General features: G+C 66.0%; 429 protein-coding genes, 3 tRNA genes, 8 pseudogenes and 2 riboswitches (2 of these 442 only partly in view). Of the genes and pseudogenes, 163 read left to right on the plus strand and 277 right to left on the minus strand.

The window, feature by feature from the left end; translation table 11 throughout:
• A protein-coding gene (locus tag JOF57_RS18055) for an Lrp/AsnC family transcriptional regulator (RefSeq protein ID WP_209918705.1) crosses the window boundary here: on the minus strand, positions 1-381 show its 5' portion. Its footprint begins 84 nt before the window's first position; 381 of the gene's 465 nt are visible here — the first part of the coding sequence; it begins with the start codon at positions 379-381; the stop codon falls past the left edge of the window.
• Positions 382-408: 27 nt separating this feature from the next.
• Between JOF57_RS18055 and amaB the strand changes: the two genes are divergently transcribed.
• Together amaB and JOF57_RS18065 are read left to right on the plus strand one after the other, a co-directional pair.
• A complete protein-coding gene (amaB, locus tag JOF57_RS18060; protein WP_209918707.1) occupies positions 409-1,959 on the plus strand; it encodes an L-piperidine-6-carboxylate dehydrogenase in 1,551 nt (516 codons plus the stop codon).
• 9 nt (positions 1,960-1,968) lie between these two features.
• Positions 1,969-2,775 carry an SDR family NAD(P)-dependent oxidoreductase gene (locus JOF57_RS18065; RefSeq protein ID WP_209918709.1) on the plus strand — a complete coding sequence of 269 codons (807 nt, stop codon included), beginning with the start codon at positions 1,969-1,971 and terminating at the stop codon, positions 2,773-2,775.
• Here JOF57_RS18065 and JOF57_RS18070 read toward each other — a convergent pair.
• The gene (locus tag JOF57_RS18070) at positions 2,755-4,206 is read right to left on the minus strand and encodes a lipase maturation factor family protein (protein ID WP_209918711.1); all 1,452 of its coding nucleotides are present in this window, start codon (positions 4,204-4,206) and stop codon (positions 2,755-2,757) included. The two genes, JOF57_RS18065 and JOF57_RS18070, sit on opposite strands and share 21 nt — an antisense overlap.
• Before the next feature lie 79 nt (positions 4,207-4,285).
• Entirely contained in the window at positions 4,286-5,677 is a 1,392-nt protein-coding gene (locus tag JOF57_RS18075) for a cytochrome P450 (protein ID WP_209918713.1), read from the minus strand.
• Between the two features lie 64 nt (positions 5,678-5,741).
• Between JOF57_RS18075 and JOF57_RS18080 the strand changes: the two genes are divergently transcribed.
• Genes JOF57_RS18080 through nei2 form a run of 3 tightly spaced genes read left to right on the plus strand, consistent with a single transcriptional unit; the run spans position 5,742 to position 11,716 of the window.
• Entirely contained in the window at positions 5,742-6,395 is a 654-nt protein-coding gene (locus tag JOF57_RS18080; protein ID WP_209918715.1) for a TetR/AcrR family transcriptional regulator, read from the plus strand.
• Between the two features lie 36 nt (positions 6,396-6,431).
• A complete protein-coding gene (locus tag JOF57_RS18085; protein ID WP_209918717.1) occupies positions 6,432-10,952 on the plus strand; it encodes an ATP-dependent helicase in 4,521 nt (1,506 codons plus the stop codon).
• Between the two features lie 11 nt (positions 10,953-10,963).
• Entirely contained in the window at positions 10,964-11,716 is a 753-nt protein-coding gene (gene nei2 / locus JOF57_RS18090) for an endonuclease VIII Nei2 (RefSeq protein WP_209918719.1), read from the plus strand.
• 56 nt (positions 11,717-11,772) lie between these two features.
• Here nei2 and JOF57_RS18095 read toward each other — a convergent pair whose 3' ends face one another.
• Genes JOF57_RS18095 through JOF57_RS18105 form a run of 3 tightly spaced genes read right to left on the minus strand, consistent with a single transcriptional unit; the run spans position 11,773 to position 14,913 of the window.
• A complete protein-coding gene (locus JOF57_RS18095; protein ID WP_209918721.1) occupies positions 11,773-12,612 on the minus strand; it encodes an SDR family NAD(P)-dependent oxidoreductase in 840 nt (279 codons plus the stop codon).
• Between the two features lie 58 nt (positions 12,613-12,670).
• Entirely contained in the window at positions 12,671-13,822 is a 1,152-nt protein-coding gene (locus JOF57_RS18100) for a fatty acid desaturase family protein (protein ID WP_209918723.1), read from the minus strand.
• A gap of 38 nt (positions 13,823-13,860) precedes the next feature.
• Entirely contained in the window at positions 13,861-14,913 is a 1,053-nt protein-coding gene (locus JOF57_RS18105; RefSeq protein WP_209918725.1) for a ferredoxin reductase, read from the minus strand.
• Positions 14,914-15,058: 145 nt separating this feature from the next.
• On the opposite strand from JOF57_RS18105, the gene JOF57_RS18110 reads away from it, so the two are divergent.
• Entirely contained in the window at positions 15,059-15,739 is a 681-nt protein-coding gene (locus JOF57_RS18110) for a TetR family transcriptional regulator (protein WP_209918727.1), read from the plus strand.
• Positions 15,740-15,769: 30 nt separating this feature from the next.
• Here JOF57_RS18110 and JOF57_RS18115 read toward each other — a convergent pair whose 3' ends face one another.
• Positions 15,770-16,993: an IS110 family RNA-guided transposase gene (locus tag JOF57_RS18115; protein ID WP_209918729.1), complete on the minus strand. Its 1,224-nt coding sequence runs from the start codon at positions 16,991-16,993 to the stop codon at positions 15,770-15,772.
• Positions 16,994-17,267: 274 nt separating this feature from the next.
• On the opposite strand from JOF57_RS18115, the gene JOF57_RS18120 reads away from it, so the two are divergent.
• Positions 17,268-18,065: an enoyl-CoA hydratase/isomerase family protein gene (locus JOF57_RS18120; RefSeq protein WP_209918731.1), complete on the plus strand. Its 798-nt coding sequence runs from the start codon at positions 17,268-17,270 to the stop codon at positions 18,063-18,065.
• Here JOF57_RS18120 and JOF57_RS18125 read toward each other — a convergent pair.
• Genes JOF57_RS18125 through JOF57_RS18135 form a run of 3 tightly spaced genes read right to left on the minus strand, consistent with a single transcriptional unit; the run spans position 18,034 to position 21,475 of the window.
• Positions 18,034-18,804, minus strand: coding sequence for an SDR family NAD(P)-dependent oxidoreductase (locus tag JOF57_RS18125; RefSeq protein ID WP_209918733.1), 771 nt, complete (start codon positions 18,802-18,804; stop codon positions 18,034-18,036). The two genes, JOF57_RS18120 and JOF57_RS18125, sit on opposite strands and share 32 nt — an antisense overlap.
• Positions 18,805-18,845: 41 nt before the next feature.
• Positions 18,846-19,700 (minus strand): pseudouridine synthase, encoded by an 855-nt coding sequence (locus JOF57_RS18130; RefSeq protein ID WP_209918736.1) that lies wholly within the window; start codon positions 19,698-19,700, stop codon positions 18,846-18,848.
• A 29-nt stretch (positions 19,701-19,729) separates the two neighbouring features.
• Positions 19,730-21,475: a glycerol-3-phosphate dehydrogenase/oxidase gene (locus JOF57_RS18135; RefSeq protein WP_209918738.1), complete on the minus strand. Its 1,746-nt coding sequence runs from the start codon at positions 21,473-21,475 to the stop codon at positions 19,730-19,732.
• 162 nt (positions 21,476-21,637) lie between these two features.
• Here JOF57_RS18135 and JOF57_RS18140 point away from each other — a divergent pair, with 162 nt between their 5' ends.
• Positions 21,638-22,210 (plus strand): hypothetical protein, encoded by a 573-nt coding sequence (locus JOF57_RS18140; protein WP_209918739.1) that lies wholly within the window; start codon positions 21,638-21,640, stop codon positions 22,208-22,210.
• Between the two features lie 9 nt (positions 22,211-22,219).
• On the opposite strand, the gene JOF57_RS18145 is transcribed toward JOF57_RS18140, so the two are convergent.
• Positions 22,220-23,635: an NAD(P)H-quinone dehydrogenase gene (locus tag JOF57_RS18145; protein ID WP_209918741.1), complete on the minus strand. Its 1,416-nt coding sequence runs from the start codon at positions 23,633-23,635 to the stop codon at positions 22,220-22,222.
• Between the two features lie 41 nt (positions 23,636-23,676).
• Between JOF57_RS18145 and JOF57_RS18150 the strand changes: the two genes are divergently transcribed.
• The gene (locus JOF57_RS18150) at positions 23,677-24,144 is read left to right on the plus strand and encodes a gamma-glutamylcyclotransferase family protein (RefSeq protein WP_209918744.1); all 468 of its coding nucleotides are present in this window, start codon (positions 23,677-23,679) and stop codon (positions 24,142-24,144) included.
• A 260-nt stretch (positions 24,145-24,404) separates the two neighbouring features.
• Positions 24,405-25,628 (plus strand): IS110 family RNA-guided transposase, encoded by a 1,224-nt coding sequence (locus tag JOF57_RS18155; RefSeq protein WP_209918729.1) that lies wholly within the window; start codon positions 24,405-24,407, stop codon positions 25,626-25,628.
• Positions 25,629-25,663: 35 nt separating this feature from the next.
• On the opposite strand, the gene JOF57_RS18160 is transcribed toward JOF57_RS18155, so the two are convergent.
• Together JOF57_RS18160 and JOF57_RS18165 are read right to left on the minus strand one after the other, a co-directional pair.
• Entirely contained in the window at positions 25,664-26,830 is a 1,167-nt protein-coding gene (locus JOF57_RS18160; protein WP_209918746.1) for a M20 family metallopeptidase, read from the minus strand.
• Positions 26,827-28,011: a M20 family metallopeptidase gene (locus tag JOF57_RS18165; protein ID WP_209918748.1), complete on the minus strand. Its 1,185-nt coding sequence runs from the start codon at positions 28,009-28,011 to the stop codon at positions 26,827-26,829. Before JOF57_RS18165 ends, JOF57_RS18160 begins: the two co-directional genes overlap by 4 nt.
• Positions 28,012-28,058: 47 nt before the next feature.
• Between JOF57_RS18165 and JOF57_RS18170 the strand changes: the two genes are divergently transcribed.
• Entirely contained in the window at positions 28,059-28,850 is a 792-nt protein-coding gene (locus tag JOF57_RS18170; RefSeq protein WP_209918750.1) for a purine-nucleoside phosphorylase, read from the plus strand.
• 34 nt (positions 28,851-28,884) lie between these two features.
• Entirely contained in the window at positions 28,885-30,501 is a 1,617-nt protein-coding gene (locus tag JOF57_RS18175; protein ID WP_209918752.1) for a phospho-sugar mutase, read from the plus strand.
• Between the two features lie 4 nt (positions 30,502-30,505).
• Here the strand turns inward: JOF57_RS18175 and upp are convergent, their stop codons facing one another.
• Positions 30,506-31,129, minus strand: coding sequence for a uracil phosphoribosyltransferase (upp, locus tag JOF57_RS18180; RefSeq protein ID WP_209918755.1), 624 nt, complete (start codon positions 31,127-31,129; stop codon positions 30,506-30,508).
• Positions 31,130-31,277: 148 nt separating this feature from the next.
• Between upp and JOF57_RS18185 the strand changes: the two genes are divergently transcribed.
• From JOF57_RS18185 to satS, 5 genes are all read left to right on the plus strand, one after another.
• Entirely contained in the window at positions 31,278-31,844 is a 567-nt protein-coding gene (locus JOF57_RS18185; protein WP_209918757.1) for a sigma-70 family RNA polymerase sigma factor, read from the plus strand.
• Between the two features lie 19 nt (positions 31,845-31,863).
• Positions 31,864-32,601, plus strand: a complete 738-nt coding sequence (locus tag JOF57_RS18190) for an SDR family NAD(P)-dependent oxidoreductase (RefSeq protein WP_209918759.1) — start codon at positions 31,864-31,866, stop codon at positions 32,599-32,601.
• A gap of 76 nt (positions 32,602-32,677) precedes the next feature.
• A complete protein-coding gene (locus JOF57_RS18195; RefSeq protein WP_209918761.1) occupies positions 32,678-32,983 on the plus strand; it encodes a hypothetical protein in 306 nt (101 codons plus the stop codon).
• Between the two features lie 2 nt (positions 32,984-32,985).
• On the plus strand, positions 32,986-34,056 hold the full coding sequence (locus tag JOF57_RS18200; RefSeq protein ID WP_209918762.1) for a C40 family peptidase: 1,071 nt from the start codon (positions 32,986-32,988) through the stop codon (positions 34,054-34,056).
• Positions 34,057-34,129: 73 nt separating this feature from the next.
• Positions 34,130-35,407, plus strand: a complete 1,278-nt coding sequence (satS, locus tag JOF57_RS18205) for a protein export chaperone SatS (protein ID WP_209918764.1) — start codon at positions 34,130-34,132, stop codon at positions 35,405-35,407.
• A gap of 36 nt (positions 35,408-35,443) precedes the next feature.
• Here the strand turns inward: satS and JOF57_RS18210 are convergent, their stop codons facing one another.
• The 3 genes from JOF57_RS18210 to JOF57_RS18220 all read right to left on the minus strand — a co-directional run bounded on the left by JOF57_RS18210 (position 35,444) and on the right by JOF57_RS18220 (position 38,393).
• Positions 35,444-36,532, minus strand: a complete 1,089-nt coding sequence (locus JOF57_RS18210; RefSeq protein ID WP_209918765.1) for an adenosine deaminase — start codon at positions 36,530-36,532, stop codon at positions 35,444-35,446.
• Between the two features lie 110 nt (positions 36,533-36,642).
• Entirely contained in the window at positions 36,643-37,935 is a 1,293-nt protein-coding gene (locus JOF57_RS18215; protein ID WP_209918766.1) for a thymidine phosphorylase, read from the minus strand.
• 59 nt (positions 37,936-37,994) lie between these two features.
• A complete protein-coding gene (locus JOF57_RS18220) occupies positions 37,995-38,393 on the minus strand; it encodes a cytidine deaminase (protein WP_209918767.1) in 399 nt (132 codons plus the stop codon).
• A 214-nt stretch (positions 38,394-38,607) separates the two neighbouring features.
• Between JOF57_RS18220 and sdhC the strand changes: the two genes are divergently transcribed.
• The 6 genes and pseudogenes from sdhC (at position 38,608) to JOF57_RS18250 (ending at position 43,536) form a co-directional block, all read left to right on the plus strand.
• Positions 38,608-39,024 carry a succinate dehydrogenase, cytochrome b556 subunit gene (gene sdhC / locus JOF57_RS18225; protein ID WP_209918768.1) on the plus strand — a complete coding sequence of 139 codons (417 nt, stop codon included), beginning with the start codon at positions 38,608-38,610 and terminating at the stop codon, positions 39,022-39,024.
• Entirely contained in the window at positions 39,021-39,494 is a 474-nt protein-coding gene (locus JOF57_RS18230) for a succinate dehydrogenase hydrophobic membrane anchor subunit (protein ID WP_163663647.1), read from the plus strand. Before sdhC ends, JOF57_RS18230 begins: the two co-directional genes overlap by 4 nt.
• A gap of 3 nt (positions 39,495-39,497) precedes the next feature.
• Complete coding sequence (gene sdhA, locus JOF57_RS18235) at positions 39,498-41,252, plus strand: succinate dehydrogenase flavoprotein subunit (RefSeq protein ID WP_209918769.1); 1,755 nt, start codon at positions 39,498-39,500, stop codon at positions 41,250-41,252.
• 3 nt (positions 41,253-41,255) lie between these two features.
• Positions 41,256-42,041, plus strand: coding sequence for a succinate dehydrogenase iron-sulfur subunit (locus JOF57_RS18240; RefSeq protein WP_209918770.1), 786 nt, complete (start codon positions 41,256-41,258; stop codon positions 42,039-42,041).
• 94 nt (positions 42,042-42,135) lie between these two features.
• A pseudogene (locus JOF57_RS18245) lies at positions 42,136-42,732 on the plus strand (carboxymuconolactone decarboxylase family protein); the annotation flags it as partial.
• 12 nt (positions 42,733-42,744) lie between these two features.
• Positions 42,745-43,536 (plus strand): phosphatidylethanolamine N-methyltransferase family domain-containing protein, encoded by a 792-nt coding sequence (locus JOF57_RS18250; protein ID WP_209918775.1) that lies wholly within the window; start codon positions 42,745-42,747, stop codon positions 43,534-43,536.
• Here JOF57_RS18250 and JOF57_RS18255 read toward each other — a convergent pair.
• The 3 genes from JOF57_RS18255 to JOF57_RS18265 all read right to left on the minus strand — a co-directional run bounded on the left by JOF57_RS18255 (position 43,531) and on the right by JOF57_RS18265 (position 46,553).
• Positions 43,531-44,022 carry a PPOX class F420-dependent oxidoreductase gene (locus JOF57_RS18255; protein ID WP_209923472.1) on the minus strand — a complete coding sequence of 164 codons (492 nt, stop codon included), beginning with the start codon at positions 44,020-44,022 and terminating at the stop codon, positions 43,531-43,533. The genes JOF57_RS18250 and JOF57_RS18255 overlap by 6 nt on opposite strands.
• A complete protein-coding gene (locus JOF57_RS18260; RefSeq protein ID WP_209918776.1) occupies positions 44,022-44,945 on the minus strand; it encodes a sigma-70 family RNA polymerase sigma factor in 924 nt (307 codons plus the stop codon). Before JOF57_RS18260 ends, JOF57_RS18255 begins: the two co-directional genes overlap by 1 nt.
• 120 nt (positions 44,946-45,065) lie before the next feature.
• Complete coding sequence (locus JOF57_RS18265) at positions 45,066-46,553, minus strand: gamma-aminobutyraldehyde dehydrogenase (RefSeq protein ID WP_209918778.1); 1,488 nt, start codon at positions 46,551-46,553, stop codon at positions 45,066-45,068.
• Between the two features lie 123 nt (positions 46,554-46,676).
• On the opposite strand from JOF57_RS18265, the gene JOF57_RS18270 reads away from it, so the two are divergent.
• The 3 genes from JOF57_RS18270 (at position 46,677) to JOF57_RS18280 (ending at position 49,671) form a co-directional block, all read left to right on the plus strand.
• Positions 46,677-47,192, plus strand: a complete 516-nt coding sequence (locus JOF57_RS18270) for an Lrp/AsnC family transcriptional regulator (RefSeq protein ID WP_209918780.1) — start codon at positions 46,677-46,679, stop codon at positions 47,190-47,192.
• Positions 47,189-48,574: an aspartate aminotransferase family protein gene (locus JOF57_RS18275; RefSeq protein WP_209918782.1), complete on the plus strand. Its 1,386-nt coding sequence runs from the start codon at positions 47,189-47,191 to the stop codon at positions 48,572-48,574. Before JOF57_RS18270 ends, JOF57_RS18275 begins: the two co-directional genes overlap by 4 nt.
• 98 nt (positions 48,575-48,672) lie before the next feature.
• On the plus strand, positions 48,673-49,671 hold the full coding sequence (locus JOF57_RS18280) for an SMP-30/gluconolactonase/LRE family protein (RefSeq protein ID WP_307870045.1): 999 nt from the start codon (positions 48,673-48,675) through the stop codon (positions 49,669-49,671).
• On the opposite strand, the gene JOF57_RS18285 is transcribed toward JOF57_RS18280, so the two are convergent.
• Entirely contained in the window at positions 49,668-50,165 is a 498-nt protein-coding gene (locus tag JOF57_RS18285) for a MarR family winged helix-turn-helix transcriptional regulator (RefSeq protein WP_209918784.1), read from the minus strand. The two genes, JOF57_RS18280 and JOF57_RS18285, sit on opposite strands and share 4 nt — an antisense overlap.
• A gap of 125 nt (positions 50,166-50,290) precedes the next feature.
• On the opposite strand from JOF57_RS18285, the gene JOF57_RS18290 reads away from it, so the two are divergent.
• Entirely contained in the window at positions 50,291-51,223 is a 933-nt protein-coding gene (locus JOF57_RS18290) for a helix-turn-helix transcriptional regulator (RefSeq protein WP_209918785.1), read from the plus strand.
• Between the two features lie 87 nt (positions 51,224-51,310).
• Complete coding sequence (locus tag JOF57_RS18295; protein ID WP_209918786.1) at positions 51,311-52,522, plus strand: D-alanyl-D-alanine carboxypeptidase family protein; 1,212 nt, start codon at positions 51,311-51,313, stop codon at positions 52,520-52,522.
• Positions 52,523-52,905: 383 nt separating this feature from the next.
• Here JOF57_RS18295 and JOF57_RS18300 read toward each other — a convergent pair whose 3' ends face one another.
• Complete coding sequence (locus JOF57_RS18300) at positions 52,906-53,163, minus strand: hypothetical protein (protein ID WP_209918787.1); 258 nt, start codon at positions 53,161-53,163, stop codon at positions 52,906-52,908.
• 4 nt (positions 53,164-53,167) lie between these two features.
• On the opposite strand from JOF57_RS18300, the gene JOF57_RS18305 reads away from it, so the two are divergent.
• Positions 53,168-54,238, plus strand: coding sequence for a hypothetical protein (locus JOF57_RS18305; protein WP_209918788.1), 1,071 nt, complete (start codon positions 53,168-53,170; stop codon positions 54,236-54,238).
• A 218-nt stretch (positions 54,239-54,456) separates the two neighbouring features.
• Here JOF57_RS18305 and JOF57_RS18310 read toward each other — a convergent pair whose 3' ends face one another.
• On the minus strand, positions 54,457-55,311 hold the full coding sequence (locus JOF57_RS18310; RefSeq protein WP_209918789.1) for a nitronate monooxygenase: 855 nt from the start codon (positions 55,309-55,311) through the stop codon (positions 54,457-54,459).
• 22 nt (positions 55,312-55,333) lie between these two features.
• A riboswitch (guanidine-III (ykkC-III) riboswitch) is annotated at positions 55,334-55,398 on the plus strand.
• Between the two features lie 12 nt (positions 55,399-55,410).
• Between JOF57_RS18310 and JOF57_RS18315 the strand changes: the two genes are divergently transcribed.
• A complete protein-coding gene (locus JOF57_RS18315; RefSeq protein WP_209918790.1) occupies positions 55,411-55,728 on the plus strand; it encodes a DMT family transporter in 318 nt (105 codons plus the stop codon).
• Positions 55,729-55,914: 186 nt separating this feature from the next.
• Here JOF57_RS18315 and yhjD read toward each other — a convergent pair whose 3' ends face one another.
• The 3 genes from yhjD to JOF57_RS18330 are packed head-to-tail and all read right to left on the minus strand — an operon-like array spanning position 55,915 to position 58,416.
• Positions 55,915-56,931 (minus strand): inner membrane protein YhjD, encoded by a 1,017-nt coding sequence (gene yhjD, locus JOF57_RS18320; protein ID WP_209918792.1) that lies wholly within the window; start codon positions 56,929-56,931, stop codon positions 55,915-55,917.
• A gap of 21 nt (positions 56,932-56,952) precedes the next feature.
• Entirely contained in the window at positions 56,953-57,969 is a 1,017-nt protein-coding gene (gene trpS, locus JOF57_RS18325) for a tryptophan--tRNA ligase (RefSeq protein WP_209918794.1), read from the minus strand.
• A gap of 33 nt (positions 57,970-58,002) precedes the next feature.
• Complete coding sequence (locus JOF57_RS18330) at positions 58,003-58,416, minus strand: MarR family winged helix-turn-helix transcriptional regulator (protein ID WP_209918797.1); 414 nt, start codon at positions 58,414-58,416, stop codon at positions 58,003-58,005.
• A 51-nt stretch (positions 58,417-58,467) separates the two neighbouring features.
• Here JOF57_RS18330 and JOF57_RS18335 point away from each other — a divergent pair, with 51 nt between their 5' ends.
• Positions 58,468-59,085 (plus strand): TIGR03086 family metal-binding protein, encoded by a 618-nt coding sequence (locus tag JOF57_RS18335; protein WP_209918799.1) that lies wholly within the window; start codon positions 58,468-58,470, stop codon positions 59,083-59,085.
• Positions 59,086-59,093: 8 nt separating this feature from the next.
• Here JOF57_RS18335 and JOF57_RS18340 read toward each other — a convergent pair whose 3' ends face one another.
• From JOF57_RS18340 to JOF57_RS18350, 3 genes are all read right to left on the minus strand, one after another.
• Entirely contained in the window at positions 59,094-59,300 is a 207-nt protein-coding gene (locus JOF57_RS18340; RefSeq protein ID WP_209918801.1) for a HepT-like ribonuclease domain-containing protein, read from the minus strand.
• A gap of 121 nt (positions 59,301-59,421) precedes the next feature.
• A complete protein-coding gene (locus JOF57_RS18345) occupies positions 59,422-59,730 on the minus strand; it encodes a nucleotidyltransferase family protein (RefSeq protein ID WP_307870046.1) in 309 nt (102 codons plus the stop codon).
• 209 nt (positions 59,731-59,939) lie between these two features.
• Complete coding sequence (locus JOF57_RS18350; protein ID WP_307870047.1) at positions 59,940-60,749, minus strand: exodeoxyribonuclease III; 810 nt, start codon at positions 60,747-60,749, stop codon at positions 59,940-59,942.
• 72 nt (positions 60,750-60,821) lie between these two features.
• On the opposite strand from JOF57_RS18350, the gene JOF57_RS18355 reads away from it, so the two are divergent.
• Positions 60,822-61,649 carry an epoxide hydrolase EphH gene (locus JOF57_RS18355; RefSeq protein WP_209918803.1) on the plus strand — a complete coding sequence of 276 codons (828 nt, stop codon included), beginning with the start codon at positions 60,822-60,824 and terminating at the stop codon, positions 61,647-61,649.
• Between the two features lie 10 nt (positions 61,650-61,659).
• On the opposite strand, the gene JOF57_RS18360 is transcribed toward JOF57_RS18355, so the two are convergent.
• Positions 61,660-63,900, minus strand: a complete 2,241-nt coding sequence (locus tag JOF57_RS18360) for an NADP-dependent isocitrate dehydrogenase (RefSeq protein WP_209918805.1) — start codon at positions 63,898-63,900, stop codon at positions 61,660-61,662.
• Between the two features lie 279 nt (positions 63,901-64,179).
• A riboswitch (SAM riboswitch) is annotated at positions 64,180-64,311 on the plus strand.
• Between the two features lie 167 nt (positions 64,312-64,478).
• On the opposite strand from JOF57_RS18360, the gene JOF57_RS18365 reads away from it, so the two are divergent.
• Genes JOF57_RS18365 through JOF57_RS18375 form a run of 3 tightly spaced genes read left to right on the plus strand, consistent with a single transcriptional unit; the run spans position 64,479 to position 67,681 of the window.
• Positions 64,479-65,810: a bifunctional o-acetylhomoserine/o-acetylserine sulfhydrylase gene (locus tag JOF57_RS18365; protein ID WP_209918807.1), complete on the plus strand. Its 1,332-nt coding sequence runs from the start codon at positions 64,479-64,481 to the stop codon at positions 65,808-65,810.
• An 18-nt stretch (positions 65,811-65,828) separates the two neighbouring features.
• A complete protein-coding gene (metX, locus tag JOF57_RS18370) occupies positions 65,829-66,959 on the plus strand; it encodes a homoserine O-acetyltransferase MetX (RefSeq protein ID WP_209918809.1) in 1,131 nt (376 codons plus the stop codon).
• Positions 66,956-67,681 (plus strand): class I SAM-dependent methyltransferase, encoded by a 726-nt coding sequence (locus JOF57_RS18375; protein WP_209918811.1) that lies wholly within the window; start codon positions 66,956-66,958, stop codon positions 67,679-67,681. Before metX ends, JOF57_RS18375 begins: the two co-directional genes overlap by 4 nt.
• A gap of 20 nt (positions 67,682-67,701) precedes the next feature.
• Here JOF57_RS18375 and JOF57_RS18380 read toward each other — a convergent pair whose 3' ends face one another.
• The 4 genes from JOF57_RS18380 to JOF57_RS18395 form a co-directional block, all read right to left on the minus strand.
• Positions 67,702-69,246, minus strand: a complete 1,545-nt coding sequence (locus tag JOF57_RS18380; RefSeq protein WP_209918813.1) for an FAD-dependent monooxygenase — start codon at positions 69,244-69,246, stop codon at positions 67,702-67,704.
• Positions 69,243-69,866: a TetR/AcrR family transcriptional regulator gene (locus tag JOF57_RS18385; protein ID WP_209918815.1), complete on the minus strand. Its 624-nt coding sequence runs from the start codon at positions 69,864-69,866 to the stop codon at positions 69,243-69,245. The genes JOF57_RS18380 and JOF57_RS18385 overlap by 4 nt, the downstream gene beginning before the upstream one ends.
• 184 nt (positions 69,867-70,050) lie before the next feature.
• Positions 70,051-70,344 (minus strand): DUF3017 domain-containing protein, encoded by a 294-nt coding sequence (locus JOF57_RS18390; protein WP_209918817.1) that lies wholly within the window; start codon positions 70,342-70,344, stop codon positions 70,051-70,053.
• Entirely contained in the window at positions 70,341-71,192 is an 852-nt protein-coding gene (locus tag JOF57_RS18395; RefSeq protein WP_209918819.1) for a bifunctional methylenetetrahydrofolate dehydrogenase/methenyltetrahydrofolate cyclohydrolase, read from the minus strand. The genes JOF57_RS18390 and JOF57_RS18395 overlap by 4 nt, the downstream gene beginning before the upstream one ends.
• A 37-nt stretch (positions 71,193-71,229) precedes the next feature.
• Here JOF57_RS18395 and JOF57_RS18400 point away from each other — a divergent pair, with 37 nt between their 5' ends.
• Positions 71,230-72,453 carry an NADH:flavin oxidoreductase gene (locus JOF57_RS18400; protein ID WP_209918821.1) on the plus strand — a complete coding sequence of 408 codons (1,224 nt, stop codon included), beginning with the start codon at positions 71,230-71,232 and terminating at the stop codon, positions 72,451-72,453.
• 23 nt (positions 72,454-72,476) lie between these two features.
• Positions 72,477-73,367 carry a diphosphate--fructose-6-phosphate 1-phosphotransferase gene (locus JOF57_RS18405; RefSeq protein ID WP_209923477.1) on the plus strand — a complete coding sequence of 297 codons (891 nt, stop codon included), beginning with the start codon at positions 72,477-72,479 and terminating at the stop codon, positions 73,365-73,367.
• Here the strand turns inward: JOF57_RS18405 and JOF57_RS18410 are convergent.
• On the minus strand, positions 73,355-75,124 hold the full coding sequence (locus tag JOF57_RS18410; protein WP_209918823.1) for a BamB-related PQQ repeat family beta-propellar protein: 1,770 nt from the start codon (positions 75,122-75,124) through the stop codon (positions 73,355-73,357). The genes JOF57_RS18405 and JOF57_RS18410 overlap by 13 nt on opposite strands.
• A 76-nt stretch (positions 75,125-75,200) precedes the next feature.
• Here JOF57_RS18410 and JOF57_RS18415 point away from each other — a divergent pair, with 76 nt between their 5' ends.
• Positions 75,201-77,843, plus strand: coding sequence for an FHA domain-containing protein (locus JOF57_RS18415; protein ID WP_209918825.1), 2,643 nt, complete (start codon positions 75,201-75,203; stop codon positions 77,841-77,843).
• 214 nt (positions 77,844-78,057) lie between these two features.
• On the opposite strand, the gene JOF57_RS18420 is transcribed toward JOF57_RS18415, so the two are convergent.
• Genes JOF57_RS18420 through JOF57_RS18440 form a run of 5 tightly spaced genes read right to left on the minus strand, consistent with a single transcriptional unit; the run spans position 78,058 to position 82,989 of the window.
• A complete protein-coding gene (locus tag JOF57_RS18420) occupies positions 78,058-78,633 on the minus strand; it encodes a pentapeptide repeat-containing protein (RefSeq protein WP_209918827.1) in 576 nt (191 codons plus the stop codon).
• Between the two features lie 3 nt (positions 78,634-78,636).
• The gene (locus JOF57_RS18425) at positions 78,637-79,245 is read right to left on the minus strand and encodes a GTP-binding protein (RefSeq protein ID WP_209918828.1); all 609 of its coding nucleotides are present in this window, start codon (positions 79,243-79,245) and stop codon (positions 78,637-78,639) included.
• Positions 79,226-79,591, minus strand: a complete 366-nt coding sequence (locus tag JOF57_RS18430; protein ID WP_209918829.1) for a DUF742 domain-containing protein — start codon at positions 79,589-79,591, stop codon at positions 79,226-79,228. Before JOF57_RS18430 ends, JOF57_RS18425 begins: the two co-directional genes overlap by 20 nt.
• Positions 79,592-79,624: 33 nt before the next feature.
• Positions 79,625-80,032 carry a roadblock/LC7 domain-containing protein gene (locus JOF57_RS18435; RefSeq protein ID WP_209918830.1) on the minus strand — a complete coding sequence of 136 codons (408 nt, stop codon included), beginning with the start codon at positions 80,030-80,032 and terminating at the stop codon, positions 79,625-79,627.
• A complete protein-coding gene (locus tag JOF57_RS18440; protein ID WP_209918831.1) occupies positions 80,029-82,989 on the minus strand; it encodes a HAMP domain-containing sensor histidine kinase in 2,961 nt (986 codons plus the stop codon). The genes JOF57_RS18435 and JOF57_RS18440 overlap by 4 nt, the downstream gene beginning before the upstream one ends.
• Positions 82,990-83,321: 332 nt before the next feature.
• Between JOF57_RS18440 and JOF57_RS18445 the strand changes: the two genes are divergently transcribed.
• The gene (locus JOF57_RS18445; RefSeq protein WP_209918832.1) at positions 83,322-83,786 is read left to right on the plus strand and encodes a tRNA (cytidine(34)-2'-O)-methyltransferase; all 465 of its coding nucleotides are present in this window, start codon (positions 83,322-83,324) and stop codon (positions 83,784-83,786) included.
• 93 nt (positions 83,787-83,879) lie between these two features.
• On the opposite strand, the gene JOF57_RS18450 is transcribed toward JOF57_RS18445, so the two are convergent.
• The 5 genes and pseudogenes from JOF57_RS18450 to JOF57_RS18470 form a co-directional block, all read right to left on the minus strand.
• Positions 83,880-84,425, minus strand: coding sequence for a nitroreductase family protein (locus tag JOF57_RS18450; RefSeq protein WP_234938651.1), 546 nt, complete (start codon positions 84,423-84,425; stop codon positions 83,880-83,882).
• Between the two features lie 94 nt (positions 84,426-84,519).
• The gene (istB, locus tag JOF57_RS18455; RefSeq protein WP_074360265.1) at positions 84,520-85,275 is read right to left on the minus strand and encodes an IS21-like element helper ATPase IstB; all 756 of its coding nucleotides are present in this window, start codon (positions 85,273-85,275) and stop codon (positions 84,520-84,522) included.
• Between the two features lie 54 nt (positions 85,276-85,329).
• Positions 85,330-86,874 carry an IS21 family transposase gene (istA, locus tag JOF57_RS18460; RefSeq protein ID WP_109558051.1) on the minus strand — a complete coding sequence of 515 codons (1,545 nt, stop codon included), beginning with the start codon at positions 86,872-86,874 and terminating at the stop codon, positions 85,330-85,332.
• 247 nt (positions 86,875-87,121) lie between these two features.
• A pseudogene (locus JOF57_RS18465) lies at positions 87,122-87,235 on the minus strand (nitroreductase family protein); the annotation flags it as partial.
• A 150-nt stretch (positions 87,236-87,385) separates the two neighbouring features.
• Positions 87,386-87,958: an XRE family transcriptional regulator gene (locus tag JOF57_RS18470; RefSeq protein ID WP_209918833.1), complete on the minus strand. Its 573-nt coding sequence runs from the start codon at positions 87,956-87,958 to the stop codon at positions 87,386-87,388.
• A 264-nt stretch (positions 87,959-88,222) separates the two neighbouring features.
• Between JOF57_RS18470 and JOF57_RS18475 the strand changes: the two genes are divergently transcribed.
• Positions 88,223-89,197 carry a hypothetical protein gene (locus tag JOF57_RS18475; RefSeq protein WP_209918834.1) on the plus strand — a complete coding sequence of 325 codons (975 nt, stop codon included), beginning with the start codon at positions 88,223-88,225 and terminating at the stop codon, positions 89,195-89,197.
• 14 nt (positions 89,198-89,211) lie between these two features.
• On the opposite strand, the gene JOF57_RS18480 is transcribed toward JOF57_RS18475, so the two are convergent.
• Positions 89,212-92,496, minus strand: a complete 3,285-nt coding sequence (locus tag JOF57_RS18480) for an error-prone DNA polymerase (RefSeq protein ID WP_209918836.1) — start codon at positions 92,494-92,496, stop codon at positions 89,212-89,214.
• Between the two features lie 119 nt (positions 92,497-92,615).
• On the opposite strand from JOF57_RS18480, the gene JOF57_RS18485 reads away from it, so the two are divergent.
• Positions 92,616-93,590, plus strand: a complete 975-nt coding sequence (locus tag JOF57_RS18485) for a hypothetical protein (RefSeq protein WP_209918838.1) — start codon at positions 92,616-92,618, stop codon at positions 93,588-93,590.
• A gap of 19 nt (positions 93,591-93,609) precedes the next feature.
• On the opposite strand, the gene JOF57_RS18490 is transcribed toward JOF57_RS18485, so the two are convergent.
• The 3 genes from JOF57_RS18490 to JOF57_RS18500 form a co-directional block, all read right to left on the minus strand.
• A complete protein-coding gene (locus tag JOF57_RS18490; protein ID WP_209918840.1) occupies positions 93,610-95,166 on the minus strand; it encodes an APC family permease in 1,557 nt (518 codons plus the stop codon).
• Positions 95,163-96,062, minus strand: coding sequence for a universal stress protein (locus tag JOF57_RS18495; protein WP_209918842.1), 900 nt, complete (start codon positions 96,060-96,062; stop codon positions 95,163-95,165). The genes JOF57_RS18490 and JOF57_RS18495 overlap by 4 nt, the downstream gene beginning before the upstream one ends.
• A gap of 106 nt (positions 96,063-96,168) precedes the next feature.
• Positions 96,169-97,038, minus strand: coding sequence for a MaoC family dehydratase (locus JOF57_RS18500; protein ID WP_209918844.1), 870 nt, complete (start codon positions 97,036-97,038; stop codon positions 96,169-96,171).
• Positions 97,039-97,118: 80 nt separating this feature from the next.
• Here JOF57_RS18500 and JOF57_RS18505 point away from each other — a divergent pair, with 80 nt between their 5' ends.
• Complete coding sequence (locus JOF57_RS18505) at positions 97,119-99,146, plus strand: SDR family oxidoreductase (protein WP_209918846.1); 2,028 nt, start codon at positions 97,119-97,121, stop codon at positions 99,144-99,146.
• A gap of 82 nt (positions 99,147-99,228) precedes the next feature.
• Complete coding sequence (locus tag JOF57_RS18510; protein ID WP_234938654.1) at positions 99,229-100,218, plus strand: nucleoside hydrolase; 990 nt, start codon at positions 99,229-99,231, stop codon at positions 100,216-100,218.
• Positions 100,219-100,225: 7 nt separating this feature from the next.
• Here JOF57_RS18510 and JOF57_RS18515 read toward each other — a convergent pair whose 3' ends face one another.
• Together JOF57_RS18515 and JOF57_RS18520 are read right to left on the minus strand one after the other, a co-directional pair.
• Entirely contained in the window at positions 100,226-101,776 is a 1,551-nt protein-coding gene (locus JOF57_RS18515; protein ID WP_209923481.1) for a DNA polymerase Y family protein, read from the minus strand.
• Positions 101,777-101,815: 39 nt separating this feature from the next.
• Positions 101,816-102,523 carry a DnaE2-dependent mutagenesis accessory factor ImuA' gene (locus tag JOF57_RS18520; RefSeq protein WP_209918848.1) on the minus strand — a complete coding sequence of 236 codons (708 nt, stop codon included), beginning with the start codon at positions 102,521-102,523 and terminating at the stop codon, positions 101,816-101,818.
• Positions 102,524-102,815: 292 nt separating this feature from the next.
• Between JOF57_RS18520 and JOF57_RS18525 the strand changes: the two genes are divergently transcribed.
• The 6 genes from JOF57_RS18525 (at position 102,816) to JOF57_RS18550 (ending at position 108,902) form a co-directional block, all read left to right on the plus strand.
• Complete coding sequence (locus JOF57_RS18525; RefSeq protein ID WP_209918850.1) at positions 102,816-103,100, plus strand: hypothetical protein; 285 nt, start codon at positions 102,816-102,818, stop codon at positions 103,098-103,100.
• Positions 103,101-103,139: 39 nt separating this feature from the next.
• Positions 103,140-104,753: a S53 family peptidase gene (locus tag JOF57_RS18530; RefSeq protein ID WP_209923483.1), complete on the plus strand. Its 1,614-nt coding sequence runs from the start codon at positions 103,140-103,142 to the stop codon at positions 104,751-104,753.
• Positions 104,750-105,949 carry a zinc ribbon domain-containing protein gene (locus JOF57_RS18535; RefSeq protein WP_209918851.1) on the plus strand — a complete coding sequence of 400 codons (1,200 nt, stop codon included), beginning with the start codon at positions 104,750-104,752 and terminating at the stop codon, positions 105,947-105,949. Before JOF57_RS18530 ends, JOF57_RS18535 begins: the two co-directional genes overlap by 4 nt.
• Positions 105,946-106,665: a hypothetical protein gene (locus JOF57_RS18540; protein ID WP_209918853.1), complete on the plus strand. Its 720-nt coding sequence runs from the start codon at positions 105,946-105,948 to the stop codon at positions 106,663-106,665. The genes JOF57_RS18535 and JOF57_RS18540 overlap by 4 nt, the downstream gene beginning before the upstream one ends.
• Before the next feature lie 142 nt (positions 106,666-106,807).
• Complete coding sequence (locus JOF57_RS18545) at positions 106,808-107,095, plus strand: hypothetical protein (protein WP_209918854.1); 288 nt, start codon at positions 106,808-106,810, stop codon at positions 107,093-107,095.
• A gap of 94 nt (positions 107,096-107,189) precedes the next feature.
• Complete coding sequence (locus JOF57_RS18550; RefSeq protein ID WP_307870049.1) at positions 107,190-108,902, plus strand: zinc ribbon domain-containing protein; 1,713 nt, start codon at positions 107,190-107,192, stop codon at positions 108,900-108,902.
• Here JOF57_RS18550 and guaA read toward each other — a convergent pair whose 3' ends face one another.
• Positions 108,903-110,456 (minus strand): glutamine-hydrolyzing GMP synthase, encoded by a 1,554-nt coding sequence (gene guaA, locus JOF57_RS18555; protein WP_209918855.1) that lies wholly within the window; start codon positions 110,454-110,456, stop codon positions 108,903-108,905.
• 140 nt (positions 110,457-110,596) lie between these two features.
• Here guaA and JOF57_RS18560 point away from each other — a divergent pair, with 140 nt between their 5' ends.
• From JOF57_RS18560 to JOF57_RS18570, 3 genes are all read left to right on the plus strand, one after another.
• A complete protein-coding gene (locus tag JOF57_RS18560; RefSeq protein ID WP_209923486.1) occupies positions 110,597-111,304 on the plus strand; it encodes a beta-phosphoglucomutase family hydrolase in 708 nt (235 codons plus the stop codon).
• 8 nt (positions 111,305-111,312) lie between these two features.
• A complete protein-coding gene (locus tag JOF57_RS18565) occupies positions 111,313-113,679 on the plus strand; it encodes a glycoside hydrolase family 65 protein (RefSeq protein ID WP_209923488.1) in 2,367 nt (788 codons plus the stop codon).
• Positions 113,680-113,790: 111 nt separating this feature from the next.
• Positions 113,791-115,245 (plus strand): catalase, encoded by a 1,455-nt coding sequence (locus tag JOF57_RS18570; RefSeq protein WP_209918856.1) that lies wholly within the window; start codon positions 113,791-113,793, stop codon positions 115,243-115,245.
• Here JOF57_RS18570 and JOF57_RS18575 read toward each other — a convergent pair.
• Positions 115,225-115,827, minus strand: a complete 603-nt coding sequence (locus tag JOF57_RS18575) for a TetR/AcrR family transcriptional regulator (RefSeq protein WP_209918857.1) — start codon at positions 115,825-115,827, stop codon at positions 115,225-115,227. The genes JOF57_RS18570 and JOF57_RS18575 overlap by 21 nt on opposite strands.
• A 74-nt stretch (positions 115,828-115,901) precedes the next feature.
• On the opposite strand from JOF57_RS18575, the gene JOF57_RS18580 reads away from it, so the two are divergent.
• Positions 115,902-116,801 (plus strand): TauD/TfdA dioxygenase family protein, encoded by a 900-nt coding sequence (locus JOF57_RS18580; protein ID WP_209918858.1) that lies wholly within the window; start codon positions 115,902-115,904, stop codon positions 116,799-116,801.
• A 1-nt stretch (position 116,802) separates the two neighbouring features.
• Here JOF57_RS18580 and JOF57_RS18585 read toward each other — a convergent pair whose 3' ends face one another.
• Both JOF57_RS18585 and JOF57_RS18590 read right to left on the minus strand, forming a co-directional pair.
• The gene (locus tag JOF57_RS18585; RefSeq protein WP_209918859.1) at positions 116,803-118,770 is read right to left on the minus strand and encodes a YhgE/Pip domain-containing protein; all 1,968 of its coding nucleotides are present in this window, start codon (positions 118,768-118,770) and stop codon (positions 116,803-116,805) included.
• Position 118,771: 1 nt separating this feature from the next.
• Positions 118,772-119,458 (minus strand): P-loop NTPase family protein, encoded by a 687-nt coding sequence (locus JOF57_RS18590; RefSeq protein WP_209918860.1) that lies wholly within the window; start codon positions 119,456-119,458, stop codon positions 118,772-118,774.
• Positions 119,459-119,504: 46 nt separating this feature from the next.
• Between JOF57_RS18590 and JOF57_RS18595 the strand changes: the two genes are divergently transcribed.
• The gene (locus tag JOF57_RS18595; protein ID WP_209923490.1) at positions 119,505-120,128 is read left to right on the plus strand and encodes a TetR/AcrR family transcriptional regulator; all 624 of its coding nucleotides are present in this window, start codon (positions 119,505-119,507) and stop codon (positions 120,126-120,128) included.
• Positions 120,129-120,132: 4 nt separating this feature from the next.
• Here the strand turns inward: JOF57_RS18595 and phoU are convergent, their stop codons facing one another.
• From phoU to guaB, 4 genes are all read right to left on the minus strand, one after another.
• Positions 120,133-120,792: a phosphate signaling complex protein PhoU gene (phoU, locus tag JOF57_RS18600; protein WP_209918861.1), complete on the minus strand. Its 660-nt coding sequence runs from the start codon at positions 120,790-120,792 to the stop codon at positions 120,133-120,135.
• Positions 120,793-120,858: 66 nt separating this feature from the next.
• Positions 120,859-122,595, minus strand: a complete 1,737-nt coding sequence (locus JOF57_RS18605) for a GMC family oxidoreductase (protein ID WP_209918863.1) — start codon at positions 122,593-122,595, stop codon at positions 120,859-120,861.
• A gap of 67 nt (positions 122,596-122,662) precedes the next feature.
• Positions 122,663-123,799, minus strand: coding sequence for a GuaB3 family IMP dehydrogenase-related protein (locus JOF57_RS18610; protein WP_209918865.1), 1,137 nt, complete (start codon positions 123,797-123,799; stop codon positions 122,663-122,665).
• A 29-nt stretch (positions 123,800-123,828) separates the two neighbouring features.
• On the minus strand, positions 123,829-125,370 hold the full coding sequence (gene guaB / locus JOF57_RS18615; protein ID WP_209918867.1) for an IMP dehydrogenase: 1,542 nt from the start codon (positions 125,368-125,370) through the stop codon (positions 123,829-123,831).
• A gap of 158 nt (positions 125,371-125,528) precedes the next feature.
• Between guaB and JOF57_RS18620 the strand changes: the two genes are divergently transcribed.
• A complete protein-coding gene (locus tag JOF57_RS18620) occupies positions 125,529-125,933 on the plus strand; it encodes a DUF5319 domain-containing protein (RefSeq protein WP_069404784.1) in 405 nt (134 codons plus the stop codon).
• Here JOF57_RS18620 and JOF57_RS18625 read toward each other — a convergent pair.
• The 3 genes from JOF57_RS18625 to JOF57_RS18635 all read right to left on the minus strand — a co-directional run bounded on the left by JOF57_RS18625 (position 125,924) and on the right by JOF57_RS18635 (position 128,555).
• The gene (locus JOF57_RS18625) at positions 125,924-127,096 is read right to left on the minus strand and encodes an anti-sigma-D factor RsdA (protein ID WP_209918870.1); all 1,173 of its coding nucleotides are present in this window, start codon (positions 127,094-127,096) and stop codon (positions 125,924-125,926) included. The two genes, JOF57_RS18620 and JOF57_RS18625, sit on opposite strands and share 10 nt — an antisense overlap.
• Complete coding sequence (locus JOF57_RS18630; protein WP_209918872.1) at positions 127,089-127,667, minus strand: sigma-70 family RNA polymerase sigma factor; 579 nt, start codon at positions 127,665-127,667, stop codon at positions 127,089-127,091. The genes JOF57_RS18625 and JOF57_RS18630 overlap by 8 nt, the downstream gene beginning before the upstream one ends.
• Before the next feature lie 90 nt (positions 127,668-127,757).
• Positions 127,758-128,555 carry a hypothetical protein gene (locus JOF57_RS18635; protein ID WP_209918873.1) on the minus strand — a complete coding sequence of 266 codons (798 nt, stop codon included), beginning with the start codon at positions 128,553-128,555 and terminating at the stop codon, positions 127,758-127,760.
• A 437-nt stretch (positions 128,556-128,992) separates the two neighbouring features.
• On the opposite strand from JOF57_RS18635, the gene JOF57_RS18640 reads away from it, so the two are divergent.
• Complete coding sequence (locus JOF57_RS18640) at positions 128,993-129,286, plus strand: WhiB family transcriptional regulator (protein ID WP_209918875.1); 294 nt, start codon at positions 128,993-128,995, stop codon at positions 129,284-129,286.
• Positions 129,287-129,301: 15 nt separating this feature from the next.
• Here JOF57_RS18640 and JOF57_RS18645 read toward each other — a convergent pair whose 3' ends face one another.
• Positions 129,302-129,667 (minus strand): DoxX family protein, encoded by a 366-nt coding sequence (locus JOF57_RS18645; protein WP_209918877.1) that lies wholly within the window; start codon positions 129,665-129,667, stop codon positions 129,302-129,304.
• 78 nt (positions 129,668-129,745) lie between these two features.
• Between JOF57_RS18645 and JOF57_RS18650 the strand changes: the two genes are divergently transcribed.
• Entirely contained in the window at positions 129,746-130,612 is an 867-nt protein-coding gene (locus tag JOF57_RS18650) for a sigma-70 family RNA polymerase sigma factor (RefSeq protein WP_209918879.1), read from the plus strand.
• 7 nt (positions 130,613-130,619) lie between these two features.
• On the opposite strand, the gene JOF57_RS18655 is transcribed toward JOF57_RS18650, so the two are convergent.
• A complete protein-coding gene (locus JOF57_RS18655) occupies positions 130,620-132,071 on the minus strand; it encodes an amidase (protein ID WP_209918881.1) in 1,452 nt (483 codons plus the stop codon).
• A gap of 114 nt (positions 132,072-132,185) precedes the next feature.
• On the opposite strand from JOF57_RS18655, the gene JOF57_RS18660 reads away from it, so the two are divergent.
• Positions 132,186-132,650, plus strand: coding sequence for an OsmC family protein (locus JOF57_RS18660; RefSeq protein ID WP_209918883.1), 465 nt, complete (start codon positions 132,186-132,188; stop codon positions 132,648-132,650).
• 55 nt (positions 132,651-132,705) lie between these two features.
• Here the strand turns inward: JOF57_RS18660 and JOF57_RS18665 are convergent, their stop codons facing one another.
• Positions 132,706-133,251 (minus strand): TetR/AcrR family transcriptional regulator, encoded by a 546-nt coding sequence (locus JOF57_RS18665; RefSeq protein ID WP_209918884.1) that lies wholly within the window; start codon positions 133,249-133,251, stop codon positions 132,706-132,708.
• A gap of 133 nt (positions 133,252-133,384) precedes the next feature.
• Here JOF57_RS18665 and JOF57_RS18670 point away from each other — a divergent pair, with 133 nt between their 5' ends.
• Complete coding sequence (locus tag JOF57_RS18670; protein WP_209918886.1) at positions 133,385-133,786, plus strand: hypothetical protein; 402 nt, start codon at positions 133,385-133,387, stop codon at positions 133,784-133,786.
• A gap of 148 nt (positions 133,787-133,934) precedes the next feature.
• Here JOF57_RS18670 and JOF57_RS30990 read toward each other — a convergent pair whose 3' ends face one another.
• On the minus strand, positions 133,935-134,078 hold the full coding sequence (locus JOF57_RS30990; RefSeq protein ID WP_234938171.1) for a hypothetical protein: 144 nt from the start codon (positions 134,076-134,078) through the stop codon (positions 133,935-133,937).
• Between the two features lie 305 nt (positions 134,079-134,383).
• Here JOF57_RS30990 and istA (JOF57_RS18680) point away from each other — a divergent pair, with 305 nt between their 5' ends.
• On the plus strand, positions 134,384-135,925 hold the full coding sequence (istA, locus tag JOF57_RS18680) for an IS21 family transposase (RefSeq protein WP_209915645.1): 1,542 nt from the start codon (positions 134,384-134,386) through the stop codon (positions 135,923-135,925).
• Between the two features lie 61 nt (positions 135,926-135,986).
• Positions 135,987-136,769 (plus strand): IS21-like element helper ATPase IstB, encoded by a 783-nt coding sequence (istB, locus tag JOF57_RS18685; RefSeq protein ID WP_209912624.1) that lies wholly within the window; start codon positions 135,987-135,989, stop codon positions 136,767-136,769.
• 140 nt (positions 136,770-136,909) lie between these two features.
• Here the strand turns inward: istB (JOF57_RS18685) and JOF57_RS18690 are convergent, their stop codons facing one another.
• The 3 genes from JOF57_RS18690 to JOF57_RS18700 all read right to left on the minus strand — a co-directional run bounded on the left by JOF57_RS18690 (position 136,910) and on the right by JOF57_RS18700 (position 140,426).
• A complete protein-coding gene (locus tag JOF57_RS18690; protein WP_209918887.1) occupies positions 136,910-137,185 on the minus strand; it encodes a hypothetical protein in 276 nt (91 codons plus the stop codon).
• Between the two features lie 205 nt (positions 137,186-137,390).
• Positions 137,391-138,830 carry an FAD-dependent oxidoreductase gene (locus JOF57_RS18695; RefSeq protein ID WP_209918889.1) on the minus strand — a complete coding sequence of 480 codons (1,440 nt, stop codon included), beginning with the start codon at positions 138,828-138,830 and terminating at the stop codon, positions 137,391-137,393.
• A gap of 78 nt (positions 138,831-138,908) precedes the next feature.
• On the minus strand, positions 138,909-140,426 hold the full coding sequence (locus tag JOF57_RS18700; protein WP_209918898.1) for an adenylate/guanylate cyclase domain-containing protein: 1,518 nt from the start codon (positions 140,424-140,426) through the stop codon (positions 138,909-138,911).
• 133 nt (positions 140,427-140,559) lie between these two features.
• Here JOF57_RS18700 and JOF57_RS18705 point away from each other — a divergent pair, with 133 nt between their 5' ends.
• Entirely contained in the window at positions 140,560-141,096 is a 537-nt protein-coding gene (locus JOF57_RS18705; protein ID WP_209918900.1) for a hypothetical protein, read from the plus strand.
• Here the strand turns inward: JOF57_RS18705 and JOF57_RS18710 are convergent.
• Complete coding sequence (locus JOF57_RS18710; RefSeq protein WP_209918902.1) at positions 141,059-141,538, minus strand: SRPBCC family protein; 480 nt, start codon at positions 141,536-141,538, stop codon at positions 141,059-141,061. The two genes, JOF57_RS18705 and JOF57_RS18710, sit on opposite strands and share 38 nt — an antisense overlap.
• A gap of 55 nt (positions 141,539-141,593) precedes the next feature.
• Positions 141,594-141,968 carry a hypothetical protein gene (locus JOF57_RS18715; protein WP_234938172.1) on the minus strand — a complete coding sequence of 125 codons (375 nt, stop codon included), beginning with the start codon at positions 141,966-141,968 and terminating at the stop codon, positions 141,594-141,596.
• 104 nt (positions 141,969-142,072) lie between these two features.
• Between JOF57_RS18715 and JOF57_RS18720 the strand changes: the two genes are divergently transcribed.
• Positions 142,073-142,474 carry a styrene oxide isomerase gene (locus JOF57_RS18720; protein ID WP_209918906.1) on the plus strand — a complete coding sequence of 134 codons (402 nt, stop codon included), beginning with the start codon at positions 142,073-142,075 and terminating at the stop codon, positions 142,472-142,474.
• Positions 142,475-142,811: 337 nt separating this feature from the next.
• On the opposite strand, the gene rplW (JOF57_RS18725) is transcribed toward JOF57_RS18720, so the two are convergent.
• The 3 genes from rplW (JOF57_RS18725) to JOF57_RS18735 form a co-directional block, all read right to left on the minus strand.
• On the minus strand, positions 142,812-143,114 hold the full coding sequence (rplW, locus tag JOF57_RS18725) for a 50S ribosomal protein L23 (protein WP_209923492.1): 303 nt from the start codon (positions 143,112-143,114) through the stop codon (positions 142,812-142,814).
• Between the two features lie 170 nt (positions 143,115-143,284).
• The gene (locus JOF57_RS18730) at positions 143,285-143,845 is read right to left on the minus strand and encodes a hypothetical protein (protein ID WP_209918908.1); all 561 of its coding nucleotides are present in this window, start codon (positions 143,843-143,845) and stop codon (positions 143,285-143,287) included.
• Positions 143,846-144,363: 518 nt separating this feature from the next.
• The gene (locus JOF57_RS18735; RefSeq protein ID WP_209918911.1) at positions 144,364-144,771 is read right to left on the minus strand and encodes a DUF2510 domain-containing protein; all 408 of its coding nucleotides are present in this window, start codon (positions 144,769-144,771) and stop codon (positions 144,364-144,366) included.
• A 482-nt stretch (positions 144,772-145,253) separates the two neighbouring features.
• Here JOF57_RS18735 and JOF57_RS18740 point away from each other — a divergent pair, with 482 nt between their 5' ends.
• Positions 145,254-145,571, plus strand: coding sequence for a DUF1508 domain-containing protein (locus tag JOF57_RS18740; RefSeq protein ID WP_209918913.1), 318 nt, complete (start codon positions 145,254-145,256; stop codon positions 145,569-145,571).
• A 68-nt stretch (positions 145,572-145,639) separates the two neighbouring features.
• Here JOF57_RS18740 and groL read toward each other — a convergent pair whose 3' ends face one another.
• Complete coding sequence (groL, locus tag JOF57_RS18745) at positions 145,640-147,259, minus strand: chaperonin GroEL (protein WP_209918915.1); 1,620 nt, start codon at positions 147,257-147,259, stop codon at positions 145,640-145,642.
• Between the two features lie 84 nt (positions 147,260-147,343).
• The gene (gene groES / locus JOF57_RS18750) at positions 147,344-147,646 is read right to left on the minus strand and encodes a co-chaperone GroES (protein ID WP_163669842.1); all 303 of its coding nucleotides are present in this window, start codon (positions 147,644-147,646) and stop codon (positions 147,344-147,346) included.
• Between the two features lie 252 nt (positions 147,647-147,898).
• On the opposite strand from groES, the gene JOF57_RS18755 reads away from it, so the two are divergent.
• On the plus strand, positions 147,899-149,191 hold the full coding sequence (locus JOF57_RS18755) for an HNH endonuclease signature motif containing protein (protein ID WP_209918916.1): 1,293 nt from the start codon (positions 147,899-147,901) through the stop codon (positions 149,189-149,191).
• A 24-nt stretch (positions 149,192-149,215) separates the two neighbouring features.
• Here JOF57_RS18755 and JOF57_RS18760 read toward each other — a convergent pair whose 3' ends face one another.
• The 11 genes from JOF57_RS18760 to glmS all read right to left on the minus strand — a co-directional run bounded on the left by JOF57_RS18760 (position 149,216) and on the right by glmS (position 160,308).
• Positions 149,216-149,656: a nuclear transport factor 2 family protein gene (locus tag JOF57_RS18760; protein ID WP_209918917.1), complete on the minus strand. Its 441-nt coding sequence runs from the start codon at positions 149,654-149,656 to the stop codon at positions 149,216-149,218.
• Positions 149,653-150,675 (minus strand): tRNA (adenosine(37)-N6)-threonylcarbamoyltransferase complex transferase subunit TsaD, encoded by a 1,023-nt coding sequence (gene tsaD / locus JOF57_RS18765; protein ID WP_209918918.1) that lies wholly within the window; start codon positions 150,673-150,675, stop codon positions 149,653-149,655. The genes JOF57_RS18760 and tsaD overlap by 4 nt, the downstream gene beginning before the upstream one ends.
• Entirely contained in the window at positions 150,672-151,133 is a 462-nt protein-coding gene (gene rimI / locus JOF57_RS18770) for a ribosomal protein S18-alanine N-acetyltransferase (RefSeq protein WP_209918919.1), read from the minus strand. The genes tsaD and rimI overlap by 4 nt, the downstream gene beginning before the upstream one ends.
• Complete coding sequence (tsaB, locus tag JOF57_RS18775; protein ID WP_209918920.1) at positions 151,130-151,768, minus strand: tRNA (adenosine(37)-N6)-threonylcarbamoyltransferase complex dimerization subunit type 1 TsaB; 639 nt, start codon at positions 151,766-151,768, stop codon at positions 151,130-151,132. Before tsaB ends, rimI begins: the two co-directional genes overlap by 4 nt.
• Positions 151,765-152,232, minus strand: coding sequence for a tRNA (adenosine(37)-N6)-threonylcarbamoyltransferase complex ATPase subunit type 1 TsaE (gene tsaE, locus JOF57_RS18780; RefSeq protein WP_209918921.1), 468 nt, complete (start codon positions 152,230-152,232; stop codon positions 151,765-151,767). The genes tsaB and tsaE overlap by 4 nt, the downstream gene beginning before the upstream one ends.
• Positions 152,225-153,313 carry an alpha/beta fold hydrolase gene (locus JOF57_RS18785; protein ID WP_209918922.1) on the minus strand — a complete coding sequence of 363 codons (1,089 nt, stop codon included), beginning with the start codon at positions 153,311-153,313 and terminating at the stop codon, positions 152,225-152,227. The genes tsaE and JOF57_RS18785 overlap by 8 nt, the downstream gene beginning before the upstream one ends.
• The gene (alr, locus tag JOF57_RS18790) at positions 153,310-154,479 is read right to left on the minus strand and encodes an alanine racemase (protein WP_209918923.1); all 1,170 of its coding nucleotides are present in this window, start codon (positions 154,477-154,479) and stop codon (positions 153,310-153,312) included. The genes JOF57_RS18785 and alr overlap by 4 nt, the downstream gene beginning before the upstream one ends.
• A gap of 71 nt (positions 154,480-154,550) precedes the next feature.
• The gene (locus JOF57_RS18795; RefSeq protein WP_209918924.1) at positions 154,551-155,933 is read right to left on the minus strand and encodes a glutamate decarboxylase; all 1,383 of its coding nucleotides are present in this window, start codon (positions 155,931-155,933) and stop codon (positions 154,551-154,553) included.
• A gap of 15 nt (positions 155,934-155,948) precedes the next feature.
• Positions 155,949-157,361 (minus strand): NAD(P)H-hydrate dehydratase, encoded by a 1,413-nt coding sequence (locus JOF57_RS18800; RefSeq protein ID WP_209918926.1) that lies wholly within the window; start codon positions 157,359-157,361, stop codon positions 155,949-155,951.
• Positions 157,362-157,479: 118 nt separating this feature from the next.
• The gene (locus JOF57_RS18805) at positions 157,480-158,406 is read right to left on the minus strand and encodes an alpha/beta fold hydrolase (protein WP_209918927.1); all 927 of its coding nucleotides are present in this window, start codon (positions 158,404-158,406) and stop codon (positions 157,480-157,482) included.
• A gap of 24 nt (positions 158,407-158,430) precedes the next feature.
• The gene (gene glmS / locus JOF57_RS18810) at positions 158,431-160,308 is read right to left on the minus strand and encodes a glutamine--fructose-6-phosphate transaminase (isomerizing) (RefSeq protein ID WP_209918928.1); all 1,878 of its coding nucleotides are present in this window, start codon (positions 160,306-160,308) and stop codon (positions 158,431-158,433) included.
• 116 nt (positions 160,309-160,424) lie between these two features.
• Between glmS and JOF57_RS18815 the strand changes: the two genes are divergently transcribed.
• Positions 160,425-161,276: a dienelactone hydrolase family protein gene (locus JOF57_RS18815; protein ID WP_209918929.1), complete on the plus strand. Its 852-nt coding sequence runs from the start codon at positions 160,425-160,427 to the stop codon at positions 161,274-161,276.
• Between the two features lie 7 nt (positions 161,277-161,283).
• Here the strand turns inward: JOF57_RS18815 and JOF57_RS18820 are convergent, their stop codons facing one another.
• Positions 161,284-161,430 carry a hypothetical protein gene (locus JOF57_RS18820; RefSeq protein WP_163664037.1) on the minus strand — a complete coding sequence of 49 codons (147 nt, stop codon included), beginning with the start codon at positions 161,428-161,430 and terminating at the stop codon, positions 161,284-161,286.
• A gap of 107 nt (positions 161,431-161,537) precedes the next feature.
• On the opposite strand from JOF57_RS18820, the gene JOF57_RS18825 reads away from it, so the two are divergent.
• Complete coding sequence (locus tag JOF57_RS18825) at positions 161,538-162,578, plus strand: LLM class F420-dependent oxidoreductase (RefSeq protein ID WP_209918930.1); 1,041 nt, start codon at positions 161,538-161,540, stop codon at positions 162,576-162,578.
• Here the strand turns inward: JOF57_RS18825 and JOF57_RS18830 are convergent.
• Positions 162,568-163,242: a TetR/AcrR family transcriptional regulator gene (locus JOF57_RS18830; RefSeq protein ID WP_209918931.1), complete on the minus strand. Its 675-nt coding sequence runs from the start codon at positions 163,240-163,242 to the stop codon at positions 162,568-162,570. The genes JOF57_RS18825 and JOF57_RS18830 overlap by 11 nt on opposite strands.
• A 43-nt stretch (positions 163,243-163,285) precedes the next feature.
• Positions 163,286-163,729, minus strand: a complete 444-nt coding sequence (locus JOF57_RS18835; RefSeq protein ID WP_209918932.1) for a hypothetical protein — start codon at positions 163,727-163,729, stop codon at positions 163,286-163,288.
• Positions 163,730-163,758: 29 nt separating this feature from the next.
• On the opposite strand from JOF57_RS18835, the gene pdxR reads away from it, so the two are divergent.
• On the plus strand, positions 163,759-165,204 hold the full coding sequence (gene pdxR / locus JOF57_RS18840) for a MocR-like pyridoxine biosynthesis transcription factor PdxR (RefSeq protein ID WP_209918933.1): 1,446 nt from the start codon (positions 163,759-163,761) through the stop codon (positions 165,202-165,204).
• On the opposite strand, the gene JOF57_RS18845 is transcribed toward pdxR, so the two are convergent.
• The 14 genes from JOF57_RS18845 to JOF57_RS18910 all read right to left on the minus strand — a co-directional run bounded on the left by JOF57_RS18845 (position 165,152) and on the right by JOF57_RS18910 (position 179,757).
• Positions 165,152-165,436: a ferredoxin gene (locus JOF57_RS18845; protein ID WP_234938666.1), complete on the minus strand. Its 285-nt coding sequence runs from the start codon at positions 165,434-165,436 to the stop codon at positions 165,152-165,154. The genes pdxR and JOF57_RS18845 overlap by 53 nt on opposite strands.
• A gap of 35 nt (positions 165,437-165,471) precedes the next feature.
• Positions 165,472-166,611, minus strand: coding sequence for a 3-ketosteroid-9-alpha-monooxygenase, oxygenase component (locus tag JOF57_RS18850; RefSeq protein ID WP_209918935.1), 1,140 nt, complete (start codon positions 166,609-166,611; stop codon positions 165,472-165,474).
• Positions 166,612-166,762: 151 nt separating this feature from the next.
• Positions 166,763-168,178 carry a hypothetical protein gene (locus JOF57_RS18855; protein ID WP_307870050.1) on the minus strand — a complete coding sequence of 472 codons (1,416 nt, stop codon included), beginning with the start codon at positions 168,176-168,178 and terminating at the stop codon, positions 166,763-166,765.
• A gap of 6 nt (positions 168,179-168,184) precedes the next feature.
• Complete coding sequence (locus JOF57_RS18860; RefSeq protein ID WP_209918938.1) at positions 168,185-168,490, minus strand: type VII secretion target; 306 nt, start codon at positions 168,488-168,490, stop codon at positions 168,185-168,187.
• Between the two features lie 37 nt (positions 168,491-168,527).
• Complete coding sequence (gene glmM, locus JOF57_RS18865) at positions 168,528-169,868, minus strand: phosphoglucosamine mutase (RefSeq protein WP_209918939.1); 1,341 nt, start codon at positions 169,866-169,868, stop codon at positions 168,528-168,530.
• Between the two features lie 138 nt (positions 169,869-170,006).
• On the minus strand, positions 170,007-170,420 hold the full coding sequence (locus tag JOF57_RS18870) for a hypothetical protein (protein ID WP_209918940.1): 414 nt from the start codon (positions 170,418-170,420) through the stop codon (positions 170,007-170,009).
• 343 nt (positions 170,421-170,763) lie between these two features.
• Positions 170,764-171,249 carry a 30S ribosomal protein S9 gene (gene rpsI, locus JOF57_RS18875; RefSeq protein WP_209923494.1) on the minus strand — a complete coding sequence of 162 codons (486 nt, stop codon included), beginning with the start codon at positions 171,247-171,249 and terminating at the stop codon, positions 170,764-170,766.
• 8 nt (positions 171,250-171,257) lie between these two features.
• Positions 171,258-171,701 carry a 50S ribosomal protein L13 gene (gene rplM, locus JOF57_RS18880; protein WP_209918941.1) on the minus strand — a complete coding sequence of 148 codons (444 nt, stop codon included), beginning with the start codon at positions 171,699-171,701 and terminating at the stop codon, positions 171,258-171,260.
• A gap of 183 nt (positions 171,702-171,884) precedes the next feature.
• The gene (gene eutC / locus JOF57_RS18885; RefSeq protein ID WP_209918942.1) at positions 171,885-172,658 is read right to left on the minus strand and encodes an ethanolamine ammonia-lyase subunit EutC; all 774 of its coding nucleotides are present in this window, start codon (positions 172,656-172,658) and stop codon (positions 171,885-171,887) included.
• Entirely contained in the window at positions 172,655-174,070 is a 1,416-nt protein-coding gene (locus JOF57_RS18890; protein WP_209918943.1) for an ethanolamine ammonia-lyase subunit EutB, read from the minus strand. Before JOF57_RS18890 ends, eutC begins: the two co-directional genes overlap by 4 nt.
• A complete protein-coding gene (gene eat, locus JOF57_RS18895) occupies positions 174,067-175,479 on the minus strand; it encodes an ethanolamine permease (RefSeq protein WP_209918944.1) in 1,413 nt (470 codons plus the stop codon). Before eat ends, JOF57_RS18890 begins: the two co-directional genes overlap by 4 nt.
• Before the next feature lie 89 nt (positions 175,480-175,568).
• On the minus strand, positions 175,569-176,630 hold the full coding sequence (gene adhP / locus JOF57_RS18900; RefSeq protein WP_209918952.1) for an alcohol dehydrogenase AdhP: 1,062 nt from the start codon (positions 176,628-176,630) through the stop codon (positions 175,569-175,571).
• A 107-nt stretch (positions 176,631-176,737) separates the two neighbouring features.
• Positions 176,738-178,261, minus strand: coding sequence for an aldehyde dehydrogenase (gene adh / locus JOF57_RS18905; protein ID WP_209918954.1), 1,524 nt, complete (start codon positions 178,259-178,261; stop codon positions 176,738-176,740).
• Between the two features lie 191 nt (positions 178,262-178,452).
• A complete protein-coding gene (locus tag JOF57_RS18910) occupies positions 178,453-179,757 on the minus strand; it encodes a GAF domain-containing protein (protein WP_307870051.1) in 1,305 nt (434 codons plus the stop codon).
• Between the two features lie 280 nt (positions 179,758-180,037).
• On the opposite strand from JOF57_RS18910, the gene JOF57_RS18915 reads away from it, so the two are divergent.
• Positions 180,038-181,438 carry a DEAD/DEAH box helicase gene (locus JOF57_RS18915; protein WP_209918958.1) on the plus strand — a complete coding sequence of 467 codons (1,401 nt, stop codon included), beginning with the start codon at positions 180,038-180,040 and terminating at the stop codon, positions 181,436-181,438.
• Between the two features lie 76 nt (positions 181,439-181,514).
• Here JOF57_RS18915 and JOF57_RS18920 read toward each other — a convergent pair whose 3' ends face one another.
• The 5 genes from JOF57_RS18920 to eccCb all read right to left on the minus strand — a co-directional run bounded on the left by JOF57_RS18920 (position 181,515) and on the right by eccCb (position 187,109).
• The gene (locus JOF57_RS18920; protein ID WP_209918960.1) at positions 181,515-181,811 is read right to left on the minus strand and encodes a WXG100 family type VII secretion target; all 297 of its coding nucleotides are present in this window, start codon (positions 181,809-181,811) and stop codon (positions 181,515-181,517) included.
• A gap of 12 nt (positions 181,812-181,823) precedes the next feature.
• A complete protein-coding gene (locus JOF57_RS18925) occupies positions 181,824-182,147 on the minus strand; it encodes a WXG100 family type VII secretion target (RefSeq protein WP_209918962.1) in 324 nt (107 codons plus the stop codon).
• Positions 182,148-182,224: 77 nt separating this feature from the next.
• Positions 182,225-182,518 (minus strand): type VII secretion-associated protein, encoded by a 294-nt coding sequence (locus JOF57_RS30995; RefSeq protein ID WP_234938670.1) that lies wholly within the window; start codon positions 182,516-182,518, stop codon positions 182,225-182,227.
• Positions 182,518-183,372 carry a hypothetical protein gene (locus JOF57_RS18930; RefSeq protein WP_234938176.1) on the minus strand — a complete coding sequence of 285 codons (855 nt, stop codon included), beginning with the start codon at positions 183,370-183,372 and terminating at the stop codon, positions 182,518-182,520. Before JOF57_RS18930 ends, JOF57_RS30995 begins: the two co-directional genes overlap by 1 nt.
• Positions 183,369-187,109, minus strand: a complete 3,741-nt coding sequence (eccCb, locus tag JOF57_RS18935; protein WP_209918965.1) for a type VII secretion protein EccCb — start codon at positions 187,107-187,109, stop codon at positions 183,369-183,371. The genes JOF57_RS18930 and eccCb overlap by 4 nt, the downstream gene beginning before the upstream one ends.
• Before the next feature lie 121 nt (positions 187,110-187,230).
• Here eccCb and eccD point away from each other — a divergent pair, with 121 nt between their 5' ends.
• Both eccD and mycP read left to right on the plus strand, forming a co-directional pair.
• A complete protein-coding gene (gene eccD, locus JOF57_RS18940) occupies positions 187,231-188,574 on the plus strand; it encodes a type VII secretion integral membrane protein EccD (RefSeq protein ID WP_209918967.1) in 1,344 nt (447 codons plus the stop codon).
• A gap of 11 nt (positions 188,575-188,585) precedes the next feature.
• Positions 188,586-189,899 (plus strand): type VII secretion-associated serine protease mycosin, encoded by a 1,314-nt coding sequence (gene mycP, locus JOF57_RS18945; protein ID WP_209918968.1) that lies wholly within the window; start codon positions 188,586-188,588, stop codon positions 189,897-189,899.
• Here the strand turns inward: mycP and eccB are convergent.
• From eccB to JOF57_RS18965, 4 genes are all read right to left on the minus strand, one after another.
• Positions 189,852-191,255, minus strand: a complete 1,404-nt coding sequence (gene eccB, locus JOF57_RS18950) for a type VII secretion protein EccB (RefSeq protein ID WP_209918970.1) — start codon at positions 191,253-191,255, stop codon at positions 189,852-189,854. The genes mycP and eccB overlap by 48 nt on opposite strands.
• 87 nt (positions 191,256-191,342) lie before the next feature.
• Positions 191,343-192,443, minus strand: coding sequence for a saccharopine dehydrogenase NADP-binding domain-containing protein (locus tag JOF57_RS18955; RefSeq protein WP_209918973.1), 1,101 nt, complete (start codon positions 192,441-192,443; stop codon positions 191,343-191,345).
• Positions 192,444-192,471: 28 nt separating this feature from the next.
• Positions 192,472-193,413: an enoyl-CoA hydratase/isomerase family protein gene (locus tag JOF57_RS18960; protein ID WP_209918976.1), complete on the minus strand. Its 942-nt coding sequence runs from the start codon at positions 193,411-193,413 to the stop codon at positions 192,472-192,474.
• Entirely contained in the window at positions 193,410-194,615 is a 1,206-nt protein-coding gene (locus JOF57_RS18965; RefSeq protein ID WP_209918978.1) for a M28 family metallopeptidase, read from the minus strand. The genes JOF57_RS18960 and JOF57_RS18965 overlap by 4 nt, the downstream gene beginning before the upstream one ends.
• Positions 194,616-194,669: 54 nt before the next feature.
• Here JOF57_RS18965 and JOF57_RS18970 point away from each other — a divergent pair, with 54 nt between their 5' ends.
• Positions 194,670-195,302 carry a TetR/AcrR family transcriptional regulator gene (locus tag JOF57_RS18970; RefSeq protein ID WP_209918980.1) on the plus strand — a complete coding sequence of 211 codons (633 nt, stop codon included), beginning with the start codon at positions 194,670-194,672 and terminating at the stop codon, positions 195,300-195,302.
• A 27-nt stretch (positions 195,303-195,329) separates the two neighbouring features.
• Here the strand turns inward: JOF57_RS18970 and JOF57_RS18975 are convergent, their stop codons facing one another.
• On the minus strand, positions 195,330-195,881 hold the full coding sequence (locus JOF57_RS18975; protein WP_209923496.1) for a CGNR zinc finger domain-containing protein: 552 nt from the start codon (positions 195,879-195,881) through the stop codon (positions 195,330-195,332).
• Between the two features lie 92 nt (positions 195,882-195,973).
• On the opposite strand from JOF57_RS18975, the gene JOF57_RS18980 reads away from it, so the two are divergent.
• The 5 genes from JOF57_RS18980 (at position 195,974) to JOF57_RS19000 (ending at position 199,879) form a co-directional block, all read left to right on the plus strand.
• Positions 195,974-197,011 carry an EamA family transporter gene (locus tag JOF57_RS18980; RefSeq protein WP_209918982.1) on the plus strand — a complete coding sequence of 346 codons (1,038 nt, stop codon included), beginning with the start codon at positions 195,974-195,976 and terminating at the stop codon, positions 197,009-197,011.
• A 25-nt stretch (positions 197,012-197,036) separates the two neighbouring features.
• On the plus strand, positions 197,037-197,699 hold the full coding sequence (locus JOF57_RS18985; protein WP_209918985.1) for a cutinase family protein: 663 nt from the start codon (positions 197,037-197,039) through the stop codon (positions 197,697-197,699).
• A 25-nt stretch (positions 197,700-197,724) separates the two neighbouring features.
• Positions 197,725-198,405, plus strand: coding sequence for a cutinase family protein (locus JOF57_RS18990; protein WP_209918987.1), 681 nt, complete (start codon positions 197,725-197,727; stop codon positions 198,403-198,405).
• A 24-nt stretch (positions 198,406-198,429) separates the two neighbouring features.
• Complete coding sequence (locus JOF57_RS18995; RefSeq protein WP_209918989.1) at positions 198,430-199,125, plus strand: cutinase family protein; 696 nt, start codon at positions 198,430-198,432, stop codon at positions 199,123-199,125.
• Between the two features lie 106 nt (positions 199,126-199,231).
• On the plus strand, positions 199,232-199,879 hold the full coding sequence (locus tag JOF57_RS19000) for a cutinase family protein (RefSeq protein ID WP_209923497.1): 648 nt from the start codon (positions 199,232-199,234) through the stop codon (positions 199,877-199,879).
• Between the two features lies 1 nt (position 199,880).
• Here the strand turns inward: JOF57_RS19000 and truA are convergent, their stop codons facing one another.
• The 8 genes from truA to infA form a co-directional block, all read right to left on the minus strand.
• Complete coding sequence (gene truA, locus JOF57_RS19005) at positions 199,881-200,741, minus strand: tRNA pseudouridine(38-40) synthase TruA (RefSeq protein WP_209918992.1); 861 nt, start codon at positions 200,739-200,741, stop codon at positions 199,881-199,883.
• A gap of 16 nt (positions 200,742-200,757) precedes the next feature.
• Positions 200,758-201,285: a 50S ribosomal protein L17 gene (gene rplQ, locus JOF57_RS19010; protein ID WP_209918994.1), complete on the minus strand. Its 528-nt coding sequence runs from the start codon at positions 201,283-201,285 to the stop codon at positions 200,758-200,760.
• 59 nt (positions 201,286-201,344) lie between these two features.
• On the minus strand, positions 201,345-202,400 hold the full coding sequence (locus tag JOF57_RS19015) for a DNA-directed RNA polymerase subunit alpha (RefSeq protein WP_209918996.1): 1,056 nt from the start codon (positions 202,398-202,400) through the stop codon (positions 201,345-201,347).
• A 71-nt stretch (positions 202,401-202,471) separates the two neighbouring features.
• Positions 202,472-203,077, minus strand: coding sequence for a 30S ribosomal protein S4 (gene rpsD, locus JOF57_RS19020; protein WP_209919004.1), 606 nt, complete (start codon positions 203,075-203,077; stop codon positions 202,472-202,474).
• Positions 203,078-203,090: 13 nt separating this feature from the next.
• Positions 203,091-203,504: a 30S ribosomal protein S11 gene (rpsK, locus tag JOF57_RS19025; protein ID WP_004571524.1), complete on the minus strand. Its 414-nt coding sequence runs from the start codon at positions 203,502-203,504 to the stop codon at positions 203,091-203,093.
• A gap of 5 nt (positions 203,505-203,509) precedes the next feature.
• Entirely contained in the window at positions 203,510-203,884 is a 375-nt protein-coding gene (gene rpsM, locus JOF57_RS19030) for a 30S ribosomal protein S13 (protein WP_209919007.1), read from the minus strand.
• A gap of 214 nt (positions 203,885-204,098) precedes the next feature.
• Complete coding sequence (rpmJ, locus tag JOF57_RS19035) at positions 204,099-204,212, minus strand: 50S ribosomal protein L36 (RefSeq protein WP_003879483.1); 114 nt, start codon at positions 204,210-204,212, stop codon at positions 204,099-204,101.
• Positions 204,213-204,298: 86 nt separating this feature from the next.
• Entirely contained in the window at positions 204,299-204,520 is a 222-nt protein-coding gene (infA, locus tag JOF57_RS19040) for a translation initiation factor IF-1 (protein ID WP_003418601.1), read from the minus strand.
• A 424-nt stretch (positions 204,521-204,944) separates the two neighbouring features.
• Between infA and JOF57_RS19045 the strand changes: the two genes are divergently transcribed.
• The 7 genes from JOF57_RS19045 (at position 204,945) to JOF57_RS19075 (ending at position 212,000) form a co-directional block, all read left to right on the plus strand.
• A complete protein-coding gene (locus JOF57_RS19045; RefSeq protein WP_209919009.1) occupies positions 204,945-206,636 on the plus strand; it encodes an NAD(P)/FAD-dependent oxidoreductase in 1,692 nt (563 codons plus the stop codon).
• Between the two features lie 38 nt (positions 206,637-206,674).
• Complete coding sequence (locus JOF57_RS19050; protein WP_209919011.1) at positions 206,675-208,153, plus strand: ATP-binding protein; 1,479 nt, start codon at positions 206,675-206,677, stop codon at positions 208,151-208,153.
• A gap of 43 nt (positions 208,154-208,196) precedes the next feature.
• The gene (locus JOF57_RS19055) at positions 208,197-209,057 is read left to right on the plus strand and encodes an LLM class F420-dependent oxidoreductase (RefSeq protein WP_209919012.1); all 861 of its coding nucleotides are present in this window, start codon (positions 208,197-208,199) and stop codon (positions 209,055-209,057) included.
• A gap of 36 nt (positions 209,058-209,093) precedes the next feature.
• The gene (locus JOF57_RS19060; RefSeq protein WP_209919014.1) at positions 209,094-209,945 is read left to right on the plus strand and encodes an LLM class F420-dependent oxidoreductase; all 852 of its coding nucleotides are present in this window, start codon (positions 209,094-209,096) and stop codon (positions 209,943-209,945) included.
• A 23-nt stretch (positions 209,946-209,968) separates the two neighbouring features.
• A complete protein-coding gene (gene rfbB / locus JOF57_RS19065; RefSeq protein WP_209919016.1) occupies positions 209,969-210,964 on the plus strand; it encodes a dTDP-glucose 4,6-dehydratase in 996 nt (331 codons plus the stop codon).
• A complete protein-coding gene (locus JOF57_RS19070) occupies positions 210,961-211,563 on the plus strand; it encodes a dTDP-4-dehydrorhamnose 3,5-epimerase family protein (RefSeq protein ID WP_209919018.1) in 603 nt (200 codons plus the stop codon). Before rfbB ends, JOF57_RS19070 begins: the two co-directional genes overlap by 4 nt.
• A 107-nt stretch (positions 211,564-211,670) precedes the next feature.
• Entirely contained in the window at positions 211,671-212,000 is a 330-nt protein-coding gene (locus JOF57_RS19075; protein WP_234938178.1) for a hypothetical protein, read from the plus strand.
• A gap of 14 nt (positions 212,001-212,014) precedes the next feature.
• On the opposite strand, the gene JOF57_RS19080 is transcribed toward JOF57_RS19075, so the two are convergent.
• A complete protein-coding gene (locus JOF57_RS19080) occupies positions 212,015-213,139 on the minus strand; it encodes a DmpA family aminopeptidase (RefSeq protein ID WP_209923499.1) in 1,125 nt (374 codons plus the stop codon).
• 107 nt (positions 213,140-213,246) lie between these two features.
• Between JOF57_RS19080 and JOF57_RS19085 the strand changes: the two genes are divergently transcribed.
• On the plus strand, positions 213,247-213,858 hold the full coding sequence (locus tag JOF57_RS19085; RefSeq protein ID WP_209919020.1) for a TetR/AcrR family transcriptional regulator: 612 nt from the start codon (positions 213,247-213,249) through the stop codon (positions 213,856-213,858).
• Positions 213,855-214,724, plus strand: a complete 870-nt coding sequence (locus tag JOF57_RS19090) for an EamA family transporter (RefSeq protein ID WP_209919022.1) — start codon at positions 213,855-213,857, stop codon at positions 214,722-214,724. Before JOF57_RS19085 ends, JOF57_RS19090 begins: the two co-directional genes overlap by 4 nt.
• 69 nt (positions 214,725-214,793) lie before the next feature.
• Here JOF57_RS19090 and JOF57_RS19095 read toward each other — a convergent pair whose 3' ends face one another.
• From JOF57_RS19095 to JOF57_RS19110, 4 genes are all read right to left on the minus strand, one after another.
• On the minus strand, positions 214,794-215,981 hold the full coding sequence (locus JOF57_RS19095; RefSeq protein ID WP_209919024.1) for a hypothetical protein: 1,188 nt from the start codon (positions 215,979-215,981) through the stop codon (positions 214,794-214,796).
• A 118-nt stretch (positions 215,982-216,099) separates the two neighbouring features.
• The gene (locus JOF57_RS19100; protein ID WP_209919026.1) at positions 216,100-216,861 is read right to left on the minus strand and encodes an Rv2686c family ABC transporter permease subunit; all 762 of its coding nucleotides are present in this window, start codon (positions 216,859-216,861) and stop codon (positions 216,100-216,102) included.
• Complete coding sequence (locus JOF57_RS19105; RefSeq protein ID WP_209919028.1) at positions 216,858-217,571, minus strand: fluoroquinolone export ABC transporter permease subunit; 714 nt, start codon at positions 217,569-217,571, stop codon at positions 216,858-216,860. The genes JOF57_RS19100 and JOF57_RS19105 overlap by 4 nt, the downstream gene beginning before the upstream one ends.
• A complete protein-coding gene (locus JOF57_RS19110) occupies positions 217,568-218,440 on the minus strand; it encodes an ABC transporter ATP-binding protein (RefSeq protein ID WP_209919031.1) in 873 nt (290 codons plus the stop codon). Before JOF57_RS19110 ends, JOF57_RS19105 begins: the two co-directional genes overlap by 4 nt.
• A 180-nt stretch (positions 218,441-218,620) precedes the next feature.
• On the opposite strand from JOF57_RS19110, the gene JOF57_RS19115 reads away from it, so the two are divergent.
• The 4 genes from JOF57_RS19115 (at position 218,621) to mmsB (ending at position 222,763) form a co-directional block, all read left to right on the plus strand.
• Positions 218,621-219,031, plus strand: a complete 411-nt coding sequence (locus JOF57_RS19115; RefSeq protein ID WP_209923501.1) for a GbsR/MarR family transcriptional regulator — start codon at positions 218,621-218,623, stop codon at positions 219,029-219,031.
• Positions 219,032-219,191: 160 nt separating this feature from the next.
• Positions 219,192-220,712 carry a CoA-acylating methylmalonate-semialdehyde dehydrogenase gene (locus JOF57_RS19120; protein ID WP_209919033.1) on the plus strand — a complete coding sequence of 507 codons (1,521 nt, stop codon included), beginning with the start codon at positions 219,192-219,194 and terminating at the stop codon, positions 220,710-220,712.
• A gap of 14 nt (positions 220,713-220,726) precedes the next feature.
• A complete protein-coding gene (locus JOF57_RS19125; RefSeq protein WP_209919035.1) occupies positions 220,727-221,881 on the plus strand; it encodes an acyl-CoA dehydrogenase family protein in 1,155 nt (384 codons plus the stop codon).
• Positions 221,882-221,890: 9 nt separating this feature from the next.
• Positions 221,891-222,763 carry a 3-hydroxyisobutyrate dehydrogenase gene (gene mmsB / locus JOF57_RS19130; protein WP_307870052.1) on the plus strand — a complete coding sequence of 291 codons (873 nt, stop codon included), beginning with the start codon at positions 221,891-221,893 and terminating at the stop codon, positions 222,761-222,763.
• A 57-nt stretch (positions 222,764-222,820) separates the two neighbouring features.
• Here the strand turns inward: mmsB and JOF57_RS19135 are convergent, their stop codons facing one another.
• Both JOF57_RS19135 and JOF57_RS19140 read right to left on the minus strand, forming a co-directional pair.
• Positions 222,821-223,657, minus strand: a complete 837-nt coding sequence (locus JOF57_RS19135) for a PDDEXK family nuclease (RefSeq protein WP_209919038.1) — start codon at positions 223,655-223,657, stop codon at positions 222,821-222,823.
• Between the two features lie 109 nt (positions 223,658-223,766).
• Entirely contained in the window at positions 223,767-224,564 is a 798-nt protein-coding gene (locus JOF57_RS19140) for an HAD family hydrolase (protein ID WP_209919040.1), read from the minus strand.
• A gap of 115 nt (positions 224,565-224,679) precedes the next feature.
• Here JOF57_RS19140 and JOF57_RS19145 point away from each other — a divergent pair, with 115 nt between their 5' ends.
• Together JOF57_RS19145 and JOF57_RS19150 are read left to right on the plus strand one after the other, a co-directional pair.
• On the plus strand, positions 224,680-225,342 hold the full coding sequence (locus JOF57_RS19145; RefSeq protein WP_209919042.1) for a response regulator: 663 nt from the start codon (positions 224,680-224,682) through the stop codon (positions 225,340-225,342).
• A gap of 38 nt (positions 225,343-225,380) precedes the next feature.
• A complete protein-coding gene (locus JOF57_RS19150) occupies positions 225,381-226,559 on the plus strand; it encodes a GAF domain-containing sensor histidine kinase (RefSeq protein ID WP_209923503.1) in 1,179 nt (392 codons plus the stop codon).
• 176 nt (positions 226,560-226,735) lie between these two features.
• Here the strand turns inward: JOF57_RS19150 and JOF57_RS19155 are convergent, their stop codons facing one another.
• Genes JOF57_RS19155 through JOF57_RS19180 form a run of 6 tightly spaced genes read right to left on the minus strand, consistent with a single transcriptional unit; the run spans position 226,736 to position 232,274 of the window.
• Positions 226,736-227,173, minus strand: coding sequence for a hypothetical protein (locus JOF57_RS19155; RefSeq protein ID WP_209919044.1), 438 nt, complete (start codon positions 227,171-227,173; stop codon positions 226,736-226,738).
• A 52-nt stretch (positions 227,174-227,225) separates the two neighbouring features.
• On the minus strand, positions 227,226-227,729 hold the full coding sequence (locus JOF57_RS19160; RefSeq protein ID WP_209919045.1) for a MarR family transcriptional regulator: 504 nt from the start codon (positions 227,727-227,729) through the stop codon (positions 227,226-227,228).
• Positions 227,730-227,777: 48 nt separating this feature from the next.
• Positions 227,778-228,809 carry a pyridoxal phosphate-dependent aminotransferase gene (locus tag JOF57_RS19165; RefSeq protein WP_209919047.1) on the minus strand — a complete coding sequence of 344 codons (1,032 nt, stop codon included), beginning with the start codon at positions 228,807-228,809 and terminating at the stop codon, positions 227,778-227,780.
• Positions 228,809-229,846 carry a 3-oxoacyl-ACP synthase III family protein gene (locus tag JOF57_RS19170; protein WP_209919048.1) on the minus strand — a complete coding sequence of 346 codons (1,038 nt, stop codon included), beginning with the start codon at positions 229,844-229,846 and terminating at the stop codon, positions 228,809-228,811. Before JOF57_RS19170 ends, JOF57_RS19165 begins: the two co-directional genes overlap by 1 nt.
• Before the next feature lie 9 nt (positions 229,847-229,855).
• Positions 229,856-230,536, minus strand: coding sequence for an SRPBCC family protein (locus JOF57_RS19175; RefSeq protein WP_209919050.1), 681 nt, complete (start codon positions 230,534-230,536; stop codon positions 229,856-229,858).
• Positions 230,517-232,274, minus strand: a complete 1,758-nt coding sequence (locus JOF57_RS19180; protein WP_209919052.1) for a thiamine pyrophosphate-binding protein — start codon at positions 232,272-232,274, stop codon at positions 230,517-230,519. Before JOF57_RS19180 ends, JOF57_RS19175 begins: the two co-directional genes overlap by 20 nt.
• A gap of 204 nt (positions 232,275-232,478) precedes the next feature.
• Between JOF57_RS19180 and JOF57_RS19185 the strand changes: the two genes are divergently transcribed.
• On the plus strand, positions 232,479-233,138 hold the full coding sequence (locus JOF57_RS19185; protein ID WP_209919053.1) for a class I SAM-dependent methyltransferase: 660 nt from the start codon (positions 232,479-232,481) through the stop codon (positions 233,136-233,138).
• Between the two features lie 11 nt (positions 233,139-233,149).
• On the opposite strand, the gene JOF57_RS19190 is transcribed toward JOF57_RS19185, so the two are convergent.
• The 5 genes from JOF57_RS19190 to secY all read right to left on the minus strand — a co-directional run bounded on the left by JOF57_RS19190 (position 233,150) and on the right by secY (position 237,184).
• Positions 233,150-233,884 (minus strand): anti-sigma factor family protein, encoded by a 735-nt coding sequence (locus JOF57_RS19190; protein ID WP_209919063.1) that lies wholly within the window; start codon positions 233,882-233,884, stop codon positions 233,150-233,152.
• Complete coding sequence (locus JOF57_RS19195) at positions 233,881-234,408, minus strand: sigma-70 family RNA polymerase sigma factor (protein ID WP_209919064.1); 528 nt, start codon at positions 234,406-234,408, stop codon at positions 233,881-233,883. Before JOF57_RS19195 ends, JOF57_RS19190 begins: the two co-directional genes overlap by 4 nt.
• Positions 234,409-234,522: 114 nt before the next feature.
• Positions 234,523-235,320, minus strand: coding sequence for a type I methionyl aminopeptidase (gene map / locus JOF57_RS19200; RefSeq protein ID WP_209919066.1), 798 nt, complete (start codon positions 235,318-235,320; stop codon positions 234,523-234,525).
• Positions 235,317-235,862, minus strand: a complete 546-nt coding sequence (locus JOF57_RS19205; RefSeq protein WP_209919068.1) for an adenylate kinase — start codon at positions 235,860-235,862, stop codon at positions 235,317-235,319. Before JOF57_RS19205 ends, map begins: the two co-directional genes overlap by 4 nt.
• Positions 235,859-237,184 carry a preprotein translocase subunit SecY gene (gene secY / locus JOF57_RS19210; RefSeq protein WP_209919070.1) on the minus strand — a complete coding sequence of 442 codons (1,326 nt, stop codon included), beginning with the start codon at positions 237,182-237,184 and terminating at the stop codon, positions 235,859-235,861. Before secY ends, JOF57_RS19205 begins: the two co-directional genes overlap by 4 nt.
• Positions 237,185-237,487: 303 nt before the next feature.
• Between secY and JOF57_RS19215 the strand changes: the two genes are divergently transcribed.
• The 4 genes from JOF57_RS19215 to JOF57_RS19230 are packed head-to-tail and all read left to right on the plus strand — an operon-like array spanning position 237,488 to position 241,173.
• Complete coding sequence (locus tag JOF57_RS19215) at positions 237,488-238,402, plus strand: class I SAM-dependent methyltransferase (protein WP_209919071.1); 915 nt, start codon at positions 237,488-237,490, stop codon at positions 238,400-238,402.
• A 12-nt stretch (positions 238,403-238,414) separates the two neighbouring features.
• Entirely contained in the window at positions 238,415-239,317 is a 903-nt protein-coding gene (locus tag JOF57_RS19220) for a class I SAM-dependent methyltransferase (protein WP_209919073.1), read from the plus strand.
• Positions 239,318-239,326: 9 nt separating this feature from the next.
• Positions 239,327-240,232, plus strand: a complete 906-nt coding sequence (locus JOF57_RS19225) for a class I SAM-dependent methyltransferase (protein ID WP_209919075.1) — start codon at positions 239,327-239,329, stop codon at positions 240,230-240,232.
• Positions 240,233-240,252: 20 nt separating this feature from the next.
• Positions 240,253-241,173, plus strand: a complete 921-nt coding sequence (locus JOF57_RS19230) for a class I SAM-dependent methyltransferase (protein WP_209919077.1) — start codon at positions 240,253-240,255, stop codon at positions 241,171-241,173.
• Between the two features lie 15 nt (positions 241,174-241,188).
• On the opposite strand, the gene JOF57_RS19235 is transcribed toward JOF57_RS19230, so the two are convergent.
• Positions 241,189-242,532: an MFS transporter gene (locus JOF57_RS19235; protein ID WP_307870134.1), complete on the minus strand. Its 1,344-nt coding sequence runs from the start codon at positions 242,530-242,532 to the stop codon at positions 241,189-241,191.
• A gap of 278 nt (positions 242,533-242,810) precedes the next feature.
• The gene (gene sppA, locus JOF57_RS19240) at positions 242,811-244,595 is read right to left on the minus strand and encodes a signal peptide peptidase SppA (protein ID WP_209919081.1); all 1,785 of its coding nucleotides are present in this window, start codon (positions 244,593-244,595) and stop codon (positions 242,811-242,813) included.
• An 84-nt stretch (positions 244,596-244,679) separates the two neighbouring features.
• Here sppA and JOF57_RS19245 point away from each other — a divergent pair, with 84 nt between their 5' ends.
• Complete coding sequence (locus JOF57_RS19245; protein WP_209919083.1) at positions 244,680-245,606, plus strand: LLM class flavin-dependent oxidoreductase; 927 nt, start codon at positions 244,680-244,682, stop codon at positions 245,604-245,606.
• Positions 245,607-245,679: 73 nt separating this feature from the next.
• On the opposite strand, the gene rplO is transcribed toward JOF57_RS19245, so the two are convergent.
• The 27 genes from rplO to rpsJ form a co-directional block, all read right to left on the minus strand.
• Positions 245,680-246,123, minus strand: coding sequence for a 50S ribosomal protein L15 (gene rplO, locus JOF57_RS19250; RefSeq protein ID WP_163664163.1), 444 nt, complete (start codon positions 246,121-246,123; stop codon positions 245,680-245,682).
• Between the two features lie 5 nt (positions 246,124-246,128).
• A complete protein-coding gene (rpmD, locus tag JOF57_RS19255) occupies positions 246,129-246,308 on the minus strand; it encodes a 50S ribosomal protein L30 (protein ID WP_209919085.1) in 180 nt (59 codons plus the stop codon).
• Positions 246,309-246,310: 2 nt separating this feature from the next.
• On the minus strand, positions 246,311-246,967 hold the full coding sequence (gene rpsE, locus JOF57_RS19260) for a 30S ribosomal protein S5 (RefSeq protein ID WP_163664167.1): 657 nt from the start codon (positions 246,965-246,967) through the stop codon (positions 246,311-246,313).
• A 25-nt stretch (positions 246,968-246,992) separates the two neighbouring features.
• The gene (rplR, locus tag JOF57_RS19265; RefSeq protein ID WP_209919087.1) at positions 246,993-247,400 is read right to left on the minus strand and encodes a 50S ribosomal protein L18; all 408 of its coding nucleotides are present in this window, start codon (positions 247,398-247,400) and stop codon (positions 246,993-246,995) included.
• A gap of 2 nt (positions 247,401-247,402) precedes the next feature.
• Complete coding sequence (rplF, locus tag JOF57_RS19270) at positions 247,403-247,942, minus strand: 50S ribosomal protein L6 (protein WP_163664170.1); 540 nt, start codon at positions 247,940-247,942, stop codon at positions 247,403-247,405.
• Positions 247,943-247,955: 13 nt separating this feature from the next.
• A complete protein-coding gene (gene rpsH, locus JOF57_RS19275; RefSeq protein WP_163664172.1) occupies positions 247,956-248,354 on the minus strand; it encodes a 30S ribosomal protein S8 in 399 nt (132 codons plus the stop codon).
• 94 nt (positions 248,355-248,448) lie between these two features.
• A complete protein-coding gene (locus JOF57_RS19280; RefSeq protein ID WP_163664174.1) occupies positions 248,449-248,634 on the minus strand; it encodes a type Z 30S ribosomal protein S14 in 186 nt (61 codons plus the stop codon).
• A gap of 4 nt (positions 248,635-248,638) precedes the next feature.
• Entirely contained in the window at positions 248,639-249,202 is a 564-nt protein-coding gene (gene rplE / locus JOF57_RS19285) for a 50S ribosomal protein L5 (protein WP_163664176.1), read from the minus strand.
• Positions 249,202-249,519, minus strand: coding sequence for a 50S ribosomal protein L24 (rplX, locus tag JOF57_RS19290; RefSeq protein ID WP_163664178.1), 318 nt, complete (start codon positions 249,517-249,519; stop codon positions 249,202-249,204). Before rplX ends, rplE begins: the two co-directional genes overlap by 1 nt.
• Positions 249,520-249,888 carry a 50S ribosomal protein L14 gene (rplN, locus tag JOF57_RS19295; protein WP_024440402.1) on the minus strand — a complete coding sequence of 123 codons (369 nt, stop codon included), beginning with the start codon at positions 249,886-249,888 and terminating at the stop codon, positions 249,520-249,522.
• Between the two features lie 185 nt (positions 249,889-250,073).
• Entirely contained in the window at positions 250,074-250,949 is an 876-nt protein-coding gene (locus JOF57_RS19300) for a formylglycine-generating enzyme family protein (RefSeq protein ID WP_209919089.1), read from the minus strand.
• A gap of 36 nt (positions 250,950-250,985) precedes the next feature.
• Complete coding sequence (locus JOF57_RS31000; RefSeq protein ID WP_234938179.1) at positions 250,986-251,684, minus strand: MotB domain-containing protein; 699 nt, start codon at positions 251,682-251,684, stop codon at positions 250,986-250,988.
• Positions 251,685-251,687: 3 nt separating this feature from the next.
• Positions 251,688-254,063, minus strand: a complete 2,376-nt coding sequence (locus JOF57_RS19310) for an arylsulfatase (RefSeq protein WP_209919091.1) — start codon at positions 254,061-254,063, stop codon at positions 251,688-251,690.
• Positions 254,064-254,179: 116 nt separating this feature from the next.
• Positions 254,180-254,878 (minus strand): TetR/AcrR family transcriptional regulator, encoded by a 699-nt coding sequence (locus JOF57_RS19315; RefSeq protein WP_209919092.1) that lies wholly within the window; start codon positions 254,876-254,878, stop codon positions 254,180-254,182.
• A gap of 76 nt (positions 254,879-254,954) precedes the next feature.
• On the minus strand, positions 254,955-256,379 hold the full coding sequence (locus JOF57_RS19320; protein WP_209919095.1) for an NAD(P)/FAD-dependent oxidoreductase: 1,425 nt from the start codon (positions 256,377-256,379) through the stop codon (positions 254,955-254,957).
• A 79-nt stretch (positions 256,380-256,458) separates the two neighbouring features.
• Positions 256,459-258,549 carry an alkyl/aryl-sulfatase gene (locus JOF57_RS19325; RefSeq protein ID WP_234938181.1) on the minus strand — a complete coding sequence of 697 codons (2,091 nt, stop codon included), beginning with the start codon at positions 258,547-258,549 and terminating at the stop codon, positions 256,459-256,461.
• Positions 258,550-258,834: 285 nt separating this feature from the next.
• Entirely contained in the window at positions 258,835-259,131 is a 297-nt protein-coding gene (gene rpsQ / locus JOF57_RS19330; RefSeq protein WP_209919098.1) for a 30S ribosomal protein S17, read from the minus strand.
• Positions 259,131-259,364 carry a 50S ribosomal protein L29 gene (rpmC, locus tag JOF57_RS19335; protein ID WP_055109978.1) on the minus strand — a complete coding sequence of 78 codons (234 nt, stop codon included), beginning with the start codon at positions 259,362-259,364 and terminating at the stop codon, positions 259,131-259,133. The genes rpsQ and rpmC overlap by 1 nt, the downstream gene beginning before the upstream one ends.
• Positions 259,364-259,780, minus strand: coding sequence for a 50S ribosomal protein L16 (rplP, locus tag JOF57_RS19340; protein WP_036441254.1), 417 nt, complete (start codon positions 259,778-259,780; stop codon positions 259,364-259,366). The genes rpmC and rplP overlap by 1 nt, the downstream gene beginning before the upstream one ends.
• 3 nt (positions 259,781-259,783) lie before the next feature.
• Positions 259,784-260,617, minus strand: coding sequence for a 30S ribosomal protein S3 (rpsC, locus tag JOF57_RS19345; RefSeq protein WP_209919100.1), 834 nt, complete (start codon positions 260,615-260,617; stop codon positions 259,784-259,786).
• Entirely contained in the window at positions 260,617-261,081 is a 465-nt protein-coding gene (gene rplV, locus JOF57_RS19350; protein WP_163664193.1) for a 50S ribosomal protein L22, read from the minus strand. Before rplV ends, rpsC begins: the two co-directional genes overlap by 1 nt.
• Entirely contained in the window at positions 261,078-261,359 is a 282-nt protein-coding gene (rpsS, locus tag JOF57_RS19355) for a 30S ribosomal protein S19 (RefSeq protein WP_163664194.1), read from the minus strand. The genes rplV and rpsS overlap by 4 nt, the downstream gene beginning before the upstream one ends.
• A 21-nt stretch (positions 261,360-261,380) precedes the next feature.
• Complete coding sequence (gene rplB / locus JOF57_RS19360) at positions 261,381-262,220, minus strand: 50S ribosomal protein L2 (protein WP_163664196.1); 840 nt, start codon at positions 262,218-262,220, stop codon at positions 261,381-261,383.
• Between the two features lie 27 nt (positions 262,221-262,247).
• Positions 262,248-262,550: a 50S ribosomal protein L23 gene (gene rplW, locus JOF57_RS19365; protein ID WP_163664198.1), complete on the minus strand. Its 303-nt coding sequence runs from the start codon at positions 262,548-262,550 to the stop codon at positions 262,248-262,250.
• Entirely contained in the window at positions 262,550-263,197 is a 648-nt protein-coding gene (gene rplD, locus JOF57_RS19370) for a 50S ribosomal protein L4 (protein ID WP_209919103.1), read from the minus strand. The genes rplW (JOF57_RS19365) and rplD overlap by 1 nt, the downstream gene beginning before the upstream one ends.
• Complete coding sequence (gene rplC / locus JOF57_RS19375) at positions 263,197-263,847, minus strand: 50S ribosomal protein L3 (RefSeq protein ID WP_044516127.1); 651 nt, start codon at positions 263,845-263,847, stop codon at positions 263,197-263,199. The genes rplD and rplC overlap by 1 nt, the downstream gene beginning before the upstream one ends.
• A gap of 14 nt (positions 263,848-263,861) precedes the next feature.
• Complete coding sequence (rpsJ, locus tag JOF57_RS19380) at positions 263,862-264,167, minus strand: 30S ribosomal protein S10 (protein ID WP_003925843.1); 306 nt, start codon at positions 264,165-264,167, stop codon at positions 263,862-263,864.
• Positions 264,168-264,622: 455 nt separating this feature from the next.
• Here rpsJ and JOF57_RS19385 point away from each other — a divergent pair, with 455 nt between their 5' ends.
• Positions 264,623-265,111, plus strand: coding sequence for a hotdog fold domain-containing protein (locus JOF57_RS19385; protein WP_209919105.1), 489 nt, complete (start codon positions 264,623-264,625; stop codon positions 265,109-265,111).
• Between the two features lie 19 nt (positions 265,112-265,130).
• Here JOF57_RS19385 and JOF57_RS19390 read toward each other — a convergent pair whose 3' ends face one another.
• The gene (locus JOF57_RS19390; protein ID WP_209919108.1) at positions 265,131-265,484 is read right to left on the minus strand and encodes a nuclear transport factor 2 family protein; all 354 of its coding nucleotides are present in this window, start codon (positions 265,482-265,484) and stop codon (positions 265,131-265,133) included.
• A 5-nt stretch (positions 265,485-265,489) separates the two neighbouring features.
• Positions 265,490-267,115 carry a carboxylesterase/lipase family protein gene (locus JOF57_RS19395; RefSeq protein ID WP_209919110.1) on the minus strand — a complete coding sequence of 542 codons (1,626 nt, stop codon included), beginning with the start codon at positions 267,113-267,115 and terminating at the stop codon, positions 265,490-265,492.
• Between the two features lie 106 nt (positions 267,116-267,221).
• On the opposite strand from JOF57_RS19395, the gene JOF57_RS19400 reads away from it, so the two are divergent.
• Positions 267,222-268,472, plus strand: a complete 1,251-nt coding sequence (locus JOF57_RS19400; RefSeq protein WP_209919112.1) for a cytochrome P450 — start codon at positions 267,222-267,224, stop codon at positions 268,470-268,472.
• Here the strand turns inward: JOF57_RS19400 and JOF57_RS19405 are convergent.
• Positions 268,457-269,083 (minus strand): TetR/AcrR family transcriptional regulator, encoded by a 627-nt coding sequence (locus tag JOF57_RS19405; protein ID WP_209919114.1) that lies wholly within the window; start codon positions 269,081-269,083, stop codon positions 268,457-268,459. The genes JOF57_RS19400 and JOF57_RS19405 overlap by 16 nt on opposite strands.
• An 83-nt stretch (positions 269,084-269,166) precedes the next feature.
• Between JOF57_RS19405 and JOF57_RS19410 the strand changes: the two genes are divergently transcribed.
• Positions 269,167-270,798 (plus strand): MFS transporter, encoded by a 1,632-nt coding sequence (locus JOF57_RS19410; protein ID WP_209919116.1) that lies wholly within the window; start codon positions 269,167-269,169, stop codon positions 270,796-270,798.
• Here the strand turns inward: JOF57_RS19410 and mftG are convergent.
• From mftG to mftA, 7 genes are all read right to left on the minus strand, one after another.
• Entirely contained in the window at positions 270,728-272,146 is a 1,419-nt protein-coding gene (gene mftG, locus JOF57_RS19415; RefSeq protein WP_209919118.1) for a mycofactocin dehydrogenase MftG, read from the minus strand. The genes JOF57_RS19410 and mftG overlap by 71 nt on opposite strands.
• A 6-nt stretch (positions 272,147-272,152) precedes the next feature.
• Entirely contained in the window at positions 272,153-273,565 is a 1,413-nt protein-coding gene (gene mftF, locus JOF57_RS19420) for a mycofactocin biosynthesis glycosyltransferase MftF (RefSeq protein WP_209919120.1), read from the minus strand.
• Positions 273,562-274,293, minus strand: coding sequence for a mycofactocin biosynthesis peptidyl-dipeptidase MftE (gene mftE, locus JOF57_RS19425; protein WP_209919122.1), 732 nt, complete (start codon positions 274,291-274,293; stop codon positions 273,562-273,564). Before mftE ends, mftF begins: the two co-directional genes overlap by 4 nt.
• Before the next feature lie 131 nt (positions 274,294-274,424).
• Positions 274,425-275,618 carry a pre-mycofactocin synthase MftD gene (mftD, locus tag JOF57_RS19430; RefSeq protein ID WP_209919124.1) on the minus strand — a complete coding sequence of 398 codons (1,194 nt, stop codon included), beginning with the start codon at positions 275,616-275,618 and terminating at the stop codon, positions 274,425-274,427.
• A 4-nt stretch (positions 275,619-275,622) separates the two neighbouring features.
• A complete protein-coding gene (gene mftC / locus JOF57_RS19435) occupies positions 275,623-276,825 on the minus strand; it encodes a mycofactocin radical SAM maturase (protein WP_209919126.1) in 1,203 nt (400 codons plus the stop codon).
• On the minus strand, positions 276,822-277,136 hold the full coding sequence (gene mftB / locus JOF57_RS19440) for a mycofactocin biosynthesis chaperone MftB (RefSeq protein ID WP_163664222.1): 315 nt from the start codon (positions 277,134-277,136) through the stop codon (positions 276,822-276,824). The genes mftC and mftB overlap by 4 nt, the downstream gene beginning before the upstream one ends.
• Positions 277,137-277,138: 2 nt before the next feature.
• On the minus strand, positions 277,139-277,234 hold the full coding sequence (gene mftA, locus JOF57_RS19445) for a mycofactocin precursor MftA (RefSeq protein ID WP_003881928.1): 96 nt from the start codon (positions 277,232-277,234) through the stop codon (positions 277,139-277,141).
• A gap of 93 nt (positions 277,235-277,327) precedes the next feature.
• Here mftA and mftR point away from each other — a divergent pair, with 93 nt between their 5' ends.
• On the plus strand, positions 277,328-277,936 hold the full coding sequence (gene mftR, locus JOF57_RS19450) for a mycofactocin system transcriptional regulator MftR (protein WP_209919128.1): 609 nt from the start codon (positions 277,328-277,330) through the stop codon (positions 277,934-277,936).
• Positions 277,937-277,950: 14 nt separating this feature from the next.
• On the opposite strand, the pseudogene JOF57_RS19455 reads toward mftR, so the two are convergent.
• Positions 277,951-278,676: pseudogene (locus JOF57_RS19455) on the minus strand (mitomycin antibiotics/polyketide fumonisin biosynthesis protein); the annotation flags it as partial.
• A gap of 94 nt (positions 278,677-278,770) precedes the next feature.
• Here JOF57_RS19455 and JOF57_RS19460 point away from each other — a divergent pair.
• A complete protein-coding gene (locus JOF57_RS19460; protein ID WP_209919130.1) occupies positions 278,771-279,286 on the plus strand; it encodes an RNA polymerase sigma factor in 516 nt (171 codons plus the stop codon).
• Positions 279,283-280,563, plus strand: a complete 1,281-nt coding sequence (locus JOF57_RS19465) for a VOC family protein (protein ID WP_209919132.1) — start codon at positions 279,283-279,285, stop codon at positions 280,561-280,563. Before JOF57_RS19460 ends, JOF57_RS19465 begins: the two co-directional genes overlap by 4 nt.
• Positions 280,564-280,625: 62 nt before the next feature.
• Here JOF57_RS19465 and JOF57_RS19470 read toward each other — a convergent pair whose 3' ends face one another.
• Positions 280,626-281,813 carry an NAD(P)/FAD-dependent oxidoreductase gene (locus tag JOF57_RS19470; RefSeq protein ID WP_209919134.1) on the minus strand — a complete coding sequence of 396 codons (1,188 nt, stop codon included), beginning with the start codon at positions 281,811-281,813 and terminating at the stop codon, positions 280,626-280,628.
• Positions 281,814-281,883: 70 nt separating this feature from the next.
• Positions 281,884-282,330, minus strand: coding sequence for an Rv2324 family transcriptional regulator (locus JOF57_RS19475; protein ID WP_209923507.1), 447 nt, complete (start codon positions 282,328-282,330; stop codon positions 281,884-281,886).
• 134 nt (positions 282,331-282,464) lie between these two features.
• On the opposite strand from JOF57_RS19475, the gene ddaH reads away from it, so the two are divergent.
• Genes ddaH through JOF57_RS19495 form a run of 4 tightly spaced genes read left to right on the plus strand, consistent with a single transcriptional unit; the run spans position 282,465 to position 286,971 of the window.
• Complete coding sequence (gene ddaH, locus JOF57_RS19480; protein ID WP_234938693.1) at positions 282,465-283,310, plus strand: dimethylargininase; 846 nt, start codon at positions 282,465-282,467, stop codon at positions 283,308-283,310.
• Positions 283,307-284,557 (plus strand): ornithine--oxo-acid transaminase, encoded by a 1,251-nt coding sequence (gene rocD / locus JOF57_RS19485; RefSeq protein ID WP_234938183.1) that lies wholly within the window; start codon positions 283,307-283,309, stop codon positions 284,555-284,557. Before ddaH ends, rocD begins: the two co-directional genes overlap by 4 nt.
• Before the next feature lie 27 nt (positions 284,558-284,584).
• Positions 284,585-286,093, plus strand: a complete 1,509-nt coding sequence (locus JOF57_RS19490; protein ID WP_209919139.1) for an amino acid permease — start codon at positions 284,585-284,587, stop codon at positions 286,091-286,093.
• Positions 286,090-286,971: a universal stress protein gene (locus JOF57_RS19495; RefSeq protein ID WP_209919141.1), complete on the plus strand. Its 882-nt coding sequence runs from the start codon at positions 286,090-286,092 to the stop codon at positions 286,969-286,971. Before JOF57_RS19490 ends, JOF57_RS19495 begins: the two co-directional genes overlap by 4 nt.
• A gap of 13 nt (positions 286,972-286,984) precedes the next feature.
• On the opposite strand, the gene JOF57_RS19500 is transcribed toward JOF57_RS19495, so the two are convergent.
• The 10 genes from JOF57_RS19500 to JOF57_RS19545 all read right to left on the minus strand — a co-directional run bounded on the left by JOF57_RS19500 (position 286,985) and on the right by JOF57_RS19545 (position 296,202).
• Positions 286,985-287,836, minus strand: a complete 852-nt coding sequence (locus JOF57_RS19500) for a mycofactocin-coupled SDR family oxidoreductase (RefSeq protein WP_209919143.1) — start codon at positions 287,834-287,836, stop codon at positions 286,985-286,987.
• Positions 287,837-287,917: 81 nt separating this feature from the next.
• A complete protein-coding gene (locus tag JOF57_RS19505) occupies positions 287,918-288,757 on the minus strand; it encodes an SHOCT domain-containing protein (RefSeq protein WP_209919145.1) in 840 nt (279 codons plus the stop codon).
• Positions 288,758-288,813: 56 nt separating this feature from the next.
• Positions 288,814-289,653: a cutinase family protein gene (locus JOF57_RS19510; protein WP_209919146.1), complete on the minus strand. Its 840-nt coding sequence runs from the start codon at positions 289,651-289,653 to the stop codon at positions 288,814-288,816.
• 173 nt (positions 289,654-289,826) lie between these two features.
• Positions 289,827-291,017 (minus strand): elongation factor Tu, encoded by a 1,191-nt coding sequence (gene tuf / locus JOF57_RS19515; RefSeq protein WP_209919148.1) that lies wholly within the window; start codon positions 291,015-291,017, stop codon positions 289,827-289,829.
• Between the two features lie 81 nt (positions 291,018-291,098).
• Positions 291,099-293,201, minus strand: a complete 2,103-nt coding sequence (gene fusA, locus JOF57_RS19520) for an elongation factor G (RefSeq protein WP_209919150.1) — start codon at positions 293,199-293,201, stop codon at positions 291,099-291,101.
• Positions 293,202-293,287: 86 nt separating this feature from the next.
• Positions 293,288-293,758 carry a 30S ribosomal protein S7 gene (rpsG, locus tag JOF57_RS19525; protein ID WP_155916076.1) on the minus strand — a complete coding sequence of 157 codons (471 nt, stop codon included), beginning with the start codon at positions 293,756-293,758 and terminating at the stop codon, positions 293,288-293,290.
• Positions 293,758-294,132, minus strand: coding sequence for a 30S ribosomal protein S12 (gene rpsL, locus JOF57_RS19530; RefSeq protein WP_003881867.1), 375 nt, complete (start codon positions 294,130-294,132; stop codon positions 293,758-293,760). The genes rpsG and rpsL overlap by 1 nt, the downstream gene beginning before the upstream one ends.
• 270 nt (positions 294,133-294,402) lie before the next feature.
• Entirely contained in the window at positions 294,403-295,023 is a 621-nt protein-coding gene (locus tag JOF57_RS19535) for a TetR/AcrR family transcriptional regulator (RefSeq protein ID WP_209919152.1), read from the minus strand.
• An 80-nt stretch (positions 295,024-295,103) separates the two neighbouring features.
• On the minus strand, positions 295,104-295,607 hold the full coding sequence (locus JOF57_RS19540) for a DUF3558 domain-containing protein (protein ID WP_209923509.1): 504 nt from the start codon (positions 295,605-295,607) through the stop codon (positions 295,104-295,106).
• Between the two features lie 25 nt (positions 295,608-295,632).
• Entirely contained in the window at positions 295,633-296,202 is a 570-nt protein-coding gene (locus JOF57_RS19545; RefSeq protein WP_209919154.1) for a DUF3558 domain-containing protein, read from the minus strand.
• 131 nt (positions 296,203-296,333) lie between these two features.
• Between JOF57_RS19545 and JOF57_RS19550 the strand changes: the two genes are divergently transcribed.
• The 3 genes from JOF57_RS19550 (at position 296,334) to JOF57_RS19560 (ending at position 298,950) form a co-directional block, all read left to right on the plus strand.
• On the plus strand, positions 296,334-296,711 hold the full coding sequence (locus JOF57_RS19550; RefSeq protein ID WP_209919156.1) for a DUF3060 domain-containing protein: 378 nt from the start codon (positions 296,334-296,336) through the stop codon (positions 296,709-296,711).
• Between the two features lie 31 nt (positions 296,712-296,742).
• Positions 296,743-297,159: a DUF3060 domain-containing protein gene (locus JOF57_RS19555; protein WP_209919158.1), complete on the plus strand. Its 417-nt coding sequence runs from the start codon at positions 296,743-296,745 to the stop codon at positions 297,157-297,159.
• A gap of 702 nt (positions 297,160-297,861) precedes the next feature.
• Positions 297,862-298,950, plus strand: coding sequence for a hypothetical protein (locus JOF57_RS19560; protein WP_209919160.1), 1,089 nt, complete (start codon positions 297,862-297,864; stop codon positions 298,948-298,950).
• Between the two features lie 23 nt (positions 298,951-298,973).
• Here JOF57_RS19560 and JOF57_RS19565 read toward each other — a convergent pair whose 3' ends face one another.
• The 11 genes from JOF57_RS19565 to JOF57_RS19615 all read right to left on the minus strand — a co-directional run bounded on the left by JOF57_RS19565 (position 298,974) and on the right by JOF57_RS19615 (position 315,502).
• On the minus strand, positions 298,974-299,738 hold the full coding sequence (locus JOF57_RS19565; protein WP_209919162.1) for a crotonase/enoyl-CoA hydratase family protein: 765 nt from the start codon (positions 299,736-299,738) through the stop codon (positions 298,974-298,976).
• The gene (locus JOF57_RS19570) at positions 299,735-300,490 is read right to left on the minus strand and encodes a PaaX family transcriptional regulator C-terminal domain-containing protein (protein ID WP_209919163.1); all 756 of its coding nucleotides are present in this window, start codon (positions 300,488-300,490) and stop codon (positions 299,735-299,737) included. Before JOF57_RS19570 ends, JOF57_RS19565 begins: the two co-directional genes overlap by 4 nt.
• A 1-nt stretch (position 300,491) precedes the next feature.
• Positions 300,492-301,406 carry a crotonase/enoyl-CoA hydratase family protein gene (locus tag JOF57_RS19575; RefSeq protein ID WP_209919165.1) on the minus strand — a complete coding sequence of 305 codons (915 nt, stop codon included), beginning with the start codon at positions 301,404-301,406 and terminating at the stop codon, positions 300,492-300,494.
• Positions 301,403-303,031 carry an acyl-CoA dehydrogenase family protein gene (locus JOF57_RS19580; RefSeq protein ID WP_209919167.1) on the minus strand — a complete coding sequence of 543 codons (1,629 nt, stop codon included), beginning with the start codon at positions 303,029-303,031 and terminating at the stop codon, positions 301,403-301,405. The genes JOF57_RS19575 and JOF57_RS19580 overlap by 4 nt, the downstream gene beginning before the upstream one ends.
• Positions 303,032-303,196: 165 nt before the next feature.
• Positions 303,197-304,300 carry a phosphatase PAP2 family protein gene (locus tag JOF57_RS19585; protein ID WP_209919169.1) on the minus strand — a complete coding sequence of 368 codons (1,104 nt, stop codon included), beginning with the start codon at positions 304,298-304,300 and terminating at the stop codon, positions 303,197-303,199.
• Between the two features lie 179 nt (positions 304,301-304,479).
• Complete coding sequence (locus JOF57_RS19590; protein ID WP_209919170.1) at positions 304,480-308,433, minus strand: DNA-directed RNA polymerase subunit beta'; 3,954 nt, start codon at positions 308,431-308,433, stop codon at positions 304,480-304,482.
• A 45-nt stretch (positions 308,434-308,478) separates the two neighbouring features.
• Complete coding sequence (gene rpoB / locus JOF57_RS19595; RefSeq protein ID WP_209919172.1) at positions 308,479-311,988, minus strand: DNA-directed RNA polymerase subunit beta; 3,510 nt, start codon at positions 311,986-311,988, stop codon at positions 308,479-308,481.
• Between the two features lie 463 nt (positions 311,989-312,451).
• Positions 312,452-313,537 carry an ABC transporter ATP-binding protein gene (locus tag JOF57_RS19600; RefSeq protein WP_209919174.1) on the minus strand — a complete coding sequence of 362 codons (1,086 nt, stop codon included), beginning with the start codon at positions 313,535-313,537 and terminating at the stop codon, positions 312,452-312,454.
• A gap of 203 nt (positions 313,538-313,740) precedes the next feature.
• Complete coding sequence (gene rplL, locus JOF57_RS19605) at positions 313,741-314,127, minus strand: 50S ribosomal protein L7/L12 (RefSeq protein ID WP_163664273.1); 387 nt, start codon at positions 314,125-314,127, stop codon at positions 313,741-313,743.
• Between the two features lie 91 nt (positions 314,128-314,218).
• The gene (gene rplJ, locus JOF57_RS19610) at positions 314,219-314,746 is read right to left on the minus strand and encodes a 50S ribosomal protein L10 (protein WP_209919176.1); all 528 of its coding nucleotides are present in this window, start codon (positions 314,744-314,746) and stop codon (positions 314,219-314,221) included.
• Positions 314,747-315,055: 309 nt separating this feature from the next.
• Complete coding sequence (locus JOF57_RS19615) at positions 315,056-315,502, minus strand: anthrone oxygenase family protein (RefSeq protein WP_209919178.1); 447 nt, start codon at positions 315,500-315,502, stop codon at positions 315,056-315,058.
• Positions 315,503-315,578: 76 nt separating this feature from the next.
• Here JOF57_RS19615 and JOF57_RS19620 point away from each other — a divergent pair, with 76 nt between their 5' ends.
• Positions 315,579-316,013, plus strand: coding sequence for a winged helix-turn-helix transcriptional regulator (locus JOF57_RS19620; RefSeq protein WP_209919179.1), 435 nt, complete (start codon positions 315,579-315,581; stop codon positions 316,011-316,013).
• Here JOF57_RS19620 and JOF57_RS19625 read toward each other — a convergent pair.
• The 4 genes from JOF57_RS19625 to JOF57_RS19640 are packed head-to-tail and all read right to left on the minus strand — an operon-like array spanning position 315,914 to position 322,378.
• On the minus strand, positions 315,914-316,810 hold the full coding sequence (locus JOF57_RS19625) for an ROK family protein (RefSeq protein ID WP_209919181.1): 897 nt from the start codon (positions 316,808-316,810) through the stop codon (positions 315,914-315,916). The genes JOF57_RS19620 and JOF57_RS19625 overlap by 100 nt on opposite strands.
• Before the next feature lie 8 nt (positions 316,811-316,818).
• The gene (locus JOF57_RS19630; protein ID WP_209919184.1) at positions 316,819-317,436 is read right to left on the minus strand and encodes a DUF7158 domain-containing protein; all 618 of its coding nucleotides are present in this window, start codon (positions 317,434-317,436) and stop codon (positions 316,819-316,821) included.
• On the minus strand, positions 317,433-321,608 hold the full coding sequence (locus JOF57_RS19635; RefSeq protein ID WP_209919185.1) for a glycoside hydrolase family 38 N-terminal domain-containing protein: 4,176 nt from the start codon (positions 321,606-321,608) through the stop codon (positions 317,433-317,435). The genes JOF57_RS19630 and JOF57_RS19635 overlap by 4 nt, the downstream gene beginning before the upstream one ends.
• Before the next feature lie 17 nt (positions 321,609-321,625).
• A complete protein-coding gene (locus tag JOF57_RS19640; protein WP_209919186.1) occupies positions 321,626-322,378 on the minus strand; it encodes an endonuclease/exonuclease/phosphatase family protein in 753 nt (250 codons plus the stop codon).
• 65 nt (positions 322,379-322,443) lie between these two features.
• Here JOF57_RS19640 and JOF57_RS19645 point away from each other — a divergent pair, with 65 nt between their 5' ends.
• Positions 322,444-322,992, plus strand: coding sequence for a hypothetical protein (locus tag JOF57_RS19645; protein ID WP_209919188.1), 549 nt, complete (start codon positions 322,444-322,446; stop codon positions 322,990-322,992).
• Here the strand turns inward: JOF57_RS19645 and JOF57_RS19650 are convergent.
• Positions 322,985-323,959, minus strand: a complete 975-nt coding sequence (locus tag JOF57_RS19650) for a helix-turn-helix transcriptional regulator (RefSeq protein ID WP_209919190.1) — start codon at positions 323,957-323,959, stop codon at positions 322,985-322,987. The genes JOF57_RS19645 and JOF57_RS19650 overlap by 8 nt on opposite strands.
• Before the next feature lie 61 nt (positions 323,960-324,020).
• On the opposite strand from JOF57_RS19650, the gene JOF57_RS19655 reads away from it, so the two are divergent.
• Together JOF57_RS19655 and JOF57_RS19660 are read left to right on the plus strand one after the other, a co-directional pair.
• Positions 324,021-324,545 (plus strand): DinB family protein, encoded by a 525-nt coding sequence (locus JOF57_RS19655; RefSeq protein ID WP_209919192.1) that lies wholly within the window; start codon positions 324,021-324,023, stop codon positions 324,543-324,545.
• A gap of 3 nt (positions 324,546-324,548) precedes the next feature.
• Positions 324,549-325,148, plus strand: a complete 600-nt coding sequence (locus JOF57_RS19660) for a DinB family protein (protein WP_209919194.1) — start codon at positions 324,549-324,551, stop codon at positions 325,146-325,148.
• Positions 325,149-325,151: 3 nt separating this feature from the next.
• Here JOF57_RS19660 and JOF57_RS19665 read toward each other — a convergent pair whose 3' ends face one another.
• Positions 325,152-325,751, minus strand: a complete 600-nt coding sequence (locus tag JOF57_RS19665; protein ID WP_209919196.1) for a TetR/AcrR family transcriptional regulator — start codon at positions 325,749-325,751, stop codon at positions 325,152-325,154.
• A gap of 76 nt (positions 325,752-325,827) precedes the next feature.
• Between JOF57_RS19665 and JOF57_RS19670 the strand changes: the two genes are divergently transcribed.
• From JOF57_RS19670 to JOF57_RS19700, 7 genes are all read left to right on the plus strand, one after another.
• Positions 325,828-326,823, plus strand: a complete 996-nt coding sequence (locus JOF57_RS19670; RefSeq protein ID WP_209919198.1) for an oxygenase MpaB family protein — start codon at positions 325,828-325,830, stop codon at positions 326,821-326,823.
• Between the two features lie 52 nt (positions 326,824-326,875).
• Positions 326,876-328,246 (plus strand): ABC1 kinase family protein, encoded by a 1,371-nt coding sequence (locus JOF57_RS19675; protein ID WP_209919200.1) that lies wholly within the window; start codon positions 326,876-326,878, stop codon positions 328,244-328,246.
• A 9-nt stretch (positions 328,247-328,255) separates the two neighbouring features.
• Positions 328,256-329,173: an alpha/beta fold hydrolase gene (locus JOF57_RS19680; protein ID WP_209923510.1), complete on the plus strand. Its 918-nt coding sequence runs from the start codon at positions 328,256-328,258 to the stop codon at positions 329,171-329,173.
• Between the two features lie 171 nt (positions 329,174-329,344).
• Positions 329,345-330,223, plus strand: coding sequence for a cyclopropane mycolic acid synthase family methyltransferase (locus JOF57_RS19685; protein ID WP_209919202.1), 879 nt, complete (start codon positions 329,345-329,347; stop codon positions 330,221-330,223).
• A gap of 185 nt (positions 330,224-330,408) precedes the next feature.
• The gene (locus tag JOF57_RS19690; protein WP_209919203.1) at positions 330,409-331,269 is read left to right on the plus strand and encodes a cyclopropane mycolic acid synthase family methyltransferase; all 861 of its coding nucleotides are present in this window, start codon (positions 330,409-330,411) and stop codon (positions 331,267-331,269) included.
• Positions 331,270-331,363: 94 nt separating this feature from the next.
• A complete protein-coding gene (locus tag JOF57_RS19695; RefSeq protein WP_209919205.1) occupies positions 331,364-332,059 on the plus strand; it encodes a YciI family protein in 696 nt (231 codons plus the stop codon).
• A 6-nt stretch (positions 332,060-332,065) separates the two neighbouring features.
• Positions 332,066-333,289, plus strand: coding sequence for an RNA polymerase sigma factor (locus JOF57_RS19700; RefSeq protein ID WP_209919207.1), 1,224 nt, complete (start codon positions 332,066-332,068; stop codon positions 333,287-333,289).
• A 73-nt stretch (positions 333,290-333,362) separates the two neighbouring features.
• On the opposite strand, the gene rplA is transcribed toward JOF57_RS19700, so the two are convergent.
• The 13 genes from rplA to JOF57_RS19765 all read right to left on the minus strand — a co-directional run bounded on the left by rplA (position 333,363) and on the right by JOF57_RS19765 (position 339,916).
• Positions 333,363-334,070 (minus strand): 50S ribosomal protein L1, encoded by a 708-nt coding sequence (gene rplA, locus JOF57_RS19705; protein ID WP_209919209.1) that lies wholly within the window; start codon positions 334,068-334,070, stop codon positions 333,363-333,365.
• A gap of 72 nt (positions 334,071-334,142) precedes the next feature.
• Positions 334,143-334,574 (minus strand): 50S ribosomal protein L11, encoded by a 432-nt coding sequence (gene rplK / locus JOF57_RS19710; RefSeq protein WP_209919211.1) that lies wholly within the window; start codon positions 334,572-334,574, stop codon positions 334,143-334,145.
• 70 nt (positions 334,575-334,644) lie between these two features.
• The gene (gene nusG / locus JOF57_RS19715; protein WP_209919212.1) at positions 334,645-335,478 is read right to left on the minus strand and encodes a transcription termination/antitermination protein NusG; all 834 of its coding nucleotides are present in this window, start codon (positions 335,476-335,478) and stop codon (positions 334,645-334,647) included.
• A gap of 27 nt (positions 335,479-335,505) precedes the next feature.
• A complete protein-coding gene (gene secE, locus JOF57_RS19720) occupies positions 335,506-335,982 on the minus strand; it encodes a preprotein translocase subunit SecE (RefSeq protein ID WP_209919214.1) in 477 nt (158 codons plus the stop codon).
• Between the two features lie 82 nt (positions 335,983-336,064).
• Positions 336,065-336,137: transfer RNA gene (locus JOF57_RS19725), tRNA-Trp, on the minus strand.
• Between the two features lie 162 nt (positions 336,138-336,299).
• On the minus strand, positions 336,300-336,809 hold the full coding sequence (hadC, locus tag JOF57_RS19730; protein ID WP_209919216.1) for a (3R)-hydroxyacyl-ACP dehydratase subunit HadC: 510 nt from the start codon (positions 336,807-336,809) through the stop codon (positions 336,300-336,302).
• A 12-nt stretch (positions 336,810-336,821) separates the two neighbouring features.
• A complete protein-coding gene (hadB, locus tag JOF57_RS19735; RefSeq protein ID WP_209919219.1) occupies positions 336,822-337,250 on the minus strand; it encodes a (3R)-hydroxyacyl-ACP dehydratase subunit HadB in 429 nt (142 codons plus the stop codon).
• Entirely contained in the window at positions 337,250-337,714 is a 465-nt protein-coding gene (gene hadA / locus JOF57_RS19740) for a (3R)-hydroxyacyl-ACP dehydratase subunit HadA (protein WP_209919221.1), read from the minus strand. Before hadA ends, hadB begins: the two co-directional genes overlap by 1 nt.
• A 10-nt stretch (positions 337,715-337,724) precedes the next feature.
• Positions 337,725-337,892, minus strand: coding sequence for a 50S ribosomal protein L33 (gene rpmG, locus JOF57_RS19745; protein ID WP_003881823.1), 168 nt, complete (start codon positions 337,890-337,892; stop codon positions 337,725-337,727).
• Between the two features lie 45 nt (positions 337,893-337,937).
• Positions 337,938-338,011 (minus strand) — tRNA-Met (locus JOF57_RS19750).
• Between the two features lie 39 nt (positions 338,012-338,050).
• A tRNA-Thr gene (locus JOF57_RS19755) sits at positions 338,051-338,123 on the minus strand.
• 108 nt (positions 338,124-338,231) lie between these two features.
• A complete protein-coding gene (locus tag JOF57_RS19760; RefSeq protein ID WP_209919223.1) occupies positions 338,232-339,467 on the minus strand; it encodes a globin domain-containing protein in 1,236 nt (411 codons plus the stop codon).
• The gene (locus JOF57_RS19765; protein WP_209919225.1) at positions 339,464-339,916 is read right to left on the minus strand and encodes an Rrf2 family transcriptional regulator; all 453 of its coding nucleotides are present in this window, start codon (positions 339,914-339,916) and stop codon (positions 339,464-339,466) included. The genes JOF57_RS19760 and JOF57_RS19765 overlap by 4 nt, the downstream gene beginning before the upstream one ends.
• A 136-nt stretch (positions 339,917-340,052) precedes the next feature.
• Here JOF57_RS19765 and JOF57_RS19770 point away from each other — a divergent pair, with 136 nt between their 5' ends.
• The 9 genes from JOF57_RS19770 to recD all read left to right on the plus strand — a co-directional run bounded on the left by JOF57_RS19770 (position 340,053) and on the right by recD (position 353,698).
• Complete coding sequence (locus JOF57_RS19770; protein WP_209919227.1) at positions 340,053-340,778, plus strand: MBL fold metallo-hydrolase; 726 nt, start codon at positions 340,053-340,055, stop codon at positions 340,776-340,778.
• A 240-nt stretch (positions 340,779-341,018) separates the two neighbouring features.
• On the plus strand, positions 341,019-342,008 hold the full coding sequence (locus tag JOF57_RS19775; protein ID WP_209919229.1) for a phospholipase effector Tle1 domain-containing protein: 990 nt from the start codon (positions 341,019-341,021) through the stop codon (positions 342,006-342,008).
• A gap of 73 nt (positions 342,009-342,081) precedes the next feature.
• Positions 342,082-342,933 carry a DUF8453 domain-containing protein gene (locus JOF57_RS19780; protein WP_209919231.1) on the plus strand — a complete coding sequence of 284 codons (852 nt, stop codon included), beginning with the start codon at positions 342,082-342,084 and terminating at the stop codon, positions 342,931-342,933.
• 23 nt (positions 342,934-342,956) lie between these two features.
• Positions 342,957-343,667: a crotonase/enoyl-CoA hydratase family protein gene (locus JOF57_RS19785; protein WP_209919232.1), complete on the plus strand. Its 711-nt coding sequence runs from the start codon at positions 342,957-342,959 to the stop codon at positions 343,665-343,667.
• 197 nt (positions 343,668-343,864) lie between these two features.
• Positions 343,865-344,341, plus strand: a complete 477-nt coding sequence (locus tag JOF57_RS19790) for a MarR family winged helix-turn-helix transcriptional regulator (protein WP_209919235.1) — start codon at positions 343,865-343,867, stop codon at positions 344,339-344,341.
• Positions 344,338-345,588 (plus strand): MFS transporter, encoded by a 1,251-nt coding sequence (locus JOF57_RS19795; protein ID WP_209919237.1) that lies wholly within the window; start codon positions 344,338-344,340, stop codon positions 345,586-345,588. Before JOF57_RS19790 ends, JOF57_RS19795 begins: the two co-directional genes overlap by 4 nt.
• 24 nt (positions 345,589-345,612) lie before the next feature.
• On the plus strand, positions 345,613-348,798 hold the full coding sequence (recC, locus tag JOF57_RS19800) for an exodeoxyribonuclease V subunit gamma (RefSeq protein ID WP_209919239.1): 3,186 nt from the start codon (positions 345,613-345,615) through the stop codon (positions 348,796-348,798).
• A complete protein-coding gene (recB, locus tag JOF57_RS19805) occupies positions 348,795-352,049 on the plus strand; it encodes an exodeoxyribonuclease V subunit beta (protein ID WP_209919241.1) in 3,255 nt (1,084 codons plus the stop codon). The genes recC and recB overlap by 4 nt, the downstream gene beginning before the upstream one ends.
• Positions 352,049-353,698 carry an exodeoxyribonuclease V subunit alpha gene (gene recD / locus JOF57_RS19810; protein WP_209923511.1) on the plus strand — a complete coding sequence of 550 codons (1,650 nt, stop codon included), beginning with the start codon at positions 352,049-352,051 and terminating at the stop codon, positions 353,696-353,698. The genes recB and recD overlap by 1 nt, the downstream gene beginning before the upstream one ends.
• Here recD and JOF57_RS19815 read toward each other — a convergent pair.
• The 3 genes from JOF57_RS19815 to JOF57_RS19825 all read right to left on the minus strand — a co-directional run bounded on the left by JOF57_RS19815 (position 353,695) and on the right by JOF57_RS19825 (position 356,216).
• A complete protein-coding gene (locus JOF57_RS19815; protein WP_170309394.1) occupies positions 353,695-353,844 on the minus strand; it encodes a hypothetical protein in 150 nt (49 codons plus the stop codon). The genes recD and JOF57_RS19815 overlap by 4 nt on opposite strands.
• 161 nt (positions 353,845-354,005) lie before the next feature.
• Positions 354,006-354,422 (minus strand): hypothetical protein, encoded by a 417-nt coding sequence (locus JOF57_RS19820; RefSeq protein WP_209919242.1) that lies wholly within the window; start codon positions 354,420-354,422, stop codon positions 354,006-354,008.
• Between the two features lie 75 nt (positions 354,423-354,497).
• On the minus strand, positions 354,498-356,216 hold the full coding sequence (locus JOF57_RS19825; protein WP_209919244.1) for a dienelactone hydrolase family protein: 1,719 nt from the start codon (positions 356,214-356,216) through the stop codon (positions 354,498-354,500).
• Positions 356,217-356,382: 166 nt separating this feature from the next.
• On the opposite strand from JOF57_RS19825, the gene JOF57_RS19830 reads away from it, so the two are divergent.
• The gene (locus tag JOF57_RS19830) at positions 356,383-356,988 is read left to right on the plus strand and encodes a TetR family transcriptional regulator (protein ID WP_307870054.1); all 606 of its coding nucleotides are present in this window, start codon (positions 356,383-356,385) and stop codon (positions 356,986-356,988) included.
• Between the two features lie 9 nt (positions 356,989-356,997).
• Here the strand turns inward: JOF57_RS19830 and JOF57_RS19835 are convergent, their stop codons facing one another.
• Positions 356,998-358,254, minus strand: coding sequence for a L,D-transpeptidase (locus JOF57_RS19835; RefSeq protein WP_209919245.1), 1,257 nt, complete (start codon positions 358,252-358,254; stop codon positions 356,998-357,000).
• A 123-nt stretch (positions 358,255-358,377) separates the two neighbouring features.
• Positions 358,378-358,911 (minus strand): LOG family protein, encoded by a 534-nt coding sequence (locus JOF57_RS19840; protein WP_163664345.1) that lies wholly within the window; start codon positions 358,909-358,911, stop codon positions 358,378-358,380.
• 202 nt (positions 358,912-359,113) lie between these two features.
• On the opposite strand from JOF57_RS19840, the gene JOF57_RS19845 reads away from it, so the two are divergent.
• Both JOF57_RS19845 and JOF57_RS19850 read left to right on the plus strand, forming a co-directional pair.
• On the plus strand, positions 359,114-360,736 hold the full coding sequence (locus JOF57_RS19845) for a peptide chain release factor 3 (protein WP_209919247.1): 1,623 nt from the start codon (positions 359,114-359,116) through the stop codon (positions 360,734-360,736).
• Positions 360,737-360,739: 3 nt separating this feature from the next.
• Positions 360,740-361,108: a hypothetical protein gene (locus JOF57_RS19850; protein ID WP_209919248.1), complete on the plus strand. Its 369-nt coding sequence runs from the start codon at positions 360,740-360,742 to the stop codon at positions 361,106-361,108.
• Positions 361,109-361,112: 4 nt separating this feature from the next.
• Here JOF57_RS19850 and cax read toward each other — a convergent pair whose 3' ends face one another.
• From cax to JOF57_RS19900, 11 genes and pseudogenes are all read right to left on the minus strand, one after another.
• Complete coding sequence (cax, locus tag JOF57_RS19855) at positions 361,113-362,204, minus strand: calcium/proton exchanger (RefSeq protein WP_234938187.1); 1,092 nt, start codon at positions 362,202-362,204, stop codon at positions 361,113-361,115.
• 37 nt (positions 362,205-362,241) lie between these two features.
• Positions 362,242-364,560, minus strand: coding sequence for an esterase-like activity of phytase family protein (locus JOF57_RS19860; RefSeq protein WP_209919250.1), 2,319 nt, complete (start codon positions 364,558-364,560; stop codon positions 362,242-362,244).
• Positions 364,561-364,657: 97 nt separating this feature from the next.
• Positions 364,658-365,056, minus strand: a complete 399-nt coding sequence (locus tag JOF57_RS19865) for a hypothetical protein (RefSeq protein ID WP_209919251.1) — start codon at positions 365,054-365,056, stop codon at positions 364,658-364,660.
• A 44-nt stretch (positions 365,057-365,100) separates the two neighbouring features.
• Positions 365,101-365,451: a hypothetical protein gene (locus JOF57_RS19870; RefSeq protein WP_209919253.1), complete on the minus strand. Its 351-nt coding sequence runs from the start codon at positions 365,449-365,451 to the stop codon at positions 365,101-365,103.
• 8 nt (positions 365,452-365,459) lie between these two features.
• Complete coding sequence (locus JOF57_RS19875) at positions 365,460-365,999, minus strand: hypothetical protein (RefSeq protein WP_209919255.1); 540 nt, start codon at positions 365,997-365,999, stop codon at positions 365,460-365,462.
• A 157-nt stretch (positions 366,000-366,156) separates the two neighbouring features.
• Positions 366,157-367,560, minus strand: a complete 1,404-nt coding sequence (locus JOF57_RS19880; protein ID WP_065204061.1) for an IS1380 family transposase — start codon at positions 367,558-367,560, stop codon at positions 366,157-366,159.
• 116 nt (positions 367,561-367,676) lie between these two features.
• Positions 367,677-367,853, minus strand: a pseudogene (locus JOF57_RS31490) (IS1380 family transposase); the annotation flags it as partial.
• Positions 367,854-367,968: 115 nt separating this feature from the next.
• Entirely contained in the window at positions 367,969-369,825 is a 1,857-nt protein-coding gene (locus JOF57_RS19885; protein ID WP_209919257.1) for an AAA family ATPase, read from the minus strand.
• A 135-nt stretch (positions 369,826-369,960) separates the two neighbouring features.
• A complete protein-coding gene (locus tag JOF57_RS19890; RefSeq protein ID WP_209919260.1) occupies positions 369,961-370,347 on the minus strand; it encodes a type II toxin-antitoxin system death-on-curing family toxin in 387 nt (128 codons plus the stop codon).
• The gene (locus JOF57_RS19895) at positions 370,344-370,541 is read right to left on the minus strand and encodes an antitoxin Phd (protein ID WP_163664361.1); all 198 of its coding nucleotides are present in this window, start codon (positions 370,539-370,541) and stop codon (positions 370,344-370,346) included. The genes JOF57_RS19890 and JOF57_RS19895 overlap by 4 nt, the downstream gene beginning before the upstream one ends.
• Before the next feature lie 82 nt (positions 370,542-370,623).
• Positions 370,624-371,217, minus strand: coding sequence for a DUF2510 domain-containing protein (locus JOF57_RS19900; protein WP_209919262.1), 594 nt, complete (start codon positions 371,215-371,217; stop codon positions 370,624-370,626).
• A gap of 250 nt (positions 371,218-371,467) precedes the next feature.
• Between JOF57_RS19900 and JOF57_RS19905 the strand changes: the two genes are divergently transcribed.
• Positions 371,468-372,469, plus strand: a complete 1,002-nt coding sequence (locus JOF57_RS19905) for a metallophosphoesterase (protein ID WP_209919264.1) — start codon at positions 371,468-371,470, stop codon at positions 372,467-372,469.
• Here the strand turns inward: JOF57_RS19905 and JOF57_RS19910 are convergent.
• Positions 372,448-373,413: a mechanosensitive ion channel family protein gene (locus tag JOF57_RS19910; RefSeq protein ID WP_209919266.1), complete on the minus strand. Its 966-nt coding sequence runs from the start codon at positions 373,411-373,413 to the stop codon at positions 372,448-372,450. The two genes, JOF57_RS19905 and JOF57_RS19910, sit on opposite strands and share 22 nt — an antisense overlap.
• A 96-nt stretch (positions 373,414-373,509) precedes the next feature.
• Positions 373,510-374,169: an NUDIX hydrolase gene (locus tag JOF57_RS19915; protein WP_209919268.1), complete on the minus strand. Its 660-nt coding sequence runs from the start codon at positions 374,167-374,169 to the stop codon at positions 373,510-373,512.
• Here JOF57_RS19915 and JOF57_RS19920 point away from each other — a divergent pair.
• Positions 374,158-375,645 carry an ADP-ribosylglycohydrolase family protein gene (locus JOF57_RS19920; RefSeq protein WP_209919270.1) on the plus strand — a complete coding sequence of 496 codons (1,488 nt, stop codon included), beginning with the start codon at positions 374,158-374,160 and terminating at the stop codon, positions 375,643-375,645. The two genes, JOF57_RS19915 and JOF57_RS19920, sit on opposite strands and share 12 nt — an antisense overlap.
• Before the next feature lie 1,491 nt (positions 375,646-377,136).
• Here JOF57_RS19920 and JOF57_RS31010 read toward each other — a convergent pair.
• The gene (locus tag JOF57_RS31010; RefSeq protein ID WP_234938188.1) at positions 377,137-377,991 is read right to left on the minus strand and encodes a hypothetical protein; all 855 of its coding nucleotides are present in this window, start codon (positions 377,989-377,991) and stop codon (positions 377,137-377,139) included.
• A 146-nt stretch (positions 377,992-378,137) separates the two neighbouring features.
• Here JOF57_RS31010 and JOF57_RS19930 point away from each other — a divergent pair, with 146 nt between their 5' ends.
• Complete coding sequence (locus tag JOF57_RS19930; RefSeq protein ID WP_209919272.1) at positions 378,138-380,147, plus strand: OPT family oligopeptide transporter; 2,010 nt, start codon at positions 378,138-378,140, stop codon at positions 380,145-380,147.
• Positions 380,148-380,220: 73 nt separating this feature from the next.
• On the opposite strand, the pseudogene JOF57_RS19935 reads toward JOF57_RS19930, so the two are convergent.
• The 3 genes and pseudogenes from JOF57_RS19935 to JOF57_RS31015 all read right to left on the minus strand — a co-directional run.
• Positions 380,221-380,544: pseudogene (locus tag JOF57_RS19935) on the minus strand (integrase core domain-containing protein); the annotation flags it as partial.
• Between the two features lie 4 nt (positions 380,545-380,548).
• Complete coding sequence (locus JOF57_RS19940) at positions 380,549-381,898, minus strand: IS30 family transposase (protein ID WP_234713714.1); 1,350 nt, start codon at positions 381,896-381,898, stop codon at positions 380,549-380,551.
• 122 nt (positions 381,899-382,020) lie between these two features.
• Positions 382,021-382,973: pseudogene (locus tag JOF57_RS31015) on the minus strand (IS3 family transposase); the annotation flags it as partial.
• Positions 382,974-383,153: 180 nt separating this feature from the next.
• On the opposite strand from JOF57_RS31015, the gene JOF57_RS19955 reads away from it, so the two are divergent.
• Positions 383,154-384,155 (plus strand): Fic family protein, encoded by a 1,002-nt coding sequence (locus JOF57_RS19955; RefSeq protein ID WP_307870055.1) that lies wholly within the window; start codon positions 383,154-383,156, stop codon positions 384,153-384,155.
• Positions 384,156-384,276: 121 nt separating this feature from the next.
• Here JOF57_RS19955 and JOF57_RS19960 read toward each other — a convergent pair whose 3' ends face one another.
• Together JOF57_RS19960 and JOF57_RS19965 are read right to left on the minus strand one after the other, a co-directional pair.
• Complete coding sequence (locus JOF57_RS19960; RefSeq protein ID WP_209919274.1) at positions 384,277-385,944, minus strand: SWIM zinc finger family protein; 1,668 nt, start codon at positions 385,942-385,944, stop codon at positions 384,277-384,279.
• 105 nt (positions 385,945-386,049) lie between these two features.
• Positions 386,050-387,012, minus strand: a complete 963-nt coding sequence (locus tag JOF57_RS19965; RefSeq protein ID WP_209919276.1) for a ribonuclease H family protein — start codon at positions 387,010-387,012, stop codon at positions 386,050-386,052.
• A 151-nt stretch (positions 387,013-387,163) separates the two neighbouring features.
• Here JOF57_RS19965 and JOF57_RS19970 point away from each other — a divergent pair, with 151 nt between their 5' ends.
• From JOF57_RS19970 to JOF57_RS19980, 3 genes are all read left to right on the plus strand, one after another.
• Positions 387,164-387,862, plus strand: a complete 699-nt coding sequence (locus JOF57_RS19970) for an endonuclease/exonuclease/phosphatase family protein (protein WP_209919279.1) — start codon at positions 387,164-387,166, stop codon at positions 387,860-387,862.
• A 339-nt stretch (positions 387,863-388,201) separates the two neighbouring features.
• Complete coding sequence (locus JOF57_RS19975) at positions 388,202-388,741, plus strand: hypothetical protein (protein ID WP_209919280.1); 540 nt, start codon at positions 388,202-388,204, stop codon at positions 388,739-388,741.
• On the plus strand, positions 388,738-389,265 hold the full coding sequence (locus JOF57_RS19980; protein WP_209919282.1) for a hypothetical protein: 528 nt from the start codon (positions 388,738-388,740) through the stop codon (positions 389,263-389,265). The genes JOF57_RS19975 and JOF57_RS19980 overlap by 4 nt, the downstream gene beginning before the upstream one ends.
• A gap of 383 nt (positions 389,266-389,648) precedes the next feature.
• On the opposite strand, the gene JOF57_RS19985 is transcribed toward JOF57_RS19980, so the two are convergent.
• The 4 genes from JOF57_RS19985 to JOF57_RS20000 form a co-directional block, all read right to left on the minus strand.
• Positions 389,649-390,548: a hypothetical protein gene (locus tag JOF57_RS19985; protein WP_307870056.1), complete on the minus strand. Its 900-nt coding sequence runs from the start codon at positions 390,546-390,548 to the stop codon at positions 389,649-389,651.
• A 194-nt stretch (positions 390,549-390,742) separates the two neighbouring features.
• Complete coding sequence (locus JOF57_RS19990; RefSeq protein ID WP_209919284.1) at positions 390,743-391,132, minus strand: hypothetical protein; 390 nt, start codon at positions 391,130-391,132, stop codon at positions 390,743-390,745.
• 216 nt (positions 391,133-391,348) lie between these two features.
• On the minus strand, positions 391,349-391,735 hold the full coding sequence (locus JOF57_RS19995; protein ID WP_209919286.1) for a hypothetical protein: 387 nt from the start codon (positions 391,733-391,735) through the stop codon (positions 391,349-391,351).
• A 168-nt stretch (positions 391,736-391,903) separates the two neighbouring features.
• Complete coding sequence (locus JOF57_RS20000; protein WP_209919288.1) at positions 391,904-393,403, minus strand: SIR2 family protein; 1,500 nt, start codon at positions 393,401-393,403, stop codon at positions 391,904-391,906.
• A gap of 206 nt (positions 393,404-393,609) precedes the next feature.
• Between JOF57_RS20000 and JOF57_RS20005 the strand changes: the two genes are divergently transcribed.
• Entirely contained in the window at positions 393,610-395,523 is a 1,914-nt protein-coding gene (locus JOF57_RS20005) for a lipase family protein (RefSeq protein ID WP_209919290.1), read from the plus strand.
• Between the two features lie 236 nt (positions 395,524-395,759).
• Here the strand turns inward: JOF57_RS20005 and JOF57_RS20010 are convergent, their stop codons facing one another.
• The 4 genes from JOF57_RS20010 to JOF57_RS20025 form a co-directional block, all read right to left on the minus strand.
• Positions 395,760-397,013 (minus strand): 5-methylcytosine restriction system specificity protein McrC, encoded by a 1,254-nt coding sequence (locus JOF57_RS20010; RefSeq protein ID WP_209919292.1) that lies wholly within the window; start codon positions 397,011-397,013, stop codon positions 395,760-395,762.
• A 23-nt stretch (positions 397,014-397,036) separates the two neighbouring features.
• Positions 397,037-398,866, minus strand: coding sequence for an AAA family ATPase (locus tag JOF57_RS20015; protein ID WP_209919294.1), 1,830 nt, complete (start codon positions 398,864-398,866; stop codon positions 397,037-397,039).
• Between the two features lie 84 nt (positions 398,867-398,950).
• A complete protein-coding gene (locus JOF57_RS20020; protein ID WP_209919296.1) occupies positions 398,951-399,313 on the minus strand; it encodes a hypothetical protein in 363 nt (120 codons plus the stop codon).
• Positions 399,310-405,660: an anti-phage protein ProA gene (locus tag JOF57_RS20025; RefSeq protein ID WP_209919298.1), complete on the minus strand. Its 6,351-nt coding sequence runs from the start codon at positions 405,658-405,660 to the stop codon at positions 399,310-399,312. The genes JOF57_RS20020 and JOF57_RS20025 overlap by 4 nt, the downstream gene beginning before the upstream one ends.
• Positions 405,661-406,380: 720 nt before the next feature.
• Between JOF57_RS20025 and JOF57_RS20030 the strand changes: the two genes are divergently transcribed.
• The 7 genes and pseudogenes from JOF57_RS20030 (at position 406,381) to JOF57_RS20060 (ending at position 414,110) form a co-directional block, all read left to right on the plus strand.
• Positions 406,381-406,902, plus strand: a complete 522-nt coding sequence (locus tag JOF57_RS20030; RefSeq protein WP_307870135.1) for a BrxE family protein — start codon at positions 406,381-406,383, stop codon at positions 406,900-406,902.
• Positions 406,899-407,672: a BrxA family protein gene (locus JOF57_RS20035; RefSeq protein ID WP_209919301.1), complete on the plus strand. Its 774-nt coding sequence runs from the start codon at positions 406,899-406,901 to the stop codon at positions 407,670-407,672. Before JOF57_RS20030 ends, JOF57_RS20035 begins: the two co-directional genes overlap by 4 nt.
• The gene (locus JOF57_RS20040; RefSeq protein WP_209919303.1) at positions 407,656-408,246 is read left to right on the plus strand and encodes a BREX protein BrxB domain-containing protein; all 591 of its coding nucleotides are present in this window, start codon (positions 407,656-407,658) and stop codon (positions 408,244-408,246) included. Before JOF57_RS20035 ends, JOF57_RS20040 begins: the two co-directional genes overlap by 17 nt.
• Positions 408,243-408,869, plus strand: coding sequence for a hypothetical protein (locus JOF57_RS20045; protein ID WP_209919305.1), 627 nt, complete (start codon positions 408,243-408,245; stop codon positions 408,867-408,869). The genes JOF57_RS20040 and JOF57_RS20045 overlap by 4 nt, the downstream gene beginning before the upstream one ends.
• A gap of 42 nt (positions 408,870-408,911) precedes the next feature.
• A pseudogene (locus JOF57_RS20050) lies at positions 408,912-410,298 on the plus strand (ISL3 family transposase).
• A gap of 33 nt (positions 410,299-410,331) precedes the next feature.
• A pseudogene (brxC, locus tag JOF57_RS20055) lies at positions 410,332-413,052 on the plus strand (BREX system P-loop protein BrxC); the annotation flags it as partial.
• A gap of 146 nt (positions 413,053-413,198) precedes the next feature.
• Positions 413,199-414,110: a BREX-1 system adenine-specific DNA-methyltransferase PglX gene (locus JOF57_RS20060; protein ID WP_209919307.1), complete on the plus strand. Its 912-nt coding sequence runs from the start codon at positions 413,199-413,201 to the stop codon at positions 414,108-414,110.
• A gap of 65 nt (positions 414,111-414,175) precedes the next feature.
• Here the strand turns inward: JOF57_RS20060 and JOF57_RS20065 are convergent, their stop codons facing one another.
• The 8 genes from JOF57_RS20065 to JOF57_RS20100 all read right to left on the minus strand — a co-directional run bounded on the left by JOF57_RS20065 (position 414,176) and on the right by JOF57_RS20100 (position 423,530).
• On the minus strand, positions 414,176-415,108 hold the full coding sequence (locus tag JOF57_RS20065) for a XamI family restriction endonuclease (protein WP_209912449.1): 933 nt from the start codon (positions 415,106-415,108) through the stop codon (positions 414,176-414,178).
• Entirely contained in the window at positions 415,105-416,760 is a 1,656-nt protein-coding gene (locus tag JOF57_RS20070) for an Eco57I restriction-modification methylase domain-containing protein (protein WP_307869928.1), read from the minus strand. The genes JOF57_RS20065 and JOF57_RS20070 overlap by 4 nt, the downstream gene beginning before the upstream one ends.
• Positions 416,753-416,974, minus strand: coding sequence for a hypothetical protein (locus tag JOF57_RS20075; RefSeq protein ID WP_209912447.1), 222 nt, complete (start codon positions 416,972-416,974; stop codon positions 416,753-416,755). Before JOF57_RS20075 ends, JOF57_RS20070 begins: the two co-directional genes overlap by 8 nt.
• Positions 416,975-417,087: 113 nt before the next feature.
• Positions 417,088-417,504: a hypothetical protein gene (locus tag JOF57_RS20080; RefSeq protein WP_209912445.1), complete on the minus strand. Its 417-nt coding sequence runs from the start codon at positions 417,502-417,504 to the stop codon at positions 417,088-417,090.
• The gene (locus JOF57_RS20085) at positions 417,501-419,567 is read right to left on the minus strand and encodes a hypothetical protein (RefSeq protein ID WP_209912443.1); all 2,067 of its coding nucleotides are present in this window, start codon (positions 419,565-419,567) and stop codon (positions 417,501-417,503) included. The genes JOF57_RS20080 and JOF57_RS20085 overlap by 4 nt, the downstream gene beginning before the upstream one ends.
• Entirely contained in the window at positions 419,564-421,324 is a 1,761-nt protein-coding gene (locus JOF57_RS20090; protein WP_209912441.1) for a hypothetical protein, read from the minus strand. Before JOF57_RS20090 ends, JOF57_RS20085 begins: the two co-directional genes overlap by 4 nt.
• 50 nt (positions 421,325-421,374) lie before the next feature.
• A complete protein-coding gene (locus JOF57_RS20095; protein WP_307869986.1) occupies positions 421,375-422,769 on the minus strand; it encodes a tyrosine-type recombinase/integrase in 1,395 nt (464 codons plus the stop codon).
• Between the two features lie 5 nt (positions 422,770-422,774).
• Positions 422,775-423,530, minus strand: coding sequence for an 8-oxoguanine DNA glycosylase OGG fold protein (locus JOF57_RS20100; protein ID WP_209915959.1), 756 nt, complete (start codon positions 423,528-423,530; stop codon positions 422,775-422,777).
• A gap of 97 nt (positions 423,531-423,627) precedes the next feature.
• On the opposite strand from JOF57_RS20100, the gene JOF57_RS20105 reads away from it, so the two are divergent.
• From JOF57_RS20105 to brxL, 3 genes are read left to right on the plus strand one after another with little or no spacing between them, the layout of a single operon-like run.
• The gene (locus JOF57_RS20105) at positions 423,628-426,636 is read left to right on the plus strand and encodes an Eco57I restriction-modification methylase domain-containing protein (RefSeq protein ID WP_209919309.1); all 3,009 of its coding nucleotides are present in this window, start codon (positions 423,628-423,630) and stop codon (positions 426,634-426,636) included.
• Positions 426,633-429,101: a PglZ domain-containing protein gene (locus JOF57_RS20110; RefSeq protein WP_209919311.1), complete on the plus strand. Its 2,469-nt coding sequence runs from the start codon at positions 426,633-426,635 to the stop codon at positions 429,099-429,101. Before JOF57_RS20105 ends, JOF57_RS20110 begins: the two co-directional genes overlap by 4 nt.
• Positions 429,088-431,115: a protease Lon-related BREX system protein BrxL gene (gene brxL, locus JOF57_RS20115; RefSeq protein ID WP_234938189.1), complete on the plus strand. Its 2,028-nt coding sequence runs from the start codon at positions 429,088-429,090 to the stop codon at positions 431,113-431,115. Before JOF57_RS20110 ends, brxL begins: the two co-directional genes overlap by 14 nt.
• Positions 431,116-431,325: 210 nt before the next feature.
• Here the strand turns inward: brxL and JOF57_RS20120 are convergent.
• The 6 genes from JOF57_RS20120 to JOF57_RS20145 form a co-directional block, all read right to left on the minus strand.
• Positions 431,326-432,464 (minus strand): IS3 family transposase gene (locus JOF57_RS20120; protein ID WP_209919315.1). Its coding sequence is split into 2 segments (ribosomal slippage): positions 431,326-432,194 and positions 432,194-432,464, totalling 1,140 coding nucleotides; the frame shifts between segments, so codons are not numbered across the junction.
• A gap of 164 nt (positions 432,465-432,628) precedes the next feature.
• Positions 432,629-433,651 (minus strand): DUF3800 domain-containing protein, encoded by a 1,023-nt coding sequence (locus JOF57_RS20125; protein ID WP_209919317.1) that lies wholly within the window; start codon positions 433,649-433,651, stop codon positions 432,629-432,631.
• 173 nt (positions 433,652-433,824) lie between these two features.
• The gene (locus tag JOF57_RS20130) at positions 433,825-436,920 is read right to left on the minus strand and encodes a DEAD/DEAH box helicase (RefSeq protein WP_209919319.1); all 3,096 of its coding nucleotides are present in this window, start codon (positions 436,918-436,920) and stop codon (positions 433,825-433,827) included.
• A gap of 130 nt (positions 436,921-437,050) precedes the next feature.
• Entirely contained in the window at positions 437,051-437,833 is a 783-nt protein-coding gene (locus JOF57_RS20135; RefSeq protein ID WP_307870057.1) for a hypothetical protein, read from the minus strand.
• Entirely contained in the window at positions 437,821-439,146 is a 1,326-nt protein-coding gene (locus JOF57_RS20140) for a hypothetical protein (protein WP_234938190.1), read from the minus strand. The genes JOF57_RS20135 and JOF57_RS20140 overlap by 13 nt, the downstream gene beginning before the upstream one ends.
• Positions 439,147-439,194: 48 nt before the next feature.
• Positions 439,195-439,479, minus strand: coding sequence for a type VII secretion target (locus JOF57_RS20145; protein WP_209923521.1), 285 nt, complete (start codon positions 439,477-439,479; stop codon positions 439,195-439,197).
• Between the two features lie 224 nt (positions 439,480-439,703).
• Here JOF57_RS20145 and JOF57_RS20150 point away from each other — a divergent pair, with 224 nt between their 5' ends.
• A complete protein-coding gene (locus JOF57_RS20150; RefSeq protein ID WP_209919323.1) occupies positions 439,704-440,993 on the plus strand; it encodes a DUF2786 domain-containing protein in 1,290 nt (429 codons plus the stop codon).
• 74 nt (positions 440,994-441,067) lie between these two features.
• Here the strand turns inward: JOF57_RS20150 and JOF57_RS20155 are convergent, their stop codons facing one another.
• Positions 441,068-441,382 (minus strand): hypothetical protein, encoded by a 315-nt coding sequence (locus JOF57_RS20155; RefSeq protein ID WP_234938191.1) that lies wholly within the window; start codon positions 441,380-441,382, stop codon positions 441,068-441,070.
• Between the two features lie 180 nt (positions 441,383-441,562).
• Between JOF57_RS20155 and JOF57_RS20160 the strand changes: the two genes are divergently transcribed.
• Positions 441,563-442,195 carry a DUF4352 domain-containing protein gene (locus JOF57_RS20160; RefSeq protein WP_209919325.1) on the plus strand — a complete coding sequence of 211 codons (633 nt, stop codon included), beginning with the start codon at positions 441,563-441,565 and terminating at the stop codon, positions 442,193-442,195.
• Between the two features lie 48 nt (positions 442,196-442,243).
• Here JOF57_RS20160 and JOF57_RS20165 read toward each other — a convergent pair whose 3' ends face one another.
• From JOF57_RS20165 to JOF57_RS20175, 3 genes are read right to left on the minus strand one after another with little or no spacing between them, the layout of a single operon-like run.
• Positions 442,244-443,149 carry an acetoacetate decarboxylase family protein gene (locus tag JOF57_RS20165; RefSeq protein WP_209919327.1) on the minus strand — a complete coding sequence of 302 codons (906 nt, stop codon included), beginning with the start codon at positions 443,147-443,149 and terminating at the stop codon, positions 442,244-442,246.
• Positions 443,149-443,853 carry a type 1 glutamine amidotransferase domain-containing protein gene (locus tag JOF57_RS20170; RefSeq protein WP_209919328.1) on the minus strand — a complete coding sequence of 235 codons (705 nt, stop codon included), beginning with the start codon at positions 443,851-443,853 and terminating at the stop codon, positions 443,149-443,151. Before JOF57_RS20170 ends, JOF57_RS20165 begins: the two co-directional genes overlap by 1 nt.
• Before the next feature lie 13 nt (positions 443,854-443,866).
• A complete protein-coding gene (locus JOF57_RS20175; RefSeq protein ID WP_209919330.1) occupies positions 443,867-445,144 on the minus strand; it encodes an NADH:flavin oxidoreductase/NADH oxidase family protein in 1,278 nt (425 codons plus the stop codon).
• Between the two features lie 100 nt (positions 445,145-445,244).
• On the opposite strand from JOF57_RS20175, the gene JOF57_RS20180 reads away from it, so the two are divergent.
• Together JOF57_RS20180 and JOF57_RS20185 are read left to right on the plus strand one after the other, a co-directional pair.
• Entirely contained in the window at positions 445,245-445,823 is a 579-nt protein-coding gene (locus JOF57_RS20180; RefSeq protein WP_209919332.1) for a TetR/AcrR family transcriptional regulator, read from the plus strand.
• A gap of 22 nt (positions 445,824-445,845) precedes the next feature.
• The gene (locus JOF57_RS20185) at positions 445,846-446,370 is read left to right on the plus strand and encodes a protein-tyrosine phosphatase family protein (protein ID WP_209919334.1); all 525 of its coding nucleotides are present in this window, start codon (positions 445,846-445,848) and stop codon (positions 446,368-446,370) included.
• Positions 446,371-446,401: 31 nt separating this feature from the next.
• On the opposite strand, the gene JOF57_RS20190 is transcribed toward JOF57_RS20185, so the two are convergent.
• The 3 genes from JOF57_RS20190 to JOF57_RS20200 form a co-directional block, all read right to left on the minus strand.
• The gene (locus tag JOF57_RS20190; protein ID WP_209919336.1) at positions 446,402-447,820 is read right to left on the minus strand and encodes an SDR family NAD(P)-dependent oxidoreductase; all 1,419 of its coding nucleotides are present in this window, start codon (positions 447,818-447,820) and stop codon (positions 446,402-446,404) included.
• Positions 447,821-448,024: 204 nt separating this feature from the next.
• Positions 448,025-448,465: an NAD(+)--rifampin ADP-ribosyltransferase gene (arr, locus tag JOF57_RS20195; protein ID WP_209923524.1), complete on the minus strand. Its 441-nt coding sequence runs from the start codon at positions 448,463-448,465 to the stop codon at positions 448,025-448,027.
• Positions 448,466-448,583: 118 nt separating this feature from the next.
• Positions 448,584-449,330, minus strand: a complete 747-nt coding sequence (locus tag JOF57_RS20200; protein WP_209919338.1) for a Mut7-C RNAse domain-containing protein — start codon at positions 449,328-449,330, stop codon at positions 448,584-448,586.
• Positions 449,331-449,447: 117 nt separating this feature from the next.
• Between JOF57_RS20200 and JOF57_RS20205 the strand changes: the two genes are divergently transcribed.
• The 4 genes from JOF57_RS20205 to JOF57_RS20220 all read left to right on the plus strand — a co-directional run bounded on the left by JOF57_RS20205 (position 449,448) and on the right by JOF57_RS20220 (position 452,589).
• Positions 449,448-450,428: an ERCC4 domain-containing protein gene (locus JOF57_RS20205; protein ID WP_209919340.1), complete on the plus strand. Its 981-nt coding sequence runs from the start codon at positions 449,448-449,450 to the stop codon at positions 450,426-450,428.
• Between the two features lie 119 nt (positions 450,429-450,547).
• Complete coding sequence (locus tag JOF57_RS20210) at positions 450,548-450,796, plus strand: type II toxin-antitoxin system RelB family anti-toxin (RefSeq protein WP_209919342.1); 249 nt, start codon at positions 450,548-450,550, stop codon at positions 450,794-450,796.
• On the plus strand, positions 450,786-452,063 hold the full coding sequence (locus JOF57_RS20215) for a type II toxin-antitoxin system HipA family toxin (RefSeq protein WP_209919343.1): 1,278 nt from the start codon (positions 450,786-450,788) through the stop codon (positions 452,061-452,063). Before JOF57_RS20210 ends, JOF57_RS20215 begins: the two co-directional genes overlap by 11 nt.
• A 46-nt stretch (positions 452,064-452,109) precedes the next feature.
• Positions 452,110-452,589: a hypothetical protein gene (locus tag JOF57_RS20220; RefSeq protein ID WP_209919346.1), complete on the plus strand. Its 480-nt coding sequence runs from the start codon at positions 452,110-452,112 to the stop codon at positions 452,587-452,589.
• Here JOF57_RS20220 and JOF57_RS20225 read toward each other — a convergent pair.
• A complete protein-coding gene (locus JOF57_RS20225) occupies positions 452,582-453,535 on the minus strand; it encodes a hypothetical protein (protein WP_209919347.1) in 954 nt (317 codons plus the stop codon). The genes JOF57_RS20220 and JOF57_RS20225 overlap by 8 nt on opposite strands.
• 128 nt (positions 453,536-453,663) lie before the next feature.
• Between JOF57_RS20225 and JOF57_RS20230 the strand changes: the two genes are divergently transcribed.
• Positions 453,664-455,256, plus strand: coding sequence for a serine/threonine-protein kinase (locus JOF57_RS20230; protein WP_209919349.1), 1,593 nt, complete (start codon positions 453,664-453,666; stop codon positions 455,254-455,256).
• A gap of 28 nt (positions 455,257-455,284) precedes the next feature.
• Here JOF57_RS20230 and JOF57_RS20235 read toward each other — a convergent pair whose 3' ends face one another.
• Positions 455,285-455,752 (minus strand): peptidoglycan-binding domain-containing protein, encoded by a 468-nt coding sequence (locus JOF57_RS20235; protein ID WP_209919351.1) that lies wholly within the window; start codon positions 455,750-455,752, stop codon positions 455,285-455,287.
• 240 nt (positions 455,753-455,992) lie between these two features.
• On the opposite strand from JOF57_RS20235, the gene JOF57_RS20240 reads away from it, so the two are divergent.
• Both JOF57_RS20240 and JOF57_RS31355 read left to right on the plus strand, forming a co-directional pair.
• A complete protein-coding gene (locus JOF57_RS20240) occupies positions 455,993-458,893 on the plus strand; it encodes a hypothetical protein (RefSeq protein ID WP_209919353.1) in 2,901 nt (966 codons plus the stop codon).
• On the plus strand, positions 458,890-461,373 hold the 5' portion of the coding sequence (locus tag JOF57_RS31355; protein WP_209919355.1) for an endonuclease/exonuclease/phosphatase family protein. It continues 1,590 nt past the right edge of the window; the window shows 2,484 of its 4,074 coding nt (coding positions 1-2,484); its start codon is at positions 458,890-458,892; the stop codon falls past the right edge of the window. Before JOF57_RS20240 ends, JOF57_RS31355 begins: the two co-directional genes overlap by 4 nt.

Consider the following 461,373-nt stretch of genomic DNA (forward strand, 5'->3'; position numbering starts at 1 on the left):
CTGGAGCAGTTCTTCCAAGGCCCGGGCCGAGGCGACCCGGACCAGCAGGACGTAGCTCTCCTCACCGGCCACCGAGTGGCACGATTCGATTTCGGGGATGCCCTGCAACCGGGCGGGTGCATCATCGGGTTGGGACGGATCGAGAGGGGTGATGGCGACGAACGCCGAGAGCATGTTGCCCAGCGCCTCGGGATTGAGCCGTGCCGCGTACCCGGTGACCACTCCCCGCGACTCCAACCGGCGCACGCGTGCCTGCACCGCCGAGACCGACAATCCGGCCACCGCGGCCAATTGCGCCAGGGTGGCCCTGCCGTCAGCCACCAGTGTGCGGACCAGGATCCGGTCGGTGTCGTCGAGCACGTATTCATCGGCTTCGCCCATGGCCGCAGTCAACCAGAAAGGCACCCGATGACCACCACCGAACGGACCGATCTTCCCACCAGCGAGGAGCTGCGCCGGCGGGTGCGGCTGGCCCTGGAGGCCGTCGGTGCACGGGTCGACCTGGGCGATCCGACCGCCTCGGACGGTGGCCTGCATGCGAGCACCCCGATCAGCGGGGACGTGCTGTTCACCCTGACCGAAGACCGCCCCGAACAGGTTGATGCTGCGATTGCCGCTGCCGCACAATCCTTCTCGACTTGGCGCACCACCCCGGCACCGGTACGCGGTGCACTGGTGGCACGCCTTGGCGAGTTGCTCGTCGAACACAAGGCCGATCTGGCAACGCTGGTGACAGTGGAGGCAGGCAAGATCACCTCCGAGGCGCTGGGCGAGGTGCAGGAGATGATCGACATCTGCCAGTTCGCGGTCGGCCTGTCACGCCAGTTGTACGGCCGCACCATCGCTTCCGAACGGCCCGGGCACCGCCTGATGGAAACCTGGCACCCGTTGGGCGTCGTCGGCGTGGTCACCGCATTCAACTTTCCGGTCGCGGTGTGGGCATGGAACACCGCGATCGCCCTGGCCTGCGGCGACACCGTCGTGTGGAAACCGTCGGAGCTGACTCCACTCACCGCGATCGCATGCCAGGCCCTGATCGAGCGCGCGGCATCGGACGTAGGTGCACCGACAACGGTGAGCCGGCTCGTCCTCGGCGGGCGTGAGCTGGGCGAACAGCTCGTCGACGATCCGCGGGTGGCGCTGGTCAGTGCGACCGGCTCGGTGCGGATGGGCCAGCAGGTCGGCCCACGGGTCGCGGCGCGGTTCGGCAAGACGCTGCTCGAACTCGGTGGCAACAATGCCGCGATCGTGACGCCGTCGGCCGATCTGGACCTCGCGGTGCGGGCCATCGTGTTCTCGGCCGCGGGTACCGCGGGACAACGCTGCACCACGCTGCGGCGGCTGATCGTGCACTCGTCGGTCGCCGACGACCTGCTGTCCCGGATCGTCTCGGCCTATCAGAGTCTGCCGATCGGTGACCCGAGCGTGGACGGGACGCTGGTCGGCCCGCTCATTCACACCCGCGCGTACCGGGACATGGTCGGGGCGTTGGAGCAGGCCCGCGCCGACGGCGGCGAGGTTTTCGGCGGTGAGCGCTACGATCTAGGTGACGAGGGTGCGTTCTACGTCGCCCCCGCGGTGGTGCGGATGCCGGCTCAGACCACCGTCGTGCACACCGAGACCTTCGCCCCGATCCTCTACGTGCTGACCTACGACGAGATCGACGACGCGATCGCCCTGAACAACGCAGTACCGCAGGGTCTTTCGTCGGCGATCTTCACCACCGATGTGCGGGAGGCCGAGCGGTTCATGGCCGCCGACGGATCCGACTGCGGTATCGCCAACGTCAACATCGGAACCTCCGGCGCCGAGATCGGCGGTGCGTTCGGCGGCGAGAAGCACACCGGCGGCGGCCGCGAGTCGGGCTCAGACGCCTGGAAGGCGTACATGCGGCGCGCGACCAACACGGTCAACTACTCCTCGGAACTCCCGCTGGCCCAGGGTGTGCATTTCGGGTAGGAACGACCCATGGATATCGAGGGCAGCGTCGCGATCGTCACCGGCGGCGGTTCGGGGATCGGCCGGGCCTTGGCCGAGGGGTTGGCCCGGGCCGGGGCCCGCGTGGTGATCGGTGATCTGAACACGGCCGCCCGCACGGCCGAGCACATCCGCGGCACCGGCGGTGCGGCCGTCGGGATGCGGGCCGACGCAGGCGATTCCACCGATATCGCCGCGCTGATCACCCTCGCGGAGAACCGCTACGGACCGGTCGACATCTATGTCGCCAACGCCGGGATCATCGGGGCGCCGGGTCTCGGCACCGACGAGAGCTGGGATTCGATTATCGACATCAACCTGCGCTCCCACGTCCGAGCGGCGCAGGTGCTTGTCCCGCAATGGCAGTCGCGCGGCGGCGGGTACTTCGTGTCGGTCGCCTCAGCAGCCGGCCTGCTATCCCAGATCGGGGCGGCCGGATATGCCGTCACCAAGCACGCGGCGGTCGGATTCGCCGAATGGCTGGCGATCACGTACGGCGATGACGGCATCGGGGTCAGCTGTGTATGCCCGTTGGGGGTGGACACCCCGCTACTCGACGCGGTGCGGGCGTCGGCGGATCCGGATTCCGCGGCCGGCGCCGCGTCGATTGTGCAGTCCGGTGCGGTGATCAGTGCCCAGGATGTCGCGGCAGCCACGGTCGAGGCAGTGCAGTCGGACCGTTTTCTCGTGCTACCCCACCTTCAGGTGCTCGACATGTACCGCCGCAAGGGGTCCGACTACGACCGGTGGATCGCGGGGATGCGCCGCTACCAGCGGTCACTGCGCGCCGGCCGATGAGCGCCCGGCCGACGGAAGCGATTGCGGTGGGACGTACACGCCCAGTGAGATTCGGTGCCACCAGACGTGATCGCGGCGCAGTTCCGTCCAGGTGCTGAACTCGTACCGGTACAGCCGGGCGCGCACATATCGGGGCGCCTCGTCGGGGAATGGATTGCAACGCAGTAGCTTCAGCGCATCTCGGTCGTTCTCCAGAAGCCGGGTCAGCAGCATGCGCAGCCAGCCCTGGGCATACGCCGGCGATATGGCCGCGAACCACATCAGCCAGTCCAGCCGCAGGTGATACGGCGCGAACTGGCGCGGCCGCCGGCGGACATCGCCGGGCTTGCCCTTGAACTCGTATTCCTTCCACACGGTGTGCTCGCCCAGGCTGGTGTCCGAGGTTCCCTCCAAGACCACCTCGTCACGGGTGCGACCGACGGTGCCGAAGGCACCGTAGGAATTCACCAGGTGATACCGGTTGTAGGACGCGTTCATCCGCTGCCGTTTGGAGATGAGGTTGCGCAGCGGCCAGTAACTCAGGCAGGCCACCGCTACCGCGAATCCGACCACCACGACGGCGAACCACACTGGGGTCTGACCGAATTGGTGTTCGGACAACGGAAGCAGCACCGCAGCGCTGGAATCCGATACTGCGCTGAACGCCAGGACGATGGTGATCCAGTTGAGCCAGGCGAAGTTGCCCGATGCGACCAGCCACAGCTGGGTGATGATGACGACGAATGCCGCCCCACTGGCCACCGGCTGCGGGGCGAACAGCGCAAACGGCACGACGAGTTGGGCGAAGTGGTTGCCCGCCACCTCGATTCGATGCAGCGGTTTGGGCAGGTGGTGGAAGAACCAGCTCAGCGGGCCGGGCATCGGTTGGGTCTCGTGGTGGTAGTAGAGACAGGTCAGGTTGCGCCAGCACCGGTCGCCGCGCAGTTTGATCAGCCCCGCGCCGAACTCGACGCGGAACAGCAGCCAGCGGGCCAGCCACAGCACCAGTAGTGGAGGGGCCACGTCGTCGTTGCCCAGGAAAGTGACCAGGAACCCGGCCTCCAGCAGCAGGGATTCCCACCCGAACGAATACCACGCCTGGCCCACGTTGACGATCGACAGGTACAGCACCCACACGAGCAGCCAGATCAGCATCGCGGCCCACAGCGGCACCACGTCGCCGAAGCCGGCGAGCAGGGCCGCGGAGAGCACCGCCCCGGCTACGCACACTGCGACGAAGAAGCGGTCCGAATAGTGCAGCTGAAACACACTGGGGGCGCTGCGGAATGAGTTGACGGCCAGGAACCGGGTTATCGGCAGCAGGCCCCGTTCACCGAGGAGCCCGCGGAACTGCCGGGCCGCCACGATGAACGCGATCAGGTAGATCGCGGCGGTCCCCCGCTGCAACACCTGTCGGGCCAACCAATATTCGTCTGCGTTGAACCATTCCATGCGCGGACCTGCCGACGTTGCGGGTCTGTCCTCAAAAACGGTACCCCGAATCGGCGCATTTCATGCGCGGTACGGACGGCTATCGTCGCCGCAACCCGAGCTGGAAGCCGGACGGCATCACGGTCAGACGCTCCTGTACCTGCAACCGGTAGTCCGGATCGGCGATCAGATCGTAGCGTCGGATCAGCACCGCCAACATCAACACGGCTTCGTGTAGAGCGAACTGTCTTCCGATACAGGATCTTTCGCCGGTACCGAACGGCTTGTACAGGCCGCCGGGGCGGGTCCGCATCTGCTCCGGGGTGAACCGGTCTGGGTCGAATACCTCTGGGTCGCTCCCCCACCTCGGGTCGCGGTGCAGGGTTGAGGTCAGCGCCAGCGCCCAGTCGCCCTTGCGCATCGGGTGGATTCCGGCGAGCACGGTGTCCTCGCGGGCGGCGCGGTAGTAGGCCGGCACCGTCGGCTGCAACCGCAGCGACTCGTCGAGAACCCGCCGGAGATACCGCAGTTTGGCGACCTTCTCGAACTCGGGCCGCCGCTCGTCGCCCCACACCTCCTCGACCTCATCGCGGGCACGGGCAAACACCTCCGGGTGTTGCGACAGGAAGTACAGCGCGAATGACAATGCACCGGAAGTGGTTTCATGTCCGGCGATCAGAAAGTTGATCAGCTGATAGCGGATGTTGGCGGCATCGAGGTCGGACTCCAGCATGATCTGCAGCAGGTCGTCATGGCCGCTCGATCCCTGTGCCCGTCGCGCCGAGACGATATCGTCGGCCAGCCCGTGCAGATAGCGCGCGTCGCGGCGGAGCCGGCGCTCGTAGCTCCGGAAGAAGAAGGCGGGCAGGAAAGTTTCACGCATCACGCCGAAGCGGTCGGCGCCCCGGAGCGCCGACACCATGTGCGCGACGAACGGGTGCACCGTGTCGCTCTGGAAACACCGGAACGAGTACCCGGCCGTGCAACGCCCGATGGTCTCCAAGGTGACCCGGGTGGTGTCGGCCGAGACATCGACGGTGTCACCCCGATCGGCTTTCCGGTCCCAATCACCGGCCAGCTCATCGGCGACGTCGAACATCACCGCGTGGTAGCGACGCATCGCGGCCTGACTGAACGCGGGCATCAGAAGCTGATGGGCCAGATGCCAGTTTGGTTCGTCGTTGTACGCGGTGAACAGCCCGTCGCCGGCCACGATCCGCAGGGCCTCGATATCGGGGCCCACGTGCTTGCAGAAGCGGGTTTCGTCGTTGAGATCATTGACCGCGTCGGCGCCGGTGACCACCACGTAGCGCGCACCCAGGAAACGGAATTCGCAGATCGGCCCGAGCTCGGCCATGCCCAGCGCGTTCTGCATCGAGGAGTCGGGCTGCAGGCCGAAGACGTCACCGAGCAGGGGCACGCGTCGCGGCGGGTGGGGCAGTTTCGGATACTTGGCACCTTCAGGTGAGGTCCGCGCGCCCACGACGGTCATGACACCAAGATCCCGCCTTGTTATACATGTGTCAAGTAAGATCCTTTCGCGTTAGGCTCCACACGTGGGTGCCGAGTCGAGACGCCGACTGTCCCCCGCCGACAGACGCAACGAGCTGTTGGCGCTGGGAGCCGAGGTGTTCGGCCAGCGACCGTACGACGAGGTCCGCATCGACGAAGTCGCCGAGCGTGCCGGGGTGTCGCGCGCCCTGATGTATCACTACTTCCCCGACAAGCGGGCCTTCTTCGCCGCTGTGGTCCGGGCGGAGGGCGAGAGACTGTTCGAGGCCACCAGCACGGCCGGAGAGCCAGGTCAAAGCCTTTTCGACCAGCTGCGCGCCGGAGTTCTGGCCTACCTGCGCTACGACGAGGAACATCCGCACGGCGCCTGGGCTGCCTACCTGGGTCTGGGCCGTACCGACCCGGTACTGCGGGGCGAGGACGACGTCGACAACGACCGCCAGGCCGAACGGATCATGGGCCGGATCAGCGACGCGGTATCCGAGTCCCTGGATGCGAAGGTCGAGCGCGATCTGCGGGCCACCGTCTACGGCTGGCTGGCTCTGACCTTCGAGATGTGCCGGCAGCGGCTCAAGGACCCCTCGATCGACGCGGGTTTCGTCGCCGACAGTTGCGCCCATGCCCTGCTCGACGCCATCGGCCGGGTCCCGGGACTGCCGGCCGAACTGGCCTGCGCAGCTGCTCCCGAACACCGCTGAAACCCGCTTGTCGGTGCGTCGCGGCAAGATGGCTAGATGACCACCACGCCGGCCGGTCCGCTGGCCGGGTTCAGTGCGCTGACCCGGGAGTGGTTCACGGCTGCGTTCCCGGCACCGACGGCCGCGCAGTCCGAGGCCTGGTCGGCAATCGCCGAGGGGCTCAATACCCTGGTCATCGCGCCCACCGGATCGGGTAAGACACTGGCGGCATTCCTGTGGGCCATCGACGAGCTGGCGCAGTTGCCGCCGGGTCCCCGCGCCGGGACGACGGTGCTGTACGTGTCGCCGCTCAAGGCGCTGGCCGTCGACGTCGAACGCAACCTGCGCACCCCGCTGACCGGCATCACCCGAGTCGCCGAGCGGCACGGGGTGCCGGCCCCGTCGATCAGCGTCGGCGTCCGCTCCGGTGACACCCCGCCCAGCCAGCGTCGCGCGATGCTGAGCAAGCCCCCCGACATCCTGATCACCACCCCGGAATCGCTGTTCCTGATGCTGACGTCGGCGGCCCGCGAAACCCTTGCCTCGGTTCAGACCGTGATCGTCGACGAGGTTCACGCCGTCGCCGCCACCAAACGCGGTGCGCACCTGGCACTCTCACTGGAACGGCTCGACCAGATGCTGGACAAGCCGGCCCAGCGAATCGGATTGTCGGCGACCGTGCGTCCGCCCGAAGAGGTCGCCCGGTTCTTGTCCGGCCAGGCGCCCACCACGATCGTCGCGCCGCCGGCCGGAAAGACGTTCGACCTCTCGGTGCAGGTCCCCGTGCCCGACATGGCCGCGCCCAACAACCAATCTATTTGGCCCGCGGTCGAGGAACGCATCGTGGATCTGATCGAGGCCCACCGGTCCTCGATCGTGTTCACCAACTCCCGCCGGTTGGCCGAACGGTTGACCTCCCGGCTCAACGAGATTCACGCCGAACGTGCCGGAATCGAGCTCTCGCTCGACCACAACCCGCAGGTCGGCGGTGGTGCACCGGCCCAACTCATGGCAAGCGGTCAGGCCAACGGCGCACCGCCGCTGCTGGCTCGGGCGCACCACGGTTCGGTCAGCAAGGAGCAGCGCGCCCAGGTCGAAGACGACCTCAAGAGTGGCCGGCTGCGCGCCGTGGTGGCAACCTCGAGCCTGGAGTTGGGCATCGACATGGGCGCGGTCGATCTGGTGATCCAGGTCGAGTCGCCACCGTCGGTGGCCAGCGGCCTGCAGCGCATCGGCCGGGCCGGGCACCAGGTCGGCGAGATCTCGCAGGGCGTGCTGTTCCCCAAGCACCGCACCGACCTGATCGGCTGTGCGGTGACGGTGCAGCGCATGCGCTCCGGTGACATCGAGACCATGCACGTCCCCGCCAATCCGCTCGACGTGCTGGCCCAGCACACCGTGGCGGCGGCTGCCCTGGAACCGGTGGACGCCGACGGCTGGTTCGATGCGGTACGGCGGAGCGCGCCCTTCGCCACGTTGCCGCGCAGCGCCTACGAAGCCACCTTGGATCTGTTGTCCGGGAAATATCCGTCCACCGAGTTCGCCGAGTTGCGACCACGCATCGTGTACGACCGCGACCACGGAACACTGACCGCCCGCCCCGGAGCCCAACGCCTGGCGGTCACCTCCGGCGGCGCGATCCCCGACCGCGGGCTGTTCACCGTCTACCTGGCCACCGATTCCGAAAAGCCTTCCCGAGTAGGTGAACTCGACGAGGAGATGGTCTACGAGTCCCGCCCCGGCGACGTCATCTCCCTGGGCGCCACCAGCTGGCGGATCACCGAGATCACCCACGACCGGGTGCTGGTGATCCCGGCGCCGGGGCAGCCGGCCCGGTTGCCGTTCTGGCGCGGCGACAGTGTGGGACGCCCGGCCGAGCTGGGGGCCGCGGTCGGGGCGTTCACCGGCGAGCTCGCCTCCCTCGGCCGCGCCGAGTTCGACGAACGGTGCCAGGCAATGGGTTTCGCCGGGTTCGCGACCGAGAATCTGCACCGGCTACTGCACGATCAGCGTGAGGCCACCGGCGTCGTTCCCAGCGACAGCACGTTCGTGGTGGAACGCTTCCGGGACGAGCTGGGCGACTGGCGGGTGATCCTGCATTCTCCGTACGGCCTGCGGGTTCACGGGCCGCTGGCCCTGGCGGTGGGCCGTCGGCTGCGGGAACGGTACGGCATCGACGAGAAGCCCACAGCGTCGGATGACGGCATCATCGTGCGGCTCCCCGACAGTGGCGAAACCCCACCCGGCGCAGACCTGTTCGTGTTCGACGCCGACGAGATCGAACCCATTGTGACGGCCGAGGTGGGCGGGTCCGCGTTGTTCGCGTCCCGGTTCCGCGAATGCGCCGCGCGCGCCCTGCTGCTGCCACGCCGACACCCTGGCAAGCGGTCCCCGTTGTGGCATCAACGGCAACGCGCCGCGCAACTACTCGACATCGCCCGCAAGTACCCCGACTTCCCGATCGTGCTGGAAACGGTGCGCGAATGTCTGCAGGACGTCTATGACGTCCCAGCCCTGACCGAACTGATGCGCCGGGTCGCTCAACGCCGACTGCGGCTCGTGGAGGTGGAAACCGCCACCCCCTCGCCGTTCGCGGCCTCCCTGTTGTTCGGCTACGTGGGTGCGTTCATGTACGAGGGCGACAGCCCGCTGGCCGAACGTCGCGCCGCCGCGCTGGCGCTGGACACGGTGCTGCTGTCCGAACTGCTCGGCCGGGTGGAACTCCGCGAACTGCTGGATCCGGCGGTGGTCGCCTCGACTTCGGCACAGCTGCAACACCTGACCGAGGAACGGGCCGTGCGCGATGCCGAGGCCGTGGCCGACCTGTTGCGGATGCTGGGTCCCCTCACCGAGCCCGAGATCGCTGCGCGCGCCACCACCGAGGTGATCGGGGGCTGGCTCGACGGGTTGCACGCCGCCAAGCGCGCGCTGCCGGTCTCCTATGCCGGCCAGAGCTGGTGGGCCGCGGTGGAAGACATCGGTCTGCTACGGGACGGGGTCGGCGCGCCGGTCCCGGTCGGGGTGCCGATGGCCTTCACCGAATCCGTCGACGACCCGCTCGGAGACCTGATCGGCCGCTACGCCCGCACGCACGGCCCGTTCACCACCACCGAGGTCGCCACCCGGTTCGGGCTCGGCCTGCGGGTCACCGCAGATGTGTTGGGCCGCATGGCCGTCGACGGCCGGCTGGTGCGCGGCGAGTTTGTTGATGACCTTCCCGGCGACCAGTGGTGCGATGCCGAGGTGCTGCGCATCCTGCGCCGTCGCTCCCTGGCCGCGCTGCGCGCCCAGGTCGAGCCGGTCAGCACTGCGGCCTACGGCCGCTTCCTGCCGTCCTGGCAGCATGTCGGGTCCAGCCACAGCTCGGGTATCGACGGGCTGGTGGCGGTGATCGAACAGCTGGCCGGTGTCCTCCTGCCCGCGTCGGCCGTGGAGGCGCTGGTCTTCGGCCAGCGGGTGCGTGATTACCAGCCGGCCATGCTCGATGAACTGCTGGCGTCGGGCGAAGTGATGTGGTCGGGCGGCGGGCAGATCGGCAGCAGCGACGGCTGGGTGGCGTTCCACCTGGCCGAGACTGCGCCGCTGACCCTGCCCACCCCTGCCGAAATCGAGTTCACCGACACGCACCGGGCCATCATGGAGACACTCGGTCACGGCGGCGCGTACTTCTTCCGCCAACTGACCGATCAGGCCTCCGAAACGGAACTGAAAAATGCTCTGTGGGAACTGATCTGGGCCGGCTGGATCACCGGGGACACGTTCGCCCCGATGCGGGCGATGCTGTCTGGCCCCCGACGGTCGGGGACACCGGCACACCGGCAGCGTCAACGTCCACCCAGGCTCAGCCGTTACAGCGTCGCGCGCCCGCACAGCCGCGCTGCAGATCCAATGGTGTCCGGGCGGTGGTCGACATTGCCTGGTGCTGAACCGGATTCGACCGTCCGCTCACATTTCCAGGCGGAGCTGTTGCTCAACCGGCATGGGGTGCTGACCAAGGGGGCGGCGTCGGCCGAGGGGGTGCCGGGGGGGTTCGCCACGTTGTACAAGGTGTTGACCGCGTTCGAGGATGCCGGCCGCTGCCAGCGGGGTTACTTCGTCGAGTCACTGGGCGGGGCACAGTTCGCGGCGGCCTCGACCGTCGACCGACTGCGCTCCTACCTCGACGGTGTCGATCCGCAGCGGCCCGAGTACCACGCCGTGATGCTCGCCGCGACCGACCCGGCCAACCCTTACGGCGCTGCTCTGGCCTGGCCCGAGCGCGGAGGCGACGCGGACACACACCGGCCCGGCCGCAAGGCGGGTGCCCTCGTGGCGTTGGTCGACGGCCAACTGGCGTGGTTCCTGGAACGCGGCGGCAAGACCCTGCTCAGCTTCACCTCCGATAGCGAGACGCAACGGGCCGCCGCGGGCGCACTGGCCGAACTCGTGAGCGGCGGGCGGATCCCGTCGCTCTTGGTCGAGCGGATCAACGGGGTCGGGGTACTCGATCCCGGTGTCGACGAAGACCGCGCCGCCGTGCAGGATGCGCTGACCGGTGCCGGGTTTTCCCGCACCCCGCGCGGTTTGCGGCTTCGGTAGGTGCAAACGCCATGCCCGAAGGTGACACCGTCTTCCATACCGCAACAGCGCTGCGCGACGCGCTGGCGGGTAAGACGTTGTCCCGCTGCGATATCAGGGTGCCCCGCTACGCCACGGTGGATCTGGCCGGGCAGGTGGTCGATGACGTTCTCAGCCGAGGCAAGCACTTGTTCATCCGGGTGGGTCCGGCCAGCATCCACGCCCATCTCAAGATGGAGGGCAGTTGGCGCATCGGGTGGTCCAAAGTCGCAGCGCACCGGATCCGCATCGTGCTGGAGACCGCCGACAGTCGGGCCATCGGGATCGACCTCGGCGTGCTGGAAGTGCTGGACCGCGACACCGACATGGCGGCAGTCGAGCATCTGGGCCCGGACCTGCTCGGCCCGGACTGGGAACCCCGCACCGCGGCAGCCAATCTCACCGCCGATCCGGACCGACCCCTGGCGCCGGCGCTGCTCGATCAGCGGGTCATGGCCGGCATCGGCAATGTGTACTGCAACGAACTGTGTTTCGTGTTCGGTCGGCTGCCCACCTCTCCGGTGAGCTCACTGACCGATCCCCTGCGCGTCGCGCAACGTGCCCGGGACATGCTGTGGCTCAACCGGTCCCGCGGGAATCGCACCACCACCGGCGATACCCGGCATGGACGGCAACTGTGGGTGTACGGCCGCGCCGGTGAGCCCTGCCGCCGCTGCGGGGCACTGATCGAGACCGACGCCGGCGGTGAACGGGTGGCCTATTGGTGCCCGGCGTGCCAGACCTAATCCTTTTTGTGCGGCAATGATGGTGAATGAGGCACGCCGTCACGCCAGTGGTCCCGCTACGGCGTGCGCGGCACGCCGGCAACTCGTGCAATTACGCGATCACGCAGTGCTGCAGGAATACTCCTCATGATCGACACCTGAAGCTTGCTTCCGAGTCCGACCAGGTATCGAGCTCGGGGCCGACGCGCGGTGAGCGCCTCCTCGACCACCGCGACCACGTTGGAAGTCGGCACCGCCATCTTCTTCGACATCGGGATGAACTTTTTCATCCCGGCAATGTGCTTGTCGTACAAGGCGCGATACTCTGCCGACATCGAGGTTTCCAGCTCCACCACCATGTCGTCGGCGGTGCGCCACATGTCGGTGTCGGTCTGCGCCGGCTCCACCACAGCCACCCGCACGCCCCACGGTCGCACCTCGATCCGGAGCGCGTCGGCAGCTGCTTCCAAGGCGAATTTGGACGCCGCGTAGGCCCCGAGTAACGGCGAGGATAGTTGCCCGTTCACGCTGGAGATGAAGATCGCACGGCCACGGGAGGCCCGCAACTTCGGCAGTACCGCCCGGGTCACCGCAAATTGGCCGATCACGTTGACGTCCAACTGTTTGCGCCAGTCCTCGGGGCTGAGCGTCTCGATCGGACCGGCCACCACGATGCCCGCGTTGTTCACCACCGCGTCGAGCCGCTGCGGGAGCGCAGCAGGCAAAGCCGCGAGATGGTCCGCATTGGTGACGTCGAGAATCACCGAGGAGATGCGTTGTGGGTTGAGCCCCGTCACCGCGGCACCGTCGGACTCCGATCTGACTCCCGCGATGACATCCCACCCACTAGCGGCCAGGTGCTCGACCATGGCCTTGCCGATTCCGCGGGCGGCTCCGGTGACAAGAACTGAAGGCATGACGCCAGGGTACGTCCAGGTGACCCCGACTACCTGCTCGTTCCTGCGCTGCCGCCACTCAGCAGTTGACGAGTTCGGGCTCGCAGGTCGGCTGCTTGGCAGGTGCGGTTTCTTCGACCGCGGGCTGCTTGGCAGCGGGCTCGGCCTCCTTGGGCTTTCCGCCCCACGGAAATGCCAGCCGCACGATCTTGCGCACCACCGACGCGAACTGCGTGTGGATCGGGCCCGAGTTGTAAGGCAGGCCGTAGCGCTGGCAGATCTCCTTCACCTCGCCGGAGATTTCCGCGTAGCGATGCGCCGGAATGTCCGGGAACAGGTGGTGTTCGATCTGGAAGGACAGGTTGCCGCTGAAGATGTGGAACCACTTGCCGCCGGTCAGGTTTGCCGAGCCCAGCAGCTGGCGAAAGTACCACTGGCCGCGGCTCTCGCTCTTGGTCTCCTCGATGGTGAACTCGTGGGTGCCCTCGGGGAAGTGTCCGCAGAAGATGATGGTGTACGACCACACGTTGCGCATCAGGTTGGCGGTCATGTTGCCCGCAAACACAAATGGCGCGAACGGTCCGGCCAGCAGCGGGAAGGCGACGTAGTCCTTCACGGTCTGTTTGCGCACCTTGGCCCACATCTCGCGCAGCGTGTCCTTCTTGTCGCGCAGCTTGATCTCACCGGTGCGGATGCGCTCGGTCTCCAGTTCGTGCAGCGCAACGCCGTACTGGAAGAACACCATCAACAGGAATGCGTACAACGGGTTGCCCAGGTAGTACGGGCTCCACTTCTGGTCCTCGCTCATCCGCAGGACCCCGTAGCCGATGTCGCGGTCCATGTCGACGATGTTGGTGTAGGTGTGGTGCATGTAGTTGTGGGAGTGCCGCCACTGATTCGACGGGCACGCCGAATCCCATTCGAAGTTCTGGCCGCGCAACGCCGGATCGCCCATCCAGTCGTACTGGCCGTGCATGACGTTGTGGCCGATCTCCATGTTGTCGAGGATCTTCGACAGTCCCAGCATCACGGTCCCGACCGGCCAGGCCGGCGGCAGGAACAGCAACGCACGGCCACCGACCTCAAGCTTGCGCTGCAGCTTGATGATGTCGCGGATGTAGGTGGCGTCACGCTCACCGAGGTCGGCGAGGGCGCGTTCACGGATGGAGTCGAGTTCAGCACCGAACGCGTCGGCCTGCTCGGGGGTCAGGGTGGCGGGGCGTTGAGTCATGGTGTGTCCTTTGTTCGAAAAGGGCTGGGAGTGGGTGGCTAGAGGTCGATCTGGACGTCGCCGCAGGGCGCCGTTACGCAGATTTCGATGTTTTCGTCAGGGTCCGTCGAGACCGCGCCGGTGATCAGGTTCTTCACCGGCCCGCTGATCTTCTTGCGGGTGCAGGTGTGGCAGATACCCATCCGGCAACCGCTCGTGGGGTTCAGCCCGGCGGCCTCGGCCTGCTCCAGGATCGACCGGCCATCGTCAACTACTGCGACGGCACTTTCGGTGAAGGCGACGGTTCCGCCGGACACCTCGGTCGGTACGGCGATCACCGGTGGCACAAAGCTTTCCGACTGAGCACCGGGCAGCAGATCCTTGACCGCGGAGACCAGAGCCGGTGGGCCGCAGACGAACACCGCGTCGGGGTTCGGCATCGCGGCGGCCAGGTGGTCCGGACCGAAGTACCCGGTGAGGTCGCCCCGGTTCGATCGGGTGTAGCTGTGCAGCACCGTCACACCAGGCGTCGCAGCCAACTCTGTCGCGTACGCGGCCTCTTCAGGGTTGCGGGCGTAGTGGATGAAGGCGACCTCACCGTCGAAGTTCTCCTCCCGCAGGGTGCGCAGCATGGAGAGCACCGGTGTGATGCCGCTGCCGCCGGAGACCAACAGGATGCGGCGGGGCCGTTGCGTGGGAAGGACGAAGTCGCCGCCGACCGAGTCGAGGCCCAGGACCATGCCCGGCGCCGCGTTGCGGTACAGATGCTGCGAGACCAGACCGCCGTCGTGGCGGCCGATGGTCAACTCGATGACGGGGCTGCCTTCGGCGTTGGCCGGCGAGTAGCACCGGGTGCGACGGCGGCCGTCGATCTCGACGGTGAGGTTGATGTGCTGGCCGGCTTTGAAACCCCGCCAGGCGTCGTTGGGCTGCAGGGTCAGGGTGACGCTGCGCGGTGTCTGCTTACGGACGGCGACCACCTTGGCGCGGGCGTCGTTGACGGTCCAGGTGCGGTCGTAAACCTCGGTGTACCGGTCCACGCCGTGCGGGCCGGTGAGGATCCCAACCAGGGCGGAGCGCCGGATTCGGCGGCTCAAAGTTTCGGTGAACATATGTACACAATGAGGCCGCCCGAGCGTTCACGTCAAGGGTTAAGCCGCAGGTTGTTGTGCGGATCACGTGGTGAACAAATGTGCCTATATGTCATACACAAGCGTTCCGATCAGGCGTTCGACGTCCCTGTGCTAACTTTTTTCGGTGAACAGTCGTAGCCCCAGTTCACGAGACCGGCGGTCGAGCCGCTCGTCAAGCTCCCGCTCCAAGGACAATCTGTCTCGCGAGGAGCGCAAGGAAGCCACCCGCCGCGCGATCATCACGGCTGCCCTGAAGTTGCTCGAAGAGGACAGTTTCAGCGCACTCAGCCTGCGTGAGGTCACCCGAGAGGCCGGCATCGTGCCTGCCGCCTTCTACCGGCACTTCGAAACCATGGATGCGCTCGGTCTGGTGCTGATCGACGAGTCCTTCCGCGCCCTGCGGGAGATGCTCCGCGGTGGTCGCGCCGGTCAGCTCGACCCGAAGCGCATCATCGAGTCCTCGGTCGACATCCTGTTCAACAGTGTCAGCGAACGGCCCGAGCACTGGCGCTTCATCAGTCGCGAACGCAACACCGGGGTCACCGTCGTGCGCTATGCGATCCGCACGGAAATCCGGTTGATCACCTCAGAACTGGCCATCGACCTGTCCCGGCTACCCGGTTTGACCACGTGGAGCAGCGAGGATCTCAATATTCTGTCCGGGCTGTTCGTCAACTCGATGATGGTCACGGCGGAATCCATCGAGGATGCCAACGACGCGAAGGCGCTGGAGGACATCAAACAGACCGCACGCAAGCAACTCCGCATGATCGTGGTCGGCGTCGCGGGCTGGCGTAGCGACTGACTCGGCTAGACATCCCAGGACCGTAAGTTGTCAAGCTGCTTGGGGGTTGTCGGTGGTTTGGCGGTGTGCCCAGGCTGTCTGTTCGTTGTAGCGGGTGCGGTGGCGAAGGCAGCCGTGCAGTATGCCGACGAGGCGATTTCCCAAGGCACGCAGCGCTTGGTGGTGTAAGTCGCCGGCGGCGCGGTGCTGGTCGTAGAAGCCTCGGGCGCCGGGACTGTTGTTCAGGGCGCAGAAGGCCCATTGGTCGATCGCATCGTAGAGACGTCGGTTGCGGACATGGCGGGCCAGCACCGCGCGTTTTTTGCCTGAGGCGACGGTCAATGGTGAGGTTCCGGCGTAGTTCTTGCGACACTTGGCCGTGGTGTAGCGGTTCGGGTCGTCCCCGAACTCACCGAGCACCCGGGCGCCGAGGATGACACCGAGTCCTGGCAGGGAGAGGTAGATGTCGGCGTCCGGGTGCGTCTCAAAATGTGTCGCCAACTCGGCCTCGAGAGCGGCGATCTGATGGTTCAACTCGATGATGATGCCGACGGTGGCGCGGGTGGTCGCGCCGAACGCCGCGGTGACCGCGGCGGGTGCAACGAGCTGTTCAGTGCGCAGCACCGTCTGGATCTCAAGTGCCCGGACATCGACGTTGCGTTGCCGCCCAGCGCTTTTGAGCGCTGATCGGATCTTGGAAAGGCTCAACCCTGCGGCCTCAGCGGGGCTGGGAGCCCGATTCAGGATCGCCAAGGCGTCCCGGTCGGCCAGGTCGTCGAAGGCGGCCAACGCGCCCGGGTAGTACTCGCGCAGCGCCGAGCGCAGCGCGTTGGTGTGCCGGTTGCGGGTCCAGATCAAGTTCTGGTGCCCACGCGCCAACACCTTGATCGCCTCGGCGTCTGGGCTGTCCCCGGCGATCGGGCGATGATTGTGCCGGTCGGTGCGCACCAGGTCGGCCAGCAGTTTGGCATCCCCTGCGTCGGATTTCGCGCCGGAGACGTGGTGGCGGTCGCGGTAGCGCGCGACCGCCAGCGGGTTGACCGCATACACCTGGTAACCGGCCGCGACCAGCGCATTGACCCACAAACCCCGATCGGTTTCGATGCCAATCACGACCTGGCCGGGGTCGGGGGCGTGGGTGGCCACGATGTCATGGAATCCGCGGATTCCGGGCAGCCCTTCGGGCAGCCGGCGCGAGGCCAGCCGTGTGCCGTCGTCGTCCATCACGTGGATGTCGTGATGATCTTCGGCCCAATCGTCGCCGATGAAGATCATCGAATCACCTCCTATGCCGAATTGGGGTGGAACCTGTTCGAGCCCAAGACAACCCGGCGGCGACCTAATGGATCAGTGCTCCAACCTGGCACGACACCCCATCAGCACTACAGGAAGCCTCACCAACCGGCCGGGGCACGATCTAGCCTTAGGAATCGAACATCACTCCAGGGACCGGAAGTGCTCACCGACCGGCGGCTCAGCGACCAGCGTCCCGCTGCAGGATCACTACCCGTTCGAGGCTCGCCGATCAACTGCCATTAGGGTCCGGCCCATGCCCGACACACAGCCACTCGACCTTGCCTTCCCGCGGCCCGACATCGCCGTCATCACGCTCAATCGGCCCGACAAACTGAACGCGTTGTCGTACGAATTGGTCGAGGCCCTGCACACCACCCTCGACGAGATCGCGGCCAACAACGAGTGCCGCGTCGTCGTTCTCACCGGCGCCGGCCGTGGCTTCTGCTCGGGCCTGGATCTGAGCGACCCGAATCCGACGGAGGCCGGCGGCGGCACCGAGTTTCCCCGCTCGGGCATGCGCTGGCAGGAACGCATCGCGAACCTCACGGTCAAACTGCACCGGCTGCGTCAACCCGTCATCGCGGCGGTCAACGGCGCGGCTTACGGTGGCGGCTTCGCCCTGGCCGCGGCCAGCGACATCCGCATCGCCGGCCCGTCGGCGAAGTTCTGCACCCAGTTCATCAAGCTGGGTATCGGCGGCTGCGACATCGGCGTGAGCTACACCCTGCCCCGGATCATCGGTGCGGGTCCGGCATTCGACCTGATCCTCACCGCACGGGCCGTCGAGGCGGCCGAGGCGCTGCGGCTCGGCCTGGTCACCCGCATCGTCGACGACACCGCGGATTTGGTCGATGCCGCCCTGGAAATCGCCGAAACCCTGTGCAGCTACGGTAAATTCGGTCTGGAATCGACCAAACAGGTGCTCTGGGCCAACCTCGACGCCGGCTGTCTGGAGACCGCGCTGCACGTCGAGAACCGCAGCCAGATCCTGTCCGTGGGCACCGGAAGCCTCGCCGAGGTCAGCGAGGTGTCCCGCCACCGTCGACGATGATGGCCTGCCCGGTCATATAGCTGCCGGCGTCCGAACACATCAGCAGGGCCGCACCGACCATCTCGTCCGGCGTGGCCAACCGCTTCATCAGGGTCCCGCCCTTCATCATCTCGATGGCCTCCCGAGGGTTGTTGCGCATCATGTCGGTGTCGACGGGTCCCGGGGCCAGGGCGTTCACCCGGATGCCCAACGGGGCGAACTCGGCCGCCATCGACCGGGTCACCGACATCAGCGCGGCCTTGCTCGAGGCATAGATCGACAGCGCCGGTGCAAAGTTGAACGCCCCGACCGACACCATGTTCAGTACCGCGGCCTTCGCGCTGGCCTTCAGATACGGCAAGGCGTGTTGCACCAGGAACACCGGCCCACGCAGGTTCACCTCATAGGACTTGGCCCAGGCTTCCGGTGTCATCTGCCCCAGTGGCTGGGCCAGGGCGTTGGCGGCGTTGTTGACCACCACATCGATCCCGCCGAACTCGGCCACCGTGCGCTCCACCAACGCGCCGAGATCGTCGACGTTCCCGCTGTGTGTGGGCACTCCGATCGCCTGTCCCCCGAGCCCGCGCAGGTGCTCGGCCGCCCGCTCGCAGGCCTCGGGCTTGCGGCTGGCAACCACCACCCGGGCACCGGCCAGCGTAAAGCCCTCGGCGAGAGCCAATCCGATGCCTCGGGTACCACCGGTGACGATCACGGTCCGGTCGGTCATATCGAAGAGATGGTCAAAAGTCTCACGATTCACCCCGTCAGTAGAACATCACCGCGGTCCGCTCGCGCAAGGCTTCAGCCCAATAGCCGGGCACTCACAAATTCGCGGTCCTCGCCGGTGATCGGGTCGGTGAACTCCAGGCGATGGGCCAACAGTTGCAGCGGATCGTCGAAATCATCAGGAGCTACGTCGATCACGGTGGGATACAGGGAATCACCGATGATCGGCAGCCCGATCGAGGCCATGTGCACCCGCAGTTGATGCGTCCGCCCGGTGCGAGGCGACAGCCGGTAGATCCCCTCTCCCAGCTCCTCGACAACGGTCTCGGCGTTGACTTCTCCGGGCTCGGTGAAGGCCTGTAACTGCCCACGGTGCTTGATGATCCGGCTGCGCAGCGTGGCAGGCAACCGCACCGTGGCGGTACCCCCGGCGCGGGCCAGATACGTCTTACGGGTTCCACCTTCGGCGAACAGCCGCTGATATCGGCCCCGCACCTCACGACGCACGGTGAACAGAAGCACGCCCGCGGTCAGCCGGTCCAGTCGGTGCGCGGGGCTCAGTTCCGGCAGGTCCAGGTCACGTCTCAGCCGCACCAGCGCGGTCTGCGCCACGTGCCCGCCACGGGGCGTGGTCGCCAGAAAGTGCGGCTTGTCGACCACAAGGATGTTCTCGTCACGGTGCAGCACCGGGATATCGAACGGCACTGCCACCTCGTCGGGCAGGTCACGGTAGAAGTAGACGTGCGCACCCGGGGGCAGCGCGGTGGCCGCATCGACGACCCTGCCGTCAGGCAGAACCACTTCTCCGGCAAGCACTTTCGCTCCGATACCGAACCGCTCCTGCAGCTCGTCGTGGACGTTTCCACCCAACAGCCGCAGCCGGGCCGGGCCGAGTCCGTCCCGCACCGGCAGCGGCGCCGATGAGCGCATGCGCGACGAGCGTTGGGACCCGGCCTTTCTCAATTGAGCGGAACGGGTTCGAGGATCTCGGCGCGGGCCTCCGGCGCGGCCTGGCGCAGAGCATCCGCGGATTCATCGTCGGGCTGGGTCTGCGACAGCACCTCGGCTTCCACCCTGGCGATATACGTGGCGACCTCACGATCGACGTCCTCGGCAGTCCAGCCCAGCACGGGCGCAACCACTTCGGCGACCTCGCGGGCACAATCGACGCCGCGGTGCGGGTATTCGATGGCGATCCGCATCCGTCGGGCCAGGATGTCCTCGAGGTGCAGTGCCCCCTCGGCGGCGGCGGCGTAGTAGGCCTCGACCTTCAGATACACCGGCGCATCGGTGATGGGGGTCAGCAACTCGGACCTACCCTCGGCCATCTTGAGCACCTCGCCGATCAGCGAGCCGTAGCGGTCCAGCAGGTGCCGGACACGGTACGGGTGCAGCCCGTATTGCTTGCCGACGTATTCGGTCTGATTGATCAGGGCGAAGTATCCGTCGGCACCCATCAGCGGGACCTTTTCGGTGATCGAGGGCGCCACCCGGGCCGGGACGTACTCTGCGGCAGCGTCGATCGCGTCGGCCGCCATCACCCGGTAGGTGGTGTATTTCCCACCGGCGATCGCCACGAGTCCCGGAGAAGGCACCGCGACAGCATGCTCCCGGGACAGCTTGGAGGTCTCTTCACTTTCGCCCGCCAGCAGCGGACGCAACCCGGCGTACACACCGTCGATGTCGTCGTGGGTCAACGGGGTCGCCAGCACTGTGTTGACGTGTCCGAGGATGTAATCGATGTCGGCCTTGGTCGCGGCGGGATGCGCAAGGTCGAGGTTCCAGTCCGTGTCGGTGGTCCCGATGATCCAGTGGGTGCCCCACGGAATCACGAACAGCACCGACTTCTCGGTGCGCAGGATGATTGCCACCTCGCTGACGATCCGGTCGCGCGGCACCACGATGTGCACACCCTTGGACGCGCGCACCCGAAACCGGCCGCGCTCCTTGGACAGTGCCTGGATCTCGTCGGTCCACACGCCGGTGGCGTTGACCACGACATGGCCGCGGACATTGGTGGTGGCCCCGTCCTCGGAATCCCGCAAGGTCACCCCGACGACGCGATCGCCCTCGCGCAACAGCGCGACCACCTGACTCGACGAGCGCACCACTGCGCCGTAATGGGCCGCGGTGCGGGCCACGGTCATCGTGTGCCGCGCGTCGTCGACGACGGTGTCGTAGTAGCGGATACCGCCGATCAGCGAGCTGCGCTTGAGGCCCGGGGCCAGCCGCAGCGCCCCGGATTTCGTCAGATGCTTTTGCGCCGGAACGGATTTCGCTCCACCGAGCTGGTCATAGAGGAAGATGCCGGCCGCCATATAGGGCCGCTCCCACCAACGGTTGGTCAATGGGAACAGGAACGGCAACGGCTTGACCAGATGCGGCGCCAGCGTCGTCAGGCTCAGTTCCCGCTCATAGAGGGCCTCGCGGACCAGGCCGAATTCCAGCTGCTCCAGATACCGCAGCCCACCATGGAACATCTTGGAGCTACGACTGGATGTGCCGGAAGCGAAATCGCGCGCCTCGACAAGGGCCACGGTGAGTCCACGAGTCGCGGCGTCCAGCGCCGCGCCGGCTCCCACCACCCCGCCGCCGATGACCACTACGTCGAACTGTTCACTGCCGAGTCGTTGCCAGGCTTGCGCCCTGTGCTGCGGTCCGAGGAAGGTTTGCCCGTCGCCCGGCGCTGAGATCGGGTCAGTCACGATCCCCAGGCTACGTGGGTGGCGTGGGATCCGCCTGATTCTCCGGCCCTCGACGGTAAGTTCCCTTGCGTGTCGTTTCAACCCCCGGGCTTGCCGGGCCAACCATTTCCTGGGCCGCAGCAATTTCCCGGCCAGCCGTACCCGCCCGGTGGTGTCGCGCCGATGGGATACGGATACGGACCGCCTCCCGGGTACTTTCCCGGTCCTCCGCAACAGAAATCGGCGCCGAAGAAGCTCTGGTACGGCGTAGGCGCGGCACTACTCATCGTCGGATTGTTGGTCGCGGCGCTCGGGGGCGTGGGGATGATCGGTAATTTTTCCGACGCAGCGCCCGATGCCGAACACACCTTCGGAAACGGCGAGACGACGACTGTGCACTTCGACGCCGGTGAGACCAAGACGATCTTCGTCGCCAATCCTGGTGAGAATCACCACGTCCGGTGCAACGTCCGCACTCGAACCGGTTCCGACGACGACATCAAGATGGACAACTACGACGGCACGCTCACGATCAACCAGTGGCAGGCCGTGTTCACCGTGACCGTGCAAAAGGCGTCTGACTACGCCGTCACATGCAAAGGCACTGCGTCCGACGAGTTCGGGGTGGGCGGTGACGCCAAACCCGCATCGCTCGTCGGCGGTATTTTCGCCATGCTCGGCGGCGGCTTCTTGGGTTTCCTCGGGATCGTCACGCTCATCGTCACCGCGATATTGCGACGACGCCGCAGGGCGTGACCTCGGCGCCTAGTCCAGGTCGTCGTGTTTCATCAGTTGCCGCGCCGCCTCGGTGATCGATCCGGACAACGACGGGTACACCGAAAACGTCTGGGCCAGCTCATCCACCGGAATGCCGTTCTGAACCGCCAGGGCGATCGGCAGAATCAGCTCGGAGGCGATCGGCGCCACCACCACCCCGCCGATCACCACTCCGGTGGCCGGGCGGCAGAAGATCTTCACGAAGCCGCGGCGCAGGCTGGACATCTTGGCCCGGGCATTCGTGTTGAGCGGCAGGGTCAGGGTGCGGGCCGGCACGGACCCGTCATCGATGGCGGCCTGCGGAACGCCGACCGCGGCGATCTCAGGGCGGGTGAACACTGCCGCGGCGACGGTTCGCAGCCGGATCGGCGCCACCGCCTCGCCCAGTGCGTGATACATCGCGATGCGGCCCTGCATGGCCGCCACCGAGGCCAGCGGCAGCAGGCCGGTGCAGTCACCTGCCGCATAGATGCCGGGTACCGAGGTCCGCGACACCCGGTCGACGTTGAGATAGCTGCCCGGCCCGAGTTCGATGCCGACGCGGTCCAGGCCCAGGCCACCGGTGTTGGGGACCGAGCCGACCGTCATCAGCGCATGGCTGCCCTCGACGGTGCGACCGTCAGCCATGGTGACGCGGATCCCGTGCTCGGTGCGGGTGACCGACTCGGCGCGGGCATTCTTGACCAACGTGACACCGCGTTCGGAGAACACCTCCTCCAGCACGGCGGCGGCGTCGGAATCCTCGTGGGGCAGGATCTGGTCGCGGCTGGCCACCACCGTCACGGTCACTCCGAGTTCGGTGTAGGCGTTGACGAACTCGGCGCCGGTGACGCCCGAACCCACCACCACGAGATGCTCGGGCAGTGCTTCGAGGTCGTAGAGCTGGCGCCAGTTGAGAATGCGGTCGCCGTCGGGAGCTGCGCTGGGTAGCACCCGCGGGCTCGCTCCGGTGGCGATGAGGACCACATCGGCGGCCAGCTGGCTGACCGCGCCATCCGGTCCGGTGACCTTGACACGGTGCTGTGCCATGCCGGGGACGTCGTCGGTCAGCTCGCCGCGGCCCGCGATCAAGTCGATGCCTTCGGCGCGCAGCCGCTCGGCGATGTCGCCGGACTGCGCCGTCGCCAGGGTCTTCACCCGCTCGTTGATCTGGGGCAACGAGATCTTGGACTGCTCGAAATCCAGCGAATAGCCCAGGTTGGGTGCGCGCCGCAGTTCGGTGCGCACGCCTGTGGAAGCGATGAACGTCTTGGACGGCACACAGTCCCACAACACGCAGGCACCGCCGATGCCGTCGCAGTCGACGATGGTGACGTGAGCGACCTCTGGGCCGCGGGCCGCGGCGACGAGCGCCGCCTCATAGCCGGCGGGTCCGCCGCCGATGATCACGATGCGGGTTGCCACCGCACCAACCTAACCAACTTTGCGCACTAAGCTGTCTTACCGTGCCGCTCTACGCCGCCTACGGGTCCAATATGCATCCGGAGCAAATGCTCGAGCGGGCTCCGCACTCACCGATGGCGGGTACCGGCTGGCTCCACGGCTGGCGGTTGACGTTCGGCGGTGAGGACATCGGCTGGGAAGGCGCGCTGGCCACCGTCGTCCAGGACCCGCTGGCGAAGGTCTTCGTCGTGCTCTACGACATGACCCCCGCCGATGAGCAGAGCCTGGACCACTGGGAGGGTTCCGAGCTCGGGTTCCACAAGAAGATCCGTTGCCGGGTCCACCGGGTGTCGTCGGATACCAATACCGACCCGGTGCTGGCCTGGCTGTATGTGGTCGACGCCTGGGAGGGCGGCCTGCCCTCGGCCCGCTACATCGGGGTGATGGCCGATGCCGCGGAGATCGCCGGGGCGCCGGATACGTATGTGCACGATCTGCGCACCCGCCCCGCCCGCAACATCGGTCCCTAATGGCAGTTGATCGGCGAGCCTCGAACGGGTAGTGATCCTGCAGCGGGACGCTGGTCGCTGAGCCGCCGGTCGGTGAGCACTTCCGGTCCCTGGAGTGATGTTCGATTCCTAAGGCTAGATCGTGCCCCGGCCGGTTGGTGAGGCTTCCTGTAGTGCTGATGGGGTGTCGTGCCAGGTTGGAGCACTGATCCATTAGGTCGCCGCCGGGTTGTCTTGGGCTCGAACAGGTTCCACCCCAATTCGGCATAGGAGGTGATTCGATGATCTTCATCGGCGACGATTGGGCCGAAGATCATCACGACATCCACGTGATGGACGACGACGGCACACGGCTGGCCTCGCGCCGGCTGCCCGAAGGGCTGCCCGGAATCCGCGGATTCCATGACATCGTGGCCACCCACGCCCCCGACCCCGGCCAGGTCGTGATTGGCATCGAAACCGATCGGGGTTTGTGGGTCAATGCGCTGGTCGCGGCCGGTTACCAGGTGTATGCGGTCAACCCGCTGGCGGTCGCGCGCTACCGCGACCGCCACCACGTCTCCGGCGCGAAATCCGACGCAGGGGATGCCAAACTGCTGGCCGACCTGGTGCGCACCGACCGGCACAATCATCGCCCGATCGCCGGGGACAGCCCAGACGCCGAGGCGATCAAGGTGTTGGCGCGTGGGCACCAGAACTTGATCTGGACCCGCAACCGGCACACCAACGCGCTGCGCTCGGCGCTGCGCGAGTACTACCCGGGCGCGTTGGCCGCCTTCGACGACCTGGCCGACCGGGACGCCTTGGCGATCCTGAATCGGGCTCCCAGCCCCGCTGAGGCCGCAGGGTTGAGCCTTTCCAAGATCCGATCAGCGCTCAAAAGCGCTGGGCGGCAACGCAACGTCGATGTCCGGGCACTTGAGATCCAGACGGTGCTGCGCACTGAACAGCTCGTTGCACCCGCCGCGGTCACCGCGGCGTTCGGCGCGACCACCCGCGCCACCGTCGGCATCATCATCGAGTTGAACCATCAGATCGCCGCTCTCGAGGCCGAGTTGGCGACACATTTTGAGACGCACCCGGACGCCGACATCTACCTCTCCCTGCCAGGACTCGGTGTCATCCTCGGCGCCCGGGTGCTCGGTGAGTTCGGGGACGACCCGAACCGCTACACCACGGCCAAGTGTCGCAAGAACTACGCCGGAACCTCACCATTGACCGTCGCCTCAGGCAAAAAACGCGCGGTGCTGGCCCGCCATGTCCGCAACCGACGTCTCTACGATGCGATCGACCAATGGGCCTTCTGCGCCCTGAACAACAGTCCCGGCGCCCGAGGCTTCTACGACCAGCACCGCGCCGCCGGCGACTTACACCACCAAGCGCTGCGTGCCTTGGGAAATCGCCTCGTCGGCATACTGCACGGCTGCCTTCGCCACCGCACCCGCTACAACGAACAGACAGCCTGGGCACACCGCCAAACCACCGACAACCCCCAAGCAGCTTGACAACTTACGGTCCTGGGATGTCTAGCCTTGGGAGGCTAGGCGGAGGCCTCGACGATGTTGACCATCGTGCGCACGCCGACGCCCAATGCACGCTCGTCGATGTCGAACGTGGGCTGATGCAGATCAAGTTGTGGCCCTTGTCCGCTCCACACGCCGAGTCGGCCCATTGCGCCGGGCACATCTTCGAGATACCAGGAGAAGTCCTCGCCCCCGCCGGATTGATGCGTGTCGGCGAGCGCATCAGGGCCGATGGCCTCGATGGCGTGGGTGAGAATCCGCGTGGACACCTCTTCGTTGACCACCGGCGGCACGCCCTGCCGGTAGTTGAGGCTGTGCGTGACGTTGAGCGGCGCGAGCAGCGCGGTAACCGTCTCTTCCACAATCGATTCCAGCGTCAGCCAGGTATCGCGACTTGCGGTGCGGATCGTCCCGGCCAGGGTGCCGATCTGCGGGATGGCGTTGGCGGCCACACCGGCATTGACCGCACCCCACACCATCACGGTGTCGTGGCGGGGATCGATACGACGGGACAGCACACCCGGTAGCCCGGTGATCAGGGTCCCGAGCCCGTAGACCAGGTCGCCGGTCAGGTGCGGGCGGGAGGTGTGCCCGCCCGGCGAATGCAGGGTGATCTCGATGGAATCTGCCGCCGACGTGATCGGTCCGGGCTTGGTGGCCACCTGGCCCACGGCCAAGCGGGGATCGCAGTGCAACGCGAAGATCCGGCTCACCCCGGTGAGCACGCCCGCATTGATCGCGTCGATCGCACCGCCCGGCATCAGTTCCTCGGCCGCCTGGAACAGCAACCGGACCCCGACCGGCAGCTCCGGCACCGACGCCAGAGCCATCGCCGTGCCCAGCAGTACGGCGGTGTGGGCATCATGTCCGCAGGCATGCGCGACATTGGGCACCGTGGACGCATAGGACGCGCCGGTCCGGTCGGCCATCGGCAAGCCGTCCATGTCCGCGCGCAGCGCGATCCGCGGACGATCTTCCGGCCCGAAGTCACACGTCAATCCGGTGCCACCGGGCAGCACCTTGGGGTTCAGCCCGGCCTCGGCCAGGTGGTGGGCCACGAATTCGGTGGTGGCGAACTCCTGGCGGCCCAGTTCCGGATGGGCGTGCAGGTGCCGCCGCCACGACACCATCTCGTCGTAGTTGAGCGACAACCAGCGGGCAGCCGCGTGCTGCAGCACACTCATGATGCCCGCCTCCGCTGCAGCGCCTCCAGCACCCGGTCCCGCTGTGCAGGTGCCTCAGCCAGCTGAACGACGCTGCGGGCCAACATGATTGCACCTTCCAGCACAGCCTTGTCGGCGCTCGGACCCGCCGCTGCGGCGGTGAAGGCCGGCTGGTGGATCGCCGCGCCACCCGAGTCGATGCCGATCACCGGATGAATGCCGGGCATCACCTGACTGATGTTGCCCATGTCGGTACTGCCCAGCGGCACACTTGCCTCCACATTCTCCGGCAGCGGGTTACGGCCCAGGCGCAGCATCTCGGCGCGGATGGTCTCCGAGAGCCACGGATCGGGCACCATCTCGGCGTAAGGCGGGGCGATCTCGGTGGCCTGGTGCTCACACCCCGTCGCCAGTGCTCCGGCCGAAAAACAGCCGGCCATCCGGTCCTCAAGCTCGCGCAGCGCCGACATGTCGGTGGCCCGCATGGTGTAGCGCATCTCGGCCCGGCCGGGGATGACGTTGGCGGCCTGCCCGCCGTGGGTGACGATGCCGTGGACCATCTGTCCCGGCATCAGCTGCTGTCGCAGCAGGCCGATGGCGACTTGCGCGACAGTGACCGCGTCGCCGGCGTTGACGCCCAGATAGGGCGCCACAGCAGCGTGTGATTCCCGGCCGGTGTAGTTGACCGTCACCTCGGAAAGCGCCAGCGAGCGTGCGGCGGCGATGTCCACGGGTCCGGGATGCAGCATGACAGTCGCGGCGATGTCGTCGAACACACCGGCGTCGAGCAGCAAGATTTTTCCGCCACCGAGTTCCTCGGCCGGGGTACCGACGAGCACAACCGTCAGGCCCAGTTCGTCGGCGACGTCGGCAAGAGCCAGCGCGGTGCCGACAGCCGAGGCCGCGATGATGTTGTGTCCGCAGGCATGCCCGATACCGGGCAGCGCGTCGTACTCCGCGCAGATCCCGACCACCAGCGGGCCGTTGCCGTACGAGGCCCGGAACGCGGTGTCCAGCCCGCCGGGGGCCGCGGTGATCTCGAATCCGTACTCGGCCACCAGCGCTTGCGTCTTGGCGCAACTGCGGTGCTCGGCGAAGGCCAACTCCGGCTCGGCGTGTATCGAGTGGGAGAGCGCGATGAGGTCGCCACCACGCCGGTTGATGGCGTCCTCGACGCTCAGCGAGGCGGTGGCAGACGGCATCCTCGCAGTATCTCACTGCCGGTTGCTGGCGGTTAAGCTCGCCTATCGTGACCGATCCCCAGGCATCCACCCAGGCAGCCGCCACCATTGCCGTGCGGACGGGCGTCGAACGCCACGATGTCGCGGTCGTGCTCGGCTCGGGTTGGGCACCCGCGGTAGCCGAGCTGGGCGAGCCGCTGGCCACGGTGCCGATGGCCGATCTCCCCGGCTTTACCCCGCCGAGTGCCGCCGGGCACGGCGGCCAGGTGCACTCGGTGCGCATCGGGGATCACCGGGTGTTGGTGCTGGCCGGGCGCATCCATGCCTATGAGGGCCACGACCTGCAGCATGTGGTGCATCCGGTCCGGACCGCGGCGGCCGCCGGCGTGTCCACCGTGGTGCTCACCAACGCCGCGGGCGGCCTGCGCGCCGAGTACCAGGTGGGTCAGCCGGTACTGATCAGCGACCACCTCAATCTCACGGCGCGGTCTCCGCTGGTCGGCGCACAATTCGTCGATCTGGTCGACGCCTACTCCCCCACGCTTCGGGCGCTGGCCCGCGAGATCGAGCCGTCCCTGGCCGAGGGCGTCTATGCCGGGCTGCCCGGCCCGCACTACGAGACCCCGGCCGAGATCCGGATGCTGCGCACCCTGGGCGCGGATCTGGTCGGCATGTCGACAGTGCACGAGACGATTGCCGCCCGGGCCGCGGGTCTGCAGGTACTGGGCATCTCGATGGTGACCAACCTGGCCGCCGGCATGACGGGCCGGCCGCTCAGCCACGCCGAGGTGCTCGAGGCCGGGCGTCAGTCCGCGACCCGGATGGGTTCCCTGCTGGCTTCGGTGATCGCGCGGCTCTGACCCGCGATGCGGGATAACCGGGCACACTTGGGTCATGACCTCCGTCGCGACCGACGCCGCCGATTGGATCGCGCATGACCCCGACCCACAGACCGCGGCCGAATTGTCGGCCTGCAGTCCCGACGAGCTCGACCGCCGGTTCAGCCATCCGCTGACCTTCGGCACGGCCGGGTTACGCGGGCCGTTGCGGGGCGGGCCCGATGCGATGAACCTGGCTGTCGTCCTTCGCACCACGTGGGCGCTGGCCCAGGTTCTCAAGGACAGAGGCCTGGGCGGGGCACACGTGGTGGTGGGCCGTGATGCCCGGCACCGCTCCGACGAGTTCGCCCTGGCGGCCGCCGAAGTCCTTGCTGCCGAAGGCTTCCAGGTGGTTCTCATGATGGCTTCGGTCCCGACGCCGGTGGTCGCCTACACCGTGCGGCACCTACCTGCCGTGGCCGGCATCCAGATCACCGCGTCACACAATCCGCCGACCGACAACGGCTACAAGGTGTTCCTCGACGGTGGCATGCAGATCATCTCCCCCGCCGACCGAGAGATCGAGGCCGCGGTGGCCCGGGCGCCGCATGCCGACGAAATCCCCAGGGCCACGGTGGAGACCGGTGGGCGCCACCAGGTGTACGGCTATCTGGAGCGGGCCGCCCGGGTACGCCGCAGCGGCGGCTCGGTGCGGGTGGCGCTGACCCCGCTGCACGGGGTCGGCGGCGAGTACGCCCTTGATGCCCTGGCCCTGGCCGGATTCGACGACGTGCACGTGGTCGAGGAACAGTTCAACCCCGACCCGGACTTCCCCACGGTCAGCTTCCCCAATCCCGAGGAGCCAGGTGCGGTCGACGCGCTGCTGGCCCTGGCCGACGACATCGACGCCGAGATCGCGATCGCCCTGGACCCCGATGCCGACCGGTGCGCCGTCGGGGTGCCCGGACCGGATGGCTGGCGCATGCTGACCGGCGACGAAACCGGTTGGCTACTGGGCGATTACATCCTGTCTCAGCTCGAACCCGGCCCGGTCAGCGAGGCCGCCCTGGTCGCCAGCACCGTGGTGTCCTCGCGAATGCTGGCCGCCATCGCATCGGCGCACGGGGCCCAACACGCCGAAACCCTCACCGGATTCAAGTGGTTGGCCCGCGCCCAGTCCCCCGGCAACACCCTGGTCTACGCCTACGAGGAGGCGATCGGGCATTGTGTCGACCCGGCCGCGGTACGCGACAAGGACGGGATCACCGCCGCAATCCTGGCCGCCGATTTGACTGCTGCACTGCGCGATCAGGGCCGCACGATGCTCGATGCCCTCGATGCCCTCGCCACGGTTCATGGCGTGCACGTGACGGGCGCGGTCACCCGCCACGTCGACGATGCAGGCGCCGCCATGACCCGGATACGCGAGGCCCCACCGACCGAACTGGCCGGCATCGCGGTGACCGCCGAGGATCTGCTGGATCGGCGGGGGCAGCAACGCACCGACGCGCTGATCTTCACCGGCGACGACGCCGGCACGTCCGTCCGGGTGGTGGTGCGCCCATCGGGAACCGAACCGAAACTCAAGTCCTACACCGAGGTTCGTTGTGCACCGACCGACGATCTGAATACGGCACGCGCCCATGCCCAGAAGCTGAGCCAGGACCTCGCCGACGCCGCTGCCCGCTGGTAGCGCCTCAGCGCGGGCCGAACTGACGGTCCCCGGCATCACCGAGACCCGGGACGATGTAGGCGATCTCGTTGAGCCCCTCGTCGATGCTCGCGGTGATCAGCCGCATACCGGGGGCGACCTTCTCGATCGCGGCGATCCCCTGTGGCGCGCACACCACACACACCGCGGTGATGTCGACGGCGTTGCGGTCCTTCAACAGGTTGATGGTGTGGGCCATCGACCCGCCGGTCGCCAACATCGGGTCGAGCACGAACACCGACCGCGCGCTCAGGTCGTCGGGCAGCGACGCCAGGTAGGGCGTCGGCTGATGCGTCGTCTCGTCGCGCGCCATCCCGACGAACCCGACCTGCGCCTCCGGGATCAGGGCGTGCGCCTGGTCCACCATCCCGAGCCCGGCCCGCAACACCGGCACCAATAGCGGCGGGTTGGCCAACCGTGACCCGGTGGTGTCGGTCACCGGGGTGCGTACTGCGATCTGCTCGCAGGCCGCGTCGCGGGTCGCCTCGTACACCAGCATCATCGTCAGATCGCGCAGCGCGGCACGGAACCCTGCATTGTCGGTCCGCTCGTCCCGCAGGGTGGTCAGCCGCGCGGCGGCCAGGGGGTGGTCGACGACGCGGACATCCATGCGCTGACCTTAATGGTCGGCGCCGCCCCCACGCAGGTCAATCCGGTGTCCACGCCATGGACCACGGATTATCAAGGGTCCGCTACGCGGTGCCACGCATCAGGCTCAGGTGACGTTCGTCCTCGTCCCCGACCCTGGAGTTCTGATCATGCCGACACCCGCAGCCGCCCAGCCGACCGATGCTGTGCTGGCGGTGCGGTTCGTGCACGAGGCGATGCCGTTCCACCCCGTTCTGCTGCGTACCGCGCGGCGGCTGACGCACAGCCAGGCCGACGCCGAGGATCTGGTGCAGGACACGCTGATGAACGCCTACGCCGGTTTCCATCGGTTCGAACCGGGCACCAACCTGCGGGCCTGGCTGTTCCGCATCCTGCACAACCGGTGGATCAGCACGCACCGGATGAAACTGCGCCGTCCCGACACGTTTGCGGTCCCGGAGTTCACCGACAGCGACATGTTCGGCAGCGCAAGCCATTCCGCGACCGCAGAGCGATCCGCCGAGGACCGTGCGCTCGACCAGTTCTGCGATGACCGGATCCGCGATGCGGTGCTGACGCTGCCCGAGGGTTTCCGAACGGTGTTGTACTACGCCGATATCGAAGGCTTCACCTATGCCGAGACCGCTGCGCGCATGGAGATCCCACTGGGAACCGTCATGTCACGCATCGCGCGGAGCCGCGAGCGCCTGCGGGCCGCGTTGACCGATGTTGCGTGACGAACAACGAGAGGACACAATGAAATCCGAATCGACAGAACTCAGCGGATACCGCGCGCTGATCACCGGGGGCACCGCGGGCATCGGCTTGGCCTGTGCCGACCTGCTGGCCCGAGCGGGCGCGGCGGTCACCATCACCGGACGAGATGAACAGCGCGGACGTGACGCCGCGGCCGCACTCGGTCGTGACGTCCGGTTCGTCAGCGCCGACCTTGCTGACCTGGATTCGGTGCAATCCCTTGCACGGCAATGTGATCAGCTCGACATCCTGGTCAACAACGCGGCCGCGTTTCCGGGTGCGCTCACCGTCGACCAGGACGTCGCCTCCTTCGAGCGGACTTTCGACACCAATGTGCGAGGCACGTATTTCCTGGTGGCTCAACTGGTGGGCGGCATGCTGGAACGCGGCCGTGGCAGCATCGTCAACGTCACCTCAATGGTCGCGTCGAAAGGGGTGCCCGGCGCCTCGGCCTACAGTGCGTCCAAAGCCGCCGTCGAATCGCTGACCCGCACGTGGGCTGCCGAATTCGGTTCCGGCGGGGTACGAGTCAACAGTGTGGCGCCGGGGCCGACCCGCACCGAGGGCGTCGAAGCCCAATGGGGCGACACCAACGAGGAACTCGGCCGCGCCCTGCCGCTCGGCCGCACGGCCACCCCTGAGGAGATCGCCCACGCAGTGCTGTTCCTGAGCTCACCGCGGGCGGGATTCATCACCGGTTCGACGTTGCACGCCGACGGCGGCGGTACCGCCATCTGAAGCGCCAGATCTGCCTCGACGTGCCGGCACGCTCGTTTCAAGGGAACCGATCGGGGACGACGAACGTCCTAATCCCATGACCGCCGACATCCTGCGCGCCGACAGCGCGGCCATCGACGCCCTTGGCCGCGCCTTCGATACACATGCCGCCGATCTCAGCGCCGTGGCCGCAACCCTGCGGTCGATGCCGTCGCCGGGAGTCGACCTCGGTCCGATCGGCGAACGGTTCGTGACCGCCTTCACCGCGTCCGTCGGCGCGCACTGCGATGCGGTCGCGGCCCTCGGCGCCCGAACCGGCACCGGCGCCGTCAGCACCGGGGTCATTGCGGCCGGCTACGACGTGGCCGGTCAGCGCGCCGCGCGGCTGCTGCCGCGGGTGTAGCCGTGCCCGCCTCCGCCACCGCCCTGGCCGCGCCGCTGTATGAGCTGCGGGATCTGGTGGGCAGCGGTTGGCCGACGCGCGGCCCGGCCGCGACGGCGCTGGATGAGGCGCATGCCGCCCTGTCGGATATCGCTGCGGCACTCGGGCGATCGTGGGACCGCGCTGCCAACGATTGGTCGGGCACCGCCGCGACGGCGGCGGCGAACTTCACCGCAGGCACCGCGGCGGAGGTGGCCGGCCTGGCCGACCGGGCACAGGCACTGAGCGCCGCGGCCGGGCAGGCAGGCTCGGCCGTGGCCCAGGCCAGGACTCGACTACAGGCGATCATCGACCGCTTCGAGGAACGCGCCGCGGCACTGGCTCCCCACCTGGACGAGCCCGGAGTAGCCCGGGAGTTGAAGGCGGAGGCGCAACGCGCGATCACCGAGGCCTCAGCCGTCGTCGAGGAACTGCGCGCCGAACTGGACCGTCAGACCGGTGCGGTCGCCGGAATGCCGCCGGCGGCCGGGATGCAGCCGAGCGTGGCGGGGTTCTCGGCGGGCTCGGGCGGCCTCCCGCCGCCCTCGTCCGGGTGGTCCGGGTTGTCCGGGTTGTCCGGAGCGTCGCCGCGAAGCGGGTGGAGTGGCGACGCAGGCCCCGAGGCCGCGGTCGGGTTGAGTGACCCGGGCATGTTCGGCGAGGGGGTGGCGGTGCGACTGCCCGACGGGAGCACGGCCACGGCACCCAACGGCGTGGCAGCCAGCGCGGTACGGCACGCGCTGACCCAGTTGGGGGTGCCCTACCGGTGGGGCGGCACGACGCCGGGCGCTGGCCTGGACTGCAGCGGGCTGACCCAATGGGCGTATCGCGAAGCCGGGCTGGATATTCCGCGGCTGGCGCAGGAGCAGGACATCGGCAAAGCCGTGTCGGCGGGGACGCTGCGCCCGGGTGACCTGGCGGTATGGGACGGCCATGTCGCCATGATCGTCGGCGAAAACACCATGATCGAGGCGGGTGATCCGGTGAAACTGTCGCCTATCCGAACGACGAATGCCGGTCAGGGCTTTCAGGGGTTCTGGCGGCCGACGGTGTAGTCGGCCCCCGGGCCGACGCACGAACCGGAGACAACCTGACCGGCGTCGGAGGGGCCCCACTAGGCTGTGCCGCATGGCTGCTGACATCGTCCCAATTCGGCTCGGGCTGACCAAGGGCGACCTCTACACACTCTGGGCTCCGCGTTGGCGGGATGCCGGTGACGAGTGGGAGGCCTTCCTCGGCGAGGGCGACGCCCTGTTCGCGTTTGAATCGGTCGCTGACCTCGCGGCATTCGTCCGCACCAACACCGACAACGATCTCGCCGACCACCCGGCGTGGGAGAAGCTGGCCGCGGCCAATGCCCACCGGCTGCAGTCGGCCGACGACCGTGAATACGACATCGTCGGCGTGCCGGACCTGGTCGCCGACAAGCCGACCGAAGAATCCGTCGCGACCGTGCACCGCACCCTGGTCGTGGTGTCCTCGATCGGCTCGGTGTGCGAACTGACGGCCATCAGCAAGTTCTTCAACGGCAACCCCGTGCTCGGCACGCTCGGTGGCGGGATGGACGGCTTCACCGGCCGGTCCGGGCGCAAGCGTTGGGCCGAGATCGAAGCCGTGATCGGGCGGGGTTGGGACAGCGTGCTCGACGCCATCGACGAGATCGTCACCATTCCCGAAGACATCGACGCGGGCGCGGTCAAGAAGGCCGCGGCCGAGCTCGAAGAGCCGGCCCCCGAAGAGGACGAGGACGACCTCACCGACGGCACCGAAGACGACGGCACCGAGAGCGACGCCGAGGACGACACCGCGGCGGCCGCACCCGCGCGCAACGCCGCCGACACGGCTGTCCTGGGCGACGACGAGGACTTTTGGCAGAAGGTCGGTATCGACCCGGTCCGCATCATGACGGGCTCGGGCACCGTCTACACCCTGCGCTGCTACCTCGACGACGATCCGGTCTTCCTCGGCCGCAACGGTCGCATCAGCGTGTTCAGCTCCGAGCGTGCCCTGGCCCGCTACCTGGCCGACGAACACGACCACGACCTGTCGGACCTCGCCACCTATGACGACATCCGGACCGCCGCGACCGACGGTTCGCTGCGGGTCGACGTCGCCGAGGAGAACGTCTACGTCCTCTCCGGTATCGCCGATGACCTCGCCGACGGCCCCGACGCGGTCGACCACGACCAGTTGGAGTTGGCCGTCGAGTTGCTGCGCGATGTCAGCGACTACTCCGAGGACAAAACCGTCGACGAAACGCTGGCGGGCACCAAGGCCCTCGGCAAGTTCGTGGGCTATGTCCTCGGCAACGAGAACGCCCGCAAGCCCGAAGCCCCGTACGCCGAGGCCGTCAAGCAGTGGGAGGCGCTGGAGCGCTTCGTCGAGTCGCGCCTGCGGGCGGAGTAGGCCCCAGGTCGAGCTCGCTCGATTGTTGCAGCAGCGTCAGCCGACCAGTACCGCATACCGCGGTTTGATCACCTCGTCGATGATCGCGAGTCGTTCATCGAACGGGATGAACGCCGACTTCATCGCATTGATGGTGAAGCGCTCCAGGTCACTCCAGCCGTAACCGAAGGCCTCGACCAGGCGCAGCATCTCCTGGCTCATGGTGGTATCGCTCATCAACCGGTTGTCGGTATTGACGGTCACCCGGAACCGCAGTCGCGCCAACCGGTCGAACGGATGCTCGGCAATGCTCGGGGCAGCCCCGGTCTGCACGTTGCTGCTGGGGCACATCTCCAGCGGAATTCGCTTGTCCCGCAGGATGGATGCGAGCCGGCCCAGTCGCTGGGTCCCGTCTTCGAACTCGGTGATGTCGTCGACGATGCGCACCCCGTGGCCGAGCCGGTCGGCACCGCAGAATGCGATGGCCTCATGGATGGACGGCAGCCCGAACGCCTCACCGGCGTGAATGGTGAAGCGCGCGTTGTTGCCTCGCATATATTCGAACGCGTCGAGGTGGCGGGTGGGTGGATAGCCGGCCTCCGCTCCGGCGATGTCGAAACCGACAACACCCTTGTCCCGGAACCGGATTGCCAGCTCGGCGATCTCCCGCGACCGGGCGGCGTGGCGCATCGCGGTGACCAGACAGCGCACGGTGACGGTGCGCCCCTCGGCCGCGGTGGCCTTCTCCCCGTCGGCGAAGCCGGCCAATACGGCGTCGACCACGTCGTCGAGCGACAGGCCGCGGTCGATGTGCAGTTCGGGGGCGAACCGGATTTCGGCGTAGACGACGTTGTCGGCGGCCAGATCCTCCACACATTCGTAGGCGACGCGGTGCAGTGCCTCCGGCGTCTGCATCACCCCGACGGTGTGGGCGAACGGCTCCAGGTAGCGCACCAACGAGCCGCTGTGCGCGGCGGTGCGGAAGAAGGTGGCCAGCTCGTCGACCTCGGTGGCCGGCAGGTCGTCGTAGCCGAGCTGACCGGCCAGGTCGAGCACGGTGGCCGGACGCAGACCACCGTCGAGGTGATCGTGCAGCAGGGCCTTGGGAGCGTGCTGGATCTTGTCCAGACTCAGCGGCGTACTCATATCCCCATCATGGGCGCAGGAGCCGCAACTGTGCGGACGAAACCACGGCGTTGCCGATGACGATCAGGCCAATACCGGCCCACCCGCGGACGACGCGTCGGGGTCGGGCGTCAACCGATTCGGTCGACGAGCAACGGCCGCGACGGGGGTGCGGTGTCGCCGACGGTCCAGGCGCCTGCGAGCTCGGCGAGTGCGCCGGGCAGCCGCTCGGCCGTCTCGGTGTACAAGGTAAACAGCGCCTCGCCTGCGGCGACCGGCTCCCCCGGCCTGCGGTGGATCCGCACCCCGGCGCCGAACTGCACCGGCTCCCCCGGCTGGGCGCGGCCCGCTCCCAGCCGCCACGCCGCCAGAGCCACTCCCATGGCGTCGAGGTCACCCATGATGCCGCCGTGCGGGGCCGTCACGGTCTCGCTGGCAGCCCCGATGGGCAACGGGCGGGTCAGGTCCCCGCCCTGGGCCGCCACCAGCGCGCGGAAGCAATCCATCGCGCTGCCGTCGCGCAGTGCCTCAGCCGGGTCGGTGCCGTCGACGCCTGCCGCGTCGAGCATCTCGGTGGCCAGCGCCAACGTCAGTTCGACCACGTCGGACGGCCCGCCGCCGGCCAGCACCTCCAGCGACTCGGCGACCTCCACAGAATTGCCGACGGTCCGCCCCAGCGGGCAGTTCATATCGGTGAGCAGGGCGCGGGTCGGGATCCCGCTGGCATTGCCGAGACCGACCATGGTCGCCGCCAGCTCACGCGACTCCGCCTCGGTCTTGAGGAACGCACCGCGGCCGACCTTGACGTCCAAGACCAGCGATCGCGCCCCCTCGGCCAACTTCTTGCTCATCACCGAACTGGCGATCAGCGGCAGCGACTCGGTGGTGGCGGTGACATCGCGCAACGCGTAGATCTTGCGGTCCGCCGGCGCCAGCTCGCCCGCGGCGAACACCGCCGCCCCGATATCCCGAAGTTGTTGCCGGATCCGGTCTTTCGACAGTTCTGCAGTGAACCCCGAGATCGCCTCAAGCTTGTCCAGCGTTCCTCCGGTGTGCCCGAGCCCACGCCCGGCCGCCTGCGGAACGACGGCACCACAGGCCATCACGACGGGCAGTAGCGGAATGGTGATCTTGTCCCCCACTCCGCCGGTGGAGTGTTTGTCCACCAGGGCCAATGGCCTGCCGTCACGGCGAAGGTCGGTGAAATCGAACCGCTCTCCGGAGTCGACCATCGCCGCCGTCCACCGGGCGATCTCGGCCGGCGTCATGCCCCTGAGAAAGATCGCCATCAACAGGGCTGACATCTGTTCGTCGGCGACCCGTCCGTGGGTGTAGCCGTCGATCACCCAGTCGATGGCGGCGTCGGACAGCACCCCGCCGTCACGTTTGGTCCGGATGACCGACGGAGCGTCGAGATGCGGCATGCCCGTCAACCTACTCGCCGGTAACTAGCCGGGCCCCGGAGTTGTTGGACCACTTGGTCTTACCTGCGCTCCAGATCCTCGGGCCCGAAGGCGTCGGGCAGTAGCTCGCGCAGCGGTCGCGGGCCGTGCCGATGGTCGATGAGCAGCTCGGGCCCACCGTGCTCGAGCAACACCTGCCGACAGCGCCCACAAGGCATCAAAAGACCCCCGTCCGGGCCCACGCACGACAGTGCGACAAGCCTTCCGCCGCCTCCGGAATGCAGGGCACAGGCCACAGCGCACTCGGCACAGAGACCTAGGCCATATGAGACATTCTCCACATTGCAGCCGGTCACGATCCGTCCGTCGTCGACCAGAGCGGCGGCACCGACCGGAAAGCCCGAATAGGGCGCGTAGGCGCGCGATGACGCCTCAATTGCCTTGCTACGCAGCAGATTCCAGTTGATTTCGATGGTCATGCGACAACCTCGGACATAGGCTCTGAATGCATTCCGAAACCCCAATTCCCGACCCGCACATTAAGATAGGTAAGCCTAACTTTTGCTTGGTTGGTGGGCCGAACTGCTCAACCGTAGTTCGTTCGCCACTGCAAATGGGTTTAGAGTCGCCCCGAGGTTTGGGGCTAATTACTCCGCAGTCCCAGACGTCCCACCGATGGCGTTGGAGGGCCCGATGAGTACTCAAACGGAGGTACCGGCTCCGCAACCCAGGAAATCACGACGGCGCACCCTGTACAAGGGTGATCCGGGCATGTGGTCCTGGGTGCTGCACCGTATTACCGGTGCCACGATCTTCTTCTTCCTGTTCGTACACGTCCTTGATACCGCGTTGGTCCGGGTAAGCCCGCAGGCCTACAACGAGGTCATCGAGACGTACAAGACCCCCATCGTCGGATTGATGGAGATCGGCCTGGTCGCCGCGGTGCTGTATCACGCACTGAACGGCATCCGCGTCATCCTCATCGACTTCTGGCAGCAGGGTCCCCGCTACCAGCGGCAGATGCTCGCGGTTGCCGTCGGCATCTTTGCCGTGGTCCTCATCGCAGCACTAGGAGTCATCGGCATGCACATGGTGGAGCGGTTCCTGTGAGCGCGCCAGAAGCGGGCGAGTCGCGGTTGGGCCGTCCGGCACCGGTGCTGGAACGTGAGCACGACCGACCGGCCGCGCTGGACCACCCCCGCGCGCCCCGTCGCCCCCGCGGTATCCCGTACTTCGAGAAGTACGCCTGGCTGTTCATGCGGTTCTCAGGTCTGGCACTTGTTTTTCTGGCGCTCGGCCACCTCTTCATCATGCTGATGTGGCAGGACGGCGTGTACCGCATCGACTTCAACTACGTCGCGCAGCGCTGGGCCTCCCCGTTCTGGCAGATCTGGGACATGGCCCTGCTGTGGCTCGCGATGATCCACGGCGCCAACGGCTTGCGCACCATCATCGGCGACTACGCCCGGAAGAACGTCACGAAGTTCTACCTGAATTCGCTGCTACTGCTGGCGACAGGCTTCACATTGGTTCTGGGCACCTACGTCCTGGTCACCTTCGACCCGAATATTGGGGGCTAACCAATGATTCAGGAACATCGCTACGACGTCGTCATCGTCGGTGCCGGCGGCGCCGGCATGCGCGCTGCCGTCGAGGCCGGTCCGCGCGTCCGTACCGCCGTGCTGACCAAGCTGTACCCGACGCGGTCGCACACCGGCGCAGCCCAGGGCGGCATGTGCGCCGCACTGGCCAACGTCGAAGAGGACAACTGGGAGTGGCACACCTTCGACACCGTCAAGGGTGGCGATTACCTCGCTGACCAGGACGCCGTCGAGATCATGGCCAAGGAGGCCATCGACGCGGTGCTGGACCTCGAGAAGATGGGGATGCCGTTCAACCGCACCCCCGAGGGCCGCATCGACCAGCGTCGTTTCGGCGGGCATACCCGCGACCACGGCAAGGCCCCGGTCCGCCGGGCCTGTTACGCCGCCGACCGCACCGGCCACATGATCCTGCAGACGCTGTACCAAAACTGCGTAAAGCACGACGTCGAGTTCTTCAACGAGTTCTACGCCCTGGACATCGCACTGACGGATACTCCGGCGGGCCCGGTGGCCACCGGCGTCATCGCCTACGAGCTGGCGACCGGCGACATCCACATCTTCCACGCCAAGGCAGTCGTGTTCGCCACCGGCGGCTCGGGCCGGATGTACAAAACCACCTCCAACGCCCACACGTTGACCGGTGACGGCCTCGGCATCATCTTCCGCAAGGGACTTCCCCTGGAAGACATGGAGTTTCACCAGTTCCACCCGACAGGTCTGGCCGGGCTCGGGATTCTCATCTCGGAGGCCGTGCGCGGCGAGGGCGGCCGGTTGCTCAACGGCGAGGGCGAGCGGTTCATGGAGCGCTACGCGCCCACGATCGTCGACCTGGCCCCACGCGACATCGTCGCCCGCTCGATGGTGCTCGAGGTGCTCGAAGGCCGCGGCGCCGGACCGAACAAGGACTACGTCTACATCGACGTGCGCCACCTGGGCGCCGATGTGCTGGAGGCCAAGCTTCCCGACATCACCGAGTTCGCCCGCACCTACCTCGGCGTCGATCCGGTGACCGAACTGGTCCCGGTCTACCCGACCTGCCACTACGTCATGGGCGGCATCCCCACCACGGTCAACGGCCAGGTGCTGCGCGACAACACCAACGTCATCCCCGGCCTGTACGCCGCGGGTGAGTGCGCGTGTGTGTCGGTGCACGGCGCCAACCGGTTGGGCACCAACTCGCTGCTGGACATCAACGTGTTCGGCCGCCGTGCCGGTATCGCCGCCGCGGAGTACGCCGCCAACCACAATCACGTCGACCTGCCCGAGGCCCCGGCCGACATGGTGGTCGGCTGGGTCGGCGACATCCTGTCCGAGCACGGCCACGAGCGTGTCGCCGACATCCGCACTGCGCTGCAGCAGTCGATGGACAACAACGCCGCGGTGTTCCGCACCGAGGAAACCCTCAAGCAGGCGCTGACCGACATCCACGCACTCAAGGAGCGGTACAGCCGAATCACGGTGCATGACAAGGGTAAGCGCTACAACAGCGACCTGCTCGAGGCCATCGAGCTCGGCTTCCTGCTGGAGCTGGCCGAGGTGACCGTGGTGGGTGCGCTCAACCGCAAGGAGTCCCGCGGCGGACACGCCCGCGAGGACTACCCGAACCGCGACGACACCAACTACCTGCGGCACACCATGGCCTACAAGGAGGGCGACGACCTGCTCTCCGATATCCGGCTGGACTACAAGCCCGTCGTCCAGACCCGGTACGAGCCGATGGAAAGGAAGTACTGACCCATGAGTGCACCTGTCATCGACAAGCCTGAAGCCGGCGATCCACCGCTGCCTCCCGTGCCCGAAGGCGCGGTCATGGTCACGCTCAAGATCGCCCGGTTCGATCCGGAGAACCCTGACGCCGCAGGCTGGCAGAGCTTCCGGGTTCCCTGCCTGCCCTCAGACCGGCTGCTCAACCTGCTGCTGTACGTGAAGGGCTATCTGGACGGCACGCTGACCTTCCGGCGGTCCTGCGCACACGGCGTGTGCGGCTCGGATGCCATGCGGATCAACGGTGTGAACCGGTTGGCCTGCAAGGTGCTCATGCGCGACCTGCTGCCCAAGAAGGCCGGCAAGCAGCTCACCATCACCATCGAGCCGATCCGCGGCCTGCCCGTGGAGAAGGACCTCGTGGTGGACATGGAGCCCTTCTTCGACGCCTACCGCGCCGTGAAGCCGTACCTGATCACCAGTGGCAACCCGCCCACCAAGGAGCGCATCCAGAGCGCCACCGACCGGGCCCGCTACGACGACACCACCAAGTGCATCCTGTGCGCCTGCTGCACCACGTCGTGCCCCGTCTACTGGAGCGAGGGGTCCTACTTCGGGCCCGCCGCGATCGTCAACGCGCACCGGTTCATCTTCGATTCGCGTGACGAGGCGGCCGCCGAGCGGTTGGACATCCTCAACGAGGTCGACGGCGTCTGGCGCTGCCGCACCACGTTCAACTGCACCGAGGCCTGCCCGCGTGGCATCCAGGTGACCCAGGCAATCCAGGAGGTCAAGCGCGCGTTGATGTTTGCGCGCTAGATCTTTGGGCGTCGACACTGCGGCCAGATCGTGTTTTCGAGCGAAATCACGATCTGAGCGCAGAGTCGGCGCCCGTTTTGCGCTGTCACACATTGCGGGGCTGCCTCGTCTAACGGGTATGACCGAGACACGCATCGCCCCTGTAACCCCCAAACAAGCCGGCCTGCTCACCCGCGCCATGTACTGGTACGCCAAGCGCCAGTTCGGTGAGGTGCCCGAGCCCTTCGCGGTGGCCGCGCACCACCCGCGCCTGCTGGTCGCCAACGGTGTCCACGAAATGCTGCTCCAGAGCGGCTCCAAGAAACTACCCGCCACGGTCCGTGAGCTCGCGGTGTTCTGGACCGCCCGCACTGTCGGCTGCTCATGGTGTGTGGATTTCGGCTCCATGCTGATGCGGCTGGAGAACCTCGACGTCGAACGGCTCAAGTCGATCGACGACTACGCAACCTCCCCGTTGTTCACCCCTGACGAGCGCGCCGCGATCGCCTACGCCGACGCCATGACCACCGATCCGCACACCGTCACCGACGAGCAGGTGGCCGACCTGCGCAAGCGCTTCGGCGACGACGGCGTGATCGAGCTGACCTATCAGATCGGCGTGGAGAACATGCGGTCGCGGATGTACTCGGCGTTGGGCATCACCGAGCAGGGCTTCAACACCGGGGATGCATGCCGCGTGCCATGGGCGTGATACAAAACGCCCATGCATTGGTACACCGGCGACACGCTCTATGACACGGTGCTGACTGCGGCCTTCGCGTTCGCCGCATTCGTGATCATCGGCGGATTCTTCGCACAGAGTTCTTACGGGCGCTTCTCGACGACGAAACTCGGTTTGAACCTCAACCCGAAGCTCGGCTGGTGGCTGATGGAGATCCCGGCGACCGTGGTTTTCTTGATCAGCTACCTGGCCGGGCCGAACCGATTCGAGCCGACATCACTTGTGCTCGCGGGAATCTGGATGCTGCACTACGCCAACCGGGGGTGGTTCTTCCCGTTGGCGATCCGCCAGGCACCGGGCAAGCGCGGCACCTTCAACGTCTCGGTGATCGTGATGGGCATGCTCGTCACCTCCATGCACGGCTACCTCAACGGAACCCTGTTCAGCCACGACTTCTTCGGGCAATACACCTCTGCCTGGCTGACCGATCCACGATTCCTGGTGGGGTTGGTGATCTACCTGTGCGGATTCGCGCTGCTGGTCAACTCCGAATCGATCGTGCGAAACCTGCGAGACAAGAAGAATCCCGGCGGGGCGGAATACCGGATCCCCTTCGGCGGTGGCTTCCGGTTCGTCACCAGCCCGGCCTACCTCGGCGAGATCATCGCCTGGTCCGGTTTCGCGCTGCTGACCTGGGCATTGCCCGGCGTAGCCATCCTGTTGATCACCGCAGGCAATCTGATCCCCCGGGCGATGGGCACCCACGGTTGGTATCGGGAAAAGTTTCCCGAGTACCCCACCGACCGCAAGGCACTGATCCCCTACGTGCTATGACGCGGGCGTGATCTCGATGAAAGCCATTGGCACGCCAAGGGTCTGACTGCTCACGTCGAGGCTGCGCTCGAACAGCTTCATGGGTGCACTCCAGTTGGCGGCAATCACCGCGTCGGCGTGCGCGTGTTCCGACTCGGGCAGGATGCGCGCCACGCCGGCCACCACGGGTCCGCTGGGCTTGCCGCGCAGGCTACTCGCCACCACAAGGACATTCGGGTTGTTGCGGATGCGTTTGACCTTCCCGGTCGACGCATCCGTCCGCACGTAGAGCTTGCCGTCGGCCACACCGTGGTTGATCGGGCTGGGTATCGCCTCACCCGATTTCTTGAAGGTCACCAACACGATCTGCCGGTAATTCTCGAATCCGGCGAACGTGCTTCCCGTCGCGTCGCCGATGTCGAAGGCGTCGCGGTGACGCATCTTGTCCATGCCCCGGAACATCATTCGGCTGAACGTCTGGGTAAGGGTTCCCGGCTCATTGGGCATCACGTCGTACCTCCACGCTCGGCAGCTCCACGAAGGGGGGATCCAGTGAACTTGTCGGGATTGGCGATGTCCCACACCGCACAAACCAGGCCGTCGCGGATGGTCATCGCGGTGACCCGCGGCATCATCTCCGGGTAACCGGCGAGGGCCGGCGATCCCGGGTTGTAGGTGCCGAGCTGGCCGTTGACGAGGGCCAGCTGGCTGTCGGCCAGCCAGTTCGGGCCGTAACGCTGGGCCAGCCCGAACAGGAACCTGGCCACCTTGTCGGGGCCGTGGATGACCCGCGCCGCGGTGGGAGCCCTGCGGTTGGAATCGCCGGTGAACGTGACGTCGGGATGCAGGAGGCGCACCACGGCATCGATGTCACCGGTCGCCAGCGCCGCCATCAGTGCGCCGGCCACCTCGTTGTGTGTGTCGTCGGGTACCGGAGGCGGGGCATCGGCGACCTGCCGCCGCGCCCGCGACGCCAATTGGCGGGCCGAGGCGGCGCTGACCCCGAGCACATCGGCGATCTCGTTGAACGGCACCGCGAAGCCGTCGTGCAGCACGAACGCCACCCGCTGGTCGGGATTCAGCCGCTCCATCACCACCATGGCGGCGAACCGGGCGTCCTCACCGGCAACCACCGCACCCAGCGGGTCGTTGGCCTCGAATCCGGTGACCACGGGCTCGGGCAACCACTCCCCCACGTATTTCTCGCGCCGGTGGGCGGCCGAACGTAGCCGGTCCAGCCCGAGCCGGCTGACGACGGTGGTCAGCCAGGCCCGCAGGTCGGCGATCGTGGTCTGGTTGTCATGCCAGCGCAGCCAGGCATCCTGCACGATGTCTTCGGCATCGGCGTAGGTGCCCGTCAACCGGTAGGCGACCGCCAGCAGGTGCGGCCGCAGCGCCTCGAACTCATCGGTGCGCGCCGCAGTGGTCACAGGCCAAGCTTAATCCCGCCGAGTGTCACGCCAGAGTGGCTGCCGCCGCCGAGTGCCACTCCAGCGTGACATTCGAGGCTGACGGCGGCAGATCGGCGGCGGATCGGCGGCGGATCGGCCTCAGCGCTTGCTGAAAATTGTTCGGTGCCACTCTTTTTCGGCGATCCCGGTGATGTCGCTCATCACATGCTTGATGGTGAGGTACTCCTCGAACGAGTAGTCGCTCATGTCCTTGCCGAAGCCCGACGCACCGACGCCGCCGTGCGGCATCTCCGAGATGATGGGGATGTGGTCGTTGATCCACACGCACCCGGCGTTGATCTCGCGGGAGGCCCGCTGCGCGCGGTACACGTCACGGGTCCAGGCCGAGGCGGCCAGGCCATAGTCGGTGTCGTTGGCCTGCCGGATCGCGTCGTCGTCGTCGGTGAACGCCCGCACGGTCAGTACCGGCCCGAAGATCTCGTCGCGGTACACCTCTGAGGTCTCGGCGACGTCGGCAATCAGGGTGGGCCGGTAGAACGCGCCGGGCAGGTCCGGGATCACCCCTCCGGTGACGACCCGGCCGCCTTGTTCGGGTGCCCGCGCCACCATGCCCGCCACCTTGTCGCGGTGCGCGTACGAGATCAGCGGGCCCAGGTCGGTGTCGGGGTCGTGCGGGTCGCCGACGACGATCTTGCCCATCACCTCGGCGACACCGGCCACGAAATCGTCATACAGGTCGCGAGCCACGATCGCCCTGGTCGCGGCGGTGCAGTCCTGCCCGGTGTTGATCAGCGCGCCGGCCACTGCGCCCTGGATCGCGGCGTCCAGATCGGCATCGTCGAACACCACGAACGGCGCCTTGCCGCCCAACTCGAGCTGGGTGCGGTGGCCATGGACGGCGGCGGCCGACATCACCTTGCGGCCCACGGCGGTCGATCCGGTGAAGGTGACGACGTCGACGTCGCGATGGCCGGCCAGGGCGGATCCGACGTCGGCGCCACCCCCGGTGACCACGTTGAACACGCCATCGGGCAGACCCGCCTCGGTGGCCAGCCGGGCCAGCGTCAGGGTGGTCAGCGGGGTGATCTCGGCGGGTTTGATGACCACCGAGCAGCCTGCCGCCAACGCCGGGATGACCTTCCACACCGCCATCTGCAGTGGGTAGTTCCACGGGGTGATGGTGGCGACGACACCGACGGCCTCGCGTCGAATGCTCGACGTGTGGTCACCCGAATACTCCGCGGTGGCCTTTCCTTCCAGGTGGCGGGCCGCGCCGGCGAGGAAGTCGATGTTGTCGACGCTGCCGGGGACATCGAACTCGGCGGCCAGGCGCACCGGTTTGCCGGTCTGGCTGACCTCCTCGGCCACCAGCTGATCAGCATGTTCGTCGGCGAGCTTGGCGAGCTTGGCCAGCACTGCCGAGCGCTCGGCCGGCGTTGCCTTGGACCAGCTGGGAAATGCCGCCCGGGCGGCTGTCACGGCGTTGTCCACGTCGACGGGGGTGGCCAGGGCGTAGTCGACGACGGCCTGTCCGGTGGCGGGGTCGACGATCCGATGGACAGGCCCGGCCGTCGCGACCGGTGCACCGTTGATCCAGCTGCTCGTTACATCTACTGCCACGCCCATGGGCCCCCACGCTAACCGACGACGGCCTCGACCTCTACGCAATCCCGCGTTCGACACCCTTCAAACAAGGGATTTCATCGATTCAATTGCCACAAACGACGGATTCCGTGCACAATCAGAGGCATGAGCAACCCTGAGGGTGACGACCTTCAGCCCGTACAACTGCGGGTGAACAACAATTCTCGCGGCGCCTTTCAACTCGACGACCTGTCGAAGGCGATCATCGAGAAGTTGCAGGCCGACGGCCGCCGTTCGTACGCCGGCATCGGCAAGGCCGTGGGCCTGTCCGAGGCCGCGGTACGCCAGCGCGTACAGCGCATGGTCGACGCCGGCGTCATGCAGATCGTCGCGGTGACCGATCCGTTGCAACTCGGCTTCGCCCGCCAGGCGATGATCGGCATCCGCTGCACCGGCGACACCCTCAAGATGGCCGAGAAACTCTCGGCCATCGAATCGGTCGACTACGTCGTGCTGACAGCAGGTTCCTTCGACGCCATCTGCGAGGTGGTCTGCGAGGACGACGACAGCCTGCTCGAACTACTCAACACCAAGATCCGCGCATTGCCGGGAGTGATATCCACCGAAACCCTTGTTTACCTGAAACTTGTTAAACAGCAATATAATTGGGGAACTCGATGAGTAACACGAAGACTTCACCGGCCACCACCTCAGATCTGGCCGCCAAGGCCAACCGCCACCTGTGGGGCCACTTCGCCCGACACGGCGAGGGCATCACGCCGCCCATCATCACCCGCGGCGAAGGTGTCCGAATCTTCGATGACAGGGGCAAGAGCTACATCGACGGACTGTCCGGCCTGTTCGTCGTCCAGGTCGGCCACGGCCGCAAGGAGCTTGCCGAGGCCGCGGCCAAGCAGGCCGAGAAGCTGTCCTTCTTCCCGCTGTGGTCCTACGCCACGCCGCCGGCCATCGAATTGGCCGAGCGCATCGCCAACTACGCACCGGGCGATCTGAACCGGGTGTTCTTCACCACCGGTGGCGGCGAGGCCGTCGAGAGTGCATGGAAGCTGGCCAAGCAGTATTTCAAGCTCACCGGAAAACCCGGTAAGCACAAGGTGGTTTCGCGTGCGATCGCCTATCACGGCACCCCGCAGGGCGCGCTGGCAATCACCGGCATCCCGGCGTTCAAGGCTCCGTTCGAGCCGCTGACCCCGGGCGGCTTCCGGGCACCGAACACCAACTTCTACCGGGCACCTGCCGAATACGCCCACGATGAAAAGGTTTTCGGCCGCTACTGCGCCGACCGCATCGCGGAGGCCATCGAGTTCGAGGGGCCGGACACGGTGTGCGCCGTCTTTCTTGAGCCCGTGCAGAACGCGGGCGGCTGCTTCCCGCCGCCGCCCGGATACTTCGAGCGGGTCCGCGAGATCTGCGACGAGTACGACGTGCTGCTGGTGTCCGACGAGGTGATCTGCGCCTACGGCCGCATCGGATCAATGTTCGCCTGCGACGACTTCGGTTACGTCCCCGACATCATCACCAGCGCCAAGGGTCTGACGTCGGGCTACTCACCGCTGGGCGCAATGGTGGCCAGCGACCGGTTGTTCGAGCCGTTCAACGACGGCAAGACGGTCTTCGGCCACGGCTATACCTTTGGCGGGCACCCGGTTTCGGCCGCGGTCGCCATGGCCAACCTCGACATCTTCGAACGCGAGGGCATCAACGACCACGTCAAGGAAGCCGCCCCGGCCTTCCGGGCCACCCTGGAGAAGCTCTACGACCTGCCGATCGTCGGTGACGTCCGCGGTGAGGGCTTCTTCTACGGCATCGAGCTCGTCAAGGACAAGGCGACCAGGGAGACCTTCAACGACGAGGAGTCCGAGCGGTTACTCCGAGGTTTTCTCACTCCCGCCTTGTGGGAGGCCGGGCTGTACTGCCGCGCCGACGACCGTGGCGACCCAGTGATCCAGCTGGCCCCGCCGCTGATCAGTGGTCAGGCCGAATTCGACGCGATCTACGAGATCTTGCACGGCGTGCTGACCGAGGCCGGAAAGCTGCTGTAGCTCGCCACTGTTGCACTACTTGCGCCGAAACGGCATTCCAGCAGAACAAGTTCGAGTAACACCCTGCCGGAATGCCATTTCGGCGTCAGACTGGCAGCGTGCCACACAAACCCCCGATCGACCCGGTCCGTTGGACACCGCCTCCGATCGACCCGCTACCTGATTTCGGTCCTGCCGAACTCACCCTCGTGCCGATGCCCGGCGAAGGTCCCGAAGACGTCGTCGTCGACGCATCCGGGCAGCTGTGGACCGGCCTGGTCGACGGACGCATCGTCCGGGTCTCGCCCGACGGTGCCACGGCCGTGGTCGCCGATACCGGCGGGCGCCCGCTAGGGCTGCACGTCGCCCTCGACGGTCGGGTGCTGATCTGCGACAGCCACCGCGGGCTGCTGGCGTTGAATCCTGACTCCGGGGCGCTGTCGACGTTGGTCGAGTCGGTCGATGGCCGCCCGTTGCGGTTCTGCTCGAATGTGACCGAAACCTCGGACGGCACAATATTTTTCACCGAGTCCACCAGCCAGTTCCATTTCGAACATTTCGCCGGCGCCGTCATGGAGGCCCGCGGGCGCGGCAGCCTGTTCCGGCTGGACAACGACGGTACCGTCACCACCCTGGTGGACGGGCTGTACTTCGCCAACGGAGTGACCACCACCGCCGACGAATCGGCGTTGGTGTTCGCCGAAACCCAGGGCCGACGGCTGTCGAAATACTGGCTGAGCGGGCCGCACGCCGGGACCGTGACGCCACTGGCGGTGCACCTGCCGGGGTATCCGGACAACATCTCCACCGGCGCCGACGGCCGGATCTGGGTGGCGATGGTGTCTCCGCCGAACGCTGCCGCAGAGGCGCTCGCACCACGAGCACCGCTGATCCGAAAGCTTTTGTGGCAGTTGCCCAATCGACTCCAGCCGAAGATCCATCCGCAGGTGTGGGTGCTGGCCTTCGACGCCGACTCCGGCGACGTGCTCACCGGCGTGCAGACCACGCGTCCAGACTTCGGCACCGTCACCGGCGTCGTAGAATCGGCGGGCAAGCTGTGGATGTCCACGATCGCCTTCCCTACGCTGGCATACGCCCAGATCCGCGACCTGGGTTAACGCGTTGCGGCACAATCGTTCTTCAAGGCATCGCTGACGCGCCTGGCGCCGTCGCCGAGCGCGGTCATCTGCTCTCGGTTCAGCGGCGCCAGATAGAACTGCCGTACGAACAAGGCGTAGGTGCACAGCGCCGGCCGCAGGTGATTCTGGCCTTGCCGGGTGATCCCGACGACAATTCCGCGTTTGTCCTCGCGGCTGGGAAACCTACGGACAAATCCGCGCACCTCCAGTCGGCCGACCTGCCACGTCAACCGGCTCGGCGCCAGAACCAGAGCATCGGCCAGAGTGCCCATTCGAACAGGCCGGCGCGCGTCCGCATTGAGCAGATTGAGCAGCTGCAGGTCGGGAACCCCCAGATCGTGTCGGGCGATGAGAGCGGCGTTGATCTCCCGGTAGAGCAGCTCGGCCGATTCACCGAAGCGCTCCCATTGCCGCCACTCTCCGTCACCGACATCCAGCTCGTCTGGGGGACTTGGGGATACAACTGCCAACATCGACTCGAACCGTTTCCTTCGTCGAGGGACGCCAGTCCGGCGACCGCTGCGACGATCACAGCCCAGCCGGCAATTTCGGTCTATGCAGAATGGGACAGCCCGATCACGCCATACACTGCAACGTCATGCACGTGCCGTTGGTCCGGACCCGGATCGCGCAACTCGAGGATCTCAGCGATGCGGTCAACGCCGCCGGGCTGAACGCGTTCCAGATGTCTCGTGAGGCGCCCAGCGGCAACTTGATCCACGCTGACCAGGCCGGTATCGCGTTCACGTCGGGACGCTTCGACAGCCGGGTACAGATCCGCGGCCCACTGTCCGCCGACGCGCTGTCGATCGCCGTCGGCCTGCGGATTCCACCCCGGAACCGGCTCCTGCTGCGAGAGATCGACTCGGGAGTGATCACCGTGTTTCGCCCGGGCGACGAGCACGAGGCATTCCACGACGTGGACTCCCTCTATGCCGTGGTGACCCTGCACGAGGAAACGTTGGAACTCCAAGCCGAACGCCACGGACTCACGCTCTCCCCCAACGCGTACCGGCGCACCAGCATCCATCCACAACCCTTGGCACGCACGCATCTCGAGGCGATATCGCGCTACCTGACCCGGGTGCATCAGGACAACCATGGGCAGCTTGATTCGGCTGCGTTCGCCGATATCGTCGCCGCCTTCATCGGCCACTTCGCGCGGCAACCGGCGCCGCTACCCGTCGTCACGCTCAGGCACCGTCAAAGAGTCGTCGAGTTGACCCGTTCACACATCGACCAGAACCTCGACAGACGTCTCGACATCGAGGGGCTGGCACTGCTGGCCGGGGTGTCCCGACGGACGCTCGCCCGGTCGTTCGAGGAGACGCTCGGAGAGTCACCGCAGTCGTATATCGGCCGGATGCGCCTGCACCGCATCCGAGCCGACCTTCTTGCCGGCGGTCAACAGGTGACAGTCGCGGCGGTCTCCAACCGGTGGGGAATCAGCGAGCTCGGCCGGATGGCGGCCAGATACCGCAGCTTCTTCGGCGAACCGCCATCGCAGACTCGGTTGCGCGGCTCGCTCTGAAGCGTGGTCACATTCGTCACACAAACCACATACGTCACAGCGTGGCAAGCCGGAAATCAGGCCGCGATCGCCTAATCTTCGGACACGATGGCGATCTTGCGGAGGACTACCCAGCGCGTCGTGTCTGTCTTCGCGACACTGGCGATGCTGACGGCACCCCTGATGACGGCCGGTATGGCCAATGCCGAACCCGCCCCCGAGTGCCCGTACAAGGTGACAACTCCGCCGGCCGTCGACGCCTCCGAGGTCCCCAAACCGGGTGAGGTCGCGCCCGGCCCGCTACCGGTGCCCACCAAGACGATTGGCGGCGCGGCATTGTCGGGCTGCGGCGTGATCACCGCCCCCGATACCGCGCCGCTGCCCAACGACGTCTCCGCCGAAGCGTGGCTGGTCGCCGATCTGGATTCCGGAGATATCATCGCGGCCCGCGACCCACACGGCCGGCACCGCCCGGCCAGCATCATCAAGGTGCTGGTGGCCACCGCCGCCCTCAACGAACTCAACCTCAACAAGCTGGTCGCAGGCACCCAGGAGGACGCCAACTCCGAGGGCACCCGCGTCGGTGTCGGCCCCGGCGGCCAGTACACGGTCAACGATCTGCTGCACGGGCTGCTGATGCACTCCGGCAACGACGCCGCACACGCGCTGGCGGCGCAGTTGGGCGGCATGGACCCCGCATTGCAGAAGCTGAACATCTTGGCGGGCAAGCTCGGTGGCCGCGACACCCGGGCGGCCACACCGTCGGGCCTGGACGGCCCCGGCATGAGCACCTCGGCGTATGACATCGGGCTGTTCTACCGGTACGCCTGGCAACATCCGGCTTTCGCCGACATCGTATCGACGCAAACCTACGATTTCCCCGGGCGCGACGGCAATCCGTCCTACCCGGTGGAAAACGACAACCGGCTGCTCTACAACTACCCGGGCGCCCTCGGCGGCAAGACGGGTTACACCGACGACGCCGGGCAGACGTTCGTCGGCGCAGCCGAACGCGACGGCCGCCGCCTGGTGGCCATCCTGATGAAGGGCACCCGGGTGCCGATCGCACCGTGGGAGCAGGCGGCGCACCTGCTCGACTACGGTTTCGCCACTGCACCGGGAACCAAGGTCGGAACCCTCGTCGACCCCGACCCGTCACTCAAGGCCAAGCCCGCGGAACCCTCAGCGGCCCAAGCCGCTTCGGTCCTGCCGCCGGCAGATACCTTGCCCGTGCGGGTTGGCGTCGCGATCGTTGGCGCCCTCATCGTGTTCATGCTCATGATGGGCGCGCGGTCGCTGAATCGCCGCACCATCCTCTGACCGCACACGGGTTCCACGTCCCATAAGCGACGTTGCCCATCATGCGCCAATGGGAATGGCAAGCATCAGCGGTTCCAAAATCGGAAATGAACATGTTTCAGTCGTGCCGATTCATCGTTTACCTATTTAGCCGACAACGGCAGGCATAGCTAATTGACTCCGGTTCTTTCCAAGCTCCTGAACAGGGACTACACCGGCTAGCTGGATTCATACACACTCGGCATTTACACAATATTTTTCACACATTCGAGATATTTTTCGAATGTGTGATGACTATTGCCAATAGTGATCGGAATTCATACCTCCACTGCTAAATTCAGCGCCGGTCAGGGCCGCCCTGGCCCGATCAACAAAGGAATCCGGTTGCAACTCACACTTCGCCCCTACGTCACCGCCGGCGTAGCGCTGGCCGGCGCCAGCGTCATCGCCATCAGTCCGATCAGCCCCGTGACATCCGACATCCACGCGCCGACGATCAGCACCCACTCAGCGGCCGTGGACCTCGCCGCCGCCGTCAACCCCATCGGCGACCCCATCTCGGCATGGGTCACTACCGTCACGAACGCCGCCCAGAACCTGGGTGCGCTCGGCGGGCAGGTCATCGGTAACGGCGCGCCCGTCTTGACCCAGATCCTCGCCAATCAGATGGGCTACGCCAACCTGGTCGGCACCGGGTTCGAGAACTTTCGCATCGGATTCGAGAACTTTCTGAATTCCACACTGCCGTTCTACCTGCAGTACGCGTCCGACTTTCTCAAAGCAGGCCAGATCGGAGAGGCATTCAGCTGGGGTGTCGTCTACCCGATAGTCGGTGCACTTCAGACGATGTTCCCGCTGATCAACAACCTGAAGATCCCGGCCATGATGGCGCAGAACGTCGCCAATGTGCTGCAAACGATTCCCAATGCCATCCAGCCCATCGGTCTTGGCGCAATAAATATGCTGGCGAATCCCTTTCATGCGTTTGGGGCCCAGCTGCAAAATGTTTCCGACGCGGTGAACGCCGGTGACCCACTCTCCGCGGTGAACGCGGTACTGAACATTCCCGCCGCGATGACGGACTCCTTCCTGACCGGTGCGCTCAAGCCGTACGTGAGTTTCTTCGATACCGGCGTCATCGCCGCGCTGGTGGTGGACCTCCCCAGAACCATCGCGGCGGCGATCAAGCCCCCGGCTCCGGCGGTCGCACCCACTACTGTGGAATCTGCGCCTGAAACGTCAGTGATTGGTCCGCCCGTCACCAAATCACTGTCTGCCGCGACAACGCCCAACGCGTTGCCCGCAAACGCCGATCAAACACTTGTCGCCGCTGAACCCGCCAAAGAACTCGCGAGCGGTGTGACCGGCACAGTTGACAGCATCACCAGCGCTGCTACGTCGGCGATCGATGCGGTGAAGACCGTGACGTTGAAAGTCGATTCGAAGGCTACGGTGACCGAGACCCCCACCGCCGTCGAAAGTTCCGCTGACACCGACGGCGCCGGCGACACCGACGACTCGGCTACCGCGGGCACCGGAAGCGATGCGACGGACGCGTCAAAAGCCAAGGCCGACAAGGAGTCCAAGCGGGACGCGCGGCAACAAGCCAGGGCAGAACGCCAGCGTGACCGACAGGCTGCAAAGAAGGAATCCAAGGCCGACAAGCACGTAGCCAAAGCCCACAAGAGCAGCGGCGGCAAGCACCGCGCCGCCAAGAGCGCCGGCAGCAGCGAGTAACCACACCAGGACCGGTGGGCCCACTCCTCCGGGGTGCACTTCACCCCGGGGACGGGCCCACCGCCCGATATGAAGACTTCAGAACCGCCGGCGCATCACCCTGACAGCAACCGGTGGTGAATGTGCCCGATTCGGCTGACAACTAATTACCGCTCGGGTTAAATACATTCCGGGCCTGCCAACCCGTCGCCGCTCTCGACGGTTTGGCAGGCCCACCATCACCAACGTCGCAGGAGCTGCTCGGCATCGCCAGACAGCGACGCCACGATCTCGGCCGCGTCAGCCGGGCGCCGCACCGAGCCCACGCCCTGCCCCGCATTGACCGGCGAGCCGCGCAGCACACGTTCGGGAATTGTTGCCGGCCATCGATATCCGGCGGCAAGGTCGTACTCGGTGGTGAGCTCGGTGCAGTCACTGTCTGCGGCCAGCAGGGCATCACGGGCCGGGGCCGGGGTCAGCGCCTCGGCACACGCCGCGAAGGCCGTGCCGACCCAGGCCGCAGCCGCTCCGGCCGCCAGCACTGCGGCCACTGCTCGTGCCGAAGAAATCCCGCCCGCCGCCAACACCGGTACGTCGACGGCGTCGAGCACCTCCGCCAAGAGCGGCAGGGTGCCGACCGTCGGCTCTCCGTGGCCACCGCCTTCGGCGCCGCGCGCCACAAGGACGTCGACGCCGGCGTCGACCGCTCGGCGGGCAGCGTCGACGGTCGCCACCTGGGTCGTCACCGTCAGGCCCGCGTCATGCGCCCGACGCACCCAGTCCCAGTCCACACCGAAGCTCACGCTCAGCAACGCCGGCCGGGCGGCCAACGCCACGTCGAACAGATCCGGCCGATCCTGGGTGACCCAGTGCACCAGGCCAATTCCGAATCGCTGCCCATCGAGTTGCTTCAGTTCGGCGGTCAATTGTTCGGCCGTCGCCGAACTGCCCATTCCGACCATCCCCAGACCGCCAGCCGCCGAGACCGCAGCCGCCAGTCGGCCCCCCGCCGCACCACCCATCGGCGCGTTGACGATTGGAACATCAATACCCATTGATCGCGACCAGGTGGTTGTCAAACTCACAACCTGCAATGTTACGTCGTTGTTACTATGGGGACCGCCAGCACATGGCACCGGACGAGGCGCACCCGTACCCGGCCAGCGACAAGACGGGGTGTTTGGAGGTGTGCCATGGCTTGGCTGATTCTCGTGGTCTCGGGTGTCCTCGAGGCCGTGTGGGCGACCGCCCTGAGCAAGACCGAAGGCTTCACCCGGCTCTGGCCGTCGGTGATTTTCGGTGTCGCGCTCGTGTTCTCGATGATCGGGTTGGGCATCGCGATGCGCAGCCTGCCGCCGGGCACCAGTTACGCGATCTGGGTCGGCATCGGCGCGGTGCTCACTGTCGGCTACGCGATGCTCACCGGCGCCGAACCCGCATCGGTGATCAAGGTGCTGCTCATGCTCGGCGTCGTCGGCTGCATCGTCGGCCTCAAGGTCGTCAGCCACTAACGGCGCGAGAACTCGGCCGCTCCACGTTTCGTGCCGGCGCTTTGTCACGCCAGCGTGGCTGTCGAGCGCCAACGCCACTCAGGCGTGACAAGGTGCGGCGGGCCTGCACGCCAGCGTGACGCTCGACCTCGGGCGCCACTCTGGCGTGACAATGGGGGGAGAGCGGGACGAGAGCGAGCGCAACCGCTAACGGCGCAACAGCCGCGAAAGCCCCAGAGCGCCAATGGCTCCCATCGCAGCCGCGGCCAAGGCGCCCCGCAGCCCGATCCCCTCGCGGACCTGCACCCGCGTGACGATCTGCACTGGGTCCGGTGGCGGCACCGGTGCGACCGCCAGACTCTCGGTGGACGTCGCCGCCCACGCGGTGGCGAACAGGATGAGCCGTGCGGTGACATAGGCAAACACCATCAAGCCCAGCACCGGGCCGAACGTGGCTCCGGCGGGGCCGTTCAGCACGGACTGCAGGTAGATCGACGCCACCTGTTTGAAGATCTCGAAACCCACCGCGGCCAGCAGACCGGCCCGGAGAGACCGGCGGAAGGGCACCGGCTCACGCGGCAACCGGGAGATGATCCAGCTGAACAACAGCCACGAGATCGAGACCGACACCGCGATCGAGATGGCCCGCAACCCGCTACCGAGTACCGCGCCATCGTGAAGACCGATCCAGCGCAACACCTTCCGCATCAAACTGGGGTCGCCGAGGACGGTCAGTCCGATGGTGAGCACCATCGCCAGGAATGCCGACACCAGGGCAAACAGATCCGAGAGCTTGTTGCCGACGAAGTTGGACTCGGCGTGTTGACCCCACATCTGGCTCAGCGCCTGCCGGAGGTTGGCCATCCAACCCAGCCCGGCCCACACTGCCGTCGCGAGACCGATCACGCCGACCGTGCCGCGGGAATCGATGGCGGAGTCCATCAGGGTGACCAGTTGCTGGCCGAGATCACCGGATACCGCCTGACGGATCTGGTGGTCGATTTCCTCAAGCAGGTCCGGACGCCGGGACAGCAGGAAGCCGCCGGCGGCGAAGCCGACCATCAACAGCGGAAACAGCGCGAAAATGGTGAAATAGGTGATGCCAGCGGCGTAAAAGTTGCCGCTGCATTCGTCATAGCGCTCCTGCGCCAGCATCACATGGTTGAACCAGGGAAAGCGCGTACGCACCCTCGCCAGCAATCCTGGCTTCTCCGGCTTGTCCACCGCCAACCCCTCCCCTGGCGCCTACGGCGTTTGCTGAAGAAACCCTATCCTGTCGTAAACCCGGGCGAGAGTCTTCCCCGCGACCTCCCGGGCGTGTTCCGCCCCGGCGGCCAAGGCCGCCTGGAGTTCGGTCGGATCGTCCAGCAGTTCGTCGACCCTGGCCTTGATCGGCGTGACGAACTCCACCACGGCCTCGGCGGTCTCCTTCTTGAGATCGCCGTAGCCACGGCCGGCATAACCCTCGACCAGCTTGTCGATATCGGCACCGGTCACCGCGGACTGGATGGTCAGCAGGTTCGAGATGCCGGGCTTGGCCTCCGGGTCGAACCGGATCTCGCGCTCGCTGTCGGTCACCGCCGAGCGGATCTTCTTGGCCGTCGCCTTCGGGTCGTCGAGAAGGCTGATCAGCCCGGCGTCGCTGGCCGCGGACTTGCTCATCTTCGCCGACGGATCCTGCAGGTCGTAGATCTTGGCGGTTGCCTTGGGGATCATGGCCTCGGGCACGACGAAGGTGCCCGGGAATCGGGCGTTGAACCGCTGCGCCAGGTCGCGGGCCAACTCCAGATGCTGACGCTGGTCCTCCCCGACCGGCACCAGGTCGGTGTCGTACAGCAGCACGTCGGCGGCCATCAGCACCGGATAGGTGAACAGCCCCACGGTGGTGGCATCCGCACCCTGCTTCTGCGACTTGTCCTTGAACTGCGTCATCCGTGATGCCTGACCGAAGCCGGTGAAACACCCCAGCACCCAAGCTAATTGACTGTGCTCTGGCACGTGGCTCTGGACGAACACGGTGCTCCGGGTCGGGTCGATGCCCAGCGCCAGGTACTGCGCGGCAGTCACCAGTGTGCGGCGGCGCAGCGTCTCCGGGTCCTGGGGCACCGTGATGGCGTGCTGGTCGACGACGCAGAAGAACGCCTCGTAACCGTCCTGTAGCTGCGCCCAGTGCGTGACGGCACCGAGCGCATTGCCGAGGTGCAGGGAGTCAGAGGTGGGCTGGGCGCCCGAGAATACGACCTGTTTGCTTCCGCTACTCATGATCTTCTGATTTTCGCACTGGCGTCATCCGGACTACTCGGGGGTCAGCTGCTGCAGCACCCGCAGGAACACTTTTCGATCGTCGGCAGACAACTCACCCAGCCACCGCTCCTCCCCGCGCTGGATCTCCCGCTGCGCCGCGTCCTTGACCGCGCGGCCCGCCGCGGTGATGTTCAACAGCCGTACCCGCCGGTCGTCGGGGTCGGCCCCGCGCTCGATGAAGCCCTGTTGTTGCAGGTCATCGAGGGTGCGGATGATGCGCGTCTTGTCAGCGCCGATCGCCTCGGCCAGGGCCGCCTGGGTCCGCACCGAAGACCGGTCCAGGGCCAGCAGCACGACATAGCCCCACATCGTCAGGCCGTGAGCGTCCAGCACGGGCTGCTCGGCGGCGATCAGGTCCCGCATCAACGGGGCGAGCATCGCTGCCAGATCCGGACGCTTCGACATCGGCTCATCGTAGGCGTTGCCATATCGTGTGCCTCCGCTTATCGTAAGCGTATGCCTACTATCGACACCGACCTACGCCCCGTGCATCGCGTCGCCGTTCTGCGCTCCATCGATGCCGTCGACGCGGTCCGCCCCTCAGACCTGGACCGCCCCACCCCCTGCGCGGAGTGGACACTCACCGGCCTCCTGGCCCACATGACCGCGCAGCACCATGGGTTCGCCGCCGCCGCACGAGGAAACGGTGCCGACGAGGCGACATGGAAGGCCGAGACGGTGACCGACGCCGTGCGCGCCGACCCGGCCGGCACCTACGCCAAGGCCGCCCATGACGTGCTCGACGCGTTCGCCGATGACGGGGTCATGGAGACGACGTTTGCACTACCCGAGTTCGGCCCGGATGCGACGTTCCCGGGCGCGCTGGCGGTCGGATTCCACTTCGTCGATTACGCCGTGCACGGCTGGGACGTCGCGGCCAGCCTCGGAGCGGCCTACGAGCTACCCGCTGACGTGGTCAGCGCCGTCTTGCCCTTGGCCATGGCGATCCCCGACGGCGACTTTCGCGACAGTGCGCCCTCACCATTCGGCCGGGCCGTCAATGGTTCGGCGACAACGGATTTCGATCGGATTCTGGCTCACCTGGGCCGGCGGCCGGACTGGCGCCAGCCGTAACTGATTACTCACTCACGAAGAAGTTCGTCAAGTACGTTCTCTAACTCTGGCAGTTTGTCGGTGATCACCTGCCATACCAAAGCATCATCGACATCCGCGTATCCATGAATCAGGATGTTGCGGAATGCCACGATCCGCGCAAGATCTGGAATCCTCGCTGAAAGTCCCTCATCCACTTTCGATAGCTGGTTGAGGGCCTCGCCAATGATCTCCAATTGTCATTCGACCGCAGAACGAAGCAGAGCCTCAGCCTGGTAATCGGCAAACGTTTTCCCATGGCTGAACTGACGGACAAGCGTCACCGCATGCCGCGCATCCCAAAGATATTTCCTTGCATCACGCGGCATACAGAGCTTCCCGTGTCCGCATAACGTGTTGCTTGAAGTACGGGTTCTTGATGCTCGACACCGTCACGACGTCGACCGCGCGCCCGAATATCCGCTCAAGGCCTTCTTTCAGAGAGAAGTACTGATCGAAGTAGTCGAAGTCCGCCCGCACTTCGAACTCGACGAGAACGTCGACATCACTTGACTCGGCGTCGAACGCGTCCCCGACGGCAGAACCGAACACATCGAGTCGACGCACCGAAAGCTCACGGCACAACGCCTCGACCTCATGTCGTTTCGACTCGACCACTTCGTGCACCGTCGCCACCTCCACGGGCAATTGTCCCGACGAATCTAGGGCGTGTCTCGCAAATATCTGTGTCGGCGTTCTGTGCCGAACACTAAGCCGAGGATTACAGCCACATACTGACCACAATCCTCGGCGTAAGCACCTGTAAGCCTATCCCGGCCAGGGTGACTGCGGGCTATGACGAGCGCGCGATCGGTGTGTCGGCAGCCTGGTTGGGCTCAGCCGTAACTGACCGTCACGGGTGAGTGGTCGGACCACCGCAGCGCGTACAGCTCGGCCCGGTCCACCCGCGCCGACGCAGCTCGCGCCGCCAACCCCGGGCTGGCCAGGTGATAGTCGATGCGCCAGCCGGCATCGTTGTCGAAAGCCTTGCCGCGCCATGACCACCAGCTGTAAGGCCCGGCCACGTCGGGATGCAGCACGCGGACCACATCCACCCAGCCGGTGCCCAAGAGCTCAGTGAGCCAGGCCCGCTCACTGGGCAGGAAGCCGGCCTTCTTGACGTTGCCTTTCCAGTTCTTGATGTCATTCTCGGTGTGAGCGATGTTCCAATCACCGCACAGCACCGCGTCACGGGCCTGCAGCTCGGCCATCCGGGCGGCGATGGTGGTCATGAACCGTTCCTTCTCCAGCTGGCGGTCCGTCTCGGCCTCGCCCGTCGGGACGTACAAGCTGGCCACCGTCACCCCCGCGGTATCCACCTCGAGATAACGCCCGTGCGCCTCGAACTCATCGGACACCAGCAGCCGGGCCGCCTCGATGGGATGCCGGGACAGCACCGCAACCCCGTTGCGGCCCTTGACATGCGGAACTGCCGACGCCAGGTTCCACCCGTCGGCCAGGGCCGGGGTCAAGGCATCGTTGAGCTGCTCATCGTCGGCCCGGGTCTCCTGCAGACACACCACATCAGAGTCGGTTTCCTTGAGCCAGGGCAGCAGGCCGAGGTTGTCGGTGGACCGCTGTTTGACCGCGGCACGAATACCGTTGACGTTGATGGTGCTGACGGTCAGAGGTCCTGGAGATGCCACGGCCCAGACCCTACCGACCCCCACCGACAGGCCCCTTGCGGTACCGGCGGTATCACCTTAATGTCGGGCGGCATGGCTGAACGTGCACCCATCCACCTCGGCTCCGGCGAGCCCATCCTGCTGCTGCATCCGTTCCTGCTGTCACAGAGCGTGTGGAAGTACGTCGCACCCCAACTCGCGCAGACCGGTCGCTACGAGGTGTTCGCCCCCACCATGGCCGGCCACCACGGCGGCGCACCAGCACCGATGCTCCTCGACGTCACAGCCCTGGCCGACGACATCGAACGCCGACTCGACGACCTCGGCTGGTGCACCGCACACATCGTCGGCAACTCACTGGGCGGCTGGGTGGCCTTCGAACTGGAACGCCGCGGCCGGGCCCGCACGCTGACCGGCATCGCCCCCGCGGGCGGCTGGTCCCGGTTCACCCCGGTCAAGTACGAGATCATCGCCAAGTTCGTGGCGGCCCTGCCGGTCGTCCTGGCCACCGCGGCGCTACGCCAGCAGGTGCTGAAACTGCCGCTGTCCGAACAGATCTCCTACCTGGCCGTGAGCGCGACTCCCGAAGCGCTCAATGACAGCGACCGACACGACCTGATCGAGGACCTGGCACACTGCCCGGCGTACTTCAAGCTCATGCTCAAGGCGCTGACCACCGCGGGCCTGATGGAGATCCGGAATTCCCGCACCCCCACGCATCTGGTGATCTGCGAAAAGGACCGGGTGCTGCCGGCACCCCGGTTCACCCGGCACTTCACCGCCAGCCTGGCGCCGGACGCCGTCGTCACCACCCTGAAGGGCGTCGGACACGTCCCGATGTTCGAGGCACCCGACACCATCACCCGGGTGATCACCGAATTCGTGGACCGGCATACCGATCCGACGCGCGCGACGGGCTGAGCGGCGAAACCTAGGCCTTCTCGAAAGCCGTCAGCACGTCGTTGAGCGTCTTGCTCGGACGCATCACCGCCGCCGTCTTCTCGGCGTCCGGGTAGTAGTAGCCGCCGATATCGGCCGGCTTGCCCTGGGCCGCGTTGAGTTCGGCGACGATGGCCTGCTCCTGCTCGCCGAGAGCCTTGGCCAGCGGAGCGAACTGCGCGGCCAACTCCTTGTCCTCGGTCTGCTCGGCCAGCGCCTGCGCCCAGTACAGCGCGAGGTAGAACTGGCTGCCCCGGTTGTCGAGCTCACCGGTCTTGCGGGACGGAGACTTGTTCTCGCCCAACAACTCTCCGGTCGCGGTGTCGAGCGCGGTAGCCAGCACCTTGGCCTTGTCGTTGTCCAACTTGTTGCCCAGGTCCTCGAGGCTGGCACCCAGTGCGAGGAACTCGCCGAGCGAATCCCAGCGCAGGTGGTTCTCCTCCACCAGCTGGTGCACGTGCTTGGGCGCCGAACCACCGGCACCCGTCTCGTACAGGCCACCACCGGCCATCAGCGGCACGATCGAGAGCATCTTGGCGCTGGTGCCCAGCTCCAGGATCGGGAACAGGTCGGTCAGGTAGTCGCGCAGGATGTTGCCGGTCACCGAGATGGTGTCCTGGCCGCGGATCAGACGCTCCAGGGTGTAGCGCATGGCCCACACCTGCGGCAGGATCGTGATCTCCAGCCCCTCGGTGTCCTCCTCCTTGAGGTAGGCCTTGACCTTCTTGCGCAGCTCGTTCTCGTGTGGGCGCTCGTCGTCGAGCCAGAACACGGCAGGCATACCGGACAGCCTGGCCCGGTTGACGGCCAGCTTGACCCAGTCGCGGATCGGGGCGTCCTTGACGATCGGCATGCGCCAGATGTCGCCCTCTTCGACCTCCTGGCTCAGCAGCACCTCACCGGTGTCGATGTCGACGATCTTGGTCGTCCCGGCCTGCGGGATCTCGAAGGTCTTGTCGTGGCTGCCGTACTCCTCGGCCTTCTGCGCCATCAGACCGACGTTGGGGACCGTGCCCATGGTGGTCGGATCGAACTGACCGTGGGTCTTACAGAAGTTGATCACTTCCTGGTACATCCGGGAGAAGGTCGACTCCGGGTTGACCGCCTTGGTGTCCTTGGTGCGGCCGTCGGCGCCGTACATCTTGCCGCCGAGGCGGATCATCGCCGGCATCGACGCGTCGACGATCACGTCGGACGGCGAGTGGAAGTTCGAGATGCCCTTGGCCGAGTCGACCATGGCCAACTCGGGGCGGTGCTCGTGGCAGCGGTGCAGATCCTCGACGATCTCTTCGCGCTGTGAGGCCGGCAGCGTCTCGATCTTGCTGTAGAGATCCGACAGACCGTTGTTGACGTTGACGCCGAGCTCATCGAAGAGCGCCTGATGCTTGGCGAAGGCGTCCTTGTAGAAGACCTTGACGGCGTGGCCGAACACGATGGGGTGGCTGACCTTCATCATCGTGGCCTTGACGTGTAGCGAGAACATCACGCCCGTCTTGTAGGCGTCTTCGATCTGCTCCTCGTAGAACTCGATCAGCGCCGTCTTGCTCATGTACATGCTGTCGATGACGTCGCCCTCATCGAGCTTCACCTCGGGCTTCAAGACGATGGTGTCGCCCCCAGCGGTCTCCAGCTCCATGCGTACGTTGCGGGCTTTGTCGAGCGTCATCGACTCTTCGCCGTGGTAGAAGTCGCCGGTCTTCATGGTGGCCACGTGGGTACGCGAGGCCTGCGACCACTTGCCCATGCTGTGCGGGTGCTTGCGCGCGTACTCCTTGACCGCCTTGGGGGCACGGCGGTCTGAGTTCCCTTCGCGCAGAACAGGATTCACTGCGCTGCCGAGGATCTTCGAATAGCGGTCGCGGATCGCCTTCTCTTCGTCGGTCTTCGGATCACCCGGATAGTCCGGGATCGCGTAGCCCTTCTCCTGCAGCTCCTTGACCGCGGCCACGAGCTGCGGGACCGAGGCACTGATGTTCGGCAGCTTGATGATGTTGGTATCGGGCAGCTGGGTGAGGCGACCCAGCTCACCGAGGTTGTCGGGAACCTTCTGCTCGTCGGTCAGGTAATCACCGAACTCGGCCAGGATGCGAGCCGCCACCGAGATATCACTGGTCTGGATATCGATACCGGCCGGTTCGGCAAAGGCGCGAACAATCGGCAGGAAGGAGTACGTCGCAAGCAGCGGCGCCTCGTCGGTCAGCGTGTAGATGATGGTCGGCTGCTGGGCAGTCATGGTTTGCTCTCCCGGCGTCAGGTTCGGTTCGACGAGGATCACTCGTTGTAACCCGCGGTTATTCGCTGCTGTCGTATCGCGGGCCAGACTACAAGGGCGCCGAGAACCGCGGCGGGGCAGCTTTCGTTACTGACCAGTAACTTTAGTGCGCAGCGACGCATCCGACACCTCCATATGCCGACTGAACCGAACGTGTTCCAGTCCCGCGGGCGCAGAACAGGCAAACATCCCGAACAACCGACTGGCACGGCCTCCGCGCGTTGCGATAAGCTGCAGGCCGGTCATGAGTGTCAGCATCAAGCCCCGGCTTGCTGGCCGGCAACCCTCCAACCGCGGTGGGGTGCCCCGGGTGATGACCAGGTTGAGCAGTCGACGGAACGTTTCCGGTCGGCTGCAAGGCAAGCGCGGGTCCGAAGGTACGGGCCCCCAGACAGACAGGGAAACCTGATGGAGGTCAGCCGTATGTATGTGTCCGTGAATTGCCAGTGTCTGCTGCCTGTCGTCGCTGACGGCAGGCGCGACCCCCGGTAACCGACCACACATCTACCTTCGATCCCCTCACCGAGGAGACCCCAGCCATGACAAACCCCGAAAGTGTCGCGAACTGGTCGTTTGAGACCAAGCAGGTCCACGCCGGTCAGACCCCGGACAGCGCCACCAACGCCCGCGCCCTGCCGATCTACCAGACCACGTCGTACACGTTCCGCGACACCGACCACGCCGCCGCACTGTTCGGCCTGGCCGAGCCGGGCAACATCTACACCCGGATCATGAACCCCACCACCGACGTGGTCGAACAGCGCATCGCCGCACTCGAAGGCGGCGTCGCCGCGCTGCTGCTGTCCTCGGGTCAGGCCGCCGCGACATTCGCCATCCTCAACCTGGCCGGCGCCGGTGACCACATCGTGTCCAGCCCGCGCCTGTACGGCGGCACCTACAACCTGTTCCACTACACGCTGCCCAAGCTCGGCATCGAGGTCAGTTTCGTAGAGGATCCCGACAATCTGGACAGCTGGCGGGCCGCCGTGCGACCCAACACCAAGGCGTTCTTCGCCGAGACGATCTCCAACCCCCAGATCGACATCCTCGACATCCCGAACGTGTCGGCCGTGGCACACGAGAGCGGTGTCCCGCTGATCGTCGACAACACCATTGCCACGCCGTACCTGATCCAGCCGATCGCCCTCGGCGCCGACATCGTGGTGCACTCGGCAACCAAGTACCTGGGCGGCCACGGCTCGGCGATCGCCGGGGTCATCGTCGACAGCGGCAACTTCGACTGGACCAACGGCAACTTCCCCGGATTTACCACGCCGGACCCCAGCTACCACGGCGTCATCTTCGCCGAGCTCGGAGCGCCCGCCTACGCGCTGAAGGCCCGGGTGCAGCTGCTGCGCGATCTAGGGTCGGCGCTTTCGCCGTTCAACGCCTTTTTGATCGCGCAGGGATTGGAAACGCTGTCACTGCGTGTTGAACGCCACGTGGCCAATGCACAGAAGGTCGCCGAGTACCTCGCCGGGCAATCCGGCGTGACATCGGTGAACTACGCCGGACTCCCCACCTCCCCCTGGTACGAGCTGGGCCAAAAGCTCGCACCGAAGGGCACCGGCGCGGTGCTCGCGTTCGAGTTGGCCGGCGGCGTGGAAGCGGGCAAGGCGTTCGTCAACGCGCTGACGCTGCACAGCCATGTCGCCAACATCGGTGACGTGCGTTCGCTGGTGATCCATCCGGCCTCGACCACCCACGCACAGCTCTCCCCCGAGGAACAGCTGTCCACCGGCGTCACACCCGGTCTGGTCCGGCTGGCCGTCGGTATCGAGGGCATCGACGACATCCTTGCCGACCTGGAGCAGGGATTCGCCGCTGCCCGTCCGTTCAGCGGCGTCGCGCAGACCGCGGCGACGGTGTAGGACGGCGAGACGACCGGCATGACGATCACCGAAGAGCCCGCCGTGTCCACCCTCCCATTGCCCGCCGAAGGCGAGACCAGCGTGGTGCACATCGGTGCCCTGACGCTGGAGAGCGGCACCGTCCTGCCTGACGTGTCGATCGCCGTGCAGCGATGGGGCGAGCTGTCCCCCGCACGCGACAACGTAGTGATGGTGCTGCACGCACTGACCGGCGACTCGCACGTCACCGGACCGGCCGGCGACGGCCATCCGACCGCAGGTTGGTGGGACGGAGTGGCCGGACCGGGCGCCCCGATCGACACCGACCAGTGGTGCGCGATCTCGACCAATGTGCTCGGCGGCTGCCGAGGCTCCACCGGGCCCAGCTCGCTCGCGCCTGACGGAAAGCCCTGGGGTTCAAGGTTTCCCCAGATCACGATCCGTGACCAGGTCGAAGCCGACCGGGCCGCGCTGGCCGCCTTGGGCATCACCGAGGTCGCCGTGGTGGTCGGCGGTTCGATGGGCGGAGCCCGGGCACTGGAATGGCTCGTCGGATATCCCGAAGAGGTCCGCGCCGGTCTGGTGCTGGCCGTCGGGGCCCGCGCCACCGCCGACCAGATCGGCACCCAGAGCACGCAGGTGGCCGCGATCAAGGCCGATCCGGACTGGCAGGGCGGCGATTACCACGGCACCGGCCGGGCCCCGCTGTCCGGCATGGAGATCGCCCGGCGCTTCGCGCACCTGACCTACCGCGGTGAAGAGGAACTCGACGACCGATTCGGCAACGACGCGCAGGGCGACGAGGATCCGACCACCGGTGGTCGCTATGCCGTCCAGAGCTATCTGGAATACCAGGGCGGTAAATTGGCCCGCCGATTCGACCCGGGTACCTATGTGGTCCTCTCGGATGCGTTGTCCACCCACGATGTCGGCCGAGACCGTGGCGGCGTAGCCAGTGTGCTGAGCAGTTGCCCCGTGCCGGTCATCGTCGGCGGGATCACCTCCGACCGGCTCTACCCCATCCGGCTGCAGCAGGAACTGGCCGAGTTGCTTCCCGGCTGCAACGGCCTCGACGTCGTCGACTCGGAGTACGGTCACGACGGCTTCCTGGTCGAGACGGAAGTGGTGGGCAAGTTGATCCGCCGCACGTTGGAGCTGGCGCAGCGGTGAGCTCGCCCACGGCGCGTTCCCTGTCCTTCGGCTCAGAGGCCGCGGCATACGAACGCGGCAGGCCGTCGTACCCACCGGAGGCGATCGACTGGCTGCTTCCCACCGGCGCCCACGATGTGCTGGACCTGGGAGCAGGCACCGGCAAGCTGACCACCCGGCTGGTGGAACGCGGGCTGAACGTCACTGCCGTCGACCCCATCCCGGAAATGCTTGAGCTGCTGTCGAACTCGTTGCCGGACACTCCGGCACTGCTGGGCACGGCCGAGGAGATCCCGCTGGCTGACAACAGCGTCGACGCGGTGCTGGTGGCCCAGGCGTGGCACTGGTTCGACCCCGAGCGGGCCGTCAAGGAGGTCAGCCGGGTGCTGCGCCCCGGCGGCCGGTTGGGTCTGGTGTGGAACACGCGCGACGAGCGGTCCGGCTGGGTCAAGGATCTGGGCCGCATCATCGGGCCCGAGCATGATCCGAACAACGAGGTGGCGCTGGCCGAGCCGTTCGGCGCCGTCGAGCGCCGCCAGGTGGAGTGGACGAGTTACCTGACGCCGCAGGCCCTCATCGATCTGGTGGCCTCCCGCAGCTACTGCATCACCTCACCGGAGCAGGTGCGCACCCGGACGCTGGAGCAGGTCCGCGAACTGCTGGCCACCCATCCGGCGCTGGCCCATTCATCGGGCCTGGCGCTGCCCTACGTCACGGTCGGTATCCGAGCGACCCTGACCTAGTCCGCTCCGGCGCCGCGCCCTCAGGCGCTGAGCGCATCCAGTTCCGATTCCGGCCCAACCCAACGCTGCAGCGCACCACGTAGTCGGTCTCGGTCGGACTCGGCGAAATCGTCTGCCGCCCAGGCAACATAGCCGTCGGGCCGGATCAGCAGGAACGCGGCGGGCCGGTCTTCTGCGGTCGCCACCGCCACCTCCAGCCGGTCGCGCCAGCCTTCGATCACGTCGGCGTAGTCGCCGCCGGACAGGTCGAGCAACAACGGCCTCCCCGACTGCAGCAACTCGGCAATCCGACGACCGTCATCCAGGACGAAATCGGGGACGAAGAATCCGGACAGCCGATGCTCGTCATCGACGTCGTAACGGACATCCGAGCCGGCCAGCGCCCCGGCGATGTGCGCCGAGCCGTCCGGCGTCGCCAGGAGTTCACCGAAAAGCGTTCGCAGTGCGGTGACTTCGGGACCGGCAGCCATCAGGGCAGCCTGGGCCATCGACTGCATCATCACCCGCTGCCCCGCCGGCCAACGCTCGGTGTGGTAGCTGTCCAACAGACCGTCGGGTGCCCGACCCTGCACCGTGGCGGCCAGTTTCCATCCCAGGTTCATGGCGTCCTGCAGTCCCAGGTTCAGACCGGGGCCACCCATGGCCGAGTGGACATGTGCGGCGTCGCCCACCAGGAAGACGTTGCCGGCCCGGTACTGCGCTGCCTGACGGGTGTTCTGGCCGTTGATCCGGCGCAGGGCATGTGGTCCCGGCCCGTCCGGGGGCGCGATCGGCAGGTCAGCGCCGACCACTCGCCTCACGCTCTCACGCAACTCGTCGATCGTCAGGTCCGGCGCGTCGGCGGGCAGGATGGATCCGTATTCGATGGTCCCGAGCATCGACCGTCCCTGCTGGAATTCCGCATAGATCAGTACACCGCCGTCGAACCGATTGTGCCCGAACGGGATATGTCCGACACCGGGAATGTTCAACGCGCCGTAGCCGGAACGCAACTCCTCCGGCAGGCTGATGTGGGCCACCCGTGCGATCACCTCGGAGGTCAGCCCGGGAAACTCGATGTCGGCCTTCTTCCTGACCGGACTACGGCCCCCGTCGGCGCCGACAAGGTAGGTGGTCGACAGTCGGTAGCTCCCCGTGGATGCCGCGACATCCACGGTGACGCCATCGGATTGCTGCTGGAGATCGACGACCTCGTGCCCCCAACGGATCTCGACCCCCAGGCCCTGCACCCAGTCCACCAGTTGGCGCACCACCTTGGGCTGTTGAATCACCATGCCGTACATGGGGTTCTCGACAACATCGGCGAACGGCACCTGCATGCCGGCGAATATGTAGCCGCCCATGGGCTGCGGAGCCTCGGCCGATCCACTGAGCGTCCGATACAGACCCCGCAGATCGAGCACGCGATTTGCCTGCCCGACAATGCCATTCGCCTTGAGTTCGGGGCTCGGCTCGGGCAGCTGCTCGAGCACCACCGGCCGCACCCCGGCCAGCGCCAGCTCCCCCGCCACCAGCAGGCCGTTGGGACCGGCGCCGCAGATGACGACGTCTACCTGATCTTTCATTTCTTCCCTCCTGGCTCAGGCAGGCCCGCGGCCACCGCCGCGAACCCTTTACGCAGCAGTGACGTGAAAGGCACTGGTGGATCAGCGATCCCGTATTCGTCCATCGCGACATCGCCGACCGCACGCACCACGGCGGCCACCAGCCGCGGATACATATCGCGTTCCGGGTCGGTGCCGGTCCGTTCGGCGATCGCCGTCACCCACTCGTCGGACATCCCTCGGAAGGTCGCATCGCGCATCTCCGGGATCATCAGCAGTTTTCGGACCTCGGCCAGCTGCCGGCGGGTCGGCAGCACGTTCTCCGCGCCGTAGACATCGGACATATCGGCGTCCACCGGACTGGTCACGGACTCGGCGATCGCGGTCCACAGCGGTTCGTCTGCCGGGCGAGACCTCAGCAGGTCGATGCTGCGACGCAAGCGCTCCTGCTGCCGGTATGCCAGCGCGTCGTACTTGCCGGCGAAGTAGTTGGTGAAGGTGCGCAGCGAGACCCCGGCCAGATTGGCGATGTCCTCGCGGGTGACGTTCTCCAGTCCGCGCTCGAACGCCAACGTCAACGCCGCATCGCTCAGCGCCCGTCGTGTATCGCGCTTCTTACGCTCCCGCAGTCCCGGCTCCATGCCACCACGCTAGACCAATTGTTGCCTATTAGGCAATATTGCCCGCTGGGCATTTCCTGTGGGATCGCGAGTGCCGAGCCCATCAGGCGCCTTGCATCTAGGCCCTTGCCGGTGCGCCGAAAGGCCAGTTATTACCCGGAGTTTCCCCAGCTCAGTGCAAGAACTGGCCACTCGGGCGAGAAAATTACGAGGTGCCCAGCGGGTCGATGGTCCAGGCGATGTAGAGCACGATGGCACTCACCGTCGCGGTGGTCGTGAAGTCGATGGTCCGCGAACGCACCACCAGGAGCCCGGCCCGGTCATCGGTCAGGGCCAGCCGCAGCGCGGCCGCAGCGCCCACGCCGATCCCGATGACCAGCGCGCCGCGGCGCCAATAGCCCGCCGCCACCAAGGCGAACGCCGCAATGAAGAACAGCCCGACCACCAGGATCGGCCACTGTCCGGCGAACACCTTGCGGACGAACTCATTCACCGTCACGCCAGTTTCGACTCTTCGAGCTCGACGACATTGCTCAGCAGGAACGCCCGCGTCAACGGACCCACCCCGCCCGGGTTGGGCGACACGTGCCCGGCCACGTCCCAGACATCGGGCGCAACGTCACCGGTGAGCTTGCCGTCCACCCGGCTGACGCCGACGTCGACGACGGCCGCGCCGGGCTTGACCATGTCGGCGGTCACCATGTGCGGCACCCCGACCGCGGCGATGATGATGTCGGCCTGCCGCGTCAGACTCGGCAGATCGCGGGTGCCCGTGTGGCACAGCGTCACCGTGGCGTTCTCCGATCGTCGGGTCAGCAGCAGGCCCATCGGCCGGCCGACGGTGACCCCGCGCCCGATCACCACGACGTGCGCCCCCGCGATCGGCACGTCGAACCGGCGCAACAGGTGCACGATCCCACGGGGAGTACACGGCAGCGGTGCCTCTTTACCGAGCACGAGCCGGCCGAGGTTGGTCGGATGCAGACCGTCGGCGTCCTTGGCCGGGTCGATGCGCTCCAGTGCGGCGTTCTCGTCGAGATGCTTGGGCAGCGGCAGCTGCACGATGTAGCCCGTGCACTCCGGGTTGGCATTGAGCTCGTCGATGGTCTCATCGAGCTGAGCCTGGGTGATATCGGCAGGCAGGTCACGGCGGATGGAGGTGATCCCGACCTTGGCGCAGTCGGCATGCTTGCCGCGCACGTAGGCCTGCGAACCGGGGTCGTCACCGACCAACACGGTCCCGAGCCCGGGCGTGCGGCCCGCTTCGGTCAACTTCGCGACGCGCTGCTTGAGATCCACGAAGATCTCGTCACGCGTGGCCTTACCGTCCAACACAATCGCACCCACGGCTGCCATTGTGTCAGCCACGTGGCAGGCTCAGCATATGAACACCCAGCCCAATGTGTTCACTGATGTATTCAGTGAGGCCAAACTCGGCCCCTTGACGCTGCGTAACCGCATCATCAAGGCCGCCACCTTCGAAGCTTCGACCCCTGATGCGCTGGTCACCGATGATTTGATCAACTACCACCGGCTGCCCGCGGCCGGCGGTGTCGGCATGACCACCGTCGCGTACTGCGCGGTGTCCCAGGGTGGCCGCACCGACGGTTGGCAGATCTGGATGCGGCCCGAGGCGGTGCCCGGGCTGACCAGACTGACCGACACCGTCCACGCCGAGGGCGCTGCCATCAGCGCCCAGATCGGCCATGCCGGCCCGGTGGCCAATTCGCGCACCAACAAGGCCAAGGCGCTGGCCCCCGTGCGGTTCTTCAACCCGCTGTCGATGCGGTTCGCCAAGAAGGCCACTATCGACGACATCCGCGACGTCACCGAAGCCCACGCCAACGCCGCGCGGCTGGCCATCGACTCGGGATTCGACGCCGTCGAGGTGCACCTCGGCCACAACTACCTGGCCAGCTCGTTCCTGTCCCCGCTGATCAACCGCCGCACCGACGAATTCGGCGGGTCCTTGGAGAACCGGGCGAAGGTGGCCCGAGGCGTGGTGCGGGCGGTGCGTGACGCCGTCGACAAGCACGGCGACCGCAAGATCGCCGTCATCGCCAAGCTCAACATGAGCGACGGTATCCGCGGCGGTATCCCGATGGATGAGTCGCTGCAGACCGCCAAGTGGCTCGAGGAAGACGGTGGCCTGGACGCCATCGAACTCACCGCAGGCAGCTCGCTGGTCAACCCGATGTACCTGTTCCGCGGCGGCGCGCCGGTCAAGGAATTCGCCGCGAACTTCAAACCCCCGATCAGCTGGGGCATCCGGATGAGCGGCAACAAGTTCTTCCGCGAATACCCGTACCACGAGGCATATCTGATGCGCGACGCCGAGAAGTTCCGCGCCGAGCTGACCATGCCGATCATCCTGCTGGGCGGTATCACCAACCGCGAGACCATGGACCGGGCGATGGCGGCAGGCTTCGAGTTCATCGCGATGGGCCGGGCGCTACTCGCCGAGCCGGATCTGCTCAACCGGATCCAGGCCGAGGAAACCAAGGGTTCGGTCAAATCGCTGTGCACGCACTGCAACGAGTGCATGCCGACCATCTACAGCCACACCCATTGCGTGGTGACGGGAGCGCCCGACACACTCGTGAAGTGAGCACAGACGCCATCAGCGACACCATGGTGACCTACCGCTACGTGCGGGTCGGGCTGGTCGCGCTGGTGGTGTTCCTGCTGACCTCGCTGGCATTGACCTGGGCGCACACCTGCCCGCAGGGGTCGATCAGCGCGTTCTTCTACACCCGCACCCACGCGGTGTTCCTGGCTTCCCTGTGCGCGATCGGCATCTGCCTGATCGCCTACAAGGGCAGCCGGGTGGGCGAGGACGCGCTGCTGAACTACTCCGGGTTCATGGCCTTCATCGTCGCCCTGGTGCCCACCGGTTCCGACGACCTGTGCCGGCCATGGCTTCCCACGGTGAGCGACCCGTTCGGGGGTGTCGCCAACAACGTCGCCGCACTGTTCGTGGCCGTCGCCGTCGGCACCGGCATGTACCTGGCGCTGGACCGCTGGCGGCGCCCGCAGCGGGCCCCGGTGCCCTCCGCCCCGTCCTGCGCTGAGGCCGCCACCCTGTGGAAGACTGTCGCCACCGCGCTTCTTCGGGTCGAAAAATGGCTCCCGACAGCATTATTGATCATCGCTATCGCCGGCGCCCCGCTGATGTTGTGGGACTGGTTCGCCGAACATGCGCACGTCATCGCCGCGGTGGCGATGTTCCTGGCCATCACGCTCGTCGCGGTCTACCACGCGTGCTACGCACGTGCCGCCGTGCGCCGACACCTGGCCCGGTTCTACGCCACCATCGCGGCGCTCATGCTCGTCACCGTCGTGGCCGGCATCGTGCTGCTGGTCCTGGGGTGGCACTTCGGTGTCATCGCCACCGAACTCACCCTGATTGTGCTGTTTGCGGTGTTCTGGGCCGTGCAGACCTGGGACGTCTGGGACGCCCAGGACCGCTACCCGGAAGAAGCCGTGCCGACCCTGGCCAATACGCCGACTCAGCCGGTGTAGCCGTCGATCTGCAGCGTCTGCCCGTCGCGCCGTAGCACCAACACCGCACCCGGCGCCGGAACGAGCCCCTCCACCGATTCCGCAGGCGCCGTCGCGGTCTGCGCGCACGTCCTCGCGTCGAACGTGCGCAGCGATCCCGGCGTGCCCCGGACGCCGCGGTCGGCAAGGACCAGAGTGTCGGGGAACGCGACGTAGGCAGGCTGGTCGACTCGTCGGCTCGGCACGTTCGTCCGAACCGCCTCGACGCCGTCGGGAACCTGGCACCGTTGACGGCCGTCCGACCCGAACAGGGTCAGCCGGGTGGTCCGGTCAGTCAGAAACCACACCACGAAATCATCACTGGGACCGTATGATTCGGCGAAGCGGCCATCTGCCGGTAATTCGGTGACGGTGCGGTGAACGATGTCGGCATACCTGGCGGCGTCGGGCGCACCGGCGCCCTGCAGCGAGATGACGACCCCGATGCCGTTGGCCGGCTTGGACCCGAGTTGGACGTACCGCTGTTCGATCGGCACCGCCGGGTCGATCTTCCTCTCCGACAGAACTGTGTCCCAACCGATTTCCCCTGTTTCGGGATCGAGGACACTCAACCAGACCTTGCCGTCCTGACACTGGACCGTGGACACCACGCCGGAGGCGGTCACCACGGGTTCGACAATGCCGCAACCGGGATGAGGTGCGGGCACACTCCACAACGCATGTCCGGTCCGGCTGTCATACCGGGTCCAGGTGTGCTGGTCATCCCACCCCACGATGAACGGACCGGTCGCAGAACGTAGACGTCCGCGGGCCGCCTCCTGCAAGCCCGCATCGTCACTGGCCCACAGGTATTCGCCGGTGACCGCATCCAAGCCGACCAGGCCGCCGCCGACGAACGCCAGCACCGTGGCGCCGTTGTCGACCACCCGCATCGCTTCGACGCCCACATCACCGGGGCCGGTACGCGCGTAGTGCCAGCGCTCCTTGCCGTCAGAACCGTAGGCCGTGATGCGGCCGTCGCGATACACCGCGAAACCGGCCCCCGCAGAGTCCATGTCATAGACCGGCAAACGTTGATCACCGAAGGCATCGGGCACCGACACGGTGAACGTCCGCTTCCCCAGCCCGGCGGGTACTGCGGGCACATCGGTAGCCGGCGCCGTCGTCGCGTCCACGAAGCGCCCGTCGTCACCCGCCCGCAACGCGCCCACGGTCACCACCGCGGCAACGACGACGGCGATCGCTGCACCGATCGCCAGCAACTTCACCGAGCCGCGTTCCAAGCGCGGGAAGGCGCGTGCCGCCAGGAACGCCGCCACTGCACCAGCCAGACACAAGCACCACGCCGCCGCACCGAGCGGCAATGCCGTGGTGACCGGGGCGCTGTCCATCACCTTGCGATAGAACGCCGGGATGCCCTGACTGACGTAGGCGATGACCAGTATCGCCGCCACGCCCGCCGCGCCGACCGGGGTAGCGGCAAGGTCACGGTCCGTACGTCCGCGCCACACGCTGTACGCCATCGCCGCGAGCAGCACCAGCGCGATCACCGTCACCGCCAGCACCATCCGATTCGGCAACGCGTCGCCCCAGCGGTGCAGGCCGAAGACGTACCAGCCGCTTTCACCTGCACTGCGCGGTGCAATCAGCCGCGCCCAGGCGCCCAACGCCACGGCCCACACCAACCAGACCACCGCCGCACCGGCCAGCACCGTGCCCACCTGGCGCAGCACGCCGAGGACCCGGACGGCGGCCTTCTGCACCCCTTCAGAACTCATGCGTGCCATCGTCACACGCCGCGACACCCAGGCAACGGCCCAGCCCCGGTGAAAACACCCGATAGAGTTGAGCGCGATGAGCCCTGCGCTGACCGTTCGTTACGACGGGTCGACCCGTACCTTTGCCCCAGGCAACGATGTCGTCATCGGCCGAGACCTCCGCGCCGACGTCCGCATCGCCCACCCGCTGATCTCGCGTGCCCACGTCGTGCTGCGTTTCGACCAAGGCCGATGGGTCGCGATCGACAACGGCAGCCTCAACGGCATGTACGCCAACGGCCGCCGGGTGCCCACGCTCGACATCCATGACGGCCAGGTCGTCAACATCGGCAACCCGGACGGCCCGCAGCTGACGTTCGAGGTCGGCCGGCATCAGGGAGCAGTCGGTCGCACCCCGACCGCGGCGGTGCCGATCGCGAATCGGCCCAGTGGCGCCTGGCCCACCCAGCCCGCCGCCCCCGGCCGGCAGCAGTACGGTCAGCCGCCCGCGGCCCAGCGCCCCGGCTACTCGTCCGGCCCGCAACCGCGCTACCCGACACCGCCCACCGGATATCCCAGCGGTCCGCAGGGCGGCTACCCGAGCGGCCCGCAGAGCGGGTATCCCCAGGGGCCATCGACCTATCAGCCCCCACCGGTACGCAACTCGAACCCGGCTCAGTCCTCGTCGCAGGCGCCCACCACGATGGGCCCGGCCGCCACCTCGGACCGCGGTAGCAGTGAGCCCGCCGGCAACATCGCCACCAGCATGCTCAAGATCCTGCGGCCGGGTCGCACCACCCCGGCGCCGGCAGGTGCGGTGAAGATCGGTCGCAACACCGACAACGACATCGTCATCCCCGACGTGCTGGCCTCGCGGCATCACGCCACCTTGATCCCGCTGCCCGGCGGCACCGAGATCCGCGACGAGCGCAGCATCAACGGCACGTTCCTCAACGGCACACGGGTCGAGTCGGCGGTCCTGCACGACGGGGACGTCATCACCATCGGCAACGTCGACCTGGTGTTCACCGGCGGCACCCTCGTGCGCCGCAGCGAAACCGAAGCCGACACCCGCACCGGCGGCCTCGAAGTGCGTGGCCTGACCTGGACCATCGAGGGCAACAAGACGCTGCTCGACAACATCTCCGTCGACGCCCGGCCCGGCACACTCACCGCGGTGATCGGCCCCTCGGGTGCGGGCAAGTCGACGTTCGCCAAGCAGGTCGCCGGCTACACACATCCGACCAGCGGCACCGTCACCTTCGAGGGCCACGACGTCCACGCCGAGTACGCCTCGCTGCGCTCCCGGATCGGCATGGTCCCGCAGGACGACGTGGTGCACGGTCAGCTGACCGTCCGCCAGGCCCTGATGTTCGCCGCCGAGCTGCGGCTGCCGCCGGACACCACCAAGGAAGACCGCGAACAGGTCGTCATGCAGGTGCTCGAGGAACTCGAGATGACCAAGCACCTCGACACTCGCGTCGACAAGCTGTCCGGCGGGCAGCGCAAGCGCGCCTCGGTCGCACTCGAACTGCTGACCGGCCCGTCGCTGCTGATCCTCGACGAGCCCACCTCCGGCCTCGACCCCGCGCTGGACCGGCAGGTGATGACCATGCTGCGCCAGCTGGCCGACGCCGGCCGCGTGGTGCTCGTCGTCACGCACTCGCTGACCTACCTGGATGTCTGTGATCAGGTGCTATTGCTGGCGCCCGGCGGTAAGACCGCATTCTGCGGGTCGCCCGATCAGATCGGCCCGGAGCTCGGCACCACCAACTGGGCCGACATCTTCAGCACCGTCGCGAGCGATCCGGCCGAGGCCGGCCGGCGCTACCTGGCCCGCACCGGCCCGGCCCCGGAGGCCGCGGCATCGTCGAACCAACCCGGGGACCTGGGTGCACCGGCCAAGACGAGCCTGCTGCGGCAGTTCTCCACGATCGCCCGCCGGCAGATGCGGCTGATCATCTCCGACCGCGGCTACTTCATCTTCCTGGCACTGCTGCCGTTCATAATGGGTGTGCTGTCCCTGTCGGTGCCCGGCACCGACGGCTTCGGCGTCCCCAACCCGATGGGCGATGCCCCCAATGAACCGGGCCAGATCCTGGTACTGCTCAACGTCGGTGCGATCTTCATGGGTACCGCCCTGACCATCCGCGACCTGATCGGTGAACGGGCGATCTTCCTCCGCGAGCAGGCGGTCGGGTTGTCCACCACGGCCTACCTGCTGGCCAAGGTGTGCGTGTACTCGGTGTTCGCCATCGTGCAGTCGGCGATCGTCACAGGCATCACGCTGGCGGGCAAGGGCTGGGGCGAAGGCGCGGTCGAGCACGGCGTGTTCATCCCCAACCGGTCACTGGAGCTGTTCTTCAGCATGGCCGCCACCACCGTCACCGCCGCCATGGTGGGCCTGGCGCTCTCGGCGCTGGCGAAATCCAACGAGCAGATCATGCCGCTCCTGGTCGTCGCGATCATGAGCCAGCTGGTGTTCTCCGGCGGCATGATCCCGGTGACCGGCCGCGTCGGCTTGGATCAGCTGTCCTGGATCACCCCGGCCCGGTGGGGTTTCGCCTCATCGGCGTCGACCGTAGATCTGATCCGGTTGGTCCCCGGCCCGCTGACACCCAAGGATGCGCACTGGGAGCACACCACCAGCGCCTGGCTCTTCGACATGGGCATGCTCGTCGCGCTGTCGTTGTTCTACGTCAGCTTCGTGCGCTGGAAGATCCGCCTCAAGGCCGGCTGAGCTCGCTCGGTACTCGGTCGCGCTCTCACTCTCCAATGTCACGCTGGAGTGGCGCTCGACCTCGAGCGCCACTCTGGTGTGACAGTGCGGTTTGGGGTGCCACGCTGGCGTGACGCTCGACGTCGGCAGCCACTCTGGCGTGATAAACGGCCGACGAGAGGGCCTCCGAGAGTCCGACAGCGGCCTCGGAGAGTCCGAGAGGGACTCGGGAGAGCTACCCGCCGTGGACGTCGAGGCCATGGGCGGCCGAGTAGGCCAGCGCCTGGGCGATGTCGATCTTGGCGCCGCGCACCTTCGCAGTGGTCCAGAAGGTGGGGTCGACGCGGGCGCCGCGCAGATCCGCCTCGTCGAGCTTGGCGTCCTGTACCCGCGCCCCGGTCAGGTCCGCCTGCCGCAGAACCGCCTTGCGCAGGTCCGCACCGACCAGGCTGGCCTCGCGTAACCGGCAGTCCGAGAGGTCGACGCCCCGCAGATCGCAGCCACCCAGCACGGCCAGGGTCAGATCCGACTCGATGATCTTGATCGGCCGCAGCCGGCATTCGGTGAACACCGAACCCAGCAGGCTGCAGTTGGTGAACGTGCTGTGCCACAGCGTGGCGCGGCGGAACGTACAGTTGCGGAACGCCGAGCCGGAATGCTCGGACTCGGACATGTCGACGCCGCTGAAATTGCACTCGGTGAACACCACGCGCTCAGTGCGCAACCGGCTCAGGGCTCCGTCATATTCCTCGGCGCGGAAGTCTACCCCGGTGAATTCCCTGTCCGCCCAGGTTGTTTCGTCAGCTACCACGCGTCAGCCGGGCAACGCGGAAAGCGTGGTCAACGAGTACTCGGTGACCGCGATCAGCGCAGCCTTGGCCGAGTTGCGGTCACGGGCATCCACGGCGACCACCGGGATGTGCTCCGGCAGCGCCAGGGCCTTGCGCACCGCCTGGGTGGGATGCTTTGGCGCGTCGTCGAACTCGTTCACCGCGACGATGAACGGCAGTTTGCGGGCCTCGAAGAAGTCGACCGCGGCGAAGCTGTCCTGCAGGCGACGGACGTCGACCAGGATGATCGCACCGATCGCACCGCGCACCAGGTCGTCCCACATGAACCAGAACCGTCGCTGCCCGGGGGTGCCGAACAGGTACAACACCAGATCCTCGTCCAGCGTGATCCGACCGAAGTCCATCGCGACCGTCGTGGTGCGCTTGTCCGGGGTGCCGTCCAAGGCATCGACACCCTCGGACACGTTGGTGACCAACGCTTCTGTGCGCAGCGGCATGATCTCGGAGACCGCGCCGACGAATGTCGTCTTCCCTACGCCGAACCCGCCAGATATGACGATCTTCGTCGAGGCGGCCCCACGCCGGGCGCCGCCGCCGGAGGCCGAGCGGGGTTCAGAGGGCTCGTAGGCCACGCAGGGTCCTTCCAATCAATTCGCGGCGTTCGTCGAAGCTCGCCGAGTCATCAAGGGTGGCTTCCACCCGTAGATAACCCTGCGTCACCAAGTCCCCGATCAGCACGCGCGCCACGCCGAGCGGGAGAGATAAATGAGCGGCAATCTCGGCAACCGAAGGAGTGCCGGTGCACAACTCTACGATCTGTGCGCGCACATCGTGCCCAGTCCAGCGCGGTTCACGTGTCGTGTCGGCTTTTTGCACCGGCGCTTCCAGCGGAAGATGCACCCGAGAGTCGGTGCGGCCGGCCGTCAGGGTGTACGGCCGCACCAAACTCGGTCGATCGGTGGTTTCCGGTTCGTCCACAGGCACCTCGCGAAGGGCAGAAGGATCAGGGACTCAGGACGGCTGCGGAGTACGGCGCGAAGACTGCACCACCGCACCGACCCGCTCGACCAGAATCGCCATCTCGTAGCCGACCTGCCCGATGTCACATGACGGGGTGGTCAGCGTCGCCAGATTGGAGCCGTCGCCCACCCGCATCAACAGCAGGTAACCGTTCTCCATCTCGACCACCGACTGCATCACATGACCGCCGTTGAACAACTGGGAGGCACCGGTGGCCAGGCTGGCCAGACCGGAAGCGACCGCCGCGAGTTGATCGGCCCGTTCGAGCGGCATGTGTTCGCTGGCAGCCATCAGCAGTCCGTCGGCCGAGACCAGCACCGCGTGGGACACCCCGGATACCTCGCGGGCGAACTTGGACACGAGCCAGTCCAGGGAGTCGCGCTGTGTCGGACGCGTCATTCGTTATCGGTTCCTCTGGTCTCACGGGCACGCGATCGCCCGGCGTGCACGCCCCCGAAAAGGTTGCTGGTGCTAGCGCGGACGGCCTCAGGATCACGCGGCGTGAACGCCGCGAACATGCCGCTGTCAGGTTCGTCTGCCGATGCTACCGTCTCCGAGCCATCGTCGTTGCGGTGCACTCCGCCGTTGCGGTGACGGCCGTTGGCGTCGGCCGAAGCCGCCACGACAGCGGCCACACCGCCCGGCACCAGGCGGGCGCCCGGCGTACGCATGGGCAGGCCTTCCTCGGTGTGCTGGTCGACGGGCGCGTCCTGCGCCGCGGCGGCCACCGACCACCCCTTCTCCCAGACCGTCTTCCAGTCCAGGTCGGCGCTGCGCACGTGGGTCGTCGGATCGATCTCGAATTCCGACATCATCGACTGATAGATCGAGTCACCCTGGACGTCCGGGCTCTCCGCCTGGACCGGGGCGGATTCGACCGGTTCTTCCCGGTTCTCGCCGGGATCATGCGCCGGAGCGCTGTGACCGTTCAGATCACTGTGGCCGTTCAGACCACTGTGACCGTTGAGATCACCAGCACCGTTGACGCCCTGGGTGGCGGCCTGCCCGCGGGATGCGAAGAACGACGAGGTGTTGGTGCGTGACGGCCGTCCGGACTCCACTTCGTCGTCGGCGGCCGCGCCCGGTGCTGTGTCCGCCGCCGGGGCGGCTTGGCCCTTGGCCAGGGCCGCACTCTCTTCGGTGTGTACCGGCCACTGCTGCGGCCATTCACTGACCGACTCGTCCGCCGGCTCCTCGACCGGCACCTCAGCCACCGGTTCCGGTTGCGGTTGCGGGGCGAGCGTGCCGGGCAGCTCCGAGATACCGCTGGCTCCCGGACTGCGCTGCGGCAGCAGGTCGAACGGAACCTCGCCACCATTGAGGTGGGATTCGTCGAGCCCGGATCCGACGCTCGAGCCATCGGCAGGATCGGCGTCCAACGACAACGCCGTGGCGATCCCGGCGTGGGCGTCGACGGGCCTGCCATAGGGAAGGTCCTCGACCTGGTCGCCACCATCCCGGGCCAACAATGTGGCCGGGAGGTACACCCCCGCCGTGGTGCCCGAGCTCGGCTCCTCGGCGACGGTGCTGCGCAGCCGCACCACCAGACCGTGCTGGGTGGCCAGTCGCCCGACCACGTACAGGCCCATGTGACGCGCGGTGTAGGGGTTGACCTCACCGCCGGACTGCAGACGGGTGTTGGCGACCCGCAGGTCCGCCTCGGTCATGCCCAGGCCGACGTCGCTGACCTCGATCACCAACGCACCCTTGGCCGCATGCACGGCCGACACCCGCACCTGCGAGATCGGCGGCGAGTAGCGCAGCGCATTGTCGAGCAGCTCAGCCAGGAGGTGGATCAGGTCGCCGGCCACCGCACCGGTGATCTCGACGTCGGCCACCGACGCGGTGACCACGCGGGTGTAGTCCTCGACTTCCGAGGCAGCGGCGTTGATGACCGTCGCCAACTGGACCGGCTTGCTGTGCTCGCGTGCCAACTTGGACCCGGACAGCACCAACAGGTTGGCCCCGTTCCGACGCATGCGGGCCGCGAGGTGGTCGAGCCGGAACAGGCTCTCCAGGCGCTGGGGGTCGTCCTCGTTGCGTTCCAGCTGGTCGATCAGTGACAACTGCTGGTCAACCAGGGAGCGGCTACGCCGCGACAACGTCTCGAACATGTCCGAGACCTGCAATTGCAGCTGAGCCTGTTCACCGGCGAGGAACACCGCCTGCTCGTGTAGCTCGTCGACGGCATGGGCCACCTGACCGATCTCTTCGGTGGTCTGCACCGGGATCGGGGTCACCGGGATCAGCTCGCCGCCGGCGCGGACCCGTTCGATCTCCTTGGCCAGATCCTGGTGGGCCACCCGCAGGGCGCTGTCCCGAAGCGTCCGCAGCGGGCGCACCAGCGAGCGGGCCACCAACAACACGATGACGATGGCGCTGATGATCGCGGTCGCGACCAGGATTGCGTCGCGGATCGCGTCGTTGCGGGCATCGTCGGCCTGAGCCTCGACCGCAGCCGGAATCGACGCGGTGGTGTTCTCGATGATCTGCCCGGCAATCGTGTTGGTGGCCTGCAACGAGGCCACCATGTCCGGGTTACCGACCAGCGGAATCGCCGGGTTGGACATCATCGCCATGCGCTTGACCATCTCGGCGCGCAGCGTGGCCGCCTCCTCGGAGCCACCTCCCAGCACCTTGGTCAGTGCCGCGACCGTGGATGGTTCGGTACCGGCCATCGTGATCATCGAGGTGCGGAGCAACGGTTCCGGCTCAGCGCCGCCGGCGGTGACCAGCATCTGTTGAATGGCCATCTGCCCGCGGGCACCGACCGCCCGGGACAGCGCCTCCACCTGGGCCTGAACCGACTGCTGGTTGCTGTGCACCGAACCGGTGATGGCAGCTTCCCCGGTCAGCAGCAGCGGGCCGTAGTCGAGGATGCGCTGGCGCAGGTCGATCGAGTTCGCCATCACCGCGTCGACCAGTTCCGGCCCCTTGGTGAGCAGACTGCCCACCGCCTGGCCGACATCTTCGGCCGCATCGGTGGCTTCCAGGCGTTGCTGCAGATCAGATTTCCGGTCGTCGAACGTGGACATCGCCGCTTGCCCGTCGCCGCCTTCAGTAGCGGCGATGAGGACGCCCTCCATCGCAGCCATGTAGTCGTCGATGTGCGGAATCAATTCGGCCCGGTCGGCCGCCAACCGGAGATCTCCAGCCACGGCGGCACTGGCATAGATACGCAACCCACCGAACGTCGCCGCCAGGATCAACGGCACGATGACGATGGCAAGGACTTTCCGATTGACCGGCCAATTGGCCGGTGACCAGCGGGAAGGACGCTTGGCCGGAGTCGACGGCGTTGGGGAGAATTCGACGAGGGTGCCGTCAGCCTGCTTCAACTGCGTAAAGGCAGTCATCGGCACCCAACCGCACTACCTGCTGCGTGGCCGCAATTTACTCGTGGGGCGTGATTCATAAGACTTCCTGCTGTTTCCACCCACGCTGGGGCGGGCGTCAAACGCCTTGGCAATTGCACGAGTATGACAGCAGCTCGCGGGCGTTTCCACAATTCTTACTGAACAGACAGAGTTCGTGACCGAGCTGTAGCGCAGTCGTGTGGTAATCGAGCAAACAACAACGTCCTTGCCGGATCGCGTGCCGATTTCGCACTCGGATTTGAGGACAGATTTCACGGCCGCATTTGCATCCCGATTCGTCACAAGGCGGGTCGCCATACGATCATCGACGGATGTTCCGGGTGATGTTCTTTTCTCCCCGCATCGCACCCAATACGGGCAATGCGATCAGGATGGTGGCGGGCACCGGGTGCGAGCTGCACCTGGTCGAGCCACTGGGTTTCGATCTGTCCGAACCCAAGCTGCGCCGGGCCGGTCTGGACTACCACGACCTGGCATCGGTGACGGTGCACGCTGATCTGGAGGCAGCCTGGCGCGCCTTGATGCCAGGCCGGGTGTACGCGTTCACCGCACACGCATCGACCTCATTCACCGACGTCTCCTACCAACCGGGCGACGTGCTGATGTTCGGCCCGGAACCCACCGGGCTGGATGCACAAACGCTGGCCGATCCCAATATCACCGCTCAGGTCCGCATTCCGATGCTCCCGGGCAGGCGGTCACTGAATTTGTCGAATGCGGCGGCGGTCGCCGCCTATGAGGCGTGGCGTCAACACGGGTTCGCCGGCGGCGTCTAGTTACGCCGCGGGCGTGGGCCGACACGCGACCCACGCCCGAATCTCACAGAGTGTTCATACAGGGGCTTCACAATTTCATCGGGAGCCCCGGGCTCACCAACTGTCCCAGTGCGAGAACTGCTCGGCGGGAAGACGCTTGGCCTTCTTGAAATCGGTGCCCTTGGTGTAGGCGATCGGGAACAGGCCCGCCTGGGCGTACCGGTCGAACGGAATGCCCAGCAGCTCGGCGGCCTGCTTCTCGCCGTCGCCCAGCAGGTGCAGCGTCGTCCAGGCCGATCCCAGACCCCGCGACCGCAGCGCCAACATGAAGCTCCACACCGCGGGCAGCAGTGATCCCCAGAACGATGCGCTCATACCGGCGGGCGCACCGTCGGGACGCCCTTCAAGGCACGGCACCAACAACACCGGCGCCTTCTCGAAGTTGTCGGTGAGGTACCTGGCGGAGCTCGTCACCGCATCCATCTGCTGGTCGCGGATATCACCGCGCTCCGGCTTTGGTAGATCGAGATAGGGGTTGGCATTGGCCCGGTAGATGTCGGCCAGCGCCTTCTTCTTTGCCGGATCCTCAACGAAAACCCATTGCCAGCCTTGCGCATTCGACCCGGTCGGGGCTTGAAGTGCCAGGTCGAGACACTCCATGTGTCGTCGGTCACGTAATTCCCCAGGGGTTGCTGTCACGTAATTCCCCAGGTGTGGGCCTCGTGTTGGTCTTACCGGTCGGGGCGGGCGTTGTCTAGGTGGTGGTGCGGCCGGGTCGTTTCCGGGGTCGGTAGCTGGGTCCGTCCATGAGGACTTGGTGGCTGGTGTTGATCAGTCGGTCGAGTAGGGATTCGGCCACGACGGGGTTGGGGAACAGCGGGTACCAGTCTTTGGGGGCGCGGTTGCTGGTCAGGATGAGGGGTTTGCCAGCGATGGCCCGGTCGGAGACCAGATCGTAGAGATCGTCGGATTGGGTGGTGGTGTGCTCACGCATCGCGAAGTCATCGACGATCAGTACCAGGGGCCGGGTGTACTCGCGCATGCGCTGGCCGATGGTGCGGTCGGCGTGTCCGCCGGCAAGGTCGGCGAGCATGCGGGCGCATTTGACGAAGCGGATGTCCCCGCCGCGGCGGGCTACGTGATGTCCGAGTGCTTGTGCCACATGGGTTTTGCCGACGCCGACGGGGCCGTAGAGGATGACTGATTCGCCGGCGTCGAGCCAGCGCAGGGCGGCCAGGTCGCGCAGCATCGCGGCGGGCAGTTTCGGGTTGGCGGTGAAGTCGAAGTCTTCGAAGGTGGCCTGTTCTTCGAACTTGGCGCGGCGCAATCGCCGTGTGAGAGCGGCGGATTCGCGGCGGGCGATCTCGTCTTGACAGAGGGCTTGCAGGAATTCGAGGTGGCCGAGGCCGCCGTCGCGGGTTTGGGCGAGCCGGGCATCGAGGGTGTCGAGCATGCCGGACAGTTTCAGGGTGCGCAGCGCGGTGCGTAGCGCCGGATCACAGATAGACATGGTGGGCTTCCTTTGAAGGTTGATTATGTTGCAGCAGTGTGGAATTGGTGACGATCAGGCGATGATGCCGGTATCGGTGCCGAACTGGTCGGGGCCACGCAGAAACGCCCCCGCCGCGCCGGTGCTGGCGGGCGGTTCGTCGCCGGCGTGTTCGGTGCCGGCGGCCAGGATGCCTTTGATGGTGCGGTAGGACGGGTCACCGACGGCGATGGCGCGGGCGCACGCGGCCTCCAACCGGTCGCAGCCGTGTTTGTCGCGCAGCCCGAGCACTCCTTGCGCGGCGCGCAGATGGTGGATGGCGTTGTCGGCCATGAACGCGGCGATCACCGCGACGCAGGCCGGGCCGACCAGTTCGGCGGTGCGCCGGCACCAGGTCGGGGTTTTCATCGCGAACGCGACCTTCTCCGGCGGGTAATGGGCGAAGTCGGTCGAGCGCCCCGATGGGCGGCGCACGTGGATGGCCACCACCGCATCGGCGTGAAAGACCTGTACCACGTCGCCGGCGGTGCGGGCATGCAGGCGTTGCCCGATCAGCCGCCACGGCACCGAGTACAACGCCTTGCCGACCTTGAGGTGCGCGTCGGTGCCGACGGTGCCGATCGACCAGGTGGACAGTTCAAATACTCTGGGCGGCAACCCGATCAACGCGCTGGCTTCGATCGCTTCAAACACCCGCAACGGCGGCGCGCCCTCCAGTGCCCGACACGACCTCGCCCCGGCCACCTCGATGCTCCAGCGCTGGGCGTCGGTTTGCATCGCGGGCAGCCCGTCGAACTGGCGGCCGCGCCAGAACGAATCCCGGATGTATTGCATGGGCCGTTCGACGCGGGGTTTGTCTTTGGGTTTGAACGCCCGCGCCGGGTCGATCAGGGTGCCGTAGTGGGTGGCCAGCTCGGCATAGGCGCGGTTGATCTTCGGGTCATACAGGTCGGGTTTGTCCACCCCGGTCTTGAGGTTGTCACACACCAACCGGGCCGGGACCCCGCCGAAGAACTCGAACGCCGCGACATGGCAAGCGCACCAGGTGGTTTGGTCCATCCGGATCACCGGGCGCACGAACAGGTGCCGCGAACACGCCAACACCATCACGAACGCCCACACCGCCACCCGGCGGCCCACCGCGGGATCGAACCACATGCCCAGGCGACCGTAGTCGATCTGCGCTTCACTGCCCGGCTCGACCGGCCCGCGCGGCACGGTCACCTTCGCTCGTGCCACCTCTTCCGCGAAATGTGTTGCGATCCAACGCCGAACCGAGGACTCCGACACCGCTACCGCATGCTCGTCCCGCAACCGCTGAGCGATCGTGGCGATCGTGACATCGGCATCGAGCCAGGTCTTGATCTGGTCCCGGTGCGGTTCGATCAGCGGCCAGGTCAGCGCCCGCGCCGCAGGATCGGACAGTTCCGGGAACCACCCGCCGATCAGCTCCGACCACTGTGGCGCGGTCAGCGGCTCGGTACCCGGGCCGATACCCGCCGCGACCGCCGGAGCCAAATATTTGCGGACGGTCTTGCGGTCAATGCCCAGCGACTCCGATAACTGGACCTGCGAACGGCCCGCGTGCCAGTGGGTGAACAACTCGACCAAATCGAGCATCACGATACTTCTCCTCGCCATCAGCGCCCTTCCATCCACCATCAGATGGATGCAGAGCGAACCGGTAAACGAGGCCCACACCAGGCAGACACACCGCCCAGGGTGGGGAATTACGTGACAGCCAGGGTGGGGAATTACGTGACGGACAACCCCTCAAACCTGGGGAAATACGTGACCGCTGACATCCATGAGCACCAATTACGTGACGGACAACCCCTCAAACCTGGGGAAATACGTGACCGCTGACATCCATGAGCACCTCGCGCGACACCGGCTTCTCGAAGTCGAGGCGTTTGCGCACCGACCGTGTCGTGGTGAGGAGTTCATCAACGGTCAAGTTCAGGGCTGGTTCGGCTGTCATGTCGCGAGACTACAACCGGGCTCGCCGGAAACCCGAGAAGCTCCCCAGCAGTTTGCTGGGGAGCTTCTAATCATCGTGCGCCGCAGTACAACTCAGCTAACCGATGAAGGTTGCACGCCGCCGCCTTATCCGTGACGGCGCGCGGGGTTCTCAGCCTGCGTTATCGGAGACCAGCACGGGCTCCCAGCCGTTGGCCTGCGAATCGTCGGACGACCCGAAGCCGGCCGAGGCCGGGACGGCGTGGATGCCGTGATCTTCGCCGGGCAACCCGCCGAGCGCTGCGATCGTGTCGCGGATCTTCGTCGCCTCGGCGTCCGTCGGTGTTGCGCCGGCCTCGAGTTGGTCCAGCAGTCCGTCACGCAGGCCGGCACCGTTGGCCACTTCCTGGGCCGACAGCTTGGCGTGGATGCGGGTGACGTAGATCTGCTGTCCCAGAGAGGAACCCGGCGCCGACGCGGCGTGGGCCATCAGCGAGTCATACCGCTGACGAACCCCGCTGAGCGCCACGATCACCGCGGGGGAAGGCCGGTTGCTGCCGGCCGCCTCAGTCAGCGAGGCACGCAGCTTGCGCAGGCCGGACAGGACCACGTCGGCGCGCTTGTGGAACTTCTTGTCCTCGGGGAAAGGCAGTGCGTCGATAGCGGCGGAATACATGTGCATCGCCGCTTCCGACAGACTGACGATGACCGCCGAATCACCTTCCAGCGTCGCGTTTTGTCCCATGGGGCCCTCAATTCTCAAGCGAACAGATCAACAGAAGCGAGCAGCCGACTGCCGGACCCATCGGGTCCGATCTACCGCCGCTCAGGTAAGCACGCCGATGACACTAGCGGTTTCGGGGCGGCGCGTCATCGCTAGGGGCACTTGAAGAATGACGAAAAACAAGGTATGCGGATGCGGCTGCCACCGGCCGGTAGCAGCCGCCGCCGAGGATGGCCCTACTCTGAACGCCGGCACGGTGGCAGGCTTGGCCGACGGGAGGTCGACATGGCCGGACTAACTGAATCGACAAGGGCCGCTGAGTCTTCAGGGGGTGCCCCGCCGAACTACGGCCAGGTGGGCGAGGTGACCGAACCGATGCGGGTGGCTGTCGTGGATCAACACACGGCCCCGAAAGCGATATCGGTCGGCGCCAAGACCGGTATCGGATGGTTGGTATGCGGCGGCCTGGGCAGCCTGGCCATCGTCTGCTTCCTGCTCTTCGGTCCGGGCGAACTCGGCAGCAAGGCCGAGTGGTTCTTCGGTGCCGTCGTCTTCGTCGTCGTGACGGTGACGATGTGGCTGACCCTGACCATCCAGCGCCAGGCCAAGTACGACATCGCCCGGGCCGACGAGCGCCTGCGGCGTGAGCTGGCAGCTGCCGACGAGCGTTCGGCGCTGGAACTCGCCCTGACCCAGAAATGGCATCGGGCCCAGATGGAGTCCCAGCAGAAACTGCACCACGCCGAAGTGGTGGCCCAGCGGGAACTGGCCCGCATCGAACGCAACAACTTGCTCGAGCAGCTGCAGAAGCAGGCGATGATCGAGGTATCTCGCGCGGTCGGAGCCCACACGCGGATGCTGGCGGCGCTGTGGACCGAAGGTGCGACGCAACTGCGCAACCCGGACCGCGCCGAGCGGGAAACCGCGATGAACGCGCTCTTCGCTCAGATCAGCCAGGTGGTGAGCGATGTCTCGGTCGAGCTGGACAACGCCCACCTGCTCAGCCAGGACGACCGCCTGCAGGACGCCCTGAACCAGGTCAACGATGCGGTGCTGATGGCGATCCAGGTCGCCGAGGATCTGTATGCCGACGTGATCGAGGGTCGCACCCCGGAGACCAACCCCGTCCCCGCCGTCCAGCGACTGCTGCACGATCGGGCCACCGCCGCGCGGCGGCTGGCGTGGTCGCTGCTGCGGTCCGGGCTCCAGGACAGCACCACCGCACCCAGCGCTGATCCGGCCACCAGTGCGGAGCGCTGAATCCAGCTTGAGCCTCAGCGGAAGTCTCGCGACCGGGACCCGACCCTCAGCTCGACCGGGCTCATCCGGTCGGCGAGCACGGTGACCGCACCGCTCGCGTTCTGCACGATGCCGCGGACCACCAGTGCCGGAGCCGTCTGCGCCAGCTTGCGGTAGCGCGCCCACACCCCCGGGGCGCACAGCACGTTGACCATCCCGGTCTCGTCTTCCAGGTTCATGAACGTCACCCCTTGCGCGGTCGCCGGACGCTGGCGGTGAGTCACCGCTCCGGCAACCAGGATTCGGGTGCCATCCACGACCTCCAGCAATCTGTCGGCGGGAATCACACCCAGCGCATCGAGGTCAGCGCGCAGATACTGGGTGGGATAGCTGTCCGGTGAGATGCCGGTGGCCCACACGTCGGCGGCCGACAACTCCAGGGCGCTCATCCCGGGTAGCGGCGGCACATGCGAGGAGGACCCCACCCCCGGCAGCCGGTCCGGTCGCTGGGTGGCCGCCGCGCCGGCCGCCCACAGCGCCTCGCGTCGGCTGATCCCGAAACAACCCAACGCACCGGCGGTGGCCAGTGCCTCGGTCTGGGGTACCGACAGCTGCACCCGGCTGGTCAGGTCGACCAGAGTTTCGAACGGTCCGTTGGCATTTCGTTCATCGACCAACCGCCCCGCCAACTCGTCACCGATGTGGCGGACACTGCCCAGCCCCAGCCGCACGTCCATGCCGCGGTTCTCGCACGTCGCGTAGGCCAGGGATGCGTTGACGTCGGGGCCGTGCACCGCCACCCCGTGCCTACGCGCGTCGGCGACCAGGGACTGTGGTGAATAGAACCCCATCGGCTGGGCCCGCAGCAGGGCCGCGCAGAACGCCGCCGGATGATGCAGTTTGAACCACGACGAATAGAACACCAGCGACGCGAAGCTCAACGAATGACTCTCCGGGAAGCCGAAATTGGCGAAAGCCTCCAGCTTCTCGTAGATCCGCTCGGCCACCTCGCCGGTGATCCCGTGAAGCTCGGCCATGCCGGCGTAGAACCGGCTGCGTAACCGTCGCATCTTCTCGGTGGAACGTTTCGAGCCCATGGCCCGGCGCAGTTGGTCGGCCTCGGCCGCGGTGAAACCCGCACAGTCGACCGCCAATTGCATCAGCTGCTCCTGGAACAACGGGATGCCCAGCGTCTTGCGCAACGCGGATTCCATCGACGGATGGTCGTAGGTGACTTCCTCCAGACCGTTGCGGCGACGGATATAGGGGTGTACCGAACCACCCTGGATCGGGCCCGGCCGGATCAGCGCCACCTCGACCACCAGGTCGTAGAACTCCCGCGGCTTGAGCCGGGGCAGGGTGGCCATCTGCGCCCGGGACTCCACTTGGAACACCCCGACCGAGTCGGCCTTCTGCAGCATCTCGTAGACCGCCGGTTCGGCCAGGTCCAGCTTGGCCAGGTCGACGGCGATGCCCTTGTGCTCGGCCAGCAGGTCGATGGCGTAGTGCAGCGCCGAGAGCATGCCGAGGCCGAGCAGGTCGAACTTCACCAAACCGATTGCCGCACAATCATCTTTGTCCCACTGCAGCACGCTACGGTTGGCCATGCGGGCCCACTCCACCGGGCACACGTCGGCGATCGGACGGTCACAGATCACCATGCCGCCGGAGTGGATGCCGAGATGCCTCGGCAGATTGGCAATCTGGGTGGCCAGCTCGATCACCGGTTGCGGGATGTCTTCCGCCTCCGGCGAGTCGGGGCGACCGCTCCACCGGCTGAGCTGCTTGCTCCAGGCGTCCTGCTGCCCCTGGGAGAAACCCAGCGCCCGGGCCATGTCGCGGACGGCACTGCGGCCGCGGTAGGTGATGACGTTGGCGACCTGCGCAGCGTAGTCACGACCGTAACGCTCATAGACGTATTGAATGACGTTCTCGCGCAGGTCCGATTCGATGTCGATGTCGATGTCGGGCGGCCCGTCGCGGGCCGGGGACAAGAACCGTTCGAACAGCAGCCCGTTGGCAACCGGGTCGACGTTGGTGACCTTGAGCGCGTAGCAGACCGCCGAGTTGGCCGCCGATCCCCTGCCCTGACACAGGATGTCGCTGTCCCGGCAGAACCGGGTGATGTCGTGCACCACCAGGAAATAGCCGGGGAACTTCAACTGCTCGATGATCCGCAGTTCGTGTTCGATCTGCGCATAGGCCATTTCTGCGTTGCCGGCGGGTCCGTACCGCTCGGCCGCGCCTGCCATGACCAGGTGCCGCAACCACGTGTCCTCAGTGTGCCCGGCCGGAACGTCGAACGGCGGCAACTGCGGGGCGATGAGTGCCAGCCCGAAGGCGCACTGCTCACCGAGATCGGCTGCGGCCATCACGATCTCGGCGCCGAACCGCTGGGCCATCTCCTCCCCCGAGCGCAGGTGAGACCCGCCGAGCGGGGCCAGCCACCCCGCCGCGGTGTCCATCGAGTTACGGGCCCGGATCGCCGCCATCGCCATGGCCAGCCGACCCCGGTCGGGTGCAGCGAAGTGCGCGCCGGTGGTCGCCACCACCGGTAGCCCGAACCGCTGAGCCAGCCCGGCCAGGGCAGCATTGCGCTCGTCGTCACACGGATGGCCGTGATGGGTGAGTTCGATACTGACCCGGTCGGCTCCGAAGCGATCCACCAGATCGACCAACGCGGCGGCCGCAGCTTCCGGACCACCTTCTGAAAGCGCCTGGCGGACATGACCTTTACGACATCCCGTGAGGATGTGCCAGTGCCCACCGGCGGCCTCGGTGAGCCCGTCGAAGTCGTAGCGGGGTTTACCCTTCTCACCACCGGCCAGGTGCGCCTTGGCGATCTCGCGGGACAACCGCCGGTACCCCTCCGGCCCGCGGGCCAGGACCAGCAGATGCGGGCCGGGCGGATCGGGATCCTCGGTGCGGGGAACATTCCCCAACGACAACTCGGCGCCGAATACCGTGGCCACGTCCAACTCCCTGGCCGCCTCGGCGAACCGGACCACGCCGTAGAGCCCGTCGTGATCGGTCAGCGCGATGGCCCGCAGGTTCAGCCGGGCCGCCTCCTCGACCAACTCCTCCGGCGTGCTCGCGCCGTCGAGGAAGCTGTAGGCGCTGTGCGTGTGCAGCTCGGCATAACGGACCGACGTTCGCGGCCGGTCGAGTTCCGGCGGCTGATAGGCACCGCGCTTACGCGACCAGGCCGGGCTGTCCCCACCGTCGCCCGCGGGCTCCAACGGCAGGCCGGAGCGGCGCGGCTTGCCGGTCAGCACCCGCTCCATCTCCGACCAGCTCGGCGGCCCGTTATGCCAACTCACCACACCAGCATATCGAACATCTGTTCGATACCTACCGGGGTGCGTCCCCTCGTGATGCCGACCACGCCATCGACCCCTACGATGCTGCTGGTCTGGGAATCTGCGGTGGAAGGACGGGCATGGCCTCAACGAAGTACATCGGCTACGTCGGCGGTGTCGCGGTGGCGGCGGGCGTCGGTGCGGCGATCGCCGTGGCCGGCCAGGGCACCGCCCACGCTGATTCGACCGACGGCGCGGCCAAGGACTCGACCAGCAGTGTGTCGAGCGTCAAGGCCGGACCCAAACGCGGTGAGACCAAGGCCGGCGAGACCAAGCGCCCCAAGCCTTTGTCCACGTTCAAGGACAACGTCAAGGACACCCTCGACAAGCAGGCCGACAAGATCGAGAAAGCGGCCGCACGCGTCAACAAGGCCGTACAGGACGCAACACCCGCCAAGCCGACGGCCGGCAAGACCAAGCCGAAGCCCAGTGTCGAAGAGTTCGAGGCCGGCGAGGTCGCCAAGCTCAAGGGCCTGCTCTCCCCCAAGCAGGCGGCGGCCCCCAAGCCGGCCCCGGTAGTGGCCGACAAGCCGGACACCGAGACCGTCGCGCCGCGCGCAGTGCAGATCCAGGCCGATACCGCCGACGATGGCCAGGCATGGGATCCCAACCCGTTCCGCGGCAACGATCCGGAGCCGAAGGACATCCCCAAGCCGATCATGGATCTCCGGAACGCCCTGATGGATGCCTCGCCCAATGAGCTCGATCCCCTGGTGCGTGAAGCCACCGAGCAGATCTACCGGGGCAGCCAGATGGTTCCGTGGGTCAACGCCGTCATCCCGATCGGCAAGATCGCGACGAACCTGGAGACTGCGGTCGGCAGCGATGCCGCCGCCCTGGATGCCCGGCAGACCATCATCAACGAGCTGATCAAGACCACGCCGCCGGGATCGTTCGTGTACTACGGCTACGACCTCGTCGCCGACGTGATCAACCTGGAGGCCCCGGCCGCCGCCCTCAAGGTCCAGGCCGTCGCGACAGTGTGGGATCTGCTCGACCCGCTTCACGTTGCCCACAATCCGGGCAAGTCCGGCATCGGCAACGCGGCCGGCTGACTCGGCGTTTCGGCAGCCGTTACTCGACGAGTGACGGCGTGTCGTGCCGCAGTGTCTCGCCCCGGAAGAACTCGGGGCTGCGAGATCGCCAGATCATCATCAGCACGGCACCGAGGATCAGCACGCCGAAGCCGATGTAGAACACCAGGCCGATGCCGCCGATCGCGGCGCCGCTGGCATTGTCCGGGTTCATACTCTCGCCGATCGAGATGACGAACACCGCGGCCAGCACGATTCCGCCGAGCAGCGGGAACAGGAATTTGAACACCACGTTGTGGGCGTTGGCGAACAGCTCACGGCGGAAGTACCAGACACACGCAAACGCCGTGATGCCGTAGTACCAGCAGATCATGATGCCAAGGGCCGCAATGGTATCCAACAGTGCGCTCTCGGAGAGCAGGCTCACCGCGGTGTAGAACACCCCGGTGACCACCCCGGCGGTGACGGTCGCGAACACGGGCACCAGATAGCGCGGACTGACCTCGGCAAAACGCGCGGGGAAGGCCTTGTAGGCACCCATCGCCAGCATCGCCCGGGCGGCCGGCAGGAACGTGGTTTGCAGGCTGGCCACCGAGGAAGCCAGGATCGCCAGGAACAGCAGCGGCCCGGCATAGGTACCGAGCACCGGGTCGGCCAACGCGGCGAACACGTTTTCGGCGTTGTCCGGATTGCCCAGTCCGAGATCGGTTTCCCCGACGCCGGCGTACATCATCACCGCGACCGCGATCAGCAGATACGTCGCCAGGATGGACAGCACGCACAGCAACCCGGCCCGGCCCGGCACCTTCGTCGGATCCTTGGACTCCTCCCCCAGCGTCAGACAGGTATCCCAGCCCCAGAAAGCGAAGATCGACCCGGTCACACCAATCACAAAGGCGCTCAACGCGAGTCCGGTGAACGGGTTGAACCAGTCCAGGTCGAACGACAGCCCGGCCGGCGCGTCGCCGCGGCTCACGTGCACGAACGCCATCACCGCGAACGCCAGTAGCACCACCATCTGAAATCCGACCAATACGTACTGCACCCGTTCACTGGTGGTGATGCCGCGGCTCGCGATCGCGGTGGCGATGGCCAGGAACACCAGCGTGGTCAGGATGTTGATGGCCTTGTTGTCGGCCAACTCCGCAATGGAATGTTGGTTGGTGACCCTGGCGATGAACAGGTAGAAGAACTCCACCGCAATGGCAGCGAGGTTGGACAGCACGATAATCGATGCGACCACCATGCCCCACCCGCACATCCACCCGACATACGGGCCGAACGCCTTGGTGGACCAGGTGAACGATGCTCCACAGTCGGGTGCACGCGAGTTCAGTTCACGGTATGCGTACGCGGTCAGGAACATCGGGATGAACCCGGCGATGAAGATCGCCGGCATCTTCAGCCCGACGGCCGCGACGATCAACCCGATGCTCGCGGTCAGGGTGTATCCGGGCGCCACACACGAGATACCAAGGATCGCACCGGAGAACGTGCCGACCTTCCCGGTGGCCAGACCCTTGGAGACCAGCCCCGCAGAGCGCTCTGCGGATTCGAGCTTCTGAGGCGACGCGGATTCCGATGTCGACTCTGTCATGAGTGATCCTCGCCGTCCTTGAGTTCATCCCGGGGCACCACCACCATCGGCACGTCCAACACTCGCAACATCTTGGCCGCGGTGGAACCGAGGAAGATCCGCCGCGGCGCACTGAGCCGGCTGGATCCGACCATGATGATGTCGCCGTCCTCCCAGCCCAGCTGCTCGACAGCGGCCTCGACACTGGGACCGTTCACGATGGTGGAGGTCACCGGAAAATCCGCGGGTAGTTCATCTTTGGCGGCCGCCAAGGTCCGTTCGGCATGCTCGCGCGCGTGGGCTCGCACGGCCTCGCTGTCGCCCCGCAGCGAGCCGAAAATCGGATCGAGCGCGACCAGCGACACCAACCGCAGCGGAATGCCCGCGACGCGGCTGGCCCGCACCGCAGTGGAGAGCAACAGATCCGAACCTTGACGTTGCCCTATGGCGCAGGTGATTTCATGCACCCGCTCAACTTTGGAATCGCGGGTTCCGCGCGGAGCCACCGCGACCGGCACCGGGGAGGAATGCAACAGCTCGTTAACCACCGACCCCAGGGAGTAGCTGCCGACCAGGCCCCCACCGGCGCCGCCGACCACGATCGCGATCGCCTGCAGTCGCAGCGCCTCACGGATCAGACCGTCGGTGAACGAGTCATCGAAGCTCAGATGCGTGTGCGCCACAACGTCGTCGGGCACCAGGGCCAGGGCGTCATCCAGCCAACCCTGCGCCTGCCCGGCCAGCACTTCCTCGTAGCCGCCCTTGGGAACGCTGCCCGGCGGCGCGTTGTCGGGCGGCAGCACGATGCAGATGTGGACCTCAGCGGCCAACGTCCGGGCGAACCGAACCGCCAATGCCAGCGCATCGGCGCCACCGGGGGTGGCCAGATACCCAACGACCAGGTTTACCTGCGTCACCTGCCACCACCCATCCCGCACCGCGCCATGCGACCGTAGTGGTTCGATCCTGTCAATCCACCCCGCGGTGTGCAGGGCTTCGGAGGAAATTTCCGCGACTGCCCGATCAGTCGGAATACTCGGCGACGCCGTCGTCCAGCACCAACCGGGCGTCGGCACCGTCGGGCCCGGCCGCCTCCGTGCGGAACACCGCCCGCCCCGGTTCGGTACGCCAGATCGACGTCGTCAGCGTCTCACCCGGGAACACCGGCGAACTGAACCGCGCCGCCACCGCCTGAACCTTGGTGGCGTCACCGCCGCCGAGTTCGGCGACCAGTGCCCGCCCGGCCACCCCGTAGGTGCACAGGCCGTGCAGGATCGGCTTCGGGAACCCGGCGAGATTCTGCGCGAACCACGGATCGCTGTGCAGCGGGTTGCGATCCCCGGACAGTCGATAGATCAGCGCCTGATCCTCACGGGTGGGCAGCGCCACCCGGGCGTCGGGTTCGCGGTCGGGAATCTGCGGTGCCACCGGGCGTTGCCCCGGCTGCCCGCCGAACCCGCCTTCGCCCCGGATCACCACGGTGGTAAGGGTTTCCGCGACGACCTCGCCGCTGGCCGGATCTGTGCCGATGCCCTTGAGCATGACCACCGCGTTCTTGCCCTCACCCTTGTCCTGGATGTCGACGACCTCGGAGACCACGCTGAGCTTCCCGGCCGGCGGCAGCGGCCGGTGCAACCGGATCGCCTGGGAACCGTGCAGCAACATGCCGAAATTGAAGGTGCCGATCTTGAGTGCTGCGGGGAAGGCCGAGCAGGCGATCACCGCATAGGTCGGCAACACCTGCTGTTCGATCTCGTGACTGTTCTCGGTGGTGAAGGCGAGGTCTTCGGTACCCGCGCCCACCCCGATGGCGTACAGCAGGGTGTCGCGGTCGGTCCATTCGAACGGAATCGGGTCGGTGGTTTCGCCGATGGCTTCGGGATTGAGGGGCATGCGTGCCGACGATAGCGGCTCAGCGGTTCAGTTGACCGGCCTTGTTGACCTTTGCTCGATCTAGGGCCACGATGGCTCGCATGCGTTATGTCGTTACCGGCGGTACCGGGTTTATCGGCCGCCGAATGATCACCCGGATTCTGTCCGTCGAACCCGGCGCCGAGGTGTGGGTGCTGGTACGCCGTGAGTCGCTGAGGCGGTTCGAGCAGCTGGCCCAGAACTGGGATGAACGAGTGAAACCGCTGGTGGGCGACCTGACCGCGGCAGATCTCGGGCTGTCCGACACCGATATCGCCGAGTTGGGTGACGTCTCGCATGTGGTGCACTGCGCGGCCATCTACGACATGACGATCGGTGAATCCGAACAGCGGGCGGCCAATGTGGAAGGCACCCGCGCGGTGATCGACCTGGCCCGGAAGCTGGATGCCACGTTGCACCACGTGTCCTCGATCGCGGTGGCCGGCAACCATCGGGGCGTGTTCACCGAAAACGATTTCGACGTGGCCCAGGACCTGCCCACGCCGTATCACCAGACCAAGTTCGAGGCCGAACTGCTGGTGCGCTCGACGCCGGGACTGCGCTACCGGGTGTACCGACCGGCCGTCGTGGTCGGCGATTCGGCGACCGGTGAGATGGACAAGGTCGACGGCCCCTACTACTTCTTCGGCGTGCTGGCACGCCTGGCCGGGCTTCCCAAGTTCACGCCGATGATGCTGCCCGACAGCGGCCGCACCAACGTGGTGCCGGTGGACTATGTAGTTGAGGCGATGGTCGCGTTGATGCACACCGACGACAAGGACGGTGAAACCTTCCACCTCACCGCGCCGAAGACCACCGGGCTGCACGACATCTACCGTGGCGTGGCAGCAGAGGCCGGACTGCCTCCGCTGCGCGGGTCGCTGCCACGGGCCACCGCGGCTCCGGTCCTGCAGGCGCGGGGACGGGTCAAGGCGGTGCGCAACATCGTCGCCACCCAGCTGGGTATCCCCGGCGAGGTGCTCGACGTGGCCGAGCTGCGACCGACCTTCACCGCGGACAACACCACCGCCGCGCTGCGCGGTACCGGGATCTCGGTACCCGAATTCTCTTCGTATGCACCGAAACTGTGGCGCTACTGGGCCCAGCACCTCGATCCCGACCGCGCCCGTCGCGATGATCCGGCCGGCGCCCTGATCGGCAGGCACGTCATCATCACCGGCGCCTCCAGCGGTATCGGCCGGGCTTCGGCTATCGCCATAGCCGAACGCGGCGCCTGCGTCTTCGCGCTGGCCCGCAACGGTGAGGCGCTCGACGACCTGGTTGCCGAGATCCGGGCTGCCGGCGGGCAGGCCTACGCATTCACCTGCGACGTCACCGATTCCGCGTCGGTCGAGCACACCGTCAAGGACATCCTCGGCCGGTTCGGCCACGTCGACTACCTGGTGAACAACGCCGGCCGGTCGATCCGCCGCTCGGTGACGAACTCGACGGACCGGCTGCACGATTACGAACGGGTGATGGCGGTCAACTACTTCGGTTCCGTGCGTATGGTGCTGGCGCTGCTGCCGCACTGGCGCGAACGCCGGTTCGGGCATGTGGTCAACGTGTCCAGCGCCGGTGTGCAGGCCAACACCCCGAAGTACAGCGCCTACCTGCCGTCCAAGGCAGCCCTCGACGCCTTCTCCGAGGTAGTCGGCACCGAAACCCTCTCGGATCACATCACCTTCACCAATATCCATATGCCCCTGGTGAAGACGCCGATGATCGCACCCTCGCGCAAGCTCAACCCCGTGCCGCCGATCTCTGCCGAGCACGCCGCGGCCATGGTGGTGCGCGGTCTGGTCGACAAGCCGGCCCGGATCGACACCCCGTTGGGCACCGTCGCCGATTTCGGTCATTACCTGACCCCGAAACTGTCGCGCCGCGTCCTGCATCAGCTGTATCTGGGCTATCCGGACTCGGCGGCCGCGCAGGGGCAGATCGGCGAGAGCCCGCAGGCGACGACGGGCGAGCCGACGCAACGGCGACCGAAACGGCCGGTCCGCAGCGTCCGCACCCTGCGGGTTCCGCGCGCGGTGGCCCGCCCGATCAAGCGAGCGGTGCGGTTGGTGCCCGGCGTGCACTGGTAGCCGATTCGGTCCTATCGTTGGTGTCGTGACGACACCGCCAGTCCCCGTGTTCGCCGACGTCGACACCGGTGTCGACGACGCGATGGCGCTGGCATATCTGCTGGCCAGCCCGGAAGCCGAGGTGGTCGGTATTGCCTCGACCGCGGGAAATGTTCCGGTGCAACAGGTCTGCACCAACAACCTGGGCCTGCTGGAGCTGTGCGGGGTGACCGGAATCCCGGTCTCCAAAGGGGCCGAGCAGCCGTTGGTCGCACCGCTGCGCACTGCCGAGGACACCCACGGGCCACAGGGCCTGGGATACGCACAGTTACCCGACAGCGACCGGCTGCTCACCGCGCACGACGCCGCCGAGGCCTGGGTCCGCGCCGCCCGCACGCACCCGGGTGAGTTGATCGGGCTGGCCACCGGACCGCTGACCAACCTGGCGCTGGCGATGCGTGTCGAGCCCACGCTGCCCAAGCTGCTGCGCCGCCTGGTGATCATGGGCGGGGCGTTCGACTATCGCGGCAACACCACGCCGGTGTCGGAGTGGAACATCAGCGTGGACCCCGAGTCCGCCGCCGAGGTATTCAGCGGCTGGAACGCCGCCTGGGGCCTCGACGACGCCGCGCATGTGCCAATCGTGCTGGGTCTCAACCTCACCGAGAATGTGGCGTTGACACCGGCACTGCTGAACCGGCTCGCGACCGCGGCCGGGTCACCGTCGGCGCCGATGAGCGTGCTCGACGAGCGCGGCACCCGGTCGGCGGCCGACAACCCGTTGATCCGCGTCCTCGAAGACGCCATGCGGTTCTACTTCGAGTTCCACTTCGACACCGGCGACGGGTACCTGGCGCATCTGCACGATCCCCTGGCAGCCGCGGTCGCGCTGGACCCGGAGTTGGTGAGCTACCGGGAAACCACGGTCGATGTCGAGCTGAACGGCACCCTGACCCGCGGTATGACGGTGGCCGACTGGAACGGGCACTGGGGGCGGCCGCCCAATGCGCTGATCGGCACCGAAGTCGACCCGGCGGTGTTCTTCGACCGGTTCATCAACCGGGTCGGGGAGTTCGCACAGCGCCTGAGCTGACCGTGCCTCATTCATAGGCGCCCTCCAGATACCACCGGCGCTGCCGATAACACAGCAGCAGGGCGAGATCGTCTTCGTCCCTATCTCCAGAGCCCAGCAGTACCTGGACCCGCGCCGTGCGCCCGGCTCCTCGGTTCTCCGGATCCCACCACCGCTCGTCGACCGGCCACGGCCCCGCCCACCAGCGCAACCTGCCGTCACGGCGGCCGGCGCCGGCCAGCTGCGCCGGATCAGCCGAGAACAACCCACGACTGGTGACCCGGACCGGATTTCCTTGTGTATCAAGCAGTTCCACCGGGTCATCGAGCAGGACGGTCGGTGAGGGCTCGGGCAACTGGCCGGGCCAGGGCTGGCGCGGATCGGCTCGCGGTACCGGCTCGTCCCCCAACGGCGTGAGGGTGATGCGCTCGGCAGGGCCGCGCCCTCCACTGAGCACCGGAACCTGTACCGCTTCGGGGCCGAGCAGCCCCTGAACTCGCAGCAGCGCGCGCCGGGCCCGCAGCCGATCCTCCTCCCCCAGCCCGCCCCACAATGGCAACTGCAACGCCGACGCCGATACCACCTCCACCGGGCGCAGCCGCAGCACAATGACCGGGCCGGTGGGCCGCTCGGAGGTGCGGCGGTTCAGCCAGCCGTCCAGCTGCCAACGCACCCGGTCTGCGGTGGCATCCTCGGTCAGTGGTTCGGCGCACCGCCAGACCCTTTCCAGCTCTTCACCGTTGGCGGTGAGGGCATGGATGGCCAACCGGGTACAGCCCACCCCGGCCGCCTCCAGACGACGATGCAGATCGCCGGCCAGGGACCGTCCGGCGAAAGCTGCCGCGTCCACCCTTTCGATCGGCGGGTCACAGTTCATCACCGCATCGAGTTCGGTGTCCGGATCCCGTCCGGAGGGACCCCGGTCCGGCTCCCCACAGGCGAACCGGTGCGCCGTCACCGCGTCGACCCCGAACCGGGAGGCGACATCGGTGCGGGACAACTCGGCGAACTGCCCGAGAGTTCGGATACCCATCCGCCACAACAGGTCTGCCAGGTCCTCGCGGCCCGGGGCGGCCAGGGCAGGCTCGGTGGACAGCTGCCGGATCGACAGCCCGGACAGAAACCGTGCATCGTTCCCGGGTTCGACGATGCACCCGGCCCGGGCGGCGAAGACCGCGGTGGAAAGTTGATCGGCGATCCCGACCTGGCATTCGGCCCCTGCCGCGGCGACGGCGTCGATCAATCGTTCGGCCGCAACCGGTTCGGATCCGAAGTACCGCGCCGCGCCGCGCACCGAGAGCACCAACAATCCTGGACGCAGCACCTCGGCGCGCGGCACCAGATCGTCGACAGCAAGCGTCACGTTCTCGAAATGGCGGGCATCCCTTGCCGGGTCCGCGGTGACGACATGTAGTTGCGGACACCGGGCCTGCGCCTCACGCCGGCGCAGGCCCCGCCGAACCCCGGTCGCCCGAGCCGACGCCGAGCAGGCGATCACCCGGTTGGCCAGGGTGACCGCGACCGGCACCGTCGAGGTCACACCTGCCGCCGTCGCTGCGGCCACTGCCGGCCAGTCCATACACCAGAGGGCCAGCACCCTGGAATCCGCGGGCACGAGCTATCCGCCTGCCGCACAAGCTGATCCGATGCCCCGTCCCCGGGCACGCATGACCAGCCGGACCCGGCTGATCCGGCCGCGCCCGGGCGTCGGGATGTCCTGGCCGGCACCGGCCACCTCATAACCGCATACCCGGGCCTCCAGCCGAGCCGACGCTCCCTGCCAGTCACCGTCGACGACCAGCAGGGTGCAGCCTTTCTGCCGGGCCCGCGCCACCATCACCCTGGCCCGACTCGGCGGCACCGAACGCCCACCCAGCCCGAGCACCACCAGATCCATCCCGTCCATCAGCACCGCAGCCACCTCGACAGGATCGGCACCCGGATCGGGGATCACCGCGAGCCGACTCAGATCGGCGCCCATTTCCACCGCGGCCAACAGGCCGACATCGGGTTGGCCGATGATCACCGCGTGCCCGCCCGCGGCCGTCACCGCCGCCACCATGCCCAGCGACAGCGACCGGGCACCCGCTGCCACTGCCACAGACCCACGCGGCAGCGTCGTCGGCAGCCCCTCCGGCAACGCTTCAACCAGCGTTTCAGACGGTTCCAGCAAAGATTCCGGAGCCGATATCACGGTTTCGGACCGGGGCGCACCGCGATGCGCGAGACCCACCTTCCCTGACACCGAGGCAATCTTGCGACGGAGGTGTTCGACCTGTTCAGAACGGGTAAGTGAGGGAAAATCAAGCTCTGCCGCTACAGTCACAACAACACCTCCCGCACCATCCACATCTCACTTTGTTCGAATATATGTTCGATCTCTTGAGTAAACACCCACCCCCCGACAGCGTCAAGCTGCGGGAAGCGGCCGCCACCCCGGGGGCGGGACCGGCCGAAATGGTTCTGCGGCCGTGCGAACCTTCAGTTAGAGTTCCCTCACCAGAACCCACTTCGGGATGGGACTGGCCACGACTTTGCGTTACAGGTAGTGGGAATCCACCGCGATTCGCCGAAGACCAGAGTTCTGCGACAGCACCGGGGACAGTGAGGACAGCATCATGAAGTCAGGACAGTTGACTCGTCGGCTCACCGTCATCGCGGGCGGCGCGGCAGTCATCGGGATGATCTCGTTCACCGCGGCGTGCGGCACCGAGGAACAGAAGGGTCCCGAGACCACCACGCCGACCACGACGACGACTACGACCACCACCACGCCGGCCACCCCCGCCCCACCGCCGCCCGTCGCGCCGACCGAGAAGTCGATCAACCCCACCGGTGGCAACCTGTTCACGCCCGGCGTGAAGGCACCTCCGGCCCCGACCGCGATCCCCGGCGACAACTAGGCGCGGAGCGCAGAAAGTCGGTCGCTCGCCATGGCCGGGATGAACATCGCCTCCGGGCGAGCGTTACTGGCACTGATCCTGTTCAGCGCCCTGCTGGTGTCTGACCTGCGGACTGCGCCCACCCCGGACGGCCCGGCGTACGGATCCACTCACATCACGGGTCCGTACGCCCAACTACTTTCTGCCTCAGCGGATCTCGGACCAGCCGCGAACGGCTCGGCGCAGCTCACCGTCACGCTAAACAGCGCCGCCCGACCGGCTGAACTGTTCGGGTGGGCCGAGGAGCATTCACTGTCCATCCGGTGGCGGCCCGGCGATACCTGGGCAATCGCCGAAGGCCAATCCGCAGACCTGGCAACCGCTTTCGGAGTGGACATCCATGACTACCTGGGCCGGCGCGGTCAAGAGTTCTACGCTTCACCACAGCAGCCGTCGATACCCCAGCGGTTGTCCGGGGAGGTCACCGGAGTCGGCCGCATCCTGGGCTACACGCCGTACCGGATGTCGCTGCCGGATCTGCGCAACCTGCCGACCGATGTTCCGGACCAGGGGTTGACGCCGCAGGGGGTGCGCAACACCTACAACCTCGCCAACCTCGCGGAACAGGGGTTCACCGGCAAGGGCACCACCATCGTGTTCTTCGCGTTCGACGGCTTCGATCAGGCCGACCTGGACACCTTCGCCACCACCTTCGGGCTGCCGACGTTCACACCGATCGTGGTCGGTGGGCAACCGAGCGCCCCGCACGGCGAGACCACCATGGATCTGCAGATCGCCCATGCCATCGCCCCGGACGCACAGAAGGTCGTGGTCAATGCCCGGCCGACAGTCCAGGGTGACGGCGCCTACGAGAAGATCGGGAAGATGCTCGAGTCTGCGGACCAGCAGTTTCCCGGTGCAGTGTGGAGCTTCTCGATCGGCTGGGGCTGCGACAAGCTGATCACCGCCGCCGATCTCGCCCCGGTCCGCTCAGCCCTGTCCACCGCACACACCCACGGCACCACCGCATTCGACGCCAGCGGCGACCTCGCGGGTCTGGAATGCAAAGGCGGACAAGACTGGTCGTCCGCACCCGGCGAGGATGACATCGGCCTGGACTCGGTGGCCTCCCTTCCGGAGATGACCGGTGTCGGCGGCACGACGCTGTCCACCGACGCCCACGGCGGTTGGCTGGCCGAGCAGGCCTGGTTCGACGTCCCACTGTCGCAGGGCACCGGCGGTGGCGTCTCGGCGATCTTCGACCGCCCCGAGTGGCAGCGCGACGTGTCTGCACCCGGCGATGCGAGTGCCGGGCGGCGGCTGACCCCGGATGTGGCCGCAGTGGCCGACCCCTTCACCGGCGTGAAAATCGTGCTGGACAACCAGGTTCTGGTGGGAGGCGGCACATCGCAGTCCGCACCGTTGTGGGCCGGGATGGCCGCGGTGATGAATCAGTACCTGATCGCCAACGGCGGCCGTGCGCTCGGCGACCTCAACCCGCTGTTGTACAAGATCGCCTCCGGCGCCCCGCTGCCGGCCTTCCGTGACGTCAGCCTCGGCGGCAACGCGGTGGCCACCGCTTCGCCCGGGTATGACGTGGTGACCGGGCTGGGCACACCCGACGTGGAGAACCTGGCCAAGAACATTCTTGTTCTGCAGAAAGCACACCGATGACCGACGTCCCCGACGTCCCCACCACCGAGTGCCGCGTCTGCAAGGTCGATGTGCCCGACGGGAAATACTGCGGGCTGTGCGGGGTGCCGGTCGACAAGGAGCGAGGCGACGGGCCGGAGTGGTTGCGCCTCAGTGCATCCTGCGTCGCCCCCGATGAGCACCTGCTGCGCCCGTCGATCGCCAGCTCACTGTTCCCCCATCTGTCGCACGAGTCCCGCACCCCGTTCCGCATCGCGATGCTCGTCCTGTTGGCCGGGTTGGTGGTCTGCGCGCTGCTGAGGTTGCCCGCGGCCCTGATCGCGGTCGCTGCGCTCGGGCTCCCCTTGCTGTTCTTGATCTACCTCTACGAGTCGGATGCCTTCCGCGACCTGCCGCGCACCGACCTCGCGCTGACCATCGTGCTGGGAATTGCCCTCGGCGTGGGGTGGGTGCTTCTCACCGGCCACTTCATGGCCAAGTCCTACGGTGTACCACTCGGTGCCGGGGTGACCGGGTTCCGGATCATGCGCAACGGCTTGGGAATTCCACTGGGCGGTGCGGTTCTGATGCTCGTGCCTGCGGTCGCAGTCCGGCTGACCCGACCGACGAGCCGGGAATCGTTGGACGGCTTCATGATCGGCGCTCTCGGCGCGACGGCCTTCACCGCGGCAGCCACCCTGGCCCGGCTGGCACCACAGCTCACCGCCGGCATGGTGGCGCACAACCGCCCGATGTCCGGGCTGGTCGTCGAAGCCGGAATCCGCGGTGTCGCCGTACCTTTGACCGCGGCGGCCCTCGGCGGCCTGATCGGCGCGGCACTGTGGTTCACCCGCCCCGCCACCAAGGTGGACAAACACGTCGGCTATGTCCGGCTGGTGATGTTCTCCTGCGCATTTTCGGTGCTGATCGTCTACTGCGGGCTGGGCCTGATCGATGTGGCGCGGGTTCCCCAATGGTTCCAGTTGGCGGTGCATCTCGCGGTTTCCGTGCTGGCGTTGTTCGCGCTGCGGGTCGGTCTACACCTGGCGCTGCTGCACGAAGCGCAGGACGAGATCGCCTCCGACCAACCGATCTTCTGCGCACGCTGCGGGCACGTCGTGCCCGACATGTCGTTCTGCCCCCACTGCGGTGCGGCCACTCACGCATCGTCGCGCACTTCCCGTGAAGAACGCCGCGCGCACCGGCCGGTGCGCGACCCGGGATCCGATGCCGGATGAGCACGTTCTTCCCCGGCTATGCGGTACCCATTTCCACCGGCAGAACCCGGGCCATCCGCGGGACCTCGGCCCTGAAAGTACTGGCGATCCTGGGCATCGGTATCGCCCTGGTTGCCGGCGTGCTGGTCTGGGTCTCGCATGCGACGAGCGAGCCCCCTGTCCGCTACATGTGCCCACCGGAGTGCGGGCTGCCCTCGACCGGGCAGGCGGTGGCGATCAATCCGGTATTCACCGCCCCCGACGGAAGCTTCTCGGTCTCCTACCCGGTGGCGTCCTCGGCGTACAAGGTCACCACCAACCCGACCGGTGTCACCGCGGAATTCCAGGCCGGCGACGGCGGGATGCTGCAATTGTTCAGCGAGCCGGCACGTGGACGCGGCGCCGAGGAGATCGCCAACTCTCTGGTCAGGAAGACATTTCCGGATACCAAGACCGCCTACAACATCCCCAACGCGATGGTCGGCTACCACCCCGGTTTCGGTCTGGTCGCCGACTGCTGGCCGCAGGGCGCCGCGAGTAACTACATGCGGATGCGGGTGTTGGTTTTGGTCGCGGTGAAGGACGACCTCGCACTCATCGCGTCCGGCGTCGGACCGTATCGGGAATTCGCCCCCGGCTCGGGGGCCAGTAAACCCTCGGGTGCCAACCTGCAACTGGCGCTGGACATGGGGAAATACGTCAACAGTTTCCGGTGGCGCGGAGATCCCGCCCGCTGACCCGCCCCGGTGCGCGCGCCTGACGCATCCGACCGAAATACACAATTGACGCGCGTGCCGGAGCGCGCTGGGCTAGAGTTTGCTAGCAGACCCGTTTCAGGGCCTGCATCTGTGTGTCCGCGGGGGACAGTGAGGACTAATCATGAGGTCACGTCGATCAACTCGTCGCCTCGCAGTTGCCGCAGCCTCCGCCGCGATCGTCGGGATGATCGGGCTCAGCGCTTGCGGTACCGGCGAGAAGGCACCGGAGACCACGACGCCGTCCACCACAACGACGACAACGACCACGACACCGTCGGCCCCACCGCCGGCCGAGCCCACCGAGAAGCAGGGCACCACCCGGAGCCCCAACAGCTTCACGCCCACCCACGTAGAACCGGCGGCGCCGCCCATCGGACGGCACGGGGTCGGCAGCCCTCATAGGCAATAGCGCCGGAACCGGCTCTGACGGCCCTGCACTCACCATCGAATGCCGGGTATGCCGGGTATGCCGAATCGACGTGCCGGCGGGCACATTCTGTGGAGTGTGTGGCGCTTACCTTGACCCGCAGCGCCACGGGGCCGGGTGGCTGAGGCCACGGGCGTACTGTGCCGGTCGCGAGCACCTGCTGTGGCCGTCGGTGGTCAGCTCACTGTTTCCGGTGCTACCGCACCGTTCGCGCACGCGGTATCGACTCGGGATTGCCGTGCTGGCGGTCGCGGTGCTCGCCTGCGCACTGCTGCGGGTACCCGCCGCGACGATCGCGCTGGCCGCGTTCGGTCTGCCGCTGCTGTTCGTCACATATCTCCGTGAATCCGCTGTCGTTCACCGCCTTTCTGCTCGAACCCTGCTGCTGACCGGTGTTCTGGGCGCCGGACTGGGCGCCGCCTGGGCGCTGCTGACCGGAACCGCCGTGGCGCGCGAGTACGACATGCCGATGGGTGTCGACGTACCGCCGTTGCGGGTGATGCGTGACGGTCTCGCCGTCCCACTCGGGGCCATGTTGTTGATGCTGACCCCGGTGGTGGTGATCCGCCTGTTCGGGCCGCGTACCCGAGAATCGTTGGACGGCTCAGTTATCGGCGCCCTCGGCGCACTTGCTTTCACCGCGGCGGCCACGCTCAGCCGGTTGGCTCCACAGCTCGACGACGGACTGGTGGACCATGACCGCCCGTTGAGCGGGCTGTTGGTCCAGGCCGGGATCCAGGGCGTGGCGGTGCCTTTGACTGCTGCGGCCGCCGGGGCTCTCGTGGGGGTGGTCCTGTGGTTCACGCCGGGGGCGGACAACGCCTGGCAACCGAGACATGTACGTGCGGCCTTGGCACTGACGGTCGCATCCGTGCCCGCCTCCTATGCGATCCTCGGCCTGATCGATGTCGCACCGGTACCTGAGATCTTGACGCTGGCGGTGCATTTGGCCGTGGCGACATTGGCCTTGCCGGCGTTGCGAATCGGTCTGCAGCTCGCCTTGCTGTACGAAGCGCACGGCACCATCCACCCAGGCGAGTCGGTGCGGTGCCGGCAATGCGATCACTCGGTTGCCGATATGGCGTTCTGCCTGAACTGCGGCACGGCGATCCACGCATTGCAACGGACGACGCCCCGCCTCGGAGAACCATTTCTGAGGGCCTGGGGTACTGGCGTCGCGCTGCTGACGGCCGCCCTTGTCGTGGTGTCGGCCATGGTCAGCAGTCCACCCGCGCGCTATCGATGTCCACCGGATTGCGGCCGTCCGCCGACCAGCGATCCGGTGGCGACGAACCCCCGCTTCACCGCCCCGGACGGCGCATTCTCGGTGTCCTACCCGGTGTCCGGCGCGGCCTACCGGATCACCACCGCCGACGACGGGGTGACAGCGGATTTCCTGGCCGGCGACGGCGGCACCATGCAACTCATCGGAAAACCCGCGAATGGGCGGACACCGAAGGACATCGCGACGACCCTGGTGGCGGACACCTATCCCGATGCCGATCTGGACTACGAGATCCCGAATGCCATGGTCGGCTATCAACCCGGGTACGGGATGGTCCTCGACAGCTGGCCGCACAGCGCGACCGGCGATTACATGCGGATGCGGATGGTCATTCTGACTGCGGTGAAGAACGACCTGGCCCTGATCGCCGTGGCGACAGGCCCGTACCACGCATACGGCCCTGATTTCGGTCCAGGGATCCCATCCGGCGCCAACCTGGACCTGGCGTTGGATATGGGCAAGTACGTCAACAGTTTTCGTTGGCGCGGAGACCTACCGCGCTGATCACTCCCACTCGATGGTGCCCGGCGGCTTGCTGGTGACATCCAGCACGACCCGGTTGACCTCGGGCACCTCATTGGTGATCCGGGTCGAAATCCGTTCCAGCACTTCGTAGGGCACCCGCGTCCAGTCCGCGGTCATGGCGTCCTCACTCGACACGGGCCGCAGCACGATCGGGTGCCCGTAAGTACGTCCGTCGCCTTGCACACCCACCGAACGCACGTCCGCCAGCAGCACCACCGGGCACTGCCAGATCTGTTGATCCAAACCGGCGGCGGTGAGTTCCTCACGGGCGATGGCATCGGCACGCCGCAGGGTGTCCAACCGATCGGCAGTCACCTCACCGACGATGCGGATACCCAGGCCCGGACCCGGGAAGGGTTGGCGGGCAACGATTTCCTCGGGCAGGCCGAGTTCACGACCCACCGCGCGCACCTCGTCCTTGAACAACAGGCGCAGCGGCTCGACGAGCTTGAACTTCAGATCTTCTGGCAGGCCGCCGACATTGTGGTGGCTCTTGATGTTGGCCGTGCCGGTGCCGCCACCGGATTCCACCACGTCGGGATACAGCGTGCCCTGCACCAGGAACTCGATGTCGGCCTCGCTGAGGGTGTCACGCACCGCCCCTTCGAAGGCCCGGATGAACTCGCGGCCGATGATCTTGCGCTTGCCCTCGGGGTTGGTCACCCCGGTCAACGCCTCGAGGAACCGGTCGGCGACATCGACGGTCACCAACTTGGCACCGGTCGCGGCGACGAAATCGCGCTGCACCTGGGCTCGCTCCCCCGCCCGCAGCAGGCCGTGGTCGACGAACACACACGTCAACCGGTCGCCGATGGCGCGCTGCACCAACGCGGCGGCCACCGCGGAGTCGACTCCGCCGGACAGACCACAGATGGCCTGGCCGTCACCGACCTGGGCGCGCACTGCCTCGATCAACTGCTCGGCGATGTTGGCGGCGGTCCACGTCGCCCCGATACCGGCGAAGTCGTGCAGGAACCGGCTCAGGATCTGCTGGCCGTGCGGAGAGTGCAGCACCTCGGGGTGGTACTGGACGCCGGCCAACCGTCGCGCCCGATTCTCGAACCCTGCGACCGGGGCGCCGGCGCTGGAGGCGACCACCTCGAAGCCCTCCGGCGCGGCCGTCACCGCGTCTCCGTGGCTCATCCACACCGGCTGGGTATCGGGCAGATCGGCATGTAGATCGCCGCCGGCGACGTTCAGCTCGGTGCGCCCGTATTCGCTGGTCCCGGTGTGTTCGACGGTGCCGCCCAGCGCCTGCGCCATGGCCTGGAAGCCGTAGCAGATACCGAACACCGGGATGTCGAGATCGAACAACGCGGGGTCCAGCCGTGGGGCGCCTTCGGCGTACACACTGGCCGGGCCACCGGACAGCACGATGGCCTGCGGATCCTTGGCCTTGATCTCCTCGACCGTGGTGGTATGCGGGATGACCTCGGAAAACACCCGCGCCTCACGGACCCGGCGAGCGATCAGCTGTGCGTACTGAGCGCCGAAGTCGACGACGAGGACAGGACGGGGCGATGCAGATGTCACCGCAACAGTCTAGTGGGCTGGTCAGCGCGGGCCTGAACCGCTGCGTGGCGACGGGTATCGCAGCCGAAGGCGTGTTTGAACCCATCCCTCGCGCGGTCATTACGCATGATGGAGAAGACGTCGGCGAAAGCGAGGACGCTGTGCTGGGCCTGCCCGAGCAGATCACCGCCTGCCTGTTCGATCTCGATGGCGTGCTCACCGATACCGCCAGCGTGCACAAGAAGGCCTGGAAGGCCATGTTCGACGACTATCTGCGCACGCGGGCCGAACGCACCGGGGACGAGTTTGTCGCCTTCGACATCGACGACGATTATCTGCGCTACGTCGACGGCAAGCGCCGCGAGGACGGTGTCCGCTCGTTCTTGGCCAGCCGCGGAATCGACCTGCCCGACGACACCATCGGGGATCTCGGCAATCGCAAGAACGCCATGTTCCATCAGACCCTGAAGTCCGAAGGTGTCCACGTCTTCCCTGGATCCCGGCATTACCTGCAGGCCGTGACCGATGCGGGCCTGCGCCGGGCGGTGGTGTCGTCGAGCGCCAATACCGAGGAGGTTCTCAAGATCACCGGGTTGGACGCATTCATCGAGCAACGGGTGGACGGGGTGACGATGCGCGACGAAAACCTGCCGGGCAAACCGGCACCGGCCAGCTTCCTGCGCGCCGCCGAGCTACTCGGCGTCTCCCCCGCGCAGGCCGCGGTATTCGAAGACGCACTGGCCGGGGTGGCAGCGGGCCGGGCGGGGAAGTTCGGATTCGTGGTGGGCGTGGACCGGGTGGGTCAGGCCGCCCAACTGCGTCACGATGGCGCCGACATCGTCGTCACCGACCTGGCCGAGTTGAAGTAGCGCCCATGATGATCACCCACGACGCGTATCCGGTGGAACCGTGGCAGGTGCGTGAAACCCGGCTGGAACTCAACCTGCTGGCACAGTCGGAATCGCTGTTCGCGCTGTCCAACGGACATATCGGCCTGCGCGGAAACCTCGACGAGGGCGAACCATATGGCCTACCCGGAACGTATCTGGCCGGGTTCTTCGAGGTCCGCCCACTGCCCTACGCCGAGGCCGGGTTCGGCTACCCCGAGGCCGGACAGACCGTCGTCGACGTCACCAACGGCAAGCTGCTGCGCCTGCTGGTGGATGACGAGCCGTTTGACGTGCGCTACGGCGAATTGATCGATCACGAGCGCACCCTGGACCTGCGGGCCGGCACCCTGACCCGCCTCGCGCACTGGCGCTCCCCGGCCGGAAAACAGGTCCGCGTGGTCTCCACCCGCCTGGTGTCGTTCGCCCACCGCGGTGTCGCCGCCATCGAGTACATCGTCGAAGCGATCGACGAATTCACCCGGGTGACAGTGCAATCCGAGCTTGTCACCAACGAGGACCAACCAGAGACCTCCGACGATCCACGGGTCTCGGCGGTGCTCAGACACCCACTGCAGGCCGTACACCACGAAAACAACGACCACGGTGCGCTTCTGGTGCACCGGACCCGCGGCAGCGGACTGATGATGGCGGCCGCGATGGACCATGACGTCGAGGTGCCCGGGCGCGTCGAGGTCAGCACCGACTCCCGCGACGACCTGGCTCGGACCACCATCATCTGCGGGCTACGGCCCGGCCAGAAGCTGCGCATCGTGAAATACCTCGCCTACGGATGGTCAAGCCTGCGTTCACGTCCGGCGCTGCGCGATCAAGCCGTCGGCGCCATCGCCGGAGCCCGCTACAGCGGCTGGCGCGGCCTGCTGGACTCCCAACGCGCCTACCTCGACGAGTTCTGGGAGTGCGCCGACGTCGAGGTCGAAGGAGATCCGGATTGCCAGCAGGCGGTGCGGTTCGGCTTGTTTCATGTGTTGCAGGCCAGTGCCCGCGCCGAACGGCGGGCCATCGCGGGCAAGGGACTGACCGGTCCGGGTTACGACGGCCATGCCTTTTGGGACACCGAAGGTTTCGTGCTGCCGGTGCTGACGTACACCAAACCCCAGGCCGCAGCCGACGCGCTGCGATGGCGGGCCTCCACGCTGGACCTGGCCCGCGAGCGCGCGTCGCTCCTCGATCTGAACGGCGCCAGTTTCCCGTGGCGCACCATCCGGGGCGAGGAATGCTCGGCCTACTGGCCGGCGGGCACCGCCGCATGGCACATCAACGCCGATATCGCCGCCGCCTTCGAGCGCTACCGCGTTGTCACCGGCGATGATTCGTTGGAACAGGAATGCGGCCTCGCGGTTCTGGTGAACACTGCCCGGCTGTGGATGTCATTGGGGCACCACGACCGCCACGGGATCTGGCATCTGGACGGCGTGACCGGACCGGACGAATACACCGCGGTGGTGCGCGACAACGTCTTCACCAACCTGATGGCCGCCCACAACCTGCGGGTGGCCGCCGACGCCTGCATGCGCCATCCCGACGCATCCGATTCGATGGGTGTGACCACCGAGGAGACCGCGGCCTGGCGCGACGCCGCCGACGCCGCCCACATCCCCTACGACGAGGAACTCGGTGTGCACCCGCAGTGCACGGGGTTCACCACTCTGGCCGAGTGGGACTTCTCGGCCAACACCGCCTACCCGCTGCTGCTGCACGAACCGTATGTGCGGTTGTACCCGGCCCAGGTGCTCAAGCAGGCCGATCTGGTGCTGGCGATGCAATGGCAGAGCCACGCCTTCACCCCGGACCAGAAGGCCCGCAATGTGGACTACTACGAGCGGCGCACAACCCGGGACTCGTCACTGTCGGCATGTACCCAGGCGGTGATGTGCGCCGAGGTCGGCCACCTGGAGTTGGCCCACGACTACGCGTATGAGGCCGCGCTGATCGATCTGCGCGATCTGCACCACAACACCCGCGATGGCCTGCACATCGCCTCGCTCGCCGGCGCCTGGACCGCGTTGGTGTCGGGCTTCGGCGGCCTACGCGACGACGAGGGCGTCCTGTCGCTCGACCCTCACCTACCCGACGGCATCTCGTGCCTGCGGTTCCGGCTGCGGTGGAAGGGATTCCGGGTGACCGTCGACGCGCACCACGACACCGTCACCTACACCTTGCGTGACGGCCCGGACGGTTCGCTGACCATCCGTCACGCCGGTGACGAGGTACAACTCAGCACCCGCGAGTCGACCACCCTCCAGGTGCGTCCCCGGCATCCGCTGTTACCGCCCCCGTCCCAGCCGCCCGGCCGCGAACCGGTACGTCGGCGAACCGGTCACACCAGCCAATAAGTATCGCCCGACAGGTTTGGAGTCAGAGCCTCCCGGGGTACTCGGCGGTGAAGTCAGCGGTCGCGTCGCCGTGCGCGGTGCTTTCCGCTGCACAGCGAAAGGAGCGACGGAGTGACCGGTACCCAGCCCAAGCCGACAACCACCGATGCCGGAATTCCGGTGTACAGCGACGAACACTCGTTGACGATCGGTCCCGACGGGCCGGTCCTGCTGCAGGACCACTACCTGATCGAGCAGATGGCGATGTTCAACCGGGAGCGCATCCCCGAGCGTCAACCGCACGCCAAGGGCGGCGGCGCATTCGGTCACTTCGAGGTGACCCACGATGTCAGCGCCTACACCAAGGCCGCGGTGTTCCAGCCGGGCGTCAAAACCGAGACCCTGAACCGGTTTTCCACCGTGGCCGGTGAGCGCGGCAGCCCCGACACCTGGCGTGATCCCCGCGGCTTCGCCACGAAGTTCTACACGACCGACGGCAACTTCGACATGGTCGGCAACAACACCCCGGTGTTCTTCATGCGCGACCCGTTGAAGTTCCAGCACTTCATCCGGTCCCAGAAGCGACGCGCGGCCAACAACCTGCGCGACCACGACATGCAGTGGGATTTCTGGACCCTGTCCCCCGAATCCGCGCATCAGGTGACGTGGCTGATGGGCGATCGCGGTATCCCCCGCGACTGGCGCCACATGAACGGCTACTCCAGCCACACCTACAGCTGGATCAACGCCGCCGGGGAGATCTTCTGGGTGAAGTACCACTTCAAGACCGACCAGGGCGTCGAGTTCCTCACCCAGAAAGAGGGTGATGAGATGGCCGGCATCGACGGCGATGCCCACCAGCGCGATCTGTACGACGCGATCGAGCGCGGTGAGTTCCCGACGTGGTCGTTGAAGGTCCAGATCATGCCGTTCGAGGAGGCCAAGGACTATCGGTTCAACCCGTTCGACCTGACCAAGGTGTGGCCGCACAGCGACTATCCGCTGATCGATGTCGGCACCCTGCGCCTGGACCGCAACGTCGAGGACTATCACGCCGAAATCGAGCAGGCCGCGTTCGAACCGAACAACCGGGTGCCGGGCACCGGCCTGAGCCCGGACAAGATGCTGCTGGCCCGCGACTTCGCCTACGCCGACGCCCACCGCCACCGGTTGGGGAGCAACTACAAGCAGATCCCGGTCAACGCGCCGAAGGTGGAGGTGAACAGCTACTCGAAGGACGGCGCGATGCGGATGAAGAATGTGTCCGACCCGGTGTACGCCCCGAATTCGTACGGCGGCCCGAAGGCCGACCCGGCACGCACCGGTGAATCGCTATGGCACGCCGACGGCGACATGGTCCGCACCGCCTACACGCTGCACGCCGAGGACGACGACTGGGGCCAGGCCGGAACGATGGTGCGTGACGTGCTCGACGACGCAGCGCGCGCCCGATTGGTCTCCAATATCGCCGGGCATTTGTCGAAGGGGGTCTCCGAACACGTGCTGGAGCGAGCCTTCGAATACTGGAAGAACGTCGACAAACAGCTCGGTGAGAAGGTTGAATCGTCAGTCCGGAATGGTGACTGACTGATCCGCGGCGGCGCCGGGTTCGAGGATCCGTGCAATCTCGGCGCCGACCGCCGCGCGCACGTCGTCGTCGCCGATCTCGTCCAATCCGGTCGCCGATTTCAGGAACGGCTCGAACAGTCGCCAACCCAGTTGCAGCGCAACGGCGTTGGCGACTGCCAGCCGTCCGCTCTGCTCGTTGTCGAAACGCGGTAGCACCTGTCCGAGCAGCCGCGTGACACCCGGAAACCGGGTCTGCAGTTGGCCCACCGGGTAACCGTCGAGAAGTGCCCTGGCCATCAACCGCATGTGTTGGTCCATGGCCTCGTCGATCTCGACGGCGCAGTCGCCGTCGTCCAACAACGCGGTGAGCCTGCCGCCGAGGTGGTCGAGAACGGCTCCGACCAACTGCTCTTTGGTGCCGAAGTGCCGGTAGATCAGCCCGTGGTTGACCTTGGACCTGGTCGCGATGTCACGGATCGACGTGGCCGCCGGCCCCCGCTCGGCGAACAGTTCCGCCGCGGCTGTCAGTGCGGCCGCCACCACCTCATCCTTGCCCACCGGACCGGCCATGTCCTTTACCGGTGGCGTCGGTGTAGTCATGTGGCTACACTAGCTCATGTACGGATGTAGTCACTTGACTACAGTCGCTTCGACCAGCACAAAGGACAAAGCCGATGACCGCTTCCACCACCGCTCGCCTCACCGTCACCAAGCTGGGCAGCCGCATCGGCGCCCGTATCGAAGGGGTCCGGCTGGGCGGGGACCTCGATGAAGGCACGGTCGCCGACATCCGGAGCGCACTCCTGCAACACAAGGTGATCTTTTTCGGCGGTCAGCACGATCTCACCGACGAACAGCAGCACGCCTTCGCGCGCCTTCTGGGTAAGCCAGTCGGTCACCACGCGCTCAAGCAGGATGACGCCCCACTCATCACGCCGCTCGATTCCGAGTACGCCAAGGCCACCCGCTGGCACACCGACGTCACGTTCGTGCCCGACTACCCGGCCATCTCGATTCTGCGGGCGGTGACGCTGCCCGAATACGGCGGATCCACCCTGTGGGCTTCCACCGCGGCGGCCTACGACCGGCTGCCGGCTCCGCTCAAGTCCCTCACCGAAAACCTCTGGGCCGTCCACAGCAACCGCTTCGACTACGCGGCGGCACCCGTCGCCGCGCTGAGCGAGGAACAGCAGCAGATGCGGGCCGCGTTCGAGAAGCCCGATTTCCGCACCGAACACCCGGTGGTGCGGGTACATCCGGAGACCGGCGAACGCACCCTGGTGGCCGGCGACTTCACCCGCGGCTTCCTCGGTCTGGACAGCCATGAATCCGCCACCCTGCTGGAGTTGCTACAGCGTCGGATCACCATGCCGGAGAACACTGTCCGCTGGAACTGGGTGCCCGGTGACGTCGCGATCTGGGACAACCGGGCCACCCAGCACCGCGCGGTCGACGACTACGACGACCAGCGCCGGGTGATGCACCGAGTGACGCTGGCCGGTGACGTGCCCGTCGACATCCACGGGCAGCCCAGCCGCCCGCTCGCGGATGCCGCTCTGCTCCAGGCGGTCTGACTCACATCTTGATCGCGGGCATCAACCGGATGATGTTCCACATCCGGTTGCGCCTCGCCGACAGCGCCGAGATGGTCAGGGCACCGGCCCAGATCACCAGCAGCGTGATGATCGCCTGCCAGAGCCGATGATCGATCCCGCCGAGGATGAGCTGACGTAATCCGTTGACGCCATACGTCATCGGGTCGTAGTTGTGGAACGCCTGGAACGGCCGTGACGTGGTTTCCACCGGGTACATCCCGCCGGCGCTGACCAACTGGAGCATGAGCAGGGCCATCAGCAGCACCCGACCCACCGCGGGCCCGACGAGGGCGGTGACCGCTTGGGTCGCGGCCACAAAGGCGCACGACACCAGGATCATGAAGCCCAGCATCGCGACCGGATGCACCACGTGCATGCCGAGCGCGAACCTCACCACGCAGTACAGGATGATCGCCTGGAACACCCCGATAACTGCCGCGGGCAGGTAGCTGGCGAGCACCACCCGGATCGCCAGCACCTCCGCGGCAATCGGTCGGTTCTGCAACGGACGCAACACCATCCACAGCACCAGGGCACCGAAGAACAGCGCGAGCGTGATGAAGAACGGCGCCATCCCGGTGCCGAAGTTGAGTGCGGAGTTCTCGGCCGAGTTCTGCAGATGAACCGGGCCGCCGATGGTGTCGGCGATCGCCTCCTTCTGGGCGGGAGTCCAATCCGGCACCTGACCGGCGCCGTCGGCGAGCTTGGTGGCCAACTCGGCCGATCCGCTCCGCAACTGGGTGGTCCCGGATTTCAGCTGCCCGGCACCCGTGTCGAGTTTGGCGATACCACTGGCCAATTCGGCATTACCCGAGGCGAGCTGCTGGGCTCCCCCGCGCAGCTGGTTCAGCTTGGCGTTGAGATCGGAGTTCTTGCTGCCCACCTGATCGAGTGCCGAGTTCAGCGGGCTGCCGGGGTTACGCAACGACGAGGTCATCGAGATCGCCGCGTTCTCGGCATCGGTGAGTTGTCGACGGATCTGTGGAGTGAACTGGTGGGCCCGAAGATCATCCGCCACCCCGCGCAGGGTCCCGGCGGCGTTGTTGGCGATCGGATCGGGACTGGTCGACAGCTGGTCGATCACCGAGGTCAGCGCCGCCGCGGCAGAGTCCTGCGCCCCGGTGATGGCACCGATCTGGTCGTTGGCCTGCCGCAGTGCGGCGGTCCCGTCTTCGAGTTCCTGGGTGTCGCCACCGATCTTCGACAGCGCCGAGGTGACCGCGACCAGCGGATCGGTGGCCTTGTTGATCTCAGCGGAGAGCTGCTTGGCACCGGTGGCCAGCTGCGCCGAGCCGGACCGCGCAGTGTGCAGCCCGGCGGTCAGCTGACCGGCGCCGTCGTCGACTTTGAGTGCGCCGTCGGCGAGTTGGGCCGCGCCGTCGGCGGCCTGCTTGATCCCAGCACCGGAGCTGACCACCACGGAGAGCACCTGGTTGACCGCCTGGCCCGAGATCCGTGTCGAGACGGCGTTGAGCACCTGGTCGATCGCAGTGCGGCCGATGTTCGAGGAGATGTAGTTGTTGGCGTCGTTGTAGACCGCGTTCAGGTTGGCCTGCTTGGGGTTACCGGTCAGCGGTGAGGCGATCGCCTCACTGAAATCCGGCGGCAGGTCCAGCATGAAGTAGTACGTGCCGTGGTCGACGCCGTTGCGTGCCTCGTCCTCATCCACCACATGCCAGTTCAGGCTGGCGTCGTCGGTCAGGCTCTTGGCGATCTCGGCACCGACATTGACGTGCTGTCCCGCCACCACCGCACCGCGGTCCGAATTGACCAGTGCCACCGGCATTTTGTCGACCTGACCGAAGGGGTCCCAGTACGCCCACAGATACAGCGCGCCGTATACCAGCGGGAGCAGCATCAGCACCACGATCGCGGCCCGGGTCATTCGGCTGCGGCCGAAGCGTTTGATTTCCGAGCCCGCAACCAGGTCGGTGAGTCCAGCGAACATCTCAGTTCTTTCCGGTCAGGATGCGGTGGTCGTGCAGACCGTGGTCGGGGGCTTCATGGCCGAGCGGATTGGTCACTCCGACAACGACACTGCGCTGTGTGGCGATGGCGCCGAGTCGCTCGACTGCGATCGCGCGCCGGCCGTGGTCCCGGACCTGTTCGAGATCACCGACCACGAGGATGGGGCGATTCGAGAACAGCGCCAGGGTGACCTTCAACAGGAACAGGTCGACGTCGGACAGTTCGCTGATGTAGGTCTGCGGTGCGGGCGGCGTCAGGTCGCCGAACACCTCGCGTAGTGCGGAGTCGCCGGATTCGGCCGGCACCCGTCGATACCACGGGGCCAGCCATCGACGTTGCTCGGCGAGCACGGTGCGCACGGTGACCGAGTCCTCCAATTCGTCGATGTCGGCGAAGGCCGCGATCGCGCAGTGCCGGCGGATGTCGCGGGGCCGGGACTCACCGCAGACGGTCACGGTGCCGTGGGTGGGCGCCAAGCGTCCGGCCAGAGTCAGCAGCAGTGCCGTCTGGCCCCATCCCCCGGGCATCTGGATGGCGTGAAAACCGGGTGTGAGCTCCAGATCGATGTCGCGGAACAGCGGACCGTGCTCACCGTCGACGCCGAGTCCGGCGGCGGTGATCTGCGGCGCATCCTCGACGCCTGCCCCGGCGTCGTCCTTGTCTTCCATCTCCGACCTTTCGATACTCGCTGGTATCCATTCGATACTAGCGAGTATTGTGTTGGTCATGACGGCTGTCAAACTGGCACGCACCCGACCCACGCGGGACGAGGTTCGCGACCGGATCCTGGATGCAGCGCTCACTGTTTTCGCGGCCGAGGGCTTCGCCGGCGCCACCATCGACGCCATCGGTCACGCGGCGGGATTCACCAAGGGTGCGGTGTATTCCAATTTCGAATCCAAGGACGAGTTGTTCCTGGCCCTGCTGGACCGGCAGTTCGAGAGCCGCGGCGCACTCATCGCCACCGCACTCGACGGCGGGCACGGGGACACTGCTGCGATCGCCGCAGCGCTCAGCCGCGCAACGCTGGACTCAATCCACGATCAGCACGAGTACCAGATCGTGCTGATCGAGTACTGGCTGCGCGCGGTTCGCGATCCCCAGCTGCGCGAACGCCTCGTGGCTCGCCGTCGCGCGGCCGCCGATCAAGCCCTGCGCATCGTCGAACAGGCAGGCACGTCACTGCCGGGGAAGCAGCTGTCGGCGCTTGCCCAGTTGGTCGTCACGATCAGCTCCGGTATCGCCACCGAGGAGGTGCTTCAACCGGGCGCGGTCGACATGGACACGCTGACCCGGCTGTTCACCGCCCTGCTGGAATCGACCCCCGGCGGGCAGTGACCGCTCAGGCCAGCTTCTTGTGTTGGGGCCGGCCGCCCGTCGCCTCGAAGATCACCCGATTGCCGATCTCGACCGCGTGATCGGCGAACCGCTCGTAGTAGCGGCCCAATAGTGCGACGTCGACCGCCGAGCACACCCCGTCATCCCATCGACGGTCCAACAGCAGGGTGAACAAATGGCGGTGCTCGGCGTCGACGGCGTCGTCCTCATCACGCAGGCGCGCGGCGACATCGGGGTCCCGCGACACCAATACCTCCTGCGCGGTCCGCGCCAACCTCACCGCCTGCGCACCCATCTCGGAGAAGCTCGCGCGCACCTCGTCCGGCAGCGCGCAATCGGGATGACGCAGGCGGGAGATGTCGGCGACGTGGACCGCGAGCGCACCCATCCGATCGAGATCGGCCGCGATGTGCATCGAACCGACCACGGTGCGCAGCTCACTGGCCACCGGCTGCTGCAACACCAGTAGTCGAAAAGCCGACTCCTCGATACGTCGGCCGTACACAGCGATGTGTTCCTGGTCGGCGATGACCTGCTCAGCCAACGGCAGATCCGAGTCCAGCAGCGCCTGGTTGGCCCGCTGCATCGCGCTGACCACCAGCCCGCACATCTCGGCGAGCTGGTTGCTCAGTGCCGCCAACTCGTCGTGGAACGCCTCGCGCATCGTCATCCCCTCCGGGCCGGGCGCCCGCCGCCCGGCGAGAATTGGGTACCCGGAATCGGGCGGGTGCTAACCGCCCGAGTTGATCGGCTCGATGGGCAGCCGTCGCAGTCCGGCGGGCGCTTCGGCCGGCACCACTGCATGCGCGGGCGCGATGGGCGCCAGCTTCCGGTACGGCTCACTCTGCGCCGGACGCTCGTCGTTCTGCCCGTTGTTCGGCCAGAGCGACGCCGCGCGTTCGGCCTGCGCAGTGATCGATAGCGACGGGTTCACCCCGAGGTTCGCCGAGATCGCCGCGCCGTCCATGACATGGAGCGTCGGGTAGTTGTACACGCGCTGATACGGGTCGATGACGCCGTGCTCGGCACTGTCACCGATGGCCGCCCCGCCGAGGAAGTGCGCGGTCAGCGGGATGTTGAACAACTCGCCCCAGGTGCCGCCGGCCACGCCGTCGATCTTGGCGGCCATCCGGCGGGTCACCTCGTTGCCGACCGGAATCCACGTCGGGTTCGGCTCGCCGTGCCCCTGCTTGGACGACATCACCCGCTTACCGCCGGGCCCGCGCTTGGTGAAGGTGGTGATCGAGTTGTCCAGGTGCTGCATGACCAGAGCGATCACCGTGCGCTCGCTCCACCGCTGGGGGTTGAGGAGGCGGATCAGCTTGCCCGGCTCCTGGCGGCCCTGATCGAGGAACTGCCGCCAGCGGGGAACGTCGGTGCCCTGCGGCCCGGTGCCGTCGGTCATCAGCGTCTGCAACAGACCCATCGCGTTGGAACCCTTGCCGTACCGCACCGGTTCGACGTGGGTGTCGGGGGTGGGGTGGATCGACGAGGTGATCGCGACGCCGTGGGTCAGGTCCATGTCGGGCGACACCGTGAGGGTCTGCGCGCCCACGATGGACTCGGAGTTGGTGCGGGTCAGCACGCCGAGTTTGGCCGACAGCCGGTTGAGCTTTCCGGTGTCGCGCATCTTGAACAGCAACTTCTGGGTGTTGTAGGTGCCCGCCGCCAGGATCAGATGCTTGGCGGTGAACGTCTTGCGCCTACGACGCAGCTTGCTGCCGGTGCGCACGGTCGTGACCTCCCACAGCCCGTCGGCGCGCTGCTCGAAACTGGTCACGGTGGTCATCGGATGTACTTGTGCCCCAGCTGACTCTGCGAGGCCGAGGTAATTCTTGACGAGCGTGTTCTTGGCCCCGTGCCGGCAGCCGGTCATGCATTCCCCACACTCGATACACCCGGTGCGGGCCGGGCCGACTCCACCGAAGTAGGGATCCGGCACGGTCTTGCCTGGAGTCATCTCACCGTCGAGTCCGAAGAACACCCCGACCGGTGTGGCGACGAACGTGTCCCCGCAACCCATGTCGTCGGCAACCTCTTTGACGATGCGGTCCGCGTCGGTGAAGGTCGGGTTCTTCACCACGCCCAGCATGCGCTGCGCCTGGTCGTAATGCGGCATCAACTCGGCCCGCCAGTCGGTGATGTCCTTCCACTGCGGGTCGTTGAAGAACGGGTCCGGCGGCACGTACAGGGTGTTGGCGTAGTTCAGCGATCCGCCGCCGACACCGGCGCCGGCCAGGATCATCACATTGCGCAGCAAATGGATGCGCTGGATGCCGTACATGCCCAACTGCGGTGCCCAGAGGAACTTGCGCAGATCCCACGAGGTCTTGGCGAAATCCGCATCGGTGAAGCGCTGGCCGGCTTCGAGTACACCGACTCGATAGCCCTTCTCGGTGAGCCGCAGCGCACTGACGCTGCCGCCGAATCCCGAACCGATCACCAGGACGTCATAGTCAGGCTGCATGTGACCAGTATGACGCTACCGAGGGGTAACTTTCTAGACAGGAAGCCCTAACTTGTAAAGACGAGCGTCACCGCCCGACCGTGAGCCCGACCTTCTGGAACTCCTTGAGATCGCAGTACCCGGCCTTGGCCATCGACCGGCGCAGACCGCCGACCAGGTTCAACGAACCGAACGGGTCATCGGACGGCCCGGTCAGCACCTGCTCCAGGCCCGGCCGCTCTGCGTCCGCCACCTGTAGCAGGGCGCCGCGCGGCAATGACGGATGCGCGGCCGCAGTCGGCCAGAACCAGCCACCGCCCTGCGCCTCGGCAGCCACCGCCAGCGGCGTGCCCAGCACGACGGCGTCGGCGCCGCAGGCGATCGCCTTGGCCAGGTCGCCCGAAGTGTGGATGTCGCCGTCGGCCAGCACGTGCACGTACCGGCCGCCGGTCTCGTCGAGATACTCGCGACGCGCGGCCGCCGCGTCGGCGATCGCGGTGGCCATCGGCACGCTGATGCCGAGCACCTCGTCGCTGGTGGTGACCCCGGCGGTGGAGCCGTAGCCGACGATCACGCCGGCCGCGCCGGTGCGCATCAGGTGCAGTGCGGTGCGATGGTCGAGCACGCCTCCGGCCACGACCGGGACGTCGAGCTCGGAGATGAACGTCTTCAGGTTCAAGGGCTCACCATCGGACGCGACGCGCTCGGCGGAGATGATGGTGCCCTGGATGACCAGCAGGTCGATCCCGGCAGCCACCAGCGTCGGGGTCAGCGCCTGGGCGTTCTGCGGGCTGACACGTACCGCTGTGGTCACCCCGGCCTCACGGATACGGGCCACCGCGGCGCCGAGCAGCTCGCGGTCCAGTGGCGCGGCATGCAACTGCTGCAGCATCCGGATCGCCGCCGAATCGTCAGGGGCCGACGCAGCGACATCCAACACCTGGGCGATCTTCTCCCCGACATCGGCATGCCGGCCGATCAGCCCCTCGCCGTTGAGCACGCCGAGCCCGCCGAGCCGACCCATCTCGATAGCGAACTCCACCGACACCAGGGAGTCGGTCGGGTGTGCGATGACCGGGACCTCGAAGCGGTAGGCATCGAGCTGCCAGGCCGTCGAGACGTCCTGCGACGACCGGGTGCGCCGCGAGGGCACGATCGTGACGTCGTCGAGCTCATAAGTGCGGCGGGCGGTCCTGCCCATGCCGATTTCAACCATGTCGCGCATGACTGTTCTTAGTCTCCTGCCCCACCGGTTCAGCGGGTGTAGTAGTTGGGGGCCTCGACAGTCATGGTGATGTCGTGCGGGTGGCTTTCCTTCAACCCGGCCGCCGTGATCTGGACGAACTGCGCCTGCTGCAAATGCTCGATGGACGCCGAGCCGGTGTATCCCATGGCCGCCCGCAACCCGCCCGTCAGCTGATGGATCACCGATCCCAGCGGACCGCGGAACGGCACCCGACCCTCGATGCCCTCGGGCACCAGCTTGTCCTCAGAGAGCACATCGTCCTGGAAGTAGCGGTCCTTGGAGTAGGACTTGCCACCGCCGCGTCCCTGCATGGCGCCCAGTGAACCCATGCCGCGGTAGCTCTTGAACTGCTTGCCGTTGACGAAGATCAGGTCACCGGGCGACTCGGCGGTGCCGGCCAGCAGCGAGCCCAGCATCGCCGTCGATGCGCCGGCGGCGAGCGCCTTGGCGATATCGCCCGAGTACTGCAGACCGCCGTCGGCGATCACCGGCACGCCGAAGGGCTTGCAGGCCGCAACGGCCTCCAGGATGGCGGTGATCTGTGGGGCTCCGACACCGGCGACCACTCGGGTGGTGCAGATCGAGCCCGGTCCGACACCGACCTTGACCGCGTCGGCACCGGCCGCCACCAGGGCAGCAGCCGCGGCACGGGTGGCGACGTTGCCGCCCACCACCTCGACGCGGTCGCCGACGGTCTTCTTCACCCGCGCCACCATGTCGAGCACGCCGCGATTGTGGGCGTGGGCGGTGTCGACGATCAGCACGTCGACGCCGGCCTCGACCAGCATCATCGCCCGCGCCCAGGCGTCATCGCCGACACCGATCGCGGCGCCGACCAAAAGCCGACCGTCCCGGTCCTTGGTCGACAACGGGAACTGTTCGGTCTTGACGAAGTCCTTGACCGTGATCAGCCCGGTCAGCTTGCCGTGACCGTCGACGATCGGCAGCTTCTCGATCTTGTGACGGCGCAGCAGGCCCAGCGCAGCCTCGGCGGACACGCCTTCCTGCGCGGTGATCAGCGGCACCTTGGTCATCACCTCGGCGACGGGCTTGTTCTCGTCGACCTCGAAGCGCATGTCGCGGTTGGTGATGATTCCAACCAGCGCGCCCGCGCTGTCCACAACGGGGAGCCCGGAGATTCGGAACCGGGCGCACATCGCGTCGACCTCGGCCAGGGTGTTCGTCGGCGAGCAGGTGACCGGGTCGGTGACCATACCGGCCTCGGACCGCTTCACGGTCTCGACCTGGGCGGCCTGTTCGGCGGCCGGAAGGTTGCGGTGCAGCACCCCCATGCCCCCGGCGCGGGCCATCGCGATGGCCATGCGCGATTCGGTGACCGTGTCCATCGCGGAGCTGACCATCGGCACCCGCAGGCGGATGTTTCGGGTCAGCTGGCTCGACGTGTCGGCGGTGGCCGGGATCACATCAGAGGCAGCCGGCAGCAGCAGCACGTCGTCAAAGGTGAGACCGAGCATTGCGATCTTGGTGGGATCGTCACCGCCGGTCGGCACCGGTAGGGCGATGGGAACGCTGCTTTCAGCGATCGACATGGGTGGGGCCTCCAGTGGCAGGCGTGGGGCGTGTAAGTCGATTCTATCGGCTCGCGAATTGACGGTGCTGTCGCCGCTCCTTGCACCTCACGCCGCAGATCACGGCGCGCATCAGGACAGCTGGCGCTATACCTGCACGGCTGCGTAGTGTGGGACTCGTGCGTGACCACCTCCCCCCTGGTTTGCCGCCCGATCCGTTTGCCGACGATCCTTGCGATCCTTCTGCTGCGCTGGACGCGATCGAGCCGGGCCAGCCTCTGGACCCCCAGGAACGGACGGCTGTCGAGGCTGATCTAGCCGATCTCGCGGTGTACGAGGCGTTGTTGGCGCACAAGGGAATTCGTGGTCTCGTCGTGTGCTGCGACGAATGCCAGCAGGATCACTACCACGACTGGGACATGCTGCGGGCCAACCTGCTGCAGCTGCTTGTCGACGGCACGGTGCGCCCGCACGAGCCGGCCTACGACCCCGAACCCGATGCCTACGTGACATGGGACTACTGCCGCGGCTACGCCGACGCGTCCCTCAACGAGGCCACCTCGGAAACCGACGGCTACCGCTGACTGCCGCCCAGCCCCGGTAACAGGGGCAGTTCGATTCCCGGCAACGCCGGACCCTCCCCGCTGTTCCCGCCCGACGGGCTTTCGTGACCTCCGCCACTGCCGTTTTCTGCAGGGGCGGACGGCGTCGTGCGCACCGGCGGTGCTGACGGCACCGATGTCGGCTCCGCCGACGGCGCGACGGTCGTGGTGGCCGCCGGAGGCGCTTCGGCCACCGGAGCAGCCGAGGTGGTCGGAGCCGACGTGGTGTGTGTCGTCGACGGCTGCGAGGCGGGTGCGCTCGTAGTCGGCTCGGCGCTGCTCGACGGCGTGGGCGACGATGACGGCGTCGACGGCTGGCTGGTCGTCGGTTGCGACGTCGAGGCCGCCGACGGCGTGGACGTCGCAGACGGTGTCGATGTCGGGGACGGCGTGGAAGTCTCCGAGCCGGGGGTGGTCTCTGTCGGCGAGGTCGAAGGCCCAGTCGTCGGTGTGGACGTTGGGGTCTCCCCCGGCGTGCTCTCGGACGGGGTCGGCGTCGTCGTGATCGTCACCTCGGGCAACACCACCGGCGGCGCGTCGGCCGGCACCGTCGCGTTCGGGTCGCGGGTCTCCACCTTGACCGACAGCTGCTGCCACTGGTCGACGAGTTCCTGCTTGCGCTGTTCGTCGCCGACGGTGGCCACGGTGGTAGTGATGGTCTGCAGTTTCTGCTGAGCCTCTTCCCACTGCCCGTCGTCGATCAGCTGTTGCACCTGCTTCAGTTCACTCGACGCCAGTTCGACGCCCACGTCGCGCGTCACCGGCGCCGACCCGAAGACCAGTCCGCGCACGCCGTACAGGGCATCGCCCGGGCCGGAGCCGTACACGGCCGCGCCGAACCCGCCGAGGCACAGCAGCGCGGCGGCCATCGACCCCACCAGAGCCATCGGGAACCGCACCCGCCCCTGCCCGGTCGCCTTGTCGAGGGCCTTGACGGCCTCCCGCGGCGGCGCGATACCCGACATCGGGGTGCGGCGGGCGTCGTCGCGCCACCCGGCCAGCAGGACGGCCAGTTCGGCCTCCTCCCGGTCGGTCGCGTAGACCTGATGCTCGAGGGACAGCGCCTCGATGAACTTCTCGGACCGGTTGATCTCGTTGAGGGACGGATCACCACCGTTTGAGGTCCAGCGGCCGAATTCAGGCATGATCCCGCCCCGTCGCCATGATCTCGTTCTTGAGTCGGGCCAGTGCACGGTGCTGTGCGACACGGACGGCGCCTGCGGTGCTCCCGACGGCCTCGGCGGTCTCCTCGGCACTCATCCCGACCACGACACGCAGGATCAGGATCTCGCGCTGCTTCTCGGGTAGTACGGACAACAACCGGGCCATCCGTTCAGACGATTCGGTGTCGAGAGCGGTCTGCTCGGGGCCGGTGTCGAGAGAGAATCGCTCGGGCACTGAATCGGTGGGCTCGGCACGGTTCCTGGCCGCCGCGCGATGCGCGTCAGCAACCTTGTGCGCAGCGATGCCATAGACAAAGGCCAGGAACGGGCGTCCCTGATCTTTGTAGCGCGGCAGCGCCGTAATGGCGGCCAAGCACACCTCCTGCGCAACGTCATCAGCTGACAGACCACTGCGCTCGGTCGCCCCCACCCTCGCCCGGACATACCGCACGACGATCGGCCGAATGATCTCCAGCACTTCCGAGAGCGCGTTCCGATCACCTGCCACTGCGTCAGCAACGACAATGTCGAGACGGTCTCCCGAACTTGTCATCGTGGGCGATCTCTCCAGCGTTACGTTGCACCGACACTCGCGGCGGATTGGCTCAGCTAAACAATAACGATCGGGGTGCAGTGGCCGGATTTAGGCGCCGGCCCACACCCCACCTCTGCGACGCACTGTATCGGCGCCGAGGTCCCGGATCCGGCGGATTTGGGCAGCGTCGTGTGTGGTGCTGCCAATGTCGGCGAGCACGCACGCCAACGCCCAACGCAGCGGGATCAACCCGGATTTCTCGGTGGCCAGCAGTGCCGCGTCGGCGACTTCTCTGGCGGCGTCGAGCTCGCCGGCGCTGCACAGCGCCGCGGCCAGCACCACCTCAGATTTGACGGCGTGCCGCGTCGAGCGGTGACCGGCTGCCGCCGCCACGCCGCGGCGGGCATGCTGAACCGCCGCGGAGCCATCGCCCTGAACCATCGCCAGTTCGGCGCTCACCCATGACAGCCGGACCCGCTGTCGTGACTCGTCGGGAGTGTTGATGTCACGCGCCCGGTCCAGCAGTCGGGTCGACACCGCGAACCGACCGACCCCGAGGGCGTCCGCGGCGAGCCCGACGAGTGCATCGGCGGCGGCCTCGTCGTCGTCACCGCGGTGCGCCCACGCCTGACCGTCGGCGCCTCGGGCGCGTGGGTGCCCGCCCAGCTGGCGGAGGAACGATGCGCGCGTGCTGTACGCCAGCGACACCAACGGACCGGAGTCCCGGGACCGCAGGATCTCGGCAAGCTCGGTGAGCGCACAGCCGTAGCGCCCCTGCCCGCCGGCGGCCACGGCCCGCAGCCACCGCTCGTGCGGGGTTGTCGCGCTCGGCAGCGGCCAGCGACCGGGGTCGGCCCCGAAAGCCGCGTCAGCCAGCGTCGTGGCAGCAGGTGCGGATGTGGTCATCGGTAGGCGACGCTATCAATACGGCCCGCTTGGAGGGTCCGCGGGAACCGGATACCGGCGGAACCGGACATTAAGATCTTGCGCGATAAACATTCGTTAACAATTGATGACTTGAATGTTAATGGCACGTCAACTAAGTGTCGGATGTCCGGAATTGCATAGGTTCCTGCGAACCGGCCCAACAGGGAAAACCCCAAGACCTCTAGCAGATCCGTAACAGCGATGCCTCAGTCACCGCGTCGCAATGATGAACGTGATGTAAATTCTGTACCTGCGGTTATGCCCTTTGACACACCTGCAAGGTATTGACTCGCTTTATCGGACGCACCTAGTTTATGTGCACGAGCGGTCATCGGCGACACGAGCTCAGTTCGGTTCCACCGACTCAAACCCGCCCACTTTCTGGCGAAATGGGCGAGCAGAGAGGGGTTTTCCACATGCCGCAGCCGCAGCAACTTCCCGGACCCAATGCGGATATCTGGGATTGGCAAATGCACGGACTTTGCCGTGGAGTCGATTCGTCAGTGTTCTTCCATCCCGACGGCGAACGCGGCCGGGCCCGGGCGCAGCGTGAGGTGCGCGCCAAGGAGATGTGCCGCAGTTGCCCGGTGATCACCCAGTGCCGTTCCCACGCGCTGGCCGTCGGCGAGCCGTATGGCATCTGGGGCGGGTTGAGCGAGGCCGAGCGCGAACTTCTGCTCAAGCGGGGCATCCGACGCCGGAGCGCCTGACGCCCACAGCAAACGTCACACGCCCGCCGTGAAGGCTCCCAGCGCCAGCACCGCGAGCGCGAGGAACGCGGCGGGAAAGGCCATGTTGTAGAACACCCGCGCGCGGATGTGGGTGATGACGGCGCCGACGAAGTACGCGATCAGCCCGATCGCGGCGGCGACGCCGAGCGGCGGCAAAGCCAACAGGCCCACGAGCAGTCCGACGGCGCCCGCACCCTTGAGCAGCCCGAGCGTCGGTAACCACGTCCGCGGGACGCCGACTTCTGCAGAGTTGGCCAGCACGAAACGGGCTCCGGCCAGGTCCGTGATCGCCATCGCCCCATTGGCCGCGATGGCGATCACGACGATCACGGCTGCGATCGTGCCGAGTTGTAGGGTCATGTTGGTCGTCTCCCATGTCCGGTTGCTGCGCTTGGTGGTTCACCTTGATGACGTTTCCGACGCCCGAAAGGTGACGCTGTGAACGACTTGGAGACCCTGGCCGCCCGATTCGAGGAGGATCGGCAGCACCTGCGCGGGGTCGCCCATCGGCTACTCGGTTCGGTGCATGACGCCGACGACGCAGTCCAATCCGCGTGGTTGAAGGTCAGCAAGCGCGGTATCGCCGACGTGGCCAATCCGACCGGCTGGTTCACCACGGTGACTGCGCACGAATGCCTCGACCGACTGCGGGAGCGGAAGCGGCGTGCCGAAATCCTCGGCGCCGACGAGCACGTTCCCGCCGACGTGGCCCCCGCCGCCGACGAAGAGGTGGTCGGGGCCGAGTCGGTGGGCCGCGCTCTGCTCGTGGTGCTCGACCGGCTCTCCCCTGCCCAGCGGGTGGCGTTCGTTCTGCACGACGCCTTCGCCGTGCCCTTCGACGACATCGCCGCGCTGCTCGACCGCACGCCGGCGGCCACCAAGAAACTGGCCAGCCGGGCGCGGGAGCGGGTGCACGGCGCTACCGTCGCGGCTCGACCGACCGCCGATCACCTCGAAATCGCGCGGACCTTCCTGGCCGCCTCACAACAGGGCAATCTCGATGCGCTGCTGGAAATTCTCGACCCCGATGTGGTGCGCCGTGTCGACCGCGTGCTGGTCGGCGGGCACATCCCCCTCGAGCTGCGCGGCGCGCGGGAATTTGTCGAGGAGTCCAAGCTGTTCGCCGCGACAGCGCGTGGCGGCGAGGTCGCGGTGCTCGACGGCGCGGCGGGCATCGTCATCGCACCCGCCGGTCAGCTGAAGTCCCTACTGCGCCTTGACATTCGCGATGGGAGGATTCACGTCATCGACATCATCGGCGAACCGGACCGGTTGGCGTCGGTCGACGTGACGGTGGCGGACTGAGCGCCTCCTATTCGGGTGCTCGGAAGCCGCCGATCTGCCGTTCGAGCAGTTCGGCCAGCCGGAGCGGGGTGCGGTCCTCGAACATCGGACCGATGAGCTGCACTCCCACCGGCAGACCCTCGGCGGACTGCCCCGCCGGTATGGCGGTCGCGGGCAGGCCGGGCATGGTGGCCAGACCGGCCCAGACGAGCTGATCGAAGTAGGCGTATTCGACGCCGTCGATATCGATCCGACGTTCCAACAGATCCGGGTTGTGGTCATGCGGGAACGCCGGGGTCGGCGTGATGGGACACACCACGGCATCGAATTCGCCGAACAACTGTCGCCAGCCGTGACGGTGGAGCTCGCGACGGTTGTTCACCTCGATCCAATCGCGGTGGCTCAACACCATCCCGCGCAGCCGCGCGGCATCGAGACTCCGGTCGTCTGCCCTCAGGCCGGCAGCACGGATCCGCAACTGTTCGTAGGCGTCGACGGGGAATCGCGCCGCGGAGCCCGAGAACAGCAACTGCGTGTACAGCACCGCGGCGTCGGCCAGATCGGGCAGCAGAGGACTGTGTCGTTCGACGTGGGCGCCACCGGCATGCAGAGCGTCGGCCACTCGGTTGATGCCGGCGCACACCGCGGCCCCGGTGGCGAGGAACGGGTGTTCGTCGAGGACCAGGACCCGGAAGTCGCAAAGGCCGTCGTGGCGAGGGGGCGGCAGCGCTACCCGGTGTGCCACACCGAGAGTCAGCGGGTCCGGTCCGGCCATCACGTCGAGCAGGAGTGCGAGGTCGCGGGCAGTGCGCGCCATTGGACCGACGACGGCGAGGTCGGCCTCGATCGGCAAGGCCGGTGCCGGCGGCGGGGTCATACCGCGCATCGCGGCCAGTCCGAGGGTCGGCTTGTGCGCGTAGATGCCACAGAAATGTGCGGGGGTCCGCAGCGACCCGGCGAGGTCGGAGCCGATGGACAATGCGCCGAACCCAGAGGCCAGGGCGGCCGCCGAACCACCGGAAGATCCGCCCGATGTACGAGCCCGATCCCACGGATTGTTGGTGGTGCCGTAGATCTCGTTGAAGCTCTGGATGTCCTGCAACCCCAATGGGACGTTGGTCTTACCGAGCACCACCGCTCCGGCGGCCTTGAGCCGCGACACCTGAACTGCATCCTCGGCCGGCCGGAAGTCCCGGTACTGCGGCATGCCCCAGGTCGTGGGCACACCGGCCATGTTGTAGGACTCCTTGACCGTCACCGGAATACCCAGCAGCGGCCGATCTTCGCCCCGGGCACGTGCCTGGTCGGCGTCCCGCGCAGCCTCCCGCGCACGGTCGAAGTCCGGCACGCAGATCGCGTTGATCACCGGGTCGTCCCGCTCGATCCCGGCGATCGCCGCCTCGGTCAGTTCCACCGAGGACACTTCACCGGCGCGCAACGCGACCGCCAACTCACCGGCCGACTGAAAATTCCGCTCCATCGATCCGACGCTAAACGCGCGCCGCGGGAGCCATAAAATCCCGCTTCCCGCAACAGGCAACTCATGCGACGATCCGATCTGGAAAGCCATCGATCGACTTGTCGGGAGGGTGCCATGACATCTGAGGAATCCGGCCGCGACACCGCACCGCCGGTCGGTGTAGTGACGGTGGCCGAGACCGGCGCGGGTACCTATACCCAGCAGATCACCGCCGGGCGTCACCAACTCATCGCTGACGAGCCCCTCCCAGTGGGCGGCGACGCCGGCCCGAATCCCTATGACCTGGTACTGGCCGGCCTGGGTGCGTGTACGTCCATGACGGTGCGGATGTACGCCAACCACAAAGGCTGGCCGCTTCAGCAGGTACGAGTAGCGTTGCGGCACTCACGTATTCATGCCAAAGACTGTACCGACTGCGAGACCACCAAGGGCATGATCGACCACATCGATCGCGAGATCGAGTTGATCGGCGACCTCGACGACACCCAACGGGATCGGCTGATGGGCATCGCCGAACGCTGCCCGGTACATCAGACCCTCACCTCATCGGTCCACATCACCACGACCGCGATTTCGTGATCCAAGACCGACCGGGTCATCCCGGTATTCGAGCTGCAACGGCGGTAGCCGTCGATCAACCGCACCGCACGATGGGCCAGAAGAGCTGGAACAACCGCTCGTCCCAGCCGTCCTTGACGCCGCCGGTCCGGGCGTTTTCGGCAATGTAGGCACCGACCACGGCATCGATCAGCGTCACGGTGTCGACGTCCGCGCGCATCGAACCATCGGCTTTGGCGGCGTCGACCACAGCCGCCAGCGCCGCCCTTTGGTCGACGAGAATCCGCCGGAACACCGTGGTGAACTCGGGGTCGTCTTCGGTAAGCAGGGCCGCCAGGCCACCGAGGCCGATACCGTCCTCGATCGTTCCGATGGCCTGGGCGATGAGCCACCGTAGCCGGTCCGGTGCTGCCGCCTCAGGATCCAAGGGGTCCGGGGAGGCGAGGCCGGCCAGTGCGCTGGCCAGCATGTCCCGTCGATTGGGATGGCGTCGGTAGATCGTCGTTTTGGCGATTCCCGAATGCGCGGCCACCGCCTCGACCGTGACCGCCCGCGGCCCGCCGCTTCGCAGCAGGTGCAGTGTCGATTCGGCAATGCCGTCCTCGACGCGTCGCTGTGCCATCGGTCTCCATCTCGCCCGTCGTTTCGTGCCGGGAATATCTCAGCCCCGCTATGCGCTACGCTATACGTATCGACCGATACGCTACGCGTAGCGTTTCGTTCGCTGGAACACTCGACTCCATTGAGGTGACCCCATGTTCAAGACCTTCCGCCGTATTCCGATTTCCACCGTCGCGTACGTCCTCCTGCTCATCTCGTTCGTCTCGCTCGGCCTGTTCGTCGCGGCCATGGCGCTGGGCAGCGGCCTGGCGTTCGTCGCCGGCGGCGCACTGATCGTGTCCTTCGGCGGTGCCGTGGCCGGTTTCCGGGCCGGCGGCCGCAAGCTGAACGCGACCCGCCTACCCGGCGCTCCGGCTCACAATGTGAGCATGTTCTCCACCCTCATCGACCAGGGTCAGGTGGATCGCTACCGCGAGATGTACCGCGCCGCAGACCAAGACCGCACCTCGGGCCGCGCCATGGCGGTTTTGCCCGGCGGTGAATCGAAGGGCCTGGTAACGGACTCGGCAGGCGCCCACCGTCGCCACGCCGCCTGACGGTCACCAACTACGTCGGTGCCACCGACCAAGTGGGAGGGCGCTTTTCGATGAACGCCTGCACCCCCTCGAGGGCGCTCGGATCCATCATGTTGCAGGCCATCGTCGCCCCCGCGTCGGCGTAGGCGGATTCGATGTCGACGTCAATCTACCGGTAGAACAAGGCTTTTCCCATTGCGATGGCGACGCGGGGCTTCGCGACGATGCTCGCGACCATCGCCTCGATCTCGTCATCCAGAGCGTCGGCCGGCGCCACCCGGTTGACCAGCCCCCGCGCGTCGTCCGTCGCCACCGCCAGGTGAGACCCAATATTTCGAGGCTAGGCCGATGTCCGTTGTCGCGCGGAGTGATCACCCACAACCATGAATGCCCAGCCGCTCCAGAACCACAGGAAACGAAAACACCCCCGGCCCTGTCAGCGGTCACGTAATTCCCCCAGCTTGAGGGTCGTCCGTCACGGAATTCCCCCACCCCGTCTGTCACGTAATTCCGCCACCCGGGCGGTGTGGCAGCCGCTCGTGGGCCTCGTAGGCAGGTTCGCTCGACTCACGGTTCGACTCGTGAGGAAGGGCGCCGATGGCGAGGAGAAGTTTCGACGTGTTCGACCTGATCGAGTTGTTGACCCATTGGCATGCGGGTCGGTCCCAGCGCCAGCTCGCGGAGAGTTTGGGCATCGACCGCAAGACCATCGCAAAGTATCTGGCGCCGGCGATCGCGGAGTCACTGACCCCCGGCGGAGTGCCGATCACCGAGACGGCGTGGGCGGCCCATGTCGGCCGGTGGTTCCCCGAGATCGCCGACCCCGGCCTGCGGGCCACGACCTGGCCCGGGATCGAGGTGCACCGCGACCGGATCCGTGACTGGCTCAAAGCCGAGGTCAGTGCGGCGACGGTGGCGCAGCGGCTGCGCGACGAGCATGGCGTTGCCGCCTCGGAATCCTCAGTGCGCAGGTGGATCTCGGGGAACCTTTCCGAGGAGGCGGCCCGCAACAAGGTGACCGTGCCGCGCGGGCCGGTGCCGGCGGGCAGCGAAGCCCAGATCGACTACGGCAAGCTCGGGATGTGGTTCGACCCGGTCAGCGGTCGACGCGTCACGGTGTGGGCGTTCGTGATGGTGCTGGCTCACTCACGGCACCTGTTCGTCCAACCGGTCCTGAAGATGCATCAATCCTCCTGGTGCGCTTCGCATGTGGCGGCGTTCGAGTTCTTCGGGGGTGTCCCGGCCCGGCTGGTCCCGGACAACCTGAAGACCGGTGTCACTCGACCGGATCTCTATGACCCGAAGATCAACAAGGCCTACGCCGAGCTGGGTGCGCACTACGGCTGCCTGGTCGATCCGGCGCGGGCGAACAAGCCGAAGGACAAACCACGCGTCGAGCGGCCGATGCAATACGTTCGGGACTCGTTCTGGCGGGGTCGGGAGTTCACCTCGCTGGAGCAGATGCAGGCCGCCGCGGTGGCGTGGTGCCGTGAGGTCGCCGGGGTGCGACAGTCGCGGGCGCTGGACGGTGAGCAACCCGGGTTCGTCTTCGCCACCGTCGAACGACGTGCATTATTACCGTTGCCTCAGAACGCATTTCAGCTCGCGGTGTGGTCGACGGGCAAGGTCGCCACCGACTGCCACGTCAAGGTCGGCAAGGCGCTGTACTCGGTTCCGTGGCGGCTGATGGGCCAGCAGGTCCATGCTCGCACCTGCGGTGACATCGTGCAGATCGTGCACGGCGGTGACGTGGTGGCCACCCACGTCACCCATCACCGCGGGCGGGCCACCGACTTTGAGCACTACCCGCCGGAGAAGATCGCCTTCACGATGCGCAACCCGACCTGGTGCCGCCGGGTGGCCGCCGAGGTCGGACCGGCCTGCACCCAGGTCATCGCCGAGTTCATGGAAGTCAACGCCATCCACCGGTTGCGCAGCGCCCAAGGCGTCCTCGCACTGCGCAAGACCGTCGGCGACGTCCGCCTGGAGGCCGCCTGCGCCCGTTCGATAGCTGTGGGCGATCCGAGCTACCGCACCGTCAAGGGGATCCTGGTCGCCGGCACCGAACTCGACGGCATTCCCGAATCCGCCGCCCCGCAGGCCGCGGCCCATCTGCGCGGACCGCAAGCATTCGACACCACCACCGGCGAGACCGCGTAACCACCGCATCGTATCTGACTGTCAATCAACATCATTCGATCAGAACCAAGGACATCAACCTATGAGCAGCATTCTCGACCCCGCCCTGCGCAATGCGCTACGCACCCTCAAACTCACCGGCATGCTCGACACCCTCGACACCCGGCTGGCCCAAACCCGCGACGGCACCCTCGGACACCTCGACTTCCTCCAAGTTCTCTGCGAAGACGAGATCGCCCGCCGCGAATCCGCCGCCCTCACCCGGCGCATCCGCCGAGCCCGCTTCGAGGAACAATCGACCTTCGAATCCTTCGACTTCACCGCCAACACCAAACTGCCCGCCGCGATGCTGCGAGACCTGGCCGCACTGCGGTGGCTCGACGCCGCCGAATCAGTCATCCTCTACGGACCCGTCGGCGTCGGGAAAACCCATATGGCACAAGCACTTGGCCACGCCGTAGCCCGCCGCGGCGGCGACGTCCGCTTCGCCAAGACCTCCCGGGTGCTCTCCGACCTCGCCGGCGGTCACGCCGATCGCACCTGGGGTCAACGCATCCGCGAATACACCAAACCGCTCGTGCTCATCCTCGACGACTTCGCCATGCGCGAGCACACCGCGATGCACGCCGACGACCTCTACGAGTTGATCTCCGACCGCGCCGTCAACGGCAAACCGCTCATCCTGACCTCCAACCGATCACCAAAGGACTGGTACAACCTGTTCCCCAACCCCGTCGTCGCCGAGTCACTGCTCGACCGGTTGATCAATACCAGCCACCAAATCCTGATGGACGGCCCTAGCTACAGACCCCGAAAAAGACCCGGCGCTAGCGCGCCGGTAGACAACACCAAGCCATCCCGGTAGACCTACACCGAGGCCCACCGGTGGCGGAATTACGTGACGGACACCCCGGGGGAATTACGCGACGGTCGACACCGGCCCAATCGGACCGGGGGGAGCTTCGTGCGGGTACACCTGGTACCGCGGAACTCGATCGGACGTTGTCAGCAGTGCTCGTCGATAACCTGACTGAGGCTTGAGATCTGCAGCGTCAACCCATCGATCTCGACATAGTTGCTCGCGATCTCAGCTTCCAACTGATCGATCCGGCCCTGGTCCGGATCTGGCTGCAACTTGAGTTCTTCGACCTCGGCTTCCTTCGCACAGGTCAGCCCCTCCAGCTCGGCGAGCTGCGCCGTCAAACGTGCCAGAGACTGCCGCATCTGGGCACATCCGGTCGTACCAGGGGCCGCCGCCGCTGGGTCTGTCACTTCAGTCATTTCGTTACCCCCAACTTGATCTCTTTGACACTTTTCGTGCGGGCTGAACGACCCGCCCAGCACGAAAGTATCCAGGCGGCAGCCACGGGAAACGCGTAGCTCACTACTCCAGTTCCATTGCTCGACACCGCAGAGGTTGCCGAACGAGAGGCCTTTGACGCGGAACGAAACTCAAGCTGCGCGCCGGGACCCTGCTATTCCGCGATCAGAAATTCAAGCCCGAGAACATGATCCGGCCTGGGTCATACTTCTGCCGGGTGGCGGACAGCCGGGACAGGTTGGCCCCGAAATACCGCGACGCCGGTTGGTTCGCTTCGAGGTAGTTGACGTAGCCGCCGGCCGAGTACGGTGCCACCGCCTGATGGGCGGTGGCCAACCAGTTGGCTGCTGCCGCAGGCGAACCGGAGGTTTCCACATACCACTGCACCAATGAGGACTGCCGCCGCCACGGAAAGGCCGTGTCACCCGGGCCGACGGTGGCCAGCGCACCGTCGAGCGCATGCATGATCACGATCGGGCGACCGGCGCCACCGGGAAAGGCGTTGAACGCCGCAGCGATCGCCTGGGCGGCGGCCGGAGTGATCGTCGGGAAGACGTCGGATCCGCCGACATAACCGAGCGGCGACGGGTTGAGATTGTCGGCGGCCAGAAACTTCACCAGATCCAGGTAGTTGAACGTGCGGTTCTCGATGCCGGCGGGCTGCAGCCCTACTGCTTTGATCACGGCAGCTCCCACGCTGTTGCCTGACCCGGCCGGGCAGGTCGCCAGGATGCGACAGTGCGCGCCCTGCGGATCGGTGATGGTGTCGGCCAGTGCCCAACTGCTGCGGTCGGCGGTACGCAGCCAGGCCTGCCACCCGAGGAGGACCTGCGGGAAGGACTCCAGCGGGAAGTGCAGGCCGACGACATCGACGTCGCTGATCGGGAAGGTGGCGAAGGTCAGCGCGGTCGTCACCCCGAAATTGCCGCCGCCCCCACCGCGCAAAGCCCAGTACAGGTCCGGGTGCTCGTTGGCCGACGCCGTGACCCCGGCACCACCGGGCAGTACCACCGTCGCCGACACCAGCTGATCGGACATCAGACCCGCATGCCGTGATTGCGCGCCCAGCCCACCGCCCAGGGCATGACCGGCCGCGCCGACCGTCGGGCACGTGCCCGTCGGGATCCCCCGGCCGGCTCCGGCCAGCGCCTGATGGATCGCGTACAGACTGGTCGCGGGTGTCACCGTGACATGCCCGGTCGCCGCGTTGTAGTTGATGTCGCCGGGCAGCTGGCGCAGGTCCAGGACCATGGTGCCGTTCGCTGTTGATGCGCCCACATAGGAGTGCCCGCCGCCACGTGGGGCGACCTTGAGGTTATGGGCCGCAGCGAATTCCAGCGCCTTCTGGACATCCACCGCCGACGACGGCGTGACCACCGCCGCGGGCGTCAGGCCGTTGAAATTGGTGTTGAAAACGCTTTTGGCCGAGGAGAATTGCCCGCCGTTGTCCGGCAGGATCACCTGGCCGCGGATTGCAGCCGCGAGGTCGCCCCAACCGGCCGGAGCGGCACTGGCCCGGCTCGACCCGAACACCGCGCCGGCGGCCAACGCCCCGACGGCACCGCGCAGGAACGTCTGACGCGAGACCCCGCGCGGTTCCGTCATGTCCGCATTGTGGGCTGCCTGTGGCGCAGAGACGCACCACCGAAAGATGTGTCGTGGTCTCGGTCCGGTACCGATTCGTCACCCGGGCGCCTTCTTGCTTGCGGGATCAAGCCCGAAAACCTTCACCTCGGCTGCCTTGCCTTTCACGGCATGTCTTCCCCGGTCGGCCAGTCCGGTCGGACGAGACACCAAGGCGTCCAACGTCTGCTGGGTGAGCAAGATCGCGTCGCCTGTGGTCTTGGTGAGCTGTTCGACACGGGCGGCCACATTGACGGTGTCACCGATCAGCGTGAATTCAAGCTTGCCTCCGCCGCCGATGGTGCCCGCGATCACCACACCGGTATTGATGCCGATCCCGATCCGAAGGCCACCGTCGAATCGTTCGCCGACGATCCGCTGAATCGTCACGGCGGCGCTCACCGCCGCATCGGCATGGTGCGCAAGGTCATTCGGGGCACCAAAGACCGCCAATGCACCGTCGCCGAGGAACTTGTTCACGTGCCCGCCGGCATCGACGACCGCAGGCACCACGATCTCGAACAGCGCATTGAGCTGGGCAACGGTGTCCTCGGCACTGTTGGCCTCGGCGAACGGTGTGAAATCGCGGACGTCGACGAACGCGACCGTCACCTCACGACGCTCACCGGCGAACACATCGTCACCCTGCTCAAGCAGCCGTGCCGCCAAAGCCGGGTCGACATACGTCCCGAATGCCGCTTGGAGGCGTTGCCGCTCGGCCAGTCCCGCCTGCATTCGGTTGAACGAAGCCGACAGGGCTCCCAGATCGTCGTCCTGAACCACCGGCAGACGTTGGCTGTAGTCACCGACGGCAACCCGATCGGTCCCCTCGGCGAGATCGCGGATCGGTCGCAAGAAGGGCGAGATCGTCATGACCGCGACCGGCCCGGCAATCAGCATCAATGCGCACCCGATGACCACGGACACGACGGGATCCTCGCGGGCGCGATCGATCACGGACGCTGTGAGCGCGGCCCCGGTGGCGAATGCCAACGCCATCGCGAGCATGGTGATGTTGGACCACGTGGCAAAAGTCGGGTGCGAGCGCGGTAGCGCGTCGCCGATTCCCGTGTCACCGGCGATGGCGGTCCGCACCGGCCGCAGCGATCCCTCACTGAAGCTGTGCACACCGAACACCCCGACGGCCACTCCGTACACGGCACCGACAACCCCGTACTGGACCAGCCTCCCCCCGGTCGCCCCGACCATCGCGGCGACAACGACGCCCAGGCACGGGGCCCACACCACATCGGTCGCCAGCACTCGGGCCGTCGTCCTCCGCCCGTAGCTGAAGGTGGCGCGGAGCACCTCCATCGGATCGACCTCGTGCCCTGCTGCCCACTTTTCAATCAGGCGCAACGGCTTCGAGCCGGGCAGAACCAATAGGTAAACGCGCACCAGCATGGCGACACAGCCGATGACGGCCGCCTCGACGTAGCGGTCGGACCCCTCGAAGGCGACGATGAGCAACGGGTAGGCGAGGTATACCGACAGCCCCGCGGCGTATACCAGCGCGCAGACCGCCCACGAATACACCGGTCCGTACCGATCCCACACCCATTGAAAGATCCGGTCCATGTCGAAACAAAACACCCGCGGGCTGGTGCCCGGCGGTGTTTTCCGCTCCACAGCCTGTAACTCGCTCGGCGGGCGGGACGACATACAGGTCAGCGCGGTCCCGACGTCTCACCGCGCCTGAAAGGAGATGCCGATGCCGAAACATTGGCCTCGTGCAGTGGCCGCGGCCGGTGCAGCCACGGCAGCACTGGCCGTCCTGACTGCCGCCCCGGCTCACGCCGGGCCGCTGCCCAGTTTCTGTGTGCCGTCCAACCCCGTCGACAACGTCTGCACAACACGGCTGACATCCGTGACGGCCGACGTGATCGACGGCACGATCACCGGGACGCCGGTCGGCGGCGGGTCAGCAATCACCCTTGCGGGACAAGCGGATGCGTACCTGAAATCGGCCGGATTCGGTGACACACCGCCGGATCCGGTTCAAGAATGGGACGCCTCGATCGACAGGGTCGGTGACCTCGACACCTCCCCCTCCGACCCCAATTGGTACGGCAACGCCAAGGCCCGGGTGTTCCTGCCCAGGACCCTCAATGAGCTGGCCACCAAGTTTCCGCCGGACAGCATTGTGGTCCAGTTCGTAGCCGACGACACCCGGCCGGACGCACTCCGGTTGGTGTCCATTCAGCCGACCGCTACGCCCGATCCTGCGCCAGCCCGGACAGGTGCTTGAGCGAGTTGTCCAGGTGTTGCCGGTCGAACGGCGGGAACTCGATCTCTTCGCGAAGCGCGGGCGGCACCGCCGACCAGTCGTACGTCAGGGTGACGTTCGTCCGGTCGTCGCCGCGCGGCTCAAGGTCATAGCGCCAGACCCAGCCGCCGAACTCGATGTTGGCATCGTCAGCGCCCTGGCCCGGCAGCCACGCAATCGCCCGCGGCGGCTCGAAAACCTCGACCCGGTTGGCCATCTCGTAGTGCATGCCGCCGTAGTTGTCGTGGTACATCGCCATCCGGAAGATCTGGCCGACCTCGGTCAGCGGCTTGCCGTCGAGCGACTCCCGAACCCAGCCGGTGCCGTCGATCGCCTGATGGGTGGTCGGGTCGGCGAGTACCGCGAACACGGTGTCGGCCGGCGCGTTGATGGTGCATGCGGCGGTCATGGTTTCGTCAGACATACCCGTACCGACCGCCGGCGGCTCAGAAACTCATCGAGCCTGCAACCCGCGTGAACTAGGGCAGCTGACCCGCCAACTCGCGCGCATAGTCAACTTCATCGCTGACATCTAGAACTGTGTCAGCGTGCGTCGCCGGAATCATCGTCGAGTGACAGAAACCGTCGCCCTGGACCGTGACCTGAATAAACCCAACCTGCCGCACGTCCTTCGCCAGCAGGAGAAGGAGCCCCAGCAGGCAGAACAAGGAACCCACGATCGCAAGAATGACCCTACTGGTCGAGAGGTGCTCTTCGGAGGTGGACAGGTCCGTGACCGACCACTCGGTTCCACGGATCGGAAATTGGCCGATCGGCGTCGATATCCAGTACTGCGAAACAGCAATATCACCGATCGTCGTCAACCACTCGTCAGAACTATCGGCGTCGACCAAGGGCTCCCCCATAACGGGCGATTAAAGCACGTGGACGCGCACTGCAGCCGCAGGTTGACGATCAATCCGAGGCGCACGCGGTCACCCGTCCCTACAGTTCTGACATGCAGACACTGCTGTTCACCCTTGGCCTGGTCCTGTTTCTGATCGGCCTGCTCACCGGGTTCGCGGTGCCGACGCTGAAAAACCCGCGAATGGCGCTGTCGAGCCACCTCGAAGCGATTCTCAACGGCATGTTCCTCGTACTACTCGGGCTGCTCTGGCCATACATCCACTTGCCACACGCTTGGGCAGTTGTGGCAGTCGTACTCATCGTGTACTCCGCCTACGCGAACTGGCTGGCGACGCTGCTCGCCGCGGCATGGGGTGCCGGCCGCAAACTCGCGCCGATCGCAGCGGCCGACCACCAGGCCTCCACGACAAAGGAACAGATCGTCAGCTTTCTGTTGGTATCCCTCTCGGTGTCGATCGTCGTGGGCGTCGGCATCGTCATCTTCGGGCTCTGACGACGCTCCGTCGACACAGTGACGCGTAAAAGACGAAAACACCCCCGGCCCAACCGGACCGGGGGTGTTTCGCGAAACGAACTCAGTGAGCGTGGCCGTGATGGCCGTGCCCGTGATCTTCTTCCTCGGCCGGCCTCATGCGGCGCCAGTCGCCCGCCCCGCCTCGTGGTCGCAGTGCCTCGTGGTCAACGCGCGGCCGCTGGTCGCGGGCCCTGGTACCCCAGGGGGTATCCACCTACCCGCACTCCCCGACCGGTCGGTAATGCGGCCGCCCTATCGTGTACGGGTTTCCAAGTCTTCAGCCGTATCGAGGCAGGAGACTCCCGGGAGAGCTTGGCTAATGGCCGGCTCCGAAAATGTCGATCGCCTTCTGCCCGGGGGCTAGTGTCACGATCGCTCGCTTAGTGCTCTTGCGCTGGCCATAGCCGGTACGGGTGCGCTTGCGTTTGCCACTGCGGTTAAGTGTGTTCACCGAAGCGACCTTGACACTGAAGATCTTCTCGACCGCAATCTTGATCTGCGTTTTGTTCGACTTCGGGTGCACGACGAACGTGTACACGTTGTCCTCAATCAGCGAGTACGACTTCTCTGAAACCACTGGAGCCAAAATGATGTCGCGGGGGTCGGGTGCTATTGCTATGCCGGTTGGCCCCTCTATGCCTGGGCCTGGGCCTGGCGGGGTGCCCCATGGCGGTTTCTTCCCAGGATTCGGCCCTGGCGGCGGAGTCGTGGGCGGCGGCGTAGGCGACCTAGGCGGCAACCTCTTACCTCTCACCGTTCCCCCGCTGATTGTTTTGTCAGATTCAGACATTATTGAGTCGGGTTCACCTGTGTCCAAACAAGGGCAATCCAGATACCCAGCTGGAGTGCGCCAGTCCCGATCGCCGAAAAATAAATCCAACGAGCTTCGTTGAGGATCTTAATGTTCTTTTCGATATACCCGCCGTAGTACCAAGCTAAGTCATAGTACAGATGAGCCTCGGTATCGGTCGGGGACACGTCGCGCAGTATGCCGTCCAGAATGTCTCGCGAACGCGAGACCACCGTGAGCTTAGTCTTGTTGGGAAACAACAGAATTAGTGTCAGTACCAACGTCAAACCCAGTGTTATGGTGCCCGCGCCACACAGGATGTAGAAATCGAGCCCCCTATTGACCGCTGCCACCCCCTCCGAAGGACGCAAGGCGGTACCGACCAGGAATGCGGTAGCAGTTCCTGCGAAAGCTAAGAACTGCACAAGGCGCTGCCGAATCGCCGACAGTTCTTCGCTCTGTTGCTTCAGAGTGCGGACGGCTTCGTCGAACGCGATCTTGTAGAGCTTTGCCGATTCGTCCGTCTCTTTTTGGGCGGCCCTGCTCTGTTGGGCAAGCATTGCCGCCTGCGCGTTATCTGCCCCTGAAGGAGGTTGGCGTAGGCCAAGAATTCGACCGATGGAACGTCTCTGCTTTGGGTTTGGGCGGGGACCTATCTGGTGCGTCATCTGCGACCCTCTTCTAGGGGGACGTACACCCTAAATTGTAGATTCGCAACTTGAACGAGAACTGAAAACCTGGCTTGATCATGCATTATGCCGCTCCCAAGCTCAAGAAAACATCTCCCAACCACCGTTGGTTGCCCGGTTGACAGTGACAGTAACCAAAATGTGACCGTACCGCTGGATACACGCTGGTCCAGACCCATTCTTTCTTCAACTAGTTCCGGTGCACGGCACTCGGATTCCGAGTCCGCCCCAAGCGCCGCGAGTTCAGTCGCGCGGACAGCTCGACATCTGGCGAGCAAGCAGTCCAGACAGGCGGCGACGCAGACGCTGCTGATGCAGCCCGTGGGCTGCATTGGACGAAGTGTTTCCTAGCGCACGAGTTGGGCCGACTCTCGACGCTGGCAGACGTGCTACTGGTCAAACATGCGCGAGATCTCGTTTCGCTTGTCCGACATCTCATTCTCGATGTAGATGGCGTTCACCAGAGCGAGCGCCAGCAGCACAGCCGCGACGATGCGTACCCACCTCGCAGCACCCAGGAAGAAGGCGACAGCCGTACCGGCAGCCACGACGGCGACCCCGGTCCACACCGGACCCGATCCCGTCAGGAGGCTCACCGATTGCATCGACATCACAAGCCCGATAACGACGAGCACGCAGACGCCGGCGGCAACAGCGGCTCGCTTGCCTTTGTTGGCGTTTTCCGTCGCGGTGGGTGTCGACGCTGGCCCAATCCACGCAGAGCCGTTCCAGTAGATCCGATTTCCGGCGTCAGACGGATCGGGATACCAACCCGGCGCGGGTTGCGGAGCGTTCATCGTGGGACCCCTTCTCTCAGACTGACGAGAGCGTAGACCCGCAGGGCGACAAGCTCAGGCCGATTATCTGGAATCGTCATGTTGAAAGGAGGCAAAGGCCGCCAAGCCCCGCTACCAGAGAACTCCGACATCGCTCGTGCCGATTTGCGGCGTGTCGTGCATGAATGTGTTTACATGTGGCGCATGATGAATGGCTTAGCTAATGATTCTCTGAGAATTCCATCGATGGGATTCCTACCCCTGGGTGTTGTCGTGACGCCGGGGTAAACTCGGCTAACGCAGCAAGCCCCAGGTCCGAATCCTGGGGAGGTTCCGGGCTCTGAGGCTTGTGCTTTTCTACGTGGTGGTAGGTAGCCAAACTATCAGGATTACGTGCGTTCCGTGTAATTACGCGGGTACGCCGTGACCGAAACTTAACCTTGCCCGCGTTACCGAGTCGCGTCACAATGGCGCGATTCTTTAACACAGGAAGAGGTACCACGGTGTACTTCGTCGTTGGAAACGATACTGCCGGCAAGCCCACATGGTGGCTGTACAGCGGGAACCACAAGATGGTGGCGTGGGCCGGCGAGACGTTCTCGTCAACCGCAGCGGCAAAGACTGCCGCCATCTCGTTCAGGGTGGGCGCTCGGACTGCTCGCTACGACGTCTACCAGGACTTCGGTAGCAACTGGCGCTGGCGCGCTTGGCGGTCGAGCGACAAGGTGGCAGCGTCGGGCGAGTCGTTCTACAGCCAGTTCGAAGCTCAGCGGGCAGCTGACAACGTCCGCGACAACGCGGGCGGCGCGACCGGCCCGTAACGGCACAGCTGTCCAGATCAACGAAAGCACCCCCGGCCAAATGACCGGGGGTGTTTCGCGAAACGAACTCAGTGAGCGTGGCCGTGATGGCCGTGCCCGTGATCTTCTTCCTCGGCCGGCTTGTCCACGACGGCCGTCTCGGTCGTCAGGATCATCCGTGCGACCGATGCGGCGTTGAGCACAGCCGAACGGGTCACCTTGACCGGGTCGACGATGCCCTCTGCGGCCAGGTCACCGTAGGTCAGGGTGGCGGCGTTGAAGCCCTGCCCATTGGACTGCTCGCTGACCTTGTTCACCACGACCGCACCGTCCAGGCCGGCATTGGTGGCGATCCAGTACAGCGGAGCCGACAGCGCGGAGGCGAACACGTCGACACCGAGCGCCTCGTCGCCGTTGAGCTCGCCACGCAGGGAATCCAGTGCGGAACGGGCCTGCACGAGTGCGGCGCCGCCACCGGTGACGATGCCCTCCTCGACGGCAGCCTTGGCCGCCGCGACGGCGTCCTCGACCGCTTCCTTGCGCTTCTTCAGGTCGGTCTCGGTGGCCGCGCCGACCTTGATCACCGCGACACCGCCGGACAGCTTGGCCAGCCGCTCCTGCAGCTTCTCCCGATCCCAGTCGGAATCCGTGGACTCGATCTCGGCCTTGAGCTGCTTGACGCGATCGGCGACCGCGTCCTTGGAGCCGCCACCGTCGACGATCACGGTGCTGTCCTTGGTGACCACGACGCGACGGGCGGAGCCCAGCACGTCCAGACCGGCGTCGCGCAGCACCAGGCCCACGTCAGGGTTGACGACCTGACCACCGGTAACGACCGCCAGGTCATCCAGGAACGCCTTGCGACGATCACCGAAGAACGGCGCCTTGACGGCGACGGCCTTGAGCGTCTTGCGGATGGCGTTGACGACCAGCGTGGACAGGGCCTCGCCCTCGATGTCCTCGGCGATGATCAGCAGGGGCTTACCGGATTCGGCGACCTTCTCCAGCAGCGGCAGCAGGTCGGGCAGCGAGCTGATCTTGTCGCGGTGCAGCAGCACCACCGCGTCCTCGAGAACCGCTTCCTGCGAGTCGAAGTCGTTGACGAAGTAGGCCGAGATGAACCCCTTGTCGAAACCGACACCCTCGGTGACCTCGAGCTCGGTGTTCAGCGTCGAGGACTCCTCGATGGTGACCACACCGTCGTGACCGACCTTGGTCATGGCCTCGCCGACCAGCTCACCGATCTGCTCGTCGCGCGAGGAGACCGTGGCGACCTGGGCGATGGAGGTCTTGTCCGATACCGGGGTGGCCGCGGCCAGCAGGGCCTCGGACACCGCGTCGGCGGCCTTGCCGATACCCAGGCCGAGTTCGATCGGGTTGGCGCCCGCCGCGACATGGCGGAGCCCGGCCTTGACCAGGGCCTGCGCCAGCACCGTCGCGGTGGTGGTGCCGTCGCCGGCGACATCGTTGGTCTTGGTGGCCACCGACTTCACCAGCTGGGCGCCCAGGTTCTCGAACGGGTCTTCCAGGTCGATCTCGCGGGCAACGGTGACACCGTCATTGGTGACCTGCGGTCCGCCGAAGGCCTTGGCCAGCACCACGTAGCGGCCGCGCGGACCCAGGGTCACCTTGACCGCGTTGGCCAGCTTGTCGACACCTGCTTCCATGGCACGGCGCGCAGTCTCGTTGAACTCAATCTGCTTGCTCATAGATGTCTTTCTGCTTGAGAACGCATACCGCCCCGGATATCGCCCGTACGCATACGGGGATCTCCGGGGCGGTTACACGAGTGATTACTTGTTGACGACAGCCAGCACGTCACGCGCGGAGAGGATCAGGTACTCCTCGCCGTTGTACTTGATCTCGGTGCCGCCGTACTTGCTGTAGATCACGGTGTCGCCCTCGGCAACGTCCAGGGGGATCCGCTTCTCGCCATCCTCATCCCAGCGGCCGGGGCCAACTGCGACGACGGTGCCTTCCTGCGGCTTTTCCTTGGCGGTGTCCGGGATGACCAGACCGGAAGCGGTCGTGGTCTCGGCCGCGTTGGCCTGAACGAGGATCTTGTCCTCGAGTGGCTTGATGTTGACTGCCACGATGGAAGCCCTCCACTTGTCGGGGTGTGGATCCGGGGGGATCCCCAGATGCCGGTTACCAGGTGTTCGGCAAGCGCCCGTGCCCTCGCTCCGTCGTCGCGGGTGCCGGCGCTGGGGCTGGCCGCATGCCACCTAGCACTCTATACATGCGAGTGCTAGCACTCAAGGGTGGGCCTGTGCGGGCCACGCGAACTCGCTCAGGGCTGAATGACCCGTCGTCCGCCACCGTCGGCGAGATCGTGTATATTCGAACATATGTTCGGTCAGTGTTTCACAATTGACCCCGACGCCACGGAAGCCGCGTTGGCCGATCAGCTTGCCGCGATGGCCCGTGCCACCGCCAGCATCGCGGCGGGGCAAGTACGCGTGACGGCGATGCTGGAAGCCAAACGTCACGAGCGCACGGCCACCCGGGGCGTGCCTGCCGCCAAGCGCGGGAAAGGCCTGGCTTCCGAGGTCGGGCTGGCCCGCAAGGCTTCCCCTTGGCACGGGGCCAAGTATCTGAAGATGTCCCGGATCCTGGTCGACGACATGCCCTGCACGCTGGCAGCGCTGCAGTCCGGAGCGCTCACCGAAGACCGGGCGATGATCATCGCGGACCAAGCCACCTGCCTGTCACCAGCAGATCGACACGCGATGGACGCCGAACTGTGCGCCGATCCTGACGTGTTGGACGGACTCGGGGACAGGAAGGTTGAGGCCGAGGCCGGGCGGGTGGCGATTCGGCTCGACCACGACGCCGTGATGGAGCGCATCAGCCGCCATCAGTGCGATCGCACTGTCACGCTGCGTCCCGCTCCGCACGGCATGGCGTACGTGACGGCGCTGCTGGCCGCGGCAGAAGGTGTCACGGCCTATCAGGCGTTGCAGGCGGAAGCTGCTGCGGCCGCGGCGGCCTCGATCGCCGCCGGAGGTGGATGCGAGGGGCGGGGCCCGTTGATGGCCGATGCCTTCTATCGACGGGTCACCGGGCGTGAGGTCGGAGCCGCGGTCCCCGTCGCGCTCAATCTGGTGGTCTCCGACGAGAGCTTGTTGGCGCACGGTCCCGATCCGGCGGTGCTGCAGGGATACGGCCCCATTCCGGCGCCGGTGGCCCGGCAGATGGCCTTGGCGGCGCTGCTGGACCCCCAGGTCGAGGCCGCGGTGCGCAAGCTCTACGCCGATCCGGACACCGGCAACCTGGTCGCCCTGGAGTCCACCGCCCGGGCGTTCCCCAAGGGGCTGCGCTGGCTGATCGCCTTGCGTGACCAGCGCTGCCGCACCCCTTACTGCGACGCACCGGTTCGCCACGTCGATCACATCACCCGCCACGCCGACGGCGGTCCGACCAGCGCCGGCAACGGCCAAGGGCTTTGCGAACGCTGCAATTACACAAAGGAAAGCCCAGGGTGGCTGACCGCGACCACCTACGACCGGTATGGCCGCCACACCACAGAGCTCACGACACCGACCGGGCGCACCTATCGAAGTACCGCACCGCCGCTACCCCTCGGCGCGCGAGTATTCACCAGCGACATCCATGTCGTGAACATCCACGCGGCCGCGTAACCCGGTCGAGCCGACGCGCCTGCCCTAAATCGCGATGTTCAGATGCTCGGACACGTCGCCGACCATTTCCACATCGACTCGGCGCTCGGTGAAGAACCAGCCGTGCTCGTCACGGGCAAATACGTCGGCGTAGCGCCCGACCACGATGGGCTGCAGCGCCACGGTGTCGGTCTTCTGCACCACACAGAACGTCGAGCGGGCGGTTGCCCGCTCACCATCGACGTCGACGATCGCGTTGAGCACCAGATGCCGGGTCCGCGGGGTATTGCCGTGCTCGGGGAACCGACGCGTCGTCGACGCGAACAACTGGGCGATGGCCGGCGCACCCGCCACACCCATGAACGAGCCGCGACCGAGCAGCTCCCCGACCCCGTCGAAGTCACCGGCGTCGATCAGCTCGGCATACCGATACAGCAGCTCGGTGACTGCCAGCTTGTCGGCCAGCTTGTCGGGAGAAGCGCTCATGCCACCTGCCCCTGAACCACCGGCAGCCCCGGATCGCTGGCCGCGTCCAGCGGCGACGGCGCCGCGCCGGCGGCGATCAGGTGTGCGGCGAACGAGGCGATCATCGCGCCGTTGTCGGTACACAACCGCGGCCGCGGCACCCGCAGCGTCAGGCCCGCCGCCGCGCAGCGTTCCTCGGCAAGTTCACGAAGGCGTGAGTTGGCCGCCACCCCGCCGGCAATCAGCAACGTGGACACCCCGAGATCGGTGGCCGCGCGGACAGCCTTGGCGGTCAGCACATCGGCGACGGCCTCCTGGAAACCGGCCGCCACATCCGCCTGCGAAGCCTCCGGGTGGCCTTCCACATACCGGGCCACCGCGGTCTTGAGCCCCGAGAAGCTGAACACATACGGATCGTCACGCGGCCCGGTCATGCCCCGCGGAAAAACGATGGCGTCGCGGTCACCGGTGCGGGCCAGCTCGTCGAGCACCCGTCCGCCCGGATAACCCAGCCCGAGCAGGCGGGCCACCTTGTCGTAGGCCTCCCCGGCCGCGTCGTCGACGGTGCTGCCCAACTCGACCATCGGCTCCCCCAACGACCGCACATGCAGCAGGTGGGTGTGCCCACCCGAGACGAGCAGGCCGACGCTCTCGGGCAGCGGTCCGTGGTCGTAGACGTCGGCGGCCAGGTGCCCGCCCAGATGGTTGACGCCGTAGAAGGGGACGTTCCAGCCGGCCGCGTACGCCTTGGCGGCGGCCACCCCGACCAACAGCGCCCCGGCCAGTCCGGGTCCGATGGTCGCCGCGACGACGTCGGGCCGGTCGATGCCGGCGGCATCCAGGGCGCGACGCATCGTCGGGCCCAGGGCCTCAAGGTGGGCACGCGAGGCGATCTCGGGTACGACACCGCCGTAGCGGGCGTGCTCGTCGACGCTGGAGGCGACTTCGTCGGCGAGAAGCTTGACGGTTCCATCTTCGCCGAGCTCGGCGATGCCGACTCCCGTTTCGTCACACGAGCTTTCGATGGCCAAAATGATCACGTCGGGCCCCCTTGGGGAAGGCGTTGCATGGTGTAGGCGTCGGCACCGCTGGCGCGGTAGTACCGCTTACGCAGGCCGATGTTGACGAATCCGACGCTCTCGTACAGCCCGATGGCCGGTTCGTTGTCGGTGCGGACTTCCAGGAAAACCGTTCCACCCGAAGCGAAGTCGAGCAGGTCGTCGAGCAGCCGGCGCCCGATCCCCTGCCCCTGGAAGTCGGGGTCGACACCGATGGTGTGGATCTCGTACTCATACGGACGCATTCGGCCCAGCCGGGAGATACCGGCGTACCCGACCAGTTCCCCGTCGCTGCGGGCCGCGATGTAGCGATTGTGTTTGGCGTCGAGTTCGGCCAGGAATGCCGTGGCCGGCCAGGGATCGTCACCGACGAACAGCTTGGCCTCCAGCTCGGCGCACCGCGTGACATCAGCACGGCCAAGTGCGTCGAACACGGTCATTTCCGCACCGCCACAGAAGGTTTGGCGTCGGGCCGGCGCAGATACAGCGGCACCAGCGGCTTCGGATCAGCCCAATCGGTCACGGCGCGGACCAGGCCCGCGGGCGTCGGGTACACGACGTCGAGACGGGGCAGCGCGAACAACGCGGCGTGCTCGGGTGAACCGGCGACCGCGGCGACCGAGCTCGCCAATACCGCCGCCACATCGGCCGGTGCGTTGACCGACGGGCCGTCGACCCGGACTCCGTCGCGGTAGTGCGCCCAGTACACCTCGCGCCGCCGCGCATCGGTGACCACCAATACATCACCGTCGGTGTGGATTCCGATGCCGTCCAGGCTGCACACCCCGTGCACCGGAACGCCCAACGCATGGCCGAACGCCGCGGCACTGGCCATCCCCACCCGCAGCCCGGTGAACGGGCCGGGCCCGCACCCGATGACGACCGCGTCGAGATCGGCGACGGTGAGTCCGGCATCGGCCACGGCACCGAGCACGTTAGGCGTGAGCTGTTCGGCGTGGGCGCGGGCGTCGACGGTCACCCGTTCGGCGAGGGTCTGCACCGTCCCGTCCTCGGCGCGACGGACCACGCCGGCACTGACCGCCGGGGTCGCGGTGTCGATGGTCAAGATGTTCATGGGGCGCTCCACTGCCAGATCACCGTGCGCGTCTCGGTGTCGGTGTCCCGCTCGATACGGATGTCCAGGTGATGATCGGAGAGCCGTTCGGCCAGGCCCTCACCCCACTCGACCACCACGACGGCGTCGTCGAGATCGGTGTCGAGGTCGAGCGCATCGAGTTCTCCCAGCAGGTCGACGCCGGGATGATCGAGCAGCCGGTACATATCCACGTGCACCATCGCCGGCCGGCCGGCCTGCCGGGCGCGATGCACCCGGGCCAGCACGTACGTCGGTGAGACCACCGGCCCGTCCACATCCATGGCCGCCGCGATCCCCTTGGCCATCACCGTCTTGCCGGCCCCCAGCGGACCCGACAACACCACCACGTCACCGGCTTTCAGCCCGGCACCCAGCGTCGCGCCCAGGGCGAGGGTGTCCTCGGTGGTGGCGAGCTCGGCCGTACCGGCACTGCGCTCAGCCACGGAACCGGACCCGATCGCGGACCCGGCGGGACAGCGTCACCAGTTTGGAGGGCGTGGCCCGCTCCACCAGACGGACCAGTGCGTCGTCGATCACCACGGGCTCCTCAAGCTGGACCAGATGACCGGCTCCCCCGACGATCACCAGTTCGGAGCGGGGTAGCTGTGCGGCCATGGCCTTTGAGTATTCCATTGGGGTGAGCAGGTCCCGATCACCGCAGGCGATCAGCGTCGGCACCTTGGCCAGCACCCGCAGGGCGCCGGCCTCGTCGTGGACCTCGAGGGCGTGCAGGAATTCGACCAGGGTGGTGATCGACGTGCCGTGCATCATCCGTTGGGAGAACTCGACCACGCTGGGGCTGACCGACTCGTCGCCGTAGGACGCCGCGCGCAGGATCGGCCCGATCACCGACTTGGCCGCGCCGCGGCCGCGGTGCACCGTGCCGGGCGCATAGCGGGCCAGAAACCGCACCGCCTCCAGCGCCGGGTTGCGCAGAATCTCCCCCAGCGGTGAGCGCGCCACGCCTTCGACCGCAGAGGAGATGACCGCGGCACCGACGATCTGTTTCGGGTAGCGATGCGGGAACTGCCGGGCGTGAGACAGGACGGTCATGCCGCCCATCGAATGGCCGACCAGCACCGCGGGTCCGCGTGGAACTGTCACGGCCAGAACCGCTTCCAGATCACGACCGAGTTGTTCGACGGTGTAGGTGTCCGGCGATGCAGTTCCCGACTGGCCGTGGCCGCGCTGGTCGTAGAACACCATGCGCACCTGCGGGCCCCACTGTTCGGCCAGCCGGATGCGCTGGAAGTGGAAGGCGCCCATACGCAAACAGAATCCGTGGGCGAAAACCACGGTCAGCGGTGCGTCGTTGGGGCCGACTTCACGTACCGCCAGCGGTACCCCGTCGTCGGTTGTCACCACCGAACTACGGTCGGCGTCCAGGCGTTCGAAATCCTCACCCAAGTAAGGATCCTCACCGGTGCTGCGTCGGGTCAGCGACCGCGCCACCGACCTGCCCGCCACCGAACTCACGGCGGTGAGCCCGGCGGCACCGGCCAGCCACTGAGCATTGCGACTCAACGCTCGTGACCTGCCTGCAGGTAGGTGCGGGTGATCCGGCCGCGTGGGCTGGTGACCACCTCGTAGTTGATGGTGCCGAGCAGTTCGGCCCAATCCTGGGCGGTCTGTTCACCCTGGGTGCCGGGGCCGAACAGGATCGCGTCGTCACCTTCGACGACATCGGTGGCGTCCGGGCCGAGGTCGACGACGAACTGGTCCATGCAGATCCGCCCGACGGCCGGGCAGCGCCTGCCGTTGATCAGCACCTCGATCTTCCCGCTCAATGAGCGGAAGATGCCGTCGGCGTAGCCCACCGGCAGCAGCGCCAGCCTGGTGTCCCGGTCGGCGATCCACCGGTGACCGTAGGACACTCCGTCGCCTGCGCGCACCGAACGGACTAGCGCAACAGGGCATTTCAATGTCATTGCAGGGCGCAGACCCATGTCGCCGCGCTCCGGGATGGGACTCAGCCCGTAGACCGCGATCCCGGGTCGCACCATGTCGAACGCCAGATCCGGCCGGGTCATCGCCGCCGGCGAGTTCGCGATGTGGGCCACCTCGAACACCACGCCCTGCTCGGCGGCCTGCTCACGCATCGCGGTCAGGCGCTTGCCCTGCAGTTCGTTGAACGGATTGTCGGGGTCGTCGCCGTGCACCAGGTGACTCATGATGCCGCGCACCCGGATCGCACCATCGGCCTGGGCCCGGCCCAGCGCGGCGACCATCGCGGGGAAATCTGCCGGGCTGACGCCGTTGCGGCTCAGGCCGGTGTCCACCTTCACCGTGACCGTCGCGGCGTGCCCGGTCTGGCGTACCGCCGTCAGCACATTGTCGAGTTGACGTACCGAGGACACCGCGATCTGCACATCGTTTTCCAGCGCCGGCGTGAAGTCGGTGCCCGGCGGGTGCAGCCAGCACAGCACGGGAGCGGTGATCCCGCCGGCCCGCAGCGCGACTGCCTCGGCGATCGTCACCACCCCGAGCTCGGCCGCTCCGGCGGCCAACGCGGCCCGGCCCACCTCGACCGCACCGTGCCCGTACCCGTCGGCCTTGACCACCGCCATCACCTGGGCGTGGCCGGCATGTTCACGGAGCAGGCGGATGTTGTGGTCGATCGCGCCGAGGTCCACCATCGCCCGCGGCGATGTGTGTGGGGTCAGCGATGTTGCGCGTTCGGTCGTCTGCATGTCATGTCACCGCCGACCATTGTCCCAGAAGCAGGTATCGGGGCAGATCAGCGGACCTACTGCGGGCCCATCTAATGCGCAAACGGCTGCAGGTCGTCGAACGCTCCGCGTGGCTTGAGCTTGTCGAGCCGCTGGAGCACCGTGATCGTGTCTTCCTTGAGTGCCCGGGCCAAATCGGCCGAGAACCCCTCACGCACCACGACTCGCAGCACTACGACGTCGGTGGCGTCGTCGGGCATCGTGTAGGCCGGCACCTGCCAACCAAAGGAGCGCAACCCCTCGGACACGTCGAATTCGGTGTACCCCGGATTGCCCTTGAGCCGGAAGCTGACCACGGGGATCGCCGACCCGTCGGTGATCAGCTCGAAGTGCTCGCTGTCGCGCAGCTCGTCACCCAACCAGCGCGCCGTCTGCGACAGGCACTGCATCACCTGGGTGTATCCGGCCCGGCCCAGCCGGAGGAAGTTGTAGTACTGGCCGACCACCTGGTTGCCGGGCCGCGAGAAGTTCAGGGTGAAGGTCGGCATGTCGCCGCCCAGGTAGTTGACCCGGAACACCAGGTCCTCGGGCAGGTACTCCTTGTTGCGCCACACCACGAAGCCGATGCCCGGGTAGGTCAGGCCGTACTTGTGGCCGCTGACGTTGATCGACACCACGCGCGGCAACCGGAAGTCCCACTCCAGGTCGGGGTGCAGGAACGGGACGACGAATCCGCCGCTGGCGGCGTCGACGTGCACGGGAATGTCCAGGCCCTTGTCTTGCGCGAGCTGATCCAGCGCCGCGCAGATCTCCGCGATCGGCTCCAGCTCCCCGGTGTAGGTGGTGCCCAGGATCCCGACGACGCCGATGGTGTCCTCGTCGACCGCGCCGAGCACCTGCTCGGGGGTGATCACGTAGCGGCCCTTCTCCATCGGGAGGTACCGCGGCTCGACGTCGAAATATCGGCAGAACTTCTCCCACACCACCTGGACGTTGGAGCCCATCACCAGGTTGGGGGTCCGCCCCTTCCAGTCTTTACCGACCTTCTCGCGCCACCGCCATTTCATGGCCAGACCGCCCAGCATGACGGCCTCACTCGAGCCGATCGTGGACACTCCGCATGCGGCCGACGAATCCTCGTCGCTCAGGTCTTCGGCGTGGAACAGGTCCGCGACCATGCTCACGCAGCGCGCTTCGATCGCGGCGGTGGCCGGGTACTCGTCCTTGTCGATCATGTTCTTGTCGAATGTCTCGGCCATCAGCTTCTCGGCCTCGGGGTCCATCCAGGTGGTGACGAACGTCGCCAGGTTCAGCCGGGAGCTGCCGTCGAGCATCAGCTCGTCGTGGATGAAGCGGTACGCCGCACCGGGTTCCATCGCGTCATCGGGCAGGCGCAGCGACGGAACCGGGGCCATCGCCAACCTGCCGGTGTAGGCCGGCGAGATATGCGGGGTGCGGGGGTGCTTGTGCGGCATGGAGATCCTTTTCTTCTACAGCGCGGCGATCGCAGCACGGACATGGGCGAGGATGCGCGACGCCGAGGTCGGCGCCGGATTGGGACCGGGATCGGCCGCCGACAGATTGGCGGCGCGGGCATGGACGAACGCTGCCGCGGCGGCGGCTTCGCCGGCGGGCAGGCCGGCGGCCAGCAGGGCGCCGATGATGCCGGACAGCACGTCGCCGGAACCGGCGGTGGCAGCCCAGGACTGCCCGGCCGGGTTGAGGTACGTGGTTTCACCAGGTGACGCGATGATGGTGACGTTGCCCTTGAGCAGCACTGTGACGCCGAGTCGTTCGGCCAGGCCGCGGGCTGCGGCCACCCGGTCGGGGCCTGGTGGATCTCCCGCCAGCCGTTCGTACTCCCCGGCATGCGGGGTCAGCACGGTCGGAGCGCTGCGCCCGCTGAGCGGGCCCGGATCGGCGGCCAGCAGCGTCAGAGCGTCGGCGTCGACGATCACCGGCAGCTCGGATTCGAGCGCGAACCGCAATGCGGCCTTCGCGGTGTCGTCGGTACCCAGTCCGGGCCCGACCACCCAGGCCTGCACCCGGCCCGCCTCCTGCGGAGTGGGTGCGGCGATCACCTCGGGCCAGCTCGAAAGCACTTGCGGTCCAGCGCTTCCCGCATAGCGGACCATGCCGGAGGTGGCGGCCACCGCGGCCCCGGTGCTCAGCACCGCCGCGCCGGGATAGGTGGCCGAACCCGACAGCACGCCGGTCACCCCTTGGGTGTATTTGTCGTCGTGCGGACCGGGGACGGGCCAGCATGCGCGGACGTCGGCCGCCTCGAGGCCGGCCAGGCCGGTGGGCGCCAGGTCCAGCCCGATGTCGACGAGTTCGGCGCGACCGCATTCGCCCAGTGCATGCACCGGTTTGAGCCCGCCGAACGTGACGGTCAGCGCAGCGCGAACGTGCGGGCCGTCGGTCGCGCCGGTCTGTACATCGATCCCGCTGGGAATGTCGACAGCGACTACCGGCGCCGCGTTGGCCGCGAATACGGCCGCGGCGTCGGGACGCAACGGACCGTGTCCGGAGATCCCGACGACGCCATCGATCACCAGATCGGTTCCCGCGGCGATGGCGGACACCACGCGACCACCGGCCCGCCGGAACGCGGCCAGGCCCTTGGCGTGTGTTTTCTCCGGGTTGAGCAGTACGGCGTCAGCGGCAGCCCCGCGACGACGCAGGAAGGTGGCCGCCCATAACGCGTCGCCGCCGTTGTCGCCGGAACCCACCACCGCGCAGACCCGCCGGCCCGCGATGCCGCCGGTCCGCAGCTTCAGCTCAGCTCCGATTGCCGTCGCCAGTCCGTATGCGGCTCGGCCCATCAGCACACCGTCGGGCAGCGATGCCAGCAGCGGCGCCTCCGCTTCACGGATCGCATCGGCAGAGTAGTAGTACTGCATCAGCCTCCCGCCCCGCTCGATGTGTGTTCGACTTTGCCGCGCGCCAACAGGTTACGTGTGTTTGCTGGAAACAGTCACCGATTCGCGCCGACGAGGCCGCGCGATCAAGTGCCCGACATCAGGAGTCCACTCCATCCCAGAGCTGACCGGCCCGTAGTGCGATCTCGTCCGGGTATTCGCCGTTGATGGCATGGGAGGCGTCCGGCCACAGTTCGACCTGCCCGCGCGGCAACAACGTGCGGGCCCGGGCCTCGGCGCGTACCGGGTCGAGCATGACGCTACGCCCGGCGATCAACGCCAGCACCGGCACATCGAGCCCACCCAACTGCGCATCGCTCAACAGCTTCGGCACCGGTGTGCGCAGCGTGAAATCCTTTGACCCGGCATCGATCAGCGCAGCCTCGATCGCGGCGGCCTCCATATTGGCGCCGCCGGATATCCAGCTCAGCACCCGGCGCCGCCAGGCCTCCGGCGCTCCCGGCGCAATCATCGCTGCCGAGGCCAGTATCGCCTTGGCCGGGACACCGGTGAAGGTGAACACCGGATCGAGCAGGGTCAGCGACGCGATCCGCCCGGGCCGGTGCACCGCACAGTTCGCGGCCGTCCAGCCGCCCATCGATACCCCGAGCAGGTGCGCTTGTTTCAGACCGAGGCCGGCCAGAGCCTCGTCAAGCCACTGGGCCTGATCCGGTGCACCACGAATCACGTTGCGCTGCACCGACAGACCTGCCTCGCCGAGCAGGTCGATGCCGTACACGGTGCGGCGCTCCAGCAGCGGGCCGAGGTTGGTTCGGTACATCGGCGTCGACGCATTGCGCCCGGGCAGCAGAACCGCCGGGGCACCGTTGCCCGGGCCGGGGAAGCGGTAGGCCCGCACGATACCGAATGAGGTTGGCACGTCGAACAGTTCGAAGGTCGGCAGGGCCGCCATACCGTCTCGGTAGGTGGTCAGGAAATGCTCGAACGCGGCGTCGGAGACGTACGCCCCAAGCCGGCCGCGCGCCCACCGCCGGGCGATGTTGACCGTGGGAACACGCAGATCCATAGACCTCGATACCGAGCTTCGGCCCTATTCGACGGTGACGGACTTGGCCAGATTGCGCGGCTTGTCCACGTCGTACCCGCGGGCCCGGGCCACCCCGGCCGCGAACACCTGCAGCGGGATGGTCGAGAGCAACGGCTGGAAAAGCGTTGACACCGCCGGAATCTCGATCAGGTGATCGGCGTACGGCCGCACCGTGTCGTCGCCTTCTTCGGCGATGACGATGGTGACCGCACCGCGAGCCTGGATCTCCCGGATGTTCGAGAGCAGCTTGGCGTGCAGCATCTGCGCGTTCTTGGGTGACGGCATCACCACGATCACCGGAAGGTCGTCGTCGATCAGCGCGATCGGGCCGTGCTTGAGCTCACCGGCGGCGAAGCCCTCGGCGTGCATGTAGGCCAGCTCCTTGAGCTTGAGCGCACCCTCCAGGGCCACCGGGTAGCCGACGTGCCGGCCCAGGAACAGCACCGTGGGCGACTTCGCGAACCGTTGCGCCAACTGTCCGACCGGCTCGATGCCGGCCAGCACGCGACTGATCATGTCCGGCATGGCCTCGAGATCGTTGTACTCGCGCTCCACCTCGTCGGGGTACTTGGTCCCGCGGGCCTGCGCCAGGGCCAGCCCCACCAGGTAGTTCGCGGCGATCTGGGCCAGGAACGTCTTGGTGGCGGCCACACCGATCTCCGGCCCGGCCCGGGTGTAGAGCACCGCGTCGGCCTCGCGCGGGATCTGGCTGCCGTTGGTGTTGCAGATCGCCAGCACCTTGGCCTTCTGCGTCTTGGCGTGCCGCACCGCTTCCAGCGTGTCGGCGGTCTCGCCGGACTGCGAGATGGCGATCACCAGGGTGCTGCGGTCCAGCACGGGGTCGCGGTACCGGAACTCGCTGGCGAGCTCGACCTCGACGGGCAGCCGGGTCCAGTGCTCGATGGCGTACTTGGCCAGCAGACCCGAGTGGTAGGCGGTGCCGCACGCGACGATGAAGACCTTGTCGATCTCGCGCAGTTCCTGATCGCTCAGGCGCTGCTCGTCGAGCACGATGCGGCCGTCGACGAAATGCCCCAGCAGGGTGTCGGCGACCGCGGCGGGCTGCTCGGCGATCTCCTTGAGCATAAAGTAGTCGTAACCACCCTTTTCGGCGGCGTCGAGGTCCCAGTCGATGTGGAACTCCCGGTAGTCCTGGCCGGCCTGCAGATCGTCCCGGCCGAAGAAGTCGGTGATCCGGTAGCCATCGGCGGTCAGCACCACCGCCTGGTCCTGCCCCAGCTCGACGGCGTTGCGGGTGTGCTCGATGAATGCCGCCACATCGGAGCCGAGGAACATCTCGCCCTCGCCGATACCGACCACCAGCGGGGTGGACCGGCGCGCGGCGACGATCGTGCCCGGCTCGTCGGCATTGGCGAACACCAGCGTGAAGTGGCCTTCCAGGCGCTGCAGCACGGCGAGCACCGAGCCCACGAAGTCTCCGGCAGTGTCGCCCTTGGCGTACTCCCGCGCCACCAGGTGCACGGCGACCTCGGAGTCGGTGTCGCTGGCGAACTCCACACCGTCGGCTTCCAGCTCGGCGCGCAGGACGGCGAAGTTCTCGATGATGCCGTTGTGGACGACGGCGATCTTGCCTGCCGCATCGCGGTGCGGGTGGGCGTTGCGGTCGGTGGGGCGGCCGTGGGTGGCCCAGCGGGTGTGGCCGAGCCCGGTATTACCGGTCAGGACGCCCTCGTCGGTCTCGGCGAGGGCGGTTTCCAGGTTGGCCAGCCGCCCGGCCCGGCGCCGCATCGTCAACCCGCCGTTGCCGTCGATCAACGCGATTCCTGCGGAGTCGTAGCCCCGGTATTCCATCCGGCGCAGCGCGTCGACCACGATGCCCAGGGCCGGGCGAGCCCCGACGTAGCCGACGATTCCACACATAGGATCCCAGGGTAGTGCAGCCGGAGCGCTGGTCCGATTCTGCGCGACGGCTTTTGACGCAGATCACCGTGTTCGCACCCGGGCGCCGCTCAGGCTCCCTGCGCTACGGTCAACGCGTGGCCAGCACAAAGAAGCTCTTCGCAGGGTTGACCCGCCGCGGACCGCATCGAGTCCTGCGGGGCGACCTGGCGTTCGCCGGTATGCCGGGCGTGGTGTACACGCCCGAGTCCGGCCTGAACCTGCCCGGTGTGGTCTTAGGCCATGAGTGGATGACACGGTCGGACAACTACACGGGCACGCTCGAGCACCTGGCGTCCTGGGGCATCGTGGCGGCGGCACCCGATACCGAGACCAGCGTCGCTCCGTCGGTGCTCAATTTCGCCTTCGACCTGGGCGCAGCCCTCGAAATCATCACCGGGGTGCGGCTGGGTACGGGCAAGATCAGCGTGCACCCGGGCAAGCGCGGCGTGGTGGGGCACGGCTTCGGCGGGTCCGCGGCGGTATTCGCCGCCGCCGGAATGGGCGGTTCCACCCAGCGTCCCAAAGCGGTGGTGTCAATGTTTCCGACGGTGACCAAGCCGCCGGCCGAACAACCCGCGTCGACGTTGCGGGTACCCGGCCTGGTGCTCACCGCTCCCGGCGACCCGATGACACTGCGTTCGAACGCCGTGGAGTTGGCCCGGGCGTGGGACGGCGCGACGCTGCGGACGGTCAGCAAGGCACAGGCCGGCGGCCTGGTCGAGGGGCGCCGGTTGGCCCGGTTCATCGGGTTGCCCGGCGCCGACAAGGACACCCAGAAGATCGTGCGCGCCCTGCTCACCGGCTATCTGCTGGCGACGCTGACCGGCGATAAGACCTACCGCGATTTCGCCGATCCCGACGCCACGCTGCCCCACACCGAAACGGCCGACCCGAACGCCGATCCGGTGGCACTGGAGGACAAGGTCGTCGCGCTGCTCAAGCCGTGACGGGGCGTCAGCCCGCCTCTTTTGCCGACTTCCGCTCGGAGAGCTTGTACTTCACCAGCGCGACCAACGCCTTGGGATTACGGGCGAACGCGCCCGCGGCCTGCGCATAGAGTTTGGCCTTCTGCCCGGCTGTCAATTGGTGCTCTGGTTCCATTTTCGACTCTCCCCTGTCTGTTGATCGGCCTCGAACAGTAGCCTGCGCCTTCAGGCCGGCGACTCCTCCATACTCAACCAACCGGTTGATGGTGATATAACTCCTTCATGCGGACAGGCATCTTCCTCAGTTATTCGGGCGGCTTCAAAGAGGCAGCCGACCAAATCGTCGACCTGGAGAAGGTGGGCATCGACATCGCCCTGGTCCCCGAGGCCTACTCCTATGACGCGATCAGCCAGCTCGGCTACCTGGCCGCCAAGACTTCCACCATGGAACTCGGCACCGGGGTGGTCCCGATCTACACCCGCACGCCGGCGCTGATGGCGATGACCGCGGCCGGCGTGGACTACGTGTCCGACGGCCGGTTCCGCCTCGGCATCGGCACGTCGGGCCCGCAGGTGATGGAGGGCTTCCACGGCGTACCGTTCGACGCCCCGCTGGGCCGCACCCGCGAAGTGGTCGAGATCTGCCGGAAGGTGTGGCGCCGCGAGAACCTCGACTACGACGGCAAGTACTACCAGCTGCCGCTGCCCGCCGACCGCGGCACCGGACTGGGAAAGTCCCTGCACCTGATCAATCACCCGGTGCGTGAACGCATTCCGATCACCATCGCGGCACTGGGGCCGAAGAACGTCGAGCTGACCGCCGAGATCGCCGAAGGCTGGCAACCGGTGTTCTACCTCCCCGAGAAGGCCGACGACGTGTGGGGCGACGCCCTGCGCGCCGGCGCCGCCAAGCGCGACCCGGAACTGGGCCCGCTCGATGTCATGGTCAGCGCCAGCCTGGCCATCGGCGACGATGTCGACGATCGACTGGCCTGGGCGAAACCCCAACTGGCGCTGTACATCGGCGGGATGGGCGCCCGCGGGCAGAATTTCTACCACAAGCTGGCCACCCGGTACGGCTACGGCGAGGTCGCCGACCACATCCAGGACCTCTTCCTGGCCGGCAAGAAGGCCGAGGCCATCGCGGCGGTGCCCGACGATCTGGTGCGCAACGTGTCGCTCGTGGGACCGAAGGGCTTCGTCAAGGAACGCCTCGCCGCCTACGCCGAGGCCGGGGTCACCACAATGCTGGTGCACCCGATGGCCACTGATGCCGCCGAGACCATGAAGTTCTGCGAGGAACTGGTGGAGCTCACCCGATAGGGTCGCGGTGGTCAGCGGATTTGTGGGCCGAGCGGCTGCCGGTTGCCGCGTCCAGGAGCAGCGTTTCGAATAACCGGTTGACGCCATACATTTCACTTGGTTCGGTCACAGCTGCCGCGTGCGCGAATCCGTCGACGATCGCACCGATCACCCGCGCCACCTGAACCGGATCGAGATCGGCCGAGATCAACCCACCCCTCTGCCCCTCGATCACCGAGCGTGCCAGCGCGTCCGTGATCCGCGCCCCCTGCCGCGCGTAGGCTTCGGCCAACTCGTGGTGTCGACGCGCATCGATCGGCGCGGTCGCGACGAAACCGGCCAGGTCGGGAAACTCGCGGTTGATCCGTATCGATTCGGCCAGCGCGGTACTCAGCAGTTCGTGCATCGAATGCGGCCCAGAGATTGCCGGTGCGGCACTGGCCAGAATCTTGCCGTACACGTCATCGCATACTGCCGCGAACAAGTTGTTCTTCGTCCGGAAGTGGTAGTAGACCGAACCCGCTGTCACACCGGCCATCTCGGCGATCTGATTGTTGGTCGCGGCTCCGTAGCCGAGCTGGGCAAAGCACAGGCAGGCAGCTTCGATCACCCGTTGGCGGGTGTCGCCGCTATCGATGCCCGCGGGCCGCCCGGGTCCGGCCTTGGTGGTCATGGCCGAGCTCATCCGACCATCTTGACCCAGATACCCGATTGCCGGGGCGACTACGTCAGTTGTCAATGCCGACGTTCTGACGCTGCATGATCCACTCGCGCGCCCGCACCACGGTCGCCGCGGGGTCGAATGGCGCGGCGTCCCACGTGGTGGACCGCACCTCGCCACGGTCCCCATACCGCCGCATGATGTCGACGTGGTGCGGCAGCCCGATAAACCGCTGCAGCGCTTCAGTATCCGTCCACACCGAGATCGAGCCTCCCCGACCACCGACGGGCAGGCTCCACAACCACAGCCCGACGGCGCCCGGCATGGCGTACCACCCTTCCCTCATGCGCATTCCGTTGTAGGCAACACCGGGGAGGTGACGCAGCGAATGCGCGGCGTATTCGGTGACACTGACGACGACCGGGCCGTCGCCGGCGGGGGCCGGCCCAGGCATCCAGGACGTGACCAGCGGTCGGACGGCAGGTGAGGAGAAGTTGTTGATCGAAGTCATGTCATGACGATCGCTCCTAGTATTGGTATATGTCAGGATCCAATTCTGATCTAGATGAGCAGACCAATTCTGCTGACACCGGCTTTCCCCCGGACCTTCTACTCGCCCTGGACCGGACGTCCCGCGACGGACTGGCTGTCCAGCTGCAACACCAGCTGCGGTCGGGGATCCAACAGGGTCGGCTCATGGCGGGCTCGCTGCTGCCGCCGTCGCGCGTGTTGGCCGCACAGCTCGGGGTGGCGCGCAGCGTCGTCGTCGCCGCCTATGAACACCTGGTGGCCGACGGGTACCTGACCGGACACCAAGGGTCCGGAACCCGGGTGAGAACCGTTGCCCCACAACCACCTCCGCGCACACACCACGTCCGCAACCCCGCAGTCCCCTTGGGCGGCGGACTTCCCGACCCCGCGCTGTTCCCCCGTACCGAGTGGCTGCGGCACTATCGCAATGCCCTCACTGCAGCACCCAACTCCCAGTTGGGTTACCCCGGGCCGCTCGGTACCCGTCCGCTACGCGAAGCCCTCACCGAATATCTGGCCCGGATTCGCGGCGTCGTGGCCACGCCCGACCACACGATCGTCACGTCAGGTCTCACGCAAGGGATTACGCTGCTGGCCCGCGCGTTACGGGCCCGAGGATGCAACGCCATCGCCGTCGAGGACCCCTGTTTCGGATTTCACCGCGATGCCATCGCCCGCACCGGACTTCGCGTGACACAGGTACCGGTCGACGAGAACGGCCTCGATGTCGCCAGACTCGCCGAACTCGATGTCGGCGCAGTCCTGGTGGCACCGGCCCATTCCTATCCGACCGGTGTCGTTCTCGACACGGACCGCAGGGCGGCGTTGATCTCCTGGGCACGCCACCGCGACGCACTGATCATCGAAGATGACTACGACGCCGAATTCCGCTACGACAGAAGCCCGATCGGCGCCCTTCAAGGGCTCGCGCCGGAACACGTGGCGTATGCCGGCTGCGTGAGCAAGACGCTGTCCCCCGCCCTGCGAATCGGATGGATTGTGCTGCCGCCCTGGCTCGTCGAGCCGGTAGCAGCCGAGAAACTCTACGACGACATGGGCAACTCCGTGTTCGAGCAACTCGCCCTGTCCCGGTTCATCGGCACGGGCGGCCTGACCCGCCACCTGCGACGGGTGCGTTCGGTGTACCGCCGACGACGCGACGTCATGCTCGGGGCGATCAGCGCGTCGATGCCTCAGACGCAGCCCACCGGCATCGACGCGGGTCTGCACGTCTACCTTCGCTTGCCAACCGGGTCAGATGAGGATGCGATCGTCGCCGCCGCACGCGAACAGGGCCTGCGCCTGGACGGTGCCCGGTGGAACTGGGCCGACCCGGATTCCGCACCACCTGCCCTGGTGATCGGATACGGCGCACTCAGCGAGACAGCGATCCGCGACAGCGTCAGCCGGCTCGCGCCGATCCTGGCCCGGTTGGGGGGCCGTCAGACCCGTTAGCCGCGTCCGCCAACGGCAATACCCCGTCGACGGCGGCTGCCACGACCGAATCCCGCAGCGAGGTACAGCCGAGAAACACTCCACGACCGCCGTGGCCGGCCAGCGCCTCAGCGTCGCGGCGCTGCGGGCATTGCCCGGCCGCTGTGGCGTTCCACTGCACGCAGGTCTGCTGCCAACTGCTCTTGCGCGCCAGTACGACTGCGCCGCAGCGTCGGCAGGACACCGGCATCATCGGCAACTCTTCGAGCCGAGGATCGAGACGGACGGTCACGGCGCTGACCGGACGGTGGCGCGGGCAGCGAGGTTGTCTTCGATCTCCTGCGCCCACGCATGCCGAGCGCTCGTCGTGTCGATCTCGTATTCGAACCGGTCGACCATGTCGGCGGCCACGTCGTCAGCGTCCACGTAGAACTGTTCGTACCAACGGCGCAGCTGGTACACCGGCCCGTCCTCCTCGCACAGCAACGGGTTGTCGATGCGTGCCTTGGTTTTCCAGATCGCCACGTCCTGCTCGAAGCCGATCTTGACCCAATCGCCCAAGGCGATGGCGTTCTGCAGGGCCAGCGCTCCGGACACGCCCTCGGCTTTCTTGACGATGATGCCGTATTGCAGGACAAACGAATTCGCGTCGATCGGATAATGACAGTTGATCAGCACGCTGTGATGATCGGCGTCCGGATAGTGATATGTCAGGTCATCGATCATGAAGGCCGGTCCGTAGTACGACGCCACTGATGTGGTGCTGAGCATCGCCGAGCCGCCGACATCGTGGCGGTCGGCACGGCTATCCGCGTTCATGTACTGGGTCGCGATATGGCCTTCGAAGATGTTCTTGAAGTAGGTGGGCATCGATCCGTGGACGTAGAAGAAGTGCGCCATGTCCACCACGTTGTCCACCAACTCACGGCAGTTGGCATTGACGACCGTTGTGTACCAATGCCAATCGGTCCACTCATCGCTGGTGGCACCTTCGATGCGCGGAATCGTCGCATCGGCGGGCGGGGGTTTGCCCTCGGAATCGTTCCAGACGAACAGCATCCCGTCCTGCTCAAGGGTCGTCCAGGCGACGGTCCGGGCCAGCCGGGGTGCCCGCTTGCCGTACGGCACGTTCTTGCAGCGCCCGTCGCCGCCCCACCGCCAGTCGTGGAAGGGGCAGGCGATCTCGTTGCCCTTGACCTCGCCTTGGGACAGGTCACCGCCCATGTGCCGGCAATAGCCGTCGAGCACGTTGATCTTGCCGTCACCACTGCGGAATACGACAAGCTTCTGCCCGAATACGTTGATCGCGTGAGGCTCCCCGTCACCGAGGTCGCGAGTCAGTCCGAGGCAGTGCCAGCCACGCGCAAAACGCGCCGGCGGTGCTTCGGCTTCGATCTCGCGTACCTCGCACTCGGATTCCATGGACATCAAGGACCCCTCCGAAGTCTCGCGGCAACTGTGGTTCACGTCACAACCAGGTCTAACACTGAGGTTGCCCCTCCGGCGGCCAAAGTCCCACTGGCAGGGATCGAAATCCGATTCGACGCAGACGGCTAACCGCCCCACCTGCGGTAACTGGTCACGGCCCCGCCTGAGGCAACTCGTCGGCGGCGATCGCACACGGCGTGTCGCCGGCGGGCGCGGCGAGCGGTTCGGCGGCGGGCCCGGGCACCGTGGGCGGTGGCGCGACGGATTCGGGCACCTCCGTGGCCGCCGGCAGTGGATCCGGCTGCGATTCAGTCACTTCCACACCAGGATCCTCCTGCCCCGCAGGTTGCCCCTCGGCGGTGTCCTCGTCCTCGTCCTCGTCGGCCGCAGTCTCGTCGGAATCGTCGTTCGTGTCGTCTTCGGCCTCGTCGTGTGCGTCATCGTCAGCCCCCGGATCGATGTCTTCGTCCTCCAGACCACCGATGTCCTCGGGCAGATCATCGGCAGACGACCCGATCAGCCCGCCCAACAGGTCGGCCAATGACTGGCCGGTCCCCGTCAACCCAGACCCGATGTCGGGCATGCCACCGAGACCGGGCAGTCCACCGCCGCCGAGGCCCTGGCCGAGGCCCGCCGGCGAGGCAAAGGCGGGAGCCGCCGACTCACTGGGCGCTCCGGCCGCGACCATTGGTTCAGGCCCGACCGGCGGCCCGACCGGCGGAGCGCCGGCCGCCATCTCGACCGGCGGCATCCCGACAGGTGCCACCGGCGCGGTGAATCCCCCACGCGCACCGGCAACCGAAGACCGGTCGGCGGTATCGGCGGCCAAGGCCAGCGCGGGGTGCCGGGACTCGGGCGTCGACGGAAGCCAGACCGGCCCCAGCTCCCCCGGAATGCCGAACATCGGGGACACCTCGGCGCGCAACGCGGTGAGGGCTTGCGCGTACGCATCGGCCACCGCGCGTGTCATGCCGCGCATCGCGGTCAGCCACTCCCCGCCGATGTCGTTGGCTACAAACGGTTTCACCTGCGCGTCGATCAGTTCACTGGCCGCCGAACGGTCCCCCGCACCGGTGCTCACAGTGCGTGCCGCGGCGAGCCAGGTTCCACGCTGACCGGCCTGGCGCCCCTCGATCTGTATCGCAGCGGCCGCCTTGGCGTCGACCGCCTGCCACAGGTTGTCGCGCAACCGGCCCAAGGTGGCTGCGGCGCCGCGGATACCGGTGGCGACCTGAGCCGCGCAGCGCGCATGCCGGTCCAGAAAGCCCGTCGAAGCCCGAGCCCCGGCACCCTGCCACGCTTGGGACAGATCCTGGAAGTGGCTGCCCTGCAGCCGCTCTGCCTGCTCGGCCGCCGCAGCAGCAGCTGCCAGCGATGCGCATTCGGCATCCAGCACCCGTAGATCCAGGCCGTCCTCGGCGGCATACCAGTCGTGCACCTGGTCGCGATACCGCGTCAGGTCGGGGTGGGAGAAGCCGAGCAGCTGACAGGCCCAGACGTACTCAGCGATCGTGTCGACAGCGGACTGGCCCTCATCCAACCGGGCCGCGACATCAAGGCTGGGCACCACGGCTCAACCCACCCGAGCTGCAGCACGCGCATCGGCAGCCCAGTACCGATCGATGGAGCTGCGCAGCACGGCCGCGACCTCGGCGCTGGCCCGCGACCACCGACGCAACCCGTCCGTTACCTCGTCGACGGCGGTCCGCACCGCATCCCCGTCGGCAACGTGGTGACGCCCGGCGGAGGCGCCGTCGAATACCGGCCCGCGCAGACGGTCACGCACCACTGAATCGAGATCGGCGGCGACGGCGTCATATCCGGCGGCCACTGCCGCCAGTGCTGCGCCGTCGAGACTGGCGGCAGTTACATCTCCCATGCCCGGTTTAGACGCAGCCGGGCACCGTTCGGTTCCCTCAGGACGACTGGCCGCTGACCGAATCTGCCACGCGAACCGCGACCATCCGGGCCGTGTTCTCATCGGCGGCCTCGACCATCACCCGAACCACCTGTTCGGTACCCGAGGGCCGCAACAGGATTCGGCCGGTGTCGCCGAGTTCGGCCTCGGCCTGGGCCACCGCGGACTGCACGGACGGCGCTTTGGCCACCGCAGCCTTGTCCTCGACCGCGACGTTGATCAACACCTGCGGCAACGTACGCATCGGTGCGGCAAGCGCAGCCAAGGTAGTGCGGGTCTGAGCCATCCGCGACATCAGCCGCAGGCCGGTGACGATGCCGTCACCGGTCGTGCCGAAGCCGGGCAACACGATGTGACCCGACTGCTCACCACCGAGCGAGAACTCGCCGGCCCGCAGTTCCTCGAGCACATAACGGTCGCCGACACCGGTGGTGCGGACCTCGATACCGGCCGCCCGCATGGCTAGGTGCAAGCCCAGATTGCTCATCACTGTGGCCACCAACGTGTCGGAGGCCAACTCGCCGGCCTCCTGCATGGCCAACGCCAGCACCACCATGATCGAGTCGCCGTCGATGACCCGGCCCGTGGCGTCGACCGCCAGGCACCGGTCGGCATCACCGTCGTGGGCCAGCCCCAGATCGGCCCCGTGCTCGGCGACAGCGGCCTGCAGGACCTCCATATGGGTGGATCCGCAGCCGTCGTTGATGTTGAGGCCATTGGGGTCGGCGTTGATCGCAATGACATTGGCCCCGGCAGCCCGATAGGCCCGCGGAGCGGCTGCCGACGCCGCACCGTGTGCGCAGTCGACGACCACGGTGAGGCCTTCGAGCCGGGTGGTGACGGCCTTGCCTGCGTGCCGCAGGTAGCGGTCCAACGCGTCCTCGGCGTCCAGAACCCGGCCGATGCCGGCCCCGACGGGCCTGAGCCCGGGACCCGCGTGCACAAGTTCCTCGATGCGATCCTCGGCAGCGTCGTCCAGCTTGTGCCCGCCGGGACCGAAGATCTTGATGCCGTTATCGGGCATCGGGTTGTGCGACGCGGAGATCATCACCCCGAAACCTGCGTCATAAGCACTGGTCAGATACGCCACCGCGGGCGTCGGCAGGACGCCGACCCGCAGGACATCGACACCCTCACTGGTGATACCGGCAATCACCGCGGCTTCCAGCATCTCGCCGCTCGCCCGCGGATCGCGGCCCACCACGGCCACCCGCCGGCCATGCCCGGCAGAAGTGCCGAGACGCCGTGCCGCCGCCGAACCGAGTGCTACTGCCAGTTCAGCAGTCAGATCGCGATTGGCGACCCCGCGCACCCCATCGGTGCCGAACAGTCGACCCATGCCCTTAAACTTCTCATAATTGGCCGCCGTAGGCACAACCGACGAGGTCAGCGACCAGCCTGGTCCCCAATTGAGACCGCATCGAGATCACCGATCACCGCCCACGAATGGGCACGGGCGATGATCGGTGACACCTCGCTAGCGGGAACCGGTGTCTGACGACGAGTGGCTGCCGCCGGGCGCCATGGGTTCGGTTGTCGGCGCAAGGCTGTGCGGTGCGGTCCCCTCGGAGACGCCGCCCGGACGCTCAGTGGTGCCGTTCTGGCTGAACGAGATGGTCCCCAGATTGTTGGTGCAGACCACGTGGTCGCCGCTGTTCGCATCGACCCCCTGAACCGCGGTGGTCAACGATGCCGTGTCGGTGTTCTCGCACACCCCCGCAGCGATCTGCGCGGCCGCGGCGTCGTCGATGTTCTCCAGGACCGAGACGTTGCCGAGGGTGAGGTTGACCTTGCCGTCTCCGGCAGTTTCGGGCGCCGCGTTGGCGATACCCAGGCCGACGGTAAACAGCAGCGACCCGCCGAGCACGGCTCCCGCAGTGGCTGTCTTCACGAAGTTCCCCACAATTGCTCCTTCCGATAAGAAAGCGGCACCCCGGCCCCCGACGTCGATACGACGTCCACCGGTGGCAGGAAGGTCCTGCGAGCACAACCCTGCTGACACAAAGCGGCCCCCTGCTCTCCGCCCAGAGGACTTCCACGCCGTGGCGGTCCTCAAACTCGAATCCGCGAAAAATCTTGAGGGCGGTCGCGCGCCGCTTTCGGCACCAGGGTCGTGGCCGGGCCCCGACAACGACTCGGGTGTGGAAAACGACGCAGGTCAACACGCAAAAACAAACCCGCCGGGTGTGTACATGACACACCCGGCGGGTTCGTTCGGCCATAAAGGCGACAGATCAGCGCTTGCTGTACTGAGGAGCCTTACGGGCCTTCTTGAGGCCGTACTTCTTGCGCTCGATGGCACGCGGGTCACGCGTCAGGAAGCCCGCCTTCTTCAGTGCGGGCCGGTCCTCCGGCTGCACCAGGATCAGCGCACGGGCGATTGCCAGGCGCAGAGCGCCGGCCTGACCCGAGGGGCCACCACCATCGAGGTGGGCGAAGATGTCGAAGTGCTCGAGGCGGTCGACGGTCACCAGCGGGGCCTTGATCAGCTGCTGGTGCACCTTGTTCGGGAAGTAGTTCTCCAGGCTGCGGCCGTCCAGGTTGAACTGGCCGGTGCCGGGCACCAGGCGCACCCGCACCACGGCCTCCTTGCGGCGGCCGACGGTCTGGATGGGACGGTCGAGGATGATCGGCTCGCGGTACTCCTGCTCCGGCGCCTGCTCCTGCTCAACCACCTCGACGGTTTCGGTCACGGCTTCGACGACGTCGCCGTTCTCAATCGTTTCGGTCACTGGGCCACCTGCTTGATCTCGTACGGAACCGGCTGCTGAGCGGCGTGCGGATGATCCGGGCCGGCATAGACCTTGAGCTTCTTCTGAATCTGCCGACCAAGCTTGGTGTGGGGCAGCATGCCGATGATCGCGTTCTCGACGACGCGGGTCGGGTGCTTCTGCAGCAGGTCTCCGATGGAGCGCTTGCGCAGACCGCCCGGGTAACCCGAGTGGCTGTAAGCGAACTTCTTGGTGAGCTTGTCGCCGCTGACGGCGATCTTCTCGGCGTTGATGACGATGACGAAATCGCCACCATCGACATTCGGCGTGAATGTCGGCTTGTGCTTGCCGCGGAGCAGCTTGGCTGCTTCGACGGCGAGCCGGCCGAGCACCACGTCTTGGGCGTCGATGACGTACCACGAATGCGTGGTGTCACCCGCCTTCGGCGTGTACGTAGGCACAGCGCATACCTCTTCTATTCTCGGGTTGACTCCCGGTGACCCGGGTGCCGGTCGCGGCGCATGTACTCGGATTTCCCGGCGACCGACTTTGACCCGGGACCCGCTTGCCCTAGGGCAGCACACACCAACGGAGCAGCTTACCTGTGGGCTTCCGCGCAGGTCAAAACGCGCCTTCGGGAGGGTTCAGGTGAGTTCGGCGACAATCGAGCTACCGAGCGCCGAAGTTCGTGAGGTGTCCTTCAGATCGACGCCGGAGCGACCCAGCGCCAACGCACCGTCGACCAGTCCGGCCGCCACCCGCGCGGCTTCGGCGTATCCCAGGCCGTCGGGCGGGTGGATGTTGGAGATGCAGTTGCGGTCGGCGTCGGTGCGGCCGGGTATCGGCAGGTGGGTGAGGTAGATGCCGAGGCTGTCGGCCACGCTCAGCCCGGGCCGCTCCCCGATGATGACGAGCAGAGTTCGGACGCGCGACTGTGCCCCTATGTGGTCGCCGAGCGCGACCCGGGCCTGCGTCGCGATCACCGGCGGGGCCAGCGTGTAGCGGTCCCGCAACTCGGCCACCAACGCGGTGAGCAGCGTCGCGCCGTGACGATCGAGCGCAGTCGGCGACAATCCGTCGGCCAGCACGAAGCCGATGTCGGCCGGGGTGTCGGGCACAGCCGTGCCCTCCGCGGGTTCCCGGCCCAGATCGGGCCGGCGCAGATACTCGTCGCGTGAGCTGGCCTTGCTGGTCACCAGTGTCGGCTCACCGATGCCCACCGCACGAACCTCGTCGGCGACCTTGTCGACGTTCAGTGGCACATGTACGGCGTCGCGCGCCGCGGCATGCGCGGCGGCCAGCTCGAGCACCCGACGGGTCGGCAGCGCGTTGCCGGCCCGGCCCAGCCCGATCCGCGCTTGGGTCGTCCTGCGCAGTTCATCCCAGAACTCTTGAACCGCAACCTCATTGGAACTCATGATGTCTCCGCAGAAGTCAGGGACCGCAACACCGAGCGCTCCAGGTCGAACGGTGTCAGCTTGCCGGAGTCGTCGACCATGCCGACTCTGCGCAGCCATGCCTCGAACTCAGGGGCAGGCCGCAGGCCCAGGGTGCGCCGGGTGGTCAGCACGTCGTGGAACGACAAGCTCTGGTAGCCCAGCATCACGTCGTCGGCACCCGGCACGGTGATGACGAAGGCCACCTGCGCCGCAGCCAACAAGGTCAACAGGGTGTCCATGTCGTTCTGGTCGGCCTCGGCATGGTTGGTGTAGCAGACGTCGACGCCCATCGGCAGGCCCATGAGTTTGCCGCAGAAGTGATCTTCCAGCCCGGCGCGAATGATCTGCTTGCCGTCGTAGAGGTACTCCGGCCCGATGAACCCGACGACGGTGTTGACCAGCAGCGGCTGCAGGTCGCGGGCCACCGCGTAGGCGCGGGCCTCCAGCGTCTGCTGGTCCACCGGCTTGCCGCCGACGCCCAGGTGCGCACCGGAGCTGAGCGCCGACCCCTGACCGGTCTCCAGGTACATGACGTTGTCGCCGACGGTGCCGCGGCCCAGGCTGCGCGCCGCCTCATTACCTTCACGCAGGAGTTGCAGGTTCACCCCGAAGGCGGAGTTGGCCCCCTCGGTACCCGCGATGGACTGGAACATCAGGTCCACCGGCGCCCCGGCCTCGATCAATCCGATGGTGGTGGTGACATGGGACAACACGCAGGACTGGGCGGGGATGTCGTAGCGCGTGCGGATCGAGTCGAGCAGGTACAGCAGGTCGGCGGTGGCCTGCGGCGAGTCGGTGGCCGGGTTGATCCCGATCACCGCGTCACCGCAGCCCAGCAGCAGCCCGTCGAGCACCGCCGCCGCGATCCCCCGAGGGTCGTCGGTGGGGTGGTTGGGCTGCAGCCGGGTGGCCAGGGTGCCGCGGGTACCGACGGTGGTCCGGAACGCCGCGGTCACCTCCGCGGCGGCCGACACCGCGATCAGATCCTGGTTGCGCATGATCTTGCTGACCGCCGCAACCATTTCCGGGGTCAGCCCTGGCGCGACGGCGGCCAGCCGCTCGGCACTGTGATCGTGCGCCGTAACGTCCATCAGCCAGTCCCGCAGCCCGCCGACGGTCAGATGCGAGATCTCTGAAAAGGCTTGGCGATCATGACTGTCCATGATCAGCCGGGTCACCTCATCGGTGTCGTACGGCACCAGTTCCTCGTTGAGGAAGACGTCCAGCGGCAGGTCCGCGAGCACCCAGGCGGCCGCGGCGCGTTCACCGTCGTGCTCGGCCGCGCAGCCGGCGAGTTGATCGCCGGAACGCAGCGGGGTGGCCTTGGCCATCACCTCGACCAGACCGTCGAAGCTGTAGTTCACCCCCGAAACCTGCTGGTGGTAAATCATTTCAGCGCACTCTCCGCTTCCGCGAGCATCGCGAATTCCTCGTCGGGCGAGTTGGCCACCAGGCGATGACGGCTGTAGAGCGCGAAGTAGAGCATGAACACGGCGAACACCGCCAGGCACAGGCCCGCGGCGACCGGGTTGACCAGGAAGGTGGCGATGACCGCAAAGACCGCGATGACGAGCGCGATTCCGGTGGTGAACGCCCCGCCCGGGGTGCGGTACGGCCGTGGCATCTCGGGTTCACGGACCCGCAACACGATGTGGCTGGTCATCATCAGCACGTAGCTCAGTGCGGCGCCGAAGACGGCCATGTTGAGCAGCAGGTCACCCTGGCCGGTCAGCGACAGCAGGAAGCCGATGACGCCCGGGATGATCAGGGCCAGCGTCGGCGCCTTGCGCGTGTTGGTCACCGACAGGGCGGTGGGCAGGTACCCCGCACGAGACAGGGCGAAGAGTTGGCGCGAGTACGCGTAGATGATCGAGAAGAAGCTCGCGATCAACCCGGCCAGTCCGATGTAGTTGACCAGCTTCGAAGAGAGGCCGTGACCCAGCGCCTCGACGAGCGGATTGCCCGACGCCGACATCTGCTCGGCACCACCGGCACCGGTCGCCAGGACCAGCACCGTCGCGCAGGTCACCAGGAGCACACCCATCGCCGCGATGATGCCGCGCGGGACGTTGCGTTCCGGGTTGGCGGTTTCCTCGGCCGCCAACGGCACGCCCTCGATCGCGAGGAAGAACCAGATCGCGAACGGGATCGCAGCCCAGATCCCCAGGTATCCGTGCGGCAGCAGCGCCGACGCGCCGGCGGCGGCGTCGTCCACGGCGATGTTGGTCAGGTTCGACACGTCGAAATGGCCGACCGCGGCGATCGCGAACACCAGCAGGCCCAGTAGCGCGATCGCGGTGATGACGAACATGACCTTGAGCGCCTCACCCACACCGGACAGGTGGATGCCGATGAACAATGCGTACGCCGCGAGATACACCCACCAGCCGTTCGTGATGCCGAACAACCCGAGCGATTCGACATAGGCACCGATGAATGTGGCGATGGCCGCGGGAGCGATCGAATACTCGATGAGAATCGCTGTGCCGGTGGCGAATCCGCCCCACGGCCCGAGTGCGCGCCGGGCGAACGTATAGCCGCCGCCGGCCGCAGGCAGAGCCGACGACAGCTCGGCCATGCCCAGCACCAGGGCCAGGTACATGCCGGCGATGATCACCGCGGCGATCGCCAGGCCACCGAAACCGCCCTGCGCCAGCCCGAAATTCCACCCGGAATAGTCGCCGGACACCACGTAGCTGACGCCAAGGCCGGCCAGCAGCAGCCAGCCCGCACTTCCGGATTTGAGCTGACGTTTCTGTAGATAGTCAGCACTCTCCAGGTGTTCTTCCACACCTGCCATGTCGAACTCCTTCACTGCGTGGTCGAATCATGTAGTCCGACAATGTATTTACTGAGTAACTAGCGCGGCGGAGCCATCGGCTTCATCGACTACCGGTAGTCGATGACGACCCGACCGTCGATCTGCCCACGTTCCATCCGACCGAACACCTCGTTGATCTGATCCAGTGACGTCGTCTCGACGACCGGGTGGATCAGGCCGCGGGCGTAGAAGTCCAGCGCCTCGGCCATATCCTGACGGGTACCCACGATCGAGCCGCGGATCGTCAGGCCCTTGAGCACGATGTCGAAGATGGGTGCCGGGAAATCTCCGGGCGGAAGACCGTTGAACACGATGGTGCCTCCACGCCGGGCCAGCCCGATGGCCTGGCCGAACGCCTGCGGATGCACCGCCGTGACGAGCACTCCGTGTACCCCACCGGTCGCCTTCTGCACCTCCTCGACCACATCGGAGGTCTTGGCGTTCACCGTCACCTCGGCGCCGAACCGGCTCGCCAGCGCGAGCTTGGCATCGTCGATGTCGATGGCGACGACCCGCAGACCCATCGCCCGGGCATACTGCACGGCGATGTGCCCCAGTCCCCCGACACCGGAGATCGCCACCCACTGGCCCGGCCTGGTGTCGGTCACCTTCAGGCCCTTGTAGACCGTCACGCCGGCACACAGGATGGGTGCCACCTCGACGAGGTCGACGTTGTCGGGGATGCGGGCGGCGTAGGCGGTGTTGACCAACATGTAGGAGCCGAAACTGCCGTCGACGCTGTAGCCGCCGTTGCGCTGCTGCTCGCACAGGGTCTCCCACCCGGTACGGCAGTACTCACAGCTGCCGCACGCCGACCACAGCCACGCATTGCCGACCTTGTCACCGACCTTGAGGTCCGTCACCCCGGGCCCCAGCGCCACCACCGTGCCGCACCCTTCGTGACCCGGCACGAAGGGCGGGCTGGGCTTCACCGGCCAATCGCCATGTGCGGCATGGAGGTCGGTGTGGCAGACGCCCGAGGTCTCGAGCTTGACCAAGGCCTCACCCGGACCGGGCGTGGGCAACTCAAGATCGGAAACCTGCAGCGGCGCACCGAATTCGGTGACGACCGCGGCGCGCATGATGCCGGCACTGCCGGCACTGACACCGTCGTCGAGAGTCTGGGTCATGAGTCATTCCGTTCGTGAAAGATGTTCCTGTCGGCCGATTCTTGTTGTTATCCGGTTGTGTGATCTCTCAGGCAGTACCGTTGCCACAACGCTTCAGGCCGTCACGCTCAGAAGAAGCCCTGGGCCTTGTTGCCGTAGCTCACCAGCAGGTTCTTGGTCTGCTGGTAGTGGTCGAGCATCATCTTGTGGTTCTCCCGGCCGATACCGGACTGCTTGTAGCCGCCGAACGCCGCATGTGCGGGGTACTGGTGGTAGCAGTTGGTCCACACCCGACCGGCCTTGATGTCCCGGCCTGCGCGGTAGGCGGTGTTGCCGTTGCGGCTCCACACGCCGGCGCCCAGGCCGTAGAGGGTGTCGTTGGCGATCGAGATGGCGTCGTCGTAATCCTTGAACGACGTGACCGCCACGACCGGACCGAAGATCTCCTCCTGGAAGAGCCTCATCTTGTTGTGGCCGGTGAAGATCGTCGGCGCCATGTAGAAGCCGCCGTTGAGGTCGCCACCCAGATCGGCCCGCTCACCACCGGTGATCAGTTGGGCACCTTCGGATTTTCCGATCTCGATGTAGGACAGGATCTTCTCCAGCTGGTCGTTGGAGGCCTGCGCGCCGATCATCGTCTCGGTGTCCAGCGGGTCGCCCTGGCGCACGGCCTTGGTGCGGATGGCGGCCAGTTCCAGGAACTCGTCGTAGATGTCAGCCTGGATCAGCGACCGCGACGGACAGGTGCACACCTCACCCTGATTCAGGGCGAACATGGTGAACCCTTCCAGTGCCTTGTCCTGGAAGTCGTCGGCAGCGGCCAGCACATCAGAGAAGAAGATGTTCGGGCTCTTGCCACCGAGCTCGAGGGTCACCGGGATCAGGTTCTGGCTGGCGTACTGCATGATCAGCCGACCTGTGGTGGTCTCACCGGTGAAGGCGATCTTGGCGATCCGGGGGCTCGAGGCCAGCGGCTTGCCACACTCGACACCGAATCCGTTGACCACGTTGATCACACCGGCGGGCAGCAGGTCACCGATCAGCGACATCAGGTAGAGCACCGAAACCGGGGTCTGCTCAGCCGGTTTCAGCACCACCGCATTGCCCGCGGCCAGCGCCGGGGCCAGCTTCCACACCGCCATCAGGATGGGGAAGTTCCAGGGGATGATCTGGCCCACCACGCCGAGGGGCTCGTGGAAGTGGTAGGCGACGGTGTCTTCGTCGATCTGCGACAGCGAACCTTCCTGGGCGCGCAGCACACCGGCGAAGTACCGGAAATGGTCGACCGCCAGCGGGATGTCGGCGTTCAGCGTCTCGCGGATCGGCTTGCCGTTGTCCCACGACTCGGCCAGCGCCACGGATTCGAGATTCTCCTCGATCCGGTCGGCGATCTTGTTGAGGACGATCGCACGCTCGGCGGGCGAGGTCTTGCCCCACGCCGGCGCAGCCGCGTGCGCGGCATCCAGGGCCTTCTCGACATCGGCCTCGGTGGAGCGGGCCACCTCGCAGAACACCTGACCCGTGACCGGCGTCGGGTTCTCGAAATAGCGGCCCTCCACGGGCGCGACCCACTGTCCGCCGATGAAGTTGTCGTAGCGGGACTCGAAGGACATCACGGCGCCATCGGCACCCGGACGGGCATAAACAGTCATGGCAATCTCCTGCATTCGGACACCGAAAATGTGTCGGTGATCACTAAAGGTAGTCAGGAGTACGTTGCAGCACAGTTGCACAGATAAACGGAACGTTGCAGATCCCAGAAGACTGGGCTGTCCACCTCGGAATGCCGGGAATCAGCACGTCGGCGGGCCGACAAATTCAGCACGTCGGCGGGCCGACAAATTCAGCCCAGTTCAGCGTCGATTCCGGCCAGATGGCCGCGGGCCTGCGCCCTGGCCACCGGATCGGCCTGGGCATGGTCGTGCAATGCCCGCCAGCCCTGCCGATCATCGCGGCCGTCGGGCAGTGCCAGCCACCGGCGCAGTAGGCCCAGGTCACTTCCGGTCAGCACGGCCTCGCGCAGGCCGGCACTCAGCTCGGTGCGCAGCCGCGCGATCGCCGGTGAGACCGATTGCGGCAACAGCGCCCCCGAATACGTGTCCAGGGCGGCCGAGACATTCCCGGTCTGCAGCGCGTCGTAGACGTCCCCCATATCGCTGGCAACCGGCGCCAACAGGCGGTAGGGCCGCGACTCGAGGTAGGCGCTGCCGATGACCCGGCGCAGCCGCGAGACCTCGGCCCTCACGGTGACCACATCGAGGTCCTTGTCGTCGAGCAGCATGGCCAGGTGATCGGCGCTCAGGCCCTCGGGGTGCCGGATCAGCAGGACCAGGATGTCGGCGTGCCTGCCGGTCAGCGCACTGGACTGCGGGCGGCCTGCGGTATCGGTCACGTGCCAGCGCGGGCGGTCGGCGCCCAGTACGGTCAGCCGGGCCCCGTCGGCCGCGGTCGGGGCGGCGGGCCCGGTGAGCCGCAGCAGGGCCAACTGGTTTTCGACGGCAACCGCAGTGGCCCTGACCAGGGCCAATGTCTGCGGAGACGCGACCGCGGCGCCGCCGGTCAGGTCGATGGCACCGAGCAGCACCCCCGTCGCCGGATCGTGCACCGGTACCGCGGTGCAACTCCAGGAGTGCACGGTGCGGGAGAAGTGCTCCGACCCCAGGATCTGCAGTTCACGGTCGAGGGCCAACGCCGTACCCGGCGCGTTCGTCCCGGCAACCCGCTCGCTCCAGTCCGACCCGGGCACGAAGTTCATCGCCTCGGCCTTGCGGCGCACGCCGGGGTCACCTTCGACCCACAGCAGGGTGCCGTCGGCCGCGGTGATGGCCACCACCACTCCGGAATCGACCGCATCGTCGACCAGGAGCCGACGGATCAGCGGCAGCGTGGGCGCCAGCGGATGGATGTCGCGCAACTCGGTCAGCGCCGCCGCTGCGGCCGCCGCCCGGGTGCCCAGATCGGGGTCTACGCCCGTCGCCAGGCTGCGCTGCCAGCTCTCCACGATGACCCGGCGCACGGGGGCGGAATCGAGGGAAGCGGCGTCTACCTGGCCCCCGATGAACAGGTCATGGATGGCGCGCACCTTCGCGGGTTGTGCCCGGGCGGACACCCGGCCTCCCGCGTTTCTGGATGCAGCCACGGCAATCACGCTCCCGGCGTCGGACCATCGGCATGGCATTCACGCGTGTCCGCAAGGATAGTTGACCAGCCAGACCTGTGATGGATACCACCCGTAGGCCAGCCTGCAGAAATCGGGGAATCCACGCCACTACCCGTATAGTTGGGGCACGGCGGCTTGTCTGTTCTGCCTTTGCCGCCTTCTCGATCGTCAACCGAGCGCCGCGAGATATCACTCGCGCCGGGCAGGACGACCGCCCTCTATTTTCGGAGCTTTCATTTTGTCTGTCCAAGAAATCCCTGGCACTGCTGTGCCCACATTCGCTGACCTCGGCCTGCCCGCCGAGATCGTCGCGACCCTGGCCGGAAACGGCGTGGAGTCCCCCTTCCCGATCCAGGCCGCGACCCTGCCCGATTCCCTCAAAGGCCGCGACGTGCTCGGCCGCGGCCGGACCGGTTCCGGCAAGACGTACGCATTCCTGCTTCCGCTGGTGGCCCGCCTGGCGACCAGCGGCACCCGCCGGGCACCGAACCGGCCCCGCGCACTGATCCTGGCGCCCACCCGCGAACTGGTGACCCAGATCCAGGCCTCGCTGGCTCCGCTCGCCGCGGCAACCGGCCTGAAGTCGGTCAATATCTTCGGCGGAGTGGGCCCCGGCCCCCAGATCTCCGCACTCAGGGGAGGCATCGACATCGTCATCGCCTGCCCGGGCCGGCTCGAGGACCACATGCGGTCCGGTCACGCCGACCTGTCCGCGGTCGAGATCACCGTGCTCGACGAGGCCGATCACATGGCCGACCTCGGCTTCCTGCCCGGCGTGAAGCGACTGCTGGACAAGACCCCGAAAAACTGCCAGCGCCTGCTGTTCTCGGCCACGCTCGACGCCGGCGTCGACGTGCTGGTCAAGCGCTATCTGCACGACCCCGTGGTGCACAGTGTCGATTCGGCACAGTCACCGGTCAGCGCGATGGTGCACCACGTGCTGCACGTGGACAACGCCGCACGGGTCAACGTCGTTGCCGATCTGGCTGCCGCGCCGGGCCGCACCATCGTCTTCGCCCGCACCAAGCACGGGGCGAAAAACCTTGCTCGCCAGCTTAATTCGCGTGGCGTTTCCGCTGTTGAGCTGCACGGCAACCTGTCCCAGAATGCCCGCACGCGCAATCTCACGGCATTCTCCGACGGATCGGCGGCCGTTCTGGTGGCCACCGACATCGCCGCCCGCGGTATCCACGTCGACGACGTCAGCCTGGTCGTTCACGCCGACCCGCCCGTCGAGCACAAGGCCTACCTGCACCGGTCCGGGCGCACCGCCCGCGCCGGGAACGAGGGCACCGTGGTGACGTTGATGCACGACTCACAGGTCTCGGATGTGCGGAACCTGACCCGCAAGGCCGGGGTCAAGCCGACCATCACCCGGATCAACACCATGGACCACCCGGTACTGCGTGAGATCGCCCCCGGGGAACGGGTTTTCGGTGATCCCATCCACCAGGAGCCGGTCGCTCAGGCCACCCACGCGCCGCGGCGTCAGGGTGGTCGGTCCGGGCAGCAGCAGAATCGCAACCGCCCCGGCAGCTCCAGCCGCAATGGCGGCGGTGCCCCCGCAGCCCGGTCCGGGACCGGTGCCGGTGCCGGTGCCGGTGCCGGCGGACAGCGCGGCGGAAACCGCCGTCCCCGCCGCAGCGGCGACTCCGGCTCGGCCCGCTAAAGACGAAAGTGTGCGGTCCCGCTCGGTCCTCTCCACCGAGCGGGACCGCACATGTCTTTTTCTGGGGTGAGCGGCCTCAGACTCCCCAAGCGTTGGCCGCGCTGCGGTCGGTCGCGGCCACCTCGTCGGCACCGTCGCGCACCGCATTGCCCAGGGAGAACAGAATTTCGTTGAGAGCCGCTGCGGCCTGGTTCCAGCGGACCTGCTCGACGGTGTAGGCCTGCGCGGCCTCACGCGTCCAGACCTGCTGCAAAGGCGCAATCTGCGAACGTAATTCATCGAGCGCGGCGTTGAACCGGCTTGACGTGGTGTGAATCTCCTGGCGAACCGAGTATTCGATCTCACCGAAGTTGTATGACAGCACGTGATCCATGGCCGATGCCGATCAGATGCCGTCGCCGACGACACCGAGCCGCTGCGCGTGCGCGTCAGCAGCGGCACGCAACGTGCGCTCGTTGGTCCGGATGGTCTCGGCGATACGACCCAGTGCGGTGTGCAGGGTCAGCGATTCGCCGTTCCAGCGGTCCACCACGCTGCGGAACCGTACTGCAGCCACGCCGCCCCATACCGACGGTGGCACACTGCTCATCTTTCCGATGAAGGTCGCCAACATGGCCCGGACATCGTCGTTGAGCACGTCGATCCGGCCTGCCACGCTCGTCATCATCTCGAAGTCGGCGCCCAACGGCCCCGTCAGTCCTGTTGGCATGTCCTCTGGCCTTCCGGTCTTGTCTTGCGGGATATAACAATTCGACGCAGCCCGGCCCGATTTGGTTCCATCCAATTTCAGAACACCGCATGCGCGGACCCGGCGGCCGCCGCGCAGGCCGGACGCACGACCTCCTCACGTCCCGGTGTGCTCTGGCACCCGACCGCGATTCGCACAGCACCGTCAACGAATACCGCCCAACGGATCTCCCGCCCGGTCCGGACCTCCCGGTAGCTGACCACCGACCGACCGGCGACGACCGCAGACGGATCGAAGTCGACGAACACGTCCGCAGGTTGCTCCTTGAGTGCGCGCCCCACAGTGTCGGCTACCGTACCGTCACCGACACCGGACTGGGTCAGGTGAATCATCACCTGCGGGTCGTCCGGCGAACCACCTGGACCCGAGCCGATCCCGGGCCGTCAGTGACCCGCCGCACGTTCCAGTCAGCCGGAATCTGCATACCTACCCGGCCCTCGACGAGCACCGTCATCGACGGATGGTCCGCAGGTCCGCCCCGGGCCGCGACGACGATCCCACCCAACATCAACGCCAAAGCCGCAGTGGCGCATATCGCACCCTTGCCAGTCCGCATCCGGCTGCCGATCTGCTCCTCGGCCGGGGTGTCCGGGCCGACCTGGGTGTCGCGCCAGAACCGGGTATCGGCCACATTCACCACCACGCCACGACGGCGGAGCGCGGCCGCCACCGCGTTGCCCAGCGTCACAGCTCCGGCCACCTCTGCCGGAGCATCGACGACCACCTCTGCCGACGTACCGGCGAGCGCTATCACTGCACGTACCACTGCATCCGGATTCAGATCGTGCTCGACGTGACGGGCCAGTGCGACGCCACCGGTGTCCACGCCCGACACCATGACGACCTCGTCGGCAATCTCGACGACCACCGAAAACGCACCGGGCGGGGAATCGCGCAGGGCCTCAACCCGCCGCATCACCACAACGTCGGAATCCATCACGGCCGCCCGCACGCGGTCACAACGGTCAGCGGACCACCAGGTCGGGCACACCAGGGTGACCGCCCGTGCCCCCGCACCGGCCGCGCCGAGAACCTCCGCCCACAGATCCGACACCGCAACGGGTTCGTCGTCGACCAGGGCGATGTCGTCGTCGATACTCGCGACCGAGACTGCCGCAAGATCCGCCGACACCGGGCCGGGTCCGCGCACGGTCACCGGCCCGACCTCGACGACGGGCGACATCACCGCGCCTCGTCCCCTCCGGGCAGGACGACCTGAACCAGCTGATCGGGCGCCGTACGGGTGATCAGCGTGCCGCGCCCGGGGGGAAGCCGAACCGGCCGTACCGATCCCAGCAGCACGCCGTCGTCGGGGCCAGCGCTCATCGTCAGGCCCATACAGCCGAGGTCCTTGACCGTAGTCAGCAGCGGATCGAACATCGCCCGCGCCGCACCGCCCGACCGGCGGGCCAGCAGCAGGTGCAGTCCGATGTCGCGGGCGTGCGGCAGGTAGTTCAACAGCGGTGACAGCGGATTCGACCCACCTCCGGCCACCAGGTCGTAGTCGTCGACCACGACATAGAGTTCGGGACCGGTCCACCACGACCGGTCGCGAAGCGCTCGCTGGGTGACCTCGGGTCCCGGCATCCGGTTCGTCAGGGTCTCAAGCACTCTCGGAAGCGCCGCATCCAACGCCACGACCGACGCCGCATATCCCGCCAGATGCTCCGATTCCACCGCGCCCAGCAGCGCGCGACGGAAATCCACGATGAGCAGTTGCACGCCCTCCGGGTCGTTGCCCGCCACCAGGTCGCCGCACAGGGCGCGCAGCGCGGTCGACTTGCCGCATCCGGTGTCACCGAAGATCACCAGATCGGACTGCGCATCGAAATCGACCAACACGGGCTTGAGTTCGTGTTCCCCGAGCCCCAGCAGCACCTCGGTGGCGGGTCTGCCGCGGGACACCCGGCGCAGTTGGTGCTCGCTCACCCGCGCCGGCAACAGCCGGACAGCCGGCGCGCGAGCCGCACCGTACTGGGTCTTCAGGGTATCGGCGATCCGTGCCAGCGCCGCACCGATTCCGGAGTCCGACGGTGTCCCATCGAGGCGGGGCAACGCGACCAACAACTCACGCGCGTCGTGGGTGAGTCCACGCCCGGGTGCGCACCGGTCCAACTGACGGGCGCGTTTGCGGTCCATCTCGGATTCGGCCGGATCACCGAGCCGCAACTCGATGCGGGTTCCCAGCTGGTCCTTGAACGCGGGACGGAACTCCCCCCACCGCGACGCGGTCGCCACCACATGAATGCCGAGTGAAAGCCCCTGCACTGCAAGCGCGGTGATCTGTGGCTCCAGCGCATCGAACTCGGTGCGGAAGGTCGACCAGCCGTCGATGATCACGAATACGTCGCCCCACGGATCGTCGATCACCCCGGCGGCACGACGCGTCCGGTATTCGGCCATGGAACCGATGCCGAGAGCGACGAATCGTGCCTCACGGACGTTGACCAGGGCCTGCATCTCGGCGACGGTGCGCCGGACGAGATCGGTATCGGTACGTCCGGCGACCGCGCCGACGTGTGGCAGGGCCCGCAGTGCGCTCAACGTTCCGCCACCGAAGTCCAGGCAGTAGATCGCCACGTCCCGGGGATGGTGGGTGGCGGCCAGCGCCACCGCCAAAGTCTTGGCTGCCGTGGATTTTCCGGATTGGGGACCACCGACGATCGCCACGTTGCCCTGCGCCCCGCCCAATGACAGCATCAGTCGGTCCCGGCGCTGCTCGAAGGGGCGGTCGATCAGCCCGATCGCGACGTCGAGTGGACCGGGATCCGACAACAGGACGTCACTGAGCGGGATGGCAGACGGCAGCGGAGGCAGCCATACCTGGTGTGCCGGTGTACCGTACCCGGCCAGCCGATCGACGACCTGCTGCAACACGGTCGTCGTCGCGGATGCGGACGGCCGGTGGTCGGCCGGCATCCAGGACGTTGCGAAACGCCGGGGCCCCGGTGTCTCCTGCGGCACCGCGGGCACCTGTTCGGGCAACGTGCCGGTCGCCGAGACGAACGCGGTCTGAAACCGGACGATGTCGCCGGATGGTGTCTTCAGGTAGGCCGCACCCGGTGTGGTCGGTAGCTCGTACGCATCGGCGATTCCGAGCACCGATCGGGACTCGTTGGGCGAGAATGTCTTCAGGCATACCCGGTACGAGAGGTGGCTCTCCAGTCCGCGTAGCCGGCCTTCGTCGAGCCGCTGGCTGGCCAGCAGCAGATGTATGCCCAGCGATCGCCCGAGGCGGCCGATCGCCACGAACAACTCTGCGAAATCCGGGTGCTGCTGGAGCAGTTCGGAGAACTCGTCCACCACGATCAGCAGGGCGGGTAGGGCAGGTAGATCGGTGCGGCGCCGGTACTCCGCGATGTTGGCCAGGTTCCCGGCTGCCCGAAGCAGTCCCTGACGGCGGGTCATCTCCCCCGACAGCGCATCGGCCATCCGGGCCACGAGCTGCGCCTCCTCATCCAGGTTGGTGATCAACGCGCTGACATGACGTGCTCCGTGCAGGCCGAGAAATGTTGCGCCGCCCTTGAAATCGACGAGGACAAGATTGAGCGCCTCGGGCGGATGTGTGGTTATCAGCCCCAGAACCAGCGTGCGCAGAAACTCCGACTTTCCCGAGCCGGTGGCACCGACACACAGCCCGTGCGGGCCCATGCCGTCGTGCGCCGCCTCCTTGAGGTCAAGGTGCAGCGGGGTGCCGTCGGCACACCGACCGACGGGAACCCGGAGGAACCGCTTGGGATCCGATGTCGTCCACACGCTCGGCGGATCGAAGAGGGCCGGGTCGTCGATACCGATCAGGTCTGGCCAGCCGGAGGCTTCGGACACGGGCGCGCAACGCCATCGCGCCAGCCACCGGGCACACGTGACGGCCTGCTCATGGTTCATCCGGTCGGGCCGCGCCGCGCCGGCACCGAATCGCACCACGTCGGTGGCGAGCTCCAGATGCAGGTCTGCGGTGGCGATCCCGGAATGAGCCGCGACGGCCAACACGGTGACACCCGCCCCGGGGAGCGGCCCTACCGGGCCGGCCGTGGCGGAATCGACGATGACGATGGTATGAGTAGGCGGTTCCGTGGCGGGCAGCTCGGCCAGTGTGCGAAGCCGCAGCGCAACCGGTCCGCCGTGGCTGTCGGGATACCAGTGGTGACCAAGCCATTTCAACCATTCCCAGTCACCTGCCGTCGATACGTCGACGACTGCGGCGACGCGGACGTATCGCGGACTGTGCGTCACGGCCAGCTGGCAGATGACTGCGCGCAGCAGGGCGCGTGCCGCGTCGACCGGCCCGCCCACCGTCACGTGCCCGAGGCCCCGCAAGTTCATCGTCACCGGGACGCCTGCCACCGTCGACCGACGCCGGATCAGTTGCGCCAGAGCCGATGCCGTCACCGGATCGGCTTCCCGCCCGGAGTCGGTGCCACCGGCGATCAACCTGGTCGACGGTCGCCTCTCCCTCACGCCGATCCGCACCTCACAGAACCCCGGGGCACCGGGGCTGCGTCGCCACATCTGTTCGCCACCGGCCAGCGTCCACAAGCACCCCGGCTCCGGATGCGCGGCGTGCAGGTCCAGCCATTGGGCGCGGGCGGATTCACCGGCCGCGGTGTCGATCCCGTCCAGGTAACGCAGGTACTCACCGCGGTCGCGGTGGAGCTGCTGAGCGCGACCCCCGCTCTTCAGGCTGTACGCGGCCGTGCCGATCGCCGACATGGCCATCATGACCGGGAACATCATGGCGGCTGGACCACGGGTGGCCGCTGCGCCGGAGGTGACGTACACCGCGACCATGCCGCCCATCGCCACCACGACCAGCAGCGGCAACAACCTGGTCAGCGGGCTGACCAGGTTGTGGCGCGGCAGCGCAGGCGGTGCGTCGATCACCACCTCGGTAGTCGGCGACTCCGGTTCGCGGATTGGTTCCATCGGTATTTGGACGCGCGCGGGCCTCGTCAGGTTCCCGGTGCACACGGAAAAATTGGTGCGCAGGCGGGCCTGTCGAGTCGGTTAGCGTGGCAGATATCGGCGTCAACCGGGGGGTGATGCGATGCCGGATTTGTTGCGCCACGTGTCGATTCACGGTGGCGCGCCGGGCGAGGCGGGGCACGGCGCAACGGTCGACCTGTCCTTGCCCGCCGCGATGACCGTAGGCGAACTGCTGCCGTGGATCGTCGATGCGCTCGGCGCCGGCGACGGTACACCGCGATGCTGGCGCCTGACATACCTGGATGGACGCAGTCTGGAGGCGTCAGAAACCCTGGCGCAGAATGATGTTCACGATGGCGACCTGCTGGTTCTTGCCGCGACCTGCGAAACTCCCACGCCGGATCGGTCGCCGACCGCCGCACTGACCGGCGGCTCCGCCGACGACGTCCTGTCCGCGGGACTGCGAGTGGCCGCCTGCCTGTGGGCGTGCGCGCTGGGTGCCGTGGCGTTGACGTGGGCCGGGCTCACCGGTCAGGGACTGGACCGCATCGCCGCCGCCGCGGGGGTAGCGGCGGCTGTCACCGCCGTGGCCGTGGCCGCGCCACGCCTCGGTCTGAGTTCGGCCACGGTGGCGACGCTCAACGTCGCCGCCCTGGTGCAGGTGGCGGTCCTCGGTTTCCTCGTCGTTCCGGCCGGACCCGCGCCCGCGAACTTCTTTCTGGCCGCGACGGCTGTCGGCTCGCTGGGTGCGGTACTGATGCGGGTATCCGGCTGCGGCACAGGGATTCTGCTCGCGGTCGTGACGGTCGCCGGGGTGGTCGCCGCGGCGACCGGCTTCGCTGTGTTGTGGCCCGTGGCCACACCCGTATTGGGTTCGTTGGTGAGCGTGCTCGGGGTGGGCCTGCTACCGCTGGCCCCACGGCTGTCCATTGCCCTGGCCGGTCTGACGCCGCCGGTGCCCGAATATCCCGGTGCCGAGGAAGACTCGGACGACTCCGCTTTCGACCCCGACGCGCGTGCCCGTATCGGGCATCGACACCTGGTGAGCCTGGTCGCCGGTTGCTCGGCCGCGGCAGCACTCGGAACCGTAATCCTCGTCTTCGCGGGTCCGAAGCGGATCACCGCCGTCGAGGTCGCGTTCGTCGCGGCCGTCGGCGCGGCGCTGCTGCTGCGCTCACGCACCTATGCGTCGGGCAGCTGCCGCGCCGCGGCAAGCACCTCCGGATTCCTCTCGCTCACCGCGGCTTTCAGTCTTGTGGTGGCCTGGCTTCCCACTCATGGCAATTGGACGGCACTACTCGCGGTCGGCACCGGGATAGCCCTGGTCTGGCCGATCGCGATCCAAAGTCCCATGGCAGCCCGCGTGGCCGATGCCGTCGAGTACGGGGCACTGGCCGCGGTGGTGCCGCTGGCCTGTTGGCTCGCCGGCGGCTTCGACGTCGTTCGCGACCTGGCACTGAAGTGAACCGGTCACGGGTGAACCGGTCGGGCAGGTTGGCCGCGGCGCTGATCGTCGGGTTTCCGCTGCTACCCATCGCGCCGGCCGCGGCGGTCGTACCGCCGGCCGTCGATGCGACCTTGGTCCCCCGGCCGGCGCCGCCGGGGCCCGTCGAGCGAACCCAGCAGCGCCAACCCTGCTATCAATCCCCGGCCGACACCACCACCGTGCCGGGCAACCCGCTGGGCCTGGAGGCGGTCTGGCCGCTCACCCGCGGCGGGGGCCAGAAGATCGCGGTGATCGACACCGGTGTCGCGCGGCACCGACTGTTGCCGCACCTGATCGGCGGCGGCGACTATGTGTCACGCGGCGACGGCACCGCCGATTGCGACGGCCACGGCACGATCGTTGCCGGAATTGCCGGTGCCGCGCCGAGTGCCGGCTTCAGTGGGGTGGCACCCGATGCCGTCATCCTGGCTATCCGGCAGTCCAGCAACAAGTTCGCCGCCGACGGCGGCTCGACCGGTGTCGGTGACGTCAACACCCTTGCCATGGCTGTGCGCACCGCTGCCGACCTCGGTGCAACCGTCATCAACATCTCCTCTCCGGCCTGCGTATCAGCCACCGATGCACCCGATGACCGTGCTCTGGGCGCCGCGCTGAGCTACGCCGTCGACGTCCGCAACGTCGTGGTGGTGGCCGCGGCCGGCAACGTCGGCGCGGGCTGCACGCAGCAGAATGAGCCCGCCGGGCGCGACTGGGACAACGTGCATTCGGTATCCAGCCCGGGGTGGTACGACGACCTGGTGTTGTGCGTGGGTTCGGTCGGATCCGGCGGCACGGCATCGGCTTTCAGCCTGGCCGGCCCATGGGTCGACGTGGCCGCGCCCGGCGAGAATCTCGTGTCGCTGCACCCCGACGGCGAGCGCTTGATCGACACGATCGGTCGAGAAGCCCCGATTTCTGGAACCAACTATGCCGCGCCCGTGGTGGCCGGGGTTGCCGCACTGGTGCGGGCCCGGTTCCCGCAACTGAGCGCGCGCGAGGTGATGCGCCGCATCGAGGACACCGCCCGCACCCCCGCCGACGGCTGGAATCCGTTGGTCGGGCACGGCGTCGTCGACGCCCTGGCCGCCGTCAGCAGCGGCACACCACCATCCACGTCCGCGCCGACCGCGCCGGCCTCGGTGACGCCGACCGCGCCGGTGGCGATCGATCCGCAGGCCCGACGCATCGCCTTCGGCGGTGCCGCCGCGTGTATCGGCGTAACGGTCTTGACCGCACTGGCACTGGCGGCCATGCGGTTACGCCGGCGCTGCCCCGACACCGGGCAGCGTGTCCCGCACCACTGAGGCCGCTTCGCGGTTCAGTTCGGGACCGCGGGGCAGCATGGCCAGCATCGGCCACGGCGCAGGAACCGCGTCGGTTGCCAGACCGAGTGTTTCGGCGGTCGCCCCGTCGCGGACGCCGAACAGCACGCCGAGATCGTTCAACAGATACAGCGGCCCGCCGTCGATACCGTCCGGTGTCACACCTCCGGCCTGTAGCAGCACACTGCGACCGACCGGGATCTGCACCCGGTCGACGTTCGGCCCGTCGCCATCGGCCTGCGCCAGCAGCACACTGCGATCTGGCAGCGAATCAGCCATGGCCACAGTGGTATTCGTACCCGAGCCGGGCTGTCGTGGATCCCAGCGGGCGCACACCACCGCCCGCGTCCGCGCCAGAACCCGCTCGGGGAACCGGGCGACGGCGAGGCTGTCGGCGACCGGCACATCGGCCACCACGTCGGCCGGAACCACGGGTGGTTCGCCGTGCGCCTGTGCCACGCTGAAGCGGATGACGTCGGCCGCCACCCGGCCGACGCGTTGGAGGCCGTCCGTCAGCACCACATAGAACTCGGCGGGTCCGGCACGCACCACGCGCACCACGGTGCCCACCGCAAGGCCGCCCAGCGCGGCCGGTCCCGGGTTTCCCAGGCCGACAATCGACGGTGCCTGCAACGCCGGAGCCTCCGGCACCGAGTCCAACAAGGCTTGCGAAACCGGCTGGACCGAAACACCTTCCAGATGCAGCGCCCGAACCACGGCGATGTCGCGCAGATCCACCCGCGCCCGCCACCCGTCGGCCAGCAGGTACGTCGCCCCTCCCACCGCGCGCGCTGACACCAACAGCGCCTGACCGCTACCCAACGCCACCATCCCGCGGTCGGAACGACCGGCCAGCAGTACCGTCTCGGCGGGTTCGGTGCTGTCGCAGATGGCCCAGTCCGATTCGTCCAGGCTCAGTGGTTGACCGAGTTGGGCCGGTGCGCCCGGGATGCCGACCAGCGGACCGCGCCGAAGCTTCGCCATCGCAGCATCGTTGACCAGCACCGGATCCGCCGGGGTACCGACGATGAGCCGGGCCGAGGCGAGATTGGGCACCGGGTGGGCGGTGTCGTCGATACGGACGAACAACGCGCCGGTGTCGCGCACCATCAGGATCGGCGCATCGCCCGGCACCGAACCGGGGCGTATCAGCGCGAGCACCGCACACACCGCGATCGCGACGACGGCCAGTGCACAGCCCGCACCGTAGGCGATCGCCTGTGCGCGCAGCGGGTCATCGAGCATCCGCGCGTCTCCGCGAACCAACGCGTGCGCCATGCGCCGCAACAGGAATCGTTGCCCGTTGAGCTGTAGCCGAGTGGCTGATCGCCCTGCCATGTGTCCCCCGGCAATCACCCTAACCTGGTCCGGGACACGCCCCGCGCAGTAATTGCGGCCTTCACATGCCGGCGCCCCTCGGCGGCGTCAGATCAACTCATATGTGAGCCCGTTCCCGCCAAGACCGTCGAGGAAAGCTCGCGGCTCGACGATCTGCGCAGGGCTCACAGCTCCGGTGGCGACGAATGTGTCCTCGAGAGTTGAGCCCACGATCGAGGCCGCGATGGGAGCCGTCAGATCGAAGATGCCGGCGGCGCTCAGGGTTGCCATCCGTACGCCCGATTCTCCTTCGGCCCTGACCGATATCCAGAACCGCGTGGGGTCGTCGTCGATTCGCGTGTGAGTGGACCGGGTCGTCGCGCTGAACAACGTTTCGGCCAGCGAACCGAATGGACTCCGCAGTGCCGCACCGATCCCCCGGATCACCAGCGGGACGAAACGGTCCGGTACCGGGGTGCCGAATGTGCCGGCGGACATCCATGTTCGGACGGATCCGACGTCGAGATGGCGCGGTACGGTGATGGCATCCGGTGCCGGGTAGGTGAACACCGTCTGAGTTCCCACCGGACCGGGAAACTCAGCCGTTCGGAGCAGGGGTGTTCTCACCTCGACGTACCCCTGGTCGAACTGGACAATGGGTTGCCCCATCCCGCGCAGGAAGTTGGCATAGGCGGAACCGCTCGGCGTCCAGTCTGTGATGTGGTACGCGATGTCGACGGTGTTGATCCGCCCCGTTTCAGCCGCCATCAGGGTGACCAACGCATCGGCGAGCGCCGCGTAGAACGCTGCGGACGGAATCAGGGCGATACCAGCGCCCGCTGCCGCAGCGCCCAGCTCGTCGAACACGTATTGGATCGAGCGTTGCTCACCGCTGATATCGACGTAGTGGGTCCCGGTGGCGATCGCGGCGTGGGCGACCGGTTCGCAGGTTTCGACAAACGACCCGGCCGCGTTGACGACGGTTCGCACGTACGAGCAGATCTCCTCGATTCGCGACCGGTCGCTGAGGGCCGCGGCCTCCACCCGAACCGACTGCCCGATATCAGCCGCCAGCTTGTTCAGTTTGTCGAGATCGCGACCCACGCACACCACAGAGCGGCCGGCAGCGAGAAGTTCACGGACGATCTGCTTTCCGGTGTATCCGGTGGATCCGAAGACTGCGACGTCGTGCGTTAGTTTGTCAGGCATTGATTCTCCCTATCGGTCTGACGATTGGTCAGCGATGAAGTTGGCGCGAATTCCCGATGCGCTCCCAGCCACGCAGGATCACCTCGTCGGTCAACGGCTCGTTGGTGGCGAGATAAGTGCGGTAGGCAGCCATCGAACGTTTGGTGTCCCGATCGGTCAGCGTCCGGACCAGGCCCGCGCCTTCCCGCCGCATTGAGGCAGCGGTCGGCCGGGTGCTCGAGTCGTAGACTGCGCGTTTGATCTCCCGGGTGACGGCCGGCGACCTGGCCGCCATGCGGTCGGCGAGCGCTACTGTGAACGCGCGCAGTCGTTCTCGTGGACAAACATGGTGGACGATGCCGATTTGAACAGCATCGTCCGCCGTTAGCCAGCTCCCTTCGAGAAGCAGTTCGACGGCGGCCGCGGGGCCCACGATCCGGGTGAGGCGTTGGGTCCCACTGGCACCCGCCAGCAGCCCGATTCCTGACTCGACCAACCCGATCTTGGTGTCCTCGGCCATGATTCGGATGTCACAAGCCAGCGCGAATATCGCTCCCATCCCCAGGGCAAGACCGTTGATCTCGGTGATCACCACCTGGTCCAGCCGGGAAAGCCGTTCCAGGGACCCGTAGGTCCGGGCCAGGAACAGGGTGTTTCGCAGACCGGTACGACGCAGCACGGAATCCACACTCCGGTTGGCGACGGCCGCCCGCGCACCCGCGATGACGGCCCGGGCCGGGCCATGCCCGACACGCACCGGCACCGATTCGGCTCCCCGGATCAGTGACGGTACGTCGAAATGAGTGAGATATGTGTCATCGCGGCCCGTGAACACCACCGCCCGAATTGCCGAGTCGCGGCGCAATTCCCTGGTGAGATTGTCTAATTCGATGCTCATCTGCTCGTCGAAGAAGTGTCGCGGCGGGTTGTCGAAAGCCACCGTGAGCACACGATCGGATTGTTCGGTGACCAGTCGCGGTGAGGTTCTCATGCCGCCACGACATCCTGTGCGTCCCGCACCCACGTGCGGGCGATCTGCCCCGCCAAGCGGACAGCGTCGCTCACAGTGGTCCAGTCGACGTTGTCCAATGTGTCGGACGGGCGATGCAGGTGACTGACCCACCCGTCCTCCACGGACAACAGCGAGACCGCGGGCAGGCCGGTGTGGGTCATGATCGCGGCGTCGGTGGCATTGGGGAAGCTGACCTGCTCGAGGTCCAGATCGAGTTCGGCGGCGGCGCGATGGGCCCGCTCGACCGCATCTGCCGACAGTGTGTTCGTCAACGCCTCTCGCGCAGACACGACCACCGGCCCACGGCTGCCAACCGAGTCGAGATTGATCACCAGGGTGTGCTCGGGGTCCAGTTGCCGCCGGTACTGGTGCAGCCAGTCCTTGATTCCTGTGTTACCCGCCTCTTCGCCGCCCGGAAACACCACCAGCACGGTGGTTTCCGGGAGAGGTGAAGATACGAATTGTCTGGCGAGCTCGAGCACGGCGGCGACACCTGAGGCATTGTCGTTGGCCCCGGGGGCGGTCCGGCTCCGCATCGACTGCACCATGAGCGTCGCACTCAGCGCCAAGGCAGCGCCGGCCGCGATCCTGATCCGGCGGGACGGGATCGCGGCAGCCGCCAGTGCGGTCAACGGGATGGCGTGGCTGGGCACCGCATGGCCGGTGGTCGCGGCCAGCCGACGGCTCGCCGCGACCGCGTACGGATGCCACACCGCGCCCATGTGCGCGGCATCGTGATGGGCGCAGAGCACCAACGTGCGTCGCGAGCGACCTGCGGCGGGAATCCTCGCCCACACCGATACGCCCCGCCGCGCCGGCAGGAGGCGACGAGCCCACTGCAAGCGCCCCGAGACTTCGAGCTCGTATGACCCCGCGACGGTCGCACCGAACCACCGCGCCACCGGATGCGGTAGCGCCGCGAGACCGGCACCCAGCGCGAGATGCACGAGATGTGCAGGTGCCCAAGATGATTGACTGCGGAATGTCGGGTTGGCGATGTCTTTCACACCGAGCCCACCCAGCCGCTCACCGAGGTAACGCGCAGAAGCTCGTTCGCCCGCGCCCGCAGTTCGACGATCGAACCTGACCAGCTCTTCCACATCGCGCCGCATCAGGTCGACGTCAGCCGGCCCGTCGAGATCCCCCATCGAATCCACATCCTCTCCCGCTATCGGATCCATTTCACAGAGTGTCACTCTGTTACCGATTTATAGTCGGACACTATGCTCGCCTCTATGAGCTCCGTCAAGCCCCGCCGGCGCGATATCAGCGCCGCGCTCACGCGCACGGCAGTGCTCGACGCCGCGCGACGCCTGTTCGTCACCAAGGGGTTCGAGGCCACGTCGATCGACGAGATCGCCCGAGCCTCCGAATCGAGCAATGGCGCTGTCTACCACCACTTCCGAGACAAGCAGGAGATCTTCGCCGAGGTCTTCCGCGGCGCCCAGGCCACGGTGCTTCAGTCCGCTGTCGCCTCGATGCCGACCGACACCACCGCGTGGCAGCGCGTGGAGGCCGGAACGCGGGCCTTTCTGCGTGGCTATGTCGTCGACGACGACGCCCGAATGCTGCTCCGGCAAGCCGTAGGCGTGCTGGGCTGGGACCGGGTCCGTGAGCTCGACGAGGAAATGTCACTGCCCCTGATCCGGGCTGTGCTCACCGACGCCATTGAGGCAGGCGAAGCTGTCCCCGTTCCGGTCGCGACCGCCGCGGACGTCTTGTTCAGCCTGTTCTGCAATTCGGTACTGATCGTCGCGGCCGGAAATGATCCGGACCAGACCGCCAAGGACGTCGAAGTCGTCCTCTTCACCCTGTTGAGTGGCATGCGGTCAGCGGCGGAAAGCACTGGGAGTCAACACAAAGACTGACCAGACGAGGGTCACCCGCCCACCGATTCAGTCGGCCCGTTGACGCTGTCGATAGGCCGCCACATGCTGGCGGTTACCGCAGTTGCCGGTGTCGCAGAAGATGCGGGAGCGGTTGCGCGACAGATCGGTCAGCACGGCCGTACAGTCCGGCGCCGCGCAGATCTTGAGACGGCGCAGCTCACCGCCACGGATCAGGTCGGCCAGTGCCATCGCCATCTCGGCGCCCATGCGCTGCGCCAGCGGGTCGTCGACCGATGCCAGGTGCAGGTGCCATTCCGGCATCTCTGCGTGCCGGGTCAGCCACGGCGACGCCTTGGTGTCGCTCAGCATGGCGTTGACCTGACGGACCGTCTCCTCCTCGTCGTCGGCCACCGCCCAGATCTCCCGTAGGCGCCCGCGCAGGCCGCGCACGGCCGCCAGTTCGGCGTCGTTGCGGTCGCGCCGCCCGGTCCAACCGAACTCGTCCAGGTAGGCGTTCAGTGCGGCCTGGTCGGTGAGCTGTTCCCCCTCTACCCGATCGGTGTTGACCAGCACCATCGCGGCCCGGAGCGTGAGCTCCGTGTCATAGGTGAAAAGCATTTGACTCATGACCCCCAGTCGCCGTAGCGTCGACGCTACCGTCATTACCATAATCCATTTTACTCATGACATACCCCAGGGGAGGTGTACCGATGACTGCCGAAACCCAGCACGACCGCACGACCACCGATAACCACTTCCGGCTCGGACTCTTGTTCGCCATCAGCTCCGCGCTGGCGTTCGGCTCATCGGGCCCGTTCGCCAAAGCCCTGATGGAATCCGGCTGGAGCCCCACCGCCGCCGTCACCGCCCGGCTCGCCGGTGGCGCGCTCATCATGGCCGCGTTCGCCACCGTCGTCCGCCCCGGCTGGATCCGCGAGGTTCTCGACCACGCCAAGACCGTCGTCGGCTACGGCCTGATCCCCATCGCCGGCGCGCAACTCTGCTACTACAACGCCGTCGCACATCTGTCGGTCGGCGTCGCCCTGCTACTGGAGTACACCGCGCCGATCCTCGTCGTCGGCTGGGTCTGGGCCACCACGCGGCACCGCCCCAGCGCCATGACCTTCGGCGGCGTGGCAGTCGCCATCGCCGGCATCGTCCTGGTCCTCGACGTGTTCAGCGGCGCCCAGATCAACCTCATCGGCGTGAGCTGGGGACTGGCCGCTGCCATCTGCGCGGCCTGCTACTTCATGATGTCGGGCAAGGCCAGCACCGACGGCGACGGGCTCAGCCCGGTCAGCCTGGCCGCGGGCGGCCTCGTCGTCGGCACCGCCGCCGTGACCCTCCTCGGCGTCGCCGGCGTCATGCCCCTGACCTTCACCACCAACGCCGTGACCCTTGCCGGGCACGCCACGACGTGGCTGGTGCCGGTGATCGCCCTGGGTTTGATCCCCACCGCCCTGGCATACACCCTCGGCATCGTCGGGATCGCACGGCTCAAGCCGCGCTTCGCCTCCCTCGTCGGATTGTCCGAAGTGTTGTTCGCGGTGCTGATCGCCTGGATCATGCTCGGCGAGGCCATGTCGATGAGCCAGGCGGTCGGCGGACTGGTGGTACTCGTAGGCCTGGCGCTGGCGCGTCAGGGCGATCGCGGCGAGCAGTCGGACCCCGAGACGGCCACCCAGATCGAGCGAGCCACCTGGCCCGACCTGCCGCTGCGGGAGGCGGCGGAGACCGCAAACGATTAGCCGCGGCTAACCACTTTGTGTGACGATGTCCCCCGTGAGTCTCCTCCGGAAGTCGGCCCGGGTGGCCGCGATTGCCTCAACCCTGGTCAGCGCCGCTTTACCGCTGACGCTCGCCGCACCCGCCATGGCCGAGCAGTGCTCCGACGTCGAGGTCATCTTCGCCCGCGGCACCAATGACTTGCCCGGACTGGGCCGGCCAGGCCAGGCCTTCGCCGACGGGCTGGCCTCTCGACTCGGCGGCCGCACGGTCGCGACCTACGCGGTGAACTACCCGGCCAGCTACGACTTCCTGGCCGCCGCCGACGGTGCCAACGACGCCGCCAACCGCATCGCCACGCTGGCGTCCTCCTGCCCGTCCACCAAGGTCGTGCTCGGTGGCTACTCGCAGGGCGCCGCGGTCGTGGACATGCTGGCCGGAATCCCGCCGCTCGGCAACAAGGTCGGCGAGGTCGGGTCCGCGCCGCCGCTCGCGGGCGATCTCGTGCCTCAGGTCGCCGCCGTTGCCGTATTCGGCAACCCGTCGGCGAAGTTCGGCATTCCGATCACCTCGTCGGTGTTCGGGGGCAAGGCGATCGACATCTGCAAGGACGGGGATCCCATCTGCTCGCGCGGCCGTAACCCGTTCGCGCACAGCGATTACGTCGGCATGGCTGATGAGGCCGCCAACTTCGTCGCCGGAATCGTCTAGTCCGCACCTGACGTTAGGATTTAGCGTGACCTTTGCTCTCATTCGTCGTGCCACCGTGTTCGTGGCGGCAGCGCTCACCGCTGCCACGGCCGTCGCCGCACCTGTTGTGGCGCCCACCTCCACCGCCGGGCTCGGCGTAGGCCTGCCCACGGCCAAAGCCGCGGACTGCCCGGACATCCAGGTGGTGTTTGCCCGCGGCACCAATGACACGCCGGGTCTCGGCCGGATCGGCAACGCCTTCGTCGGCTCGCTGCGCAACAAGGTCGGTGGCCGCTCGGTCGGCGCCTACGCGGTGAATTACCCGGCCACCTTCGACTTCCTGGCCGCGGCCGGCGGTGCCAACGACGCCTCCGGCCACATCCAGTGGATGGTGGACAACTGCCCCGGCACCCGACTGGTGCTCGGCGGCTACTCGCAGGGTGCGGCAGTGATCGACGTGATCGCCGCCGTTCCGTTCCCGGCCGTCGGCTTCAACGCACCATTGCCGCCGAACGTCCCCGAGCACGTGGCCGCGGTCGCCGTCTTCGGCAACCCGTCGGCCAAACTCGGTTTGCCGCTGACCTCCAGCCCCGTGTACGGATCGCGCGCCATCGACCTGTGCAACCCCGGCGATCCGATCTGCGGCGACGGCGACAGCGTTCAGGCGCACCGGGCCTATGAGGGCCCGGCAAATGACGCCGCAAACTTCGTTGCCGGGCTGTTGTAACTCGCGTCCGCTACGATCGCTGAGGTGGTCGAACTTCCTGCTAGCCGACTGCTTCGGCGCTTGTTCAGTGTGGCTGCCATCATTGCGGCAGCCGTTGTAGTCCTGCCCGCCGCATCGGCTGTCCTGCCCGGCTCCCCAGCGGTGGCCAATGCCGCCCCGTGCCCTCCTGTCGAAGTGGTGTTCGCCCGCGGGCGTACCGAGCCGGCCGGCCTCGGCACCCTCGGCAACGCATTCGTGGGTGCCCTTCGCTCCAAGGTCAACAAGAACATCGGCGCCTATGCCGTCCGGTACCCGGCGGACACCGAGGTCGACATCGGCGCCAACGACATGAGCCAGCACATCCAGTCCATGATGAACAACTGCCCGGACACCCGGCTCGTAGTCGGCGGGTACTCGCTGGGCGCGGCAGTCGCCGACGTCGTGCTTGCCGTCCCGTTCACCGGTTTCGGCTTCAAGAGTCCGCTCCCCCCGGGCGCCGACGGGCACATCGCCGCGGTCTCGCTGTTCGGCAACGGCGCCGCATGGGTCGGTCCCATCACCAATTTCAGCCCGGTCTACGCCGACCGGACCATCGAGCTCTGCCACGGTGCCGATCCGATCTGTAACCCCGCCGATCCCGACACCTGGAAGAACAACTGGCCCGATCACCTGGCCGGTGCCTACATCGACGGCGGAATGGTCAACCAGGCCGCGGATTTCGTGGCGGGTCGTCTGAACTGACGCCGACCGCCCGCTGAGGTCGGACGTTCGTCGCCGGATCGTTGCCTGACCGGCACCTATTCTCGACGTGGCCGTCAATACCATCGAATGCGTGATTGTCCGTCGGATGTTCGCCGCGCTCATCACCACCCTGTCTGCCGTCGTGACGCCGATGGCGGTAGCTCCCAGCATGATTGGCGTCGCCCATGGCGCCGTGTGTCCACCGGCGGAAGTGGTGTTCGCCCGCGGCCGGATGGAACCCCCGGGTCCCGGTCAGGTCGGCACCGCATTCATCAAGACACTGCGGGCCCTTCGAGGTCCGAATATCAGTTTCTATCCGGTGAAGTACCCGGCGGATACCCAGGTCGACGTGGGCGCCAACGACATGAGCCGGCACGTGCAGTGGATGACCCGCAACTGCCCGGGAACCAAGCTGGTCCTGGGCGGCTATTCGTTGGGCGCCGCCGCCACCGATCTCGTTCTGGCCATGCCGGTTTCAGCGTTCACCTTCAACAGTCCGCTGCCGCGTGGCACCGATCGCCACATCGCGGCGGTGGCGTTGTTCGGCAACGGCGCAAACTGGGCGGGCCCGATCACCTTGTTGAACCCGACGTATCAGAGTCGCACCATCGACCTGTGCCACAGCGATGACCCGATCTGCAATCCGAGCAGCCCGTACACCTGGCGGGCCGGGTGGCAGGACCATCTGGCGCCCGGCTACATCCGCTCGGGCATGGTGGCGCAGGCAGCCAAGTTCGTCGCCGCCCGGCTCTGACTCAGAGCGTGCGCACGTCCCGGGTGACCGTGTTGCGGCCGGCCAGTTGATCATCAGGCGGGTAGTCGACCTGCACGAGAGTCAGCCCGCGCGCCGGCGCTGCGGCGAAATCGCTGGACCGGCTCGTCTCCCCCAACAGCCCGGCGGTCCACTCGGGCGACCGCCGACCTTCCCCCACCGCCAGCATCGCACCGACCACCGAGCGAACCATGTTCCAGCAGAAGGCATCTGCAGTGACATACGCCGTCACATAGCTCCCGTCACGGACCCACTCCAGCCGCTGCAGGTCGCGGATCGTGGTGGCCCCGGGACGGGGGCGGCAGAACGCTGCAAAATCATTGAGCCCCAACAATTCCCGAGACGCGGCGGCCATCGCGTCGAGATCAAGAGGTTTCGGCCACGGTGTGACGAACCGCGTCTCTGCGGGCTCGACCCCATAGGGGGCCAGGCCCAGCCGGTAGGTGTAATGCCGGCGCAACGCCGAGAACCTGGCGTCGAAACCCGCAGGCGCCCGCACGATGTCGCGGATCCGTACATCGGTCGGCAACAACCGTGCCAACCGCCGCACCAACGGAGCGAATTCGGCGTCGCCCGCACGAGTGGTCCGCGGGTAGGCGCGGGGAAGCGCGTCGGTCGGGATGTCGACGTGGGCGACCTGACCGGTGGCATGCACCCCGGTGTCGGTACGGCCCGCGGTCCGCGTCACCACCGCCGTGCGGAACACGGTCGAGAGCGCCTCTTCGATCACCCCGGCCACCGTCCGCTGACCGATCTGCGCCGCCCAACCCGCGAAATCGGTGCCGTCATAGGCGATGTCCAGGCGCAAACGAACATGCCCGCCACCGGAATCGATGGCGGGCATGTCGTTCAATGCCTGGTTAGGACTTGGCTTCATCCTCGGCCGGAGCCTCTTCAGCAGCAGCCTCTTCAGCAGCAGCCTCTTCGGCCGGAGCCTCTTCAGCGGCGGCCTCTTCAGCCTTGGGCGCTTCTTCGGCCTTGGCCTGCGCGGCGGCGGCGCGACGAGCGCGGTCCGCCTCGGAGGTCACGGTCTTCTCCCGCACCAGCTCGATGACCGCCATGGGGGCGTTGTCGCCCTTACGGTTCTCGACCCGGATGATGCGGGTGTAGCCACCCTCGCGATCGGCGAAGAACGGGCCGATCTCGGCGAACAGGACATGCACGACGTCCTTGTCGCGGATCTTCTTGAGGACCTCGCGCCGGTTGTGCAGCTCACCCTTCCTGGCGTGGGTGATCAGCTTCTCGGCGTAGGGACGCAATGCCCGCGCCTTCGCATCGGTCGTCTTGATGCGACCGTGCTCGAACAACGAGGTGGCCAAGTTGGCCAGCATCGCCTGCTGGTGTGAGGACGACCCGCCGAGGCGGGCACCCTTTGTGGGCTTGGGCATTGCGACTATCTCCTAAATGGGGCCGGCCCCCGTATCAGGTAGGACCGGGACGGAATTCTTTAGAGCTGCTCGGTCTCGGCGTAGTCCTGGGTGTCATCCAGGTCGTAGCCGCTGGCGTCCGCGGTCCAGGTGCCGGTAGCGGCGTCGTAGCCCGCAACCTCAGACGGATCGAACGTTGCCGGGCTGTCCTTGAGCGAGAGACCCAGCTGGTGCAGCTTGATCTTCACCTCGTCGATGGACTTCTGGCCGAAGTTACGGATGTCCAGCAGGTCGGACTCCGTGCGGGCGACGAGCTCGCCCACCGTGTGCACACCCTCGCGCTTGAGGCAGTTGTACGAGCGCACGGTCAGGTCGAGATCGTCAATGGGCAGCGCGAACGAGGCGATGTGGTCTGCCTCGGCCGGCGACGGCCCGATCTCGATGCCCTCGGCCTCGACGTTGAGTTCCCGTGCCAGACCGAACAATTCGACCAGGGTCTTGCCGGCCGACGCCAGGGCGTCACGCGGGCTGATCGAGTTCTTGGTCTCGACGTCGAGGATCAGCTTGTCGAAGTCGGTGCGCTGCTCGACACGGGTGGCCTCCACCTTGTAGGTGACCTTGAGGACCGGCGAGTAGATCGAATCGACCGGGATACGGCCGATCTCAGCGCCCGAAGCCTTGTTCTGCACGGCCGGGACGTAGCCGCGACCGCGCTCGACGATGAGCTCGACCTCCAGCTTGCCCTTGTCGTTGAGGGTGGCGATGTGCATGTCCGGGTTGTGCACCGTCACACCAGCCGGGGGCACGATGTCACCTGCGGTGACGGCACCCGGGCCCTGCTTGCGCAGGTACATGGTGACCGGCTCGTCCTCCTCGGAGGACACGACCAGGCCCTTGAGGTTCAGGATGATGTCGGTGACGTCTTCCTTCACCCCGGGGACGGTGGTGAACTCGTGCAGCACACCGTCGATGCGGATGCTCGTGACCGCCGCGCCCGGAATGGACGACAGCAGCGTGCGCCGCAGCGAGTTACCCAGCGTGTAACCGAAACCGGGCTCCAGCGGCTCGATGACGAACTTGGAGCGGTTGTCGGCGAGGGTTTCCTCGGCCAGTGTGGGTCGCTGAGAGATCAGCATGGTGTTTCTCCTTCTCGGCACCCGCTATTTGATGCCGTCTGGTACCCACCGGTCGGATGACCGGTAGGTCATTACTTCGAGTAGAACTCGACGATGAGCTGTTCGGCGAGCGGCACCTGGATTTGCGCGCGCTCGGGCAGCTGGTGCACGAGGACGCGCTGGCGCTCCCCGACGACCTGCAGCCACGCCGGGATCGGGCGCTCACCCGCGGTCTGCCGAGCAACCTCGAACGGCAGGGTGTTGAGCGACTTTTCCTTGACGTCGACGATGTCGTACTGCGACACGCGGTAGCTCGGGACGTTCACCTTGACACCGTTGACGGTGAAGTGTCCGTGGCTGACCAGCTGACGTGCCATCCGGCGGGTGCGCGCCAGGCCGGCGCGGTACACCACGTTGTCCAGGCGGCTCTCCAGGATCTGGAGCAGGTTCTCACCCGTCTTGCCGGCCTTGCGGTTGGCTTCTTCGTAGTACTTGCGGAACTGCTTCTCCATCACGCCGTAGGTGAAGCGAGCCTTCTGCTTCTCCTGCAGCTGGGTGCGGTATTCGCTCTCCTTGATCCGCGCGCGACCATGCTGGCCGGGCGGGTAGGGGCGCTTTTCGAACGACTGATCTCCACCGATGAGGTCGACGCCGAGACGGCGCGACTTGCGGGTGGCGGGGCCGGTATAACGAGCCATTTTCTAAATCCTCCTAGACCCGGCGCCGCTTGGGCGGACGGCAGCCGTTGTGCGGCTGCGGCGTGACGTCGGAAATCGCGCCCACTTCGAGGCCGGCGGCCTGCAGCGAGCGGATGGCGGTCTCGCGGCCCGAACCCGGGCCCTTGACGAACACGTCGACCTTCTTCACGCCGTGCTCCTGCGCCTTGCGGGCAGCGTTCTCGGCGGCCAGCTGTGCGGCGAACGGGGTCGACTTACGCGAACCCTTGAAGCCGACATGGCCCGATGATGCCCAGGCGATGACGTTGCCCTGGGGATCGGTGATCGAGACGATCGTGTTGTTGAACGTGCTCTTGATGTGCGCAGCGCCGTGCGGGACGTTCTTCTTTTCCCGGCGCCGGGTGGTCTTACCGCGCTTGGCGCCCGCGGCCTTCTTCGGTGGTGCCATCGGGGTTACCTAGCCTTCTTCTTGCCGGCGATGGTGCGCTTGGGGCCCTTGCGGGTACGCGCGTTGGTCTTGGTCCGCTGGCCGCGCACCGGCAGGCCACGGCGGTGCCGCAGGCCCTGGTAGCAGCCGATCTCGATCTTGCGGCGAATGTCGGCCTGCACCTCGCGGCGCAGGTCACCCTCAACCTTGAGGTTGCCTTCGATGTATTCGCGCAGGACGGTCACCTGATCATCGGTCAGATCCTTGGTGCGCATGTCCTTGTCGATGCCCGTCGCGGCGAGAATCTCGTTCGAACGGGTACGGCCGATGCCGAAAATGTAGGTCAGCGCGATCTCCATGCGCTTGTCGCGCGGGAGATCTACGCCCACAAGTCTTGCCATTGTGTGCTGTTCCTCTTGTTTCGCTGCGGAGGTCTGGTCCCAGCCCGTTCCCATCAGCCCCTAAGGGCTCTCCGGGGTCCGGCCTCCGTGCCGGACGTGGATGAGTTCTCATCGCGTATGAGCGGCGGATCCGCTCAGTGGTGCTGGGGATTCATCATTCAGTTGTGGTGAGACGGGCGGCGGCGCGACTACTACTACTTCGCGCAGCCGCTCATCAGCCCTGCCGCTGCTTGTGGCGGGGATCGCTGCAGATCACCATGACCCGCCCATGCCGGCGGATCACCCTGCACTTATCGCAGATGGGCTTGACGCTCGGGTTCACCTTCACGGCTGTTCGATCCTTCTGGCTCTGTAGGTGACGCGCAGGTACGCACGTCGCCGTTTCTCGTCGTTACTGGTCGGGCTTCTATCGGGTCACTTGTACCGGTACACGATGCGGCCCCGGGACAGGTCGTAGGGAGAGAGCTCCACCACTACCCGGTCCTCGGGCAGGATGCGGATGTAGTGCTGCCGCATCTTGCCGCTGATGTGGGCCAAGACCTTGTGTCCGTTCTCCAGCTCAATGCGGAACATCGCATTGGGCAGAGGCTCGACCACACGACCCTCGACCTCGATGGCACCGTCTTTCTTGGCCATACTTTTCGGCGATCCTTGCTTTCGTTTCGTAGCTTCATCAGTCGCAATGCAGCCCGTCGTGGTGCTGCGTCGACCAACTTCACTACGTGAGCCGGATCGAGACGGAATTGCAGAAAATCAGCAGTTCCAAGACGGGGCACGCAAAAAGTCGGCGCGATAGCCGCACCATTGGTCCACAATACCCGCTCAACGGCCTGCGCCAAAATCACGGTTGATCAGCTCTGGCGGCAAGATTTGGTGCGCGGCGAGGCCGCGACTCAGGGTTCCGATGGTACGGACTGATCCGCGTCTGCGTTCGTCGTCGGGGGCATCGCGGTACTGGCCTCGGCGGCGCGCTTGATCACCGAGAGGGTGGCCTGTGTCTGCTGCGCCGCTGAAGCGCCGGCCCGATATCCCCTGGACTGGCGGCGCATACTTGGTAGCGATGACCGGCCCCGCCTCCCAGCCCCGTAAACCCGTAATCCTGACCGTCGACGACGATCCCGCGGTATCCCGTGCGGTCGCCCGTGACCTGCGCCGCCATTACGGCGAGCGGTACCGGATCGTGCGCGCCGAATCCGGCCCGGACGCCCTGGAAACCCTCAACGAACTGAAGTTGCGCGGCGACACCGTCGCGGTGTTCGTCGCCGACTACCGGATGCCTCAGATGAGCGGCATCGACTTCCTCGAATCCGCGATGGACCTCTACCCGATGGCCCGGCGCGTGCTGTTGACGGCATATGCCGACACCACCGCCGCGATCGACGCCATCAACATCGTCGACCTCGACCACTACCTGCTCAAGCCGTGGGATCCGCCCGAGGAGAAGCTCTACCCGGTGATCGACGGCCTGCTGGAGCAGTGGCGCACCGTCGGCGACCGGGCCATCCCGCACACCAAGGTGATCGGGCACCAGTGGAGTTCGCGGTCCTGGGAGGTGCGCCAGTTCCTGGCCCGCAACCAGCACACCTTCCGTGGGTTCACCACCGATGAGCCCATGGGCCGCCAACTCCTGGAGGCCGCGGGGCTCGACGGCCTGCAGCTTCCCGTGGTGATCACCGAGGGCGGTGAGACGCTGGTCGAACCCAGCGACGGTGAGCTCGCCGACATGCTGGGCCTGTCGACCACCCCCTCGCTGACCATGTATGACCTCGCGGTCATCGGCGGCGGCCCGGCCGGCCTGGCCGCCGCGGTCTACGGCGCGTCCGAAGGTCTGCGGACGGTCCTGATCGAGGGCACCACCACCGGCGGGCAGGCCGGCCGCAGTTCGCGGATCGAGAACTACCTGGGCTTCCCGACCGGGGTGTCAGGGGCCGAGCTGGCCACCTCCGCCCGCAGGCAGGCCGAGCGATTCGGCGCCGAGGTGATCACGACCCGCGAAGCCGTCGCTCTCGATATCGCGGGCGCGGCCCGCACCATCACGTTCGCCGACGGCGAGACGATCGGCGCCCGCGCGGTCATCCTGGCCACCGGCGTCGAGTACCGCCAGCTCCCGGTTCCGGGCTGCTTCGATGACCCTGCCGATCCGGCAAACTACGTCGGCCGCGGTGTCTACTACGGCGCCTCGGTGTCCGACGCCTCCGAATGCAAGGGCGAGGACGTCTACATCGTCGGCGGCGCCAATTCGGCCGGCCAGGCCGCGATGTTCATGTCGCGCGAGGCCAAGTCGGTCACGCTGCTGGTGCGCGGACCGTCGCTGGAAGCGTCGATGTCGTTCTACCTGATCCAGCAGATCGAGCAGACGTCGAACATCCACGTGCGCACCTGCACCGAGGTGGTCTCCGCGTTGGGCGAAGACGATCATCTGGTGGGACTGGAGCTCGTGGACCGGCAGTCCGGCGAGCACGAGAAGGTGCCCGCGGCGCGGCTGTGCTGCTTCATCGGCGCCACCCCGCGCACTGACTGGCTCGACGGCGTGGTGGCCCGCGATGACCACGGGTTCATCCTGGCCGGGCCCGACCTGCGCGACGTGTGCGGCTGGACCCTGGAACGGCCGCCACATCACCTGGAAACAAGTGTGCCCGGTGTGTTTGTTGCAGGAGACGTGCGTGCCGAGTCCGCCAAGCGGGTGGCAGCCGCCGTCGGCGAAGGGTCGATGGCGGTCATGCTGGTGCACCGCTACCTGGCAGAAGCGTGATGGCCGGCACCGTCGGCGAGGCTGAGAGGAACTGAGCGATGGGCGAAACCTGCCTGCCCTCCGAACTGCGGACCCTGTTCCTGTTCGAGGCGTTGACCGACGAACAGCTGCAGACGCTGTGCGACAACGGGCACATCGCGGTGTTCGAGCCCGGCCCCATCATCACCGAGGGCGATCCCGCGACGTGTTTCTACGTGCTGATCGACGGCGAGTTGGTGATGTCCAAGCGCTCGGCCGGGACGGACATCGAGACCAGCAGGACGTCGCAGCGCGGCGTGTACTGCGGCGCGTGGTCGGCCTACATCCCCGGTGAGGAACAGATTTATCAGGCGTCGGTACGGGTGACCCGGCCGTCGCGGTTCTTCGTGCTCGACGCCGGTGCGTTCGCAAAGTTCATGCGCGACGAGTTCCCGATGGCCGTGCACCTGCTCGAAGGTCACATGGTCGGTGGGCGCCGCCAACGGCAGATCATCGGCCACCGCGAGAAGCTGCTGGCGTTGGGCAACATCACCGCGGGCCTGACCCATCAGCTCAACAATCCGGCGGCCGCCACCGCCCGCGCCGTGGCCGACCTGCGCGAAGGCGTCGGCAAGATGCGCCACAAGTTGGCGATGCTGGCCGATGGCAAGTTCACCCCCGAGGCGCTGCGGATGCTGGTGACCATCCAGGACGAAGTCGCCGAGCAGGTCGCCAAGCACAAGGGGCTGGAGCTCACCGCGCTGGAGACCTCGGACCGCGAGGACGAGATGGGCGACTGGCTCGAGGCCCACGAGATCGTGTACGCCTGGGACTACGCCCCGACGTTCGTCGAAGCCGGTCTCGACATCGACTGGCTGGAACGCGTCGAAGCAACGATCAGCGGCGTCGACTGCTCGGCCACGCTGCCGGGAGCACTCGGCTGGCTGAAGTACACCATCGACACCGAGCTGCGGATGAACGAGGTTGCCGAGGCGAGCAAGCGGATCTCGACGCTGCTGGCCGGCGCCAAGCAGTACTCACAGATGGACCGCGGCTCCTACCAGATTGCCGATGTCCACGAGGGTCTGCGCAGCACTCTGATGATGTTCGGCGACAAGGTCGGCAAGGACAAGCCGGTCACCCTGTCCAAGGAACTGGACAAATCACTGCCCGAATTGCACTGCTACCCAGCTGATCTCAACCAGGTGTGGACCAACATCATCGACAATGCCATACAGGCGATGGGCGGCCACGGCACCTTGACGCTGCGCACCAGCCGCGAGACCGACGACATGATCCGGGTGGAGATCTGCGACGACGGGCCCGGCATCCCCCAGGAAGATCTCGAGCGCATCTTCACGCCGTTCTTCACCACCAAACCGTTCGGCGAGGGCACCGGACTCGGCCTGGACCTGGCCTGGCGGATCGTGGTGGAGAAGCACGGCGGCGATCTGCGCGTGCAGTCGCGGCCGGGCGATACCCGGTTCATCGTGCTGTTGCCGTTGGTCGCGACCGCGCCGGAGTCCCTGCTGGCGGCGGAACCGGCTGAATCGTCGTGAGTTTTTCGGAATAGCCGCAACGGGAGAGCGGGTTGAGGCAACCATGACAGACATCCCCGGCGCCAAGCCGGACCTCGGCACGTTCGGCGCGTTCGGCCACTACCTACAGTTCCAGCAGCTGTCCCCGCAGCAGTTGCGGGACATCGAGGGGCTGGGCTACGGCGCGATCTGGGCCGGCGGATCTCCGCCGGCCGAACTGGAGTGGATCGATCCGATCCTGGCCGCTACCAACACATTGCAGCTGGCCACCGGCATCGTGAACATCTGGAGCGCGGCGGCAGGCCCGATTGCCGAGTCGTTCCACCGCATCGAGGCGGCCTATCCGGGCCGGTTCCTACTGGGAATCGGGGTCGGGCACCGCGAGGCGATCGGCGAGTACCGAAAGCCACTCGACGCGCTCACCGACTACCTCGACAAGCTCGACGAGTACGGCGTTCCGCAACACCGCCGGGTCATCGCGGCGCTCGGCCCCAAGGTGCTGCAACTGTCGGCGGCACGGTCGGCCGGCGCGCACCCGTACCTGACCACGCCCGAACACACGGCGCAGGCCCGCGAGCTGATCGGCCCCGACGCGTTCCTGGCCCCCGAACACAAGGTCGTGCTGACCACCGACACCGAGAAAGCCCGTGCCGTCGGCCGCAAGGCACTCGACGTCTACCTGGGTCTGACCAATTACCTCAACAACTTCAAACGGCTGGGCTTCACCGACGAGGACGTGACCAAACCGGGCAGTGACCGGTTCATCGACGCGGTCGTCGCGTATGGCACCGTGGATGCCGTGGCCGCTCGGCTGCAGCAGCATCGCGAAGCCGGCGCCGACCACGTACCTGTACAGGTGCTGACCTCAACGGAGAAGCTGGTACCCGCACTGACCGAACTGGCCGGGCCGCTCGGCCTGGGCTAGACGCGCCGACAGGCCGCGATAGAAAAGGACTCGCAGATGACCGAATCACTGTCGCTCAAACCGGATCTGGGTCGCTACGGGGCATGGACGTTCGGCGCGGTGAAACCCGAGCAGGCCGCCGAGATCGAGAAGCTGGGCTATGGCGCGCTGTGGGTGGGTGGGTCCCCCGCCGCCGACCTCTCGTTCGCCGAACCGATTCTGGAGCAGACGCAGACTCTCCAGTTGGCCACCGGCATCGTCAACATCTGGACGGCCGACGCCAACGCGGTCGCCGAATCTTTTCACCGCATCGAGGCGGCGTACCCGGGCCGGTTCGTGCTCGGCGTCGGCGTGGGTCATCCCGAGCACACCGAGGAATACCGCAAGCCGTATGACGCGCTGGTGGAGTACCTCGATGCGCTGGACGCCGCCAAGGTGCCGACCAGTCGGCTGGTGATCGCCGCGCTGGGCGACAAGGTGCTGAAGCTGTCGGCGCGGCGGAGCGCCGGCGCCCACCCGTACCTGACCACGCCCGAACACACCGCCCATGCCCGAGATGTCTTGGGCGACTCGGTGTTCCTGGCCCCTGAGCACAAGGTGGTACTGAGCACCGACGGTCCGGCGGCCCGCGCGATCGGACGCGAGACGGTCGACTTCTATCTGAACCTGAGCAACTACCTCAACAACTGGCGCCGCCTCGGCTTCACCGAAGACGACATCGCCAAACCCGGCAGCGACAAGCTGATCGACGCGGTCGTCGCGCACGGCACTGCCGAGGACATCGCCGCACGTCTGCAACAACACGTCGCCAGCGGCGCCGACCACGTTGCGATCCAGGTCCTGGGCGGTCCGGACAAGCTGATCCCGACCTTGGCCGCATTGGCCGGACCGCTGGGCCTGAACGGCTGACGCGGCCGGTTAGGGTTGGCGCCATGCGGCTACTGGTCACCGGCGGCGCCGGGTTCATCGGGGCGAATTTCGTGCGCCTCGCCGTCGGAGATGCACTGACCACTTCGGTGACGGTGCTCGACGCGATGACGTACGCGGGCAGCCGCGAATCGCTGGCACCGGTGGCCGATCAGGTTCGGTTGGTGCAGGGCGATATCGCCGACGCCGATCTGGTGAACCAGTTGGTCGCCGAGGCCGACGCCGTCATACATTTCGCCGCGGAAACGCACGTTGACAACTCGGTGGCGAATCCGCAACCGTTCCTGCACAGCAACGTCGTCGGCACGTTCACGGTATTGGAGGCCGTCCGCGCGCACGGAGTACGGCTGCACCACATCTCGACCGACGAGGTGTACGGCGATCTCGAGCTCGACGATCCGGGCCGGTTCACCGAGGGCACGCCGTACAACCCGTCGAGCCCGTATTCGTCCACCAAGGCCGCCGCCGATCTGCTGGTGCGGGCCTGGGTGCGGTCCTACGGTGTGCGCGCGACGATCTCGAACTGTTCCAACAACTACGGCCCCTATCAACACGTGGAGAAGTTCATTCCGCGCCAGATCACCAACATCCTCACCGGCAGGCGCCCCAAGCTCTACGGCACCGGCGCCAATGTGCGCGACTGGATCCACGTCGACGATCACAACCGTGCGGTGTGGGAGATCCTCATGAATGGTCAGGCCGGCCGCACCTACCTCATCGGCGCAGAATGCGAGCGCAATAACCTCACCGTCATGCGCACCCTGCTGCGGTTGATGGACCGCGACCCGAACGACTTCGACCATGTCACCGATCGACAGGGCCACGACCTGCGCTACGCCATCGACCCGTCGACCCTGCACGACGAATTGGGGTGGGCGCCCAAGCACACCGATTTCGATGAGGGGCTCGCCGCCACGATCGAGTGGTATCGGGACAACGAATCCTGGTGGAGCCCTTTGAAAAAGGATGTAGAAGACGCCTACACGGGACGCGGCCAGTGACCGCGCGGGAGCTGACCGTCCCGGGCGCCTGGGAGATCACCCCTCGGCTGCACGGCGACGCACGCGGGCTGTTCTTCGAATGGTTCACCGACGCTGGGTTCGCCGAGATGACCGGGCACCACTTCGACCTGCGGCAGGCCAACTGTTCGGTGTCGGCGGCCGGGGTGCTGCGCGGTGTGCATTTCGCTCAGTTGCCTCCCAGCCAGGCCAAGTACGTGACCTGCGTCCGCGGTGCCGTGCTCGACGTGGTGGTCGACATCCGAGTGGGGTCCCCGACCTACGGACAGTGGGACTCGGTGCTGCTCGACGAACACAGTCGCCGTTCGATCTACCTGTCCGAGGGCCTCGGCCACGCCTTCCTGTCGATGGAGGATGACTCGACGGTGATGTACCTGTGTTCGGCGCCGTACAGCCCGGGGCAGGAGCACACCATCTTGGCCACCGATCTGGGGATCGACTGGCCGGTCAGCGAGCCGGTGCTGTCCGAGCGCGACGCGGCCGCCCCAACGCTGGAGCAGGTCCGCGCCGCCGGGCTCCTGCCGACGTGGGACGCAACCCGCGCCTTCGTCGACGAGCTGCGCGCCCGCGTCCGGGACTGAATCGTCCGGGACGTGAATTGAGGTAGTCGGCTACTGCATACGGCCCGGCCGGGTCCGACGACGATGAGCGCATCAACGCAACACGCGCCCATCGAATCGAGATCACGATGAACCGAACTTCGCGGTTGGCGACGACGCTTCTGGCCACCGGCGGTCTGGGCCTGGCCGGCCTGACACTCGGGACGGGTGCCGCCCAGGCCGCTGGTCCGTACCAGTGGTGTCCCGGCGATGAACCGGGCGGCTACGGCGGCGGGTTCAACTCGCCGGCGGACGCCCGACCGAATTGGGACTGGAACGTCTGCCACAGCTACCACTACGTCAACCAAGGCCAGGGCAATGTTTCGTCCACGGTCTGGGACGGGGACAACCCGCCACCGCCCTATCCGTGGCAGCCGCCCAACATGTGCTGGTCGCTGTTCCTCCCGCGCCCGTGCTGACACGGCGGATGGGATCAGTGCCCCTCCAGCAGCAGCGCGGCGTGCAGCAGCTTGTGGTCGAGCGCATGGGCGGTCAATCCACCCCGGCCGGTCATGGTCTCGGCGGCCACCAGCGCATTGACGATGGCCTCCTCGGTGGCTTCGATCGCCAGGTCGAACAGCCGGGTCATCAGCTGCGGCGCCACCATGCGCACCCCGATCTCGGGCCGGTTGGCATCGGGGTTCTCATCCCATCCGTACGGCGGAATCCCCCGGTTCCCGGTGGAGAAGGCCAGCATCATGTCGCCGCTGTACTGCTCACCGGTTCCGCCCACCCGGCCGACGGCCAGGGCGGACCGCTGCGCGAGCCGGGTGCATTGAAGCGGCAGCAGCGGCGCGTCGGTGGCGACGACGACGATGATCGAGCCGGCTCCGGCCGGGTAGCGCATCGGCAGATCAGGCGTCGGCACCAGTTCGGGGCCCACCATCTCGCCGACCGGCACGCCGTTGACCCGAAGACGTTCCCGCCGACCTTGATTCGCCTGCACCAGCACGCCGACGGTGTACTGCCCGGCCACCGTGTCGGTCACCCGCGAGGCGGTGCCGATGCCGCCTTTGAAGCCGTGGCAGATCATTCCCGTCCCGCCACCGACATTGCCCTCACCGACCGGCCCATCGGTGGCATCGTCGAGTGCGGCGAACACGTGCTCGGCCTGGACGTGATAGCCGTTGCTGTCGTTGAGCAGCCCGTCGTAGGTCTCCCCGACCACCGGCAGAGACCAGTACAACCCCTCGCCGCGGGCCTGCACCTGCGCCTCGACCAGGGCATCGCGAACGACACCGACGCTGTGGGTGTTGGTGAGCCCGATAGGCGTGGTGAGCTCGCCGGATTCGCGGATCCATTCCAGGCCGGTGAGCTCGCCGTTGCCATTGAGTCGGTGTGCGCCGGCGAAGACCGGTTCGGTGAAGATCCCCGGGTGCGGGACCACGACCGTGACACCCGTGTTGACCGGGTTGGGGCCGGACCGCTGGACCGTGTGGTGGCCGACGGACACTCCGGCCACATCGGTGATGGCATTCTTCGGACCGGTCGGATGTTCACCGATGACGACGCCGATGTCGCGGGCTCGGGGGCGTGGACGCGAGGAGCACTCGGGCACGCTTCCCCCGGAAGGTGGTGGCAAAATTGTTTTCAAGATTGGAAAATAATGGCTGCCGACGCCGCTCGATGCAACCGAACCGGCGAAAACCGGTAAGGATGTGACCCGTGGGACGGCCGAATCGACAAGCTCAACGACGCGAGGAGATCCTCGACGCTGCGATCACTCTGATCGAACGCAAGGATCTGACCGGCCTCCGGATCGCGGACGTGGCCGCTGAGCTCAAGGTGACCCCCAACGCGGTGCGGTACTACTTCCGGGAGATGGACCAACTGCTCTCGGCACTCGCGCAGCGCTCCGACCGCAAGTTCTACGACGATCGGCTCGCCGTGGTGCAGCGCACCGCCGATGCCCGCGATCAGATCGCTTTCATGATCGCCGCCGGCCTACCGTCGGGACCGGAGGACGCCGAGTGGCGGGCGATCCTGCGGGCTGTCCTGGCGGCCGGGTTCGTGCTCGATCAACGCCCCGACGTCCAGCACATCTATCACCGCCAGGTCGATCTCTACGCCCAGATTCTCGAATCTGGATCTGCGGCAGGCACATTCACGCTGACAGCGCCCGCCCGAGATATCGCGATGCCCCTGATGGCGATGGAGGACTATCTCGGATACCGCATCGTGGCACGAGATCCCGACCTCGACCGGGCCACCGCGCTGCGGCTGATGCGGGGCTATGCCGAACTCGCGACGGGGGCGCAGCTTCCGGTGACGGTGTGACCACCCGCGCCCCGCTCGGGGCAACGCTGCTGGTGGTGATCGCCGCGGTCAGCCAGGAGGTGGGCGCGGCGTTCGCGGTCGGCCTGTTCGCCGCGGTCGGGACAGTGGGAGCGTTGTTCGCCCGGTTCGCGGTGGCGGGGGTCATCCTGTGTGCGGCGGTACGTCCGACCGTTCGGGGCCTGACGAGACAGGCCTGGGGTGCGGCGATCGCCCTGACCGCGACGCTGGCCACGATGAACTTCTGCTTCTACCTGGCCATCGCGCGGATCCCACTGGGAATCGCGGTGACCATCGAAGCCCTGGGTCCACTGATCCTCTCGGTGGTGACCGGTCAGAGCCGGGCCGCATGGTTGTGGGCGGTGCTGGCCCTCGCCGGCGTCGCATCGCTGGGCCTGCCGCACGCCGGGGGCGGGCATTTCGAGGCCACGGGATTCGCTTTCGCGGCCGCGGCGGGGGTGGCCTGGGCCGGCTACATCCTGGCGTCTGCACGTACCGCCGTGGAGTTCCGTCGCGTCGACGGCCTGGCACTTGCCACCGCCATGGGCGCACTTGTCGTCGCCCCGTTTGCGGTCGCCTCGGCGCACCTGCAGGCACTGGACTGGCGCGTCCTCGGGATTGGCGCCGCGGTGGGGGTGTTGTCGTCGGTGATCCCGTACTCGCTGGAGCTGATCTCCCTGCGCCGGCTGCCGCCCGCCACATTTGCCGTGCTGACCTGCCTGTCACCGGTCGCCGCCGCGCTTGCCGGGCTCGTGGTACTCGGTCAGCAGATCGGAGTTCTCGGCTACCTCGGTGTCGCCCTGGTCACGGTCGCCGGCATCGGCGCGGTGCGATCGGCCCGCTCCGGCCGGGCCGAACCCCTCGGCTGACGAGCATGAACAGACGCGCAGGTACCCCCGGGGTGAACATTTGGGGTACCCGCGCGTCAGCTCACCGGTTTAGTCGGCGTCGCCCTTGCCGGTCGAACCGGTGCCGCTGTCGTGGGATCCCGACGCCGCCTTCTTCTCAGGCTTGGCGAACGCCTTCTTGATCCCCTCATCGACCTTCTTGACGGTCGACGAGATCGTGTCTCTCACATCGGAAGCCACCTTGGCCGACCGATCAGACCCGGCCCGGTCGATCCCGCTCTTGCCCGGAACCGCGATGAGGCTCTGCCGGACAAGGGGTTTCGTGGTCTTCTTGACTTGTTCCGTCTCGCCCGACGGTTCCGTCGTCGACGGCTCGGGTTCGGGCGCGTCAACCGCCGATACGGGGGTTGCGTCGGTGTCCGTCGTGGCCGGCAATTCCTTGGCCGGTGCTGCCGCCGGCAGCGACAACGTCACAGCATCCGTAACCGCCGGTGTGCCGGACCGCTCCGCAGTCGCAGGTGCGGGCGGAGGCGGGTTGAGGATGTTACGGACCCTGACACGGCTGCGATCGAGGTGCACCCTTACCCCGCCGGCAATACTCAGCACTGCGTCGGCGGTATTGGCGATGCCGTGCTGGACGGCGTTGACCGCCCGCCCGGCATCACCTGCCGGAATCGCGACTGCGAGCTCATCGAGGGCGCCAGCTACCGCGTTCACCACAGTGAACACTCTCATTGCCTGCCCCATGGTGATCGACCAACTTACCCCCATGGCTTCGCTCACCAATTGCCCCGCGACGACGAACTGTTGCCGCACATAGGCCGGGATAGCCGGCCACTGCTGGATCAGCTGGAAGATCGGCCCACTGAAGACGGGGGTGAACTCGCCGACCGCGCCGGTGAAGTCACCCGTGGCAGCCCTTTGGGCCGCTCTGCCCATGGCGGCCGGAAAATTGGCTGCCACGGTGGAGACCTGCTGACCGACCACTGTCGCGACCCCGCCCAGGAGTTGACCATCCGACATCGCCTTCCCGATCAACCCGTTGACGATCGGGAAGGGATTGTCGATCTGCGCCTGAATGGCCTGCTGAACAAGCGTGTCCACCCGCTCGAAGACCGGGCTGAACACGGCGATCGGATCGTCAATGGCCGTGCCACTGAGTTGCACTGCGTGGGTCTGGATTTCGGGCGGCGGGGCAGTCACCGGGGTGACTGCGATGACACCGGCGCCGACCAGGGCGACGCCGGCGGTCATATACGGCCGTAGAGCGAGTCTCACTCGTTCTCCTTCTGTGCTACGAGGCGCCAGCAGCCGCTGGCCGCGTGACCGTAACTGAGAAGTAGCTGAGACACATTCGCATTCTGTGCGGGGTTCGAATTATTGACCGCGACGCCGTCTACAGCGCAGATCTGGCGACGAACCGACGAGATAACGGCCAGGCAATCGCGAGGTTGTATGCCAATCCGCCGACGAGATACGGCCACCAGGTGCCATGCGCGCTGGCGACCCAGAACGCCTTGGCAGCCCAATACGGCGGCAGCACTCCGAAGGCCAGGTTCCACGGCGAGTCGATGAACCACGGCAGGCACGGCAGGCCGGCGATCAGCATGCCCAACGCACGCAGCATCGCGATGCCCTGAATCTTGTTGCCCGCCAGGTTGACAATCAGTAGCTGCGTCACCACGGCCGACAGTCCGGCGACCAACCCGATCGGGAGGAGTGCCCCGGTCAGCCCCGGCTCCAGGATGCCACTGAACGACAATGTCGCGATCACATAGACCGTGGTCACCACCATGACTGTGCCCGCTCGATAGGCGAAGAACGTCGACATCGGTACCGGCGTCACGCGCAGTGCCGCCATCGTGCCGGCGTCGACCTCGTCGAGCATCAGGAACGCACCAAGTCCCCCGGCGATGATGATGCTGGTCAGTAGGAGAAACGCGGTGAGCACCAGTGGGTAATACGGCACGAGGTCGAAGTCGTAACGCTGCGCCAGCATCTCAGCGACCTTGGGCGTCAGGAGAGCCACGCCACTGGTCCAGATCACGGGTGCGAACACCACCATCACCAGCAACGGATCACGGTAGGTGCCACGAATATCGTTGCGGCCGAACGCAGCCAGGGCTCGGCCGGTGGCGGAACTCAGTACTGCGGTCACAGCACACCCGACCTTTCGACCACATAGCGTCCGAACAGCACGTGAGCGGACCGCCACAGAACGACCAGCGACAGCACGGGATACAGCACCGCATAGAGCAGCTGCCAGTTCGTCAACGCCGTCTGATCGAACGCCACACCCAAGAGCAGCAGCGGACCCTGGGTGGGCACGACGTACAACACCGGGTTCGGCCAGAGCCCCGAGTAGTAGATCAGTGGCGGCACCAGCATGACCGCAAGCGGGATGGTGGCGGCCAGAAACCAGTCGGTGACCGAGGCGAACGGTAGCGACGTGATGAACCCGACCAGCAGCATCAGCAGAGTGCCGAGCAGGACCCCGAGGACCAGCGGCACCGGATGGTAGCTGAATCCGTCGGCGATGGTTGATATCACGATTGCCACGAACAACGAGATCGACAACAACACAAAGAGTTTGGCTGTCAAGTACTCCCAGAACCGCAACGGGGTGGAGATGACGGCGCCGAGCGTCCGCTCCTGTTTCTCGAAGAACACCGAGCCGCCGATGAAAAAGAAGCCGATGATCGCGATGTCACCGACGAGCACGTACGGTTCGGCGACCGGGCGCAGGTCGCGCGGCATCGGCAGCAGTACCGCCAGCCAGATGAGACCGGAGAACACACCCGCGTGCAGGAACTTCTGCCGGGTCGCCACGGTCAGTTCGAGCCTCATCGCGGTGAGCAACCGGCTCATGACAGCCGTCGCCCAGTGACCTCGACGAAGACGTCGTTGAGACTCGCTTCGCGACTGTGGATCGTCTCGACGTGGTGATTGCGCAGAATCGCATGGAAATCCGTATTGTCGGCCAGGCCGTCCATCCCGTACTCGGCGGTGGCCAGCCCGTCGGGGGCGCGGTACTGCAACCGGACGCGGCGTTGGCTACGGGCGATCTTGAGTTCGGCCGGGGTATCCAGCGCCACGATGGCACCGTCGACGACGAAAGCCACCCGGTCGCACAGTTCATCGGCGGTGGACATGTCGTGGGTGGTGAGGAAGATCGTGCGGCCCCGAGCCTTCAGGTCCAGGATGATGCGCTTCACCTTGCCGGCCGTGACGGGATCGAGCCCCGAGGTGGGTTCGTCGAGGAACAGCAGCTCGGGGTTGTTGATCAGCGACCGCGCGAACGTCAGCCGCATCTGCATTCCCTTGGAGTACTGGGCAACTCGGGTGTTGGCGGCGTCACCCAGATCGACCGCCTCGAGCAGTTCCATCGGGTCGGCCGTCGGCCCGTCGTACAGGGAGCCGAAGAACCGGAGGTTCTCCAGGCCGGTGAGTTTGTGATAGTGGTTGGGAAGTTCGAAGGACACGCCGACGCGTTGGTAGTAGTCCGGTCCCCAGTCCACGGGGTCGCGGCCCCACACCGTGGCCTGGCCGCCGTGCCCGCGCAGCAGACCGATGAGTAGCTTCTGCGTGGTGGATTTCCCGGCACCGCTGGGCCCGAGGAAACCGAAGATCTCCCCGGGCGCGACGCTGAAATCCATACCGCGCACGGCCGGTTCGGTCGCCTTGGGATAGGTGAACGTCAGCCCTCGGACGTCGATGACATCGGTCGCAGTAAGCATCAGTGCCCTTCGATGCAGGAGGAAACATTTCCACTCCACGCTTTCCAGAGTGTCCACGACTGTACTAAACTTTCAGAAATTATTGAAGACTATTCTTGGCGAAGAGGATTCGCGGTGCCGAAGTCCACAGACCTACAGCACGGAGCCGAGCAGCTGGCTTTGGTGCTCAGCAGACACGGCATGCAGCGGATGCCCGCGCGCGTGCTCGCCACCCTGCTGTTCTCCGAACAATCCAGCGTCACGATGGCCGAGTTGGCCGAAACCCTGCAGGCCAGCGCCGGGTCGATCTCGGGGTCCCTGAAGATGCTGACGTCGGTCGGCCTGGCCGAGCGGGTTCCCGCCCCGGCCAGCCGACGCGACCACTTCCGGTTACGTGACGACGCGTGGGCGGTCCTGTTCACCAGCCAGAACGAGACGATCGCGGCCATGCAAGCCGCCGCCGACGCCGGCATCACGGACACCGGCGGCAACGGCCCGGCTTACCACCGCCTGACCCAGATGCGCGACTTCTACGCATTTCTGATGGCCGAGATCCCCACCCTGCTGGATCGCTGGCAGCAACAGAAGGCTCAGGGCAGCAATCCGACCTGACGGTAGACAGCCCGGAGATACCGCCGCATCTCGTCGGTGTCACCCGCGAAAAAGGCCACTTCCGAACCCCTTGCCAAAGACTCCGGCCAATTACTAGGATATGCAAGTATCTCGGGCGCTTCCGGGGCCTCGCCACGCGCATATCTCTTGGATGGATGTCATGACCACACAAATTCAGCACTACATCGACGGCCAGCGCACCAACGCCGGATCGACCCGCACAGCCGACGTGCTCTACCCCAGCACCGGTGAGGTGCAGGCGCAGGTGCTGTTGGCCTCGGCCGCCGACGTCGACGCCGCGGTCGCCTCGGCCGTCAAAGCCCAGAAGGAATGGGCCGCCTGGAACCCGCAGCGCCGCTCCCGCGTCCTGATGAAGTTCATCGAGCTGGTCAACGCCAATGCCGATGAGCTCGCCGAGTTGCTCTCCAAGGAGCACGGCAAGACCGTCCCCGACTCGCTCGGCGACATCCAGCGCGGCATCGAGGTCATCGAGTTCGCCGTCGGCATCCCGCACCTGATGAAGGGCGAGTTCACCGAGGGCGCGGGCACCGGCATCGACGTCTACTCGATCCGCCAGCCACTGGGGGTGGTCGCCGGAATCACCCCGTTCAACTTCCCGGCGATGATCCCGCTGTGGAAGGCCGGTCCGGCACTCGCGTGCGGTAACGCCCTGATTCTCAAGCCTTCCGAGCGGGATCCTTCGGTTCCGCTGCGGCTGGCCGAATTGTTCACCGAGGCCGGCCTGCCGCCGGGCGTACTGCAGGTGGTGCAGGGCGACAAGGAAGCCGTCGACGCCATCATCGAGCACCCTGACATCAAGGCCATCGGCTTCGTCGGATCCTCGGACATCGCGCAGTACATCTACTCCGGTGCGGCCGCCCACGGTAAGCGCGCCCAGTGCTTCGGTGGCGCCAAGAACCACATGGTGGTGCTGCCCGACGCCGACCTTGATCAGGCCGTCGACGCGCTGATCGGCGCCGGCTACGGCAGTGCCGGCGAGCGCTGCATGGCGATCAGTGTCGCTGTCCCGGTGGGCGAGGAGACAGCGAACCGGTTGCGCAACAAGCTCGTCGAGCGGATCAACCAGCTGCGGGTCGGGCACAGCCTGGACCCCAAGGCCGACTACGGCCCACTGGTCACCGGTGCCGCCCTCGAGCGGGTCCGCGACTACATCGGCCAGGGCGTCGAGTCCGGGGCCGAGCTGGTGGTCGACGGTCGCGAGCGGGCGAGCGACGATCTGGCCTTCGGCGATCACGATCTATCCAAGGGCTACTTCATCGGCCCCACCCTGTTCGACAACGTCACCACCGACATGTCGATCTACACCGACGAGATCTTCGGACCGGTGCTGTGCATCGTGCGTGCGCACGACTACGAAGAAGCCCTGCGGCTGCCCTCGGAGCATGAGTACGGCAACGGCGTGGCGGTGTTCACCCGTGACGGCGACGCTGCCCGCGACTTCGTCTCGCGGGTGCAGGTCGGCATGGTGGGGGTCAACGTGCCGATCCCGGTTCCGGTGTCCTACCACAGCTTCGGCGGCTGGAAGCGGTCCGGCTTCGGCGATCTGAACCAGTACGGGACCGCGTCGATCCAGTTCTACACCAAGGTCAAGACCGTGACCGAGCGCTGGCCGTCGGGCATCAAGGATGGCGCCGAGTTCGTCATCCCGACCTTCAAGTAGGGACGTTCACCACCATGTTCGAGATGGATGACGACGAACGCGTGATCGCCGACACGGCGGCCGCGTTCGCCGAAAAGCGCATCGCACCATACGCGTTGGAGTGGGACATGACGCACCACTTCCCCACCGATGTGTTGCGCGAGGCTGCCGAACTCGGCATGGGCGCGATCTACTGCGGTGAGGACGCCGGCGGCAGCGGGCTGCGCCGACTGGATGCGGTACGCATCTTCGAGCAACTCGCGGCCGCCGACCCCACGCTGGCGGCGTTCCTGTCCATCCACAACATGTGCGCCTGGATGGTGGACAGCTTCGGCACCGAGGAGCAGCGCAAGACCTGGGTGCCGAAGCTGGCCTCGATGGAGACCATCGCCAGCTACTGTCTGACCGAGCCAGGTGCCGGCTCGGATGCGGCGGCGCTGCGGACCAGGGCGGTTCGTGACGGCGATCATTACGTCCTCGACGGGGTCAAGCAGTTCATCTCCGGCGCGGGCATCTCGGACATGTACATCGTGATGGCCAGAACCGGCGCCGACGGCCCGAAGGGCATCTCGGCCTTCGTGGTCGAGAAGGACACGCCGGGGCTGAGTTTCGGTGCGCAGGAGCAGAAGATGGGCTGGAACGCCCAACCCACCGCACAGGTGATCTTCGAAGGGGTGCGCGTCCCGGCCGACGCCCTGCTCGGCGGCACCGAGGGCACCGGATTCGGGATCGCCATGAACGGCCTGAACGGCGGGCGGATCAACATTGCTGCCTGCTCGCTGGGCGGAGCTCAGGCCGCCTACGCCAAGACGTTGAGCTATCTGGCCGACCGTCAGGCCTTCGGCGGCGCCCTGATCGACGAGCCCACCATCCGGTTCACCTTGGCCGATATGGCCACCGGTTTGGAGACGTCACGAAACATGTTGTGGCGGGCAGCCTCCGCGCTCGATGGCAACCACCCCGACAAGGTGACGCTGTGTGCGATGGCCAAGCGGTATGTCACCGACACGTGTTACGAGGTGGCCGATCAGGCGTTGCAGTTGCATGGCGGCTACGGCTATCTGACTGAGTACGGTCTGGAGAAAATCGTCCGGGATCTGCGGGTGCACCGCATCCTTGAGGGAACCAACGAAATCATGCGTGTGGTGATCGGACGCTCCGAATCAGCACGCGCCCGCAACTCTGCATAGGAGATGTACGTGAGCACGATCGCGTTCTTGGGGCTGGGCCACATGGGCGGGCCCATGGCCGCCAACCTGGTGACGGCCGGGCACACCGTACGCGGTTTCGACCCGGTACCGGCCGCGCAGGAGACAGCAAAGGCCAACGGCGTCAACGTGTTCGATACGGGCGCCGAGGCAGTCACCGGTGCCGACGTGGTGATCACCATGTTGCCCAACGGCACGTTGGTGAAGAGCTGCTACGCCGAGGTGCTGCCCGCAGCCACCGATGGGGCCCTGTTCATCGACAGCTCGACGATCTCGGTCGACGATGCCCGTGAGGTGCACAAGGTCGCGCTCGAGCACGGCTTCGCCCAGCTCGACGCGCCGGTGTCAGGTGGGGTCAAGGGCGCGGTGGCCGGCACGCTGGCCTTCATGGTCGGCGGTTCCGATGATGCGGTCGATGCGGCCCGTACGGTGCTGGAACCCATGGCAGGCAAGATCATTCACTGCGGCGCCGCGGGTGCGGGCCAGGCCGCCAAGGTGTGCAACAACATGGTGCTGGCTGTGCAGCAGATCGCCGTCGGTGAGGCGTTCGTGCTGGCCGAGCATCTGGGCCTGGACAAGCAGGCACTGTTCGACGTGATCACCGGCGCGACCGGCAACTGCTGGGCAGTTCACACGAATTGCCCGGTGCCCGGCCCGGTTCCGACCTCCCCGGCCAACAACGATTTCACGCCGGGGTTCGCCACCGCACTGATGAACAAGGATCTCGGCCTGGCGATGGCCGCGGTGTCCTCGACGGGTTCCTCGGCTCCACTCGGCACGCATGCAGCCGAGATCTACGCGAAATTCGCTGCCGACCACGCCGACAAGGACTTCAGTGCCGTGATCGAGACGCTGCGTAGCTGACAACGGGCCGCGAATGTAACCGGGTGGCGGTGGCATTCAAGTTTCTCCGCCACCCCGTTACAAACGCGAAGCCCAGGCCTTGGCGAGCCTGCCGAGGACGTTGGCCTCGCCGTCGCGGCAGGTCACCCGGATGACGATCCAGCCCATGTCGCGGATTTCGTCGATCCGGGCGATGTCCTTGTGCAGAACGTCGGGATCGGTGTGGTGCAGCCCCTCGTACTCGATCGCGATCTTCAGCTCGGGCCACGCGTTGTCGACCTCCCCGATCAAGGCGCCGTACTCGTTGTAGATGGGGTACTGCGTCTGCGGCGGCGGGTAGCCCGCGCGAATAACCAGCAGCCGCAACCAGGTTTCCTGCGGTGACTCGGCTCCCGGGTCGACCAAGGCGATGCTCGCCCGTGCCTGTTTGATGCCCCTGCGTCCGGAGTGGCGCCCCGCGGCCAGTTCGATGTCAGGAACTTTCAGACGAGCGGCGCGTGCCAGCGCATCGATCGCGGCCACGGCGGCATCTTCGGGCAGTCGGCAGGCGAGGTCTACCGCCGTGCGGGCCGGGTTGGTCAGCCTGATGTCGCCGATCCGACATATTTCGTCGTCGTCGATCGCGTCGGCCCAGGCCACGATGCCTCGGGTCGGTCGCCGATTGGTGTCGAGGATGTTGGCCGGTAGCGCCGCATCGATCCAGCGGGCCCCGTGCAGCGCCGACGCGGAATACCCGGCCAGCACGCCCCGCCGCCGCGACCGCAGCCAAGCCGCTTTGGCGCGCAACACTGCGGTGGGCCGGGTTCCACGCGGGAGGTAGACATCCTTGTGTACGGCGATGAACCGGGCGCGCAATTCGTGGCGGGTCAGCTTCCCGGCCGAAATCGCCTCGCTACCGATGAACGGTTCCACCATGCGGGAGAAGTGTGCCCGCGCCTACCGACACCCTCACGTCTGTAACCGGATGGCGGAGAAATTCGAGCTCCACCGCCATCTGGTTACAAACGTGGGTGGACGGGCTGACCTAGGCGGCCGACGGGCTGCGCTGCGCCCACCACTGGGTGTGCAGGCGCTGGCATGCCGGCAGACGCAGCGCGTCGGCACCGGCGAAGTCGGGCCGCACTGCGACCGCACCGGGTGAAACCGCACCGGCGTCGGGGTCGATCAACACGCCGGCAATCCCGGCTGCGTTGGCGGCACGCAGACCCGTGGCCGAGCCCACCATGGCCAATGCGTCGTGGCCTGCCACGCCCAGTTCGGCCAAGGCTTGCCGGTACATCTCGGCGCCGGGTGCGCTCACGTCATCGATAGTGACGACGGTTTCCACCACACCGTCCCCGACCAGCTGGCGCACCAGCGGTTCGGCCCAGCGCCGACGGCCGGCCGCGACCACCCCGACCGGCAGCCCGGCCAGGAATGCATCGTTCACCAGATCCTCCAGACCCGACCGCGGCGTGAGGCCGGCGTCGAGGATCATCTCGTCGAACATCATGTCCTTGGTCATGCAGATCTCGTCGGCGAGCACTGCGGTCAGCACATCGCAGTCCGGCCCCACGCAGCGCTTGCGCAGCTCGGCGGTGACCCGCTGGTGCTCGTCGTGCAGTGCGAGCAGCTGCTGATAGCGCGCAACACCCCATTCGATGGGCAGACCGTGCGCGGCGAAGGCGGCGTTGAAGACAACGCGATGCCCGTCGACGTCGAGGTCCGACAGCGCATCGAGATCCAGGATCACCGCACGCAGCGGATGGGCGCTCGTGTCAGGCTGCGAACAGTCCCACCAGAACCGCCCGGCCCGCCATGACTTCTCTTGTGTTGACGACACCCCATGACAGTGGCCCAGGTCACACCTATCGCGCGTCCCCCCTATGGGGGATTAAGCGAGTTGATGTTCGTCTGCTCCAGCCCTCAGCGCCCAGTACCACCCTTAGGGTGATGCCATGGCGCCCTCCAATCCAGTGCGCCTTGTGCTGGTCGACGACCACGAAATGGTCATCGAGGGTCTCAAGGCCATGCTTGCTGCGTTCAAGGACCGGGTCGAAGTGGTCGGCCAGGCCGTCGGCGCCGAGCGGGCGCTGGGCGTCATCGAGACACTGAACCCCGACATCGTGCTGTGCGACGTGCGGATGCAGGGTTCCAGCGGGTTGGATTTGTGCCGGGTGCTGCGCGAACGCGATCCGGACCGCAGGGTGGTCATGCTGTCGGTCTACGACGACGAGCAGTACCTGTTCCAGGCGCTGCGGGTGGGCGCGTCCGGATATCTGCTCAAGAGCATCAGCAGTGACGAGCTGGTACGTCAGCTCGAGTTCGCCCACAGCGGGCAGACGGCGATCGATCCTGGGATGGCGGCCCGGGCGGCCGGAACCGCGGCCCGACTGCAGCGCGACGAGTTCTGGCCCGGCGCCCGGCAGGGCCTGACCCAACGCGAGAGCGAGATCTTGTCCTTCGTGGTCGCGGGCCTGTCCAACCGCGGGGTCGCCAACAAGCTGGTGATCGGCGAGGAAACCGTGAAGACCCACCTGCGCTCCATCTACCGCAAGCTCGGGGTCAGCGACCGGGCGGGCGCGGTGGCCACTGCGTTGCGGGAGGGGATCTACCAGTGAGTGCCAAACCAGAGAAAACTGCCCGAGAACTCGGTCCCATCGCGCTGACCGCCGAGGGGGAACTGGCGCTGTTGCGCGAGCTGATCCGCGCGGCATCGAGTGGCCCGGGCGTGGAGCCGTTGGCCGCCGCGGCCGCCCGGATGATCACTGCGTCGACCGCCACCGATGTGTGTTTCGTCCACGTGCTCGACGATTCTGAGCGGGCCCTGACACTGGCCGGGGCCACACCTCCTTTCGACGCCGAGATCGGCAAGATCCGACTGCCGCTCGGCCAGGGCATTTCGGGTTGGGTGGCCAGCCATCGTCAGCCCGTGGTGATCAGCCACGACAAGGAGTCCGATCCCCGCTACATGCCCTTCGAGTCGCTGCGCGGGCGTGACTTCACCTCGATGGTGTCGGTCCCGATGGAGACCGGGCCGGGCGGGCTGGTCGGGGTTCTCAACGTGCACACCGTCGACCGCCGTGAGTTCACGCCGCGCGACGTCGAGTTGCTGCTGGTGATCGGCCGGCTCATCGCCGGCGCATTGCACCAGGCCCGCCTGCACCGCCAGCTGGTGGCGCGCGAGCGGGCGCACGAGAATTTCGTCGAGCAGGTGATCCAGGCTCAGGAGATCGAGCGGCGCCGGTTGGCCGGCGACATTCACGACGGCATCTCCCAGCGGTTGGTGACGCTGTCGTACCGGCTCGACGCCGCGGCCCGCGCGGTCGACGCCGAGACGGTGGCCGAACAGCTGGCGGCCGCCCGCGAACTGGTCGCGCTGACGCTGCAGGAGGCCAGGGCCGCGATCAGCGGGCTGCGCCCGCCGGTGCTCGACGATCTCGGCCTGTCCGGCGGGCTGGCCAGCCTGGCCCGCTCGATCCCGCGGATCCCGATCGACGTCGACCTCGCCGAGACCCGGGTGCCCGACCACATCGAGCTCGCGCTGTACCGCATCGCCCAGGAATGCCTGCAGAACGTGGTCAAACACGCCGAGGCGGACCGGGCCCGGCTCACCTTCTCGGTCGACGACAGGGTGGCTCGACTCGAAATCGTCGATGACGGAAAGGGATTCGACACCTTCGAGCATCCGTTGGGCAGTGACGAGATGGGCGGCTACGGGTTGTTGTCCATGGCCGAGCGGGCCGAGATTGTCGGCGGCCGGTTGCATATCCGGTCGAGGCCGGGCGCCGGTACCACGGTGACCGCATCCATCCCGCTGCCTTCCGCCATCACGTAGTAGATCGAGTCCTCAGCGTTCGGCCAGGTCGGCGGGACCGCGGCCGGGATTACGCTCGGGATCATTGATTCCACAAGCGAGGAGTATCCGATGCCCGCTCCGCGATGGGTCGCACATGCCAACAAGATCGGCCTGAACAAGCTCACCCCCGACTTCCTCAGCCTCCGCTTTGCGGATTAGCCGCCGAGTTTCCCGGCGAGTTCAGGGCACTCGTACTTCAACGCCACGTTCACGATCGTCATGAGCGCATCGGGTGGGAGTTTGCTGCCCATCCTGGTCAGCACGTCGACGACATCCTGCCTGGTCTTGTTGAAGCTGCCGCCGGCCATGATGCAGGCCATCATCAGCTGATCCCCGATGGCATTGTCGGAACCCTGGATGCCGGCGGCGCGGACCTCGGCGAACGCTTGCGGCGACAACCCCGCCGAACCGCGCGGCGACCCGGCGGGTGGTTTGGGGCTGCGTGTGGCAGTTCGGTTGGGCGCCTTGGACGCCGTCGTGAACGGTGTGACGTCATCGGGGGCGGTGGCCACCCCGGTGGTCGTGGTGCTGCAGGCCGCCATCAACACGACAGCGACGGCGCCGAACGCCGCACCCACCCGTTTGGCATTCATCGGCACTTCCCTCCACTTCGTTCAACGGTAGTGGGGTGCCCAGAAACCGGCCTCAGAAATCACCGGAGTGTCGGCGCAGGGTCTCGATGGACGCGACCAGGGCTCGCGACTGCTCCTCCGACATCCCGACGTCGGCGAACACCTGCTCGTTCAGGGTCACCGTGGCATCCTCGACCGTCGAACGCCCGAGCTTCGTGATCTGCACCAGCGTGGTGCGCCCATCGGTGGGATGTGGGATGCGCTCCACCAGCCCACTGGCTTCCAGGCGCCGGATGGCGTGCGTGACGCTGGTGACATGTACCTGGAGGCGATCGGAGGCCTTCGTGATCGGCAGTGCACCGGCCCGGCTGAAGGCCAGTAGCCGCAGCAACTCGAACCGCGAGAAGCTCAGATCGTAAGGTCGCAGCGCGGACTCCACCCGGGCCAGCAGAATCTGATGGGCGCGCATCACCGACGTCACCGCGACCATGCCATCGGCCACCTCGCCCCAACCGGCGGCCTCCCAGTTCGCCCGGGCCTGCGCGATGGGGTCACGTTTGTCCGGTGGCGAGGGCACGCCTCTTCTTACCGCATCACGGCGCGGCGCCGCGCAGCGATGCGCGGTTCAGGCCGCCGCCGTCACCGCGCTCAGCACTGCCCGGGTGGATTGCCGCGCCCCGATGGTGATCCGCACTCCGCCGTCGGTGTAGTAGCGGAGCTGAAGGCCGGTCCCATCGAACACCTCCGGCCACGGTGAGGACCCGGCCGGGAGGTACAGGAAGTTGGCCTGCCCATCTGTGCTGTAGACGCCCAGCGCCCGCAACCGCATCTGCAGGTAGCGCCGCTCCGCTGCGATCATCCGGATACGTTGGCGCAGTTGATTTTCTGCATCGTACGAAGCAGCCACGGCCACCTGGGCACTGAGCCCGATTCCGAACGGCAGCTGCATCCGCCACAGCTGACGGCCGAGGTCCGGGGCGCAGAACCCGTAGCCGATCCGCAGGCCGGCCAGGCCGTACGCCTTCGAAAAGGTGCGCACCACGACGACATTGCCGAACCGGGCCACCAGGCTCGGCCCGTCGATGCACTGTTCGGCGGCCAAGAACTCCACATATGCCTCGTCGAGGAGCACGACGGTGTCCTCGGGCAACCGGGTCAGGAACCGCTCGATCTCGATGACCGATTCGATGGTGCCCGTCGGGTTGTGCGGCCGGCAGACCGCCACCACCCTCGCGGTCTTCGCAGCCTCGGCCATCGCGTCGAGATCGTGCCGGCCGTGTTCGTCGAGCGGCACGGTGACCGTCCGCAACCGCGCCATCTGCGCGAAGATCGGATATCCGTCGAATGTGGGCTCCGCCATCACCATGGTGTCGCCGGGACTGGTCACCGCATGCAGCACCTGCATGATGACCCCGGTGGCGCCGGCACCGACGATCACCTGTTCCTCGGCCATTCCGTCGTGATCGGCGATCAGCGAGCGCAACCGCTGGGGCAGGAACTCCGGATACCGGTTGGCAGCCTCATCGCACGCCCGTAGGGCCGAGCGCACCGCGGGCAGCGGCGGAAAAGGACATTCGTTGAGCGACAACGCGAACGGGTTGACCGCCTGCGGCAGCGCGCCGACAGCGTCGAGCAGGGCGGTCCGGGGAGCCACCATCACACGTTCCCCGAGTCGCCGCGGCCACCCCACCGGACCGCGGCGGCCCCGGCGAAGTCACCGGCGTGGGCGAAGGCGGCCATCAGCACGATGTCGCCGGCCTTCACCCGCCCGTCGGTGACGGCACGGTCGAGGTTGACGGGAATGCCTGCGGCGAAAAGGTTTCCGCATTCGTCAAAGGTGTCCACGTGACGTTCGGACGGCAACTCCAACGCCTCACGCCAGTTGCGCAGGAACACGCGGTTGGGCTGATTCGTCACGAACAGGTCGATATCCTTGGGCTGCACACCGATCCGGTCGCAGACGGAATAGGACACCTCGGGAACCTGCCGATTGCCCCGGGCCAGCACCTTGGTGATCTTGCTCTCGGTGAAGCCGATGCAGGCCTCCCCCGGGCCGGCCTGCCACCACTTGCGCGGCGGGTCCATGACGACGGTCATATCCCCGGCGTACTCCCCGTAGGTACGGCATTCGATGTCCAGGATGGGAGACTCGTCCGACAACGTCACCAGGCCGACCGCGGCCCCGTCTCCGGGCACCGCCGACTGCGCCTTGCGCCGGATGGTCTGCTGATCGAAGACCTGGCCGGCCGAATTCTGGGCGATCGCGATCACCGCGGTGCGGCCCTCTCCCGCGCTCAACAGGGTGCGGGCCACCTTGAGCCCGAGCACGAATGCCGCGCACCCACCGTTGTGCAGGTCGATCACCCAGTTGGGTTTCATCCCCAGCCGGTGCGCCATGCCGCCGCCGCCACCGTAGAACGGCATGTCGGGCAGCTGGGTGTGGGTGATCAGCACATCGGCCTCGGTGATGACGTCGGCACCGTGCCGTTCGATCACCCCGGCCGCGGCCCGCTCGACCATGTCGATCGCGGTCTCTTCGGGCCCGACGTGATGACGGAACCGCGGCGCCCGGAACATCACGTTCTCGGCCAGCTCGTCGGTTTCGGCGAACCCGGCGTAGTAGTCGGCGCTGATCGGGTCACCCGGAAGGTAGGTGGACAGGTCGATGAGGCTGACGGGGTTGTTCTCGGACATGTACGGCTCTCACTTCATCCAGGCCGGGGTGACCGACAGACCGTTGCGGTGCCGGTATTCGGCGATTGCCTTGAGGTTTCGCAATTCCAGCAGGTGGCCGGGACCGAACATGTCCCAGAAATCCCCCACCCAGACCGGTCGCGCCGGGGGCGCGGTCTCCGGGTAGGGGTTCTCGTCGTAGAACGGATGGTGGCAATTCGTCCACAGCACAACCGATCCCGGCTTGTCGAACACCACCTGCGCGTCGACGATCCGCATCAGGTAGATCATCCAGAGGTGCTTGCCCTGGTCCCAGGCGCAGTGGTAGTCCACGGTCAGCGCGTCGCGGTTGGCCACCGTACGGGTGTAGATCGTGCTTCCCGGACCCGACGGCCCGGCGCCGAGCCGGTCATGGGCCAGCCACAGCCCGGGCTCCTCGGTCTGGGTGAAACCACGCAGGCTGTAGGTCCATTCCTCCAGGCAGCGGGTGTCGGACAGGTAGTCGAACAGCTCGTCGGGTGGGCACTCGATGTAGTCGTTGACCGTGCAGTACTGACCGAACACCTGGTCGTGCGGGTAGACCGACCGCATCATGTCCATGATGATCGGGGTGGCCTGCTCCTTGGGCGAGGTCTCGATCCGGATGAGTCCGTCCATCGGGGTACGGGTACCCCGATGGGCCGTGATGTCTTCAAGCGCGGGCAGTGACATGGGACCTGTTCTCCTCTGTATCGGAAGGGGCGCTGTCTGTGGTGGCGAGAAATGCCGCGAACGGCGGGATTTCGTCGGCCGAACATTCGATGCTGAGCACCGATGGTCCGTCGCTGTCCAGGGCCATGCCCAGCGCCTGCGACAGTTGCCGGACGTCGGTGACGTCGTAGGCCGGCAGGCCGGGGAACATCGCGGCCAGTCCGGCACCCAGTCGGCTGGGTCCGAACCTGTTGTAGGAGTAGCGATCCTCGTAGAACAGCTGCTCGCGGGTGACACACATGGCGTGAGCGTGATTGTCGAACAGTACGAAGGTGATCGGCAGCCGGTACTGCACCGCGGTGTGAATCTCCATGCCGTGCATGAAAAATGATCCGTCGCCTGCGATCACCACGGTGCGCCGGGCAGGACCGGCGGTGGCTGCATCAGAGGCCCGGTGAAACGTCATCCCGATCCCGGCACCGAAGCTGTAGCCCATGCCACCCATTCCGAGCGCCACCATGAAGCGTCCGTCACGCCGGGCGGGCAGGTAGTGGATCGCCGAGGCCCCCACGTTGCCGGCGTCGACGACGATGTCGGTTCCGTCGGTCAGTGCCGCGTCGAGCACCGACATCGCGTCGCGGTACCGGATACCCGGACCGTGATGTGCCGGTGGCCGCAGTTCGGTGCGCGGCACCAGATCCGGCACTCGCACCTGGACCGGCCGACCTGGTCCGGACAGCGCCCGGGCCAGGTATGTCAGCGACCGGCGCAGGTCGTCGGAGTGGGCGTGGGTGCAGGCCGGGAACGGCACCTGCGAGCCGATCGAATAGGTCGCCACCTTGCCCAGCACGTCGTCGAGACCGGTCCGCGCGGTCACCGTCATGCGGGTGCCCACCAGCAGGCACATCGCGCTCTGAGCTGCGGCAATGGAAACCCCGGGGTGGCCCATCACACCGGCTACCCCCAAGGCGGAGGATGAGCCGAATCCCGGGATTCCCGCGACGTCTTTGGCATCGGGCACCGTGGCCACGCGCGCCCGCAGCGTGGCGCGAAGCCGCTCCAGTTCGGCGCGGGCGTCGTCGCGGGCCACCTGCTCGCCGGCAATGATCGTGATCGTGCCATCGGCGCGGCGCAACGCCTGCTCGAGTCCGGCGAGATCGGACTGGCGGCCCCCGGACCCGTTCCCCCCGGGCCGCCCGTTGCCACTGCCATCGTCTGTACCGGCCTCCACCAGCTCTGCCTGCTGAATATTCTTGGGCAGCAACAACACCGCGGGTCCACCGGTGCGTGCGGCGGCCAGCGCATCCGGAAGTGCGGTGCGGATGTCTTCGGGCTTCAGTATCCTGCGGCAGTACACCGAGACCGCCGAGAAAAGGGCGTGCGCGTCCAGGCTCCCGTTGTCCCCACTGGTGTCCTGGAAGGCGCCGCGGCCGTCGAGTGTCATCGGCGCCTGGCCGATCAGGGCCAGCACCGGAACGCGGCTGGCCAGCGATTCGGCCAGGCCGGGCACGGTGTTGAGGCAGCCGCCGCCGGAGGTCGCCGCCACCACGCCGATCCCGGCGCCGCTGCGACTATAGCCGTCCGCCATTGTGGCAGCGGAGAATTCGTGTTTCGCCAGCACCGCGGCGATGTCGTCACGGAAGTACGCCGCGTCGTAGACGTCCTCAATGTTGGCACCGTCCACGCCGAAGATGTGCGAGATCCCATTCGCGGCCAGATAGCCGACGATGTGGTCCACCACCCTGTGCGCCTTGACCATGTGTCACCTACTTCCGTGCTCTGCCAGTGACACGACCCGTAGGCGGCGGCGGTTCACCGTTGGGACGGATTCGTCCGAACTCCTGGCAATACCGCAGGAAATGCTCAGGACACCATCAAGATCAGCCGGAACCGAGGGGGATAGTGGAGGACGGGGGGTCGTTGTTACCGGAGACCGCAGGAACCCCGTGATCGGAGGCATCGGATGACACAGCCGGGTATCGATTGGGAAGACGCCTATCGTCAGGAAACCCCACCGCCGTGGAGCATCGGCGCCCCGCAACCCGAGCTTGCGCGACTGATCGAGCAGGGCAAGGTGCACGGCGAGGTTCTCGACTCCGGGTGCGGCCATGCCGCACTCTCGCTGGCGCTGGCCGAGCAGGGCTTCACCGTGGTCGGGCTGGATGCCAGCCCGACGGCGATCGCAGCAGCGGCAGCCACCGCAGCCGAACGTGGTTTGACCGCAGCAAGTTTCGCGCAAGCCGACATGACTGCCTTCACCGGTTACGACGGCAGGTTCAACACCGTGCTCGACAGCGGCCTGCTGCACGCGCTGCCGATCGACAGACGCCAGGCCTATATCCAGGCCATCCACCGCGCCTCGGCACCGGATGCACGGCTGTACATCCTGGCCTTTGCGACAAGGCCCTTCGGCGAGGACGCTCCGGGCCCCAACGGCTTCACCGCCGACGAGTTGCGCGACACCGTCGCCACCCGTTGGACCGTGGACGAGGTACGCCCGGCCAAGCTGTACGGCAACGACGGTCCGGCAGGCGGGCCGGCATCAGCGCCGGGCGTCGAGCGCGACGGTGCCGGCCACATCACGATGTCCGGCTTCCTGCTGACCGCACACAAAGGCGGCTGACGTGGCGGGGCTCAGAGCTGCTTCTCGAGCAGCACTTTGCCCTGGGGGGACGTAACCAGTTGCACCGCAGCGATATCCGCCATCGGCATCTGGGTGTTGCCGCTGGGCAGCGCGGTGGCGCCGGACAACCCGATCCACGTCGCGATCTCGTCGCGGCTGCCGTCCCGGCCCACCACCACCATGCCGAGGTTCTGCGGAGGCGCGTCCTGCTTGCCCCAGCTCCCGTAACTGCAGGCCATGTCGATGCGGGTACCCCAGGAGTAACTGGACATCCCAATACTGGCGTTGATGGGTGTATCAGAGACCTTGTTCATCGCCATCATCTGCGCGCTCTGCTGCTCGGAGCCGCCGTGTAGGCCGAACACCGCAGGACGAACGCCGACCACCACCCCCAGCGCCAGCAGGGCGGCGGCCACGCCCACGGCGGCCGTGGTCACCCAGCGCGAACGGCGCCGACCCCAGCTGACCTTGGCCAGCACCGACTGCAATACCTCGGGCGGCAGCGGCGGATCGGGCTGTTCGGATTCGAGGGCAAGCGCATCATCGAGCTCGAGCATCGCCAGCAGGGCGGGCATGCCGGTCAGCTCGGACACCGCGGAACGGCACTGTGCACAGCCCTCCAGATGCGCCTCGTACTCGCGTCGCTCGCTACTCTCCAGCGAACCCAGCACATAGGCCGCATCCCAGGTCCGGTACTTGTCGAGCGCCACTGGATCAGGAGTGTGGGGCCCACCGAACTGCGTCATCGTGTCACCCCCATTTCCTGCAAGTTCAATCTCAGCGCGCGGACCGCGTAGTGCAGCCGTGATTTCACGGTGCCCTCGGGTATCTGCAGATCGTCGGCGATCTGCCCGGTGGTCCAGCCCTGGTAGTACGCCCGGCGGACCACTGCTCGGTGTTCGTCGGAAAGCTGGCTCAGTGCCGTGCTCAACAGGATTCGATCCAACGCGTTATCCACTTGGTCGGGGGTGGTGGCAGCCTTTGAATAGTCTGCGACCTGTTCGGGGTCGGGCACCCCGGTTTCGTTCCGAAAGCGGGCACTCCGACGTTCATCAATGATCATGTTTCGCGCCACGGTAAACAACCACGCCCGCGCTGAACGGTCGGTATCGGCGGTGACATCAGGGTGACGCCACGCACGAAGCAGCGTTTCCTGCACCACGTCCTCGGCCCGGGCCCGGTCACCCGTGAGTCGCAGGGCGTAGCACCACAGCGCGGCGGCATGCTCGTCGTAGAGCACCCGCATCATGGCGGCCTCCGGATCATCCACTTCCCACCTCCGTCTGTGATACGACGTTGGAGGCGATCCGGTTCAATTACTACCTTTGCGCGCGGGCTGACGCCAGCGATGACACGCGATTCGAATAGTGATTGCTGGCGTTAATTACTGCGTGAGGATTCGGGGCCCGTCGTCGGTGACCGCGACGGTGTGCTCCCAGTGCGCCGCACGGGTCCCGTCGGCGGTGACGACGGTCCACTCGTCGTCGAGAATCTTGGTCTCGGTGGTGCCCAGGGTCAGCATGGGTTCGATCGCCAGTACCGAGCCCGGCTCCAGGTACGGACCGCGACCGGGCGAGCCCTCGTTGGGCAGGAACGGGTCCATGTGCATCTGGCGGCCGATACCGTGGCCGCCGTAGCCGTCGACGATGCCGTACTTGCGGTCGTGGCGGGCCTCGGCGGCGTGGGTCTCGACCTCGATCGCGTGCGAGACGTCGGTGAGACGATTTCCGGGCAGCATCGCGGCGATGCCGGCCTCCATGGCCGATTTGGTTGCCGCAGAAAGGGCTTCGTCCGCGGCGATGAGCGTGCCGACCCCGAAGGTGACGGCCGAGTCGCCGTGCCATCCGTCGACGATCGCTCCGCAGTCGATGGACACCAGGTCGCCGGCGGCCAGCACTTCGCCGGCCGACGGAATGCCATGCACCACACGGTCATTGACCGACGCGCAGATGCTGGCCGGGAATCCGTGGTAGCCGAGGAATGACGGGGTGCCGCCACCGTCACGGATGACGGCTTCGGCGATCTGATCCAGCTCCAAGGTGGACACGCCCGGCGTCGCGGCAGCACGCACGGCCCGCAGCGCCGAGGCGACGAGCGCCCCGGCCACCGCCATCGCGTCCAATTCTCCGGCGCTGCGCTGCGCGACGATCTTGCGCTTCCGCAACCCCGGCAAGCTGATCACTTACCCAGTGCCTGCAATGCGCGGGCGAACACCTCGTCGAGGGCGCCCACCGCATCGACGGTCTTCACGTCGTCGCGGTAGTACTCCAGCAGCGGCTGGGTCTCGTCGCGGTAGACCTTCATGCGGTTGCGGATGACCTCGTCGGTGTCGTCTGCACGGCCACGGCCCTTGAGCCGGGTCAGCAGCTCGTCCTCGGACACCTGGAACTCCACCACCGCATCGAGCTGGGTGTTGCGGGCGGCAAGCATGTCCTTGAGCGCACCGGCCTGCTCGACCGAGCGCGGGTAGCCGTCCAGGATGAATCCGTCGGCGGCATCTGCCTGGTCGATACGGTCCTCGACCAGACGGTTCGTCAGCTCGGCAGGCACCAGATCGCCGGCGTCGAGGTAGCGCTTGGCCTCCAGGCCGAGCGGCGTGCCGTCGCCGATGTTCTTGCGAAACAGGTCCCCGGTGGAGATTTGCGGGATGCCGAGCTTCTCGGACAGCTTCTCTGCCTGCGTGCCTTTGCCCGCACCGGGCGGTCCGAGTAGAACGATTCTCACTTCAGGAACCCTTCGTAGTTACGTTGCATGAGCTGGCTCTCGATCTGTTTGACGGTGTCCAAACCGACACCGATCATGATGAGAACGGCCACACCGCCGAATGGCAGGTTCTGTAGCGTGGCCCCACTGCCCATCTGCAGGAAGACGTTCGGCAGCACCGCAATCACACCGAGGTAGATCGACCCTGGCAGGGTGATGCGGCTCAGCACGTACCGGAGGTAGTCGGCGGTCGGTTTACCGGGGCGGATGCCCGGGATGAACCCGCCGAACTTCTTCATCTCGTCGGCACGCTCGTCGGGATTGAACGTGATCGACACGTAGAAGTACGTGAAGAAGATGATCAGGCCGAAATAGATGGCGACATAGACGGTATCCGCCGGGTTGGTCAGGTGTTCGGCCACGAAGGTGTCCCACCAGCCGGTGCCCGGGCTGGAGCTGCCGCTCTGGATCAGCTGGGTGATCAGCATCGGGATGTACATCAGCGACGACGCGAAGATCACCGGGATGACGCCGGCCTGGTTGACCTTCAGTGGCAGATAGGTCGACGTCCCGCCGTACATCTTGCGGCCCACCATGCGCTTGGCGTACTGGACCGGGATACGGCGTTGGCCCTGCTCGACGAACGTGACACCGACCAGGATCAGCAGCGCAGCGCCGCAGACCAGGGTGAACACCAATCCGCCGCGGGACTCCAGAATCATCTGGCCCTCGGAGGGGATGCGAGCAGCGATACCCGCGAAGATCAGCAGCGACATACCGTTGCCGATACCGCGCTCGGTAACCAGCTCACCCATCCACATCACGAGCGATGCGCCCGCGGTCATCACCAGCACGAGGACGATCAGGCCGAAGATCGAGGTGTCCTGGATGACGTCGAGGCTGCAGCCCTGCATCAGCCCGCCGTTGGCGGCCAACGCCACGATGCTGGTGGCCTGCAGGATGGCCAGCGCGATCGACAGATAACGCGTGTACTGCGTCATCTTGGCCTGACCTGCCTGGCCTTCCTTCTGCAGCTGCTCGAAACGCGGGATCACCACGACCAACAGCTGCACGATGATGCTGGCGGTGATGTAGGGCATGACGCCCACCGCGAACACGCTCAGCTGCAGTAGCGCACCACCGGAGAACAGGTTGATCAGCGAGTAGACCTGCGCCGAATCACCACCGCTGACCTGCTCGATGCATTTCTGCACATTCGGATAGTTGACGCCTGGGGACGGGATGGTTGCGCCGACCCGATACAAGATCACCATCGCGAGCGTGAACAGAATCTTGCGTCTGAGGTCGGCCGTCCGCAGCGATGAGATAAAAGCCGAAAGCACTCTTCCTCCTGCGCAGCCGACCTCTCAGCGCGGCGTGCCAAACGGGCTGGTGGAGCCAGCGTCAATGGTCAAGTCATGTACAGCTTCCCTGCAAGCGCGCAGCCTGCGAACTCAGCCGTCAAATCAGTCTACGAGAGTAACAGTTGCCGCCCGGCCCTCCCGCCATGCACCCGCGGCGGCTCGCCTCGATCCGGCCGGTCTGAGGAGCAAAGCCTCCCTTCAGAATCGGAGCGTACAGTCGGCGGCAGCTCGTTACATCACCTAACTAACACGTTGATTTTGACTGAACAACAAGGAGGATGCATGGCCCGGACTGCTGACGACTCGTGGGATCTGGCGTCCAGCGTGGGTGCCACGGCAACGATGGTCGCGGCGGCCCGTGCAATGGCCTCCCATGCCGATGATCCGGTGATCGACGACCCCTTCGCCGCTCCGCTGGTGCGCGCCGTCGGGATGGATTTCTTCACCAAGCTCGCCGACGAGAACTTCACCACCGAAGGCCTCGACGAGGAGGCCGCGACCGGCCTGATCCGATTCGCCAACGGCATGGCCGCCCGCACCCGCTTCTTCGACGATTTCCTCCTGAGTGCCTGCCGCGCCGGTATCCGACAGGTGGTGATCCTCGCTGCCGGGCTCGACTCACGCGCCTACCGGCTGCCGTGGCCGGCCGGCACCGTGGTCTACGAGGTGGACCAGCCCGAGGTCATCGAATTCAAGAGCGCCACCCTGGCCGGCCTGGGTGCGGTGCCGACAACCGACCGCCGCACCGTGGCCGTCGACCTGCGCTTCGACTGGCCCGCGGCCCTGACCGAGGCCGGCTTCGACCCGTCGGTACCGACGGCGTGGATCGCCGAGGGATTGCTGGGGTACCTGCCCGGTGATGCTCAGGACCGCTTGCTCGACCAGGTCACCGCGCTCAGCGCGCCCGGCAGCCGCTTCGGTGTCGAGGGCGTGCCCGCCACCGAGTCCAACGACGAAGAGACGATCCGGGCCAAGATGCAGGAGTTCACCGACCGGTGGCGTGCGCACGGCCTGGACATGGACCTCAACGAGCTGATCTTTTTCGGCGACCGCGCCGACGTGACGACGTACCTGGAAGGTCACGATTGGAAGGCCACCGGTATCTCGTCGAATGACCTGCTGATCCGTACCGGCCTGCCGCCGGTCGAGGATGAGGCCCACGCGGCATCGGTGCTCTACATCAGCGCCGAGAAGTGAGGTAGGGACGCGATGGCACGGTCTGACGCCGACAGTTGGGATCTGGCCTCCAGCGTGGGTGCGACGGCGACGATGGTCGCCGCGGCCCGCGCGATCGCCAGCGCCGAACCCGAGCCGTTGATCAACGACCCCTATGCCGCGAACCTGGTGCGTGCGGTCGGGGTCGAGTTCTTCACCAAGCTCGTCGACGGTGAGATCGCGCTCGACGGTGAGTTGGCGGCCGGCGCCGAGTTGATGATCGGGATCATGGCGGTGCGGACGAAGTTCTTCGACGACTTCTTCACCTCGACGGGTGACGCCGGTATCCGGCAGGCCGTCATCCTGGCCTCCGGTCTGGACTCGCGCGCCTACCGGCTGCCGTGGCCGGAAGGCACCGTGGTCTACGAGATCGACCAGCCCGAAGTGATCGGCGCGAAGACCGCCACGATGACGCAGATCGGGGCCACCCCCACGGCCGAGCGGCGCACCGTCGCCGTCGATCTGCGCGACGACTGGCCCGCAGCACTGCGAGCGGCCGGCTTCGATCCGACGGCGCCGAGCGCGTGGAGCGCCGAGGGACTGCTCGCCTACCTGCCGCCGGACGCCCAGGATCGGTTGTTCGACAACATCACCGCACTCAGTGCCCCGGGCAGCCGGCTGGCCACCGAGTTCCATCCCGACATCGCGGCAAACCTGCGCGAGCGCGGCGACGCGATGAGCGAGCAGTGGCGCCAACACGGACTCGACCTCGACCTGGCCAACCTGTGGTACGACGGCGAGCGCAACTCAGTGGTCGAGTATCTCTCCGGCAGCGGATGGTCGGTGACGGCACGGACCCGGCCCGAACTGTTCGCCGAATACGGCCGCACCTTCCCCACCGGAGAAGCCGCCGCGCCGCAACGTAATTCACAGGCCGTCATCGCCATACGAGACTAGGAACCTCCCATGACACGCACCGAAGGCGACAGTTGGGATCTGGCCAACAGCGTCGGGGCCACCGCGACCGGTGTCGCCGCGTCCCGCGCGCTGGCCACCAAACAAACCGACCCGCTCATCGACGACCCGTTCGCCGACGCGCTGGTGCGGGCGGTGGGCCTGGGACACAGCATCCGGCTCGCCGACGGCGAGGTGTGCGTCGAGGGCGATCTGATGCTCGACAAGCAGCGGATGTGCGAACAGATCGCGGTCCGTACCCGGTTTTTCGACGACTTCTTCGCCGACGCGGGACGCGCCGGGATCCGCCAGGCGGTGATCCTGGCCTCCGGTCTGGACACCCGCGCCTACCGGCTGGACTGGCCGGCCGGCAGCGTGGTGTTCGAGGTGGACCAGCCTGCGGTACTGGAGTTCAAGACCCGCACCCTGACCGGGCTCGGGGCGGAGCCGGCCGCCGAGCTGTACACAGTGCCGGTCGACCTTCGCGACGACTGGCCGAAAGCCCTGCGTGACAATGGCTTCGATCCGCAGGTCCCGACCGCCTGGATTGCCGAGGGTCTGCTGATCTACCTTCCGCCGGAAGCCCAGGACCGGTTGCTCGCCAACATCACCGCACTCAGCGCCCCGGGCAGCCGACTGGCCACCGAACACATGGACGCCGCCTCGCTCACCGGGAAGTGGTCCGAGCGGGTCACCGAATGGTCCAAGAAGGTCGGGTCCGATGTGGATCTGATGGACTTGTTCTACTCGGGTGAGCGCACCGCGGCCCGCGATCACCTCACCGCGCTGGGATGGGACGCCACCGTGCAACCCACCCGGGCGGCCTACGAGTCCCACGGCTTCCCGTATCCCGAGGAGCTTGCCGACCTGGCAGGTGATTCTGGTTATCTGTCTGCGACCCTGAATACATCGAACTAGACGACCCGGAAGGCCACGCCATGGCACGTACTGATGACGACAGTTGGGATCTGGCCTCCAGCGTCGGCGCCACCGCAACGCTGGTGGCGACCGGGCGGGCGATCGCCAGCCAGGATTCCCACGGGCTGATCGACGATCCGTTCGCTGCGCCGTTGGTGCGCGCGGTGGGCATCGAGGTGTTCACCAAGATGGTCGACGGTGAGCTGAGTCTGGATACGCTGGCCCAGCTCGCACCGGATGCGGCCGAGCGCGCTCGCTCCAACATCGACGAGATGGCCGTGCGCACACGGTTCTTCGACGATTTCTTCATCAACTCAGGCAAGGCGGGCATCCGGCAGGCGGTGATCCTGGCCTCCGGTCTGGACTCGCGCGCCTACCGACTGCCCTGGCCCGACGCCACGGTGGTCTACGAGATCGACCAGCCCGAGGTGATCGAATTCAAGACGCGCACGCTGGCCGATCTGGGCGCAGAACCGACGGCGGTACGTCGCACGGTGCCGATCGACCTGCGTAACGACTGGCCGGCCGCACTCAAGGCGGCCGGGTTCGACCCGGCAAAGCCGACGGCATGGTGCGCCGAGGGGCTGCTGATCTACCTACCGCCCGAGGCGCAGGACCGGCTGTTCGACAACATTGCCGCGCTCAGCGCGCCCGGCAGCGCGGTGGCCACCGAGTTCGTGCCCGGGCTCAAGGATTTCGACCCGGAGAAGGCCCAGGCCGCCACCGCGGTGTTCAGCCAGATGGGTCTCAACATGGACATGCCGTCGTTGATCTACCACGGCGAGAGGCGTTCGGCCGCCGACTATCTGAGCGCCAAGGGTTGGCAGATGACCGGGGTCGCCCGATCAGAACTGTTCGCCCGACACGGTCTGCCGGTTCCGGACCGCGACGAGAACGACCCGATGGGTGAAATCGTCTACGTCAGTGGCACTCTGGACTGACCCTCAGGACCCAGGTCAGGCCGCCTTGTCCGTCGAGTTCTCCCCCTCGGGGTCGTATTCGACGGGCGGCGGGGCCTCGGGTGTGCCGGGAATCTCGGTACCGTTGATCGGACATCGAGCGGTCTCCGGGATTTTCACCAGTGCCACCGCGCCGATCACACACGCCACCATCATGTAGTAGGCCGGCACCAGGCCGTCGCCGGTCAGGTTGACCAACCAGTCGTTGACCGCCGGCGCGGTGCCGCCGAATATCGACGTCGACACGTTGTAGGCGATCGCGAATCCCGCGTACCGGACGTGGGTGGGGAACATGGCCGGGAAGGTCGCCGAGATGGTGGCCAACTGGGGTACATACAGCAACCCGAGCACGGCGAAGCCGACGATGGCGCCGATGACGCTGGTACCCATCAGGAGAAACATCGGTATGCCCGCCACGAACAGGCCGATCAGCGAGAACCACCACATCGGTTTACGCCCAACACGATCCGAGAGGTGCCCGGCAAATGGCAGGAACATCATCATCGCCAGCATCCCGATGATGGGCACCACGAGCGACATATCGGTGGACAGGCCGATGGTGCTCTTGAGGTACGTCGGCATATAGGTCAGCAGGGTGTAGTTCACTACGTTGAGCGCCACCACCAGACCGCCCAACCGCAGCACCGGCCCCCAGTACTGCAGCAGCAGATCCTTGAGTTCGGTGGAGGGTTGCGGTTCCTCCTCCCCTGCCTCAGCGAGCTCACGGAACACCGGGGTCTCTGCCAGCCGGGTGCGCAGGTAGACACCGATCAGCCCCAGTGGTGCGGCGACCAGGAACGGCAATCGCCAACCCCACGAACCCATCTGGTCCTCGGTGAGGACCGTCGAGAAGCCCAACATCATCAGCGCACCCAGCGAGAACCCGGCCAGCGTGCCGAACTCCAGGAAGCTGCCGAGGAATCCGCGCCGCCGCGACGGGGCGTACTCGGCCATGAAAGTCGCTGCGCCGCCGTATTCCCCGCCCGTCGAGAAGCCCTGAACCATTCGCAGCAGCACCATCAGCACCGGCGCCCAGACACCGATCGAGGCGTAGGTCGGAACCAGCCCGACACACAGGGTGGAGCCGGCCATCAACAGAATCGTCAAAGCCAGGACCTGTTTTCGGCCGATCCGGTCTCCGAGCGGACCCCAGACGAACCCGCCGAGGGGCCGCACCAGGAAGGACACCGCGAAGGTCATGAGTGCCAACAGTGTCGCGTGCTGCGCGCTACCGGGGAATATCGCCGCAGATATGTAGGTCACGCCGTAGGCGTAGATACCGTAGTCGAACCATTCGGTGGCGTTACCGATCGCCGATGCGGCGACGGCACGTCGTTGCACTTCGGGCGGCGTTTCCTCGACGTTTACCGGCGCAGCCGTTTCCGGCGAATCCGACGTCGTGCCGGAACTGCTCGTACTGTCCGAGTGCGCGGTGCCCACGGGACCCTCCTCGTGTCTGACGACACTGCTCCCGTCGAATCACATGGTCGACGTCGGCTGATTCAGATCAACACCGCAGGGCCAGAACGTAGTTTTATCGGCTACCTTTGCTCCTCGGCCGACGTTACCGTGCCGCGCCCACGACGCGAAATACCACCGCCGCCACCGGCGGGTCTGCCTCAGAACCGGTGCTCCCCCAGCCAAAGCGCATTCGCGCCGGTCACGGTGCGTTCGGCCTGATCAAGGATCGACAGCACCGACTGGCCGAGCAGACCGCCCACTGCCTGCGGCAACGAAGCCGCTGCCGGTTGCGAGGAAGGCTTGGGTCGCAACATGTCCAGCCAGGACGAGCCCGGATAGTTCAGCACCCGCACCTTGGTGTCGGGATCCAGCCCGGCCAGGACCTTGGCCCGGGTGATTGCGGTACGGAGTCCACCGAGTTCGTCGACGAGGCCGCGGTCCAAGGCATCGGCACCCGTCCAGATCCGTCCGCGCGCCACCGCGTCCACCTGTTCGACCGTGAGTTTGCGCCCCTCGGCCACCCGTGAAATGAAATCGGTGTAGAACAGGTCGGTCTCGGCTTCGATGTGGGCGTGCTGTTCATCGGTGAACGGTGCGTTCGACGACCAGGCATCGGCATTGGGGTTGGTACGCAAGGAATCCGATCCGACTCCCAACTTGTCCTTGAGTTCGCGTGAGATCAACTTGCCGGTGATCACCCCGATGGATCCGGTGAGGGTGCCGGAGTTGGCCACGATCTCGTCTGCGGCCATCGACACGTAGTAGCCGCCCGAGGCGGCCACCGCACCCATCGAGGCAACGATGGGCTTGCCGCGCTCGCGGATGCGAACCACTTCGCGCCAAATGGTTTCCGATCCGGTCACCGAGCCGCCGGGGCTGTCTACGCGCAGCACGATCGCCGACACCTCATCGTCAGCGGCGGCCTCACGCAGCGCCGCGGCAATGGTGTCGCCGCCGGCACTGGAATTACCCAGCGGCAGCACCTGTGGCCCGCCACGGCCGCTGACGATCGAGCCGTGCAGCGTCACCACCGCAACCGTCGGCTTGGATTTGCGGCCCGGTATCGGTGGTGCAGGAACCTTCGGGGTGGTCCGCGCATAGCGCGAAAGATAAAGCCGCGGTAGGGCATCAGGGTGGGTGTCGGCATCGGCGTCCGGCCCGGCCGGCCCGCCGGACAGTTCCCCGATGCGTGAATACGCCTGGTCACGAAACCCGATACGGTCGATCAGACCGGCGGTGACGGCGTCGTCTCGGAGCACCGGCGCCGTGTCGGCCAGTGCGTCGACCGCCTCGACGGTCAGGCTTCGGGATTCGGCGATGGCCTGCCAGACCTGCGATTGCAGGCTTTCGATCATCCGACCGTCGGCCTCACGTTGCGCATCGGTGTATCGGTCCTCGGTGAAAACGTTTGCTGCAGACTTGTATTCACCACGCGCGACAAACTGCGCCTCGATACCTGCCTTGTCGAGCGCGTCGCGCAGGAACATCGCGTTGGTGGCGAAACCGACCAGCCCGACCGTGCCCGACGGCTGCATCCACACTTCACGGAAGGCCGATGCCAGGTAGTAGGACAGCGTGCCGGGGTAAGTCTCGGCCCAGGCCACCGTCGGCTTGACATCGCTGAACGCCGCGATGGCGTCACGCAGTTCCTGTACCGGGCCGGGCGCGGCGGCGGGCAACTGCACCCGCGCGATCAGCCCGGCCACCCGGTCGTCTTCGGCGGCCCGGTAGATCGCCGCGACGGCTTGGCGCAACACCAGCGGGCGGCCGCCCCCGGCGATCATCGCCAGCGGATCGAACCCGGCGGTCTCCGGCGGTAGCGAGGTCAGATCCAACTCCAGCACACACCCGCTGGGAACGCCGTTGTGCCGGGCGGTGTCAACGCGCCGGGCCAATGCCTTGAGATCGTCCTGGCCGGGAAGCCCGGGGAGAAAGGCGAACATGAACCGAGCCTACCGATCCACGGATCCTTCGCGCGTCGACGAGAAGTCGACGCCTACCGGGCGCGCGGTCGTACCGTGAGACGGGTGACGTTTTCCATCTCGCTCCCGCAGCTCGATCACGACGGCTTCGACGACACGGGTTTCAAGGCGTATCTGGCTCGCGCCGAGGAACTCGGATTCGAGGGCGGCTGGACGCTAGAGCAGACCGTGGGCCCGGCCCCGACGATCGCCCCACTGGAGCTGCTGTCCTATGCCGCGGCGGTCACCACGACGCTGAGGCTGGGCGTGGCGGTCCTGGTCACCTCGCTGCACGACCCACTGCAGTTGGCTTCGGCGATCACCGCGGTGGACCGGCTCAGCCATGGCCGCCTCGACGTCGGCGTGGCCCCTGGCGGCAACTTCCGGCAGTTTCCGGCGTTCGGGGTGGAGCCTTCCACCTTCATCGCCAGCTTCACCGAGGGTCTGGAGTTGATGAAAGCGGCCTGGTCGGATGAACCCCGAATCACGTTCCACGGCCGCTTCCGCGATGTCGACGACCTGGCCATCAGCCCCAAGCCCGTTCAGCGACCCCACCCGCCGGTCTGGTTCGGAGCCAATGCGCCGAGGGCACTGGCGCGGGCGGTGCGTCACGGCGACGCGTTCCTCGGGGCCGGCTCCTCGACCACCGCGGCCTTCGCCGAGGCGGTGCGCACGGTGCGCCGGGAGATCGACGAGCAGGGCAAGGACCCGGCCACCTTCCGGATCGGTAAGCGCGTGTACCTGATCGTCGACGACGACAGCTCCCGCGCCCGGGCGCTGGTGAACGCGGGGTTGGGGCGAATCTACGGGGACCGGCCCGGGCTGGGAGATGTGGCGGTGGCCGGCACCGCCGACGAGGTGGCGCGGGGCCTGCGCGAAGTTCTCGATGCGGGTGCGCAGACCATCGTGCTCAACCCCACCGGCGCAACCATCGCCGAGGACCGCGAGCAGATGGAACGGCTCGCCGCCGAGGTGATCCCGCAGCTGAGCTGACGGCCGCCCCATCCCGTCAACGCAAAAAGCCCCCGCCGAAGCGGGGGCTTTTGTGTCTGCTCGCGCAGAGAAATTACAGCTCGGTGGCCGTACCACCGGCAGCGGTGATCGCCTCACGGGCGCTACCGCTGAACTTGTTGGCGGTGACGTCGGCCTTGACGGCCAACTTGCCGTCGCCGAGGACCTTCACCAGGCGGTTCTTACGAACCAGACCCTTCGCAACCAGCTCGTCGACACCAATGGTGCCGCCCTTCGGGAACGCCTTGGCGATGTCGCCGACGTTGACGGGCTCGTACTCGGTCCGGAAGCGGTTCTTGAAGCCCTTGAGCTTCGGCAGCCGCATGTGGATCGGCATCTGGCCACCCTCGAACGTCACGGGGACGTTCTTGCGCGCCTTGGTGCCCTTGGTACCACGACCGGAGGTCTTACCCTTGGAGCCCTCACCACGACCAACGCGGGTCTTGGCTTTCTTCTCTCCTGGGGCGGGCCGCAGGTCGTGCAGTTTGATAACGCTCATGATTCCTAGACCTCCTCAACCGAGACGAGGTGATGTACGACCTTGATCAGACCGCGGGTCTGCGCATTGTCCTCACGAACCACGGACTGACGAATCTTCTTCAGCCCCAAGGTCCGCAGGCTTTCGCGCTGCTTCCAGCGTGCGCCGATGGTCCCGCGCACCTGGGTGATCTTGACTTCTGCCATGGTTACGCCGATCCCTCACGCGCTGCTGCGGCAGCCAGCGCTTCGCTCTCGCGCCGGGCCTTCAGCATGCCGGCCGGCGCCACGTCCTCGAGGGGCAGACCGCGACGGGCCGCAACCTCTTCGGGACGCTGGATCATCTTCAACGCGGCAACGGTGGCGTGCACCACGTTGATCGCGTTGTCGCTGCCCAGCGACTTGGCCAGGATGTCGTGCACCCCGGCGCATTCCAGCACCGCGCGGCACGCACCGCCGGCGATAACGCCGGTACCGGGGCTGGCCGGGCGCAGCATGACCACACCAGCGGCCGCCTCACCCTGGACCGGGTGGACGATGGTGCCACCGATCAGCGGGACGCGGAAGAAGTTCTTGCGAGCTTCTTCGACACCCTTGGCAATCGCGGCCGGAACTTCCTTGGCCTTGCCGTAGCCGACACCGACCATGCCCTTGCCGTCACCGACGATGACCAGCGCGGTGAAGCTGAAGCGCCGACCACCCTTGACCACCTTGGAGACGCGGTTGATCGTGACCACGCGCTCGATGTAGTTGCTCTTCTCGCCGCTGTCGCGGCCACCACGGCCACCGCGGTCGTCGCGGCGGCCGCGGCCACCCCGGTTGTCGGAAGCGCCTGGGCCGCCGGCACCAGTTGCCTGCTCGGCCATCATGCAGTCCTCTCGTTGACAGTCATCAGAATTTCAGCCCGCCCTCGCGCGCGGCATCTGCCAGCGCAGCGATCCGGCCGCCATAGGTGTAGCCACCACGGTCGAACACCACGGTGTCGACGCCGGCAGCCTTGGCACGCTCGGCGATCAACTGACCGACCCGAACGCTGTGCGCCTTCTTGTCGCCCTCGACGGCGCGCACGTCGGCCTCGATCGACGAGGCGGCCGCCAGCGTGACGCCCTCCAGGTCATCGATGAGCTGGACGTGGATGTGCCGTGCCGAGCGGTTGACCACCAGGCGCGGGTTCTCCGCGGTGCCCGAAACCTTCTTGCGCAACCGGGCGTGCCGACGCAGCCGGGAGTTACGGCGGGTCTCAGAGATGTTCTGCCCCACCGGCTTGCGGACGGCGGCAGCTTCAGTCTTAGCAGCCATGATTACTTACCTGTCTTTCCGACCTTGCGGCGGATCTGCTCACCCTCATACCGCACACCCTTGCCCTTGTACGGGTCGGGGCGGCGCAGGCGGCGGATAACCGCCGAGATCTGACCGACCTTCTGCTTGTCGATGCCTGTGATCGAGAACTTGGTGGGCGTCTCGACAGCGAACGTGATGCCCTCGGGCGCCTCGATCACCACGGGGTGGCTGTAACCGAGCGCGAACTCCAGGTTGGAACCCTTGAGCTGCACGCGGTAGCCGACGCCGAAGATCTCCATCTTGCGGGTGTAACCCTCGGTGACACCGGTGACCAGGTTGGCCACCAGGGTGCGAGACAACCCGTGCAGGGAGCGGCTGCGCCGCTCGTCATCGGGACGGCTGACCACGATGGCGCCGTCGTCGTTGCGCTCGACGGTGATCGGCTCGGCGACATCCAGGGTCAGGGTGCCCTTGGGGCCCTTGACCGAGACGTTGCGGCCGTCAATCGTCACATCGACCCCGGTGGGAACCAGGACCGGCTGCTTACCAATACGCGACATGTCTTCTATCCCCTCACCACACGTAGGCGAGGACTTCGCCGCCCACGCCGCTTCGTGCCGCCTGACGGTCGGTGAGCAGGCCGGAGGACGTGGAGATGATCGCCACGCCCAGGCCGCCGAGCACCCGAGGCAGATTGGTGGACTTTGCGTAAACCCGCAGACCGGGCTTGCTCACGCGGCGCAGGCCGGCGATGCTGCGCTCACGGCTGGGGCCGTACTTGAGCGACACCACCAGGGACTTGCCGACGCGGGCATCCTCGGTGCGGAAATCGGAGATGTAGCCCTCTTTCTTGAGGATCTCGGCGATGTTCGCCTTGATCTTCGAGTGGGGCAGGGTCACCTCATCGTGATACGCCGAATTGGCGTTGCGCAGACGTGTCAAGAAGTCTGCGATCGGGTCAGTCATCGTCATGACAACCGGCTCACCTTTCTCGCGGCGGTTCCCTGTTCAGGGCCTTCCGCAACCTGTTGGATTGGTCTGTGGTCTGCTGCGCTGGTCGCTGCTGTTACCAGCTGGACTTCTGCACACCGGGCAGTTCACCCGCGTGCGCCATCTCGCGCAGGCAGATACGGCACAGCCCGAACTTGCGGTAAACCGAGTGCGGGCGACCGCACTTGTTGCACCGCGTGTACGCGCGAACCGCGAACTTAGGCTTCTTGTTGGCCTTGTAGACCAGCGCCTTCTTTGCCATGTGCTCAGTTCTCCTTGAAGGGGAAGCCCAGCGCCTTCAGCAGCGCACGGCCTTCGTCGTCGTTGGTCGCCGAGGTGACGACGGTGATGTCCATGCCGCGGGGGCGGTCGATGGAATCCACGTCGATCTCGTGGAACATCGACTGCTCGTTGAGGCCGAAGGTGTAGTTGCCGGTGCCATCGAACTGCTTGCCGTTCAGCCCGCGGAAGTCGCGGATACGGGGCAGGGCGATGGAGATCAGCCGGTCCAGGAACTCCCACATCCGGTCGCCGCGCAGCGTGACGCGGGCACCGATCGGCATACCCTCACGGAGCTTGAACTGTGCGATGGACTTGCGGGCCTTACGGATCTCCGGCTTCTGGCCGGTGATCAGCGCCAGGTCGGCAACCGCGCCGTTGATCAGCTTGGCGTCACGGGCGGCGTCGCCGACGCCCATGTTGACCACAACCTTGACCACACCGGGGATCTGCATGACGTTGGCGAACTCGAACTGCTGATTCAGCGACTCGCGGATCTCTTCGCGGTAGCGCTGCTTCAGCCGAGGCTGAACCTTCTCTGGTGCAGTCATCAGATGTCCTTGCCATTGGTCTTGGCGATGCGGACCTTCTTGCCGGTCTCTTCATCGACGCGGTAACCCACACGAGTCGGCTTGCCGTCAGAATCGACCACCATCACGTTGGACACGTGGATGGCGGCTTCCTGGGTGACGATGCCACCCGACGATGCGCCACGCTCGTTCTGCGACTGCGCGGTGTGCTTCTTGATCCGGTTGACGCCCTCGACCAGGATCTTGTCGCGGGTCGGGAAGGCCTCGATGACCTTGCCCTTCGCGCCCTTGTCCTTACCGGAGACCACCAGCACGGTGTCGCCCTTGTGGACCTTCATTTACAAAACCTCCGGAGCCAGCGAGACGATCTTCATGAACTTCTTCTCGCGCAGTTCGCGACCGACCGGCCCGAAGATGCGGGTACCGCGCGGGTCGTTGTCGGCCTTGATGATGACGGCGGCGTTCTCGTCGAACTTGATGTAGCTACCGTCGGCGCGGCGACGCTCCTTGACGGTGCGCACCACGACGGCCTTGACGACATCGCCGCGCTTGACGTTGCCGCCCGGGATGGCGTCCTTGACGGTCGCGACGATGACATCACCGATGCCTGCGTAGCGTCGCGATGAGCCACCGAGCACACGGATGCACAAGATCTCCTTGGCGCCCGTGTTGTCGGCGACCTTCAACCGCGATTCCTGCTGAATCACTCGATCTCCTGACCTGGATTTGTATGCACGCCAGATACCGACCTGGACGTGCGCGGTCTTTGTCACCGAAGGGCACGCAGGGCTGACCCAAAACAGCAGTCAGCCGAGGTCTGCCCAAGGCAACCCCTACATAGTAGGTGAGCACGGCGAATGCGCCAAATCGCCGCCGAGGGGACCGCACACCGTCAGCTGAGCACGCAGCGGAATCCGATGTGCGTGGTCGAGCTGTCCTGTGATTGGGGTGACCTCGCGGCCGGCCGGTAGCGGTGACAGTACTCGGGCGCGCACAGATGCGAACCGCCCTTGAGCACCTGGTTCACCATCGGATCGGGGTCGGCGGGCGGCGGGCAGCACGCCGGCGCGTCGGCGTCGGGCCGGTGCTGCCCGGCGAACCGGGTCGTGGTCCACTCCCACACATTGCCGATCATGTCCGCCAGCCCGAAGGCATTGGTCGGGAAGCTGCCGACCGGTGAGGTGCCGCGCCAGCCCAGCGCGCCGTCGTTGCGATACGGGAACCGGCCCTGCCAGGTGTTGGCCATGAGCACTCCGCCCGGGGTGGCCTCGTCACCCCACGCGTAGCTGCCCTCGACTCCCCCGCGTGCGGCGTACTCCCATTCGGCTTCGGTGGGCAGTCGGCGCCCGGCCCAGGCCGCGTAGGCCGCCGCGTCCGGATAGGCCACCTGTACGACGGGGTGGTCGGCGGCAGCCGGGTCCCGATCGGGCCCGAACGGGTGGCGCCAGTTGGCTCCGGGCGCCCAGTCCCACCACTGACGCCAGTCCCGCAGGTCGACGGGACCGCCGGTGGGCCGGAACACCAGGGCCCCAGGCACCAGGTCGGCCTCGTCGACTCCGGGATACAGCGCGGGGTCCATCGGTTGCTCGGCGACCGTGACGTATCCGGTGGCCGCGACGAACTCACCGAACTGGGCGGTGGTGACCGAATGCTGCTCGATGGCGAACGCACCGACGGTGACGGTGTGCACCGGAGCTTCTTCGGGATAGAACGCCGTCGAACCCATCCGGAAGGTTCCGCCGGGAAGCTCAAGGAGTTCGGTGGCCACGGCACCGAGGCTAGTCACCGCCGATTGCCGAACGGCTCAGCCCGGCATGGTGATTCCGAAGTCGGCGAGCATCGCCGAACTGGCCTGGTCGAACCCCGGGGTTCCGCTGGGGGCCTCGACGCGCTCGGCGACCAGGAAATCGCCGCTGTTGGTCCAAATGTGCACGGTCCGGTCGGCATATTGGGTGCCCTCGCCCGGCCGGTCGGCCAGGATGCCCATCAGCTTCTGCCCGCTGTAGCCGCACAAGTCGCCGGGCAACACGCTGACGCTGTGGATCGAGAACTTCGCGATGCGGTCGTCGCTGTACTGATCGAACGCGTCCTGTGCGTTCCGGGTGGTCGGGCTCACGGTGATCTCGGCGGCCATCCCGGCCGGTCCGGTCAGTCGCACCGCCTCCGTGTCGGACGTCGCCTCGGTGAACCCGTCGGGTACCCCGACGGTGAGCGTCGGAGATCCCGGCGCCGGACTGCGCACCGTGACGGTCCGTCCGTCCGGGGGTGGGCAGGTGACCTCACCGGCAGCCAACACCCGCGTCGTCGTCGGTTCGACACCGTAGGCGGGCAGGGCGAATCTGGGTGCGGGCCGGCTCGACGTGATGGTCGCCGCCGGAACCGTCGTGACCGGTGCCGCCACGGTGGTGGAGGGGACAGCCGAACGGTCGACGGGGCCGCCGGCGCCGCAGCCCGCCGACACGGCGATTGCCAGCGCACCCGCACCCATCGCCACCGGCTTCATCGATCAGTCCTTGGCGAATGCCACGGCAAGTTTGCGCTCGAGGTCCTGATACGGCTCACCGGACAGGTCGACGGTGACGTGCCCGATGGTGCCGCCGGTGAAGGCGAACGGTGCCCGGTATTGCTGTGACACCGCCGATCCGGTGTTGCGGCCGACGCAGATGCCACCCCCGGCGAGCGCGAACATGCCGGGGTGGGTTTGCATCCCGGCCAACTCGGCCACCGCGTCGTCGTCGACGTACAAGGTGGTGTCCCCCACCGGGGTGTGGCTGCCTTCGACGGTGCCGGTCCGCTCGTATTGCACGCCGAAGATATGCCGCCCCAACGGGATCGGGTCGGGTGAGACCAGCGACTGCTCCTGCTCGCCCAGGAAGTTGTAGACGTAGTGCAGCCGCCCGTCGGCGATGAACAGCACGTGACCGCCGTGCGCACCGCCCTGCTTGAACAACACGCCGTGCGCGTCGGCCCCGTCCACGGTGACATCAGCGAGCACCGTGAACGACTGCCCGCGCAGTTCGGCCGCCGCGCCGAGACCGACCTCGGCGGTGTGCGGGTAGTAGGTGTAGCTGGACCGTTCACCGGCCAGGTACGGCCGCCACCGGCTCATGGTCTCGAGGAGGTTGAGATCGGCCAGTGGCAACCCGTTGTACTTGTCGGCCTCGCTGAACCACAACGCGATGAGCTCGGCGAGTTTCTCCGGCTGTTCGTCGGCCAGATCGTGGCACTGGCTGCGGTCGGCCTCGATGTGGAACAGCTCCCAGCGGTCGGCGTCGAAGTGGGACCAGCCCGACGGGGTGGCGGCGTGCACGGTGTTGGCAAACCAGCCTCTGTGCCAGATGCCGCGGGTACCGAGCATCGTGTAGAACTGAGTTTCTTTCCCTGTGGGTGCGTCCGGATCATCTAGCGCCACTTTGAAACTCACTCCGTCGAGCGGCTTCTGCGGAACCCCGCGCACGCTCGCCGGCGGGGTGATATCGAGCAGGTCGTAGATGGTCGGGGTGATGTCGCAGACGTTGATGTAGTTGTCGCGTACCGCGCCGTGGGCGCCGATACCGTTGGGCCAGGAGATGATTGCGGTGTCAGCGATTCCACCCTCATGAGAGGCGTAGCGCTTGAACAGCTTGTAGGGGGTGTTGAACGCCATCGCCCAGCCGATCGGGTAATGGTTGTAGGTCTCGGGCGACCCGAGCCGGTCGATGAACCTGAGCCCTTCCTCGGCGGTGTCGATGTAGCCGTTGAAGAACTTGGTCTCGTTGACCGAGCCGTTCGGCCCGCCCTCGCCGCTGGCCCCGTTGTCGGAGATCACCACGATGATCGTGTTGTCGAGTTGCCCCGTCTCCTCCAGAAAGTCCAGCACCCGGCCGATCTGAGCGTCGGTGTACGTCAGGAACCCGGCGAACACCTCGGCCATCCGGGCGAACAACCGCTTCTCGTCGTCACTCAAGCTGTCCCACGGCCGCACGGTGTCCTGGGCAGGCCAGGGTTCACCGTTGGGTCCAGTCACATCGGCATACGGGTTGACCGGTGACAGTTCGGTGTCGGGCGGCACGATGCCCAGCCGCTTCTGGTTCGCCAGCACGATGTCGCGGTAGGCCTCATAGCCCATGTCGAACCGGCCGGCATAGCGGTCGGCCCATTCCTTGAACACGTGGTGCGGGGCGTGGCCGGCGCCTGGGCACAGGTAGGTGAACCACGGTTTGTCCGGGGCGATCACCTTGGCGTCCCGGATGAACTCGATGGTCTTGTCAGCCAGGTCCTGCGACAGGTGGTAGCCCTCCTCGGGGGTGGCCGGCGGATCGACCGGATGGTTGTCGTACATCAGGTCGGGGTACCACTGATCGGTCTCGCCGCCCATGAATCCGTAGAACCGCTCGAATCCACGTGAACACGGCCAATGCCGTTTGGTGGCAGCAAGGTTCGACTCTTCCAACGGCGTCAGGTGCCACTTGCCCACGCAGTAGGTGTTGTAGCCGTTCTCGGCGAGCACCTCCGGCAGCAGGGCGGTCTCGAAAGGAATTCGCCCGTTGCAGTTGGGGAATCCGTCGGTGAACTCCTCGATGGTGGCCATACCGACCGTGGTGGCGTTACGGCCGGTGAGAAGTGCGGCCCGCGTGGGTGAGCACAACGCGGTGGTATGGAACTGCGACAACCGGACGCCGCGTTCGGCGATGCGGCTCATCGCGGGCATGGCCACCAAGCCACCGAAACAGTCCCAGGTGGCGATGCCGGTGTCATCCCACACCAGGTACAGGACGTTCGGGGCATCCTCGACCGCGGTCGGTGCCGCATACGGCCCCCAGTCCGGTTCGGAATCCCGGACATCCAATTCGATCTTGCCGTTGAACGCTGAGTTGACCGCTGAATTGAAAACGGTAGCCATGGCGACCTCACTCCGGTTGGCGATTCGGCACCGCTAGCACTGGTCGCGCAGAGATTACACCTGCTCGCTGGTGTTTATCGGGGAAACTGACGGAGCTGCCCAGCTGCCGACCCGCGTCACGAATTCAGTCGCGCGGCAATGCCGTCGAGCAGGAGATTGAGGGCCGATTCAAACCCACTGCCCCGCATCGACTCGTCGAGCAGACGGCTGGTGGCGGCAATGTTGGGGTGCGTCTCGGCGGGTAGCCGGGCGTACGTGTCGCGCCACGTGTCGTCGTCGTGGGCTTGATGTTCGGCGGGCAGCGCTTCGAAGGCGGCATCGAGCGCGGCGAACCCGAGCATCTGGTCGATGAAGGCGTGATACACGTCGACGGCTTCGCGCTCGGGAAATCCGGCCGTCCGCAGCAGCCCCAGAACCGTTTCGATGACCTGGATCTCGTGGGGCCCTCCGGTCACCCGGCTCGCGGCCAGCACCCCGGCCTGCGGGTGTTCGACATAGACGCGGTGCACCCGCACGCCGAGTTCCCGCATGTCTTCCCGCCACCGACCGGTCGGTTCCCACCCCTCGACCACGCGCCGCAGCAGCTCGTCGGTGATGGCGAGCACCACGTCCTCAATGCCGCGGAAGTAGCGGTACAGAGCGGTCGGGTCAGCGCCGAGGGCGGTGCCGAGTCGCCGGACCGTCAGGCCCGTCGCGCCGTGGTGCCGCAGCACGCGCAGTGCACCCTCGACGATGAGCTCCTCGGACAGGACCACGCCCTGTTTGGTCTGCCGCCGGCGTCGCCGTGGCGACTCGGATTTCAACGTTCGGCCCATCCGCACTGCCTCCGGCACTCATGTCACCGCCCTTGCCCCATTGTGCGGCGTTGCAGCGCCTCGGCGCACCGGAACCCTATGAGTCGAACCCCAGCCCGACCGCGTCGAGCGCCTTCAACAGGACGTTACGACGCCCCTGCCGATGGTCGGCGCGGTCGAGTGACCAGCGGGTGGCCTGAATTCCGGCCGAGGCCAACGGCTCTGGCGGGAACGGCAGCGGCATCGACTTGACCATCTGGAGTTCGGTCCGCGCCGTCGGCGTACCCGAGAAGCTGTCGAGCATGACCTCGGCGGCGAAACGGGTGGCTGCCACGCCCAGGCCGGTGAACCCCGCGGCGTATCCCACCCGGCCTCCACACGCCGACCCGAAGAAGGCGCAGAATCGCGTCGAGGTGTCGATCATGCCCGCCCAACGATGGCTGAACCCGACGTCCTCCAGTTGTGGGAACGTGGTGAAGAAATGGCCGGCCAGCCGACGATAGGTGACATCGCGGTCTTCGTATCGAGGCCGGATCCGGCCGCCGAAGTGATACACGGCGTCGTACCCGCCCCACAGGATGCGGTTGTCCTTGGACAACCGGTAGTAGTGGAACTGATTCGACATGTCACTGATGCCCTGCCGGTGACCCCAGCCGATGTCGGCCAACTGGGCATCGGTGAGCGGTTCGGTCATCAACGCATAGTCGTAGACCGGGACCGTGTGGTACCGGTAGCGCTTCAACAGCGACGGGAAACCGTTGGTGGCCAGTATCACTCGGTCGCTTCGCAGCGACGCGCGTTCGGTGCGCACGGTCAACCGCCCGCCTCGGCGGTCGGGCCCGACACCGAGCACCTTGCTGTGTTCGTAGATGTCCACACCGAGTTCAACTGCCGCACGGGCGAGTTCGTTGACGAGCTTGGCGGGATGCACGAGTGCCGCACTGTCCTTTGCCCACCTGCCGGCCAGGTAGGTGGGCGAATCGACCTCCGCCCGGATGGCCTGCCGATCTAGATACAGATGTCCCGGCCGCGGCGGGGCGGCCGCCAGTTCGTCGGCCTGATAGGGCTCGAGCGCGACCGCGATGGTGCCGGTCCGTTCGAAATCACAATCGAGACCCAGTGCACCGACGGTCTTCTCGATGGCGTCGAGGTTCTCCATCCCCAACCGGTCGAGGGCGTCGATCTCATCGGGCCAGCGGTTGCGTCCGTTCTCCTCACCGTGGGTGAGCGAGGCTTCGACGAAACCGCCGTTGCGGCCCGAGGCCGCCCATCCGAGCGTCTGCCCCTCGAGCAGTGCCACCCGCATGCCCGGGTCACGCTGCTTGGCCAGCAGGGCCGACCAGAGACCCGTGTACCCGCCGCCGACCACCACCAGGTCGTACTGCGACGAGGCCCGGGTCAGCGCCGGATGGCGGGGCTGAGCCGGCACATCGTCGAGCCAGAACGGCCGCAGGACGGTGGTAGCCAACGAACGCTCAATGAGGCTGTCGGCGGGAACGCTTCGTTCGAAAACAGTGTGCACGGGTTTCTTCTCGGGTGGCGGTGTACCACCTAAGTAAGACTGACCCGCAGCACTAGCTCAAGGGTGTTGACGTAAGGCCCTACGGCGTGACGATGTTGAACCAGAACGGGAAGGTGTCCATCAGTCCGATGAACTCGCTGACCGAATCCCGGTTTCCGTCGACGGCGACTTTCTTCTGATCGATGCCGTCATCGAGCTTCAGCTTCCCCAACTGGATCTGGTTCATCGTCTCTTTGGACAGCGTGAGGCTCGCATTGGCATCGCCGATCTTGCCTGGTGCGTAGTTCAGCACGCCGTTCTCGACGAACAGGGTGTAGTCCTGCTTCAGGTCGTCGAACGTGACGTTGAGCTTGATGTTCTTGCCCGCCGCCTTCGGTCCGTTCAACCGCACCCCGAGGTAGTCGAACATCATCTCGGGCGGCATGGCCTCGATGGTGTCGGGGCTCGCGGTATCTGTGCCACCGGCAGTCGGCACCCCGTTGCGGAGCTCGTAGGCGCCCTGCAGATACACCGAGCGCCACGGGCCGGACTCGGCCTGATAGCCCATCTGCTCGTAACTGTCGGCCAGCAGGTTCTTTCCGTTCGCACTGTCCGGATTGGCAAACACCACCTGCTTGAGCACCATGGCGGTCCAGCGGTAGTTGCCGTTGTCGAAATCCTTCTGAGCCTTCTCCAGAATCGCATCTTCACCACCCATGTACTCGACGTACTTCTTGGCCGCGTCCACCGGCGGCAGGTCGTCGAGGTCGGACGGATTGCCGTCGTACCAGCCCATGTAACGCTGGTACACCGCACGTGAGTTGTGCTTGAGGGTGCCGTAATAACCACGGTCGGGCCAGTACGTGTTGATTTCGGGCGGGAACTGAATCTCTTCCGCGATCTCCGAACCCACCAGACCCTGATTCATCATGCGCACCGACTGGTCGTGCATGTACTTGTACATGTCACGCTGCTTCTTCCAGTAGTCGATGATGTTGGCATTGCCCCACTTCGGCCAGTGGTGGCTCTGGAACTTGACCTCGGTGTTGGGCCCGTACGTCCGGATCGTTTCGTTGAGGAAGCTGGCCCACTTCAGCGCGTCACGCACCTGCGCCCCGCGCAACGTCAGCAGGTTGTGCATGGTGTTGGTGGTGTTCTCGGCCATCCACATGGCTTTGAACTGCGGGAAGAACGTGTTCATCTCGGTCGGCGCCTCGGTGCCCGGAGTCATCTGGAACTCCATGTCGACACCGTCGACGGTCATCTTGGTTCCGGTCGTGCTGATGATGTCGGTCGGAATGATCAGCGTCGGCACCCCGGTAGACACCGTCTGCCCCAGACCACCATTGACGCCACCCTCCGCGTTTCGGGGCAGCAGGGCGCCGTACATATAGATCGCGCGCCGCGACATCGCGTTGCCGGCGATGACATTCTCGTTCACCGCATCCTCGACGAAGGCTTGCGGCGCGATGATTTTCACCTTGCCGGAGTCGACGTCAGCCTGGTTCACGAGGCCGCGCACACCACCGTAGTGGTCGACATGCGAGTGGCTGTGGACCACGGCGACAATCGGGCGATTCCCAAGCTTCGTGTTCGCCAGATCCAATGCGGCCTTGGCGGTCTCGGGCGAGATCGCCGTGTCGATCACGACCCAGCCGGTGTCACCCTTGATGAAGGTCACGTTCGACAGGTCGTAGCCGCGCACCTGGTAGATCCGATCAGGCACGACCTCGAACAGGCCGTACTCCATACACAGCTGGGCATTACGCCACAGGCTGGGATTGACGGTCTCCGGGGCCGGCTTGTCGTCGGCAATGTAGGTCTTGTATTCCTCAAGGTCCCACACGACATTGCCATTCGCGTCCTTGATCGTCAGTGTCTCCGGACGTTCGATCAGCCCCCGCTTGGCGTCTTCGAAATCAGCCTTGTCGTTGAACGGGAGCGTATCGAGTAGCTTCTGATTGGCTGCCTTGGTCGCGTCGGTCGCGCCTTTGACGCTGTTGTCGGTCTTCACTCCGCCACTGCCGCCGGCTGATCCGCCGGAGTCGCTGTCACAGCCGGCCAGCAGCGTGGACACGGCCACGGTGCCGACACCGGCGACAGCCAGGCCCCCCAGCAGCTTGCGCCGCGGCAACTGCGCACGGACTTCGTTGTTCTCACCGGCACTTTGCGACTTCGAATCGGGATCCATGCGAGCAAATTATGCTGCTCGCCCAACCGCATCTGCAGGCGAATCGCCGGACCGATCCGACCCGTAGCTCCAGATCAGCGACTTCGCGGGAATTCGGGTCGCGCACAAAACAAATGGATATCGCGTTGCTGAAAACCGTGCAGCAAATCGTGAGGAGATCAGATGGATACGTTGATCGCACCATCTGTCTGGGTGACGGTGAATTGACCAGACCCGCGAGCAGACACAAAAGTGCCCCAAACCCGAAGGTTTGGGGCACTTTTCAGTCTGCTCGCGCGGAGAAGGCTACTTGGCCTTCTCCAGCACCTCGACCAGCCGCCACCGCTTGGTGGCCGACGTCGGCCGGGTCTCCATCAACGAGACGCGGTCGCCGATACCGGCATCGCCGTTCTCGTCGTGCGCCTTGACCTTGGTGGTGGTCCGGATGATCTTGCCGTAGAGCGGGTGGCTCTTACGAGATTCCAGCTCGACCACGATGGTCTTCTGCATCTTGTCGCTCACCACGTAGCCGATGGCGGTCTTGCGACGGCCACGGGGCTTCTCGGTGGCCGGCGTGTGCTTGGGGCCTTTAGTCTCTGCCATTACGAATCCTCACCAACGGGTCCGGAAGCCAGACCCAACTCACGTTCACGCAGCACGGTGTAGACCCGTGCAATCTCCTGGCGCACGACGCGCAGCCGACGGTTGTTGGCCAGCTGACCGGTTGCCATCTGGAAGCGCAGGTTGAACAGCTCTTCCTTGGACTCGCGCAGCTTTGCCGTCAACTCGGTGTCGGACAGTTCACGCAGCTCACCAGGAGTAGTTCCCACTGCCATCAGAACTGCTCCTCTCGACTCACGATGCGTGCCTTGATCGGCAGCTTGTGGATTGCGCGAGTCAGTGCTTCCTTGGCGATCTTCTCGTCGGGGTAGCTGATCTCGAACAAAATGCGGCCCGGCTTGACGTTGGCAATCCACCACTCCGGCGAACCCTTACCGGAACCCATGCGGGTCTCGGCAGGCTTCTTGGTCAGCGGGCGGTCCGGGAAGATGTTGATCCAGACCTTGCCGCCACGCTTGATGTGCCGGTTGATGGCGATACGAGCGGACTCGATCTGCCGGTTGGTGATGTAGGCGTGGCCGAGGGCCTGGATGCCGTAGTCACCGAAGCTCACCGACGTGCCACCGCTGGCGATGCCGCGCTGGCGCGGGTGATGCTGCTTGCGGTGCTTGACCTTACGGGGAATCAGCATGGTTTAGCTCTCCGTGCTCTCAGCGGCCGGCGCAGCCTCGACAGCAGCGGCCTCAGTAGCTGCGGGCGCATCTCCGGTCGCAGCGCGGCCGGCCTCAGTGCTCGTCGCCGTGGTGCCCGAGGAACCGCTACGACGCGGCCGGGTACCCGACGGACGCTCACGACGCGGCCGGTCGCTGGCCGGTGCGGCGGCGGTCAGCTCACGCTTGCCACCGACGATGTCGCCCTTGTAGATCCACACCTTCACGCCGATCCGACCGAAGGTGGTCTTGGCCTCGTAGAGGCCGTAGTCGATGTCCGCGCGCAGCGTGTGCAGCGGAACCCGACCCTCGCGGTAGAACTCCGAGCGGCTCATCTCAGCACCACCGAGGCGGCCCGAGCACTGCACCCGGATGCCCTTGACGTTGGGCTGGCGCATGGCCGACTGGATCGCCTTGCGCATCGCGCGGCGGAACGCCACACGGTTGCTCAGCTGCTCGGCCACACCCTGAGCGACGAGCTGTGCCGTCGACTCGGGGTTCTTCACCTCGAGGATGTTCAGCTGAACCTGCTTCTTGGTCAGCTTCTCCAGGTCGGCACGGATGCGGTCGGCCTCGGTGCCGCGGCGACCGATGACGATGCCGGGACGCGCGGTGTGGATGTCAACGCGGACCCGGTCCCGGGTGCGCTCGATCTCCACGTCGGCGATGCCGGCGCGCTCAAGACCCGTAGCCAGCAGACGCCGGATGGCGACGTCTTCCTTCACGTAGTCCTTGTACTGCTTGTCGGCGTACCACCGGGACTTCCACTCGGTGGTGATACCGAGCCGGAAGCCGTGGGGATTGATCTTCTGGCCCACTACTCCGAGCCTCCCTTCGTCTCGGCCGTGCCCTTCACGGCGGCGGCCTTGCTGCCCTGTGCACGACGGCTGCGTGCCGAGGCGGCGGGCGCACCCTTCTGCTTGGGCGGACGGCTCTCCACGATCACCGTGATGTGGCTGGTGCGCTTGCGGATCCGGAACGCACGCCCCTGGGCACGCGGACGGATGCGCTTGGCGGTCGGACCCTCATCGGCGTGGATGGTCGCAACCACCAGCGTCGTCGGGTCCAGGCCCTCGTTGTTCTGCGCGTTGGCGGCAGCGCTCGCGATCACCTTGGCGACCGTCTCGCTGGCACCCTGCGGCGCCCACCGCAAGATGTCGAGGGCTTGCTCGACGCTCTTGCCGCGGACCAGGTCGATGACACGACGGGCCTTGCTGGCGGAGACACGCACGAAACGTGCCTGCGCCATCGCGGATGGGTATTCAGTGACTGTGGTACTCATCGCCGCTTGCTCTTCCGGTCGTCCTTGATGTGACCCTTGAAGGTGCGCGTCGGGGCGAATTCGCCCAACTTGTGCCCGACCATCGCCTCGGTGACGAACACCGGGACATGCTTGCGGCCGTCATGCACCGCAAAGGTATGCCCGATGAAGTCGGGGAGGATGGTCGACCGACGCGACCAGGTCTTGATGACCTGCTTGGTGTTCTTGTCGTTCTGAACGTCGACCTTCTTGAGAAGATGGCCGTCGACGAACGGACCCTTTTTGAGACTACGAGGCATCGCTCCTACTCCTTCCGCTGCCTAGCGCTTGTTCTTGCCGGTGCGCCGGCGACGGACGATGAGCTTGTCGCTCGGCTTGTTGGGCTTGCGGGTGCGGCCCTCAGGCTTACCCCACGGGCTGACCGGATGGCGGCCACCAGAGGTCTTACCCTCACCACCACCATGCGGGTGGTCGACCGGGTTCATCACGACACCACGGACGGTCGGGCGCTTGCCCTTCCACCGCATACGGCCGGCCTTACCCCAGTTGATGTTGGCCTGCTCCTTGTTGCCGACCTCGCCGACGGTGGCGCGGCAGCGCACGTCGACGCGGCGGATTTCACCGGACGGCATACGCAGCGAGGCGTAGGTGCCTTCCTTACCCAGCAACTGGATGCTGACACCGGCAGAGCGGCCCATCTTGGCACCGCCACCGGGCCGCAGCTCCACAGCGTGGATCACGGTACCGGCGGGGATGTTGCGCAGCGGCAGGCTGTTGCCCGGCTTGATGTCGGCGTTCGGCCCCTGCTCGATCACGTCGCCCTGCTTCAGGCCCTGGGGCGCGATGATGTAGCGCTTCTCGCCGTCCAGGTAGTGAAGCAGCGCGATGTTCGCGGTGCGGTTGGGGTCGTACTCGATGTGCGCAACCTTGGCGTTGACGCCGTCCTTGTCGTGGCGACGGAAGTCGATGACGCGGTAGGCACGCTTGTGGCCACCACCCTTGTGCCGGGTGGTGATCCGGCCGTGGGCGTTACGACCACCCTTGCCGTGCAGCGGGCGAATCAGCGATTTCTCCGGAGTCGAACGAGTGATCTCGGCGAAATCGGAGACGCTGGCACCGCGACGACCCGGAGTCGTCGGCTTGTACTTGCGAATTCCCATATCAGTTAAATCCTCTTAGTTCCCGGCTTACGCCGGGGCTCCGAACAGTTCGATCGGCTTGCTGCCGGCGACCAGGGTGACGATGGCACGCTTGGTGTCCTTGCGCTTGCCGAAGCCCGAGCGGGTGCGCTTGCGCTTGCCCTGGCGGTTGGCGGTGTTCACCGAACTGACCTTGACGTCGAAGATCTTCTCAATGGCGATCTTGATCTGCGTCTTGTTCGAATCCGGGTGCACGACGAACGTGTACACGTTGTTCTCGATCAGCCCGTACGACTTCTCCGAGATGACCGGAGCCAGGATGATGTCGCGGGGGTCGGTCACGGTAGCCATCAGGCCGACACCTCCTCTTTCGTATTCGCAGCGATGTACGCGTTCAGCGCCTCGACGCTGAACACCAGATCGTCCGCACGGAGCACGTCGTAGGTGTTGAGCTGATCCGGCGAGATCACGTGCACACCAGGCAGGTTGCGGACGCTACGGGCGCCGACCTCATCGGTGCGGCCGATGACGACGAGAACCTTCTTGTTCTCGGTCAGGCTGCCCAGGAACGCCTTGGCGCTCTTGGTCGACGGGGTCTGACCCTCCACCAGTTCGGTGATCGCGTGGATCCGCTCGTTGCGGGCCCGGTCCGAGAGCGCACCGCGCAGGGCGGCGGCGATCATCTTCTTCGGGGTCCGCTGGCTGTAGTCGCGCGGCTGCGGGCCGTGCACGACGCCACCGCCGGTGAACTGCGGCGCACGGGTCGAGCCCTGACGAGCCCGGCCGGTGCCCTTCTGCCGGTACGGCTTCTTGCCGCCACCGGAGACCATGGCGCGGGTCTTCGTCGCATGCGTGCCCTGGCGCTTGGCGGCCAACTGAGCGTTGACGACCTGGTGCATCAGAGCGATGTTGGGTTCGACGTCGAACAGGGCGTCGGGCAGCTCGATGGAGCCGTCCTTCTTGCCTGCCGGCGTCTTCACATCAATTTTGAGAGTCATTACTTCTCGCCTCGCTTGATTGCGCTGCGGACAACCACCAGACCACCGTTGCGTCCGGGGATGGCGCCCTTGATCAACAGCACGCCGTTCTCGGCATCGACCTTGTGAACCTTGAGGTTCTGCGTGGTCACCCGGTCGTGGCCCATGCGGCCCGACATCCGGGTGCCCTTGAACACGCGGCCCGGGGTGGCACAGCCACCGATGGAGCCGGGGCGGCGGTGCACGGCCTGGGCGCCGTGGCTGGCGCCCTGACCGGCGAAGCCGTGACGCTTCATGGTGCCGGCGAAGCCCTTGCCCTTGCTGGTGCCGGTCACGTCGACGTAAGCACCGTCGGCGAAGATCTCGGCGGTCAGCTCCTGGCCCACCTCGTACTCGGCGGCAGCAGCTTCGTCGACCCGCAGCTCAGCCAGGTGGCGGCGCGGGTTGACACCCGCGGCGGCGTACTGACCGGTGACGGGCTTGTTGACCTTGCGCGGGCTGATCTCGCCATAGGCGAGCTGCACGGCGCTGTAGCCGTCGCGCTCGGGGGTACGGATAAGGGTCACCACGTTGGGGCCGGCCTTCACGACCGTCACCGGGACGACTTTGTTGTTCTCGTCGAACACCTGCGTCATGCCCAGCTTGGTGCCCAAAATGCCTTTTCTAGCCATTTTTCTCGGGTCTCCTACTGGATATTGACGTCGACACTGGCCGGCAGGTCGATACGCATGAGCGCGTCAACCGTCTTCGGCGTCGGGTCGAGGATGTCGATCAGTCGCTTGTGGGTGCGCATTTCGAAATGCTCGCGCGAGTCCTTGTACTTGTGCGGCGACCGGATGACGCAGTAAATGTTCTTCTCAGTCGGCAACGGCACGGGGCCCACGACGCTGGCACCGGTACGGGTGACCGTCTCGACGATCTTGCGCGCCGAGGCATCAATGGCCTCATGGTCGTAGGCCTTGAGCCTGATGCGGATCTTCTGTCCCGCCACGCTTCTCCTACCTCTACTTCGTACATTGGCCGGCCGTACCGAAGCCTCGATGGGAGATCCCACCGAAACCCGTCGGGCCTGTGCCTCGGCGCGGGTGCGCCGAGAATTGCCGCCGCTGTTTACCTGTCTGTGGTCCACCGGCCCCCGCGGTCGGGCGTGTCGCCTTCGCGCACACTATCTCGCCCTGGAATTCAGTCGCGATCTAGTGTTGGGACCGGATGCGCCCGTGGGGGCGCGGGTCGTATGCCTGGCCAGGAATACCCGGCGCAAGGCAACCCGAACAGTATGCCTTAGATCCGGGCATGCTCCAAATCCACGATCGAGCAGGTCGGGGACCGGCCGGATGCAGTCCGCTTATGTAGCGCCATGGCGGAAAAATGCTCGTCCGGCCGCCACCGCGCTTCGCACGCGACAGCCCCGTTCCACCGAACTTACTTCTGAGTAAGGTATGGCGCATGACGCAGTCTCCTGTGAGGACACCCAGCGCTACCTATAAGGCATGGAAGAAGTTGTCACCGCTGCCCGGTGGCAGCTGGGCGTTCTCCGCGGCGGCCATGGCCCGGGTGCCCTATTTCGCCTCGATCCTCCCCCACGTCGTCCGCATGGAGCCCGGCCTGGCCGAGGTGACGGTGCCGAAGTGGTTCTACGTCTACAACCACCTGCACACCGTGCACGCGATCGCATCGTGCAATGCCGCCGAGATGGCGATGGGCATGCTGATGGAGGCCACGGTGCCGACGACCCACCGCTGGATCCCCAAGGCGATGAACGTTCAGTACCTCGCCAAGGCCACCACCTCCCTGCAGGCCAGGGCCGAGCTGACCCCGCCGGATTTCGGCACCATCACCGAAGGCACCGACATCGTGGTGCCGGTCAGCATCACCGACCGCCACGGCGTCGAGGTGGTGCACGCCGACATCACCACCTGGGTGACACCGGTCTAGCGGTCCTGTTCCAGCGGCGCTAGTCGAGATAGGTGCCGTGACCCTCGCGCACCAGCGCGCCGTCGAACAGCAGCACCTCGTTGACCAACCCGCCTTTCTGATTGCGGTAGTGGATCACCAGGGCCGACTCGCCACGGTATGTGGCGAGCACCTCGAAATGCAGATCCGGCATCCCGACGAGCGCAGTGGTCCAGTAGTGCCGCAGCGCATCCTTGCCCCGCACCACACCCCCGGTCTCGGGCAGGAGACGCGCCGCGACCGGCGAACTGAACAACACATCGTCGTGAAAGTGCACCAGCACCGCCTCCACGTCGTGCGCATTCCATGCGTTCACCCATTCCTCGGCGAACGCATGTGGATCCGGTGTCGCCATCGAGTTCACTTCTCCCTCAGCCCGGCCCAGAAGGGGCATTGATGCTCGCGTGCATAGCCACTGTCGACACGACTGCCGTCGGCCTGCAACGACATTCGGGCGCCGTCGCCCCCCGGATCGAAGCCTGGCCAGCCCGGCTGACCATCGACCGCAGGATTGCCGGTGCGCACGAAAGCGCTCCAGTAGTCGATCATCTGGTCCGAGAGCCGTTGCTGTGCCGGAGCCAACGGGGGCGCCCCACCGACGTCGAACAGGTAGCGAAGCTCCAGCGAGTGACTGGCGCCGACCGGGAAGGGCAGAGTTCGCAGAACTTCCGGCGCCGGGGCGGAGCGATCGTTGAACTCGTAGGCATAGACCGGCCGGGTCCGGGACAGCTCACCGGCCATCCGCTCCGAGACGCAGGCAAAGGCACCGTCGGTCACGGCCGCCGAATATGCCTGTGCCACGCCGCCGTACCGATCGATCGGGTAGTGCGCGCCGACCGCTGCAGCGTCGACGCCGAAGGTCTCGGACAGGAGTCGCGGATAATCCGCCGCCGAGTAGCGCTGACCGTGCCGCAGATAGCGCAGGGCTACGAACAACGTGAACTCATCTCGGGTGGTGCCGAGTAGCACCGGCACCGGATCGGCGCGGTCAGATCCGAATGCCGCCAACGGGTCCTGAGGAATCAACGCCGAACCGGTGACCGGACCGGTCAGCTCGTCGCTGCCGATATTGAAGTACCACACCGGCTTTCGTAACCGGTCCACCGGCAGTGCCCGCAAGCAGGTGGCCGCCACCACGAGATCGGGACATCCGACCGCGGCCGCGTAATCGGATGAGCGTCGCGTCGCGGTGGCCAGGCCGGCCTGCGCCTGGCACGGTGCGCTCATCAGGATCGCAGCCCGGAACAATCCCGTCGAACCCGGCGAAACCAGATGGTCACACACCGACATTCCACCCGCGGATTCCCCGGCAACGGTGACCTTTTCGGGATCGCCACCGAAATCGGCGATGTTGTCGCGGACCCACCGCAGTGCCGCCTGCTGGTCGGCCAGGCCGTAGTTGCCGATGTCACCAGCGGACCCCAGGGCCGGATGAGCCAGGAACCCCAACGTGCCGAGGCGGTAGTTGATCGTCACCACCACGATGTCACCGCGCACGGCCAACCGCGCCGCGTCGTAGATACCGCTGCTGCCGCCCGCGAACGCGCCGCCGTGGATCCACACCATGACGGGGCGCAACTTATCCGAGACCGGCGGCGTCCAGACGTTCAGACTCAGGCAGTCCTCGGCGGTGTTGGCCCCGCGTTCGGGATCCAGATCGGGGTCCTGGATGCACCGCGGCCCGGGCCGGGTGGCGTCGCGCTCCCCCGGCCATCCCGGCGCGGGGCCCGGCGCGGCGAACCGCATGGGCCCCACCGGCGCGGCGGCGTACGGCACGCCGGCGAACAGGCGGTGGTCGGATGCCACTGTGCCGCGCAGGGTTCCGGCTGCGGTCTGGACGAGCGCCGGGTTCCGCCCCTGCCCGTGCCCCGGCGGATGAACGGCCGGATCACTCGGCGTCGCACCGCGACCGCCACCCCACGCACAACCTCCGACCAGCATCGCCAGCACTGCCAGCAACGCGACGACGCGACGCCCGGACCGCATGCCAGCGAGCGTACGGGGCGGATCGCCAAAATCAGCTCCCTTACGTGGCGCCGATCACATATGGTGGTAGTTGACACCCGTCAAGTCCCGGTAGTGAGGAGTCCGAATGAGCGCGCCGACGATGGATGACGCCGCGAAGGTGCTCGCCGATCCGGCGGCTTACGCCGACGATGCACGCCTGCACACCGCGCTGACCCATTTGCGCGCCAACAATCCGGTGGCCTGGGTCGACAACCGGCCCTATCGACCGTTCTGGGCGATCACCAAGCATGCCGACATCATGGCCGTCGAGCGCGACAACGAGCTCTTCATCAGCGAGCCACGCCCGCTGCTGGCCACGGCGGCCGCCGACGACATGGCCAAGCAACAGCTGGAGGCCGGCATGGGCCTCCGGACGCTGATCCACATGGACGACCCGCACCACCGCAAGGTTCGGGCCATCGGCGCGGATTGGTTCCGCCCCAAGGCAATGCGAGCGCTCAAGGTCCGCGTCGACGAGCTCGCCAAACGCTATGTCGACAAGATGCGCGACATCGGGCCCGAGTGCGATTTCGTCACCGCGATCGCCGTCGACTTCCCGCTCTACGTGATCATGTCCCTGCTCGGGCTGCCCGAGGATGACTTCGCTCGCATGCACATGCTGACCCAGGAGATGTTCGGCGGCGACGACGAGGAGTACCAGCGCGGCAAGTCCCTGGAGGACGGCCTGGCGGTCCTGCTGGATTTCTTCGCCTACTTCTCATCGCTGACCGCGTCGCGCCGCGCCAACCCGACTGAGGATCTGGCCTCGGCCATCGCCAACGGCACCATCGACGGGGAACCGCTGTCCGACGTCGACACCGCCTCCTATTACGTCATCGTCGCCAGCGCCGGACACGACACCACCAAGGATGCGATCTCCGGCGGATTGCACGCGCTCATCGAGAACCCTGACCAGCTCGCCAGGCTGCGCACGCAGCCCGAGCTGATGGGCACCGCCGTCGAGGAGATGATCCGGTGGACCACCCCGGTCAAGGAATTCATGCGCACCGCCACGGCCGACACCACCGTGCGCGGCGTGCCGATCGCCAAGGGCGAATCCGTCTATCTGGCCTACGTTTCGGGTAACCGTGACGAGGAAGTCTTCGACAATCCGCACCGCTTCGACGTCGGACGGGACCCGAACAAGCACCTGGCGTTCGGATACGGCGTGCACTTCTGCCTGGGGGCAGCACTGGCCAGGATGGAGATGAGCAGCTTGTTCACCGAGCTCCTGGGCCGACTGGACTCCATCGAATTGGCCGGCACGCCAGAGCTTTCCGCGACCACGTTCGTCGGCGGACTCAAGCACCTGCCGCTTCGTTACTCGCTGCGCTGACGCTCGGGCCGCCGGTGGGTGGCCAGGAAGCCATCCACTGCTGCGCGCACGCAGGCGGTGTAGTCGAATCCCGGCAGCGTGCTGAGCTTGCCCAGCACGATCGGACCCAGCAGCAGCGCGGCAGCCTGCGTGCGATCCACCTCACCGAGTTCGGCGATAGCTTCGGGACTGTCGAAGATCGCCTCGAACGGCACCGCATACTGCTCGGCCACCCGCTCACGCAGGGTCCGCACCTCGGCGCTGTCACCGGTCCGCCACGGCAGTTGTTCCATGTCGCCGCCGAGCGCCAACCATGACATCGCGGTGATGCTGATCGGAGCCTCGGCGATCGAGTCGGCCTGCGCCTGAACCAGCGCGATCAGCCGGTCCCGCAGCGGGCCGTCCTCCGGTGGCATCGGCGCAGCGGGGATAAGGGCTCGAAATGCCGCGGCCAGCAAGTCATTTCCACTCGGGAAGTGCCGGTACAACGTCGCCCTGGCCACATTCGCAGCCCTGGTGACCGCGTCGACCGTCACCGCACTCGGACCACCTGACCGCAACAGCGTCGTCGCCGCATCGAGCAACCGGGCTCGCGATCGGGCCGGACGTGGGTCACCGCTGTCGGCAGTCATCTCCGTCACCTCCAGAAAGCATACTTACCGTCTCGCTCCGAGACTGCTAGTCTCGAAAGTTCGTCGACCAAGGAGTGCCCAGCATGACCGACACCCTCGTCGAGCCTGGCCAGGATATCGACCCAGGCATGGCCGAGTTGTCGATCCGCCAGCGTTACTGGCTACTCGTCGTCGCGTGCCTCGATGTATCGATCGTCGTCTCATCGATGGTGGCCCTCAACGCCGCGCTGCCCGACATCGCCACCCAGACCTCCGCCACCCAGGCCCAACTCACCTGGGTGATCGACGGGTACACCCTGGCATTGGCATGCCTGCTACTCCCGGCCGGCGCCATCGGAGATCGCTACGGCAGGCGCGGCGCGCTGCTGATCGGGCTCACCGTCTTCACCCTGGCATCGGCGGCACCGCTGATCTGGGACGATCCGGTTCAACTGATCGTGGCACGCGCCATTGCCGGAGCCGGAGCGGCATTCATCATGCCCGCCACCCTGTCGATGCTCACCGCCGCATTCCCGAAATCGGAACGCAACAAGGCAATTGGTATCTGGGCTGCCGTCGTCGGATCGGGTGCCATCGCCGGATTCCTGGTCACCGGCGGGCTCCTTCACTTCTGGCCCTGGCAGTCCATCTTCCTGACATTCACCATCATGGCCGTCGCCATGTTCATCCTCACCTGCACTGTCGCGTCATCGCGGGACCCCGACGCCGCGCCGCTGGACTGGATCGGCGCGATCCTCATCGGAGGTGCGGTGGCCGTGTTCGTCCTCGGCGTGGTGGAGGCACCGGTCCGCGGCTGGACGCACCCGATGGTCTGGGGCTGCATGATCGCCGGGATCGCCCTGGCCGCCCTGTTCACCATCACCCAACTGCGGCACCGTCACCCGCTGCTCGACGTCCGACTGCTCCGCAGGCCCGACTTCGCCACCGGATCGATCGGGGTGACGTTCCTGTTCTTCGCCAATTTCGGATTCTTCTTCGTCAGCATGCAGTTCATCCAGCTGGTGATGGGCTACAGCCCGATCCAGACTGCATTTGCGCTGTGCCCCTTGGCCCTTCCCGTACTCATCCTCGGCGCCACCACCCATCTGTATCTACCCCGGATCGGGTTGCGGATGGCCGTCTTCGGCGGCCTGCTGCTGATAGCGACCGGCCTGATGTGCATGCGCCTGCTCGAACTCGACTCGTCCTACCTGGACTTCACCTGGCCGCTCCTGATCATGAGCACCGGAATCGGATTGTCCACCGCCCCGGCGACATCGGCCATCATGGGCGCGGTTCCCGACGAGAAGCAGGGCGTGGCGTCTGCCGTCAACGACACCGCCCGCGAAATCGGTGCCGCCCTTGGCATCGCGGTATCCGGTTCGATCCTGGCCGCGCAGTACCAGGACCACCTCGCCCCCGCGTTGGACAGCATTCCCGACACTCTGCACGGCCCGGTGACGAACTCGTTGGCCGAGGCACTCACGGTGTCCGAGCACCTGGGTCCACAAGGCGCGGCATTCGCCCGGTTGGCCCAGCAGGCGTTCCTGGAGGCGACCAACTCGGCCCTGTTGGTGATGGCGGCAGTACTGGGAGTGGCCGCGGTCTTCGTCGCCGTGTGGGCGCCCGGCCGTGACGGCCGGCAGATCGCTGTGGTGCGCCGGTTCAGGTCGAGAGAAACTCCGCAGCCCGATGACCGATCATGGCAATGGTCGCGTGGGGGCCGCGGCTGGTGATGGCCGGCATGATCGACCCGTCCACCACCCACAGCCCCTCGACCCCCAGCACCCGGCAAGTCGGATCGAGTACCGCCTCAGGTCCTGTCCCCATCGGAGCAGTGCCGGCCAGATGCTGCGATGTCGACCATGACGCATCACCGACTTCAGCTGTGTGACTGACCAATTCGCGAGCAAGCTCAGTTCCCCGACGCAGCGTCTCGACATCTTCGGCCACCGTGTCGTAGCGGTGCTCGATCACCGGCGCCACCTTCGGGTCGGCCGACGCCAACCGGACCCGGCCCCGCGACTGCGGCCGCATCAGCGCCACCCCGAGGTGCGGAAGTTCGGCAGGGTCATGGCCGTGCCCGTGCACCATGGCCGCGAAGCCGGCGGTGTACGGACGCACCTCGATGCCATCGGCGGTGCTGAGCACGGCCTCCAGCGGCGGCAGGTCGCGGGTCGGCGTCCAGGAAACGGGTAGCACCCATTCCGGATGGTCCACCGTGTTCATACCCACCGGAACCCCGGAGATCACCTCGATGCCGAGCGCCTCCAGCTCGGCCGACGGCCCGATTCCGGACAATAGCAACAGGTATGCCGATCCGATTGCACCGGCACACAGGACAATTCGATCGGCATGCAGAACGGAGCCGTCACCGCACTGAACTCCGACAGCTCGATTCGCGCGGAACAGCACGCGGTCAACCCGGGTGTCGGTCAGCAGCCCCAGATTCGGCCGGCCCAGGGCTGGCTGCAGGTAGGCACCTCCTGGCCCAACCCTGTTGCCGCCGTTGATGTTCAGCGGAACCGCCCCCACCCCCGCAGGCAGCATCGCACCGGTATCCGAGCCGTTCAGGTCGTCGATCCAGCCGAATCCGGCACTCGCCGCTGCATCCACGAATGATGCTGTGCACCCGTCGAATTCACGTACCCGACGGACAGTTATCGGGCCACCGCCCCCGTGCAGGGCGGTGTCGAAATCCAGGTCGGTCTCGATGGCGCGGAAGTGCGGCAGCACGTCCTGCCAACTCCAGCCCGGCACCGCCCAGGTGTCGAAGTCCGTGGGCAACCCCCGGCAGAAGTAACCGCCATTGACCGCCCCGGAGCCACCCACCACCGACCCGCGGATGATCTCGGTGTGCCGGGGCGGGTTGTCGGTCAACACCGACGCATAGTGACGGACCACCGAACTGGCCGCCCCGATCGGCAGCCGCAGGGCATCGGTGATCTGTGCCGCCACCCGCGGGTCACTGGGCGCCGGGCCGGCCTCCACGATCGTCACCCGGCAGCTGGGATCGGCGGAAAGCCGTTCAGCCAGAACTGATCCAGCACTTCCGGCACCGACGATCAGGACGTCGCGCTCCAATTCCGGCTAGCTCCGCAACTGCGGCTTGAGCGCGCCCAGTTGACGCTCCCGCACCACACCGGTCCACAGGCCGACTCCGTAGGCGAGATCATCGAGACGCTTGAGCAGGATGTGAGTCAGCAGGCCGACGGGTTTGGTGTCGTCGTCGGCATTACCGCGCCGGGTAGCCCAGTCGACCACGCCGTCGAGCACCGCGGCCACCAGCACCGCATGCCGGGCCCGCCGGAACATCAGGGCGGCGACCAGGGCGACCGGCCAGTAGTGCCGACAGATCGCCGAACACAGCTGCAGCGCCGCCGACCACAGCCCGCGCGCGGCCACCGCCGCGACCTCGGTGGGTTCGGGATCGACCGTGCTGAGGGACCGTGCGATGCGCCGGCCGGTGAAGATCGCGATCACAAGCGAGCCGAGGTACCCGAAACCCGACCCCATGGCCAGGAGTAGCCACACCATCAACGTCCACCCCGAGATCACCACAGGCGCGGTCTTACCCGGATGCCGAACGCTCAACGGTGCCGCCGACGTGCCGTAGAAAGCCTTGCGGTTGAACCACTCTCGCAGATCTGTCCGATGGTCATGAGCAACCAGAGCTATCGGCTCGTACCGGAGTCGGGCGCCGGTCTCCACCAGTCGCCAACACAGGTCGACATCCTCGCCGGACTGCATTGTCTCGTCGAACCCGCCCACCGCGGCCAGCGCCGAGCGCCGGCAGATGATGGCCGCACTCGGTACATAGGACACCGGACCGTACGGCACCACCGGCGCCTCCCGCAGTCCGAGATCCAACGACGAACGCACCGCCTCGTACCGGGCCACCACATTGTCGGCGGTGTGCAGGCCGACGATGCGGGGCGCCACCAACGCCACGGCCGGATCACAGAAGTGTCCGAGCAACGCCTCCAGCCACCCGCGCCGCGGCACCACGTCGGAGTCGAGGAACCCCACGAAATCGCTCTGCGTCGCCGCCAGACCGGTGTTACGGGCGGCCGCCGGCCCCTTGCTCCGGACGTGCCGGAGCACCTGCACATCGCAGTGCATCCCGGCGAACTCTGATTGCGCCACCGGAACCGCCGAGCCGTCGTCGACCACGATCACCCGCAGACCCCGCAACGCCGCGATCAGCCGGTGCAGACCGGACACGTTGTCGCGCACCGGAATAATGACCGTCACGTCTCGGTGCGACGGCCCGCTGGGCGGACGGGGATGAGCCACCGTGGCGTCGAGCAAAGTGCGGGCCAGCTGCGCGCTCTGCGCGTCGTGCACTTCCAGGCGGCCGCCGCTGAGCATGGTCTGCGCCGTCGGCGCGAGCCGCAGCAACCGGGTCGGCGACCCGCCGAGTAGGGCCGCACCGGCCCCGAGCACCTTGACACGGCGATCCACCTGCACGGCAAAACCGTCGGGCAGCCTCGGTCCGGTCATGTCAGCAATCCGTTCCGGCCCGGCTCCCACCGCCGTATCCGACCGGCAGAGCCGTTGACCATCTCAGCAAAGATACGCTCCCCCTCGGCGGCCGTGGCGGTAGTCGGGTCACCCAGTACGCCGACTTCGCTGACCGCCGCGATCCCGCCACTGCGCATCGCCGGCATGAGCTCGGCCAGTGGGGCGGTGTTTCCCGGAGTCAGATATCCGGCGGCGACGTCGCCGGGCGAAATATGTAGCAATACAGATGTTTCGGTATGCCCCGCGTGTGCATCGGCGCCCGCGGCCGTGCACGGAACCCAACCGGCGTCGCGGCCCTCCTCGCGCAACAGGGACACCGCAGCGACCAGCGCCTCGATATTCCCCCCGTGGCCATTGACGAAGACCAGTCGCGACGCCCAGCTCGATGCAGAACGTCCGTACTCCAGCAGCAACGATCGCAGCGCCGGGGTGCCGATCGACACCGTGCCGGGAAACCCCTCGTGCTCGCCGCTGGCGCCATAGCAGACCGGCGGCGCGACCACCCAGTCACCGTCGACGTGATCGAGCAGGGCGTGCGCAACGGCGGCGGCGATACGTGTGTCGGTATCCAGGGGCAGGTGCGGGCCATGTTGCTCGGTAGAGCCCACGGGGACCATCAACATTGGCGACAGGCTGTGTAGCTGCTTCGACGTTGAGTTCCCGAGCCCGCTGGGAAAAGCCACGTGCCGATGGTAGGCCGAATTCACCTACTGTGCGCCAATTGTTGGTGCACAGGCAGCAATTGATTTGCCATAGCCTTGCCGGCACCGCCCGTAGGCATCACGTACGTCCCTCCCGCCACCCCTGTCACGCTGCACCTTAGGGTGACGGTAAGCCGTCAGGCGCCGGTTCGCGGCACACCGAGCACTCGGGTGAAGCCTTCCGGGACCAGGATGTCGTCGGGTGTCAGGTCGTGGATCGAGGACTTGCCCAACCCGCGCAACGCGGAGTCGATGCCACCGCTGAGGATGTCCAACACATTCTCGACACCCGCCTGGCCGTTGGCGGCGAGGCCCCACAGATAGGCGCGTCCGATCATGACGGCCCGGGCGCCCAGCGCCACGGCCTTGACGACATCGCTGCCCCGGCGGATCCCGCCGTCCAGCAAAACCTCGACCTGATCGCCCACCGCATCGGCGATGGCGGGCAGGCAGCGGATCGACGCCGGGGTGCCGTCTAGGTTGTTGCCGCCGTGGTTGGACACCGTGATCGCCGAAACACCCGCATCCACGGCACGTTTGGCGTCGTCGACACGCACCATGCCCTTGAGCAGGAACGGCGCGTCGCCCCACTGCTCACGCAGCCAGGCGATGTCCTCCCAGGTCGGGGGCGGCGTGCCCATCCACTGCCCGTAGGCCTCGAAGAAGGTCGGCCCGGGCTCGCCGGCCCGGCCCTGGTTCGGCACCCGCAGGTCCGGCGGACGCAGGTGCTTACCGAAGCTCCACAGCCAGCGCGGTTTGGTGAGCACCTCCGGGGACATCTTGATGATCTGCTTGAGATCCATACGCTCCGGGATCTTCGGGCTACCCCAGTCGCGGCCGTGGGAGAAGCTCCAGTCGGTCGTGGCGATGAGCCCGACGGCGCCGGCGTCCTTGGCCCGCTGCACCCGCTCGGCGATCTCGTCGCGGGACCCGAGCCAGTAGATCTGGAAGAAGATCTTGTCGTTGACGGCGGTGACTTCTTCCATCGGCTTGCTGGCGAACGAGGACAGCCCCATGGCGGTGCCCCGTGCCGCCGCCGCCCGGGCCACGGCCACCTCACCGTCGGGGTCGACGGCCTGCACTCCGGTCGGCGAAATGATGACCGGCATCGAAATGTCTTGGCCCATCACGGTTGTCGCCATCTCACGCTTCTCGGTGGCACCCACCACGTGCGGTGCGAAACCGAGCTCGGCGAACGACTCGACATTGTCGGTGACCGTCACGCCCTTTTCGCTGGCGGAGATCAGCGATGAGTAGGCAGACTTGGGGAGCCGCTTCTTCGCCCGTTGCTGGGCGATGGCGACGGTCTCGAACCAGGTATCACGAGCCATGGATTTACACCGGACTTTCGTTACAGATTCGGGCGGGCGGCATGGTCAGCAACTTCAGTGCCACCGGGCCCTGCTTGGTGCCGCGGGAGTGATCCCCGCTGGGCTTGGGTTTGATGCGCTCGGCCGCCAGGGCCGGCTCACCCCAGCCTTCGACACACTCGGGGTCCGGCCCGTCCATCGGCAGACCGGTGAAGAACTTGGCCGCCATGCAGCCGCCGCGGCAGGCGTCGTAGTGCCCGCAGCCACTGCAGGCGCCGGCCGACTGAGGCTCGCGCAGCTCGCGGAACAACGGGGAGTTCTGCCAGACGTTCTGGAATCCGGCGCCAAAGCCGGTGTCTTCCAGGATGTTTCCGGCGAGGAACTTGTCGTGGATGGCGAACGGGCAGGCATAGACGTCGCCCACCGGATCGATCAGGCACACCACTCGGCCGGCACCACACAGGTTCAGCCCGGCCAGCGCGCCGGGCTCGCCCAGGCCCGACAGGTGGAAGAACGAGTCACCGGTCAGCACCCGCTCACCGCGGGCGACCAACCAGTTGTACAGCTGGCGCTGCTGGTCCGGGGTGGGGTGCAGCTCGTCCCAGACGTCGGCGCCCCGGCCCGACGGGCGCAGCCGGGTGATCCGCAGCGTGGCACCGTAGCGGTCGGCCAGCGCCTTGAACTCGTCGAGCTGGTCGACGTTGTGGCGGGTCACCACCACCGAGATCTTGGCATCGGAAAAGCCTGCGGCGGCAAGGTTTTCCAGCGCGCGCACGGCCATGTCGAATGAGCCCTTGCCACGCACCGCGTCGTTGACCTCGGCATTGGCGCCGTCCAGGGAGATCTGCACGTCGACGTAGTCGCTGGCAGCGAGTTTCGCGGCCACCTCGGGCGTGATGCGCACCCCGTTGGTGGAGAACTTGACCCCGACGTGATGCTCGGTCGCGTAGTCGACCAGTTCCCAGAAGTCCGGGCGCACAGTCGGTTCGCCACCACCGATGTTCACATAGAACACCTGCATGCGTTCCAGCTCGTCGATGATGTCCTTGCACTGCTGGGTGGACAGTTCGCGCGGATCGCGCTTACCCGAAGAGGACAGGCAGTGCACGCAAGCCAGGTTGCAGGCGTAGGTGAGCTCCCAGGTCAGGCAGATCGGGGCGTCGAGTCCGTGTTCGAACTGCTCGACGAGCCTTGGAACAGGCGTGCGCGCGGGCGCAACAGAAGTCATTGTGGATTCCCGGGGATGAGCATCTTCGAGGACACCAGCACGCTCAGCGCGTGGAGGTAGGGGCCTTGGTCGGCGTCGGCGATGCCGACCGCGCGACATGCGGACCGGGCGTCGGGGTGATCCGCCAGAGCGTTGACCACCTCGACGACCGTCCGGTTCTTCAGAAACGACAGCTTGCGGGTTCCGAAGTGATACAGCAGGGCGCCGAACGGCTCCGGCCGCACCGCCACCTGGTGGTGTAACCGCCAGCTGGAGTCCGGGTCGAAGACCACGCCGGTTTGCGCAGCCGTATCGGCGACCTGTGTGGACACGGTCAGTAAACCCCGCACATACCGTCGATCGAGACCTCTTCGACGAGCGTCTCGGTGACGAGCTGGGTTTCGGTTTCTGCCTGCGGGTTTTGATCCATGAATCGCACCTTTCCGGTAACTGTGGGTCTCGACAATTGTGACCTGAGTCGCAATAATATGGCATCGAGTGCACAAATGGAAGGGCGGGTTCTATGCAGCAGGCGTCCGGGCCCCGTGTCGGTCGGCGTCCGTCCACCACGCAGGACCACATCACCGACGTCGCACTGGAACTGTTCGCCGCCCACGGCTTCGACGAGGTCAGTGTCGACGACGTGGCCAAAGCCTCCGGCATCGCGCGACGCACGCTGTTCCGCTACTACTCCTCCAAGAACGCCATCCCCTGGGGAGACTTCGACGCGCACCTGCAGCACCTGCGCGACCTACTCGCCGCGCTGAGCACCGAGATCCCGCTGGCCGAAGCACTGCGCGAAGCGCTGCTGTCGTTCAACACCTACGACGCCCAGGAGATGGCCCAACACCGCCGGCGCATGCGCGTCATCCTGGAAACCGCGGGGCTGCAGGCGTATTCGATGACGATGTACGCCGGCTGGCGTGAGGTCATCGCGACCTACGTGGCACAACGCATCGGCGCGACCCCCGGCGACCTGATGCCGCAGACCGTGGGCTGGCTCATGCTGGGCGTCGCGCTGTCGGCCTATGAGCACTGGCTAGCCGATGAGTCGGTCGCACTGGCCGGCGCCATTGCCGAAGCCTTCGAGCTGGCGCGGCCCGGCCTGGAAGCCCTGCCCGCCGACACCTGATCCGGCGGTATCCCGTCCCACACGGAGGCAAGCGCGGCCGGTCCCTGCGGACCGAGCCTCTCGGTGAGCATGATCGGCGTCTGCGACATGAAACGCGGTGTGCTGCCGCGATGCACGTCGGCGGCGTGCGCCGTGAACGGATGCAGCACGTACATATCGCCGGGCCGGCCGGTCGCGTGGGCCACCGGACATGTTCGGCTGGCCTCGTCCACCACGGCACCGGCTTCCAGGAACGCGACGGGATCGGGCCCCAGCACCCGGGCAACCTCACGATGGGAACCCACCCGGATCCGCGTCGGCGCATCGAGAGGTCCCACCTCCGACAGCAGGGTCAACACCAGGACGGTGTGCGGACGTCCGCTGACGGTCCACTCACCGCCCGGCAGCGGGGTGTTGGCGTCGATGTGCCAGCCCCGGTCCTCCGCAGGCGGATCGACCGGAAACCGGACCGGGATGTTGCCCAGGGCGCCAGGCCGCAGCCAACCTCCGTGTCCGCAGATCGCGTCGAGGGCATCGGTGAGCGCGACATTGCCCACCAGTTGCCGAAACGGGCCGGTACCGGTCAGGTCAGCCGCCCACACCGCCGGACTGGTCCACGACGCCGGCGCATCCGGAGACAGCCCGATCTGCGTCCAGAGCAGATCCCGGGCCGCATCGGCGATTTCGGCCGGAGCGGCCTGTTCGACCTTGACGAACCCGTCCCGCTTGAATACCTCGACATCCACCACACCAACCACCATGACGCACCCCGACTGACCGGCGCCACCGAATTTCCCGCGAAAAAACTTCACCCAAGACCGTCGGAGTTCGGTGCCCGGCGGCGACGATAAGGGTGTGAGCGCCGAAACAGACGCTCCGCGGGCGCTGCTGAGGTGCTACGACGAGGCCCTGCCGGCGGTGTACGGCTACTTCGTACGCCGGTGCGGCGACCGCGGAACCGCCGAGGACCTGACGTCGGAGACGTTCCTGGCCGCCATGGACGCGGCCCGCAGACCGTCGCCGCCACCGATCTCGGTGGCCTGGTTGATCGGGGTGGCCAGGCACAAGCTCGCCGACCACTACCGCCGCCGCCACGACCGGTTCACCGTGCCGGTGGCCGAACTACCCGAACCCGTCGACCCGGCCGATGACTGGGATGCCGAGCTGGATCGCATTGTCGCCGAATCGGTTTTGGCTCGGCTACCCGAACAGCACCGCACCGTGCTCGCCCTGCGCTACCTCGACGACCGCTCGGTGCCCGAGTGCGCGGAGTTGATCGGCCGCACAGTGCACGCCACCGAGGCCCTGCTGGTCCGGGCCCGCCGCGCCTTCAGAGCGCAGTACCCGACACCGGAAGGAGGGACGTCGTGATCAACAGCCACGATCCGTTGACCGTGCTGAGCGGCGACGACCACCCGGTATCCCCCGACCCGGCGTTCGCGGCCCGGCTGCGCGCGCGGCTGGAATCGGCCCTCACCCTTCCCGACCACACCGAAGGAGTCGACATGAGTGGAACCGAAACTGCCATCGCCGAACTGAACCAGCCGACCGCTGCGCCGGTGGCCCCACGATCTGCCGTCGTGGCCTACTTGACCGTTCCCGATGCCCGGGCCGCGATCGCCTGGTACATCGATGCGCTCGGTGCAGTTCAGGTCGGTGAGCCGATCGTCATGGACGACGGCCGCATCGGCCATGCCGAGCTCGCACTGGCCGGCGGCGTGTTCTACCTGGCCGACGAGTATCCCGAGATCGGCCTTAAAGGACCCACACCACAGGCGAATTCGGTGAGCTTGATGCTGGAAGTACCCGACACCGACACCGCCCTGGAGCGGGCTCGCATGCTGGGTGCGCAGGTGCAGCGGGAACCGTACGAGAACTACGGCACCCGCAACGCGGCGATCATCGACCCGTCCGGCCACCGCTGGATGCTGTCCGGGCCGGTCACCGGGGCCGGCGTGCCCATCCAGCACGGCGACGTCGGGTACGTCTCGGTCTGGGCCCCCGATGCCGAACGTGCCGCAGCCTTCTACGGCCACGTGCTGGGTTGGACCTACGACGCCGTCACCGGCCAGGTCACCAACACGCGACAGCCCATCGGCATCTTCGGCGTCGCAGGCCCCGGCAACCTGTTCTGCTGCTATGCGGTGACCGATCTGGACGGGGCCCGCCAGGCGATCCTGGCCGGTGGTGGCCAACCCGGCCAGACCCGGGAATTCGACTTCGGCACCGTGCTGGACGCCACCGATCCGGCCGGCACACCGTTCGCGGTGTTCCTGCCCGCTCCGGGCACGCCGCGACCGGACCTGAACGGCGCAGGGCCAGGCGAACTTTCGTACCTCACCTACGAGGCACCTGACGCGGCGGCGTTCAAGGCGTTCTACAGCCGGCTGTTCTTCTGGACCTTCGAACCCGGCCGAGTCGCCGACGGGTGGGGCGTGCAGGGCAGTCAGCCGATGTCGGGGATGGCCGGCGGCGGCGCACGTGCCGTAGCCGTACCGATGTGGACGGTCGCCGATATCGACGCCGCGGTCGCCCGCGTCATTGGGGCCGGCGGCACCGTGCTGCAGCAGCCGTCACGACAGCCCTACGGATTGATGGCCGAGTGCACCGACGACCAGGGTGGCCGGTTCTACCTCGGCCAGTTCTAGAGCGATTTGGGTGCGTTCACCGGCGCTCACCGCCGATGAACGCACCCAAATCGCGGGGAAAGTCAGCCCAGGACGTCGGAGATGGGGGCGCCTGCGGCGATCTTGCCGCGGGCCTTCATCACCTTGCCGGGCATACCGCCGCCGACCACACCGACCACGACACCGTCGCGCTCGTAGAAAGCCAGGAACTTGCGGCCGTCGTCCTCGACGACGTGCACCACATCGTCGGCCTCGGGCTCACCGAGGCACTGGATCTTGACGTCGTACTGATCGCTCCAGAAGTACGGCACCGACACCACGGGCGAGGCCTCCTGGCCCAGGATCGCCGGCACCATGGCCCGCGCCTGATCGGCGACGTTGCTCCAATGCTCGACGCGCGCTTGGTCACCCACGTGATCACGCCACGACGCGACATCGCCGATGGCCCACACACCCGCGGCGCTGGCTCGGCCCACCTCGTCGCACACCACACCGTTGTCGAGCGCGATCCCGCTGCCCTCGAGCCACTCGACCGCCGGCTGCGAACCGATACCGACCACCACCAGATCGGCGTCGAGTACGGTGCCGTCGCCCAGGACGACCTGCTCGACCTTGTCCGCGCCCCGCACCTCGCTCACGCCGATACCGCAGCGCACGTCGACGCCCTCGGCCTGATGCAGGCGGGTCACCAGGGCACCGATCTGCTCACCCAGCACCGAGGCCAGCGGCGTCGGCTGCGGCTCCACGAGCGTCACCTCGACGCCCAGCTTGCGCAGGCTCGCGGCCACCTCGCAGCCGATGAAGCCGGCACCGACCACCACTGCCCGCTGAGCCCGCTCGGCGTGCTCGCGCAGGGCCATGCTCTCGGCGTAGGACCGCAACACGTGGATTCCGGCCAGATCGCCGAAGGACCGGATGCGCCTGGGCACCAGCCCGGTAGCGATGATGAGCTCGTCGTAGGCCACGTCGCTGCCGTCGGCCAGTTTCAGCGTTTTGGCGGCAGTATCGACCGACTGCGCGGCCGAGCCGAGCCGCAGCGTGATGTCATTCTCGGCGTAGAACTCGGCCGGCTTGAGCGTGACGTCGTCAGTCTCGGCGCGCAGCACTTCCTTGGACAGCGGGGGCCGATCGTAGGGCAGATGGTTCTCGTCGCTGACGATCGTGATGGGCCCGGTGTACTCCGATCGACGGAGCTGTTCGGCCGTCCGGGCCGCGGCCAAGCCGCCACCGACGATGACAATGCCCGCAGCTGATCCCGTTGAAGTAGTCACGTGGGGTTTTTACACGATCGCGGTTGAGTGTTGTAGGGCACCCTATGTTTGCGCAGGCCACCGGCTCACCTCAGGACCGGCCCCGTTCGATGACATTCGTGAGCACCACGATGCTTTCGCTGCGCTCGATGCGCGCCGTTGAGCGGATACGTTCCAGGGCCTCCTCAAGGTGGCGCATGTCGCGTGCCAGCACGTGCAGGATGGCGTCGGCGGTACCGGTGACCGTTGCCGCACTGACCACTTCGGGAATATCGATCCAGGCCGCGCGCAGCTGGTCCGGGGCGATGGTGCCCTGGCAGAACACCTGCACGTACGCCTCGGTGCGCCAGCCCAGGACATTGCGGTCGATCACCGTGGTGAAACCCCGGATCACCCCGTCGGCGACCATACGGTCCACCCGGCGCTTGACCGCGGGCGCCGACAGGTTCACCCGCTGGCCGATCTCGGCGAACGTTGCCCTGGCGTGCTCGGTGAGCACGGCCAGGATCTGCTCGTCGGTGTCGTCCAGACGCTCCACATCGACCTCCACGCAACAAACCGCCGCCATCACCGGGCAAATGCAATATATCCCTGCCCAAGACGCAACAGGTAGAGATTGATTGCGCCATCAACCCTTCATATCGTCGAAAGATGACGATTTTCGATGAAGTCATGCCTGACGCTGTGCCCGCATCCGGTACCGCGGTGTCCCCCGCGCGGACCATGACGATCCGCCACTACGCCATGACGGCCCCGGAACACTTCACCGTCGAATACGCCATCAACCCGTGGATGGACACCGCAACCCCCGTGGACACCGCACTCGCGCTGGACCAGTGGGACACGCTGCGCCGGGTGTACGCCGACCTGGGCCACACCGTCGACTCGGTGACACCGCGCAGAGGTCTGCCCGACATGGTCTACGCCGCCAACGGCGGCTTCCTGGTCGGAGACACCGCCGTGGTGGCGCGCTTCGCCTATCCACAACGCGCCGGCGAGGCCGACGCCTACGCCGAGTGGATGACCGCCGCCGGCTACCGGACCGTGTTCACCCACCACGTCAACGAAGGCCAGGGCGACCTGCTGCTCGTCGGGTCAAACCTGCTGGCCGGATACGGTTTTCGCACCGACCGGCGTGCCCACGCCGAGATCGCGGCCGCCACCGGCCTGGACGTGACCGGCCTGGAACTCATCGACCCGCGCTTCTACCACCTCGATACCGCGCTGGCGGTGCTCGACGACTCGACGATCGCCTACTATCCCCCGGCCTTCAGTGACGACGCCCGCCGACGGATTACCGAACTGTTCGGCGACGCCATCGAAGTCGGCTCGGCCGACGCCTACGTGCTGGGCCTCAATGTGGTGTCCGACGGCCGGCACGTCGTGATGCCTTCCGCCGCCACGGGATTCGCCGACCAACTGCGCCGGGCCGGCTTCGAGCCGATCGGCGTCGACCTGTCCGAACTCCTCAAAGGCGGCGGATCCGTCAAATGCTGCACCCTGGAGCGGTATCCATGACCATGGTGGACAGCGTGGACAACCAGACCACCCCGGACCCTGCGATCGCAGCCGCGATCGCGCTCGACCACCGCCATGTCGCCCACAACTACTCACCGCTGCCGGTGGTCGCCGAAAGCGCCGAAGGGGCCTGGATCACCGATGTGACCGGCCGGCGCTACCTCGATTGCCTGGCCGCCTATTCGGCGGTCAACTTCGGCCACCGCAATCCCGAGATCACCGCCGCCGCACACGCCCAGCTGGACCGGCTGACCCTGGTGAGCCGCGCCTTCCACTCCGACCAGCTCGGTCCGTTCGCCGAGGCCCTGGCCGAGTTGTGCGGCAAAGACATGGTGCTGCCGATGAACAGCGGTGCCGAGGCCGTGGAGAGCGGTATCAAGGTGGCCCGCAAGTGGGCCACCGACGTCAAAGGTGTGCCCGCCGGAGAATCCAATATCGTGGTGGCGCATAACAACTTCCACGGTCGCACCACGACCATCATCAGTTTCTCCGACGACGACGCTGCGCGCCGCGGCTTCGGCCCCTACACGCCCGGCTTCCGCTCGGTGCCCTTCGGGGACCATCGGGCGCTGACCGAGGCGATCGATGCGAACACGGCCGCGGTCCTGATCGAGCCCATCCAGGGCGAGGCAGGCATCATCGTTCCGCCCGACGACTACCTGCCGAGGGTCCGCGACATCTGTTCGCGCAACAACGTCCTGATGATCGCCGACGAGATCCAGTCCGGCCTGGCCCGCACCGGCAAGACCTTCGCCTGTGAGCACTGGGCCGTGGTTCCCGACATGTATCTGCTCGGCAAAGCCCTGGGCGGCGGAGTGGTGCCACTGTCCGCGGTGGTGGCCGACCGCGAGATCCTGGGAGTGCTGCACCCCGGTGAGCACGGCTCCACCTTCGGCGGCAACCCGTTGGCCGCGGCCATCGGCACCACCGTGGTGGAGATGCTGCGTCGAGGCGAATTCCAGCTGCGATCAACCCAACTCGGAGAACACCTGCACGCCCGACTGACCGGGTTGATCGGGCGCGGCGTGACTGCCGTGCGCGGCATGGGCCTGTGGGCCGGAGTGGACATCGACCCAGACCTGGGTACCGGTAAGCAGATCGGTCTCGCGCTGGCCGAACGCGGCGTGCTGGTCAAAGACACCCACGGATCGACCCTGCGGTTCGCCCCACCTCTGGTGGTGACGGCCGATGAGCTGGACTGGGCCGTTGACCAATTCGCCGACACCCTGGTGCAGGCGCGCCGATAATCGGTTGAACGGCAGCAAGGAGGCACTATGTCCGCCCCAGCCAACAACCTGACCAGCCAGATGTTGCGGCGCAGGCCGGTCATCGGAGCGCCGGTGGCGCACGGCGCGTCTGATCACCTCAAACGAAGTATCGGCACGTTTCAACTGACCCTGTTCGGTGTCGGCGCCACGGTCGGCACCGGTATCTTCATCGTGCTTCAACAGGCGGTCCCCAAAGCCGGCCCCGCTGTACTGGTGTCGTTCGTGGTGGCCGGCATCGCCGCCGGCCTGTCGGCGATCTGTTATGCCGAAATGGCCTCGGCCGTGCCGGTTTCGGGGTCAACCTACTCCTACGCCTACACCACCATGGGCGAGTTCATCGCGATGGGCGTCGCGGCCTGCCTGTTGCTCGAATACGGCGTCTCCATGTCGGCCACCGCAGTCGGCTGGAGCGGTTATCTCAATCGACTGCTGGACAACCTGTTCGGCTGGCGGTTGCCGCACGCACTGTCCGCGGCCCCGTGGGGCGACAACCCCGGTGTGATCAACCTGCCCGCGACAGTCCTGATCGTCATGTGCGCGCTCCTGTTGATCCGGGGCGCCAGCGAGTCGGCCGCGGTCAACACGGTCATGGTGATCCTCAAGCTGTGTGTGCTCGGCATGTTCGTGGCCATCGCGTTCACCGCCTTCACCACCGATCACTTCGCCGGGTTCTGGGACAAGGGGTTCACCGGAATCACCGCTGCGGCCAGCACCATCTTCTTCACCTTCATCGGTCTGGACGCGGTGTCCACAGCGGGCGACGAGGTGAAGAATCCACAGAAGACCATGCCCCGGGCGATCCTGGTGGCGCTGGTCGTCGTCACCAGCATCTACATCCTGGTCGCCTTCGCAGGCGTGGGCACCCAATCCGCCGACGAGTTCGGTTCCGACGAGCAGTCCGAGGCCGGGTTGTCGGTGATGCTCACCAACATCCTGCACGGTCAGACCTGGGCCAGCACCGTGCTGGCCATGGGCGCCGTCATCTCGATCTTCTCGGTGACCCTGGTGGTGATGTACGGCCAGACCCGCATCCTGTTCGCGATGGGCCGTGACGGCCTGCTGCCGTCGATGTTCGCAAAGGTCAACCCGCGCACCATGACTCCGGTCAACAACACCATCGTCGTCGCCGCGGTCACGGGCACCCTGGCCGGATTGGTGCCCCTGGACTACCTGTGGGATCTGGTATCGATCGGCACGCTGGTGGCGTTCATCGTGGTGTCGACCGGCGTAATCATCCTGCGGGTCCGGGAACCGGACCTGCCGCGGGCCTTCAAGGTTCCCGGTTACCCCGTGACGCCGGTCCTTTCGGTGCTGGCCTGCCTGTTCGTGCTCTACGGCCTGCCGCACATCACCTGGCTGTGGTTCAGCATCTGGGTCGCCCTCGTGCTGACGTTCTACCTCCTGTGGAGCCGGCATCACAGCGCCCTCAACGACGGCGGCGACGGCTACCTCCCCGCAGCGGCTGCCGGTGGGGACGATGTGACGACCGCACCCGGGACCGAGGAGGCCCGATGACCGTCGTCGTCGGGTATCTCGCCGGCAAGGGCGGGGCGTCGGCGCTGCACCTCGGCGTGGGTGCAGCCCGTACCCTGAACACCTCGCTGGCGGTGGCCACCGTCGTCCCGCGCCCATGGCTGAACCCGTCACCGGCCCGCGTCGACGCCGAATATGCCGAGTACGCAGCACAATTGGCGAAATCCTCGGCCGAGCAGGCGCGCGAATACGTGACCGCGCTCGACGATCGCCTTGAGGTCAGCTTCCACAAGTACGCGCACCGTTCGGTATCCGACGGCCTGATGGCAGCCGTCGAGCAGCTCGAGGCCGAACTACTCGTTCTCGGCTCCGCATCGGAGGGCCAGCTGGGCCAGGTGGTGGTGGGCTCCACCGCCGATCGGCTGCTGCACTCCTGCCCGGTTCCACTGGCACTCAGCCCGCGCGGCTACCGACGGCCGAAATCGGCTGCACTGGTGCGTATCACCTGCGCCTACCCCGGAACCCCCGAAGCGGTGGCGGTGGTCCAGCAGGTGGCCGACCTGAGCCGGCGTCTGGGCACCCCGATGCGGTTGGTCACGTTCGCGGTGCGGGGACGCAACATGTACCCGCCGACCGTAGGACTACACGCCGAGGACGCCATCTTGCAGGAGTGGGCGAAACAGGCCCGACGGGCGCTGCTCCGCCTGAGGGATGACAAGGTGATCGGCGACGAGGTGGATCTGCAGGTCGTCACCGGCAACACCTGGAGCGATGCGATCGATGCCATCGACTGGCTCGACGGCGAGATCCTGGCGATCGGGACCTCGCCCGGCGGGGCGGTGGCCCGGGTCTTCCTGGGCTCACACGGGTCAAAGATCCTGCGGCACAGCCCGGTTCCGGTGCTTGTTCTCCCGGGCTGACCGCGAAGGAGCGTCAGTACTTGAGCACACCCCGGTCGACGGCGATCTGGCTGCCCGACAGGGTGGCCGAGTTGTCGCCGGCCAGCCACGCCACCACATCGGCGACCTCGGCCGGCGTCATGAATGCCGACAGGCCCTCGGCGGCCTGACCCACCGGCTGATACGGCATGGGCGCGAAACTGTGCAGATAGCTCGGGTACTTCGAGAACACCTCGGCCATCGCCTGGGGCTCGATCATCGGGGTGTCCACCGAATACGGATGGATCGAGTTGACCCGAATGCCGAACTCCCCCACCTCAAGTGCCAGTGCGTTGGTCAGTGCGACCAGGCCGTGCTTGGACGCCGAGTAGTGGCCGTTGCCCGGCGTGGCCTTGAGCCCGGCCGAGGAGCTGACGACGATGATCGAGCCGCCGTTACCGGCCTCGATCATGGCGGGCACGGCAGCCCGGATGGTCCGCCAGGTGCCGTTGAGATTGACGTCGACGATGGTGTCGAACTGCTCGGGCGAAAGCTCGAACAGCCGGCCCCAGCTGAGCACCCCGGCGTTGGCCACCACGACGTCGAGCCGGCCGAACTGCTCGATGCCGTCAGCCACCACCTGCTGCTGGGCGGCCAGATCGCGAATGTCGACCTCGCGCGCAAGTACCTTGCGGCCCGCAGCCTCCACGGCGGCGACGGTCTCGGCCAGATCCTCCGGCGTCGCGGCCGGGTAGGTGATCGTGTCGTCGACCGGGCGGCACACATCGATGGCGATGATGTCGGCGCCTTCGTTGGCCAACCGCACCGCGTGCGCGCGCCCTTGGCCGCGTGCGGCGCCGGTGACGAATGCCACGCGGCCTTCCAGTGTTGCGTTACCTGCCGCCATGCCAGGGCCCCTTCCGTGAGTCTGGCCACAGGCTAACAGCAGAAGTAGAACGTGTTCCTGGTCTGGTACCGGTCAATGGGATCAGAGCTCGGCAATGATCTGCTGCCGTTTCGCGGTGTACTCGTCGTCACTGATGGCACCGGTGGCACGCAGGGTCTCCAGTTCCTGAAGGCGTTGCGCGGTAGAGGGCGCCGGTGGCGCAAGGAACGGTGCCGACGACGGAGCCGGAGCGGCTGCCTGCGGGGCCGACGCCGTCTGCTGCGTGACCGCGCGCCGCACCACGGCCTGGACCTGCTCACGCACCGCCGGATTGGCCCGCAGGTCGACCATGTTGTCGATGCCGATGCCGTTTGCCTTGAGGATCTGCAGGATCTCCATCAGCGGGCCGGACTGACCGGTCAGGTCATAGGTCCGGTTGTCCGCGGCGAGCGTGAACGTCGCCGGCATCAGCCCGCTGACCAGACTGCTTCTCTCCCAATCGATCCGGTACTCGTTGGTGGCGGGGTCGACCAGTACGGCCAGTTTCCGGTTGGTGATCATCGGAAGCCTCGACACTGAGGCGAGCACCCGGTCCTGACTGGCGAACGGTGCGATGCCGGGTCCGGAGATCTGCAGATCCAACTTCACCAACGGCTGCTCGTTGATGCGGGTGCCGGTCTCGTGGATACCGGTGACCTGGGCCAGGGCCAGCACACCCACCTGTTCGAGTTTCTCGTTCTGCGCCGCCGACTTCGACCCGGCGGCCGTAATCCCGAGCGCGATCAACACGTCGATGGCGGTGATCAACAGGCCCGCCCAGAACATCCACTTCATCATCGGATCGGCTCCGGAGACGAAGTAGATGACCAGGAAGATCGGGCCGACGATGCCGCACATCAACACGAAAGACTGAATGCGCACGTACCGCCAAAATGTGGACATCACAGGCTCCTGCCGTCGGTTGGGCGCCCTCAGATTAGCGCCCACGGCCACCCTGATCAGGAGTGAACGACGCCGCCCGTCGCGCCGTCCACCGGCACGGTCTGCTGCTGCATCGGCGACGGGCCCAGCATCCGGTACAAGGGCCAGGTCCACCGATAGCCACCGCTGCTCGAGCGCGCGTAGCTGGTGTGCACCGCCACCGCGGTGGCCGTCACCTCGTCGGCGTCCTCGTCGTAGTCACAGACCGCATCGCCGCGATCACACACGCTGATCGTGCGACTGCCGACCGACGGCAACAGCGGTGCCGGGGCGTGGGCCAGGAGCGGCCAATCCTGCGCGACACCCTTGCCGGTGCCGCTCACCATCGTGGCCGTACCCAGGTTGACGGTGGGATCGGCCGGCAAGCGGTCACCGTCGGCGACCAACAGAGCCGCGGTCAGATTCGGGCTCTCCGCCAATGTGGCCAGATTGCGGTGGACCACCATCGCGCCCTGCGAATAGCCGGCCAGTACAACCTCGCTGGACGGGCACCGCTGGGTGAATCCGGCATATTGATTCGCCAACGCCGCCACCCCGGCATCGACACTGCTCATGAAACCGCCCCAGCCCAGCAGATCGCCGTCCGCGGGCACCGGCGCAGCCGGGTAGGCCACCGCCTCGGCCGTCATCGACCGACCGTCCTGCTGCACCCATACGGACAGATCACGCAGAGAGTTGTAGACCACCCGGCCCATGCCGGCATCAACCGTCGGATTGTCGCGCTCACCCGAACCGGCGACACCGATCCAGTGCACGTCGGGGCACCCGGGGCTCGCTGCCGCCGGTCCCGTGAAACCGATCAGTGCCGCAGCGGCGACCACACCGGCGCCTACCAGCGCAGCTATCGTTCGAAACATCACCCGACCCCCATACCCGTTGTCTCTGTGGGGTCCATCGCCTCACGCACCACGTGCGTTACACCCGTCGCCCCAGCGCCGGTAACAGGCCACACATGCCACACATGCCACACGCAAGCAAAAACCCCCGAGATCCGGAGATCTCGGGGGTTTTGCAGTGCTAGGTCAGATCATCACTTGATGATCTTGGTCACGCGACCCGCGCCGACGGTACGACCGCCCTCACGGATGGCGAAACGCAGGCCCTCGTCCATGGCGACCGGCTGGATCAGCACGACGGAGATGTCGGTGTTGTCACCGGGCATCACCATCTCGGTGCCCTCGGGCAGGGTCACAACACCGGTCACGTCCGTGGTACGGAAGTAGAACTGCGGCCGGTAGTTGTTGAAGAACGGCGTGTGGCGACCGCCCTCGTCCTTGGACAGGATGTAGACGCTGCCCTCGAACTCGGTGTGCGGGGTGGTGGTGCCGGGCTTGACCACAACCTGGCCACGCTCGACGTCCTCGCGCTTGATGCCACGAACCAGCAGACCGACGTTGTCGCCCGCCTGGCCCTGGTCGAGCAGCTTGCGGAACATCTCCACACCGGTGACGGTGGTCTTGGTGACGGTCGGCTTGATGCCGACGATCTCGACCTCTTCGTTGACGTTGATCACGCCACGCTCGACGCGACCGGTCACCACGGTGCCACGGCCGGTGATGGTGAAGACGTCCTCGACGGGCATCAGGAACGGCTTGTCGGTCTCACGAACCGGGTCCGGGATCGACTCGTCGACGGCCTCCATGAGGTCCTCGACGGACTTGACCCACGTCGGGTCACCCTCCAGCGCCTTGAGTGCGGACACCTTGACGACCGGGGCATCCTCGTCGAAGTCCTGAGCGGCCAGCAGTTCGCGGACCTCCAGCTCGACGAGCTCGATGAGCTCCTCGTCCTCGACCATGTCGGCCTTGTTCAGCGCCACCAGGATGTAGGGCACGCCCACCTGGCGGGCCAGCAGCACGTGCTCGCGGGTCTGCGGCATCGGACCGTCGGTCGCGGCAACCACCAGGATCGCGCCGTCCATCTGGGCGGCACCGGTGATCATGTTCTTGATGTAGTCCGCGTGACCGGGGGCGTCCACGTGGGCGTAGTGCCGCTTCTCGGTCTGGTACTCCACATGGGAGATGTTGATCGTGATGCCGCGCTGACGCTCTTCAGGTGCATTGTCGATCTGGTCGAATGCGCGCGACTCGTTCAACTCGGGGTACTTGTCGTGCAGAACCTTGGTGATTGCTGCAGTAAGCGTCGTCTTGCCGTGGTCAACGTGACCGATGGTCCCGATGTTGACGTGCGGCTTCGTCCGCTCGAACTTCGCCTTCGCCACTGTGGTGTCCTCCTGGACTTATTGGTGCTTTTAAAAGCAGAGTGTTGATGTTGTTCAGTTGTGCTTGCTCGACAGCCGAGGTTACTGCCCGGTCGCCTTCGCGATGATTTCCTTCGACACGTTCGCCGGAACTTCGGCGTACGAGTCGAACACCATGGAGTAGTTTGCCCGGCCCTGGGTCTTCGACCGAAGGTCGCCCACGTAACCGAACATCTCCGACAGCGGCACCTGCGCCTTGACGACACGCGCACCGCTGCGCTCCTCCATGGCCTGGATCTGACCACGGCGGGAGTTCAAGTCGCCGATCACTTCACCCATGTAGTCCTCGGGTGTGATGACCTCGACAGCCATGATGGGCTCCAGGATGACCGGCTGGGCCGCCTGGGCGGCCTTCTTCAGCACCTGCGAACCCGCCACCTTGAACGCCATTTCCGAGGAGTCGACCTCGTGGTAGGCGCCATCGAGCAACGTCACCTTCAGGTTTACCAGCGGGTAGCCGGCGAGCACGCCGTACTGCATGGCATCCTGCGCACCGGCATCCACCGACGGGATGTACTCGCGCGGGACGCGGCCACCGGTGACCTTGTTCTCGAACTCGTAGGTGGCACCGTCCTCGCCGCTGAACGGCTCGATGGAGATGAGCACCTTCGCGAACTGGCCGGATCCACCCGTCTGCTTCTTGTGGGTGAACTCGACCTTCTCGACCTTCTTGCGAATGGTCTCCTTGTAAGCCACCTGGGGCTTACCGACGTTGGCCTCGACCTTGAACTCGCGACGCATGCGGTCCACCAGGATGTCCAGGTGCAGCTCGCCCATACCGCCGATGACGGTCTGGCCGGTCTCCTGGTCCAGGTGCACCTTGAAGGTCGGGTCCTCTTCCGCGAGCTTCTGGATCGCGGTGCCCAGCTTCTCCTGGTCACTCTTGGTCTTGGGCTCGATGGCCACCTGGATCACCGGATCCGGGAAGGTCATCGACTCCAGCACGATCTGCTGACTCGGGTCGCACAGGGTGTCGCCGGTGGTGGTGTCCTTCAAGCCGATCACCGCGTAGATGTGACCTGCAGACGCCGACTCGACCGGGTTCTCCTTGTTGGCGTGCATCTGGAACAGCTTGCCCAGCCGCTCCTTCTTGCCCTTGGTCGCGTTCACAACCTGCGCACCGGACTCGACCTTGCCCGAGTACACCCGGACGTAGGTGAGCTTGCCGAAGAACGGGTGTACGGCGATCTTGAACGCCAGCGCGGCGAACGGCTCGTCGGTCGAAGGCTTGCGAACAACCTCTTCGTCCTCCTTGCCGGGGACATGGCCGACGACGGACTCGACGTCCAGCGGCGACGGGAGGTAATCGATCACGGCGTCCAGCATGGGCTGCACGCCCTTGTTCTTGAACGCGCTACCGCACAGCACCGGGTACAACTCGCTGTTCACGGTCAGCTTGCGGATACCACCCTTGATCTCATCAATGGTGAGTTCCTCGCCGCCGAGGTACTTCTCCAGAAGTGCCTCGTCGGTCTCGGCGACGGTATCCAGCAGTTCGCTGCGGTACTCGGCGGCCTTGTCGGCCAGGTCGGCGGGAATCTCGACAACCTCGTAGCTCTCGCCGAGCTTGGTCTCGCCGCGCCACACCTTGGCGTTCATCTCGACCAGGTCGATGATGCCTTCGAAGTCGTTCTCGGCACCGATCGGCAGCTGGATCACCAGCGGCTTGGCACCGAGGCGGTCCTTGATGGTCTGCACGGTGAAGTAGAAGTCCGCACCGAGCTTGTCCATCTTGTTGACGAAACAGATCCGGGGCACGTCGTACTTGTCGGCCTGACGCCACACCTGCTCCGACTGCGGCTCGACACCTTCTTTGCCGTCGAACACAGCAACGGCGCCATCAAGGACTCGCAGGCTGCGCTCCACCTCAACGGTGAAGTCGACGTGCCCGGGGGTGTCGATGATGTTGATCTGGTTGTCGTTCCAGAAACAGGTGACAGCTGCGGAGGTAATGGTGATACCCCGCTCCTGCTCCTGCTCCATCCAGTCGGTCGTCGAGGCGCCGTCGTGCGTCTCGCCGATCTTGTAATTGACGCCGGTGTAATAAAGGATGCGCTCGGTCGTCGTCGTCTTGCCGGCGTCGATGTGCGCCATGATGCCGATGTTGCGGACCTTGTTCAGGTCAGTCAGCACGTCCTGTGCCACGGAAGTCTTCCCAACTTTTCGCTTGCTTGATTAGGTGTTCGATTGCGCGCCCACTGGCACCCGACGCTGGATGCCGGGCGCGGGTATCACCAGCGGTAGTGCGCGAAAGCCCGGTTCGCTTCGGCCATCTTGTGAGTGTCCTCACGACGCTTCACCGCGGCGCCGAGGCCGTTGCTCGCGTCCATGATCTCGTTGGCGAGCCGCTCGACCATGGTCTTCTCGCGGCGGGCCTTGGAGAAGCTGACCAGCCAGCGCAGGGCCAGCGTGGTGGAGCGCTCGGGGCGCACCTCGACCGGCACCTGGTAGGTGGCGCCACCGACGCGGCGGCTGCGCACCTCGAGGGCGGGCTTGACGTTGTCGAGCGCACGCTTGAGGGTGACGACCGGATCGGTACCGGTCTTGTCACGAGCCTGCTCGAGCGCGCCGTAGACGATGCGCTCGGCCAATGACTTCTTGCCGTCCAGCAGAACCTTGTTGACCAACTGGGTGACCAGCTGCGACCCGTAGACCGGATCGTTGACCAACGGACGCTTCGGCGCGGGACCCTTGCGCGGCATCAGCTCTTCTCCTTCTTGGCGCCGTAGCGGCTACGGGCCTGCTTGCGGTTCTTGACGCCCTGGGTGTCCAGCGATCCGCGGATGATCTTGTAACGGACACCCGGAAGGTCCTTCACACGACCGCCACGCACCAGCACCATCGAGTGCTCCTGCAGGTTGTGACCCTCACCGGGGATGTAGGCGGTGACCTCAACCCCACTGGTCAGCTTGACGCGCGCGACCTTGCGAAGCGCCGAGTTCGGCTTCTTCGGGGTGGTGGTGTACACGCGGGTGCACACACCACGACGCTGCGGGCTGCCCTTGAGCGCCGCGGTCTTGACCTTCGCGACCTTGTCGCGGCGACCCTTGCGGACCAGCTGGTTGATGGTTGGCATGTACCGGCTTTCTCTGTGTTGCTCTTTGCTGTTTTAAGTCTCTGTACTGCAGTTATCCCCCGGTCGCGTACCCCGCGTCCGGGCGTGTCGCACGTTCTTACACCGACGAAGTGCCGATGCGTGCTAGACATGCAAATTGGCCCGGCGTGCGGGCACGCTAGCGAAACACACAGCCGCATGCGCCTTCCGGCCAGGCACGATCTACCACAATACCAGGGCTGGCCGCGCCGGACCAAACCCGCTCACGACGACCTATTACCAGGTCAGACGCTACGACCCGAGTTGCCCCATACCAGAGGCCAACCGCCGCAGCATATCGGTGAACACCGCATCGGTGTCGATATCGTCCATCACGCCGGTCATTTCCAGCAGGACAAAGCCGTGCAGGGCGGCCCAGAACTGCAGGGCGGCATAGAAGGCGTTCTCACCCTCCAGCCCGTAAGAGGTCAGCACGTCGATGACCGGCCCCGCCGCAGCCCTGGTCGCCGTCGAATACTCGGGATCGCCGCCGAACGGCATCCGGGTGAACGCCGAGTAGCGACCGGGATGGTGGTGGGCGTAGCTGCGGTAGGCGCTGGCCATCAATGCCACCGCGTCGTCGCGCGTGCGGCCGGAACCAACGGTGTTGAGCATCTCGATGATGTCGTCGATCACGCGCATCCGGACCGTACGACGCAGGTCGTCAAGGCTGTCCACATGGTTGTAGAGGGACGGGCCCTTGGTGCCGAGCTGGTTGGCCAGCGCATTGATGGTCAACGCGTCCCAACCCTCACGGTCCAGGAACGTCAACGCCGCGTTGACAATGGCATCACGGCTGAGCTTGGTGGTCCGTGCCGGCCGGGACTGGGAACGTCGCGTGCCAGCCGCCTGTGGCTCCGGCCGAGCTGACATGTAGGTACTGCCTTCGAGTCGATGTGATTGACGCCGCCGTTGGGGGCGCGGTGAAACTGTAGCCCCTCAGACAGCGCAGATCAGTTGACCCGGCCCTGACTCAGCCGGGCGAGTTTCTCGACGACCTGACACAGATCCGGCAGCATGGCCGGATTCATGGTCTGGATCGACCAGGTGATGACGTCCTCACCCTTGGCCACATAGATGCTGCACACATTCGCGTCGGCCGCCCGAAAGCCTTTGTTCCCGTCGATCGACAGTTCGGTGAGGGTGCGCCCGGCCCGGGCCTCCAGCGTCCGTTCGGTGTCCATATCACTGCCCCGGTACCACCACGTGGAGATGCCCATGCCGGCACCGAAGGTGCCCAGTACCGAGTTTTCCTGCCAGAAGCACCCGCTGTCGCTGACCACGGCCTTGGCGAACATCGACGAGCCGACGGCATCGACGATGTCGGCATCGGTGATGCCGCTGCAGTCCGCGCTTTGAAAACCGCCGCCGGGGACCGCAGGTTCGGGGGCCGACGACGTATCCGTCGGCCCGCACGCGGTCACCAGCGCCGCGAGGACCGCACTGGCCAGGCACATGACAGCGAGCGAGCGGTACGCCACGTCAGAGTTCCGATTGCAGGGTGGCCGAGAGCAGCTTCTTGGCGTCCTGGCACGGATCGCCCTTGCCTGCATTGGTTGCACCACGGAACTGGACCCACCAACTGATCACGCCGGACCCGGCCGCCGCAGTCGCCGAACAGGCCGCGCCGGTCACGTCCCGTCGCGCCAGAAACGCCCGGTGCCGCTCGATCACGATGTCGGTGATCTCGGCGGACCGGCGCTGGGACAACTCCCGCTCCCGCCCCAGCGAACCTGCCTCGAACCAGGAGAAGATCACGTCGAGCATCGGCTGGGGGTCCGCGTTCGGCGCGGCACCCGCTTTGCGTGACAGCACGTATTGGCAGACCGCACCGCTGTACGGACGCACCACGTTGTCGGCGGCCAGGATCTCCTGGATCGTGCTGTCGACGAGCAGTCCACACCGGTCGTCGACATAGCCGAAACTGCGATCGGGATCGGCGGTATCGGCCGATGCGCGCTCGGCAGTTCCGTCGATGGTGTGCGAGCACCCCGCGACGGTCACCACGGCTGTGACTGCCACGGCAGCAGCCTGAACAACACACCGACGCATTGCTGAATACGGTACCCAGCAGGCACTCAGCTCGCGACCTGTCGACAGCCGCCCATCAAACTGGTCAACACTTGCCGCCACCGCAAGGAGGCCACGTACTCTTCTCGCAGCGGATCGGAAGGGGACTCACCGTGAACTCGAAAGTTGTGGGCCGGGCACTGGCTGTGGGCGCGCTCGCATTACCTCTGGCGCTGACCGTCGGCGCGCCCGGCGCGGCAGCCAAGAACGGTGACACCACCGTCACCGGCCAGAGCCTCGAACAAACCATTGACTGCAACAACGGCACGCTGCTCGTCAACGGATCCAACAACCGGGTCAATGCGTTCGGCACCTGCTGGGCGATAACCGTGCAGGGGACGTCCAACGTGATCGTCGCCGACAACGTCGTCAACGACATCACCGTGTACGGCTGGGATCAGACCGTATTCTTCAAGAACGGCGACCCGATTATCGTCGACCGCGGCCGCGAACTGGCGATGGTCAACCAGATCAGTCGCGTTCCCGCCTGACGAAGCCTGAGTCAGAAAGCAGAGGCAGACCTTGCCCACCCATATCCCCCACGCTCAACTGATCCTCGGGGTCGGCGCCGCCGCATGTGCGCTCACCCTGGCCGCCTGTGGATCTGAGAGCTCGGACACCAACTCCCCCAGCGCCACCGCGGGAAGCTCCGGGGTCAACGTCGAGGTTGGCAACACCATCAACTACATGTCGGTCGGCAATACGACCGACATCGACTGCGCCGACGGCAAATCCCTCACAGTGGGCGGGACCAACAACACGCTTACCGTCAAGGGAACGTGCGCCAACGTGAACATCGGCGGATCCGACAACAAGATCACCTTCGAGCGGATCGACAAGGGGCTCACCATCATCGGGCTCAACAACACGGTCAGCTATGCAGCGGGTGACCCCAAAGTCACCAACACCGGCAGCAACAACACGGTCAGCAAGGGATAGCTACCCGGACCCCACTGGATCTCACCGGATCCCACCGAAGCGCCAAAGGCCCGTCCGTTCACTGAACGGACGGGCCTTTTCATGTGGAATCGTCGCCGAACTTCGCCCGGAAGACGGAGCGAAATCGTCAGACCGGCTTACGCCATTTTGAATGCATAGTCTGGTCCATGGTTGCTCCAGATCAAGCGGATCGGAACGAACACGCATGGTAGTTCGCTTTTTGTAACACCTTTCAAAAATTGACATCTCACGACTAATGCATTCATTTGTCCGCACGGACCTCTGTCCGTTGTTAGAGTCGCGCACTGTGAACCGGACGGTCACGAACTCACACTGGTCACCTTTTCCCCGCACGACGTGCCCGCCCCCCGCCTGACGGCGAAACCACTTTGCGTCACCGCGTGGATCCAGCGCGTGCATCTACGCGAGATGGCCGCACAACAACAGCAGAAGAGAGAGTCCTCCATGCACGTAGCGATCCGATCGACACTCACTGCCGGCGTCGCGTTGGCAAGCGCCGGCGCAATCGCGGTCAGTCCGATCAGCCCGGTCCCCCTGCGCGACGCCACCGTTTCGCTACCGCATTCACTTTCGGCCCCAGTCGAACTCACCGCCCTCACCGACGCGTTTGAAGACCCGATCACGGTGTGGTCTGAAGTACTCGGGACCGCGCTCGCCAACGCGACGAAGATCGGTATCGACATGTCGGCCAACCCTCTGCCGGTCCTGAACCAGATCATCACCAACCAGGCGGGCTACGGACAGCTCCTCATCACCTCGCTGCAATCCGCTGCCGACAGCTACACCCAATTCTTTACATCGGATGATGACTACAGGTTCAAATACTTTGCCCGCCAAGCTGCCGACTACCTCGCGGCGGGCAATGTCACCGACGCGGCAGCCGTCTTGAAGGAGGTCGTGTTCCGCCTGTTTGCCTTTGCCAATCCGCTGATCAACATCATGCAGATCCCGATCGCGATGAGCCGTAACGCTGTCAACGCGTTCGCCGCGGTGCCGGACCTGCTGATGCCCGTGGGCCTCGCGGTCCTGAATCCGGTGGAGGGTGCCATCCTTGCGGCCGGCGACAGCGCCCAGGACGTTCTCGACGCGGTCCGTGCCGGCGATCCCGCGGCGGCGTTCAGCGCGCTAGTCAACGCTCCCGCTGTGCTCACCGGCGCCATCCTGAACGGCTACCTCCATGAGACCGGCGGTGGGACATCCGGCCTGCTCAGTTGGTCGAATGCCGTGTTCAACCGCGGACTGATCCAGGGCCTGACAGTGACGCTGCCGCAGACGATCGCGAAAGCCATTGGCTGGCAGGGACCCAGGGCAGTGCCCGCGCCGGCGGCTCCCGCCGCAGACGTACCGACCGGAGTCTTGAGCCTGCCTCAAGCCGATCACGCCGATACCGCCGGCCGCGTCACGGTGGGCACCCCCACCGCGGTGAACGCGGGCAAGACCGTCACTCTGTCGGTCGCCCCGCAACGCAGCGTCTCGAGCGTCCGAACGGCAGGTATCCCAACCGAGATCGAGGCGGCTGAAGCCGGTTTCGGTCAAACAGGCCGGGTCATCAGCAGCCCGAACTCGGCCGGCGCAGAATCCGACTCGCCCGCCGCCTCGGATGCGACAGCAGACAAACAGACCGTGGCAGTGGGCCGGAAAGCATCCAAAGACCCGAAGCGATCGATCCACGGCGTGCGCCACCAGGCCAAACAGCTAGCCAAGGACGTGAGGGGCGCCGCCAAAACACGCAACGGCAGCAGTAAACACCGCGCCGGCGCCGATAAGTAACCGGAGTCAGGGTCGGTCTCGCCCTAGGCGCTGGCTCCGTGCCGGCCGGCACCGCCGGCGAACCGGCCCGCGCCCTCGGCCGCCTCACCCGCGACCCGCTCGATGCTGGCGAATTCGAATTCCATTGCTGCCTGCTCTGATTCACCCCACTGGTGCAGCGCCGAAAGTCGATCGGCCCGCAGACACTGCTGAGGGAGCCGGGCAAGTTCGGCGGCCAGTTCCTCGGCCGCCGCACGAGCCTGCCCCGTCGGCACCACCCGGTTGGCCAGGCCGATCGCGTGGGCTTCGGCGGCGTCGACGGCGCGTCCGGTCAGGATCAGGTCCATGGCGCGGCTCTGCCCGATCAACCGGGGCAACCGGACAGTGCCCCCGTCGATCAGCGGCACCCCCCATCGGCGGCAGAACACCCCCATCACCGCGTCGTCTTCCACCACCCGCAGGTCACACCACAGCGCCAGTTCCAGACCGCCCGCCACCGCATGGCCGCTGATCGCGGCGATCACCGGCTTGGACAACACCATTCGGCTCGGCCCCATCGGCCCGGGTCCGGCGGGGTCCACCCGGTTCATGTCGGGCGTACCGAACGCCTTGAGGTCCGCTCCGGCGCAGAAGGTTCCGCCGGCGCCGGTCAGCACCGCGACGGCGGCGTCCTGGTCTGCGTCGAACTGCTCGAACGCGGCGAACAAGGCCGCGGCGGTGGGACCGTCGACCGCATTGCGAGCGTGCGGACGGTCGATGATCACTGTGGTCACCGCGCCGTTGCGTTCGACCCGGACAGCTTCGGTCACGTCGCCTCCATGAGTTTGTCGTCGCGGGTCGCGACGTATTCAGTACCGTCGCGCCGATCAACGAGTTCGGCGGCGAAGGTGTTGTAGGCCTTACGCAGATCAGCGCCCGGCCAACTGTTCGGCTGCAGCTCGTCGGGCAGCACAGGATCCGAGAGTAGGTGACGCACGATGCCCGCGGCCGCAGCGAACCGCCCAGGAACGTCCGCCGCGTCGGCCATCTCATCCAACAACTGCTCGCCGGTGCGCCGCCAGCCGGGAAGATCCCACAGCGTGACGGCCAGACCGGCCGGATCGTCGTCCCGGGTGTGCAGAACCCGCACCCGGTCGGTGATCTCCTGCGGCAACGCCTGGTCGAGATTGTCCGGGCGCATCCACACACCCTCGCGCAGTTCACCGAACCGATACTGCTGCAGGGCATTCCGGAGCGAGGCCCGGGTGCGGGCATCGGTACCGACGCTGGTGATGACCAGCGTCAGCCACTGACCGTCGTACTCACACAACCGTGGATCGATCGCGTCGTCCTGGCGACGCTGACGGGTCAACAGCCGGTCCGACAGCCGGTAGCCATCCTCGGAGCGGACCAGGTCACCGGCACTGACCATCCGAGTCAGCGCCACCCGCAGCGTCGGTTCCTTGATATCGAAATCGGCCGTCAGCCTGATCAGCTCGGCGGCGCTCGCCCACGCCGGATGCGCGCCGAGCAGCACGCTCAGCACCACCGAGCGAGCCGCCATCCGTTTCAGCGCGGCCATCTCAGACCCCGGAAGACCTGCGCCCGTAGTCACCCATCGGCTCGTCGCGGTGGCGCACTGCTTCGCGGAAACCGTGCTCAACCGCGTCGGCGACGAATGCGTGCCCTTCGGGGGTGTGCCGCGCGATGCCGTCGAACACCGTGCTGACCATCCGACTGGTCGCCACCCCCTGCTGCTGCAACACGGAATTGCACGCCAGCTTGGCCATGATGAGCTGGTTGACCGGCATGGCCGCGATGCGTGCGACGAGACGTTCGGTGCGCTCGTCGAGATCGTCCGGCTCAGTTGCCTCGACGGCCAGACCCCATTCGGCGGCCTGCGCGCCCGTGATGCAATCCCCGGTGAACAGAAGACGTTTGGCGCGTTGATCCCCCAGCCGGTGCGCCCAAAGGCCGGCCGCCGGAACACCCCACACCCGCATCGGCGGGTAGCCGATCTTGGCGTCGGAAGCGGTGATCACCTGGTCGGCATGCAGCGCGATGTCGGTTCCGCCGGCGACGCAGTAGCCGTGGATCTTGACCACGGTCGGCTTGTCGGCGTGCATCAGGCTGGAGAAGCCGCGGACGAACCGGCTCATCATCTGGTAGTCGACCATCGGGTCCCACGGTTGATCCGGAAGGTGATTGACGGCCTGGGTTTGCCCGGCCAACACCGTTCCGTCGTAGCGACCTCCCCCGGCTTCACCTGTTCCATCGGCGTAGGCAGACAGGTCGAATCCGGCACAGAAGCCCTCACCGCGACCGGATACCAGGATCACGTGGACATTGGGATCGAGGTCCGCGCGCTCGACCAGGGCCTGCAGTTCCAGTGGGGTGTCGGCGACGATCGAGTTGCCTTTTTCGGGACGGTTGAAGGTGATTCGCGCGATCCGATCGGTGACCTCATAGGTCATCGTCTTGAGCGTTTCGACGCTCATCCCTTGACCAGCGCCCGCTCGAGGATCGGGGCGAGGTCCAGCCCGGTCGGCAGGGTGCCGAACGCCTGACCCCACTGCCCGCCGAGCCGGCTGGCCAGGAACGCCTCGGCCACGGCCGGGTGTCCATGCCGCACCAGCAGCGCGCCCTGCAGTGCCAGCGAGATGTCCTCGGCGACCTTGCGGCCCCGGTAGGTGATGGTCTCCAGGTCGGTCAGGTCGTTCTGCAGCGTGGTGACGTGGTGGTCCAGGCGCGGGTCCTGCCCGGCCGTCTTGGACAGTTCGTCGAAGAGCACCTCGACGCTCTCGGGCCGGGTTGCCATGGCGCGCAAGGTATCCAGCGCGCTGACATTGCCCGAACCTTCCCAGATACCCATCAGCGGGGCTTCCCGGTACAGGCGCGGCATGCCGGATTCCTCGACATAGCCGTTGCCGCCCAGGCATTCCATCGCCTCGGCAGCGTGCGGGGTGGCCCGCTTGCACACCCAATACTTGCCGGCGGCCAGCCCGATACGGCGCAACAACGACTCGCGCTCGTCGCCGCGCACTGCCTTGTCGGTGGCACCGGCCATCCGCATCGCCAGCATGGTCGCCGCCTCGGCCTCCACGGCCAGGTCAGCCAGCACGTTGCGCATCAACGGCTGATCGATCAGGTAGGCGCCGAACGCCTTTCGGTGCTGAGCGTGATGCACGGCGCGGCTCAGGCCGCTGCGCATACTGGTGGCGCTGCCCAGCGTGCAGTCCAGCCGGGTGAGGTTGACCATCTCGATGATGGTCGGGACGCCGCGACCCTCCTCGCCGACCAGCCAGGCGGTGGCGTCGTCGTACTCGACCTCACTGGAGGCGTTGGCATGGTTGCCGAGCTTGTCCTTGAGCCGCTGCAGAAACATCCGGTTGCGGCTGCCGTCGGGCAGGATGCGCGGCAGGAAGAAACAGCTCAGTCCGCCCGGCGCCTGGGCGAGCACCAGGAAGATGTCGCCCATAGGTGCCGAGGTGAACCACTTGTGGCCGCGCAGCGAGTAGGTGCCGTCGCCGTTGGGGGTGGCCTCGGTGGTACCGGCGCGAACGTCGGAACCACCCTGCTTCTCGGTCATCGACATACCCGCCGTGATGCCGGCTTTCGTCGTCGCGAGCTTCAGTTCCGGGTCGTACACCCGACTGGTCAGCAGCGGCTCGTAGATCGCGGCGAGCTCCGGGTTGAACCGCAGCGCAGGCACCACGGCATAGGTCATCGAGATCGGGCAGACGTGCCCGGGTTCGACGGTCCACACCGACATCTTGGCGGCACGCACCACATGCGAACCCTCACGGTCATCAGCCCACGGGGCACCGTGCAGACCATGGGTGACAGCCACGTTCATCAGTTCGTGGTACGCCGGGTCGTATTCGACCTCGTCGACCCGGTGACCGTAGCGGTCGTGGGTGTGCAGCACGGGTTGGTTGCGGTCGGCGAGCTCGCCCCAGCGCTGAGCCTGGGCGCTGCCGTTGATCGCGCCGAGTTCGTGGACCTCGTCGATGCCCCACTCCCCGCCTTCGCGGATGAGAGCCTCGGCGAGCACCGGGGAGGTGGCGGGGTTGTAGCCCTCCAGCGCAGGGACCTGATTGGTGACGACGTGCGTATCGGCCATGCACCCAGTGTTACAAATTCCCGACAACTGCACAATACTTGTAATGATCTGGCTGAGCGATGGCCCGCAGGTGGGCGGCACCCTCCCCCCAGTGTCACGCTGGAGTGGCTCCCGCCCGGCAGCGCCACTCTGGCGTGACAAACCGGGTGCGGTTCAGGGGTTCACTCAGGCGGGATCGAGTTCGGCGACGGCAATCGGGAGCTCGTCGTTGTCACCGGACCGTGCCGATCGCCGCGCTTCGTAACGATTCAGCGCGAACAGCACCACGCCCGCCAAGGCCCAGCCGAGCAGGATGTCGACCACATAGTGCTCGGCGGTGTACACCAGCGTGAAGGCCATGATGAGCGGATAGGCCACCAAGAGCGGCCGCCAGCCGCGGTTCACCCGGTTCCACAAGAACACCGCGACCGCGGCGGTGAGCCCCGCATGCAGGGACGGGATGGCCGCGACCAGGTTCACGCTGGCCTGCCCCTGGTCGATCAACGCCGTCGCGGTGTGCAGATTGAGCTTGCCCCAGCCACGGGTGACGATCCGTTCGATCCACTCGTGTGCGCCGTCGCGACTGCCCTGCATGGCGCCCAGTAGCCCTCCGTCGACGGCTTCACGCGCCGATCGGAACATGCACCGAGGTCCGGACGGGCCGCTGTCGACGTCATCGGCCGTGCACCGCGCCGCAGCCCACGGCGGCGCGGCAGGCAGCAGCGCATAGATGACCAATGCCACGAATGACAGTCCGACGAACAACCGCACGAACCGCTTCCACTCCTCGCGGTCGCGCAGCCACAGCACACCCGCCACCACGTAGGGAAGGATGAAGAACGACATGTACACCGTGCTGATCACGACTTCCCACCACGGCGGGTAGAGCAGTTTCAGCCGTTCCTGCAGCCACACCGTGGGCACCGTGCCGAAGAACATCCACCGATCCGCGTCGACTTGCCAGTGCCACATCGTCGGACGGCCGATCAGGTTGGCCGCCCCGCGGCTCAGGTCGTAGGCGGCCAGCACCAGAGCGAACGGCAACCAGTCACGGATGACGTAGAGCATCCGCCGCCCCTGACCGATGCTGGCTGCCAATAGGCCGGTCGCGATGTAGAGCAGCAACAATTCCCGGTTGAACGCAAAGCCGTCGGTGGCGGTGCGGTAGATGACGACGGCGGCCCACACCGTAATCGCGATATACCGCAGAATGCGCAGTCGACGGGCACGGGCTGCAGCACCCGATGGCGCGGGAGCTGTTTCGGTTACCGAGTCATCAACCGCGGTCACCACGCTGACGTTAGTTCACCTACTCGTCAGGAAGCCGTTGAAAACGGTTGATCTGCTCCCCCGCGTGTCCACCTGTTGCACAAGAAATATCCGCGGATGCGCCATAGGTGACCACTCGCGCTCCGACCGGGACAAGAAAAAGCCCCCACCCAAATGGGCGGGGGCTTTTCCCTGTCGAACTAGCGGTAGTCGCTGTATCCGTAATCGTCCAGCGGCACCGCGGCACCGGTGGCCGCACCGAAGTCCGGGCTGTAGTACTGATCCTCGTAGGACGGGATCGTGTACGCCGCAGCGCGGGCCTCTTCGGTCGGCTGCACCTGGATGTCGCGGTAACGGGCGATGCCGGTACCGGCCGGGATCAGCTTGCCGATGATCACGTTCTCCTTCAGACCCTGCAGCTTGTCGCTGCGGCAGTTGATCGCCGCATCGGTCAGCACGCGGGTGGTCTCCTGGAACGACGCCGCCGACAGCCACGAATCCGTGGCCAGCGATGCCTTCGTGATACCCATCAGCACCGGACGTCCGGCCGCGGGCTCGCCGCCCTCGGCCACGACGCGACGGTTCGCGGTCTCGAACTCGGCACGCTCGGTCAGCGAACCGGGCAGGAACTCCGTCGCACCCGAATCGATGATCGTGACGCGACGCAGCATCTGCCGGACGATGACCTCGATGTGCTTGTCGTGGATCGACACGCCCTGGGCCCGGTAGACCTCCTGGACCTCCTTGACGAGGTGGATCTGCACCTCGCGGGGGCCCTGGACACGCAGCACCTCGTGCGGATCCGCGGAGCCTTCCATCAGCTGGTCGCCGACCTCGACATGGTCACCGTCGGACAGCACGCCTTCGGAGCCGTCCTCGTGGGTGAGCACGCGCAGCCGCTGGCGCTTGGAGAGCTTCTCGTAGACAACTTCCTCGCCACCATCGTCGGGAACGATGGTGATCTTGAAGAACTTGTCGCTCTCCTCCAGCCGGACCCGGCCCGCGACGTCGGCGATGGGCGCCTTGTTCCGCGGAATACGGGCCTCGAACAGCTCCTGCACGCGAGGCAGACCACCGACGATGTCGGCACCACCGGTAACACCACCCTGGTGGAAGGTACGCATGGTCAGCTGGGTACCGGGCTCACCGATGGACTGGGCGGCGACGATGCCGACGGCCTCGCCGATGTCGACCAGCTTGCCGGTGGCCATCGAGCGGCCGTAGCACTTGGCACACACACCGGAGGCCGAGGCGCAGGTCAGCACGGAGCGGACCTTCACCTGGGCGACGCCGGCAGCCAACAGCGCGTCGATGGCCGGGTCACCCAGGTCATGGCCGCGCTCGATGACGACGTTGCCCTTCTCGTCCACCGCGTCGGTGGCCAGGGTGCGGGCGAACGCCGAGGTCTCGACGTGCGCATCGCGGATCAGCTTGCCGTCGGGACCGCGCTCGGCCAGCGTGACGACGATGCCGCGCTCGGTCTCGCAGTCGGTCTCGCGGACGATGACGTCCTGCGACACGTCCACCAGACGACGGGTCAGGTAACCCGAGTCGGCGGTACGCAGAGCGGTGTCGGCCAGACCCTTACGTGCACCGTGGGTGTTGATGAAGTACTCCAACACCGTCAGGCCCTCACGGAACGAGGACTTGATCGGGCGCGGGATGAACTCACCCTTCGGGTTGGTCACCAGGCCCTTCATGCCGGCCAGGGTGCGGGTCTGGGTGAGGTTACCCGTGGCGCCCGACTTCACGATCGTGATGATCGGGTTGTCCGCCGGGTAGAACTCCTCCATCGCCTTACCGACCTCTTCGGTGGCGTCCTGCCAGATCTTGACCAACGACTCGTTGCGCTCGTTGTGGTTCAGCGCGCCGCGCTGGTACTTGCGCTCGATCGCCTCGGCCTCGGCCTCGTGCCGCTCCAGGATCTCCTGCTTCTGCGGCGGCACCAGAACGTCGGCCATCGCGACCGTGACACCCGAACGGGTGGCCCAGTGGAAGCCGGCGTCCTTGAGCTTGTCGACGGTCTGCGCCACCACGATCATCGGGAAGCGCTCGGCCAGATCGTTGATGATCCGAGCCTGGACCTTCTTGTGCATCTGCTCGTTGACGAACGGGTAACCCTTGGGCAGCAGCTCGTTGAAGAGCACCCGACCCAGCGTGGTCTCGGCGGTCCAGGCATCGCCCGGCTTCCAACCGTTCTCGAACAGCTCAGCCTCGACGGCGGCCGGCGGACGCTGCTGCGTCAACCGCACCTTGATCTTGGCGCGCACCGAAAGCGCACCACGATCCAGCGCCATGATGGCTTCGGCCGGTGAGCTGTACACGCCGTGCTCCGGACGATCCTTGGCGGCGGCCACGTACTCGCCGGTGTCGCCGGGGATCTCGGTGGTCAGGAAGTACAGCCCGGTCACCATGTCCAGACGCGGCATGGCCAGCGGCTTACCCGACGCCGGGGACAGGATGTTGTTCGAGGACAGCATCAGGATGCGAGCCTCGGCCTGCGCCTCCGCGGACAGCGGAAGGTGCACGGCCATCTGGTCACCGTCGAAGTCGGCGTTGAACGCCTCACACACCAGCGGGTGCAGCTGGATGGCCTTGCCTTCCACCAGCTGCGGCTCGAAGGCCTGGATACCCAGGCGGTGCAGGGTAGGTGCACGGTTCAGCAGCACCGGGTGCTCGGCGATGACCTCTTCGAGGACATCCCACACCTGGGGACGCTGACGTTCCACCATGCGCTTGGCGCTCTTGATGTTCTGCGCGTGGTTCAGGTCGACCAGACGCTTCATCACGAACGGCTTGAACAGCTCGAGTGCCATCAGCTTCGGCAGACCGCACTGGTGCAGCTTCAGCTGGGGGCCGACCACGATGACCGAACGGCCCGAGTAGTCGACGCGCTTACCGAGCAGGTTCTGACGGAAGCGGCCCTGCTTGCCCTTGAGCAGATCGGACAGCGACTTGAGCGGACGGTTGCCCGGTCCGGTGACCGGACGTCCCCGGCGGCCGTTGTCGAACAGCGCGTCGACCGACTCCTGAAGCATGCGCTTCTCGTTGTTGACGATGATCTCGGGTGCACCGAGGTCGATCAGTCGCTTGAGCCGGTTGTTGCGGTTGATCACGCGGCGGTACAGGTCGTTGAGGTCGGAGGTCGCGAAGCGGCCACCGTCCAGCTGCACCATCGGACGCAGTTCCGGCGGGATCACCGGCACGGCGTCGAGCACCATGCCCATCGGCGAGTTGCGGTTCATCTGGAACGCCGCGACGACCTTCAGCCGCTTGAGGGCACGAAGCTTCTTCTGTCCCTTGCCGTTCTTGATGGTGTCGCGCAGCGACTCGGCCTCGGCGTCGATGTCGAAGGTCTCGATGAGCTTCTTGATCGACTCCGCGCCCATAGCGCCGTTGAAGTACTCGCCGTAGCGGTCCTGCAGCTCTCGGTAGAGCAGCTCGTCGACGATGAGCTGCTTGGGGGCCAGCTTGGTGAAGGTGGTCCAGATCTCGTCGAGCCGGTCCAGCTCACGCTGGGTCCGGTCGCGGAGCTGACGCATCTCCCGCTCGCCGCCGTCGCGCACCTTGCGGCGCACGTCGGACTTGGCGCCCTCGGCCTCGAGCTCGGCCAGGTCGGCTTCGAGCTTCTGCGCCCGGGCCTCCAGGTCGGAGTCGCGCTGATCCTCGACGGCCTTACGCTCGACGGCCATCTCGGCCTCGAGCGTGGACAGCTCGTTGTGGCGCATCTCGGTGTCGACCGCGGTGATCACATAGGCCGCGAAGTAGATGATCTTTTCCAGATCCTTCGGGGCCAGGTCGAGCAGGTAGCCCAACCGGGACGGAACACCCTTGAAGTACCAGATGTGCGTGACGGGCGCGGCCAGCTCGATGTGGCCCATCCGCTCACGACGCACCTTGGCGCGGGTCACCTCGACGCCGCAGCGCTCACAGATGATGCCCTTGAAGCGGACGCGCTTGTACTTACCGCAGTAGCACTCCCAGTCGCGAGTCGGTCCGAAGATCTTCTCGCAGAACAGGCCGTCCTTTTCAGGCTTGAGCGTGCGGTAGTTGATGGTTTCCGGCTTCTTGACCTCGCCGAACGACCAGTTACGGATGTCGTCCGCAGTGGCGAGGCCAATGCGGAGTTCATCGAAGAAGTTGACGTCTAACACGTAACTCCCTTTCCCCTTTCGGGACTAGAAATTCTCGGACGAGACCTACGCAAGGTCTTCCACAGAAGCGGACTCGTTGCGCGACAGGTTGATACCGAGGTTGGCAGCGGCACGCTCCAGGTCCTCGTCATCGCCGTCACGCATCTCGATCGCCGCGCCGTCGCTGGAGAGCACCTCAACGTTGAGGCACAGCGACTGCAGCTCCTTGAGAAGCACCTTGAACGACTCCGGAATACCGGGTTCGGGGATGTTCTCGCCCTTCACGATGGCCTCGTACACCTTGACCCGGCCGACGGTGTCGTCGGACTTGATGGTCAGCAGCTCCTGCAGGGTGTAGGCGGCACCGTAGGCCTGCATGGCCCAACATTCCATTTCACCGAACCGCTGGCCACCGAACTGGGCCTTACCACCGAGCGGCTGCTGGGTGATCATCGAGTACGGGCCAGTGGAACGTGCGTGGATCTTGTCGTCCACCAGGTGGTGCAGCTTGAGGATGTACATGTAGCCAACCGTCACCGGGTACGGGAACGGCTCGCCACTGCGACCATCGAACAACTGCGACTTGCCGTCGGCGTTGACCATGACGTCACCGTCACGGTTGGGCAGCGTCGAGCCGAGCAGACCCGAGAGCTCCCCCTCCTGCGCACCGTCGAACACCGGGGTGGACACGATGCTGTCCGCCGGGGCCGAGAGCAGGCCTTCGGGCAGCTTGCCCGCCCATTCCGGCGTTCCAGCGGCCACATCGATGTTCCAGCCGGCCTTGGCCACCCACCCGAGGTGGGTTTCCAGGATCTGGCCGATGTTCATACGACGCGGCACACCGTGGGTGTTCAGGATGATGTCCACCGGGGTGCCGTCAGGCATGAACGGCATGTCCTCGATCGGCAGGATCTTGCCGATGACGCCCTTGTTGCCGTGGCGTCCGGCGAGCTTGTCGCCGTCGGAGATCTTGCGCTTCTGGGCCACGTAGACGCGGACCAGTTCGTTGACGCCGGCCGGCAGATCGTCATCGTCCTCGCGCGAGAACACGCGGATACCGATGACCTTGCCGGACTCGCCGTGCGGAACCTTCAGCGACGTGTCGCGAACCTCGCGGGCCTTCTCACCGAAGATGGCACGCAGCAGCCGCTCCTCCGGGGTCAGCTCGGTCTCGCCCTTGGGCGTGACCTTGCCGACCAGGATGTCGCCGTCGCGGACCTCGGCGCCGATGCGGATGATGCCGCGCTCGTCGAGATCGGCCAGCACCTCGTCAGAGACGTTCGGGATGTCCCGGGTGATCTCCTCGGCGCCCAGCTTGGTGTCGCGGGCATCGATCTCGTGCTCCTCGATGTGGATGGACGTCAGGACGTCCTCCTCCACCAGGCGCTGCGAGAGGATGATCGCGTCCTCGTAGTTGTGGCCCTCCCACGGCATGATCGCCACGAGCAGGTTCTTGCCCAGGGCCATCTCACCGTTCTCGGTGCACGGTCCGTCGGCGAGCACCTGGCCCGACTCGACACGCTGCCCGGCGTCCACGATCGGGCGCTGGTTGGCGCACGTGCCGTGGTTGGAGCGGGCGAACTTGCGCATCCGGTAGGTGTGCCGGGTGCCGTCGTCGGCCATCACGGTGATGTAGTCGGCCGAGACCTCCTCGACGACGCCCGCCTTCTCCGTGACGATGACATCGCCGGCGTCGATGGCGGCACGCAGCTCCATACCGGTACCGACCAACGGGGCCTCGCTGCGGACCAGCGGAACCGCCTGGCGCTGCATGTTGGCACCCATCAGGGCACGGTTGGCGTCGTCGTGCTCCAGGAACGGGATCATCGCGGTCGCGACAGACACCATCTGGCGCGGCGAGACATCCATGTAGTCGACGTCGGACGGGGCCACGTTCTCGACCTCGCCACCCTTACGGCGGACCATCACGCGGTCTTCGGTGAAGCTGCCGCCCGCATCGATCGGCGAGTTGGCCTGCGCCACGACGTGGCGGTCCTCCTCGTCGGCGGTCAGGTAGTCGATCTGGTCTGAGACCACACCGTCGACGACCTTGCGGTACGGCGTCTCGATGAAGCCGAACGGGTTGACCCGGGCGTACACCGACAGCGAGCCGATCAGACCGATGTTCGGACCCTCAGGGGTCTCGATCGGACACATGCGGCCGTAGTGGCTGGAGTGCACGTCGCGGACCTCAAGGCCGGCACGCTCACGGGACAGACCACCGGGGCCCAGCGCCGACAGACGACGCTTGTGGGTCAGACCCGACAGCGGGTTGTTCTGGTCCATGAACTGCGACAGCTGGCTGGTGCCGAAGAACTCCTTGATCGCCGCCACAACGGGACGGATGTTGATCAGGGTCTGCGGCGTGATCGCCTCGACGTCCTGGGTCGTCATGCGCTCACGCACGACACGCTCCATACGCGACAGGCCGACCCGGATCTGGTTCTGGATCAGCTCACCGACGGTGCGCAGACGACGGTTACCGAAGTGGTCGATGTCGTCCACCTCGACCGGCACTTCGACGCCCCCGGGCACCGTCATGCTGGTCTGGCCCTCGTGCAGGCGCACCAGGTACTCGATGGTGGCGACGACGTCTTCCTCGGTGAGGGTCGACGACGTGATCGGCTGGCCTGCGTTCAGGCCCAGCTTCTTGTTGACCTTGTAGCGACCCACGCGGGCCAGGTCGTAGCGCTTCTCCTTGAAGAACAGGTTCTCCAGCAGGGTCTGCGCGGACTCCTTGGTCGGCGGCTCGCCCGGACGCAGCTTGCGGTAGATGTCGAGCAGCGCCTCGTCGGGACCAGCGGTGCTGTCCTTCTCGAGGGTGCCCATCATGATCTCGGAGAAGCCGAAGCGCTCCACGATCTGCTCGCTCGTCCAGCCCAGCGCCTTGAGGAGCACGGTGACCGGCTGACGACGCTTGCGGTCGATGCGGACACCGACTGTGTCGCGCTTGTCGACGTCGAACTCCAGCCACGCACCGCGGCCGGGGATCACCTTGACGCTGTGCAGCGTCTTCTCGGTGGACTTGTCGATGCTGTCGTCGAAGTACACACCGGGCGAGCGCACCAGCTGGGACACCACGACACGCTCGGTGCCGTTGATGATGAAGGTGCCCTTCTCGGTCATCATCGGGAAGTCACCCATGAAGACCGTCTGGCTCTTGATCTCACCGGTGTTGTTGTTGATGAACTCGGCCGTGACGAACAGCGGCGCCGCGTACGTCATGTCCTTGTCTTTGCACTCGTCCACCGGTGCTTTGACCTCGTCAAAGCGCGGATCGGAGAAGCTCAGCGACATCGAGCCCGAGAAATCCTCGATCGGCGAGAGCTCTTCGAGCACCTCTTCGAGGCCGCCCTTGGGGGCGGTCTCGCCGCGATCGACGGCCTTCTGACGCCATCCGTCCGCTCCGACGAGCCAATCGAAGGAGTCTGTCTGAACGTCGAGTAGCCCCGGAACCTCAAGTGGTTCACGGAGCTTGGCAAATGAAACTCGGTTCGGTGCTCCTGGGACGGAGTTATTGGTGTTAGCGTTCGCTGTGCTCTGGCTAGAGACTGCCAAGATGCATCCTTCCAGCACCTCATGCGACTTTTGAAAAGGCCAGCAAGAGCCGTCCTTCTTGGCCGCGATTCTGCGTCGGTTCGGCTGGCTTTGACCTGCCCGGAACCTCAAACGCACGGCACGGGACTAGATGCTGAGCAACGCTCAGGCTAGAACTTTATGTGCAGATCAGGTGAGGGTAGGCAGGGTGCAGCCAGCGCAACGTCCAACGATAGCGCACGTCCGCCATTTATTCAACGAGCATCCCTCGGCACCACACCACCACTGCATGAATCGGGTCACCCGGCGCTGGCTGGCGTCCACTAAACCCTTCACACATGCTGCCCAACAGATTGGCCTGTCTCTGGCCGTCCGTCAAGAGGTGACGCGCGGTTCGGTGCGGCCGGACTCTCCCCACAACACGTTCGCCGCACCTGCTGTTTGCACTGTCTGCGAATACACGTCAGGCCGGACCCTTGGGCCCGGCCTGACGTGATGAAACTCAGCTCTGTTGAGGAACCTCGATGACCCCGGTCGGGTCGTCGTCCCCGACCGGGCGCTGGTGGCGCGCCGTCGGCTCGTCTCCGAACTCGTGCACCGCGTACTTGTGGGTGCCCTCGAGGTCGTCGAGGATCGCGGCCTGTGCAGCGGGCGGCAGGGTGTGCAGGATCTCGCGTACCCGGGCCTGACGGCGGCCCACGGCCTTGCGCTCGGGCATACCCGGGGTCGCCATCAACTGCGGCGGCACACCCTCGATCTCCTCGACACCACCGTCATGCTGGCCGGCCTCCATCATGGCCTGCTCAGCGGCCGCGGTGGCCTCGTCCTTCTCCTCCGACATACCGATCGGCCCGATCCGGCGACCGTTGAGGAACTGCTTGACGACGGGCTCCTCCGAGGTGAGCAGCACCTCGCGGGGGCCGAACATGACCAGCTGCTTGCGGAACAGCATGCCGATGTTGTCCGGCACGGTCCGGGCGATGTTGATGTTGTGCGTCACGATCAGCACTGTGGCGTCGATCTGCGCGTTGATGTCGATCAGCAGCTGGGACAGGTACGCGGTACGCACCGGGTCCAGACCGGAGTCCGGCTCGTCGCACAGGATGATCTTGGGGTCGAGCACCAGGGCCCGAGCCAGGCCGGCGCGCTTGCGCATACCGCCGGAGATCTCGCCGGGGAACTTGTGCCCGTCATTGGGCATACCCACCAGGTCGAGCTTCTCCATGACGATGTTGCGGATCTCGCTCTCGCTCTTCTTCGTGTGCTCACGCAACGGGAAGGCGGTGTTGTCATAGATGTTCATCGAGCCGAACAGCGCGCCGTCCTGGAACAGCACACCGAACAGCGTGCGGATCTCGTAGAGCTCCTTGGCCGAACACTCAAGGATGTTGGTGCCGTCGATGACGATGGAGCCGCGCTCTGGGCGCAGCAAGCCGATCAGAGACTTCAAGAACACCGATTTGCCGGTACCCGACGGGCCCAGCAGCACGCTGACCTCGCCCTCGGGAACCGTCAGCGTGACATCCTCCCAAATCTTTGACGATCCAAAAGATTTGCTCAGTCCCGTCACGTCGATCTGGACGCCCATCAAAGATCCTTCCGCCTGCGGCTCACCCAACCACCTGCTGCGGCCTGTGGCTTGAGTCACCATAGCGCACGGCGCATCGCACACACAGGCATGTCTCCCAATATTCGGGAGTACCCGTGCTGCCGCCGGATCAATCGTGCCCATGCAAGCAAAGAACCCCCGAATCCCTGGGGATTCGGGGGTTCTTGCGGTCCAGGTATGGACTACTTGACGGTGACGCTGGCGCCGGCAGCCTCGAGCTTGCTCTTGGCGTCCTCGGCGGCCTCCTTGGTGACCTTCTCCAGCAGCGGCTTGGGAGCGCCGTCGACCAGATCCTTGGCTTCCTTCAGGCCCAGGCCGGAGACGATCTCGCGGACGACCTTGATGACGCCGATCTTCTTCTCGCCGGCACCCTCGAGGATGACGTCGAACTCCGACTGCTCCTCGGCGGCCTCGGCGGCGGCGGGGGCGCCACCGGCGGCGGCAACGGCGACCGGAGCGGCGGCGGTGACCTCGAAGACCTCTTCGAACTGCTTCACGAACTCAGAGAGCTCCAGCAGGGTCATTTCCTTGAAAGCGTCGAGCAGTTCGTCGGTGGACAGCTTGGCCATGTTTATGGTCCTTCCTGATTTTTCTTACAGATGGGGGGTGGTTTGTGCGGTTGCGATTGCGCAGTTCAAGCGGCGAGTGAAGCGGAAGCTTCTACGCGGCCTCTTCGCCGGCCTTCTTCTCCTGCAGCGCCGCCGCGAGGCGGGCCATCTGAGAAGCGGGCGCGTTGAACAGACCTGCGGCCTTGGACAGGTTGCCCTTCATGGCACCTGCCAGCTTGGCGAGCAGAACCTCGCGCGACTCGAGGTCAGCGATCTTCTCGACCTCGGACACAGACAGCGCCTTGCCGTCCATGTAGCCGCCCTTGATGACGAGCGCCTTGTTGTCCTTGGCGAACTTCTTGATCGCCTTGGCGGCGTCAACGGGCTCACCCTGGACGAACGCGATCGCCGTGGGACCGGCGAACAGCTCGTCGAGACCTTCAATGCCAGCTTCAGACGCGGCGCGCTTCACCAGAGTGTTCTTGGCGACGGTGTACGTGGCGGAGTCGCCGAGGGAACGACGCAGCTCAGCCAGGTTCGCCACAGTCAGCCCGCGGTACTCGGTGACGACGGTGGCCGTCGACGCCTTGAACTGCTCAGCAATGTCGGCAACCGCCGTGGCTTTATCAGCCTTGGCCATGCATGCCTCCTTGTGGTGGGTATCGGGCGTTCCGCCTCGAACCGCCAACCGGCCTGTTTCAGGTCCGGAAATGACGAACGCCCCGACGCATAAGGTCGGGGCGCAGATATACCCAGCACGAAAACTGGTCTAGCCTCGTCCTCCTGCGTGGGCCGCCCGGATACTTCCGGGGCCTTCAACCGATTGCTCGGTGACCGACGGTCTTCGGTGGAACTCGACCAGACTAGCCGAGCACCCACCGATCAGCCAAAACGCGGCCCCGTTTGCACCGCCGCGAATGCCGTACCTGCGCGGTCGGCCGCGGCGTCTTCAGCCCGCAACCACCAGCAGCACGAATGCCGCAGCCAGCAATCCGACCCGCAGCCAGTGCAGCCGGTCCCAGCGGCGGGCCAGTTCGTGGAACTGTTCGGCGTCCTCACCGGCATCGTCACATCCGCCGAATCCCGCCGCGACGCGGTTGTTGATCGGCACCAGTGTGGTGACGGACAGCAGCATGACCAGCCCCATCAGAACCACTGCGGTGATGAGCAGCGGCCCTGGGCTCCCCACTGCGGCGGCGATCAGCAACACGATGGCGCCGCCGTACCAGAACGGCATCGCCGTTCCGAGAATCCCTGCACCGGTGCCGCGGGCCTGCCGGTAGGCGGCATCGGGCAGCCGCTGCAGGATCGGGTTGGTGAATGCGGCGACGCCGAACTCGACGCCGAGAAGCGGTCCGGTGACGATGACGGCGAGCATCTGCACGATTTCTTCCATGCCATCTAGGCTGATCAGTATGCTGCCAGAAAACAAGGTACTGACAAATTAGTCAGCATCCGCGAAGGGTTTGAGCATGGCGGTTTCCAAGAAAGAGGTCGGCGACTGCCCGATCGACGCGACGTTGTCGGTCATCGACGGACGCTGGAAGGGCACCATCCTGTGGCGGCTGGCCGACGGGCCGATGCGCACCGCCGAACTGCGCCGCAGCATTCCCGACATCACCGAGCGGATGCTCATCCGCCATCTGCACGATCTGGTCGACGCCGGGATCATCGATCGCCATGACGCAGGCACGGTGCCGCCACGCGTGCACTATTCGATCTCCGAGTACGGGAAGACGTTGGCGCCGGTGCTGGGCGCGTTGTGCGAATGGGGCCGCACCCATATGGAGATCCAGAAACAGAAGCGTCAGCCGCGCGCCAGAGCCGCCGCACCCACCAGGCCGGCATCCCCACCGAGTTCGGCCGCGACGACCCGCAGCCCCCGCAGGAACTCCAGCCCGGCGTAGTCGGCGAGCGCCGCGCGCAGCGGGTCGAACAACAATGCCCCGGACTTGGCCACTCCCCCGCCGATCACCACCAGGTCCAGGTCGCAGACCGCGCCCACCGAGGCGATCATCGCCGCCACTGCCCGCGCGCCTCGATGAAATGCCTTGATGGCCAGCCCATCTCCTTGAGCTGCTGCCTCACCCAGCACCTTGGCGTCGGTGCCGGCCCACCCCTGCGTGCGGGCCCACCGCACCATGCTGGGCCCGGACGCGACGGTCTCGACGCAGCCATGCCCGCCACACGCACACGGGTCACCGCCGTCGGGGGCGACGACGACATGGCCGACGTGCCCGGCGTTGCCGGTGCGGCCGTCGTACGGGGCGCCGTCGAGCACCAGGCCACCGCCGACCCCGGTCGACACCACCATGCCGAGCAGGAACTGCGCGCCCCGGCCCGCACCGCACCACTGCTCGCCGAGCGCCATGCACAGCCCGTCACCACCGAGCCGGACCGGCAACCGAGTGGTGTCGGTAACCCGATCGACGATCGGGAAGTGCTGCCATTCAGCGATATTGATGGGGCTGACGGTGCCGTTGGGCAGGTCGATGGGTCCGGCGGAGGCGACGCCGACGCCGGTCGCCGCCCCGTCCGCGGTCTGCATGGTCTCGCCGAGCAGTTTCTCGACGACGGCCCACACCGTCTCGGCGTCGCCGTCCGGGGTCGGTAGTTGGGCCCGATGCACCAGTCGCCCCTCGGCGTCGACCAGGCCGGCGGCGATCTTGGTGCCGCCGATATCGAGCGCGAGGGTGAGAGTCACGGGCGCTCCTAGTGCTTGTGGGTGTTGTCCGGTTGACGGGGATCCCCGGGATGCTCGTACCCCGGTGCCAGTTCCACCAGGGCCGCGCACCGCGCGTCGAGCCACAGCCGGAACGCCTGCCTGCGTGAAGCCGACCGTAGATGCGCGGCTATCCGGTGGTGCACCTGATCCAGCGACGGCGCGACCGGCCGGCCGCGCCAGCCGTGCGGGCCCCCCGGTATCGGCGCGAACCGCAACGGGTTCCGCGCGTGATAGGCAATCACCTGCGCATCTGAGATATCGACCGCCGCAGTCACCTCCGCGAACACCGCACGGGCCAGCGGGGTACCCAGGGTGGCGGCGGCGACGCTGCCGATCTCCAGCCGGGCCGCGGTATCGGGCAGCACCTCGTCCTGGCCGGGTGCGCCGTGGCCGGACAGGCCGCGCGCGGCGGCCTCGTCGGCGACCACCCGTTCGGCGACCGCCAACTGGGTGAGCCAGCGGCGTAACTGGCGCCCTTCGCTGGTCCCGGGGCGTGGCAGCGCCGAGGCCCGGTTCCCCGCCCGTAGCGTGGCCTCCCGGTCGTCGATCTCCTTGATGAACACCGGTTTTCCGGCTACTCGTGCCGCATAGGTCACCGGGTTCATCGGACCGTCACCTTTACTGCCGGCGAATAGACCAGGCGTCCGGCACAACCCACCCGGATCAACGCCCACCACTCGCCCGACTCGACCCACGATGGGGGCGCGATGTCGAACCCGATCTCGGCGGTGCCCGACGCGGGTACCTCGACGCCGACCGCGGCCGGCCCCATCCACTCCCAGGTTCCCCATGGGCTGATCAGATGCGCCTCGGCGCTCAGGGCGGCGAGCGCATCGGTGCCGATCGTCATCGACAGTCGGGCGGTCTCACCGGCCGTGATGTCGACGGACTGCGGCTCGGACACCAGCTTGAGCACCTGGGCGCCACTGGGTTCACCGATCGTGAGGATGCAGACGTCCTCGACCACCTGCCGCCACGACGGCGGCAGCGCATCCGATCCGCTGCCGGTCACCGTGAGTTCGGCCCGCAACGGGTACAGCCCGGGCCCTGCTCCCGCCGGGACACTCAGGACCACATCGGTTTCCAGATATTCCCCGGGTGGCAACACGTAGGGCAACTCGGCGGGTTGCACCTCCCACCCCGGCGGGCCCGAAAGCCTGACCCGGCCGTGCAGTGCGGCATCGGTGCAGTCACTCGCCGCGGTCAATCGCACGACGACATCGGTACCGGGTTGCGCAGCAACGCTTTCCGGATGCAGGTACGCGACCGCAGGCAGGCCGCCGAGCGGCGCCGGACCGCGATTGTGCAGCCAGTACCGGGCGTAGAGCGGCTGTGCGGCCTCAGCTTCGGGCGCCAACGGCCGGTGCTCGCCCCGCAACACCTTCGGCAGGTTGAACTGAGCGGCGATGGTGGCGATCTGGTATCCGTGCAGACTCAGATCCGACGGCCGCTCCGGCGCAGGCTCTTCCAGAAGGTTCAGGTTCGCGGCGGCGGACACCGCGCGCAACCCGGAGCGAATGGTGACCTCGGTAGCGTTGCCGGTGATCTCGACCAGGCGCGCGGTGACTCCGTCGGCCGGATCGGTACGGCGGACGCTGCCCGAGGCGAGCGGATTGCCGGTGGCCTTGAGCGCACCCAGTTGTACGGTGCCCGCCGGCTCGATCTCCAAGAGTGACCCCGTCGCCGGCAGTCCGCCGTCGGCGGCCGGATCGACCACCACCGGTTGCAACGGCCGGTTGAACTCTGCGGCGCTGGGTGCGACGCCCGCGGCCCGCCAGTCGCCGGCGCCGGTGACCAGCGCGTAGTCGAATGTATGTGTCCAGTGCTGCAATTGGAAGTTGGATCCGTCCGGGGCGGTACGGCGTGGCGGGTCGATCCAGGTGCCCGACGGCCAGCCGGTGCAGGAGCGCATCAGTGAGGTGTGCAGGGTGCCGTCGGGCTCGATGGCGAAGCTCGGCACCCCACGGTTCAGCAGCGCGACGGTGCGGGCATCGAACGGCGCGGTCACCGCGGGGGCCTGCTGGGTGACGACGATCTCGGCGTCACCCAGGTCATCGACCACCGCCTCGAGGTCGCCGGCCAGGATCAGGACCGGCAAGGTACGCACCCCACGCAAGTCTGCACCGGGCACCCACTGTTCGGTCAACGGCGCGGTGGCAGGCACCCAGACGCGAGCCGATCCGGTTGCGTCGATCTGGCGTTTGAACTCGTCGGTGTAGGCGATGTCCGATTCGGCGAGAACAGCTGCGGTGAAGGGGTTTTCGTCCGGGCCGCCGAGCGCGAACCGGGTGTCGGGCAGGTTGGAGTCCACGGTGAGATCGCCGTATCGGGGTTTGTCGGCGGCGCTGCAGGTGGCCGTTACCCCGGCACGTACCAGGGCCACCATCAGATCCCGCGGGTCGGTGCCGTCGTCGGGAGTGACCACCTCGGCCACTGAAACGGCTCGCACCGCATCGACTCCGATGCATACCCGCACGGCCGAGGACAGCCCGAACCAACCGTAAGCCGGGTTGTCCAACGTCCACGGGTGTTGCGCCGCGTCCACCGCGTGGTGGGCCGAATGCTCATGCAGCAGCCCGAATCCCCGGCCGATCACGGCGTCGCCGACCTCGCTCACCGGTAGCGCGCCGGGCACCGGGCAGGGCCAACGCAACCGGACCAGGCGGTCCGCCCCGACGAACTCGTCGATGACAGTGCGGCAATCGACCCGGTCCACACCGGACCACAGTGTGATGATCTGGGTGTAGCTCAACAGATCCGCGATGCGGCCCCGCACGATCACCCGCTGCCCGAGCGCGCTCCGGTAGCACTGCACATCCTCGGCCGGAGCGGCCGAGGAACACACCACCGGCCCGGTGGGCAGCAGGTGCCAGGGCCCTTCCCCGGCCTCGGGGTGGGCCGAATACTCCTCGTAGACCGCCAGTTCGTTGCCGACGCCGCCGTCTGCGATGAGCTCTCGCCCGTCGTCGGTCAGCGAGCACACCCCGCCGCCGCGGGCCGCATCGACGCGTAGCCGGTAGCGCCCGTTGGCGATCTCGTCACCGGCCAGCGGTTCCCAGCCGCGCGCCGCGCCGGCGACGAATCGGTAGGACTGCCAGCCCAGCGACGGCACGTCACGGGCCAGCCAGCTCACCGTCGCTCCGTCGTGCTCGACCAGGACGGGAACCTCGTTGCCGTCGCTGTCGAACACGGCCCCGGGAAAGGGGGTGTCCAGGTGCGCGGTGACGATGTCGGTCCGGTTGTGCGCCACGGCGTTCCACACCACTACCGTCCTCAACCCCGGGTCGCTACGCTCCTGCCCACCGAAACCGTCGACGGCCTGCGACAACAGGCGCAAGGCATTGTCCCGCGCGGTGACGCCCAGATCCCAGGCGTCGCGCCAGCTGGTCAACAGGTCGAGGTAGACCTGATCGGATTCCGAGCCGGTGATGGCGTCGTGGTGCGCCCCGTAGGCCAGCTGCACCCAGGCCTTGGTCAGGGCGGCCTGCGGATAGTCCGCGCCGCCCAGCAGTCCGGCGAACACCGCGAACCGTTCGGCGTCGAGCACCGCGTCCTCGGCAGCCCGGTTGGCCTGCTTGGTGTCGATGTAGGAGACGTCCTTGCCGGTGTAGATCGGGTTCATGTCGCGGGTCTGCGGCGACGGCATGATGCCGCGCGCGTCGGCTTCGGCTCGCACCGCAGTGAAGAACTCGGACGGCAACGCGCACACGAATTTCGGCCAGACGTACCGCGAGTTCCAGTCGCGGTGGATTTCGGTGACCCACTTGTTGGGCGGGGTGTAGTCGGTGCCGACGGGCAGCAGCACGTTGCGGGTCAACGCAACCCGCTTGAGTTTGGTGAACAGGGTGTAGGTGGATTCTTCGGCTTCGGCCAGTGAGGCCGAGGAGTCCATCCACCATCCCGCCGCATAATGCGCGGGCATGTAGTGGGTGAGCAACCCACGGCCCGACGGTGCGATCCACTCGAACTCGCTGGCGAACTGCATACGTTCGGGGTCGCCGTCGTTCTGCATCGGCCCCCACTGGTGATGCGGCCCGCGCGCCCACGAACTGGAGGTCAGGCCGACGTCGGCCGCCATGCCGGGGAATTGCGGATCGTGCCCGAACACGTCGAGCTGCCACGCGGTCGCCGGGTCGGCACCCATCACATCGCGTTGAAAACCCATGCCCGCCACAAAATTCCGGATCGCAGTCTCCGGGCTGGTGAGATTGGTGTTCGGCTCGTTGTAGGTGCCGCCCATGATCTCGACGCGCCCGTCGGCGATGAACCGGCGTAGATCGGCCCGGTCTTCCGGGCGGGCATCCCAGTAGGGCTTGAGATAGTCGACCTCGGCCAGGACGAACTTGTACTCCGGTTCACGCCGCGCCATTTCCAGGTGTGCGTGCACCAGGTCGAATCCGTTGGTCTGCCTGCACTGGCCGGGTGGATCTTCCGTCCACAGGCTGGTGTAGGCGGCCTGGGTGTTCCACCAGACAGGGTCGTAGTGGAAGTGGCTGATCATGTACATGGTCCAGCCGGGTTCGGCGACGGTGAAGTCGAAGGTCGTCTCCCCCGCCCGCGCGCGCCGGATCTCGCCGGGGACGCCCCGCTCGACGTCGATCGGAACCTCGACGATGCTGTCTCCGGGCGTGGCGATCGCCTCACCGGAGAGCCCGTCCCCGTCCACCCGCACCGGTGTCGGCGAGGTGCAACCCTCGTATCGCACCCGAACCAACTGCCGAGGGGCATCCTCCGGCCCGGCAAACAGCTCCGTCGTCTCCGCTGACAGGACGCGCATGCCGAAACCCTACGACTTCAGTGCGCCGAAATGTCGACGACCAACGCTCGATGATCCGAAATCGGTAGGTGCGGCGCCACGCATTCAGTGGCGCACAGTGCCGGGTCGTCGGTAAGGATGTGGTCGAGTTGCGTCGTCGGCGAGTCGGCGGGAAAGGTCGGGGCGGCCCCGAGTTGACGCCAGTGCGCCGGCGCGCCCGAGTTCAGATCTCCCATGAGGAGCCTCGGCCCCGGGAAGCCGCTCAGATCCCGCACCAGATGCCGCAATTGCACCCGGTTCCACCCCGGTACGAACGACAGGTGGGTGTTGGCCACGGTGAGTGCACCGAACGGGGTGTCGATGCGGGCGACCATCGCGGCCCGGGGTTCTTCGTGGATGATCCGGAACCGACGGATCCCCGAGACGTACATCGGAAACGGGACCGGTATCCGAGGGAGGCTCAACACCTGCCAGTTCTCGACCGGGTACCGGGTGAGAAGGGCGATGCCGTAGGCGGCGGTTCCGGGTTGTTCGCGGCCGGTCGCAGCCATCCAGGTGGCGCCGGGGGTTCCGGAGATCGCGGCGACGAACCGGTGGTGCACGGCGTTCATCGCCCGGGCGGCCACGGCAGTCAGATCTGCCCTGCCCGAGCGCGGTTGATCGAGGTCGACCTCTTGCAGCGCGAGGATGTCGGCGTCGAGTTCGGCCACCGCGGCGGCCAACCGGTCCAGGTCGACGTCGCCATCGTGAACACTGCGTCCGTGCAGGATGTTGAAAGTGGCCATCCGCATGGGTACTCAGTACCCACTCTGCATCGCCTTCACCGCGGCGATGCCCGACGAACCGGGATGGCCACATGCTCGACCGCAACGACGACCTGCGTGACGCGCTGAAGCGGGCCGCGGCAGCGTTCAAGGCGCATGGGCCACGCTTCGCGTTGGGCGGCAGCTATGCACTGTGGGTCTACGGTGCGCCCGAACCGGTGCACGACGTCGATTTCGTGGTGGCCGAGGCCGACGCCGACGCGGCCGAGGTGGCGTTGCGTAAGGCCGGATTTCAGATCGTGCATGTTCCCGAGGACTGGTTGTTCAAGGCCTATCCGGACGACGACGTGCTGGTCGATGTGCTCTATCGACTCAACGGGGCATCGGTGGATGCGGCCATATTGGGTTCGGCCGAGGTGCTCGATGTGCTGGCGATCCGGATGCCGGTGCTGCCGCCGACGGTGGTGGTGTCGGAAAAGTTGCGGTCGCTCAACGAACACCATTGCGACTTCGCGGCGTTGCTTCCGGCCAGCCGTGCGGTGCGCGAGCAGGTCGACTGGGATGTGGTGCGTGCTGCCACCGCCGACAACGACTTCGCTGCCGCATTTCTGATGCTCCTCGACCGGCTCGGGATCACCTGACGTTCCTGCGCGCAGCCAGGCGCAGGCGATCGGCCACTGTGCGCACGGCAGCGGCCACCTCGGGCGGCTCGAGTACCTCGAAGTCATGGCCCACGGTGGCGAAATAGAGGACCATACGCTCGGGGTCGTCGGCGCCGGTGGTGACGATGCAGGCGTCGGGTCCGTCTGCCTCGACCGTGGCCGATGCCGGTGGAAACTTCTGCGCCACAACCTCTTGCGGCGCGTGATAGCGCACCCGGGCGACGTAGCGGTAGGGCGAGGAGCTGATCGAGCGACGCACATAGTCGGCCGCATCCGGAGCCTCGCGCGGCGCGAAGGTGGTGCCGCGGGCCACCACCGCGGTCATCCGGTCCAAGCGCAGACTGCGCCAGTCCTCGCGGTCGCGGTCGTAGGCCATCAGGTACCAGCGCCGGCCGGTGGTCACCAGTTGATAGGGCTCCAGCCGCCGCTGGGTGTGGTTGCCCCGGATGTCGGTGTAGTCGGTGCTGACGTGCTCGCGGTCGCGGCAGGCGCGGGCCAGGGTCATCAGTACCTCGGGTTCCACCGGGGAGTCCGAGGAGTTCGGGGCCAGGGTGACGGTGGAGTCGTGCACCGCCGCGACCTGTGACCGCAGGCGTGCGGGCATGACCTGGTCGAGTTTGGACAGCGCCCGCAGGGCGGATTCGCCGACGCCGGCGACGCTTCCGCCGGCGGCCAGCCGCAGGCAGACGGCCATCGCGACGGCTTCGTCGGGGTCGAGCAGCAGCGGGGGCAGCGCCGCGCCCGCGCCGAGTTGGTAGCCCCCGCCCTGTCCCTTGCTGGCGTGGACGGGGTACCCGAGTTCGCGCAGCCGCTCGATGTCACGGCGAACGCTGCGGGTGGTGACACCGAGTCGTTCGGCCAGTTCTTGGCCCGTCCAGGCCCGACGCGACTGCAACAGTCCGAGGAGTTGCAACACCCGGCCGGTGGTTTCGCTGCTTACGGCCATGCAAGAAGTCTGCCGCATTTTTAGGACCGAAACTGTCCTATATGCGTGAGACGGTAGTCCAATGTGGATAAATCTTCTGGCCGACCAACTGGACTTCCACTGGACCAATCAATTGAGGCCGCGATTGGACGGCCTGACCGACGACGAATACTTCTGGGCACCCGTCCCCGACTGCTGGACCGTTCACCCCGACGGCGCCATCGACTTCAGTTATCCGCCGCCGCAACCGGAACCGTTCACCACCATCGCGTGGCGGCTGGCGCACGTGATCGTCGGCGTGTTCGCGATGCGCAACCATTCGCACTTCGGCGGGCCGCCGGCGGACTACGAGTCGTGGCCGTACGCCACCGATGCGGCCACCGCCCTGAGCCAACTCGACGACGCGTACCGAAATTGGATCGACGGGGTCAGGTCACTCAGCGAGGATGACCTGAAGCGCCCGTGCGGGCCCGCCGAGGGGCCCTACGGTAATGAGCCGATGGCCGTGCTGGTCCTGCACATCAACCGGGAGGTAATCCACCACGGCGCCGAAATCGCCTGCATCCGTGACCTTTACGCCCACTCATCCCACAACAAGGAGAACTGAACCATGCCAGGAATGCCCCCTCCGTCCGCCGACGAACGTCAGACCCTGATCGGGTTCGTCGCGTTTCAGCAGAACGCCTACTTCGCGGTGGCACACGGACTGACCGACGAGCAGGCCCGGTCCACACCGTCGGTCAGCGCGCTGTCGATCGGCGGGCTGATCAAACACGTCACCGGGATGCAGCAGGCGTGGACCGCCCGGGTCGAGCACGCGCCGCAATTTCCGCCGTCGGATCCCCGGCCGATGGAAGAGCAGATGGCCGACTACGCCGACCAATACGTGATGGGTGAGGACGAGACCCTGGCCGGGCTGCTCGAGGGGTTCAAGGCCCAGAACGTCGAGACGCTGCGGGTGCTCGCCGAACGGGACCTCGATACCGCGGTTCCGGTGCCCCACGAAGTGCCGTGGTTTCCGGACGACGTCGACAATTGGTCGGTCCGGTGGGTGGCCATGCACCTGATCGAGGAACTCAGCCGGCACGCCGGGCATGCCGACATCATCCGCGAATCGATCGACCGCGCAACGATGTACGAGTTGCTCGCGGCCGAGGAGCAGTGGCCCGAGACCGAGTGGATCAAGCGCTGGCGGCCCGCCGCCGTCTGAGGATCAGCGGCCGAGGACCAACCGGAGCGCACAGTCCACCACCACCTCCAGGTCGTCGCCCAGGTTGCCGCTCAGCCATTGCTGGGCGAGTTCGGCCATCGCACCGGTGTACATGGCCGCGCCGACCTGGGCGGCGACCGGGTCCGAACCCGGATGCAGCCGGCCACCCTCGGACAAGACAGCCTCGCGCAACAGGTCCTGGGTCGCTGTGCGTCGGGCGGCCAGTACCGGGTTCGCCCTGGCGTCGGTGAACAGCACCCGTCCTCGCCACGGGTCGGCCGAGCTGAAGCCCAGCACCGCGGCGATTCCGGCGCGGGTCCTGGCCCGTAGGTGGTCTCCGGCTCCGGCCGTCGCGGCCTCGACGTCGACGGCAAGGGCCGCGCTGACCTCGTCGTACACGGCCCCGAGCAGGTCGTCGGTGTCGGAAAAGCTCTCGTAGAAGTAGCGGGTGTTCAGTCCGCATTCGCGGCAGACCGAGCGCACCGACACCGCGGCCTCTCCGCCGTCCCCGAACAGCCGGAACGCCGCGTCCACCAGCAGGGCGCGTCGTTCGGCCCGGCGGTCCGTCAGCGGCACGCCGGCCCATCGCGTCGGGCTCGACATCCGTACAGACTAAGTCTGGTCACACCCGTATCCAAAATGTATTCTGGCTACAGACGTAACCAGAAGGGGGTCCCGCGTGGACATGCCGCACCAAATCCTCGAGCAGATGCTGCAGCGGAAGTTCGACACGGACATTCGTCAGCACTACTTCCGTGGCATGGAGTTCGCCGGTCCGGTGGGCGATCCGGGGTGGTTCGGCCCGGGCAGTGCCGTCTGGCACGTGCACTCCCACACCGAGGCACTCGTCTTCGGCCTGCAGTGCGCGGCATACCTGGAACGCCTCGATCCCTCGATCTACTGGATGGGCATGCACCATTCGCGGCTGGTCAAACGCGATGACGACGGCATCGCCGTTCCCGTCATCGACCCCCGGGGCGCCGCGGTGCGCCTGGGGCATTCGATCGCGTTCTTCATCGGCACCGCCTACGGCAACACCGAAACCGCCGAACGGGTGGCCAAGACCGTCCGCTCGATGCACCACACCATCAAGGGGACCCGTCCCGACGGTGCGGTCTACGACGCCGACGATCCGGACTGGCTGCGCTGGAACTACGCGACCGTGGTGTGGGGGCTGGCCACCGCGCACGAGATCTACCACCCGAACCCGTTGCGCGGTAAGAAACTTGACCGCTACTACGGCGAGTTCATCCGCGTCGGGCACGCGCTGGGCGGCACCGACCTGCCCGCAACCAAGGCCGAGACTCTGGAGTGCCTGCACTCGTATCTACCCAAGCTGGCGCTCACCTACGGCGCGGCCATGGCCACCGGCCCCAACCTGCCGATGCCGCAGAGCGCGGTGGACTGGGCGATCCGCGACACCATGCCCAAGTGGGCCAAGCAGATGATCGGGCACACCGATCCCAATCCGATCGAGCGGGCGGCCCGGCGCACCATGGTGTGGTCGATCATCAACGGTCTGCACACCGCGGCCGGTGACACCCCGGAGTTCCGCGCGGCGCAAGAACGCGTCGCCGCCGGGACCACCGTGCCGCACACCGAGCCCACTTACGTGCCCGGAACCGACCCGTCCCTGAGCCGTGAAGAGGTCGAAGAAAGTTTCGCCTCGGTGTGACGCGCGGCACAGATGTTTTTCGCCCGACCGCGGCCTTTGAGACACTGCAGCTATGAGCACTACGCCGCCGAAAACCAAGCACCGCGAGGTCGCCCGGTTGAGCCGGGTGCCGCTGCCCGTGGAAGCCGCCCGAATCGGCGCCACCGGTTGGCAGATCACCCGCACCGGGGCCCGTGTTGCCGCGAGCATGTTCGGCAGGGGTTCCCTGCAGCAGAAGGTCATCCGGCAGGTCCCGCAGACGTTCTCCGATCTGGGTCCCACCTACGTCAAGTTCGGCCAGATCATCGCGTCGAGCCCGGGCGCCTTCGGTGAGCCACTGAGCCGCGAGTTCCGCAGCCTGCTCGACCGGGTGCCGCCGGCCGATACCGACGAGGTGCACAAGTTGTTCGTGGAAGAGCTCGGCGACGAGCCCACGAACCTGTTCAAGACCTTCGACGAGAAGCCGTTTGCCTCGGCGTCGATCGCCCAGGTGCACTACGCCACGCTGCACAGCGGCGAGGAGGTGGTGGTCAAGATCCAGCGTCCGGGGATCCGCCGCCGCGTCGCCGCCGACCTGCAGATCCTCAAGCGCGGCGCACAGCTGGTGGAGCTGGCGAAACTGGGCCGGCGGCTGTCGGCTCAGGATGTGGTCGCCGACTTCGCCGAGAACCTGGCCGAGGAGCTGGACTTCCGGCTGGAGGCACAGTCGATGGACGCCTGGGTGTCGCACATGCACTCCTCGCCGCTGGGCGAGAACATCCGGGTCCCGCAGGTGTACTGGGACCTGACCAGCCAGCGGGTGTTGACCATGGAGCGGGTCACCGGGGTGCGGATCGACGACGTCGCCGCAATCCGCAAGAAGGGTTTCGACGGCACCGATCTGGTCAAGGCCCTGTTGTTCAGCGTGTTCGAGGGGGGCCTCAAGCACGGCCTGTTCCACGGGGACCTGCATGCGGGCAACCTCTACGTCGATGACGCAGGCAAGGTCGTGTTCTTCGACTTCGGCATCATGGGCCGTATCGACCCACGGACCCGCTGGCTGTTGCGCGAGCTGGTCTTTGCCCTGCTGGTCAAGAAGGACCATGCGGCCGCGGGCAAGATCGTCGTGCTGATGGGCGCGGTCGGCACCGTGAAGCCCGAGGCGGAGGCGGCCAAGGACCTGGAGAAGTTCGCCACCCCGCTGACCATGAAGTCGCTCGGCGATATGTCCTACGCCGAAATCGGCAAGCAGCTTGCCACGCTGGCCGACGCCTACGACGTCAAGCTGCCCCGCGAGCTGGTGTTGATCGGCAAGCAGTTCCTCTACGTGGAGCGTTACATGAAGCTGCTGGCCCCGAAGTGGCAGATGATGAACGATCCCCAACTCACCGGGTATTTCGCCAACTTCATGGTGGACATCAGCCGCGAGCACAAAAATTCCGACGCCGACGGGGACGAGGCCTGAATGGCCGGCATGAACGTGCGGACCGGCTTCGCCACGTCATCCGCGGAACCCGGCGATGTCGACCTCTACTACGAGGACATGGGCGACCCGAATGATCCGGCCGTGCTGCTGATCATGGGCCTGGGCGCGCAGATGCTGTTGTGGCGCACCGGGTTCTGCGAAATGCTGGTGAGCCAGGGACTACGTGTCATCCGTTACGACAACCGCGACGTCGGTCTGTCCACCAAATTGTCCGGCACGCGGGTGGATTCGCCGCTGCCGCTGCGGATGGCCCGGTCGTTTCTGGGGCTCCGGAGCCCGTCGGTCTACACGCTCGAAGACGTCGCCGACGACGCCGCCGCCCTGCTCGATCACCTCAAGATCGACACTGCCCACATCGTCGGCGGATCGATGGGCGGGATGATCGCCCAGGTGTTTGCGTCCCGGCACGCGCAGCGCACCAAGTCACTTGCGGTGATCTTCTCCAGCAACAATCAGCCGCTGTTGCCGCCGCCGGGCATCAAGCAGCTGCTGTCGGTGGTCACCGGCCCACCCGCCAATTCGTCGCGAGACGCCATCATCGACAACTCCGTTCGGATCAGCCGGATCAACGGCAGCCCTGGCTATCCCACTCCCGAGGCCGAGATCAGGGCCCAGGCCGCCGAACTGTACGACCGCGCCTACTACCCGGCCGGGATCGCCCGGCATTTCGGTGCCATTCTCGGCAGCGGCAGCCTGCGCCATCACGACAAGCGGATCAACACGCCTACCGTGGTGATCCATGGACGCTCCGACCGGTTGATGCGCCCGTTCGGGGGCCGGGCGGTGGCCCGTGCGATCGCGGGTGCGCGGCTGGTGTTGATCGACGGGATGGGCCACGAGCTACCGGAGCCGGTGTGGGATGAGATCGTCGGCGAGCTGAAGACGAACTTCGCCAGTTCCCACTGATTTCTGCATCTGCAACGTTAATTACCGGAACTTGGGTTTGCCGGGGTTTGAAAGCTCGGTAGCTGGGGAAACACGCTCTACAGTATTTTCCAGCAGTCTGGGGGGACGGCCAGGTCAAGAAGTGGCCTAGCGCAAGCTCCCGCCCGGTAGTCCCCTTCTGATAGGTGACGTATGCCAAATCAGCGTGAGCAGCTCGAACCCCATTTCGACGACGTACAAGCCCATTACGACCTGTCCGACGATTTCTTCGCCCTGTTCCTGGATCCGACCAGGACCTACAGTTGCGCGTACTTCGAGCGTGACGACATGACGCTGGAACAGGCTCAAATCGCCAAGATCGACCTGGCGTTGGGCAAGCTCGGCCTACAACCCGGAATGACCCTGCTCGACGTCGGATGTGGTTGGGGTGCAACGGCTATGCGTGCGATCGAACGCCACGACGTCAACGTCATCGGCCTCACGCTCAGCCGTAACCAGGCCGCTCGCGTGCAGCAGCGGTTCGACGAATCCGACAGCCCACGTACCAAACGGGTGTTGCTGGCGGGCTGGGAACAGTTCGACGAACCGGTGGATCGCATCGTGTCGATCGGTGCATTCGAACATTTCGGGCACGACCGCTACGACGACTTCTTCCGCTTCGCCCACAATGCCCTGCCCGCCGACGGTGTGATGCTTCTACACACCATCACCGGGCTGTTACCGCAGCAGATCATCGACCGCGGGATGCCGTTGTCGTTCGCGGTCGCCCGATTCATCAAGTTCATGGTTACCGAGATCTTCCCCGGTTCACGGTTACCGTCGATCGAGATGGTCACCGAACATGCAGCGCGCTCGTCCTTCCGACTGACCCGGCGGCAGTCACTGCAGCCGCACTATGCGCGCACCCTCGACATCTGGGCAGCCAACCTGGAGGCCAACCGTGACCAGGCCCTCAAGATCCAGTCTCAAGAGGTCTACGACCGGTACATGCATTATCTGACCGGATGCGCGGGCTGCTTCCGGACCGGTTACATCGACGTCAACCAGTTCACCCTGCATGTCGTGGATTAATTTCCTTCGCTGACGCCGTACCGCCTGAACGCTTTCCCCGGGACATCCTGCCCAATTGGCGTTTCAGAAGTAATCCGTTTTGTTTGCCAGTGAATTCATTGACGGTGACGACAACCGGTTCAGCGGGGGTGTCTGCGGTACCCTGGATTCGCGAGCAGAACTCTACGGCTTGGAGCATATCTAATATGTCCAAATTGACACCGAAATATGAAGAACTGCAGTCGATCTACGATATCTCAAATGAATTCTACGAACTGTTTCTAGGCCCCACAATGGGCTATACCTGCGGTTATTTCGAGCGCGAAGACATGACCGGCGACGAAGCCCAGATCGCCAAGTTCGATCTGTCGCTGGGCAAGCTGGGGCTTGAACCAGGGATGACGCTGCTAGATATCGGCTGCGGCTGGGGCGCAGGCATGGCGCGCGCAATCGAGAAGTACGACGTCAACGTCATCGGACTGACGCTGAGTGGCGAGCAGCGTGAATACGCCGTCGAAAAGCTTTCCAGGATTCCCACCGAACGTAATGTCGAGGTTCGGCTCCAGGGGTGGGAAGAGTTCGATGACAAGGTCGACCGCATCGTATCGATCGGCGCCTTCGAGCATTTCGGATTCGAGCGGTATCCGGCGTTTTTCGAGACGGCCTATAACGCGCTGCCCGGCGGCGGCACCATGTTGCTGCACAACATCACCGGATTCGACCTTCGCCAAGCCCAGAAGCTCGGCCTGCCCATGACGTTCGAAGACGCCCGGTTCGCCAGGTTCATCATGACCGAGATCTTCCCCGGCGGCCGGCTGCCCTCGGTGTCGATGGAGGAGGAGAAAGCGACCGACGCCGGGTTCACGCTCGCCCAGCGCCAGGAGATTGGTCCTCACTACGTCCGGACGCTCGAGATCTGGGCCGATGCGCTCGAGGCCCACAAGGACCGGGCCATCGCGATCCAGGGCCAAGAGGCGTACGACCGCTACGACAAGTACCTCAACGGCTGCCAGAAATATTTCGCCTCGGGCCACATCAGCGTGCATCAGTTCACGCTGCAGAAGTAGTTTCACGCGAGCTGTCGGATCACGGCGCCGTCGTTCGTCGGATGGGTAGAGAGTGGAACAGAGGGTTCTCACTCGCCGACGCCGGGAGATGACGATGTACTACTTCGCTTTATTGATCAGCCAGGACGTAGAACTGGCACCTGAGCAGCGGGCCGAGGGCATGGCTGCCTTCCAGGCATTTCACGCCAAGGCCACGTCGGCGATCCGGGCCGGCGACGCGCTGGACAAAGGCGCTGCCGCCACCCGTATCGCCGGAGGCCCCGACCACCCGACGGTCACCGACGGCCCGTACGCCGAGGGCGCCGAGGTGGCTTGCGGCTACTACGTGTTCGAGGCCGACAATCTCGACGAAGCGCTGGCCCTGGCCCGCGATATCCCGGTCGCCCAGTTCGGCGCGGTCGAGGTGTGGCCGATGGTCCATTGGCAGGCCCCCGAACAGCCGCTCGGCAACGATTGGCTGGCCCTGCTACTGGAGCGGCCGGAGGACGTCAACACGCCTGGCACCGACGAATGGAACCAGCAGGCGGGCCGACACGTCGAACTCGCCAAGACCATCGGCGACAGGACGCTCGCCGGCGCGCCGCTGCATCCACCGTCCACCGCTACCACCGTGCGCGTGCGTGACGGCAAGGTGGTGCTGACCGACGGCCCGTACGCCGAGGGCGCTGAGGTGGCCAACGGCTTCTACGTGCTGCGGGCATCGGATCGGGAGGAGGCGGTCAAGCTGGCGTCGATGATTCCGGCATCGGCCATCGAGGTCCGCCAGTTGGCCGGGGTTTCGGGCCTGTAATCGTCAATGACCGCATTGGACGGCGTCTTTCGGCGCGAGTGGGGCCCGGTGGTGGCCACCATCGCCCGCTGGTCGGGTGATCTCACCGTGGCCGAGGACGCCGTCCAGGAGGCCTGCGCACAGGCGCTCCAGGTATGGCCGGCCGACGGCGTGCCCGCCAATCCCGGTGCGTGGTTGACCACAGTGGCACGCAACCGGGCCCTGGACCGCCTTCGGCGTGAATCTTCCCGTCCCGGAAAGGAACTCGCAGCGGTGTACGAGCAGGTGAACGCATCCGACGGTACCGAGCTGCACCCGGTGCGCGATGACGAGCTGCGGATGATGTTCACCTGCGCTCATCCTGCACTGGACCGTAGCGCGCAGCTGGCCCTGACGCTGCGTCTGATCTCCGGCCTCACCGTCACCGAGATCGCCCGTGCCGTGCTGCAGTCCGAGGCCGCGGTGGGTCAGCGAATCACCAGGGCCAAGAACAAGATTCGCCAGGCCAACATCCCGTTGCGGGTTCCGCCACCGGAGCTCCTTGCCGAGCGCACGCCACACGTTCTCGGCTGTATCTACTCGGTGTTCACCGAGGGCTACTGGTCGACCGGCGGACCCTCGGCCATCCGTGACGAGTTGTGCGATGAGGGTGTCCGGCTCGCGGGTGAACTGTGTTCGTTGATGCCCGGCAACCGCGACGCCCATGCTCTGGCCGCGCTTGTGCTGCTGCATGATTCACGCCGCCGGACCCGGGTGGACGAGAGCGGGGCGTTGACACCGCTGGATGAGCAGGACCGTAGCCATTGGGATCGTTGCCGTATCTCCCGGGGGCTGGAGCAGTTGCGTTTGGCCGACGGCGCACCTGGCACATATCTTCCGCAGGCGGTGATCGCGGCGCTGCATGCGACAGCACCCACCTGGCAGCTCACCGACTGGGGCACCATCTGCCTGGCCTACGACCAGTTGGCGGCGATGACGGACTCGCCGGTCGTGCGCGCCAATCGTGCACTCGCTGTTGGCTTTCGCGATGGATTCCCGGCCGGGCTGGCCGCACTCGACGAGGTCGCCGATGATCCGCGGCTGGCCCGGATGAACGCGGTGGCGCCGATCCGGGCGGACCTGCTGCGCCGGGCCGGCCGGCTGAGCGAAGCCCAGCGCTGGTACCGCATCGCGCTCGACGGCGAGAGCGCTGGGTCTGAGCCGGCGCGCGCCTTCCTGCGACGCCGCCTCGCCGAATGCATCACCCCTTAAACCCCCAACAGACGCAAAAGTGCCCCAAATCCGTAGATTTGGGGCACTTTTGTGTCTGCTCGCGCAGAGAAAATTACGCCTCGGTGAAGTTCCGGGTCACCGACGGGTCAACCGGGATACCCGGGCCCGTGGTGGTGGAGACGGTCACCTTCTTGAGGTAACGCCCCTTCGAGGACGACGGCTTGGCACGCAGCACCTCGTCGAGGGCGGCGCCGTAGTTCTCGGCCAGCTTGTCCTCGTCGAAGGACGCCTTGCCGATCACGAAGTGCAGGTTGGCCTGCTTGTCGACGCGGAAGTTGATCTTGCCGCCCTTGATGTCGGCCACAGCCTTGGTGACATCGGGGGTGACGGTGCCGGTCTTGGGGTTCGGCATCAGACCGCGCGGGCCCAGCACGCGGGCGATCCGACCGACCTTGGCCATCTGATCCGGGGTGGCGATCGCGGCGTCGAAGTCCAGGAAACCGCCCTGGATCTTCTCGATCAGGTCGTCGCTGCCGACGATATCGGCGCCGGCGGCCAGCGCCTGCTCTGCCTTCTCACCGACGGCGAACACGGCGACGCGGGCGGTCTTACCGGTGCCGTGCGGCAGGTTGACGGTGCCGCGGACCATCTGGTCAGCCTTGCGGGGGTCCACACCGAGGCGGATGGCGACCTCGACGGTGGCGTCCTGCTTCTTGGAGGAAGTCTCCTTGGCCAGCTTCGCAGCCTCAAGCGGGGTGTAGAGCTTGTCCCGGTCGATCTTCTCCGCGGCTTCGCGGTATGCCTTGCTGTTCTTGCTCATTGAATCTCCAATTCAGAGTCTGTGGTTGGCGGGCCGAAGCGGGCCCTCCCACGTCTTGCAGTAGTGCCGAAATTATTCGACGGTGATGCCCATGGAGCGGGCCGTGCCGGCGATGATCTTCGACGCAGCGTCGATGTCGTTGGCGTTGAGATCGGCCTTCTTGGTCTCGGCGATCTCGCGAACCTGATCCCAGGTCACCTTGGCGACCTTGGTCTTGTGCGGTTCGCCCGAACCCTTGGGCACACCGGCGGCCTTGAGCAGCAGCTTGGCGGCGGGCGGGGTCTTCAGTGCGAAAGTGAAGCTGCGATCCTCGTAGACGGTGATCTCCACGGGGATGACGTTTCCGCGCTGCGACTCGGTCGCGGCGTTGTACGCCTTGCAGAACTCCATGATGTTGACGCCGTGCTGGCCAAGTGCAGGACCGACCGGCGGGGCGGGGTTGGCCTGCCCGGCCTGGATCTGCAGCTTGATGAGCCCGGCGACCTTCTTTTTCTTCGGGGCCATGCTTCTGGTGTTCCTTTACTTGCTCATCCAAGGGCGTGAAACGCCCGTTGTTACTAGCCGCTGGGAGCGACTAAATCTTGGAGACCTGGTTGAAGGTAAGTTCGACAGGTGTCTCGCGGCCGAAGATGGACACCAGCACCTTGAGCTTCTGCTGTTCGGCGTTGACCTCGCTGATGGAGGCGGGCAGCGTCGCGAACGGGCCGTCCATGACGGTGACGGACTCGCCGACCTCGAAATCGACCAGGATCTCGGGCCGTTCGAGGGTGGCCTCGGTGCTGGCACCGGCCGCAGCGGCGGCGCTGGACTTGGCGGGCTTCTTGGCTGCGCCCTGCGGCAGCAGGAACTTCACCACGTCGTTCAGCGACAGCGGGGACGGACGCGAGGTGGCGCCGACGAATCCGGTGACACCCGGGGTGTTGCGCACCGCGCCCCACGACTCGTCGTTGAGCTCCATGCGCACCAGGATGTAGCCCGGCAGCACCTTGCGGTTGACCTGCTTGCGCTGGCCGTTCTTGATCTCGGTGACCTCTTCGGTGGGCACCTCGACCTGGAAGATGTAGTCGCCGACGTCCAGGTTCTGCACGCGGGTTTCGAGGTTGGCTTTCACCTTGTTCTCGTAGCCGGCGTAAGAGTGGATGACGTACCAGTCGCCGGGCTTGAGCCGCAGCTCCTTCTTGAGCGCGACTGCCGGGTCTTCGTCTTCGTCGACAGTCTCTTCGTCAGCAGCAGGCGCCTCATCGGAGGCCTCGGCCTCGGTCTCGTCGACCGTCTCGGTCTCGTCGACCGTCTCGGCAGCCTCTTCGCTGTCGGCCAGATCGTCGGTCTGCGACTCGACGCCGTCGACGGCCCCTTGATCCTGAGCCGGATCGTCGGCAACGGTCTCGTCGCCGTCGAACGTGGTCACGTTGTCAGTCCTCTCTCAAATTCCAGATCAGGTGCCGAACACCAGCGACACCAGTCGCGCGAGTCCGAGGTCGGTGCCGGAGATCAGCGCGACCATGAACACCAGGAAGGTCAGCACCACGGTGGTGTAGCTGACCATCTGCTTACGGTTCGGCCAGATCACCTTGCGGAGCTCGGCTACGACCTGCTGCAGATAATTGACGACGAACATGATCGGGTTGCGCGACGGCCCGGTCTTCTTGGCCTTCTTGGCCTTGGCCTTCTTCGACTTTCCGGAGTCGGCCTTGGCATCGTCGGTCGACGCGTCACTGTCGGCTTCGTCGCTGTCGACCTCACCGACCACGCGACGGGTCCGCTTACCGGTCGGACGCAGCGGCCCGGTCGGACGCAGCGGCCCGGTCGCCACCGCGGTCTGACCGCTGGTGGTGTCCACTGCCCCGGCGTCGGTGCCAGCGTCGGTTCCGGTGTCGTCTGCGGAGCCGGCACCTTCACGCTCGTCGCTCACCGCATGCTCCGTTCATGTCTAGCGGACTGGTTTGTTGCGGTCACCTTCCAGTGTCCACATGTTGTCGAGTATTCAGTTTGAGCAGGGGCGACAGGACTTGAACCTGCAACCTGCGGTTTTGGAGACCGCTGCTCTGCCAGTTGAGCTACGCCCCTCTGTCGGTGACATGCTGGCGCTTCCGCCACCGTACTGCGCCGAGCCTTACACAATTCACGCGCGGCCCGTTCATGGTCAAGCCAACGGACAGCGCGCTGAAATGGGAAAAACCCCGAGTGCCGAGTGTACCCGGCGTGGGCGCCAGACACTAATCCCGACTGCTACTCCCCGGCAGCCTTGCGAATAACCTGCCCGGATTCCGGATCCCACTTCACCTGGACGGAGTTGTCACCCTCGTGACCCATCAGCGTGGTGTATCCGTCCAGCACCACCTCACCGTTGTCGTCGGTGCACACATTGTGGGTGACGACAATGTCAGCGCCGAAGCGTCGATCAACCGAGGCGATCACCATCGTGGCGTGCAGCCGGTCGCCAACCTTGACCGGCCGGTGGTAGACGAACTTCTGGTCAACCTGGAGGATCTGCATGGTTTCCATGCCGAGGTCGACATTGCGGAAGAAGTCGGCCTGCACCTGCAGCGCGAAGATGGAGGAGAAGGTCGGGCCCGCGACGAGCGCATCGTGGCCGAGGGCGGCTGCGGCTTCCTCGTCGAAGCTGGCCGGATCGTCGGCCTTGACCGACCGTGCGAACTGCCGCACATGTTCACGACCGACTTCGAAAACCTCGGGGTACTCGTAAACGATGCCCAGGATGTCAGCCTTCAGTGCCATGGCCAGATCTCCTTACGCCAGTTTCGCGGTCGCTGTGGCCCGCCCGAAGATCTTCTTTCCACCTGCGGTCGCCGAGATGGCGAGGGTGACAAGTTTCTGCTCGGCATCCACGGACTTGACCCGTCCGTTGAAGATGATCTCGGCGCCGACGCCGTCGTTGGGAACCGGCACGACCGCGGTGAAACGGACGTTGTACTCGGTGACTGCGGCCGGGTCGCCGACCCAGGCGGTGACGTAGCCGCCACCGAGGCCCATGGTCAGCATGCCGTGGGCGATCGCGGTGTCGAGGCCGACCTGCTTGGCGATCTCGTCGTCCCAGTGGATCGGGTTGAGGTCACCGGACACGCCGGCGTAGTTGACCAGATCTCCACGGGTCAGCGGGATCACCCGCTCCGGAAGCGTGTCACCGACGTTGACCGAACTGAACTCGCGCAGCGCCATCAGTTAAAACCCTCTTCTCCGTCGCCTGCACGCCCGGCCAGGGTCGTGTAGGCCTCCTGGACCACATCACCCGTGTCATCGGTGATGATGTTCTTGGTCACGATGATGTCAGTGCCGTGCGCCTTGCGTACGGAATGCACGTACACGTCGCAGTACAGCTTGTCGCCCGCCTTGACCGGCTTGAGGAACTTCAGCTCCTGGTCGACCTGGACGATCTGCGCATCCTGGATGCCGATGTCGGCCCACTCGAAGAACGCCCACTGTGCCTGGTAACCGAAGATGCAGATAAAGGTCAGCGGCGCGGGCAGCGAGTCGAATCCGATCTCGGCCGCGACGGCTTCGTCGTGGAAGAACGCATCGTCGTTCTTGACCGCGATCGCATGCTCGCGAATCTTCTCGCGTCCGACCTCGTAGTGCTCAGGATGCCTGTAGTGCATCCCGACGATGTTTGACGAAAGGGCCACGAGCGTCTGGCTACCGCGACTCTTTGTGCGGCTGATGGGTGCCGCAGTTCGGGCAGAACTTCTTGATCTCGAGCCGGTCGGGATCGTTGCGGCGGTTCTTCTTGGTGATGTAGTTGCGGTGCTTGCACACCTCGCACGCCAAAGTGATCTTCGGCCGTACGTCGGTACTCGACGCCACGTCAGTTCTCCCTGCTCAAATCACGCTCTGTTGTTGCTGTTCCTGTAGCGGTGGGGAGGCTCGATCTCCCGACCTCACGATTATGAGTCGTGCGCTCTAACCAGCTGAGCTACACCGCCCCGATCGACGCGGACGGGGCTACGCCCGAGCGTCCACCGAGCCCCCTAACGGAATCGAACCGTTGACCTTTTCCTTACCATGGAAACGCTCTACCGACTGAGCTAAGGGGGCGTGTCCCGGAGCCGTAGCTGCGGGGCCTTAAAGAGGGTACAGCTTCCCCGGCAGCCAAACCAAACCGCAGGTCAGGATGGCCGCCGGGGAGCTGTTTTGCCTGGTCGGCTAGTCCAGGAGCCAATCGTTGGGCGCGAACAGCTCGCAGTGCACCCGCTCGTGGGCGATCCCCCGGTGGCTCAGCTGAGTGCGGACCGCATCGACGAAGCCGGCCCCACCGCACAGGTAGTACGCGGCGTCGGCGGGCAGTTCCACCCCGTCGAGATTGAGCAGTCCGGCGTGCACGCCCTGGGCGCCACCGGTGACACCGTCCTCGTACCAGAGGTCGAGGCTCGCGTGGGGCAGCGCGTCGACCAACTCGTGCTGACGCTCGCGCAGCGGCTGGCCGCTGTCACTGCGGTCGGCATGCAGGACCCGCACGTGGGTGTCGGGCGCCTCGGCGGCCACGAACTCCAGGATGCCGACCATCGGGGTGATCCCGATGCCCGCGGACACCAGGACCAGGGGGCCGTCGGGCCGGCCGCCGGTGTACAGGTCTCCGAACGGCAGCGTGACGTCGAGCAGGTCGCCGATGCAGAGATTGGCCCGGATCCAGGACGAGACCTCGCCGGCGGGCTGGTCCGCGACGGCGTCGACGGGCTTGACCGCAAACGTCAGATCGGTGGATCCGGGTGCGCCGACCAGGCTGTACTGACGTAGCTGGCGGGCACCGTCGGGCATCGTCACGCCGACCGAGACGTACTGTCCGGCCACGAAGTTGACCGGCTCGGCGGCACGCACGGTGACCAGTACCGCACCGGACGGGTCGTCGACGCGGGAGACGACGCGCAGCCGCCGGAAGACGTCACCGGGTTCTACGCCGGCGCCGGCGTAGAGGTCACGCTCCAGCGCGATCAGGGTGTCGGCCATGATCCAGTAGACCCGGTCCCAGGCCTCGGCCACGTCGGCTGTCACGGTGTCGGCGCCCAGCACCTCGACGATCGCGGCGAACAGGTTGTCGTGCACGATCGGGTACTGGTCGGCGGTGATGCCCAGCGAGGCGTGCTTGTGCCCGATGCGGGCCAGCAGCGCCGACGGGTGCGGCAGGTCGGGGTTGACCAGGTGGGTGGCGAACGTGGCGATCGACGCCGCCAGTGCGCGCTGCTGGGCTCCCTGAGCCTGGTTGCCACGGTTGAAGAGGTTGCGCAGCAGCTCGGGGTGGTTGGCAAACAGCCGGCGGTAGAACTCCGAGGTGATCTCGTCGATGTGCGCGCCGATGAGGGGCAGTGTCGCGGAGACGATTTCGGCGTGCTTGGGCTCCAGTTCGTCGCGTACCGCAGACGGCTCGGGGCTGGTGACGGTCATCGGGGATTCCTTTCGGGGGTGGTGAGTTGCAGAACAATCGGTAGGCGGCTGTCGGCCGTCAGGTCGGTGACGGTGTATTTGTCGAGTTCGCGATAGAACGCCTCCTTTGCGTCGGCCAGGACCCGGCGTAGCCGGCAGGCTGCGATCAGCGGGCAGGGGGAATCCCCGCCGCATTCGATGACCTCGCGGTCCCCTTCGAGTTCGCGCACGAGCCAGCCGATCGAGGCGTTGCGCCCGGCGTCGGTGAGCACCAGTCCCCCGACGCGGCCGCGGCGGGCGTGCACCATGCCGAGCTCGGACAATCTGGACACGGCTTTGGCGACGTGGTGTTCGGAGGCGGCAGCCCCCGAGGCGATGGTGCGGGTGGTGATGCGCCGCTCCTCTGATTCACCCGAGGACAGCAGCATCAGCGTGCGTAGCCCTAGGTCGGTGAACCGGGTGAGGTGCATGGCTCTGACCGTAGTAATTCCGCATTTTTGATGCGAGTTTTATCGGTGTGGGGTCAAACACGTCATGACATGCGGTTTTTGGACCTGCGCGGATGCCTGCGCCGGCACTGTTCGGCGGCGCCAATAGGCTTGGCGCATGTCCGAGCCCCAGGTTGCAGACCGCTTGTACTTCCGCCAGTTGTTGTCGGGCCGCGACTACGCGGCCGGCGACCCGATCGCACAGCAGATGCGCAACTTCTCGTATCTGATCGGCGACCGCGAGACCGGCGACGCCGTGGTGGTCGACCCGGCGTATGCGGCCAACGATCTGGTCGATGCGCTCGAAGCCGACGACATGCATCTCTCCGGGGTGTTGGTCACCCACCACCACCCCGACCATGTCGGCGGCACGATGGCGGGCTTCTCCCTGAAGGGTCTCGCCGAACTGCTGGAGCGTCAGAGCGTGCCGGTCCACGTCAACACCCACGAGGCCGACTGGGTTTCCCGGGTCACCGGGATCGCGCCCAGTGAGCTGACCTCGCACGTCCACGGCGACAAGGTCGCGATCGGCGCGTTGGAGATCGAGCTACTCCACACCCCCGGTCACACGCCGGGCAGTCAGTGCTTCCTGCTGGACGGCCGACTGGTCGCCGGCGACACGCTGTTTCTCGACGGATGCGGGCGTACCGACTTTCCCGGCGGGGACGTCGACGACATGTTCCGCAGCCTGCAAGCGCTGGCCCAGCTGCCCGGCGACCCGACCGTCTTCCCCGGGCACTGGTACTCGACCGACCCGAGCGCTTCGCTCGAAGAAGTCAAACGCAGCAACTACGTGTACCGGGCGTCAAACCTCGAGCAATGGCACATGTTGATGGGTGGCTGATGGATCGTTTCAGTTCGACCAAGTGCGGATTCCACTGAATTGACGATCATGAAACGGAGCAACTCCGCCTTGCAGCGGTAGCGCTGCCACGGATTTCGTTGCCCAAGCGGTTGCATGGGGAACTACGCACCGTTTTGCGCGATTCGAGTAGTGCAATACTCAGGACATCAGCCCGCAGACCCGGCAAAGTATTGGTCAGCATCAGTTGAGCAGTAGTTGACAGTCCTGCCGGGGGTCGCCGTGAAGAACATCGCGCTTTGCTTCGACCACTCAGATGAACATCCCGGACTCCGTGACGCGTCGAATGCCGAGATACTTTTTCGGTTGCTGGACGACACCGATCAGTTGACCTGGTATCACAGCGGCGCGGCCACGCAGCCCGGCAGACGTATCACGCCGGGCCGCCGCGGCGACTCGGCCAGCGAAGCCCGGACGGCCATCGCCGAGGCGTATCGCTTCCTCGGCGACGCGTGGGATCCCGGAGATCGGATCTTCGTGTTCGGCGGCGGCGAGGGTGGGCATCGCGCCGGTGAACTGGCCACGCTCCTCGGCACGGTCGGCTTGTTGCCGGCTCATTCCGATGACGTTCTGGACTACGCACTGGCCACCTATGTCCTGCCCCGTACGGCGCGCACGCCCCAGGACTGGCGACAGATCAGGGTGTTGGCGGCCCAGTTGTTCGGTGAACGCGATCCGGCCGTGCCGGTGCGGTTCGTCGGGCTGTGGAATGCCACGGCCACTCCGGGCACCAAGCACAACAAGGGTCCGCTGCCGACAGTGGAGTCCGGCCGGCACGCGGTGGCGATCGACGGCGGTCGCCGGTCGATGCGGTACGGCGAACGCCTGGACGAAGTCTGGTTCCGTGGATCCCACGGCGATGTCACCGGCGGCGCCGGCGCGTGCTGGCCGCTGGCCGACATCGCTCTGGACTGGATGCTCGACGGGGCCATCTCCTCGGGGCTGCGGGTTCACGATCACAGCGCCTGCCCCACCGATCTCGACGCCCTGGCCGGGACTGCGCCGGCGATCGGCCGGTGCCGGCCGCCGCTGGATGCCAAGGTGCATGCCAGTGTCGAGGTGTACCTGCGTTCGCATCCGCACTATTGGCGGCGACTGCCCGCGCGTTTCGAATGGACCGACACCGAGTGGCTGGCGCGCGGTGAGCGCCTGGTCCACACGCCCGTGACGGTGCCGGTGCAGCGCGACATTCTCACCGCCGTCGCCTCGTGAAGCGTGCCGGTTTGGCTGAAGTTTGCTGAGTTAGGCCCGCCGCCCAACCGAAGGTCCGTGATATACCCACCTGGTGGGGATTATCGATTCAGTCACGGAGCGGGGGCGGGAGTTGGCTAGTTTCGAACCGGGTGCATGGACTGCACTCGCAGCATGGGTGGCGATTGCCGTCGTCGTCGTCGCGTTGATCTATGTGTGGCGGCAATATCTGAAGGCCAGGGACCGCCGCGCCGAGCTGACCCAGCCGAACGTGTCGATGTTCATGGAGCCGAGCGGGGCCGATTGGCACCTGGTGGAGCTGGTCGTCCGCAATTACGGTCAGCGGCCGGCCTACGGGTTGCGGTTCGAATTCGCGAATCCGCCGACCGTCGGCAAGTACGAAAGCTCTTATGACGACAAGTTCGTCGACATCGTGCCGTTGAACCTGCCCGCCGAGATCCCTTACCTGGCGCCGTCGCAGGAGTGGCGCATCGTGTGGGATTCGGCGCTGGACCGTAAGCAACTCGGTGAGTCGATCGCTTCCCGTTTCGACGGGGCGGTCACCTACTACGACGAGCCTGGCTCCCCCGGCAAGCCCAGCGGCCGCAAGCTGCGCAACACCGCGGTGCTGGATTGGGCGACGCTGCCGCCGGTGGACCGCATGGAACTGCTGACCACGCACGACCAGGCCCGCCGGGAGAAACAGAAGCTGGAGTTGTTGCGCGGTGTGCTGACCTATTTCCAGTACGCGGCCAAGGAATCCGACGAGGAAAAGCTGCGCTCGGAGATCAACCGCATCAATGCCCTGGGCGCCGAGCTGCGGTCCCGCTGGCGCGACCGCTACGAGGCCGGCGATGACGATGACGACGATGATTACGACGATGACGATCCCGAGACCGATCTGATCACGCAGCCGCCTTCCTCCGGCAGGCGTCATCGGGCCTGAGCCCACTCGCTAGCATCAGTGCGATGAGCAGCCTGGTGAGCTACGAGCTCAACAATGCCGTGGTCACGATCACGATGGACGACGGCAAGGTCAACGCACTGTCGCCTGCCATGCAGGCCGAGATCAATGCGGCACTGGATCAGGCGGCTGCCGGTGCGGCGGCCGGCGAGGTGAAAGCCGTGGTGCTGGCCGGCAATTCCAAGGTGTTCAGCGGCGGGTTCGACCTGAGCGTGTTCTCGTCGGGCGACGCGGCGGCAACCCTGGGCATGCTCGCCGGCGGTTTCGAGTTGTCGGTGCGGTGTTTGAGCTTCCCGGTGCCGGTGATCATGGCTGCCACCGGGCATGCCATCGCGATGGGCTCGTTCCTGCTGTTGTCCGGTGATCACCGGGTCGGCGCGGTGACGTCGCGGTGCCAGGCCAACGAGGTGAAGATCGGGATGACGCTGCCGATCTCGGCCATCGAGATCATGCGGATGCGCTTGACCCGGGCCGCTTTTCAGCGCGGGATCGCCATGGCTGCGGTGTTCACCGGGGACGCGGCCATCGCCGGCGGCTGGCTCGATGAGGTCGTGGAGGCCGATGCAGTGCTGTCGCGCGCCCAAGAGGTGGCCGCGGAGGCTGCCGCGACCTTGAACACCGGTGCACACGTGGCCAGCAAGCTCAAGGCCCGTGCCGAGGCCCTGACCGCGATTCGCGCTGGAATCGACGGCTTGGCAACCGAATTCGCGGGCTAGGTTTGCCGGGGCTCCGGCGCTTCGCACCTGCCACTTCAGCCCCCAGACGTGCAGCCTGCTGGCGCAACCAGTCCGCGACCTGGCCCAACCATTCCGGCTAGGTCAGCGGAGGGGCAGGCACGTAGTCAACACCGCGCGTTCCCCGCCCCGCACCCGCTTACCGACAGCTGCGCACGCTTTCGCCCCGTAATACATGTATGTGCTATGCATATATCGTGTCTCGCTACAACCAACTCGATGAGCTCCTGGTGCGCATCCACATCGTCCGGCAGCGCCCGGGTTGGCGGCGCCGGCTGATCGACGCGTCGGGCGGCGTCCCGTCGCTGTCGACGCTGCGGGCGCTGCGCGCCGTCGAGCAGCGGGAGAAGGCCGGGCAGAGCGCTTCGGTCGGCGAGGTCGCCGAGTACATGGCCGTCGAGCACTCCACCGCCAGCCGCACGGTCGGCAACGTCGTCGCCGCCGGGCTGCTCACCAAAACCCACGACGCCGAGGATCAGCGCCGGTGCGCCCTCACCCTTACCGATGACGGCCGCAAGGCCCTGGCCGACGTCACCGAGCGGCGCCGGGAAATGGTCGCCGAGACCGTGGCCGAATGGTCGGAGTCCGACGTCGACACCCTCGTCGACCTGTTGGAGCGACTGGTCACCGATTTCGAGCGGGGGGTCAGCTCGTGACAGCCGAGACCACTGCCCGCCCGCAGCCGCGCGGCGCCCTGCGGTTGATGTTCGACCCGGTCTTCGGCGCCCTGTTCTGGGGCAAGATTTTCTCCGTCGTCGCGGTGTGGACGCACGGCATCGTCGCGGCCATCGTGATCTTCGACGCCACCGGTTCGGCGGTCATGGTGGGCATGGTCGGTGTCGCACAGTTCCTGCCCCAACTCATCCTCAGCCCCACCAGCGGCAAGTGGGCCGATATCGGCGACCCCGCCCGCCAGATTCTGTGGGGCCGGGTGTTGTGCATCATCGGCTCGGGCTCGACCGCACTGTGGCTGGGCCTGTCCCCCGACCTGCAGGGCACTGCGGCGGCGGTACCCGTGCTGGTCGGCTCCACCCTGGTCGGCTTCGGGTTCGTCATCGGCGGCCCGGCCATGCAGTCGATCGTCCCGAGCCTGATCCGCGACGGCGAGCTGGCGACGGCCATGGCGCTCAACAGCATTCCGATGACCATCGGCCGCATCCTGGGTCCGGCCATCGGCGCCCTACTGGCCGCCCGTCTCGGTGCGGCGCCCGGCTTCGCGATCAGCGCGGGCCTGCACATGGTATTCGCGATCTTCCTGCTGCTGGTCACCTTCCCGACCCGACCGGAGCGCAGCCCGCACCGGGACTACCGTGTGCGCGCGGCGGTGGCATACGTCTGGCGGGACCGCCCGCTGCTGCTGGCCCTGCTGGCCGTGGCGACGGTCGGATTCGCCTCCGATCCGTCGATCACGCTCACCCCGTCGATGGCCGAGGAGCTCGGCGGCGGTGCTCACCTGGTGGGTGCGCTGTCGGCGGCGTTCGGCATCGGCGCGGCGGTCGGCATGGTGGCACTGGCGTCGATGCGTGGACGGCTGGCGGCCGCCCGGGTGTCGGCGATCGGGCTGTGGCTGCTCGTGGCGGGCTGCGGACTGCTCGCCCTGGGTACCGTCACGCCCTTGGCGCTGGCCGGTTTCGCGGTCGCGGGGCTGGGCTTCGGTTGGGCGATGACCGGCCTGAGCACCGTCGTTCAAGAGCGGGCACCCGAAGAACTGCGGGGCCGCATCATGGCGCTGTGGCTGGTCGGCTTCCTCGGGTCGCGCCCGTTCGCCGCGGCGTTGTTGGGCGGCGCGGCCGACATGTTCAGCGTGCGGGTGGCGTTCGTCATCGCAGGCGCGCTGACCCTCGCGGTCGCACTTGCGGCCCGACCCGCCGCGCTGTCGGCACCAAACCCAGCAACTCTTTGACCGGGTCTCCTATCGTGTCTGTCGATGGCACTGCACCTGCACCGGGCCGAGCGCACCGATCTGCTCGCCGACGGGCTGGCAGATCTGCTGTCGCACCCGCCGGCTGACCCGTTCGCCCAGGAGTTGGTGCTGGTGCCGGCCAAGGGTGTGGAGCGTTGGCTGAGTCAGCGGCTGTCGAACCGGTTGGGGGTGTGCGCGGCGGTCGAGTTCCGCAACCCGCGTTCGCTGATCGCCGAGTTGACCGGGACCGCCGAGGACGATCCGTGGTCGGCCGACGCGATGGCCTGGCCGCTGCTGGCGGTCATCGACGACAACCTGGATCAGCCGTGGTGTGCGCCGGTGGCCACCCATCTCGGTCACTTCGAGACCGGTGACGAGTATGAGCTGCGTCAGGGCCGACGCTATGCGGTGGCCCGACGGTTGGCCGGACTGTTCGCCTCGTATGCGCGGCAGCGCCCGCAACTGCTGATCGATTGGGCGGAGCTGCCCGAGGACCTGTCCTGGCAGGCTCCGTTGTGGCAGGCACTGCTCGAGCGGATCGACGCCGATCCCCCGCACCTGCGGCACGCGAAAACCCTTGCCCGGCTGATGGAATCGCCCAGTGATCTGCCCGAGCGGCTGTCGTTGTTCGGGCACACCCGGTTACCGGCCACCGAGATCGAACTGCTCACCGCGCTGGCCACCCATCACGATCTGCACCTGTGGCTGCCGCACCCCAGCGATGGCCTGTGGCAGTCACTGGCCGCGCACACCGGCGCGCTCCCCCGTCGCGAGGACAACAGTCACCGCGTGGTGGGCCACCCGCTGCTGGCCACCCTCGGCCGCGATCTGCGGGAGCTGCAGCGCGGGCTGCCGATTCCGGACACCGACGAATATCTCAGTGGCACAGGCTATCCCGATACAGTCCTGGGCTGGCTGCAGTCGGATATTGCGGCCAACGCGGTGCGGCCGACCGGGCGGGTGCCGCGGCGGGAGGACCGCTCGGTGCAGGTGCACAGCTGCCACGGCCCGGCCCGTCAGATCGAGGTGCTGCGTGAGGTGCTCCTAGGCCTGCTCGCCGACGATCCGACACTGGAGCCCCGCGACATCCTGGTGATGTGCCCCGATATCGAGACCTACGCACCGTTGATCACGGCCGGGTTCGGGCTGGGCGATGTGGTACGCGGCGCGCATCCGGCGCACCGGCTGCGGGTGCGGCTGGCCGATCGTGCCCTGGTACAGACGAATCCGCTGCTGTCGGTGGCCGCGTCGGTGCTGGCTTTGGCCGGCGGGCGGGCCACCGCGAGCGAGGTGCTCAACCTGGCCGAGTCCGATCCGGTGCGGGCCCAGTTCGGGTTCACCGACGATGATCTGGAGGCCATCACCGCCTGGGTACGTGAGGCCAACATCCGGTGGGGTTTCGACCAGGAGCACCGCGGCCCGTACGGCGTCGAGTTCCTACACAACACCTGGCGTTTCGGCATCGACCGGGTGTTGGCCGGGGTGGCGATGTCCGATGACTCGCACGCCTGGCTGGGCACCACGCTGCCGCTCGATGACGTCAGCAGTAACCGGGTCGAGCTGGCCGGCCGGTTCGCCGACTTCGTGGAGACGCTCAGCCACACGGTCCGTCAGCTCAGCGGTGTCCGACCGTTGCACGAGTGGCTATCGGCGCTGAGCACCGGGATCGAGGCGCTGGCCTGTTCCGACGAGGAGTGGCCTGCGGCCCAGGTGCAGCGCGAGTTCGCGGACATCACCGACGCCGCAGGTGCGGCAGCAACACCGCTGCGGCTCAGTGATGTTCGGGCGCTGCTGGATCGGCATCTGGCGGGTCGTCCGACGCGCGCCAACTTCCGTACCGGAACCCTGACGGTGTGCACCATGGTGCCGATGCGCTCGGTTCCGCACCGGGTGGTGTGCCTGGTCGGACTGGACGACGGTGTGTTTCCGCGACTGGGGGCCGTCGACGGCGACGACGTGCTGGCCCGCGATCCCCGCACCGGTGAGCGCGACATCCGCTCGGAGGACCGCCAGTTGCTGCTCGACGCGATCAGCGCGGCCACGCAGACGCTCGTGGTCACCTATACCGGCGCCAACGAGTACTCCGGTCAGGCCCGGCCGCCGGCGGTGCCGCTGGCCGAGCTGCTCGACACCCTCAGGGTCACCGCCGAGCAACCCCCGGCCGTTGTCACCACACACCCGTTGCAGCCCTTCGACATTCGCAACGTCACGCCCGGCGCTTTGCTACCCGACGGGCCGTTCACCTTCGACCCCACCGTGCTCACCGCGGCACAGGCCAGCGCCGGGCAGCGGGCGAGCCGGCCGCCGTTCTTCGCGCATCAGCTGCCGGCCCTTCCCACTGGTGACGTCGCGTTGGAGGATCTCGTCACCTTCTTCAGGGATCCGGTGAAGGGCTTCTTCCGGGCGCTGGACTACACGCTGCCCTGGGATGTGGACGGGGTGTCGGATGTGATGCCGGTCGATATCGATGCCCTGGAGGAATGGACTGTCGGCGATCGGATGCTCGGCGACATCATGCGGGGCATGACCCCGGCCGACGCCCAGCAGGCCGAGTGGCGGCGCGGCACCCTGCCGCCGGGACAGTTGGGCTGGCGCCGCGCGATCGCGCTGCGCGATCGGTGCGCACTGCTGGCCACCGAGGCGCTGCGGTACCGGGACGCCGACCCGCAGGCCTTTGACGTCGATATCCAGCTGGGCGGCGGGCGGCGGATCACCGGGACGGTCTCGCCGGTGTTCGGTGACCGGCTGGTGTCGGTGACCTACTCCAAGCTCGGCGGCAAGCACCTCCTGCAGTCCTGGATTCCGTTGTTGGCGTTGGCTGCCGGGCATTCCGGCCGGGACTGGTCGGCGGTGTGCATCGGGCGGCCCCGGCGCGGCGACACCCCGCTCATCGAAACGTTGGACAGCCCGGACGATCCGGTCGCGCTACTCGGCGATCTGGTGGCCATCTATGACGCGGGCCGCCGGGAGCCACTGCCGCTGCCCGTCAAGACCTCCTATGCGTGGGCGGCAGCGCGCCATGCCGGTGACGACCCGGAGCGCGAGGCCTCCTACCGATGGCGCAGTGGAAGATTCCCCGGCGAGGATGAGGCGCCGGCCCATGTGCGGGCGTGGGGCCGCAGTGCACCGTTGAGCCGGCTGGTCGGGCTGGTCGAGTACGCCGAGCGGTTGTGGCTGCCCGTCCTGCAGGCCGAAAGGTCGCGCCGGTGAACGTCTTCGATCTGCTCGGCCCGTTGCCGAAGGCCAACAGCACCACGGTGTTGGAGGCCAGCGCGGGCACCGGCAAGACCTTTGCGCTGGCCGGTCTGGTGACCCGCCTGGTGGCCGAGGGCTCGGCGACGCTGGATCAGATGCTGCTCATCACGTTCGGCCGGGCTGCCAGTCAGGAGTTGCGGGAGCGGGTGCGGGCCCAGATCGTCGGTGCGCTGGCGGCGTTGGAGGACCCGGCTCGCGCCGACAACGATCTACTGCGGTATCTGATCGCCGAGGACCAGCAGGCCCGCGGGCAGCGGCTGCGCGACGCCCTGGCCGGTTTCGACGCGGCAACGATCGCCACCACACATCAGTTCTGCCAGATCGTCCTGAAATCCCTTGGCGTGGCCGGAGACAGCGATTCGGGTGTGACGCTGGTCGAGAGTCTGGACGAGTTGGTCTGCGAGATCGTGGACGATCTCTATCTCGCCCACTTCGGCGCTCTGCGGGAAACCCCGGAGCTGGGGTATGCCGAGGCGCTGAAACTGGCCCGGGTGGTGGTGGCCAATCCGGCGACCGAGCTGCGCCCGCTGGACCCTGAACCGGAGTCCCCGGCGGGGATTCGGGTGGCGTTCGCGCGGGCGGTGCTGGCGGAGTTGGAGATTCGCAAGCGGCGGCGCGGCGTGCTGGGCTATGACGATCTGCTGACCCGGCTGGCCGGCGCCTTGACTGCCGAGAATTCCGCGGCAGGGGTACGGATGGCGCAGCGCTGGCCGATCGTGATGGTCGACGAGTTCCAGGACACCGACCCGGTGCAGTGGCAGGTGATCGAGCGGGCGTTCTCCGGGCATTCCACGCTGATCCTCATCGGTGATCCCAAGCAGGCGATCTACGCATTCCGCGGCGGCGACATCGATACCTATCTGCGGGCCGCGGCGACCGCCGGAGACAAGCAGACGCTGGGCACCAACTGGCGTAGCGACAGTGTGCTGGTCGAGCGGTTGCAGGCGGTGCTGCGCGGTGCCGAACTCGGGGGCCCCGACATTGTGGTGCACGACGTGCAGGCACACCATCAGGGTCATCGGCTGGCCGGGGCGCCCTACAACGATCCCTTCCGGCTGCGGGTGGTGCCGCGGAACCGCACCGGCACCAAGGTGATTCCGATCGCCGATCTGCGCCACCACATCGGTCGGGATCTGGCCGCCGACATCGGGGCATTGTTGGCCAGCGGCGCCACCTATGCCGACCGGCAGCTGCAAGCGGGCGATATCGCGGTGATCGTCGAGACCCACAAGGACGCCGGGGCCTGCCATACCGCGCTGCTCGACGCCGGTATCCCCGCGGTCTACACCGGGGATTCGGATGTGTTCAATTCCGATGCGGCCGGGGACTGGCTGTATCTGTTGGAGGCCTTCGATCAGCCGCACCGCACCGGGCTGGTGCGTGCCGCGGCGGCCACGATGTTCTTCGGGGAGACCGCGGAAACTCTTGCCGCGGGCGGTGATGCGTTGACCGACCGGGTCGCCGACACGCTGCGCACCTGGGCCGGTCATGCCCGGGATCGGGGTGTGGCGGCGATATTCGAGGCTGCGCAGCTGGCCGGGATGAGCAGGCGGGTGCTGTCGTGGCAGGGTGGCGAGCGGTTGATGACCGATCTGGCGCAGGTGACCCAGCTCCTGGGCGACACCTCGCACCGGGAGGGCTTCGGGCTGGCCGCCCTGCGGGATTGGCTGCGCACCCAGCGGTCTGAGGGCCGGGGTTCGTCCGAACGCAACCGTCGCCTCGACAGCGACGCGGCCGCGGTGCAGATCATGACGGTGTGGGTGAGCAAGGGACTGCAGTTCCCGATCGTGTATCTGCCGTTCGCGTTCAATCGGTATGTGCCGGAGCCGGATCTGGTGTTGTTCCACGACGAGGGGGTGCGCTGCCTGCAGATCGGTGGCCCCGATCCGGCGGTTACCCGCGCCGGGCGGGCCGAGGCCGCCGCCGATGACAGCCGCCTGACCTATGTGGCGATGACCCGGGCCCAGTCGCAGGTGGTGGCGTGGTGGGCGCCGTCCAACGACGAGCCGAACGGCGGCCTGTCGCGCCTGTTGCGGGGCCGTGCGCCCGGGCAGTCCGTGGTGCCCGACCGTTGTGCACCGGCCCGGGTCTCCGATGACGATGCGCTGGCCCGGCTGCGGGCCTGGGAGGCCGCGGGTGGTCCGCTGCTGGAGGAGTCGGTGATCGGTGCGGTCATGCCGGTGCCGGCTCAGGCGATACCGGATGATCTGGCGGCACGGCATTTTCATCGCTCCATCGACACCGCGTGGCGGCGCACGTCGTATTCGGGGCTGCTGCGGGCGGCCGAAGACGCCGGGAATTCCGGGGTGTCCAGCGAGCCCGAGGTCGCCGAGCTCGACGACGAGTCGACCGACATCGCCGTCGTCGCCCCCGCCCAGGGTGCCGACGTGCCCTCCCCGATGGCGTCGCTGCCGACCGGGGCCGCGTTCGGATCGCTTGTGCACGCGGTGCTGGAGACCGCCGACCCGCTGGCCGCGGATCTGACATCCGAACTGCTGGCCGAGGTCCGCCGCCACGCGGCCCGCTGGCCCGTCGAGATCGAGGCCGACGAACTCGCCGCCGCGCTGGTGCCGATGCACGACACTCCGTTGGGCCCATTGGCCCCCGGCATGACGCTGCGCCAGATCGGGTTGGCGGACCGGTTGTGCGAGTTGGACTTCGAGTTCCCAATGGCCGGCGGCGATCTGCGCGGCGGTGAGTACGCCCGGTTGGCCGAGATCGGGGCCCTGCTCGACGAGCATCTCCCTGCCGACGATCCGATGGCCGTCTATGCCGAGCGGTTGTCGACCGGACTGCTGGGCCATCAGCCGCTGCGCGGCTACCTGTCCGGTTCGGTGGATGTGGTGCTGCGGATCGGGCAACGCTTCGTGATCGTCGACTACAAGACCAACTGGCTGGGCAACGGCGACGCGCCGCTCACCGCGGCCGATTACGGGCGTGGCCGGATGGCGGAAGCCATGCTGCACTCGGACTATCCGTTGCAGGCGTTGTTGTACAGCGTTGTGTTGCACCGGTTCCTGAGCTGGCGGCTGCCGGACTACGATCCGGGCACACATCTGGGCGGGGCGATGTACCTGTTCGTGCGCGGGATGTGCGGGCCGCAGACGCCCGTCGTCGACGGACACCCGGCCGGCGTGTTCGGCTGGGAGCCGCCCGCCGCACTGGTTGTCGCGATGTCGGAGCTACTGGATCAGGGGGCCCGGTGATGTTGGATGCGTTCGCCGAGATCCTCGAGCCTGCCGATGTGCAGGTGGCCCAACGGTTGTGCACGCTCGCGGAAGACACTGACCCGTCCGTCGAACTCGCTCTGGCCCTGGCGGTGCGGGCGCTGCGCGGCGGCTCGGTGTGTGTGGACCTGCGCTCGGTGGCCGAGCAGGCCCAGCGCCCCGAGCTGCCCTGGCCGCCGGTCGACGAGTGGCTGGCGGCCGTAACGGCCAGCCCGCTGTTCGGCACGCCTGCGGTGCTGCGGCTGTTCGGGGATCTGCTGTACCTCGACCGGTACTGGTTGGAGGAGCAGCAGGTGTGCGACGACGTGCTGGCCCTGGTGGGCGCCCAGCTGGGCGGCGTGGTTCCCGATGTGGCGCGGCTGTTCCCACCGGGTTTCGAGGAGCAGCGGGCGGCGGCGAAGGTGGCGTTGTCGCAGGGACTGACGGTGCTGACCGGTGGGCCGGGCACCGGTAAGACGACCACGGTGGCTCGGTTGTTGGCGCTTTTGGCCGAGCAGGCCGCGCTGGCCGGCCGGCCGGCGCTGCGGATCGCGCTGGCCGCGCCGACGGGCAAGGCCGCGGCCCGGCTGCAGGAGACCGTGCAGCTTGAGGTGAACCGGCTCGATGACGTGGACCGTGAGCGGATCTCCGGGCTGCAGGCAACCACATTGCACCGGCTGTTGGGGTCGCGTCCGGACACGTCGTCGCGGTTTCGTCATCACCGGGCAAATCGGTTGCCGCACGATGTGATCGTCGTCGACGAGACGTCGATGGTGTCGTTGACCATGATGGCCCGATTGTTGGAGGCGGTGCGTCCGCAGACCCGGCTACTACTGGTGGGCGATCCCGATCAGCTGGCGTCGGTGGAGGCCGGGGCGGTGTTGGCCGATCTGGTCGAGGGGTTGGGGTCGCGTGGGGTGGCGGCGCTGCAAACCTCGCACCGGTTCGGTGAGTCGATCGGCGCGCTGGCGTCAGCAATTCGGTCCGGGGACGCCTCGGGCGCGGTCGAGGTACTGGCGGCCGGCAGTGAGCATGTCGAGTGGGTGTCCACCGACGCAGGCGAGCGGCTGCGGGAAGTACTTGTGCCCCATGCCCTTGCGCTGCGCCAGGCGGCGATTCTCGGGGATGCAAGCACGGCGCTGGCCATCCTCGACGAGCACCGGTTGTTGTGCGCGCATCGGCGCGGTCCGTTCGGTGTCGCGCAGTGGAACCGTCAGGTGCAGCGGTGGCTGGCCGAGGCGACCGGGGAGCCCACGTGGGCATTGTGGTACCCAGGACGGCCAATCCTGGTGACGGCCAACGATTATGGGCTCAAGCTCTACAACGGCGATACCGGCGTCACCGTGGCCACACCGGACGGGCTGCGCGCCACCGTGGGTGGGTCGGGAACGTTTGCGACGGGCCGGCTCACCGAGGTGGAGACCATGCACGCCATGACGATCCACAAGTCCCAGGGCAGCCAGGCCGACGAGGTGACCGTGCTGCTACCGCCGGAAGACTCCCGATTGTTGACGAGGGAGTTGTTCTACACCGCAGTCACCCGGGCTAAGACGCGGGTGCGGGTCGTGGGTTCCGAAGCGGAAATCCGCGCGGCCATCGCCCGGCAGGCAGTCCGAGCGACCGGCCTGCGAAAGCGGCTGAAGCTCTAAACGGCCCGTCCGGCGAAAAATGCGCCGGAAACGAGACCGATCACGAGCGCCAGGGTAGGTAACCCCATCACTACGGCCGTAACAACGCCGGCGACCGCGCCGATGCCGAGCACCAGCAGAAGTACACCCACAAATGCACTGAGCATTGCACGCCCCTTTCGTATGACAGCGATCACAATGTACATCGTCCGTGGGCTGAATCACACATAGATGCCGCACCAATTCGGTTAACGATTTCGCGGCAAAATGTATAGCTGAGCTTGGTATATGCCTTGTTCAGCGCGTCCCAGCGAACTCCGGTGCGGACCTACCCGGCGCCCGAGACGCACAGCGCCCAGAACACCAGCGCGTTGACGGCGATAAGGCTCAGCAACGAGATCGCGAACGCCCGCCCCCACCGGCGCCTGGGTGCGGCGAACGGCAACACCACGGCGCAGAAGAGACTGAGCGGCACTGAGGTGATGACACCGAAGACGATCCCGTAGCCGTGCGGATCGGTGGCCGGGTTCGTGTCGAAGGCCGAACTCAGCATCACGTAGACGATCAGCGCCCAGAACGCCATGGCACCGCAGCCGATGACCGCAGCGACGCACCGGATGGCCAGCACGAGTTGGTAGTGCCGATCCGTGGGGGGTGGCGGGAGGTAGGCGTGGGGCGGGTACGCCTGGGGCCCGTACCGGTCGACCCACTCGTGCGGGTAGTCCTCTGGTGGTGACTCCCCCACAGCACCCCCCCCCGGTTCGACGTCTTCACCAGGATAAAGGCGGAACCCCGGGGCTGCAGGCACCGATTTCTGCCGTCAGACAGTCACCGGTACCGACTGTCCGGCCAGCGGTTCGTACACCGCGTACTGGAACAGGGCATCCAGGATCGGCCCCACCAGCCCGTCCCACGGAGTCGCCTGCACCGGCTCGGTCGAGGTGAAGGGCAGCACCACCGCGGTGGCGGTACCCGACGGGGTGGGAACCTCGATGCTCTCCTGCGGTGCGCCGTAGACGCCGTCGTCGGTGCCGCGGTACATGTCGTTGATCCACCCGGCCGCAATCGTTTTGACCGCATCGACATTCTGCGGCTGCGAGAAGCCGGCGACGAGGTACTCGGCGAATTGCAGGATGACGTTGCCACCCTGAAGTCCGTCGATGTGCCGCCCACCGACCAGCATCACGCCGTTGAACCCGCCTGGCCGCGCGGCCTGCAGTTCCTGGCCCACCGTCCCGTTGCGGTTCCACACGTACGGATCGGATGAAATGAGCAGCACGGGGCGGTAATTGGGTCCGCTGAGTTGGTCGAAGGCGTCGGGCATGTCGTTGTGGGTATCCACCGCGTCGAACAGGACCACCCCGGCGAGGTCCTCGACCGCGCCGTTGTCGACCATGCGTCCGGCGGCACCGGTAACCAGCATTCCGCCCAGGGAATGACCGACGAGAACGAACGTGGACGGCAGGGTGACGGGGTGACCGGCTGCCGCACTGGCGCTCGCGGTCAGTTCTGGCCGGTCATCGGCGAACAGGTCGGCCACCGACTGCTGCATCGGTTCGCCGCCGATCCATTCGCCGTTCGGGTCGAACAGGTTTGACGAGAGGGACGGGACGACGACGATGCTGTTCGTGTTCTCGGCCAGGTAGGCCGCGGTGTAGCTGTACATCGGGCCGGTGGCCATGAATCCGTGCTGCAGGTAGATCACGCCGGTGGCGGAGTCCGGGTCTTCGGGAAAGTACCAGTCGGCGCGCACAGTCTGGTTGGTGCCCGGTATGTCCAATGTCGAGGTGCGGACGGTGACGTTACTGCCGGGCGGGAGCACCGGCGGTCCCGAAAACACCTGCAGCGCAGTGCCGATAACGTTGAACACCAGCGAGCCGACGATGTTGACCACCGGTACCGACCGCGGTGCGGTGATCGGGGTGGCCATGGCGGCGACGGGCTTCACGATCTGGCGGCCCCGGGCCGGGACCGGGCTCGTGACCCGGTCGAGGACCGCGTCGACGCCGGCGGGCGGCGCCTTCACCTCGACCGGGTGGGTGATGACATCGATCGCGTCCGCGATGTCCGGTACCACCTTCTCCGCCACGGTGGCGTCGGCGACCTCGGGCAGCTCCGGCACGTCCCGCTTCGTGGCGACCTTGGTGCGCGGAAGTGATTGTGCGGAACGGAGGTTCGCCGCACGATCGGCCAGGTCGGTCAGGGCGGTCCGCGTGCGGGTGGTGAGGTTGTCGACCAGGCCACGCACGTCGGAACGCGGTGGCAGGGACTTCGGCGCGGATAGCCGCGGGCGTTGATGCACCGGTGTGTCGCCCTCCCGGCGCGGCTTCTCCTTGTGCGGGCCGAGCCGGGAGGCGGGGCCGCGTTGTTTCGTCGATGCTCCGGAGTCGTTGGCGGACTGGGTGGTTGACTTTTCGTGACCGGGATCGGCGTGGGCCGTAGCGGCCGTTCCCGCGATCAATCCCATCCAGAGGGCGATCACCAGCACGCCCCATCCGATCGCCGCCACTGCATGACTTGTTCGCCCCCGTGTGGTCACGCAGGCACGCTAACCGCCGTCGTCGGACTTCCGCAGGAAAATAGAACAAATAGCTGAAAATGTTTCTTTATTGTTCGGCGGGACCGTCCGGCATACTGAAACCCCACCCGCCGCCGAGCAGGACAGTCGATTGCCAGCACCAGAACGTCGCCCCCGGGGCCGACCCGTGGGTGGTGGCAACACCGCCGAGCAGGCGCGCGAGGTGTTGATGGATGCCGCCGAGTATCTGTTCGTCACCCGCGGCTACCGGGCGTCGACGATGGAGGTCATCGCCCACGAGGCGGGTTATTCCCGCACGGCGATCTACCGCCAGTTCACCAACCGCGACGATTTGATCGCGGCCATGGTGCAGCGCACCACCCAGCGGCATATGGGGTCGATCCTGCCGCGGATACCCGAGGGTGCCGGGCCCATCGCGCTGCTGGTCGAGAGTCTGGTGATCGTCGCGACCGAACTGGTGTCGGATCCGCTGCTCAACACGATCGCCGATCAGACGCCCGAGGGCACGATCGCCTCGTTGATCGCTGGGGACTCTGATCTGACCGAACTGGTGACGACCACCATCGAAGGCATCATCGCCGAGGACGCCGGTCAGTTCCGTTCCGGGCTGGACCCACACGACCTCGCCCAGTTCATCATCGCGACCGCGCTGGGCTTCCTGGTGAGGGCCGTCCCCGGCATCACCGAGCCCGACGCGGCCCGACGCTACATCGAGACGTTCGTCCTGCCTGCCATCGTGAAGAAACCCCCGCCGCCATGTCGGGTGTTCTAGTGACGAGGCTCAGTGCAGGGCGCTGCCCTTGGCCCATTCGGCCCAGGGCATCGACCAGTCGCCGTTGTTGACCGGCTTGAGCGGGTCACCGCCGGTGTTGCGGATCTCGACGATGTCGCCGGGCACCGAGAAGTTGTAGAACCATTCGGCGTTCTCGCCGCTGAGGTTCAGGCAGCCGTGGCTGACGTTCTCCTTGCCCTGCGCCCAGATCGTCGAGTTGAGCTGATGCAGATAGATGCCGTCGATGCTGATGCGCGTGGCCCACGGAATGGTCGTCTTGTAGCCGAGCCGCGAATTGACGGGCAGACCGTAGGTCGACGAGTCCATGATCACCGGGTTGGCCTTGTCCATCACGGTGTAGACGCCGCGGGGAGTCCAGAAACTCATCGTGGTGCCGCCGACCGTCTCGGTGCCGCCCATGCCCATCGAGGTCGGCATGGTCCGCACCAGCTTGCCGTTGTCGTAGACCCTGACCTGCTTGTCGGTGTCGTCGGCGACGGTGACGTGGGAGGCCCCGATGTTGAACGAGACCTTCTCATCCTGCGCGCCGTAGAGATCGTCGCCGAGTTTGGCGCCGTAGATGCCGGCATCGACGGTGACCTTGGTGCCCGGTGCGTAGTACTTCTCCGGGCGCCAGTGCGCGGTCTGGTCGTCGATCCAGTTCCACGAGCCGACAGCCTTGGGCTCGGTGGTGACCTTCATCCGCTTCTCGGCGGTGGCCTTGTCGGTGATCGGTTCATCGAATCGCGCGACGATGACCGTGCCGACGCCGTAGGTGGCGCCGTCCTGCAGCGAGGCGTAGTTCGTGCCGTTGAGGTAGACCCGGGCCTGGTAGCCGGGGGTCACAGTGGAGAACGTGGTGGCTTTCCGGGTCGGCATGCCGCCGGGGCCGCGCGCGTCGACCTTCAGCGTGTAGCTGCGGCCATAACCGAGCGCGGTGGTCGGCTTCCAGGTCTTGGAGTCGGGAGTGAGGATGCCGGGGATCTCTTTGCCGGCGTCGTTGACCATCGTCACGCGCGCGACGGTGCCGGTGTCGGCGGTGACCAAGACCCGGGCCAGCGGGTCGACCTCGGCGTCGGGCTTGGGGGTGATGGTGAGCTTGGCCGGTTCGGTGGGTGAGGGCTGCGGGGCACCCTGGGGTGCCGCGGCCAACGTCTGGCAGTGCTCCGCGCAGTCCGGCAGGGCCGAGACAACAACGCCACCCGACACGGCCAGCACGGCAAGTGCGACCGCCAGATAGGCACGACGAACAGACGTCAACATCACTCCAATGTGGTTCGGCGAGGGCCATATTGATCAGGGGGTGATCAGTGTCTCAATGGTAGCCGGGCCACTTCGTCGTCGACGCAACGCCTCAGGTATGTGGGCGAGTCGTGGCGGTGTCGTTGCTCAGCTGACGGCACGCTCGAGGTACGCCAACGCCGCGGCGGGTTCCTCGGCGACGAACACCAGGTCATCCAGCGGCACTGGCAGGAACCCGTCCTGCTCCATCCGGCGCAACTGGATCACCAGGCCGTCATAGAAGCCGGCGGTGTTCAGCAGCACGACAGGCTTGTCGTGGCGCCGGTGCTTGCGCAGTTCCAGGATCTCGGTGGCCTCATCGAGTGTGCCGAGCCCGCCGGCCATCACTACGAGCGCGTCGGAGCGCTCCAGCAGCAGCGCCTTACGCTCGGAGAGATCGCCGGTGATCACCATCTCGTCGGCTCCTGCCCGGGCCTGCTGTCGCAGGAACTCGACCGAGATCCCGACCAACCGGCCGCCGGCGGCCTGCACTCCGTCGGCCACGACCTTCATCAAGCCCTTGTTGGACCCGCCCCAGACGAGCGTGTGGCCTCCCTTGCCGAGGAGTTCGGCGAAGGTGCGCGCTGGTTCGGTGTACCGCTCATCGAGGTCGGCGGCGGACAGGAAGACACAGATGTTCATCACGAACGATGATGCCCGCTTGGTTGTCCGTCGTTTCAGATGTTGGCCACATGCGTCACATCAGCACCGGAGAGGGGACCAATAGTCGATTCGGAAATGGAGTACTACCGGCGATACTGCATTTCCTCACCCCACAGTCCCTGCCCGCGTACGTCGCCGATTACGGGTTTGCACCCAAACCGCCATACCATCGCTAGTCGAGATGACCGAAAACGCCCTGGCCCCCCAAGCCTCCAACACCGCCCAAGCTGCCAAGATCGCCGCCGAGGGGGCCCGTCGCCGCACCTTCGCCGTCATCAGCCACCCCGACGCCGGTAAGTCCACGCTCACCGAGGCGCTGGCGTTGCATGCCCGGGTGATCACCGAGGCCGGCGCGATCCACGGCAAGGCGGGCCGGCGCTCCACGGTGTCGGACTGGATGGACATGGAGAAGGCCCGCGGCATCTCGATCACGTCGACGGCGCTGCAGTTCCCGTACCGCGACTGCGTCATCAACCTGCTCGACACCCCCGGGCACGCCGATTTCTCCGAGGACACCTACCGGGTGCTGACGGCCGTGGACTGCGCGGTGATGCTCATCGACGCCGCGAAGGGCCTCGAGCCGCAGACCCTGAAGCTGTTCCAGGTGTGTAAGCACCGGGGCATCCCGATCATCACGGTGATCAACAAGTGGGACCGCCCGGGCCGGCACGCACTGGAGTTGATGGATGAGATCCACGAGCGGATCGGGCTGCGCACCACTCCCCTGACCTGGCCGGTCGGTATCGCCGGTGACTTCAAGGGGGTGATGGACCGTCGGGCCGAGAAGTTCATCCGGTTCACCCGCACCGCGGGTGGGGCCACCGCGGCCCCCGAGGAGCACATCGCCGCCGCCGACGCCCACGCCGCCGCCGGCGATGACTGGGACACCGCGGTCGAGGAATCCGAGCTGCTGTCGATCGACGGGTCCGACTACGACCGTGAGACCTTCCTGTCCGGCGAGTCCTCGCCGGTGCTGTTCACCTCCGCCGCGTTGAACTTCGGTGTCAACCAGCTGCTCGACATCCTGGTCGAGTTGGCCCCGGCACCGAGCGGATCACTGGGCGTCGACGGGGTTCACCGCGCGGTGGACTCGCCGTTCAGCGCGTTCGTGTTCAAGGTGCAGGCCGGTATGGACAGCTCGCACCGCGATCGCATCGCCTACGCGCGCGTCGTCTCGGGGACCTTCGAACGCGGTGACGTGCTCACCCACGCTGCCAGCGGCAAGCCGTTCGTCACCAAGTACGCGCAGTCGGTGTTCGGCCAGCAGCGCTCGACGTTGGATGACGCGTGGCCCGGCGACGTGATCGGGTTGGCCAACGCCGCGGCGCTGCGCCCCGGCGACACGCTGTACCGCGACGTCCCGGTGGCATACCCGCCGATCCCGAGCTTCTCGCCCGAGCACTTCGCGGTGGCCCGCGGCACCGACCCGAGCAAGCACAAGCAGTTCCGGAAGGGCATCGAGCAGCTCGAGCAGGAAGGCGTCGTGCAGGTCCTGCGCTCGGACAAGCGCGGCGAGCAGGCGCCGGTGTTCGCCGCCGTCGGGCCGATGCAGTTCGAGGTGGCCGCACACCGGATGGCCACCGAACTCAGCGCGCCGATCGCGCTGGAGAACCTGCCATACCAGGTCGCGCGGGTTGTTTCGCCCGAAGACGCGGACTTCGTGAATCGTCAGGTGTCGGCCGAGGTGTTGACCCGCAGCGACGGCGTCATGCTCGTGCTGTTCTCCACGCCGTGGCGGCTGGAGGGTTTCCAGCGCGACAACCCCGACATCAAGCTGACGTCTCTGGTGGCTGCGGAGGGCTGATCGGTGACGGACCCGGAACCACCTGCCCGAACCCGCAACAGCGGGAAGCACTGGGCGTGGTTCACCGGGCTGCTCGGTGGCATGGGCATTTTGGGGGTTACGGTCGCCGCCGCGCTCGTGTTGCCGCTCGCCATGGCGACCGCCGGCTGTCATGACGGAAGCACCGACAAGGTGTGTCAACTGTCCGTAACCGGTGAGAACATGCTCGTCTGGATTCCGTGGATGTGCGTGGCGGTAGGTGGCGGAGCAGCGTTGGCCGGCGCGGCATTCGCCGAACGGCGGAAGTGGACGCCGCTGATCGGCATCCCCGTCGGCGTCCTCGGGTACTTCGCGACGATCCCCATCGGCTACTGGCTGGCGTTCGCGGTCTGACCCGTCAGCCCCACCAGAACGAGGCGGCGATGATGCAGTACAACGCGATCAGCGCCGCGCCTTCCAACCAGGTGGATTCCCCGTCGAACGCGATGATCGCGGCCAGGATGACGGCGACGAGTAGCGCCACGATCAGCATCGGCCCGAACACCAGGGTCAGCGACGCGAGCCCGAAGATCTGACTCACCAACACCAGCACCGGGGCCAACACCAGGGCGATCTGGATCGGGCTGTTGAGGATGATCGAGAAGGCGTACTCGGACTGGTTTTTGGCGGCCAGTTGCACACCGACGACGTTTTCCACCGCGTTGCCGGCAATCGCCACGATCACCAGGCCGGCGAACGCCTGCGAGATGTGCAGCGAGTCCATCGCCGGTTCCAGCGCGGCGACGAACCAGTCCGATACGAATGCCGCGGACGCCCCGGCGATGGCCAGCATGCCGATCGCCACCCCGACCGGCCAGCGCGGCGCCTCCTTGTGTGGCTGCGGTACCGGGTCGCTGGTCGTTGCCTTGTCCCTGTCGCGGCTCAGCGAGTACGGCAGCGACAACCCGAACAGCACCAGCAGGACCACCGACACGATCATCGAGAAGGACACCTCGTGCTCGGAGGCCGGTGCATGCACCTCGTGTGCGATCGACGGAATCGCCATCGCGGTCACTGACAGCACCATCAGCACCAGGATGGTCCGGACCTGCGCGGAACCGAGCTTCTGCGGGCCGTGCTTCAGCCCGCCGACCAGGAATGCCAAGCCCAGCACGAGCAGCAGATTGGCGAGGATGGAGCCGATCAGCGCGGCCCGCACCACGTCCACCAGTCCGGCCTTGAGCGCGAAAATGCAGATGAACAGTTCCGGCAGATTGCCCAGTGCCGACTGCAGTACCCCGGTGGCGCCGGGACCGAACCGGTCGCCGAGCTGGTCGACGGCCAGGCCGACGAGCGATGCCAGCACACCCACCGCCAGCGCGCTGACGCCGAACGCGACAAGGTGCGGCCAGCCGCCGTAATGGGACAGCCCGGCCAGCACGCAGATGGCCAGGCCACCGAAGATCAACAGCTTGTCGGATCGGATGAACACCGCCGTCATGCGCGTCATCTTTTCACGTCGGCAGGCTCAAGGGCGGGAACCAGTGCTATCCCTTCAACGCCTCCGCCGCCGGGCCGAGATCGAGGAACACCGTTTCACCGTTGGCGTCGTCGAGCCCGTCGTTGTCGGTGACCACGTACAGGTTCTGGTTGCCGGCGATCGCGAAGCCTTCGACCTTCTCCTGCACATAGCCATTGGTGGCCTGCAGATCCGGTACCAGATTGCGGGCCAACGTCTTCGGCAGAACCGTTGGCTTGTCCGTCGCCGCGGTTTCACCCTCGGGGATCGCGACCCGGTACAACGCTTTGAGCCGCGCGTCGGGTCCGTTGAGTTTGTCGCGTTCGAGGACCAGCAATTCGCCGTTGTGGACGGAGATTTCGGAGACCCCGATCCAGTCGTCCTTGGTGTCGGTGGGCTCCAACTGGTAGCCGAACCATTGCCACTTGTCCCCCGCCAGCGTGTAACGGCCGATGCGGACCACACCCAACGGGGCGGACTTGAGTTCGCGCTGCAGCGCCACCCAGACGGCGTCTCCGGTGCTGCTCGACTCGAAGGCGACACCTTCGAGACCCTGGCTACCCAGCTGGGCTGCAATGTCTTTGGGCAGTGGCACCCGCTTCTCGATACGGCCGTCGGCGGCGACGTAGACCAGTTGGTTGCCCGGGCCGTCTTCGCCTTCGACCGCCAGCACGAATCCACCGTCGGGTCGGGCCGATACGCCCTCGGTGTCGAGGGTGACGGGCTTACCGTCCTCGGTGATCGGCAGTTCGGTGTCGATCAGGGCAGGCTTGCGGTTGACGTCGATGCCGAGGATGCGGGCGGGCCCGTACGCGATGTCGGTGGCGGTGTAGAGCCGGTTGGGATCCTTCGGGTCGGCCGACAGCGCACCGAGTGCACCCCAACCGATCGGGGCACCGTCGATATCGCCGGAGACGATGGACGGAAAGTCCGGTTTGCCTGCGGTGGCGAATGATTCGCCGTATCCGTAGAGGTTGACCGAGGCCCGCACACGGGCGTCGGCGTCGTCGGCCTCCGAGGAGATGGCCAGCAGATCCCGCGACGGGATCGGTAGGACGCCTTCGGGGCCGGGCGTGGTGGGCAGGATCTGCCGGAACCTCGGAGCGGCCGGTTCACTGACGTCGTAGACGGCGACGAAGTTGCTGCGCTCCGACGCGATCAACGCCGTGGGGCGGCCACCGATGTTGGTGATGGCCAGGCCTTCCGGCTCGGGCCCCTTGGATTCCGCGCGGCCTTCGATGTGCAGGCCGGTGCGTACCGCGAGTTGTTCGAGGGAGTTGCCGGCGTCCCACACCACCTTGCCGGTGTTGGCGTCGAAGATCGTCCAGCCGCGGGTGCCGCCCTTCCAGTCGCCTTCGTTGGCGGTGGCGAAGTAGTCGTCACCGATCCAGCCGATGGCATCAGGCTCGCGCGGGGTGTCTTTGATCGAACCCGTCGGGTCGATGGAGATGTCCTCTTTGGTGTCGATGCCGTCGACGGATTGTGTTCCGGCGTTGAAGATCTTGGTGACCTTGCCGGTCCGGCCGTCGATGACGGCGATGCCGTTGTTCTCCTGCAAGGTCACCGCGACCTGGCCACGCGCGTTGATGCTGACGTATTCGGGTTCGAGGTCTTCGGGGGTGTCCAGGCCGGCTTTCCGGGCCGCGTCGACATCGAAGTCGACCTTGCGGGGTGTCCAGCTGTTCGGCGCGCTCGTGAGGTCGATGAGTTGCACAAATCCGGTCGGCGGCTGGGGAAGGTCCCCTTCCTCCTTGCCGGGCGGAGTGAACTCTTCGTCGCGCTGGTTCTCCATGGCGATCGCGGCGAACGTGCCGTCGGGGCTGATGGCGATCGAGTCCGGCTGGCCGCCCAGATCGATGCTGTGCACGGGGGTTCGGTCGCTGGTCCGGACGATGTCGACGCGACCGGAGGGGTGTGCGAAGTCGCCGCCGGTGGTGTCGACGACGACGAGGACGTGGTCTTTGACGGCCGCCACCGACGTGGGCTGGTCATCGTTGTGGCCCAGCTCCGCGAGGGAAAGTGTGCCTTTGCCAACGGGTTTGGCGGGATCGGTGATGTCGACGAATCCGATGCGTTTGGCGGCGGCGTCGGTGTAGATCAGGGTGTTGCCGTCCGGGGTGACGGTGGAGATCTCGGCGACGGTCTCGTCGTCGACCGGAGCCTCGGCCGGCTTGTTCAGATACACCGGGTACGTGGCCGTGCGGTGGTAGCGGTCGGCGTCGGGCAGGTTCCAGTCGATGGGCGAGGTCGCCTTCGGGGTCTCCGGCTTCTTGTCCTCGGTGGAGCAGCCCGCCAGGATCAGCGCTGCCACCGTGGTCAGGGCTGCGGCCAGTCTCGCCGTTGTCATTTCGCCACCCTCTTCAGTTGTGCCGGTGCCTCGGGTGAGCCTGCCTGGCACAGGTGACTGACAGGGATTTCACAGATGAACGGAGAGAGACATCTGGTTACAGCGGCACTGTGAGCGGTCCGAGCACCTGGCATTGCGGGGCCATCTCCGCGATGCCCATCCACCCGCCGCATCCCCGGCCGGTGGACACGTAGGTCGCTCCGGGTCGGTAGGGCGTCAGCACCTCCGCCGGTTGGGCTCCCCTGCCCTGATTGCACTGGATGGGCGAGGCGTTGTCCTGACGCTGCACGCAGGCCACGCTGAGGCGCGGGTCGGCCGGGGCTCCACACGCGGCCGGGGCGACGGTCGCCCTGACCATGTCGGCGCCACCAACGTTAACGACGGCGGGCGGCGACAGCGTGAAAGTGCAGGGCGGCGCCGGATCGGCGTGGGCGGGTGTCGCGATAGCGCCCGCGATCACGATTCCTGACAACAGCACCAAAATGGCCCGAGCCATGTGGGGATTTTAGTCCGCCGCCTCGCCAATCAGAAGGACTCGGCTCAGAAGGACTTGGCGGGAATCAGTGACGCGACCACCTCGCACAGGTACTCGACCTCGGCGGTGGAGGGCTGCATCTCGAAGGCATGCACATGGCAGGCGACGCTGAGACGGCTCCACGCCAGCGCGGCGCGGTCGGCGGCCTCGGCGGTGTCCAGGGACTTGAGCACGACGAGCTTGCTGCGCGAATTCGCCCAGGGTGCATCCGCATCGAGGGCAGAGCATCGCTGATCGATGATCTCCTCCAAGGCCTGGCGGGCCAGGAACGCCGCGACCCGTGACGACAATCCCTCCGCTGAGCCGGGGGCCCGCAGGACACGTTGCGCCTGGCCGAGCAGGTCCGTCGCATTCATCTGAGCACTCATCGCAACGCCAGCACTTCGAGCACCGTCTTCTCGAGGTCCCGGGCGTCGTGGATGGAGACCGGCTTCGCGTCACCATGAGCGCCGGCGTTGCAGATCCACAGTGCCCGTTTGCGTTCGGGTTTGAGCCAGGCGGTCAGATCGGTCTGCGGATCACCGTGGATCGCCAGTGCCAGCCGGTTGGAGGTCTTCTTGGCCGACAACCATCTGTCCTCGGATTCGGTGAGTGCGCGGCCGGCAAGTGCTTCCTTGGCGTAGAAGGTCTGTTTGGCAGCGGATTCCAGGGCCATCCGGAACAGCGCCGGGGCGGCCCGGCCTTTGATGTCGTCGGGCATCTTGTCGTCCTTGATCAACGCGAAGATGTCGCCGACCTGCCGCAGTGCCGGATTGACGTTGTCGCGCACGGTGACCCGTGACCCCTTCTCGCGGACCACTTCGATGAGCCGGGCGTCGACGCCGGTGTCCCGGATGACCGAGGCCAGCCGGTCGTCGTGGGAGAAGACGATCACCTGGTGCGTCTTGGCGATCTCGCACAGCACCTGGACGAAGCCGTCGATCTTAGCCTCGATCCACTGATGAATTGGGGTAGGTGTGCCTCGCTGGGCTGTTGAGGGCTGGTCCTGGTCGCGGGCAGGGGGTATCTGCTGGTCTGTCCAGCTGTTCCTGTGCGCTCCGGTCGGGCCTTTCGGCATATGGTCAGGTGGTGGCGATTTCTGGTGGGCTGTAGCCGATGGTGTTGCGCCACAACGTGAGCCAGTGCTCTGTCCAGGGCCAGTGCGCTGGTAGGTGCAGGATAGGTTGGCGTTGCGGACGGGCCAGGCGGGCCGGGATAGTGATTATCTTGCGGCGCAGTGTCGCCCCGCGGGCGACCGCGTGGGCACCTCCGGCCAGGACGCCGACGGCGCGCAGCAGGTTGTGGGCGATCGCGGCGCACAGGATCCAGGCCGAGTTCGCGCCGAACCGCCCCGAGGGCATGTGCGCCAAAGGTCCGTCGATGAGGTCGGCGAACACGGTTTCGATGATGGCGTGGCGGCGATGAGTGATGTCAGCGGCGTCGACGGGTTCGTCGGAATTGGTGAAGAACGGGTGGTACCGCCACACCGGAAACAGCGCATCGAGGAACCGCGCGTCTTTGACCCGGCGCACGACCAACCGGGCGGTCACCGGAGTCTTGGTGGAACCGAAGGCTGTGTAGGTGGTTTCGGCGACTTCGGCATCGGAGATCCAGGCGCCGGTGTCGGGGTCACGCACAGCACCGGGATAGTTCACCGGGGTCCACGCGGTCTCGGGAATTGCGTCAATGGCGGCGGCAACTGCTGCGGTCTTGGTCAGCACCAGCGAGAACCGGACACCTGCTCGGTGGCAGGCGGTGACCACGGTGCTATTGCCGTAGGCCGAATCGCCACGCACCAGGATCTGCCCGGTGACCCCGGCAGCACGGGCGGTAGCGGCCGCTTGAGCGATCATGCGGGCTGCGCCCTTGCCGGAGTTGGCCTTGCCCGCCCGCAACCTCGCCCCGGCGATCACCGGCGCACCGTGGTCGGTGCTGATCGTGGTGATCAACGGTGAGAGGCCTTTGCGCAGGATCTGCCTGCCGGCGATCTTGGTGTGTCCGTAGCTGGCGCCCTGCTTGGCGTGCCCGTAGACCGGGCGTAGTAGTGAGTCGATGTCGATGAACGCCCGTCCGTCGGCGCCGGGCAACAGATCGACACGCCCGCACAGCGCGGCCAGGTGTTCGCGCAGGACAGATTCGAGCTGGCGGGCATGCCCGAAGGTGAACTCCCGCAATAAGGTTCCGATCGTCGACGGGGCGTACACACCACCGAAGAGGGTCTTCATCCCACCCGAGCGCACAACGTCTAGGTCATCAATGCTGTCCGCGCCGGCGCACATCCCGGCGATCAGCGTGGTCAGCTTCGGTGACGGATGGGCCGCGGCCGAACGGATCCGCTCACAGGTGAACCGGATCTTGTCGGCCAATAGCTGCGACAGACCGGTCTGGTCGGCCAGGGTCATCACCGGCACCAGCCCGGCGCACGACACGAGATGTGCATCATCGAAGACCGCCGACGACACGGCGAACCTATGGGACACTTGCACCGGAAGCGCCTTTCTGAACGTGGGCTGATCGAAGTGTGGTAACTCCAATCATCCCAGCTCAAAGGGCACTTTCCTTACATCAACACCCTCCGAACAGGCGATTCATCGGTGGATCGAGGGTTAGCCGCCCCGGACTTGACCCGAGACGACCTGATGTGAATTGTGTTGTCCAACAACCGTGTCAGGCCAGCTTGCTCGGCCAGGGCCATCACCGGGACCAGCCCGGCGCACGACACGAGGTTGTCCTCGTCGAACACCGCGGAGTCGGGACCGAACGTGTGGGACACTCGCACTGGAAGTGCCTTTCTTGTGCTGGTCGGATTGTTGCGTAGAGAACACCAATCTTTCCAGCTCAGAGGGCACTTTCCTCATTCCGACACCCCAACAACCAGCCCATTCATCGGTGGATCAAGGCTTAGAGGGGTCCATCGCCTGGATCGGGTCATCGAGGACGACGAACCGGAACGGGCTCTTCGCCGAGGTCGCGCGGGGCAGGAACAACGCCAGCGCCAGCGCGTGCAGTTCCCCCTGGCTCATCACCGACAGCGCCTTGGTGGGCTTGCCGTCGACGGCGCCTTCCAGCACCACCTTGCGCCGGGTGGCGGTGCCTTCCAGTGAGATCTCGACGAGGTCGACGTTGCTTTCCTGACGGAGCTGATGCCAGATGTCGCGGGCCTGGGCGGCAATGGGTTTGAGCCGAAGATTGCGGAAGGCGGCAGCGTGCTCGGTGACCCATTTCTTGGCCGCACCGACGGCGTCGAGCTCGTCGTCCACTGCCCTGGCCTGTTCTTCGAGGCCAACCCAGCCGCCCAGTTGCGTGGCCAGCGGGGCCCACGCGGTTTCGCGTCGCGCGAGTTCGTCGGCCGCCTCGGCGCGCAGCGTTTCGGCGGCGGCGATCAGCTCGGTCAGCGTCGACTCGGCGTGCGCCGCCAGGTCATCGTCGCCGACCGGGATCTTCCGGGCGGCGGCTACCGCATCGTTGTAGGTCGATAGCGCCGGGAGTTCGACGCCGGGCACCGCGGCCGCCGGAGTGAGCCCCTGGATCAGGGCGGTGAGATTCGACCGTGCGGTTTTAAGTTGTTGTGCAGTAGCGCGGTATTCGTCGAGCAGCTCCTCGCTGTCCGCGATGCTGTTCTGCGCGGCCGTGGCCCAGCCCGCGTCGAGGCGCCCCTGCGCGCACACGGGGCAGTCGGCGTCACCGCCCTGATCGTGGAAGCGCAGCGCGGTGCGCAACAGCTCGACGCGTTGACTGGTGAGGTCGATCGCGGCGGTCGCTGAGTCGGCCGCGGCTTTGGCTGCGGCGCGCAGTTGCCGGGTCGCCTCCTCGACGCCGTCGATGGTCGGCGCCTCCAGCTGAGACAGTGCCCGCAAGGCGGGCACCGCGTCGGATTGAGCCTCCCCCGCTCCGGTTGCCAAGGCGCGGATATCATCAAGGGGCACAGGGCGTTTGCGGAGGAGTTTGGTGGCGCGCTCGGCGCGTTCATCGGCATGCTCGGACAGCGCAGCCAGCACGCGTTTACGTTCGGCGTCGGCGGTGTCGCTGGCGGCCTTGATCGCCTTGTGGCGCGCCGTGAGAATTTTCTCGGTGTCGGCGAGCGCGTCGAGGCCGAGCAGTTTGGCCAACGCGTCGTACAGAGCGGAGGGTCCGCCGTCGAACAGCCGGCCCAGCTCTTCATACGACAGCAGCGGGCGGTGCAGTTCCAGGGCCCGCGACCACCCGAGGGCGTCGGTGCCGTCGATCCGCTTGCCGCCGCCGGCCTGCGTCCAGGTGCTGCAGCCATCCAGCTTCGCACCCTGACCCCAGTCAACTCCGACGGTGAACGGACCGGCCTCCTCGCGGGTGAATCCGACCTGGATCTCGCATGGGTCGGGGTGGTGGAGGTTCTGCCAGGCCTCGGCCCAGAGGCTCTCCTTCTTGTTGAACCAGCGATAGCTAGTTCCGGTCAGGGTGAGCTCCAGCGCCTCGGCAAAGCTGGACTTTCCTGAGCCGTTGCGGCCGCTGACCACCATCAGGCCCGGCGCCGGGTAGAGGTCCAGCCGCGCGGACGGGCCGACGCCGCGGAATCCGGAGACCGAGATCGAGCTGAGAAATGTTGGCGCCGGTCCGGATTGAGTCTGCTCAGCTGCCCCGCCGGACACCTCCGCCAAGGCGTTGAGCACGACGTCCTTGGCTGCGTCGGGCAACGCACCGTCGTCCCCGAGCAGTTCCAAGATGACGTCGTGCACGGACTGTTCGGCACCTGCGGCCCCACCCTGTTGCGGCATGCAACGATTTAACTACCCGAGGCCGACAAATTTGTCGGGACCGTCAGTTGGGGTGTGCTCACATTTCCCACCTGCCACTTGGGCACCGCGAGGCCTACACACGTGTGGTCGGGAAACCCGATATCACGGGTGATATCAGGTGCCGGCGACGCTGAAACTCATCAGCGCAGCGACGATTTCACCCAGCTCACCATCCTGGGTCGCCACCTCGTTCATCAGAATCTCGGCTCGATCGACGTCGAAATCGGGTGCGAGTTCAATTCCGTTGATGTGCAAGAACGTCCACGCTGATGCCCAGGCGGTCCGCTTGTTTCCGTCGACTAGGGCGTGATTGCGGGCAAGCGATTGCAGAAGTGCCGCGGCCTTCTCCCAGATGTGCGGGTAGGCATCCACCCCGAAGACCGTCGCCTGAGGCCGGGCGACGGCCGCGTCGAGTAGGCCATAGTCACGCACCTGCAGTCCACCGCCGAATGCGATTGATCCCGCGGTCAGTACGTCATCGCGGTCGAGATACTCGATCACGCCAAACGTCGGTTGAGTTCGGCCGAACGCTGAGCCACGACCCGCGCCGCCTCGGCCACCCTGCGCTTGTGCATGCTGGCGCGCTCAATGACGGCCGCGTGCGCAAACTTCTTCAACGACAGGTCGTCGGCTCGGGCCGCGGCCCGAATCTGCTCCATTTCGGCGTCGTCGAAGTCGAGGTTCAATGAAGGCATAAGCTGACAGTACTCCTGTTGGTACCAAATCAGGTACCAACTCGGCGAGACTCTCCCCCAACAGCGAGGATGCCGCAAATCCTCACTCCGGCGGCGGCGGATAGCGGCCGTGCATTCCGCGCGGGTCGCGCTCCTGGTACAGCCTGTCCTCGTAGTCGGCGCGGTCGGCGAGCACGTCGCGGCGGTACTGCTCGGCGCGCTGCTGTTCTTCGCGCTGCTGAGCCGACCTGAACAGCCAGACGCCGAACCCGGCCGCCACGCCGAGCACCGCCAAAACCCCGATCAGCCAGGGGTGTTCAGCGATCACCCCCAGCGCGAACAGCCCACCCAGCACGGCTGCCACCACCAGCGCAGGTCGACGGTTGGAGGTCTGGACCATGGCGCCGGGGCCGGATACGGCCACCGAGGACGACGAACCTCCGCTGAACAGGGCAACGAGGATCCAGATCGGCAACCACGCCCCGCAGGTCAGCAGGGTCAGCACGAGGTGCAATCCGTGGTTGGCTCCGCCGGCGCCGGTGGCGACGGCAACCGCAACGGCCGGCGCGACCGGGACCGGCGGCGGGGTGGGGACGAAGTGCTGGGTCCAGCGGCGGCCGTCGTGGTAGCGCTGGCCGGATTGGCCCTCGGGGTCCGGATGCCAACCGGGCGCGGGCACTGGGTACTGGTTTGTCATGGTCGTTCCTCTCGTCAGCGGTGACACCGCGCTCACGCGAGCCGATCAGACTGACACATGACACCGACAAGTCCCGGATCTCTCGAGTCGCCGTACGTGTCGGCGCTCCCGGTTATCGTCGAGACCGATCAAGAGATGTGACGCGCTCCGACGCCGGGCAGCGCCTCTGCCCCGCAGTGCGGTGTGCGATCTCTCGCCGCCGGCACACGATCCGGCAACCAGACCATCGATTGGAAGAATGGAGTCCTACATGACCGATTCCGTCCAGGGTTACGACATCATCGGCGACGTCCACGGATGCGCCGCACAGTTGGAGGCCTTGCTGGCCGATCTCAGCTACGAGACGGCCAGCAGCACAAGTGAATACCGCCATCAAGATCGCCAGGCCATCTTCGTAGGCGACCTGATTGACCGCGGTGACGAGCAACTGGAGGTGTTGCGGATCGTCAAGGGCATGGTCGATGCCGGCAGCGCGCAGATCGTGATGGGCAATCACGAATTCAATGCTCTGGCCTATGACACCGAATGGCCGGTCGGCAGCGGGAAGTATCTGCGGGCACACGATGATCCCGACAGTCCGTGGTCGGTGAAGAACGCCAAGCAGCACGCAGCATTTCTCGAGCAGGTCACCGGCACGGACCGGAGGCGATACCTGGAGTGGTTCAAGACCATTCCGCTGTGGCTGGATCTCGGCGATCTGCGCGTCGTGCACGCCTGCTGGCATCAGGATTCGATCGATATCGTCGAAACGCAGTGTGGTTCACGCACCCCGTTCGCCGAGATCGACCATCTGGTCGCGGCCAGCGACGAGGGCCATCCGCTCTACCTCGCGATCGAGACGCTACTGAAGGGGCCGGAGGTCAGTCTGGTGAACCACGGTCAGCGCAAATACCTGGACAAGGACGGCATCCCACGCGGCAACGCGCGCATGCGGTGGTGGAACAGCGATGCCGTCACGCTGCGCGACTTCGCCGAAATGGGAGGCAATTTCACCACCGAGGCCGGCGGTCCTTACCCGCCGCTGCCTGATTTGGACCTGTCGGGAAACGATCTGTCCTACGTCTATCCGCCGGGGGTGCCGGTGTTCTACGGGCATTACTGGCGACAGGGCTCCCCTGAACACCTGCAGGATTGGACGGACTACACCGCGTGCGTGGACTTCAGCGCGGTGAAAGGTGGCACGTTGATGGCCTACCGATGGTCGGGTGAAACACGGATCAACCCGGACCATTACGTGCCGTTGGTCTCCTGACCGCCGACGACCGCATGGATGCGGCCCTGCGGGTAGGGCAGGCTGATGCCGTTCTCGTCGTAGGCGCGCAGGATTTCCCGGCGCAGCTTGCGCTCGACCGACCATTGCGCGTTCGGCCGGGTCTTCAAGGTCATCCGCAGCGTGAGCTGGTCCGCCGCCAGCGACTGCACGCCGAGCATCTCCGGTTCGCCGATGATCTTGCCGGCCATCGACGGATCGGAGATGACCTCGTGGGCGGCTTCTACGGCGAGCTGTTCGGCGCGGTCCACGTCCGCGGTCAGCGCGACGGGTACCTCGAGGCGGGCCACCGCGTAGTCCTGGCTCATGTTCCCGACGCGGGCGATCTCGCCGTTGCGGACGTACCAGAGTGTGCCGTCGATGTCGCGGACCGTAGTGATCCGCAGCCCGACACTCTGTACCTCCCCGGACACCTCGCCCAGGTCGACGTTGTCGCCGACGCCGTACTGGTCCTCCAGCAGCATGAACACGCCGCTGACGAAATCGCGGACCAGGTTCTGAGCACCGAAACCGATCGCGAGCCCGACGACCCCGGCCGACGCGATGAACGGCGCGATGTTGACCCCGAGCACGCTGAGGATCGCCAGCACGACCCAGACCAGCAGCACAATCGACACCGTCGACTTGAGCACCGACCCAATGGTCTGTGCCCGTTGCTGGCGGCGTTCGGCCGCCCGAATGCCGTTCGTCGTCGCCGACGCCCGGTCGCGCAGATAGCGCAGCAGCGGAGGCTTCTTCGCTTGCCCTTCAAGTTCGTCGCTAACGGATTTCTTGGTCCTGCCGGTGGTCGCGCGGTCAATCATCCGCTGCAGCAAAAATCGAATGATTAACGCGACAACGATGTACGCGACAACCCGAACGGGAACCTCGATCAGCCAATGTCGATTGGTATCTGTCCATTCGAAAGCCTGGTTGTACACAGCCATATTTCGACCGTACGGCAGTACTGACGTGAGCGTCGATGAGGAGAGTGACTTACGCCGGTATCGCCGCAAACTTATTCTGCAGCAGAGGAATTCACGTCACGTCAAGGTACTGCGCCGGAACAGTTCGGCGGGGCGCCCACGACCGCCTGCGGTGAAGTCGCCGGTCGCTTCGAGTTGACCGGCCATGGCACGCCGAAAGTTGTCGCGTTGCAGCGCATGTCCCGCGACCGCTTGGTGGACGAGTCGCAGGTCGCGCAAGGTAAATGCCTCACCCAGCAGGTAGTCGGGGTCCGGCGACTTCTCGTAGCGAGCACGCACGTCCGCGACGGCCAGTTCGATGATCTCGTCGTGGTCGAAGGCCAGCTCACCGCGGACATCGGTGGACACCAGGCGCGTCGTCTCAGCGGAGCGCGTCGCCAAGCGTTCCGCCGGGACGACGGCGAGGTGCGCGACGGACAACACGCGGCCCCGGTCGTCACGCTTCAGCGCGTCGAACACCTGGAGTTGCCGCGGGTCCAGCCCGTGGATGTCGGCCTTGTCCGCCAGCGACCGCCGCACCGCATCGGCAAGGAGCTCCCCCTCGCGCAGGAACGTGCCCGGCAACGCCCAGCCGCGCCCACGCGTACGGGAGACCTGCAGCACCACCAGGCCGGCATCAGGGTCGACCGTCAGGACCGCGGTGTCCACCGCGACCGAGGGGCGCGGGTAGTCCTCCAGCGCCTTGCCGCTGGTGTCCCGATACACATGCTTGTCCATGTCAGTGGCCCAGCGTACAGTGATTCATTAATTAGCGCGTATTCGCGCAATATCGAGGAGGGTGCCAAGGCATCACTGAACGACCGCGTTGAAGGCGTACTACTGGGCACCGCAGCGGGCGACGCATTGGGGGCGCCGTACGAGTTCCAGCCGCCGCGCGGACCGGAACTGCCGGTCGGGATGGCCGGTGGCGGGCCGTGGGGGCCCGGGGAATGGACCGATGACACTTCGATGGCGATCGCGATCGCCGAGGTCGCCGCCACCGGAGCCGACCTGCGGGACCGCGAGGCGCAAGACGCGATCGTGACGCGCTGGTACGAATGGTCGCGGGGTGCAAAGGATGTCGGAATTCAAACCCGCTCGGTGCTCTCTGCCGCAGGTCGTGGCGGCACCATCACCGCCGCCGCGGCGCGGGCCGCGGCCGCCGACCTACACGCACGTGAGGGTCGCAGCGGCGGCAACGGATCACTGATGCGGACTGCGCCGGTGGCGATCGCCTACCTCGACGACGAGGACGCCATGGTCCAGGCGGCCCGCGCGATCAGCGAACTCACCCATTTCGAGGCCGACGCTGCGGAAGCCACGGTGTTGTGGTGCAGCGCAATTCGCCATGCCGTACTGACCACCGAGCTCGATGCCCGGATCGGCCTGCACCATATCGCCCCTGACCGTCGCGCCCTGTGGTCGCAGCGACTCGACGAGGCCGAGGGATCCCGTCCGGCGGACTTCCCGAAGAACGGGTGGGTGGTCGGGGCGTTGCAGGCGGCGTGGTCGGCGATCGTCACGACCGCCGGCGAAGGCCGAGGTCCTGAGCACCTACGCCGCGGGATCGATGCGGCCGTGCGCTCCGGGAATGACACCGACACCGTGGCTGCGATTGCCGGCGGACTGCTCGGGGCCGCGTACGGGGCGTCGGCGGTTCCGTTGCAGTGGCGAACGCTGCTGCATGGATGGCCCGGGATGCGGGCGCGTGGCCTGGTCAGGCTGGCGACGGCGATCGAACAGAAGAAACCGAGCACCGATCCGGATTACTCGTGGTCGCGGGCCGACGTCCTCGTCCCCCACCCGTATGACTCGAAGGTTCTGCTGGGTAGCGTGGGCGCGCTGCGGAAACTGCCGGCCGAGGTGACTGCGGTGGTGTCGCTCTGCCGGATTCCGGAAAGCGATGTGCCCGAAGGGATGCCGCACGTCGAGGCACGACTGATCGACAAGACCGACACCGACGAGAATCCGCATCTGGATTTCGTCCTGCTCGACACGGTGGACACCATCGAAGAGCTTCGCGCACAGGGGCATACGGTGCTGGTGCACTGCGTCGAGTCCTACAGCCGCACGCCCACGGTGGCGGCGCTCTACGGTGCGCAGTCCTGCGATGTCGGCGCCGAGCAAGCGTTAGCGGATGTGCTCGCGGAACTGCCCGATGCCAATCCGAACCCGATGTTTCGGGAAGCGTTGCGGCGGTTGAGTAAGCGTTGAGCATCGCCCGAGACCTGATCTGGAAGACAGCCCTCGGTGACTGCGGTCGCGTGGCGCTCAAAGTAGGCGTTGACTCGACGCACGAACGCCACGGTAACCACCATTACGGGCACCGTCCCCAGTGCGGTCACCATCGCCGGCACGATCAACGCCAGGCCGACTGCAGTGTTGTGCGTGGCGTCAGGAGTAGCAGCGAAGACGACAACCGTTGCGACGGACAAAAACCAAACCCCTACGAGCCATCGCGAGAGCCCACGGCGAGGAACCTCCACGCCGGCACGGACCAGGGTCGTGTAGCGGCCAAACAACTCGTATGCCGTGAAAACCCAACTCAGGAAGATAGCGAAGCAAGCCAACGTGAGGAACCAGATCGCCATGGTTCGCAGCGAGGGAGTGACCGCACCAGTGACAGCCAGGTCCGCGGCAAGAAGGTCTATCGCGAGCAGGAAAGCAGATAGTCCGGCAGCGGCGATCCGCACACTGGCGAGCAATCGCCGGTTGCAGGCTCTCCACGCTGCCACGACCGTCATCCACAGAAAGGTCACCGCAGCGATCGCAGCACCAACCCGGATACCGTTGTGCGAGTGGCTACCCGAGTCGGCCCACCAACTCCATTTCCGATCTGCGAGCGATAAGCTGACCAGTTGGGCACCCGCAGCCGCTGCAATGCTGATGAACCCTGTCAGCGATGCGGCGATGACCTTTCGACGCGGCCAGGTCCGCGGGGAACCGGCGTGAGCGACGACAATCCGGCACAGCAGGACACCCATCGCCCACAGGACGAGGCCAGGCAGGACCAACTTGGTCACGAGCCCGATGAGGTCTGGTGCAGACACCGCGCCTTCGAGGTCGCGGGTAAGCAGCCAGTACGGGGAGCTGGCGAACACCGCGACAACGCCGAGCTTCGTCGAGTACTCCTTCACGATCGCTGTGACCTCGTTCACTGACCGCCGCCCCAGCCACGCGATTCCCTTGGCAGCCAATTCTATTCGGCTGATTCTCTTTTGCAGAATCCAGGCGCGGGCCGTCCAGCGCGCCGTTGCGAATCGAAGCGCCTGCGCGGATTGACGTGCCAGCGCCCGGCCGAGTAGCTCCCTACGTCGGCCGGCGATGAGCATGGCCAACTCCCGAGAGTCGCTGTACCCGGCCAGAACCGCGATTGCGCGCAGTCCGAAACCGCGGAACGGAACACCGAGATTGTCAGGATGTGCGGGCTTGTTCCCGTCCATCGTGTCGACGGCGTCGTGCTCGTCAACCGTCAACTTTCTGTCGGTGAGCCCGCGGCGTTCCTGTTCCCGGCTCGCGGCCTTCGCGAAATCCTGTTCCCAGCGCCTGCTGCGGAACACCGTCGCGCCGAGCGCCAAGATGCCGACCATGAACCACGTCGTCAGCGTGGTGGCGGCGACCCAAATCCACGTCATCTGGTCCGAAACCCTTCCTCGTCTGAGCCGACCAGAATGGCACGGTGCCCCGACAACTTCTCTCGACCACTCACACCCACGCGTGATCACACACGCTGCACCACCATTTCTCCTCCGTAGGACAGCAGCCGCCGATGTGTAGCCACGGTCCCCACGCCTCGGGATCAGCCGGCATGCCGTACCGAATCGTCTGGGTCCGTTGCCCGCCGCACTGCGGACATTCGGGATTCTGGGCGAATTTGAAGTCGATGAACGACCGGAAGTTCCCGTCGCGCATCCGGTCTCGGCAGCGTCGGCAGATGACGGCCGGCCAGTCCTTGGCGGCGCTCCGCACCGCCGCGCGGAAGGGGCCGCGCATGCGTGGACTGTCCGGAGTTCGGATCGGTGAATCCGGGTGCCAACGCGGCAGCGGGTCGACGGTATGGATGTGCACCAGGTCGCGGGCGTCGGCTTCACTGAGGTCGATTGGCGCGCCACAGCCGTGGCAGTCACCGTCGAACTTGAGCAGATTGCGTGCGGCCGCCACCGAGGAATGGCCCCAGCGGTTCTCCGGTCCCCCGTACACCGGGCTCTCGTGAATGGCCAGGATGACCCGCTCGGCGTCGTCATCATCGAGGTGCCAGCTGACGAACGCATCGCTGAGGTCGAGCACCATCGCCAGCGTGGCCAGGTCCACCAGATCGACGCCGTACGGATTCAGCGTCGCACCGCCGAGGCCGCCCTCGTGGTCGATGCGAGCCAGCCGCGTCACCACCGAGACGGGATCGGTGCCCAACACGACGACCGCGTAGTCGCCGGGACGAGACTCTCCGAACGCGTAACGCCACGGCCGATACGGGGAGCGCGGCTCCAACAGCGTGATTATGCCGTCCTTCCAATCGACGGCTTCGAGGATGTGGAGACGGTGGTGAATCGTTTGCGACATACCTCAATTATCCCATTGAACTATGACAATTCGCGGTCCGCAAAGTTAGCTGTCGGGCACACGATCGCACCAACTGAGCCGATCGCGCCGCGCCGAGGCAGCTGAGTGCCTACCGTGTATTCACCAGCAACCGAGAGGATGCCGAGTTGGCCGTCGAAAGCTCCGCGAACCCCACCACGCCGACGCTGCGCGAACTGACCCTCCGCGGGATCCTGCTCGGCGGGGCGATCACGCTGGTGTTCACCGCGGCCAACGTCTATCTCGGTCTCAAAGTCGGCCTGACCTTCGCCACCGCCATCCCGGCCGCGGTGATCTCGATGGCCCTCCTGCGCAATTTCGCCAACCATTCCATCGTCGAGAACAACATCGTGCAGACCGTCGCCTCGGCGGCCGGCACGCTCTCGGCGATCATCTTCGTGCTGCCCGGGCTGATCATGATCGGCTGGTGGACCGGGTTCCCGTACTGGATCACCGCCGCCGTGTGCGCGGTCGGCGGCACGCTCGGCGTCATGTACTCCATCCCGCTGCGGCGGGCCCTGGTGACCGGCTCGGATCTGCCCTATCCCGAAGGCGTGGCCGCGGCCGAGGTGCTCAAGGTCGGTGACAGCACGCGTGGCGCCGAGGAGAACCGCATCGGCATCCGGGTCATCGCGTTCGGCGCGCTGGTATCGGCCGGATTCGGGCTGTTGGCCAACCTGAAGGTGCTGGCCAACTATGTGGCGGCCTACTTCCGCGTCGGGGTCGGCGGGTCGATGTTCGGCGCCAGTCTGTCGCTGGCGCTGATCGGGGTGGGGCATCTGATCGGGATGACGGTCGGCATCGCGATGCTCGTCGGATTGATCATCTCTTTCGGGGTGCTGCTGCCGATCCGGACCATCGGGACGTTCGGGACCGGTGAGTCGGTGGCCGACGTGATCGACGGCGTGTTCGTGCACGAGGTGCGGTTCATCGGCGCCGGGGCGATCGCGGTGGCCGCGGTGTGGACGCTGCTGAAGATCCTGCGCCCGATCATCAAGGGCATCACCGAGGCGATGGCCTCGGCCCGGGACCGGCGTGGCGGACAACTGGTCGACATCACCCAACGCGACATCCCGTTCCCCCTCGTCGTGGGGGTGATCGTGGCGATGCTGATTCCGATCGCGGCGCTGCTGTGGGAATTCTCCCGTGGCACCGCACTACAGGGCAGTTCGGCCGGGATCATCGTGGCGAGCCTGGTGTTCGTCTTCGTCATCGGGCTGGTCATCGCCGCGGTGTGCGGCTACATGGCCGGCCTGATCGGCTCGTCGAACAGCCCCATCTCCGGGGTAGGCATCCTGACCGTGATGATCGCCGCACTGCTGATCAAGGTGGTCTTCGGCCGCGCCGACGATGACCAGTCCCTCGCACTGGTGGCCTTCACGCTGTTCGTCGCGGCCGTCACGTTCGGCGTGGCCACCATCTCCAACGACAACCTGCAAGACCTCAAGACCGGCCAACTCGTCGGCGCCACACCCTGGAAACAGCAGGTGGCCTTGATCATTGGGGTTCTGTTCGGGTCGGCGGTCATCCCGCCGGTGCTCGACCTGATGCAACGCGCCTTCGGCTTCCTCGGCGCGCCGGGGGCCACCGACCATGCCCTGGCCGCGCCGCAGGCCGCGCTGATCTCCTCGCTGGCCAAAGGGGTGTTCGGCGGATCCCTCGACTGGTCGCTGATCGGCTTGGGTGCGGCGATCGGGGTGGGGATCGTGATTGTCGACGAAATCCTGTGTCGCACTACCCGGTTCAGCCTGCCACCCCTGGCGGTCGGGATGGGCATGTACCTGCCGATGAGCCTGACGCTGATCATCCCACTCGGCTCACTGCTGGGCTGGTTCTACAACCGGTGGGCCGATCGCAGCGACTCCGCGGCGGGCACCGCACGCAAGAAACGCCTCGGCGTGCTGCTGGCCACCGGCATGATCGTCGGCGAGAGCCTCTACGGCGTCGTCTTCGCCGGGTTCGTCGCCGGCACCGGAAGCGACGACCCGCTCGCGATCTTCACCGGCAACGACGGGACGTTCGCCTCCGTTATCGGGGTGATCGGGTTCGCGGCCGTGCTTTTGTGGTTGTACAAGCGGACGCAGACGATGTCTGCGCGCGAGCCGGCGAAGCGCAACTCGGACCCCAACAGTTCTTAATCTGACTTATTTAACTTAACTCGGATTAGCGCCAGGGTTAGTCTGAATCGCCCCGGGTTTGATGCACACGTGGTTATGGGTGTGCAGCCTCTGGTTGGGCTGTGTTTGTAGCGTAGTAGATGGCCTCGTATTCGGTCGGTGGGATGCGGCCCAGGCGGTGCATGAGCCGATCGGTGTTGTACCAGTGCACCCAGTCGGCGGTGAGCATCTCGACGTCGGCCAGCCGTTGCAGCGGGCCCCGTCGGAATGGCGAGTCGTCGCGGATGGCTTCGGTTTTGTACAGCCCTATGGTCGTTTCGGCCAGGGCGTTGTCGAAGGCGTCCCCGACCGTTCCGATTGACGGGATCAGCCCCGACAGGGACAGGGTTTCTCCGAACCGCACCGAGGTGTACTGGGCGGGTTCAATCGGTCGTTGCAACACCGGGTTGTTGGAGTGAGTGTAGCTGTTGGGCAAAGACTTCGGCGGGAGTCTTCCAGCCGAGGACCTTTCGGGGTCGGTTGTTGAGCGTCAGTGCGACCGCTTCGAGGTCTTGAGCCGACCATCGAGATAAGTCGGTGCCTTTCGGAAAGTACTGACGCAGAACGCCATTGGTGTTCTCGTTGGTAGGCCGCTGCCATGGCGAGTGCGGGTCGGCGAAAAACACCTTCGTTCCGGTGTCGAAGGTGAACTGGGCGTGCGCGGCCAACTCTTTGCCGCGGTCCCATGTCAACGTCTGACGCAGCTGCTTGGGTAGCTGTGCCAGTGAGGCGATCAGGGCAGCGTTCATCGCCTCGGCGCCGTAGCCGCTGAGCGCCGGCCCGTTCTTCACCGGCGGCGCCAGACCCCACCCCTCGAGGCGGGGAAGGTGAACCAGCATCACCGAGCGGCTCTTGCGTTCCACCACGGTGGCAATCGCCGACCGGCCCGCACCGATGATCAAATCACCCTCCCAATGCCCAGGAACTGCGCGATCGGCGGCTTCGGCAGGGCGTTTGCTGATCACGACGTCCGCGGTGACATGTCCCTGCGGTTTGTTCTGTGTCCTGGCCCGCGGGACCCGCAGCGCACGACCGGTCCGCAGGCACGCGACCAATTCCCGTTTGAGCGCCCCACGCCCCTCGATGAACAAGGACTGATAGATCGCCTCATGGCTGATGCGCATGGACTCATCATCGGGGAAATCCAGCGGTAAGCGGTGGGCAATCTGTTCCGGGCTCCATGCTGTCGACCACCGTCGGTCTTGTCGGTGCGGCTTGTTGCGGCCGTTCCAGGCCTTGGTCTGCGGACCTGCGACGGCGGTGCCGTCGGGTCCGCGGACACTGCCATCGAGCCGCTGCTGCACGTACTCACGCAGCTGCGGGTTGACTGCCAGTTTCGCGGGTTTCGGGCGCTTTGCTGCTTGCTGGGCCTTCCACTGCGCCACCCCTGCGCGGTACACCTGCGTGCCGCTGCGGGTGGCTGCGTTGCGCCGCAGTTCCCGCGAAACTGTCGAGGGGTCACGCTTGATCTCGCGGGCGATCTCACGCACCCCGGCGCCCTGGGCGCGTAGCAGTGCGATCTCCTCCCGCTCGGCGAACGACAGATACCGGCCCGTGGGCTCATCCAGACTGATCGGCGTCATGCCGCCAGCGTGGTGGAACCACCTGGTCGCCACCGGTGTCGACACGCCGACCTCTGCGGCTGCGTCGTCGGTGGAGACACCCTGGGCGATCAGCCGCCAAAACTGACGCTGCACCGACCGCGACGGGTCCGGGCGCCCTGGTGAGCGCATCGCAGGCCGCAACGCACGGTCAGCCGCCCACTGCCGTCGCCTACCAACCGATTCCGCGTCCTTACGCTTGGCCACACCACACCTCCGTGATCAAGGTGTTGCGACGACCAGTTGAATCCGCCCTGCGACCCCGCATCACTATGATGAATAGTGTTGCCCAGCAACGGATTGCCCTGACTCATTCTGAGTAGCGCGGCGTGCCGGATGGCTTGGCGTACGAACCGATCCTCCTTGCTGGCCGAGCACGTCCAGCCCACGATCCGCCCCGCGTAGGCATCGATGGCGAACGCGGTGTAGACGAACACCCCAGAGGCGAGTCGCACGTAGGTGAAATCGGCGACGAGCAGCATGTTGGGGGCGGGCACCCGGAACCGGCGTTTGACCAGATCCGCAGCGCGGGCTGCGGCCGGGTCAGCGATCGTGGTGCGGACCTTTTTGCGCCGGGTCACCCCCTGCCATCCGTTGGCCCGCATGAGGCGTTCCACGGTGCAGCGGGCCACCGTGATGCCCTGGCGTTGCAGGTGAGCCCACATCTTGACCGCGCCGTACAACGACTCCGGCTTGCGGCGGCCCGCCTCGTCGGGCTCGTAGTAGCCGGCCATCACCTCGGTGATGACGGTGTCCCACAAGGCCCGCGCTGACGGGGGCCGCGACAGCCAGGCGTAGAAGGTTCTCGGAGCGATCTTGCAGCCGTGCTCAGTGAGCACGCGGCAGATCGGAGCGACCCCGAACCGAGCACGATGCTCGGCGATGAACGCACAGATCAACGGCGTCGCGGGTCGCTCTCCCGCGCGAAGAAACTTGTTGCCGCCTTGAGGATTTCGATCGTTTCCTCAAGCTCACGATTCTTACGCTTGAGTTCCCGGTTCTCGCGCGAGATGTCGGTGGATACCCCGTCGCGGACCCCGGTATCGACCTCAGTTTGGTTGATCCACCGCCGCAGCGTTTCGTAGGACACTCCCAACCGCTTGGCGACCGCGGTGATGCAGGCGGTGCGGGTGTCGTACTCCTCGAGATGGTCAGTGACCAACCGGACCGCTCGGGCCTTGAACTCCTCGTCGTATCTCTTCGGCATGATGCGAACTACCTTCCCTCGAAAGAAGGTGTGCATCAAACCCGGGGTGATTCAGTCCGAGTTAGGAGGGTCATGACGTCAGCAGGACATGCATGGCCACTGCATCGCCAGGAACCCCGCGATTGGGCACAGGCACACCGCGGCGGCACACGCGACGCTCGCATGCTCCACTCAATCGTTGTGTCGTTGCCCCCGCTCATCGCGGACCGCGCAATCGCTCTCAGCTCAGAAACCGCGGCTGATCTGGAAGCGGCGACATCCGAGATCACCAAGCTCGACGGCACCTACGCCGACGACCTGTCAGCATTGGGCACTCTGCTGCTCCACACCGAATCGGTGGCGTCATCGAAAATCGAGCAGATCGAAGCCAGCGTCGACGACTATGCCCGCGCGTTGCACGGTGTCCGCGCGAACTCCTCGGCTGTTGCCATGGCTGCGGCGACCTCCGCACTGGAGGCAATGATCGGGGCGGTCGGCTCGAACAGACCCATCTGCCTTTCCGCAATCACTTCGGCCCACGCAGCGCTCATGTGCGGCGATCGCTCGGAATCTTCGGCGGCAGGTGAACTCCGCACCGTGCAGAACTGGATCGGTGGCAGCGACTTCTCCCCACGAGGTGCGCTCTACATCCCGCCGCCACCGGAAACGGTGCAGGGCTATATGAACGACCTCATCACCTTCGCCAACCGCGACGACATGCCGGTGTTGTTACAAGCTGCCATCGCACATGCGCAGTTCGAGTCGATCCATCCCTTCACCGACGGCAACGGCCGCATCGGTCGCGCCCTCATCAACACCATCTTGCGGCGTCGAGGAACCACTACTCGTGTGGTGGTGCCTCTGGCCTCGGCATTGGTCGCGCGCCGTGACGACTACTTCGACGTGCTGGGCAGCTATCGCTCCGGTGAAATTGCTCCACTACTGCGCACCTTCGTACGATCCGCCCGAATCGCCTCGGCCGAATCGCGGAGCACAGCGCAACACCTGCACGAAATCCCCGACCAGTGGCGGGAATTGACGGGCCCCGTGCGACGCGGCAGCGCTGCCGCCAAGCTCCTGAATGTGTTGCCTGCACACCGATTCTGTCTTCGGATGACGCGGTCGCTCTGGTCGACGCGCCACGAAGCAGCGTGTTCGACGCCATCGGCCGGCTATGCGAAGCCGGCGTTCTCCGCGCATTGACCGATCGGAAGCGAGACCAGATCTGGGGTGCCGGTTTGGTACTCGATGAACTGGAGGACCTCGGGGGGCGGATCGCCACAGGAGTGCGCCGGTAACGTATCGCCGCGGGCGGCGCCACGACTCAGAGCCGCTTGGCGTCCAGCGCTTTCATCAGCGAAGGTCGTTTGCCGTAGTCCTGGCGGATCTGCGCGATGAACGACGCGAAATCGTCACGGCGACCGCCCCGTTCATACAGTGCCGCCATCGTCGCCAGGGTCTCGGCGATGTCCGGATAGATCTTGGAGTTGGGATAGCGCAGATCTTTTTCGAGTGCGGGCCGATACAGGTCTGCGGCGGCGATCGGTCGAGTCTCGGCGCCTCGGACCGCCAGTTCTCGCCACGCCCCACCTGCTCCGTAGCGGTCGGCGGCCTGCCAGGCGGCGTCCATGTCGCCGTCGCTCATGTGCAGTTGCACCAGAACCGTGCCAAGGGCGAAGCGGTCCGTCTCGGCCAGGCGATGCGCGTGATCCACAGCCCAACTACGTTCGGTATCAACGTGGTCGATGCTGACTGCGAAGTCGAGGAGGGCACGGTAGGTGCCGACCGACGGCTGACGGACGAAGTCTGCGCGAAGGGCATCCACCGCGTCGTCGATGCGACCCAATTTCTTATACGTCTGGGCGACCTGGTCGGGGCTCAGCCAGTAGTCGTTGCCGCCGCCGTGGCTGCTGATGCGCCCCTCTGCCACTGCGCGATCCATCCATGCCGTCGCGTCTTCGACGCGTCCGGCGGCGTGCAACCGGTCGACGATCGCACCGAATTTGACGTGTTCCCCCTGGCTGAGCAGGTCGACGGCCCGGTCGAGATCGCCGTCGTGATCGGCTAGCTCCAGCAGCATCGTGTCAACCTCAAAACGCTTGAAATGGTCTGTGCCGGCCAGCTTTCGGTCCAGCGCCGCCACAGCGCGGCGGTAGGTTCCGAGCGCCTTCTCGTCGAACGCGTCGACGAAATCCGCCAAGACCACATTCGGCCATCCCGGTGAGTCCGCGCGGAATTTCACAAGCCAGGTCGCAAGTTTGACCGGATCGGGCCGGCCCAGCCGACAGGCCTGCGCGTAGAGCTCGGCGGCGCGCTGACATTGGTCACCGATCACGCCCGCAGAGTCGTCGACCTGTCCGAGGAGCTTGCGCAACCGGGTGACCGCCCGCAGCAACGCCGGCCGCGCGATCTCGGCGGCCCCGCCGTTCACATGCGTCTCGAGCTCGTCGAGCATTTCACCGGCGTCCTTCGCGACGTCAAACGAACGTCGGTAGTCGACAAAGCCGCGAAACTCCAACATGTTTCGCACATAGGCTTCCAACTCGGCTTTGACCTGGGTGTCGTCACCGGAGGTCGCGGTGGCGCGAATCTCCAGCATGCGCCGCACTCCGCCGTCGCGCTGCGCGATGGTCAGGACCAGCTCCCGTAGTTCGTCGACGTTCATCGACTGCACGGCAGCTTCCAGCAGGTCATCCGCAGTACCGGCGGTGACGTCGTCGACGGCGACGCGTCCGCTGTCGATCGCGGCGAGCCCGGTCGCGACCAGGTGCTTGCAGAAGTTGCCGTCGGCATGGTGCGGGCACGTGCAGTATCCGTCGGGCAGCGGGCCGGACCAGTCAAGCTCGACGGTGTAAACCCGCTTGGCCTGGATCGACGCGTACGCCTTGGACTCCGTGGTCCGTAGCCCGCGGACATATCGGACGTAGTCTTCGCCGCGGGCATAGATCAAATCGCCGGCGACGGTCAGCAGCGTCGATTCAGATAGCGACATGTGCCCATGGTGCCCGATTCAGGTGGCACCGTGGCAATGGTGTATCACTGCGCGTCATCGCCCGATGCGGTCACGCTCCCCGGTGCGCCGTTGAGGGTGACCACACTACGCCGGCACACTGGCGACCCGGCAGAACTCCGCGGCGAACGCCTGCGCGATTCCCGCGGCGCGGCGGTGGCACTCGTCGTCGTCGAGATCGGCGTCGCCGCGTCGGTAGCGAGAGCCCAACCGCGCCAACGCGTCCGCCCCCTCGTTCAACGGAACGCCGGAATGCCCAGGCACCCATCGTATTTCGATCCGATCGCGCTCGGCATAAATGCGGCGCCGGGCGGCGTACAGGCAGTGTTCGCGAGCGGGCTGTTCTGCTGGGTACTCGGCAGGCATGGCCGGCTGGCCGCGCTTCCAGCCGTTCACCATGGCGATCGCGTGTTGGCTGTCGGACAACACCGTCAGGTGATGGCGGGGTAACGCGGACACCGCGGCGCCGATCGCCCGCAGCTCGGCGACGAGCACCGGTTCGGTACCGACCCGTTTGGACGACGACCGATATCCGGCCAGTCCGTAGTCCCCGGACGAGGTGAGCCAGCCGAACCCGGCGTGCTGTTGACGCACGGAGCCGTCGGTCGCCACGGTGACGGGCCCGCCGTCGACCGCGCGTGGCGATGGGAGCGGTACCGGCTGTGCCGGGTAGGCATTCTGCACGCTCGCGACGGCCGCTGCCAGCAATGAGCGATCGGCATGGTCGGGACGCTCGATCCACCAGTCGCCTGCCGCCTCGGAGATCTGCCCGGCGTAGCGCCACAGCGGGCTGCCACAGGTCAGGTTCACGACGAACCGCAACCGCTCCGGCCCCTCGTGCCCGGCGCAGACCACGCCGATGGCATCGAGCACCGCCACCTCGGGATTGGGCGCCGCCACCACTCCTGCACACGACCAGGACTCCCCGACCGCGGCATACCGGTAACCGAACGCCGTCTCGGCGACCGCGATCGCGATCGACTCGGCCGGGCGCGGGCGCGCGAACACCAGGTCGACGCGCCTGGGCCGGGCCTGAGGCACCTGCACCATGTCTCACCTCCCGCGGGTTTCGATGGGGAGACAGTAGAGGTGCCCACCGACAGTGCATCGGCGCGTGAGTCGGGCTCGACCGAGTTGTCGGTGCCCCTCTTCATACTGATCGGCTCGCTGGAGATTCCATGCCGAGCGAGAGGACTCCGGCATGACGATCCGCATCGCGACACTGAACATCCGCCACGGTGGCAGCAAGTTCGGTGCAGCACTCAGCACGCGACTGCTCGGCTATGACGCCGACCTGCTCGTCGTGACCGAGTTCCGGGCCAACGACGCGGGCACCGCTCTGGTCGCCCAACTCGAACGCGCCGGATATACGACCACACATCCCATGGCCGAGCCGAAGCAGAACACCGTGCTCATCGCTTCCCGCGCCCCCATCGACCGGGCGGCCCCGTTCACCCGGGATCTGCCCGGCCGGCACCTGTGGTGCGCGGAGTTCGACGGGACTCTCGTCTGCGGCGTCTACCTGCCGCAGGCCCACGCGAAGCTGCCCTACTGGGAGGCGTTGATCGACCGTGCCCGCCGCAGCGGCATCGACCTGCTCATCGGCGACTTCAACACGGGCAACAACGATCTCGACAAAGATCCCAAGGGGACGAAGTTCATCGGACCGGAAATGCCCGGCCGTTTGATCGCCACCGGATACACCGACGTGTGGCGGTCGCTGCACCCGACCGCCCGCGAGTACTCCTGGTTCAGCCGCCCCGGCGACAACGGGTTTCGCCTCGACTACATCTTCGCCGCGCCAGAGTTCGCAGAGCGTGTGGTGGCGTGCCAATTCGACCATGCACCGCGGCTTGCCGGCGAGACCGACCACTCGGCGCTCGTGGCCTCGTTCGACTAGAAGCCAACCAACAGAAGGAGACCATGAGCAACCGAAAGCGTGAGCCATGTACCCGGTGGCCGCTAAGCATCATCCGTGGTTCGAAAACGGCTGAACCGCAGCGTGTTCGCGTGACAATCACGTTCTACATGAGCTCCGACATGGGGACCGTTGACCTCGCTGTGCGCGGGTACGAGCGCGGGGGACCCATTCGGTGGTCCCGTCGCTATGCGGCTTGGGGTTGATGGGTCGTGGTCCACTGTAGGGTGAACCCGGCGGGGCTCAGTTCGCGGAGCCAGGCGACTCGACGATGGCCGACAAGCGGGCGCAGTGGTTTCGCCGGATGAGGGGATGCGATCGATGGACGACGTTCGCGGCGAGCGCCTGGGACGGCGCGACCAACGGCCGCACGACTACTTCGAGAGTGTTCCCAACTACACCGACACTCTTCCCGACTACAGAAGGCTGGCCCGCGAAATCGGACAGGAGATCGCCGCCACCCGATCGTCGAATGTCCTGGCGCACAACGGCCGGGTGTTCTGGAAGCTCACCGACGCCGACAGTGGAGCACTCGCCTGGCTCGCATTCACCCGGCCTGATGCGCGGTCGGCGCTGGCCCGGCGCAAGGTGTCGACATTGATCCCGTACCTGCAAGTATTCATGGCGAACTGGTTCGTGAGCGTCGACCACGAGCTCACCGATCAGTGCCAGTGGATACACACAAACATCGACGTTTATGAGGCGCGCGAACTGGCACTGCTGGTGCCGCAGCCGACTGCCGGGGACATCAAGCGGATCACCCGACCCGAAGCGGTGCTAACCCTCGACGACATCGACCGGCACAAAGTGACGACCGTACTGGGAAAGGGAACTGCTCAAGCGATGAGGACTCGACGATGACTCGACTGAACCCACAGGAGTTCCACGAGTGGGCGTACGACGACCTACTCGCTAACACCACCCGTGGTGTGCTGGCCGAGTACATCGTGGCCAAAGCACTGGGCACCCTCGACACGAAACGCGTCGAATGGCACAAGCACGACCTCGAAATCGACGGTGTCGGGGTAGAGGTGAAATCGGCTGCCTACTTGCAATCGTGGGAAACCCGGCCTTCGACGATCTCGTTCGGCATCAGCCCCGCAATGGGCTGGGACGCCGGCACGAACACCTATGGGGCCAGTGCGGAGCGGAGCGCCGCCGTGTACGTCTTCTGTCTGCTCAACGGTACGGAGCGTGAACATGTCGACCCGCTCGACGTCGCGCAATGGACGTTTTATGTACTGCCGACGAGTGTTCTCAACCGTAAAGTACCGCAGCAGAAGCAGATTCGTCTCGGACCGCTGATAGCCCTCGGTCCGCACCAGTGCACATACGACGAACTCAAGACCGCCATTCATGAGGCAGCGGTCAACCGCGGCAGCTGACGAACTCCTCGTGGAGTTTACGTTCGCCACGGTTGCCGCCGGTCCGGTCCGCCGTGGTACGTCGGCGGTAGGAACCTTCAACGGCACCGTGTTGACCGTGCCTTCGGCTTGGGAAGTGGGTTCCACCTGCTGAGGGGGACCCATTCGGTGGTCCAGTCGCTATGCGGCCTGGCCAACCTCGTGCTGGCCTGCGCGCGGTGTAACACCGACAAACGGCACGCGCTGCCGGCGGTAGAAATCGTCACGGAGGTGCTGAGGCGCGATCAGGCGAAGCTGGAGCAGATCGCCAGCGAAATCCGTTGGACCACTGAATACAACCGGGTAGTGGCTGCGGCCCGCGGGGTCTACGCGAGCCAGCCGCCGGGGATTGCGACGTGGTCGGGCTATAAGTCGAGTGCGCGGTTGGACATCGGGTTCCTGCCGGGATGGGTCCGCGGGACGACGGCCCGGTGACTGCTGGCGTCCTCGGCGCGCGCCGCAGCTACGCGGCTCCCCCCGTCACGGGCTTGTTGAATCTGGTTCTTGATCTCCCGGTAGGCCTGCACGCGCGCCATCACCCCATCTACCGCCGAATCCTGCTGCGAGGCTTCTGGGGTGGCCTCAATGCCGTAGAGCATGCCGCTCAGCTTCGCGTGCAGCTCGGCGCGTTGTTCGGCGACCCGGGCGTCCTCACGTTCGGTCCGTAGTGATTTGTCGATGAGCTGGGCTTCCTTGGCGCATTTGCCGACGAGTTCCACCCGTTCGATCGCAACGAGTTCCAGGTTGGCGGCAGTGGTCTTCGCCTCGGCGAGAATCTTGCGATCCTCGGCGCTGGGCTTGTCCAATGCCGACAACTTTCCGATCACCCCGCGCAGCGCGTGTGCCTTCTCAAAGTTGTCGGTGATCGCCTTGACGTCGGCGCTGAAGTCGACGTCACCCAACCATCCGGCGCGGGCGGCTTCGGACGCGGTCACCTGCTTCACCGCGCTCAGTGCGGACTCCACGAGCCCGGCGTTCTGCTTGCCGAGCGTATCGATGCGCCGTTGCTTCTCCTTGCGGATCCGTTCTTCGCGTTGATGTTTGGCATCCGCAGCCAGCGCCGCCTGCTCGATACGAGCGCGTTCCTGCGCCTCATAGCTGCGTTGCTCCAGTGCAACGACAATCTGGTAGCCGGCCCACCCCACCACAGACACCACAGTGACGACGCCGAGTGCGATCCACACCGGCTTCGGGACCAGCGCGATGAGCACGAAGACGAAGAAGATCAGGCCACCCACGCCCGAGGAGCTCTTATTGCTGCTCACCACATACCTCCAGATACTCGTCCATGCGACGCCAATTCGCCAGAAATATCCGCCGATCCGGGATCAAACGTCCACCTTGCATCGGTCGATGACTGCCCGCGCGTCGGCTGATCGCCAGCCACTGGAGGCGGTCGTCATCAATACGTTTGAGCGCCGATACTCTCGGCCGCGCCTCGGCGTCCTAGTTGGGCGTTTCACGGGTTGGTGATTCTTTCCAGGACGGTCGGGCGGTCTTGCACCACCACGACATCAGGGAACTGGGCGAGCAACGCGCAGACGAACGCCGACCGCTTGATGTTCAGGTAGTTCAGCAGTTCGATGTGGCTGAGAGTTCCGTTCTTACACAACTGTTCCCAGGCGACCACGATCATCCACGCCGGCACTAGCTGAGGTCCGGACGCACGCGCCCGGGACCGCTCGGTCTCCACCCATACGCCTGCACGGTCGAACGACGTCATCCAGTTGGTGCGCTTGTTACTCAACGTCTGGATGACATCGCTTCCGGAGGCCACTTCCGTGATGCGCTCCAACAGCTCGTCGTCGAGTTCGACCGTAGTCTTGCGGCCATCCTGCAGATGGGTCACTGTCCATATCCTCTCGCAATCAATGGCACAGCCTGTGTTCAGGCCAGCCGGACAGATTGACAGAGACCACCGACAACCTTGCGAAACAGCAACGCAGGGTTTCAGTTGGTATGACGAGCCTGCCGCTGGACCGCGAACCACTTCTCTCTCATCCACACCGGATTGGAAGTGCCACAAGAGTTCGACGATGCCTAGTCGCGAGTAGCCGCCGAGACCTTATCCGTCCGGGTCGGACCGATAACCGCCCCGGCCACACCAATCCGCACGTTGGAAATCGGAGGCATGTTTAGCGACGTGACAGATGCGCCGGCCCCACGTCGCGATCCACGCATCCGACGATGCCCGGGCCGCCTCGCCGGCACTCAACAGACGTGGGTCACTGAGATTCGAATGACCGACCAGGCAATACAAGCAGTCGAGTAGATATTCTCGGGCAGGGCACGCTCGGTCGCCGATAAGCTCCAAGAGCAACTCCAGGTTGTCGATGTCGGCGACGATGAGATCCCAGTCCTGCATCGGCTCAAACGCTCCGCTGTATGCCCAGGTGCGGATCTCCGCCGGCGTCGGGTTCACCACATCGACAAAGATCGGCCCGTCGGACATCGCCCTATTCTTGCAGGATTTCTTTGACGTCTGTCAGGCCGGCCAGGCGTCGGCGGTTGTGAAATCGGTCGATGCAGCGAACCCCGTCGAGCCGCCGAGGTGCACGGGGCAGGTTGGCTGCGCGCCGACAAGATTGGCGCGTTGCCGCACAAGGCATCTCACCACCTCCTAGTCGGTGGTCGCGCCCATCCCTCTGAGAGTCTCAGCGATCCGCGACCATCCCGGACTCGTCTTCGCCGCGGGTTCGACGGTGTGCAGAAATTCGTAGACGGCATCGCGCAGTGCCCGCTCATTCGCACGCAAGCCACTCTTGTAGTCGTCGTCCAGAAGATACTGAGCGGCGCGTTCGTCGCTGGACGCCGCCTTCCAGGAGAGACGGTCCAAAAATATCTCCAGCCGGCGCGACCCCTCGACGTACGACGTCGCACCCATCGATACTGAGTACAGATCCTGGTAGCCGAAGTCTGCGACGGCGCTGTCCATGAGTGCGATCGCGGTGCCAGCCCGATTCCAGTCTTCGCAGAGTGCTCGCTTTCGAACTTTGGTGACCTCGCTCGCCAACTCCAGAAAGCTCTGTTCTCGGAAGCTATAGCCGACGAACAACAGGTGGCTGGTGAGCAGCAGACCCTGAACCACGCCCCGTAATGCCTGGCTTTCCGCCTCGTGCCGATCAAATTCTTCGCGGGTCAACACAACGGATTTGGGGACCCTGATGTCACCGTTCAGCTTAAGCAGCCACGGAAGACTTCCGTCGGCGAGTTGGCGTGCGAGGACGCGGTATTCACTGGACATCACGGAGTCGAGCGCAAGCTCCAGACAGGGATCGAAGTTCGTCGTGACCATCTTCTGTACCCGCAGGCTTGCCAACAACGCATGTCCGATCGCATGGCGTGGAACGTCGAGCAGCCCAGACAGAAGCCCGTGGTACCTGTCTCCCAGCTGGGCCACAACCTCAGTTGCGGCATCCTCGGGTGCCGTCTCGTGGGCAGGATGTGAACGGCCCGCTTCGTCTGCCAGTCGCTGCAGAAGCAATGTCCAGTCGGGCAGGCCGGCTGGCCGGGATACGCCTGACCCTACGAACAATGAGAGCTGACCGTGCCTGCCCATCTCACCGAGACGGTCCGCCTCTGAGATCAGTTCGTCGGACAGTTCTGACCAATCACGGTTCGGATCCCGTCGGTTCTGAGTCGCTGCAAAGTCCCTCTGATCGAACAGGATCAGTGCGATGTCGCATGACTGCTCGACCTCGCGATACTGCTCGAGCAATTTGTCGATCACTTCGCCGCGTCGGCCGCTCAGCCCGCCTTCCCCCGTTCCCGGCACCGGAACTCCTATAAGCGGACGTGCCCGCCCATCGCCGGCCTCCAAGCCCTGTGACACGTGGTCGATGGCAGTCCACATGCGGCGAACCACATCGTCTGGCGTCGTGCGTCCTTCGACGGCGATGAAGGCGCGCACTTTTCTGCCATCGTGGTCATCCAGCGCGACGGTCCCATTGGCGTTACAGCTTCCGGGGAGTCGCAGCCACCCTGCATCTCCCGCCGGGAGGCCGGATGGCAGAACGTTCGACCACGCGCGGTTCACATTCAGCCGGGAGTCACAGGGAATCAGCACCGCGTCGCACGCCAGTTTGGTCAGATCGCCCTGGGCGACGAATAGGTGCCCCACGAACAAACACCCTAGTCAGGACGCGGGACATAGAGCGGCCCAATGGGAACCACTGGCGCACAATGAGGTAGCGGCGGAGGGATGGCCCGCTTGGTGCTGCAACGCCCAGCAGACTCGATGCCCGAACCATCGATGCCAGCGGCACGTCGCGCAAACGTGGACGCGCCCGCACGCGGGGTCATTCAGCAACGTCAGGGTGGGACAACATGTCGAGCGACTACGCATTGTCATCTGAAATGGTCTTTTGCGCACACGTGTCGGTCCGCTGGTCCATACTCGACCGTCGGCGCTCGCTGTCGGCGAGCCGTCAGGACGAAGGGACGCACTGGATGAAGGTCGTATTTCTGCACGGCATTGGTGACGGTGACCCCAAGTTCGAATGGCTCGATGGACTGAACCGAGGTCTCGCGCAAGCAGGGCACCCGCTGCTGGATCGTGAACAAGTGGTTGCGCCCCGTTACAGCTCGTATCTCAAGACCGGCGGCCGGAACGGAAAGCTACCACCACAGACGTATAAGCCGCCTAAGAATGAGGCGACTGCACGGCGCGAGTTCGAACGTCGTCAGGCGAACGTTCAGCGCCTCTTGCACTGGTACCGCGATGTGCGGGCCTTTGGTTTCAACGCAATTCCCGACGCCGTTTGGGACGCAGTTCCTGAGACGGTGTTCACGCGGCTGCCGATCCTTGATCTCGATCAGGTGCGTCGCTATGTCCGCGACGACAAAGTTCGTGCCGACGTCATGAACCACATCCTGGATTTCCTACCGTCCTATGGCGACATCATGCTGATCGCCCATAGTCTCGGATCGGTCGTCGCCATCGACCTACTCGATCACCTTCCGGATGAGGTCAAAGTTCGACGTTTCGTCACTATCGGGAGCCCGGCCAGCATCCGTGCACTCCACGACGGCAGTGAACGGCTACTCAAGAGATTCCCGTACGCCCGCGTCGATGACTGGTCAAACTTCCTCAATGTCCGCGACATCGTGACCGGTGGCCGCGGCTTGGCCAGCACATTCCCCGGCGCGCAGGACTTCATTCTCAACGGCATCAGCGGCCACGATGCCGCCACCTACCTCGGCGACGCGGCCGTGGTGAGCGTCGTCGCAGCAGCCCTCTACCCGCCTAAAGATGTCGTGCGGGCAGCTGCCGATATCGCGGTTCGTATGAACGAGGCAGAGGCATCCACCCTCCTCCTTCAACACTTCGCAGAAGCAGTGGCACACAACATCAAAGATGCCGAGCGGGCCGACAGGTATCGCGCCACGCTCAAGATCCTGCGGGATGACCTCGCTGCCCAGCTCACCCAACAGGCAGCAACCGGCCAATTGCTTTCGCCTGAGATGGTGGAACTCAGCAACGGCATCCTGCCCCGTCTCCCACACCGTTGGGAGATCCATGAAGCTGTGGGGGAACTAGTCGTTCTGGCCCTCACCAACTGTGTCACGCCGTACGAGATCGACCCGAGTGACGCACCGAAGCTCGCGCTAGCCGACATCGCTGTCGAACTCGGCTTTCAACGCCAGATCGGTAAGACTGTTGCCAGAGCCATCGACGAAGTCCAAGCCCGTGTCAGCGGCAAAGGTGGCGTCCCGTGGGGACGAGTCCTAACAGCGGCCGCAGGCGTCGCCCTGATCGCCGCCGGACCCGTTGGCCTCGCGGTGGCCGCTCCCGCAGGAGCATTCGGAGCGGCCGCGATCACGGGCGGCTTGGCAGCGTTCGGCCCCGGCGGCATGGTCGGAGGCTTGGCAATGCTCGGCGGTCTGGCAGGTACGGGCGCCGCAACGACCGCGGCCGCAGCCGTCAGCGGATCACCGGCAGAAGCCGCTGCGCCCAATCTGGAAAAGCTGATGATGCGCGTGGCGACCGAGCACGCCCGCAAGATGCTCGACCTGCCACACGATTCCGCACTTTGGTATCAGCTCACTGATTTCGAATGCCATATCTCGGCGATTCTCAACCGCCTCAAGGCGTTCAATGATCCAAAGTCGCCGAAGATCTCGCAGCTGACCGCGGCACAGTTCGCCGTGAATGCCCTGCTTCAGTTCATGATCGAGAAAGGGTTGTCGCCGACTGCGATTACAGATGGGGAGCCGAAGTCACTGGAGTGCACTTCCTAGCAGCGGCATCTTCTACATGACGAGTACGGACTGTCAGAGCATTGGTTCCATGGCCGACGATATCAATCACCATCCGTCCTGATGGGTCGAGCAGAAGCACCTACACTGCACGGCGGATCCGCTGCGTTTCGGAGCAAGTTGCAGTCGATCTGAGTGCGAAAAACTGTCCCTTCGAAGCGCCCTGCCGGACCGCTATTCCTATTGCCATACCGTCATCCAAACTCTGGATCGTCTGCTCAACCAAGCAACGCGGCAAGGTATTTCGAGGCATCTACAGCGGTCGCCGGAATCCGCTCGAAGCGTGCCGTTTGGCCTTCCCGGGTCTTCCATGGCCCATTGAGGTGGCCTGCAGCAGAATCGCTATCGCTTGGTGGGTACGCTAGCACGCCCAACGGGACCTCATGGCCGGCCAAATATGCGGCGAGTTGGTACAGATCGCCACGATCGACACCGCTCGGGCTGCCCGCCCATGACCGAAGGCGCTTGTATTTGGCATCGATCACCGCCCGCAAGTTGCCGTCAGAATCCCGTACCAGAATGTCGGGTTTGAGCCGCCCCAGCGACGCCAAGCCGCCGGTTGACCGCAACAGGTAGGCACCTTCGCGCTCAGCTGTGCCGTGTTCTACGTGGCTCGGGCCGAAGGCTATTCGTGCACAGTGCACGAGGAACAGCTCCCAGAGCTCCGCGACATCAATTAGCACACCGGACACGTCGGAACTCTTCGCTGACGTGAAATGCCCTTGGCGGCGCGCAATCTCGTAAGAAAGTTGGGCAACACGCTGATAACGGCGGCTGATGGGTGTGTACCGAACCGCGCGAAGCTCCGCACGATCTGGTAGCTGCGGGTGCGCACCGACCGCTCCACGGAGATGTCCGAGGACGTTCTCGGTAAGCGCGGGACGCCACGTTGGCTTGCCTGATAGGAGCGACCTCAGTACGCGGTCGGCCAGCACCAACACTCGCGACACCGGGTTGTGCAGGTCACGCTCGTTGCGCTCCATCGTCACCAACGGCCGCCCTGCGGCGCGATGCCGGACAGTGCCGGCAATATCGAGACGGCCACGAACAAATACGTTGTCGTGGTGAGTGGCACGACGCAACCGGGGTGTCCCGTGTCGGGCAGCATCGGCGACAGCGGATGACCATACCCGGTCGATGATCTGAACGATCAGCGGTCCATCGGATGCTTTCGTCGCCGTGTTCGGCACTGCAGTCACATTGAGCGCATATGCGAGCCAGGCGCCAATCACATCGATGCCAAGGCGGGGCTCTATCCGCAGTTCACGGTCTTCGAAGCGGAGCTCTCCTATATACCGCCCCGTCCACCACATTCCGTCCGCCCCTCGCGAGAGCGCGGGGTCGTCCTCGTCATCGGTGCGGCGGCCCATGGCGTCGCTCAGTCGAATCACATGCTGGTCGTCGACCAGATGGTCCGCAAGGCGGGCCAGCCATTGGTCCTCGTCCGGATCAGCGGCGGCGTGTGACGACAAGTCACGAAGAACTACAGGGCAATTCATGCCTCTTTGCCGGTCATGAGGACTGCCTTCAGCCGTTCACATTCGGCGGTAGCCACATCGATGTCGAGGCCGGCGAGATACTGCATGACCAACGGCTCCAGCGAGAATCTCCACAAGTCCGTCAACGGCGGCCGGGGCGCGCCTGCCTTTGTCCAGAGCACACCACCGCTCAACGACTTTCGACCACGCAGCCAGTTCCCGACAAAGAACGCGGTGTCGAAGTAATAGGACTGCCCAAGCTCATATTGTGGTCCGAGATGCGGCGAGGCACTGATTGCCTTGTTCAGCAGTTCGGCGTGCTCAGCGAGCTTGGTCATGTCGGTCACGGCCCTGTCCCAACCCCACTTCTTGGAACCCTGCGTGGCCCACCTTTCTTCGTTCACCGCAAGAATCACACTGGAGTCGAACGTGACTGGCCGCCAGAAGAACCTTCGCCGCAGCGCGAAGTCGAGCTCTTCAACTGATTGGTCAATCAGGTTCATTGTCCCGATCACATACAAGTTGTCGGGTAATGCCAGTTCGACAGGTTCGCTGTTCTCGTCGATTCCCGGCAGCAGCACTGAGGAACCGCGGTTCTCCAGCAAGCTGAATGCCTCCCCGAACAAACGGCTGACGTCGCATCGGTTGATCTCATCAAGCACCAGGACAACCGGAAGCCGTTCCGGCTCAGGAACAGCGGTCATCTTTGCGACCAGCCGTGGAAGCAGCCCCGCCACGAACACCGTGCTGCCATCGCCGGCAAGCCTCAGCCCGCGGATGAAGTCCTCGTAGCCGTACCCCGGGTGCAGCTGCACCCAGTGCGTATTGGCATCGACGTACTTGGCGAGCTGGTCTTGCTCGGTGAAGAACTTGGCCGCGCCCCATTTTTCCAGCGCAACTCGCCGAATGATTTGGTCGGCTAGTTGTCGAGTTCGATAAGTCTTGCCGGTACCTGGCGCACCGAAGAGCACCATCTGCTTCTTGTATAGAAACAGATCGAGGTCGCTCGAACCGTCAGCCTGGTCGGCACCGGGATCCCAGATCGCTCGCAGCGGTGGGTAGTAGAAATCGATGACATCGCCGTTGCCTTCCGTCGTCACCGCCAGCTCGACGAGCCGCTTACGGATCATGAGAAGTTGTTCATCGACGTCGCCCGTTACGTCGTCGGCCAGAAACTCCTTGGCAAATGCATCGACGATGTTCCTCTTGTGAGTGCGACTGGAGATCCGTTCGAAATCGTCTGGGCGGAGCAAGTGCAGCACAACATGGCGCATCTCGCGCACAGCGATGCCCTCACTGACATCGTCAGCGAAATCACGGAGCTTCCAAGGGTCGTCGAGCAGTTCACGTTGTTTGTCCTGTTCGCCGATGGCCTTGAACCGTAGGCAAAAATCGATGAGATATCCGAGCTGCTGGTCCCGATTGATGTTGTAACCAACGCCAGGGTTGGCGATCCCCTCGTCCATGGTGTCGATGATTCGCTGCCATCCGGCAGGATCCGGCTGGCCCCCGGGTGCAACCGCTTTCAGCGTGGACTTCTTGAGCGAAGGGCTGATTCCACCACGTGAGATCAGGAAGTAAATCGTCAACAGCTCTACGGCGAGCCACTTCACATCGTCGCTCGCGGTATCGAGCTGGTGCGCGAGTTTCTGCCCGAAGCTCTGGTCCGCACCGAGAATCGGGTTGACCACCAATCGCTCTCGGAGGTCGTTTAGGTGCGCCGCAGTCCATACCGCGCGGTCCGAGAACAGCAGCGAGCCGGACTCAAGCAGGCATGATTGCTTCCACTCATCGACAAGCGAATCAATGAGCTTTCGGGAGGACTTTGCGTCTACGTAACGTGCCATTGGTCGTCAGGGGTGCGGTCTGCGCTTGACAGCTCCGCTCCCCGACCCCCTTTCAACTCGTGCGTGCGGTGTTCCCGCACAGCTCTAATCTCGCTGTAGTTCAAGAACAGTCGGACGTGTCGAACGAATCCGGACTTCTGGGAACTTCGCCACCAGCGAGCACACGAACGCCGACCGCTTCACGTTCAGTTCATTGAGCAGCTCTTGCTGACTCAGCTCCCCCTTGTCACACAACCCGTTCCACGCCGCAGCGATCATCCATGCCGGAACACGCTGCGGCCCGGATCCGAGGCTCAATGAACGTTCGGTTTCGACAAGGACGCCGTCGCGGTCCACGTCGATGATCCTGTTCAGCTTCTTGCTGGACAACGTCAAGATCACCGTGCCGGGCCCCGCCACCGCCGACACCTGGTCGAAGAGGTCATCATCGAACGGGGCGTCACTCATGCAGACTCGATCACGACGATCCCAGACGGCAGCTTCTTGAGCGCCCCGATAGACAGTGCCCGATCCAGCGCCTCATCCAGCCGCGCGCCGATGGCCTGCGTGATGCGACTCCCACCGAACAGCGCCAACGCGTCACGCTTCAGGTCCTCGACGGCCATGCCGCCGGCCTGCTCAGTCACGATCGCCATGGCATTGCCGATCTCGACCAGACTGATCTCCCCGAGCGGCCGCCCCTCCCTCTTCTGCGAGCCCCGTGCGGTCCGCCAGGTGACCGGATCAATGCCGTTGGGCCAGTAGAAATCTCGATCACACGTGTGCAGGTACCGGGCAGGCACGACCCGTTGGATCGCTCGCCTGCGCGACTCTGCAACCTTGCCGAGGCTGAATGCACCTGCGACGAGTTTGGCCAGCCGATCCCGATGGACCGGCCCCTCGGTGTCGACGATCGACTCGACGACCTTCACGACCTTGGACTCGTTGTAGGCGGTGTGGATCTCATCCAACACCCTGATGTCGCCGACAACGATCGGCATCCACGGGCTGAAGTCCACGACGTTGGCATGCCGCCGCGGGGCGACAGGTTCCGGCTTCGACACCACAGCAGGCGCTGACTTGAAGGCGAAGACCTCTTCGCTTACCTCTGACACCGAAGCGGGCTCCGCCACACCCTGCGGCTGTGGCGCCTCCACCCGCGGCTCCAGCCGACGCTGCTTGGCCGCAGCCACCGCATCCCGCAAGCGCGTGATCGTCGCTTCCCGCTGGCTCAGCCATTCGGGCAGCCAAACCCGTTCCACTCCAGGCCAATGCAGAAGAGTCGACAGCACGTCGACCGGTAGCCCATCTCGGTCAGCCACGGTCCTGCGCTCGTACCATTCGGAACCGTCCAACAGGACCGCGACCAGTGGAACGTCGGGTTCGTCCGGATCGGCGATGACAAGGTCGACGCGAAAGTCGGAGAGCCCGACATCCGCCCGCACGACGAAGTCTTCCCGGCGAAGCGCTTCGGCGATGTCGTCACGGTGCCGGTCGATCACGGCGTTTCGCCGTCCGCCCTGGGTGATGGTCTCGACACCTCGGTGAGCCATCTCCAGGTAGGCGCGCAAGTGCTTGGTACCCACCTGCGTCGTCTCCTCCGCGCGCAGGTCTGCGGGATCGAAACTCGCGTAGAGCACCACCTCGCGTCGCGCACGGGTGATCGCCACGTTGAGGCGACGTTCCCCTCCCGGCCGGGACAGCGGTCCGAAGTTCAGCGGTACGACACCTTTGTCGTTCTTGCTGAACGCGACCGAGAACAGGATGGTGTCACGCTCATCGCCCTGGACGTTCTCGAGGTTTTTGACGAACAGTCCGTCTGGTTCGTCAAGTGCTTGCAGTAGCCGCTCGTCCCCGGTGTCGCGCAGCAGGTTTTCGATGAGGTCACGCTGCTGGGCGTTGAAGGTGATCACCCCGATCGACGGCGCAACCTCGGGTGATGCGGCGAACCGACTGCGGATGTCCGCCAGGATGCGGTCGGCCTCGACCCTGTTGGTACGCAGGGTCTTCCCACGGCCGGACCGCTCGAACTGTCCATCGACTCGGACGAGGGAGATGCCGTGACCGGTGGCCGGCGCCAAGGGCGCAGGGAACGAGGCTAACCGGCCGTTGTAGTAATGGATGTTGCTGAATGCGATCAGCGCCTCATCCTGACTACGGTAATGCCAGGACAACCACTGCTGCGGCACCAACGCTTGCACGCATTCACTGAGGATCGACTCCTCATCGGCAACGACCTCAGGGGTGACATCCTCTTCACCATCATCAACGGACGCACTGGCGTCAGCGAAGCTGGTGGGCGGCATCTGCTTGCTATCTCCGACGACGACAACAGATTTCGCGCGGCCCATCGCCCCGATGGCATCAGCGACGCGGATCTGGGATGCCTCATCGAACACGACGACGTCGAAGATCTCGGCCTGGGCCGGGAAGAACCGGGCCACCGAGTCGGGGCTCATCAACGTACACGGCAGGATCTGGGTGATCAGGTCCCCGAAGTTGTCCATCAGACTGCGCACGCTCATGCCACCGCGCTTGCGGTCCAGTTGCCGTTTCAGCAGACCAATCTGGCCACTCTCGGTGTAGGCGTCAAACGTGCGGTCCGCGAGGAGCCGCGCGGGAATGGACCGGCGCAGCTCGTCACGGATCGCCGACGAGCTGGTGGTGAACCGTTGGATGGCCTTGCCGTGTGCGGTCACATCAAAGTCGCTGAGCCCGCTGGCCTCGAGCCGCTCGGCGATGGACGCGATGGCTACACCGCGGTCGAACGCGAGGCTGGCGTCTTCGGCCACGACGTTGCCCGCGAGGATGTCCTTCCTCGCCTCCCTCATGTCAGCGCGCAGCAGCGGTTCGACATGCTGGAGGAGTGCCACCCAGGCCTCAATGGTCGCCGGGGTTGCCACCCTTCGCGCACCGCGAGTCGCCCACCACTGGCCAATGAAGGAGACTTCACCGGCCCAGGTCTGTTGCTGTGCCGCGGTGGTTCCGGTGGCTTCCGTCAGCTGGCGCCATCCGGCCGACAGCGCCTGCAGAGTCGCTGCCATTCTTCCGGTCTGAGTGTCGCTGTAGAACTTTCGCAGATCCGCAATCTGCGGCGCCGTCGGATTCTTGGACAGCACCTCGCCCACGCGTCGCAGCGCCGCGAAGTTCGCCGTCAGATGCGCAACATCGTCCGCCACGAACGGGTTCCACGGGCGATCGAACAACACCGCCGGTAGTGCGGCAACCCGTTGTCGCAGGTCAGCGACAGCAGCGTGGCTGTTCTGCATGTCCGCGGTCCGCGCCGACAGAGTCTTGAGCTTGATCTGTGCGGGTTCCACCGCGAGCACATCGGTGAGCTGTGCCAGCACAGCGCGGCGGCGTTTCTTGCGGCCGAAGATTCCCGATTCGTCGGCCGCCACTGCTGCGGCATGAATGGCCGGAATGTCCAGGTCCATGGCTGCCGGCGTGGCGATAGCCAGCCAGTCCGGTTTCCCGGCTTGCAGGCTGGCGAGCAGGTGCTCGATCCCCACGACGTGGGCCTGCCACTCGGGTGTACTGAGCCTGTCCACCGCCGCCAGCGGGTAGCGCGGCTCGTTGGTCAGCCGCGCCCAGGTGTCAATGATGTCCGGGCTCTGCCACTTGCCGATCACATCCAGCGCGATCCCGCCGGTTTGCAGTTCAGCGAGGGCGGTGTCAAACGCCACTGCGGCGGCGTGGATGCGGGCGGCATCCAGGCCGGATTGCGGGACGGCATCGACGAACGCCCAGGGATGGTCCGGCCGGGGACGCGCGTCGTCGACTTTCTCCGGCAAGGCAAGCAGAACCTGCGCCACCGCGTCGAACAGCGCCGGATCCGTATTGGTGACAAGGCTTCTCGGCACGTCGAGCGGGATGACGTCCTGATCTGCCGCAAGCTCAGACGAGCGAGCGGTGTAAAGGGACTGACCGACGGCGTTGCGCTCATGCAGCCGGTTTGCGTAGCGGGCCAGGCTGTGCCGGCTCGATTCGGCGACCTGCAGTTTGGTGCGCAGCAGGTCCGCGTCATGGCTCAGTCGCAGTTCCAACGCGTTCTTGATCTGTGCCCGCACCGCGGCGGGTCGTGCGGACTTGTCGTGGATGTCCAGAGACAGCTCCCCCAGACCCACGCTTTCCAAGCGCTTCTTCACCACGTCCAGAGCGGCCCGCTTCTCGGCGACGAACAGGACGCGACGTCCGGCCGCCATCGCATGTGCGAGCAAGTTGGTGATGGTCTGCGATTTACCGGTTCCCGGTGGGCCTTCCAGCACGAAGGTGCGGCCACCGACGGCGTCGGCGACGGCTCGCAACTGGGAGGCATCGGCCGGCACCGGCACCGAGGTACTCAGCTCGTCGAGGTCAGTGTCGACAGTGCCGGCGACAGGATCGGTGAACTGGTTCTGCGGATTTTCGATGAGGTGGCGGACCAAGCTGTTGCGGGACAGCCCTTTCCATGACTCGTCCAGATCCTTCCACAACGGGAACTTCGCGAACTGCAGGATCGCCAGGTGCACACTGTCCTCGACCCGGAACGGGAGTCCCGCCTCGGCGACCGCGCGGCGGACGGCATCGAACGCGCCGGTCAGATCGATACCTGACGCGTCTTCGTTCGGCTGGGCGAGCCCGGGAATTTCCAGGCCGAGCGCGGTGCGTAGCTTCTCGACGAGGCAGTAGTTCGGTGTGGAGGCGCCGGTGTCGTCCATGGTGATGACGTAGCGCTCACCGCGGTTGGTGGTGCTGAGTGTCACCGGCACCAGTACTAGCGGTGACCGCAGCGGACGGTCGTTGAGGTTCCAGTCGAGCATGCCGAAGGCTAGGTAGAGATTGTTGGCGCTGGTCTCTTCACGGATCGTTTTCGCCTTGTTGGCAAGGTATCTCAGCTTGTTCTTGTACGACGCCGCGGTGATGTCGATGTAGGCGCTGCGTTTGTCGGCGAGCAGGATCTCGCGTTCGCCTTCGGGCAGGTCCCGCCCGAAGCGAACACCGCGGGCGACATCGACGTTCTGTACCTCGTCGGAGCCCAGCAGACTGAAGCCGGCACCGGCGTTGACGGCGTCCTCGAAACGGCTGAGCGCGGGGGCCGGAACTTCGAGGCGGTAGCCGGCGCGGTCGGTGTAGTTGATGAGCTTGTTGCGCAGGCTGAGGTCGAGCAGCGCGTTCTTCCACTGCCTGATGCGGGCGGGGACGGACTCGGTCTGCGCCGCCGGTTTCGTTTCGCTGGCCACATAGGGTTCGAAGACGGGTCCGGCGCCCGGTTTGTATTCCGCGACAACGACATTGCCCTGTTCATCGACACTGCGGCTGGGTAGCGGATAGATGCGCGCCTGACGCGCCTGACGCACGTCGGTGACGCCGACGATGTTTGTCAGGTCATCGGACAGGTGACGGAGGCGTGGTGCTCGGCGCGCATCGTCGAATGTCGCGTCAGCCGCGGACTGCGTCACCATCGTCGTTTCGATGAGCCCGAGGTTGTTGAGGTCAACCTGGTTGACGACCTCGACGGGTTCGGTGGTGGAGACCGAGCCGAGGGCACCGTCGATGCGCCAATAGCCCAGAAAGGCGTGGCCGCGGATCAGCCAGATCGTCGAGTTGATGCCGCACTGCTCGAGGACGGCCGCCATCACCAGGGTCGTGTCCAGGCAAGTGCCCAAGCGCCCGTCGAGAACCTCGGCGGGGGTGCGCACTTTCTGCCCAATGTCGCCCCAGCTCGCGGGCGGCTCGGCATAGCGGATGTCGCGGGCTTTCATGGCGTCGAAAACAGCCTTGGCGATGGCGTCGACGCGTTCGGGGTTCTCACTCTGATAGCCGTCGATGGCCGAGTTGCGTGTCTCTCCGAGCAACCGGTCGGAGATATCGACCATCAAGGTGGCGATGGCGGCGGCGTTGGGCTGAATGTGGGCGGCCAGGATCTCGAGCGCAAGTTGCGGCGGGGTGGCCTTCCATTGGTTGGCCGCCAGAATGTTGACCTCTTTGGCAGCGTCGGCGAGGACCTGGCCGGCGCTGTCGCGCAGGACCACGCGGATGTCACCGGGGCGCTGCTCATCGACCCGCAGCATCGAGGCCGGGTCCAGTTTGAGGTCAACGGAATTCAGGACTGTGGGCTGGTGGGCCAGCAGGTCGAGGTGGATTTCGGCGGGGCCGCCGTGGGAGCCTTCGGCGCTGACCACGTCGACCTCGATGACCGCACCTTGGAGGTCACCGCCGGTGTTGTCCACGGTGATGTGGTCGATGACCGGGATACGGCAGTGTGCCATCGCGTAGCTGAGGTCCGAGATGGCGGAGATGTCGATACGCGGGGCGTCGGCCGCGAGCGCGGGAGTCGGCTCCGGCGTCGGGTCCGCTTCTTTCGTCGGCTCCGGCTGCGGCGCGGTTGTGGCAGCGACAGGTGCGACGGAAGCTTTGAGTTTGTTGATCCGGACAGCGACGTCGGTGGCGCCGATCGCGCGCAGCAGCAACTCCGCCGAGTCGATCGCCCGGTAGGTTTCCGCGTCACTGAACTCACCGGTGTGGGCCCACGTGTTACGGACCTCGCGCAGCTCTTTGGCATAGATCTCGGCCTGCCGGGGCATGGCGCGGTTGAACGGGTAGCCGAGGTCGCCGAGGCGTTCGGTCATGGCGCGCAGCATCAGGGCCAGGTCGCGGCTCTGGTATTCGCCACCACGGCGTCCGTTGGCGGCATCCTTTGCACGCAGCAAGTCCACCCAGTCGGTCCCGGGCGGGAGAACACGGTTGAGGGTCTGCGCAACAAACGGTGAGAGGCCGCCGGCCAGCGTCGTCAGGGTCTGTCCGATGAGTTGGTGACGGTCAACGGAGTTCACGGCTTACACCTCTGCCTTCATGACGTTTTGCACCACGAGCGTGCAGGGGGCTGCTGCCGTCCGCATTGACACAACAGCTGGAATATGTAACCACGGACCGGCCACCTCCGTTGGTATTTTTGCGCGCGTTAATTTGCCGCGGATCGTAAGGAAGAGCGCGGCGTCACCGTCGTCGGGGGTGCGCGCTCGTCTCGGGCCGTCGGCAATCACTGGTGTCTCCATCCGTTGGGCTGTGCCGCCCGCGGGTGGCGAGCTGATCAGGATGGCATGGGGTACCAGGCGTGGATGGGACTCTGTGGTGCCGGCCGCGTTCCGGACATCCATCGACGTCCGAGTCCGCAGATAGGCGTTTGTATTCGGTGGCAACATCGGTCGTCAGGAGGAGTCGGTCCACCGCTGTTGCTTTACCGGATGGCGCTAGCCGGAGACCGAAGCTGCGGACGGCGAAGCCGGCGAGAGTACCCTGCTGATTCGCATATCCTGCCGATCACGATCTGGTGCACTAGGGCTGTACAAGCAGTGGGTTCGCCCGTTCGGAGGACACGAGCATTTTGCGTTCCAGTCATCGCCGAAGCTCAATAATCGGGAGAATACCGACATGCGAATCGGTGGACTGTGAGGAAGACGGAACGAGACGTGCCTGCCCAGGAGATCGGGTACCGTGCAGTCGACGTTCGACACGATAGATGCGGGGTGGGTGAACTGAGCGCGGAGGACGACGTGCGCATCCTGCTGGGTATCGCTCGCCTTGGCGAATCGGACCTGGCCGGCTGGTGGAGCACTCGACTCTATTCGCGGACCGGGCGCTACGTGCTATCACGAAGTTTCCCGCGCACATGGAAGCCAGCCGCTGGCCAACTCTTGATGCTCTCCTGCGCCCGATGGCATGGCCACGCGTTCAGCGGTCGGCCGAGTGCAATCCACCTATATTCACCTCACCTCCCAGCGCTTGGTTGGGCAAACGCTTGGCTAGCCGAGCAGAAGACGACCGTGCCCGTAGACCCACTGTTCGATGAACTCGCCAACTGGACCGACAAAGATAACGCGGTGATGTCAATTGACAGCTGGTTACGCGGCAGCACGCCCGATGTTGAGCTAGTTGCCGGCAACCTGCGCCTAGGTACCGTCGATGTACGTTCCCTGCAGGACCCCGCCGAAACGTCAGCTCTTGTCCAGCAACTAGCGAAGTGCTACGTGACCACACCAAGCCCACTCCAGATCCCCTATTTTGACGCCGTATGACTTCGGCGACAACAGGTTTGACAGGCAACATTCAAAAGGGTGGGGCACTTCTCGATGACTGCCGTCGCGTGGTGGAAGTTTGGGATCCGTCCATGAGCGAAGCCGACAATCTCACGCGCATCGTCGACCAGGGCCTGCTCGCGAAGCGATCCCGAACCCGTGCGGAAGACGTCATACGCCGAATCATCCGCCCACGGCTGATCGAGCCTGGGCCGCACGTTATTCCTGCCCTCAAGAGCTTTCTCAGCGACGGACAGGCCTTCCGCGAGGCATGCTATTACGAGACGTCGCGAGACGAGAAGCTCCTGGCGTTGTTTGCTGAGGAACCGCTATACGCGATGTGGAACGAAGGCCGCCTCGGCGTCACCATCCCAGAGGTCATAGCGTGGCAAGTGCAGATGACGGTCCGCGGCCACTTGCCGACATGGACTGACACGGTCCGGCTTAAGGTCGCCCGAGGGATGCTCGCTGCACTGCGAGACTTCGGCATCCTTGCGGGCGACAACACCAAGCTGATCGTGCCGCCAAATCTCAGCCCGCGCGGTTTCAGCTACGTAGCTTGGCGCCTGCACGAGGTAGGAGGATCCTCGCGCTCGCTCTCCGATAGTCACGTGTGGCGCCGCTGGTTACTTGACGCGACGCGCGTCTCAGATCTTTTTCGTCAAGCCACACGCCTTGGTGTGATGTCGGTGTCAACGGCCGGGTCGGCGGTGCGCATTGACTGGCACGCCAGCAATTTGCAGGAGGTTATGAGTGCCGTTGCGGGCTGAATTACAGACGGTTGGGCACAAAATCACCTCGTATTTCGATGACCAAAAGTCACATCCGCCATTCACTGTCTATCAGTACACTCCCGATCAAGAGTGGAATGTGAGACAGGACCTTCGGCAATTGAATCGGTGGCTTCAGCTTCCGAAACAAAATGTCCATTGCGCATCAATTTCCCTTGCGCAGCTCTTTTGGGAGGCTCTCGACGACTCTGGGTTTCTCGAAGAGTTGATCGCACAGGAGCGCGACGCATCGAGTAGTGCCGAACTCAATGAAATTTTCGAGTCCGTCGGGGAAATCCTCAGGCATTCTCCCACTCTGCCTGAGCGGGTCATCGGCGCGGTGAAAGAGTATCAACACTCGCGGACGGCCGTATTTTTGTATCAGGCTGGAGTGCTATATCCGGCGTACCGGACATCTACGCTGCTAGACGACCTTCAAGGACACCTCCTACGGCCGGTGACCTTGCTTTATCCCGGGCGGCTCATCGGCGACTACGGCTTGAGTTTCATGGGGCGATCAGAGCCCGCATACGGATACCGCGCAGACATCGTTACCCGGGAGCGAATTATATGAAAATCGAAGACATTTTTCGTCGCGACATTTTTCGTCGAATCGAGGAAGTAGTCAAGGTCGATATGACCGAACCGGACGTCGTCGCGTCTGAGTTGGATGAATATGTGGCTACTGATCACATCGTGTCCGAGATGAAGCACGTGCTCAATGAGTACCAAGAATCAATCCTCACTCCAAACGAGTCTTGCACGGTTTGGGTCTCAGGCTTCTTCGGATCTGGCAAGTCCAGCTGGGCGAAGATGATCGGTTTCCTTCTAGAGAACAATGTCATCGACGACGCCACCGCCGTGGATCGGTTCTTCGCGCGAACGCACGCCCCAGAAGTCAAAGCCATTTTGTCAACGATCCACGCCCAAGCGCCGACACTGACCGTCTTGTTGAACCTCGCCACCGGCTCGGATGTCGTTGGCCGACAGGATGATAGTGTCGTACTCCCGGTGTACCGAGCGCTATTGAAGAAGCTGGGATACGCAAGCAATATCTTGCTTGCAGAGCTCGAAATAACTCTTGAAAACGACGGGTTACTGCCAACTTTCGTCGACAAATTCACCGAGCTTCACGGTCGGTCGTGGACCGATCGCAGATTCACGGCACTTGCACGTAACGAGGCTCTTCCGACTTGATGGGGGTCTGGTGTGACCGATTGGGTTCGTGTCGGTGACTGATTGAGGGCTCGCGCCCTTGTCAACTGGGTGTTCTCTACGCATCCAGAGCAAAGGCGCGAGCATGTCTGACAATAGTGGTTCCCTGCTGCTTGGACTCGACGGCATCACCGTGGAGTCCGTGCAAGTCGATGACGGCGATGTCCGCATCGTTGAGGTGGGCACAGCGCTCGAGTGGGTCGGGATCTGCCCGGACTGCCGAACCAGATCGTCGCGGTCGAGGGGTTGGGTCACGACTCGGCCCCGGGACATCAAGATCGGTGCGGACCGGCCGCTGATCATGTGGCGAAAGCGGAAATGGTTGTGCACCAACACCTCCTGCGAACGCAGGTCATTCACTGAGTCGACGCCGTCGATCCCGCCGCGGGCTCGGGTGACGGTGCGAGCCAAGGCGGAGATGGCCCTGGCGGTCCTCGACGACGACCGCTCGGTCAAGGCCGTCGCCGCCGCGTATGGCTGTAGCTGGAACACCTGCCATGACGCGGTGATCGCCACCGCGGATCCGGTCCTGGCCGGTGAACCGCCCCCGGTGCGGGTGCTGGGCATCGATGAGACCCGCCGCGGGAAGGCCAAGTGGGAGACCTGCCCGGAGACCGGGGCCCGGGCGTGGGTGGACCGCTGGGACAGCGGCCTGGTCGACATCACCGGCGCCGGCGGGTTGCTGGTCCAGGTCAACGGGCGTGCCGCGCGGCCGGTGACCGACTGGCTGACCCAGCGCGAGCAGGCGTGGAGGGACGGGATCGAGTTCGTCGCGATCGACATGTCGGGGGCCTACGCCAAGGCCGCCCGCGAGGCGTTGCCGCACGCGAAGCTGATCGTGGATCGCTTTCATCTCGTGAAGAAGGCCAACGAGATGGTCGATCGGGTTCGCCGCCGCGTCACCCAGACCTACCGCGGACGCCGCGGGCACAAGAGCGATCCGGAGTGGATCAACCGCCGCCGGCTGCTGCGCGCCGCCGAACGGCTGACCGACGATCAACGCCACACGCTGTTCGAGAAACTGACCTGCGCAGACCCCAACGGGGACATCGCGGCGGCCTGGATCGCCAAGGAACTGCTGCGAGATGTGCTGGCCTGCACCGACCGTGGCGGTCTGCGCTACGAGATCGGCGACGCGCTGTACCGGTTCTACACGTTCTGCGCGGCGTGCTCGGTACCCGAGATCGTCAAGCTCGCCGAAACCATCTCCGCGTGGCAGGAACCGATGATCCTGGCCATCACCACCGGGCTGTCCAACGCCCGCAGCGAGGGCTACAACAGAATCGTCAAACACGTCGGCCGAATCGCGTTCGGATTCAGAACACCGGACAACCAACGCCGCCGCGTACGGTGGGCCTGCACCCGCCAATCACGGCGAGCGCCATCCAGAACCAGGCTCCGCCCCTGCTAAGTCGGAAGAGCCCGTAACGAAGCTAGCCGAGTACTTCATGAACTGGACCCGCAAACATACTCAAGCCCGGACTCATGGGCCCGGGGCGCAACGCAACCCGACGTAGACGCCGATTGGTTCGCTGCTCGGGCGATCGAGCTGTTGGAGCGGCGTGGCCACGGTGCCAAACGGCTGTGCTTCGTCGTCGACGAAGCCGGCCAGTATGTGGCCCGGTCGATCCAGAGAATGCTCGATCTGCAGGGTCTGGCCGAATCGTTTCAGAAGAAGCTGGGCAAGCTATGGCTTGTTGTTACGTCGCAGGAGCGACTCAACGACGTAGTAGACAGTCTGGAAGCCCGGCAAGTCGAGCTGGCACGAGCTCAAGCCCGTTTCCCACTCCGCGTCGACCTACTACCCGAAGACATCGAGGAAGTCACGAGCAAGCGCGTTCTAGACAAGACCGAAGCTGGACGGTCAGAAGTCGAGCAGCGAGTCGAGCAGTCTTGGCATCAGTTGTCTGCTCATACTCAGTTGAATTCGCCGACTCGAGCTAAGTCCCCGTCGCGCGATGAAGTGGTGCGGCTCTACCCCATGGTTCCGTACCAAATTCAGCTGCTCATTGACGCCGTGTCCGCACGGCGAGCCCAAGGGGGGGCTTCGCCAACAATCGGCGGCGCGGCCCGAACGATCATTCGTCATGCTCAGCAGTTGGTGATCGATCCTCGGTCCGGTCTGGGCTCTGCCGACGTCGGCGGTCTTGTGACTCTCGATCGAAGTTACGACCTACTCACCGAGCTCATTCCTACGGCCTGGCGTTCAGAAATAGAGCAGGTGGCCGCCACTTACGGTCAAGACAGCTTCGACACCAAGGTGCTGAAGGTGATCGCACTGTGCTCCGAGGTTCCAGCGCTCCCGCTGCAAGCGGACAACATCGCTGTCCTATTGCATCCGAGCGTGGGCGCCGAAAGCGTCCGTGTCGCAGTGGAAGCGGCCGTTGCCAATCAGCTGGCCGACGATCGAATTCGGGAGAGCAATGACGGTTATCGACTTCAGTCGTCTGAGCAGAAGGATTGGGAGCAGACTCGCCGCGGTATCGATCTGTCACCGGGCGGAGCCACTCGGCTGCGTCGCGAGATCATCAGAGGAGCACTGAGCGGACTCAGCGTCACGGACACACGAACCTTCCGGGTCAGAGTGGACGTGGATGGGGAGACGGTGAACCCGGGTGACCTGACGCTGTCATTCGAAGACCATCCCGAACAGGACTACGACGAGGTGCGGGCGCGGTCTCGGCGAGAAGACCAGAGCACCCGGATCACGTGGGCTTATCAAGTATCCGAGACGACGTTTGAGACTCTGCTCGAAGTTCACCGGAGTCGGGAAATCATCCAGCGAAGAGATACGCCGACGAAGACACCCGCTGAATTGGAGCTCCTCGGCGAGGAAAGGGAACGCCAACGGCGCAACGAAGCAAAGGCCCTGGTGAGACTCGCCGCAGACTTAATCTCCGGGCGCATTTTCTTCCGAGGCACAGTCGAGGAACCAACCGGTGCCGACCTGAGAACGGCCGCCCAGCTCTCCGTAGCTAGCCGAGTTCCCGACATCTACCCGCAGATTCGAGAGTTCACAGCACCTGTACGCCGCGAAGACATTCTGACGGTGCTGCGCACGAGCGATCTGCGAGCACTTCCAAATTATCTCGGGCCAGACGGTATCGGACTAACGCATGAAACGCCCCAAGGGCCTCAATTCAACACTGACACAGGACCATTGGCAGAGTTGGTCCTGGAGGCGCGCAAGCGGGCAAATTACAGCCAGGATGCGAACGGCGACGCCCTCGAGCGGCACTTCAGCAGTCCGCCATGGGGGGCATCCGTTGAAGTAATCCAGGTGCTTGCCGCAGCGGCGTTGCGAACTGGTCTCCTGGAAGCAGTACATCAAGGCCAAGTGATGCGGAATCCCACCGATGGTCGTCTGGACGCCGTGCTCACAACGTTGCCGCGTTTCCGCACGGCGCTATTGCGGCCGCAGTCATCGGGATCGGGCGTCACGACCGACGATCGAGCCGAGCTGGCTCAATGGCTGGAGGACCACGGCGTCCAGGTTCCTGGCCTCGGCGCAGACGTGTTGGCTGGAATAGTTCGTGGCTATGCGACGCCGTATCAGCCGATCGCTCAGGAAGTCGATTCCCAACTGAAAGGGCTTGGTTTAGCGACACCGGCGGCAGTGAGCCGCACGCTTGACCTTCTTAAGCAGGTGGCGACGGCAGACGACGACGGAGTTGTCATCACCGCCCTCGCGAGCAGAGCAGACCTAGCGAGCGATTTGCCCGCCATCGAGCGAGCTCACTCGACGATGTCGACCCAACTAGAAGATCTTCGTGCCGCCGTCGACGAGGCCCGGCACCACGGCTCAGAGGTTTCCTCAGAGCAGGAGAACAACTACCGCGACCTTTGCGAGCTTCTGTCGGGTAGCGACCTCTTGGACCATGTCGCGCGTGTATCGAGCCTGACGGAAGCCATCCGCACCGCGCGTCAAGAGGCGAACCGACATGCTGCACATAAACTCAAGGATGAGATACGCGACTTGCGACAACGAATCGATATCGCCTACCCAGATATGGATCCAAACGTCGTCGAAGAAGCCGCTCGAGTGCTTGAACAGATGACACCTCCCGCTGAGGCAGACGATTTCCCCGCAGCCACATCGATCGCACGTATCGATAGCGCGCGGGCTCGGGCTAGTGATGCGGCCGCGCAGTTGGAGGAGTTGTGAGCACAAGGCCAGCTCGCTCGGGTTGAGATTGCGAGCTTGGTACCAGAACCGATCGTCGACGAAGACTCGCTCAATGCCGCACTGAATTTGATCCGCGAAGGCGTAGAGGGTTGGTGGGCTGAGGGCAAGAGTCAGGTGAGGTTGTTGTGACGTCGTTGACGGTTGACCAGCGTGCCCGCTTGGAGGATCTGGTGTTGGCGGCGCGGGGGTTGCTTGAGGCTGATCTGGTGTCGGTGGCTGCGGGTAGGTACGGCATCGATGCCGATGGACGTGTCGTCGATGAGGATCAGCTGCAGTTGGATCCGATCGAGTTGGCTGATCGCCGGGAGTTGTTGACGGTTCTGGAGTATCTGCGCCTGCAGGGATCCGGTGATGAACTGGCAGTAACAGCCATGATCCGCGAGGCCGTGTTCACGCACTTGAATCGGCTGTTGTCGATTCGCATCGCCGAGCAGTCCGGGTTGTTTCCCCAGTCGTTGGCCGCTGGCCGCGGGTCCCATGGTTTCACCGATCTTCTCGAACTCGCTCCCGCCCTGGTCGATGACGACACCCGCGGCTACGCAACGTATCTGGCGTTGTGCGGCGATGAGTTGGCCGGCGACGTCCCACAACTGTTCGATCCACGCAACCCGTTGTTGAAGCTGATGCCATCACCATCGGCGTTGGACGAACTAGTGGACGTGCTCGCCGACCCGGCCTTGTCGGATCTGTGGGCTGCTGATGACACGTTGGGCTGGGCCTATCAGTTCTTCAACCGCAAGGAAGAACGCGACGCGATGCGCGAAGCGTCGGCGACTCCGCGTACCTCGCGGGAACTGGCGGTCCGAAACCAGTTCTTCACCCCCGGCTACGTCGTCGATTATCTGGTCCAGAACACCCTGGGCCGCCATCTGGTCGCCCACGATCCGACCGGCCAGCTGGCATCGCAGCTTTCGTTGCTGGTCGATACACCTGAATACTGCGGCACACCTTGGGATTTGGACGCTATCCGGGTGCTCGATCCGTTCATTATGCGAAATTTTGACGTCTCAAGAGACATCAAAACGGCCTGCGCCTAGACGTGGTTTCGCGCTAATTCTGCGGAGAACGCGCAACTTGAAATCCCGGGTTCAGAAGCGAAGCGTCATATCCCCTTTGGCTTGGTCGCGTCGAGGAACGCGCCGAGAGCATCGAGATTGTGCGCCCAGAAGATCGTGAGGCCGTCCTGCTGCGCGGACTCCAAGTTGTGCACCTTGAATACCCCGGAAAGCACGGCGGCGGGCACGACGAGCTTCCTTCCGAAGTCCTCGATCCAACGAACGGCTTTCACCGCTGCATCGTTGTTGAGGCGCTTGACGCTGTTGGTGGAGGAATTGGAAACTTTGCACTCGATGGGCATAGCGCGACCGTCCCAGAGGCGCACGATCAGGTCGGCCTTGCGTTCTCCGAACAGGCTCTCGCGGCAGAATTCACCCTGCGACGGTAACTCGCTGAGGTTGGTCACCGTTCGGGTAGGAACTTGGACGAACCCCTGACTGATCAAGTATTCGGCGACGTGGTCTTCCTGCTCGTTCTTCGACTCGTTGCGCCGTGCCGTCTCCACCTTTCGGGCAGCGATGAGCGCTGCCGTGGAGATTACGGCGACTTCCCGCTCTGTCGGTGTGGGCTCGCGGTTCTCCGATACCCAAGGGAATCGGTTGCGGTCGAGACCCTGCATCACCGTTTCGATGACCCGTTGTGCCCCAGCACCATCCTCAGATGTGAGCTGTTTGGTGCTCAGTCGCGTATCCGCGATCTCCTTGAGGTCGTCCTCGCTGATGGGTGGAGCGGCGAGATACCTGATGGAGGTCAGCATGTCGGAAGATTTAGTGAGAAGGTCTACGGCTTGTTCAGTTATCTGTGACAGGTCAACTGTGCCTTCGATCAGCTCCTCAATGGTCAAGCGGAACTCCTCAAAGCGATCCAGGTACTGCTCCAACGGCTCCTGCATTCGCAGTTCCACGAATTCCCTTCGCGCAGCCTCGGCGGCAGCAGCGAACTGCTCCTTGGTCCAGCGGGGTGACGGTGCTGGGGTCACGCGGTGACACCTGCTGTGAGCATGTCGATGTTGGGCACCACGATGCGTTCCATTTCCTTCGGCTCAAACTTCGTCAATCCGCCTGCGTACGTACGTCCTTCAGTAAGCGACACAGCAGTGCGCAGGTACGCGCCAAGGTTGTCCAGCACTGTGGTGCTCAGCTCTTGCCGCGGGTACAGCCCGTGCGCAATGTTGATGTGTCGGGCGTCCGCTTCGTTACGCACGAACGCGGGTGGGCGCCGCGCCATGTAGGTCGCAAGTAGTGGTGCTGCGTTACGAAGACCAACGCTCCACCACGCTCTCCGTGTGGCGGCAATATATCCTTCGTGCACCTTGCGTCCCTTGGCAATTCGGAGGAACTGGTCGATCTGCCTGCGATCATTGCTGTCGAACTGGTCCAGGTCCACGGGCAGGTCGATGACTACCTTCAACCCGTTGGGTGACGCCAAACGGTCACCTGCGCTGAACAGTTCGTGAGCCTTCGTGATGGACGGGAACAGGACACTTTCAGGGAGCTTAATGTCGGTGTGACGCTGCACCCAAACAGCATTGGCGCCCGTCACCGCGCCGCGGTGCACTCGGCACAGCTCTCCGAGTTCGACGTACCCGGTCGGCAGTTTCGGGGTAACCCGGGTTAGCACGGACCAGCGACTCGACTCGGTTAGCCGTTGGCGGGACACCCTGCGCCCCTTGCTCAGATTGCCTAGGTCGCTCACTTTCTCGACACGACGCAACTTCATCGACGCTGGGGCATCGCCCACCTTGAAGCACGTGATCGCGCCGGTGGTCGCTGCATCGGCAAATGGCGCGGCTGAAGGGTCCAGGACGTGGATCGACTCGCCGCCCAGCCCGTCCAGCAGGAGTTGACGAACCAGGCTGCCGTAGTTGACATCCATCCATTCACTTCCTGTGATGAATGTCCCGAAGTCGCCAGGCCTGCCGAGTTGCGCGGTGGCAAGGAAAAAATGCACGTGCAGTCCCGCTAGTCCGCTCGCTTTCAGGCCACGTGCCCGAGCAGTGTCGACGAGCCACTGCTTCCATTCGGAGTTGATCTGATGGTGACGGACGTACGGTGGGTTGCCGATAAACAGGGTCGATCCATCAACTTCAGGGAGATCTAGTGCGCGGTAGTCGCCGAGGCGCACCTCAGTGCGGTTACCTAGCTCGTGCACGGCGATGTTGGCGCGGAGCATTAGTGCGGCAACAGGGTCCACCTCGGCGGCAACCACCGAGGCGCTGGGGAACTTCTTGGCTGCCGCGACTAGGTACCGTCCAGAGCCTGCGCCGGGGTCCACGACGCGGGTGGGAGTGCCCTGCGCCGATGCCCAGGCGGTCATCGCGGCGATGATCGGCGACGGGGTGTATGTCTGCCCAAGTGGACGGCGCTCGGCGGGAGATAACAGGCGGCAGTACGTGTCACCGAGTGGATCAGCCCCGCGTTTGATCGCTGCACGTGCACGCGCCACCGCGGCGGATACCAACGGGGATTCCGCTGCGGAGACAAGCGCCTTCTCGTCGGAAGACAGCTCACCCACGGTGTCCGCGCCAAGGTCCACGCAGAGACGTGCGAGGTCGCTAAGAGAGTTCACGCCGCCCATACCCGGGATCGTCTCACCTACCACCGACGAGGAGGTGACGATGCGCCTAGCCACGGATACGGAAGACGCCGGGTGAGACGCGCTCGAAGTACCGTTCATCCTGGAGTGCGGAGCGGTACGAGGATTTTGGCGCTTCACCGATCTGTGGCATGAGGGCTGCCGTGATTTCGGCGATGCTGGCGGGCTCCCCCTTCTTGCCAGCCAGGTATTCGCGCATCGCGTTCTTCACCTCGCCGTGGGGGCGACGTCTACGTTGCTCGTCAGTCATGGCTACCTCCAATCCGAGATGTCGACTCTATAACGTCGACATTAGCAAGTGACTTGCGCATCCTCGTGCAGAACTACTGAAGTCGTGACCTGAGATGTCCCCAAGCACGTGGATTACCAGCGTCTACGATTCCGTCTGGCAGCCAAGGGCGTGACGGTGCCAGTCGGCACCTCTCCATTTTTTGCACGCAACTGTGCGTGAAGTTCTGCGATGACCGTGACGGCGGCTTGGTTCTTGCGTTCGAGGTCGGTGTTGCTTTGCCGCAACGTCGCGATGGTCTGCTTGAGCTTGGTGACTGTTCCCTGCAACTCGATGATCTGGGAGTCCCGCGGTGCGACCCGGGCGCCGACAGCGGTATTCCAGTCGGCGAGGACGGCGTCGGCCCGGTTCATGGTGGCGCGGCTGACACCGGCTTCGACGTGCAGGTTGGCTTTGGTGAGCCGCCCGTCGGTCCGTCTGGATTGGCCTGTGAGGAGTCGCTGCATGGCGTCGCGCAGCTTCTTCTCCGTCGCAGGGCTGACGGCGGTCACTTGGGGTCCTGCTGGGTGATTCGTCGGACGTCGGCGAGTTGGGTTTCGAGGCGCTGGCGGTGGACGGTGGCCATCTTCTTGTCCTTGAGTTTCTCGACGAGGTCGGCCTCCTCGTGGCGCCAGACCGGGAGGTGTTTGTCGGTGATGACCGAGTTTCGGCAGGTGGCCGGTTGGCACATGCTCGGGATGGGTCCGCCAGCTTTAACTGCGGCGGACGCGCCTTCCAGGCAGAGTGCCTTGCTCGGGTCACCGAGGCAGTGGTTGAGGGTGCCCAGGCGGATGGTGGCGAATTCGTCGCGCAGCAGGTTTCGGAGCATGCGTTCGTTGCCTACCGCGGCGGTGCTGCCCGCACGGTCGGTGACGCTGTCGAGGCTGTTGACGAATGTGGTCGCGCCGGGGCCGCGCACTTCTCGGTCACCGTTGGCGTGCCGTGCCCAGTCGGCGACGAGTTCTGCGGCGGCGGCCTCCTTGGCGTGGTGTTCAAACTCTTTGGCCCACTCCGGTGTGGGTGCCCCATACCCACTGGTAGTCGCGTTGGCTAGTGCTCGTGTGGCGTTGTGCTTGAGGGTGATTCCGAGGGCGATCTCGCCGTCAGGTTCGTTGGCGGTGATGACGGCCATGGTTCGGCGAAACATATGCGGCGCCAACGCTGTTGCGAGGATCGGTTCCAGCCCGTTACGGGGTGAGTGGTCGTTGACCCAGTTGATGAACAACCGGATCTGTTCGTGCTGGTCGAACCCGGCGAGGTCACGGTTGACGCCAGTGCGGACGCTGCCGAACAGTCTGCCTGGGTCACGGGTAATGCGTTCTGCGACTTCGAGGGCGCGAACGACCGGCGGGCTTACCCACCAGCGCTGTGGTGTACCCGCACCCGTCTGGCCTTTATGGACAGTGCTGGTGATCGCGGGGGCGCCATAGTGCGTGCCGATCGCTCCGGCGGCGATTCCCTGGACTTCGCTGTCCCGCATCATCGTCATGATTGCGACGAAAATATAAGCAGCGTTGCGGATTTGGGTGAGCTCTTTGCTTACGATGACGCGGTCGAATCCGCTGATCCATGGCCCACGTGTCCCGTCGGGTCGATCAACGACGGTGGGTGGAACGGAGGAGTAGCCGAACTTGGTGGGCACGCCGCCGGCGATCGCGTCGCGGACTCGTTGCCGTCGGGCTGGTCCGCTGCCGTTGTAGAAGTTGACTGCCCGGATCCGCGGCGTGGTACATAGTGCCAGGCCGTCCCAGTTGATCTCGCCGGCTTTTCCGCGTCCAAGCGTGTAGATGTGCAATGGAATGAAGGCATCGGGCGAGGTCAGCCAGGAGTTGATCGCTTTGTCGATGGTTTGTGCTGCTGGCCATTTTGCGGGATGCGGACTGGCATCCAGGGTTTCGATGTCTTCGCGGGCCGCAAGGACATCGGGGGCGAATACATCGATGTAGGTCCAGCAGGCGCGGATCAGCGGCCAGAATGCGTCCGGGGGGATAACCGGGGTCTTGATCTCGCCCGAGCTCCCGGTCTTGGACGCCCCCACCGTCACCCGCAACCCACCGTTGTGCATCAGGGGTCCGAATTCCACCAGGTGACGCAGCAGATCCTTGGCGGAATGCTCGGCGGTGGGCGCGCGGGTGGCGCGGACCGATGCGAGATAGGCCTCGCTGTCGTCGTCGATCCATTGCGACAGATCAGCGGTGCGATCATGGTCCTCAGCCCATCTCGCGAGGTATCGGAGCTCGGCGAGCGTGTGCTGGATCGACTTGATCTTGTAGGGCCGGTTGGACCGGTAGACGTGCGCTTCCCGAAGGATGCTGTGGGTCGGCTGCAGCATGGCCATTGCCAACGTCTTGGCGATCGGCACCCATGCCTCGGGGAGACCATCGAACCGCAGATGCGCACGAGACGGACTCAAGTTGGGGGCGATTCCGCCGGCGGTCAGATCCCAGCGGGGCATGTCACCGAATCGCGGTTCAGGGCCGGGTGCAATGCGGCGGGAAGCCGGTAGGACCGGTTCGTCGGCGGCGAAGGGTGGATCCCACGCCGCCGAGATCGGTGATGTGAGTTGGCGGGTCACTGTTCTGCCCTCTGTCCGAGCGGTCGATGAAGGTGAGCGGTTTGTTGGCGCGCTGCTTCGATGTGGTCACTGGTGAATTCATTGAGCACGGCGTCGATGTTGACTCGTTGCTGGCCGTAGATTTCACTGAACTGTATTGGTGGCATGGTCTTTTCGATGTCATCTAGCAGGTCGCGGTATATGACGAGGCGTGGTAAGTGGTCGCGGAAGATGACCGCGTTGCGACACTGCAGACACAGCGACGGCGATGCGTGGCACAACGAACCTGTCTGTCCCACGGGCGGTTCGTAGGGGTCTCGGCACGCTGAAAGTGTCAGCTGCTGCTCGGTCGGTGATTCTTCTGCGACTGACGCGACGAGGGCAGCTACATCGGAGTCAATTGGGCTGGCGGCGACGTCGGCGGCCGTCGCATCGATAAACGTCGGTCCATTTGATGCACGGTCGAGGACTTTGCGTTGGGCGCGCAGGACCGTCTGCGCGGCGATGGTGTGAACCGTGGTGGTCTGGGCGTAATGTCCCCTGAAGACTTCGACGGAGTGGTCGTCGCCGGCTGCGCCGTTGAGAGTACCGAGCAACGCGGCTCGCGCGCTTTTCACCGTCTTGCGGATCCTACGCATGTCGTGTGGTTCGCTGATTGACAGTCCATAGCGCCCGATCAGCTTGTTGAGCGAGTTGGGGCCGCCGAAATGCCTTGCACGGATGAAATATTGAGGATACTCGTCGGCGCGCCGGTTCCGGGCTGAGCGAATCCCTGTCACCCAGAACAGGGGCTCGTCGGGCGTGAGTGCGTGCGCATGCTGCATCGCGTGTGCGGCGCGTCGAATGAGGTCGCCGGCCTTCCATCCCCACGGCGGCTGTTGCGTCGAGGGCAGGGTGTGCCAACGGATTCGTTGCGCCCGCAGCTTGGTCGCTCGCACCCTGACAGACGAGTCTCCGAACTCGATGTCGCTGCGAAGGAGTCGGCGGCTCTCTTCGGGTGCCCACCCCGTTTGCAGGTGGAGTAGCACTCTGATGGCGAGAAGGTATTCGTCCTCTGGCGTGAGGTAGGCGCCCACGGCCGTCACCAGCGGGCGGGCCTTCAAACGGGCATCCCGGTTGACGCCTGACTCTTGGTCGACGTCACATCCATTCAGCGCTCGACGCGGCCCGGCAAGATGGACATGGAACGAGTCGTCGTAGGGAAGGTTCCGCAGAGCCCACAGAACATTCTCGACCCGATTCCATCCGTCCGGGCGAGGATCCGTACCGGCCGCCAGGAGGGCGTTGCCGTGGGCGAGCCGTTCTTCGGTATCGCGCACGATCGTTCGACATGTCTGCTCGAGCTGGAGGCGTTCGTTGTTGTTGAACTCGTCGAGCGGCAATCCCTCCCACACGCTGCCGTCCAAGACCCATCCGCTGGCCCAGTCCGCAAGCACTCCATCAAATATCTCGTGCGATTGGAGATATCGAGCGACGTGATTGCGCAGCTCCATACCGAGGTCTTTCGCGTGCACGCTGGGCGGCGGAAAGCGCACGATCATCGCCGATTCCCAGTCGTGTAGCCGACGTGCAACATCCGCCCCATCGCCGGACAACGTGAGAAATCGGTCGGCGCGATCGGTTAAGAACTCGCCGACCCGTCTGATGACCCCGCCTTGCCGGGAGATCGTTCCGGGGGTGAGATCTAGTGTCTCAGCGCTCTCCTTCCACGCATCGGCGAGCTCGGCGACCAGTCGCGTGGCCACATAGTCACTCGGACTGATGCGGGCGGACTTCATCGGACCACCAGGCGGGAAGATAACGACTCGCGGTTCACGGTCATCGGGTGTCACGACGATTGCGCCTCCAGCTCGTCCAGAACGTACGTGGAGTAGTCGCGGGTGTCGTCGTTCCAGGATTCAAAAGCTCGCTGGATCAACTCATCTGACTCGTCGACATAGCGGAGGTAGACCATCGTCGTGGACGGGCTGGCGTGCCCGAGCAGGCGTTGCAGTGTCAGCAGCGGATTGTGGACGACATGTTCGCTGATGGTGCCGAATCCTGTTCTCGGCCGGGACTGCTCGAACTGCGCCGCTCTCCGTTGAAGGCTTCGCAGCATGACGACGGCGAATGTGTGTCTCAGGTCATGGGGTGTGACGGCCGGGGGCATGGTGGGCGTGGCGCTGCCGAAGGCGGCGAGGCGGTTGTTGGCGTCCTGGAAGGACTGATGCCAGCGTCGCTGTGACGGCGGGCGGCCGCCCTTGCCCACAAAGAGCGACATGGGCTCGATGGAGCCAGCCTCGTCGATTCTGACCAAGAGACGGCGCACGTCGGGAGGGATCGCAGCGAACTCATCGCGCTTATCGATCCCTTTGTACCGGTAGGTGAGCTTGCCTGCCGCCGGGTCAACATGTGTGACGACTGCCAGTGTCGGCAGCTTCCGCCGCAGAGCATTCTGAGCCTTGCGGACAAGGGATTTGCGTTCTGTGCCGCGGTAGAGTTCAACGGCCTTGACGGTCGAGGCCGGGATATAGACCCGCCGGCGACGCTCATTCTTCGCGCATGCTTCCAGCACCAGCGACGCGCCACCGTCGGATGAAGGCACCTCGACGTCCAGCAGCGTGGACCACTCGGTGAGACGCATACCGCTGGTCAGGGCCAGGTCGACCGCACACACGTTGCGGACGGTCGATTGGCCACGATAGGACCGGTCCAGCTCCCCAGAAGGCAGCTCTCCGCCAAAACCGATGTTACGCAGGGTAAGCCATTGCGCATGTGAGAGTGCTCGGACATCCATCTCCGTGTGTGGTGTCCTGGGAGTGACAACTGACCTGCTCCCGACTTGAATCCAGGGCATGCTGTCGCGCTGTCCAGTCTCGTACAGGTAGGCGAACAGGGCTCGAATGACGACCAGGTGTCGTGACCAGGACCGCGCTGACACACCTTCGCTGCGACGGTGCTTTCGGAAGGCGACGAGGTCGTGCTCGCAGACATTCAGCACCCCAATCCCTCTCGTGTCCAAGAACTTTCCGAACTCCAACGCGTCGCGGGCGTAGGCGTAAACCGAGTTCGGTCGCAGGTTCTGGCTGTATAGCCGCAGGAACGTGCACCATGGCTCCAGCGGCCGCATCTCGTCGTCCACGATGATCGGCGTACCGTCCTGGACGATTGGAGGATCGCCTGAGGCGAGGCCTTCGCAGTCGCCTTCGGATACGAGGTCCCAATCCGCGTAGTAGAGCTCCACTGGCGTTACCTTCTCCAGCCCGCGAGATGGGCTCGCCGTTCGGCAATGTCGTCGAACCCGACCTGCTCGTGTCCCTCTCGGTACAGCGAGGCCTCGGCGTGCAGCCACTTCCAGCGGCGCGAGTCGATCAGCTGGCCGAACTGGTACATGCGAAACTCGATGACGTCCGCGGGTGCACCAAACTGCCGGGACCACATGTGCATGTCGTTGCAGAAGCGCTCGTATGTCGCCGCCTTGTCTTCCGAGTAGTCGCGGCCGGTGAGCGTGAAGGCCGCGGCGCTGACGCGCGAATCCAGGATTACTGAACTTGGATCCGGCGAATCTCGGTCAGCAGTGAAGTAGAGGAATTTCGAGAAGAAGGCCGGCCCCAGTCGTGGAACTTTGCGGCGGATCGCCATGTAAGCGGAACGGATTTCGCCGCGATGGCTGGCGTAAGCAGCTCTGCGCAGAATGTCGTTGAGCCGGATCCGCTGGTCGCAACCGGCTGCGCTCGCCACGATCGTGGGTGCGTTTCGATAGTCACCCATCACGCCCCAGGCGAGAACGTGCCACAGGAAAGACACCCAATCCGCATCCGCGTTCTCCCGGCACTGTGCGGCGATTGCGAACAGCGCATCGCGATTGAGTTCGACCGGGTCAATCGCGATTCCGTGATCAGCCCACCAGGCACTCACTTTGACCGGGTCATCGATCTGACCCACTCGGCCGAGCACGTGCGACGTCAGCAAGTCACCGACGGCACCGTCCGACTCCTGCCACATACAAGAATCCGCCCTTCGGGGTTCATGTCCCAGCCTCCGGATCCGCCGCCCGTTGGCGCGTCAGTGCCGACGGTAACGGTGTGCAGACGGTTCGGTGGTGAGACACGCCCAAGTAGAGCGCATAACCGCGGTGGGCAGTGGCCACTTCCTGCTCGGCGCCTACGATCTGCTGGAGCTGGCGTGGGAGCTCGCCGGCGTCACTCCGGCTGACGCTGCCCCCTCCATCGTGAATAGTTTGTGGGGCATCGACATCGATCTACGGCCCGCTCAGGTCGCCGCCACGGCGGTGACCTTGCGCGCACGACTCAGCGCGAAGCATCAACCGCTGCCAAGCCCGCACATCGTCACCGCCCGCGGCCTGCCCGATCTCGACCCCGCCATCCTGGAGCACCTCGGTCTGTCGACCTACCATCTCGAGGTGCTGACCGACGTCGCCGAAGCACTCAAAGACGCCCCGCTGTTGGGGTCGGCACTCAAAGCCGAACTGGCGTTGCAGGACCGCCTTGGCCGCGCCGGTCTCCCGAGCGCCGCAGCCAACGCCGCGCAACCCACCCTGACCGCCGAGCACGGGGCGTTCGCCGAAGATGAAGCGATCCTGCACGATGCGCTGACGCACTTAGCGGATGCGACGACATCGACTGCAGCAGAACGTCTTTTCGCCGCCGGCGGTGACGATGCACTACGGTTCGTCGAGGCGTTGAGTCAACGCTATGACGTGGTCTTGATGAATCCGCCGTTCGGGGATCCGATCACCGAAACCCGCGACTATCTGCGCGCCGCCTACCCCTGGGCACCCACCCGACTGGACCTGCTCGCCATCTTCGTCGGACGCGGTCTGGAACTGTGCAAACCTGGCGGATACCTCGGCGCCATCACCAGCCGAGCCGGCCTGGCCACCAGTACCTTCCAACCGTGGCGCGAACAAGTACTCCTCGGCCACCAACTCATCACCCTCGCCGACCTCGGCTACCGCGTGATGTCGCAAGCCAAAGTGGAAGCCGCCGCGTACGTCGTCCGCAACCAAACACCCGAGCCCGGCGACACCGCCACATTCATCCGCATGCTGCGCGACGCCGACAAAGCCAGCGGCCTCACCCAAGCGATCGCCAACACCCATTCCCACACACCAGACCGCCGGATCTACCGCATCCCCCAAGCCACCTTCGCCACCCTGCCCGGCTCCCCCATCGCCTACTCCGCCAGCAACGCGATCCTGCGCCTCTTCACCGAACTCCCCCCAATGGGTCAGCACGCCGACGCAAAGCAAGGCCTCACGACCGCTGACGACAACCGGTTCGTCCGCGCGTTTTGGGAAGTCGACCCTAGGACCATCGCCCGCACCCAAGCGGAGACCACCACCCGCCGCTGGGTCCCTTTCGCCAAGGGCGGTGCTTACGCCCCCTACTGGTCCGACATCCACCTCGTCGTCGACTACCAAGACAACGGCCAACGACTAAAGGACTTCGACAAGGCCTACATCCGCAACGAACCCTTCTACTTCCGAAAGGGCCTAACCTGGCTTCGTCGTACCAACAGCGCACTGTCCCTCCGCTTACTGCCAGAAGGATGCATCTTCGGAGACATGGGGCCGAGCCTCTTCAGCGAGCAGCCGTATGCGGCCGTGTCATGGCTTAATTCGCGGTTTGCGCGACTGTTGGTAGACACGATGTTGGCGGGTGCCGACGAGAATCAAAGTGATCTTTCACGAAGTTATCAAGTCGGTACCGTCCGCGACCTTCCTGATCCGTTGACCGCTAATGCCGCTCTAGCGCAGGACCTGGCCGAATCTTCTGTCAGGGCAGCCCGACTGGTCGCGACGTTGGACGAGTTTGATGAGTCGGCGCGGCGGTTCGTAGCGCCCCTAGTAGCGAGTGCCGAGGGACTGACTATTCGTGAGCGTGCAGCGGCAGCGTATCGCCGGCGGCTCTCCACCGCGCTGATGGTGATTGATGCCCATGATGAGATCGACCGCGCCTTATCCGCAGCGCTGGACCCGGAAGGACAATCGGCATCAGCGTTGTATGAGGCCGACGGGCCGTTGGTGACCGATCTGCCCGCCGACGCTTCGGTGGATTCTTCGCTGCTGAGCAGGCCGGTGCGTGAGATCGTCGAACTGGCCACCGAAAAACTTGGAATTACACGCTGGATCGGACTGCAGCATCAGGTCGTGGATCGTCGGTTGGAGTTGGCTGCGACGCTGGAGGGGGTTCATCCGCGATCTTTGGTTGACGGCTTAGCGGTCGGCGCGTTGCCCGACGGCGAGCCCGCATCCAGCGCTCACGACCTGTTGTCCTATCTGATTGGTACCGCATTTGGCCGCTGGGACATTCGTATCGGCGCCAACCCCGCCTTGGCGCCGCCTCGGCCCGATCCGCTCGACCCCGTACCGCTCTGCCCGCCAGGCATGCTCGTTGGCTCAGACGGATTCCCTGCCACGACCGCACCGGCCGGCTATCCGCTTCACCTGCCTTCCGACGGGCTGCTATTCGACGAACCCGGACACCCCCACGACATCGTCAATGCCATCACCCATGCCGTCGTGGAACTGTTCGCCGACCCCGACGCCATCCTCGACGAACTCACCACCATCCTCGATGCCGCAGATCTCCGCGCACTGGTCCGGCGGCGGTTCTTCCGCCACCACCGCACCCGCTACTCCAAGAGCAAACGCACCGCACCCCTGTACTGGCCACTAACCGTCCCCAGCAGAAAATGGGGACTCTGGCTCTACGCCCCCACCCTGCGCCGCGACACCCTCTTCGCCATCGCCGGCGCCGCAGCCGCACGAATCGCCCGCGCCGAAAGCGAACTGCTCCGCCTACAAGCCGAACGCGACGCCGGCGGAGCCGGTCGCTCCACCCATCAAGTCATGACGGCACTGACCGCCGAACAAGAACTCGCCGAAGAACTCGCCACCTTCCGCCGCGAAGCCGAACGCATCGCCAACAGCGGCTGGACACCCGATCTGAACGACGGATTCCCCCTCACCGCAGCACCATTGACCACCCTCATCCCCGACTGGCCTGAACTCGCCAGAACCCTCAACTACACCAAAACCGACAAAACTCCCTGGGCCAGCACCCACAACTGGAGAGACCACTTATGACGAACCTGCGCTCCGGCCTGACGGAGCAGCTCGCTCGAAAGGTTGATGCGCACGGCCTTGTGATCTGGAATGACGACGCTCAGGAGTACAGCGATGTCGCCGAGACCATGTGCCCCGCTGACACCAGATTCGAAAAGTTCACTGGCAGTTGGTATGAGCTACGTCGTCGCATTGATGACGCGATCGGCGGCGATCAACCGCCACGACTGGTTGTGTACGTCGCGGCGAAGGCACCCTCCGAGGACCCTTTAGCGGAAGTCCGGTCGATGGGGAGCCGTTTCACGCTGCGGCTTGCCACGCTTATTAGCCAGTCACTCACCGGTGAACTGACGCAAACGCGGATCAACGATTTGGCCCGGACCACCTTCACACTTACGGGCGCGGAACAAGCCTTGAGCGCCGACGAATCGGCAGACGCACGACTGATCTCGGCACTGGGCACTACTGATTCCACGACGATGCTTGTGTCACTGCTCCTCGGTAGCCGCGACGACGCGATTACAATAGCCGCCGCGGACGAGATCGCACGGGACTTCGTTGATCAGATGGTGGGAGTTCAGATTCCGCCGGCGTCCAAGAGACAGGAGGCCATCTTCGCGGGTCTGCTGCTCAACGATATCGCAGGTGCGCTCGGCGGCCCGCCCGACGGCGACCTAGCGACTGCGACTCCGCAGGCGTCCGCAAAGCAACGTGATCGGTCGCGTCTGGTGCTGCGTCAGGTCTTGTCGACGCCCGGAGGCCGGGAGAGTTACAGGTCGCTAACGGCAAAGACCGACCTGACACTGAATATCGCGCAGACTCTTGCTTGGGACGATCGGCTCGCTATGCTGCCAGGCACGGAGAGCATCGAGCAACTAGCCCTCGACAGGGCAATTGAGCAATTTCGAGTGGGAGACCGGGACACAGCCCGCACGATCGCCGAAACACGTCTTAGCATAAGCCCATTCGTCGACGAGGCGAGACAGTGGGCGCCGCGCTGGCGGGTGCTCGAAGCGATGGCAACGCTCGAGGATTCGATTGACACGAATCCCGTCAACCCGGGTTCAGTCTCCTCCCAACTGGCGTGGTACGCCGAACGCGGCTACACGGTCGATCGCGCACATCGGGCTTTGGAGCTGGTGCGAACAACCGTCGGTGCATTGGGAGATCTCGACGGTCTGCTCAACCACGCCCGCGACCGATACGATGTGTGGCTCAACGAACTCCTAAACGTTTTCGTTGACGCCACTCTCAGCGAGGGTGTTGATCCGGGCGACATGATGCGCCAAGGCGAGATTCACGACCGCCTAGTCGCGGGACATGAGCGCGTCGCATACATCTGGGTTGACGCGCTGCGCTACGAGCTCGCGCAGGACCTCGTCGGTGCGCTAAAGAATCTGCCCGGAAAGATCCAACTCCTGCCTGCGGTTGCCGCAGCGCCGACGATCACGCCAGTTGGGATGGCATCACTGCTACCTGGCGCCGCCGAGAGTTTGCAGGTGAAAGTAGACAACGACTCGATCGTGGTGTTGGTAGGGAATCAGGCGGTGAAGACCGTCGCTGATCGAATCTCACACTTACGGCTGAGGCATGGCGCCGTCGTCGATCTTGATCTCAACGATGCAACAAACAAGTCAGAGCAAGCGCTACACCGCTCGATACAGGACGCTTCGCTCGTGGTCGTCCGGTCACAAGAAGTCGACGCGGCCGGCGAGAGCGGAATGCTGGCCGCGGCGTGGACGACGTTTTCCGCGGTCAACCAGCTGCTTGCCACAGTCATCACACGGCTTGCCAGCGCAGGTATCCGTCGTTTCGTGCTGGGCGCGGATCATGGCTTCATCGCTCTCAGTCAAGGCATCGGCGCACACCGCATCGTCGACCCTCCGAGTGGCGCCGTGGGTGTTCTCAAACGGAGGTGTTTTGTGGGGCACGGCGGTGTTCCCCAGACAGCTACTGCCAAGCTGCCACTATCTGCCTGCGGAGTGACCAGCGAGTCCGAGATCACCGTTCCCCGAGGCCTTGCGGTGTTCAGGGCCGGCGGCGCAACACAATTCTTTCACGGCGGCCTGTCACCGCAAGAGCTCATTGTCCCAGTGATTGTCATCGACCTGGACGATCCTCCGCAGGCCAATGGTGAAACCGTACGTTTGGGCCTGGCAGGTGATCGCATCGTTACGGGCGTCTTTGCAATCACCTTGGAGTTTGACCCATCTCTGTTTGCCGACGACCTCACGTTAAGGCCAGTCGCCAGCCGGCACGGTCAGCCGGTCGCCCGTCCAGTTTCAGGCGACGGCGTCGACGCCCAAAGCGGGACCGTCACGCTGTCCGGAGCACGCACTAGCGTGGTGACGTTCCAGGTGACCGCCAATCTCGCACAAGGCGAGAAGATCGACCTGCAGGCACTCGACGCCGCCACCGGCCGAACGGTTGCGAAACAGACGGTCTCGGTAGCTGCGCCCGTAATCGTGGAGGATGAACTTGACTAGCGCCTTGGATTCTCTCGACAAGCTCGCAAACGAGACGTTTGCAGGGCGAGTCGTTCGGAAGGACCTCGTACGCCAAGTCAAAGTTGGCTCGAACGTGCCTGTCTACGTGCTGGAGTTTCTGATCGGCAAATATGCCGCCACGGATGATCCCGCCGCCATCGCAGCGGGACTTGAGGTCGTGAACCAGACGCTTCGGGAGAACTTCATCCGTCCCGATGAGGCCGAACTGACCAAAGCACGCGTGAAACAACGCGGCCAGGTACGCCTCATCGACAAGGTGGACGTTCGCCTGGTCGCTAGCGAAGACAAGTTTTGGGCTCACCTTCAGAACTTCAATGACAAGTACGTACACATCGGCGAAGACCTCGTCTACCGCTACGACCGACTCCTCCAGGGCGGCGCCTGGTCCCAACTCGACCTCATCTACGACGCCGAGGACGACGAAGACAAGAAGCGACCCTTCTACATCAAGTCACTTAAGCCTATTCAAGTCGCCGCATTCGACCGCGACGCATACCTCGATGGACGCCGACAGTTCAGCCGAGATAGTTGGCTTGACCTCGTGATGCGCACGATTGGCCTGGAACCAAATGAGTACAGCAACCGAGGCAAGCTGCTTGCGTTGACGCGGCTCATTCCAATGGCTGAGCGCAATTACAACTTGATTGAGTTGGGGCCATGGGGCACGGGCAAGAGCTTTGTGTACCGAGAATCCAATCCAAACGCCATTCTAATATCCGGCGGAAAGGTCACTGTCGCGCAGCTTTTCATCAACATGTCTAGCGGGCGCGTGGGCCTGCTGGGCACGTGGGACGTTGTCACGTTCGACGAGGTCGCAGGCCTGCAAATGTCCGACACTTCCGTCGTGAACATGTTGAAGGACTACATGGAGTCTGGGTCGTTTGCCCGCGGCAAGGAAGAGGTTCCTGCAGAGGCCTCGGTCGTCCTGATCGGCAATACGAGCAAGCCCCATACCGACCTGGTGCGCACCGCTCACCTGTTCGCGGATCTTCCTCCGGCCATGATCGACCCTGCTTTCCTCGACCGGATTCACTTCTACCTTCCTGGCTGGGAGACCCCGAAGCTTGAGTCACGCTTATTTACCAACCACTTCGGATTCGTCTCCGACTATTTCGCAGAGGCGCTACGACAGCTACGCAAGGACAGCTTCGTACGTGCAATCGACGAAGAATTTGCTCTCGGTGCCAGCTTGTCAGCGCGAGACGAGAAAAGTGTGCGGAAGACCGTTTCAGGCCTGCTCAAAATCCTTCACCCGCATGGCGAGTGGACGCGTGCTGAGCTGCGCGAGTACTTGGAGTTTGCGTTGGAGGGCCGGCGCCGCGTCAAGGAGCAACTCAAGAAGCTAGCGGCGCACGACTACGCCAAGACGGCCTTCAGCTACATCGAACGTGACACAGGACATGAGTATTGGGTTGACGTTCCTGAACAGCCAGACAAAACCGAAGACGCACTGGATGCAGTGCCGCAAGCCAAGGCAGTCGCAGATGTCGAATCCGTTCAGCGCGAATCAGTCTCAGTGCTGATCGAGCAAGGAGAGGGTCGTCACATCGAGTTCAAACAGACGGGTCGGTTGAATAGTCATACCGGGCAAAGGGATCCTGTGCTTGAGCAGATGGTTGTGAAGGCAGTCGCAGGCTTCCTCAACTCAGCAGGCGGAACCCTTCTGGTCGGCGTCAAGGATGATGGTGAGATCACCGGAATCGAGGCGGATCTGCCAACGCTGGGGCGGAAGGCAAATCTTGATGGTTATGCGCTTTGGTTAAGTAACCTGCTCGATAACAAGATGGGCCCCGCTGCAGTTGCCAATGCCGGGGTGTTCTTCGAGAGCTTTGGCGCAGCGACGGTTTGTCGGGTCGACGTCAAGGCTTCGTCTGCACCTGTTTTTGTCAAGGGGGTCAAAGGCGAAGCGGAACTGTTCGTTCGTCTCAACAACGCGACCCGCGGACTGAATGTTGCCGAGGCGCTCGATTACGTGCGAACGCACTGGGGCTGAGAGAGCCAGAGTTCGCGAACGCAGGCGAACCGCCCGAACGAGGCAGATACTCATCGCATGGCGGCTACTTCTTAACGGTACCGGCGAGCGGAGATGCCGCTCGTTGAATATTCGACGGTGTGAATCGCTTGGTGTGTTCCCGGCTGAATCCGACCAACGAGCCGATGCGCCGAGTTCGACTTGAGAGGGACCCATTTGGTGGTCCAGTCGCTATGCGGCTTGGGGTTGGTGGGTCGTGGTCCACTGTAAGGCGAACTCGGCTGGGCTGAGTTCGCCGTGGGCGGAGTGGGGCCGGTTGGCGTTGTAGTCGATCCTCCAATCCTCGATGATCACTCGGGCCTCTCGGAGCGAGTCGAACCGCCAGGAGTTGAGCAGCTCATCGCGCAGGCGGCCATTAAACGATTCGATCCAGGCGTTCTGCCAGGGTGAGCCGGGATCGATGAACAGTGAGCCGGTGCCGTTGAACCGGCACCAATCGTTGACCGCGTGCGCCACGAATTCCGGGCCGTTGTCAAAGCGCACGTAGTGCGGTGGGCCATGCATCAGGGCCAGACGCTCGAGGACATCAACCACGCCGTCGGCGTCGATGGACCGATCGACTTCGATAGCGAGGGCCTCACGGGTGAACTCATCGATCACGTTGAGCATCTTCAACGTTCGCCCGTCGGCGGTGGTGTCGAACTGAAAGTCCATCGCCCAGATCACGTTCGGCCTAATCGGGCACATCGCACCGACCGCGGTCCCGATACCAGTGAGCCGTTTCTTCTTGCGGCGCTGCGGGACTCGCAGGCCTTCCTCGCGCCACAGCCGGCGGACGCGTTTGTTGTTGATGTCCCAACCAGCTTTGCGGGCTGCGATCGCTGCTCGTCGCCAGCCCCAGCGGGGCCGGTCGATAGAGAATTTCCGCAGCCAGGCCCGCAGCTCGGCTTCCTCATCGCTGACCGGTGCCGGTTGCAAGCGCATCGTGGAGCGGTGAATGCCCACCACCGCACACGCGCGTCGCTCGGAGGCCCCGAACCGTTCGCGCAGCATCGCCACGGCGCTGCGCTTGCGGTTCGGGGTCAGAAGTTTCCCGACGAGATCTCCTTGAGCATGTCGATGTCGAGGGCCTGGTTGGCGACCAGCTTCTTGAGCCGGGCGTTCTCGGCCTCAAGCTCTTTGAGGCGTTTGGCGTCGTTGGCCTTCATCCCGCCGTACTGGGCCACCCAGCGATGCCAGGTCGACTCGGTGACCTCCAGATGCCGGCACACCTCGGACAGTTCCTGCCCCGTCCCGAGCAGCTTGTTGCCCTCGGCCAGCTTGCGGATGATCTGATCCGGCGTATGCCGCCGGCGCTTGTTCGCTGCCATGTCGTCGTCGATTCTTCCTGCCCAAACACTCGGGCAACAGAGTCGCACAACAACTGGACCACTACGAAGGGCTCACCTCAGACTGTCGGACAGATTTTTGTCACCCCAAAGATCGCCTTTTCGAGATTCTCGTGCGCACGCCGCGCGTGGTGACACTTGAGTGATTAGTTAAATAGTTGTCGCCAACTTTCTGAGTCTCCCCATAGCGACGAGTCAATCAGCGATGGCTGAATCGCCTGGCGCACACGGTCCTCCAGCTCCCCATCGAGGACGGCTCTACCAGCCATGGTTCCGACGCCGGCGACGATATCGGCGATCTGAATTCGCGGGTCATCGCGCGAGTCAGCCAGCACTATCGCTTCGATTGGCACTCTGATCGGGAAGTCCGGATGCGGGCTGTTTCCAGCACGGATCAACAGGGAACATGCCTCATCGGTCAGCACCGACTGCCGGTCATGCACAAGCACGATCGCCGCCCCGGTGGCTTCGTGCCACACTCTGGCTGTCTGCATCAATGCGGGGATCAGTGGATCCAACATCCTCAGTCCTTCATCGTGCCTCGACCCTTCGGTGATGGCATAGGCCTCCAGCTCCGTGCGGCCTTCCCATAGCCACTGCATTGCCGTCTCGACTCTCTTACGACGAGAAACCAGCCGTAGGTCGTCGATGGTTTTGAGCAGCTGTTCCAGCGTGGTTTTGGCCCCCTTACGTTGGGTGCTCCGCACGAAAGAGACGAACTCGCCTAGGAGGTTGTTCCATGTCTCCATTCCATAAGCCCTTGGCCCCTCAGCGAAGAGATCGCGAGCCATCTGGCGGGCGGCACCGGATTCATGCAGCTGAACTCCTTTGCGATAGGCGTCTTCTTCAATCACGAGGTCGACGACTTTGCAAACAGCCATGTATGCCTTATCGGTGATCGAGACCTTCACTCGCCCGTGCAATGCTCCGCCAGGTTCGAATAGTCGCAGCGTCCTCCCAATGTGTTTCCCCTTCAAGAGGCGCTGCGACTTCAATTCGGATCCACCAAAGCGGATGTCGCTCTGCAATGAAGCAATCAGCCGGCTCGCCTCGTCCAGGGAAAGGTCGGTGCTTCCGTGGGCAAAAACGCGGGAGGTGCCAGCCACCAGATTCTCGCCATCTGAGCCTGACTCGTCGCAGGCGATTTCGACTGACTCACCGCTGTTCACCGTGCGATCCTAGTCATCAGCTTGACATTTATGTTCGACGCTATCGTTCGGCCGCACCTGCCCGGGTTCCCTTCGCCGCGCCTCACGGGACCGACACCTCCTGATTATGTCGGGGACACCACATGAGCTGAGGCTGCCACGCCACTTTCCGTGAATCGCCCTGTATACAGGCCTCACGCCACCGCAGCCCGCGCCCCCAAGTACACCTCAGTAGGCATTGCCTGACGCAAATGCCACGTGATCGCCATCGGCCGGTCCCCTTCGTGCGAGACGTAGTCCGCCGGGCCCAAGAAGATGTACGGCGCGGCACCGAGCGCATTGGTCTTGGCCTCCCGCACGAACAGCAGAATGTGCGAGCCGTCGCGGCGGTGGTGGATGTAGCGCTGCCCGGTCGGCGACGCCGACGACGTGGTCGACTGCGACTCCCAGTGGAACAAATCCGGGCTCAGCGCGAAGTCCCGGTACATGGTCGTGGGTGAGTAATCGTTGTCCGACTTCTTCAAGGTGATGAGGAATGCATCGGCATTGATCGACTCGCACCGCGCCACCCCTTCGCGCATGGTGGCCGGCGTCCGCTTGTCCGACACCCAGCCGAGCCCGGCGAGAACCTCCTCACGCGAGTAGGTGGCATGCAGCGCTAGTGGCACCTCAGCCAACTCCGGCGCCACATCGCCTAGCGCGTACGTGCTGCGGTGCGCCGCATCGAAGGCGATGTCGACGACCTGACGCATCTCGTCAGCCACCGCCTCCCCACACAGCACATCGAGTCCCGCTGCGGCACTATCAAATCCGCCACCGTCTGGAAAGAGTGAGTAGAACAGCATTTCCGCCAACCGCTGCTCAATGACACTGCCGCCGGCCAGCAGTGCTCGATACGCTTCTGCGCGTCGTCGGTCATCCACATGCGCCAGTGCCTTCACCCGCTTGACCAATTCCGTCTCCCGCGGACCGGGTTCCTCCCCCAGCTTCCCCGCGTCGCGACAAAGCGTCGTCCACGACCGAACCGGCTGGGTACCCCGCAGAATGTCCTCGATGCCACGGCCCGACTCCTCCAGGTAGGACGCCAGCCGATCGTTGGGATGCGCCCGAATCTCAGACACCAGCGCCGCCTTCTTCGGCGACACCTGCTGACGCACGTTCTCCAGCACCAGCTTCTGCGCGACCCCGTCGAGCACGATCTGGCTACCCGATGGCAGGAACGGAAACCCCTGCTCGATCTGCTTTTCCAGCTGTTTGCGCCCCAGCCCGGTCAACGCGCGGAACCGCTGGTCGAACCGGAACTCCCGGCGCTGGTGTCCGACAAAGTCCAGTGCAGTCAGCACCGACTTGCCCGGGGCCAGCCGCAGCCCGCGACCCAACTGCTGTAGAAACACCGTCGTACTCTCGGTGGGCCGCAGGAACAGCACCGTATCGACCAGCGGAATGTCGAGGCCCTCGTTGAAGAGGTCGACCGTGAACAACACGTTGATCTCGCCGTTGCGTAACGCGGCGAGCGCGGCGCGCCGCTCAGCACTGTCGTCGAGGCCAACCACGGCTCGCGCCGGGATCCCCGCCGCCACAAACCGTTCGGCCATGTAGCGGGCGTGATCCACGCTCACGCAGAATCCCAACGCCCGCATGGCACCGACATCGGCAACCTTGTCGCGCAGCTGGTCGAGCACGATGCGGGTGCGCGCATCGTTGCCGGTGTACACCTCGCTCAGCTGGGCCAGGTCATAACCGCCGCGTTTCCACTGCAGCGTCTCCAGGTCGGTGCCGTCGTGGACGCCGAAGTAGTGGAACGGGCACAGCAGGTTCTGCTCGAGGGCATCCCACAACCGCAGCTCCGCGGCGACCCGTCCGCCAAAGAACGCCCGCACATCAATCCCATCGCCGCGTTCCGGGGTGGCGGTGAGCCCGAGCAGTTCTAGCGGCTCGATGTGGTCAAGCAGTCGGCGATAGGACGCCGCTTGCGCGTGGTGGAACTCATCGATCACCACGATGTCAAAATGCCCCGGCTCGATGGTGGAAAGCCGGTCCGCAGAAAGCGATTGGATGCTGGCGAAGACGTGGCGCCACCGGGCCGGTTGCTCCCCGTCGACCAATAGTTCGCCGAATGTCGCGTCAGTGAGCACCTCCTGATACATCCGGCGAGCCTGGGCCAGAATCTCCTTGCGGTGCGCGACGAACAGCAGCGTCAGGTCACGACCGTGCACCTCGCGCACCAGCCGGCGATAGTCCAACGCAGCGATCACCGTCTTACCGGTCCCGGTGGCCGCGACAATCAAATTGCGGTGCCGGTCATGCAGCACCCGTTCGGCGTCGAGTTGTTCGAGCAGCTCGGCTTGATAGGGCTTGGCGGTTACCTCCAACCCGGACAGCGTCACCGCCAGCGGGTCACGTTGCTTCTTCCCAGAAGCGATCTCCAATGCGCCGCGCAGCTTCTCACTGTCCTCGGACGGCCGATAGGGTTCGAATTCGCGGTTCTCCCAATAGGAGTCAAAGGTCGCACGGAACTTTTCCAGCAGGTGCGGGGTGGAGATCGCCGACAGCCGCACATTCCATTCCAGTCCGTCGACGAGCGCGGCGTGCGACAGGTTGGACGAGCCGACGTAGGCGGTGTGAAAGCCGGTGTTGCGGCGCAGCAGCCATGCCTTGGCGTGCAGCCGGGTGCGGTCGGTCTCGTAGTTGACGCGGACCTCGGCGCCGAACTCGTCGACCAGAGCATCGAGCGCTCGCGCGTCAGTGGCGCCCAAGTATGTCGTGGTGATGACCCGCAGTGGCACCCCGCGCTCACGCAGCTCTGTCAGTTCCCGCTCCAGCAGCCGCAGGCCGTGCCACTTGACGAACGCGCACAACAGGTCGACATGGTCGGCGCTGGCAAGTTCGGTCCGTAGTTCCGCCGCCAGCGTCGGCTCATTGCGGGCGTTGGTCATCAGCGCCGCATCGGACAGCGGTGTGGCCGGGCGTGGAAGTGCCAGGGTTCCGAGGGTTTTCGCGCTGACCGCGTCGAGGCGCCGGATCTTGGCCGGGTCGTCCTGGTGCAGGCTCTCGGTGAGCGCGTCCGCGTCGCCGAGCACCGCCAGGATGCTGCGGAGCAGCTCGGCGCGTTCCTCGGCGCTACGTGCAGCACGTAATTGGCGCTCGATGAGCGGAGTGAGATGACGGGCGATCGTTCCTGCCTGCTCAGCTTCATCGACCGTGCTGAGCTCGGGCTGCAGGTCGGGTCGCTGCCTCAGGGCAGTGTTGAGCCGCTCGGTGAGCAGGGATTCGTACAGGCCGACGTCCACGCGGGGAGGGTAGCGCGGTGTGGTGACACTGTCGGGGATGTTGCTGTTTCTTCCGAGCCGGCCGATCCCCACACTCCCAAGAAACCCGCGGGGAAGGCCACTACTCTGCGGTCGACCGCAGGTCGTAGCGCTATCTGAGATCGAACCGCCCGTCGCGGAACCGCTTTGGAGCCCGCGAGTCCACCAACTCCGTCCGATCCTCGGGATGCCGCCAGTAGTGCCGCACCAACCAGTACAGGGCCACACCGCGCGGCACGTATAAATTGAGGGCGCCGATTACCTTCTCGCTGCCATCGCGTAGGCACAGCACCACCGACCTGCCGGCCTTCTTGCCGTCCTTGGTCTCCGAATGATCCTTGATGTCGACAATGTCATCCCATTCCACCGCCCTGGTTTTGATCACGTCGGCGATCTCAACCGTTGCCGGTGTGACTTTGAGGTACCCGACCCCTCCACGCCGTACCCAGGCGATCAAGCCGATGGCGGCCCACACGGCAAAAGCCACGAACAGCGCAGGCGAGAAGATCTGCATCCCCCGCGACATGGGAATATCGATCGCGCCTCGCGGCACAAAGAAAGCGAGAAGCAGTGCCGATGGGCCCGCCACCGCGAATCCCGTCAGATACAGCATGCTGAATCGCTTATCCGGCCACACGGTAAACCCTGTTGCGTCGCTGGACGTCCGCGTCTGCGTCTTGCCGGCTGCCGCCAGCAGCAGCGCAGCCATCATCAGGATGGGAAACGTGACGAATCCGAAAGTCAAAACCGTCGTCAAGTAATTGCCGCGCAGTCCGGCAAGGATCCCGCGGATAATGAAATAGGCCACGCCCGCGAATACGGCTAGGGCCACCCAGAACACGCGCTTGCCAGCTTCTGCCCAGTTTTTTGGTTCGGGGAGATTCAGTTCGGGCACAGGGCGTCCCCGACGAACTTGCCCATCTCTGAGCCACCGAAACCTCCGAGAAGGCCACCCGCAATTGCGAACGTCGGGACGGCAGCTGGCGCGAATGGACCTGTCGCGAGCCCCAATGCTGCACCGCCTTCCGCCAACGCCCAGCCACCACCGCCACCGGCTGCACCCGCAACCAGCGCGATGCACTTGTCTTTGTCAGAATCCGCCATAACGTAGTCGAACACCGTCGTTGCCGCTGTTAGCGCGGGACCACCGTACTTCATGGTCTTACCGACGTTCTCTAAGGATTCGGCAGTGACCATCGGCAACGAGCCGCCGTGTGCGATGTGTTTTTCCAGGCCTGACATCCCCGCCGTGGTACTCGTCGAGAACTTATCGATCAAATCCACGGGCACTGTACTTGGTTGCCCCGCCGGCGGTGTGAAGGTCGCACTCCGGTACCCGGACGAGTCCCTAGACATCAAGAGGTTCGATTGATTTGCATAGGTGATCGACGTGTAGTCGGTGCCGGTTCCCGCATCGCGCCAGGAACTCGTCGTCGCCACCCGCTCACCGTTCTTGTCGAACTCCTCGATCTGGTAGAAGTTCTGTTTACTCGGCCAATCGAAAGGATCCATTCGCGTGGTCACCGCCTTGCTGCCGTCCTGTTTGATGACCGTCTTCGTCTCCTCGCCGTTTTTGTTGGTTGATTCGATGATTTCGCGGACATGCATCTGCTCATCGGCAGACCGGATCGCCTCCTGGCCCACCACCCCAACAGGTGTCGTCGGGTCAGGTACCTGATCAGGAGGCCGCTGCGCCGCCGGAAGCAACAAACCGCCGAGATCAGTTGCCGGCCCCGGCTCGATGTACCCGAACTCATGGCCAGCAGCCACCACCGCGTTTGCCGTCGCATCGTCAGCGTCGCCAACTGCGATCAGCATGCGGTTGATGGCCCCCTGCTCCTCCAGCGCCAACGCTTGCAGCTTGGTCATCTCCTCCTCTGACATCAGCGACGGGTCCACCAGTACCACCCACTGATCAGTCACATTCAGCGGGCCGGCGTCGACCTCGTCAGCCTTCGCAAGCAACGTCCTGCGCGCACTCCCAATCGACTCCGCACCACCGCTGAGCGCAGCCGCCACAGCGTCGGCGTAGCCAGAAAATTTGAGCGCATCGCGCTCTGCACGGGTGAACATCGCAGCGGCCGCTTCATGGGAACGGCCCGACCATGACTTCATCGCGGGCATTTCCTGGCACGATTGATTAATTCCCTGCACCGCACCCGAGACGGATCCCGCAGCCGACTTGATCGCAGCTGCGGACGTGGTCAAGGAGTCTGGATTCCAACCAATCAAGGTGGGACGAGATGGCAACATCGGTTAGAACAATCCGTCGAAGTCGCTGCCGAGCGCGTCATCCGTCACCTCGAAAGCATCGCCCGCGCCACGGACCGCCTGCCCCATTTTGGTGACGTTGTCGGCGAGCTTGATGGCCGCATTCGAGAAGTGCTCACCGACGGTTCGCGCGGCCCACTGCGTGGTTGAACCTGGAAGGCCATCTGCCGCCGACGTTGCCTTGCTACCGACGTCCGCAGAAGAAATCGTCGAACTTGCGGCATCTGCCTGACTAGCCAAGGTCCTCAGGACCTCCGGATCCACCAGCATCATCGACCTCCCCGAATACATGTGCCGATATCCATTGTCACCGATGACGGCCACCGCGCTATGCACCAGTTTCCACCGGGCGAGCCCCTTGGCCGACGGCTGATCAGCTTTTCAGCTGCCGTTGACGAGCAGCGATTCGTACGTTCCCGGGTCCAAGGCTGGCGCGCGGTGCGGTGACACCGCAGACGCCACTCAATGTCAGACCCTTCCACCAGAATCCGGACATGAGCCGCCGCAACCGCCAAAAGCGCGCCGCCAAGCAGAGGGACCGCCGGCGCACAACGACCCACCAGAAACGCTGGCACACCGATCCCGGGTACGACCGGGTCGCCCTGCTCGACCGCCTCACCGCGGCGCTGTACAACTACGCGATGTGTCCCGACCACGACGCGGAATTCCACGCCGCTGAGCTGCTCGACGAGTTCCCGGGCCGGACACACGATCTCGACCTTGCCGCCGACGGCACTTTGGCCGGTGCCATCAGCAGAGCGTGGCAGGTGGGTTGGTCGCCCAACGACCTGCACGAGTTCGCTCGTCGCCGTCTCGACGCAGCGGCAACCGGCTACCTGGACGAGGCCATCGTTCGCGAGTCGCGGCACTATCCCGTCACCGCACTACACCCGCGATGGCGCGCCGAGCTCGCCGCGTTACACGTGGACATCGATCACGGCGCTCCGCAGATGTGGGACTGGGCGAACACGAATGCCGTCGACCATCACGGAGCGTTGACGGTCGTACTGAAGGTACTGCGGCTTCTGGCAACCCTTACGATCCTGGAACCCTTTCTGCCGTTGCCCAGTGAGCACCAGCACTCGACGATCCCGGTGAACACGGCCGATGCGAAAGCGCTCAGCCGCGTGCGCGGACTACTCGCCAAGGCAGAGGCCACCAAGTTTCCCGAAGAAGCGGAAGCGCTTTCAGCCAAGGCGCAAGAACTGATGAGCAGATACTCGTTGCACCACGCGATTCGAGACCACGAGCGTGGCCGCGTAGCGGAGGCCATCGCTCGGCGGATCTGGATCGACAACCCCTACGTCAGCGCCAAGGCGGCACTGGTGCAGTCCGTGGCAACGGCCAACCGGTGCCGCATGGTGTGCGCGGAAAAGATCGGGTTCGTCGCCGTCATCGGGACCGAGTGCGACCTGGAATTCGTTGAACTGCTCGCTACTTCGCTATTGGTCCAGGCCACCCGGGCGATGCTGCGCGCGGGCCGAGAAACCAGCGGCGGACAGACCCGGACACGATCGTTCCGCCAATCGTTTCTGCTCTCCTACGCCAACCGCATCGGTGAACGCCTCGCCGCCACCTCCGCGACAGTTGCCACCGAAGTGGATCGCAGCACTCTGCTTCCGGTACTGGCAGCACGCAGCCAGGCCACCGATGACCTCACCAACCGCCTCTTCCCAGCGACTGCTCCCCGTGAAATGTTGGCCTCCAGCGGTGCTGGATGGACGGCCGGACGGATTGCAGCAGACCTTGCGCAGCTGGAGGTGCGTCGCCCGATCGCGGGATGATCGCGGATTTGTACGCCGAAACGCGAGGAGCCTGGCTGGCCCGCCGCATGGACGGGCCAGCCGGACGGAAACCGTCACGGGCACTCCTCCGAAACCCGCACCACCCCAAAATCGACCTTGGTGCTTACGGTGAACTTCGCCCCGGCCGGCGGAGTCGAGCTACACACCTGCCAATTGCGGTCGCTGATCTGCGCCCGTCCCTTGCCGGTGAGATCGGTTGAGCTGCTGAACCACACCTCACCATCGGTCAACGATTGGATCGCATCCTGCGCACCCTGCAGGTCCATTCCGATCAAATTCGGCATCGACCATGTCGGCTCCGCGGATGCCGCCGGGCTCAGTGCAATAGCCACGCCAACCGTCGCCGCGGCGATCAACACACTATTCATCACAACCTCCTGGTTTCGAAGTGAACCGCGCATCGTTGCATCCGCCACCGACAACCCAGTACGTCGCCGTATGGGCCAACCGGGGCGAACGCTGAAGCCCCGAACTTGTCGGCAGCCTGTTGTACGTTCTCCTGTTCGCCTGGCATCGGTGCCCGGGCGTGAGACAGAAAGAACACCGTCATGAGCACTCCCTATCAGCAGCCCACCGACCCGAATCAGCCTGCCGGGCAGGGGTTCCCTCAGTACACGCCACCTCGGGCGACGAAGCGCAAGTGGCCGGCGATCGTCATCGGCGGCGTCGTGTTCCTGGCCGTCATGTCCGCCTTCTCCGACAAGGACGACAAGAAGCAGGACACGAAGCCCAGTGCCGCACTCGCGACGCAGGCCCCAACCGACGAGGGCACCCCAACAGCCAGGCTCAACACCGCGGTCCGCGACGGCAAGTTCGAGTTCGTCGTCAAAACGGTGCAGCCTGGCCTGGCCGAGGTCGGCGACAATCCCTACCTGCGCGAGCAGGCTCAGGGTCAGTTCGTGATCGCGACGCTCAGCGTGCAGAACATCGGTGACCGGGCACAAGGGTTCAGTCCGTCCAACCAGAAGTTGATCGACGCCCAGGGCCGCAGTTTCGAAACCGATTCGTCGGCTCAGATCGCCCTGGGCGATTCAGATATCCCGATCTGGGACGACATCAACCCCGGCAACGCCGTCGACGTGTCCCTGGTCTACGACATGCCGGCCGCCGCGGTGCCGGCACGCATCGAATTGCACGATTCGATGTTTTCCGGAGGCGGCACGGTGGAGCAGACGCCGTAGCTCGTCACACCGGGGCCGGCCCCGCTTGGCCGGCCCCGGCAGCGCGGATCAGCCCCGAACCGAGATCGGCACCGGCATATGCAGGGCGAGTTGGCCTTCCGTGACGACATCGAACTGAATGGTCTTGATCGGTTTGAGCGCTCGCAGATCGTCCGCCATCCGTCCCTGCCCGATCTGCAGATCCACACCCCGCGGGAACCGCGCGGCTCCGGCCGAGAGCACGTTGGTCTGACTCAACGTGGAATGCCACGCACCGCCAAGTGACGTGTAGGACGTGAGCGTCGAAACCCGCTCCCCCGTCCCATACTTCGCCTGAGCCGGCGTGACAGCCGACAACCCGATATCCACCCCACCGGCGTCGTTCCCAACGCGCGCGACTACCCGGTCCGCGTCGATAGTGACGTCGAGTTCCGTCACCCACTTGGGGAAGCCATACCCGTCATGCCCGCGCACCTGGGCGATCTCGGTGCTCACCGGCAGCGACAGCACATACGAATGCAGGTGATCGTTGGCCAGGCTGCTCGCAAGGTCGGCGAAACCCAATTTGCCGTGCCGCGCCGGCCGGACGGCGACGCCGACGGCGGCCTCGGTGTAGAAGTCGATGTCGCAGACGTCGTAGCGGAAGAACATCACCGACACCAGACCGATCCCCGGTGCAACCTCCAGGGGTGCAAGCGCTTTGGGCAACCGGGTACGGATCTCGCGGGAGCGAGCCAGCATGACCAGCCGTGCCGTCGAGATGCGGTAGTAGAAGTTCGGGGTCAGCGTCGGGCCGATCACCGAGTTCACCTCGGCCTTGGGTAGCTTGCGAAAGAAGTCGACGCTGGAAACCCGGGGATCGCGCTCGATCTCGTCGAGATCGGTCTGCATCCGAAACCGGTCGTACAGACCGCCTTTGGGCACGGCGACGAGGTGCCCGCCGAGGTCGACCTCGACGACGTCCTGAACCGACATCAGACCCTCCCCACATCCGCCACGAGTCGCTCAGCCAACTTCTCCGAGGACTGCGGGTTCTGCCCGGTGTAGAGGTTGCCGTCGACCACGACGTGGGGGCGCAGCGGAAGCAGCGCCTTGGAGTAGTCGATGCCGAGCTCTTTCAGCCTGCCCTCCAAGAGCCAAGGCGCCTTCCACCCGAAGCTGTTCAGGTGCTCCTCCCGATTCGACAGCCCGGTCATCCGCCGGCCGGCGAACGGCGACACCCCGTCCGGCCCACCAGCGGCCAGGATCGCCGCCGGTGCATGGCACAGCAGCGCGAGTGGCTTGCCGGATTCCAGACGGTGCGCGAGCAGCGCACCAGAAACCGGGTCGTAGGCGAGGTCCTCCATCGGGCCGTGCCCGCCGGGGTAGAACACCACGTCGTAGTCGTCGGCGTTCACGGTGTCGAGTGCCACAGGATGGGCCAGCACGTTCGCGATGCTGTCGAGATAGCTCTTGACCTCCCGGCGCTTCCACGGCATGCCGCCGGAGATGCCGAGGCTGAGCTGGTCCAGCGTCGGAGCATTACCGCCCGGCGTCGCCACCGTGATCTCCCACCCGGCCTCGGTGAAAATCTGGTGCGGCCGCGCCACCTCTTCGGCCCAGTACCCCGACGGATGCACCGTCCCGTCGTTGAGTGTCCAGCGGTCGGCCGCCGAGATCACCATCAGAACTTTCGTCATGGTCCGTCTCCTCTTAAACGTGTTGCGTGCCAACGACGCGGTCTGTCCGCGGCCGGGACCTCAACCACCGTGAGTACCCACGAAGGGCACGCCTCGACACCAATTGATCGGCGACCAGCGCGAACGCCGGGCCTATGTTGAGTGCGGGCGTCTTCCCCGCCCCGAGCCGGCGCATCTGGTAGCGGACCATCGCCATGCTGGCCGTGGAGGCCAGCGACTTGTCCGACCAGGTCACGGGCTTCAGGCGTCCGTTCGCCTCCGCGCCCCGGCGCCAGCGCGCGGGCAGGTCGGGGGTTTCGGCGAGCGCGGTGGCCATGCCGACCACGGCGACGCCACTGGCCAGCACCCGCTCGGCAGTCGTGCGCCGGGTGATCCCACCGGTCAACATGAGCGGAATAGGGCTGCTCACGGCGAGCTCGGCCGCCAATTCCAGGAAGTACGCCTCGCGGGCCTCAGTGCGCTCATCGGCCGGGCGGCCGGTCATGGCCGGGCTTTCGTAGCTGCCGCCGGACAGCTCGACCAGGTCAACGCCGAGCGGCGCGAGCATGTCGATCACCTTGCGAGCGTCGTCAGCGTCGAAGCCGCCGCGCTGGAAGTCCGCTGAATTCAGTTTCACCGCAACGGAAAAGCCCGGCGACACCTCGGCACGGATCGCGCGAACGATCTCCAGGAGCAAACGGGCGCGGTTCTCCAGCGAGCCGCCCCACTCGTCGGTGCGGGTGTTGACGAGCGGCGACAGGAACTGCGACAGCAGATAGCCGTGCGCGGCATGAACCTCGACGCCGTCGAACCCGGCCTGCTCGGCACGCCGCGCCGTGGTGGCGAAGCGGGTGATGGTGTCGCCGATCTGCTCGGCCGTCATCGCGACGGGCTGGCCGAATCTCTTGGAGTGCCGGCCCAGGTCGACCGCGACGTCCGACGGCCCCCACACCACGCCCGGCATGTTGGCCTGGACCTGCCGGCCGGGATGGCTGATCTGCATCCACATCGCTGCACCGTCGCGCCGTCCTTCCCGCGCCCACGCCGCGAACGGTTCCAGCGGTGAGTCCGCATCCAGCACGACGCCACCCGGCCCGGTCATGGCCTCGGCATGCACCATGACGTTGCCGGTGATGAGCAGTCCGGTTCCGCCGGCGCCCCACTGCCGGTACAGCGCGATCAGGCGCTCATCCGGCAGCTGCACCCGTCCGGCCATGCCCTCTTCCATGGCCGCCTTGGCGATCCGATTGCGCAACACCTGACCGGACTTCAGCTGCAGGGGCGCGAACAAAGCCTCCGACGTGCTCGACATGCAAACTCCCTATAAACAATGTTGACAGTGCTTACTTCTGCTTGGTGCTAACATACGACCAAGATGTAAGCGGTGTCAACACTTGTGAGGAACGTCCCGTATGGCCACGTCAACAAGGTCGTATCATCACGGCGACCTGCCGAGCGCGCTCGTGCAGGCCGCGCTGGAACTGCTCGAGGAAGGCGGCGCGACCGAGCTGTCCCTGCGCGCGGCGGCCCGGCGTGCGGGCGTATCCACCGCCGCGCCCTACCGTCATTTCGCCGACCGCGACGCTTTGTTGTCCGCGGTCGCCGCGGTGGGCTATCGCGATCTGGCCGCCCAATTGGCAGCAGCGAGCCCCACGCCGAAAACTCCGGACGATCTCGCCGACATCGCCATCGCCTACGTGAACTTCGCGCTGAAACGCCCCGGTCTGTTCCGGGCCATGTTCGCCGAACCCTGCGATCCCACCAGCCCCGAACGGGTCGCTGCAGTGGAGGCCATCAGCGAGTACCTCAGAGCGATTGTGCAGCAGGCGATTCCCACGTCAGATCCGGATGCGATGGCGAATGCCGTGTGGGCGCTCGTTCACGGCCTGGCGTTCTTGCACCTCGACGGCAAATTCGATGCCGCGTCCCCCGAGACCATCTCCACGACAGTGCGCGCAGCGGTGTCGGCGGCGCTCGGGCAACTCACCTGACGGGGTCGCTAACCTCTGCAGCATGGAGTGGCCACACGACGATGTCCTTCACGCGTGGTGGGTCCAGCCGAACCGGCTGCTGGCCGGTGAATACCCGGGTGCCACCACACCCGAGAACGCAGAAGCCAAGATCCGCGTCCTGCTCGACGCCGGAATCGACACCGTCATCGACCTCACCACCGAAGGTGACCGTCTGACGTCCTACCGAGCGCTGCTCCGCGCAGCGGCCGAGAAATCCGGGCGCACAGCGCGGCACTTCGCGCATCCGATTCCTGACTTCGGCGTCATCGATGATGCGGGCTACGACGCAATACTGACGCGCATCCACTCCGAGTTGGACGCCGGCCGAAATGTATACGTGCACTGCTGGGGCGGGAAGGGCCGGACCGGCACAGTGATCGGGTGCCTGCTCGCTGAATCCGGATTGAGCTACGACGATGTCATCGCACGCATCGCCGAACTACGCGCAGGGACAAGGAAAGCCGCATACGCCTGCCCAGAGTCCGCTGCGCAGCACGACCTTCTGCGAGCGCGCTGCGCCCGGTAGATGCCGACGCCGGCCGCGAGCGCGGAAGCCCCTACCAACTAGCCGGCGAGTAATCCTTCAAGAAACACCCGTGGAGATCCTCGCCCAGTTCGCCCCGCACAATCGGGTCGTAAACGCGCGCAGCACCATCCACCAGATCCAGCGGTGCGTGGAAGCCTTCCTCGGCCAACCGGAGCTTGGTCGGGTGCGGGCGTTCGTCGGTGATCCAGCCGGTATCCACGGCGGTCATCAGAATGCCGTCTTGCTCGAGCATCTCCCCCGCACTCGTGCGGGTCAGCATGTTCAGCGCGGCCTTGGCCATGTTGGTGTGTGGATGCCCAGGCCCCTTGTAGCCGCGGCCGAACTGGCCTTCCATCGCCGACACGTTCACCACGTACTTGCGTCGGGCGGGTGAGGCGGCAAGCGCCGGGCGCAGCCGGCTCACCAGAATGAACGGCGCGGTCTGATTGCACAGTTGCACCTCGAGGAGCTCCATCGCGTCGACCTCGTGCACGCGCTGGGTCCAGCTGTTGACCGACGCGGTATCGGGCAGCAGCCCACCGGCGTCGATGGCAGTCCCGGCGGAGATCCGCTCGGGCGAGGCGCTGCGCGCGGTCAGGGCCAACTCGGTGAGCGCGTGCGCCGATGGATGCTCGCCGAGGCTGCCGGCCAGGGCGTGCGGGTGGGCGTCACTGACATGGTCGAAGGTGATCACGTCCACCAACGCCGGCGGCGGTGTGCGCTCAGCTTCGACCAGCGCGGCGTATGAGCCGGGCGGGCGGCGCACCGTCTGCGCGGCGTTGTTGATCAGGATGTCCAGCGGTCCCTGCGCAGCTACCTCGTCGGCCAGAGCGACCACCTGGGCCGGGTCACGCAGGTCGATGCCGACCACCCGCAGCCGGTGCAGCCAGTCCGCGCTGTCCTCCATCGCGGCGAAGCGGCGCACCGCGTCGTTGGGAAACCGCGTCGTAATGGTCGTAAAAGCGCCGTCGCGCAACAGCCGCAGCGCGATGTACATGCCGATCTTGGCGCGCCCACCGGTGAGCAGGGCACTGCGCCCGGTCAGGTCGGTGCGGGCATCGCGCTTGGCCCGGTTGACCGCGGCGCATTCCGGGCAAAGCTGGTGGTAGAACGCGTCGACGACGGTGTGGTGGTTCTTGCAGATGTAGCAGGCCCGCGAGCGCAGCAGCGTGCCCGCACTGGCCCCGACCGCGGTGGCCACCAGCGGCAGACCCTGCGTTTCGTCGTCGATCCGTCCGGGTGCGCCGGTGGCGGTGGCCGCGATGACGGCGCGGTCCGCGGTCGCGATCGCATCACGTCTGGCGTCCCGGCGGGCCTTCTTCACCGCCTTGAACAGCTTCGCGGTGGCCTGGCGCACAGCAACGGCATCGGGATGCTCCGGCGGCAGCGCCTCCACTTCGGAAAGCACCCGCAGGCACGTGCTGAGCTGGTCGGGATCGATCGCGGTCACCATCGAAGGGTACGGGGGTTGGGGCCAAAACCCGCTATCGAGCGAACTGGCCTACAGGTAGAGGTGGTAGGTGCGGTGTTGTGGCGAACGTGCAGGTTTTCCACGTGATGTGTGCAGGTCTGGCCGGAAAAGCTGCACGTTCGTCACAGCGCCCCGCACGGGACATAGGAGCGGAACCGCCGGCAAAACGTTGAGCCCCAGATATCAGTCGTAGATGACGTCGAGCCCCCGCCGCCGAAGATCGGCCAAGGTGTCCCGCATGCCTTGCAGCTGCTCGGGTGAATGGCCTACCCAGTCGGTGATCTCCCCGACGATTCGCACCGGCTCACGGGTTCGGTAGGAGCGGGTCGGGTTGCCGGGAAGCTTCTTGTCGGTGACGTTCGGATCGTCCTCCAGCGCACCCTCGGGTTCGACGATGTAGATGCGGCCCCGCCCCTCACCGACGGCCATCTCGGCTCCCCACACCGCGGCATCCAACGTGCGGGTGACGTACACGTGGTTCATGATCCGGCCCGCTTCGTAATTCGATTCGCGTCCGGGCACCAGGCGATCACCCACCGCCAGGTCAGCCTTGGTGCCATGCAGCAGCGCACCCGACTCGTGCACTTCGAACGGTTTCGGCGTACTCGTCACAATCTCCCCCATCTGGTCACGGACCGACAGATTGTGCAGCACGACAGGGGCCTTGCCACAAGCCCCACCCCCGGCCGTATATTGAGAATGGGAAGAGATCCGCGACGTCAGTCGCGCTCCGCCGTACCTCTCAGAGTTGGTCGAGAAGGCCGTCGCCGAGACTGGTTAATCTCGTGAAATGAGTTCCGGGCCAATAGATCTGCCCGCAATCTCCGCAGCGGACGAAGTCGTCGTAATGGCGGCGGGTCAACGGCTCAAGGCGGTCGGACACCTCATCCTTCGTCACCGCGGCCAACACCCCGTTGCACCGTAGGCACCGGGAGAACGGCGCCACCCGCCGTCTCAGGTCCAGCCGCCGGATGACCTCCAGCGTCTGTTCCTCCGGCTGCTCGGAGTGGACGAACAAGCCATGCGTGATCGCCCGACGCTTCAACAGGTCGCGGTCGCGGGTCAGCAAGATCCGCTGCTGCTCCAGGCTGATATCGGCCAACGTTTGATCGTCGGCGTCATTCGACCACCAGACGTCGAACCCGAGTACCCGGAGCAGCCGCGCCAGGGGACCAAGTTTGACGTCGATCACGAACCGCGGATCACGCAGTGGCTCGGGCCGTAGCCGAGTCGTCGTCTCGATATCGAGCGCCTCGAACATCGGGTACACCGCAATGCGCTCCCCGGCCGCCGGTCGGTGCCCGAAGCCCACCGGTTCCCCGTTCACCAGGATCAGGTCGATCTCGGTGCGCGGAATGCCCATGGCCTCCAGGACATCCTTGACGGTCTGATGGCTCTGACAGGGACGGCGCACGGTCCGGCCGCGCGAGCCGGCCTCCAAGAAGTCGATGAGCTCGGCGTATGCCCTGACCGTCACGAAACCGGTCATATCGCCATGGTTGCGCGCACGGCCGCCGGCTGCAATCCGCCGTACCTGGCGGGCCGAGCGTCAACACGCGCCGTGACAAGACACCCCGTGTGTTGAAGTCACCGGCAGAATCGCGGTGTGGCCGAGTTAGTCATAGCCCTCAACCCCGATGAAAGCTCCCGGCTGCGCTACCTGCTGCGGATTCCACAACCCGGTGGTGACCTGCTCTTTCGGACGTCGGGGACGTGGCCCCGAGCCAAGGCGCTGTATTGCCATCCCGTCGGGCTTGATGAGTGGCCGTCCGACGCGGTGATCGTCGAACGCCTCGAAATGCGGTCGTGCCAGCGCCGGGGTGCGGCCATCGACGTCATTTTGCAGCGGGCTCGGGAGAACCGCTCCCAGCTGGTGTTCACCACCGCCCGCGGCCGGGACGCGGTGTTCTGGCAGTCGCCGCGCACCCGCAAGCAGGCGCGCCCGAACGTGCGGACCCCGACGGCACGCGCCCAGGGCATCGACGAGCTGCAGATCGTGATCGACAGCCACGAGCGCTACGCCTACAAGTTCGGCGCTCAGCAGGTCACCACCGTGCAGCAGGCGCTGCCGTGCGGAGATTACGGCGTGGTCATCGACGGCATGCTGGTCGCCAGCGTGGAACGCAAATCCCTGGCCGATCTGACCTCCAGCCTCACCAGCGGCAGACTGCGCTATCAACTCGCCGACCTGGCCGCCCTCCCCCGGGCAGCGGTCGTCGTCGAAGACCGCTACTCGCAGCTGTTCAAACTCGACTACGTGCGTCCCGCTGTGGTCGCCGACGGGCTCGCCGAAGTGCAGGTCCGCTGGCCGAACGTCCCGATCGTGTTCTGCGAAGCCCGCCAACTCGCCGAGGAATGGACCTACCGGTTTCTCGCGGCCTCACATGCCTGGGCACTCGCAGAACAATCTGCGCTGCAACGTATTTCACAAGTACGCGTCGACGTCACCGTCGTCGATCAAAGCACACCATCCTCCCAACCGAGCACCGCCGACGTCCGAGCCTGGGCCCGCGAAGCAGGCTTGACAGTTCCCGACCGCGGCCGCCTCCGCCCCGACATCTGGCAGGCATGGCAGGACGCCCACTGACCCGCCCGAAGCTGAAGCTGAGGCACGCCTCGCCATGCGTGATATTTCGAGCATTCCGACCATTAGGCCCAATGATCGAAATAGTGAGCATTCAAGGTATTGATTGCTATGCTCGATAAATGCATCACGAAGCACTGCTATACGACACCGCAGAGTTCGGTGAGCGTATCCGTGCCCTCCGTCATGCAAAGGGTCTACGTCAGGACGAACTCGCAGACCGCATCGGGGTCACCCGGATGACGATCTCGCGCCTCGAACGCGGTGAATCCGTCAGCGTCGACACGGCGTTGCGGGCATTGTCGGAATGCGGCCATGCGATCGCGATTGCACCCAAATTCGCACGCGTAGCGGTGCTCGATGGCCACTAGGTCACTCAACGTGTGGCTGTATGGAACGCACATCGCGCAGCTACGAGAGCCAACGCGATTCCGTTACCGCCTGGACTTCACCGAAGATGCCCTGGATACCTTCGGTGAAGGCAGTCGTGTGCTGTCGCTGGCGCTACCGATCACTCGCCGGCCGGTCGCTGACAGCAAGAGCCCCGGCGCTGGGATGCCGGTATCGGCTTTTCTCGCGGGTCTCCTACCCGAAGGCAATCTGCGCGAACAGATCGCCGCTGACGCTCGGGTGCCCGTCACCGACAGCATGGAGCTGCTTCGCCGAGTCGGGGCCGAATGCGCTGGAGCCGTACAGATTCTCGACACCAGGTTGGCTCCCGGTCCGGGTCATGTCCGCCGGCTCACCGAGGACGAAGTAACACGGCTCATTGCGGACCTGCCGACCTATCACCTGCCCGAGGGCGCCACACCGCAAGCGTCATTGGCCGGCATCCAGGACAAGGTGCTACTCACCACATTCGATGACGGCAGCTGGGGTTGGCCCGAGCAAGGTGCCGCCTCGACGCACATCATCAAACCGGAACCCTTGAGCGGAGCGCTTTCCCACCTCATCCAGACCGAGAACTGGGCATTGCACGTCGCCCGCGCCGCCAACTTAGCAGCTGCGGAATCGCGGCTCGCAACATTCGAAGACCGCGCGGCGATTGTTGTCACCCGCTACGACCGCACCGCAGCTGGACAACGTCGGCATCAAGAGGACTTCTGCCAGGCGATAGGCCTTCCGCCACAAGCCAAATACGAAAGTACCGCCGAGTCCAAACGCCATGGGTCGCGCCTCAAGCGGATCGCCCGGACAGCCGCCGCGCGTGCCGCAGACCCCGATGATCTTCGCGCAACGCTGCTGCGAGCCGTGACATTCAATGTCGTGATCGGCAACGGAGACGCGCACTCCAAGAATTACTCACTGATGATCGACCAACGGGGTCAGGTATCCCTGGCACCGCTCTACGACGCGGCACCGACCGCATATCTTGATTCCAAGTACAAGGGCACCGGGCATGTCATCAATGGCAAGACCTCGATCGACGTTATCGACGTCGACGACCTGGCACGAGAAGCAGCCTCCTGGGGAATGTCTGAGCGTCGTGCAGGCTCAATCGTGCAGTCCTGCATGGAAGATGTGCACGACGTGATCGATTCGGTGCCCCTGCCGCCAGGGGCTGAGCGCGTCAAGCCCAACCTCGAGGCGATGTGGGTTCGGCGTGCCTGGCCAACAGGCAACGTCAGCACTGCATAGACGGCCGCACCTGGGCAGCGTCGAACAATCGGCATAGCGTGAGGACATGACAGAGCCCGCGGTCACCGTGGCCCACCCGCCGAAGGCGATGCTGCGCGTCGTCAACCCGATCCTACGAGTGCTGGTGCGGACGCCGTTCACCGGCTCCGCGCGCAAACAGTTCATGGTGCTGACGGTGCGCGGCCGAAAGACCGGACGGCAGTATGCAATTCCGTTGAGCGCACACGTCATCGACAGCACTCTCTATGCGCTGACCGACGCGGCATGGAAATACAACTTCCGCGACGGCGCCACCGCCGAGGTCCTGCACGACGGGCAGTCAACATCCATGCACGGCGAACTCATTCACGATCCCGCGACCGTGGCGGATCTGTTTCACCGCTGTGCCGAGTCCTATGGCGTCAAACGCGGCCAGCGGATGATGGGGTTGACGTTCCGCGATCAGCGCATCCCCACGCTGGAGGAGTTCACCGACGCGGTCGACCGAGAGCACCTCGCCGCGATCAAGCTGACGCCCGTTACTTGAGGCAGGTGTCGAACTCGTCGCGGATGCGCTGCTGCAGCGCCAACGCTTCCGGCACGAGCGGTTCGGACTTCGTGCGGTCGCCGTTGAAGTACTCGCATTTGCCGATCATGGCGCTGCCCGCCCAACGCGGCTCGTCGAAGCGGGCCCGGTCGCCGTTCCAGCCCCAGGTGAGACTGACAGGATGCTCCGGACCGGCCTCGGTCGCGTGGATGGTCCGCACTATGTCCTGGTAGGCGGTCGCCCGGCTCGGCACACCGAAGGTCAGGTGCACGACCCGTCTGTCCCGGACGCTGACCCACCCAGGGTCGACGGGCGCCGCCGCAGCCAATTGCCGGTCGATGCGTTGCTTGTCGGCCGGTGACAACCGGGTGAAGATCTTCCAGTGCGCATCACCGACCCGGTCGCCTGGGGAGACTTCGATGTCGCTGGGTGGCCGATCGGCGAAGATCCGCAGGATCGCGTCGACGGCGGCACCAGATTCCTCGGCATCCCGAACCTCGATCTTCGATGCATCGGGCCCGGCGCCGCTGAACCATCTGATTTCTCCGGCCGGAGCCTCGGACCGAAGGCGACGCACCAGCCCGGTCACCTGCTCGACGTCATCGGGTAGATCGACGCTTCCGGAGATCGAAGTCCATTTGGCCACACTGATCTTCATCGACTGGTCGAACTTCGCGAAATCGTTGCCGCGTAGCTCGTCGAGTTGGGCGGCCACCGCGCCGACCTGTTGATCGGTTGCCTGCTCCATGGCAACGTCGAGTTCGAACCGAGTGCCTTCCAGGATGCCGTTGTCATAGATCACGTCGACTTCGGTTACCCCCGGCATCGCCGCGATGCGGTTCTTGATGTCGAGTGCTTCCTGTTCACGGTCGGGCGCACCGGTGCAGCCACTCACGCCAATCATCACCGCGGCGAGCAGCGCGGCGCCAACGGGGGCGAATCGCATGGTGATGAGCCTACGGCCGGTGCCGTCACCGGCGACGCGCCAATTCGGCCTACGGGACCCGCAAACGCGAATCGACTTGTCGGCACCCCGCGCTACGTTCGCCTGTTCGCCAGTCGAGGAGGCACACGATGGTCGAGAACACCCCGGGTGTGGGGAGCCGTTTCGGCAAGTACGAGCTGACTGCGCTGCTCGGCCGCGGCGGCATGGGCGAGGTGTACGAGGCTGTCGACACCGACAAGGGCCGGACCGTCGCGTTGAAGATCCTCCGCGCGGAGTTTGCGCACGACGAGCAGTTCCGGACCCGGTTCCTCCGCGAGTCACAGGCAGCGGCGGGTTTGGAGGAGCCCCATGTCGTGCCGATCCACGACTGGGGCGAGGTCGACGGGAACCTCTACATCGACATGCGCCTGGTCCGCGGTCAGACCCTGCACGACCTCATCAACACCGGCCCTCTCGAGCCGCGGCGCGCGGCAACCATCGTCGAGCAGATCGCCGCCGCGCTGGATGCCGCCCACGCTCGCGGGCTGATCCACCGCGACGTCAAGCCGCAGAACATCATCGTCACCTCTGCGGACTTCGCCTATCTGCTGGACTTCGGCATCGCTCAGGCCCAAGGCGATTCGGGCCTGACCCAGGCAGACGTGCGGATCGGCTCGTTCAGCTATATGGCACCGGAACGGTTCGGCGACGGGCCGTGCTCACCGGCCGCTGACACCTACTCGCTGGCCTGCGTGCTCTACGAGGCACTGACCGCCGATGCGCCATTCCCCGCCCACAGCCACGAACAGCTGATCGCGGCACACCTCTCGACCCCGCCACCACGGCCGAGTACGGCCCACTCGGGAATCCCGACGTCCCTCGACACCGTCATCGCGCGCGGCATGGCCAAGGAACCCGATGACCGCTACGGCAGTGCCGGCGCATTGGGTCGCGCCGCGCAACGCGCATTGCACACGACGGACGAGGCGATCGCGGCCGCCGCCGAAACCATGATGGCGCCGTATATTTCACCGCCCCTGCTCGCCGCACCTCCCGTCGTCGGGCACATCGCCTCCGGCCCCGTCGAACCCGGCCCGCCCCCGCGGCAATCACTGGTGCCGCTGGCGGCCGTCGGACTGGTGGCTGCGCTTCTGCTCGGCGCGGTGGGCCTCGTCATCGGTCTGCTGCTCTCGAAAAGCCCTGCACCGGCGGTCAACTCGTCACCAGCACAGACATCGGCACTCACGCCACCACCGAGTGTGACAGTCGCGGGGCCGACGGTGTACAAGACGGTGCCGGCATCCCCGACCTCCACACCGTCGTACACGCCGACGTACACACCGACGACAACCCGCAACCCGGAAACGTCGAGTTCTGCTCAACTACGCCAGATCTCGCTGGGAGACCACACCGTCGTGAGCACCCAGGGCGCCGATCGATGGGTGCCGCAGTTGAGTTCCAAGCGGCCGGGCGTCGTCGACCAAGGTGTGGTGTGGGACAACGCGTTGACGTTGGAGGAGCACCTGCGGCTGCGCCAGGAGTATGGCGCCAAGCTGCTGTGGTCAGGCGACTGGTCGACGTTCGACGCGCCCAACTTCTGGGTCACCATCGCGCCTATCTCCTATTCCGAGGCAAGGGGCGCGTTGGCCTGGTGCAGCGACCACGGTTTCGATCGGAATCACTGCTACGCGAAGCTGGTCAGCACGACGCACGCCGTGGCCGGCAGCACCGCGTTCAACTGATTGGCGTCGACTCGAATCGGACGACAGCTCAACTCCAGAGCGCGCGCCAGGTCCTCGGTCCGACGATGCCGTCCACATCGAGGGGCCTGCCGTCCGGCTCGGAGTGGTCCCGCTGAAAGTTGGTGACGGCGGTCTCGGTCGAATCGCCGAACTTCCCGTCGACGGTTCCCGGGTCGTACGCGGTGCGTCCGTAATGCTTGAGGATCTCCTGGGCCAACCGGACCGAATCCCCTTCGTCGTTCCGCTTGACCACAGCAGGTGCGAGCCGCGCCCAGGTCTTCGTGCCGACCACCCCGTCGACGTCGAGCGGGAACGACAGCGACTGGTATTCGTGATCGGCGCGGTCCAGCTGATATCGCAGCGCCCGGTTCCGGGTGATCGGGCCGAATGTACCGTCATCGCTTCCCGGCGGGAGGTAGTAGCGCAGCATGAGCTCGCGTTGCGCCTTCACGACTGCCTCGCCCGTCGAACCGAGTTTGATGGTCTGGTCGCTCATGGTGGTCCCCTTCCCTGCGATGCGGCAGCACCGGCATGACATCAGGTTCACAGATCCGAGCAGGGGCCAATAGAGTAGGCCGCTACTCAACTTGCCTGGCGTGCCACCAGCCAACTTGTGGTGCGGGTGACGGTGATTCGGGTAGTCCACTACTCGTGGCAATCCTCGGCGACGACCCAATACTTGCGGTGACGACTTCGCGCGGACAGCGCGCCGACACCTGTCGAAGGGGAGATCACCGTGGACACCATCCTGAAGTTCGCTGCGCTACGGCCCCACAATCCGGCGGATCGCCCTGAGCTCACTCTCGATACGCAGTCCGCATTTCAGACTTCCCTGCGGGCGCTCGGAACGTCGACGCAGCCCCGCAAAGATGCGGCGGCACTGGCGGATCGATTTGTCGCCGCAACCTTCCTGTCCCAGCCGGCGCAGGTCGCACACGGCCAGGAACTGATCGACCTCACCAAGCGGCTGCAGAGCGCACCGCTGCCACCGGTCGAAACCGTCAAGACAGAAGTCCGGCGCATCCTCGGCAACGACCCCGACGCATTCGCCACGGATGCGATCTTTGCCCGCGACAGCGTGCTCGCCCGATACCTGCTCGCCACCGGGCCGAATCCGAAGGTTGCGCAAACCCTGGTCCATGCCTACGGTGTGGCCGACGCGGTACTTCGCCGATCCCCCAGCAGAATTCAGCTGCAGGCTATCGTGTCGGGACCGATTGCCCTGCCCGGCTACCTGCCGCCGCTGCTCTCCAAGGCCGCGGCCGGAACTCCGCAGCCGACACCAGCCGAGCAGGCCCAGGCGCTGGCCACCCAGATCAATACCTTGAGCGCCCAACATCAGAACCTGACTACCGCGCTGAATCAATTTCAGTATCACGCCGAAGACGAACTCGACCTGTCCGAAGGCAATGTCCGCAAGACGCTGATCGACCTCTATCACCCGCGCCCCTCCTCGCCGGCCATCGCGGCGGACGGGCCGGCCCATGCCGCTGACGTGAACGCTGACGTGAAGCAGCCGGTGCAAACCCCCGATGAGCGGCAGCCGATCTCGCAACTGTTGCGCGCCGCCGACCGGCGCAACGTCCTCTTCTCGGCCGGGACGCTCAACCTCCTGCCGAATCCGGTCAAGCAGACGCTGACGGGTCTGAACCTCAACGTGGCCACCAACACCGTCGGCGAGATGTTCGACCGGGTCGAGATCGAGCACATCAATGTCGGAAATCGATTGCGCACCTTGTCCGGATCGTTGGCGCGTCTCACAGGGATCGTCCCGATCATGCCGCAGCTCGACTTCTCAAAGTGGGCCCTCGATCCGGTCGACGACCCCGAAGTTCCACAGCCCGTGAACACCACGCCTCCGGCGACACACGTCGAGGTGAAGCCACTGGGGGTCGCTGACCTGTTGTTGGTGCGCACCCACATCGCCAAGTACGAGCGATCCGAGATCGCCCACATCGAGAACACCATCGCACACGAGAAACTCACCCACGAGGTGCGCCGCCTGGACCGCACCGAGACGACGACCACCACCGAATCCGAGTCGCTCGACCTGACCACGCAGGCCCAGTCCATCGCCGAGACCGACAACTCCCACACAACGGTGCAGGCGGTCGGCCCGGGCATCGGCCCCGTCGCCGCCGAAGGCCCCAGCAGCTTCGCCAAGTCGGTCACCGACCAGGTGTCGTCCTCATCGAGCCGACGCACCCGAAAACTCGCCGAGCTGCGTGAGATTCATGAGACCGAAGAAACCCACCAGCATCTGATCGACAACACCGCGGGCAACACGTCGACCTACGGCGTGTACCAGTGGCTCGACAAGGTGTACTCGGCACAGACTTTCAGCTACGGGACCCGCTTGCTGTATGACATCGTCGTCCCCGAACCCGCGGCGGTGTTCCGCGAGGCCGTCGGCCGTCCCCGCAGCGGGCTCGGACTACCCACCCGGCCCGCCAAATTCACACTCGACTCCTCCAAACTCAACGTCGACAACTGGGACTACTACGCCACCGGACACCACGCAACCGGCGTGGACACCCCGCCCGCGGAATACCTCATCGTCACCGAAGCCTTCGGTCAGAAGTCGAAAGACCAGTTCTCCAACGAAGCAGCCGTCAACACCCTGACTGCCGCCGAGGCACGCACCACACGCATCCCGCGTGGCTACCGCGCCGTCAGCTACCGGGCACGCATCTCGGCGAGCAGCTATCCGGCCGGTTGGATGCGCGTGTCGATCGGTAACAAGAGCTTCTCCATCGCCGAACCGAACGGCTGGTATTCCAAGACCGGGAAACTCGACAAGGAAACCGAGAGCATCCCGGTGGCGATCCACGTGACGGCTGACGGTGTCAACTTTGGTGCCTCCGAGGTCACCGTCGGCATCGAGATCGTCTGCCAGGCCACCGAAGAGACGACGTCGGCCTGGCAGGTCAAGGCCCACGGCCAGATCCTCGACGCCAACCGGCGCCGCTTTGAGGAATACGAAGAGGCGGTGGCCAACCGCGACGCAGCCACCCGGATCTTCCTGCAGAGCCTGACGCCGGCCCGTAAAGCGACAATCGTCACGACCGAGATGAAACGCACCGCGCTCGAGGTCCTGACAGCGCAGAACTTCGGCGGCTTCAACGCCAACCAGATCGACGCGATGGGCTTCCCGTATCCCAATACCGCGGCCGTCGCGGGTCTCTCGCCCTACATCCGGTTCTTCGAGCACGCGGTCGAGTGGGACCGCGTCGCCTACGCCTTCCACCCCTACTTCTGGGGCGCCCAGGCCTCCTGGGTGAGCAAGCTGCTGTCCGCAGAATCCGATCGGGACTTCGCCAGGTTCCTCACCTCCGGTTCCGCGCGGGTGATCATCCCCATCCGCCGCGGATTCGAGGAGGCCTTCGAGAAGTTTCTGCACACCGGCGTCATCCCCACCACCGATGAACAGCTGGATGTCGGCGGTCCGCTGTGGGTTTCGCTCGTCAACGACCTACAGGCCCAGTCCGGAAGCGACGACGGGCAGACCCCCGTCGGCGATCCGTGGACCTTCCGGGTGGCCTCCGATCTGGTCCGCGCCCGGCCCGACGGCTCGATGCCGAAATGGACCCTCAGCGGGGGCAGCTGGACCGAGTCGACCGACGCCGCATTCTCGTGAGACCCTTCGGTCCACCCGGCATGGCGGCCGGCGCCGATCAGATCGACTACGATGCACGGCGAATCGACTACCTGGAACGGATTGCCGTCAAAGCGTTCATCCGGTCCGAACGGTTCGATGAATGGATCGCCACGGAACGCCGCGAGCACCCGGTGAAGAAGCCCGATAGCGACCCACCCGAGATGGTCAGCCGCTACGAAGCCGGCTACGCCACCGTGTGCGACGCGATCCACGACGTCGGAATGCGCCAACTCGATCCGCCTTTGGTGGAGGTTCAGCAGGCCCTTCGCGAGCTGCCTCCCGACGAGCGAGTCCGTAGGCTCGCCGAGCGGCTGCGCGGCGACAACCGGAGCGCGGCGATTGCGCGGATCACCCTGGCTCGTGCCTATCCCGATCGGATCGACGAGCTGTTCGGCTGGGGCAAGACCGACATCGACATCCCCACCTACTGGGGGCCGCAACTGGAATCGCTACACATGGAGTATCTGCTCGATACCGCCGACTTCGGCGCCAACGAACTCCTGCGGATGCTGTACCTGTTCGCCGACACCCCAGAACACCTGCGCGACGACGCATTGCGGTGGCGCGGCCCCGAAGATCTCGGCTGCGACGCCAACTTCCCGGCCGATGCGGCCGCCCAGCTGCACGAGAAGTTCACCTCGTTCAAATACTGGTTCGACGACCCGTTCCGGTGCCAAGAATTCTCGGGTACCGCCAAAGAGATTCGTGAGCAATCCACCGACGAGGGCAAACGCATCAACATCCACGAGAAGATGGATCCGGGCGCGGACATGACGTACTGGTCGGAGAACCACCGGCTGCTGTTCGCGACAGCGGAATACCTCGCCGGCCAGTTCTGGCCCGACGACATGTTCATCTCCGCCCGCAACTACCGCAAGGACGGGCCGAACGGTCCGCTCCGCAAGGGTGACGTGACCGGTGCCGACCATCGCGATCAGGGACGCGCCCGCGCGCTGCGCTGGCTCGATGAACGCCTGCGCCTGGGGTTCGCGGAATGGAATGCCCCCGGCTACTACGTGGAAGACCTACTGCCGCTGCTGAACCTGGCGGATTTCGCCGTCGACGAAGTGGTCCGGGTCAAAGCCGCGATGGTCCTCGACATGCTCATCTTCGACCTCGCGGTCAACCAACAGGGCGGCGCGTTCGCCGGCTCGGCGGGGCGGGCGTACTTCGAACACAAGAACTGCTCATGGGGCCAATCAGTGCGTGACTGCGGCGAATTGCTCTTCAACACCACCGGTCACTACGTCGGCGTCAGCAACGCGGCGATCTTCCTCGCGACATCGCCGTCGTACGAACCGGCCGACGTTCTGGTCCGCATCGCGCAACGTCCACCCGACCGTTTCACCAGCCGCACCCGGGTATCCATCAACTTCGACGAAGCCCACCACTATGGGGTGGGTTACTCGACCCCCGATGACATGGAATTCTGGTGGAGTCGTGCGGCTTACGCGACGAAGCAGACGGTGCTCGGAACGCACAAGGTGTGCGCCGACTACGGACTGCTCGACACCCCGCCCTTCTCCACGATCATCCCGCAGATCCAGAACGCCGCGGCCCTCATCGACACCGCCGAGGACGTCGGTGCGGGCATCCTCGGCGGAATAGCCGGCGCAGCAGTCGGATTCGCTGTCGGCGGCCCGGTGGGTGCCATCGCCGGAGCCGCGGGCGGTGCGGCTCTCGCCTCGTCGATCCCTGACTTCCACGAAGTCGACGCCGCGGACATGGCCTCCGTCATCACCGAAGGCTCGGTCCTGTCCCGGGCCAACATCTACACCCACCACTGCGGTGGCGCGATGCTGGCGAGTGTCCAGAACTTTCGCCGGGGCCAGCTCAGTTTCCAGAGCATGCCGTGTGTGGCCGCACTGTCCAACGGCGCGATGGTGTGGACGTCGTATCCGTCAGCGGGAGGCCGGCTGACCTTCGGCATCGGCTCGACCGCATGGGCGATGCTCGGCCTGATCGTCGGCGGGCCGATCGGCCTACTGGTGGGCGCCCTCGCCATTCCCGATCTGGACGTCGACGAGAAGATCTTCCCGGCCGGGCACGACGGCCCGAACTGGTGGACCGGAAATGCGGTGCAACCCCGGGTCGTCCAGCACGGCGGCAGTGCGATCATCGCCTACCAGGCCAAGGAGATTCAGCGGCTGCTGTTCGGCGAACGCACCCACGCGTGGTTTCCGAAACACCAGTTCGACACGTGCATCGGCCCGGAACCGGCCCGGTGCAATCTCGACTCGGCGCGGTGGTTCTTCGGCGCCGTCGGCGACAGCTACGTGGGCTTGTTCAGCGCCTTGGAAACCGACTGGGGCAGCGGCGGCCCGTGGCAGGACCGGGAGATCCGGGCCGAGGGTCCCACCAACGTGTTCATCACCCAGGTAGGCGATGCCGCAGAGTTCGGCGGGTTCAGCGAATTCATCGCGGCGGTCACCCGATCACGCGTCCACCTCACCGGCGTC

The sequence above is a fragment of the Mycolicibacterium lutetiense genome (assembly GCF_017876775.1).
Taxonomy (GTDB): domain Bacteria; phylum Actinomycetota; class Actinomycetes; order Mycobacteriales; family Mycobacteriaceae; genus Mycobacterium; species Mycobacterium lutetiense.

Coding starts and splice junctions, on each gene's coding strand:
- JOF57_RS19170 (WP_209919048.1), bottom strand. CDS start 229,846: ATGTCCGAGAACAACCCCGTCAGCCTCATCGACCTGTCCACCTACCTT.
- JOF57_RS18760 (WP_209918917.1), bottom strand. CDS start 149,656: ATGAGCGCTTCTCCCGACAAGCTGGCCGACAAGCTGGCAGTCACCGAG.
- JOF57_RS18285 (WP_209918784.1), bottom strand. CDS start 50,165: ATGTTGGCAGTTGTATCCCCAAGTCCCCCAGACGAGCTGGATGTCGGT.
- JOF57_RS19500 (WP_209919143.1), bottom strand. CDS start 287,836: ATGGCGGCAGGTAACGCAACACTGGAAGGCCGCGTGGCATTCGTCACC.
- mftC (WP_209919126.1), bottom strand. CDS start 276,825: ATGACTTCTGTTGCGCCCGCGCGCACGCCTGTTCCAAGGCTCGTCGAG.
- rplF (WP_163664170.1), bottom strand. CDS start 247,942: ATGTCGCGTATTGGTAAGCAGCCGGTCCTGGTTCCCACCGGGGTCGAT.
- JOF57_RS19870 (WP_209919253.1), bottom strand. CDS start 365,451: ATGAATGCGACGGACCTGCTCGGCCAGGCGCAACGTGTCCTGCGGGCC.
- JOF57_RS18255 (WP_209923472.1), bottom strand. CDS start 44,022: ATGCCCAATGAGCCGGGAACCCTTACCCAGACGTTCAGCCGAATGATG.
- JOF57_RS20200 (WP_209919338.1), bottom strand. CDS start 449,330: ATGACCGGTTTCGTGACGGTCAGGGCATACGCCGAGCTCATCGACTTC.
- recD (WP_209923511.1), top strand. CDS start 352,049: ATGTTGGATGCGTTCGCCGAGATCCTCGAGCCTGCCGATGTGCAGGTG.
- rplD (WP_209919103.1), bottom strand. CDS start 263,197: ATGACTCTCAAAATTGATGTGAAGACGCCGGCAGGCAAGAAGGACGGC.
- JOF57_RS19845 (WP_209919247.1), top strand. CDS start 359,114: ATGACCGAAAACGCCCTGGCCCCCCAAGCCTCCAACACCGCCCAAGCT.
- truA (WP_209918992.1), bottom strand. CDS start 200,741: ATGCCCGCCATCGATTCCGGTGGCGGGCATGTTCGTTTGCGCCTGGAC.
- hadC (WP_209919216.1), bottom strand. CDS start 336,809: ATGGCACTGAAGGCTGACATCCTGGGCATCGTTTACGAGTACCCCGAG.
- rocD (WP_234938183.1), top strand. CDS start 283,307: ATGACCATGGTGGACAGCGTGGACAACCAGACCACCCCGGACCCTGCG.
- JOF57_RS18275 (WP_209918782.1), top strand. CDS start 47,189: ATGAGTAACACGAAGACTTCACCGGCCACCACCTCAGATCTGGCCGCC.
- JOF57_RS19545 (WP_209919154.1), bottom strand. CDS start 296,202: ATGCGTCGGTGTGTTGTTCAGGCTGCTGCCGTGGCAGTCACAGCCGTG.
- JOF57_RS18130 (WP_209918736.1), bottom strand. CDS start 19,700: ATGCGCTCATCGGCGCCGCTGCCGGTGCGGGACGGACTCGGCCCGGCC.
- JOF57_RS18710 (WP_209918902.1), bottom strand. CDS start 141,538: ATGTCTGACGAAACCATGACCGCCGCATGCACCATCAACGCGCCGGCC.
- JOF57_RS19860 (WP_209919250.1), bottom strand. CDS start 364,560: ATGACAACGGCGAGACTGGCCGCAGCCCTGACCACGGTGGCAGCGCTG.
- JOF57_RS19175 (WP_209919050.1), bottom strand. CDS start 230,536: ATGTCACTGCCCGCGCTTGAAGACATCACGGCCCATCGGGGTACCCGT.
- JOF57_RS31010 (WP_234938188.1), bottom strand. CDS start 377,991: ATGTCGCAAACGATTCACCACCGTCTCCACATCCTCGAAGCCGTCGAT.
- eccD (WP_209918967.1), top strand. CDS start 187,231: ATGCCGGATTTGTTGCGCCACGTGTCGATTCACGGTGGCGCGCCGGGC.
- sdhA (WP_209918769.1), top strand. CDS start 39,498: ATGATTCAGGAACATCGCTACGACGTCGTCATCGTCGGTGCCGGCGGC.
- rfbB (WP_209919016.1), top strand. CDS start 209,969: ATGCGGCTACTGGTCACCGGCGGCGCCGGGTTCATCGGGGCGAATTTC.
- sdhC (WP_209918768.1), top strand. CDS start 38,608: ATGAGTACTCAAACGGAGGTACCGGCTCCGCAACCCAGGAAATCACGA.
- JOF57_RS18240 (WP_209918770.1), top strand. CDS start 41,256: ATGAGTGCACCTGTCATCGACAAGCCTGAAGCCGGCGATCCACCGCTG.
- JOF57_RS18530 (WP_209923483.1), top strand. CDS start 103,140: ATGAACATCGCCTCCGGGCGAGCGTTACTGGCACTGATCCTGTTCAGC.
- JOF57_RS20180 (WP_209919332.1), top strand. CDS start 445,245: ATGGCCACGTCAACAAGGTCGTATCATCACGGCGACCTGCCGAGCGCG.
- JOF57_RS18805 (WP_209918927.1), bottom strand. CDS start 158,406: ATGGATCTGCGTGTTCCCACGGTCAACATCGCCCGGCGGTGGGCGCGC.
- JOF57_RS18075 (WP_209918713.1), bottom strand. CDS start 5,677: ATGACCGTCGTGGGCGCGCGGACCTCACCTGAAGGTGCCAAGTATCCG.
- JOF57_RS18490 (WP_209918840.1), bottom strand. CDS start 95,166: ATGACAGAGTCGACATCGGAATCCGCGTCGCCTCAGAAGCTCGAATCC.
- JOF57_RS19980 (WP_209919282.1), top strand. CDS start 388,738: ATGACTCGACTGAACCCACAGGAGTTCCACGAGTGGGCGTACGACGAC.
- JOF57_RS18410 (WP_209918823.1), bottom strand. CDS start 75,124: ATGAGTTCTGAAGGGGTGCAGAAGGCCGCCGTCCGGGTCCTCGGCGTG.
- JOF57_RS18640 (WP_209918875.1), top strand. CDS start 128,993: ATGCCGCAGCCGCAGCAACTTCCCGGACCCAATGCGGATATCTGGGAT.
- JOF57_RS19505 (WP_209919145.1), bottom strand. CDS start 288,757: ATGTCCACATTTTGGCGGTACGTGCGCATTCAGTCTTTCGTGTTGATG.
- JOF57_RS19120 (WP_209919033.1), top strand. CDS start 219,192: ATGACCACACAAATTCAGCACTACATCGACGGCCAGCGCACCAACGCC.
- sppA (WP_209919081.1), bottom strand. CDS start 244,595: ATGTTCGCCTTTCTCCCCGGGCTTCCCGGCCAGGACGATCTCAAGGCA.
- rpsS (WP_163664194.1), bottom strand. CDS start 261,359: ATGCCTCGTAGTCTCAAAAAGGGTCCGTTCGTCGACGGCCATCTTCTC.
- JOF57_RS19165 (WP_209919047.1), bottom strand. CDS start 228,809: ATGGTGGCTCCCCGGACCGCCCTGCTCGACGCTGTCGGCGCGCTGCCG.
- JOF57_RS19960 (WP_209919274.1), bottom strand. CDS start 385,944: ATGTCGCTATCTGAATCGACGCTGCTGACCGTCGCCGGCGATTTGATC.
- JOF57_RS19110 (WP_209919031.1), bottom strand. CDS start 218,440: ATGCTTACTGCGACCGATGTCATCGACGTCCGAGGGCTGACGTTCACC.
- JOF57_RS19405 (WP_209919114.1), bottom strand. CDS start 269,083: ATGACTGCCGACAGCGGTGACCCACGTCCGGCCCGATCGCGAGCCCGG.
- JOF57_RS19600 (WP_209919174.1), bottom strand. CDS start 313,537: ATGGGCGTCCAGATCGACGTGACGGGACTGAGCAAATCTTTTGGATCG.
- JOF57_RS19310 (WP_209919091.1), bottom strand. CDS start 254,063: ATGGCTACCGTTTTCAATTCAGCGGTCAACTCAGCGTTCAACGGCAAG.
- JOF57_RS18820 (WP_163664037.1), bottom strand. CDS start 161,430: ATGGAACCAGAGCACCAATTGACAGCCGGGCAGAAGGCCAAACTCTAT.
- JOF57_RS18185 (WP_209918757.1), top strand. CDS start 31,278: ATGCCGACACCCGCAGCCGCCCAGCCGACCGATGCTGTGCTGGCGGTG.
- JOF57_RS20210 (WP_209919342.1), top strand. CDS start 450,548: ATGCATCACGAAGCACTGCTATACGACACCGCAGAGTTCGGTGAGCGT.
- JOF57_RS18700 (WP_209918898.1), bottom strand. CDS start 140,426: ATGGACCGGATCTTTCAATGGGTGTGGGATCGGTACGGACCGGTGTAT.
- infA (WP_003418601.1), bottom strand. CDS start 204,520: ATGGCCAAGAAAGACGGTGCCATCGAGGTCGAGGGTCGTGTGGTCGAG.
- JOF57_RS18860 (WP_209918938.1), bottom strand. CDS start 168,490: ATGGGAGATGTAACTGCCGCCAGTCTCGACGGCGCAGCACTGGCGGCA.
- JOF57_RS18270 (WP_209918780.1), top strand. CDS start 46,677: ATGAGCAACCCTGAGGGTGACGACCTTCAGCCCGTACAACTGCGGGTG.
- JOF57_RS19135 (WP_209919038.1), bottom strand. CDS start 223,657: ATGGTGGAACCGTTCATCGGTAGCGAGGCGATTTCGGCCGGGAAGCTG.
- JOF57_RS19765 (WP_209919225.1), bottom strand. CDS start 339,916: ATGCACCTCACCCGGTTCACCGACCTAGGGCTACGCACGCTGATGCTG.
- rpsG (WP_155916076.1), bottom strand. CDS start 293,758: ATGCCGCGCAAGGGTCCCGCGCCGAAGCGTCCGTTGGTCAACGATCCG.
- JOF57_RS20185 (WP_209919334.1), top strand. CDS start 445,846: ATGGAGTGGCCACACGACGATGTCCTTCACGCGTGGTGGGTCCAGCCG.
- JOF57_RS18250 (WP_209918775.1), top strand. CDS start 42,745: ATGCATTGGTACACCGGCGACACGCTCTATGACACGGTGCTGACTGCG.
- istB (WP_074360265.1), bottom strand. CDS start 85,275: ATGTCTATCTGTGATCCGGCGCTACGCACCGCGCTGCGCACCCTGAAA.
- JOF57_RS19220 (WP_209919073.1), top strand. CDS start 238,415: ATGGCACGGTCTGACGCCGACAGTTGGGATCTGGCCTCCAGCGTGGGT.
- istB (WP_209912624.1), top strand. CDS start 135,987: ATGAGCAGCATTCTCGACCCCGCCCTGCGCAATGCGCTACGCACCCTC.
- JOF57_RS19055 (WP_209919012.1), top strand. CDS start 208,197: ATGACAGACATCCCCGGCGCCAAGCCGGACCTCGGCACGTTCGGCGCG.
- JOF57_RS19770 (WP_209919227.1), top strand. CDS start 340,053: ATGTCCGAGCCCCAGGTTGCAGACCGCTTGTACTTCCGCCAGTTGTTG.
- JOF57_RS18975 (WP_209923496.1), bottom strand. CDS start 195,881: ATGCTTTTCACCTATGACACGGAGCTCACGCTCCGGGCCGCGATGGTG.
- JOF57_RS19105 (WP_209919028.1), bottom strand. CDS start 217,571: ATGAGCCGGTTGCTCACCGCGATGAGGCTCGAACTGACCGTGGCGACC.
- JOF57_RS18830 (WP_209918931.1), bottom strand. CDS start 163,242: ATGAGCTCGGCCATGACCACCAAGGCCGGACCCGGGCGGCCCGCGGGC.
- JOF57_RS18580 (WP_209918858.1), top strand. CDS start 115,902: ATGACCGCTTCCACCACCGCTCGCCTCACCGTCACCAAGCTGGGCAGC.
- JOF57_RS18960 (WP_209918976.1), bottom strand. CDS start 193,413: ATGAGAACCTCACCGCGACTGGTCACCGAACAATCCGATCGTGTGCTC.
- brxL (WP_234938189.1), top strand. CDS start 429,088: ATGAACTTGACTAGCGCCTTGGATTCTCTCGACAAGCTCGCAAACGAG.
- JOF57_RS19535 (WP_209919152.1), bottom strand. CDS start 295,023: ATGTCAGCTCGGCCGGAGCCACAGGCGGCTGGCACGCGACGTTCCCAG.
- JOF57_RS19700 (WP_209919207.1), top strand. CDS start 332,066: ATGACCGCATTGGACGGCGTCTTTCGGCGCGAGTGGGGCCCGGTGGTG.
- JOF57_RS18085 (WP_209918717.1), top strand. CDS start 6,432: ATGACCACCACGCCGGCCGGTCCGCTGGCCGGGTTCAGTGCGCTGACC.
- JOF57_RS19490 (WP_209919139.1), top strand. CDS start 284,585: ATGTCCGCCCCAGCCAACAACCTGACCAGCCAGATGTTGCGGCGCAGG.
- JOF57_RS18450 (WP_234938651.1), bottom strand. CDS start 84,425: ATGGAGTGTCTCGACCTGGCACTTCAAGCCCCGACCGGGTCGAATGCG.
- JOF57_RS20215 (WP_209919343.1), top strand. CDS start 450,786: ATGGCCACTAGGTCACTCAACGTGTGGCTGTATGGAACGCACATCGCG.
- JOF57_RS18295 (WP_209918786.1), top strand. CDS start 51,311: ATGGCGATCTTGCGGAGGACTACCCAGCGCGTCGTGTCTGTCTTCGCG.
- JOF57_RS19540 (WP_209923509.1), bottom strand. CDS start 295,607: ATGTGCCTGGCCAGTGCGGTCCTCGCGGCGCTGGTGACCGCGTGCGGG.
- cax (WP_234938187.1), bottom strand. CDS start 362,204: ATGACGCGCATGACGGCGGTGTTCATCCGATCCGACAAGCTGTTGATC.
- JOF57_RS20170 (WP_209919328.1), bottom strand. CDS start 443,853: ATGACGAAAGTTCTGATGGTGATCTCGGCGGCCGACCGCTGGACACTC.
- trpS (WP_209918794.1), bottom strand. CDS start 57,969: ATGAGTAGCGGAAGCAAACAGGTCGTATTCTCGGGCGCCCAGCCCACC.
- JOF57_RS18755 (WP_209918916.1), top strand. CDS start 147,899: ATGTTCGGTCAGTGTTTCACAATTGACCCCGACGCCACGGAAGCCGCG.
- JOF57_RS18705 (WP_209918900.1), top strand. CDS start 140,560: ATGCCGAAACATTGGCCTCGTGCAGTGGCCGCGGCCGGTGCAGCCACG.
- rplL (WP_163664273.1), bottom strand. CDS start 314,127: ATGGCCAAGCTGTCCACCGACGAACTGCTCGACGCTTTCAAGGAAATG.
- JOF57_RS19125 (WP_209919035.1), top strand. CDS start 220,727: ATGTTCGAGATGGATGACGACGAACGCGTGATCGCCGACACGGCGGCC.
- JOF57_RS18190 (WP_209918759.1), top strand. CDS start 31,864: ATGAAATCCGAATCGACAGAACTCAGCGGATACCGCGCGCTGATCACC.
- JOF57_RS19000 (WP_209923497.1), top strand. CDS start 199,232: ATGTTCGCCGCGCTCATCACCACCCTGTCTGCCGTCGTGACGCCGATG.
- JOF57_RS18330 (WP_209918797.1), bottom strand. CDS start 58,416: ATGTCGAAGCGTCCGGATCTGGCAGCGATGCTCGCCCCGTTGATGCGG.
- JOF57_RS19315 (WP_209919092.1), bottom strand. CDS start 254,878: ATGGGCCGAACGTTGAAATCCGAGTCGCCACGGCGACGCCGGCGGCAG.
- JOF57_RS18440 (WP_209918831.1), bottom strand. CDS start 82,989: ATGACTGCCTTTACGCAGTTGAAGCAGGCTGACGGCACCCTCGTCGAA.
- JOF57_RS18980 (WP_209918982.1), top strand. CDS start 195,974: ATGACTGCCGAAACCCAGCACGACCGCACGACCACCGATAACCACTTC.
- JOF57_RS19155 (WP_209919044.1), bottom strand. CDS start 227,173: ATGAATGCCAAACGGGTGGGTGCGGCGTTCGGCGCCGTCGCTGTCGTG.
- JOF57_RS18355 (WP_209918803.1), top strand. CDS start 60,822: ATGGCTGAACGTGCACCCATCCACCTCGGCTCCGGCGAGCCCATCCTG.
- JOF57_RS18525 (WP_209918850.1), top strand. CDS start 102,816: ATGAAGTCAGGACAGTTGACTCGTCGGCTCACCGTCATCGCGGGCGGC.
- JOF57_RS18415 (WP_209918825.1), top strand. CDS start 75,201: ATGAGCCCTGCGCTGACCGTTCGTTACGACGGGTCGACCCGTACCTTT.
- eat (WP_209918944.1), bottom strand. CDS start 175,479: ATGGCAGGTGTGGAAGAACACCTGGAGAGTGCTGACTATCTACAGAAA.
- JOF57_RS19215 (WP_209919071.1), top strand. CDS start 237,488: ATGGCCCGGACTGCTGACGACTCGTGGGATCTGGCGTCCAGCGTGGGT.
- rpmC (WP_055109978.1), bottom strand. CDS start 259,364: ATGGCAGTGGGAACTACTCCTGGTGAGCTGCGTGAACTGTCCGACACC.
- guaB (WP_209918867.1), bottom strand. CDS start 125,370: ATGTCGATCGCTGAAAGCAGCGTTCCCATCGCCCTACCGGTGCCGACC.
- JOF57_RS19385 (WP_209919105.1), top strand. CDS start 264,623: ATGACGCAGTCTCCTGTGAGGACACCCAGCGCTACCTATAAGGCATGG.
- JOF57_RS19760 (WP_209919223.1), bottom strand. CDS start 339,467: ATGACCGTCACCAGCCCCGAGCCGTCTGCGGTACGCGACGAACTGGAG.
- JOF57_RS19790 (WP_209919235.1), top strand. CDS start 343,865: ATGTGCTATGCATATATCGTGTCTCGCTACAACCAACTCGATGAGCTC.
- JOF57_RS19815 (WP_170309394.1), bottom strand. CDS start 353,844: ATGCTCAGTGCATTTGTGGGTGTACTTCTGCTGGTGCTCGGCATCGGC.
- nei2 (WP_209918719.1), top strand. CDS start 10,964: ATGCCCGAAGGTGACACCGTCTTCCATACCGCAACAGCGCTGCGCGAC.
- JOF57_RS18290 (WP_209918785.1), top strand. CDS start 50,291: ATGCACGTGCCGTTGGTCCGGACCCGGATCGCGCAACTCGAGGATCTC.
- JOF57_RS18380 (WP_209918813.1), bottom strand. CDS start 69,246: ATGAAAGATCAGGTAGACGTCGTCATCTGCGGCGCCGGTCCCAACGGC.
- JOF57_RS19580 (WP_209919167.1), bottom strand. CDS start 303,031: ATGGCCGATACGCACGTCGTCACCAATCAGGTCCCTGCGCTGGAGGGC.
- JOF57_RS19970 (WP_209919279.1), top strand. CDS start 387,164: ATGACGATCCGCATCGCGACACTGAACATCCGCCACGGTGGCAGCAAG.
- JOF57_RS19230 (WP_209919077.1), top strand. CDS start 240,253: ATGGCACGTACTGATGACGACAGTTGGGATCTGGCCTCCAGCGTCGGC.
- pdxR (WP_209918933.1), top strand. CDS start 163,759: ATGTCAGGATCCAATTCTGATCTAGATGAGCAGACCAATTCTGCTGAC.
- JOF57_RS19665 (WP_209919196.1), bottom strand. CDS start 325,751: ATGTCGAGCCCGACGCGATGGGCCGGCGTGCCGCTGACGGACCGCCGG.
- JOF57_RS19695 (WP_209919205.1), top strand. CDS start 331,364: ATGTACTACTTCGCTTTATTGATCAGCCAGGACGTAGAACTGGCACCT.
- JOF57_RS18165 (WP_209918748.1), bottom strand. CDS start 28,011: ATGCCGTCTGCCACCGCCTCGCTGAGCGTCGAGGACGCCATCAACCGG.
- JOF57_RS20015 (WP_209919294.1), bottom strand. CDS start 398,866: ATGGCACGTTACGTAGACGCAAAGTCCTCCCGAAAGCTCATTGATTCG.
- JOF57_RS19940 (WP_234713714.1), bottom strand. CDS start 381,898: ATGCGCTCACCAGGGCGCCCGGACCCGTCGCGGTCGGTGCAGCGTCAG.
- JOF57_RS18540 (WP_209918853.1), top strand. CDS start 105,946: ATGAGCACGTTCTTCCCCGGCTATGCGGTACCCATTTCCACCGGCAGA.
- JOF57_RS19635 (WP_209919185.1), bottom strand. CDS start 321,608: ATGCGCGTCCTGTCAGCGGAGACGACGGAGCTGTTTGCCGGGCCGGAG.
- glmM (WP_209918939.1), bottom strand. CDS start 169,868: ATGGGTCGACTGTTCGGCACCGATGGGGTGCGCGGGGTCGCCAATCGC.
- JOF57_RS18535 (WP_209918851.1), top strand. CDS start 104,750: ATGACCGACGTCCCCGACGTCCCCACCACCGAGTGCCGCGTCTGCAAG.
- JOF57_RS18505 (WP_209918846.1), top strand. CDS start 97,119: ATGCGTTATGTCGTTACCGGCGGTACCGGGTTTATCGGCCGCCGAATG.
- JOF57_RS19510 (WP_209919146.1), bottom strand. CDS start 289,653: ATGTTTCGAACGATAGCTGCGCTGGTAGGCGCCGGTGTGGTCGCCGCT.
- JOF57_RS18210 (WP_209918765.1), bottom strand. CDS start 36,532: ATGAGTACGCCGCTGAGTCTGGACAAGATCCAGCACGCTCCCAAGGCC.
- JOF57_RS18470 (WP_209918833.1), bottom strand. CDS start 87,958: ATGGGACAAAACGCGACGCTGGAAGGTGATTCGGCGGTCATCGTCAGT.
- JOF57_RS18160 (WP_209918746.1), bottom strand. CDS start 26,830: ATGAGTGTGCTGCAGCACGCGGCTGCCCGCTGGTTGTCGCTCAACTAC.
- JOF57_RS18215 (WP_209918766.1), bottom strand. CDS start 37,935: ATGCCGCATCTCGACGCTCCGTCGGTCATCCGGACCAAACGTGACGGC.
- JOF57_RS18800 (WP_209918926.1), bottom strand. CDS start 157,361: ATGCAGTACTACTACTCTGCCGATGCGATCCGTGAAGCGGAGGCGCCG.
- JOF57_RS18920 (WP_209918960.1), bottom strand. CDS start 181,811: ATGGATCACGTGCTGTCATACAACTTCGGTGAGATCGAATACTCGGTT.
- JOF57_RS18850 (WP_209918935.1), bottom strand. CDS start 166,611: ATGTCCATGGAATCCGAGTGCGAGGTACGCGAGATCGAAGCCGAAGCA.
- JOF57_RS19640 (WP_209919186.1), bottom strand. CDS start 322,378: ATGCGGATGGCCACTTTCAACATCCTGCACGGACGCAGTGTTCACGAT.
- JOF57_RS18385 (WP_209918815.1), bottom strand. CDS start 69,866: ATGGAGCCGGGACTGCGGGAGCGTAAGAAGCGCGATACACGACGGGCG.
- JOF57_RS30995 (WP_234938670.1), bottom strand. CDS start 182,518: ATGATTCACCTGACCCAGTCCGGTGTCGGTGACGGTACGGTAGCCGAC.
- JOF57_RS19190 (WP_209919063.1), bottom strand. CDS start 233,884: ATGACGCAGTTCGGTGGGCCCCACACTCCTGATCCAGTGGCGCTCGAC.
- JOF57_RS18510 (WP_234938654.1), top strand. CDS start 99,229: ATGGCGCTGGCATATCTGCTGGCCAGCCCGGAAGCCGAGGTGGTCGGT.
- JOF57_RS18445 (WP_209918832.1), top strand. CDS start 83,322: ATGTTCCGGGTGATGTTCTTTTCTCCCCGCATCGCACCCAATACGGGC.
- JOF57_RS18095 (WP_209918721.1), bottom strand. CDS start 12,612: ATGCCTTCAGTTCTTGTCACCGGAGCCGCCCGCGGAATCGGCAAGGCC.
- JOF57_RS19655 (WP_209919192.1), top strand. CDS start 324,021: ATGTGGATAAATCTTCTGGCCGACCAACTGGACTTCCACTGGACCAAT.
- JOF57_RS18605 (WP_209918863.1), bottom strand. CDS start 122,595: ATGCAGCCTGACTATGACGTCCTGGTGATCGGTTCGGGATTCGGCGGC.
- JOF57_RS18195 (WP_209918761.1), top strand. CDS start 32,678: ATGACCGCCGACATCCTGCGCGCCGACAGCGCGGCCATCGACGCCCTT.
- JOF57_RS19690 (WP_209919203.1), top strand. CDS start 330,409: ATGTCCAAATTGACACCGAAATATGAAGAACTGCAGTCGATCTACGAT.
- mftF (WP_209919120.1), bottom strand. CDS start 273,565: ATGACCGGACCGAGGCTGCCCGACGGTTTTGCCGTGCAGGTGGATCGC.
- JOF57_RS18175 (WP_209918752.1), top strand. CDS start 28,885: ATGACCTCCGTCGCGACCGACGCCGCCGATTGGATCGCGCATGACCCC.
- rplO (WP_163664163.1), bottom strand. CDS start 246,123: ATGAGCGTTATCAAACTGCACGACCTGCGGCCCGCCCCAGGAGAGAAG.
- JOF57_RS18955 (WP_209918973.1), bottom strand. CDS start 192,443: ATGCCTGACAAACTAACGCACGACGTCGCAGTCTTCGGATCCACCGGA.
- JOF57_RS18365 (WP_209918807.1), top strand. CDS start 64,479: ATGACAAACCCCGAAAGTGTCGCGAACTGGTCGTTTGAGACCAAGCAG.
- JOF57_RS20160 (WP_209919325.1), top strand. CDS start 441,563: ATGAGCACTCCCTATCAGCAGCCCACCGACCCGAATCAGCCTGCCGGG.
- JOF57_RS18635 (WP_209918873.1), bottom strand. CDS start 128,555: ATGACCACATCCGCACCTGCTGCCACGACGCTGGCTGACGCGGCTTTC.
- upp (WP_209918755.1), bottom strand. CDS start 31,129: ATGGATGTCCGCGTCGTCGACCACCCCCTGGCCGCCGCGCGGCTGACC.
- rpsD (WP_209919004.1), bottom strand. CDS start 203,077: ATGGCTCGTTATACCGGCCCCGCCACCCGCAAGTCGCGCCGTCTCGGC.
- JOF57_RS19650 (WP_209919190.1), bottom strand. CDS start 323,959: ATGGCCGTAAGCAGCGAAACCACCGGCCGGGTGTTGCAACTCCTCGGA.
- rplK (WP_209919211.1), bottom strand. CDS start 334,574: ATGGCCCCGAAGAAAAAGAAGGTCGCCGGGCTCATCAAGCTGCAGATC.
- JOF57_RS18720 (WP_209918906.1), top strand. CDS start 142,073: ATGCAGACACTGCTGTTCACCCTTGGCCTGGTCCTGTTTCTGATCGGC.
- rplC (WP_044516127.1), bottom strand. CDS start 263,847: ATGGCTAGAAAAGGCATTTTGGGCACCAAGCTGGGCATGACGCAGGTG.
- JOF57_RS18645 (WP_209918877.1), bottom strand. CDS start 129,667: ATGACCCTACAACTCGGCACGATCGCAGCCGTGATCGTCGTGATCGCC.
- JOF57_RS18730 (WP_209918908.1), bottom strand. CDS start 143,845: ATGCTTGCCCAACAGAGCAGGGCCGCCCAAAAAGAGACGGACGAATCG.
- JOF57_RS18400 (WP_209918821.1), top strand. CDS start 71,230: ATGAACACCCAGCCCAATGTGTTCACTGATGTATTCAGTGAGGCCAAA.
- rplJ (WP_209919176.1), bottom strand. CDS start 314,746: ATGGCCAAGGCTGATAAAGCCACGGCGGTTGCCGACATTGCTGAGCAG.
- JOF57_RS19660 (WP_209919194.1), top strand. CDS start 324,549: ATGCCAGGAATGCCCCCTCCGTCCGCCGACGAACGTCAGACCCTGATC.
- eccB (WP_209918970.1), bottom strand. CDS start 191,255: ATGGCAGGGCGATCAGCCACTCGGCTACAGCTCAACGGGCAACGATTC.
- JOF57_RS20145 (WP_209923521.1), bottom strand. CDS start 439,479: ATGCTGGTGGATCCGGAGGTCCTGAGGACCTTGGCTAGTCAGGCAGAT.
- JOF57_RS18265 (WP_209918778.1), bottom strand. CDS start 46,553: ATGGGCGTGGCAGTAGATGTAACGAGCAGCTGGATCAACGGTGCACCG.
- JOF57_RS20230 (WP_209919349.1), top strand. CDS start 453,664: ATGGTCGAGAACACCCCGGGTGTGGGGAGCCGTTTCGGCAAGTACGAG.
- JOF57_RS19920 (WP_209919270.1), top strand. CDS start 374,158: ATGCTTGTCCATGTCAGTGGCCCAGCGTACAGTGATTCATTAATTAGC.
- JOF57_RS18500 (WP_209918844.1), bottom strand. CDS start 97,038: ATGCCCCTCAATCCCGAAGCCATCGGCGAAACCACCGACCCGATTCCG.
- rpsM (WP_209919007.1), bottom strand. CDS start 203,884: ATGGCAAGACTTGTGGGCGTAGATCTCCCGCGCGACAAGCGCATGGAG.
- JOF57_RS19910 (WP_209919266.1), bottom strand. CDS start 373,413: ATGGCTGTGTACAACCAGGCTTTCGAATGGACAGATACCAATCGACAT.
- JOF57_RS20225 (WP_209919347.1), bottom strand. CDS start 453,535: ATGCGATTCGCCCCCGTTGGCGCCGCGCTGCTCGCCGCGGTGATGATT.
- JOF57_RS19400 (WP_209919112.1), top strand. CDS start 267,222: ATGAGCGCGCCGACGATGGATGACGCCGCGAAGGTGCTCGCCGATCCG.
- JOF57_RS31000 (WP_234938179.1), bottom strand. CDS start 251,684: ATGAAGCCGGTGGCGATGGGTGCGGGTGCGCTGGCAATCGCCGTGTCG.
- JOF57_RS20220 (WP_209919346.1), top strand. CDS start 452,110: ATGACAGAGCCCGCGGTCACCGTGGCCCACCCGCCGAAGGCGATGCTG.
- JOF57_RS19495 (WP_209919141.1), top strand. CDS start 286,090: ATGACCGTCGTCGTCGGGTATCTCGCCGGCAAGGGCGGGGCGTCGGCG.
- JOF57_RS19325 (WP_234938181.1), bottom strand. CDS start 258,549: ATGGATCCCGATTCGAAGTCGCAAAGTGCCGGTGAGAACAACGAAGTC.
- JOF57_RS19410 (WP_209919116.1), top strand. CDS start 269,167: ATGACCGACACCCTCGTCGAGCCTGGCCAGGATATCGACCCAGGCATG.
- JOF57_RS18670 (WP_209918886.1), top strand. CDS start 133,385: ATGTTCAAGACCTTCCGCCGTATTCCGATTTCCACCGTCGCGTACGTC.
- JOF57_RS18825 (WP_209918930.1), top strand. CDS start 161,538: ATGCGGACAGGCATCTTCCTCAGTTATTCGGGCGGCTTCAAAGAGGCA.
- JOF57_RS19975 (WP_209919280.1), top strand. CDS start 388,202: ATGGACGACGTTCGCGGCGAGCGCCTGGGACGGCGCGACCAACGGCCG.
- JOF57_RS20100 (WP_209915959.1), bottom strand. CDS start 423,530: ATGTGGCAGGAGTCGGACGGTGCCGTCGGTGACTTGCTGACGTCGCAC.
- rplQ (WP_209918994.1), bottom strand. CDS start 201,285: ATGCCCAAGCCCACAAAGGGTGCCCGCCTCGGCGGGTCGTCCTCACAC.
- JOF57_RS18660 (WP_209918883.1), top strand. CDS start 132,186: ATGACATCTGAGGAATCCGGCCGCGACACCGCACCGCCGGTCGGTGTA.
- JOF57_RS19885 (WP_209919257.1), bottom strand. CDS start 369,825: ATGCCGCAACAGGGTGGGGCCGCAGGTGCCGAACAGTCCGTGCACGAC.
- rplW (WP_163664198.1), bottom strand. CDS start 262,550: ATGGCTACCGTGACCGACCCCCGCGACATCATCCTGGCTCCGGTCATC.
- amaB (WP_209918707.1), top strand. CDS start 409: ATGACCACCACCGAACGGACCGATCTTCCCACCAGCGAGGAGCTGCGC.
- metX (WP_209918809.1), top strand. CDS start 65,829: ATGACGATCACCGAAGAGCCCGCCGTGTCCACCCTCCCATTGCCCGCC.
- JOF57_RS19615 (WP_209919178.1), bottom strand. CDS start 315,502: ATGGAAGAAATCGTGCAGATGCTCGCCGTCATCGTCACCGGACCGCTT.
- JOF57_RS18475 (WP_209918834.1), top strand. CDS start 88,223: ATGGCCGGACTAACTGAATCGACAAGGGCCGCTGAGTCTTCAGGGGGT.
- rpsH (WP_163664172.1), bottom strand. CDS start 248,354: ATGACGATGACTGACCCGATCGCAGACTTCTTGACACGTCTGCGCAAC.
- glmS (WP_209918928.1), bottom strand. CDS start 160,308: ATGTGTGGAATCGTCGGCTACGTCGGGGCTCGCCCGGCCCTGGGCATC.
- phoU (WP_209918861.1), bottom strand. CDS start 120,792: ATGCGCGAGGCGTTCCACGACGAGTTGGCGGCACTGAGCAACCAGCTC.
- rpmD (WP_209919085.1), bottom strand. CDS start 246,308: ATGGCAGAAGTCAAGATCACCCAGGTGCGCGGGACCATCGGCGCACGC.
- JOF57_RS18795 (WP_209918924.1), bottom strand. CDS start 155,933: ATGCCGCACAAGCACCCCCGCACCCCGCATATCTCGCCGGCCTACACC.
- recC (WP_209919239.1), top strand. CDS start 345,613: ATGGCACTGCACCTGCACCGGGCCGAGCGCACCGATCTGCTCGCCGAC.
- JOF57_RS19280 (WP_163664174.1), bottom strand. CDS start 248,634: ATGGCAAAGAAGGCGCTGGTCTACAAGGCCAACAAGAAGCCTAAGTTC.
- JOF57_RS18435 (WP_209918830.1), bottom strand. CDS start 80,032: ATGACGCGTCCGACACAGCGCGACTCCCTGGACTGGCTCGTGTCCAAG.
- JOF57_RS19620 (WP_209919179.1), top strand. CDS start 315,579: ATGGCGGTTTCCAAGAAAGAGGTCGGCGACTGCCCGATCGACGCGACG.
- JOF57_RS19630 (WP_209919184.1), bottom strand. CDS start 317,436: ATGAACCCGGTGACCTATGCGGCACGAGTAGCCGGAAAACCGGTGTTC.
- JOF57_RS19050 (WP_209919011.1), top strand. CDS start 206,675: ATGGGCGAAACCTGCCTGCCCTCCGAACTGCGGACCCTGTTCCTGTTC.
- JOF57_RS18590 (WP_209918860.1), bottom strand. CDS start 119,458: ATGGAAGACAAGGACGACGCCGGGGCAGGCGTCGAGGATGCGCCGCAG.
- rplP (WP_036441254.1), bottom strand. CDS start 259,780: ATGCTGATTCCCCGTAAGGTCAAGCACCGCAAGCAGCATCACCCGCGC.
- rpsK (WP_004571524.1), bottom strand. CDS start 203,504: ATGGCACCACCGAAGAAGGCCGCGGGCGCCAAGCGCGGTAAGACCACC.
- JOF57_RS20020 (WP_209919296.1), bottom strand. CDS start 399,313: ATGAGTGACGCCCCGTTCGATGATGACCTCTTCGACCAGGTGTCGGCG.
- alr (WP_209918923.1), bottom strand. CDS start 154,479: ATGCAGACGACCGAACGCGCAACATCGCTGACCCCACACACATCGCCG.
- JOF57_RS18585 (WP_209918859.1), bottom strand. CDS start 118,770: ATGTTCGCTGGACTCACCGACCTGGTTGCGGGCTCGGAAATCAAACGC.
- JOF57_RS19680 (WP_209923510.1), top strand. CDS start 328,256: ATGAACGTGCGGACCGGCTTCGCCACGTCATCCGCGGAACCCGGCGAT.
- JOF57_RS20075 (WP_209912447.1), bottom strand. CDS start 416,974: ATGACTGACGAGCAACGTAGACGTCGCCCCCACGGCGAGGTGAAGAAC.
- JOF57_RS18405 (WP_209923477.1), top strand. CDS start 72,477: ATGGTGACCTACCGCTACGTGCGGGTCGGGCTGGTCGCGCTGGTGGTG.
- JOF57_RS20045 (WP_209919305.1), top strand. CDS start 408,243: ATGAAAATCGAAGACATTTTTCGTCGCGACATTTTTCGTCGAATCGAG.
- JOF57_RS19915 (WP_209919268.1), bottom strand. CDS start 374,169: ATGGACAAGCATGTGTATCGGGACACCAGCGGCAAGGCGCTGGAGGAC.
- JOF57_RS19905 (WP_209919264.1), top strand. CDS start 371,468: ATGACCGATTCCGTCCAGGGTTACGACATCATCGGCGACGTCCACGGA.
- JOF57_RS19645 (WP_209919188.1), top strand. CDS start 322,444: ATGCTCGACCGCAACGACGACCTGCGTGACGCGCTGAAGCGGGCCGCG.
- JOF57_RS18360 (WP_209918805.1), bottom strand. CDS start 63,900: ATGACTGCCCAGCAGCCGACCATCATCTACACGCTGACCGACGAGGCG.
- arr (WP_209923524.1), bottom strand. CDS start 448,465: ATGGGGGAGATTGTGACGAGTACGCCGAAACCGTTCGAAGTGCACGAG.
- JOF57_RS18735 (WP_209918911.1), bottom strand. CDS start 144,771: ATGAACGCTCCGCAACCCGCGCCGGGTTGGTATCCCGATCCGTCTGAC.
- JOF57_RS20165 (WP_209919327.1), bottom strand. CDS start 443,149: ATGTCGGTTCAGGACGTCGTCGAGGTCGACCTCGGCGGGCACCTCGTC.
- JOF57_RS18155 (WP_209918729.1), top strand. CDS start 24,405: ATGATCTTCATCGGCGACGATTGGGCCGAAGATCATCACGACATCCAC.
- JOF57_RS18315 (WP_209918790.1), top strand. CDS start 55,411: ATGGCTTGGCTGATTCTCGTGGTCTCGGGTGTCCTCGAGGCCGTGTGG.
- tsaB (WP_209918920.1), bottom strand. CDS start 151,768: ATGAACATCTTGACCATCGACACCGCGACCCCGGCGGTCAGTGCCGGC.
- JOF57_RS19390 (WP_209919108.1), bottom strand. CDS start 265,484: ATGGCGACACCGGATCCACATGCGTTCGCCGAGGAATGGGTGAACGCA.
- JOF57_RS18625 (WP_209918870.1), bottom strand. CDS start 127,096: ATGCCTGAATTCGGCCGCTGGACCTCAAACGGTGGTGATCCGTCCCTC.
- JOF57_RS19840 (WP_163664345.1), bottom strand. CDS start 358,911: ATGAACATCTGTGTCTTCCTGTCCGCCGCCGACCTCGATGAGCGGTAC.
- JOF57_RS20155 (WP_234938191.1), bottom strand. CDS start 441,382: ATGAATAGTGTGTTGATCGCCGCGGCGACGGTTGGCGTGGCTATTGCA.
- JOF57_RS19180 (WP_209919052.1), bottom strand. CDS start 232,274: ATGGTCAAGGCGCACAGGGTGGTGGACCACATCGTCGGCTATCTGGCC.
- JOF57_RS20090 (WP_209912441.1), bottom strand. CDS start 421,324: ATGAAGTCCGCCCGCATCAGTCCGAGTGACTATGTGGCCACGCGACTG.
- groL (WP_209918915.1), bottom strand. CDS start 147,259: ATGAGCAAGCAGATTGAGTTCAACGAGACTGCGCGCCGTGCCATGGAA.
- JOF57_RS20035 (WP_209919301.1), top strand. CDS start 406,899: ATGACTTCGGCGACAACAGGTTTGACAGGCAACATTCAAAAGGGTGGG.
- JOF57_RS18690 (WP_209918887.1), bottom strand. CDS start 137,185: ATGACTGAAGTGACAGACCCAGCGGCGGCGGCCCCTGGTACGACCGGA.
- JOF57_RS19045 (WP_209919009.1), top strand. CDS start 204,945: ATGACCGGCCCCGCCTCCCAGCCCCGTAAACCCGTAATCCTGACCGTC.
- JOF57_RS18665 (WP_209918884.1), bottom strand. CDS start 133,251: ATGGCACAGCGACGCGTCGAGGACGGCATTGCCGAATCGACACTGCAC.
- JOF57_RS18335 (WP_209918799.1), top strand. CDS start 58,468: ATGCCTACTATCGACACCGACCTACGCCCCGTGCATCGCGTCGCCGTT.
- rpsQ (WP_209919098.1), bottom strand. CDS start 259,131: ATGGCAGAGACTAAAGGCCCCAAGCACACGCCGGCCACCGAGAAGCCC.
- JOF57_RS19685 (WP_209919202.1), top strand. CDS start 329,345: ATGCCAAATCAGCGTGAGCAGCTCGAACCCCATTTCGACGACGTACAA.
- JOF57_RS18890 (WP_209918943.1), bottom strand. CDS start 174,070: ATGATTTACCACCAGCAGGTTTCGGGGGTGAACTACAGCTTCGACGGT.
- JOF57_RS19965 (WP_209919276.1), bottom strand. CDS start 387,012: ATGGTGCAGGTGCCTCAGGCCCGGCCCAGGCGCGTCGACCTGGTGTTC.
- JOF57_RS18115 (WP_209918729.1), bottom strand. CDS start 16,993: ATGATCTTCATCGGCGACGATTGGGCCGAAGATCATCACGACATCCAC.
- JOF57_RS18140 (WP_209918739.1), top strand. CDS start 21,638: ATGGGATACGGATACGGACCGCCTCCCGGGTACTTTCCCGGTCCTCCG.
- JOF57_RS20005 (WP_209919290.1), top strand. CDS start 393,610: ATGTCGAGCGACTACGCATTGTCATCTGAAATGGTCTTTTGCGCACAC.
- JOF57_RS18610 (WP_209918865.1), bottom strand. CDS start 123,799: ATGCGCGACATGGTTGAAATCGGCATGGGCAGGACCGCCCGCCGCACT.
- JOF57_RS18545 (WP_209918854.1), top strand. CDS start 106,808: ATGAGGTCACGTCGATCAACTCGTCGCCTCGCAGTTGCCGCAGCCTCC.
- adhP (WP_209918952.1), bottom strand. CDS start 176,630: ATGACCCAGACTCTCGACGACGGTGTCAGTGCCGGCAGTGCCGGCATC.
- JOF57_RS20150 (WP_209919323.1), top strand. CDS start 439,704: ATGAGCCGCCGCAACCGCCAAAAGCGCGCCGCCAAGCAGAGGGACCGC.
- JOF57_RS18630 (WP_209918872.1), bottom strand. CDS start 127,667: ATGACAAGTTCGGGAGACCGTCTCGACATTGTCGTTGCTGACGCAGTG.
- JOF57_RS19570 (WP_209919163.1), bottom strand. CDS start 300,490: ATGGCCGCGCTGAAACGGATGGCGGCTCGCTCGGTGGTGCTGAGCGTG.
- JOF57_RS20235 (WP_209919351.1), bottom strand. CDS start 455,752: ATGAGCGACCAGACCATCAAACTCGGTTCGACGGGCGAGGCAGTCGTG.
- JOF57_RS18970 (WP_209918980.1), top strand. CDS start 194,670: ATGAGCTCCGTCAAGCCCCGCCGGCGCGATATCAGCGCCGCGCTCACG.
- JOF57_RS20175 (WP_209919330.1), bottom strand. CDS start 445,144: ATGTCGAGCACGTCGGAGGCTTTGTTCGCGCCCCTGCAGCTGAAGTCC.
- eutC (WP_209918942.1), bottom strand. CDS start 172,658: ATGAGTTCCAATGAGGTTGCGGTTCAAGAGTTCTGGGATGAACTGCGC.
- JOF57_RS19575 (WP_209919165.1), bottom strand. CDS start 301,406: ATGAGCGTCGAAACGCTCAAGACGATGACCTATGAGGTCACCGATCGG.
- rimI (WP_209918919.1), bottom strand. CDS start 151,133: ATGACCGTGTTCGACGCACTTGGCCGTGCTGATGTCACGCGGTGCGCC.
- JOF57_RS18105 (WP_209918725.1), bottom strand. CDS start 14,913: ATGTTCACCGAAACTTTGAGCCGCCGAATCCGGCGCTCCGCCCTGGTT.
- rplE (WP_163664176.1), bottom strand. CDS start 249,202: ATGACTGCACCAGAGAAGGTTCAGCCTCGGCTGAAGCAGCGCTACCGC.
- JOF57_RS19900 (WP_209919262.1), bottom strand. CDS start 371,217: ATGACAAACCAGTACCCAGTGCCCGCGCCCGGTTGGCATCCGGACCCC.
- hadB (WP_209919219.1), bottom strand. CDS start 337,250: ATGGCGCTGCGCGAGTTCAGTTCGGTCAACGTCGGTGACACGCTTCCG.
- JOF57_RS19785 (WP_209919232.1), top strand. CDS start 342,957: ATGAGCAGCCTGGTGAGCTACGAGCTCAACAATGCCGTGGTCACGATC.
- ddaH (WP_234938693.1), top strand. CDS start 282,465: ATGCCTGACGCTGTGCCCGCATCCGGTACCGCGGTGTCCCCCGCGCGG.
- JOF57_RS18070 (WP_209918711.1), bottom strand. CDS start 4,206: ATGGAATGGTTCAACGCAGACGAATATTGGTTGGCCCGACAGGTGTTG.
- JOF57_RS18100 (WP_209918723.1), bottom strand. CDS start 13,822: ATGACTCAACGCCCCGCCACCCTGACCCCCGAGCAGGCCGACGCGTTC.
- JOF57_RS19395 (WP_209919110.1), bottom strand. CDS start 267,115: ATGCGGTCCGGGCGTCGCGTCGTCGCGTTGCTGGCAGTGCTGGCGATG.
- JOF57_RS19115 (WP_209923501.1), top strand. CDS start 218,621: ATGCAGCGGATGCCCGCGCGCGTGCTCGCCACCCTGCTGTTCTCCGAA.
- JOF57_RS18065 (WP_209918709.1), top strand. CDS start 1,969: ATGGATATCGAGGGCAGCGTCGCGATCGTCACCGGCGGCGGTTCGGGG.
- JOF57_RS18845 (WP_234938666.1), bottom strand. CDS start 165,436: ATGATGCCGGTGTCCTGCCGACGCTGCGGCGCAGTCGTACTGGCGCGC.
- rplA (WP_209919209.1), bottom strand. CDS start 334,070: ATGAGCAAGAACAGCAAGGCATACCGCGAAGCCGCGGAGAAGATCGAC.
- JOF57_RS19675 (WP_209919200.1), top strand. CDS start 326,876: ATGAGCACTACGCCGCCGAAAACCAAGCACCGCGAGGTCGCCCGGTTG.
- eccCb (WP_209918965.1), bottom strand. CDS start 187,109: ATGGAACCAATCCGCGAACCGGAGTCGCCGACTACCGAGGTGGTGATC.
- JOF57_RS19060 (WP_209919014.1), top strand. CDS start 209,094: ATGACCGAATCACTGTCGCTCAAACCGGATCTGGGTCGCTACGGGGCA.
- JOF57_RS19895 (WP_163664361.1), bottom strand. CDS start 370,541: ATGCCTTCATTGAACCTCGACTTCGACGACGCCGAAATGGAGCAGATT.
- istA (WP_109558051.1), bottom strand. CDS start 86,874: ATGCTCGATTTGGTCGAGTTGTTCACCCACTGGCACGCGGGCCGTTCG.
- JOF57_RS19225 (WP_209919075.1), top strand. CDS start 239,327: ATGACACGCACCGAAGGCGACAGTTGGGATCTGGCCAACAGCGTCGGG.
- JOF57_RS18305 (WP_209918788.1), top strand. CDS start 53,168: ATGGGCTACGCCAACCTGGTCGGCACCGGGTTCGAGAACTTTCGCATC.
- JOF57_RS18695 (WP_209918889.1), bottom strand. CDS start 138,830: ATGACGGAACCGCGCGGGGTCTCGCGTCAGACGTTCCTGCGCGGTGCC.
- JOF57_RS20110 (WP_209919311.1), top strand. CDS start 426,633: ATGACGAACCTGCGCTCCGGCCTGACGGAGCAGCTCGCTCGAAAGGTT.
- JOF57_RS18565 (WP_209923488.1), top strand. CDS start 111,313: ATGATCACCCACGACGCGTATCCGGTGGAACCGTGGCAGGTGCGTGAA.
- JOF57_RS18485 (WP_209918838.1), top strand. CDS start 92,616: ATGGCCTCAACGAAGTACATCGGCTACGTCGGCGGTGTCGCGGTGGCG.
- JOF57_RS19865 (WP_209919251.1), bottom strand. CDS start 365,056: ATGGCTCGGGCCATTTTGGTGCTGTTGTCAGGAATCGTGATCGCGGGC.
- JOF57_RS18985 (WP_209918985.1), top strand. CDS start 197,037: ATGTCCCCCGTGAGTCTCCTCCGGAAGTCGGCCCGGGTGGCCGCGATT.
- rpsL (WP_003881867.1), bottom strand. CDS start 294,132: ATGCCAACCATCAACCAGCTGGTCCGCAAGGGTCGCCGCGACAAGGTC.
- rplR (WP_209919087.1), bottom strand. CDS start 247,400: ATGGCTGCTAAGACTGAAGCTGCCGCCGTCCGCAAGCCGGTGGGGCAG.
- JOF57_RS19075 (WP_234938178.1), top strand. CDS start 211,671: ATGAACCGAACTTCGCGGTTGGCGACGACGCTTCTGGCCACCGGCGGT.
- mftA (WP_003881928.1), bottom strand. CDS start 277,234: ATGGATCAAAACCCGCAGGCAGAAACCGAAACCCAGCTCGTCACCGAG.
- JOF57_RS18515 (WP_209923481.1), bottom strand. CDS start 101,776: ATGGACTGGCCGGCAGTGGCCGCAGCGACGGCGGCAGGTGTGACCTCG.
- JOF57_RS18925 (WP_209918962.1), bottom strand. CDS start 182,147: ATGCCAACAGGACTGACGGGGCCGTTGGGCGCCGACTTCGAGATGATG.
- JOF57_RS19560 (WP_209919160.1), top strand. CDS start 297,862: ATGTCGGCCAACCCTCTGCCGGTCCTGAACCAGATCATCACCAACCAG.
- mftD (WP_209919124.1), bottom strand. CDS start 275,618: ATGGCTCGTGATACCTGGTTCGAGACCGTCGCCATCGCCCAGCAACGG.
- rplX (WP_163664178.1), bottom strand. CDS start 249,519: ATGAAGGTCCACAAGGGCGACACCGTGCTGGTGGTCTCCGGTAAGGAC.
- JOF57_RS18120 (WP_209918731.1), top strand. CDS start 17,268: ATGCCCGACACACAGCCACTCGACCTTGCCTTCCCGCGGCCCGACATC.
- JOF57_RS18655 (WP_209918881.1), bottom strand. CDS start 132,071: ATGGAGCGGAATTTTCAGTCGGCCGGTGAGTTGGCGGTCGCGTTGCGC.
- JOF57_RS19145 (WP_209919042.1), top strand. CDS start 224,680: ATGGCGCCCTCCAATCCAGTGCGCCTTGTGCTGGTCGACGACCACGAA.
- rpsE (WP_163664167.1), bottom strand. CDS start 246,967: ATGGCCGAGCAGGCAACTGGTGCCGGCGGCCCAGGCGCTTCCGACAAC.
- JOF57_RS19015 (WP_209918996.1), bottom strand. CDS start 202,400: ATGCTGATCTCTCAGCGACCCACACTGGCCGAGGAAACCCTCGCCGAC.
- JOF57_RS18835 (WP_209918932.1), bottom strand. CDS start 163,729: ATGACTTCGATCAACAACTTCTCCTCACCTGCCGTCCGACCGCTGGTC.
- satS (WP_209918764.1), top strand. CDS start 34,130: ATGGCTGCTGACATCGTCCCAATTCGGCTCGGGCTGACCAAGGGCGAC.
- JOF57_RS18220 (WP_209918767.1), bottom strand. CDS start 38,393: ATGACCATCGAAATCAACTGGAATCTGCTGCGTAGCAAGGCAATTGAG.
- JOF57_RS18965 (WP_209918978.1), bottom strand. CDS start 194,615: ATGGATCCGATAGCGGGAGAGGATGTGGATTCGATGGGGGATCTCGAC.
- mftR (WP_209919128.1), top strand. CDS start 277,328: ATGCAGCAGGCGTCCGGGCCCCGTGTCGGTCGGCGTCCGTCCACCACG.
- rplB (WP_163664196.1), bottom strand. CDS start 262,220: ATGGGAATTCGCAAGTACAAGCCGACGACTCCGGGTCGTCGCGGTGCC.
- adh (WP_209918954.1), bottom strand. CDS start 178,261: ATGACTGTTTATGCCCGTCCGGGTGCCGATGGCGCCGTGATGTCCTTC.
- JOF57_RS19185 (WP_209919053.1), top strand. CDS start 232,479: ATGACACAGCCGGGTATCGATTGGGAAGACGCCTATCGTCAGGAAACC.
- rplV (WP_163664193.1), bottom strand. CDS start 261,081: ATGAGTACCACAGTCACTGAATACCCATCCGCGATGGCGCAGGCACGT.
- JOF57_RS19995 (WP_209919286.1), bottom strand. CDS start 391,735: ATGTCCGACGGGCCGATCTTTGTCGATGTGGTGAACCCGACGCCGGCG.
- JOF57_RS18575 (WP_209918857.1), bottom strand. CDS start 115,827: ATGACTACACCGACGCCACCGGTAAAGGACATGGCCGGTCCGGTGGGC.